Origin of the sequence: Burkholderia pyrrocinia (assembly GCF_018417535.1) — a bacterium.
Classification (GTDB): domain Bacteria; phylum Pseudomonadota; class Gammaproteobacteria; order Burkholderiales; family Burkholderiaceae; genus Burkholderia; species Burkholderia pyrrocinia_E.
Genome location: NZ_CP070977.1, coordinates 1,661,583 through 2,117,864 on the forward strand (window position 1 = coordinate 1,661,583; position 456,282 = coordinate 2,117,864).

Annotated in this window: 417 protein-coding genes, 14 tRNA genes, 1 other RNA gene, 1 pseudogene and 2 riboswitches (2 of these 435 running past the window's edge); of the genes and pseudogenes, 174 read left to right on the top strand and 259 right to left on the bottom strand. The window is 67.4% G+C overall.

All coding sequences use genetic code 11. The annotated features are described in order from the left end of the window. Both JYG32_RS07755 and sixA read right to left on the bottom strand, forming a co-directional pair. Window positions 1-17: the 5' portion of a GNAT family N-acetyltransferase gene (locus tag JYG32_RS07755; protein ID WP_047900365.1), read on the bottom strand. The gene continues 790 nt to the left of window position 1, outside the view; 17 of the gene's 807 nt are visible here — the first part of the coding sequence; the start codon lies at window positions 15-17; its stop codon lies beyond the left edge, outside the window. A gap of 170 nt (window positions 18-187) precedes the next feature. Further along, window positions 188-649: a phosphohistidine phosphatase SixA gene (gene sixA, locus JYG32_RS07760; RefSeq protein WP_174380018.1), complete on the bottom strand. Its 462-nt coding sequence runs from the start codon at window positions 647-649 to the stop codon at window positions 188-190. Window positions 650-810: 161 nt separating this feature from the next. Between sixA and JYG32_RS07765 the strand changes: the two genes are divergently transcribed. Next, window positions 811-887, top strand: a tRNA-Pro gene (locus JYG32_RS07765). Between the two features lie 308 nt (window positions 888-1,195). Beyond that, window positions 1,196-1,630 carry a hypothetical protein gene (locus JYG32_RS07770; RefSeq protein WP_213265205.1) on the top strand — a complete coding sequence of 145 codons (435 nt, stop codon included), beginning with the start codon at window positions 1,196-1,198 and terminating at the stop codon, window positions 1,628-1,630. Window positions 1,631-1,718: 88 nt separating this feature from the next. On the opposite strand, the gene ppx is transcribed toward JYG32_RS07770, so the two are convergent. Further along, window positions 1,719-3,233 carry an exopolyphosphatase gene (gene ppx / locus JYG32_RS07775; RefSeq protein ID WP_174380023.1) on the bottom strand — a complete coding sequence of 505 codons (1,515 nt, stop codon included), beginning with the start codon at window positions 3,231-3,233 and terminating at the stop codon, window positions 1,719-1,721. A 279-nt stretch (window positions 3,234-3,512) separates the two neighbouring features. Here ppx and ppk1 point away from each other — a divergent pair, with 279 nt between their 5' ends. After that, window positions 3,513-5,576 carry a polyphosphate kinase 1 gene (gene ppk1 / locus JYG32_RS07780; protein WP_174380024.1) on the top strand — a complete coding sequence of 688 codons (2,064 nt, stop codon included), beginning with the start codon at window positions 3,513-3,515 and terminating at the stop codon, window positions 5,574-5,576. A gap of 94 nt (window positions 5,577-5,670) precedes the next feature. Here ppk1 and phoR read toward each other — a convergent pair whose 3' ends face one another. The 11 genes from phoR to JYG32_RS07835 all read right to left on the bottom strand — a co-directional run bounded on the left by phoR (window position 5,671) and on the right by JYG32_RS07835 (window position 17,913). Next, complete coding sequence (gene phoR, locus JYG32_RS07785) at window positions 5,671-6,990, bottom strand: phosphate regulon sensor histidine kinase PhoR (RefSeq protein ID WP_174380025.1); 1,320 nt, start codon at window positions 6,988-6,990, stop codon at window positions 5,671-5,673. A 57-nt stretch (window positions 6,991-7,047) separates the two neighbouring features. Next, window positions 7,048-7,749, bottom strand: coding sequence for a phosphate regulon transcriptional regulator PhoB (gene phoB, locus JYG32_RS07790; RefSeq protein ID WP_027787869.1), 702 nt, complete (start codon window positions 7,747-7,749; stop codon window positions 7,048-7,050). Between the two features lie 32 nt (window positions 7,750-7,781). Then, window positions 7,782-8,486 carry a phosphate signaling complex protein PhoU gene (phoU, locus tag JYG32_RS07795; protein WP_174380026.1) on the bottom strand — a complete coding sequence of 235 codons (705 nt, stop codon included), beginning with the start codon at window positions 8,484-8,486 and terminating at the stop codon, window positions 7,782-7,784. Between the two features lie 17 nt (window positions 8,487-8,503). Next, window positions 8,504-9,352 carry a phosphate ABC transporter ATP-binding protein PstB gene (pstB, locus tag JYG32_RS07800; RefSeq protein ID WP_213265206.1) on the bottom strand — a complete coding sequence of 283 codons (849 nt, stop codon included), beginning with the start codon at window positions 9,350-9,352 and terminating at the stop codon, window positions 8,504-8,506. Window positions 9,353-9,367: 15 nt separating this feature from the next. Continuing rightward, window positions 9,368-10,261 carry a phosphate ABC transporter permease PstA gene (gene pstA, locus JYG32_RS07805; RefSeq protein ID WP_174380027.1) on the bottom strand — a complete coding sequence of 298 codons (894 nt, stop codon included), beginning with the start codon at window positions 10,259-10,261 and terminating at the stop codon, window positions 9,368-9,370. Beyond that, entirely contained in the window at window positions 10,258-11,244 is a 987-nt protein-coding gene (gene pstC, locus JYG32_RS07810; RefSeq protein WP_213265207.1) for a phosphate ABC transporter permease PstC, read from the bottom strand. Before pstC ends, pstA begins: the two co-directional genes overlap by 4 nt. Window positions 11,245-11,338: 94 nt before the next feature. Beyond that, a complete protein-coding gene (gene pstS / locus JYG32_RS07815) occupies window positions 11,339-12,373 on the bottom strand; it encodes a phosphate ABC transporter substrate-binding protein PstS (RefSeq protein ID WP_174380029.1) in 1,035 nt (344 codons plus the stop codon). Window positions 12,374-12,831: 458 nt separating this feature from the next. Further along, window positions 12,832-14,187 carry a phosphoglucosamine mutase gene (glmM, locus tag JYG32_RS07820; RefSeq protein ID WP_174380030.1) on the bottom strand — a complete coding sequence of 452 codons (1,356 nt, stop codon included), beginning with the start codon at window positions 14,185-14,187 and terminating at the stop codon, window positions 12,832-12,834. A gap of 28 nt (window positions 14,188-14,215) precedes the next feature. Then, complete coding sequence (gene folP, locus JYG32_RS07825; protein ID WP_213265208.1) at window positions 14,216-15,157, bottom strand: dihydropteroate synthase; 942 nt, start codon at window positions 15,155-15,157, stop codon at window positions 14,216-14,218. 28 nt (window positions 15,158-15,185) lie between these two features. Continuing rightward, a complete protein-coding gene (ftsH, locus tag JYG32_RS07830; RefSeq protein WP_174380032.1) occupies window positions 15,186-17,084 on the bottom strand; it encodes an ATP-dependent zinc metalloprotease FtsH in 1,899 nt (632 codons plus the stop codon). A 166-nt stretch (window positions 17,085-17,250) separates the two neighbouring features. Next, the gene (locus JYG32_RS07835) at window positions 17,251-17,913 is read right to left on the bottom strand and encodes an RlmE family RNA methyltransferase (protein WP_213265209.1); all 663 of its coding nucleotides are present in this window, start codon (window positions 17,911-17,913) and stop codon (window positions 17,251-17,253) included. Window positions 17,914-18,106: 193 nt separating this feature from the next. Here JYG32_RS07835 and JYG32_RS07840 point away from each other — a divergent pair, with 193 nt between their 5' ends. Next, window positions 18,107-18,634: a YhbY family RNA-binding protein gene (locus JYG32_RS07840; protein WP_069745677.1), complete on the top strand. Its 528-nt coding sequence runs from the start codon at window positions 18,107-18,109 to the stop codon at window positions 18,632-18,634. A 48-nt stretch (window positions 18,635-18,682) separates the two neighbouring features. On the opposite strand, the gene JYG32_RS07845 is transcribed toward JYG32_RS07840, so the two are convergent. The 8 genes from JYG32_RS07845 to gloB all read right to left on the bottom strand — a co-directional run bounded on the left by JYG32_RS07845 (window position 18,683) and on the right by gloB (window position 29,104). Then, on the bottom strand, window positions 18,683-19,141 hold the full coding sequence (locus JYG32_RS07845) for a DUF4149 domain-containing protein (RefSeq protein WP_213265404.1): 459 nt from the start codon (window positions 19,139-19,141) through the stop codon (window positions 18,683-18,685). Between the two features lie 14 nt (window positions 19,142-19,155). Then, on the bottom strand, window positions 19,156-19,632 hold the full coding sequence (gene greA / locus JYG32_RS07850; protein ID WP_021163362.1) for a transcription elongation factor GreA: 477 nt from the start codon (window positions 19,630-19,632) through the stop codon (window positions 19,156-19,158). A gap of 118 nt (window positions 19,633-19,750) precedes the next feature. Continuing rightward, complete coding sequence (gene carB, locus JYG32_RS07855; protein WP_213265210.1) at window positions 19,751-23,005, bottom strand: carbamoyl-phosphate synthase large subunit; 3,255 nt, start codon at window positions 23,003-23,005, stop codon at window positions 19,751-19,753. Window positions 23,006-23,054: 49 nt separating this feature from the next. Then, window positions 23,055-23,714 (bottom strand): leucine efflux protein LeuE, encoded by a 660-nt coding sequence (gene leuE, locus JYG32_RS07860; protein WP_048242433.1) that lies wholly within the window; start codon window positions 23,712-23,714, stop codon window positions 23,055-23,057. A 37-nt stretch (window positions 23,715-23,751) separates the two neighbouring features. Beyond that, window positions 23,752-24,897, bottom strand: a complete 1,146-nt coding sequence (gene carA / locus JYG32_RS07865) for a glutamine-hydrolyzing carbamoyl-phosphate synthase small subunit (protein WP_174380035.1) — start codon at window positions 24,895-24,897, stop codon at window positions 23,752-23,754. Window positions 24,898-25,273: 376 nt separating this feature from the next. Further along, a complete protein-coding gene (locus tag JYG32_RS07870; RefSeq protein WP_213265211.1) occupies window positions 25,274-26,413 on the bottom strand; it encodes an MFS transporter in 1,140 nt (379 codons plus the stop codon). A gap of 158 nt (window positions 26,414-26,571) precedes the next feature. Further along, a complete protein-coding gene (locus JYG32_RS07875) occupies window positions 26,572-28,146 on the bottom strand; it encodes a transglycosylase SLT domain-containing protein (protein ID WP_213265212.1) in 1,575 nt (524 codons plus the stop codon). 151 nt (window positions 28,147-28,297) lie between these two features. Then, the gene (gloB, locus tag JYG32_RS07880; protein WP_213265213.1) at window positions 28,298-29,104 is read right to left on the bottom strand and encodes a hydroxyacylglutathione hydrolase; all 807 of its coding nucleotides are present in this window, start codon (window positions 29,102-29,104) and stop codon (window positions 28,298-28,300) included. 18 nt (window positions 29,105-29,122) lie between these two features. Between gloB and JYG32_RS07885 the strand changes: the two genes are divergently transcribed. The 3 genes from JYG32_RS07885 to dnaQ are packed head-to-tail and all read left to right on the top strand — an operon-like array spanning window position 29,123 to window position 31,148. Next, the gene (locus tag JYG32_RS07885) at window positions 29,123-29,935 is read left to right on the top strand and encodes a class I SAM-dependent methyltransferase (RefSeq protein ID WP_213265214.1); all 813 of its coding nucleotides are present in this window, start codon (window positions 29,123-29,125) and stop codon (window positions 29,933-29,935) included. After that, the gene (rnhA, locus tag JYG32_RS07890; protein WP_174380040.1) at window positions 29,932-30,375 is read left to right on the top strand and encodes a ribonuclease HI; all 444 of its coding nucleotides are present in this window, start codon (window positions 29,932-29,934) and stop codon (window positions 30,373-30,375) included. The genes JYG32_RS07885 and rnhA overlap by 4 nt, the downstream gene beginning before the upstream one ends. Window positions 30,376-30,413: 38 nt before the next feature. Beyond that, window positions 30,414-31,148 carry a DNA polymerase III subunit epsilon gene (gene dnaQ / locus JYG32_RS07895; protein ID WP_174380041.1) on the top strand — a complete coding sequence of 245 codons (735 nt, stop codon included), beginning with the start codon at window positions 30,414-30,416 and terminating at the stop codon, window positions 31,146-31,148. 29 nt (window positions 31,149-31,177) lie between these two features. Here dnaQ and JYG32_RS07900 read toward each other — a convergent pair whose 3' ends face one another. Beyond that, on the bottom strand, window positions 31,178-31,510 hold the full coding sequence (locus tag JYG32_RS07900) for a YnfA family protein (protein WP_096472954.1): 333 nt from the start codon (window positions 31,508-31,510) through the stop codon (window positions 31,178-31,180). Window positions 31,511-32,048: 538 nt separating this feature from the next. Here JYG32_RS07900 and proP point away from each other — a divergent pair. Next, on the top strand, window positions 32,049-33,533 hold the full coding sequence (proP, locus tag JYG32_RS07905; RefSeq protein WP_174380043.1) for a glycine betaine/L-proline transporter ProP: 1,485 nt from the start codon (window positions 32,049-32,051) through the stop codon (window positions 33,531-33,533). A gap of 108 nt (window positions 33,534-33,641) precedes the next feature. On the opposite strand, the gene JYG32_RS07910 is transcribed toward proP, so the two are convergent. Both JYG32_RS07910 and JYG32_RS07915 read right to left on the bottom strand, forming a co-directional pair. Beyond that, window positions 33,642-33,848 carry a hypothetical protein gene (locus JYG32_RS07910; protein WP_082146089.1) on the bottom strand — a complete coding sequence of 69 codons (207 nt, stop codon included), beginning with the start codon at window positions 33,846-33,848 and terminating at the stop codon, window positions 33,642-33,644. A 173-nt stretch (window positions 33,849-34,021) separates the two neighbouring features. Further along, window positions 34,022-34,651 carry a glutathione S-transferase family protein gene (locus JYG32_RS07915; protein WP_213265215.1) on the bottom strand — a complete coding sequence of 210 codons (630 nt, stop codon included), beginning with the start codon at window positions 34,649-34,651 and terminating at the stop codon, window positions 34,022-34,024. A gap of 177 nt (window positions 34,652-34,828) precedes the next feature. Here JYG32_RS07915 and phaZ point away from each other — a divergent pair, with 177 nt between their 5' ends. Next, the gene (gene phaZ / locus JYG32_RS07920; RefSeq protein ID WP_213265216.1) at window positions 34,829-36,052 is read left to right on the top strand and encodes a polyhydroxyalkanoate depolymerase; all 1,224 of its coding nucleotides are present in this window, start codon (window positions 34,829-34,831) and stop codon (window positions 36,050-36,052) included. On the opposite strand, the gene JYG32_RS07925 is transcribed toward phaZ, so the two are convergent. The 11 genes from JYG32_RS07925 to madL form a co-directional block, all read right to left on the bottom strand. Then, on the bottom strand, window positions 36,039-36,704 hold the full coding sequence (locus tag JYG32_RS07925) for a phosphoribosyltransferase (RefSeq protein WP_213265217.1): 666 nt from the start codon (window positions 36,702-36,704) through the stop codon (window positions 36,039-36,041). The genes phaZ and JYG32_RS07925 overlap by 14 nt on opposite strands. A gap of 124 nt (window positions 36,705-36,828) precedes the next feature. Further along, window positions 36,829-37,350, bottom strand: coding sequence for a phospholipase D-like domain-containing protein (locus JYG32_RS07930; RefSeq protein ID WP_213265218.1), 522 nt, complete (start codon window positions 37,348-37,350; stop codon window positions 36,829-36,831). A 117-nt stretch (window positions 37,351-37,467) separates the two neighbouring features. Continuing rightward, on the bottom strand, window positions 37,468-38,400 hold the full coding sequence (locus JYG32_RS07935; protein WP_213265219.1) for an acyltransferase domain-containing protein: 933 nt from the start codon (window positions 38,398-38,400) through the stop codon (window positions 37,468-37,470). Further along, entirely contained in the window at window positions 38,397-39,263 is an 867-nt protein-coding gene (mdcB, locus tag JYG32_RS07940) for a triphosphoribosyl-dephospho-CoA synthase MdcB (protein ID WP_213265220.1), read from the bottom strand. Before mdcB ends, JYG32_RS07935 begins: the two co-directional genes overlap by 4 nt. Next, window positions 39,260-39,928, bottom strand: a complete 669-nt coding sequence (gene mdcG / locus JYG32_RS07945; RefSeq protein ID WP_213265221.1) for a malonate decarboxylase holo-[acyl-carrier-protein] synthase — start codon at window positions 39,926-39,928, stop codon at window positions 39,260-39,262. Before mdcG ends, mdcB begins: the two co-directional genes overlap by 4 nt. Continuing rightward, complete coding sequence (gene mdcE, locus JYG32_RS07950; protein ID WP_213265222.1) at window positions 39,915-40,622, bottom strand: biotin-independent malonate decarboxylase subunit gamma; 708 nt, start codon at window positions 40,620-40,622, stop codon at window positions 39,915-39,917. Before mdcE ends, mdcG begins: the two co-directional genes overlap by 14 nt. Before the next feature lie 91 nt (window positions 40,623-40,713). Beyond that, window positions 40,714-41,637 carry a biotin-independent malonate decarboxylase subunit beta gene (locus JYG32_RS07955; RefSeq protein WP_213265223.1) on the bottom strand — a complete coding sequence of 308 codons (924 nt, stop codon included), beginning with the start codon at window positions 41,635-41,637 and terminating at the stop codon, window positions 40,714-40,716. Beyond that, entirely contained in the window at window positions 41,634-41,948 is a 315-nt protein-coding gene (mdcC, locus tag JYG32_RS07960; protein ID WP_034183256.1) for a malonate decarboxylase acyl carrier protein, read from the bottom strand. Before mdcC ends, JYG32_RS07955 begins: the two co-directional genes overlap by 4 nt. Before the next feature lie 10 nt (window positions 41,949-41,958). After that, on the bottom strand, window positions 41,959-43,605 hold the full coding sequence (mdcA, locus tag JYG32_RS07965; protein ID WP_213265224.1) for a malonate decarboxylase subunit alpha: 1,647 nt from the start codon (window positions 43,603-43,605) through the stop codon (window positions 41,959-41,961). Between the two features lie 107 nt (window positions 43,606-43,712). Further along, window positions 43,713-44,480 carry a malonate transporter subunit MadM gene (madM, locus tag JYG32_RS07970; RefSeq protein ID WP_096472941.1) on the bottom strand — a complete coding sequence of 256 codons (768 nt, stop codon included), beginning with the start codon at window positions 44,478-44,480 and terminating at the stop codon, window positions 43,713-43,715. Between the two features lie 11 nt (window positions 44,481-44,491). Next, on the bottom strand, window positions 44,492-44,887 hold the full coding sequence (gene madL / locus JYG32_RS07975) for a malonate transporter subunit MadL (protein ID WP_034183253.1): 396 nt from the start codon (window positions 44,885-44,887) through the stop codon (window positions 44,492-44,494). A gap of 326 nt (window positions 44,888-45,213) precedes the next feature. Here madL and JYG32_RS07980 point away from each other — a divergent pair, with 326 nt between their 5' ends. Together JYG32_RS07980 and JYG32_RS07985 are read left to right on the top strand one after the other, a co-directional pair. Next, a complete protein-coding gene (locus JYG32_RS07980) occupies window positions 45,214-46,062 on the top strand; it encodes a LysR substrate-binding domain-containing protein (protein WP_174380537.1) in 849 nt (282 codons plus the stop codon). 175 nt (window positions 46,063-46,237) lie between these two features. Beyond that, a complete protein-coding gene (locus tag JYG32_RS07985) occupies window positions 46,238-46,516 on the top strand; it encodes a DUF4148 domain-containing protein (RefSeq protein ID WP_213265225.1) in 279 nt (92 codons plus the stop codon). 38 nt (window positions 46,517-46,554) lie between these two features. Here JYG32_RS07985 and JYG32_RS07990 read toward each other — a convergent pair whose 3' ends face one another. After that, complete coding sequence (locus tag JYG32_RS07990) at window positions 46,555-47,472, bottom strand: 3-hydroxyacyl-CoA dehydrogenase NAD-binding domain-containing protein (protein ID WP_213265226.1); 918 nt, start codon at window positions 47,470-47,472, stop codon at window positions 46,555-46,557. A 246-nt stretch (window positions 47,473-47,718) separates the two neighbouring features. On the opposite strand from JYG32_RS07990, the gene JYG32_RS07995 reads away from it, so the two are divergent. Then, the gene (locus JYG32_RS07995) at window positions 47,719-48,159 is read left to right on the top strand and encodes an Hsp20/alpha crystallin family protein (protein ID WP_213265227.1); all 441 of its coding nucleotides are present in this window, start codon (window positions 47,719-47,721) and stop codon (window positions 48,157-48,159) included. Window positions 48,160-48,175: 16 nt separating this feature from the next. Beyond that, a complete protein-coding gene (locus tag JYG32_RS08000) occupies window positions 48,176-48,586 on the top strand; it encodes an Hsp20/alpha crystallin family protein (protein WP_213265228.1) in 411 nt (136 codons plus the stop codon). 60 nt (window positions 48,587-48,646) lie between these two features. Here JYG32_RS08000 and JYG32_RS08005 read toward each other — a convergent pair whose 3' ends face one another. Further along, window positions 48,647-48,946: a zf-TFIIB domain-containing protein gene (locus tag JYG32_RS08005; protein WP_213265229.1), complete on the bottom strand. Its 300-nt coding sequence runs from the start codon at window positions 48,944-48,946 to the stop codon at window positions 48,647-48,649. 91 nt (window positions 48,947-49,037) lie between these two features. After that, the gene (locus JYG32_RS08010) at window positions 49,038-49,793 is read right to left on the bottom strand and encodes a TerC family protein (protein ID WP_213265230.1); all 756 of its coding nucleotides are present in this window, start codon (window positions 49,791-49,793) and stop codon (window positions 49,038-49,040) included. 108 nt (window positions 49,794-49,901) lie between these two features. Here JYG32_RS08010 and JYG32_RS08015 point away from each other — a divergent pair, with 108 nt between their 5' ends. Both JYG32_RS08015 and JYG32_RS08020 read left to right on the top strand, forming a co-directional pair. After that, on the top strand, window positions 49,902-50,795 hold the full coding sequence (locus JYG32_RS08015) for a LysR family transcriptional regulator (RefSeq protein ID WP_213265231.1): 894 nt from the start codon (window positions 49,902-49,904) through the stop codon (window positions 50,793-50,795). 227 nt (window positions 50,796-51,022) lie between these two features. Beyond that, the gene (locus JYG32_RS08020; RefSeq protein WP_213265232.1) at window positions 51,023-52,129 is read left to right on the top strand and encodes a DUF2242 domain-containing protein; all 1,107 of its coding nucleotides are present in this window, start codon (window positions 51,023-51,025) and stop codon (window positions 52,127-52,129) included. Window positions 52,130-52,397: 268 nt separating this feature from the next. Here the strand turns inward: JYG32_RS08020 and JYG32_RS08025 are convergent, their stop codons facing one another. Next, window positions 52,398-53,318: a pyridoxal-phosphate dependent enzyme gene (locus JYG32_RS08025; RefSeq protein ID WP_213265233.1), complete on the bottom strand. Its 921-nt coding sequence runs from the start codon at window positions 53,316-53,318 to the stop codon at window positions 52,398-52,400. A gap of 157 nt (window positions 53,319-53,475) precedes the next feature. On the opposite strand from JYG32_RS08025, the gene JYG32_RS08030 reads away from it, so the two are divergent. Both JYG32_RS08030 and JYG32_RS08035 read left to right on the top strand, forming a co-directional pair. Continuing rightward, complete coding sequence (locus JYG32_RS08030; RefSeq protein WP_213265234.1) at window positions 53,476-54,387, top strand: LysR family transcriptional regulator; 912 nt, start codon at window positions 53,476-53,478, stop codon at window positions 54,385-54,387. 743 nt (window positions 54,388-55,130) lie between these two features. Further along, window positions 55,131-56,336 (top strand): MFS transporter, encoded by a 1,206-nt coding sequence (locus JYG32_RS08035; protein ID WP_213265235.1) that lies wholly within the window; start codon window positions 55,131-55,133, stop codon window positions 56,334-56,336. A 69-nt stretch (window positions 56,337-56,405) separates the two neighbouring features. Here the strand turns inward: JYG32_RS08035 and JYG32_RS08040 are convergent, their stop codons facing one another. From JYG32_RS08040 to JYG32_RS08050, 3 genes are read right to left on the bottom strand one after another with little or no spacing between them, the layout of a single operon-like run. Next, the gene (locus JYG32_RS08040) at window positions 56,406-57,428 is read right to left on the bottom strand and encodes a histone deacetylase family protein (protein WP_213265236.1); all 1,023 of its coding nucleotides are present in this window, start codon (window positions 57,426-57,428) and stop codon (window positions 56,406-56,408) included. A gap of 25 nt (window positions 57,429-57,453) precedes the next feature. Next, on the bottom strand, window positions 57,454-58,725 hold the full coding sequence (locus JYG32_RS08045; protein ID WP_213265237.1) for a Zn-dependent hydrolase: 1,272 nt from the start codon (window positions 58,723-58,725) through the stop codon (window positions 57,454-57,456). Between the two features lie 31 nt (window positions 58,726-58,756). After that, window positions 58,757-60,067: an MFS transporter gene (locus tag JYG32_RS08050; protein WP_213265238.1), complete on the bottom strand. Its 1,311-nt coding sequence runs from the start codon at window positions 60,065-60,067 to the stop codon at window positions 58,757-58,759. A gap of 193 nt (window positions 60,068-60,260) precedes the next feature. On the opposite strand from JYG32_RS08050, the gene JYG32_RS08055 reads away from it, so the two are divergent. Then, window positions 60,261-61,217 carry a LysR family transcriptional regulator gene (locus JYG32_RS08055; RefSeq protein ID WP_174380522.1) on the top strand — a complete coding sequence of 319 codons (957 nt, stop codon included), beginning with the start codon at window positions 60,261-60,263 and terminating at the stop codon, window positions 61,215-61,217. Window positions 61,218-61,275: 58 nt separating this feature from the next. Here JYG32_RS08055 and JYG32_RS08060 read toward each other — a convergent pair whose 3' ends face one another. The 5 genes from JYG32_RS08060 to speB form a co-directional block, all read right to left on the bottom strand. Then, window positions 61,276-62,346 carry a porin gene (locus JYG32_RS08060; protein ID WP_213265239.1) on the bottom strand — a complete coding sequence of 357 codons (1,071 nt, stop codon included), beginning with the start codon at window positions 62,344-62,346 and terminating at the stop codon, window positions 61,276-61,278. A gap of 161 nt (window positions 62,347-62,507) precedes the next feature. Then, complete coding sequence (locus JYG32_RS08065) at window positions 62,508-63,938, bottom strand: purine-cytosine permease family protein (RefSeq protein ID WP_174380520.1); 1,431 nt, start codon at window positions 63,936-63,938, stop codon at window positions 62,508-62,510. A gap of 303 nt (window positions 63,939-64,241) precedes the next feature. Then, complete coding sequence (locus JYG32_RS08070) at window positions 64,242-64,919, bottom strand: SOS response-associated peptidase family protein (RefSeq protein WP_213265240.1); 678 nt, start codon at window positions 64,917-64,919, stop codon at window positions 64,242-64,244. A gap of 129 nt (window positions 64,920-65,048) precedes the next feature. Further along, window positions 65,049-65,513: a GNAT family N-acetyltransferase gene (locus JYG32_RS08075; protein WP_213265241.1), complete on the bottom strand. Its 465-nt coding sequence runs from the start codon at window positions 65,511-65,513 to the stop codon at window positions 65,049-65,051. Beyond that, window positions 65,506-66,474, bottom strand: a complete 969-nt coding sequence (speB, locus tag JYG32_RS08080) for an agmatinase (protein ID WP_213265242.1) — start codon at window positions 66,472-66,474, stop codon at window positions 65,506-65,508. Before speB ends, JYG32_RS08075 begins: the two co-directional genes overlap by 8 nt. 129 nt (window positions 66,475-66,603) lie before the next feature. Between speB and JYG32_RS08085 the strand changes: the two genes are divergently transcribed. Next, the gene (locus tag JYG32_RS08085; protein ID WP_213265243.1) at window positions 66,604-67,521 is read left to right on the top strand and encodes a LysR family transcriptional regulator; all 918 of its coding nucleotides are present in this window, start codon (window positions 66,604-66,606) and stop codon (window positions 67,519-67,521) included. A gap of 48 nt (window positions 67,522-67,569) precedes the next feature. On the opposite strand, the gene JYG32_RS08090 is transcribed toward JYG32_RS08085, so the two are convergent. The 10 genes from JYG32_RS08090 to JYG32_RS08135 form a co-directional block, all read right to left on the bottom strand. Beyond that, window positions 67,570-68,199, bottom strand: a complete 630-nt coding sequence (locus JYG32_RS08090) for an NAD-dependent epimerase/dehydratase family protein (protein WP_174380514.1) — start codon at window positions 68,197-68,199, stop codon at window positions 67,570-67,572. A gap of 232 nt (window positions 68,200-68,431) precedes the next feature. Further along, window positions 68,432-69,823: a dihydrolipoyl dehydrogenase gene (gene lpdA / locus JYG32_RS08095; protein WP_174380513.1), complete on the bottom strand. Its 1,392-nt coding sequence runs from the start codon at window positions 69,821-69,823 to the stop codon at window positions 68,432-68,434. A 5-nt stretch (window positions 69,824-69,828) separates the two neighbouring features. Next, window positions 69,829-71,163: a dihydrolipoamide acetyltransferase family protein gene (locus JYG32_RS08100; protein ID WP_213265244.1), complete on the bottom strand. Its 1,335-nt coding sequence runs from the start codon at window positions 71,161-71,163 to the stop codon at window positions 69,829-69,831. Between the two features lies 1 nt (window position 71,164). After that, window positions 71,165-72,205, bottom strand: coding sequence for an alpha-ketoacid dehydrogenase subunit beta (locus tag JYG32_RS08105; RefSeq protein ID WP_174380511.1), 1,041 nt, complete (start codon window positions 72,203-72,205; stop codon window positions 71,165-71,167). A 2-nt stretch (window positions 72,206-72,207) separates the two neighbouring features. Continuing rightward, window positions 72,208-73,440, bottom strand: a complete 1,233-nt coding sequence (locus JYG32_RS08110) for a 3-methyl-2-oxobutanoate dehydrogenase (2-methylpropanoyl-transferring) subunit alpha (RefSeq protein ID WP_174380510.1) — start codon at window positions 73,438-73,440, stop codon at window positions 72,208-72,210. An 847-nt stretch (window positions 73,441-74,287) separates the two neighbouring features. Then, window positions 74,288-75,472 carry a lipid-transfer protein gene (locus JYG32_RS08115; protein ID WP_213265245.1) on the bottom strand — a complete coding sequence of 395 codons (1,185 nt, stop codon included), beginning with the start codon at window positions 75,470-75,472 and terminating at the stop codon, window positions 74,288-74,290. Window positions 75,473-75,491: 19 nt separating this feature from the next. Further along, a complete protein-coding gene (locus JYG32_RS08120; RefSeq protein ID WP_213265246.1) occupies window positions 75,492-76,367 on the bottom strand; it encodes a transporter in 876 nt (291 codons plus the stop codon). 79 nt (window positions 76,368-76,446) lie between these two features. After that, window positions 76,447-77,988 (bottom strand): AMP-binding protein, encoded by a 1,542-nt coding sequence (locus JYG32_RS08125; protein WP_213265247.1) that lies wholly within the window; start codon window positions 77,986-77,988, stop codon window positions 76,447-76,449. A 27-nt stretch (window positions 77,989-78,015) separates the two neighbouring features. Continuing rightward, entirely contained in the window at window positions 78,016-79,137 is a 1,122-nt protein-coding gene (locus tag JYG32_RS08130; protein ID WP_213265248.1) for a DUF5938 domain-containing protein, read from the bottom strand. A 38-nt stretch (window positions 79,138-79,175) separates the two neighbouring features. After that, window positions 79,176-79,979: an SDR family NAD(P)-dependent oxidoreductase gene (locus JYG32_RS08135; RefSeq protein ID WP_213265249.1), complete on the bottom strand. Its 804-nt coding sequence runs from the start codon at window positions 79,977-79,979 to the stop codon at window positions 79,176-79,178. A gap of 259 nt (window positions 79,980-80,238) precedes the next feature. Here JYG32_RS08135 and JYG32_RS08140 point away from each other — a divergent pair, with 259 nt between their 5' ends. From JYG32_RS08140 to JYG32_RS08180, 9 genes are all read left to right on the top strand, one after another. Beyond that, complete coding sequence (locus JYG32_RS08140; RefSeq protein WP_174380497.1) at window positions 80,239-80,886, top strand: TetR/AcrR family transcriptional regulator; 648 nt, start codon at window positions 80,239-80,241, stop codon at window positions 80,884-80,886. Window positions 80,887-81,526: 640 nt separating this feature from the next. Next, window positions 81,527-82,642: a hypothetical protein gene (locus JYG32_RS08145; protein WP_213265250.1), complete on the top strand. Its 1,116-nt coding sequence runs from the start codon at window positions 81,527-81,529 to the stop codon at window positions 82,640-82,642. A gap of 329 nt (window positions 82,643-82,971) precedes the next feature. Next, window positions 82,972-83,997 (top strand): LacI family DNA-binding transcriptional regulator, encoded by a 1,026-nt coding sequence (locus JYG32_RS08150; RefSeq protein WP_213265251.1) that lies wholly within the window; start codon window positions 82,972-82,974, stop codon window positions 83,995-83,997. Window positions 83,998-84,071: 74 nt separating this feature from the next. Next, window positions 84,072-85,100, top strand: coding sequence for an ABC transporter substrate-binding protein (locus JYG32_RS08155; protein WP_174380494.1), 1,029 nt, complete (start codon window positions 84,072-84,074; stop codon window positions 85,098-85,100). 17 nt (window positions 85,101-85,117) lie between these two features. Beyond that, window positions 85,118-85,942 carry an ABC transporter permease gene (locus JYG32_RS08160; RefSeq protein WP_213265252.1) on the top strand — a complete coding sequence of 275 codons (825 nt, stop codon included), beginning with the start codon at window positions 85,118-85,120 and terminating at the stop codon, window positions 85,940-85,942. A gap of 10 nt (window positions 85,943-85,952) precedes the next feature. Beyond that, window positions 85,953-86,852: an ABC transporter permease gene (locus tag JYG32_RS08165; RefSeq protein ID WP_213265253.1), complete on the top strand. Its 900-nt coding sequence runs from the start codon at window positions 85,953-85,955 to the stop codon at window positions 86,850-86,852. 13 nt (window positions 86,853-86,865) lie between these two features. After that, window positions 86,866-87,897: an ABC transporter ATP-binding protein gene (locus JYG32_RS08170; protein WP_213265254.1), complete on the top strand. Its 1,032-nt coding sequence runs from the start codon at window positions 86,866-86,868 to the stop codon at window positions 87,895-87,897. 87 nt (window positions 87,898-87,984) lie between these two features. Next, the gene (locus JYG32_RS08175) at window positions 87,985-88,809 is read left to right on the top strand and encodes a phosphodiesterase (RefSeq protein WP_174380489.1); all 825 of its coding nucleotides are present in this window, start codon (window positions 87,985-87,987) and stop codon (window positions 88,807-88,809) included. A gap of 186 nt (window positions 88,810-88,995) precedes the next feature. Then, on the top strand, window positions 88,996-90,195 hold the full coding sequence (locus tag JYG32_RS08180; protein WP_213265255.1) for an MFS transporter: 1,200 nt from the start codon (window positions 88,996-88,998) through the stop codon (window positions 90,193-90,195). A gap of 21 nt (window positions 90,196-90,216) precedes the next feature. On the opposite strand, the gene JYG32_RS08185 is transcribed toward JYG32_RS08180, so the two are convergent. The 4 genes from JYG32_RS08185 to JYG32_RS08200 all read right to left on the bottom strand — a co-directional run bounded on the left by JYG32_RS08185 (window position 90,217) and on the right by JYG32_RS08200 (window position 93,618). Continuing rightward, window positions 90,217-91,389 (bottom strand): EamA family transporter, encoded by a 1,173-nt coding sequence (locus JYG32_RS08185; protein WP_213265256.1) that lies wholly within the window; start codon window positions 91,387-91,389, stop codon window positions 90,217-90,219. A 333-nt stretch (window positions 91,390-91,722) separates the two neighbouring features. Then, window positions 91,723-92,511 (bottom strand): molybdopterin-dependent oxidoreductase, encoded by a 789-nt coding sequence (locus JYG32_RS08190; RefSeq protein WP_174380485.1) that lies wholly within the window; start codon window positions 92,509-92,511, stop codon window positions 91,723-91,725. Window positions 92,512-92,540: 29 nt separating this feature from the next. Next, on the bottom strand, window positions 92,541-93,173 hold the full coding sequence (locus JYG32_RS08195; RefSeq protein ID WP_034183182.1) for a cytochrome b/b6 domain-containing protein: 633 nt from the start codon (window positions 93,171-93,173) through the stop codon (window positions 92,541-92,543). 172 nt (window positions 93,174-93,345) lie between these two features. Beyond that, on the bottom strand, window positions 93,346-93,618 hold the full coding sequence (locus JYG32_RS08200; protein ID WP_174380483.1) for a pentapeptide MXKDX repeat protein: 273 nt from the start codon (window positions 93,616-93,618) through the stop codon (window positions 93,346-93,348). A gap of 270 nt (window positions 93,619-93,888) precedes the next feature. Further along, window positions 93,889-94,006: riboswitch (TPP riboswitch) on the top strand. Window positions 94,007-94,130: 124 nt separating this feature from the next. Between JYG32_RS08200 and thiC the strand changes: the two genes are divergently transcribed. Next, entirely contained in the window at window positions 94,131-96,062 is a 1,932-nt protein-coding gene (gene thiC / locus JYG32_RS08205; protein WP_213265257.1) for a phosphomethylpyrimidine synthase ThiC, read from the top strand. Here the strand turns inward: thiC and JYG32_RS08210 are convergent. Further along, window positions 96,056-96,298, bottom strand: a complete 243-nt coding sequence (locus JYG32_RS08210; protein WP_213265258.1) for a hypothetical protein — start codon at window positions 96,296-96,298, stop codon at window positions 96,056-96,058. The genes thiC and JYG32_RS08210 overlap by 7 nt on opposite strands. Between JYG32_RS08210 and JYG32_RS08215 the strand changes: the two genes are divergently transcribed. From JYG32_RS08215 to JYG32_RS08230, 4 genes are all read left to right on the top strand, one after another. After that, window positions 96,297-96,512, top strand: coding sequence for a glycine zipper 2TM domain-containing protein (locus JYG32_RS08215; RefSeq protein ID WP_174380478.1), 216 nt, complete (start codon window positions 96,297-96,299; stop codon window positions 96,510-96,512). The two genes, JYG32_RS08210 and JYG32_RS08215, sit on opposite strands and share 2 nt — an antisense overlap. 208 nt (window positions 96,513-96,720) lie before the next feature. Next, window positions 96,721-96,978 carry a hypothetical protein gene (locus tag JYG32_RS08220; RefSeq protein WP_174380477.1) on the top strand — a complete coding sequence of 86 codons (258 nt, stop codon included), beginning with the start codon at window positions 96,721-96,723 and terminating at the stop codon, window positions 96,976-96,978. 145 nt (window positions 96,979-97,123) lie between these two features. Continuing rightward, window positions 97,124-98,050: a DMT family transporter gene (locus tag JYG32_RS08225; protein ID WP_213265259.1), complete on the top strand. Its 927-nt coding sequence runs from the start codon at window positions 97,124-97,126 to the stop codon at window positions 98,048-98,050. Window positions 98,051-98,530: 480 nt separating this feature from the next. Continuing rightward, window positions 98,531-99,811 (top strand): sensor domain-containing phosphodiesterase, encoded by a 1,281-nt coding sequence (locus JYG32_RS08230; protein WP_174380473.1) that lies wholly within the window; start codon window positions 98,531-98,533, stop codon window positions 99,809-99,811. 50 nt (window positions 99,812-99,861) lie between these two features. Here the strand turns inward: JYG32_RS08230 and arfB are convergent, their stop codons facing one another. From arfB to recC, 4 genes are read right to left on the bottom strand one after another with little or no spacing between them, the layout of a single operon-like run. Further along, window positions 99,862-100,266: an alternative ribosome rescue aminoacyl-tRNA hydrolase ArfB gene (gene arfB, locus JYG32_RS08235; RefSeq protein ID WP_174380472.1), complete on the bottom strand. Its 405-nt coding sequence runs from the start codon at window positions 100,264-100,266 to the stop codon at window positions 99,862-99,864. Further along, entirely contained in the window at window positions 100,263-102,569 is a 2,307-nt protein-coding gene (locus tag JYG32_RS08240; protein WP_213265260.1) for an AAA family ATPase, read from the bottom strand. The genes arfB and JYG32_RS08240 overlap by 4 nt, the downstream gene beginning before the upstream one ends. After that, window positions 102,566-106,285 (bottom strand): exodeoxyribonuclease V subunit beta, encoded by a 3,720-nt coding sequence (gene recB / locus JYG32_RS08245; RefSeq protein WP_213265261.1) that lies wholly within the window; start codon window positions 106,283-106,285, stop codon window positions 102,566-102,568. Before recB ends, JYG32_RS08240 begins: the two co-directional genes overlap by 4 nt. Continuing rightward, window positions 106,282-109,626 carry an exodeoxyribonuclease V subunit gamma gene (gene recC, locus JYG32_RS08250; protein ID WP_213265262.1) on the bottom strand — a complete coding sequence of 1,115 codons (3,345 nt, stop codon included), beginning with the start codon at window positions 109,624-109,626 and terminating at the stop codon, window positions 106,282-106,284. The genes recB and recC overlap by 4 nt, the downstream gene beginning before the upstream one ends. Window positions 109,627-109,808: 182 nt before the next feature. On the opposite strand from recC, the gene JYG32_RS08255 reads away from it, so the two are divergent. Continuing rightward, window positions 109,809-112,100 (top strand): FUSC family protein, encoded by a 2,292-nt coding sequence (locus tag JYG32_RS08255; protein ID WP_213265263.1) that lies wholly within the window; start codon window positions 109,809-109,811, stop codon window positions 112,098-112,100. Between the two features lie 295 nt (window positions 112,101-112,395). Further along, window positions 112,396-113,763 carry an amino acid permease gene (locus JYG32_RS08260; RefSeq protein ID WP_174383034.1) on the top strand — a complete coding sequence of 456 codons (1,368 nt, stop codon included), beginning with the start codon at window positions 112,396-112,398 and terminating at the stop codon, window positions 113,761-113,763. Between the two features lie 148 nt (window positions 113,764-113,911). Here the strand turns inward: JYG32_RS08260 and JYG32_RS08265 are convergent, their stop codons facing one another. Further along, window positions 113,912-114,073, bottom strand: a complete 162-nt coding sequence (locus JYG32_RS08265) for a hypothetical protein (RefSeq protein ID WP_113044988.1) — start codon at window positions 114,071-114,073, stop codon at window positions 113,912-113,914. A gap of 242 nt (window positions 114,074-114,315) precedes the next feature. Here JYG32_RS08265 and JYG32_RS08270 point away from each other — a divergent pair, with 242 nt between their 5' ends. Genes JYG32_RS08270 through JYG32_RS08280 form a run of 3 tightly spaced genes read left to right on the top strand, consistent with a single transcriptional unit; the run spans window position 114,316 to window position 117,815 of the window. Then, window positions 114,316-115,359, top strand: a complete 1,044-nt coding sequence (locus tag JYG32_RS08270; RefSeq protein WP_174383033.1) for a Fe(3+) ABC transporter substrate-binding protein — start codon at window positions 114,316-114,318, stop codon at window positions 115,357-115,359. Then, on the top strand, window positions 115,349-117,037 hold the full coding sequence (locus tag JYG32_RS08275) for an ABC transporter permease (protein ID WP_213265264.1): 1,689 nt from the start codon (window positions 115,349-115,351) through the stop codon (window positions 117,035-117,037). Before JYG32_RS08270 ends, JYG32_RS08275 begins: the two co-directional genes overlap by 11 nt. A gap of 4 nt (window positions 117,038-117,041) precedes the next feature. Continuing rightward, window positions 117,042-117,815 carry an ABC transporter ATP-binding protein gene (locus JYG32_RS08280; RefSeq protein WP_174383031.1) on the top strand — a complete coding sequence of 258 codons (774 nt, stop codon included), beginning with the start codon at window positions 117,042-117,044 and terminating at the stop codon, window positions 117,813-117,815. Between the two features lie 47 nt (window positions 117,816-117,862). On the opposite strand, the gene JYG32_RS08285 is transcribed toward JYG32_RS08280, so the two are convergent. The 4 genes from JYG32_RS08285 to JYG32_RS08300 form a co-directional block, all read right to left on the bottom strand. Next, window positions 117,863-118,333 carry an Lrp/AsnC family transcriptional regulator gene (locus tag JYG32_RS08285; protein ID WP_213265265.1) on the bottom strand — a complete coding sequence of 157 codons (471 nt, stop codon included), beginning with the start codon at window positions 118,331-118,333 and terminating at the stop codon, window positions 117,863-117,865. Between the two features lie 270 nt (window positions 118,334-118,603). Further along, window positions 118,604-119,245 carry an NAD(P)-dependent oxidoreductase gene (locus JYG32_RS08290; protein WP_174383030.1) on the bottom strand — a complete coding sequence of 214 codons (642 nt, stop codon included), beginning with the start codon at window positions 119,243-119,245 and terminating at the stop codon, window positions 118,604-118,606. A 133-nt stretch (window positions 119,246-119,378) separates the two neighbouring features. Then, window positions 119,379-119,834, bottom strand: coding sequence for an Rrf2 family transcriptional regulator (locus JYG32_RS08295; RefSeq protein WP_213265266.1), 456 nt, complete (start codon window positions 119,832-119,834; stop codon window positions 119,379-119,381). A 91-nt stretch (window positions 119,835-119,925) separates the two neighbouring features. Further along, window positions 119,926-120,354, bottom strand: a complete 429-nt coding sequence (locus tag JYG32_RS08300) for a hypothetical protein (RefSeq protein ID WP_174383028.1) — start codon at window positions 120,352-120,354, stop codon at window positions 119,926-119,928. Window positions 120,355-120,546: 192 nt separating this feature from the next. On the opposite strand from JYG32_RS08300, the gene JYG32_RS08305 reads away from it, so the two are divergent. The 3 genes from JYG32_RS08305 (at window position 120,547) to JYG32_RS08315 (ending at window position 124,470) form a co-directional block, all read left to right on the top strand. Further along, window positions 120,547-120,882 carry a hypothetical protein gene (locus JYG32_RS08305; RefSeq protein WP_213265267.1) on the top strand — a complete coding sequence of 112 codons (336 nt, stop codon included), beginning with the start codon at window positions 120,547-120,549 and terminating at the stop codon, window positions 120,880-120,882. Between the two features lie 264 nt (window positions 120,883-121,146). Continuing rightward, complete coding sequence (locus JYG32_RS08310; RefSeq protein WP_213265268.1) at window positions 121,147-122,340, top strand: ammonium transporter; 1,194 nt, start codon at window positions 121,147-121,149, stop codon at window positions 122,338-122,340. Window positions 122,341-122,505: 165 nt separating this feature from the next. Continuing rightward, complete coding sequence (locus JYG32_RS08315) at window positions 122,506-124,470, top strand: PhoX family protein (RefSeq protein WP_213265269.1); 1,965 nt, start codon at window positions 122,506-122,508, stop codon at window positions 124,468-124,470. 143 nt (window positions 124,471-124,613) lie between these two features. On the opposite strand, the gene JYG32_RS08320 is transcribed toward JYG32_RS08315, so the two are convergent. From JYG32_RS08320 to JYG32_RS38870, 13 genes are all read right to left on the bottom strand, one after another. Beyond that, complete coding sequence (locus JYG32_RS08320; protein WP_213265270.1) at window positions 124,614-125,255, bottom strand: type II secretion system protein; 642 nt, start codon at window positions 125,253-125,255, stop codon at window positions 124,614-124,616. Next, on the bottom strand, window positions 125,252-125,641 hold the full coding sequence (locus JYG32_RS08325; protein WP_213265271.1) for a type II secretion system protein: 390 nt from the start codon (window positions 125,639-125,641) through the stop codon (window positions 125,252-125,254). Before JYG32_RS08325 ends, JYG32_RS08320 begins: the two co-directional genes overlap by 4 nt. A gap of 9 nt (window positions 125,642-125,650) precedes the next feature. Continuing rightward, window positions 125,651-126,208 (bottom strand): type II secretion system protein, encoded by a 558-nt coding sequence (locus JYG32_RS08330; protein WP_213265272.1) that lies wholly within the window; start codon window positions 126,206-126,208, stop codon window positions 125,651-125,653. Between the two features lie 3 nt (window positions 126,209-126,211). Then, a complete protein-coding gene (locus tag JYG32_RS08335) occupies window positions 126,212-128,509 on the bottom strand; it encodes a type IV pilus secretin PilQ (protein ID WP_213265273.1) in 2,298 nt (765 codons plus the stop codon). Continuing rightward, the gene (locus JYG32_RS08340) at window positions 128,510-129,127 is read right to left on the bottom strand and encodes a hypothetical protein (protein WP_213265274.1); all 618 of its coding nucleotides are present in this window, start codon (window positions 129,125-129,127) and stop codon (window positions 128,510-128,512) included. Continuing rightward, window positions 129,124-129,690, bottom strand: coding sequence for a hypothetical protein (locus JYG32_RS08345; protein WP_213265275.1), 567 nt, complete (start codon window positions 129,688-129,690; stop codon window positions 129,124-129,126). The genes JYG32_RS08340 and JYG32_RS08345 overlap by 4 nt, the downstream gene beginning before the upstream one ends. After that, on the bottom strand, window positions 129,687-130,217 hold the full coding sequence (locus JYG32_RS08350) for a hypothetical protein (RefSeq protein WP_213265276.1): 531 nt from the start codon (window positions 130,215-130,217) through the stop codon (window positions 129,687-129,689). Before JYG32_RS08350 ends, JYG32_RS08345 begins: the two co-directional genes overlap by 4 nt. Then, window positions 130,214-131,116: a hypothetical protein gene (locus JYG32_RS08355; RefSeq protein WP_213265277.1), complete on the bottom strand. Its 903-nt coding sequence runs from the start codon at window positions 131,114-131,116 to the stop codon at window positions 130,214-130,216. Before JYG32_RS08355 ends, JYG32_RS08350 begins: the two co-directional genes overlap by 4 nt. Next, window positions 131,097-132,818, bottom strand: coding sequence for a GspE/PulE family protein (locus tag JYG32_RS08360; RefSeq protein ID WP_213265278.1), 1,722 nt, complete (start codon window positions 132,816-132,818; stop codon window positions 131,097-131,099). Before JYG32_RS08360 ends, JYG32_RS08355 begins: the two co-directional genes overlap by 20 nt. Before the next feature lie 18 nt (window positions 132,819-132,836). Further along, on the bottom strand, window positions 132,837-134,039 hold the full coding sequence (locus JYG32_RS08365; protein ID WP_174383204.1) for a type II secretion system F family protein: 1,203 nt from the start codon (window positions 134,037-134,039) through the stop codon (window positions 132,837-132,839). 55 nt (window positions 134,040-134,094) lie between these two features. Further along, window positions 134,095-134,544, bottom strand: a complete 450-nt coding sequence (gene gspG, locus JYG32_RS08370) for a type II secretion system major pseudopilin GspG (RefSeq protein WP_283842727.1) — start codon at window positions 134,542-134,544, stop codon at window positions 134,095-134,097. A gap of 182 nt (window positions 134,545-134,726) precedes the next feature. Beyond that, complete coding sequence (locus JYG32_RS08375) at window positions 134,727-135,401, bottom strand: response regulator (RefSeq protein WP_249744613.1); 675 nt, start codon at window positions 135,399-135,401, stop codon at window positions 134,727-134,729. Window positions 135,402-135,431: 30 nt separating this feature from the next. Next, a complete protein-coding gene (locus JYG32_RS38870) occupies window positions 135,432-136,004 on the bottom strand; it encodes an SCO family protein (RefSeq protein WP_433960850.1) in 573 nt (190 codons plus the stop codon). A gap of 706 nt (window positions 136,005-136,710) precedes the next feature. On the opposite strand from JYG32_RS38870, the gene JYG32_RS08385 reads away from it, so the two are divergent. Beyond that, on the top strand, window positions 136,711-137,838 hold the full coding sequence (locus JYG32_RS08385) for a histidine kinase (protein ID WP_213265406.1): 1,128 nt from the start codon (window positions 136,711-136,713) through the stop codon (window positions 137,836-137,838). Window positions 137,839-137,876: 38 nt separating this feature from the next. Here the strand turns inward: JYG32_RS08385 and JYG32_RS08390 are convergent, their stop codons facing one another. After that, window positions 137,877-138,662: a response regulator gene (locus JYG32_RS08390; RefSeq protein ID WP_249744614.1), complete on the bottom strand. Its 786-nt coding sequence runs from the start codon at window positions 138,660-138,662 to the stop codon at window positions 137,877-137,879. 540 nt (window positions 138,663-139,202) lie between these two features. Between JYG32_RS08390 and JYG32_RS08395 the strand changes: the two genes are divergently transcribed. Continuing rightward, entirely contained in the window at window positions 139,203-139,832 is a 630-nt protein-coding gene (locus tag JYG32_RS08395; RefSeq protein ID WP_213265407.1) for a lytic transglycosylase domain-containing protein, read from the top strand. 130 nt (window positions 139,833-139,962) lie between these two features. Here JYG32_RS08395 and JYG32_RS08400 read toward each other — a convergent pair whose 3' ends face one another. From JYG32_RS08400 to JYG32_RS08450, 11 genes are all read right to left on the bottom strand, one after another. Further along, window positions 139,963-140,472, bottom strand: coding sequence for a DUF1269 domain-containing protein (locus tag JYG32_RS08400; RefSeq protein WP_174383207.1), 510 nt, complete (start codon window positions 140,470-140,472; stop codon window positions 139,963-139,965). 161 nt (window positions 140,473-140,633) lie between these two features. Then, window positions 140,634-141,854, bottom strand: a complete 1,221-nt coding sequence (gene ccsB, locus JYG32_RS08405) for a c-type cytochrome biogenesis protein CcsB (protein ID WP_433960845.1) — start codon at window positions 141,852-141,854, stop codon at window positions 140,634-140,636. A 152-nt stretch (window positions 141,855-142,006) separates the two neighbouring features. Further along, the gene (locus JYG32_RS08410) at window positions 142,007-142,840 is read right to left on the bottom strand and encodes a c-type cytochrome (protein ID WP_213265280.1); all 834 of its coding nucleotides are present in this window, start codon (window positions 142,838-142,840) and stop codon (window positions 142,007-142,009) included. 156 nt (window positions 142,841-142,996) lie between these two features. Then, entirely contained in the window at window positions 142,997-144,382 is a 1,386-nt protein-coding gene (locus tag JYG32_RS08415; protein ID WP_213265281.1) for a cytochrome C, read from the bottom strand. Window positions 144,383-144,538: 156 nt separating this feature from the next. Then, the gene (locus JYG32_RS08420; RefSeq protein WP_213265282.1) at window positions 144,539-146,239 is read right to left on the bottom strand and encodes a c-type cytochrome; all 1,701 of its coding nucleotides are present in this window, start codon (window positions 146,237-146,239) and stop codon (window positions 144,539-144,541) included. Next, window positions 146,236-147,066: a hypothetical protein gene (locus tag JYG32_RS08425; protein ID WP_213265283.1), complete on the bottom strand. Its 831-nt coding sequence runs from the start codon at window positions 147,064-147,066 to the stop codon at window positions 146,236-146,238. Before JYG32_RS08425 ends, JYG32_RS08420 begins: the two co-directional genes overlap by 4 nt. 5 nt (window positions 147,067-147,071) lie before the next feature. Then, window positions 147,072-147,911, bottom strand: coding sequence for an outer membrane lipoprotein-sorting protein (locus JYG32_RS08430; RefSeq protein ID WP_213265284.1), 840 nt, complete (start codon window positions 147,909-147,911; stop codon window positions 147,072-147,074). Between the two features lie 63 nt (window positions 147,912-147,974). Then, the gene (locus JYG32_RS08435; RefSeq protein WP_213265285.1) at window positions 147,975-148,478 is read right to left on the bottom strand and encodes a hypothetical protein; all 504 of its coding nucleotides are present in this window, start codon (window positions 148,476-148,478) and stop codon (window positions 147,975-147,977) included. Next, window positions 148,475-157,117 (bottom strand): choice-of-anchor Q domain-containing protein, encoded by an 8,643-nt coding sequence (locus JYG32_RS08440; RefSeq protein WP_213265286.1) that lies wholly within the window; start codon window positions 157,115-157,117, stop codon window positions 148,475-148,477. Before JYG32_RS08440 ends, JYG32_RS08435 begins: the two co-directional genes overlap by 4 nt. A gap of 17 nt (window positions 157,118-157,134) precedes the next feature. Beyond that, complete coding sequence (locus JYG32_RS08445) at window positions 157,135-158,784, bottom strand: multicopper oxidase domain-containing protein (RefSeq protein ID WP_213265287.1); 1,650 nt, start codon at window positions 158,782-158,784, stop codon at window positions 157,135-157,137. Window positions 158,785-158,850: 66 nt separating this feature from the next. Beyond that, window positions 158,851-160,434, bottom strand: a complete 1,584-nt coding sequence (locus JYG32_RS08450) for a multicopper oxidase domain-containing protein (protein WP_174382860.1) — start codon at window positions 160,432-160,434, stop codon at window positions 158,851-158,853. Between the two features lie 960 nt (window positions 160,435-161,394). Here JYG32_RS08450 and JYG32_RS08455 point away from each other — a divergent pair. The 4 genes from JYG32_RS08455 (at window position 161,395) to JYG32_RS08470 (ending at window position 170,279) form a co-directional block, all read left to right on the top strand. Continuing rightward, window positions 161,395-162,219 (top strand): IclR family transcriptional regulator, encoded by an 825-nt coding sequence (locus JYG32_RS08455; RefSeq protein ID WP_213265288.1) that lies wholly within the window; start codon window positions 161,395-161,397, stop codon window positions 162,217-162,219. 254 nt (window positions 162,220-162,473) lie between these two features. Beyond that, window positions 162,474-163,838 (top strand): MdtA/MuxA family multidrug efflux RND transporter periplasmic adaptor subunit, encoded by a 1,365-nt coding sequence (locus tag JYG32_RS08460; RefSeq protein ID WP_213265289.1) that lies wholly within the window; start codon window positions 162,474-162,476, stop codon window positions 163,836-163,838. A 15-nt stretch (window positions 163,839-163,853) separates the two neighbouring features. Then, complete coding sequence (locus tag JYG32_RS08465) at window positions 163,854-166,967, top strand: MdtB/MuxB family multidrug efflux RND transporter permease subunit (protein WP_213265290.1); 3,114 nt, start codon at window positions 163,854-163,856, stop codon at window positions 166,965-166,967. Window positions 166,968-166,970: 3 nt separating this feature from the next. Continuing rightward, window positions 166,971-170,279 carry an efflux RND transporter permease subunit gene (locus JYG32_RS08470; RefSeq protein ID WP_213265291.1) on the top strand — a complete coding sequence of 1,103 codons (3,309 nt, stop codon included), beginning with the start codon at window positions 166,971-166,973 and terminating at the stop codon, window positions 170,277-170,279. 166 nt (window positions 170,280-170,445) lie between these two features. Here the strand turns inward: JYG32_RS08470 and JYG32_RS08475 are convergent, their stop codons facing one another. The 6 genes from JYG32_RS08475 to JYG32_RS08500 form a co-directional block, all read right to left on the bottom strand. Then, window positions 170,446-171,123 (bottom strand): helix-turn-helix domain-containing protein, encoded by a 678-nt coding sequence (locus JYG32_RS08475; RefSeq protein ID WP_213265292.1) that lies wholly within the window; start codon window positions 171,121-171,123, stop codon window positions 170,446-170,448. Next, entirely contained in the window at window positions 171,101-172,063 is a 963-nt protein-coding gene (locus tag JYG32_RS08480) for an AraC family transcriptional regulator (protein WP_174382226.1), read from the bottom strand. The genes JYG32_RS08475 and JYG32_RS08480 overlap by 23 nt, the downstream gene beginning before the upstream one ends. A 30-nt stretch (window positions 172,064-172,093) precedes the next feature. Further along, entirely contained in the window at window positions 172,094-173,185 is a 1,092-nt protein-coding gene (locus tag JYG32_RS08485) for a porin (protein WP_213265293.1), read from the bottom strand. 122 nt (window positions 173,186-173,307) lie between these two features. Then, window positions 173,308-173,658, bottom strand: coding sequence for a c-type cytochrome (locus tag JYG32_RS08490; RefSeq protein ID WP_213265294.1), 351 nt, complete (start codon window positions 173,656-173,658; stop codon window positions 173,308-173,310). Window positions 173,659-173,691: 33 nt separating this feature from the next. Beyond that, a complete protein-coding gene (locus JYG32_RS08495; protein WP_213265295.1) occupies window positions 173,692-175,896 on the bottom strand; it encodes a xanthine dehydrogenase family protein molybdopterin-binding subunit in 2,205 nt (734 codons plus the stop codon). Beyond that, window positions 175,880-176,320, bottom strand: coding sequence for a (2Fe-2S)-binding protein (locus tag JYG32_RS08500; RefSeq protein WP_129514121.1), 441 nt, complete (start codon window positions 176,318-176,320; stop codon window positions 175,880-175,882). Before JYG32_RS08500 ends, JYG32_RS08495 begins: the two co-directional genes overlap by 17 nt. 343 nt (window positions 176,321-176,663) lie before the next feature. On the opposite strand from JYG32_RS08500, the gene JYG32_RS08505 reads away from it, so the two are divergent. Further along, on the top strand, window positions 176,664-177,047 hold the full coding sequence (locus JYG32_RS08505) for a VOC family protein (RefSeq protein ID WP_213265296.1): 384 nt from the start codon (window positions 176,664-176,666) through the stop codon (window positions 177,045-177,047). Between the two features lie 89 nt (window positions 177,048-177,136). On the opposite strand, the gene JYG32_RS08510 is transcribed toward JYG32_RS08505, so the two are convergent. Beyond that, on the bottom strand, window positions 177,137-178,612 hold the full coding sequence (locus JYG32_RS08510) for an NYN domain-containing protein (RefSeq protein WP_213265297.1): 1,476 nt from the start codon (window positions 178,610-178,612) through the stop codon (window positions 177,137-177,139). A gap of 278 nt (window positions 178,613-178,890) precedes the next feature. Between JYG32_RS08510 and JYG32_RS08515 the strand changes: the two genes are divergently transcribed. Beyond that, entirely contained in the window at window positions 178,891-179,520 is a 630-nt protein-coding gene (locus JYG32_RS08515; RefSeq protein ID WP_213265298.1) for an SDR family oxidoreductase, read from the top strand. A 99-nt stretch (window positions 179,521-179,619) separates the two neighbouring features. Here JYG32_RS08515 and JYG32_RS08520 read toward each other — a convergent pair whose 3' ends face one another. Further along, window positions 179,620-180,168 carry a peroxiredoxin gene (locus JYG32_RS08520; RefSeq protein WP_174382233.1) on the bottom strand — a complete coding sequence of 183 codons (549 nt, stop codon included), beginning with the start codon at window positions 180,166-180,168 and terminating at the stop codon, window positions 179,620-179,622. A gap of 277 nt (window positions 180,169-180,445) precedes the next feature. Between JYG32_RS08520 and cdpA the strand changes: the two genes are divergently transcribed. Together cdpA and JYG32_RS08530 are read left to right on the top strand one after the other, a co-directional pair. After that, window positions 180,446-182,188 carry a putative bifunctional diguanylate cyclase/phosphodiesterase gene (cdpA, locus tag JYG32_RS08525; RefSeq protein WP_213265409.1) on the top strand — a complete coding sequence of 581 codons (1,743 nt, stop codon included), beginning with the start codon at window positions 180,446-180,448 and terminating at the stop codon, window positions 182,186-182,188. Between the two features lie 27 nt (window positions 182,189-182,215). Continuing rightward, window positions 182,216-183,721: an HDOD domain-containing protein gene (locus JYG32_RS08530; protein ID WP_213265299.1), complete on the top strand. Its 1,506-nt coding sequence runs from the start codon at window positions 182,216-182,218 to the stop codon at window positions 183,719-183,721. Window positions 183,722-183,823: 102 nt separating this feature from the next. On the opposite strand, the gene JYG32_RS08535 is transcribed toward JYG32_RS08530, so the two are convergent. From JYG32_RS08535 to hpnI, 16 genes are all read right to left on the bottom strand, one after another. Next, window positions 183,824-184,618, bottom strand: coding sequence for an ABC transporter substrate-binding protein (locus JYG32_RS08535; RefSeq protein WP_213265300.1), 795 nt, complete (start codon window positions 184,616-184,618; stop codon window positions 183,824-183,826). Window positions 184,619-184,980: 362 nt separating this feature from the next. Continuing rightward, the gene (gene astE, locus JYG32_RS08540) at window positions 184,981-186,021 is read right to left on the bottom strand and encodes a succinylglutamate desuccinylase (RefSeq protein WP_213265410.1); all 1,041 of its coding nucleotides are present in this window, start codon (window positions 186,019-186,021) and stop codon (window positions 184,981-184,983) included. A gap of 7 nt (window positions 186,022-186,028) precedes the next feature. Further along, a complete protein-coding gene (astB, locus tag JYG32_RS08545) occupies window positions 186,029-187,369 on the bottom strand; it encodes an N-succinylarginine dihydrolase (protein WP_213265301.1) in 1,341 nt (446 codons plus the stop codon). A 14-nt stretch (window positions 187,370-187,383) separates the two neighbouring features. Next, window positions 187,384-188,847, bottom strand: a complete 1,464-nt coding sequence (gene astD, locus JYG32_RS08550; protein ID WP_213265302.1) for a succinylglutamate-semialdehyde dehydrogenase — start codon at window positions 188,845-188,847, stop codon at window positions 187,384-187,386. A 7-nt stretch (window positions 188,848-188,854) separates the two neighbouring features. Further along, entirely contained in the window at window positions 188,855-189,886 is a 1,032-nt protein-coding gene (gene astA / locus JYG32_RS08555) for an arginine N-succinyltransferase (RefSeq protein WP_174382239.1), read from the bottom strand. Further along, a complete protein-coding gene (aruF, locus tag JYG32_RS08560; RefSeq protein ID WP_213265303.1) occupies window positions 189,883-190,935 on the bottom strand; it encodes an arginine/ornithine succinyltransferase subunit alpha in 1,053 nt (350 codons plus the stop codon). The genes astA and aruF overlap by 4 nt, the downstream gene beginning before the upstream one ends. Before the next feature lie 30 nt (window positions 190,936-190,965). Next, window positions 190,966-192,198, bottom strand: coding sequence for an aspartate aminotransferase family protein (locus tag JYG32_RS08565; protein WP_213265304.1), 1,233 nt, complete (start codon window positions 192,196-192,198; stop codon window positions 190,966-190,968). Window positions 192,199-193,215: 1,017 nt separating this feature from the next. Then, window positions 193,216-194,259 (bottom strand): GlxA family transcriptional regulator, encoded by a 1,044-nt coding sequence (locus JYG32_RS08570; protein ID WP_174382242.1) that lies wholly within the window; start codon window positions 194,257-194,259, stop codon window positions 193,216-193,218. Window positions 194,260-194,281: 22 nt separating this feature from the next. Continuing rightward, a complete protein-coding gene (locus JYG32_RS08575) occupies window positions 194,282-195,082 on the bottom strand; it encodes an ABC transporter ATP-binding protein (protein ID WP_213265305.1) in 801 nt (266 codons plus the stop codon). 21 nt (window positions 195,083-195,103) lie between these two features. Next, window positions 195,104-195,817 carry an ABC transporter permease gene (locus JYG32_RS08580; RefSeq protein WP_006401214.1) on the bottom strand — a complete coding sequence of 238 codons (714 nt, stop codon included), beginning with the start codon at window positions 195,815-195,817 and terminating at the stop codon, window positions 195,104-195,106. After that, complete coding sequence (locus JYG32_RS08585) at window positions 195,814-196,503, bottom strand: ABC transporter permease (RefSeq protein WP_213265306.1); 690 nt, start codon at window positions 196,501-196,503, stop codon at window positions 195,814-195,816. Before JYG32_RS08585 ends, JYG32_RS08580 begins: the two co-directional genes overlap by 4 nt. Window positions 196,504-196,773: 270 nt before the next feature. Next, entirely contained in the window at window positions 196,774-197,331 is a 558-nt protein-coding gene (locus JYG32_RS08590) for a hypothetical protein (protein WP_174382246.1), read from the bottom strand. A gap of 87 nt (window positions 197,332-197,418) precedes the next feature. After that, window positions 197,419-198,468 (bottom strand): HpnL family protein, encoded by a 1,050-nt coding sequence (locus tag JYG32_RS08595; RefSeq protein ID WP_213265307.1) that lies wholly within the window; start codon window positions 198,466-198,468, stop codon window positions 197,419-197,421. Continuing rightward, the gene (gene hpnK, locus JYG32_RS08600; protein WP_213265308.1) at window positions 198,465-199,349 is read right to left on the bottom strand and encodes a hopanoid biosynthesis-associated protein HpnK; all 885 of its coding nucleotides are present in this window, start codon (window positions 199,347-199,349) and stop codon (window positions 198,465-198,467) included. The genes JYG32_RS08595 and hpnK overlap by 4 nt, the downstream gene beginning before the upstream one ends. 3 nt (window positions 199,350-199,352) lie before the next feature. Next, window positions 199,353-200,795, bottom strand: coding sequence for a hopanoid biosynthesis associated radical SAM protein HpnJ (hpnJ, locus tag JYG32_RS08605; protein ID WP_306426965.1), 1,443 nt, complete (start codon window positions 200,793-200,795; stop codon window positions 199,353-199,355). A gap of 133 nt (window positions 200,796-200,928) precedes the next feature. Continuing rightward, entirely contained in the window at window positions 200,929-202,104 is a 1,176-nt protein-coding gene (gene hpnI / locus JYG32_RS08610; RefSeq protein WP_213265309.1) for a bacteriohopanetetrol glucosamine biosynthesis glycosyltransferase HpnI, read from the bottom strand. 638 nt (window positions 202,105-202,742) lie between these two features. On the opposite strand from hpnI, the gene JYG32_RS08615 reads away from it, so the two are divergent. After that, window positions 202,743-203,741 (top strand): LLM class flavin-dependent oxidoreductase, encoded by a 999-nt coding sequence (locus tag JYG32_RS08615; protein ID WP_213265310.1) that lies wholly within the window; start codon window positions 202,743-202,745, stop codon window positions 203,739-203,741. 36 nt (window positions 203,742-203,777) lie between these two features. On the opposite strand, the gene JYG32_RS08620 is transcribed toward JYG32_RS08615, so the two are convergent. Continuing rightward, complete coding sequence (locus JYG32_RS08620; RefSeq protein ID WP_213265311.1) at window positions 203,778-204,839, bottom strand: alpha/beta fold hydrolase; 1,062 nt, start codon at window positions 204,837-204,839, stop codon at window positions 203,778-203,780. Between the two features lie 172 nt (window positions 204,840-205,011). Here JYG32_RS08620 and pdxY point away from each other — a divergent pair, with 172 nt between their 5' ends. The 3 genes from pdxY (at window position 205,012) to JYG32_RS08635 (ending at window position 209,826) form a co-directional block, all read left to right on the top strand. Next, a complete protein-coding gene (pdxY, locus tag JYG32_RS08625) occupies window positions 205,012-205,872 on the top strand; it encodes a pyridoxal kinase PdxY (protein WP_174383885.1) in 861 nt (286 codons plus the stop codon). A 290-nt stretch (window positions 205,873-206,162) separates the two neighbouring features. After that, window positions 206,163-208,307, top strand: coding sequence for a phosphocholine-specific phospholipase C (locus JYG32_RS08630; protein ID WP_213265312.1), 2,145 nt, complete (start codon window positions 206,163-206,165; stop codon window positions 208,305-208,307). Between the two features lie 370 nt (window positions 208,308-208,677). Further along, entirely contained in the window at window positions 208,678-209,826 is a 1,149-nt protein-coding gene (locus JYG32_RS08635) for a branched-chain amino acid ABC transporter substrate-binding protein (protein WP_213265313.1), read from the top strand. A 137-nt stretch (window positions 209,827-209,963) separates the two neighbouring features. Here JYG32_RS08635 and JYG32_RS08640 read toward each other — a convergent pair whose 3' ends face one another. Further along, complete coding sequence (locus JYG32_RS08640; protein WP_047900213.1) at window positions 209,964-210,725, bottom strand: FadR/GntR family transcriptional regulator; 762 nt, start codon at window positions 210,723-210,725, stop codon at window positions 209,964-209,966. Between the two features lie 360 nt (window positions 210,726-211,085). Between JYG32_RS08640 and gudD the strand changes: the two genes are divergently transcribed. Further along, window positions 211,086-212,438, top strand: coding sequence for a glucarate dehydratase (gene gudD / locus JYG32_RS08645; RefSeq protein WP_174383888.1), 1,353 nt, complete (start codon window positions 211,086-211,088; stop codon window positions 212,436-212,438). 186 nt (window positions 212,439-212,624) lie between these two features. Here gudD and JYG32_RS08650 read toward each other — a convergent pair whose 3' ends face one another. The 3 genes from JYG32_RS08650 to JYG32_RS08660 form a co-directional block, all read right to left on the bottom strand. After that, complete coding sequence (locus JYG32_RS08650; protein WP_213265314.1) at window positions 212,625-213,089, bottom strand: DUF2214 family protein; 465 nt, start codon at window positions 213,087-213,089, stop codon at window positions 212,625-212,627. A 39-nt stretch (window positions 213,090-213,128) separates the two neighbouring features. Further along, window positions 213,129-213,956 (bottom strand): hypothetical protein, encoded by an 828-nt coding sequence (locus tag JYG32_RS08655; RefSeq protein ID WP_213265315.1) that lies wholly within the window; start codon window positions 213,954-213,956, stop codon window positions 213,129-213,131. Between the two features lie 236 nt (window positions 213,957-214,192). Then, complete coding sequence (locus JYG32_RS08660) at window positions 214,193-215,257, bottom strand: glycosyltransferase family 4 protein (protein WP_043182037.1); 1,065 nt, start codon at window positions 215,255-215,257, stop codon at window positions 214,193-214,195. A 564-nt stretch (window positions 215,258-215,821) separates the two neighbouring features. Here JYG32_RS08660 and JYG32_RS08665 point away from each other — a divergent pair. Beyond that, complete coding sequence (locus JYG32_RS08665; RefSeq protein ID WP_174381924.1) at window positions 215,822-217,654, top strand: ABC transporter ATP-binding protein; 1,833 nt, start codon at window positions 215,822-215,824, stop codon at window positions 217,652-217,654. Between the two features lie 122 nt (window positions 217,655-217,776). On the opposite strand, the gene otsA is transcribed toward JYG32_RS08665, so the two are convergent. Both otsA and otsB read right to left on the bottom strand, forming a co-directional pair. Beyond that, window positions 217,777-219,156, bottom strand: a complete 1,380-nt coding sequence (gene otsA / locus JYG32_RS08670) for an alpha,alpha-trehalose-phosphate synthase (UDP-forming) (protein WP_174381923.1) — start codon at window positions 219,154-219,156, stop codon at window positions 217,777-217,779. Next, complete coding sequence (gene otsB / locus JYG32_RS08675) at window positions 219,153-219,905, bottom strand: trehalose-phosphatase (RefSeq protein ID WP_174381922.1); 753 nt, start codon at window positions 219,903-219,905, stop codon at window positions 219,153-219,155. The genes otsA and otsB overlap by 4 nt, the downstream gene beginning before the upstream one ends. A 282-nt stretch (window positions 219,906-220,187) precedes the next feature. Between otsB and JYG32_RS08680 the strand changes: the two genes are divergently transcribed. The 3 genes from JYG32_RS08680 to JYG32_RS08690 are packed head-to-tail and all read left to right on the top strand — an operon-like array spanning window position 220,188 to window position 222,162. Next, the gene (locus JYG32_RS08680; protein ID WP_213265316.1) at window positions 220,188-220,823 is read left to right on the top strand and encodes an SCO family protein; all 636 of its coding nucleotides are present in this window, start codon (window positions 220,188-220,190) and stop codon (window positions 220,821-220,823) included. A gap of 12 nt (window positions 220,824-220,835) precedes the next feature. Continuing rightward, window positions 220,836-221,282: a copper chaperone PCu(A)C gene (locus JYG32_RS08685; RefSeq protein ID WP_213265317.1), complete on the top strand. Its 447-nt coding sequence runs from the start codon at window positions 220,836-220,838 to the stop codon at window positions 221,280-221,282. Between the two features lie 10 nt (window positions 221,283-221,292). After that, complete coding sequence (locus JYG32_RS08690) at window positions 221,293-222,162, top strand: cytochrome c oxidase assembly protein (protein ID WP_174381919.1); 870 nt, start codon at window positions 221,293-221,295, stop codon at window positions 222,160-222,162. 22 nt (window positions 222,163-222,184) lie between these two features. Here JYG32_RS08690 and JYG32_RS08695 read toward each other — a convergent pair whose 3' ends face one another. Both JYG32_RS08695 and JYG32_RS08700 read right to left on the bottom strand, forming a co-directional pair. After that, window positions 222,185-222,676 carry a GNAT family N-acetyltransferase gene (locus tag JYG32_RS08695; RefSeq protein ID WP_213265318.1) on the bottom strand — a complete coding sequence of 164 codons (492 nt, stop codon included), beginning with the start codon at window positions 222,674-222,676 and terminating at the stop codon, window positions 222,185-222,187. Between the two features lie 126 nt (window positions 222,677-222,802). After that, window positions 222,803-223,669, bottom strand: coding sequence for a pirin family protein (locus JYG32_RS08700; RefSeq protein ID WP_174381917.1), 867 nt, complete (start codon window positions 223,667-223,669; stop codon window positions 222,803-222,805). Between the two features lie 109 nt (window positions 223,670-223,778). Here JYG32_RS08700 and JYG32_RS08705 point away from each other — a divergent pair, with 109 nt between their 5' ends. Together JYG32_RS08705 and JYG32_RS08710 are read left to right on the top strand one after the other, a co-directional pair. After that, window positions 223,779-224,696 (top strand): LysR family transcriptional regulator, encoded by a 918-nt coding sequence (locus tag JYG32_RS08705; protein WP_213265319.1) that lies wholly within the window; start codon window positions 223,779-223,781, stop codon window positions 224,694-224,696. Window positions 224,697-224,800: 104 nt separating this feature from the next. Continuing rightward, entirely contained in the window at window positions 224,801-225,304 is a 504-nt protein-coding gene (locus JYG32_RS08710) for a GAF domain-containing protein (protein WP_174381915.1), read from the top strand. 147 nt (window positions 225,305-225,451) lie between these two features. On the opposite strand, the gene map is transcribed toward JYG32_RS08710, so the two are convergent. Both map and JYG32_RS08720 read right to left on the bottom strand, forming a co-directional pair. Continuing rightward, window positions 225,452-226,258, bottom strand: a complete 807-nt coding sequence (gene map / locus JYG32_RS08715) for a type I methionyl aminopeptidase (protein ID WP_213265320.1) — start codon at window positions 226,256-226,258, stop codon at window positions 225,452-225,454. After that, window positions 226,258-226,494 carry a ParD-like family protein gene (locus JYG32_RS08720; protein WP_174381913.1) on the bottom strand — a complete coding sequence of 79 codons (237 nt, stop codon included), beginning with the start codon at window positions 226,492-226,494 and terminating at the stop codon, window positions 226,258-226,260. Before JYG32_RS08720 ends, map begins: the two co-directional genes overlap by 1 nt. 148 nt (window positions 226,495-226,642) lie before the next feature. Here JYG32_RS08720 and JYG32_RS08725 point away from each other — a divergent pair, with 148 nt between their 5' ends. Then, window positions 226,643-227,263, top strand: coding sequence for a helix-turn-helix domain-containing protein (locus tag JYG32_RS08725; RefSeq protein WP_213265321.1), 621 nt, complete (start codon window positions 226,643-226,645; stop codon window positions 227,261-227,263). A gap of 70 nt (window positions 227,264-227,333) precedes the next feature. Further along, window positions 227,334-227,882, top strand: a complete 549-nt coding sequence (locus tag JYG32_RS08730) for a GNAT family N-acetyltransferase (RefSeq protein ID WP_213265322.1) — start codon at window positions 227,334-227,336, stop codon at window positions 227,880-227,882. Between the two features lie 90 nt (window positions 227,883-227,972). Here JYG32_RS08730 and JYG32_RS08735 read toward each other — a convergent pair. The 6 genes from JYG32_RS08735 to uvrC all read right to left on the bottom strand — a co-directional run bounded on the left by JYG32_RS08735 (window position 227,973) and on the right by uvrC (window position 231,341). Continuing rightward, a tRNA-Cys gene (locus JYG32_RS08735) sits at window positions 227,973-228,046 on the bottom strand. A gap of 101 nt (window positions 228,047-228,147) precedes the next feature. Continuing rightward, window positions 228,148-228,223, bottom strand: a tRNA-Gly gene (locus JYG32_RS08740). Window positions 228,224-228,274: 51 nt separating this feature from the next. Continuing rightward, window positions 228,275-228,350 (bottom strand) — tRNA-Gly (locus JYG32_RS08745). Between the two features lie 53 nt (window positions 228,351-228,403). Further along, a tRNA-Gly gene (locus JYG32_RS08750) sits at window positions 228,404-228,479 on the bottom strand. Between the two features lie 142 nt (window positions 228,480-228,621). Further along, window positions 228,622-229,209, bottom strand: a complete 588-nt coding sequence (gene pgsA / locus JYG32_RS08755) for a CDP-diacylglycerol--glycerol-3-phosphate 3-phosphatidyltransferase (RefSeq protein ID WP_011544951.1) — start codon at window positions 229,207-229,209, stop codon at window positions 228,622-228,624. 98 nt (window positions 229,210-229,307) lie between these two features. Then, a complete protein-coding gene (uvrC, locus tag JYG32_RS08760) occupies window positions 229,308-231,341 on the bottom strand; it encodes an excinuclease ABC subunit UvrC (protein ID WP_213265323.1) in 2,034 nt (677 codons plus the stop codon). A gap of 76 nt (window positions 231,342-231,417) precedes the next feature. Here uvrC and earP point away from each other — a divergent pair, with 76 nt between their 5' ends. The 3 genes from earP to JYG32_RS08775 all read left to right on the top strand — a co-directional run bounded on the left by earP (window position 231,418) and on the right by JYG32_RS08775 (window position 234,949). After that, complete coding sequence (gene earP / locus JYG32_RS08765) at window positions 231,418-232,611, top strand: elongation factor P maturation arginine rhamnosyltransferase EarP (RefSeq protein WP_213265324.1); 1,194 nt, start codon at window positions 231,418-231,420, stop codon at window positions 232,609-232,611. A 126-nt stretch (window positions 232,612-232,737) separates the two neighbouring features. Beyond that, on the top strand, window positions 232,738-233,295 hold the full coding sequence (gene efp / locus JYG32_RS08770; RefSeq protein WP_174381908.1) for an elongation factor P: 558 nt from the start codon (window positions 232,738-232,740) through the stop codon (window positions 233,293-233,295). A gap of 268 nt (window positions 233,296-233,563) precedes the next feature. After that, window positions 233,564-234,949, top strand: coding sequence for a sigma-54-dependent transcriptional regulator (locus JYG32_RS08775; protein ID WP_213265325.1), 1,386 nt, complete (start codon window positions 233,564-233,566; stop codon window positions 234,947-234,949). Between the two features lie 188 nt (window positions 234,950-235,137). On the opposite strand, the gene nagZ is transcribed toward JYG32_RS08775, so the two are convergent. The 22 genes from nagZ to JYG32_RS08885 form a co-directional block, all read right to left on the bottom strand. Next, a complete protein-coding gene (gene nagZ, locus JYG32_RS08780) occupies window positions 235,138-236,166 on the bottom strand; it encodes a beta-N-acetylhexosaminidase (protein WP_213265326.1) in 1,029 nt (342 codons plus the stop codon). A gap of 16 nt (window positions 236,167-236,182) precedes the next feature. After that, window positions 236,183-236,617, bottom strand: a complete 435-nt coding sequence (gene acpS, locus JYG32_RS08785) for a holo-ACP synthase (protein ID WP_174381905.1) — start codon at window positions 236,615-236,617, stop codon at window positions 236,183-236,185. 72 nt (window positions 236,618-236,689) lie between these two features. After that, on the bottom strand, window positions 236,690-237,466 hold the full coding sequence (gene pdxJ / locus JYG32_RS08790; protein WP_213265327.1) for a pyridoxine 5'-phosphate synthase: 777 nt from the start codon (window positions 237,464-237,466) through the stop codon (window positions 236,690-236,692). Further along, window positions 237,463-238,299: a DNA repair protein RecO gene (gene recO, locus JYG32_RS08795; protein WP_174381903.1), complete on the bottom strand. Its 837-nt coding sequence runs from the start codon at window positions 238,297-238,299 to the stop codon at window positions 237,463-237,465. Before recO ends, pdxJ begins: the two co-directional genes overlap by 4 nt. Next, window positions 238,286-239,185 (bottom strand): GTPase Era, encoded by a 900-nt coding sequence (gene era / locus JYG32_RS08800; protein ID WP_096472811.1) that lies wholly within the window; start codon window positions 239,183-239,185, stop codon window positions 238,286-238,288. Before era ends, recO begins: the two co-directional genes overlap by 14 nt. 60 nt (window positions 239,186-239,245) lie before the next feature. Further along, window positions 239,246-240,475, bottom strand: coding sequence for a ribonuclease III (rnc, locus tag JYG32_RS08805; protein WP_213265328.1), 1,230 nt, complete (start codon window positions 240,473-240,475; stop codon window positions 239,246-239,248). Window positions 240,476-240,628: 153 nt separating this feature from the next. After that, window positions 240,629-241,522 carry a signal peptidase I gene (gene lepB / locus JYG32_RS08810; RefSeq protein ID WP_174381900.1) on the bottom strand — a complete coding sequence of 298 codons (894 nt, stop codon included), beginning with the start codon at window positions 241,520-241,522 and terminating at the stop codon, window positions 240,629-240,631. A gap of 16 nt (window positions 241,523-241,538) precedes the next feature. Next, on the bottom strand, window positions 241,539-243,332 hold the full coding sequence (gene lepA, locus JYG32_RS08815; RefSeq protein WP_174381899.1) for a translation elongation factor 4: 1,794 nt from the start codon (window positions 243,330-243,332) through the stop codon (window positions 241,539-241,541). A gap of 197 nt (window positions 243,333-243,529) precedes the next feature. Continuing rightward, window positions 243,530-243,766 (bottom strand): glutaredoxin family protein, encoded by a 237-nt coding sequence (locus JYG32_RS08820; RefSeq protein ID WP_174381898.1) that lies wholly within the window; start codon window positions 243,764-243,766, stop codon window positions 243,530-243,532. 7 nt (window positions 243,767-243,773) lie between these two features. Beyond that, entirely contained in the window at window positions 243,774-245,276 is a 1,503-nt protein-coding gene (locus JYG32_RS08825; protein WP_213265329.1) for a DegQ family serine endoprotease, read from the bottom strand. A 16-nt stretch (window positions 245,277-245,292) separates the two neighbouring features. After that, window positions 245,293-246,345, bottom strand: coding sequence for a MucB/RseB C-terminal domain-containing protein (locus JYG32_RS08830; protein ID WP_174381896.1), 1,053 nt, complete (start codon window positions 246,343-246,345; stop codon window positions 245,293-245,295). Window positions 246,346-246,350: 5 nt separating this feature from the next. Beyond that, window positions 246,351-246,968 carry a sigma-E factor negative regulatory protein gene (locus tag JYG32_RS08835; protein ID WP_213265330.1) on the bottom strand — a complete coding sequence of 206 codons (618 nt, stop codon included), beginning with the start codon at window positions 246,966-246,968 and terminating at the stop codon, window positions 246,351-246,353. An 86-nt stretch (window positions 246,969-247,054) separates the two neighbouring features. Further along, complete coding sequence (rpoE, locus tag JYG32_RS08840) at window positions 247,055-247,654, bottom strand: RNA polymerase sigma factor RpoE (RefSeq protein WP_124599055.1); 600 nt, start codon at window positions 247,652-247,654, stop codon at window positions 247,055-247,057. 91 nt (window positions 247,655-247,745) lie between these two features. Then, window positions 247,746-248,210: a hypothetical protein gene (locus tag JYG32_RS08845; protein ID WP_213265331.1), complete on the bottom strand. Its 465-nt coding sequence runs from the start codon at window positions 248,208-248,210 to the stop codon at window positions 247,746-247,748. An 11-nt stretch (window positions 248,211-248,221) separates the two neighbouring features. Then, window positions 248,222-249,454, bottom strand: a complete 1,233-nt coding sequence (fabF, locus tag JYG32_RS08850; RefSeq protein WP_213265332.1) for a beta-ketoacyl-ACP synthase II — start codon at window positions 249,452-249,454, stop codon at window positions 248,222-248,224. Window positions 249,455-249,618: 164 nt separating this feature from the next. Next, window positions 249,619-249,858 carry an acyl carrier protein gene (gene acpP, locus JYG32_RS08855; protein WP_004197638.1) on the bottom strand — a complete coding sequence of 80 codons (240 nt, stop codon included), beginning with the start codon at window positions 249,856-249,858 and terminating at the stop codon, window positions 249,619-249,621. A 144-nt stretch (window positions 249,859-250,002) separates the two neighbouring features. After that, window positions 250,003-250,752, bottom strand: coding sequence for a 3-oxoacyl-ACP reductase FabG (gene fabG / locus JYG32_RS08860; protein WP_213265333.1), 750 nt, complete (start codon window positions 250,750-250,752; stop codon window positions 250,003-250,005). Window positions 250,753-250,788: 36 nt separating this feature from the next. Next, window positions 250,789-251,721 (bottom strand): ACP S-malonyltransferase, encoded by a 933-nt coding sequence (gene fabD / locus JYG32_RS08865; protein WP_213265334.1) that lies wholly within the window; start codon window positions 251,719-251,721, stop codon window positions 250,789-250,791. A gap of 83 nt (window positions 251,722-251,804) precedes the next feature. Next, complete coding sequence (locus JYG32_RS08870) at window positions 251,805-252,794, bottom strand: beta-ketoacyl-ACP synthase III (RefSeq protein WP_174381669.1); 990 nt, start codon at window positions 252,792-252,794, stop codon at window positions 251,805-251,807. Continuing rightward, window positions 252,795-253,901, bottom strand: a complete 1,107-nt coding sequence (gene plsX / locus JYG32_RS08875; protein WP_122166856.1) for a phosphate acyltransferase PlsX — start codon at window positions 253,899-253,901, stop codon at window positions 252,795-252,797. A 129-nt stretch (window positions 253,902-254,030) separates the two neighbouring features. Continuing rightward, entirely contained in the window at window positions 254,031-254,210 is a 180-nt protein-coding gene (gene rpmF, locus JYG32_RS08880; protein WP_006759765.1) for a 50S ribosomal protein L32, read from the bottom strand. A gap of 98 nt (window positions 254,211-254,308) precedes the next feature. Continuing rightward, on the bottom strand, window positions 254,309-254,944 hold the full coding sequence (locus JYG32_RS08885; RefSeq protein WP_213265335.1) for a DUF177 domain-containing protein: 636 nt from the start codon (window positions 254,942-254,944) through the stop codon (window positions 254,309-254,311). Window positions 254,945-255,174: 230 nt separating this feature from the next. On the opposite strand from JYG32_RS08885, the gene JYG32_RS08890 reads away from it, so the two are divergent. Both JYG32_RS08890 and JYG32_RS08895 read left to right on the top strand, forming a co-directional pair. Continuing rightward, complete coding sequence (locus JYG32_RS08890; RefSeq protein ID WP_213265336.1) at window positions 255,175-255,807, top strand: Maf-like protein; 633 nt, start codon at window positions 255,175-255,177, stop codon at window positions 255,805-255,807. Then, entirely contained in the window at window positions 255,804-256,526 is a 723-nt protein-coding gene (locus tag JYG32_RS08895) for an SAM-dependent methyltransferase (protein ID WP_174381666.1), read from the top strand. The genes JYG32_RS08890 and JYG32_RS08895 overlap by 4 nt, the downstream gene beginning before the upstream one ends. 51 nt (window positions 256,527-256,577) lie before the next feature. Here JYG32_RS08895 and JYG32_RS08900 read toward each other — a convergent pair whose 3' ends face one another. Genes JYG32_RS08900 through JYG32_RS08915 form a run of 4 tightly spaced genes read right to left on the bottom strand, consistent with a single transcriptional unit; the run spans window position 256,578 to window position 259,650 of the window. Further along, window positions 256,578-257,570, bottom strand: a complete 993-nt coding sequence (locus JYG32_RS08900; RefSeq protein WP_213265337.1) for a S49 family peptidase — start codon at window positions 257,568-257,570, stop codon at window positions 256,578-256,580. Between the two features lie 12 nt (window positions 257,571-257,582). Further along, entirely contained in the window at window positions 257,583-257,984 is a 402-nt protein-coding gene (locus JYG32_RS08905) for a Rieske (2Fe-2S) protein (RefSeq protein ID WP_174381664.1), read from the bottom strand. Beyond that, window positions 257,981-258,640, bottom strand: a complete 660-nt coding sequence (locus tag JYG32_RS08910; RefSeq protein WP_213265338.1) for an HAD-IA family hydrolase — start codon at window positions 258,638-258,640, stop codon at window positions 257,981-257,983. The genes JYG32_RS08905 and JYG32_RS08910 overlap by 4 nt, the downstream gene beginning before the upstream one ends. Before the next feature lie 5 nt (window positions 258,641-258,645). Further along, the gene (locus JYG32_RS08915) at window positions 258,646-259,650 is read right to left on the bottom strand and encodes an RluA family pseudouridine synthase (RefSeq protein WP_174381662.1); all 1,005 of its coding nucleotides are present in this window, start codon (window positions 259,648-259,650) and stop codon (window positions 258,646-258,648) included. A 722-nt stretch (window positions 259,651-260,372) separates the two neighbouring features. Between JYG32_RS08915 and JYG32_RS08920 the strand changes: the two genes are divergently transcribed. The 6 genes from JYG32_RS08920 (at window position 260,373) to JYG32_RS08945 (ending at window position 267,626) form a co-directional block, all read left to right on the top strand. Next, on the top strand, window positions 260,373-263,528 hold the full coding sequence (locus tag JYG32_RS08920) for an Rne/Rng family ribonuclease (protein ID WP_213265339.1): 3,156 nt from the start codon (window positions 260,373-260,375) through the stop codon (window positions 263,526-263,528). A gap of 131 nt (window positions 263,529-263,659) precedes the next feature. After that, entirely contained in the window at window positions 263,660-264,772 is a 1,113-nt protein-coding gene (moaA, locus tag JYG32_RS08925) for a GTP 3',8-cyclase MoaA (protein ID WP_174381660.1), read from the top strand. A gap of 28 nt (window positions 264,773-264,800) precedes the next feature. Further along, window positions 264,801-265,418, top strand: coding sequence for a molybdenum cofactor guanylyltransferase MobA (gene mobA, locus JYG32_RS08930; protein WP_213265340.1), 618 nt, complete (start codon window positions 264,801-264,803; stop codon window positions 265,416-265,418). Window positions 265,419-265,530: 112 nt separating this feature from the next. Then, window positions 265,531-266,829, top strand: a complete 1,299-nt coding sequence (gene moeA / locus JYG32_RS08935) for a molybdopterin molybdotransferase MoeA (protein ID WP_213265341.1) — start codon at window positions 265,531-265,533, stop codon at window positions 266,827-266,829. A 39-nt stretch (window positions 266,830-266,868) separates the two neighbouring features. Continuing rightward, window positions 266,869-267,144: a hypothetical protein gene (locus JYG32_RS08940; protein ID WP_006476519.1), complete on the top strand. Its 276-nt coding sequence runs from the start codon at window positions 266,869-266,871 to the stop codon at window positions 267,142-267,144. Continuing rightward, a complete protein-coding gene (locus JYG32_RS08945; RefSeq protein WP_174381657.1) occupies window positions 267,141-267,626 on the top strand; it encodes a GNAT family N-acetyltransferase in 486 nt (161 codons plus the stop codon). The genes JYG32_RS08940 and JYG32_RS08945 overlap by 4 nt, the downstream gene beginning before the upstream one ends. 88 nt (window positions 267,627-267,714) lie before the next feature. Here the strand turns inward: JYG32_RS08945 and rmuC are convergent, their stop codons facing one another. The 5 genes from rmuC to pncB form a co-directional block, all read right to left on the bottom strand. Continuing rightward, on the bottom strand, window positions 267,715-269,193 hold the full coding sequence (gene rmuC, locus JYG32_RS08950; RefSeq protein WP_213265342.1) for a DNA recombination protein RmuC: 1,479 nt from the start codon (window positions 269,191-269,193) through the stop codon (window positions 267,715-267,717). Next, window positions 269,190-270,179, bottom strand: coding sequence for a 2-hydroxyacid dehydrogenase (locus JYG32_RS08955; protein ID WP_174381655.1), 990 nt, complete (start codon window positions 270,177-270,179; stop codon window positions 269,190-269,192). The genes rmuC and JYG32_RS08955 overlap by 4 nt, the downstream gene beginning before the upstream one ends. Window positions 270,180-270,260: 81 nt before the next feature. Next, entirely contained in the window at window positions 270,261-271,691 is a 1,431-nt protein-coding gene (locus JYG32_RS08960) for a sodium:proton antiporter (RefSeq protein WP_174381654.1), read from the bottom strand. Between the two features lie 43 nt (window positions 271,692-271,734). Further along, window positions 271,735-272,397: a LutC/YkgG family protein gene (locus JYG32_RS08965; RefSeq protein WP_213265343.1), complete on the bottom strand. Its 663-nt coding sequence runs from the start codon at window positions 272,395-272,397 to the stop codon at window positions 271,735-271,737. Between the two features lie 88 nt (window positions 272,398-272,485). Continuing rightward, a complete protein-coding gene (pncB, locus tag JYG32_RS08970) occupies window positions 272,486-273,685 on the bottom strand; it encodes a nicotinate phosphoribosyltransferase (protein WP_174381652.1) in 1,200 nt (399 codons plus the stop codon). A gap of 305 nt (window positions 273,686-273,990) precedes the next feature. Here pncB and fdxA point away from each other — a divergent pair, with 305 nt between their 5' ends. From fdxA to JYG32_RS09010, 8 genes are all read left to right on the top strand, one after another. Then, the gene (fdxA, locus tag JYG32_RS08975; RefSeq protein WP_034183076.1) at window positions 273,991-274,314 is read left to right on the top strand and encodes a ferredoxin FdxA; all 324 of its coding nucleotides are present in this window, start codon (window positions 273,991-273,993) and stop codon (window positions 274,312-274,314) included. Between the two features lie 96 nt (window positions 274,315-274,410). Next, window positions 274,411-274,486: transfer RNA gene (locus JYG32_RS08980), tRNA-Asn, on the top strand. 73 nt (window positions 274,487-274,559) lie between these two features. Next, window positions 274,560-274,635 (top strand) — tRNA-Asn (locus JYG32_RS08985). A 120-nt stretch (window positions 274,636-274,755) separates the two neighbouring features. Then, a complete protein-coding gene (locus JYG32_RS08990) occupies window positions 274,756-275,241 on the top strand; it encodes a CreA family protein (protein ID WP_213265344.1) in 486 nt (161 codons plus the stop codon). Window positions 275,242-275,303: 62 nt separating this feature from the next. Next, on the top strand, window positions 275,304-276,203 hold the full coding sequence (locus JYG32_RS08995; RefSeq protein ID WP_213265345.1) for an AraC family transcriptional regulator: 900 nt from the start codon (window positions 275,304-275,306) through the stop codon (window positions 276,201-276,203). Window positions 276,204-276,336: 133 nt separating this feature from the next. Further along, complete coding sequence (locus tag JYG32_RS09000) at window positions 276,337-277,104, top strand: AzlC family ABC transporter permease (protein ID WP_213265346.1); 768 nt, start codon at window positions 276,337-276,339, stop codon at window positions 277,102-277,104. Further along, window positions 277,101-277,439 (top strand): AzlD domain-containing protein, encoded by a 339-nt coding sequence (locus JYG32_RS09005; protein WP_174381648.1) that lies wholly within the window; start codon window positions 277,101-277,103, stop codon window positions 277,437-277,439. The genes JYG32_RS09000 and JYG32_RS09005 overlap by 4 nt, the downstream gene beginning before the upstream one ends. Window positions 277,440-277,600: 161 nt before the next feature. Continuing rightward, window positions 277,601-278,383 (top strand): DUF4088 family protein, encoded by a 783-nt coding sequence (locus tag JYG32_RS09010; protein WP_174381647.1) that lies wholly within the window; start codon window positions 277,601-277,603, stop codon window positions 278,381-278,383. A gap of 130 nt (window positions 278,384-278,513) precedes the next feature. Here JYG32_RS09010 and JYG32_RS09015 read toward each other — a convergent pair whose 3' ends face one another. After that, window positions 278,514-278,915 carry a hypothetical protein gene (locus JYG32_RS09015; RefSeq protein ID WP_174381646.1) on the bottom strand — a complete coding sequence of 134 codons (402 nt, stop codon included), beginning with the start codon at window positions 278,913-278,915 and terminating at the stop codon, window positions 278,514-278,516. 270 nt (window positions 278,916-279,185) lie between these two features. Between JYG32_RS09015 and JYG32_RS09020 the strand changes: the two genes are divergently transcribed. The 3 genes from JYG32_RS09020 (at window position 279,186) to fumC (ending at window position 282,466) form a co-directional block, all read left to right on the top strand. Continuing rightward, complete coding sequence (locus JYG32_RS09020) at window positions 279,186-279,404, top strand: RNA-binding S4 domain-containing protein (RefSeq protein WP_006486208.1); 219 nt, start codon at window positions 279,186-279,188, stop codon at window positions 279,402-279,404. A 136-nt stretch (window positions 279,405-279,540) separates the two neighbouring features. After that, the gene (norM, locus tag JYG32_RS09025) at window positions 279,541-280,929 is read left to right on the top strand and encodes a multidrug efflux MATE transporter NorM (protein WP_174381645.1); all 1,389 of its coding nucleotides are present in this window, start codon (window positions 279,541-279,543) and stop codon (window positions 280,927-280,929) included. A 142-nt stretch (window positions 280,930-281,071) separates the two neighbouring features. Continuing rightward, a complete protein-coding gene (fumC, locus tag JYG32_RS09030; RefSeq protein WP_174381644.1) occupies window positions 281,072-282,466 on the top strand; it encodes a class II fumarate hydratase in 1,395 nt (464 codons plus the stop codon). Between the two features lie 47 nt (window positions 282,467-282,513). Here fumC and JYG32_RS09035 read toward each other — a convergent pair whose 3' ends face one another. Next, window positions 282,514-283,026, bottom strand: a complete 513-nt coding sequence (locus JYG32_RS09035; RefSeq protein WP_012328135.1) for an acyl-CoA thioesterase — start codon at window positions 283,024-283,026, stop codon at window positions 282,514-282,516. Between the two features lie 128 nt (window positions 283,027-283,154). Next, on the bottom strand, window positions 283,155-283,295 hold the full coding sequence (locus JYG32_RS09040; protein ID WP_174381643.1) for a hypothetical protein: 141 nt from the start codon (window positions 283,293-283,295) through the stop codon (window positions 283,155-283,157). A 201-nt stretch (window positions 283,296-283,496) separates the two neighbouring features. On the opposite strand from JYG32_RS09040, the gene JYG32_RS09045 reads away from it, so the two are divergent. Both JYG32_RS09045 and JYG32_RS09050 read left to right on the top strand, forming a co-directional pair. After that, window positions 283,497-284,204, top strand: a complete 708-nt coding sequence (locus tag JYG32_RS09045; protein ID WP_174381642.1) for an ArsR/SmtB family transcription factor — start codon at window positions 283,497-283,499, stop codon at window positions 284,202-284,204. 162 nt (window positions 284,205-284,366) lie between these two features. Further along, complete coding sequence (locus tag JYG32_RS09050) at window positions 284,367-286,940, top strand: DUF6600 domain-containing protein (RefSeq protein ID WP_213265347.1); 2,574 nt, start codon at window positions 284,367-284,369, stop codon at window positions 286,938-286,940. A 102-nt stretch (window positions 286,941-287,042) separates the two neighbouring features. Here JYG32_RS09050 and JYG32_RS09055 read toward each other — a convergent pair whose 3' ends face one another. Beyond that, the gene (locus JYG32_RS09055; protein WP_174383171.1) at window positions 287,043-288,014 is read right to left on the bottom strand and encodes a thymidylate synthase; all 972 of its coding nucleotides are present in this window, start codon (window positions 288,012-288,014) and stop codon (window positions 287,043-287,045) included. Between the two features lie 41 nt (window positions 288,015-288,055). Then, window positions 288,056-289,453, bottom strand: coding sequence for a sigma-54 dependent transcriptional regulator (locus JYG32_RS09060; RefSeq protein WP_174383170.1), 1,398 nt, complete (start codon window positions 289,451-289,453; stop codon window positions 288,056-288,058). Window positions 289,454-289,953: 500 nt separating this feature from the next. Here JYG32_RS09060 and JYG32_RS09065 point away from each other — a divergent pair, with 500 nt between their 5' ends. After that, complete coding sequence (locus tag JYG32_RS09065; RefSeq protein WP_213265348.1) at window positions 289,954-290,280, top strand: hypothetical protein; 327 nt, start codon at window positions 289,954-289,956, stop codon at window positions 290,278-290,280. Between the two features lie 273 nt (window positions 290,281-290,553). Next, window positions 290,554-291,054 carry a dihydrofolate reductase gene (locus JYG32_RS09070; RefSeq protein WP_174383168.1) on the top strand — a complete coding sequence of 167 codons (501 nt, stop codon included), beginning with the start codon at window positions 290,554-290,556 and terminating at the stop codon, window positions 291,052-291,054. 80 nt (window positions 291,055-291,134) lie between these two features. Here the strand turns inward: JYG32_RS09070 and pmbA are convergent, their stop codons facing one another. Further along, window positions 291,135-292,505, bottom strand: a complete 1,371-nt coding sequence (pmbA, locus tag JYG32_RS09075; RefSeq protein WP_174383167.1) for a metalloprotease PmbA — start codon at window positions 292,503-292,505, stop codon at window positions 291,135-291,137. A 127-nt stretch (window positions 292,506-292,632) separates the two neighbouring features. Here pmbA and yjgA point away from each other — a divergent pair, with 127 nt between their 5' ends. Both yjgA and mog read left to right on the top strand, forming a co-directional pair. Continuing rightward, window positions 292,633-293,238, top strand: a complete 606-nt coding sequence (yjgA, locus tag JYG32_RS09080) for a ribosome biogenesis factor YjgA (protein WP_283842725.1) — start codon at window positions 292,633-292,635, stop codon at window positions 293,236-293,238. Beyond that, complete coding sequence (gene mog / locus JYG32_RS09085; RefSeq protein ID WP_213265349.1) at window positions 293,219-293,830, top strand: molybdopterin adenylyltransferase; 612 nt, start codon at window positions 293,219-293,221, stop codon at window positions 293,828-293,830. The genes yjgA and mog overlap by 20 nt, the downstream gene beginning before the upstream one ends. A gap of 34 nt (window positions 293,831-293,864) precedes the next feature. On the opposite strand, the gene orn is transcribed toward mog, so the two are convergent. Then, window positions 293,865-294,485, bottom strand: a complete 621-nt coding sequence (gene orn, locus JYG32_RS09090; protein WP_213265350.1) for an oligoribonuclease — start codon at window positions 294,483-294,485, stop codon at window positions 293,865-293,867. A gap of 117 nt (window positions 294,486-294,602) precedes the next feature. Between orn and JYG32_RS09095 the strand changes: the two genes are divergently transcribed. From JYG32_RS09095 to JYG32_RS09105, 3 genes are all read left to right on the top strand, one after another. Further along, a complete protein-coding gene (locus JYG32_RS09095) occupies window positions 294,603-295,862 on the top strand; it encodes a M48 family metallopeptidase (RefSeq protein WP_213263370.1) in 1,260 nt (419 codons plus the stop codon). Then, the gene (gene rsgA, locus JYG32_RS09100; protein WP_213263371.1) at window positions 295,859-296,800 is read left to right on the top strand and encodes a ribosome small subunit-dependent GTPase A; all 942 of its coding nucleotides are present in this window, start codon (window positions 295,859-295,861) and stop codon (window positions 296,798-296,800) included. The genes JYG32_RS09095 and rsgA overlap by 4 nt, the downstream gene beginning before the upstream one ends. A 64-nt stretch (window positions 296,801-296,864) precedes the next feature. After that, window positions 296,865-297,182: a DUF2007 domain-containing protein gene (locus JYG32_RS09105; protein WP_213263372.1), complete on the top strand. Its 318-nt coding sequence runs from the start codon at window positions 296,865-296,867 to the stop codon at window positions 297,180-297,182. 63 nt (window positions 297,183-297,245) lie between these two features. Here the strand turns inward: JYG32_RS09105 and JYG32_RS09110 are convergent, their stop codons facing one another. The 6 genes from JYG32_RS09110 to rpsP all read right to left on the bottom strand — a co-directional run bounded on the left by JYG32_RS09110 (window position 297,246) and on the right by rpsP (window position 301,374). Then, on the bottom strand, window positions 297,246-298,184 hold the full coding sequence (locus tag JYG32_RS09110; RefSeq protein ID WP_213263373.1) for a CobD/CbiB family protein: 939 nt from the start codon (window positions 298,182-298,184) through the stop codon (window positions 297,246-297,248). Between the two features lie 120 nt (window positions 298,185-298,304). After that, the gene (locus tag JYG32_RS09115; protein WP_213263374.1) at window positions 298,305-298,991 is read right to left on the bottom strand and encodes a CoA pyrophosphatase; all 687 of its coding nucleotides are present in this window, start codon (window positions 298,989-298,991) and stop codon (window positions 298,305-298,307) included. 87 nt (window positions 298,992-299,078) lie between these two features. Next, window positions 299,079-299,471 carry a 50S ribosomal protein L19 gene (rplS, locus tag JYG32_RS09120; protein ID WP_011883860.1) on the bottom strand — a complete coding sequence of 131 codons (393 nt, stop codon included), beginning with the start codon at window positions 299,469-299,471 and terminating at the stop codon, window positions 299,079-299,081. Window positions 299,472-299,603: 132 nt separating this feature from the next. Next, window positions 299,604-300,398 (bottom strand): tRNA (guanosine(37)-N1)-methyltransferase TrmD, encoded by a 795-nt coding sequence (trmD, locus tag JYG32_RS09125; protein ID WP_096472767.1) that lies wholly within the window; start codon window positions 300,396-300,398, stop codon window positions 299,604-299,606. 1 nt (window position 300,399) lies between these two features. Next, complete coding sequence (rimM, locus tag JYG32_RS09130; protein ID WP_065500478.1) at window positions 300,400-301,077, bottom strand: ribosome maturation factor RimM; 678 nt, start codon at window positions 301,075-301,077, stop codon at window positions 300,400-300,402. A gap of 42 nt (window positions 301,078-301,119) precedes the next feature. Continuing rightward, a complete protein-coding gene (gene rpsP, locus JYG32_RS09135) occupies window positions 301,120-301,374 on the bottom strand; it encodes a 30S ribosomal protein S16 (protein WP_006050280.1) in 255 nt (84 codons plus the stop codon). A 152-nt stretch (window positions 301,375-301,526) separates the two neighbouring features. On the opposite strand from rpsP, the gene JYG32_RS09140 reads away from it, so the two are divergent. Together JYG32_RS09140 and JYG32_RS09145 are read left to right on the top strand one after the other, a co-directional pair. Further along, window positions 301,527-302,666: a PQQ-dependent sugar dehydrogenase gene (locus tag JYG32_RS09140; protein WP_213263375.1), complete on the top strand. Its 1,140-nt coding sequence runs from the start codon at window positions 301,527-301,529 to the stop codon at window positions 302,664-302,666. 108 nt (window positions 302,667-302,774) lie between these two features. Then, entirely contained in the window at window positions 302,775-303,242 is a 468-nt protein-coding gene (locus tag JYG32_RS09145; RefSeq protein WP_174383155.1) for an NINE protein, read from the top strand. A gap of 52 nt (window positions 303,243-303,294) precedes the next feature. On the opposite strand, the gene JYG32_RS09150 is transcribed toward JYG32_RS09145, so the two are convergent. Both JYG32_RS09150 and JYG32_RS09155 read right to left on the bottom strand, forming a co-directional pair. Then, the gene (locus tag JYG32_RS09150; RefSeq protein ID WP_433960821.1) at window positions 303,295-304,473 is read right to left on the bottom strand and encodes a PA0069 family radical SAM protein; all 1,179 of its coding nucleotides are present in this window, start codon (window positions 304,471-304,473) and stop codon (window positions 303,295-303,297) included. A gap of 90 nt (window positions 304,474-304,563) precedes the next feature. Then, window positions 304,564-305,052 (bottom strand): Lrp/AsnC ligand binding domain-containing protein, encoded by a 489-nt coding sequence (locus JYG32_RS09155; RefSeq protein ID WP_012492860.1) that lies wholly within the window; start codon window positions 305,050-305,052, stop codon window positions 304,564-304,566. A 145-nt stretch (window positions 305,053-305,197) separates the two neighbouring features. Between JYG32_RS09155 and JYG32_RS09160 the strand changes: the two genes are divergently transcribed. Continuing rightward, window positions 305,198-306,484 (top strand): D-amino acid dehydrogenase, encoded by a 1,287-nt coding sequence (locus JYG32_RS09160; RefSeq protein ID WP_174383153.1) that lies wholly within the window; start codon window positions 305,198-305,200, stop codon window positions 306,482-306,484. 93 nt (window positions 306,485-306,577) lie between these two features. On the opposite strand, the gene JYG32_RS09165 is transcribed toward JYG32_RS09160, so the two are convergent. The 6 genes from JYG32_RS09165 to JYG32_RS09190 all read right to left on the bottom strand — a co-directional run bounded on the left by JYG32_RS09165 (window position 306,578) and on the right by JYG32_RS09190 (window position 312,899). Then, a complete protein-coding gene (locus JYG32_RS09165; protein WP_213263377.1) occupies window positions 306,578-308,368 on the bottom strand; it encodes an acyl-CoA dehydrogenase in 1,791 nt (596 codons plus the stop codon). Window positions 308,369-308,465: 97 nt separating this feature from the next. Continuing rightward, window positions 308,466-309,401, bottom strand: a complete 936-nt coding sequence (locus JYG32_RS09170) for an electron transfer flavoprotein subunit alpha/FixB family protein (protein WP_174384378.1) — start codon at window positions 309,399-309,401, stop codon at window positions 308,466-308,468. Between the two features lie 16 nt (window positions 309,402-309,417). After that, on the bottom strand, window positions 309,418-310,167 hold the full coding sequence (locus JYG32_RS09175; protein ID WP_213263378.1) for an electron transfer flavoprotein subunit beta/FixA family protein: 750 nt from the start codon (window positions 310,165-310,167) through the stop codon (window positions 309,418-309,420). 228 nt (window positions 310,168-310,395) lie between these two features. Then, on the bottom strand, window positions 310,396-311,190 hold the full coding sequence (locus tag JYG32_RS09180; RefSeq protein ID WP_213263379.1) for a MetQ/NlpA family ABC transporter substrate-binding protein: 795 nt from the start codon (window positions 311,188-311,190) through the stop codon (window positions 310,396-310,398). Window positions 311,191-311,221: 31 nt separating this feature from the next. Beyond that, window positions 311,222-311,875 (bottom strand): methionine ABC transporter permease, encoded by a 654-nt coding sequence (locus JYG32_RS09185; RefSeq protein WP_006486982.1) that lies wholly within the window; start codon window positions 311,873-311,875, stop codon window positions 311,222-311,224. After that, the gene (locus JYG32_RS09190) at window positions 311,865-312,899 is read right to left on the bottom strand and encodes a methionine ABC transporter ATP-binding protein (protein ID WP_174384375.1); all 1,035 of its coding nucleotides are present in this window, start codon (window positions 312,897-312,899) and stop codon (window positions 311,865-311,867) included. The genes JYG32_RS09185 and JYG32_RS09190 overlap by 11 nt, the downstream gene beginning before the upstream one ends. 215 nt (window positions 312,900-313,114) lie before the next feature. Here JYG32_RS09190 and JYG32_RS09195 point away from each other — a divergent pair, with 215 nt between their 5' ends. Next, window positions 313,115-314,035 carry an alpha/beta hydrolase gene (locus JYG32_RS09195; RefSeq protein ID WP_213263380.1) on the top strand — a complete coding sequence of 307 codons (921 nt, stop codon included), beginning with the start codon at window positions 313,115-313,117 and terminating at the stop codon, window positions 314,033-314,035. A gap of 31 nt (window positions 314,036-314,066) precedes the next feature. On the opposite strand, the gene JYG32_RS09200 is transcribed toward JYG32_RS09195, so the two are convergent. Then, the gene (locus JYG32_RS09200; protein WP_174383604.1) at window positions 314,067-314,990 is read right to left on the bottom strand and encodes a histone deacetylase family protein; all 924 of its coding nucleotides are present in this window, start codon (window positions 314,988-314,990) and stop codon (window positions 314,067-314,069) included. 43 nt (window positions 314,991-315,033) lie between these two features. On the opposite strand from JYG32_RS09200, the gene mltB reads away from it, so the two are divergent. Beyond that, a complete protein-coding gene (mltB, locus tag JYG32_RS09205) occupies window positions 315,034-316,380 on the top strand; it encodes a lytic murein transglycosylase B (protein ID WP_213263381.1) in 1,347 nt (448 codons plus the stop codon). Between the two features lie 70 nt (window positions 316,381-316,450). Here the strand turns inward: mltB and cysM are convergent, their stop codons facing one another. The 16 genes from cysM to gyrA all read right to left on the bottom strand — a co-directional run bounded on the left by cysM (window position 316,451) and on the right by gyrA (window position 334,227). After that, on the bottom strand, window positions 316,451-317,353 hold the full coding sequence (gene cysM / locus JYG32_RS09210) for a cysteine synthase CysM (protein ID WP_213263382.1): 903 nt from the start codon (window positions 317,351-317,353) through the stop codon (window positions 316,451-316,453). Between the two features lie 214 nt (window positions 317,354-317,567). After that, window positions 317,568-317,930 (bottom strand): ComEA family DNA-binding protein, encoded by a 363-nt coding sequence (locus tag JYG32_RS09215; protein WP_174383607.1) that lies wholly within the window; start codon window positions 317,928-317,930, stop codon window positions 317,568-317,570. A 73-nt stretch (window positions 317,931-318,003) separates the two neighbouring features. Continuing rightward, window positions 318,004-318,996 carry an ADP-glyceromanno-heptose 6-epimerase gene (gene rfaD / locus JYG32_RS09220; protein WP_174383608.1) on the bottom strand — a complete coding sequence of 331 codons (993 nt, stop codon included), beginning with the start codon at window positions 318,994-318,996 and terminating at the stop codon, window positions 318,004-318,006. Window positions 318,997-319,059: 63 nt separating this feature from the next. Further along, window positions 319,060-320,010: a D-glycero-beta-D-manno-heptose-7-phosphate kinase gene (gene rfaE1, locus JYG32_RS09225; RefSeq protein WP_213263383.1), complete on the bottom strand. Its 951-nt coding sequence runs from the start codon at window positions 320,008-320,010 to the stop codon at window positions 319,060-319,062. Between the two features lie 7 nt (window positions 320,011-320,017). Next, entirely contained in the window at window positions 320,018-321,418 is a 1,401-nt protein-coding gene (locus JYG32_RS09230; protein WP_174383610.1) for a UDP-glucose dehydrogenase family protein, read from the bottom strand. A 90-nt stretch (window positions 321,419-321,508) separates the two neighbouring features. Continuing rightward, entirely contained in the window at window positions 321,509-322,681 is a 1,173-nt protein-coding gene (lapB, locus tag JYG32_RS09235) for a lipopolysaccharide assembly protein LapB (protein WP_213263384.1), read from the bottom strand. A 53-nt stretch (window positions 322,682-322,734) separates the two neighbouring features. Beyond that, window positions 322,735-323,028 (bottom strand): lipopolysaccharide assembly protein LapA domain-containing protein, encoded by a 294-nt coding sequence (locus JYG32_RS09240; protein WP_012328123.1) that lies wholly within the window; start codon window positions 323,026-323,028, stop codon window positions 322,735-322,737. Between the two features lie 209 nt (window positions 323,029-323,237). Continuing rightward, window positions 323,238-323,561 carry an integration host factor subunit beta gene (locus JYG32_RS09245; protein ID WP_006486894.1) on the bottom strand — a complete coding sequence of 108 codons (324 nt, stop codon included), beginning with the start codon at window positions 323,559-323,561 and terminating at the stop codon, window positions 323,238-323,240. A 22-nt stretch (window positions 323,562-323,583) separates the two neighbouring features. Further along, window positions 323,584-325,296, bottom strand: coding sequence for a 30S ribosomal protein S1 (rpsA, locus tag JYG32_RS09250; protein ID WP_174383612.1), 1,713 nt, complete (start codon window positions 325,294-325,296; stop codon window positions 323,584-323,586). Window positions 325,297-325,438: 142 nt separating this feature from the next. Further along, on the bottom strand, window positions 325,439-326,125 hold the full coding sequence (cmk, locus tag JYG32_RS09255) for a (d)CMP kinase (protein WP_213263385.1): 687 nt from the start codon (window positions 326,123-326,125) through the stop codon (window positions 325,439-325,441). Between the two features lie 13 nt (window positions 326,126-326,138). After that, window positions 326,139-327,443 carry a 3-phosphoshikimate 1-carboxyvinyltransferase gene (gene aroA, locus JYG32_RS09260; RefSeq protein ID WP_174383614.1) on the bottom strand — a complete coding sequence of 435 codons (1,305 nt, stop codon included), beginning with the start codon at window positions 327,441-327,443 and terminating at the stop codon, window positions 326,139-326,141. Window positions 327,444-327,456: 13 nt separating this feature from the next. Further along, window positions 327,457-328,383 (bottom strand): prephenate dehydrogenase, encoded by a 927-nt coding sequence (locus JYG32_RS09265; protein ID WP_213263386.1) that lies wholly within the window; start codon window positions 328,381-328,383, stop codon window positions 327,457-327,459. 186 nt (window positions 328,384-328,569) lie between these two features. Beyond that, a complete protein-coding gene (pheA, locus tag JYG32_RS09270; RefSeq protein ID WP_174381237.1) occupies window positions 328,570-329,652 on the bottom strand; it encodes a prephenate dehydratase in 1,083 nt (360 codons plus the stop codon). 33 nt (window positions 329,653-329,685) lie between these two features. Then, complete coding sequence (gene serC / locus JYG32_RS09275; RefSeq protein WP_174381236.1) at window positions 329,686-330,768, bottom strand: 3-phosphoserine/phosphohydroxythreonine transaminase; 1,083 nt, start codon at window positions 330,766-330,768, stop codon at window positions 329,686-329,688. A 172-nt stretch (window positions 330,769-330,940) separates the two neighbouring features. Continuing rightward, window positions 330,941-331,540 (bottom strand): DUF2059 domain-containing protein, encoded by a 600-nt coding sequence (locus tag JYG32_RS09280; protein ID WP_021157463.1) that lies wholly within the window; start codon window positions 331,538-331,540, stop codon window positions 330,941-330,943. Between the two features lie 83 nt (window positions 331,541-331,623). Further along, on the bottom strand, window positions 331,624-334,227 hold the full coding sequence (gene gyrA / locus JYG32_RS09285; RefSeq protein ID WP_174381235.1) for a DNA gyrase subunit A: 2,604 nt from the start codon (window positions 334,225-334,227) through the stop codon (window positions 331,624-331,626). Between the two features lie 528 nt (window positions 334,228-334,755). Here gyrA and ompA point away from each other — a divergent pair. From ompA to ssrA, 4 genes are all read left to right on the top strand, one after another. After that, window positions 334,756-335,427, top strand: a complete 672-nt coding sequence (gene ompA / locus JYG32_RS09290; RefSeq protein WP_174381234.1) for an outer membrane protein OmpA — start codon at window positions 334,756-334,758, stop codon at window positions 335,425-335,427. Between the two features lie 152 nt (window positions 335,428-335,579). Then, complete coding sequence (gene ubiG / locus JYG32_RS09295) at window positions 335,580-336,278, top strand: bifunctional 2-polyprenyl-6-hydroxyphenol methylase/3-demethylubiquinol 3-O-methyltransferase UbiG (RefSeq protein ID WP_174381233.1); 699 nt, start codon at window positions 335,580-335,582, stop codon at window positions 336,276-336,278. 13 nt (window positions 336,279-336,291) lie between these two features. After that, window positions 336,292-337,008, top strand: coding sequence for a phosphoglycolate phosphatase (gph, locus tag JYG32_RS09300; protein WP_174381232.1), 717 nt, complete (start codon window positions 336,292-336,294; stop codon window positions 337,006-337,008). Between the two features lie 17 nt (window positions 337,009-337,025). Further along, window positions 337,026-337,395: a transfer-messenger RNA gene (ssrA, locus tag JYG32_RS09305) on the top strand. 275 nt (window positions 337,396-337,670) lie between these two features. On the opposite strand, the gene JYG32_RS09310 is transcribed toward ssrA, so the two are convergent. From JYG32_RS09310 to JYG32_RS09320, 3 genes are all read right to left on the bottom strand, one after another. After that, a complete protein-coding gene (locus JYG32_RS09310; RefSeq protein WP_213263387.1) occupies window positions 337,671-338,024 on the bottom strand; it encodes a DUF4148 domain-containing protein in 354 nt (117 codons plus the stop codon). 375 nt (window positions 338,025-338,399) lie between these two features. Then, window positions 338,400-338,669, bottom strand: a complete 270-nt coding sequence (locus JYG32_RS09315; RefSeq protein WP_213265411.1) for a hypothetical protein — start codon at window positions 338,667-338,669, stop codon at window positions 338,400-338,402. Between the two features lie 101 nt (window positions 338,670-338,770). After that, a complete protein-coding gene (locus JYG32_RS09320; RefSeq protein WP_213263388.1) occupies window positions 338,771-339,877 on the bottom strand; it encodes a substrate-binding domain-containing protein in 1,107 nt (368 codons plus the stop codon). A gap of 131 nt (window positions 339,878-340,008) precedes the next feature. Between JYG32_RS09320 and JYG32_RS09325 the strand changes: the two genes are divergently transcribed. The 4 genes from JYG32_RS09325 to JYG32_RS09340 are packed head-to-tail and all read left to right on the top strand — an operon-like array spanning window position 340,009 to window position 345,311. Then, window positions 340,009-340,509: an NAD(P)H-dependent oxidoreductase subunit E gene (locus tag JYG32_RS09325; protein WP_213263389.1), complete on the top strand. Its 501-nt coding sequence runs from the start codon at window positions 340,009-340,011 to the stop codon at window positions 340,507-340,509. Then, the gene (locus JYG32_RS09330; RefSeq protein WP_213263390.1) at window positions 340,506-342,083 is read left to right on the top strand and encodes a formate dehydrogenase beta subunit; all 1,578 of its coding nucleotides are present in this window, start codon (window positions 340,506-340,508) and stop codon (window positions 342,081-342,083) included. The genes JYG32_RS09325 and JYG32_RS09330 overlap by 4 nt, the downstream gene beginning before the upstream one ends. Window positions 342,084-342,100: 17 nt before the next feature. Continuing rightward, window positions 342,101-345,052: a formate dehydrogenase subunit alpha gene (gene fdhF, locus JYG32_RS09335; protein ID WP_213263391.1), complete on the top strand. Its 2,952-nt coding sequence runs from the start codon at window positions 342,101-342,103 to the stop codon at window positions 345,050-345,052. A 7-nt stretch (window positions 345,053-345,059) separates the two neighbouring features. Next, complete coding sequence (locus tag JYG32_RS09340) at window positions 345,060-345,311, top strand: formate dehydrogenase subunit delta (RefSeq protein WP_174381210.1); 252 nt, start codon at window positions 345,060-345,062, stop codon at window positions 345,309-345,311. 9 nt (window positions 345,312-345,320) lie between these two features. Here JYG32_RS09340 and JYG32_RS09345 read toward each other — a convergent pair whose 3' ends face one another. Next, window positions 345,321-346,967: an FAD-dependent monooxygenase gene (locus tag JYG32_RS09345; RefSeq protein WP_213263392.1), complete on the bottom strand. Its 1,647-nt coding sequence runs from the start codon at window positions 346,965-346,967 to the stop codon at window positions 345,321-345,323. Between the two features lie 130 nt (window positions 346,968-347,097). Between JYG32_RS09345 and JYG32_RS09350 the strand changes: the two genes are divergently transcribed. Further along, window positions 347,098-348,936 (top strand): tetratricopeptide repeat protein, encoded by a 1,839-nt coding sequence (locus tag JYG32_RS09350; RefSeq protein ID WP_407062107.1) that lies wholly within the window; start codon window positions 347,098-347,100, stop codon window positions 348,934-348,936. A gap of 84 nt (window positions 348,937-349,020) precedes the next feature. Here JYG32_RS09350 and JYG32_RS09355 read toward each other — a convergent pair whose 3' ends face one another. Further along, window positions 349,021-350,316, bottom strand: coding sequence for an MFS transporter (locus JYG32_RS09355; RefSeq protein ID WP_213263393.1), 1,296 nt, complete (start codon window positions 350,314-350,316; stop codon window positions 349,021-349,023). A 619-nt stretch (window positions 350,317-350,935) separates the two neighbouring features. Here JYG32_RS09355 and JYG32_RS09360 point away from each other — a divergent pair. Continuing rightward, the gene (locus JYG32_RS09360; RefSeq protein ID WP_249744524.1) at window positions 350,936-351,682 is read left to right on the top strand and encodes a hypothetical protein; all 747 of its coding nucleotides are present in this window, start codon (window positions 350,936-350,938) and stop codon (window positions 351,680-351,682) included. Window positions 351,683-351,759: 77 nt separating this feature from the next. On the opposite strand, the gene JYG32_RS09365 is transcribed toward JYG32_RS09360, so the two are convergent. Beyond that, on the bottom strand, window positions 351,760-352,467 hold the full coding sequence (locus tag JYG32_RS09365; RefSeq protein ID WP_213263395.1) for a DUF2968 domain-containing protein: 708 nt from the start codon (window positions 352,465-352,467) through the stop codon (window positions 351,760-351,762). A gap of 115 nt (window positions 352,468-352,582) precedes the next feature. Next, entirely contained in the window at window positions 352,583-353,755 is a 1,173-nt protein-coding gene (locus JYG32_RS09370) for a gamma-glutamyl-gamma-aminobutyrate hydrolase family protein (protein WP_213263396.1), read from the bottom strand. A 303-nt stretch (window positions 353,756-354,058) separates the two neighbouring features. On the opposite strand from JYG32_RS09370, the gene JYG32_RS09375 reads away from it, so the two are divergent. The 8 genes from JYG32_RS09375 (at window position 354,059) to JYG32_RS09410 (ending at window position 362,143) form a co-directional block, all read left to right on the top strand. Beyond that, a complete protein-coding gene (locus tag JYG32_RS09375; RefSeq protein WP_213263397.1) occupies window positions 354,059-354,739 on the top strand; it encodes a GntR family transcriptional regulator in 681 nt (226 codons plus the stop codon). Between the two features lie 7 nt (window positions 354,740-354,746). Continuing rightward, on the top strand, window positions 354,747-356,123 hold the full coding sequence (locus tag JYG32_RS09380) for an amidase (protein WP_213263398.1): 1,377 nt from the start codon (window positions 354,747-354,749) through the stop codon (window positions 356,121-356,123). A 139-nt stretch (window positions 356,124-356,262) separates the two neighbouring features. Further along, window positions 356,263-356,775: a disulfide bond formation protein B gene (locus tag JYG32_RS09385; protein ID WP_213263399.1), complete on the top strand. Its 513-nt coding sequence runs from the start codon at window positions 356,263-356,265 to the stop codon at window positions 356,773-356,775. Window positions 356,776-357,402: 627 nt separating this feature from the next. Beyond that, window positions 357,403-358,407: a xanthine dehydrogenase accessory protein XdhC gene (xdhC, locus tag JYG32_RS09390; RefSeq protein ID WP_213263400.1), complete on the top strand. Its 1,005-nt coding sequence runs from the start codon at window positions 357,403-357,405 to the stop codon at window positions 358,405-358,407. Between the two features lie 18 nt (window positions 358,408-358,425). Then, a complete protein-coding gene (locus JYG32_RS09395; RefSeq protein ID WP_213263401.1) occupies window positions 358,426-359,451 on the top strand; it encodes an adenosine deaminase in 1,026 nt (341 codons plus the stop codon). A 27-nt stretch (window positions 359,452-359,478) separates the two neighbouring features. Next, on the top strand, window positions 359,479-359,889 hold the full coding sequence (locus JYG32_RS09400) for a hypothetical protein (protein WP_213263402.1): 411 nt from the start codon (window positions 359,479-359,481) through the stop codon (window positions 359,887-359,889). After that, window positions 359,886-361,205: a guanine deaminase gene (gene guaD, locus JYG32_RS09405; RefSeq protein ID WP_213263403.1), complete on the top strand. Its 1,320-nt coding sequence runs from the start codon at window positions 359,886-359,888 to the stop codon at window positions 361,203-361,205. Before JYG32_RS09400 ends, guaD begins: the two co-directional genes overlap by 4 nt. Before the next feature lie 149 nt (window positions 361,206-361,354). After that, window positions 361,355-361,492, top strand: a riboswitch (yybP-ykoY riboswitch). Between the two features lie 78 nt (window positions 361,493-361,570). Then, on the top strand, window positions 361,571-362,143 hold the full coding sequence (locus tag JYG32_RS09410) for a TMEM165/GDT1 family protein (RefSeq protein ID WP_131948107.1): 573 nt from the start codon (window positions 361,571-361,573) through the stop codon (window positions 362,141-362,143). Between the two features lie 52 nt (window positions 362,144-362,195). Here the strand turns inward: JYG32_RS09410 and JYG32_RS09415 are convergent, their stop codons facing one another. After that, window positions 362,196-362,897 (bottom strand): DUF4136 domain-containing protein, encoded by a 702-nt coding sequence (locus JYG32_RS09415; RefSeq protein WP_213263404.1) that lies wholly within the window; start codon window positions 362,895-362,897, stop codon window positions 362,196-362,198. 186 nt (window positions 362,898-363,083) lie between these two features. Between JYG32_RS09415 and pepN the strand changes: the two genes are divergently transcribed. The 7 genes from pepN (at window position 363,084) to JYG32_RS09450 (ending at window position 370,959) form a co-directional block, all read left to right on the top strand. Further along, window positions 363,084-365,777, top strand: a complete 2,694-nt coding sequence (pepN, locus tag JYG32_RS09420; protein WP_213263405.1) for an aminopeptidase N — start codon at window positions 363,084-363,086, stop codon at window positions 365,775-365,777. Between the two features lie 278 nt (window positions 365,778-366,055). Next, complete coding sequence (locus JYG32_RS09425) at window positions 366,056-367,069, top strand: class 1 fructose-bisphosphatase (protein WP_050011574.1); 1,014 nt, start codon at window positions 366,056-366,058, stop codon at window positions 367,067-367,069. 209 nt (window positions 367,070-367,278) lie between these two features. Continuing rightward, window positions 367,279-367,354, top strand: a tRNA-Thr gene (locus JYG32_RS09430). Window positions 367,355-367,522: 168 nt separating this feature from the next. Next, window positions 367,523-368,332, top strand: a complete 810-nt coding sequence (locus JYG32_RS09435) for a helix-turn-helix transcriptional regulator (protein ID WP_174383945.1) — start codon at window positions 367,523-367,525, stop codon at window positions 368,330-368,332. 166 nt (window positions 368,333-368,498) lie between these two features. Next, window positions 368,499-370,232: an FAD-dependent oxidoreductase gene (locus JYG32_RS09440; protein ID WP_213263406.1), complete on the top strand. Its 1,734-nt coding sequence runs from the start codon at window positions 368,499-368,501 to the stop codon at window positions 370,230-370,232. Next, complete coding sequence (locus tag JYG32_RS09445; RefSeq protein ID WP_213263407.1) at window positions 370,229-370,450, top strand: hypothetical protein; 222 nt, start codon at window positions 370,229-370,231, stop codon at window positions 370,448-370,450. The genes JYG32_RS09440 and JYG32_RS09445 overlap by 4 nt, the downstream gene beginning before the upstream one ends. Window positions 370,451-370,704: 254 nt before the next feature. Then, window positions 370,705-370,959, top strand: a complete 255-nt coding sequence (locus tag JYG32_RS09450) for a GlsB/YeaQ/YmgE family stress response membrane protein (protein ID WP_027788093.1) — start codon at window positions 370,705-370,707, stop codon at window positions 370,957-370,959. 79 nt (window positions 370,960-371,038) lie between these two features. Here the strand turns inward: JYG32_RS09450 and JYG32_RS09455 are convergent. The 3 genes and pseudogenes from JYG32_RS09455 to JYG32_RS09465 all read right to left on the bottom strand — a co-directional run. Beyond that, window positions 371,039-371,288, bottom strand: a pseudogene (locus JYG32_RS09455) (TlpA family protein disulfide reductase); the annotation flags it as partial. A gap of 53 nt (window positions 371,289-371,341) precedes the next feature. After that, window positions 371,342-373,705 carry a TonB-dependent receptor gene (locus JYG32_RS09460; protein WP_213263408.1) on the bottom strand — a complete coding sequence of 788 codons (2,364 nt, stop codon included), beginning with the start codon at window positions 373,703-373,705 and terminating at the stop codon, window positions 371,342-371,344. Between the two features lie 129 nt (window positions 373,706-373,834). Further along, a complete protein-coding gene (locus JYG32_RS09465; RefSeq protein WP_213263409.1) occupies window positions 373,835-374,224 on the bottom strand; it encodes a DUF2946 domain-containing protein in 390 nt (129 codons plus the stop codon). 240 nt (window positions 374,225-374,464) lie between these two features. On the opposite strand from JYG32_RS09465, the gene JYG32_RS09470 reads away from it, so the two are divergent. Both JYG32_RS09470 and JYG32_RS09475 read left to right on the top strand, forming a co-directional pair. After that, window positions 374,465-374,569, top strand: a complete 105-nt coding sequence (locus tag JYG32_RS09470) for a chorismate mutase (protein ID WP_162484450.1) — start codon at window positions 374,465-374,467, stop codon at window positions 374,567-374,569. Window positions 374,570-374,792: 223 nt separating this feature from the next. After that, window positions 374,793-375,392, top strand: coding sequence for a chorismate mutase (locus JYG32_RS09475; protein WP_213263410.1), 600 nt, complete (start codon window positions 374,793-374,795; stop codon window positions 375,390-375,392). 38 nt (window positions 375,393-375,430) lie between these two features. Here the strand turns inward: JYG32_RS09475 and JYG32_RS09480 are convergent, their stop codons facing one another. Beyond that, a complete protein-coding gene (locus JYG32_RS09480; protein WP_213263411.1) occupies window positions 375,431-376,558 on the bottom strand; it encodes an exonuclease domain-containing protein in 1,128 nt (375 codons plus the stop codon). Window positions 376,559-376,699: 141 nt separating this feature from the next. Next, window positions 376,700-376,903, bottom strand: coding sequence for a cold-shock protein (locus tag JYG32_RS09485; RefSeq protein WP_011351289.1), 204 nt, complete (start codon window positions 376,901-376,903; stop codon window positions 376,700-376,702). 393 nt (window positions 376,904-377,296) lie between these two features. Here JYG32_RS09485 and JYG32_RS09490 point away from each other — a divergent pair, with 393 nt between their 5' ends. Together JYG32_RS09490 and JYG32_RS09495 are read left to right on the top strand one after the other, a co-directional pair. Beyond that, on the top strand, window positions 377,297-377,563 hold the full coding sequence (locus tag JYG32_RS09490) for a hypothetical protein (RefSeq protein ID WP_213263412.1): 267 nt from the start codon (window positions 377,297-377,299) through the stop codon (window positions 377,561-377,563). A 497-nt stretch (window positions 377,564-378,060) separates the two neighbouring features. Then, on the top strand, window positions 378,061-379,206 hold the full coding sequence (locus JYG32_RS09495; protein WP_174379725.1) for a porin: 1,146 nt from the start codon (window positions 378,061-378,063) through the stop codon (window positions 379,204-379,206). Between the two features lie 83 nt (window positions 379,207-379,289). Here the strand turns inward: JYG32_RS09495 and greB are convergent, their stop codons facing one another. Next, window positions 379,290-379,850, bottom strand: coding sequence for a transcription elongation factor GreB (gene greB / locus JYG32_RS09500; protein ID WP_174379724.1), 561 nt, complete (start codon window positions 379,848-379,850; stop codon window positions 379,290-379,292). Window positions 379,851-379,981: 131 nt separating this feature from the next. Here greB and JYG32_RS09505 point away from each other — a divergent pair. The 3 genes from JYG32_RS09505 to JYG32_RS09515 all read left to right on the top strand — a co-directional run bounded on the left by JYG32_RS09505 (window position 379,982) and on the right by JYG32_RS09515 (window position 380,337). Continuing rightward, window positions 379,982-380,058 (top strand) — tRNA-Arg (locus JYG32_RS09505). Window positions 380,059-380,123: 65 nt separating this feature from the next. Continuing rightward, window positions 380,124-380,200: transfer RNA gene (locus tag JYG32_RS09510), tRNA-Arg, on the top strand. A gap of 60 nt (window positions 380,201-380,260) precedes the next feature. Next, a tRNA-Arg gene (locus JYG32_RS09515) sits at window positions 380,261-380,337 on the top strand. Window positions 380,338-380,527: 190 nt separating this feature from the next. Here JYG32_RS09515 and JYG32_RS09520 read toward each other — a convergent pair. The 4 genes from JYG32_RS09520 to JYG32_RS09535 form a co-directional block, all read right to left on the bottom strand. After that, window positions 380,528-382,894: a RelA/SpoT family protein gene (locus tag JYG32_RS09520; RefSeq protein ID WP_174379723.1), complete on the bottom strand. Its 2,367-nt coding sequence runs from the start codon at window positions 382,892-382,894 to the stop codon at window positions 380,528-380,530. A 63-nt stretch (window positions 382,895-382,957) separates the two neighbouring features. Then, complete coding sequence (gene rpoZ / locus JYG32_RS09525) at window positions 382,958-383,161, bottom strand: DNA-directed RNA polymerase subunit omega (RefSeq protein WP_174379722.1); 204 nt, start codon at window positions 383,159-383,161, stop codon at window positions 382,958-382,960. Between the two features lie 58 nt (window positions 383,162-383,219). Next, window positions 383,220-383,903 carry a guanylate kinase gene (gene gmk, locus JYG32_RS09530; protein WP_174379721.1) on the bottom strand — a complete coding sequence of 228 codons (684 nt, stop codon included), beginning with the start codon at window positions 383,901-383,903 and terminating at the stop codon, window positions 383,220-383,222. A 109-nt stretch (window positions 383,904-384,012) separates the two neighbouring features. Continuing rightward, window positions 384,013-384,936, bottom strand: coding sequence for a YicC/YloC family endoribonuclease (locus tag JYG32_RS09535; RefSeq protein WP_034182984.1), 924 nt, complete (start codon window positions 384,934-384,936; stop codon window positions 384,013-384,015). A 173-nt stretch (window positions 384,937-385,109) separates the two neighbouring features. Between JYG32_RS09535 and rph the strand changes: the two genes are divergently transcribed. From rph to JYG32_RS09580, 9 genes are all read left to right on the top strand, one after another. Beyond that, complete coding sequence (gene rph / locus JYG32_RS09540) at window positions 385,110-385,850, top strand: ribonuclease PH (RefSeq protein ID WP_213263413.1); 741 nt, start codon at window positions 385,110-385,112, stop codon at window positions 385,848-385,850. Then, window positions 385,843-386,469 (top strand): RdgB/HAM1 family non-canonical purine NTP pyrophosphatase, encoded by a 627-nt coding sequence (gene rdgB / locus JYG32_RS09545; RefSeq protein ID WP_213263414.1) that lies wholly within the window; start codon window positions 385,843-385,845, stop codon window positions 386,467-386,469. Before rph ends, rdgB begins: the two co-directional genes overlap by 8 nt. A 34-nt stretch (window positions 386,470-386,503) precedes the next feature. Next, window positions 386,504-387,718 (top strand): radical SAM family heme chaperone HemW, encoded by a 1,215-nt coding sequence (hemW, locus tag JYG32_RS09550; RefSeq protein WP_174379718.1) that lies wholly within the window; start codon window positions 386,504-386,506, stop codon window positions 387,716-387,718. 143 nt (window positions 387,719-387,861) lie between these two features. After that, window positions 387,862-387,949 (top strand) — tRNA-Ser (locus JYG32_RS09555). A 140-nt stretch (window positions 387,950-388,089) separates the two neighbouring features. Continuing rightward, the gene (locus tag JYG32_RS09560) at window positions 388,090-388,485 is read left to right on the top strand and encodes a hypothetical protein (protein ID WP_174379717.1); all 396 of its coding nucleotides are present in this window, start codon (window positions 388,090-388,092) and stop codon (window positions 388,483-388,485) included. A 212-nt stretch (window positions 388,486-388,697) separates the two neighbouring features. Beyond that, window positions 388,698-388,991 carry a hypothetical protein gene (locus JYG32_RS09565; RefSeq protein WP_213263415.1) on the top strand — a complete coding sequence of 98 codons (294 nt, stop codon included), beginning with the start codon at window positions 388,698-388,700 and terminating at the stop codon, window positions 388,989-388,991. A gap of 340 nt (window positions 388,992-389,331) precedes the next feature. Beyond that, the gene (locus tag JYG32_RS09570) at window positions 389,332-389,823 is read left to right on the top strand and encodes an energy transducer TonB family protein (RefSeq protein WP_174379715.1); all 492 of its coding nucleotides are present in this window, start codon (window positions 389,332-389,334) and stop codon (window positions 389,821-389,823) included. A gap of 293 nt (window positions 389,824-390,116) precedes the next feature. After that, window positions 390,117-391,427, top strand: coding sequence for an MFS transporter (locus JYG32_RS09575; RefSeq protein ID WP_213263416.1), 1,311 nt, complete (start codon window positions 390,117-390,119; stop codon window positions 391,425-391,427). A gap of 104 nt (window positions 391,428-391,531) precedes the next feature. Further along, window positions 391,532-391,711: a hypothetical protein gene (locus JYG32_RS09580; RefSeq protein WP_174379713.1), complete on the top strand. Its 180-nt coding sequence runs from the start codon at window positions 391,532-391,534 to the stop codon at window positions 391,709-391,711. Window positions 391,712-391,730: 19 nt separating this feature from the next. Here JYG32_RS09580 and waaC read toward each other — a convergent pair whose 3' ends face one another. Beyond that, window positions 391,731-392,729 (bottom strand): lipopolysaccharide heptosyltransferase I, encoded by a 999-nt coding sequence (gene waaC / locus JYG32_RS09585; protein WP_213263417.1) that lies wholly within the window; start codon window positions 392,727-392,729, stop codon window positions 391,731-391,733. 171 nt (window positions 392,730-392,900) lie between these two features. On the opposite strand from waaC, the gene JYG32_RS09590 reads away from it, so the two are divergent. After that, entirely contained in the window at window positions 392,901-394,442 is a 1,542-nt protein-coding gene (locus JYG32_RS09590; RefSeq protein ID WP_174379711.1) for a chloride channel protein, read from the top strand. 116 nt (window positions 394,443-394,558) lie between these two features. On the opposite strand, the gene JYG32_RS09595 is transcribed toward JYG32_RS09590, so the two are convergent. The 5 genes from JYG32_RS09595 to JYG32_RS09615 all read right to left on the bottom strand — a co-directional run bounded on the left by JYG32_RS09595 (window position 394,559) and on the right by JYG32_RS09615 (window position 397,866). Next, on the bottom strand, window positions 394,559-394,960 hold the full coding sequence (locus tag JYG32_RS09595) for a YXWGXW repeat-containing protein (protein WP_213263418.1): 402 nt from the start codon (window positions 394,958-394,960) through the stop codon (window positions 394,559-394,561). A 158-nt stretch (window positions 394,961-395,118) separates the two neighbouring features. Further along, window positions 395,119-395,373: a cell division topological specificity factor MinE gene (gene minE / locus JYG32_RS09600; RefSeq protein WP_006486661.1), complete on the bottom strand. Its 255-nt coding sequence runs from the start codon at window positions 395,371-395,373 to the stop codon at window positions 395,119-395,121. Between the two features lie 12 nt (window positions 395,374-395,385). Then, window positions 395,386-396,201, bottom strand: a complete 816-nt coding sequence (minD, locus tag JYG32_RS09605) for a septum site-determining protein MinD (protein WP_174379709.1) — start codon at window positions 396,199-396,201, stop codon at window positions 395,386-395,388. Window positions 396,202-396,260: 59 nt separating this feature from the next. Further along, window positions 396,261-397,034, bottom strand: a complete 774-nt coding sequence (gene minC, locus JYG32_RS09610; RefSeq protein WP_213263419.1) for a septum site-determining protein MinC — start codon at window positions 397,032-397,034, stop codon at window positions 396,261-396,263. A gap of 169 nt (window positions 397,035-397,203) precedes the next feature. Continuing rightward, entirely contained in the window at window positions 397,204-397,866 is a 663-nt protein-coding gene (locus JYG32_RS09615) for a GNAT family N-acetyltransferase (protein ID WP_249744525.1), read from the bottom strand. Between the two features lie 520 nt (window positions 397,867-398,386). Between JYG32_RS09615 and JYG32_RS09620 the strand changes: the two genes are divergently transcribed. Continuing rightward, complete coding sequence (locus JYG32_RS09620) at window positions 398,387-399,547, top strand: alkane 1-monooxygenase (protein ID WP_213263420.1); 1,161 nt, start codon at window positions 398,387-398,389, stop codon at window positions 399,545-399,547. 114 nt (window positions 399,548-399,661) lie between these two features. On the opposite strand, the gene JYG32_RS09625 is transcribed toward JYG32_RS09620, so the two are convergent. Continuing rightward, window positions 399,662-401,197 carry a methyl-accepting chemotaxis protein gene (locus JYG32_RS09625; RefSeq protein WP_213263421.1) on the bottom strand — a complete coding sequence of 512 codons (1,536 nt, stop codon included), beginning with the start codon at window positions 401,195-401,197 and terminating at the stop codon, window positions 399,662-399,664. A gap of 295 nt (window positions 401,198-401,492) precedes the next feature. Next, entirely contained in the window at window positions 401,493-401,648 is a 156-nt protein-coding gene (locus tag JYG32_RS39690; protein WP_407062092.1) for a hypothetical protein, read from the bottom strand. A gap of 235 nt (window positions 401,649-401,883) precedes the next feature. Here JYG32_RS39690 and JYG32_RS09635 point away from each other — a divergent pair, with 235 nt between their 5' ends. Both JYG32_RS09635 and JYG32_RS09640 read left to right on the top strand, forming a co-directional pair. Next, on the top strand, window positions 401,884-402,099 hold the full coding sequence (locus JYG32_RS09635; RefSeq protein ID WP_213265450.1) for a hypothetical protein: 216 nt from the start codon (window positions 401,884-401,886) through the stop codon (window positions 402,097-402,099). 193 nt (window positions 402,100-402,292) lie between these two features. Then, a complete protein-coding gene (locus JYG32_RS09640; protein ID WP_174379705.1) occupies window positions 402,293-403,345 on the top strand; it encodes a class I SAM-dependent methyltransferase in 1,053 nt (350 codons plus the stop codon). A 634-nt stretch (window positions 403,346-403,979) separates the two neighbouring features. On the opposite strand, the gene JYG32_RS09645 is transcribed toward JYG32_RS09640, so the two are convergent. Both JYG32_RS09645 and serS read right to left on the bottom strand, forming a co-directional pair. Next, a tRNA-Ser gene (locus JYG32_RS09645) sits at window positions 403,980-404,070 on the bottom strand. A 116-nt stretch (window positions 404,071-404,186) separates the two neighbouring features. Beyond that, window positions 404,187-405,488 (bottom strand): serine--tRNA ligase, encoded by a 1,302-nt coding sequence (serS, locus tag JYG32_RS09650; protein ID WP_213263422.1) that lies wholly within the window; start codon window positions 405,486-405,488, stop codon window positions 404,187-404,189. Window positions 405,489-405,734: 246 nt separating this feature from the next. Between serS and JYG32_RS09655 the strand changes: the two genes are divergently transcribed. Further along, a complete protein-coding gene (locus JYG32_RS09655; protein WP_072436110.1) occupies window positions 405,735-406,004 on the top strand; it encodes a DUF2164 domain-containing protein in 270 nt (89 codons plus the stop codon). Window positions 406,005-406,045: 41 nt separating this feature from the next. On the opposite strand, the gene JYG32_RS09660 is transcribed toward JYG32_RS09655, so the two are convergent. The 3 genes from JYG32_RS09660 to JYG32_RS09670 form a co-directional block, all read right to left on the bottom strand. Then, on the bottom strand, window positions 406,046-407,356 hold the full coding sequence (locus JYG32_RS09660; protein ID WP_174379703.1) for a replication-associated recombination protein A: 1,311 nt from the start codon (window positions 407,354-407,356) through the stop codon (window positions 406,046-406,048). 176 nt (window positions 407,357-407,532) lie between these two features. Continuing rightward, complete coding sequence (gene lolA / locus JYG32_RS09665; RefSeq protein ID WP_174379702.1) at window positions 407,533-408,222, bottom strand: outer membrane lipoprotein chaperone LolA; 690 nt, start codon at window positions 408,220-408,222, stop codon at window positions 407,533-407,535. Window positions 408,223-408,268: 46 nt separating this feature from the next. Then, a complete protein-coding gene (locus JYG32_RS09670; protein ID WP_174379701.1) occupies window positions 408,269-410,578 on the bottom strand; it encodes a DNA translocase FtsK in 2,310 nt (769 codons plus the stop codon). A gap of 396 nt (window positions 410,579-410,974) precedes the next feature. Between JYG32_RS09670 and trxB the strand changes: the two genes are divergently transcribed. From trxB to JYG32_RS09685, 3 genes are all read left to right on the top strand, one after another. Next, window positions 410,975-411,937, top strand: a complete 963-nt coding sequence (trxB, locus tag JYG32_RS09675) for a thioredoxin-disulfide reductase (protein ID WP_213263423.1) — start codon at window positions 410,975-410,977, stop codon at window positions 411,935-411,937. 135 nt (window positions 411,938-412,072) lie between these two features. After that, a complete protein-coding gene (locus tag JYG32_RS09680; protein WP_213263424.1) occupies window positions 412,073-412,852 on the top strand; it encodes a Smr/MutS family protein in 780 nt (259 codons plus the stop codon). Continuing rightward, window positions 412,839-413,462, top strand: a complete 624-nt coding sequence (locus tag JYG32_RS09685) for a trimeric intracellular cation channel family protein (RefSeq protein WP_039343458.1) — start codon at window positions 412,839-412,841, stop codon at window positions 413,460-413,462. Before JYG32_RS09680 ends, JYG32_RS09685 begins: the two co-directional genes overlap by 14 nt. A 93-nt stretch (window positions 413,463-413,555) precedes the next feature. Here the strand turns inward: JYG32_RS09685 and JYG32_RS09690 are convergent, their stop codons facing one another. From JYG32_RS09690 to JYG32_RS09705, 4 genes are all read right to left on the bottom strand, one after another. After that, complete coding sequence (locus tag JYG32_RS09690; RefSeq protein ID WP_105393440.1) at window positions 413,556-414,674, bottom strand: ABC transporter ATP-binding protein; 1,119 nt, start codon at window positions 414,672-414,674, stop codon at window positions 413,556-413,558. Between the two features lie 110 nt (window positions 414,675-414,784). Beyond that, window positions 414,785-415,642, bottom strand: coding sequence for a carbohydrate ABC transporter permease (locus JYG32_RS09695; protein WP_047900050.1), 858 nt, complete (start codon window positions 415,640-415,642; stop codon window positions 414,785-414,787). After that, window positions 415,632-416,570: a carbohydrate ABC transporter permease gene (locus tag JYG32_RS09700; protein WP_174379696.1), complete on the bottom strand. Its 939-nt coding sequence runs from the start codon at window positions 416,568-416,570 to the stop codon at window positions 415,632-415,634. Before JYG32_RS09700 ends, JYG32_RS09695 begins: the two co-directional genes overlap by 11 nt. A 138-nt stretch (window positions 416,571-416,708) precedes the next feature. Continuing rightward, on the bottom strand, window positions 416,709-417,956 hold the full coding sequence (locus tag JYG32_RS09705) for an ABC transporter substrate-binding protein (RefSeq protein ID WP_213263425.1): 1,248 nt from the start codon (window positions 417,954-417,956) through the stop codon (window positions 416,709-416,711). 431 nt (window positions 417,957-418,387) lie between these two features. On the opposite strand from JYG32_RS09705, the gene zwf reads away from it, so the two are divergent. The 3 genes from zwf (at window position 418,388) to JYG32_RS09720 (ending at window position 422,532) form a co-directional block, all read left to right on the top strand. Beyond that, window positions 418,388-419,857, top strand: coding sequence for a glucose-6-phosphate dehydrogenase (gene zwf, locus JYG32_RS09710; RefSeq protein ID WP_213263426.1), 1,470 nt, complete (start codon window positions 418,388-418,390; stop codon window positions 419,855-419,857). A gap of 88 nt (window positions 419,858-419,945) precedes the next feature. Further along, window positions 419,946-420,626, top strand: coding sequence for a 6-phosphogluconolactonase (pgl, locus tag JYG32_RS09715; RefSeq protein ID WP_174379693.1), 681 nt, complete (start codon window positions 419,946-419,948; stop codon window positions 420,624-420,626). Further along, on the top strand, window positions 420,604-422,532 hold the full coding sequence (locus tag JYG32_RS09720) for a bifunctional transcriptional regulator/glucokinase (protein WP_213263427.1): 1,929 nt from the start codon (window positions 420,604-420,606) through the stop codon (window positions 422,530-422,532). The genes pgl and JYG32_RS09720 overlap by 23 nt, the downstream gene beginning before the upstream one ends. Before the next feature lie 99 nt (window positions 422,533-422,631). On the opposite strand, the gene JYG32_RS09725 is transcribed toward JYG32_RS09720, so the two are convergent. Beyond that, a complete protein-coding gene (locus JYG32_RS09725; RefSeq protein WP_174379691.1) occupies window positions 422,632-423,849 on the bottom strand; it encodes a Bcr/CflA family multidrug efflux MFS transporter in 1,218 nt (405 codons plus the stop codon). A 253-nt stretch (window positions 423,850-424,102) separates the two neighbouring features. Here JYG32_RS09725 and JYG32_RS09730 point away from each other — a divergent pair, with 253 nt between their 5' ends. The 4 genes from JYG32_RS09730 to JYG32_RS09745 all read left to right on the top strand — a co-directional run bounded on the left by JYG32_RS09730 (window position 424,103) and on the right by JYG32_RS09745 (window position 427,807). Continuing rightward, window positions 424,103-424,555, top strand: coding sequence for a hypothetical protein (locus tag JYG32_RS09730; protein ID WP_213263428.1), 453 nt, complete (start codon window positions 424,103-424,105; stop codon window positions 424,553-424,555). Between the two features lie 187 nt (window positions 424,556-424,742). Next, window positions 424,743-426,026 carry a glutamate-1-semialdehyde 2,1-aminomutase gene (gene hemL, locus JYG32_RS09735; protein WP_174379689.1) on the top strand — a complete coding sequence of 428 codons (1,284 nt, stop codon included), beginning with the start codon at window positions 424,743-424,745 and terminating at the stop codon, window positions 426,024-426,026. Window positions 426,027-426,041: 15 nt separating this feature from the next. After that, window positions 426,042-427,163, top strand: a complete 1,122-nt coding sequence (gene ribD, locus JYG32_RS09740) for a bifunctional diaminohydroxyphosphoribosylaminopyrimidine deaminase/5-amino-6-(5-phosphoribosylamino)uracil reductase RibD (protein WP_213263429.1) — start codon at window positions 426,042-426,044, stop codon at window positions 427,161-427,163. A gap of 14 nt (window positions 427,164-427,177) precedes the next feature. Continuing rightward, window positions 427,178-427,807: a riboflavin synthase gene (locus JYG32_RS09745; RefSeq protein ID WP_213263430.1), complete on the top strand. Its 630-nt coding sequence runs from the start codon at window positions 427,178-427,180 to the stop codon at window positions 427,805-427,807. An 11-nt stretch (window positions 427,808-427,818) separates the two neighbouring features. Here JYG32_RS09745 and JYG32_RS38880 read toward each other — a convergent pair whose 3' ends face one another. Both JYG32_RS38880 and JYG32_RS09755 read right to left on the bottom strand, forming a co-directional pair. Beyond that, on the bottom strand, window positions 427,819-427,986 hold the full coding sequence (locus JYG32_RS38880) for a type II toxin-antitoxin system RelE/ParE family toxin (RefSeq protein ID WP_249744527.1): 168 nt from the start codon (window positions 427,984-427,986) through the stop codon (window positions 427,819-427,821). A gap of 118 nt (window positions 427,987-428,104) precedes the next feature. Beyond that, window positions 428,105-428,383: an antitoxin of toxin-antitoxin stability system gene (locus JYG32_RS09755; protein ID WP_174379686.1), complete on the bottom strand. Its 279-nt coding sequence runs from the start codon at window positions 428,381-428,383 to the stop codon at window positions 428,105-428,107. 661 nt (window positions 428,384-429,044) lie between these two features. Between JYG32_RS09755 and JYG32_RS09760 the strand changes: the two genes are divergently transcribed. From JYG32_RS09760 to JYG32_RS09780, 5 genes are all read left to right on the top strand, one after another. Further along, window positions 429,045-429,563, top strand: coding sequence for a DUF1993 domain-containing protein (locus JYG32_RS09760; protein ID WP_213263431.1), 519 nt, complete (start codon window positions 429,045-429,047; stop codon window positions 429,561-429,563). A 200-nt stretch (window positions 429,564-429,763) separates the two neighbouring features. After that, window positions 429,764-430,906, top strand: coding sequence for a bifunctional 3,4-dihydroxy-2-butanone-4-phosphate synthase/GTP cyclohydrolase II (gene ribBA, locus JYG32_RS09765; protein WP_174379684.1), 1,143 nt, complete (start codon window positions 429,764-429,766; stop codon window positions 430,904-430,906). Window positions 430,907-430,959: 53 nt separating this feature from the next. After that, window positions 430,960-431,484 carry a 6,7-dimethyl-8-ribityllumazine synthase gene (ribH, locus tag JYG32_RS09770; protein WP_213263432.1) on the top strand — a complete coding sequence of 175 codons (525 nt, stop codon included), beginning with the start codon at window positions 430,960-430,962 and terminating at the stop codon, window positions 431,482-431,484. Beyond that, window positions 431,481-431,918, top strand: coding sequence for a transcription antitermination factor NusB (gene nusB, locus JYG32_RS09775; RefSeq protein WP_050011615.1), 438 nt, complete (start codon window positions 431,481-431,483; stop codon window positions 431,916-431,918). The genes ribH and nusB overlap by 4 nt, the downstream gene beginning before the upstream one ends. A gap of 68 nt (window positions 431,919-431,986) precedes the next feature. After that, on the top strand, window positions 431,987-433,183 hold the full coding sequence (locus tag JYG32_RS09780; protein WP_213263433.1) for a pyridoxal phosphate-dependent aminotransferase: 1,197 nt from the start codon (window positions 431,987-431,989) through the stop codon (window positions 433,181-433,183). A gap of 114 nt (window positions 433,184-433,297) precedes the next feature. On the opposite strand, the gene JYG32_RS09785 is transcribed toward JYG32_RS09780, so the two are convergent. Beyond that, the gene (locus JYG32_RS09785; protein WP_174379682.1) at window positions 433,298-434,404 is read right to left on the bottom strand and encodes a lytic transglycosylase domain-containing protein; all 1,107 of its coding nucleotides are present in this window, start codon (window positions 434,402-434,404) and stop codon (window positions 433,298-433,300) included. Window positions 434,405-435,000: 596 nt separating this feature from the next. Between JYG32_RS09785 and JYG32_RS09790 the strand changes: the two genes are divergently transcribed. Both JYG32_RS09790 and JYG32_RS09795 read left to right on the top strand, forming a co-directional pair. Next, window positions 435,001-436,557, top strand: a complete 1,557-nt coding sequence (locus JYG32_RS09790; protein ID WP_174379681.1) for a UbiD family decarboxylase — start codon at window positions 435,001-435,003, stop codon at window positions 436,555-436,557. Window positions 436,558-436,615: 58 nt separating this feature from the next. Continuing rightward, window positions 436,616-437,284, top strand: coding sequence for a LysE family translocator (locus tag JYG32_RS09795; RefSeq protein ID WP_213263434.1), 669 nt, complete (start codon window positions 436,616-436,618; stop codon window positions 437,282-437,284). Between the two features lie 117 nt (window positions 437,285-437,401). Here the strand turns inward: JYG32_RS09795 and JYG32_RS09800 are convergent, their stop codons facing one another. Further along, window positions 437,402-437,716, bottom strand: a complete 315-nt coding sequence (locus JYG32_RS09800; RefSeq protein ID WP_174379679.1) for a hypothetical protein — start codon at window positions 437,714-437,716, stop codon at window positions 437,402-437,404. 515 nt (window positions 437,717-438,231) lie between these two features. Here JYG32_RS09800 and JYG32_RS09805 point away from each other — a divergent pair. Continuing rightward, window positions 438,232-439,161 (top strand): Rossmann-like and DUF2520 domain-containing protein, encoded by a 930-nt coding sequence (locus JYG32_RS09805; RefSeq protein ID WP_213263435.1) that lies wholly within the window; start codon window positions 438,232-438,234, stop codon window positions 439,159-439,161. A gap of 76 nt (window positions 439,162-439,237) precedes the next feature. Continuing rightward, window positions 439,238-439,801, top strand: a complete 564-nt coding sequence (locus JYG32_RS09810; RefSeq protein WP_174379677.1) for a YggT family protein — start codon at window positions 439,238-439,240, stop codon at window positions 439,799-439,801. 25 nt (window positions 439,802-439,826) lie between these two features. Here the strand turns inward: JYG32_RS09810 and JYG32_RS09815 are convergent, their stop codons facing one another. Next, complete coding sequence (locus JYG32_RS09815; protein ID WP_047900029.1) at window positions 439,827-440,177, bottom strand: DUF190 domain-containing protein; 351 nt, start codon at window positions 440,175-440,177, stop codon at window positions 439,827-439,829. Window positions 440,178-440,200: 23 nt separating this feature from the next. Next, window positions 440,201-440,587, bottom strand: a complete 387-nt coding sequence (gene crcB / locus JYG32_RS09820; RefSeq protein WP_174379676.1) for a fluoride efflux transporter CrcB — start codon at window positions 440,585-440,587, stop codon at window positions 440,201-440,203. 442 nt (window positions 440,588-441,029) lie between these two features. Between crcB and JYG32_RS09825 the strand changes: the two genes are divergently transcribed. Beyond that, complete coding sequence (locus tag JYG32_RS09825) at window positions 441,030-442,217, top strand: S53 family peptidase (protein ID WP_433960851.1); 1,188 nt, start codon at window positions 441,030-441,032, stop codon at window positions 442,215-442,217. A gap of 36 nt (window positions 442,218-442,253) precedes the next feature. Here the strand turns inward: JYG32_RS09825 and JYG32_RS09830 are convergent, their stop codons facing one another. From JYG32_RS09830 to JYG32_RS09840, 3 genes are all read right to left on the bottom strand, one after another. Continuing rightward, a complete protein-coding gene (locus JYG32_RS09830) occupies window positions 442,254-443,120 on the bottom strand; it encodes an SIR2 family NAD-dependent protein deacylase (protein ID WP_213263437.1) in 867 nt (288 codons plus the stop codon). Between the two features lie 196 nt (window positions 443,121-443,316). Further along, window positions 443,317-443,697 (bottom strand): DUF4406 domain-containing protein, encoded by a 381-nt coding sequence (locus JYG32_RS09835; protein WP_213263438.1) that lies wholly within the window; start codon window positions 443,695-443,697, stop codon window positions 443,317-443,319. Then, window positions 443,694-444,293, bottom strand: a complete 600-nt coding sequence (locus tag JYG32_RS09840) for an NUDIX domain-containing protein (protein ID WP_174379672.1) — start codon at window positions 444,291-444,293, stop codon at window positions 443,694-443,696. The genes JYG32_RS09835 and JYG32_RS09840 overlap by 4 nt, the downstream gene beginning before the upstream one ends. Before the next feature lie 81 nt (window positions 444,294-444,374). On the opposite strand from JYG32_RS09840, the gene JYG32_RS09845 reads away from it, so the two are divergent. The 3 genes from JYG32_RS09845 (at window position 444,375) to JYG32_RS09855 (ending at window position 446,436) form a co-directional block, all read left to right on the top strand. Further along, window positions 444,375-445,130, top strand: coding sequence for a DeoR/GlpR family DNA-binding transcription regulator (locus tag JYG32_RS09845; protein ID WP_213263439.1), 756 nt, complete (start codon window positions 444,375-444,377; stop codon window positions 445,128-445,130). A gap of 155 nt (window positions 445,131-445,285) precedes the next feature. Further along, window positions 445,286-445,897 carry a chromate transporter gene (locus tag JYG32_RS09850; protein WP_213263440.1) on the top strand — a complete coding sequence of 204 codons (612 nt, stop codon included), beginning with the start codon at window positions 445,286-445,288 and terminating at the stop codon, window positions 445,895-445,897. Beyond that, window positions 445,894-446,436: a chromate transporter gene (locus tag JYG32_RS09855; RefSeq protein ID WP_213263441.1), complete on the top strand. Its 543-nt coding sequence runs from the start codon at window positions 445,894-445,896 to the stop codon at window positions 446,434-446,436. The genes JYG32_RS09850 and JYG32_RS09855 overlap by 4 nt, the downstream gene beginning before the upstream one ends. A gap of 45 nt (window positions 446,437-446,481) precedes the next feature. On the opposite strand, the gene scpB is transcribed toward JYG32_RS09855, so the two are convergent. The 3 genes from scpB to JYG32_RS09870 all read right to left on the bottom strand — a co-directional run bounded on the left by scpB (window position 446,482) and on the right by JYG32_RS09870 (window position 449,895). Next, window positions 446,482-447,291, bottom strand: a complete 810-nt coding sequence (gene scpB / locus JYG32_RS09860; RefSeq protein ID WP_213263442.1) for a methylmalonyl-CoA decarboxylase — start codon at window positions 447,289-447,291, stop codon at window positions 446,482-446,484. Beyond that, a complete protein-coding gene (locus tag JYG32_RS09865) occupies window positions 447,288-448,511 on the bottom strand; it encodes a CaiB/BaiF CoA transferase family protein (RefSeq protein WP_213263443.1) in 1,224 nt (407 codons plus the stop codon). Before JYG32_RS09865 ends, scpB begins: the two co-directional genes overlap by 4 nt. A gap of 61 nt (window positions 448,512-448,572) precedes the next feature. Further along, window positions 448,573-449,895 carry an MFS transporter gene (locus JYG32_RS09870; protein ID WP_213263444.1) on the bottom strand — a complete coding sequence of 441 codons (1,323 nt, stop codon included), beginning with the start codon at window positions 449,893-449,895 and terminating at the stop codon, window positions 448,573-448,575. A gap of 171 nt (window positions 449,896-450,066) precedes the next feature. On the opposite strand from JYG32_RS09870, the gene JYG32_RS09875 reads away from it, so the two are divergent. Together JYG32_RS09875 and JYG32_RS09880 are read left to right on the top strand one after the other, a co-directional pair. Next, window positions 450,067-450,996, top strand: a complete 930-nt coding sequence (locus tag JYG32_RS09875) for a LysR substrate-binding domain-containing protein (RefSeq protein ID WP_213263445.1) — start codon at window positions 450,067-450,069, stop codon at window positions 450,994-450,996. 123 nt (window positions 450,997-451,119) lie between these two features. Further along, window positions 451,120-451,461, top strand: coding sequence for a DMT family transporter (locus tag JYG32_RS09880; RefSeq protein ID WP_174379664.1), 342 nt, complete (start codon window positions 451,120-451,122; stop codon window positions 451,459-451,461). A 433-nt stretch (window positions 451,462-451,894) separates the two neighbouring features. Here JYG32_RS09880 and JYG32_RS09890 read toward each other — a convergent pair whose 3' ends face one another. Beyond that, window positions 451,895-452,239 (bottom strand): cupin domain-containing protein, encoded by a 345-nt coding sequence (locus JYG32_RS09890; protein ID WP_152864713.1) that lies wholly within the window; start codon window positions 452,237-452,239, stop codon window positions 451,895-451,897. A gap of 337 nt (window positions 452,240-452,576) precedes the next feature. Between JYG32_RS09890 and JYG32_RS09895 the strand changes: the two genes are divergently transcribed. Together JYG32_RS09895 and trmB are read left to right on the top strand one after the other, a co-directional pair. Then, window positions 452,577-452,651 (top strand) — tRNA-Gly (locus tag JYG32_RS09895). Window positions 452,652-452,784: 133 nt separating this feature from the next. After that, window positions 452,785-453,552 carry a tRNA (guanosine(46)-N7)-methyltransferase TrmB gene (gene trmB, locus JYG32_RS09900; RefSeq protein WP_213263446.1) on the top strand — a complete coding sequence of 256 codons (768 nt, stop codon included), beginning with the start codon at window positions 452,785-452,787 and terminating at the stop codon, window positions 453,550-453,552. Window positions 453,553-453,659: 107 nt separating this feature from the next. On the opposite strand, the gene JYG32_RS09905 is transcribed toward trmB, so the two are convergent. From JYG32_RS09905 to JYG32_RS09915, 3 genes are all read right to left on the bottom strand, one after another. Further along, on the bottom strand, window positions 453,660-454,490 hold the full coding sequence (locus tag JYG32_RS09905) for an undecaprenyl-diphosphate phosphatase (protein ID WP_174379655.1): 831 nt from the start codon (window positions 454,488-454,490) through the stop codon (window positions 453,660-453,662). Between the two features lie 75 nt (window positions 454,491-454,565). Continuing rightward, a complete protein-coding gene (locus JYG32_RS09910; RefSeq protein WP_213263447.1) occupies window positions 454,566-455,147 on the bottom strand; it encodes a DUF1439 domain-containing protein in 582 nt (193 codons plus the stop codon). 147 nt (window positions 455,148-455,294) lie between these two features. Further along, window positions 455,295-455,612 (bottom strand): YkgJ family cysteine cluster protein, encoded by a 318-nt coding sequence (locus tag JYG32_RS09915; protein WP_174379653.1) that lies wholly within the window; start codon window positions 455,610-455,612, stop codon window positions 455,295-455,297. 172 nt (window positions 455,613-455,784) lie between these two features. Between JYG32_RS09915 and hemN the strand changes: the two genes are divergently transcribed. Next, window positions 455,785-456,282, top strand: the beginning of a protein-coding gene (hemN, locus tag JYG32_RS09920) for an oxygen-independent coproporphyrinogen III oxidase (protein WP_213263448.1). The gene runs 894 nt beyond the window's last position; only the first 498 of its 1,392 coding nucleotides appear in the window; the start codon lies at window positions 455,785-455,787; its stop codon lies off the right edge, out of view.

A 456,282-nucleotide genomic window follows, 5' to 3' on the forward strand; every position in this document is an offset into this window, starting at 1 on the left:
GTCGGCAGTTCTCGCATTAGGCTTTCCTGGTCGTAAGGAATAGGACGACATGCCCGCCAATGTAGTAATCGGCCGTGACCGTTATGTGGCACGACCGTGTCCTTTCAATGACGTGTCGCCGAATTGACTTTAGCAGAAAGCTTGCGAAACGGTATGACGAATCCCTTCAACCCCCTTCTGGCCGGCTTCACGCCAGGTCCGGCGTCAATACCGCTCGCAGCACGGCCTGCCGGCCGCCGTCACGCGTGCGGCTCGCGAGCCACACGATTCCGCCCTTCTTGATGCTCCAGCTATCGTCGCCGCCGGCGATCAGTTGCGCGGCGACGCTGCCAAGCGTCGGCTGGTGCCCGACGACTACGACCGTCGGCGCGATGCCTTCCGGCCAGCCGGCAGCCGCCAGCACGTCGTCGACGCTGCCGCCCGGTGCGAGCGCGTCGACGGTCCGGTACTGGTCGGTCAGCGCCTCGACGGTCTGCACGGTGCGGGCCGCCGGGCTCGCGAGGATCACGGCGTTCGTCTCGAGCCGGCCACGCAACCATTTGGCCATCGCCTGCGCGTCCTTGCGGCCACGAGCGGTCAGCTGGCGCGCGAGATCGCTCGTTGCATAGTCTTCGGCTTCGGCATGGCGCCACAGGATCAGGTTCATCATGATGTTCTCCTTGCTTCGGCGAGCGGCCCCGCGCACGTGCGTGAGGGCCGGCCGCTCATCGTGCGAATTGTCGCAAATCGTGGCCGGTTCACCGCCGCGGCATTTACCCGCATATCGCGATTGACCGAATCAGTAATTAGACGATACAATCTTTGGCTCGTCGGAGCGTAGCGCAGCCTGGTAGCGCATCTGATTTGGGATCAGAGGGTCGTAGGTTCGAATCCTATCGCTCCGACCAAAGGAATCAAGGGGTTACGGTTAAACACCGTAGCCCCTTTTCCATTTCTGGATCATCGAACCGGCCGCGCGGATTCCCGGCTCGCGGCAATCCTGTTCATTGTAGGGATCAATTGGGGCGTCGATGCGACAACGCGTCGACCTCTGCTGCATCCCGCCCCCACAAGCGCATCGCTTCAGCTGCGGACACGCCGGATCGACCGCAAGTCGGGTTGCCGACGACCCACGCGGCCGGCGATACCGCCCGCAGCCCGCGCGCGACACATCCGGGAACACGCGATAATGCGCGTGAACAACCCGCCTCAGCGCATGAAAAACAACATTCTCAAGACCGCCCTCTGCGCATCGCTGCTCGCGCTCGCGACCTCCGGCGCCGCATCGGCCAAGGCGCTCGACGACGCGCTCGACTGCCATTCGACCGGCCACAAGTTCGTCGCGCCGCTGCTTGCCGCCGGCGACATCCAGTCGGAGCCGATGCACGTCGAGTCGAATTCGGTCAACGCATTCCGCACGAACCGCTCGCTGACGGCGTACGGCTTCGGTGTCTATGTCGTGCTCGGCTACCAGGCGAACGACCCGATCTTCCGCACGGGCGACGGCACGCCGATCGGCGAATGGGCCTACGGCGTCGTCGTGCGCGGCACGAAGAGTGCGGTGGAGGAAGCCGCGCGCAAGGCCGGCAGCGACGCAACCGTCAAACAGGCGTTTCCGTTCCTGACCGCGATCGTCTGCTCGTCGGATTGAGCGGCCGTCAGGACGATCATGCGGCCCCCGTGAGGGGCACACGCCACAACCGTCCCACTCGCCCCTTCCGGGCCCCTCTATCGGTCTGTTACGCGCCGGTATACACCACGCGATACGGGATACCGACCTTCTCCCACTCGGCAGCCTCCTGGCTGAGGCTGTAGTCGGTCAACGGGTTCTGCTCGACCCATGCGCTCGGCAGGCGCACCTCGTACCCGCCCTTCTTCATCTGCGAAACGGAAATATCCGGCAGCCCCGCATCGGTCCGGCGCCGGCACAGCAGCGCCGCCAGCCGCAGGCAGAACAGCAGCGGCCACTCGACCTCGCGCGCCTGCGACAGCTTGCCGAGCTTGCCCGCGTGACCGAGCACGAGCGCGGCGAGCCGCGCCTGGTCGGTGCGCGAAAAACCCGGCATGTCCGCGTTGCTCGCGATATAGGCCGAATGCTTGTGATACGCGCTGTGCGAGATCGACAGGCCGATCTCGTGCAACGCGGCCGCCCAGCCGAGGAACATCCGCGCTTCCTCGCGCGCCTCGTCGTCGGCTTCCCCGAGTTCGTCGTAGAAACGCGCCGCGAGCGCGCCGATCCGCTCGGCCTGCGCGCGATCCACGCCGTAACGGCGCGTGAAACCCTCGACGGTCACCGCGCGCATGTCCTCGTGCTGCGTCCGGCCGAGCAGGTCGTACAGCACGCCGAGACGCAGCGCACCGTCGGTCGTATCGACGTAGTCGACGCCGAGTTCCTCGAACACCGCGAGCATGATCGCGAGGCCGCCCGCGAGCACCGGCACGCGGTCGGGCTTCAGCGCGATCAGCTTCAGCCGGTTGACGTTCTCCGACTTGATCAGCGCGCGCTTCAGGCGCTCGAGGCCGCCGCGCGAAATGCCGTGCGTGATGCCCGGATCGTTGAAGCCGTTGGCCTCGACGAGCTCCGCAAGCGCGCGCGCGGTGCCGGACGAACCGATCGCCTGGTCCCACCCGGCCTTCTTGTACTCGCTCGAAATGATCTGGATCTCGCGCTTGGCCGCGAGTTCGGCCTGCCGCATCGTGTATTCGTCGACGTTGCCGGCCGGAAAGAACGTGCGGCTGTGGCTCACGCAGCCGATATAGAGACTCTCCATCACGATCGGCGTGTAGTGCGAGCCGATGATGAATTCGGTCGAGCCGCCGCCGATGTCGACGACGAGTCGCTTGCCGGCGCTCGCCGGCACCGAGTGCGCGGCACCCGCATAGATCAGCCGCGCCTCTTCGCGGCCCGCGATCACTTCGATCGGGAAACCGAGCGCCGCTTCGGCCTCGCCGAGAAACTCGCCCGCGTTCTTCGCGACGCGCAGCGTATTGGTCGCCACCGCGCGCACATGATCGGGATGGAAATCGCGCAGGCGCTCGCCGAACCGCTTGAGCGCCTCCCAGCCACGCTCCTGCGACGCGCGATCGAGCATCTTGTCGCTCGACAGGCCGGCGGCGAGCCGGACGGGCTCGCGCAGCGCATCGACGGGATAGATCTGGCTGCCCGCCGACGTTTCCTCGACGCGGCCGACGATCAGCCGGAAGCTGTTCGAGCCGAGATCCACGGCAGCCAGCAAGTGGGGGGTTGTAACCATCAGAATGGGGCTCCGTGCGCGTTCTCCCGCAGCAGCCGGTCCGGCAACACGGGGCAATCAGTCAAAGGCGACATTTTAAGCGTGGAACGCTTGCCATTGCCACGCTTCACGGGCATGCACACTGCTCGATTGTATATAGCCGAAACATTTATGCGACGAAATGGTTCCGGCGTAGAATTTGCCGATATAAAACCATTATCGTCATCAGCACGTCATCGTACCGTGAGAGTTTCCGAGCGTCCTTTCGAATCATCGCCTGAATCATCCCCTACTCTGCCGATGTCCGTCCGTTACCCGCTTCTCAATCGTGAACTCGGCATCCTCGGTTTCAACGAGCGCGTGCTGGCCCAGGCGGCCGATCCGCAAGTTCCGTTGCTCGAACGCCTTCGCTTCATCTGCATCACCAGCAGCAACCTCGACGAATTCTTCGAAGTCCGGATGGCCGGCCTTCAGGAGCAAATCCGCGACAACCCCGGCGCGATGACGCCCGACGGCATGTCGTTACAGCATGCTTACGATCTCGTCGTCGAACGCGCGCAACGCCTCGTCCATCGACAGTACACGATGCTGCACGAAACCGTGCTGCCCGCGCTCGAACAGGAAGGCATCTACTTCCATGCGAGCGACACGTGGAACGACGAGCAGCTCGAATGGGCGCGGCGCTACTTCCTCGACGAACTGCTGCCCGTGCTGACGCCGATCGGCCTCGATCCGGCCCACCCGTTCCCGCGCGTGCTGAACAAGAGTCTGAACTTCGTCGTCGAGCTCGAAGGCCGCGATGCGTTCGGCCGCCAGGCCGTGATGGGCATCGTGCAGGCGCCGCGCGCGCTGCCGCGCGTCGTGCGCGTGCCGCACGCGCTGTCGGGCTTCGAGCACGGCTTCGTGCTGTTGAGCTCGTTCATGCAGCGCTTCGTCGGCGAACTCTTCCCGCAACTCGTCGTGAAGAGCTGCAACCAGTTCCGCATCACGCGCAACAGCGAGCTGTTCGTCGACGAGGACGAAATCACGAACCTGCGCGTCGCGCTGCAGGGCGAACTGCCCGCGCGCCACCTCGGCAACGCGGTGCGCCTCGAGGTATCGGCCGACACGCCATCGCACATCGTGCGGCGCCTGCTCGAGGAAAGCGAACTCGGCGACAAGGACTGCTATCGCGTGACCGGGTCGGTGAACCTCGTGCGCCTGATGCAGATTCCGGATCTCGTCGACCGCCCCGACCTGAAGTTCGCGCCGTTCGCCGCATCGACCCCGCCCGCGATCGCGAACGCGCCGACGATGTTCGACGCAATCGACGACGGCGACATCCTGCTGCACCACCCGTACGAGAGCTTCCAGCCCGTGCTCGAGCTGCTGCAGCAGGCCGCGAAAGACCCGAGCGTCGTCGCAATCAAGCAGACGATCTACCGCACCGGCACCGATTCGCCGCTGATGGACGCGCTGATGGAAGCCGCGCGCAACGGCAAGGAAGTGACCGTCGTCGTCGAGCTGCTCGCGCGCTTCGACGAGGAAACCAACATCAACTGGGCGTCGCAGCTCGAAGCCGTCGGTGCGCACGTCGTGTACGGCGTGGTCGGCCACAAGTGCCACGCGAAGATGATGCTGATCGTGCGGCGCGTCGTGCAGGCCGGCAAGGCGTCGTTGCGCCGCTATGTGCACCTCGGCACCGGCAACTACCACCCGCGCACCGCGCGCCTCTACACCGACTTCGGGCTGATGACGGCCGACCAGAAGATCTGCGAGGACGTCCATCACGTGTTCCAGCAACTGACCGGGATCGGCGGCGAACTCACGCTGCACGAGCTGTGGCAGTCGCCGTTCACGCTGCATCCGCGCATCATCGAATCGATCCGCGCGGAGATCGACAACGCGCGTGCCGGCAAGCGCGCGCGCGTCGTCGCGAAAATGAACGCGCTGCTGGAGCCGACGGTGATCGCCGCGCTGTACGAAGCGTCGCAGGCCGGCGTGAAGGTCGACCTGATCGTGCGCGGCGTCTGCGCGCTGAAGCCCGGCGTGCCGGGGCTGTCGGAAAACATCACGGTGCGCTCGATCGTCGGCCGCTTCCTCGAACATCACCGGATCTACTACTTCCACGCGGGCGGCGCGGAAGACGTCTATCTGTCGAGCGCCGACTGGATGGACCGCAACCTGTTCCGCCGCGTCGAAGTCGCGTTCCCGATCCGCGAGCGCAAGCTCAAGCGGCGCGTGATCGCCGAAGGCCTGTCGGTATGCCTCGGCGACAACCAGTCGGCGTGGCAGATGCACAGCGACGGCCACTACCGCCGGCGCCGCGCAGGCAAGACGATCCGCAACGCGCAACTTGGATTACTCGCGAAGTTCTGCTCGTGAGCCGGCGGTGCGGTGCCGATCGCGCGCCGCGCGGCCAATAAAAAAACGCAGCCGGGGCTGCGTTTTTTTTTCGGACCGACATGCCGTTACGCGATCATGCCTCGTAGGCGGCCGGCCGGATCGCGATGATGCGCGAGCCCGGGAACCGCGCGGTGAACGTGCTGCCGCGCCCTTCCTCGCTCTGCACGTACAGGTGCGCGTCGTGCCGCTGCAGCACGTGCTTGACGATCGCGAGCCCGAGCCCCGTGCCGCCCGTATCGCGCGAGCGGCTGCGATCGACGCGATAGAAGCGTTCGGTGAGCCGCGGCAGGTCGGCGGCCGGAATGCCGAAGCCGCTGTCCGTGACGGAAAACACGCCCTGCGCACCCTCGCGCCGCCACGACACGACGATCTTGCCGCCGTCCGGCGTATAGCGGATCGCGTTCGTGACGAGATTGGCAAACGCGCTGAACAACTCCGTCTGCGCGCCCGTGACGCCGAGCGTCTCGTCGATCGTGAACGCGATGTCGTGATGCCCGTTCGACAGCGTCTGCGCATCCTCCCTCAGATGGTCGAACACGGCGCGCATGTCGATCGCGCGATCGGCCGGAGGCTTGCTCTCGCCCTCCAGTTTCGCGAGCACCAGCAAGTCGGTGACGATGTGCCGCATCCGCGACGCCTGCTGCTCCATCATCTCGAGATAGCGGGCGCGGTCTTCCTCGTTCAGCGGCAGCTCGCGCATCGTCTCGAGAAAGCCCGACAGCACGGTGAGCGGCGTCTTCAATTCGTGCGACACGTTCGCGACGAAGTCGCGCCGCATCGCGTCGGTGCGCTCGAGCTCGGTGATGTCCTGCGTGAGCAGCAGCTTGCGGTTCTCGCCGTACGGAAACACCTGCACGGCCAGCACGTTCTGCCGCGAATCGCCCATGCCGCGCATCACGAGCGTCTCGTCGTAATGCTGCGCATTCAGGTAGCGGACGAACTCGGGATGACGCACCAGGTTCGTGATGTGCTGGCGCAGGTCGCGCTTCGCATCGAGGCCGAAATGGACCTCGGCAATCTCGTTGCACCACTCGATCTGGTCGTGGTCGTCGAGCATCGCGACGCCGTTCGGCGAGGCCTGGATCGCCTGGATGAAACGCGAATGCTGCTGTTCGACCTGCCGCACCTGCGCATGCCACTGTTTCGCGAGCTTGTGCAGCCGGTAGTAGATCTCGCCCCAGATGCCCGGCGCGCTCGGCACCTCGCCGTAGACCGGCGCATCGAGCAGCCGCCACAGACGCTGCGTATGGAAGGTGCTGAAAAAGCCCTGCGCGACCAGCATCACGGCCACGAACACGATGCCCGCGGTCGGGCCGGCGAAGACGCCGACCAATACGCCGATCAGCACGAGCAGCACGAGCGACACGAGAAAGCGCGCCCAGATGATGTTCATGATTCAGCGCCCGAAAGAATGAACGGCACGCCGTGGCACACGGCATGTCCGGATACGTTACGCGTGCTTCGCGAGCCGGTAGCCGCTGCCGCGCACGGTCTCGATCATCGCATCGCAGCCGGCCGGTTTCAAGGCCGCGCGCAATCGTTTGATGTGCACGTCGACGGTGCGCTCCTCGACGAACACGTGGTCGCCCCACACCTGGTCGAGCAGTTGCGTGCGGCTGTGCACGCGCTCCGGATGCGTCATGAAGAAATGCAGCAGGCGGAATTCGGTCGGGCCGAGATCGAGCTTGATCTCGCTGCCTTCCGCATGCGCGGCGACGCGATGCGTGGCCGGGTCGAGGCGCAGCCCGTTGATCGACACGACATCCTCGGTCAGCTGCGGTGCGCGACGGCGCAGCACGGCCTTGATGCGCGCCATCAGTTCCTTCGGCGAGAACGGCTTCGTCACGTAGTCGTCCGCGCCGATCTCGAGGCCGAGCACCTTGTCCTGCTCGTCGCCGCGCGCGGTGAGCATGATGATCGGGATGTGTTTGGTCCGTTCGTTGTTGCGCAGGTCGCGCGCGAACGCGATACCGGACTTGCCCGGCAGCATCCAGTCGAGCAGCACGAGATCGGGCAGCACGTCGCTGATCAGGTTCTGCGCCTGTTCGGCGTTGTACGCACGGATCGGGCAGTGACCGGCGTGCTGGAGATTCACCGAGATCAGTTCGGAAATCGCGGGCTCATCTTCAACGACGAGAATGTTGCTGGGCATCGGCACCTCTTTTCTTCCTGTACGTTGTCGTGTTAACTGTTGGCTTCACGGTCGAGCGTGTCGCGCGGCTGGTGCCGCACGTCCGTGCCCTTCACGATGTAGATGATGAATTCGGCAATGTTCTTCGCGTGGTCGCCGATCCGTTCGATCGCCTTCGCGATGAACAGGTAATCGAGGCCGACCGAGATCGTGCGCGGATCTTCCTGCATGTACGACACGAGCTTGCGCACGAACGCGCGGAATTCCATGTCGATTTCCTTGTCGTCCTTGACGATCTGCGCGGCGGCCACCGTATCGAGACGCGCAAACGCGTCGAGCGCGCGGCGCAGGATCGTCACGGCCATCTCGCCCGACACCTTGATCTCGGCGATGTTGACCGCACGCGCGGCCGGCTCGTCGACCAGGCGGCGCACGCGCTTCGCGATCTTCTCGGCCTCGTCGCCGGCGCGCTCGAGGTTCGTAATCGTTTTCGAAATCGACATCAAAAGACGCAGGTCGCGCGCGGCAGGCTGCCTCCGCGCGATGATGTTGCCGCATTCCTGGTCGATGTCGACTTCCATCGCGTTCAGCGTTTCCTCGGCCGCGATCACCTTCTCGGCCGTATCGCGATCGAATTCGTTCAGCGCGTGCATCGCGCCGACGATCTGCGACTCGACGAGCCCGCCCATTTCCAGCACTTTCGACGACACGGCATTCAGGTCCGCGTCGAACTGGCTCGACAGATGTTTATCCGACATGGCTGTGTTCTCCGTCATCAGCCGAAGCGGCCGGTGATGTAGTCTTCCGTTTCCTTGCGCACCGGCTTGATGAAGATCTTTTCGGTTTCGCCGAACTCGATCAGCTCGCCCAGGTACATGTAGGCCGTGTAATCCGAACAGCGTGCGGCCTGCTGCATGTTGTGCGTGACGATCACGACCGTGTAGTCGCTCTTCAGCTCCGCGATCAGCTCTTCGATGCGGCCCGTCGAGATCGGGTCGAGCGCCGAGCACGGCTCGTCGAGCAGCAGCACTTCCGGACGGATCGCGATGCCGCGCGCGATGCACAGACGCTGCTGCTGGCCGCCCGACAGGCCGTAGCCGCTCTGGCCCAGCTTGTCCTTCACTTCGTTCCACAACGCGGCCTTCGTGAGCGCCCACTCGACGCGGTCGTCCATTTCCGAGCGCGTGAGCTTTTCGAACATCTTCACGCCGAACGCGATGTTGTCGTAGATCGACATCGGGAACGGGGTCGGCTTCTGGAACACCATCCCGATGCGCGCGCGCAGCAGCGAGATGTCGCGCTTCGTCGTCAGCAGGTTCTCGCCGTCCATCAGGATTTCGCCTTCGGCGCGCTGCTCCGGATAGAGCGCGAACATCTTGTTGAACGTGCGCAGCAGCGTCGACTTGCCGCAGCCCGACGGGCCGATGAACGCCGTCACCTTCCCTTCGGGAATGCGCAGGTTGATGTTCTTCAGCGCATGGAACTTGCTGTAGAAGAAGTTGAGGTTGTTGACCTCGATCTTCGCGTTCAGCGGCGCGAGCGGGCGATCGTTCGTCGCATCGTGCGTGCCGGCGGGCGCAGCGGTGCGCTCGACGGGATTCAGGTGGCTCTCTGCCATATTCATCGGATTGCTCCGCCGTTACTTTTTCGAGAAGATCGAGCGCGCCAGGATGTTGAGTCCGAGCACCCCGAGCGTAATCAGGAACACGCCCGCCCACGCGAGCGACTGCCATTCCGCGAACGGGCTCATTGCGAACTTGAAGATCGTGACGGGCAGGTTCGCCACCGGCTGGCTCATGTCCCACGAGAAGAACTGGTTCGACAGCGCGGTAAACAGCAGCGGCGCCGTTTCGCCGGCAATCCGCGCGACCGCGAGCAGCACGCCCGTGATGATGCCGCCCACCGATGCGCGCAGCGTGATCTTCAGCACCATTTGCCACTTCGGCGTGCCGAGCGCGAAGGCTGCCTCGCGCAGCGCGTTCGGCACGAGCTTCAACATGTTCTCGGTCGTGCGGATCACGATCGGAATCTGCAGCAGCGCGAGTGCGATCACGCCGGCCCAGCCCGAGAAGCGTCCCGACTTCGCGACGACGAGCGCGTACACGAACAGGCCGACGACGATCGACGGCGCGGACAGCAGGATGTCGTTGATGAAGCGGATCGTGCCGGCGAGCAGGTTCTTCTGGCCGTATTCGGCGAGATAGACGCCCGCGAGGATGCCGATCGGCGTGCCGATCAGCGTGCCGAAACCGCACAGCAGCAGGCTGCCGACGATCGCGTTCGCGAGACCGCCGCCTTCGGTGTTCGGCGGCGGCGTCGATTCGGTGAACAGTTGCAGCGACAGGCCGCCAATACCGAGGTGCAGCGTCGTGTACAGGATCCACACGAGCCACAGCAGGCCGAATGCCATGGCGCCGAGCGATGCGGCGAGCGCGATCGCGTTGATGACCTTGCGCTTGCGCTGCAGGCGGTTGCGCATCGCGTCGAGCACGGCGCCGTCCGGCCCCGGGAAATTCATGATGGGCTCGCTCATTTCTTGCCCTCTCCCTTCTCGAGACGAAGCAGCAGCAGTTTGGAGATGGACAGCACGATGAACGTGATCACGAACAGGATCAGGCCCAGTTCCATCAGCGCGGACGTATGCAGGCCCGGCTGCGCTTCCGCGAATTCGTTCGCGAGCGCCGACGTGATGCTGTTGCCCGGCGCGAACAGCGACACGCTGTCGAGCAGGTTCGTGTTGCCGATCACGAACGTCACGGCCATCGTTTCTCCGAGCGCGCGGCCGAGGCCGAGCATCACGCCGCCGATCACGCCGGTCTTCGTATAGGGCAGCACGACCTTCCACATCACTTCCCAGGTCGTGCAGCCGATCCCGTAAGCCGATTCCTTCAGGAGCACGGGCGTGACCTCGAACACGTCACGCATCACCGATGCGATGTACGGGATGATCATGATCGCGAGAATCACGCCGGCCGCGAGAATGCCGATGCCGATCGGCGGGCCGGCCGTCAGCGGCCCGAGCACCCACACGTCCTTGAACAGGCGGCCGAGCGGTTTCTGGAAGTATTCGGCGAAGATCGGTGCGAACACGAGCAGCCCCCACATGCCGTACACGATCGACGGAATCGCGGCGAGCAGCTCGATCGCGATGCCGAGCGGACGGCGCAGCCACACGGGCGACAGCTCGGTGAGGAACAGTGCGATGCCGAAACTGACGGGCACCGCGATGACGAGCGCAATGACCGACGTCACGATCGTGCCGTAGATCGGCACGAGTGCGCCGTAGACGTCCGAGTTGGGATCCCACTCGGATTGCCACAGGAAGCCGAGGCCGAACTTCTCGATGGTCGGCATCGACGCAATGATCAGGGAAACGATGATCCCGCCCAGCAGCAGCAGGGTCACGATCGCGGCGAGCCGTGCGAGGCTGCCGAACAGAACGTCCCCGAGACGACCCGGCGCGCGTTGCTGCGCACCGTCGGACGATCGGGAGGACGTGTATGAAATATCAGACATGGGTGCCTGCTTTTGATTGCCGGGCGCCGTAACGCCCGGCTTTACCGCACACACTGCCCGACCGGCACGGCCGGGCAGCGAACCGCTGCATTGCTTACTCGGCGGCGACCGACTTGCCCGATGCGTCCGTCACCTTCGCCTTCCACTGCTTGCGGATTTCCGTCTCGACCGCCGACGGCAGCGAGATGTAGTCGAGGCTGTCGGCTGCCTTCTCGCCGTTCTTGAACGCCCAGCTGAAGAACTTCAGCGTTTCCGCGCCCTGCTCCGGCTTGTCCTGCTTCGCGTGCAGCAGCACGAACGTCGCGCCGACGACCGGCCATGCGTCCTTGCCCGGTTGGTTCGTCAGGATCTGGTAGAACGACTTCGACCAGTTCGCGCCTGCAGCAGCGGCCTTGAACGTTTCCGTCTTCGGCTCGACCACCGTGCCCGTCGAGTTCTTCAGCGCGGTGTAGGTCATGTTGTTCTTCTTCGCGTACGCCCACTCGACGTAGCCGATCGCGCCCGGCAGGCGCTGCACGAAGGCCGCGACGCCGTCGTTGCCCTTGCCGCCCGTGCCCGTCGGCCAGTTGACCGTCGTGCCTTCGCCGATCTTCGACTTCCACTCGTCGTTGACCTTCGACAGGTAGTTCGTCCAGATGAAGCTGGTGCCCGAGCCGTCAGCGCGGCGAACCACGGCGATGTCCGTATCCGGCAGCTTGACCTTCGGATTCAGCGCGGCGATCGCCGGGTCGTTCCACTTCTTGATCTTGCCGAGGTAGATGTCGCCGAGCACCGGGCCCGACAGCGTCAGTTCGCCCGGTTTCACGCCCGGCACGTTGACGACCGGCACCACGCCGCCCACCACCGTCGGGAACTGGAACAGGCCTTCCTTCGCGAGCTCGTCATCCTTCAGCGGAGCGTCCGAACCGGCAAAATCGACCGTCTTCGCGACGATCTGCTTCAGGCCGCCCGACGAACCGATACCCTGATAGTTGACCTTCGAGCCGCCGGACTGCTGGTAGTCAGCAGCCCATTTCGTATAGATCGGCATCGCGAACGTGCTGCCTGCGCCCGTGATGTCGGCAGCCTGCGCGGCAACGGCGAAAAGCGCGCCAGCCAGGCCGGCAATCGCGGTTTGCATCAATTTCATGAGACCTCCAGTGTGTGAGCGGATGACTACGGCACCGCGAAGGTTAGGGGCTCCTCATGACGGTAATGTGACAATCGATGAAACTGGCGTGACAGTAACATGACTGGTTGAAAGGGAGTAGCGGGGGTGGCGCGGGCGACGCCTGGGCGGCGTCAGAACGGCGATGGCGGCAAAAATTGCCTGCCTGCCGAAGATGGGGTGGACACCCCTTTTTCGGGGTACGCCGGCGGATCGTAGCGCAGCGTCGGCAGCACGGGAAGCCCCTGTCCGCAGCAGGCCAGATATCGGGGGTCGGAGGAAATCCTCGGTCAGACGATACGTTTGTCGACGCGACACTTTATAGGTATCGCAAACCTTTGCGTCTGACGAAATTGCGGCGCCCCGAAGGCGCCGCATGCCGGTTCACCGGAGCGCGGGCGCGCGGGCGGCAGGACGCCGCCCCGCGCCGATATCGTGCGTCAGGTCGTCGCCGCGCGCACCGCGTCGGCGATCGTCTCCGCATGGCGGACCGCATCGGCCGCCTGCTCCGCTTCGACCATCACGCGCAGCACGGGCTCGGTTCCCGATGCGCGGATCAGCACGCGGCCGCTGCCGGCGAGCGCGGCTTCGGCTGCGTCGATCGCCGCGCGAATCGACGCGCTGCCCTTCCAGTCCGCCCCCGGCTTCATCCGCACGTTGATCAACTTCTGCGGAAACAGCGTGACGCCATCGAGCATCTGTGCGAGCGTCCGGCCGCTGCGCTTCAGCGCGGCCAGCACGAGCAGCGCCGACACGATGCCGTCGCCGGTCGAATGCCGGTCGAGCGACAGGATGTGGCCCGAGCCTTCCGCGCCGAGCTGCCAGCCGTGCTCGCGCAACTGCTCGAGCACGTAGCGGTCGCCGACCGCCGCGCGGACGAACTTCACGCCGTCGCGCTGCAGCGCGACTTCGACGGCAAGGTTCGTCATCAGCGTGCCGACCGCGCCTTCGACCTTGCCATCGGTCGCGATCCGGTCCTTCACGAGCACGTAGAGGAGCTCGTCGCCGTTGTACAACCGCCCGGTCGCATCGACGACCTGCAGGCGGTCCGCATCGCCGTCGAGCGCAATGCCGAGATCGGCGTGGTTCGCGCGCACCGCGCGCACCAGCGCGTCGGGCGCGGTCGCGCCGACGCCGTCGTTGATGTTGAAGCCGTTCGGCGCGACGCCGATCGGAATCACGTCCGCGCCGAGTTCGTGGAACACGTGGGGCGCGATCTGGTATGCGGCACCGTGCGCGCAATCGATCACGAGCTTCAGCCCGCGCAGGTCGAACGCGGCCGGGAACGTGCTCTTGCAGAACTCGATGTAGCGGCCGGCCGCGTCATCGAGGCGGCGCGCCTTGCCGAGGCCGTCGGACGACGCGCATTCGAGCGGCTTGTCGAGCCACGCTTCGATCGCGGCTTCGGTGTCGTCGGGCAGCTTGTTGCCGTCGGCGGAGAAAAACTTGATCCCGTTGTCGTGATACGGGTTGTGCGACGCGCTGATCACGACGCCGGCCGACAGGCGCAGCGCACGCGTCAGGTACGCGACGCCCGGCGTCGGCATCGGGCCGGCCAGCATCACGTCGACGCCGGCCGCCGAGAAGCCTGCTTCGAGCGCGGCTTCCAGCATGTAGCCCGACACGCGCGTGTCCTTGCCGATCAGCACGGTCGGACGCGAGCCTGCCGCGACATCGGCCGAGCTGGCCAGCACCTTGCCGGCCGCGTAGCCGAGGCGCAATACGAAATCCGGCGTGATGGGCGCCTCGCCCACCGTGCCGCGAATGCCGTCCGTGCCGAAATATCGACGTCCCATAGCGAATCTTCCTCCTTCGTCTTCTGACTTATCGTTGCCGCGCGGCTTCGCGCACGGCATTCCAGACTTTCAGCGCATCGACCGTCGCCGCGACGTCGTGCACGCGCACGATCGCGGCACCGCGCCCGACCGCGCACAATGCTGCCGCCACACTCGCCGCGACGCGCTCCATCGGCGGCTTGCCGCCGATCACCACACCGAGCATCGACTTGCGCGACATGCCCGCGAGAATCGGATAAGCCCGCCCGTCGGGCCGCGCGGGTGCCGTGTCCGGCAACGCGGCCAGCAGTGCATAGTTGTCGTCGACGACTGCCTTGCCGAACCCGAAGCCGGGATCCACGCAGATCCGCTCCGGCGCAACGCCCGCGTCGCACAACGCCTGCGCGCGCGCGGCGAGAAACTCGCGCACGTCGGTCACGACGTCGCCGTAGTCGGGCTCGCCGACCTGCATCGTCTGCGGCTCGCCGAGCATGTGCATCGCGCACAGCCCGCTGTTGCCCTCGCGCACCGCTTCGATCGCGCCCGGCTGGCGGAACCCCCAGATGTCGTTGATCAGGTCCGCGCCGGCGGCCAGCGCCGCGCGCATCACGGCCGGCTTGTAGGTATCGACCGACAGCGGCACGTTCAGCGGCCGCAGCGCCTCGACGAGCGGGATCACGCGCGCGAGCTCCTCGTCAAGCGGCACGGGCGGCGCGCCGGGGCGCGTCGATTCGCCGCCGATATCGAGGAGGTCCGCACCTTCGGCAATCATCCGCTCGGCCTGGCGCAGCGCATCGTCGCGCGCGAGGAAGCGGCCGCCGTCGGAGAACGAATCGGGGGTGGCGTTGAGAATGCCCATCACGAGCGGGCGCTCGAACGTCAGTGCAAAGCGGCCGCACTGGAGCGGCGCGGGAATGGACGGGAAAACAGCGGAATCGGACACGAGCGACTGGCGTGGATGAATGCAAAACGGGCCGGTGTGAAGCCACACCAGCCCGTGAACGGTGCTACAGCGGAGATTATGCCGCAGGCGAAGCCGGCGCCGGCGCGTTGCCGGGCTTGACCTCGGCGCTGCTGCCACCGCCCGACGAATCGCCGCCAACCGCCGGCGAGCTCTTCGGCGAGCGCGGCGGACGACCTTCCATGATGTCGTTGATCTGATCGGCGTCGATCGTCTCCCACTCCATCAGCGCGGCCGTCATCGCTTCGACCTTGTCGCGGTTTTCGTCCAGCAGGCGCCGCGCGAGGTTGTACTGATCGTCCAGCACGCGGCGGATTTCCGAATCGACCTTCTGCTGCGTCGCTTCCGAGATCGTGCGCGTGAAGCCGCGGCCGAACGGCGACGCATCGTTCTCGTCGTCGACGTAGACCATCGGTCCGAGCGCATCGGTCATGCCGAAACGGGCCACCATCGCGCGCGCCGTCTGCGTTGCCTTGTTGAAATCGTCCGATGCGCCGGTGCTGACGAGATTCATGAACAGCTCTTCCGCCACCCGGCCACCGAACAGGATCGCGAGGCGGTCCAGCAGGTAGTCCTTCGAATACGTTTCGTTGTCATGCTCCGGCAACTGCCACGTGACACCCAGCGCACGGCCGCGCGGAATGATCGTGACCTTGTGCACCGGGTCGGCCTTCGGCAACAGCTTCGCGACCACCGCGTGGCCCGACTCGTGGTATGCGGTCGCGCGCTTCGCTTCCTCGCGGATCACGGCCGACTTGCGCTCCGGACCCATGAAGATCTTGTCCTTCGCGTCCTCGAAATCCTGCATCTCGACGATGCGCTTGCCGCGGCGTGCGGCGAACAGCGCCGCCTCGTTCACGAGGTTCGCGAGATCGGCGCCCGAGAAGCCCGGCGTGCCGCGCGCGATGACTGCCGCATCGACGTCGTTCGAGATCGGTACCTTGCGCAGGTGCACGCGCATGATCTGCTCGCGGCCGCGGATGTCCGGCAGACCGACGTAGACCTGGCGGTCGAAACGGCCCGGACGCAGCAGCGCCTTGTCGAGTACGTCGGAACGGTTGGTCGCGGCGATCACGATCACGCCCGAGTTCGCCTCGAAGCCGTCCATCTCGACGAGCATCTGGTTCAGCGTCTGTTCGCGTTCGTCGTTGCCGCCGCCCATGCCGGCGCCGCGATGACGGCCGACCGCGTCGATTTCGTCGATGAACACGATGCACGGTGCATGCTTCTTCGCCTGCTCGAACATGTCGCGCACACGGGCCGCGCCGACGCCGACGAACATTTCGACGAAGTCCGAACCCGAGATGCTGAAGAACGGCACCTTCGCTTCACCCGCGATCGCGCGAGCGAGCAGCGTCTTGCCGGTACCCGGCGGGCCGACGAGCAGCACGCCGCGCGGAATGCGACCGCCCAGCTTCTGGAATTTCTGCGGATCGCGCAGGAAGTCGACGAGCTCGGACACTTCTTCCTTCGCTTCGTCGCAGCCCGCGACGTCGGAGAAGTTCACCGCGTTGTTGTTCTCGTCGATCAGCCGCGCTCGCGACTTGCCGAACGAGAAGGCACCGCCTTTGCCGCCACCCTGCATCTGCCGCATCATGTAGAACCAGAACACGATGATCAGGATCGTCGGCCCGAGGTAGTACAGCGCGGACATCAGCGCGTTCGGCTCGTCGTCGGCCTTGCCGCTGACCTGCACGCCGTACTTCATCAGATCGCCGACCATCCAGATGTCGCCGGGCGACACGATCTGGTATTTCTGGCCATCAGCCGGAGTGACGGTGAGGTTGCGCCCCTGAACGATGACGTTCTTGACCTTGCCGCTCTTGGCATCGTCCATGAACTGCGAATAGGACACGCCTTCCTGAACGCGGGGCTTGTCGAACTGCTTGAACACCGTAAACAGCACCAGTGCGATCACCAGCCACACCGCTGCCTTCGAAAACATATTGTTGTTCAAAGCACCACTCCTTCACTCGTAGACGAGCGCCTACATTTTCCTTGCGGCGCCCCTCGGTCATTCTAATCCAGTCCGACCACCCCCGCCATAAGCATTGACAACCGCCGCGATAGCGCTTCGCTTGTCTGGCAAGGGCCGGAGCCCGTTTGCGGCACCCCGCTCCGCGTCACCGCGGATGCTTCAGATGCCGACCCAAAATGAACGTTTCGGACGATTTGTCGCGGGACGCCTTGGGCTTGCGCGGCGCGACAGTCTTAAACTGCTGTTTGAATTTCTCGACGATCTGGCTGTAGCCGCTGCCGTGAAAGCATTTCACGAGCAGCGCGCCATCCGGCTTCAGATGGTTCTGCGCGAATTCGAGCGCCAGATCGCAGAGATGCTCGATGCGCGCCGCGTCCGCCGAGGCCACACCGGAGAGGTTGGGGGCCATGTCAGAAATAACAAGGTCCACCGGACGACCTTCGAGCACTTCCTCGAGCTGGTGGAGGACTTCGTCCTCGCGGAAATCGCCCTGGATGAAGTGGACGTCGGCGATCGGCTCCATCGGCAGCAGGTCGAGCGCGATGATCGTGCCGTCGATGCCGCCTTCGCGCCCGGTGTCGCGCTTCTTGCCCTGCGCGAGCTTGTTGCGGGCATACTGGCTCCAGCTGCCCGGCGTCGCGCCGAGATCGACGATCACCTGGCCCGGACGGACCAGCTTGTCCTGCTCGTCGATTTCCTTCAGCTTGTACGCGGCGCGCGCGCGATAGCCCTCCCGCTGCGCCATTTTGACGTACGGGTCGTTGATGTGGTCGTGCAGCCAGTGCTGGTTAAAACGGTTTTTTGCCATTCGAGAGAGAGATTGCTGCCATTTGCTTCGTGAAGCCGCGCTTTTAGCGGATAATACGCGTCTTCTTCGCGCGGCTGCGGCCCCTTTTCAGGCCCAAGCCGCGATTTTACGTGGTTTCGGCGCACGGCTGACGCGGTAACTTCCCGCGATCGCTTTTCAGGCCGCGTGCCCTTATTTAGATTTCGACATTTCCATGCCCGCCCTTTCGCTTTCTCCCGCCGAGCGCTCCGCGCTGCGCTCCCAGGCCCATGCGCTCAAGCCCGTCGTGCTGATCGGGGCCGAAGGGCTGACCGACGCCGTGCTAAAGGAAATCAAGGTGCACCTCGCCGCGCACCAGTTGATCAAGATTCGCGTGTTCGGCGACGAACGCGACGAACGCGTCGCCATCTATGACGAGATCTGCGACCGCCTGAGCGCGGCGCCGATCCAGCACATCGGCAAGCTGCTGGTGATCTGGAAGCCCGAGGCCGCCGCAGCGGCCCCGGCACGCGGCCGTCGTGCCGGCACGCTGCCGAGCGCGGCCGAAGCCGCCGACGACAGGAAAGGCCGCGCACCGCGCACCGTCAAGGTCGTCAAGGTGTCGCCGAACGCGAGCCCCGTGCGTCGCCCGAAGCCGACGAAGGTCGTCGTGCGCGGCAACGAGCGCGTGACGGCAGGAGGCAACGTGAAGCGCGCGAAAAAGCGCCAGGCAAGCACGAAGCGGCCGTTCCAGGACAAGTAAATCGAGTCGCGGCACGGGTCACCCCGTGCCGCGCTGCCTGCGCGGCGCTCAGGCGTCGCGCGCCGGCAGACGCCAGATCAGCATCAGTCCCAGCACGCTCTCGACGAGATAGAACACGCTCGAGACGCCGTGCAGCATCCCGAAACGACTCGCATACGGCGAGTTCGCGATATCGGTGCCCGCGTCCATCGCGGCCATTCGCAGCGCGTTCATGAACGGCTGCAGCGCAAAATACCCGACCAGCACGCACATGACCATCGCGGCGACGATCCAGCGCACGCGGCGATATTCGCTGCTGCCGCGCCGCACCTGCTGGTTCGACAACGCGAGCAGCAGCACGCCGCACACGACACCGAGGATCGCCTCGATACGGAACAGCTGGGCGGCGACCGAACCGGCCGTCATCCGCTCCAGCGTCTTGAACAGCACGGGCGCGACCGCATACCCGATCGTCAGCAGGCTGCCGACCCACACGGCCGACAGCAGACGGAACACGCGATGCGGCATCACGTCGCCCCGCTTCAGATGTAGCTGACCGAGATGATTTCGTATTCGCGCACGCCGCTCGGCGCCTGCACGGCCGCGACGTCGCCTTCGGACTTGCCGATCAGGGCGCGCGCGATCGGCGAGCTGACCGAGATCAGACCGTGATCGATATCGGCTTCGTCGTCGCCGACGATCTGATACTTGACGGTGTCGCCCGACTCGAGATCCTCGAGTTCGACCGTCGACGCGAAGACTACGCGGCCTTCGGCATCGAGCACGGTGGGATCGATGACCTGCGCGGCCGACAGCTTCGATTCGATTTCCGCGATACGACCCTCGATGAAGCCCTGCTTTTCCTTCGCGGCATCGTATTCGGCGTTTTCGGACAGATCGCCCTGTGCGCGAGCCTCCGCGATCGCGTTGATCACGGCCGGCCGCTCGACGGACTTGAGGCGCTGCAATTCATCGCGCAGTTGCTCTGCGCCACGCTTTGTCAACGGAATGGTGCTCATAAACGGCTCAATCGCTAAAAACGGCTTTAAAAAAAATCACCGCGATTAAGCGCGTTTCCGGCGAACCGGAAACACCGCTTAACCGCGGCACGTATTGCTTCAACAGGAAACTGACTGCTTAGTTTAGGCGAGCGTGAAGACCTTGTAAATCATAGACTTCCAGATCCTTCAGGTAGCGCAAGCCTTCGACGGCCGCGCGCGCGCCCGACATCGTCGTGTAGTACGTGACCTTGTGCGCCTGCGCGCTCATGCGGATCGAACGCGAATCGGCGATCGCCTGGCGCGTCTCGTCGACCGTCGTGAACACGAGTGCGATCTCGCCGTTCTTGATCATGTCGACGATGTGCGGACGGCCGTCCTTCACCTTGTTCACGACCTTCACCGGCACGCCGGCCGCTTCGATCGCGGCAGCCGTACCCTTGGTCGCGACGATCGGGTAGCCGAGGTCGTGCAGCATGCGCGCGACTTCGACGGCCTTCGGCTTGTCCGCGTCCATCACGGTCAGCAGCACCGTGCCCGACTCCGGCAGGCGCGAACCGGCCGCAAGCTGCGACTTGAACAGCGCTTCGCCGAACGTCTGGCCGACGCCCATCACTTCGCCGGTCGAACGCATTTCAGGCCCGAGGACCGGATCGACGGTCGGGAACTTCACGAACGGGAACACCGCTTCCTTCACGCTGAAGTACGGCGGCTCGACTTCCTTCGTCACGCCCTGCTGCGCGAGCTTCTGGCCGACCATCGCGCGCGCCGCGATCTTCGCGAGCGGCAGGCTGGTGGCCTTCGACACGTACGGCACCGTGCGCGACGCGCGCGGGTTCACTTCGAGCACGTAGATGATGTCCTGCTTCGAACCGTCCGCCTGCGGCACTTGCTGGATCGCGAACTGCACGTTCATCAGGCCGACCACGTTCAGCGCCTTCGCCATCGCGCCCGTCTGGCGCTTCAGCTCGGCGACGGTTTCCTTCGACAGCGAGTACGGCGGCAGCGAGCATGCCGAGTCGCCCGAGTGGACGCCCGCCTGCTCGATGTGCTCCATCACGCCGCCGATGAACACGGCTTCGCCGTCGCAGATGCAGTCGACGTCGCACTCGATCGCGTCGTTCAGGAAGCGGTCGAGCAGCACCGGCGAATCGTTCGACACCTTCACGGCCTCGCGCATGTAGCGCTCGAGGTCGCGCGGCTCGTGGACGATCTCCATCGCACGGCCGCCCAGCACGTACGACGGGCGCACGACCAGCGGATAGCCGATTTCCTCGGCGAGCTTGAGCGCCTCGTCTTCCGCGCGCGCGGTGCGGTTCGGCGGCTGGCGCAGGCCGAGGTCCTGCAGCAGCTTCTGGAAGCGTTCGCGGTCTTCGGCCGCGTCGATCATGTCCGGCGACGTGCCGACGATCGGCACGCCATGCGCCTCGAGGTCGAGCGCGAGCTTCAGCGGCGTCTGGCCACCGTACTGGACGATCACGCCGACCGGCTTTTCCTTGTCGACGATCTCGAGCACGTCTTCGAGCGTCAGCGGCTCGAAGTACAGGCGGTCGGACGTGTCATAGTCGGTCGACACCGTTTCCGGGTTGCAGTTGACCATGATCGTTTCGTAGCCGTCCTCGCGCATCGCGAGCGCCGCGTGCACGCAGCAGTAGTCGAACTCGATGCCCTGGCCGATCCGGTTCGGGCCGCCGCCCAGCACCATGATCTTCTTGTTGGTGGTCGGCTGCGCCTCGCACTCTTCCTCGTAGGTCGAGTACATGTACGCGGTTTTCGTCGCGAATTCGGCCGCGCAGGTGTCGACGCGCTTGTAGACCGGGCGCACGTTCAGCTCGACGCGACGGCGGCGGACGTCTTCCGGCGTCGCGCCGAGCAGCTTCGCGAGGCGGCGGTCGGAGAAACCGCTCTGCTTCACATAGCGCAGCTCGTCGAACGTCAGCGACGCCAGCGTGCGGCTCGCGAGCGCCTTTTCCTTCAGGATGATCTGCTCGATCTGCTCGAGGAACCACGGGTCGATCGCGGTTTCCGCGAAGATTTCCTGGGCCGTCATGCCGATGCGGAACGCATCGCCGACATACCAGATGCGGTCCGGGCCCGGCTCGTGGATCTCGATCGCGATCTCGTCGCGATTGGTTGACTTTTCGTCGAGACCGTCGACGCCGACTTCGAGGCCGCGCAGCGCCTTCTGGAACGATTCCTGGAACGTGCGGCCGATCGCCATCACTTCGCCGACCGACTTCATCTGCGTCGTCAGGCGCGAATCGGCTTCACGGAACTTCTCGAACGCGAAGCGCGGGATCTTCGTGACGACGTAGTCGATCGTCGGCTCGAACGACGCCGGCGTCTGGCCGCCGGTGATTTCGTTCTTCAGCTCGTCGAGCGTGTAGCCGACCGCCAGCTTCGCGGCGACCTTCGCGATCGGGAAGCCGGTCGCCTTCGACGCGAGCGCCGACGAACGCGACACGCGCGGGTTCATCTCGATGACGACCATGCGGCCGTCCTTCGGGTTGATCGAGAACTGCACGTTCGAGCCGCCCGTGTCGACGCCGATCTCGCGCAGCACCGCGAGCGACGCGTTACGCAGGATCTGGTATTCCTTGTCGGTGAGCGTCTGCGCCGGCGCGACCGTGATCGAGTCGCCGGTGTGCACGCCCATCGGGTCGAGGTTCTCGATCGAGCAGACGATGATGCAGTTGTCGGCGCGGTCGCGCACGACTTCCATCTCGTATTCCTTCCAGCCGAGCAGCGATTCCTCGATCAGCAGTTCGCGCGTGGGCGACAGGTCGAGGCCGCGCTTGCAGATCTCCTCGAACTCTTCGCGGTTGTACGCGATGCCGCCGCCCGAGCCGCCGAGCGTGAACGACGGACGGATCACGACCGGATAGCCGCTGCCGCCCGTCTCCGCCATGATCTCGCCGTGCACCTTGGTCGCCTCTTCCATCGAATGCGCGATGCCCGACTTCGCGGAGCCGAGACCGATCTTGGTCATCGCTTCCTTGAACTTCTGGCGGTCTTCCGCCTTGTCGATCGCCTCCGGCGACGCGCCGATCAGTTCGACGCCGAACTTCTCGAGCACGCCGTGGTGGTGCAGGTCGAGCGCGCAGTTCAGCGCGGTCTGGCCGCCCATCGTCGGCAGGATCGCGTCCGGGCGCTCCTTCTCGATGATGCGCGCGACGACTTCCCACGTGATCGGCTCGATGTAGGTCACGTCGGCCGTGTTCGGGTCGGTCATGATCGTCGCCGGGTTGCTGTTGACGAGAACGACCTTGTAGCCCTCCTCACGCAACGCCTTGCAAGCCTGCGCGCCCGAATAGTCGAACTCGCACGCCTGGCCGATGATGATCGGGCCGGCGCCGATGATGAGGATGCTTTTGATGTCTGTGCGTTTTGGCATGGCTTGTGAATTCAATAAGTAATCGTTGTCGTGGGTCGGCCGGCAGCGCTCAGCTCATGGTCGCGAGCGCAAGCTTCACCGAGAAACCGATGAACAGGCCGCCCACGCTGCTCGCCGCGCCTGCCGCAAGCTTGCGGCGACGGCGGAAGTGCTCGGCGAGCCGCGCGCCCGCGAAGATCAGCGTGCTCAGGTACAGGAAGCTCGCGCACTGCGCGATCGCCCCGAGCACGACGAACGACAGCGCGGGATGCGGGAATGCCGGGTCGACGAACTGGATGAAGAACGAGATGAAGAACAGGATCGCCTTCGGGTTCAGCAGGCTCACGATCAGCGCCTTGCGAAACGGTCGCTCGCCGTCGACCGCCTGCGGCGCGTCAGCCGGCGCATTGGCCGGCGCGCGCAGCTTTTGCCACGCGCCGCGCAGCATGCCGGTGCCGATGTAGAGCAGATACGCGGCGCCGCCGTACTTGACGACGGAGAACAGCAGCGGATTGGCCTTCAGCAGCGACGCGACGCCCGCGGCGGACAGCACCATCAGCACCGTATCGCCGACGAACACGCCGCAGGCCGCGCGATAGCCGGCCTTCACGCCGCGCTGCGCCGCGAGCGACAGCACGTACATCGAGTTCGGCCCCGGCAGCAGGATGATGAAGATCACGCCGAACACGTAGGTCCAGATATCCGTGATGCCGAGTGCGTGGCCGAACATGATGCGAATCTCCCGTTCTTCGGTTGCGTCGGTGACGTTAAGCGTTGCGCGGCTTCGCCGCGTCCATCAGCGCGGTGAAACGGTCGAACAGATAACCGATGTCGTGCGGGCCCGGCGACGCTTCCGGGTGACCCTGGAAGCAGAACGCCGGCTTGTCGGTCAGCTCGAAGCCCTGCAGCGTGCCGTCGAACAGCGACACGTGCGTCACGCGCGCGTTGGCCGGCAGCGAATCCGCGTCGACCGCGAAGCCGTGGTTCTGCGACGTGATCACGACCCGGCCGTCGCCGAGATCCTTCACCGGGTGGTTCGCGCCGTGGTGGCCCGTCTTCATCTTCAGCGTCTTCGCGCCGACCGCGAGGCCCATGATCTGGTGGCCGAGGCAGATGCCGAAGGTCGGCACGCCGCGCTCGATGAATTCCTTCGTGGCCGCGATCGCGTAATCGCACGGCTCCGGATCGCCGGGGCCGTTCGACAGGAAGATGCCGTCCGGATTCAGCGCGAGCGCGTCGGCCGCGCTCGCCTGCGCGGGCAGCACCGTCACGTGGCAGCCGCGTTCCGCGAGCATGCGCAGGATGTTGTACTTGACGCCGAAATCGTACGCGACGACGCGGTACTTCGGCGCTTCCTGCATGCCGTAGCCGCCTTCGAGACGCCATTCGGTCTGCTTCCACTCGAACGGCTTGGTGGTCGACACGACCTTCGCGAGATCCATGCCCGCGAGGCCCGGGAACGAGCGCGCGAGCTCGATCGCCTTCGCCTCGTCGTCCGAACCGGCCAGGATGCAGCCGTTCTGCGCGCCCTTGTCGCGCAGGATGCGGGTCAGCTTGCGGGTGTCGATGCCGGCGATCGCGACGACGCCTTCGTCGCGCAGGTAATCGCCGAGCGTGCGGTCCATGCGGAAGTTCGACGCGAGCGTGGGCAGATCACGGATGATCAGGCCGGCGGCATGGACTTTCGTGGCTTCGACGTCTTCGGCGTTGACGCCGACGTTGCCGATATGCGGGTAGGTGAGCGTAACGATCTGGCGCGCGTAGCTCGGATCAGTCAGGATTTCCTGATAGCCGGTGATCGCGGTATTGAACACGACTTCGCCGATCGTGTGGCCTTCGGCCCCGATCGAATAACCACGAAAGACCGTGCCGTCGGCGAGTGCAAGCAAGGCGGGAGAAAAAGACGGCAACACGGGAGGCTCCTTGGGGAACACCCTGCTGCCGACCTGTTAACCCTGCCGCGCGAGCGCCGCGCTGCGTAGGCGCGCGTAGTCGCTTGCTGGACGCGGCCTGCGTTGTCGAGACGCGAACCCGGCGCGTGGCGCACGAGGCTTCGCGGCATCGCCCGGCAGGCGGCGTGCGGCGGATGAACGGGATGAATGAGGTAGGCGCTAGGGTGCGAGGTTGATCAGCACAAACTTTCAAATTATAGCCTGAAAATGGCCCTATCTTCAATCGATATGGCCGTCCGATCATGCGCGCGCCGCCACCAGCAGCGCGGTACAACGCACGCGCAACGTACTGCGGCCCCGTTTCCGCAGCCGCCCTACCCGCCAGCGTACCGCCGGATCAGTGCGCTTGGCCAGCGCCGCGCGCGGGCCATACGTACCAGACCGCGCTCGCGAGCTGCAACGCAAGCAGCACGCCCCACGCGGTGAAGTGCGCGGCGGCCGGATAACGGCCGTCGACCGCGGGCCAGCGCGACAGCACCGCACCGACGCCGATCTGGAACGCAAAGATCAGCAGGAAGATCACGAGCGTGAGCGTCGTGTTCGCGCGGCCGATCAGATGAGCGGGAAAGTGCCCGGCCATCACCGCGTAGGTCAGGATGCCGACGCCGCCGAACATCCCGTATGCGGCCCACAGCACGGCCGGCGGCAACGGCGTGCCCGCGACGATCGCGACCTGCGTCGCGACGAACAGCGCCATGCCGACGCCGCAGAACGCATAGACGGACACGCCGCGCCGCTCGAGCACGCGTGCCGCGGCGCCGAAGCCGACGCAGCCGGCCATCATCGCGAAGCCGAGCACCGACACGAGGCGCGCGGCATGCGGCGCATCGAACCCCGCGACATCGCGCAGGTACGGCCCGACCCACAGCGACTGCATCGCGTAGAACACGCCCTGCGTGACGACCGAGAACGACGAGATCTTCCAGAACGCACGGCTGCTCAGGATGTGCCACGTGCCCTTGAACTGGCTGACGAGCCCGCCCTGGTGACGCACCTGCTTCGCTTCGGGCGCGCCCGAGCCGATCGAGACCGCGACGACCACCGTCAGCACCGCGAGGCCGAAACAGATCGCGCGCCAGCTCGTCCAGCCGAGCAGCCCGGTCAACGGCGAACCGACCACGACGCCGCCGAGGCCGCCGACGGCCATCACGAGGCCGTTGACGAGCGGCAGCCGGCCGACCATCATCGTGCCGAGGCTGTGCGCGGCGCCGAACACGGCGGCACCGGCCGCCGCGAACAGCAGCATGCCGGCCGTCACGCGGCGCGGGCCGAAGTGGTCGAGCATCACGCCGGCCGGGATCTGCGCGCCCGCGAAGCCGAGGAAGTAGAGACTGGTGAGCAGGCCGAGATCGGCGGCCGACAACCCGAGCTCACGCGTGACGAACGGCGCGAAACCCAGATTGACGCCACGAAACACATACGACACGAAATACCCGATCGAAAACAGCGCGAGCACCCTCACCTGCACCGACGACATCGCTTCCCCTCGTTATATGAAGACGTTCGAAGCGGCGCCCCCGCGCCGCGCACAAACGAAAACGCCGTCACCTCGGTGACGGCGTTTCGTCGCAATTGGTCGGATGATAGCGCAAGCGCGCGACCCGGATCGGCCGCCCGCTGCGCCCGGCAGCCGCGTTACTTCTTCTTGCCCTTATGCGCGGCAGCCTTGGCCGGCGCGGCCTTCGCGGGTGCAGCCTTCGCCGATTTGGCCGCCGGCTTTGCCGCGCCGCGCTTCGCGCCGTGCGACTTGCCACCTACCGCCAGGCTTGCGCGTTCGATGTGCGCACCGCCGACCGACGTCGCGATCCGCTCCGGACCGGGTTCCGCCGGCACCGAACGGCCGACCGGCACGTGCAGCACGAGCGCCTGGCCCGGCATCACGAGATCGCGGTGCGTGCGGTTCCACGCCTTGAGCTGGCCGACCGACACGCCGTAGCGACCGGCGATCGCCGCCATCGACTGCTTGCGGCGCACGCGGATCAGCATCTTGCGCGTGTCGGGTACGTCCGGCTCCATCGCGAGCGCGCCGTTTTCGGCGACGTCGGCGCTGATGTCCTCGTCGTCGTCATCGCCGCGCGGCACGACGATCGTCGAGCCCGGCTTCAGGCGCATGCCGGCCGGAATCTTGTTGATCGACATCAGCGTATCGGCGTCGACGCCGATCTTCTCGGCGATCGCGGCCGGCCGCGCACGTTCGCTGACCGTGTAGGTGGTCCACGTCGAAAGCTGGCCGCTGTATGACTTCAGGTTCTTCTCGAACGCGGACGCGTTGTCGAACGGCAGCAGGATCTGCGGCTCGGTCGCGCCGAGGATCACCGGCTTCGAGAACGACGGGTTCAGCGAGCGGAATTCGTCGAGCGACAGGTTCGCGAGCTTCGCGGCGACCGCGACGTCGATGTCGCGCGACGTCGTGACCGTCACGAAATACGGGTGGTTCGGGATGTCCGGCAGCGTCAGGCCGTACTGCTGCGGGCTCGCGATGATGTTCTTCACCGCCTGCAGCTTCGGCACGTAGTTGCGCGTCTCGTTCGGCATCCGCAGGCTCTGGTAGTCGGTCGGCAGGCCGGCCGCCTGGTTGCGCGCGATCGCGCGCTGCACGTTGCCCTCGCCCCAGTTGTAGGCGGCCAACGCCAGATACCAATCGCCGAACATGTCATGCAGGCGCGACAGGTAGTCGAGCGCGGCGCTCGTCGACGCGAGCACGTCGCGACGCTCGTCCTGCCACATGTTGCGCTTCAGGTTGTACGTGCGGCCCGTGCCGGGCATGAACTGCCACATGCCGGCCGCCTTCGCGACCGACAGCGCCTGCGGGTTGAACGCGGACTCGATGAACGGCAGCAGCGCGAGCTCGGTCGGCATGTGACGCGCCTCGAGTTCCTCGACGATGTGATACAGGTACTTCTGCGAGCGCTCGGTCATGCGCTGCACGTAATCGGGACGCTGCGTGTACCAGGTCGTCTGCATGTCGACGAGGTCGCTCTGCAAGTCGGGCATCTGGAAGCCGCGACGGATGCGCCCCCAGAGATCGGAGTCCGCACTGGTCAGGTCGCCGACCGATTGCTTGTCGACGTCGACAGTTTCTTTGGCGGTGGCTGATTTACGGAGGTAGTTGGACGTCGCCTGCGAATCGGCGGCGTTGTTGGCGACAGGGGCCTGGCTCGCACAAGCGGCGAGCAGCAGGACCACCATCGCACTCAATATAAGTCGCATGAAAATCTCGGCTTCCGACGGCTGGAAATTGCTGGCGATACTACGGAAGTGCGTGCTTCACGTCAATAAAAACACCGAAAACTCAGCGAAATCCTACATTTGGAGCAATTTTTACAGATACCGCTTGAGCTTTGGAGTCCTCCGGAAATCATCATCGGAACCGGTTTTTCCACTCGCGCATCAGCGTGAACGCCGCCAGACGATCTGGCACCGTTTCGTGAAGCTCGGCTTCGAGCGTCGCATGGATGGCCGCGCTGTCCGCGCGCATGAAAGGGTTAACGGCACGCTCGTGCGCGATTGTAGTGGGCAGCGTCGGCACGCCGCGCGCGCGCAGCGCCTGCGCGTCGTCGCGCCACGCGGCGAGCGCCGCATTGCCGGGCTCGCACGCGAGCGCGAAGCGGATGTTCGACAGCGTGTATTCGTGCGCGCAATGCACGCGCGTGTCGCCCGGCAGCGCCGCGAGCGCGTCGAGCGACGCGAGCATCTGCGCGGGCGTGCCCTCGAACAGGCGGCCGCAGCCGCACGAGAACAGCGTGTCGCCGCAGAACACGTGCGGCACTGCGGCGCCCTGCCCGGCCGTCTGGAAATACGCGATGTGGCCGCGCGTATGACCGGGCACGTCGAGCACGTCGAACGCGACGGCCGGCGCGTCGAGCGTCACGCGGTCACCGCCCGAAAGCGGCCGCGTGACCACGCCGATCGCCTCGGCCGCGGGGCCGTAAACGGTGAGCGGCACATTGGCCGGTTGGCTAATTCGCAGCGCCTCGACACCGCCGACATGGTCGGCGTGATGGTGCGTGAGTAAAATAGCGGTCAACCGCCAGCCTCGTTCGGCAAGAACCCGGCGCACGGGCGCGGCTTCACCCGGATCGACGGCGATCGCATCGCGGCCGTCCGAGACGAGCCAGATATAGTTGTCTTCGAATGCCGGAACCGGCACGTATTCCAGCTCGTTCATGGGCGCGCAACCATCGTTATGTCCGACCGTCAAATTATAGACTGGCCCGCCTGGACCGACTCGCCTCCCGGCCGCTACGTGCTGGGCTGGGAGCAGGCGCAGCTCGACCGTTTCGTGTCCGACGTGTTCGGGTTCCACGCGCTGCAGCTCGGCCTGCCGCAGCTCGACGCGCTGCGCGAGAACCGCATGCCGTATCGCGGCCTCGTGCTCGATCCGGCAAGCGGCGCAAGCGCGCCGTACCAGTATCCGTGGGCGCGCGAAGCGCACGCGCCGGAGCACGCGCCCGCCGATCGCAGCGCGACCTGGTGCGACCTGCTCGACCTGCCGTTCGAGTCGCAGAGCGTCGACCTGATCGTGATGCCGCACACGCTCGAATTCACGTCCGATCCGCACCGGCTGCTGCGCGAGGCCGAGCGCGTGCTGATGCCGGAAGGCCGGCTCGTGATCACCGGCTTCAATTCGCTGAGCCTGTGGGGCATGCGGCAATCGTTCGGGCGCATGGCGAACCACCCGTTCGTGCCGGCCACGCGCGACCAGATCGCGTTCATCCGGCTCAAGGACTGGATCAAGCTGCTAGGCTTCGACCTCGAACGCGGCCGTTTCGGCTGCTACCGGCCGCCGCTCGTCACCGACAAGTGGCTGGCCCGCTACGGCTTCATGGAAGCCGCGGGCGACCGCTGGTGGCCGATCTTCGGCGCCGTCTACATGGTGACGGCCGTCAAGCGCGTGCGCGGCATGCGCCTCGTCGGCCAGATCAGGATGAAGAAGCCCGTGCTCGCGCCGGGCCTGACGCCGGCGGCCTCCCCGACTACCCATCAAGAACATTCATGACAACCGATACCATCGACATTTATACCGACGGCGCCTGCAAGGGCAACCCCGGCCCCGGCGGCTGGGGCGCACTGATGCGCTACGGCGACCGCGAAAAGGAGCTGTTCGGCGGCGAGCCCAACACGACCAACAACCGCATGGAGCTGATGGGCGTGATCGCCGCGCTCGAAGCGCTGAAGCGGCCGTGCCAGGTGATCGTGCATACCGACTCGCAATACGTGCAGAAAGGCATCAGCGAGTGGATCCACGGCTGGAAGAAGAAAGGCTGGGTCACCGCGGCGAAGACGCCCGTGAAGAACGCCGACCTGTGGAAGCGGCTCGACGCGCTCGTCGCGCAGCACGAGATCGAGTGGCGCTGGGTCAAGGGCCACGCGGGCCATCCCGAAAACGAGCGCGCGGACGCGCTCGCGAATCGCGGCGTCGAATCGCTCACGGCCTGAACACCGGCCGCTCCCCCGTTTCCTTTGCTTTTCCCGACATGCGCCAGATCATTCTCGATACCGAAACCACCGGCCTGAACGCCCGCACGGGCGACCGCCTGATCGAAATCGGCTGCGTCGAGCTGCTGAACCGGCGGCTCACCGGCAACAACCTGCACTTCTACGTGAACCCCGAGCGCGACAGCGATCCGGGCGCACTGGCGGTGCACGGCCTCACGACCGAATTCCTCAGCGACAAGCCGAAATTCGCGGAAGTCGCCAGCCAGATCCTCGACTTCGTGAAGGACGCCGAGCTGATCATCCACAACGCGCCGTTCGACCTTGGCTTCCTCGACGCCGAATTCGCGCGGCTCGGCCTGACGCCGTTCACCGAACATTGCGGCGGCGTGATCGACACGCTCGTACAGGCCAAGCAGATGTTCCCCGGCAAGCGCAACTCGCTCGACGCGCTGTGCGACCGCTTCGGGATCAGCAACGCGCACCGCACGCTGCACGGCGCACTGCTCGACTCCGAACTGCTCGCCGAGGTGTATCTCGCGATGACGCGCGGCCAGGACAGCCTCGTGATCGACATGCTCGACGATGCAGGCGCCGACGGCGGCGCGGCGAACGGCCAGCGCGTGTCGCTCGCCGCGCTCGACCTGGCCGTGGTGGCCGCGAGCGACGACGAACTCGCCGCGCACCAGACGCAACTCGACGAGCTCGACAAGTCGGTCAAGGGCACGTGCGTGTGGCGCAAGTCAGCCGACGCGGACGCCGCCAAAACGGCCTGACGTACGCACGGCACGCGCCGCGGCCGCGCTCACGCGCGCGGCTGCAGCGCGATGACCGCCATCCCGCCGAGCGCGAGCACCGCGCCGGCCACATCCCAGCGGGTCAGCACGACGCCGTCGACCACCCGCAGCCAGATCAGCGCAACCGCGATATACACGCCGCCGTACGCGGCATAGGTGCGCCCCGCGGCGCTCGGGTGCAGCGTCAGCAGCCACGCGAACAGCGCGAGCGACAGCGCGGCCGGCACCAGCAGCCAGACCGGCCGGCCGCCCTTCAGCACGAGCCACGGCAGGTAACAGCCGACGATTTCGGCCAGCGCGGTGGCGGCGAACAGCGCCGCGATCCTCATCAATTCGGTCATCCGGTTCCTCGTGAATTCGGCCCCCGTCACCGGGGCTGCGCGGCCCCGCCGCGCGCCGCCGATCATACTCGAGCAGGTTGCGCCGGACGCCCCGCCAGACGGGCGCTTCCCGGCAATTTGCACGATCATCCGTCATCGTGCTACCATGTCGCCTGTTTCAACATTCAATATCTGTCTATTCGATTTCGACAGAAGTCCGTCCGCGCGTTGCGGGCCGGCGCTTCGACCGAAATTGCACCCACAGGAAAGCCCGCCCGACAGGCCCGCTTTTCTCGTTTCGTTGCCCCTCCGGGGCGTTGCCGTTAGCCGGACCTCCGTCCGCACCGGCATCTGCCGCCAGCATCACGCGGCCCATTCTTCATGAGCGCACTGTCGCGACGGCCCATCGGGCCCGCGTCGAAGCAGCCCCTTACGGCCCTTTACCGCCCCTTGTGCAGTAAGTGCTTAATGGCCTGCCCCGACGCGCCGCACGCGACACCGCGCTTGCCGGCAAACCGTGTCGGACGGCCTACCCGTTCCGGCGCAGTCAAAGGAGTGCATGACCTTGACCGCAACACACGTCAGCCCGACCGCTGCCTCTTCCTCCACTTCATCCGGCGAGGCTCCGCTCGCCGCGGACGACATCACCGTCGTCGACCAGAGCCTGCTCAAACGCGCCGTCAGCGCAATGGCCATCGGCAATGCGATGGAATGGTTCGACTTCGGCGTGTACAGCTATATCGCCGTCACGCTCGGCAAGGTGTTCTTCCCGTCCAGCAGCCCGTCCGCGCAGTTGCTCGCGACCTTCGGCACGTTCGCGGCCGCGTTCCTCGTGCGTCCGCTCGGCGGCATGGTGTTCGGCCCGCTCGGCGACCGCATCGGCCGCCAGCGCGTGCTCGCCGCGACGATGATCATGATGGCCGTCGGCACCTTCGCGATCGGCCTGATTCCCAGCTACGCGTCGATCGGCATCATGGCGCCCGTACTGCTGCTCGTCGCGCGCCTCGTGCAGGGCTTCTCGACCGGCGGCGAATACGGCGGCGCCGCCACCTTCATCGCCGAATTCTCGACCGACAAGCGCCGCGGCTTCATGGGCAGCTTCCTCGAGTTCGGCACGCTGATCGGCTATGTGATGGGTGCGGGCGTCGTCGCGCTGCTGACCGCGTCGCTGTCGCAGGAAGCGCTGCTGTCGTGGGGCTGGCGTGTGCCGTTCCTGATCGCCGGCCCGCTCGGCCTGATCGGTCTCTACATCCGGATGAAGCTCGAGGAAACGCCCGCGTTCAAGCGCCAGGCCGAAGAGCGCGAAGCGCAGGACAAGGCCGTGCCGAAGGCGCGCTTCCGCGACACGCTGATGCGCAACTGGCGTGCGCTGCTGCTGTGCGTCGGCCTCGTGCTGATCTTCAACGTGACCGACTACATGGTGCTGTCGTACCTGCCGAGCTTCATGTCGTCGACGCTGCACTTCGACGAATCGCACAGCCTCGTGCTCGTGCTGATCGTGATGGTGCTGATGATGCCGATGACGCTCGCGGCCGGCCGCCTGTCCGACAGGATCGGCCGCAAGCCGGTGATGCTCGCCGGCTGCGTCGGGCTGCTCGTGCTGTCGATCCCGTCGATGATGCTGATCCATGCGGGCACCACGGCGTCGGTGTTCGGCGGCCTGCTGATCCTCGGCGTGCTGCTGTCGTGCTTCACCGGCGTGATGCCGTCGGCGCTGCCGGCGCTGTTCCCGACCGAGATCCGCTACGGCGCGCTCGCGATCGGCTTCAACGTGTCGGTATCGCTGTTCGGCGGCACGACGCCGCTGGTGACCGCGTGGCTCGTCGACGTGACGCACAACCTGATGATGCCCGCGTACTACATGATGGGCGCCGCCGTGATCGGCATCGTGTCGGTCGTCGCGCTCGCGGAAACCGCGCGCCAGCCGCTCAAGGGCTCGCCGCCGGCCGTCGCGACGCGCCGCGAAGCGCACCAGCTCGCGCGCCAGATGCGCGAGGACGACGACTCGGAGATCTACGGCGTCGTGTCGCCCGCACGCGCCTGAGCGTCGCCCATGAAAAAGCCCCGGCCGAAGCCGGGGCCAGATCGAACCCGATCCGCCCGACCGGCTTGCGCCGGCCGGGCTTTTTTTATCCTTCAGCCGCGACCACCCTCACGCTTGCGCTTCGCAGTGACGGCAGAACAACAGCGCACGCGACCGCGACACCGCCGCCTGCGCACCGCGTGCCGCGACGATCAGCCCGATCTGGCCGAGATTGAAATCGCGCTCGACCATCAACTGCGTCAGCGCGGCAAGCGGCAACACGACGGACGGGTGGTACAGGCTCGATTCGATCAGGGCTTTCATCATCGGCTCCATCTGGCAATGCGTGATTCGATGGAGTGGATTCTAGGGACCGGCCGCTTCCGGATAAACAGCGCGAATGCGAAGTCACTTGTCAGCCGCCGAGAACAATCGGCGGCGGTTTGCCGGGCGGGGCTGAGCAGGCGGCAGGCAACGGCGCGGGGCAGCCTCGTGCCCCGCCGCCTGCCCTAAACGAGCGGCGTTTCGACGAAAGCCGGCAGCGCTTCCGCGCGCGCCGAATGCGCGGCAAGCGCCGGATAGCGGGCCGGATCGATCCGCGCGAGCGCCGGGTAATCGGCCGCCATGAACTGCGTGAAGCGCCACGCCACCGCGACCGTCACGTCGGACTGCAGCAGGCGCGCGCCGCCGAACCAGCCGTTCGCGGCCGCGACAAGCGGCTCCAGTTCGCCGTACGCACCCTCGAGCTGGCACAGCACGCGCTCGAGCCACGGCGCGTGCTGCTTGTCGGACGGGCGCAGCGCCTGCTCGTAGATGACCTGCACGGTCTTCTCGGCGGCCGCCAGCGCGAAACCGACCGGCACGAGCACGCGCAGCCGCGCATCGGCGGCGTCGGGCAGCAGGCGCCGCTCCGGCGCGACCAGGTGATCGAGATAGTCGACGATCAGTGACGAATCGATCAGCGTCGCGCCGTCGTCGGTCGCGAGCGTCGGCGCCTTGACGACCGGGTTGACCGTCCTGAACTGCTCGAAATGACGGAACACCGAGATCGACTCGTGTTCGAACGGCAGGTCGAGCAGCTTCGCCGAAATGGCGACACGGCGCACGAACGGGGAATCCAGCATGCCGATCAGCTTCATCGCAAACGCTCCGCTTGAGGGGAATGGGACCGACGACTGTAGCAGCGTCGCGCGTCGTCGCCTAGCGTGCCCGCGCGCGTCCGCTTGAAACGCATCAGCCGGCAGCACGCCAGCCCCCCGCTGCCCGGCCATTTGACCATAATGCAGTTTCACGCCCCTTCCTCCCCAAGGTTCGCCATGTGGTATGCCCTCGTCGAGCAGCAGCGGCAATGGATGCGCGCCTGGCGCGAGGCGACGCGGCACGCGTTCGATGCGTGGCCTGCGGCGACGCTGCCGCACGCCGCGTCGTCGTGCTACGACGACCTGTTCGAGCCGCTGCTCGGGCGCCCGGCCGGGCCGCCGCGCTTCGACATCGGGCGGTCCGCCATCGGCGAGCGGGTCGTCGCGCACACGCCGTTCTGCGACCTGCGGCGCTTCACGCGCGCCGATGCGCAGCGTACGGTGCTGCTATGCGCGCCGCTCGCCGGGCACGCGGCCGTGATGATGCGGGAAACCGTCGAGACGCTGCTCGCCGACGGCGACGTGTGCGTGACCGACTGGCGCAATGCGCGCGACGTGCCGCTCGCGTCGGGCCGCTTCGGGCTCGACGAATATGTCGCGACGCTCGACGGCTTCGTCGACGGGCTCGCGCACGACGATCGGCCGCTGCACGTCGTTGCCGTGTGCCAGGCAACCGTGCCGGCACTCGGCGCGCTCGCGCTGCGCGCCGCGCGCGGCCTCGCGCCGCCCGCGAGCGTCACGCTGATCGGCGGCCCGCTCGACGCGCGCCTGAATCCGAGCGCGCTCGGCACCGCCGCAGCCACCCGCTCGCTCGGCTGGTGTCGCCGCCATCTGATCGACATCGTGCCGCCCGGCTTCGCGGGGTACGGCCGCCAGGTGTTCCCGACCTATCTCCAGCAGGGCGAGATCGCGCTAATGTACCCGCAGCGCTTCCTGTCGCTGATCGAGGCGTACGCGCTGGCCGCGTCGCGCTTCGACATGGCCGCGCTCGCCGGTGCGCGGCGCGCGCTGCTCGAATACACGGCGCTGCTCGACATGCCGGCCGAATATTTCCTCGACACGGTCGACATCGTGTTCCAGCGCATGTGCCTCGCGAACGGCACGTGGAGCGTAGGCGGCCGGCGCGTCGAGCCGGCCGCGCTGCGCGGCGTCACGCTGCTGACCGTCGAAGGCGGACGCGACGCGGTCACGGGCGCCGGCCAGACGCATGCGGCACTCGACATGTGCAGCGGCCTCATGGCCGACGAGCGCCATCGCGTCGATATCGACGATTGCGATCACTACGGGCTGTTTACGGGTGCACGCTGGCACGGCGATGTCCATCCGATGCTGCAGCGCGTATTCGCGCTGGCCGAGGCCGGCCGCCCGCGCACGCGCTCGCGCCGGATCAGGCGGACGTGATGCCGCGTTGCGTGCGGGCCGCGTCGAGCAGCTCGCGCACCTCGTCGTCGCTGGTCTGCTCGAAGCGCGCGTAGAACTGGCTGATCCCGAAGAACGATAGCGGCTGCGACACTGTGACGAACGCGTCGGCCAGGTCGTCGAACGCATCCCGCGCGCCCGCCGGCGCGACCGGCGCAGCCGCCACGATCCGCGCGGGATGGCGCTCGCGCAGCGCCTGCAGCGCGACGCGCATCGACGCGCCGGTCGCGATGCCGTCGTCGACGACGATCGCGATGCGCCCGTCGACCGGCAGCGGCGGCGCGGCGCCGCGATACAGCACATCGCGGCGATGCAACTCGGCCGTCTCGCGCACGATCACGTCGGCGAGCTGCGCGGCTGTCACGCCCATCGAGCGGATCACCGAACGCTGCAGATGCATTGCGCCGCCGGTCGCGATCGCGCCCATCGCGAGCTCGGGATCGTTCGGCACGCCGAGCTTGCGCACGACCAGCACGTCGAGCGGCGCGCGCAGCGCGCAGGCGACCGGATACGCGACGGGCACGCCGCCGCGCGGCAACGCGAGCACGACGACATCGCTACGCCCCGCGTAGTCGCTCAGCGCGCCGGCCAACTGGCGGCCCGCATCGGCGCGATCGGCAAAACACTCGGTCACGATCGGCTCCCTGCCGTTGCGCCGGATGCGCGAAACCCGCGCCGGCGCCTGTCAACGAGCATGGTTCATCGGCAGCGCCGATGCAAGCAGGGTCACACCGGCGCGCGCGGCGCGGAAGGAAGGGTCAGAGGCCGCTGGCCTGCCGGTACAGCCGCCAGAACGACTGCGCGTAGGATTGTGCGAGCTCGGGCGCGCGCTGGAACACGTTCACCGTCTCCGCATGCGCGGCCGCACCGTCGGACAGCGTCGTCAGCGCGACGCTGTCGTCGACGATCACGAAGCGCGGCGCGGGATCGCCGTGCCGCGCATCGATCGCCACATCGATGCCCGCGGATTTCAGATAGCCAGCGCCGCTGGTCTTGCCCGCACGCGGCGAGCGCACGAGCACGACGCGTACCTCGATCCCGCGCGCATGGGCCGCGCGCAGCGCGCTCGCGACCGCGGGCGGCACATGCGTATAGCCGGCCAGCAGCACGCGACGCTGCGCCTGTTCGATCAGGTCGACGGTCGCATCGGCCGCCGCGTTGTCATACGAAAAGTACGTGCCGACCGATGCGGCGTCGGACGGAATCTGGCTGGCGTGGGCGCTCGCCGCGCAGCAAAGCGCGGCGAGAAGGAAGGCGGCTGGTCTCATGGCGGGCGCCATTGTAGCGACGCCAATTCGCGTGGCAAGCGCCGGCTGCGACGCTGCTGCGCCGGCGCAACACACAGTGCGCAGCCGCTGCCCGGCGGGTATGTTTCAGGCCGGTTTTCGGGCCGCCGGTCAGCCGGCCGCGACGCGCGCGAGCCAACTCGTCACGCCGTCGACGGAACGGAAATCCGCGAGGCTGCGCGCCGGCAGCGCGGGATACGCGCCGCCTGCCATCTCGGCCAGCGCGCGCCCGGGGCCGAGCTCGAGAAACGCGGTCGCGCCGGCCTCCACGCACGCGGCAAGACAGGCCGCCCACTCGACCGGCTCCGCGATCTGCCGCGCGAGCTCGTCGAGGCCCGCGCCGAGGTCGAGCACCGATGCGCCGTCGATGCCCGAAAACAGCCGCGTGCCGGGCAGCGGCCGGCGCACGCGCACCGCGGCAAGCGACGCGCGAAACGCCGGCACGGCCGCTGCGAGCCGGTGCGTGTGAGATGCGATCCGCACGCACACGGGCGCGACGCGCACCGCACCGGCGCGCGCGGCGGCGTCGGCCACCGCATCGACATCGGCCTGCCGCCCCGCGACCACGAACGCGTCGCCGGGGTTCGCAATCGCGATCGCCGCGTCGCGGCCGTCGCACAACTGCGCAAGCTGTGCGCGCGTCAGGCCGCGCACGAACGCCATCCTTTCGTCGCCGCCGCTCGCCGCATCCATCGCGCGCGCGCGTGCGTCGGCCAGGTCGAGCGCGTCGTGCGGATCGATCATCCCCGCGACGCTCCACGACGCGACCTCGCCGACGCTGTAGCCCGCGACGCAACGCCGGAGCGGCCACACCGCGTCGAGCAGCGCGGCCGCCGCGAGCGCCTGGGCCGTGCAGAGGATCTGCGCGGCACGGTTCTCGCGCAGCGCGTCCGGTCCCGCCTGCCGGACCCATGCGCGCGGATCGTCGCCGAGGAGCCGACCTGCGTGCGCGAACAGCGCATCGGCCTGCGGCGCCGCGCCCGTCAGGTCGAACATGTCGGCGCGCTGCGCGCCTTGTCCCGAACAGAGGATCGCCAGCGTCATCGCGCGTCCCCGTCGGCTTCGAGCGCATCGACGAATACGCTCATCGCGAGCAGGTCAGCCGCGCCGCCCGGGCTCAGCCGGCGCGCAACGAACGCACGATGCGCGGCCACCGCACGCGGCCGCCAGTCGCGCGCGCGCACGCCGCCGCGTGCGACGAACGCGCGTGCGGTCGCCCGCGCGAAATCGAGGCCGGCCTGCCCGCCCCGGTGCAGCAGGTTCGTATCGTCGAGCGCGGCAATCAGCGCGAAGCACGCAGCGACGCGCGCGGCTTCCGGGTCGTCGGGCAGATCGCGCTTCGCGCGGCGCAGCGCGGGTAGCCCGATCGCGTACACGGTCGTGAAACCGTCGGCCGCCTCGCGACGCGCGCCGCCGACACCGTAGCGGCGGCTCGCGCGCTCGCCGTGGCTGTCCGGCAAGCGCGGGCCGCCGAGGATATCGGCGCCCCAGCGGCGGGAGACGAACGCGCCGAGCGTCATCCCGCCCGCCGCTCCATCGGGCATCGCGCGCCGGCCGGCGGCCGCGCACAGCAGCCCGAGCCCGAAGATCGCGCCGCGATGCGTATTGACGCCGCCGGTCGCGGCGAGCATCGCGTGCTCGGCACGCAGGCCGATCTTGCGCAGCACGGCCATGTCCGCGTCGCGCGCGCCCGCATCGGCGAGTTCGGCGAAGTACGGCCGCAACACGGCGGCGCTGCGCGCGAACGTCGCGGCATCCATGTCCGCATGACTGCCGGTGTCCACGTGGCTGACAAGCCCCGGCTTCGGATAGGTGTCGATCTCGAGCACGAGGCTGCGCTCGGCCAGCTCGGCGATACGCTCGGCAGCGGACGGCGCCGGTACGCGGCAGGCAGCCCATGCGCTCATCGCGCGTCTCCGGTGAATGCGCTGGCAGGCATCAGTTCGACGGCGATCGCGGTCTTGACCGCGACTTCGGGCAGCCGCGCCTGCAGTTCGCGCCAGTTGACGCCCGCGCCGTCGTCGCGCAGCAGTTCGCCGTCGATGCGCATCGGCGCGCGCGCGTCGATCGCCGCGAGGCCGTCGAGCAGCGATGCGAGCGACGCGGCGTCCGGCAGCGGAAACACGATGTCGAGATCGGACGACGGACCCAGGTATCGCTCGCCCGTCAGCGCCTGCCACGCGAGGCTGCCGAACACGCGGCCCTGCACACCGCAGCGCGCGCCGAGCGCATCGAGCTCGCGCAACGGCGCGTGCCATGCGTCGGGCGCGGCGGCGAGCACGTCGGCCAGCGCGGGCAGCGGGCCGACCGTCGCGAGCGCGTCGGCGGCAACGTTCAGCGCGATGCGCCGCTTGCCCGCGGCAGGCGGCAGCGGCAGGCCGAGCGGCACGCGGCCGGCAGCGGCCTCGTCGGGCGACGCGCGGCGCACGATCAGCGGCCAGCCGCGTTCGGCCCATGCGCGCACGAGCGGATCGGCCGCGAGCGCGGGATCGCGCGCGAATGCCGCGCCCCACCCGGCCGTCGTCAGCGTGACGAGCGTGTGGCGGCGCAGCGGCAGCTCAGCGTGCGGCACGCGCGAGTGCCTCGACGCGGCGCGCGACGTCGGTCGCGACCGGCCGGCCGCGCGCCGCGCGCCGGTCGATGCGGTCGGCCGGCTTGCCGAGCCATTCGCCGACCTGCGCGTCGAGCGCGCGGGCCGGATCGAGCACGGCGTCGACGGCGCCCATCTTCACGAGATTGTCGAGCCCGGGCGCGAACACAGGCGTCGAGCGCGCCATCTCCTTCAGCACGTCAATCGGCAGCTTGGTCACGCGCGACATCGACGGCAGGTCCATCACCTCCGGCTCGGCGCCCGGCACCGCGAGCAGCGTGCGCGTCGCGAGCGCAGTCGCGATGAATGCGCCCGCGGCCGTGTGACCGTACAGCACGCCGATCGTCCGGTGCCCGGCAAGATCCGCGTGCATCAGGCACTTCGCGAGATGCGACAGCCCTTCGTTCAGGCCGAGCAGTTCGTCGCGCTTGCTCATCCGCTGGCTGTCGCTGTCGACGAGCACGAGGATCGGCGTGTCGCCGCCGCGCGCGATCGTGTCGAGCACACGCGACGCGAGCGTCAGTGCCTCGTCGATGCCGAACGGCAAACGGTCGGCGACGCCGATCACGTCGACGCGCGTGCCGGCCAGTTCCGCGTGGCCCGTCAACAGGCCGCCGGTGCGCGCGATCGAATGGCCTTTCGGAAACAGCGAGTTCAGGACTTCATCGAGCGTCATGCTGCCTCCCGCCGGGCCGCCTCAAGGGCCGCCCCAAGGAAGGCAGCCGCCCCCTCGGCAGGCAGCGAACGAAGTGAGCGTGGGGTTCGTTTCATTTCGGCTCCTGTAACTGGTCGGCGAGCTTGGAGAACGCATCGTCGGGCATCCCGGGAATCGCTTCCGGCGTGCTCGCACCGAGCGTTCGCCACACGTCGAGCGCATCCTTGCATGCGCCGAACCGCTCGACACGCGCCTCGAGGCGCGCCTGTTCGGCACGCAGCATCGCCTCATCAAACTTCGGCGCGCAGCCGATCAAGTCGAGCGCCGCCGCGCGGAACGCGTCCGGCGTATCGGCAACATAGCGGTCCGCGCCGCCGATCAGCCGCCGATGCTTGCCGCCCATCGTGCGCCAGATCAGCGCGCGGTCCTTCGCGTCGAATTCCTCGACGCCGCGATTGGTCTCGATCACTTCGGGGCCCGACACGCTGATGCGCCCCTGCTCCGACACCGCGAGCGCCGAACAGCACGCGGCGAGCAACCCGCCGCCGCCGTAGCAGCCCGCGCGCCCGCCGATCAGCCCGATCACCGGCACGCCGGCCGCGCGCGCGTCGACGAGCGCGCGCATGATCTCGGCGATCGCCAGCTCGCCCGCGTTCGCTTCCTGCAGCCGCACGCCGCCCGTATCGAACAGGATCAGCACCGGCTTGCCCACTTCGCGCGCGGCGCGCAGCAACCCGGTGAGCTTCGCGCCGTGCACTTCGCCGAACGCGCCGCCCATGAAGCGGCCTTCCTGCGCGGCGACGAACACCGGCCGGCCATCGAGCCGGCCGTGGCCGACCACCATCCCGTCGTCGAACTGCTGCGGCAGGTCGAACAGCGGCAGGTGCGGGCTCGTCACGCGTTCGGCCGGCCCGAGGAATTCGCCGAAACTGCCCGCGTCGAGCAGCCCGTCGATGCGCTGCCGCGCCGACGCTTCGTACCAGCTCGCGCCGTTCGCGACGAACGCGGGCGCGTCGTGGATCACGTCGGTCATCATGCGTCTCCCTCGATCGCGCGCACGGCCTGCGCGAGCCGCAGCGACACCATGTCGGGCCGCGCACCGCCGTCGTTGATCGACAGTTTCAGGCCGCCCGGCGTGCGCCGCTCGACGAAATCCGAGACGACGGCCTGCCACACCGCGCCGAAACCGACCGCCGCGGTGCGGATGTCGATTTCGCATTCATTGCCCGGCAACACGCGCTCGACGAGCACTTCGAGATTGCCCGACGCGACCACGCCGACGAGCGCCGCGGCCAGCTCGCCCTTCGCGCGCTCGCGCGCGGTGAAGCGATAGTTCAACTGTTCCATGCCCTCATCCTCACCAGTTGCGGAACCGGGCCGGCGGCGCATAGAGCCCGCCCGACCAGTGCACGAGATCCTTGATCGAGCGTGCGGCGAGCCAGCGGCGGTCGGCGTCGAGCGGATCGATGCCGAGATCCTCCGGGCGGCGGATCACGCCGCGCGCGCGCAGCCGCTCGACCATCTTCCGGTCGCGGCCGCGGCCGACGTCCGTATAGCCGGCGACACCGCGGATCGCGTGCTCGCGCTCGTCCTTGTCGCGGCACATCAGCAGGTTCGCGATCCCTTCCTCGGTGACGATGTGCGTGACGTCGTCGCCGTAGACCATGATCGGCGCAAGGTCGAGCTGCAGCTTGTCGGCGAGCTTCAGCGCATCGAGCTTCTCGACGAACATCGGCGCGTTCTTGTCGCCGAACGTCTCGCCGATCTGCACGACCAGCTTGCGGCCGCGCCGCAGTGCCGCCGGCGTGTCGGGGTCGGCTTGCGCGCCGGCCTTCAGCCACGGCTCGCTCGGATGGCGCCGCCCGCGTGCATCGCTGCCCATGTTCGGCGCGCCGCCGAAGCCGGCGATCCGCTCGGCCGTGACCGTCGACGAATGGCCGGACAAATCGATCTGCAGTGTCGAACCGATGAACATGTCGCACGCATAGAGGCCGGCCGTCTGGCAGAACGCGCGGTTCGAGCGCAGCGACCCGTCGGGGCCCGTGAACCACACGTCGGAACGCGCGCGGATGTAGTCGTCCATCCCGACCTCGGAGCCGAAGCAATGGATCTGCTCGACCCAGCCCGACTCGATCGCCGGAATCAGCGTGGGGTGCGGATTGAGCGCCCAGTGCGTGCAGACCTTGCCCTTCAGCCCGAGCTTCTCGCCGTAGGTCGGCAGCAGCAGCTCGATCGCGGCCGTGTTGAAGCCGATCCCGTGGTTCAGGCGCTTGATGCCGTACGGTTCGTAGATGCCCTTGAGCGCGAGCATCGCGGTAAGGATCTGCGTTTCGGTGATCGCGGCCGGATCGCGCGTGAACAGCGGCTCGACGTAGAACGGCCGGCCGGCCTCGACGACGAAATGCACGCGGTCGCCGGGGATGTCGACCCGCGGCACCTTGTCGACGATGCGGTCGACCTGCGCGATCACGATGCCGTCCTTGAACGCGGTGGCCTCGACGACGGTCGGCGTGTCCTCGGTGTTCGGGCCCGTGTACAGGTTGCCGTCGCGGTCGGCACTGACCGCCGCGATCAGCGCGACGTGCGGCGTGAGGTCGATGAAGTAGCGCGCGAACAGTTCGAGATAGGTGTGCACCGCGCCGAGCGCGATCTTGCCGCCGAACAGCAGCTTCGCGATCCGCTGCGACTGAGGGCCCGAATACGCGAAGTCGAGACGCTTCGCGATGCCGCGCTCGAACACGTCCAGATGCTCGGGCAGCACGACGCCCGACTGCACCATGTGCAGGTCGTGCACCTTCGCGCTGTCGACGTCGGCGAGCGCCGTCGCGAGCAGGTCGGCCTGCTTCTGGTTGTCGCCTTCCAGGCAGACGCGGTCGCCGGGCCGCAGCACCGCTTCGAGCAACGCGACGGTATCGCGCGCGTCGACCCGCTTGCCCTGCGCGTAAGCCGCGCCGGCCGCGAGGCGTGCATCGCGCGCCTGCCGCGCGTGATTCCATCCCGTCATGAACAGTTCTCCCGCTTCGATGATTCAGCGGCATTCTAAGCCTGGCGCCGCCGCCGATTGATGATGTTGACGAATGCGACTCAGAGGACGCCGCGATGGATGCGACCCTAGCCGCCGACCAGCGCGCGCGTCGTGAAGAACAGCACCGACGGGCCCAGCAGGCAGCCGACGCCCGTATGAAACGTCGCGACCAGCGCACCGTACGGGACGAGCCGGCGGTCGGTCGCGGCAAGCCCCGCGCTCACGCCGCTGACGGTGCCCGCGAGGCCGCCGAAGATCATCGCGGAACGCGGCGTCTTCAGGCCCATGAAGTTGGCCGCGACCGGCGTGCCGACCATCACGATGATCGCCTTCACGAGCCCCGTCGCGATGCTGAGCGCGATCACGTCGGAGCTCGCGCCGATCGCCGCGCCCGTGACGGGCCCGACGATGTAGGTGACGGCGCCCGCGCCGATCGTCGTCATGCTGACCGCGTCGGTGTAGCCGAACGCGCGCGCGATGCACGCGCCGACGATGAACGGCAGCACGGTGCCGAGCAGCAGCGACACGACGCCGACGAGCCCGGCCTTGCGCGCCTCGGTCGGCTGCACTTCGAACGCGGTCGCGACGATCGCGAAATCGCGCAGCATCGCGCCGCCCATCAGGCCGACGCCCGCGAACAGCGGCACGTCGGCGATCCCCTTCTCGCCGCCGGTGAACGCACCGCCGACATACGCGAGCGCGAGACCGATCACGATCGCGATCGCGGAGCCGTGCACGCGGCCGAACGTGAGCTTGCGCGACGCGATCGACGACAGCCACATGATCAGGCCGACCAGCGCGAACGACGCGACGAGCCCGTTGTGGGCGACGACTTTTTCGAGCATCTGCAGCATGGCGGCCTCCTTCACTGTTCTTCGAATTGCGGCACGCCCGCGAAGGCCGTGTCGTCGCGCCCCATGCGCACGAGTACCGCGATGCAGCATGCGCAGATCGCGACCGCGCCGACGGCGGCCAGCAGCGCGACCGGGCCGCCCTTCAGCGCGGCGACGACGTTCTGGTTCGCGGCCATCGCGACGACGACCGGGATGTACATCGCGCCCCAGAAACCGACGCCGGCCTCGGTCTCCTTCGGCAACCAGCCGCGCCGGTGCAGCCACAGGCGCAGGCAGATCAGCAGCAGCATCGCGATGCCGACGCCGCCGACGTTGGTCTTCACGCCGATTGCCGTGCCCAGCAGGTCGCCGAGGAACAGTCCGGCCAGGTGGCAGAACGCCAGCAGCGCGGTTCCGTAGATGATCATGAGTCGTCTCCAGTCTCTTCGTGACGGGCGCCGGACGCATGCAGGAGCCGGGCCGGCACGCCGATCCCGTGCGCGGACTGTCTCCTGCGGCGGTGCGCCGCGGCCCGGCGGCCCGTCGTGCGGGCGCGTTCTCGGGCGGTCGATGGGATGATGCGGTTTCGGGCCGGACGCCGGATGCCGTAGACTGACCGATGCAGCCGCCGGCGCGACGCGGGCTACGCGTCCGGTGCGCCCCGTTGCGGGCCGCACCGGGGCGTGATCCGATACTAGCGCCGCAATATCCGGCCATTTATGAAGTTGTCGAAACCGATTCAGTGGATTTAGCAATGCGTCCGTTACCGCCCGAGTTGCTGCGCAGTTTCGTCGCCGTCGCCCAGTCCGGCAGCTTCACCGCCGCGTCCGAGCGCGTGAGCCTGTCGCAGTCGACCGTCAGCCAGCACATCCGCCGCCTCGAGGAGTTGCTCGACCGGCCGCTCTTCGAGCGCGACACGCGCAACGTGCACCTGTCGCAGCACGGCGACGCGCTGTTCCGCTACGCGGTGCGCATCCTCGAACTGATGGACGAAGCCGTCACGTCGGTGTGCGGGCCGCCGCTGTCGGGCAAGGTGCGGCTCGCGATGTCGGAGGATTTCGCGTCGACGCACCTGACGTCCGCGCTCGCGAGCTTCGTACAGCGCAATCCGGATGTCGAGCTCGCGATTTCGACCGGGCTGTCGGGCGACCTGTTCGACGCGCTCGACGAAGGCCGGCACGATCTCGTGTTCGCGAAGCGCATCGCGGGCAGCCGGCGCGGCCGCGTGATCCGCAGCGAGCCGCTGTACTGGTGCACCGGCCCCGATTCGCGGATCACCGGCCACGAGGCCGTGCTGCCGCTCGCACTGCATCCGGAGCCGAGCGTGTCACGGCGCCGCGTGCTCGAAACGCTCGACGCGATCGGCCGGCCTTACCGGATCGCGGTGGTGAGCAGCAGCATCGCGGTACTGCGCGCGGCCGCGAGCGCGGGGCTCGGCGTCAGCGCGTTCGCCGGCTACGTGATTCCGGCCGGGCTCGCGCGGCTCGACGCGGGGCTGCCCGAGCTCGGCGAACTCGAATACGTGATCGACCGGCCGGCGGCCGCGTCGCGCTCGACGCTCGCGCTCGAAGCCACGCTGATCACGGCGGCGGCGGAGTTGTAACAGCAACAGGCGCGACTGCGGGCGACACGCACGCGCCGCCGCGCCCGCAACTGACGGTTTTGCCCGGAACGCGTCATCGTCTGCGCAGCACCCGCTCGCGACAATGGGCCCCATCGGAACGCACGGCAAGTCGCCGCGCGCATCCGGTGTCCCGTCCCCTTGATCGGAGCGCACCATGAACGTCTTGCGATTCACCGTCGCGACCACAGCCGCCGCCCTGCTGTCCCCCGCCTTTGCCCAGACCGGTGCCGCGGCGCCCGAACAGGGCCTGACACGCGCGGAAGTCATCGCCCAGCTCAAGCAGGCTTATCTCGACGGCGAACTGCCGACGAACGACGGCAACTACCCGCCGAGCGCCGCGACGCGCGCGCGCAACCGCGAACTCGTGCAGGCCGCGAGCCCCTCGTGGCTTGCCCAGACGCCGCAGGCACCGCAGACGGCAACGCAGCAGTAACCGATCGCGGCCCGGCCGATCGCGGCGCTGCGACGCGGTCAGGGCAGAAAGCTGCGGCGCCGCGCGTCGATCAGCTCGACGAGCAGCCGGTCGCGCTCGGCCGCCAGTTCCTGCATCGAACGCTCGCCCTGGATCGCGCGCAGTTCGTCGTTCAGCTTGCGGTCGACGTCCGGATCGAACGAAGGCGTGCCAAGGTCGTCCCACCAGCTCGTGATCGGCCCCGACAGGTGTTCGAGGAAGTGCGCGATCCCGCCCGCGCCGCCGCCGAGGTGATAGGTCAGGCACTGCCCCATCAGCCCCCAGCGCAGGCCCGGGCCCCATGCGACGGCCTTGTCCGCGTCGGCCACGCTCACGACGCCTTCGCCGACGAGGTGATACACCTCGCGAAACAGCGCGGCCGCGAGCCGGTTCGCGACGTGGCCGGTCATCTCCTTGTTGAGGACGATCGTCTGCTTGCCGAGCGCGTCGTAGAAATCCTTCACGCGCGCGATCACGTCCCGGCCGGTGGCGTCGCCGCCGACCAGTTCGACGAGCGGAATCAGGTGCGGCGGATTGAACGGATGCGCGATCAGGCAGCGCTCCGGATGCTTCGCGCACGCGGTCTGGATGTCGGACATCTTCAGGCCCGATGAACTCGACGCGATCGGCACGTGCGCGGGCAGCACGTCGTCCATCTGCCGGTACAGCGCGCGCTTCAGGTCGAGCCGTTCCGGGCCGTTCTCCTGCACGAAATCGACGCCGTCGAGCGCGCGCACGAGATCGGCGTCGAACGACAGCCGCGCGGAAAGTTCGGCGGCCCGGTCGCCGAGAAACGCGGCCAGCGCGTCGCGCAGCCGCGCGTCGGCTTGCGGCGCCGGATCGGTCGCGACGACGTCGAAGCCCTGCGCCAGATAGAAAGCTGCCCAGCTCGCGCCGATCACGCCGGCGCCGACGATCGCGATGCGTCGAATGTTCATGGTTGTCCCGTGTCGTTGGTCTGCGGATGGATCGCGGCGATTGTCGCATCGAATCGCACGGGCACGCGTTGACGCAAGTTGCAGGTTCCCTCTTGAAATGCGCTGCGGCGGCCACTAATTACGCGTTGCCGGGCAGTGCTCCATGCAACGCACTGCCCCCGTTTCGACCCAGTGGAGCCACCCGTCGCGCCCGCCGCAGGCGTCGCGCCGTCACGTCTCCCGCGTTCCCTGTTCCGGAGGATCAACATGAGCGGTATCCATAACGGCCACGACCTGTTCGACGAATTCGCCCGCGTGCAGCGGCAGGTCGCGAACCTGTTCGGCGAACTCCCGTCCGGCATCCGCGCGGTACGGCCGGGCGCGTTTCCCGCGCTCAATGTCGGCGCCACGGACGATGCGATCGAGATCGTCGCATTCGCGCCCGGCATGGCCGCGGCCGACTTCGACGTATCGATCGACAAGGACCTGCTGACGATCAGCGGCGAGCGCAAACCGGCACCGCGCGGCGAAGGCGACGACGTACGCACGTATGCGCAGGAGCGCTTTCACGGCACGTTCCGACGCGTCGTCGAACTGCCGCAGAATGCGGACGCCGACAACGTCAGCGCGCGTTACGAAAACGGCTGCCTGCTGATTCGCGTCGGCCGGCGCGAAACGTCGAAGCCGCGTGCGATCACCGTTCAGTAATATTCAGGATACCGACATGAATACGAACCCGACCGTGGCCGAACGCCACACCGCCACTGCTCACCCGGCCGCAGCCGACGCCGCGCGCCGGCCCGCGATCACGCCGGCCGTCGACATCGTCGAGAACCATCTCGGCGTCACGCTGCGGGCCGACCTGCCCGGCGTGCCGCGCGAGAACCTCGACGTGAGGGTGCACGACAACACGCTGACGATCGAAGCCGATACGCAGATCGACATCCCGGCCGATCTGCGCGTGCGGCACGCCGAAGTCCGCGCGCCGCGCTATGCGCGCACGTTCGTGCTGAGCCCCGATCTCGACACGTCGAGGATCGACGCGAACCTGCGCGACGGCGTGCTGACGCTGACGATTCCGCGCCGCGAAGAAACGCGCCCGCGCCGCATCGACGTGACAGCCGGCAACGCGTAAGCGTTGGCGCGCCGAGGCGCGACATGTTGCGACGCGCATGCGTGGGCGCCGTATCCGGATTCAATCGAAATCGAACAGGTCGAACATCGATTTGCGGCGGCGCTGGCCGTCGTGCCGGTGACGGTCGTCGTGCGAGCGATTGTCGCGCCCCCAGTTGTCGCGATCGCGCGGCGCGTGGGCGTCGCGCGAAACAGGCGGCTCGTCGCGCCGCGCCGGCGCATCGCCGCTCTCGCGTGCGATCAGCTTGTCGAGTTCGCCGCGATCGAGCCACACGCCGCGGCACGTCGGACAGTAGTCGATCTCGATCGACTGGCGCTCGGCCATCAGCAGGTCGGGCGTCTTGCAGACAGGACATTTCATCGCGTTTCTCCTTTCCGTGCGAATTCCTGACGAATTCCGTATGAAGGCGCGCGAGCCGGCCGTCGCAGCGGCCGGCATCGCACGCGGTGGCTCAGTGGCCTTCCACCCGTGCCGCGCGCTTCGCCTTCGCGCGCCGCGCCAGCATGTTCATGCCCTCGACGAAAGCCGAGAACGCCATCGCCGCGTAGATGTAACCCTTCGGCACGTGCGAACCGAAGCCTTCGGCGATCAGCGTCATGCCGATCACGACCAGGAACGACAGCGCGAGCATCACGATGGTCGGGTTGCGGTCGATGAAGCGTGCGAGCGGCTGCGCAGCGAACAGCATCACGGTCACGGCGACGATCACCGCGACGAACATGATCGGGATGTGTTCGGTCATGCCGATCGCGGTCACGATGCTGTCGATCGAGAACACGATGTCGAGCATCACGATCTGGCCGATCGCGGCCCACACCGTCAGGCCGGCCGCGCCGCCGGAGCCGCCCGAGCCGTCACCGTCGTGCGACACGTGGTGATGGATCTCGGTGGTCGCCTTCCATACGAGGAACAGGCCGCCCGACAGCAGGATCATGTCGCGCCACGAGAACGCGTGGTCGAAGATCGTGAACACGGGTTCGGTGAGGCTCGCGATCCACGCGACGCTGCCGAGCAGCGCAAGGCGCATCACCAGTGCGAGCGCGATGCCGAGACGCTGCGTGCGCGCACGCTGCGCTTCGGGCAGCTTGTTGCTGAGGATCGAGATGAAGATCAGGTTGTCGATGCCGAGCACGACTTCCATCACGACGAGCGTCAGGAGCGCAGCCCAGACGGCGGGGTCGACGGCAAGCGTCAGCAGGTAGTCCATGAAATGGGCCGATACGAAAGTGGAAAGCCCGATGATATTCCGCCCCGGACTTCGGAAAAATCAGAGAGAATCTGACTTTAGGTTCGGTTTTCACGAAGTTTCGATCCGATGCTCAATTTTCGACATCTGTACTATTTCTGGGTCGTCGTGAAGGAAGGCGGCTTCGCGCGCGCGGCCGGGCGGCTCGACATGGCCGTGCAGACGATCAGCGCGCAGGTGCGCGAGCTCGAGAAATCGCTCGGGCACCAATTGTTGCGCCCGGTCGGGCGCGGCGTCGCGATGACCGACGCGGGCCAAGCCGCGTATGCGCGCGCCGAGGTCATCTTCGAGATGGGGCGGCTGATTCCCGACGAAGTGCGCGCGGCGGCCAGCCAGCCGACCGTGCGGCTCGCGGTCGGCCTCGCGGACGGCATCTCGAAGCTCGCCGCGCATGCGATCCTCGCGCCGGTCCTCGACACGCCCACGCTGCGGCTGCTGTGCCACGAGGGCGAGCACGATGCGCTGCTCGCGGAACTCGCGCTGCATCATCTCGATCTCGTGCTGGCTGGCCAGGGCGCGCCGTCGGGGTCGAACCTGCGCGTGACGAGCGAGCGGCTCGTCGCATCGCCGGTCGACTGGTACGGGCCCGCGGCACTCGTCACGCCGGCCGCGCGGCAACGCTTTCCGCAATGCTTGGCCGACCTGCCCGTGCTGCTGCCGACCGCGCATTCGGCGCTGCGCGCGCGCCTCGACCGGTGGCTGGAAGGCGAACGGATCGTGCCGCGGGTAGCCGGGGAATTCGAGGACAGCGCGCTGATGGCCGTGTTCGCGGCGCGCGGCCTCGGCGTGTTCCCGCTGAGCGAGCTCGGCGCGAACGACGCGTCGCTGCTGGGCGGCCTCAGGCGGCTCGGGCGCGCGGGCGACGTGACCGAGGAGATCCACGCGATCCGCTCGCGGCGCGGCGAACATCATCCGCTGACGTCGCAATTGCTGGCTTGCGCGCGGCCGTCGCCGGCCGGCTAGCGCCGGTTCGCGATCGTGCTCGCCGGCAACGGCTCGCCGAAACCGTCATGGGCGGAAACAGCCCCTGAAGCGAACGCGACATCAAACGAAACTATAATGACGCCCCGGCCATCCGAGATTGCCACGCGCCCGTTACCGGCCCCGCCCTTGCGCGACGGCCGCCATCCGGTTGCCGCGCGACGCGCGCAACCCGGCGCGGCATCTTGCCGAGCCTTCTGAAAGACGCCATGCACAACCGATTTCGCCTGTTTTCCGTTTCGTGCGCGCTCACGGCCGCGGCCGTGCTGGCGGCGTGCTCGTCGCCGCCCAAGCCGATCTACCAGCAGGAACAGTTCGACGCGACGAGCAGCCCGTATGCGCATACGTTCCACTCGAAATCCGACGCGGCCTGCGAGGCCGCGCGGCGCGCGCTGTTGAGCCAGGGTTATGTGGTGTCGTCGTCGCGCAACGACGCGGTCGACGGCAGCAAGAATTTCCAGCCGAACAACGACATGCACGTCGTGATCGAGTTTCACGTCGTGTGCGCGGATGCGAACGCGGACGGTTCGTCGAGCATCGCGTACGTGAACGCGGTGCAGGATCGCTACACGCTGAAGAAGTCGAATACGTCGGCCAGCGTCGGCCTCAGCGTGTTCGGTTCGCTGTCGCTGCCGATCGGGTCGAGCGACGATGCGCTCGTCAAGACCGCGAGCGAGACGATTCCCGCCGGCGTGTTCTACGAGCGCTTCTTCAATCTCGTCGACCATTTCCTGAAGATCGACCCGGCCCGCCGCGACCGCGCCACCGTCAAGGCCGCCGAGAAGGAAGCCGTCACGCCGCTGCCCGAACCCGCGCCGACGCCGCAGGGCGAACCGATGAAGATGACGACGCCGGTCGTGCCGACGCCGCCCGCGGCGCCGGTGCCGCTTTCGGTGCCGGGTGTCGCGCCCGGGTCGGGCGCGAACGCCGTGCCGGCCGCGGCGTCGGCCGTTGTCGCGCCGGCTGCGATGCGTGCTGCCGCGCCGGTGGCGGCGTCTGGTTCGGTGGCTGGTTCGGTGCATGCACCTGCGTCGGCTTCCGGTTTGGCGCCCGCACCGACTTCGGCTCCTGCACCAATGGCCCCGTCTACCCCCGCTTCCAGCCCGGCGGCATCGACGCCCGCCGTGTCGGCACCGGCCGCTGCAACGCCGGCATCGGCCGTGCCGGCGCCGGCGTCCGCAACATCCGCCCCCGCATCGGCATCCGCGCCGTCGAGCGGATCGCCTGCTTCGGCGGACAAAACGCCCGCCCCCGCCGCTGCGAACCCTGTCGCGTCATCCGCGCCGTCCGGCGCGAGCGCACCGGCCGCGAACTGACCGGCCGTCCAACTGGCCGTCCAACCGGCCGGCCGTATCGTCGCGCCCGGCCGCATCCGGCGCAGCGCGACGATACGCCCCCTTCCCCTTCATCCCCCGCGGAGATTTCCGCGCGTCCGGCTGCCTGCCGGCTGCCTTTCCGCCATTGAGATAACGGGAACGTGACGTCGACGCTTCACTGCAAGCCACGCGCAGCCGATGCCCGCGGTCGCCAAAATCGACGATCGTCCTTCCGTCAGCCGACCAACCCGCGTGCCGGCTCCCGCGCTTACCGCAACGTCGCGCGCAGCGTCTGCAGATACTCGACCGTCGCCGTCACGCCGCCGCAGACGATCACCGCGATGTCCGATGCCGCCGTCAGCACCGGCACCGGCCGCTCGAGCGCGGCCAGCGCAGCGCCGCATGCGGGCTCGACGACGATCCGATGCTCGTCGAGGAACCGCAGCGACGCGGCCACCGCGTCCGCATCGGACACGACGACGGGATGGATCTCGTGCCGCGTCGCCCATTCGACCGCCGCGTCGCACGGCCGCTTCGCGCCGAGCGTCGTCGCGATGCTCGTGATCGCCGGCAATTCGACCGGGCGCCCCTGCGCGACCGAGCGCGCATAGCAGTCGGCGCCTTCCGTTTCAGCCGCGACGACCGGCACGTCATGCCAGCCGTTGCGCGCCAGCCCTTCGAGCACGCCGCACAGCAGCCCGCCGCCGCCGACCGCGAGCACGACCGCGTCGGGCTTCGGGCCGACGGCCGCCATCTCGTCGATCATCGTCGCGTGGCCCTGCCACAGCACGCGGTCGTCGAACGGATGCACGAACGCGTCGTGCTCGCCGAGGGCCGACTGCGCGAACGCGTTCGCGTCGGCCCAGCTCGCGCCGTGCACGACCAGCTCCGCGCCCTCGACGCGGATCAGCTCGCGCGCGCGGGCCGACGCGCTTTCCGGCACGACGACGAGCACCGGCACGCCGAGTTCGCGGCCGCAGTACGCGACCGCGATGCCCGCGTTGCCACCGGACGACGACACGAACCGCCGCGCGCCGGCCGCGTGCCGCGCTTCGCAGACGGCGCCGATGCCGCGCAGCTTGAACGAGCCCGACGGCTGCAGCGCGTCGAGCTTCAGCCGGATGGTCCTGCCGAGCCGGCGGGACGCGATTTGCGAGCGGATATAAGGGGTCGGGATATGAAGCGGCATGGGGCGGGACACGATCAGAACGGAGGGAACGCACGCGACTCACGAACGAGTGCGGCAACGACGGTCATCGTACGGCACGCGCGTCATGCTTTCCAATACCAATCAATGACGTTTGCTATGCTTCACAGGCATATCCACCCACCGGAACGGGCTCCGCATGCGCCAGATCGAACTGCGTCACCTGCGTTACTTCGTAGCCGTCGCGCAAGCCGGCAGCGTGATGGCCGGCGCTCGCGCGGCCGGTATCGTCCAGCCCGCGCTGTCGCGGCAGATCCGCGAACTCGAGGACGCGATCGGCACGCCGCTGCTGATCCGCCGCGCCACGGGCGTCACGCTCACGGCGGCCGGCGCGAGCTTCCTGCAGGATGCGACCGGCCTGCTCGCGACGCTGCAGGACAGCCGCGAACGCGCGTTGCGCAGCGCGGCCGGCCAGCTCGGCGAACTGCGGCTCGGCGCACTGCCGAACTGCCTGCCGCTGCCGGTCGTCGCGAACGTCCTCAAGGCGTTTCGCGATGCGTGCCCGGACGTGAAGCTGTCGATCGCGCCGATGCTGTCGGCCGAACAGGCGAGCGCGCTGGTGCGCGGCCAGCTCGACGCCGGGATCATGGCGTGGCGTCGCGACGAGGCGCCGCACCTGTCGGGCGTGCGGCTGCTGAGCGACCGCTTCGTGCTCGCGATGCCCGCGCCGCCGGGCGGACGCTTCAGCGCGCCGCGCACGCTGGCCGACGTCGCGAACGAGCCGTTCGTCTGGTTCGACGCGCACCGCTCCGCCGCGCACCACCGGTTCCTGATGGCGCAGTGCCAGCAGGCCGGCTTCACGCCGCGCATCGCGCAGGTCGGCAGCGACATCCCGACGCTGATCGGCCTCGTCGCGGCCGGGATGGGCTGTGCGTTCGTGCCGGAAAGCGCGTCGCCGACCTGCCCGCGCACGGTCCGGCTCGTCGCGCTCGACGAGCTCGCGAGCCGCTTCGACATCGAGTTCGTGTTCGACGGCGCGGCAGCGGTGCCGTCGCCCGTCGTCGCGCGGTTTCTCGCGGCCGTGCGCGAGGCGGCCGGCGAACCGGATTGACCGGACGCCGTGCGCGGCAAGCGCTCGCGCGACGCAATGCGTGCCGCCGGCTCACGAACGGATTCCGGCCTCCGTCAAATCGACGTTTCCGCCGTTTCAGCCATTGCAACGCGCTAAACAGCGGCATCGCGTCCGCAAATAATCTTCAAGGCGGATGACAGCGGACGCCCGGCGCCTGCATTTTTAAATTGAAACCAAAAACGGCCGTTTAACGCCCGTTCGAATCGTCATGTGCCGAAATATACTTCGCGCGCATCCAACCCTCGTGCCAAAGAGAGGATGCGTTTCCGCCCCGGTCACGGTCCCCCTGTGACCGGGGCTTTTTTTGCCTGCGCGCCGCGCCGGCAACGGGTTTCAGGCCGCGACGCGATGCCCGCGCCGGGTTGCAGCCGGCGCATCAGCGACCCGGCCACGCGCCGCTGTGCAGTCGCCGGCCGACTCCCGGATCGCCGCGCGAGGCGACCGTCAATCCGCCGCGAACCATCGCTGGATCACGATCCCCCAACCGGAAGCCGCCCCCTGCTTGTTACGAAAACCTTTCGAATCGGGCGCGATCGTTCAGTCGCCCCGCCGGCGCGCCGCCCGCGGGCCTCGCAAGCACGCCGGACGCGCCCCGCATTGTTGACATGAAATCAAGATAATTTCGTCTGCATGCGGCTTTTTCCGCAAAAGTAATGCGGGCACACTTCGCCCTGTTCTCAACGGCCCCGTGCTGTTGTCCGTCGATTACAGGAGCCCATCGCGTGACCACTACGACTTCTTCCCCTTCCCGCCCGGGCGGCGGCGCCGCGCTGCCGCTGCTGGCGCTCGCCGCCGGTGCGTTCGGCATCGGCACGACCGAGTTCTCGCCGATGGGCCTGCTGCCCGTGATCGCCGACGGCGTGCACGTGTCGATCCCGCAGGCCGGCATGCTGATCAGCGCCTATGCGATCGGCGTGATGGTCGGCGCGCCGCTGATGACGCTGCTGCTCGCGCGCTGGTCGCGCCGCTCGGCGCTGATCGCGCTGATGTCGATCTTCACGATCGGCAACCTGCTGTCGGCGGTCGCGCCGGGCTACACGACGCTGCTGCTCGCCCGCCTCGTGACGAGCCTCAACCACGGCGCGTTCTTCGGGCTCGGCTCGGTGGTCGCGGCCAGCCTCGTGCCGCGCGACAAGCAGGCCAGCGCGGTCGCGACGATGTTCATGGGTCTCACGATCGCGAACGTCGGCGGCGTGCCGGCCGCGACCTGGCTCGGCCAGATCATCGGCTGGCGCATGTCGTTCGCGTCGACCGCGGGCCTCGGCCTGATCGCGATCGCCGGCCTGTTCGCCGCGCTGCCGAAGGGCGAAGCCGGCAAGATGCCCGACCTGCGCGCCGAACTCTCGGTGCTGACGCGCCCTGTCGTGCTCGGTGCGCTCGGGACGACGGTGCTCGGCGCCGGTGCGATGTTCACGCTCTACACGTATGTCGCGCCGACGCTCGAACACCTGACCGGCGCAACGCCCGGCTTCGTGACCGCGATGCTGGTGCTGATCGGCGTCGGCTTCTCGATCGGCAACATCGCGGGCGGCCGCCTGGCCGACCGCTCGCTCGACGGCACGCTGGTCGGCTTCCTGCTGCTGCTGATCGCGACGATGGCCGCGTTCCCGCTGCTCGCCGGCACGCATGCCGGCGCCGCCGTCACGTTGCTCGTGTGGGGTATCGCCACGTTCGCGGTCGTGCCGCCGCTGCAGATGCGCGTGATGCGCGCGGCGCACGAAGCACCGGGCCTCGCGTCGGCCGTCAACATCGGCGCGTTCAACCTCGGCAACGCGGTCGGCGCGGCCGCCGGCGGCGCGGCGATCTCGGCCGGCTTCGGCTACGCGGCGGTGCCGCTCGTCGGCGGGCTGATCGCCGCGGCCGGACTCGTGCTCGTCATGCTGCAGATGGCGCAGCGCCGCCGTGCACCGGCCGCCGCGAATTCGTAAGCGCCACCCATCCGGTGTCGGGACCCGGCGCAGGCGGGCGGCGCACGCGATCCGGCCCCGCTGTATCAGTCAGCGCGCGGCGGCGAACCCGCCGAAGAACGCACGCGCGTTCGCGTCGAGGCTTTCGAGGTGATAACCGCCCTCCTGCACGATCACCGTCGGCAACCCGAGCGCGCCGATCGCGCCGCCGAGCCGCCCGAAGCCGGCGGTCGTAACGGCGACCTGCGATTGCGGATCATCCTTGTAGATGTCGAAGCCGAGCGCGAGCACGAGCGCATCGGGCTGGAACCGCGCGAGCGCGCGCAGCGCGTCGTCCAGCCGTTCGAAGAACGCCGATTCCGGCGCGCCATGCGGCATCGGCAGGTTGAGGTTGAAGCCGTCGCCCGCCCCCGCGCCCGTCTCTTCCTCGTAGCCCGCGACGACCGGATAGAAGTTGGTCGGATCGCCGTGGATCGACACGTACATCACATCGTCGCGGCCGTAGAAGATCTCCTGCACGCCCTGCCCGTGATGCATGTCGGTATCGAGGATCGCGACCCGGCGATAGCGGCCGAGCAGCGACTGCGCGGCGATCGCCGCATTGTTCAGGTAGCAGAAGCCGCCGGCCGCGTCGCGGCGCGCGTGATGGCCCGGCGGCCGGCACAGCGCGTAGGCTTCGCGCGCGCCGCCGTTGACGTCGGCCGCGGCCGCGAGCGCGCCCTGCGCGGACCAGTACGCGGCGCGCCACGTGTTCGCGCCGACCGGGCAACTGCCGTCGGCGAGGTAGCGCGCGGCTTTCGCGAGCACGCCGCGCAGCGGGTTCGGCTCGCGCACGAACACGTTCGACATCACTTCGTCGCCCCAGTCGTCGGGCATCTGCTTCCAGTCGCGGTGCGCGTCCTCGAGAAAGCGCAGGTAGTTCATGTCATGCACGGCCGCGATCGGCGCGGTGCCGCGGTCGGCCGGCTCGCGCACGTCGAAATCGAGCGAGCGCACGGCCGCGACGAGCCGCGCCGCGCGCTCGGGCACTTCCTGCGGTTCACGCATCTGCCCGCGCGACAGGTAGCTGCGCGGATGGTGCAGCAATTGTTCGGGATGGAAATAGGTTTTCATCGTTCGTCCTCGTCGGTTCGCCGCGTCATGCGCCCTGCGCGGTGGTTGCCGCTTCGACGCGCGCCACGATGCCGGCGCGCGCCAGCACCGCATGGAGCAGCACGTTCGTGCCGCACGTCACGTCGTCGGGCAGCGCATCCTCGGCTTCGTTGTGCGACAGGCCGTCGACGCACGGGATGAACACCATCGCGGTCGGGATGCGGCGCGCGAGCAGGATCGCATCGTGGCCGGCGCCGCTGACGATCCGCTCGTTCGTGTAGCCGAACGCGGCCGCCGCCTGTGCGACCAGCTCGACGCAGTCGCGATCGAACGGCGTCGCCGGGCTGCGCCAGCACGTGTCGATCGCGACCTGCACGCCACGCGCGGCGGCGACGCGCGCGCACGCATCGCGCAGGTCGCGCTCCATCGCATCGACTTCGGCATCGTCGTGGTGGCGCAGGTCGACCGTGAACGTCACGTCGCCGGCGATGGTATTGCGCGACGCGTTGCGGATCCCGACCTGCCCGATCGTCGCGAGCCCGCGCGGCGCGTAGCCGGCGACGATCCGTTCGAGCTCGAGCGCGATCTGCGCGCTCGCGAAATACGCGTCCTTGCGATACGGCATCGGCGTCGTGCCCGCGTGCGCGGCGACGCCCGTCACCGTCACATCGAGCCAGCGGATCGCCTGCCCGCCCGTGACGATGCCGATCGTCGTGCCGTTCGCCTCGAGCACGGGCCCCTGCTCGATATGCGCTTCGAAATACGCATCGACCGCGCCGCCCGCCACGCGCGTACCGCGATAGCCGCATGCGTCGAGTGCCGCGCCGAGCGTGACGCCGTCGGCGTCCTGCCTGGCGAGCGCGTCGGCGAGCGGCAACGCGCCCGTGAACACGGCCGACCCGAGCATCGCCGGCGCGAAGCGCGCGCCTTCCTCATTGGTCCACGACACGATCTCCAGCGGCTTGTCGGTCGCGATGCCCGCGTCGTTCAGCGTGCGTACGAGTTCAAGCGCGGCGAGCACGCCGTACACGCCGTCGAAGCGGCCGCCTTCGGGCTGCGTATCGAGATGGCTGCCGATCAGCACCGGCGCGGCCCGCGCATCGGTGCCGTCGCGCCGTGCAAACAGGTTGCCGGCTTCATCGACACTCACCGTCATCCCCGCGTCGCGGCACCATTGTGCGAACAGGTCGCGCCCGCGCCGGTCGTCGTCGGTGAGCGCGAGGCGCCGCACGCCGCCGCGCGGCGTCGCGCCGACGCGCGCCATGTCGGCCAAGCTCTGCCACAGACGCGCGCCGTCGATTTCCAACAGGTCTTTCATGTGCACTCCAGATGAATTCGTTCGTCGAGGTTCAATGCGAGCCGAGCGCTTCTGCAGCGGCCGGCTGGGCCGCCCGGCGTGCGTCGAGCGCGACGATGCAGAGCAGCGAGATGCCCGCGAGACACGAGTAGAACACCGCGAGCGGCCACCATTGGCCCGTGAAGCGATGCGCGAGCCACGTGCCGACGAGCGGCGTCAAGCCGCCCGCGATCGCGCCGCAGATTTGATAAGCGAGCGAGATCGCCGAATAACGCACGTGCGCGGGAAACACGTCGCTCACGAAGCCCGCGATCACCGAATAGAAACCAGCCATGCACACGACCGCGAGCGCGATGCCCGCGACGAGCGACGCGGACGTGCCGCCCTGCACGAGCATGAACATCGGATACGGCGACAGCATCGCGAGCAGCGCCGCGAGCTTCAGGAAGCGCGCGCCGCCGATCCGCTCGGCGATCCATGCGGCGATCGGCTGCGCGACGAACTGGATGATCGCGACCGCGAACAGGCTGTCGAGGATCAGCGAACGCGATACGCCGACGTACTGCGTGGTGTACGCGATCATGAACGTGTTGGTGAAATAGACGCCCGCGATCCCGATCGTATTCGCGCCGATGCAGAGGGCCACGAGCCCCGACGCGGAACGGAACACTTCGGCGACCGGCAGCTTCACCGTGCGGTTCGCTTCCTTCACGCGCGCGAATTCCGGCGACTCGTTCACGCCGAGCCGGATCAGGATGCCGACCACGAGCAGCACCGCGCTCGCGAGAAACGGCAGGCGCCAGCCCCACGCGAGGAAGTCGGCCTTGTCCATCGACGTGACCGCGCGGAACGCGATCAGCGACAAGATCAGCCCGGCCGGGCTGCCGAGCTGCGCGAACGACGCGAAGAACGTGCGGCGCCCCTGCGGCGCGTGCTCGCCCGCCATCAGCACCGCGCCGCCCCATTCGCCGCCGACCGCGATCCCCTGCACGACGCGCAGCACGACGAGCAGCACCGGCGCGAGCATGCCGACCTTCGAGTAATCGGGCAGCAGGCCGACACAGACAGTCGCGACGCCCATCATCATCAGCGTCGTCATCAGCGCCTTCTTGCGGCCGATACGATCGCCGAGATGGCCGAAGATGACACCGCCGAGCGGCCGCGCGAAGAAGCCGACCGCGAACGTCGCGAACGACGCCATCGTGCTGACGAACGAGTCGTGCGACGGGAAATAGAGTTCGCCGAACACGAGCGCGGCGGCGGTCGCGTAGATGTAGAAGTCGTACCACTCGATCATCGTGCCGATGAACGCGGCCGTAGCGGCGCGTCCCGGCTGGCGGGCGGAAGGAAGGGACTGGGTCATGCGGGCTCCTGACGCGCGCCGCGTTGCAGGGCGACACGCAATATCGTGGTGACGGCCGTCTGTCGCGGCCTCGCGCCGCACGCTGCGGCACCGCTCCTTTATCGGCGACCGCAAATCATTAGTCAAATCTCAAGTTATTATTCGCCATATAAATTTAACTAATGCCCACCCCGACGCCTCGCCCGGAGACCCGATGCGCCCCGACCTCGCCCCGTTCCTGAACGACCGTCTCGACTGGAACCTGCTGCGTACCTACCTGGTGATCATCCAGGAGCGCAGCGTGAGCCGCGCGGCCGCGCGCCTGCACGTGACGCAGCCGGCCGTGAGCCAGGCATTGCGGCGGCTCGAGGACACCCTCGAACGCCGGCTGATCGAGCGGCGCGGCGCGCACTTCGCACCCACGCCGGCCGGCGAAGCCGTGTACCGGATCGCGAGCGACATCTACGGCGGCATCTCGCGCCTCGAAACGGAAATCGACGACAGCACGGCCGACCTCACCGGTTCGATCCGGTTGCTGACGGTGAGCCGCATCGAATCGCCTGTCTACGACGAATTCCTCGCGGAGTTTCATCGCGCGTATCCGCGCATCGACCTGCAGATCGAGGTGATGCGCTCGTCGGACATCCTGTCGTCGCTGCTGCAGAAGACGGCCACGGCCGGGCTCGGCCTGTGCCGCACGCCGCACGACAAGCTGGAGATGCGCTGCTTCCTGCGCCAGCGCTATGCGATCTACTGCGGCCGCCATCACCGGCTGTTCGGGCAGACGCAACTGCGGATGGACGATCTGCTCGCGGAGAATTTCGTGTCGTTCACGAGCGACCAGATCGGCGACAGCCTGTCGCCGCTCACCGTGTTCCGCGACCAGAAGGGCTTCACGGGGCGCATCGTCGCGTCGTCGCCGAGCCTCGAGGAAGTGCGGCGGCTGATCTTCGCGGGCTACGGGATCGGTTGCCTGCCCGAGCACATCGTGCGCGACGACATCGCGCAGCAGCGGCTGTGGCGGCTGCCGCCCGACGACGGGCTCGTCGACGTCGACGTGTTCCTGCTGTGGCATCGCGACCGCAAGATGAACGCGGCCGAGCACGCGTTTCTCGACGCGATGGAGCGCTGCATGCAGCGCTATTCGCTGGCGGAACGGCTGGGGAAGTAACGGCGCGAACGCGCCCGGAGAAAGCGCCGGGCGCATGCGGCCCGGCGCGTCGACAACGTCAGAAGCGATGCACGATGCCGAGCTGCACGCCGCGCGCATTCGCGCCCGGATACGCGAGCGGCAGGCCGGGATTCGCCGCGCCGGCGAGCGTGTAGCCGGCCTGGTTGCGGTTGCGCAGGTACGACAGCGCACCGTAGAAGCTCGTGCGCTTCGACAGGTCGTACTCGTACATCAGCCCGAGCTGGTCCGCGTTGTTGCCCTGCGACGACTGGTCGTGCAGATACGCGTAACCGAGCGCGACATAGTTCGCCGGGTTGAACTGGTATTTGACCGACAGCCCGTACACGCGCGAATCGATCCCGAAGTCGGCCCACTTCACCGCGGAGAAACCGCCGTACACGGTGGCCTTGCCGATCGCGTACGATGCACCGGCCATGATCGTGCGATCGGTCGTGGTCGCCGTCGCGTTCTTCAGCCACTGGCCCGCGACGAACGCCGCGAACGGCCCGTGTTCGTAGGTCAGGTCGAACTGCTGGCTGGAGCCTGCCGAGCGCACGCCGCCCGCATCGCCGAACCCGAAGTACAGCCCGCCCTGGAAACCGGCGATCTCCGGGCTCTGGTACGACAGCGTATTGCTCGTGCGGAACGCGAACACGGTCAGGTTGTCCATGCCGGACGCCTGCGTGACGCCGCCGAACGCATCCTGCCCGCCCTGGTCGTTGAACAGCGGCGAATTCTGCCGGCCCGCGCGCACCTTGCCCCACTGCCCCGCGATGCCGACCCATGCCTGCCGGTTGAACATGCTGCCCGAACTCGCCAGCGAGCCGTCGTTCGGGTTGAAACCGTTTTCCAGCGCGAACTCGATTTTCTGCCCGCCGCCGATATCCTCGCCGCCCTTCAGCCCGAACCGGCTGCCCCACTGCCCGCCCGAGCCGATCGCCGCCGTATAGCCGTTGCCCGTATTCACGTACTGCGCGAATTCGTCGATCACGCCGTACAGCGTGACGCCGTCCTGCGCGAGCGCAGCCCCCGACCCGGCGAGGCACGCGGCCGCCACCGTCATGCGAAGACCGGCGTGCACCGGCCGTACCCGGGAATCGCTGCCGCGGGCGTTCAGTTGTTTAGTCATACTATTCAATGGCAAGAGAATGAAACGACGCCGGGCGCAGCGGTCACGCCGCACCGGCATCGCGGGAAAGGGGATGTGCAGGAGCGCCCGGCGCAGGCAGCGCCCGGCTCGACGCAAAGCTCAGGCCGGCAACCGGCCGGCCCGATGCGCGAGACGCGCCGTCAGTGGTGAACTTCGCCGCGTTCGAGCGGCAGGATCAGGCGCTCGGGGATGCTGCGCCGCGACGCGCGCGCGCAGATGTAATACAGCACGGCCGGCACGATCAGGCCGAGGATCCACGAGATGTCGGTGCCGCCGAGCGCGTCGACGAGAGGACCGGTGTAGATGTGCGTCGACATGAACGGCAACTGCACCAGGATGCCGACCACGTAGATCGTGATCGCCATCACGTTCCAGCGACCGTAGCGGCCATCCGGATCGGACAGAGCCGGCACGTCGTAGCGCGAGCGCGTGAAGCAGTAGTAGTCGACCAGGTTGATCGCGCTCCACGGCGTGAAGAACGCGAGCAGGAACAGGATGAACGCGGTGAATTCCTTCAGGAACGAATGGCGGCCCGCGAGCGCGATCAGCGTCGACACGCAGATCATCCCGAAGATGTACACGAGGCGGCTCTTCGACGACACGGCACCCTTGCCGCGAAAACCGCTGACGATCGTCGCCATCGACATGAAGCTGCCGTACGCGTTGAGTGCCGTCACCGTCACCTTGCCGAACGCGATGCTGAAGTACAGCAACGCGGCCACGGCGCCCGTCGAACCGAGGCCGACGATATACGCCACTTCATGGTGCGCGAACTGGCTGCCGGCCAGCGCGGCCGCGAACACGCCGAACACCATCGCCGCCTGCGCGCCGATCACCGAGCCCAGGCCGACCGCGAGAAACGTCGCGACCGACGACGTCGAGCGCGGCAGGTAGCGCGAATAGTCGGCGACGTACGGGCCGAACGCGATCTGCCACGACGCGGACAGCGACATCGACAGCAGGAAGCTCGCGAGCGAGAAATGCTTGTTCGCGAGCAGCGCGCCGACGTCGTGGTTCGCGAACAGTTGCGAGAACATGTAGACGAACGCGACGATGCCGACCACGCTCGCGATCCGGCCGACGAAGTGGATCGCGCGATAGCCGAACACGGTCAGCACGACGATCACGGCGGCGAACAGCAGGATGCCGGCCGCGTCGTCGACGTGCAGCAGTTGCGCGACGGCCTGCCCGGCCAGCACCGAGCCGCTTGCGGAAAAGCCGATATACATCAGGCACACGAGCACGATCGGGATCATCGCGCCATACACGCCGAACTGCACGCGGCTCGAGATCATCTGCGGCAGCCCGAGCTGCGGCCCTTGCGCGCCGTGCAGCGCCATCACCGCGCCGCCGACGAGCTGGCCGAGCAGCAGCGCGACCAGCGACCAGAACACGTCGCCGCCGAGCACGACCGCGAGCGCGCCCGTGACGATGGCCGTGATCTGCATGTTCGCCGACAGCCACAGCGTGAACTGGCTCAGCAGGCCGCCGTGGCGCTCGGCGTCGGGAATGAAGTCGATCGAGCGTACCTCGATCAGGCCGCCGGCTTTTCCACTGGGATTCGTTGACACGGGGAAATCTCCAAAATACTCAGGACCGCAAATGGTTTGAACAAGACAGGAATCTGCGAGCCGCCCTTTCGGCTCTTCGGGTGCGGGGCGCCGTGGATCGCCGGCATGCGCCACGCACGCACGGTTTGCACGCTGGCGCGCAAGCGGCACGACGTGTGCCGACATTGCCAGCGGATGATCTTGTATATACAACTTGCGAGATATCGGTGATTACCCGGAATCGGCCAATTTTCGAAACTGTCCGAATAATCGGGACGCGTCCGACCGGTTTTGCCGCCGGTCAAGCGTTGGAAAAATGAAAGGTCAGGCGCTGGCGGGCGGTGCCTGATCGGGCGCGGCCGTCATGGCGCCGGCGGGGAGCAGGTTCAGCATGCGCCGCGCGGCTTCGATGTCGCGCGCGTGCAGCCATTCGTCGTAATCGTCGCGGCGCAGGATCACGACGCCCCGCTTCTCGTCGCCGGGCCGATGCATGCGCGCGAACACCGGATGATCGTCGGCGTTCACGGTGAGCATCGCCATGCCGATGCGTTCGCGGCCTTCGTCGCCTTCGTAGCGCCGCCAGATGCCGGCGACGCAATACGGTTGCCAGCCGTCGACGCCGATCCGGTGCCAGACGTTGCGGCCGGTCTCGTAACACGGCTCGAAGATCCAGCACGCCGGAATCAGGCAGCGCTGGCCGTTGCGCCAAGCATTACCGTAGAGCCGCGACGAGCCGACCGTTTCCGCGCGCGCGTTCACCGTATCGAGCTTCTTGCTTTTGCGGCCGTGCTCGTCGACCCGCTCGGGCTGCATGAATTTCGGCCAGAAGCCGAACACGGCCGCAACGACCGCAAGGCCGTCGCTGTCGGCGCGCGCGATCGGCGCCGCGTAGTCGGGATACACGTCGGGTGCCCACGGGGCACGGCGGTACAGATCGCCGATGCCGATCTTCAGCTCGCTGATGCCCGGGTCTTCACCGGGGGCGCGGTAGTGGGTGCACACGGTTCTGCGGACGATGGAAGCAATGTCTCCATCGTAGGTCAGCGCGCGTGTCGCGATCGCGCTATTACTTTGTATGACGAAACAGTTTTACGAATCGCCGATGCGCCGGGATCCGGCCGGTGCATCCCGTCATGCGCGCGGCCCGATCCGCAGCGTCAGGATTTCGTCGCCGGCGTCGTCGAGCTTTCCGGTCGGTATCCAGCCGAGATGGCGGTAGAAACCATACGAACGCGACGCGGGATCGGTCGAGCAGCCGAGAAAAAGCAACGTGAAGCCGTTCGCCGCGAAATCGTCGATCACATGCCGCAGCAGCCGCTTGCCGATCCCCGCCCCCTCGTGCTCGGGCAGGATCGCGAGCACGACGATCTCGCCCGAAGCGGTGTCGCCGAAGCAGTAGCCGACCATGCGGCCGTTCGCGCAGCAGACGTGACCGGAGAACAGGCCGTCGCGTATCCCGTCGCCCCAGCTTTCGGCGGTGATGCCCAATTCGCGCAGTTGCGCTTCGGTGAACACGTTCTCGCGGGTCTTGCCGCGCAGTGCGATGCATGCGGCCGCGTCGTCGGGAACGGCCTTGCGCCAGGTGATGTCAGCCATCGATCGAATCTTCCTTTTTTTGCCGCCGGCGCGATGCATACAGGCAGATCAGTTCCAGCGCGATCGTCGCGCCGGCCAGCGACGTGATTTCCGCATGATCGTACGGCGGCGACACTTCGACCACATCCATGCCGACCAGGTTGATGCCTTCCAGGTGACGCAGGATCTCGAACGCCTGATGGCTCGACAGCCCGCCCGAGACCGGCGTGCCGGTGCCCGGCGCGAACGCCGGATCGAGACAGTCGATGTCGAACGTCAGGTACACGGGATGATCGCCGACGCGTTCGCGAATGCGCGCGGCAACCGCGGCAGGCGTCGACGCATGCACGCGGCGCGCATCCTGGATGTCGAATCCCATCGGCGCGTCGTTGGTCGTCCGGATGCCGATCTGCGCCGACCGTTCGGGCACGACCCACCCTTCCCGCGCCGCGTGGTAGAACATCGTCCCGTGATCGATGCGCTTCGCGTCGCGGTCGGGCCACGTGTCGGTATGCGCGTCGAAATGCACGAGCGACAGCGGCCCGTGCACCTTCGCATGCGCCTTGAGCAGCGGATACGTGATGAAGTGATCGCCGCCGAGCGTCAGCATCGCGCAGCCGCGCGCGAGGATCGCATCGGCATGACGCTCGATCGCGCCCGGCACCGATTCCGGTTGCCCGAGATCGAACGCGCAATCGCCATAGTCGACCGCGGCCAGCACGTCGAACGGATCGAATGCCCACGGCCACGGGCGCTCCCACGCGATGCCCGTCGACGCGATCCGCAACCCGCGCGGGCCGAAGCGCGTGCCCGGCCGGTGCGATGCGGCGGCATCGAACGGCACACCGGTGATCGCGAGGTCGACGCCGTCGAGGTCGCGGCTGAAACGCCGGCGCATGAAGCTCGTCGCGCCCGCGAAGGTCGGTTCGGCCTGCGTGCCGTAGAGGCTGTCGCGCGTGAACGCGAGATCGTTGTGGCTCATCGTCGGATTCCTGTCTGAAGGGGGACACGGCCGCGCGGCTGGCGACCTCGGGCCCGATTCTGCCGTCACGGCATCCAACGAAAAATATGAACTAACATAAGCCGACTTCACGAAACGCGATGTATCGCCATGCTGACCCGACTGAGAGACATGGATTTGCAGTTGCTGCGTCTATTCCTGACGATCGTCGAAAGCGGCGGCTTCAGCGCCGCGCAGGGCACGCTCGGGATGGCGCCTTCGACGATCAGCACGCAGATGGCCAAGCTCGAGACGCGACTCGGGTTCCGGCTGTGCGACCGCGGCAAAAGCGGGTTCCGGCTGACGCCGAAGGGCGAACGCGTGCTGCAGTCGACGCGGCGGCTCCTGCAGGCGATGGACGTGTTCACGCGCGATACGCAGCACGTAGCGGGCACGTTGCTCGGCGAGCTGCGCATCGGCCTGTCCGAGCGGCTCGCGCCGGACATCGTCGAATCGATCGCGGCGGCCGTCGGCCGCTTTCGCGAACAGGCGCCGGACGTGCTGATCGAGATGGTCGCGATACCGCCCGACGAGCTGGAGCGCAGGTTGCTGAAAGGCGAACTGCAGCTCGCGATCGGCTACTTTTCCGGCCACCAGGCCGGCCTGCACTACGCGCCGCTATTCGTCGAACACCAGTCGCTGCATTGCGGCGCCCGCCATCCGCTGTTTGCGAAAAGGACCGTATCGGTCAACGACATCGCGCGCGCGAGCAACGTCGCGCGGCTCTACAAGACGAACACGTCGGGCGCGGCGCGGCGCAACGCGCAGCCGACCGCGTTCTCGGAAAACGTCGATGCCGACGTGATCTTCATCCTGTCCGGCGCGCATGTCGGCTTCCTGCCCGACCACGTCGCGGCGCCGTGGGTCGCTGCCGGGAAGATGCGCAGGCTGCTCGCGAGCAAGCTGAGCCACACGGTCGAATTCCAGCTCGCGACGCCGAGGAACTGCGACCGCAGCGAAGCGCTGGATGCATTCACGGCGGCGCTCGCCGAACAGTTCGGCGGGCTCGACGGTTTCGCGGGCCCATAGCCGATGCGTGCCGCGCGGCGGCACCGACGGTTCGCCGCGCGCGCCGCTTCAGACGAGCCGATCCGATGCGACGACCTGCACGCCCGGCCGCGCATCGATCGCGGCGTCGACCAGTGCGCGCGCAATCCGTGACGCAGGATTCACGCGCCACTTCGCCGGCAACACGGGTTGGGCGGCGTTCAACGCAAGCACCAGCAACCGCTCGCCGAGCCTGAATTCGTCGCGGCTGCCGCCGATCAGGCCCGGCCGCACATAAGTGAGCGACGCGAACCCGACGCCGGCGAGCGCCTGCTCGACCTCGCCCTTGACGCGGTTGTAGAAGATGCGCGACGCCGGATCCGCGCCGAGCGCCGAATTCAGGACGTAGGCCGGCGTGCCGTGCCGGTGCGCGAGCCGCGCGACCGCGAGCGGATAGTCATGATCGACGCGCCGGAATGCCGCCTGCGAGCCGGCGGTCCGCATCGTGGTGCCGAGCGTGCAGATCACCGCATCGGCCTGCCACCAGTCGGCCGTGCCGGGCAGATGATCGAAGTCGACCTCCAGTGCGCGCATCTTCGGATGCGGCGACAACGGCCGGCGCGCGAGGACGACCACGTGATCGACCCGCGCATCGGCAAGCGCGACTTCGAGGACGTGGCGTCCGACGAGTCCGGTCGCGCCGACGAGCAGCAGTTTCATGTCCGGTTCTTCCGTGTGGAGCCTGCGTTGGCGGGCCGGGAGCGGCCCGGTTTCCGGCTATCGACATGATGGTCGGCCAACGTGGCGCCGACAACCTTCCTGCATCTCGAAAAATTACAGACCGCACTCGTTAGCTGTCTCGAATCGGTCGCGTCATGCGGCGCCGATGCAGTAACCGGAACGCCGCCGATACGCGCGTTGCGCACCGGCGGCTCCGTTTGACGGTCACGCGTCAAACATGCAACGCGTGCCCCAACGCACGCAATGCCGCTTCCTGCAGCGCTTCACCCAGCGTCGGATGCGCGTGGATCGTGCCGCCGATGTCTTCCAGCCGCGCGCCCATCTCCAGCGACTGCGAGAACGCCGCGGCCAGCTCCGACACGCCGCGCCCAACCGCCTGCCAGCCGACGATCAGGTGGTTGTCGCGCCGCGCGACGACGCGCACGAAGCCGTCGGTTGCCTGCAGCGTCATCGCGCGCCCGTTCGCCGCGAACGGGAACGACGCGCTCAGACAATCGACGCCGGCCGCGCGTGCGTCGTCCGGCGACCAGCCGGCCGTCACGATCTCGGGATCGGTGAAACATACGGCCGGGATCGACGCGGGCATGAACTTGCGGCGCCGGCCGGCGATCAGCTCGGCCACCATTTCGCCCTGCGCCATCGCGCGATGCGCGAGCATCGGCTCGCCGGCGACGTCGCCGATCGCCCAGACGTTGCGCATCGACGTCCGGCATTCGTCGTCGATCCGCAGCGCACGGTCGTTGCGATCGAGCAGCAGCGTTTCGAGCCCGAAGCCGTCGACCCGCGGTCGGCGGCCGACCGCGACCAGCACGCAATCGGCCGGCAGCGTCCGTTCCGCGCCATCGGCCGCCTGCACGCGCACTGCGCCGTGCTCCGCGAGCCCGAGCACCTTGTGGCCGAGCCACAGCCCGACGCCGAGCCGCGCGAGCGAGTCGGCGACCGGCCTCGCGAGTTCGGCATCGTACGCGGGCAACACGCGCTCCGCCGCTTCGACGATGCTGACCTCGACGCCGAGCTTGCGATAGACGATCCCGAGCTCGAGCCCGATATACCCGGCCCCCACGACGACCAGCCGTTTCGGCAACGTCGTGGGCGACAGCGCCTCGGTGGACGACACGACATGCCCGCCGAACGGCATCGACGGCAGCTCGACCGGTTCGGAACCGGTCGCGAGCAACAGGTGTTCGCAACCGATATGCACCGCGTGGCCGCCGGCGACGACTTCGACGGTCTTGCCGTCGATCACGCGCGCGTCGCCGTGCAGCACGCGCACGCCGTTCTTCTTGAGCAGCGCGCCGACGCCGCGCGTCAGCCGGTCGACAATGCCGTCCTTCCACGCGACGCTTTGCGCGATGTCGATCTCGGGTGTGCGCACGCGAATCCCGAGCGCCGCTTCGCCGGCCTGGCCGCAGGCCTGTTCGAATGCGTCGGCCACGTGGATCAGCGCCTTCGACGGAATGCAGCCGATATTCAGGCAGGTGCCGCCGAGCCGGTCGCGCTCGACCAGCACGGTCGGAATGCCGAGCTGGCCGGCGCGGATCGCGGCGACGTAGCCGCCCGGGCCGCCGCCGATCACGAGCAGCGTGGTGTGTTCGTTTTTCATCGCGCTCACTCCACGAACAGCAATGCCGGGCGCTCGAGCACCCCGCGCACGGCCTGGATGAATTCGGCCGCGTCCGCGCCGTCGACGACGCGATGGTCGAACGACGACGACAGGTTCATCATCTTGCGCGCGACGACCGCGCCATCGCGGATCATCGGCCGCTCGACGATCCGGTTCACGCCGACGATGCCGACCTCGGGATGATTGATGACCGGCGTCGACACGATGCCGCCGAGCGCACCGAGGCTCGAGATCGTGATCGTCGAACCGCTCAACTCGTCGCGCTGCGCGCGGTTCGCGCGCACCGCATCGGCGAGCCGCGCGATTTCGGCGGAGATCGACCACACGTCGCGCGCCTCCGCATGACGCAGCACGGGCACCGTGAGGCCGCTGTCGGTCTGCGTCGCGACACCCATGTGCACCGCGCCGTAGCGCGTGACGACGCCCGCTTCGTCGTCGAAGCGCGCGTTGATCTGCGGGAAGTCGCGCAACGCGATCACCATCGCGCGGATCAGCAGCGGCAGCGGCGTGAGCCGGCCGCGCGCATCGCCGTAGCGGCGGTTCAGGTCCGCGCGCAACGATTCGAGTTCGGTGACGTCGATTTCCTCGACGTAGCTGAAGTGCGGAATGCGGCGCTTCGCTTCCTGCATCTTGCGCGCGATCGCGCGCCGCAGGCCGATCACCGGCACTTCGGTTTCGTCGTTGCGTTCGTCGTAGCCGTGCGCTTGCGACCCACGCGCCGCGCCGCTGCCCGTGCGCGCATACGCATCGAGATCCGCATGCATGATCCGCCCGGCTTCGCCCGTGCCGCGCACATAGCGCAGCTCGATGCCCATGTCCCACGCGCGCTGACGCACGGCCGGCGACGCGAGCGGCCGTTCGCCCGGCGCGAGCGCGGCGCGCGGCTGCGCCGCATGTTCCGCACGACGCGGCTCCGCGGGCGCGCGGCTCGCCGCATGACCCGGCGTCGTAGAAGCCGCAGGCGCTGCAGCCGGCACATCGGCCACCGGCGCTGGCTTTGCCGCCACCGCCGTCTGAACCGGCGCCGCTTCCGCCTTCGCGTCGCGCGCCGGCGCACCCGCCTTCAGGTTGCCGTCGCCTTCGACCTCGAGACGAATCAGCTCGCTGCCGACCGCCATCATCTCGCCGATCCGGCCGCCGAGTTCCAGCACCTTGCCCGACACCGGCGACGGAATCTCGACCGCCGCCTTGTCGGTCATCACGTCGGCGAGCGGCTGGTCTTCCTTGATCGTCTGTCCGACTTCCACATGCCAGGCCACCAGCTCGACCTCGGCGATCCCTTCGCCGATATCCGGCATCTTGATGACATGAATCCCCATCTCACGCCTCCATCACGCGTCGCAACGCTTCGCCGACCCGGGCCGGGCCCGGAAAGTACGCCCATTCCTGCGCATGCGGATACGGCGTATCCCAGCCCGTCGTGCGCTCGATCGGCGCCTCGAGGTGGTAGAAGCAATGTTCCTGAACCAGCGACACCAGTTCCGCGCCATAACCGCAGGTGCGCGTTGCCTCGTGCACGACGACGCAGCGGCCGGTCTTGCGCACCGACGCGACGATCGTGTCGAGGTCGAGCGGCCACAGCGTGCGCAGGTCGATCACTTCCGCGTCGATGCCCGTCTCCTCGGCCGCGGCGAGCGACACGTGCACCGTCGTGCCGTACGTCAGCACCGTCACGTCGCTGCCGGGCCGCACCACGGCGGCCGTATCGAGCGGCACCGTGTAGTAGCCCTCGGGCACGGCGCTCGCCGGATGCTTGAGCCACGACGTGACGGGCCGTTCGTGATGGCCGTCGAACGGCCCGTTGTACAGCCGTTTCGGTTCGAGGAAGATCACCGGGTCGTCGTTCTCGATCGACGCGATCAGCAGCCCTTTCGCGTCGTACGGATTCGACGGCATCACCGTGCGCAGCCCGCACACCTGCGTGAACATCGCCTCCGGGCTCTGGCTGTGCGTCTGGCCGCCGTAGATGCCGCCGCCGCACGGCATCCGGATCGTCAGCGGCGCGGTGAACTGGCCGGCCGAGCGATAGCGCAGCCGCGCGCCTTCCGACACGATCTGGTCGGAGGCCGGGTAGAAATAGTCGGCGAACTGGATCTCGCACACCGGGCGCAGCCCGTACGCGCCCATCCCCACCGCCGCGCCGACGATCCCGCCTTCCGAGATCGGCGCATCGAACACGCGCGACTTGCCGTATTTGTTCTGCAGTCCTTCGGTACAGCGGAACACGCCGCCGAAATAGCCGACGTCCTGCCCGAACACGACCACGTCGCTGTCGCGCCCGAGCATCACGTCCATCGCGGAGCGCAGCGCCTGGATCATCGTCATCGGCTGTGTCGCCGTGCCTGCATCGTCTTGTGCCATGATCACGCTCCCAGTTCCTGGCGCTGACGGCGCAGGTGCGCGGGCAGCTCCTTGTACACGTCGTCGAACATCGAGGCCGGCGACGGAATCCGGTCGTCGGCCAGCGTCCCGTATTTCTCCGCTTCCTTCTGCGCGGCGATTACCTCGGCTTCGAGCTCGGCCGTCAGCGCTTCTTGCGCGCTGTCCGACCAGATGCCTTTCGCGATCAGGTGCTGCTTGAAGCGGGCGATCGGATCGCCGAGCGGGAAATGGGACCAGTCGTCGCTTGGCCGATACTTGGTCGGATCGTCCGACGTCGAATGCGCACCCGCGCGATAGGTCACCCACTCGATCAGCGTCGGGCCGAGATTGCGGCGCGCGCGTTCGGCGGCCCAGCTCGACGCCGCGTAGATCGCGAGGAAGTCGTTGCCGTCGACGCGCAGCGACGCGATCCCGCAGCCGACGCCGCGCCCCGCGAACGTCGTGCCTTCGCCGCCCGCGATCGCCTGGAACGTCGAGATCGCCCACTGGTTGTTGACGACGTTCAGCACGACCGGCGCGCGGTACACGTGTGCAAACGTAAGCGCGGTGTGGAAGTCGGCTTCGGCCGTCGCGCCGTCGCCGATCCACGCGGACGCGATCTTCGTGTCGCCCTTGATCGCCGACGCCATCGCCCAGCCGACTGCCTGGATGAACTGCGTCGCGAGATTGCCGGAGATCGAGAAAAAGCCCGCGTCGCGGTCCGAGTACATCACCGGGAGCTGGCGTCCTTTCAGCGGGTCGCCTTCGTTCGACATGAGCTGGCAGATCATCCGCTCGAGCGGCACGTCGCGCGCGATCAGGATGCTCTGCTGCCGGTAGGTCGGGAAGCACATGTCGCCGTCGCGCAGCGCCATCGCGTGCGCGGTGCCGATCGCCTCTTCGCCGAGGCTCAGCATGTAGAACGAGATTTTCTTCTGGCGCTGCGCGATCATCATGCGCGCGTCGAAAATGCGGGTCTTGAGCATCGCGCGCAGCCCGGCGATCAGGCGCGCATCGTCGAGGTCCGGCGCCCACGGGCCGAGGGCTTCGCCGTGGTCGTCGAGCACGCGCACGAGGCTGCGGGCGAGATGGGCGGTGTCCGCCGCGGCAACGTCGATCGGCGGGCGGCGGACCGCGCCGGCCGGCGATAGATGCAGATAGGAAAAGTCCGTCTTGCAGCCCGGGCGCCCGGTGGGCTCCGGCACATGCAGACGCAATGGCTCTGACAGGCTCATCGTGTCGTCTCCACGCTCGATTGTGTCTCACGCTGATAGGAACGCGCGGCCGGTTGCCGGCCTGCGCGCGGGCTGGCGCGCGGATAAGCACGCCAACTTTGGGAATCTATGCAATGGTACGCCGGCCGTCGATGACCAACCCGCTCGATCGCGGTGAGCATATTTGCCATGGCATGTCATGCGCGGCCCGGCGGCCCGCATGCGCGCCGCGGCAAAACGTTGCCGGGTGTGCGGAGACGCGTTGCCGGGCCCGTCGGGATCGCCGGCCGGACGGGAGATGGGTGTGGGTAAATCCAGCCGGATTTCGTCTGAGGGTACAAAACAAAAAACCCCGCAAAATCTCGGATTTTTGCGGGGTCTCTGTGCCTCTGACCGCATCGGACAATCATGTGGTGCCGGGGACCGGACTTGAACCGGCAAGCCAATTAAGGCGGCGGATTTTCGTCACACTGCTTCTTTCGAAGCCGGCATCGCGTGGGCGATGCCGTTCGTGCGCTGGACTATGCCTTCACCGTCGCGCGCGGGCGTAACCGCTGCCCGTGCGCCTTAGGCGCCCCCCGTCTAGTCTCTACACCTTCCTCGCGGGTGCCGCGAGGCTTGGCTCGGCGTTGCCTCGATGCGCGCATCAGGGGTTTCGCCGAATTTGAAGGGTTCTGCACCGACCGTTTCCGGCCGGGCACTCAATCGTTTAAGTCCGCTATGTTTACCAATTTCATCACCCCGGCAAGAGGGCGGAGCGCATTCTACCATCGGTCCGGCCCTGCAACGCGGTTACCCGGCGATCGCGTCGACGGTCCATGACGCAAGCCGCACGCGCAACGCTATCCCGTCGTGCCGCACGACACGCTCAGTCGCCGCGACGATACAGCGTCACGACGCACGCGCCGCCCAGCCCGATGTTGTGCTGCAACGCCACGCGCGCGCCGTCGACCTGTCTTGCCCCCGCATCGCCGCGCAGTTGCCAGACCAGTTCCGCACATTGCGCGAGCCCGGTCGCGCCGAGCGGATGGCCTTTCGACAGCAGGCCGCCCGACGGATTGGTGACGACCTTGCCGCCATACGTATTGGCGCGGTCGCGGACAAACTTTTCCGCGCCGCCTTCCGGGCACAGCCCGAGCGCCTCATAGCTGATCAGTTCGTTGCTCGTGAAGCAGTCGTGCAGTTCGACGACGTCGAGCTCGTCCGGGCCGATGCCCGCCGACTCGTATACCTGCCGGGCCGCCGCCGCGGACATGTCGTAGCCGACCATCCGGATCATCGACGCGGGCGCGAAACTGCTCGGGTAATCGGTGGTCATCGCCTGCGCGGCGATATAGACGGACCGCGCATGACCGTGACGTTTCGCGAACTCGTCCGAACAGAGCACCGCGCAACCGGCACCACAGGTCGGCGGACAGCACTGGAACCGGGTGAGCGGATCGAATACCGCGTCCGAGTTCATCACTTGCGCCAGATCCACCGGCTCGCGAAACAGCGCGTACGGATTGCGGGCGGCGTGCTCCCGCGCCTTCACCGAAATCATCCCGAACGTTTCCCGCCGGGCACCGTAGCGTTCGATGTATTCCCGCCCCGCGCCGCCGAACATCCGCACCGCGAGCGGCGCGGATGTCTCGCCCTGCACCGCGTCGGCGACCTGCAGATGCCGTTCGAGCGGCGACGCGCGATCGTCGAACTTCGTCGTGAGCGCGCCCCGTTCCATCTGCTCGAAACCGAGCGCCAGCACGCACTCGGCCGCGCCGCTCTCGATCGCCTGCCGGGCGAGCCAAAGCGCTGTCGAGCCCGTGGAGCAGTTGTTGTTGACGTTGATGACAGGCACGCCCGTCATGCCGATCTCGTAGACGGCGCGCTGTCCGCACGTGGAATCGCCATAGACATAGCCCGCGTAGACCTGCTCGATCGCGTCGTACGCGATGCCGGCGTCGCCGAGCGCGATCCGCGCGGCTTCGGTTGCCATCCGGTGATACTGCGGGCTCGCGCCCGGCTTCGTGAACGGGATCATCCCGACACCGATCACGTTGACTCGACGGCTCATGCTGTGCTCCTTCGTGGATTCAGAAGATCTTCATCACGCGCAACTGGACGCTGTAGCTGTTCTTGAAGCCGCCGTCGCCCGACAGCGCCTTGCCGAGCATCCCCGACACCTGCCAGGTCGGCGTCAGCATGTGGCTGGCGAACAGCCGCAACTGGTTCGAACTCGTCTTCTGGCCAGTATAGGCGTCGTCGACGTACTGCTTGCCGCCGAAGGTTCCGGCATAGCCGAACGACACCGACGTGGCCGGCGCGAACTGGTAGCGCAGGTAGGTTTGCAGCTCGACGGACGGCCGCACCGAGATGCGGTGCCCCGCGTCGTCGTGCCCCGGCTGGGCTGCCACGTCCAGCGCGGCGTCGAGGAACAGGTTGCGCCCCAGCCCCTGGATCACGCCGAGTTGCGGCGTGAACACCACGGTGCCGGCACCGGCGCCGACCCGGCCGTAATCGTATTTCCCGGTCGGCACGGAGAAGTACGCGGTCAAACCGACGACCGTGCCGTACTGCGGATCGGGGCGGTTCACGAAGAACGCGGTCACGCCGAACGTGAGGTCGCCGAGCCCGTTGTTGGTCGGCAGCGGACTTCCGCCAACCTTGACGTCGGTCAGCTTCGCGAACGGCAGGAATGCCTGGAACGCCACCGGCATCCCGCCGATCTGCGTGTAGTGCAGCACCCGAGCAATGCCGACGGCCTGGTCAAGACTCGAATCCGGCACCTTGCCGCCCCCGTCGAGCCGGAAGTCGCTGCTCGGCGTATAGCCGAGATAGCCGAGCGCAAGCGTCGTGCCGGGAGGCACGATCGTGTAGTCCCCCGGGTAGATGTCGATCGCCGACGCCGAGGTCGAGATGGCCAGCAGGGCGCCCGCCATCGCGGCAGGCCGCATCAGTTTTTCCTTCATGTCTCCGTCCTTTTATTCAGTACACCTATTATTCATGCACGAGAAGAACGAATTCCCGTGATGGCCGGCCATGCTCGCCCTACCCGATCGACGCGTCGCCGCGCAACCTCGCCTTCACGTCCGGCTTCGACACCTTGCCGACCTTCGAGCGCGGCAGGTCGCTCCACACCTCGATCTGCTTCGGCGCCTTCACGCTGCCGATCCGCGCCTTCACGAACGCGGCCAGCGCCGCCGCATCGATCCGCCTGCCGTCCCGGGGCTGCACGACCGCGACCACGCGCTCGCCCCACTTGTCGTCGGGCAGGCCGATCACCGCGCAGTCGCGCACATCGGGATGCGCGAGCAGCGCCTGCTCGACTTCGATCGAGTAGACGTTGAATCCGCCGGTGATGATCATGTCCTTCGCGCGATCGACGATGAACAGGAAATTGTCCGCGTCGAGATACCCGATGTCGCCCGTGTGATGCCAGCCGAAGGCCGACGCCTCGGCCGTCGCGTCGGGATTCTCGTAGTAACCCTTCATGACCAGCGAGCCGCGCAGGACGATCTCGCCGCGCGCGCCCGTCGGCAGCAGGCGCCCCCGCTCGTCCATGATGCCGACCTCGACGAGCGGCGTCGGTCGGCCCGCGGACGACAGTCGCTCGACTGCAAGCGAACCGTCCGGACGGTAATGATCGGCGGGCGCAAGCGTCGACACCATCATCGGCGCCTCGGTCTGGCCGAATAGCTGGGCCATCGGGCCGATCCGCTCGAGCGCCTCGGCGAGGCGCTCGACCGAGATCGGCGCGGCGCCATACCAGAAGCACTGCAGCGAATCGACGCGCGTCGACGGCAACTGCGGGTGATCGAGCAGCATGTAGATCACCGTCGGCGGCAGGAACGTGTGCGTGACCCGTTCGCGCTCGATCGACGCGAGGAACGCGCCGATGTCGGGATGGCGCATCACGACGATCCTGCCGCCGAGCGTCATGATCGGCAGGCACAGCACGCCGGCCGCGTGCGTGAGCGGCGCGAACGCCAGGTAGACCGGCCTGCCGTCGAACGGATAGCTCATCAGCGTGAGCGCCGTCATCGTCTCCAGGTTGCGCTCCGACAGCATCACGCCCTTCGGCACGCCGGTCGTGCCGCCCGTGCCCGGCAGCATCGCGACATCGTTAACCGGCTCGCGTTCGAACGCCGTGTCCGGCAGGTCGCCCAGCCAGTCGTCGAGACGCTGCGCGAACGGCAGCGTCGCGTCCACGCAAACTACGACATGCAGCCCGGGAAGGTCGGGCAGCATCTTTTGCACCATGTCCGCGTACGCGCTGTGAAACAGCAGCGCGCGGCAGTCGAACGACGCGAGCACGAAGCGGTTCTCGGCAACCTCGTTGCGCGGATTGATCGGGCACCAGACATTGCCCGCCCGCGCAATGCCGAACACGCACGCGAACGCGACCGGATCGTTGCCCGACAGGATCGCCACCTTGTCGCCGGCGGCGATGCCCGCCCGCTCGAGGCCGCGCGCCACGCGATAGGTGAGGCGCTGCACCTGCGCGTAGGTGAGCGTCTCGTCGTCGGCGACGAGACACGGCCGGTCGGCGCCGAGCGACGCGCCCTTGTCGAGATAACGGGTCAAGCGCATGACGATTCTCCAGGTAAGCGCCGCGCGTCAGTCCTGCACGGTCAGGACGGGCTTCATCACGAGGCCGAAGCTGCGCAACTGGCCGAGCAGCGCGTGATGACCGAACGCCTGGCAGCCGGAGGCGAAACCGACCCGGCGCGGCGGCGCCTGCAGCAGCGAAAACGCCGCGTATGCCTGCAGCAGGCCGGTCTGCTTGTAGTTGCAGACGCCGTGGATCACGCAATGCGCTCGACCGAGCGGCCCCGACGCATGGACCGAATCGACCGTCGTGTTGACGCGCGGATTCTCGCGCGGCGGCATGCTCGCCTGCATGCCGCTGGCGATCTCGGCAAGCGCGGCTTCCTGCTGGTCCGGCGGCAGCGGACGGATCTGCTCGTCGAACATCTGCGTGGTCTTGCGCACGCCCTCCATCACCGCGCGCGCCATCACGCCGCCGACCGCGCGGCAGTTCGCCACGCGCGGATCGTCCTTGAACCACACCGGATGCGCGGTGCCGCCCCACGGCACCGCGATCGCCGTTTCGTGCTGCCCGGGCACCAGCACTTCCGCGTGCGCGGTGGGCTCCCACGCGACGTACCGGTTCTGTTCGAGGTAATACCAGGTCGCCTTCAGGATCGTGAAGATCGTCTGGGTCGACGCGTAGGTCGGAAAGCCTTTCCACAGCACCAGGATGTCGAGCGTGTCGAGGCCGGGCGTCTCGAGGCACAGGTTGGCCGCGATTTCCCCGGTCGTATACATCTGAGCGAGGTTCGGCGCGAGCAGCAGGTCCCGCTTCGCGAACGCGTTGCCCCAGCGTTCCTTCGCGAGCAGCACCCAGTCCTGTTCGCCCGTCGTGTCGGAGTAGTGGCAGCCCGCCGCGAGGCAGGCCTCGACGACCTCGGGCCCGTACTTGATGAACGGCCCGACCATGTTGCTGACGAATTTCGCGCCCTTGAACAGCTCGGTCAGCGCGCCGACCGAATGCTCGACCTCGGCGATCTCGTAGTCCGCGGTCTCGATGCCGGGAATCCGCTCGACGACCGCCTCGATCCGCTTCCGGTCGCGCCCCGCCGCGATGAACGGAATGTTGTACTCGCGCAGGTATTCGCATACGAGGCGGCCGGTATAACCCGACACGCCGTAGACGACCACGGGCTTCTTCTCGCTCATGTTTCCTCCCTCCAGAAAAATTCGGCCCGGACGCCGCGTTACATGCCCATGCCGCCGTCGACCGGCATGCCGGCGCCGGTGATGAAGCGGGCATCGTCGGAACACAGGAAGACGATCGCGTCGGCGATCTCGTCGACCGTCGCCAGGCGGCCGAGCGGGGTCTGCTCGACGACGGCAGCCACCGCGCCCTCGACGTCCGGCGCCAGCCGGTTCGTGACGATATCGGTCGCGAGCTTCATCCCCATCTCGGTCGGCGTGAGGCCGGGATAGACGCAGTTGACGCGGATGCCGTAGCCGAGCTTGCCTGCCTCCATCGCGGCCACGCGGGTCAGGCGGTCGACCGCCGACTTGGTGGCCGAGTAGCCGGCAATCGCGGGAAAGGCGATCGTCGCGGCCACCGACGAAACGTTGACGATCGCGCCGCCGCGCCCGGCCGCGCCGCCCGGCCGCATCGCCCGGAACGCATGCTTGAGCCCGAGGCCCACGCCGACGATGTTGATGTCGCACATCCGGCGGAGGTCCGCCGTCTGCAGGTCGGCGACCAGCGACGTGATCTCGACGCCCGCGTTGTTGATCAGGATGTCGAAGCCGCCCAGCTCGTCGACCACCGAGCCGACGGCGCGCGCCCACTGCGCGTCGTCGCTGACGTCGAGCGCCACCGTGCCTGCGCGGGCACCGGTCTGTGCGATGCCGCGCGCCGTCTGGGCGGCCAGATCGGCCAGCACGTCGCCGATCATCACCGCCGCGCCCGCCTGCGCGAGCGCCTGCGCCACCGCGGCGCCGATACCGCGCGCGCCGCCCGTTACCAGGGCTTTGCGCCCGTCCAGCCTGCCATTCGCCATGTCTCCCTCCACGCCTCAAAGTTGCGCCGGACGACGACCGGACGGTCACCGGAGCCGACAACATCTAACCAACTGGAAAGATAATTTTTAACGAATGGTTAGATTTATTTTTCCACATGTCAAGACTTATTTGAACGATCGCCCAGTTTTCTCTTGACAGTCGTTTCGCTGCTTTGCACAATGGATTCGCCTGCCGACAAGGGCCCGCGCTTGCGTGCGGCGCCGCACGGCATCAACGATCGACGGAGACAGCAGCAGGATGACGAAGCAGCCCGACACCGCGCCCGCCGGGACGAAGCAACGATCGCCGCGCCAGCGGCGCGACCCGGTGGACAAGTACGAAGCGCGCCGCGTCGAGCTCGCGGAAGCCGCGTTGAAGACGCTGGCGGAGCTGGGATACGCGAAGACCAGCCTGCGCGAGATCGCGCAGAAGTCCGAGTTCACGCACGCGGTGCTGCATTACTACTTCGAGGACAAGCTCGACCTGATCCGCTGCAGCATCCGGCATTTCAAGGCGCAGTGCGCGACGCGTTACGACGTCGTGACGGCCGCCGCGCAGTCGCGCGAAGATCTGACGAACGGCTTTCTCGACAAGCTCGCGGAAACGATCCGCGACGAGCCGCAAATGCACTGCCTCTGGTACGACCTGCGCGCCCAGGCCCTGTTCGAGGACGCGTTCCGCGACGTGGTGAACGAGATCGACAAGAGCCTCGAGGAAATGGTCTGGCGCGTCGTCACGCGCTATGCGGAACTGGGCGGCGGGCAGCCGTCGATCACGCCGGGCGCCGCCTATGCGCTGCTCGACGGCCTGTTCCAGAAACACCTGCTGCTGCACGTGTCGAACGATCCCGACGCGATTGCGCACCTGCTCGACGAAGTGCGCACGCTGCTGCCCCGGTTGGTCTGAAGCGCGCGGCGGCAACGTTTCACCAGGCGCTGCGTTGTCGTTCCGATGCCGGCGCCGCCAGCCCGCGCGGCCGGGTCGTCGCAAGCATTGCGGGGACCGGACTCGAACCGGCAAGCCGGTCGAGACGCCGAGTCTTCGTCACACTGCTTCTTTCGAAGCCGGTCTCGTCCGCGCGGGGCTTTCGACGCGGTCAAGCTTCGCCCGATCGCCGGGAAGCGATGCCGGCGCCGTCGCTCCGTCAACCTGCCCCTCCGGCCACCCCGCTCCCGCGACCGGATCGCAAACGCATGACGCCCCCCCTCCGCCGTCAGTGAATCGATCACGTTTTCAAGCGCACGTCCTTTCATTCGTAGAACGAAAATATTCGAATTCGCTTGATATCGACGCGCACTGACTGCTCGCCATGACGCGTGAATTTCATCGAATTTTTCCCGCGCCGATCGATTCGACGCGCTTCCTTAAGCCCGACTTAAGCTCCGCCGTGCTACCGCCGTCATCCGCTCCGGGCAATCGGCGCAGGCGTGCGACGTTTGTCACCGAAACGAAATATGCGCGGCATAGCCTGACCCGCGCCTCAGTAACCGACAGTAACAAACACGTTCCGCTCATCCTGCACGATTCATTCAATTAGGAAAACGTAATGTTTGGAAAGCCCCTGTTAACCGTCATGTCGGCATCGGTCTTTCTTGCCGCCTGCGGTGGCGACGACACAACTTCCACCCCCGGCATCGCACCGACCAATACCGCGGCCGTGCCGAACACTGCCACCGCGTCCGGCTATACGTTGTCCGTATTCGCGAAAGCGCCGACGTCCACGGACAAGCCCGATTCGATCGTCCAGTTCAACAACACGGTCTTCATCGGATACCAGAAGGCAGGTGACGTAAAGGACGGCTCCGTGCCCGGCCTGACCAACGACATCGTGCAATACGACCTGAGCGGCAACGTGCTCAAGACATATACGGTGCCGGGCCATGTCGACGGCCTGATGGCCCGCGCCGATACGAACACACTGTGGGCGATGGCCAACGAGGACGGCAATCCCGAACTGACGATCGTCGACCTCAAGGCCGGTACGCAGAAAACCTACGCGGCGACCGTCAATCCGACCGCACACGGCGGCGGCTTCGACGACATGCAACTGCTCAACGGGAACGTCTACGTGAGCGCGTCGAACCCGACGACGCCCGGCACCGCCGCACCGACTGTCGGACAGCTCACGCTGAACGCGAACGGCACGACGTTCGACGTCGCACCGGTGCTCGCCGGTAACGCGCAGGCCACCGACGTGACCCCGTCCGTCGGCGGATCGTCGAATCCGACCTTCAACCAGCAGGTGACGCTGAGCCTGACGGACCCCGATTCCGAAGCGATCGATTCCGCCGGCGATCTCGTGCTCGACAGCCAGGCCGACGGCAAGCTGGTGTTCATCCACAATCCGGGCGCGAGCCAGACCGTCAGCGTGCTGACGCTCACGCTCTTCAGCGACAAGGACGGCCCCGTCTATCCGGTCGACGACACCCGCTGGGTGCCGGCGCCGGGCCCGCAAGACAAGACCTTCATGCTGTTCACCGACGCAAGCAACACGACCTACCGCGTCGACGCGCCGTTCTCGCAAGGTGACGCCTACAGCGCCGGCCAAGGCCAGGTGATGAAACTGGACACGAAGTCCGGCCACCTGACGCCCGTCGCGACGAGCGTCGGCAACGCATCCGCCCTTCAGGACCCGCACGGCATGCTGTTCGTCGCGCTGTAACGCCACCCCGCCCTGCGGCGGCGCCGCGTGATCGCCGCACACCTGCGGCGAGACGCGGCGCGCGCATCCCGCCGTATGTGCGTGCACGCCGGGCCGCCTCGCGCCCGGCGACGGACATCGCGCACCGCGCCCGCTTTCGCCGATACAATCGACAGCGGCGGCGCGCGGCCGATCCTTCACATGAATCCGCCCTGCCCGACGTCCCAACCGTCTGACGTTTGTATCGTGCCTTTTGCGAAACAAGCGTCGCGCGCGTCATCGCGAAGTCACAAACGTTTTCGATAATTTCCCTGCCGAAAACGTTTACATCGCGCTACTCGCGCTACTTCATGACCTCGACCATCAAGGATGTCGCTGCCCTCGCGGGCTTCTCGATCGCCACCGTCTCGCGCGCGATCAACGCACCGCATACCGTCAGCCCCGCCACGCTGCAGACGATCCGCACCGCGATCGACACGCTGCAGTTCCGCCCGAGCCCGCTCGGCCGGCAACTGCGCGGCGAACGCACGCGGCTCATCGGCGTCGTCGTGCCGACGCTGTCGAATCCCGTGTTCGCCGACTGCCTGCAAGGCATCGACGAGCTCGCGACGGCGGCCGGCTTCAAGCTGATCCTGATGACGACCGAGTACGACGCGGCGCGCGAGCGTCACGCGATCGAGACGCTGCGCGAGCAGCGCGTCGAAGGGCTGATCCTCACCGTCGCCGACGCGGACACGCACCCGCTGCTCGACATGCTCGACCGCGACGGCCCGCATTACGTGCTGATGCACAACGATACGCAGCGCCGCCCGTCGGTGTCGGTCGACAACCGCAGCGCCGCCTATGACGGCGTGCGGCTGCTGACCGCGTGCGGTCACCGCCGCGTGCTGATGCTGGCCGGCTCGCTTGCCGCGTCGGATCGCGCGCGCCAGCGCCATCTCGGTTATGCGCAGGCACTCGAGGAAATCGGCGTCGCCACGCTGCCGCCGGTCGAAGTCGACTTCAACGCGCCCGAGCTGCCCGACGCGGTGCTCGCGCATCTGACCTCGCACGCGACGCGCCCGACCGCCCTCTTCTGCAGCAACGACCTGCTGGCGATGGTCGTGATGCGCGGCCTGCGCCGCGCGGGCTTCTCGATCCCGGACGACCTGTCGGTGCTCGGCTTCGACGGCATCGCGATCGGCGAATTGCTCGCGCCGCCGCTCGCGAGCGTCGCGACGCCGAACCGCGACATCGGCCGCCACGCGTGGCGGCGTCTCGTCGAATGCATCGGCGGCGCGACGATCGAACGCACGTCGCTGATCCTGCCGCACGCGGTGCGCGACGGCGCGACGGTTGCGCCGCCGGCCACCGACGTGCAATTGCGCAAGGCCTGAACGCACGGGCCGTGCCACCACGCACGCCGACCACCACCCCACCCCAGCGCTACACACTCGCCCGGAGACCTGCCGTGTCCTTTCGCCTGACCTCGCTGCTGCGCGCGCTCGCCGCGCCGCTCGCCTGCGCCGCGCTCATCGCCGGCGCGCCCGCCGCCCACGCCGACGAAACGGCGATCTGCTACAACTGCCCGCCCGAATGGGCCGACTGGGCCGCGCAGATCGCGGCGATCAAGCAGAAGACCGGCATCCGCGTGCCGTTCGACAACAAGAATTCGGGCCAGTCGATCGCGCAACTGATCGCCGAGCAGAAGAGCCCGGTCGCCGACGTCGTCTACCTCGGCGTGTCGTCGGCATTCCAGGCGAAGGACAAGGGCGTGATCGCGCCGTACAAGCCCGCGCACTGGAACGACATTCCCGCGAACCTGAAGGACCCGCAAGGCTACTGGTTCGCGATCCACTCGGGCACGCTCGGCTTCTTCGTGAACAAGGACGCGCTCGACGGCAAGCCGGTGCCGCGCTCGTGGGCCGACCTGCTGAAGCCCGAATACAAGGGCATGGTCGGCTATCTCGATCCGTCCAGCGCATTCGTCGGCTACGCGGGTGCGGTGGCCGTCAACCAGGCGCTCGGCGGCAGCCTCGACAACTTCAAGCCGGCGCTCGACTGGTTCCGCAAGCTGAAGGCGAACGCGCCGATCGTGCCGAAACAGACCGCGTATGCGCGCGTGCTGTCCGGCGAGATTCCGATCCTGCTCGACTACGACTTCGACGCATATCGCGCGAAGTACAAGGACAACGCGAACGTCGAATTCGTGATTCCGAAGGAAGGCACGATCGCGGTGCCGTACGTGATGAGCCTCGTGAAGGGCGCGCCGCACGACGCGAACGGCAAGAAGGTGCTCGACTTCGTGCTGTCCGACGAAGGCCAGAAGCTGTGGGCCAACGCGTACCTGCGCCCGGTGCGCGCGCAGGCGCTCGGCGCCGACGTCGCCGCGAAGTTCCTGCCGGCGAGCGAGTATGCGCGTGCGAAGCCGGTCGACTTCGGCAAGATGGCGGCCGGCCAGCAGGCGTTCGGCCAGCAGTACCTGCAGGTGATGCAGTAAGCGGCGGGACGCAACCGATGCTCGACCTGACTTTCCCGCTGCGCTGGCGCGTCGCGCTCGTCGCGCCGGCGCTCGCGGTATTCGCCGCGTTCTGGCTGCTGCCGATGGCGGCGCTCGTGCAGGTGTCCGCCGACGGCGCGTTCTTCTCGCAGTACGCCGCGCTGCTCGGCAATGCGCGCTACATGAAGAGCCTCGGCGAAACCGTCGCGCTGTCCGCAGGCGTCACGCTCGCGACGCTCGCGCTGTCGACGATCTCGGGCCTGCTGCTCGCACGCCGCGAATTCGCGGGCAAGCGCGTGCTGCTCGCGCTGCTCACGTTTCCGCTCGCGTTCCCGGGCGTCGTCGTCGGCTTCATGGTGATCATGCTCGCGGGGCGTCAGGGGCTGATCGGCATGCTGTCCGCGAAGCTCACGGGCGACAAGTGGGTGTTCGCGTATTCGGTCGCGGGCCTGTTCGTCGGCTACCTGTACTTCTCGATTCCGCGCGTGATCGTCACCGTGATCGCGGCCGCGTCGAAGCTCGACGCGTCGCTCGAGGAAGCCGCGCGCTCGCTCGGCGCGTCGCCGTGGCACATCTTTGTCGACATCGTGCTGCCCGCGCTCGCGCCGAGCCTGATCGCGGCCGGCGCGATCTGCTTCGCGACCGCGATGGGCGCATTCGGCACCGCGTTCACGCTCGCCACCGACCTGAACGTGCTGCCGATGACGATCTACACCGAGTTCACGCTGAACGCGAACATCGCGACGGCGGCCGGCCTGTCGATCGTGCTCGGCATCGTCACCTGGGCCGTGCTCGCGCTCGCGCGCCGCTTCACCGGCCACACCGCCGCCGCCGCGGCCTGAGGATTCCTGCATGCAATCGCTTTCCGGCTCTTCCGCGCCGTCGCCGGCGCCCGCTCCTGCGCAGGCGAACGGCGGCGTCGCACGGCGCGCGCCGCACGTCACGGGCGCGCGTGCGATCGCCGCGCTGCAATGGGGCGTCACGCTGCTGCTGTGCGCGTTCCTGATCGTACCCGTCGTGATGTCGGTGCTCGCGGGCCTGACCGTCAACTACTTCCGCGGACTGTCGAGCGGCCTCACGCTGCGCTGGCTCGAACAGGTATGGCAGCAGTATCACGGCTCGGTCGCGCTGTCGCTCTATGTCGCGTTCGCGACGCTCGCGATCGTGCTCGCGGTCGGCGTGCCGGCCGGCTATGCGCTCGCGCGCAGCAAGAGCCGCGTCGCGCGCGCGATCGAGGAAGCGCTCGTGCTGCCGGTCGCGCTGCCGGGCCTCGCGTCGGCGCTCGCGCTGCTGGTCGTGTACGGCGGCTTCACCGCGTTCCGGATGAGCCTGTGGTTCATCGTCGTCGGCCACGTCGTGTTCACGCTGCCGTTCATGGTGCGCGCTGTCGCGGCCGTCGCCGCCGGCGCCGACCTGCGCACGCTCGAGGAAGGCGCGGCCAGCCTCGGCGCGTCGTTCGTCACGCGCTTCGTCACGATCGTGCTGCCGAACCTGCGCCCCGGCATCGTCGCGGGCGCACTCGCGGTGCTCACGCTGTCGATCGGCGAATTCAACCTCACGTGGATGCTGCACACGCCCGACACGAAGACGCTGCCCGTCGGGCTCGCCGATACCTATGCGTCGCTGCGCCTCGAAGTCGGCAGCGCGTACACGATCCTGTTCCTGCTGATGACGCTGCCGCTCCTCGTCGCGATGCAGTGGCTCGGCGTCGATCCGTCCGGCACGCGTGCGCTCAAGCGGCGCCCGCGTTGAACCTTCCGTTCCCATGAAACTCGATTCCACTCCCATCACCCTGACCGGCTGCGCGAAGACGTTCCGCGGCACGCGCGTGCTCGAACCGATCGACCTGTCGATCGGCGCGGGCGAAACGCTCGTGCTGCTCGGGCCGTCGGGCTGCGGCAAGACGACGACGCTGCGCCTGATCGCGGGCCTCGACACGCCGGACGCCGGCGGCACGATCGCGTTCGGCAACGACGACGTGACCGCACTGCCGATCGAGCGCCGGCAGGTCGGCATGGTGTTCCAGAACTACGCGCTGTTTCCGAACCTGACGGTGCGCGGCAATGTCGGCTACGGGCTGAAGATCCGCAAGACCGAGCCGCGCGCACTGCGCGAACGTGTCGACGAACTGCTCGCGATGATGCGGCTCGACGCGCACGCGGACAAGCCGATCGATCAGCTCTCGGGCGGCCAGCGCCAGCGCGTCGCGCTGGCGCGCGCGCTCGCGGTGCGGCCGCGCGTGCTGCTGCTCGACGAACCGCTGACGGCACTCGACGCGAAACTGCGCGACGTGCTGCGTCGCGAAATGAATGCACTGCTGCGCGAGCTCGGCGTGACGACGGTCTACGTGACGCACGACCAGGCCGAAGCGATGGAGCTCGGCGACCGGATCGTCGTGATGGGCGCGGGCCACATCGAGCAGATCGGCACGCCGCGCGACATCTACTACCGGCCGGCCAACCGTACGGTCGCGCAGTTCATCGGCACGCTGAACCGGCTTGACGGACAATGGCGCAATGGCGCGCTCGTGACGACGGGCGGCGCGATCGTCACGCCGCATGCCGCCGACGAGTGGTTCTTCCGCCCCGAGGATGCGCAACTCGCCGATCCGGCGCATGCGCCGCTACGCGGCACGGTCGGCGCATGCGCGTTCCTCGGCGAGCGCACGCGGCTCACGATCGAGCACGCGGCGCCCGACGCGCTCGTGATCGACGTCCCGGGCCGCATCGCGCTCGCGCACGGCACGGCGGTCGGCATTACGATTGCACCGGAAGGCCTGATCGCGCTCGGCGCGTAATGCAGTTCGAATGCACCACGCATGCACCACCCCACTGCGGCGCATGACGCCGCACCCACAATAACCAGACGATTCCGAGAAACGACGATGCTGCTAGCTCAAATCAGCGATCTCCACATCAAGCGACCGGGTCAGCTCGCGTACCGGCGCGTCGACACGGCGGCCGCGCTCGCGCGCTGCATCGCGAAGCTGAACGCGCTCGTGCCGCGCCCCGACGCCGTGCTCGTCACCGGCGACCTGACCGACTTCGGCCACGACGACGAATACGGCAACCTGCGCGACCTGCTCGCGCCGCTCGAGATTCCGTATTACCTGATGGTCGGCAATCACGACGACCGCGCCGGGCTGCGCCGCGCGTTCGCCGATCGCGCCGAACTGCAGGACGGCGAATTCGTGCAGTACGCGTTCGACGTCGGCGCGGTGCGCGTGCTCGCGCTCGATTCGCAGGTGCCCGGCGCGAGCTACGGCGACCTGTGCGATGCACGGCTCGCGTGGCTCGCCGCGCAGCTCGACGCCGCGCGCGATCGCCCGGTGATCGTCGCACTGCATCACCCGCCGTTCGCATCGGGGATCGGCCACATGGACGCGCTGCGCCTCGCGCCCGCCGCCGCCGCGAAACTCGACGCGCTGCTGCGCGGTTACCCGAACGTCGAGCGCGTGCTGTGCGGCCACGTGCACCGTACGATGTTCACGCGTTTCGGCGGCACGCTCGCGTCGGCCGTGCCGGCGCCCGCGCATCAGGTCGCATTCGACCTGCGAACCGACGCGCCGTCCGCGTTCCGGCTCGAACCGCCGGCGTTCGCGGTGCACTGCTATGCGCCGGATACGGGGATGACATCGCACCACGTGTATGTGGACGAAGGCGCCGGGCCGTATCCGTTCTACGAGCCGACGGGGGAACTGGTCGACTGACCGCGTGAAGCACATGCAATGACGGGCGCCCGGTCATGCCGCTTGTACCGGTTGTGCCGGTTCGCCGCCCGCCCGGCAGGATTCACGTGGCTCCGGTATGATCGGCAGCCTCGGCCGGCGCCCGGCCCGCCTGCGCACCCGATGCGTGCGCCGCGCGCCGCGCCGCCCCACTTCGCCCGCGCAGCCATGTCCACCGCCTCCACCGACCGTCCGGCCAACGCCGCCTCGCCCCACTACTCGCGCAGCCTGCTGTTGCTGCTCGCGACGATCGCGGGCGTGTCCGTCGCGAACATCTACTACAACCAGCCGCTGCTCGAGAGCTTCCGCTCGGCCTTTCCCGACGGCGCGTCGTGGATCGGCGCGGTGCCGACCGCGACGCAGCTCGGTTATGCGGCCGGCATGTTCCTGCTCGCGCCGCTCGGCGACCGTTTCGACCGCCGCGGGCTGATCCTGATGCAGATCGCCGGCCTGTCGGTCGCGCTGATCGTGGCGGCCGCCGCGCCGTCGCTGGCCGTGCTTGCGGTCGCGAGCCTCGCGATCGGCGTGCTCGCGACCATCGCGCAACAGGCCGTGCCGTTCGCGGCCGAGATCGCGCCGCCCGCCGAACGCGGGCACGCGGTCGGCACCGTGATGAGCGGCCTGCTGCTCGGCATCCTGCTCGCGCGCACGGCCGCCGGCTTCGTCGCCGAGTATTTCGGCTGGCGCGCGGTGTTCGCCGCGTCGGTCGCGGCGCTCGTCGCGCTGGCGGCCGTGATCGTGTTGCGGCTGCCGCGCAGCTCGCCGACGTCGACGCTGCCGTACGGCAAACTGCTCGGCTCGATGTGGCATCTGGCGGTCGAACTGCGCGGGCTGCGCGAGGCGTCGCTGACGGGCGCCGCGCTGTTCGCGGCGTTCAGCGCGTTCTGGCCCGTGCTCACGCTGCTGCTCGCCGGCGCGCCGTTCCATCTCGGTCCGCAGGCTGCCGGCCTGTTCGGGATCGTCGGCGCGGCGGGTGCGCTCGCGGCACCCTACGCGGGCCGCTTCGCGGACAAGCGCGGCCCGCGCGCGATCATCTCGCTCGCGATCGCGCTGCTCGCGCTGTCGTTCGTGATCTTCGCGCTGTCGGGCTCGAGCCTCGTCGGGCTCGTGATCGGCGTGATCGTGCTGGATGTCGGCGTGCAGGCCGCGCAGATCTCGAACCAGTCGCGCATCTATGCGCTGAAGCCCGAGGCGCGCAGCCGCGTCAACACCGTGTACATGGTGTGCTATTTCATCGGCGGCGCGCTCGGCTCGTCGGCCGGCGTCGCCGCATGGCGCGCATTCGGCTGGACCGGCATGTGCGCGGCCGGGCTGCTGTTCACCGCGCTCGCGGGCTGGTTCCACCATCGCGGCGGCCGGCGCGGCTGAGCGCGCCCGGCAGCACTGGCGTCACGCGTCGGCGCGGGGCGCGGCCGGTTCGCCGGCGGGCGGCGGCGCGAATGCCGGTGGCGGGTCCATGACCACGGCCGGATCCATCACGGCAGCCGGTGTCGGTACCGCAAGCGGGACGGCGGAAGGCGCCAGGATGGGTGCCGCCTCGGGCATCTCGATCTGATCGGGTGCGGACGCAACGTCCGCCGCCGACGCGGCCGCCACGGCCGTCGAGCCGACAGCCGCCGCGCGTGCCGCGGGCCGGCGCGCCGGATCGAACACGAACGACAGCCCGACGCTGCCGAGGATCGCGACGGTCGCGACCACGGTCGCCATCGTCACGGGTTCGCCAAGCAGCAGCGCACCGAGCGCGACCGCGACGATCGGGTTCACGTACATGCAGCTGCTCGCGATGATCGGGCTCGTGTGGCGGATCAGGTAGCCGTACGCGACATACGCGGCCATCGTGCAGAACACCATCAGGTACAGAAACGCGAACACCGGCCCGGCCATCACGTGTTCGATGCGTTCGCCGATCAACCACGCGACGAGCGTCGAAATCAGGCCGCCGAGGCCGATCTGCAGCGACGTCGACAGAAACAGGTCGGACGGCAGCTTGAGCCGCGTCGCGAGGTGCGCGCCGCCCGCCCAGAACAGTGCGCCGGCCAGCACGCAGATCGTGCCGAGCGCCGAATTCTGCGCCGCCGCGCCGCCCGAATTCAGCACGACGATGCCGACCATCCCGAGCGCGACCGCCGCCCACTCGCCCTTCGTTACCGGCCGGCCGGCCACCGCCGCGATCACGGTCGCGAACAGCGGCACCGTCGCCACCATCACCGCGGCCGAGCCGCTGCTGACCGAGCTGATCCCGAGCGCGATCGTGCCGGACGACAGCGCGACGAGCATCGTGCCGACGATCCCCGCATTGCGGATCTCCAGCAGCGTCGGCCATTCGGGCTTGCGCCGCAGCGCGAAGATGAACAGGCCGATCCCGCCGAGCAGGTTGCGCAGCCCCGACAGCAGCAGCGGCGGGAACGACTGCAGCGCGAAATGCAGGCCGCTGTAGGTCGAACCCCAGACGAAATAGATGAATACGAGCGCGAGCGCGACGCGGCCGCCGCGGCTTTGCGGCAGGCGGATCCGGAACGAAAGGCGCGCGAGGAAATCGAGGAGACGGTCGAGCGGCGTCATCGTGCAACCCGCCCGCACGTCGCGCCGCGTGCTCCGCTGAAAGACGCCGGCAATGCCGGCAAACGGTCCTGGCGGGACCGGGGAGGCAGAGCGAACGTGCGGAACGACATGGCAGTGCGAACGGCGACGAAAGAGAACCGGCAAGCGGCGGCAGAGGGACAAAAAAACGCGCGCAACCGCTTCGGCTGCGCACGCTCGGCATTATGGCATCAAGGATTCGAAAGCATCGTCAGACCTGCCTGAAAGGATAAGGACTGACGTTTCGGCGCGACATTTTGCGGCCGGCGGGCGGGTGAAATCAGGGGCCGGATGCGATGCCGAGCCATGCGCCGGTCACGATCCGCCGAACCAGTTGTACCCCTGATCGACCCAGTAGCCGCCCGGAAACGTATCGGTCACGAAGATTTCCATGATGTGCTTCGGGTTCTTGTAGCCGAGCTTGGTCGGCATCCGCAGCTTCATCGGGAAGCCGAATTCCGGCGGCAGGCGGCGGCCGTCGTAGTCGAACGCGAGCAGCGTCTGCGGATGCAGCGCGGTCGGCATGTCGATGCTCTCGTAGTAGTCGTCCGCGCACTTGAAGCCGACGTATTTCGCATGCGTATCGGCGCCTGCGCGTGCGAGGAATGCGCCAAACGGCGTGCCGCCCCAACGGCCGATCGCGCTCCACCCTTCCACGCAGATATGCCGCGTGATCTGCTCCGCGTGCGGCAGCGCGCGAAGCTCGTCGAGCGTCCACACGCGCTTGCCCGTCACGCGGCCGGACAGCACGAGCCGATAGGTCGATTCATCGACGTGCGGCACGTCGTCGATCCCGTAGTACGCGTTGAACGGGAACGGCCGCGTGATGTCGGCTTCGGTGTAAGTCGGCGCGAGCCGGTCGGGGCTGAACAGCCACGCCTGCACGCGATCGTTCATGCGCGACACCTTCTCGAGGAACGTGTTGACCGACGCGTCGTCCTGCAGCGTGCAGCCGGTCAGCATCGTCAGGCCGCCGAGCGTCAGCACGCGCCGGTTGAACAGCCGCCGCGACGGCATCTCGAGCTCGCGGCGCACGTCGAGTTCGAGCGACTTCCGGTCGAGGGTCCACAGCGGGCGGTCGCGCTTGTGTTCGGATTCGGACATGATGATTTCCTTCGGCACCTTCGTGCCGTTCAACGGCCGCGCAGCATCGCGAGCAGCGAGCGCGGCACCAGCAGCGCCATCGCGACATGCACGACGAAGAACGCGACGAGCAGCGACATCGCCCAGAAATGCACGACGCGCGCGTTGTCGTAACCGCCGAACAGTTCGCGCAGCAGCGGGAACTGCACGGATTTCCAGATCGCGAGCCCCGACAGCACCAGCACGACGAGATCGACGATCGCGGTCAGGTACGCCGCGCGCTGCACCGCGTTGTAGACGCTCAGGTCGGCATGCGACAGCCGCCCGCCGAGCGCCGCGCGCACGTCGCGCCACACGGATGCCGGCGTGACCGGCAGCATCTTGCGCACAAGCCGCCCGGTCGCAAGCGACATCGCCAGGTAGAACAGCCCGTTGCCGACGAGCAGCCACATCGCCGCGAAATGCCATTGCAGCGCGCCGCCGAGCCAGCCGCCGATCGTGATGCCGTGAGGAAACGTGAACGGCGGATAGATCGGCGACGCGTCGTAGATGCGCCAGCCGGACAGCGCCATCAGCACGGCCGCGAGCGCGTTGAGCCAGTGGCTCGCGCGCACCCACAGCGGATGGATCGGGCGCGCGGGCGGCGTGGCGGCCGCGCGCCCGGTGGCGGGAACGGTTTGCATGATGAAAACTCCCGGAATGAGGCGACGGAGCGCGAGACGGGGCCGGAGACCGGCCAGGCGACGCATGCGCTGACGCGCAGCCGTGGCGCGTGCCTCGCGCGTCAGCCGGCACCGCGTGCCGTCCCGGCACGCAGCAGCGACACGCGCGTCGGCCGCGCTCCGTCCGTATCCGTCAGTTCGACGGGGCCATCTTGTCGTCCGACTTCGGCTTGCCCATCGAGTCGTGCGACATCGCGTCCTTCTTCATCGCGTGCTTCTTCATGGCGCCCTTCTTCATCGCGCCGTCCTTGGCCATCGCGTCGTGGCCCATCGCGTCCTTCGACATCGCCGAACCTTCCTTCGACATCGACGAACCCTCCTTCGACATCGCGTCGTTCTGCGCATATGCGCCCGTTGCGGCCATGGCGAAACCGGCGACACAGGCTGCGATCAGTACTTTTTTCATGACATCTCTCCGAAACATGGGTTTGAGGAGCCGAATAGACGGAGGACGTCGCGGGAAATGACAGTCGTTTCGAAAATATTTTTTTAGGGGCTGCCGAAAGTGCCGCAATGCTGCACCGCGCCGTCGTTGTCAGCCGGGCTGCAGGGCCGTGCGGCGGTGTCATGCATCGCGGCTGGCGCGGCAGGCGCGCCGCCCGCAATGCTGCAACTGCACCGCGGCAACCGATCTGCCACCGGTTGAAACCGCCGCAAAGCCAGTGTATCGTGTGCGCTGCTAACGCGGGGGTCCTGCAATGCGCCCGGTCAACAAAACCGGCATTGCGGGTGAGAAATACCCTTTGAACCTGATCTGGATAATGCCAGCGCAGGGAAGCGTACGGATTCCGCCGCCATCCTTCTGACGAAATCCGCCGCCTCACCAAGCCTCGTCTCCTGCTTAGCTCGAGCCCCACATTCGTCAAGGGCTCCGGGCAAGCGCCGAAGCGCCTGTCCGGCGCTCACACAGGAGATTGCATGAACGCCAATCCGAAGTTTCTGTCCGCCGACGCCCACGTCGATGCCGCTGCCGTCGCGCCGCTGCCGAATTCGCGGAAAGTCTATGTGACCGGCTCGCAGCCCGACATCCGCGTACCAATGCGCGAAATCACGCAGGCCGACACGCCGACCGGCTTCGGCGGCGAAAAGAATCCGCCGATCTACGTGTACGACACGTCGGGCCCCTACACCGATCCGGAAGCGAAGATCGACATCCGCGCGGGCCTGCCCGCGCTGCGCCAGCGCTGGATCGAAGCGCGCGGCGACACCGAAGGGCTCTCCGGCCTGTCGAGCCGGTACGGCCTCGAGCGCGCGGCCGATCCGGCCACCGCCGACCTGCGTTTCCCGGGCCTGCACCGCAACCCGCGCCGCGCGCAGGCCGGCAAGAACGTCACGCAGATGCACTATGCGCGTCAGGGCATCATCACGCCGGAAATGGAATACATCGCGATCCGCGAGAACCAGCGCCGCGCCGAGTACCTCGAGAGCCTGAAGGCGAGCGGCCCGAACGGCGCGAAGCTCGCCGCGATGATGGGCCGCCAGCACCCCGGCCAGGCGTTCGGTGCCGCTGCGTTCGGTGCGAACGCGCTGGCCGAAATCACGCCCGAGTTCGTGCGCGACGAAATCGCGCGCGGCCGCGCGATCATCCCCGCGAACATCAACCACCCGGAATCCGAGCCGATGATCATCGGCCGCAACTTCCTCGTGAAGATCAACGCGAACATCGGCAACTCGGCCGTCACGTCGTCGATCGGCGAGGAAGTCGACAAGATGACGTGGGCGATCCGCTGGGGCGGCGACACGGTGATGGACCTGTCGACCGGCAAGCACATCCATGAAACGCGCGAGTGGATCATCCGCAACAGCCCGGTGCCGATCGGCACGGTGCCGATCTACCAGGCGCTCGAAAAGGTCAACGGCAAGGCCGAGGACCTGACCTGGGAAATCTTCCGCGACACGCTGATCGAGCAGGCCGAGCAAGGCGTCGACTACTTCACGATCCACGCGGGCGTGCGCCTGCAGTACGTGCCGCTCACCGCGAACCGGATGACGGGCATCGTGTCGCGCGGCGGCTCGATCATGGCGAAGTGGTGTCTCGCGCATCACAAGGAAAGCTTCCTGTACGAACACTTCGAAGAGATCTGCGAGATCATGAAGGCGTACGACGTGAGCTTCTCGCTCGGCGACGGCCTGCGTCCCGGCTCGATCTACGACGCGAACGACGAAGCGCAGCTCGGCGAGCTGAAGACGCTTGGCGAACTCACGCAGATCGCGTGGAAGCACGACGTGCAGGTGATGATCGAAGGCCCCGGCCACGTGCCGATGCAGTTGATCAAGGAGAACATGGATCTCCAGCTCGACTGGTGCAAGGAAGCGCCGTTCTACACGCTCGGGCCGCTCACCACCGACATCGCGCCGGGCTACGACCACATCACGTCGGGCATCGGCGCCGCGATGATCGGCTGGTTCGGCACCGCGATGCTGTGCTACGTGACGCCGAAGGAACACCTCGGCCTGCCGAACAAGGACGACGTGAAGGAAGGCATCATCACGTACAAGCTCGCCGCGCACGCCGCCGACCTCGCGAAGGGTCACCCGGGCGCGCAGGTGCGCGACAACGCGCTGTCGAAGGCGCGCTTCGAGTTCCGCTGGGAAGACCAGTTCAACATCGGTCTCGATCCGGACAAGGCGCGCGAATTCCACGACGAGACGCTGCCGAAGGATTCCGCGAAGGTCGCGCACTTCTGCTCGATGTGCGGCCCGCACTTCTGCTCGATGAAGATCACGCAGGACGTGCGCGAGTTCGCGGCACAGCAGGGCGTGTCGGAAACCGAAGCGCTGAAGAAAGGGATGGAAGTGAAGGCGGTCGAGTTCGTCAAGACCGGCGCCGAGATCTATCACCGTCAGTAAGCAAACGCGGCGATCCGCACCGGAAACGCATCGCGATGCACGAAGCCCGCTTTCGAGCGGGCTTTTTTACGCATGTCGCATGCCTGCCTGCGCACGGGAAACAATTGATTACGAAACCGCGCAAGCCTTAACAAGTCCTTACAGCAGCATCGCGGGGCGGCGCGTAGATTGGGTTCATGCGCGGCCGCCGGCCGGTCGCGCGTGCTTCCGTTCACTACCGCAAGGACAACGATCATGAGCTATTCGATTCGGCGTATTGGGGTATGCGCGCTGCTCGTCGCGACGGTGGCCAGCCTGTCGGCCTGCGACTCGATGACGAGGCGCCAGCGCGACACGGCAATCGGCGCGGGTGTCGGCGGCGTCGCCGGCGCGGCGATCGGCGGCAACGCACTGTCGACGCTGGGCGGCGCAGCGGCCGGCGGCATCATCGGCAACCAGGTCGGCAAATAAGCCGACCGGCTATCCGGCCGCCGCGCGAAGCGCGGCGAGCTCCGGCCTGACGGCGTTTCCGCACTGCGGAAGCGCCGTTTTTCGTATGCGGCGCCGCAGCACGCCGCAGCGCTCCGGAAATGATCCGTTACCGTTTCGCACACCGTGTCATCGGCGCCCGGCCTAAGCTTAAGCATCTGCCGATTGCCGGCTCCGCCGGAGAGACATCATGAACAGGACCCTCGTCGCCGCGGCGCTCGCCTGCACGACGCTCGCCGGCTGCTACTACCCGTACGGCTATTATCCTGGCGGCTATTACACGGCGGCACCGGTGCAGCCGGCGCCCGTGTACGTCGATCCGGGCCCCGTCTACTACTATCCGGCGCCCGCGTATGCGCCGGCGTGGGGCGGTTATTGGGGACCGGCGCTGTCGCTCAATTTCGGCTTCGGCGGGCGCGGCGGACGCGGCGGCTGGCGCCATCACTGATCGGGCAGCACTGCCGGACAGCCGGCCATCCCGCGGCTGCAACCGGCGACATTCCCGTTTCTTGTCGTTTCATCGAATCGTGAAACGGCGGCGCGGCAGCGCGGTGTAAGATTCACCGCATCCCGTCCCCCCGCCCCCACGATCGATGTCACCCAAAAATGCCCTTCTGCTGACCGTGCTCGCTGCCCTGTGGGGCGCGTCGTTCCTGTTCATCCGGATCGGCGTGGTCGATTTCGGCGTCGCGCCGCTGATGGCGCTGCGCGTGGGCATCGGCGCGCTGTTTCTCACCGGCTTTGCGCTGACGCGCTTCAAACCCGCCGATCTCGGCGCGCGGCTGCGCCGTCATGCGTGGCCGTTGTTCGTCGTCGGCGCGCTGAACTCGGGCATACCGTTCTGCCTGTTCGCGTTCGCCGAACTGACGCTGTCGGCCGGCCTGACGTCGGTGATCAACGCGACGACGCCGCTGTGGGGCGCACTCGTGGCCTACCTGTGGCTGAAGGACACACTGTCGCTGCCGCGCGCGCTCGGCCTCGTGATCGGTTTTGCCGGCGTGATCACGCTCGTATGGAACCAGATCGCGAATGCGCACGGCGCCACGGGCGCCAGCGCGACCGCGCTCGCCGCTGCGGCGGCGCTCGGCGCGACGCTGCTGTACGGCATCGCGGCCAATTACACGAAGCGCAAGCTCAGCGGCGTCGATCCGCTCGTCAACGCGACCGGCAGCATGATCGGCTCGACCGTCCTGCTGCTGCCGTTCGCGATCGCCACCTGGCCGGCCGCACCGGTCAGCGCGCACGCATGGGGTTCCGTGCTCGGCCTCGGCATCGCCTGCACGGGCATCGCGTATTTCATCTTCTTCTACCTGATCGCGCATGTCGGCCCCGCCCGCGCGATTACCGTGACGTTCGTGATCCCGGTGTTCGGCCTTCTGTGGGGCGCGCTGTTCCTCGGCGAACACGTGTCCGCCGTGATGATCGAAGGCTGCGCGATCGTGCTCGTCGGTACTGCGCTCGCGACCGGCGTGATCAAGCGGATTCCCGGTCTCCGGCCGCGTGGCGGCGAAACGACCTGAGGATCCGGGCGCACGCGACCGCCGTGCGTCGTCCATCGTGAAGTGATCGCCGCCTGCTGCCCATCGCGCGGAGGATGGTGCTGCAGCGCATGTGCATTCGCATGTGCATTCATTCGACAGCGACGGTCGCACCCGGCGACACCCGCTGCCGGGATTTCCCGCGCCGCCCCATACGTGATACGGCCGCGACGCTCGGTCATGCCGCCGGATTGTCATGTGCTTGCGCGGTACCTTTCACCGCGTGACGGGCATGCACTGCGCGCACTCGAGCGGCGCGCCGGCCGTGGCGGGGCAGCCGTGTACCGTTTGTGTCTGGAGTTTCCCTGATACGCGCGCCGACGCATTCCCGTTACACTCGTAACATTCATCCGCAGAAGGCGGTCACGATGCCACACGTTTTTTCGCGTCCGCCTGCGCGTGCGACTGCTTTGGCGTGGCGGCGCGCTGCCGGCCCGCCGCTCGCCCCTGGGCACCGTTGACATGAAGCCCGCCCGCGACCTATCGCTCGACTCCCTGCTCGAACGCCTCACGCTGACGCCCGGCGGCTGGCACGCCACCTATCGCACCACGACGCTGCGCAGCGTGTTCCAGCCCGTGCTGTCGATCACGCACAAGCGTGTGGTCGGCTACGAGGCACTGCTGCGCGTCGTCGACGCGAACGGCGCGCTGGTCTCGCCCACGGCCCTCTTCGACAAGACGCGCGCCAACGCCGACGCGCTGCTGCTCGACCGGCTCGCGCGCTGCCTGCACACGGCCAATTTCGTCGCGCAGGGCATCGGCGACGGCTGGCTGTTCCTGAACGTGACGCCGCGCGTACTCGATTCGGGCCTCGTGCAGCGCGAGTTCGTCGAGGCGCTGTGTCGGCATTTCGCACTGCCGCCGAACCGCATCGTGCTGGAAGTCGTCGAACAGCCGGCGCGCGACGAAGCCGCGCTCGCCCGCACGATCGACATGATCCAGCATCGCGACTTCCTGATTGCGATCGACGATTTCGGCACGGGATTCTCGAACTTCGACCGGGTGTGGCGCGCGCGGCCCGACATCGTCAAGCTCGATCGCTCGCTCGTCGAGCGCACGACCGGGTCGGCCGACGATCGCCGCATCATGCATCATCTCGTGTCGATGCTGCACCAGGCCGGCGCGATGGTGCTTGCCGAAGGCGTCGAAAGTAACGACGCACTGCAGGCGCTGATGGAGGCCGACATCGATTTCGTGCAGGGCTTCCAGTTCGGCCAGCCCGACGCATCGATCGCGCACGCGAGCGCGGCCGCGCCCGCGCTGCTCGACGCCGCTTGGCAGCGCTTCATCGCGCGCCGGCACACACCGGTCGTCCCCGAGCAGCCGGGCTTCGACGCGATCGAGCGGCTCGTACTCACCGGCGCGGCCGCGTTTTCCGCGAGCGGCAACCTGCAGGACGCCGCGCAACGCGTATTCGCGGTGCCGGCCGCGCGCCGCGTGTTCGTCACCGACGAGATCGGCGAGCAGTTCCTGCCGTCGATCGGCGCGCGCGCCGAAGACGGCCAGGCGAGCGCCACCCGCCTCTCGCCGCTGTTCCCGGAAACCCACAGCAACTGGTCGCGACGCCCGTACTTCCAGCGCGCGATCGCCGCGCCCGGGCGCGTCGCGCTGATGGGCCCGCATTTCTCGCTGACGGAAGGCCGCGACTGCTATACGGCCGCCGTCGCGATCCGCGCGCAGAGCCGGCTCGTCGTGTTCTGCGTCGACTTCGTGCTCGACAGCGCGGGAACCGTGATGCGCTGACCGGCGCGGCGGCAGGCGTTCGCCTGCGATGGCCGCCGGCCGTTCATTCGTCAGTCGACCACCTTCCCTCTTCCCGACTTCACCGTGCTGCGGCGCGACTTGTGCTCGAGCCGCCGTTCCTTCGACGCGCGCGTCGGCCGCGTCGCGACCCGCGCACGCGGCGTGAACGCGACACCGGCGATCAGCGTATCGAGGCGCGCGAGCGCGGCTTCGCGGTTCTTCTCCTGCGTGCGGTATTCCTGCGACTTGATCACGACGATACCGTCGCGCGTGATGCGCTGGTCGGACAGCGCGAGGAGCCGCTCCTTGATGACGGGCGGCAGCGACGACGCACGGATGTCGAAACGCAGGTGGATCGCGCTCGACACCTTGTTCACGTTCTGCCCGCCCGCGCCCTGCGCGCGCACGGCCGTCCATTCGACTTCGGCCGGATCGAGCGTATAGCGGATCATCATCGCGAAACCTCCGTGCGGCGCTGCGCGAGCGCCTCGTCGACGCGGGCCGCGAGCCCCGAATCGCGTTGCGTGCGCGTCGCGACCGCCTGCGCCAGCACGCGCCGCGGCCCGATCACCTGCACGCGCATACGTGCCCGCGTGACCGCCGTATAGACGAGTTCGCGCGTGAGCACGCGGCCGAACGATGCCGGCAACACGAGCGCGGCTTCGTCGAATTCCGAACCCTGGGATTTGTGGACCGTCAGCGCGAACGCCGTTTCGTGCGGCGGCAGCGCGGCCGGCGACACCGCGCGCACGGTGCCGTCCGCGCGCCTGAACCACACGCGCAGCACGCCATGCGCGTCGGGCAACGCGATGCCGATGTCGCCGTTGAACAGCCCGAGCGCATAGTCGTTGCGCGTCACCATGATCGGCCGCCCGGTGAACCAGTGCGCGCCGACCGCGAGCGGCACGCGCGCCGCGTGCCGCACATGCGCGGCCACGAGCGCGTTGACGTGCTCCGCGCCGCGCAAGCCGCTGCGGGTCGCGCACAGGATCCGGAACCGGTTGAGCGCATCGAACAGCGGCAGCGGATCGGGCACCGGCGCGGCCAGTACGGCGCGCAATGCATCGAGGTATGCGCCGAACCGCCGCGCAAGCCGCTCGACCGTCGACGACGCAAGCGAGTCGCCCGCATCGTCGTGGAACGACGCGGCGGCCGCGTCGTCCGCGGGCAGCGCGTCGAGCGCGGCCTGCACGTCGCCGCGCCGGATCGCGAGCGACAACCGCCCGATCGGCGAATCGAGGCCGAAGCGGTAATTGCGTTCGAGCCACACGACGCAGTCGGCGAGCGGTGCCGGTGCCGGTGCGGGTGCGACGGGTGCGGCGGCGGCTTCGCCGGGCAATGTCGACGCGACCGACGCAAGCGCCGCGTCGCCTGCGTCGAACGGTGGCAACTCGACGGCGTCGAGCCACGCGAGTTCGTCGACCTCGATCCATGCGGGGGCGCCGCCTGCATCGCCGATCTCACCGGCATCGGTCAATGCCGGACCGGCGGACGGCGGTGGCGCGACGTCGGCCGCGGCAACCGCGTCGTCCTGCGGTTCGTCGTCGAACAGCGACGCCTGTCGCGCGTCGGCGCGCGGCCGTGACGCCCGTTTGCGCGAAGCGGCGGCAGATACCGAAGCGGAAGGTTGGGCCTGTGCCGCAGCGGAAACCGGATTCGCAACCGGAACCGTCGCCATCGCCGTTTCGTCCGGCACCGGCAACGCCGCGACGAACTTGGCCTCGTCGATGCCGAGCGCCTGCGCGATGCGCGTACGCGCCGCCGCGGTAAACGCCGGCCGCGCGCTCAGCTCCGCGAACACGGCGCCCGCCTCGACCGCGGCCAGTTGATCCTTGTCGCCGAGCAGCACGAGCCGTGCGCCCGGCGCGAGCGCGTCGAGCAGATGCGCGGCGAGCGCGACGTCGATCATCGATGCCTCGTCGACCACGATCAGGTCGTACGGCAGCGGATTGTCGCGATGATGCCGGAAGCCCGCCGCCCCGCCGCCACCCAGCAGACGATGCAACGTGTACGACGTGCCCGGCAAGCGCGCCGCGAGTTCGGGCGGCAAGTCGCCGGCCCGTGCGTGCAGCGCTTCCTGCATCCGCTGCGCGGCCTTGCCGGTCGGTGCGGCCAGCGCAATGCGCAACCCCGGATGTGCATCGAGCAAACAGGCGAGCACGCCGACAACGGTGGTCGTCTTGCCCGTGCCGGGGCCGCCGCTGACGATCGTCACGCGGCCCGTCAACGCGACGATCGCCGCGACGCGCTGCCAGTCGACTTCGCCGGTCGCGGGCCCGAAGTAACGCGCGAGGTTGTCGCGCAACCGGTCGGGCGACAGCCCGTCGTCCGGCACCGCGACGCCTGCCTGCGCAACGAGCGCATCGGCCAGCCGCCGCTCATAATCGAAATAGCGCGCCAGGTACAGGTGGTCGTGCCGGTCGACGATCAGCGGCCGCTCGTCGCCGCGCGCGAGCGTGCCGAACGCGACCACGCCGCTCGCGGCGAGCGCCGCGCGGATGTCGTCGAGCGGTTCTTCATAGCGCTGCGCGAGCGCGCCGAGCGCGACGCACACGTGGCCGCCCGCGGTCGCGCGGCTCGCCGCGAACGCGGCGCGCGCCGCCCAGCGCGCGGCCGCGGCCGATGCGCCGGCACGACGCGCGAGGTCGCCGATGCGGCGCGCGAAGCCTTCCGCGAGCGCGATGCCGAAATCGGCGGGCTCGGGCAGCCGCGCGACGAGGCCGCCGGTAAATTCGAGCATGTCGTCGGACGCATTCATGCGCGGCCCCCTTCCATCATCCGGTCGAGTGCGTCGACGAGCGCGCGTTCGGGCCGCCGCGCATGCACGCCGGCCGGCTCGCCGCCGCTGCGCCAGTCGGGCCGCACGCCGCGCACGAACAGGTACAGGTAGCCCGCGATATGCGTGTCGTAGTCGTAATCGGGCAGCCGCCCGCGCAGGTAGCGATGCAGCGCGACCGTGTACAGCAGCGCCTGCAGGTGATACGCGTGATCGGCCATCGCAACGTCGAGCGCGCGCGGGCCGTAGGCGTCCGGCGTCGTGCCGAGATGGTTCGACTTCCAGTCGACGATCCAGAAGCGGCCGTCGTGTTCGACGATCATGTCGATGAAACCCTTGATGAAACCGGCGAGCATGCCCGCCTCCAGCGCAACGTCCGGGTAGCCGTGCGCGACCAGCAGCCGGCGCAGCGCCATCAGGTCGAGCGACGGTGCCGGGAACAGGAACCCCATTTCGTCGAGCCGCTTCGCGGGGTCGAGATCGGCGAGCCGCATGCCCGGCACGAGCTCGGTGCGCACGACGTCGTCGACGAGCCGCGCCATCATCGCCGGCAGGCGCGTCGCGAGTTCGGGCGCGGCCTCGACCGGCCGGTCGTGCAGCGCGCCGAGCGCGGCCTTGTGCCACGACTCGGGCTCCGAGAACCGGCTGAGTTCGAACAGCCGGTGCAGGCACTCGCCCGCCGCCGCGCCGCGCGGGAACACGAGGATGTCGTCGCCGGGCGGTTCCGGCGCAACCGTATCGGCCAATATGAACTCGCCGTCCGGCGCCACCGCGGCAAGCGCATCGTGATCGGGCCGCAGTTCGTCGTCCGGCACGGCCGCGACGCCGGCCTCCTCGCGCGCCATCGTCGCGGTCAGCGAACTGAAGCTCGCCATCCGCCACGCATCGCGCAGCACCCGCGTCGCATGCCGCGCCACGAGCGTCTGCGATGCGTCGTGCCCGGCCGCGAGACGCTCGCGGCGCGCGGGCGCCGGCAGCGGCGCGACGCTCACGGGGCCACCCGCAAGCGCGCCCCAGGCGGCGTCGAGCGCGGCTTCGTCGGGCGGCTCGTCGAGCCACGCATCGAACGACTGGCCGGCACCGGCGACGAGCCAGTTGAGCACGCTGCGCCGCGCTTCGCGCGTCGAACGCGACGACAGGTACGGCCCGGCGACGACGTAGCAGCGATAGACGGCGCGCGTGAGCGCCACGTAGACGAGCCGCGCGCGTTCCGCGGCCTGCTCGCGCATCGCCTGCTGCGCCGCGTGCGCGGCCGCGTCGTCGTCGCACCCGTAATGCAGCACGGCATCGCCCGCGTCGTCGTGATATTCACGTGCATCGGGCAACGCGGACGCCGGCGGCTCGCGCAATCCGCCGTCGTTCAGGAACGGACAGAACACGATCGCGTATTCAAGGCCTTTCGACTTGTGCACGGTCACGATCTGCACCAGGTTGCGATCGGATTCGAGACGCAGTTGCGCTTCCTCGCCGCCGCCGTCGAGCCGTTGCGCGGCGAGCCAGCGCAGCGTCGGCGCGATGCCGGGCTGCGCGGATGCGCGTGCCTGCGTCAGCTCGGCCAGATGGTTGATGTCGGTCACGCGGCGCTCGCCGTCCGCGCCGGCCATCAACCGCTCGGCAATTCGCAGCTCGCGCGTGAACGTGCGCCACATCACCGCGAAACCGCGTTCGCGCCACTGCAGCCGATACCGCGAGAAACGCTCGACCCAGCTCATCGCGTCGACACTGTCGGCACGGTCGGCCGCGGACGCTTCGCGCGACGCATCGCCGTCGCCCTGTTCCATCCGCCACAGCGCGCCGGCATCGAGGCCGAACCAGTCCGCCGCGAGCGCCGCGCGCAGACGCCGCAGGTCGCCCGGCGCGTCGATCGCCGCCAGCACGCGCTCGAGCTGCTCGGCGTCGCCGGTCGAGAACACCGAGGCCTGCGCCAGTTCGACGCTGCCGATGCCCCACGTGGCAAGCACACGCTTCACGAGACTGCCCTGCCGGTGCGTCTGCACGAGCACCGCGATGTCGCCCGGGGATAGCGGCGTGTCGCCCAGCCGCGCGCGCCCTTCGCGCGCGCCGCGCATCAGCCGCGCGATCTCGGCCGCGCAGGCCTGGGCGGCCTGCGCCTGTGCGTCGCGCTTGAGCAGCGTGCCTTCGCCGCCCGGCAGCGCCCAGACCCGGAAATCGCCCGCCGGGCCCGGATCGGTTTCGTCGACGAACGGCGCACGCACGCGCGTGCCGGCACGCACCGCGTAATAGTCGAGCCCATCGAGCACGAACGCGCGCGGATTCGACATGAAGAAGCGATTGCACGCATCGACGATCGCGGGCGTCGAGCGCTGGTTGACCGCGAGCGTGTAGCACGCGCTCGCGCTCGCGCGTGCTGCAAGATAGGTATGCAGATCGGCCGCGCGGAAACTGTAGATCGCCTGCTTCGGATCGCCGACGAGGAAGAGCGGCCCGCCCGGCGCGAAGATGCGGTTGAAGATCGCGAACTGCAGCGGGTCGGTGTCCTGGAACTCGTCGATCAGCGCGGCCGGATAGCGCGCGCGCAGCGTCTCGGCGAGCCACGGATGCGCATGCAGCGCGTGATACAGGTTCGCGAGCAGATCGTCGAACGAGACGACGCGCCGCGTACGCTTGCGCTCGGCCAGCTCGCCCGGCGCCATGTCGAGCCATTCGGCGATCAGCGCGAGCCAGCGCGCGCGCTGCGCGGCCTCGGCCGCGGCCACGGCCGCTTCGAGCGCGTCGGCCACGTCGAAGAACGCGTGTTCGGGCGTCGCGCCGCCCTTTTTCGTCGCTTTTACAAGCGCGGTGCGCGTGAGCTTCAGTGCGGCCTTCGGCAGCGCGGCCGTCGCGTCGCCCTGCGCGAAATGCGCGGCCCATGCGGCAAGCGCATCGGCAACCGCGTCGGGCTTGTGCGAGCGCTGGTTGAGCGCGGGCTGCGCGGTGCGCAGCAACGCATCGATCGCGTCGCGCTCGGCCGCCCACATCCGCGCCGCCTCGGCGAAACATTCGGCCGCGGCGGCCTCGGCCGACTCGTCGGGCTCGGTCACGCCGTCCCAGCGCAGCGCGGCGAGCGGCTTCTTCAGCCGGCGCGCGAGCTGCGCATCGAGCGCGGCCGGGCCGGCGCCCGATTCGACGAGCCAGGTCGCAAAGCCCGGCCAGCGCGCGGCCGCCGGTTCGACGCGCGTGCGCCAGAAGTCCGCCGCGAGCTCGAAGCGCAGCGACGCGTCGTCGGCCTCCATGTCGAACGCGAACGGCATCGCGGCCGCGAACGGCGCTTCCTGCAGCGCGCGCTGGCAGAACGCGTGGATCGTATGGATCGCGGCCTGGTCGAACGCGCGCAGCGCGCGCCGGATCCGCTTCGCGGCCGTCTCGGGATCGAGCGCGCCGCCGTCGCCGAGCGTGGTCTCGAGCAGACGCGCAATGAACGGATCGCCGCCATCGTCGCCGGTGTCGAGCGCGTGCGCGAGCTGCGCGAGCCGACCGCGAATCCGCTCGTGCAGCTCGGCCGTCGCCGCCTTCGTGAAGGTCACGACGAGGATTTCGTCCGCGCCGAGATCCTTTTCGAGCAGCAGGCGCACATACAGCGCGCAGATGTTCCAGGTCTTGCCGGTGCCGGCCGATGCCTCGATCTGGTTGACGCCGTCGAGCGGGCACGCGAACACGTCGAGTTCGAGCGCCGGCTGCGGCTGCGACACGGCGCTCATGCAACCTCCTTCAGATGTTCGACGAGCGGCTCGAACACGAGCCGCGCGAGCGTGCCGAACGGCTCGTCGAGCGACGCGTGCGCGCCGCGCCATGCGATCGCGATGGCCGGATCGTCTGCTTCGCTCACGACACGCTCGTTGATCCAGACGCTCGCGGCCTTGGCTTCGCCGTCGGACACCGTCGCCCACGCGCTGCGCGGGAAGAACCGCAGCGGCATGCGCCGCCCTGCGCGAAACAGCGCGGCAAGCGGCGCGAGCCGCTCGAGCGGCGCCGCGACGGGCGTCAGCTCGAACGCGCCGCCGCTGCCGAACCACAGCGTGCGGCGCGGGCCGCCTGGCTCGACCGCGCAGTAGACGAGGTGCGCAAGCCACGCGGACAGATAATCGCGCGCGCTCGGCCGTGCATAGCGGTAGATGATCTGCCCGGCCGGCGTGAGCCGGTTCAGCGTGCCGTGCAGCTCGAGCGGCGCGCTCACCGCGTCGCCCGACAGCATCGCGTCGTCGGCGCCGAACAGCGCCTGTTCCGTCTCGGGCCATGCAGGCACGATGACGAGCGAAAACGGCCGCCGCTCGATGCCGTCGGCCAGCGCGCGGCGCACGTTCGACGCAAGCTGCGTCATCGAGCCGAGCGCCTGGTCGCGCCACACGGCGCCCGTCGCGCCGCCCGGCAGTTCGGGGCTCGCGTCCGCGATGCGCAGCGCATGATCGTGCGCGGCCCCATCATCCGATTCGATCAGGAGCGGCAGCACACGCTCGGCGAGCGCGTCGCTGCCGGCGAAATCGAGCGCGAACGGCTCCGTGTCGAGCAATTCGGCCTGCGCGTCGGCGAGCACGATGCCAAGCCGTGCGCGCAGCAGCGCCCGCGCGGGATGCCGCCAGAAGCGTTCGAATTCGCTGAACGCGACGGGCTCGACCGGTTCGGCCGGCAGCGGCTGCGCGAAGAACGGCAGTTCGCGCGGGCCGTCGCGCGACGCCTCGGCGGCCAGCAGCGACGCGAGCGTCGCGCGCTCGGCGTCATAGGAAACGAGCCCGCTGCCGGGCTGGAAATACGCGGCCGCGAACGGTTGCAGCGGATGCTCGACGACGAACGCGCGCCGCGCGGCATCGACCGCGTCCGGCGCCGCGTCGGGCCCGGCCGTGACGAGCGCGAGATGGTCGAGCAGTTCGTCGACGAGCGCCGCGGGCGGCAACGGCGCGTTGTCGCGGATGCTGCGGCCCGTGTACGCGATCAGCAAGCGGTCGCGTGCGGCGAGCAGCAGGTCGAGAAACAGGTTGCGCTCGTCGTCGCGGCGCTGCCGGTCGCCGAGCTTCGGCAACACGGCCATCAGGTCGAATTCGTCCGCGCGCGCGAGGCTCGGCAGCACGCCGTCGTCCATCCCGAGCAGGCAGACGACGCGGTACGGCAGGCCACGCAAGCTCGTCAGCGACGAGAACGTGACACCGCCCCACGGCACCCCGCCGCGCGCCGGATCGTCGAGCGCCGCGGTCAGCCCCGCGCGGACGACGGCCGCCGGCAACGCTTCGTCGGGCGCGCCCTCCGTCATCGCGGCCAGCATCGCGTCGAGCGCGTCGCGCACGCCGGCAAGTGCGTCCGCATAAGCGGCGCCCGAATCGAAGAAGCGCGCGAGCGTGTCGGCGAACAGTTCGCTCCAGCCGCGCGGCGTGTGCGATTCGGCGAGCCGCCGCGCGAAGCCGTCGAGATCGTCGGTAAAGCGCGCGAGCCGGCCGAGCAGCTCGGCCTCGCTGCCCGTGGCCGCCTCGATCGGCAGCCACGCGCCGACCGGCGCCGCGCCTTCCGGCATCGCATAACCGAGAAAGAGCCGCGCAAGCGCATCGGAGAACGTATGGCGCGGCGCAGGCACGGCCGCGTCGTCGCTCGCGAGCGGCGACAGCCCGCGCCGCGCGCCGGCGGCCGAAAGCCAGGTCTGCACCGTCTCGAGCGCGGCCGCATCGATGCCGTAGCGCGCAGCCACCGCGTCGACGCGCAGCCATTCGACCAGCTCCGGCGCGCCGACCTGCCGCTCCGGCAGCACGAGCCAGTCGAGCAGCACGCGCGCGACCGGGTTTGCCTGCGACGGCGGCAGGCCGGTGATCCGGTAAGGCACGCGCGCGCCGCCGGCGCCGGCGCCGGCCGTACCGAACACGGCATCGATCAGCGGCCCGGCCGCCGCGAGATCGGCCACCGCGACGAGCACGTCGGACGGCTGCAGGCTCGCGTCGGCGTCGAACCACGCGAGCAGCCGGTCGTGCAGCACCTCGAGCTGGCGCGCGAGGCTGTGGCACACGTGCACCTCGATCCCGCGTTCGGCCGGTGCGTCGCCGGCTTCGGCCTCCGGCTGCAGGTCGAGGATCGCGTTCTGCACGCGCGCGAGCCACGTCGGCGCGGGATTCTCGACGAAACGCGACGCATCGCCCGACGCGGCGCTTTCGGTCAGTTCGTGCAGCATGTGCAGTTGCGCCTGCGTCTGCCGCCCCCACTCGGCGAGCAGCGGATGGCCGACTTCCTGGTAGTCGAGCCGCCCGGCCGCATCGAGCGCCTCGGCATGCGCGGCGGTCACGATGTCGAACCAGAATTCGCGGCACGGGTTCAGCGCATAGACGCGCACGTCGATCCAGCGCGACAGCTCGCGCAGCAGCGCGACGTGCAGCGGCGGCATCGTCGGCAGTGCGAACACGCTGACCGATTCCGGCCAGTCGGCGCGCGCGACGGCATCGGCATCGAGATGGCGCGCTTCGACGAGGAAGCGGTGCGCGGGCGGCGTGCCGCTGTCGCTCAGTTCCGCGAGCAGCGCGCGCCACAGCGCGGCCTGCCAGCGCTCGTCGTCGCGCGCGGCGTCGCTGATCCCGCGCGGGGCGGCGTCGCCCGCGAGCACGGATTCGCCCGCCTGCCACGCGGCCAGCCATTCGGGACGATAGGTCAGGTAATGATCGAGCACGGCCGCGACGCGGTGCGCGAGTTCGTAGCGCATCGCATCGTCGGAGGCGGACAGATACGCGGCGAGCCGCGGCGACGCGAGCCACGGCGCGCCGTCGGCCGCCCGCGCGAACAGCCGGTAGCAGCGCCACACGAGGCGGTCGGGTGCGAACGGCGAACGCGCCGGCACCGTCAGCACCCGGCCGATCTGCGCCCACAGCCATTGCGCGAGATACGTGAACTCGACGTTCGCGCACACGCCGTTGCGCGCGGCGATGTCGAGCTCGAGACGGCGGCGCAGCGCCGCGCTCGGCACGATGACCTGCTGCGGCGCCCACGGGCCGTTACGGGCCGGGAACGCGGCCAGATCCTCGAGCAGCGCATCGGCCAGCGTTTCGTGACGGTTCGAATAGAAGAGATGGAGCATGAAGCGGGCGTTGGAACGTCGCGCCGGCCGGGCCGGGCGAACAGGGTCCCCAAGCATAGCAAATGGGCCGCCGCCGCGAACCTCGTCCGGAAAGCCAGGTTTTGCGGACCGCGAAATACGATAGACTCGTCGCCAGTCAATATGCCGCCCCCGGGCCTCTTCGTCTGCCATTCAGCCCATCGATGCGCTATTCGGTCGAAATCAGAAAGTTTTTCTACAGCCAGTACTTTTTCGGCGGCCTGCGGATCGCGGTCGGCGTCTCGCTGCCGGCCGTGCTGTGCCTGATCGTGTTTCACAACCGCGAGCTCGGCTTCACGATCTCGACGGGCGCGCTCGGCGCGTGCGTCGTCGACATGCCGGGCCCGCTGAAGTACAAGCACAACGAAATGCTCGCGTGCAGCGTGATCGGCTTTCTCGCCGCGCTCGCCACCGGCCTTGCCACACCCAACATCTTCGCGCTGTGGCTCACGATCGTGCCGCTCACGTTCGTGCTGTCGCTGATCGTCGTCTACGGCAACCGCTGGCCGCAGATCAGCTTCGCGACGCTGTTCATGATGGTGATGACGCTCGAGGAGAAATTCACGCCGCTGCAGGCGTTCATCAACGCCGGCTGGATTCTCGCGGGCGGCCTCTGGTATACGTACTGGGCCACGCTCGTGTCGCAATGGCAGGCGCGCCGGATCGAGCAGCAGGCGCTGGCCGAGAGCCTGTTCGCATGCGCCGACTACCTGCTCGCGCGCGCGCAGTTCTACGATCTCGATGCCGATCTCGACGAGTGCTACCGCAATCTCGTCGCCAGGCAGATCACCGCGGTCGAAACGCAGGAAACCGCGCGCGACATCGTGCTGCGCAACCTGCCGAAGCTGCGCCGCGGCAAGCTCGATCCCGGCCGCACGACGATGTACAACCTGTTCATCAACAGCGTCGACCTGCACGAGCTGTTCGTCGGCGCACACACCGACTACCCGCTCGTGCGCAACACGTTCGGCGGCTCGGATCTCATCATTTTCTACCGCGACCTGATCCGCAAGGCGGCCGCCGATCTCGAGGAGATCGGCCTCGCGGTGCTCGAGAACCGCGCGCCGCATTCGCACGTCAGCGTCAAGGCCGAACTGCGCGCGATCGAGTACGAGATCGAACTGATGCGCAAGAAGAACTTCGCGGCCACCAATGCGGAAGCGTATGCGGCCGTGCTCGCGACGTTCAGGCGCATCTGGAGCGCGACGCGCCTGATCGACCGGATGCGGCGCAACCTGTCCGGCCGTACCGATCCGCAGCAAACCGAACTGAAGATCGACAAGGCGCTCGCGCGCTTCCTGCAGCGCCGCCGGATGTCGCCGCTGCTGATCTTCTCGAACCTGAACATGCGCTCGCCGAGCTTCCGCCACGCGCTGCGCGTGACGATCGCGGTGGCCGTCGGCTTCTGGCTCGGCCGGCTGCTGCCGCTCACGAATGCGTACTGGATCGTGATGACGACCATCATCATCCTGAAGCCCGGTTATTCGCTCACCAAACAGCGCAACGCGCAGCGGATCATCGGCACGCTGATCGGCTGCGCGGCGAGCATCGCGCTGATCTACACGGTGAAGGAGCCGCACCTGCTGATCGCGATCATGTTCGGGTCGATGGTGATGAGCTACAGCCTGCTGCTGTTCAACTACGCGGCGAGCGTCGTATTCACGTCGTCGTACGTGCTGCTGATGTTCCACCTGCTCGCGCCGGGCAGCATGCGGATCATCGGCGAGCGCGCGATCGACACGGTGGTCGGCTGCATGATCGCGATCGCCGCGAGCCGGCTGTTCCCGTACTGGGAATACCGGCTGATGGGCAAGCAGGTCACCGACATGCTCACGGCGACCCGCAAGTATTTCGAGGCCGTGTGGCGCGCCGGCCGCGGTGCGTCGCCGCCGCCCGTGCCCACCGCCGACGGCGCAGCCGTCGTGCCGGGCGTCGCCACGGCGATCGAGACGCCGGCCACGAGCCTCGACGACGACTATCGCTACCGCCTCGCGCGCAAGGACGTGCACATCGCGTTCGCGAACCTCGGGCAGGCGTTCCAGCGGATGATGATCGAGCCGAAGGCGCACCAGCGCTTCGTGCCCGAGCTGAACGACCTGCTCGTCCAGACGCACGTGCTCGGCGCGCAGATCACGGCCGCCGCGCCGCTGATCCGCAACGCGTGCTCGGCCGACGACAGCCTCGTCCACGACGACGCGCTGCATCGCGGCCTCGCCGCCGTGCTCGACAACCTCGAGAAGGCCGAGGCCGGCGAGCCGCCGCCCGCCGACCAACTCGAAGCGGGCAAGCAGATCACGCGAGATCTCGACGCGATGGTCGTGTCCGCGGAAAAATCCGATGCGGTCGGCGCCGAACTCACGCACGACCTGAAGGTGCTCGCGCACCAATGCAAGCAGATGCTCGCGTCGTCGCTGCTGATCCGCAAGGACGCGAGCGTGATCCGCCTGCCCGCCTGACCCGGCCTGACCGTTCCCGCCGGTGGCCGGCCCGCGCACGACGCGCATCGGCCGCCGGCGCGCCCCGATTCAGCGATCCCCCCACGCATGACCCGCCCGCTCCCCGCGGCCCGCGCCGATGCCGCGCGACCGCCCCACGCCCTATTCCGCTCGTCGCGCCAGTCAGGGAATACCCGATTCCGGTCACCCGGCCCGGCTTGTTATCATTCGTTCACATTCAAGTTGTATAGACAACTTGAGCCAATCGGACCGGTCCCGCTCGCCCGGTCCGTCGCATAACGATATCGGAGACTCGATGAAAAACTTGCAGCGCCACCTGAGCGCGCGGCACATCCGCTTTCTCGCGCTGGGCTCGGCGATCGGCACGGGCCTGTTCTACGGCTCGGCGTCCGCGATCCAGCTCGCGGGCCCGGCGGTGATCCTGGCGTACCTCCTCGGCGGTGCGGCCGTCTACATGGTGATGCGTGCGCTCGGCGAGATGGCCGTGCGCGAACCCGTCGCCGGCTCGTTCGGCCACTACGCGACCGAGAACCTCGGCCCGTTCGCGGGATTCGTCACGGGCTGGACCTACACGCTCGAAATGGTGATCGTCGCGATCGCCGACATCACCGCATTCGGCATCTACATGGGCTTCTGGTTTCCGGATGTCCCGCAATGGATCTGGGTGCTCGGGGTCGTCGCGATCATCTGCGGGCTGAACCTGTGCCACGTGAAGGTGTTCGGCGAACTCGAGTTCTGGCTGTCGATCATCAAGGTCGGCGCGATCGTCGCGATGATCGGCGGCGGTGTCGCGATCCTGCTGTCCGGCATGCACTTCGGCCATTCGGCCGACGTGCCGACGTTCGCGAACCTGTGGAACCACGGCGGCTTTTTGCCGAACGGTTTCGGCGGGCTGATTGCGTCGCTGTCGGTCGTGATCTTCGCGTACGGCGGGATCGAGGTGATCGGGATGAGCGCCGGCGAAGCGAAGGACCCGGAACGCGTGATTCCGCGCGCGATCAACGCGGTGCCCGCGCGCATCCTGCTGTTCTACGTGCTGACGATGGTCGTGCTGATGTCGATCAGCCCGTGGACGGGTGTCGGCAGCGAAGGCAGCCCGTTCGTGCAGATCTTCTCGGCGCTCGGCGTGAAGTCGGCCGCGACGATCCTCAACCTCGTCGTGATCAGCGCGGCGATCTCGGCGATCAACAGCGACATCTTCGGCGCGGGCCGGATGATGTTCGGGATGGCGCGGCAGGGCCAGGCGCCGCGCGTGCTGATGACGACGTCGCGGCACGGCGTGCCGTGGGTCACGGTGCTCGTGATGGCCGGCGCGCTGCTCGTCGGCGTGCTGCTCAACTACCTGATGCCGAAGGACGTGTTCCTGGTGGTCGCGGCGATCGCGACGTTTGCAACGGTGTGGGTGTGGCTGATGATCCTGCTGTCGCAGGTCGCGATGCGTCGCCGCCTGTCGAACGCCGAAGTCGCGGCGCTGAAGTTCAAGGTGCCGTTGTGGCCGGTCGCACCGGCACTGACGATCGCGTTCATGGGTTTCGTGATCGTGATGCTCGGCTGGTTCGACGATACGCGCGTCGCGCTGTATGTCGGCGCGGCGTGGCTCGCGCTGCTCGCGGTCGTGTTCTACGCACGAATCCGCCCGAAGTTCGCACCTGCGTCACGTTGACGCACGGCTGACCTGCCTGCGCGGCGCGCCGGTTTCGGCGCCCGCCTCTTTCCCGGCTCCGCGCGGCGCCTGCCGCGCCGGCAGCCGCGGGCTTCCCCCTTGCGCATGCACTCCGGACGCGGCCCCGGCCGGGCCGCGCACCGGCACGTCAGTGCGACGCCGCGTTCGCGGCCTCGGCCGGATGGGCCTCGTCGTACGCGTGCTTCTGCGAAATCGCGTTGTACAGGATCGTCCCGATCACGAGCAGCACGGCCACGACGATCAGGATGCTCACGTTGCGGACAGGGTTCTTCTTGCGCTGATCGTTCATGGTCGGTGCGACTCCGTCAAATTCATCGAAGCGGGCATTCTACGCGCTTGCGCCACCGCCGCGACGTCCCGTTTCCGATCCCCGCCCCTGCCTTCCCCTCCGCCCGCCGCAAGCTTTCATTTGATAATCGTTCCCATTTCGATCTAGAATCCGGAGTCTTTCATTTCGTAATGTTCCGGATCGCTCGGGCGGCAGGCGCGCCCCGGAATGCCCCCTCGTCCACCTGCCCCATCGGAGTCTTCATGTCGAATCCGCGCACCCGCCTGCTGCCGCTCGCCGGCGCCCTCGCCCTTGCCGCGGCCGCATTCGCGCCGCCGGCCCATGCGGCCGAGGAAGTGAGCCTGTACACCACCCGCGAGCCGAAGCTGATCCAGCCGCTCATCGACGCGTTCGCGAAGCAGAGCGGCGTCAAGGTCAACACGGTGTTCGTGAAGGACGGCCTGCTCGAACGCGTGAAGGCCGAAGGCGCGCAATCGCCGGCCGACGTGCTGATGACGGTCGACGTCGGCAACCTGCTCGACCTCGTCGACGGCGGGCTCACGCAGCCGGTGCGCTCGAAGGCGCTCGACGACGCGATTCCCGCGAACCTGCGCGGCGCGAACGGCGACTGGTACGCGCTGTCGCTGCGCGACCGCGTGCTGTACGTCGAAAAGGACCTGAAGGTCGACGCGTTCCGCTACGAGGATCTCGCCGATCCGAAATGGAAGGGCAAGGTCTGCATCCGCTCGGGCCAGCATCCGTACAACACGGCGCTCGTCGCCGCGATGATCGCGCACGACGGCGAAGCCGCGACCGAGCAGTGGCTGCGCGGCGTGAAGGCGAACCTCGCGCGCAAGGCGACGGGCGGCGACCGCGACGTCGCGCGCGACATCCTCGGCGGCATCTGCGACGTCGGCCTCGCGAACGCGTACTACGTCGGCCACATGAAGAATGCGGAGCCGGGCACCGACGCGCGCAAGTGGGGCGACGCGATCAAGGTCGTACGACCGACGTTCGCGAACGCGAAGAGCGGCGGCACGCACGTGAACATCAGCGGCGCGACGGTCGCGAAACACGCGCCGCACAAGGCCAACGCGGTGAAGCTGCTCGAATACCTCGTGTCGCCGGAAGCGCAGGCGCTGTATGCGCAGGCGAACTACGAATACCCGGTGCGCGCAAACGTGAAGCTCGACCCGGTGATCGCGAGCTTCGGCGCGCTGAAGGTCGATCCGCTGCCGCTGGCGGACATCGCGAAGCATCGCAAGCAGGCGAGCCAGCTCGTCGACAAGGTCGGCTTTGACAACTGACGCACCGTCCGCCGGCGCGCGCCGCCAGCCGTACCGGCCGCGCCTGCGGCCGCGCGCGGGCAGCCTGTGGCTGCTCGCGGCGCTGACGATCGCCGCGGCGGTCGCGGCACCGCTCGCGGTGCTCGTGGCCGCCGCGTTCGACGCCGATCTCGCGCACTGGCGGCACCTCGCCGAATTCGTGCTGCCGCAGGCGCTCGTCAATACGCTGCTGCTGCTCGCGGGTGTCGGCGCGATCGTGTCGATCGTCGGCACGGGCTGCGCATGGCTCGTCACCGCCTACGACTTTCCCGGCCGCCGGATGCTGACGTGGGCGCTGCTGCTGCCGCTTGCGGTTCCCACCTACATCGTCGCGTTCGCATATCTCGACCTGCTGCACCCGATCGGCCCCGTCCAGGGCGCGATCCGCTGGCTGCTCGGCTTCGACAGCCCGCGCCAGTTCCGCCTGCCCGACCTGCGCTCGCTGCCCGGCGCGATCTTCGTGCTCGGCTTCGTGCTGTATCCGTATGTGTACCTGAGCACGCGCGCGATGTTCGTCACGCAGTCCGCGAGCCTGCTCGAAGCCGCGCGCACGCTCGGCGCGGGACGCGTCGCGACGTTCTGGCGCGTCGTCGTGCCGCTCGCGCGGCCCGCGATCGCGGTCGGCGTGAGCCTCGCGCTGCTCGAAACGCTGAACGACATCGGCGCATCGGAATTCCTCGGCGTGCAGACGCTGACCGTATCCGTCTATACGACGTGGATCACGCGCTCCGATCTCGCCGGCGCCGCGCAGATCGCACTCGCGATGCTCGCGATCGTCGTCGGCATGATCGTGCTCGAACGCTACGGACGCCGCCGCCAGCGCTACGCGCATGGCCGGCGCATGCGGCCGATCGCGCCGCGCCGCCTGACCGGCGCGGCCGCGTTGGGCGCCGCCGTGCTCGGCTGGCTGCCCGTGCTGCTCGGCTTCGGCGCGCCGGCCGCGTACCTCGCGGTCGAGACCGGCAAGCGGCTGCATCTCGTCGGTGGCGTATCCGCGCAGTTGATGACGAGACTCGCGAACACGCTGACGATCGCCACCGCCGCAACCGCCGCGACGCTCGCATGCGGGCTCGTCGTTGCATGGGCCGCGCGCGCGCAACGCGACAGCGCCCGCGCGGGCCCTGCCCGCGTGTGTGCACGAATCGCCAGCCTCGGCTACGCAGTGCCGGGCACCGTGCTCGCGATCGGCCTGCTGATCCCGTTCGCGGCGGTCGACCGGCTGTTCGGCGCGACGCTCGGCCGCGACGGACTGATGCTGATGGGCTCGGCGACGGCGCTCGTGATCGCGTACACAGTGCGCTTTCTCGCGATTCCGGCCGGCAGCATCGAGGCCGGCCTCGCACGCATTCCGCCGTCGCTCGAACAGGCATCGCGCTCGCTCGGCGAGACGGCCGGCGGCACGTTGCGCCGCGTGCACCTGCCGCTGCTGCGGCCCGCGCTCACGACGAGCGCGCTGCTGGTGTTCGTCGACGCGATGAAGGAACTGCCGGCGACGCTGCTGCTGCGTCCGCTGAATTTCGACACGCTCGCCACCTGGCTGTATGCGGAAGCCGCGCGCGGCACCTATGAGGAAGGCGCGGTCGCCGCGCTCGCGATCGTGCTGGCCGGGCTCGTGCCCGTGATCCTGCTCGCCCGCACCCGCCACAAGATCGGAGCCTGATACCGTGAACCTGCTCGAACTCGATGACCTCTGCGTCGCCTACGACACGCCGCACGGCCGCCGCACGGTGGTCGACGGGCTGAGCCTCGCGCTGCCGCGCGGCGACATCGGCTGCCTGCTCGGCGCGTCGGGCTGCGGCAAGACCACCGTGCTGCGCGCGATCGCCGGCTTCGAACCCGTGCGCATGGGGCGCATCGTGCTGGACGGCGCGCCCGTCGCCGCGCCGTCGCTCGACGTGCCGCCCGAGCGGCGGCGCATCGGCATGATGTTCCAGGACTACGCGCTGTTCCCGCACCTGAGCGCGGCCGACAACGTCGCGTTCGGCCTGCGGCGCATGCCGAAGGCCGAACGCCGTACGCGCGTCGCGGAGATGCTCGAACTCGTCGGCCTCGCCGAATCCGGCGACGCCTATCCGCACGAACTGTCGGGCGGCCAGCAGCAACGTGTCGCACTCGCGCGTGCGCTCGCACCGTCGCCGGAGCTGCTGCTGCTCGACGAGCCGTTCTCGAATCTCGACGTCGATACGCGCGAGCGGCTCGCGTTCGAGCTGCGCGACATCCTGAAGCGCACGGGCCACACCGCGATCCTCGTCACGCACAACCAGGCCGAAGCGTTCGCGATCGCCGACCGGATCGGCGTGATGAAGGACGGCCAGCTCGCGCAATGGGACACGCCGTATGCGCTGCACCACCATCCGGCCAGCCCGTTCGTCGCGGATTTCGTGCGCCGCGACGCGCTGGCCGACGAACGTGCGCGCGCACTGGCGCGCGGCCGCTGAACCCGCGCCGCCGGCGCGAGCCGCAACGGTGCCGCGCCTGTCGCGCGTCAGGCCGGCTCGGCAAGATCGCGCACGGGCAGCGCGGTCGAATACTTGATCTGCTCCATCGCGAACGACGAGCTGACGTCGAACAGCGGCACCGCGCGAATGAGCTGCTTGTAGACGCGGTCGTAATCGTCGATGCTGGCCACCACGACGCGCAGCAGGTAATCGGTCTCGCCGCTCATCCGGTAGACCTCGACGACTTCCGGCATGTCGCGCACGGCCTGCGTGAAACGCTGCGCCCATTCCTCGGTGTGCTGGTTCGTGCGGATCGCGACGAACACGGTCGTGCCGACCCCGAGCTTGCGCGGATCGCACAGTGCAACCTGCGCGCGAATCGCGCCGGTTTCCTTCAGCCGCTGCACGCGCTTCCAGCACGGCGTCTGCGACAGGTTCACGCGCTGTGCCAATTCCGCGATCGGCAGCGTGGCATCCGCCTGCAACAGCTCCAGCAGCTTGCGATCGATGGCGTCCATTTCTCCAGTCCCTCGTAAATAGAAATTTATTCTATGCATCCTGCACAACGGGGAACAATATGGAAACCGCCTGCGTGCGTCGACCGGTATAAATACCAATCCGGCACAAGTGAATCCGCAGCGCGCACGATCGCGCGCCGGCACGCCCCCTTCAAGCGAAAAAGGCGACTCCACCCGTCAAGGTGGAGTCGCCTCAAGTGCCGCCTGTTGCGGCGCGCACGCCGCGTCCGGGCCAGGCCGGCGCCCACTTGGCACCAGCCGCCAAACCGCTCAATACGCGACCGTCGCGATCTCCCGCACGAAGCTGCCTTGCTCGAGCGCATCGACGAACGCGACCGCGTAGTCTTCCGCCGAGATCTTGCTGTTGCCCTGCGCGTCCGCGATCAGCTTGCCGGCGCCCGTGCGGAACGTGCCCGTGCGCTCGCCCGGTGCGATCATCGCGGCCGGCGCGAAGAACGTCCAGTCGAGATCGCCGACCGTCTCCAGGTAGCCGAGCGCATCGCGGTGCGCGAGCGCGACCGGCTTGTACGCTTCCGGGAAGCCCTCGCTGTCGACGAGCTGCTTGCCGGGCGCGACTTCGAGCGAACCGGCACCGCCCACCACGACGAGCCGCTTCAGGCCGGCCTGACGCGTGCCGGCGACCAACGCCTTCGCGACCGCGCCAACCTTCGCCGCATCTTCCTGTTTCGGACCGTACGCGCTCGCGACGACGTCATGGCCCGGCAGCGCGGCCGCGATGCTGGCCGCGTCGAACAGGTCGGCCGCCTTCGCGGTGATGCCGTCGCCGGCCGCGCCGGGATGGCGCGACAGCGCGGTCACGCGATGGCCGCGCCGTACGGCTTCCGCCGCGATGCGCGAGCCGATCATGCCGGTGGCGCCGAACAGCGCGATATTCAAGGAACGTTGCGTCATATCGATTCTCCACAAAGAAAAATATGTAACATTATTGATTACATATAAGACCGAAAAAAAAACGGGGCAAATCCCCGTTGCGCCGATCGCCGCGCCTGTGCGCCGCCCGGCTTCCTGCCCTGCCTGCCGCCGGTCACCCGCCGGCGCGCCCTGCCCGTTGCGTGCGCTGCTCCAGATCCAGCACGTCGGCCGTTACGTCGGCAAGCGTGCGCGTGGCGAGCGATGCCTCCATTGCGCGCTGCGCGTCGCCGATATAGTCGATCAGCGCGCGCTGGATGTGCCGCCCGACAAGGCACGCCGGATTCGGTGCCTCGCGATGCAGCGCGAACAGTTGCGCATCGTCGACCGCGCGATACACGTCGAGCAGCGTGATCTCGCCGGGCTCGCGCGCCAGCAGCGCGCCACCGCCCGCGCCGAGCTGCGACGTGGTCAGCCCCGCGGCCGCCAGCATCGACAGCAACCGGCGGATCAGTGCCGGATTCGTGTTCACGCTGCCCGCGACGATGTCGGACGACAACGGTACGCCTTCCTGCATCGACAGCAAGGCGAGCACGTGAACGGCAAACGCGAACCGGCTGCTGGTATTCATTCCTGACTCACTCGGCGACGCCGGCCCGTACCGCGGCCGGCGACAATGTGTAACTACTATAATTACATTTTGCGGATCATGCAAGCCCGCATCATTCTCCGCTTGCGGGCTTCGCGCCCGCGGCGTTCTGCTGGCTCCACTGCTGGAGTTTCTTGCCGGCTTCCGAGATCTTCGCACCGGCTTCCGACGCCGCATGCGCGACGACCGCGGAAGCCGCCGCGTCGATCTGCGCCTGCGCGGCCGATGCGAGACCGCTCGCGGACAGCGGCGGCACGGCCGACGCCGCGGACGCGATGCCGGCCTTCGCCGCGTTGATCTGCTGGTTGACGGTGCTCGCGACCTGGTCGAGCGCCTTGGCCGCATTGTTCGCGGCATCGGCGGCCGCGCTCGCGGCCGTATCGGGTTGGGCGACCGGCGCGCCGGACTTCTCGCAGCCCGCGAGCAACAGCAGCGCACCGACGGCTACCGCCGCCAGCGCGGACCCGGGCACGCGACGCGCCCACGATGTCTTCATGTTCATCAGCAATCTCCGGCCGCGCGTCGCGCGGCCTCGTGGTTGGACCGACATCGATGATACCGCCTGCGGAACAGGCCCAATGACGACCCGTGATTAAAAATGCCTTTCAATTTCGGACTCGTCTGATTCAATCGCAGGCACGACGCCCCTAAAGTAGGCACGCTTCAATCCGCTTCTTACGTGCCCCCTTTTTCCATGGCTTTCCTCGTCAACTGGCTCATCGCCCTGGCCGCGCTGCTCGCCGCCACCCTGTTCCTGTGCCTGCGCCCGCCGTCGGCGCGCCGTCTGGCCGAAGCCGGACGCCCCCGCCGCGTCGCGTCCGCGCGGCTGCTCACGCTGGCCGTGATCGGCTTCTGGACGGCTGCGCTGATCGTCGCGCACGGCATCCTCGGCCCCGACGGCGACGGCCAGTCGCTCGCGGGCTTCGCGGCACTCGCGTTCGCCGCACTCGGGCTGACGACCGTCGCCGCGTACTGGTCGGCGTGCGCGTTGCGGCTGCGCCGGCCGCGCGAACTGTTCGCGCGCCACTGACGCGCCAGATCGGTGCGTAGCGGCACGCGCCGACGCACCACGCCGCATCCACCCGTACGACGCACGCACCAGATCCGCACACTCCGCACCACATACGTGCACCCGATGCGGCCCTGGCATGCACCGCACTTGCGCCGATACCGGGCACGATTCACCGGAATGCCGCACCAGGTGGTGTCAGAGCACCAATTTCACGCGAACGTTCACCAAGTTGGCTCGATACTTGCGTTCCTTGCCCGTTTTTTTGCGCAAGGAAGCCACGGCATGGATGGTCTGAAATCCGGCGTCGACACACTGTTCCTGTTGATCGGCGCCGTCATGGTGCTCGCGATGCACGCGGGCTTCGCATTCCTCGAACTCGGCACGGTCCGCAAGAAGAACCAGGTCAACGCGCTCGTGAAGATCCTGGTCGACTTCTCGGTGTCGACGCTCGCCTATTTCTTCATCGGCTACACGATTGCGTACGGGGTCGAGTTCTTCGACGACATCGGCACGCTGTCGCAGCATAGCGGCTACGCGCTCGTGCGCTTCTTCTTCCTGCTGACCTTCGCGGCGGCGATTCCCGCGATCGTGTCGGGCGGCATCGCCGAGCGCGCGAAATTCAATCCGCAGCTCGTCGCGACGCTGATCATCGTCGGCTTCATCTATCCGTTCTTCGAAGGAATCGCGTGGAACGAACGCTACGGCGTGCAGGCCTGGCTCACGCACGCGTTCGGTGCGCCGTTCCACGATTTCGCGGGCTCGGTCGTCGTGCATGCGTTCGGCGGCTGGGTCGCACTGCCGGCCGTGCTGCTGCTCGGCGCACGTCACGGTCGTTATGCGAAGGACGGCCGGATCGCCGCGCACCCGCCGTCGAACATCCCGTTCCTCGCGCTCGGCGCGTGGGTGCTCGCGGTCGGCTGGTTCGGCTTCAACGTGATGAGCGCGCAGACGCTCGACAAGATCAGCGGCCTCGTCGCCGTGAACTCGCTGATGGCGATGGTCGGCGGCACGCTCGCCGCGTGGATGGCCGGCCGCAACGACCCGGGCTTCACGTACAACGGGCCGCTCGCGGGCCTCGTCGCGGTGTGCGCGGGCTCCGACGTGATGCACCCGATCGGCGCGCTCGTCACGGGCGCGGCGGCCGGCGCGCTGTTCGTCGCGATGTTCACCTGCGTGCAGAACAAGTGGCGCATCGACGACGTGCTCGGCGTGTGGCCGCTGCACGGGATGTGCGGCGCGCTCGGCGGCCTCGCGGCCGGCGTGTTCGGCCTGCCCGCGCTCGGCGGTCTCGGCGGCGTGTCGTTCCTGTCGCAACTCGTCGGCACGCTCGGCGGCATCGCGATCGCAACCGCCGGCGGCACGCTCGTCTACGGCGCGCTGAAAGCGACCGTCGGGCTGCGCCTCGACCGCGAAGCCGAATTCGACGGCGCGGACCTGTCGGTCCACCGCATCTCGGCGACGCCCGAACGCGATTGAGCGCCTGACGAACGCCCGACACGACATTACGTTTCCAATTCAAAAAACTTTCATCGAGCGTCCTTACACTTCCGTTCAGTTTTCAATTTGCCTTCGCGGAGCTTGCCGATCGCCCGCTTCCGCTTCGCGAAGGCCATTCTTCCAACAACTGAAACTGGACTCCACATGCCCGCGTTGCCCAATGCTGCCCGTCGTCAGGCCCTGAAGATCCTCGCCGGCGCGCCGATGCTGCCCCTTTCCGGTCTCGCGCTGCCGGCCCTGCTGACGGGTTGCGGCGGCGACGACAATCCGGCGTCGACGCCGGCCCCGGTCGCCGCCGCGTATACGTCGGCGACGTTCTCGGCGATGGCCGCGCCCACGCTCGACAATGCGGCCGCGATGGCCACGACGACGGTCGGCTCGACGCTGTCGGTGTCGTTCTCGGACGGCTCGTCGCGCAACTTCAAGCTCGCGTACCGGCCGTTCTTCGTGACGGGCGACATGGTGCCGGACGGCAAGGGCGGCACGACGCTCGCGGGCGGCTACTACGACATCAACAACCAGCCGATCATCGACCGTTCGGTAGCCGGCAAGGAGCGCCAGTTCTATTCCGACTGCCCGGACGGCAGCTCGCTGCTCACGCTGAAGAACGCGAACGTGCCCGGCGTGAAGGGCAACACGGTGTTTGCGGTCGTGCAGTTCGAATACACGACGCGCGACCAGGCCAGCGCATCGCAGTACGGCCAGTTGCCGTCGCCGATCGCGGTGCTCACGCTCGACCAGGATCCGGCCAACGGCGCGCTGAAGGTCGTGAAGTACCACAACGTCGACACGTCGAAGGCGCACGGCCTGTGGATCACCTGCGGCGCGAGCCTGTCGCCGTGGGGCACGCACCTGTCGAGCGAGGAGTACGAGCCGGACGCGACGAAGGTCGCGACCGACGCGCAGTTCAAGGCGTTCAGCAAGAACACGTTCGGCGACGAGACGAAGGCAAACCCCTACCACTACGGCCACCTGCCCGAGATCACCGTGAATCCGGACGGCACGGGCACCGTGAAGAAGCACTACTGCCTCGGCCGCATCTCGCACGAGCTGATCCAGGTGATGCCGGACCAGCGCACCGTGATGATGGGCGACGACGCAACCAACGGCGGCCTGTTCATGTTCGTCGCCGACAAGGCGGCCGACCTGTCGGCCGGCACGCTGTATGTCGCGAAGTGGACGCAGACGTCGTCCGCCGGCGCGGGCACGGCGACGCTCACGTGGATCAAGGTCGGCCACGCGACGAGCAGCGAGATCGAAGCGCTCGCGAACACGCTGAAGGCGTCGGACATCATGGACCTGACGACCATCGACCCGAACGACGCGAGCTACACGAAGATCCACTTCGGCGGCAAGTTCAACTGGATGCGCGTGAAGCCGGGGATGGAAAAGGCGGCCGCGTTCCTCGAGACGCACCGCTACGCGGCGCTGCTCGGCGGCAGCATGGCGTTCACGAAGCTCGAAGGCACGACGGTCAACGCGAAGGACAAGATCGTCTATACGGCGATGTCGCGGATCGAGACGTCGATGGTCAAGGGCAACGCCGTGTCGCGCGACGTCGCGGTGGACAAGAAGATCGCCGCCGGCGCGACCTACGCGCTGAACCTGAAGGGCAGCCAGCGCGACACGACGGGCAGCGCGATCGACAGCGAATGGGTGCCGGTCGACATGGGTGCGCCGGCCGCGCTGGTCGGCGAGGATCTCGCCGCGGCCGACGGGCTCGGCAACCTCGCGAACCCGGACAAGATCGCGAACCCCGACAACCTGAAGTTCTCCGAAAAGCTGCGCACGCTCTTCATCGGCGAAGACTCGGGCATGCACGTGAACAACTTCCTGTGGGCCTACAACGTCGACACGAAATCGCTCGTGCGCGTGCTGTCATGCCCGGCCGGCGCCGAATCGACGGGCCTGCACGCAGTCGACGAGATCAACGGCTGGACCTACATCATGAGCAACTTCCAGCACGCGGGCGACTGGGAATCGCCGCTGCACGACAAGGTCAAGCCGACGCTCGACCCGCTCGTGCGCGCGAACTTCAAGGATCGCTTCGGCGCCAGCGTCGGCTACCTGACGGCCGAGCCGACCAGCATCAAGCTCGCGAAGGCCTGACCGCTTCGCTTCGAGGGGGCCCGCGCCCTTCTTCATCACCGTTCATTCGTCGGCGCTCCACGCCGGTTTATGCGCGATGCCCCGTGCGGGCGTCGCGCTTTTTTTTGCGCGCACGCCGGGGGCGCGCGGCGACCGGTCGTCCGTCAACGCAGGCCGGACGGCGCCTGCCCCGGCAGGTAGCCGCCCGCGAACCCGGACAGGCTCGGGAAGCTCGCCGCCTGGGCAGGCGCGTCCGCGGCCGCGGACGCCGGCGCCGCGTCGCTGGCCGGCAGGCCGAGGCCGGGCGCGAGGTACAGGAACTTCCACTTGCGGTAGGTCTCCGCGCCCTCGAAGTCCATGTATCGCAGCGGAAATCCCGCCCGCTTGATCGTCGCCTGATCCGAGTTGCTGTATACGCCATAGAAGCGATCGTCCCGCCACAGGAACGCCCAGTCGTTCTGTCCGGTAATCGGATCCCGGTACGCGCGGCGCAGATGATGCATCGGCTTGACGAAGCGGTTGTCGTCCAAGAGATCGTCGACGGTTTGCGGGTACGCGCGCGCCAGACGGTAGTAGCGGACGATCGCCTTCCGGTACTGATCGCCGGCGAACAGCAGTTGCCGCTCGTCCTCGCGGCGCCGTTGCAGCGACCAGACATCCAGTGCTCCTGCCAGTGCGATCGACATCAGCATCAGTGCGATCAGCAGCGCCAGCAGCACGAGCCCGCGCTGACGCACGGCACGCGGGCGGCCGCGCATCGCGCGCGCGTGCGCGATGTCGCGCGCCGTCCGGCCAGCCCGGCTCATTTCGCCGCTCCGGTCGCGCTCGGCGGCGCGCCCTGCGGGCTGCTCGCGGGCGCCACGTCGTAGACGCCCGGCTTCGACTCGTCCGGCGACGCGACCGCCGCCCATTTGTCGTCGCCATTCACCGGATCGAGCGGGACCGAACGCAGATAGTGCTTCGCGACCAGTTCGTCGAGCGTCTCCGGGTACTGGCCGTTGTCGCCGTAGTACTGGTCGATCGCATTGCGCATCACCGCGATGTTCTGCTGCCGGACCTGTTCCTTCCCGTGCTCGATGCTGTGCATGTAGCGCGGCATGGCCAGCGTCAGGAGCAGGCCGATGATGGCCATCACGACCACGATTTCGATCAGCGTGAATCCGCGGGACCTGCGCGTGCGAGCGTGTTTCATGTTGCACCGTCACCATTGTTTGTACGGGATGCCGTTGATGCCGACGACCGCGGATTTCGACGTCACGTCGAACACGTCCTTGCCGGCCTCGGCGCTCCCGGATGCGTCGCCGGCCGCCGGACCGCCGGCCGCCGGATCCAGCGGCGTGCCGTACGCGCGCACGTCCCAGGTCTCCTCGGCGGGCGTGTCGGGATCGCCGGCGAAGAACGGATCGCGCGGCACCCGACGCAGGAACATCAGCAGGCCGCCTTTCGGATCCCGGGCGTTCTTCACGCCGGTCACCAGCACGGTCAGCGACGGCGGATAACCGGACGCTTCTGCTTCCTTTTCGATCTGCCCCGCATCGCTTGCGTCCTTGTACGCGTCGAGCGCGGTGCGGATCTCGCGCAACGCGGCGCTCAGCTCGTGCTCCTTCTGGCGCTGCACGACCAGCTCGGAAAACGGCATGACCGCGAGCGCGAGTATCGCCACGAGCGCGAGCGTGATCACCATCTCGATCAGCGTGAAGCCACGCTGCCCGGGACGGCCGGTGCAGCCGCTGCGCGTCGTGCCGGTCCGGGTGGCCACGGTTCAATTCCCGTTCTGGATCGGGTGAAGCGGGTTATCGCTCGGGATATCGCCCGCCGGCATCTGCAGCGTCGGAGGCGGCGCCGCTGGCGCGGCCGGTGCAGCCGGTGCAGCCGGCGCGGCAGCCTGCACGGCCGGCGACGCCACCGGCGTCACGGTCGTGCCCGGGGCCGGCGCGACTTCGTTGCCCGCCGGCCCGGCCGCCTGCGCCGCGCCATCCGCGGGTGCCGCGCCCGCCGCGGGCGCGGGCAGCGCGGGCGGCGGCCTCGAGAAACGCCCGCCGTACGGTTCGGGCGGCGGCGTCGTGCGAGGCGCGGCAGGCATCTGCCCGAACGCGCCGCTCTCCGGCGACGGCTGCGCCCGGCTCGCCGCCGCCTCCAGCGGCGACGGCGCCCTGCCGCCCGTGGTGCCGCCGCCCACGCTGCCGGGCACCGGCTTCGTCTCGGGCGTCGCGGCCGTTGCCGCGGGACCTTCCGCGTTCAGCGCCACCGGATCGAGCCGCAACTGGTCCGCGTGAACGTTGACGTCGGTGCCCGACCACACTTCCTGCGTGTCCGCATCCGCCGCGACCTGCGGCCGGACGATGTGCGGCGTGATCTGCAGCACGATCTCGGTCTTCTTGTGATCGCCTTCATGATCCGAGAACAGGCGGCCGAGCAACGGCAACTGCCCGAGCCCCGGCACCTTGTTCGCGTTGCGGCGGTCCTCGTCCGAGATCAGCCCGCCCATGATCTGGGTTTCGCCGTCCCGAAGGCGCAGGCTCGTCGACGCGCTGCGCGTGCCGATCTGATACGCGAGCGAGCTCAGCCCTTGCGAATTGCCGCTCTGGATCGTATTGGTGATGTTGCTGACCTCGAGATTCAGCTTGATGCCGACGTCGCCGTCGCGATAGACCTGCGGCTCCACCTCGAGCTTGATGCCGACATCGAGGTACTGGATCATCTGCGTGAACGACGGGCCGCTCGTGCTCGGCGTGCTCGAGCTCGAAATCACCGGCACCTTGTCGCCGATCATGATGCGCGCCTTCTCCTTGTTGCGCGTGCGGATGCGCGGGCTCGCGAGCAGGTTCGCATCGGTGTCCGTGAGCTTGAAATCCGCGGTGGCGGACAGGCCGCTGACATTCAGCGCATTGACCGGCAGATGGTGCAGCGCGCCCCAGGTATTCGTCGTGCTCGGCGTCGACACCGTGAACGAGTTGGGCCAGTTGATGCCGAGCTGCGACATCCGCTCGTGCGACACCTCCAGCACCTCGACCTCGAGCATCACCTCCGGCTCCGGCAGGTCCTGGGCCGCGATCATCTCGTCGGCGACCTTGATCATGTCCGGCGTACCGCGGATCGTCACGGTGTTCGCGCGCTCGTCGATCACGGCCTCCTTCACCTTCAACAGGCTCTTCAGCAGCGACTGGACCTGCTTCGCGTCGACGTTCGACAGCTGGAACGTGCGCACCTTGAGCTCCTGGTATTCGAGCTCCTTCGCGGGCGTCGCCGGGTAGATGAACAGCGTGTTCGCGTTCATCTGCTTCTTGTCGAGCTGGTTCTGCAACAGGATCATGTCGACCGTGTCCTGCAGCGACGCGTTCTGCACGAAGATCGTCGTCTTCAGGTCGGCTCGCACGTCGCGGTCGAAAATGACGTTCAGCCCCGACGTCCGCGACAACGCCTCGAACACCATCCGCACGTTCGCGTCGCGGAACTGCAGCGACACCGGCGTGCGCATGATCGACGAAGCGGCGAGCTTGTCGTCCCGTTCCGCGTGCTGCTGCCGGCGCTTGTCGTCGAGCTCCGATTGCATCCGCTCCGCCATCGTATTGCTCGGATCCTCGACCAGCACGCGATGCACGCGTTCGGCCGCCTGCGCGTACGAGCCGCGCTTCATCATGCGGTCCGCTTCCTGCAGGATCGCCAGATGCTTGCGGTCCTGCTCGATCATCGTGCCGATCCTGCGGGCGCGCTCGCTCGACGGATCGAGCTGGGTCGCCATGTAGGCGGACCGGGCCGCATCGTCGAACTGGTTCTGCTTGCGGAACTGGTCGGCGTTATCGAGCAACTGGTTGACTTCGCCGTCGCGCGCGTGCAACGCGTCGATCTTCACCTGCGCATTGGTCGGATCGTCGTGCACGTTCGGCACATGCGCGCAGCCGCCGCACGCGAGCAGCGCCACGGCGATCGCCAGTGCGCGTTTCGTCGCGATCCGGCTGGCCGGCGCATGCCGGAAATCGAACGGCGTAAAGGGCGAAAGGCGTGTCGACGGGCCGCTGTCCCCAGCGCGGCGCGCACCCCGTGTGCATGAGGTTTTCATCTACTTTTCCCTCGGAATGGACACCACCTGCACCTGGTTCAGCGGCAGATAGGTGAGCACCACGTTCGACTCCGAAACCGACTCGACGCGATACTGGCCATCGATCACGTCACCTGGCGAAACGATCAGCAACTGATCGCCGTTGCTGAGAAATACATGCGGCTTCGCCGCCTTGGCGTCCTGCTCGCCGACATAGGTGAACGGCACCGGCGGCGCGGACGGCGGCGCCGGGCGCGTTTCGGGCAGCGTCGGCGCTGCGACGGGCGGCGGCGGCAGCCATGACGACGCGGTGAACGGATCGTGCGCCGCTTCGACGGACACCGGCGCGCGCAACGCGGCGAGCTTCTCCTGCGGCGTCGCCGCTACCGTGCCGGCCGACGCGGATCGTGGCGCGGCCGCAGACGCGGGCACCGCGGCGTGCGCGGCCGCCGCATGCGCGGCGGTCCGCGCCGGCGACGTGCGCCCGCCATCGCGATGCAGGCCGCCGAATGCCGGGACCGGCGCCGGCTCCTGCATCGCCGCGACCAGCACGCGATACCCGGCGCCGGCGACGAGGACGCAGCACAGCGCCAGCGCGATGCGCCGGTGCGACGCGGGCTTCATGGCGGCGGAAATCATGGCTGGGCGCTCCGGTAGATGAGCTCGAAGCGCACGCGCGCATCGAGGATGTTGCTGCCCACCGCGGGGCGCTCGACGTGGATTTCCTGCAGCGCCGCGTTCGGCACGTTGTTGAGCACCAACGCCAGAAAATGCCGGATCGCACCGTACTGATCCTTGACCGGCAGCAGCACCTGATAGCGCGCGAAGCGCGCGCCCGACTCGGTCGTCACCTGGTACTCGGCGGAGCCGAGCGTCAGATGGCTGTCGCGCGCCTGCGCGAAGATCGACGCGATGTCGTCCGCGCTTTGCGAGAACCGCGGGAACAGCTCGGGCAACGCGTCGAGCGCCACCGCGTCCGCCTCCGCGCCGCGCGCCGCGACCGGACGATGGCCGTGTGCCGCACGCACGGGCCCGGCCGGCGCCTGCATCGCGCGCGTATCGGCTTCCAGGCTGGCGATCGCCGCGACCGCGATGGCCGCCGCGCCGATCAGCAGCAGGCCGACGAGTCCCGGCAGACCGAATACGCGCCGCAACTCGAAACGCAGCGTGGCCAGGCGGTCCGTCAACCGATCGGTTTTCATGACTTCCTCCAGACGGCCGTGATCTGGAAACGCACCGGCTTGCCCGGTACGTTGTCCTCGACGAGATGACCGTTGAGCGTCGCTTCGCGCAGCACGACGCTCGTCTGCAGATACTTCAGGTACGCGATCATCGCGTCCGGATTCTTCGCTTCGGCCGTGATGCGGATCTGGCCCTGCGCCGGATTCTGGTCGATGCCGATCAGCGCGACGTCATGGTCGGGATAGTCCTCGACGAGCGAGAACAGCGTCTGCCACGGCACGGTCAGTTCGCGCAGCACCGCCTGGCTCTGCTTTTCCGCGAGCCTCGCGGCCGGCGTCGGCGGCGGCTTCGCGACGTGCCGCAGCGCGAGCGTCCGATGCTGGGCGGCCTCCACGTTCGCCCGCGCGCGGTCGTTCTCCGCATACGCATGCCACAGCCATGCGCCGCACGCGGCCCACAGCAGCACGGCGACGCCCAGCAGGATCACCCCGCTCGTCCCGGTGCGGGCACGGCGCCGGCAAAAGTCGATATCGAGCTTCGGCATCATGGCGCGTACTCCATCAGCCGGCGCGCGGGCGAGCCGTCGAGCGCCGGCCCAGGCAACCGTAGCGCGGCCGCGAAACGCGCGTCGAACGGCGCGAAGTCCGTGTCGATCCCGGACAGATAGACCGGGCAGTCCTCGCGCTTCAGGCCGGCCCGCGTTGCCGAACGTTCGAACGACTGCTCCGCGAGTTCGGCCAGCCGCGACGCGTCGCCGAACTCGCCGGGAAAGAGGCGTTGCGCATCGTAGGCGGCCCAGCCGCCTCGCTCGATCATGACCGCCTGCATCAACGCATCGGCGACGACAATCAGCAGCGCATCGTCGCCGGTTTTCACCGCGATGCGATTCAGCGTCTGCGGAAGACCCGATCTCAGGCTGCGGATGCGGACCGCGGCGGACGCCCCCGCATCATGGATGCCGTCGTGCAGCGTGCGCGACAGCGCGCCGGCGAAGAGCGCGCGGCCGCCCTGCTGCACGCAGAAGCGCACGACCAGCGATGCACCGTCGATCCCGTACGTGTCGGAGAAATGCGCGAGCACGATTTCTTCGAGTTCGCGCATGCGCATCGCGCGGAAGTCGCCGCGCAATATCGCGTGGTGGCACCAGAAATCGTCGAGCACGACGTGCGCGCCGCGCGTCGACGACAATGGGCCGCGCGCCTGCCCCTGCGTGGCGGCGGCATCGGCCGCGCCGCCGGGCATCGCGGCTGTCGCGGCGAGCGCGGCGCGCAGCGCGTCGAGCACGCCCGTCTCGCTGCCGAACTGCGCGTCGGGAATCGCGACGCTGACCGGATCGGCGGCGAACGCGCGCTTGCGCGGTCGCCACAGTGCGGGCGAACGGACGCCGACGACGATCTCGCGCGTCCCGACGCCGATTGCAAGCGGGTTAGTCAACCATCGTGACACGATTGATCTCCTCGAGCGTCGTTTCGCCGCGCCGCACCAGCTCGATTGCCGCCGATCGCAACGTCGTCATCCCGTGGCGCAGCGCCGCCGCCTTGATGTGCCCGAGCGGCGCGCGCTCCGACAGCAGTTGCCTCAGCTCGTCGTTCATGCGCAGCGCCTCCGCGATCGCACGCCGGCCGCGATAGCCGCTGCCGCGACACATCGCGCATCCCGCGCCGCGCCGAAACAGGTAGCTGCCGGCCGTATCCGGGTCGATGCCCGAGCGGGCGAGCGCATCCGCGTCCACCTCGTCCTCGGCCAGGCAATCCGGGCAGCACTGGCGCAGCAGCCGCTGCGCGATCACGCCGTTGAGCGCGGAGACGAAGCTGTACGGATCGACCTCCATGTTCGTGAAGCGGCCGATCACGTCGAACACGTTGTTCGCGTGCACCGTCGTGAACACCTGGTGGCCGGTCAGCGCGGCCTGCACGGCGATCTGCGCGGTGTCCGGATCGCGGATCTCGCCGACCATGATCTTGTCCGGGTCGTGCCGCAAGATCGACCGCAGCCCGCGCGCGAAGGTCAGGCCCTTCGCCTCGTTGACCGGAATCTGCAGGATTTCGCCGAGCTGGTATTCGACCGGATCCTCGATCGTCACGATCTTCTCGAGACCGTTGTTGATCTCGGTGAGGATCGCGTAAAGCGTCGTGGTCTTGCCGCTGCCGGTCGGCCCCGTGACGAGCAGCATCCCGTACGGCATCGACGCAACCGAGCGCATGAAGCGCGTGTCGCCCGGCTGGAAGCCCAATGCCTCGAGCGTCAGGCCGCCCGCGGCCTGGGAAAGCTGGTAGCGGTCGAGAATCCGCAACACCGCGTCCTCGCCGAACTGGTTCGGCATGATCGACACGCGGAAATCGATCTCGCGCCCGGCGTACATCGCCTTGAAGCGCCCGTCCTGCGGAACGCGGCGCTCCGCGATATCGAGCTCGGAGATCACCTTCACGCGGGACAGGACCTGGTCGGCGACATCCCGGCCCTCGACGCGGCCCACCACGGTGAGCACGCCGTCGACCCGGCACTTGATCATCAGGCCGTTCGCGCGGCATTCCAGGTGGATGTCACTCGCGAGCATCTTGAGCGCGTCGTAGATCGTCGAATTGAGCAGGCGCACCACCGGACTGTCGTCATTGCTGATGCCCTGCAGCGTCAGCGCGAGCGACGCCGGATCGGGCGCGTTCTGGATCGGATCGTCGAACGCGAGCGAGTCCATCGCGCGGATATCCTTCTCGCGCACGGTCAGGTATGCGTTGAGATCTCCGGCGCTCGCGAGCGCCCAGCCGTACGGCACCGCCGGCCGCGCACGCATCCGGTGTTCGACCCAGCCGCGCGTGCGTGCATCGAGCGGATCGGCGACAGCGAACAACAGCGCGTCGCCGCCCTCGGGATCGCGGAAGCACACGCACAGACGCGCCGTCGCATCGACGAACGGCACCGTGTCGAAATCCGGCTCGAGGCGGCCCAGCTCGCGCATCCCGATCGGCTTCATCCGGAATTGCGCGGCGAGCTGCGCGCGCAGCTCGTCCGCGCTGAGCGCCGTCTGCGCCATCAGCACTTCGAGCGCGCGAATGCCGGAGCCGTGCCGTTTGCCGAGCGCGCGCAGGACGTCGCGCAACGCGGCGCCCGCGTCGGGCAGGTGTTCCGGTGGGGGGGTGACGGTATCCACGCGTGTCTCCAGGGCAGCCTACTGAATGCTCGACGCGATCTCGAAGATCGGCAGGTACATCAGCACGACGATGCCGCCGATCACCACGCCGATCACGATCATCATCGCGGGCTCGATCAGTCGCGAGATCAGATCGATCGTGCGCGACACCTGCGCTTCCTGGAACGCGGCGATCCGGTCGAGCACGGGCCCGAGGCCGCCCGTTTTTTCGGCCACCGTCAGCAGGCGGTAGCCGATCGCGTTCGCGAGGCCGGCCTGCTGGAACGCATCGGAGATCCTCGCGCCATTGCGAACCTGCTGCAGCGCGCCCGCGAGCGCGGCCTGGTCCGCGCGGCCCACCAGGCCGCGCGCCAGATCGAACGCGCGAACGGCGGGAATGCCGCCGTCGACCAGCATCGCCGTCGTACGATAGAACTGGGACTGGCGAAACACGCGGAAATGCTGCCCGATGCCGGGCAGCGCCAGCAGGCGATCGGCGAGCCAGATCCGCAGCGCCTGCCGGCGCAGCGCAACGCCGGTGGCCACGGCCAGCACCGCGAGCGCGGCCGCCAGCCCGGCGCCGTGCGCGTGCACCATGCCGCCCCACGCCATCAGCAGCCGCGACATCAGCGGCAATTCGCGGCCGCTGTGTTCGAGGAGCGTCGCGAACCGCGGCACGACGAAACCAAGCAGAAACAGCACGACGGCCGCGCCGACGAACAGCAGCACCGTCGGATAGATCGCCGCCGACACGACGCGCGCGCGCAGCTCGTGGAGCGTCGCGCTATTGCGCGAGTAACGGGTCAGGCTCGCGGCGAGGCCGCCGGTCTGCTCGCTCGCCTTCACGCACGCGACCAGCACCGGCGGGAAGATCGGGCTCGCGTGCTCGAGCGCCGCCGACAGCGACTGCCCTTCCTCCAGTTGCCGCAGCAGGTCGCGATACACCTGCGCGGACGATTCGCGCCGCACGTTGCCGCCGAGCGTGCGCAATGCGTCGACCACGCCGACGCCCGCGTCGAGCAGCGCCGCGAGCTCGCGCGCGAACATCGCAACGTCGAACCGCGCGCCCGGCATCCCGAACCGGCGCGCGCCGCGCCGCTGCCGCCGCGCGTCCGCGCTCACCGACACGACCCGCAGGCCGCGCGAGCGCGCGAGCGCCGCCGCGGTTGCCGGCGAATCGCTGTCGAGGCGAAGCGTCTGGACCGAGCCATTCGTATCGAAGACACGCAGCACGAACTTCACGTCGACTCTCCTTGCTGACTGCTCACGACAGGCACGGCCGCCGGGCTGCGCCGCCCTACCACGACGAGATCGTCACGTTCTCGCCGGTGCCGCCGCCGCGCCCGTCCTTGCCGAGCGAATACAGGTCGTAGTCGCCGTGCTCGCCGGGCGAGCGATACTGGTACGGACGGTCCCACGGATCCGCCGGAACGGCCTTCTGCAGATACGGGCCGCTCCACCGCGGCGCGCTCTGCGGCTTGTTGACGAGCGCGTCCAGGCCTTCCTCGGTCGTCGGATAGACACCGACGTCGAGCCGGTACTGATCGAGGGCCTGGCCGAGCGACACGATCTGCGCGCGGGCGATCTTCACGTTCGACTTGCCGACCTGTTCGAAATACCGCGGCGCGACGAGCCCTGCCAGCAGCCCGATGATGACCATCACGACGAGCAGCTCGAGCAGCGTGAAGCCGCGGCTCGCGCGCATGCGGCGAGCGAGCCCGCCGCCCTGCCGCTGATGCGCCGGCATGCCGGGCCGGATCGAGGACAATTCGTCGCGCACGGCTTTCTCCCTGTATCGCCTGCCGCTTCAGCACCGCTGAAGCCTTTGATTGCATTCTTGTTCAGGGCGATACGCGTCAGAAGTAGGGAGGGCCGTCCATCGACATGGGTAGATCCCCCCCAGTTGCGCCATTCGGCAATGGAGGGTTTTCACACACGGTCGTCGTCGTTCAGCGCGAGCACGCCGATGTCGATCGCGAAGTGGACGAGGCCGGTCAGGTTCACGATGCCGAGCTTGTGCATCAGGTTCGCACGATGCTTTTCCACCGTTTTCGGGCTGAGCTTCAGGCACTCGCCGACCTGCCGGCTCGTGTGCCCCTCGACGACGAGACGCAGCACCGTGCGCTCGCGGTTCGTCAGCGAATTCCACAAGCGCGCCTTGTGCGCGCTCGCCTCGCGCAGCCCGTGCAGGCCGGCGCGGGCCCGATACGCGTCCAGGCTGATCACGCACTTGCCCTGCATCACGAAGCGCATCTCGCGGACCAGATCGGCGAACGACGAATCCTTGACCACGTAGCCGTCCGCACCGGACGCAAACGCCTCCCTGACGTTGTCTTCGCTGCGATGGACGGTGAGGACGATGATCCGCGTACGCGGCACATCGCGCTTGATCGCGGCGATCGCTTCGAAGCCGCTGCCGCCCGGCATCGACAGATCCATCAGGATCAGGTCGGGCAGCGTCTGCGCGGCGAGACGGCAGGCCTCGACCCCGCCGCTCGCCTCGCCGGCGATGCAGTAGTCGTCCAGCTCGGACACCATGTGGCTGAGACCGAGGCGCAGCAGATGCTGATCCTCGACGATCAGCACGCGATGCTTCTTTTCCAATTTCGACGCTCCCTGACGGACGCGTTGCACCTAGTTGGAAGCGACGACGTCGCGATAGGCCGCGAGCAGTTCGGTCGGCGTCGCGAAGCCGTCGATGCGCAGCCACGGCTGGCCCGGCGCGGCCCGCATGAACGTCACCGGCGTGTGAGCCATCTTGTCGCCGCGAAAGACGTTGAACGCGCGCTGCGCCGCGATGCTCGCCTCGACCGTGCCGGTGTAGTGCTGCCATTCGGGCCCGGCTTCGAAACGCGCGGCATAGGCCTTGAGCCGCTCCGGCGTGTCCTGCTCCGGATCGATCGAGATCGACACGATGTGCACCTTGTCGCGGTCGGGGCCCAGCTCGCCCTGCAGCCGCTCGAGCGTCTGGCTGATCATCGGACAGATGGTCGTGCAGGTGGTGTAGACGAACGTCAGGATCACCGGCCTGCCGTCGTCCACTTCCTTGACCAGCGACACGGTCTTGCCGTCGTCCCGCACGAGGTCGACCGACGGCAGCGTGTATTCGGCCGTCGTGTGCATCGTGCCCGGCATCACGACGTGATGCATGTGCATGCCGGCCGCTTCGGTCGCGGTCCCGGCGGTGTGTGGCGCGGCGTTTTCCATGGCGGTACCGGCGGCGTCCCCGGTGCTGCCTTCCCCGGTTTTTCCGGGTGCGCTTTCGGGTGCGCTTTCGGGCGTGCGTTCGGGTGCACTTTCAGTGGCTTTCTCGACCGCGCTCCCGGCAGCGCCCTGCGCGTCGTTCTCCATGACGTGCCCGACGGCGTTCGGCATCGCGTGGTCGCCTGCACTCGCGGCGGCGCCCGGCATCGCGTTCTCGCCTGCACTCATGGCGGCATCCGGCATCGCGTGGTCGTCGGCGCTCGCAGCGGCGCCCGGCATCGCACTTTCATTGACACTCGCGGCGGCAGGTTCGCCAACGTGCTCGCTGACGTTCTCGTCCGCGCCCTCGGCGACGCCATCGACGGGCGCGCACCACGCGGCGGTCGCGGCGATCGTGATACCCGCCACCACGAATGCCCCCATCGTCGATCTGGCAATCCCTTTCATACCGACCTCCCCTGACGATAAACAAGGCAATGGCGGTTTCCCTGCCTCGTCAGCGCAGTGTCTTGAATTCGGTCGCGAGCGTCATGGGATGACGCCCCCCAAAGGCCGGTAGGGTATGTCCGCTTGCTGGAATACCCGCTGGCCGGTGCCGGGATATCCCCATGCTCCAACCCCGCATTCCCCTTGTTGCGGCGTGCGTCGGTCGCGTCCTAGAATGGCAGCAAGCTTACGGTTTCCTGAAAACTGCGCATCGGGAGTTCCCATGATCGAACGCCAGCCCGCCAGGCCACAAATCAGGCTGCTCGATCTGATCGATGCGATGCGCAAGCTTCGCGGGGCGGTGCGCGCGGGCGATCGCGGCGCCAGCATCGTCACCGATGCACGCGGCGCCGCCCTTGCCATTCTCACGGCCGACGGAACCTTCGTATCGGCGAATCGCAGCGCCGCGGCGCTGTTCGGCTATTCGAGCGCCGAGCTCGTCGGCAAGCATCTGTTCGACATGGCGCTCGACGATGCCCACGCCGAATTGGCAGACGAATTGTCCAGAGGCGCCGCCCGTCCGTGTCATTCGTTCAACACGATGCTCAGCGGGCGAACCGGCCACTCCGCGCAGTTCATGGTGCACCAGCAGGCGCTTCCCGCCGCGGCAACCAGCGAGCGCCTGTCGCTGACGCTGTTCGAGGAACCGCCGGCCCTCGAGCCCGAGCCGCACGATGCGGCCGCGGCGCGCTACGCGGGCGTGCCTCACGCCTATCTGCTGATGGGCCAGCAGAAGGAGCGCTACCGGCTTGCCGCGGAATTGCACGACGGGCTCGGTCAGGCGTTGACGCTCATCAAGCTGATGAATGAGGACGCGCTGATGCGCATTCGTCGCGGCGAAATCGACGAGGCGGCGAATCTGCTCGATTCGACGGTGCTCCGGATCCGCGAGACGATCGGCGAAGTACGGCAGATATGCGGTGAATTGCGGCCGCCCATGCTCGACAAGCTCGGCCTGTCGGCGGCCCTGGCTTCGCTGTGCCGGCGCATCGAGCGCGACGTGAACACGCTGACTGTCGCGTTCAATTGCGATGTCGACGACGACGACATACCCGACCATCTGAAGGCGGACATGTTCAGGGTCGCGCAGGAGGCGCTCAACAACATCGTCAAGCATGCGGAGGCGACCGAGATCGTACTCGGCTTGCGCCACGACGCCGACGGCCTGCTGCTGACGATTCGCGACAACGGCATCGGTTACGAGCATCGCCCGCTGACGACGGAAGACGCGCACACGGCCGGGCTCGGCCTGATCGGCATGCAGCACCGCGTCGAGTCGCACGGCGGCATGTTCTCGATCCAGTCGTCGGCCACCACGGGCACGCTCATCTCGGCGAGCTGGGCCTGCTGACGCGCGCGATCGCGGTCGGTCCCGCAGTCGATCCGCAGTCAATCCTTCACACCGCCGAGCGGATAATCGTCCAGTCTCGCATGCGCGCCGGCGTCTTCCGACGGCCCGACGCCGTCGATCGAATGAGTCGGCACGTCGTCCATATTCGGCTCCGCGCACTTCGCCGCGAGCGTGGTCAGCAGGCCCATGCTCATCGCGACCAGCACCAGTTCCGTCAGGTTCGCGAGATGGAGCTTGTGCATCATGCTCGCACGATACTTCTCGATGGTCTTCGGGCTCAGATTCAGGTATTGACCGACCTGCCGGTTGGTGCGCCCTTCGGCAATCAGCTTCAGCACGCTACGCTCGCGCGCGGTGAGGATGTCCCAGGCCCTTCTCGGCGCAGGCATTTCGCGGCCGGTCACGAACGAGTCGACCATGTAGCCGTACACGTCCGCGCTCAGATGCTTCTTCCCCTGCATGACCATGCGCATCGCGAGCAGCAGTTCGTCGAACGAAACGTCCTTGAGCACGTAACCGTCGACCCCCGCCCGCAGCGCCTCCCGCACATACTCCTCGCTCTGGTGAACCGTGAGCGCGATGATCCGGACCGCCGGCGTTCGCCGCTTGATCGTTGCGCACGCATCGATGCCGTTCATCCCGCGCATCGACAGATCCATCAGGATCAGATCGGGAGCCAGCGCAAGCGCCTGGTGACACGCCTCCTTGCCGTCCCTTGCCTCGCCGACGACATCATAATCGCCTTGCGCGCATAGCATCGACCGGAGGCCATTTCTCAGCAGGTCATGGTCCTCTGCAATTACGACGCGACATTTGGTATTCACGACTATCCCCCCGTTCCTCCATTCCTGCGCGGCGTACCGTATCGGCACGTCCTGCGCAGTTCCGGAAACGCTCGCTGCGTGGTTTCCCCTGCCCGGATCAATTATTGAAATTCGCGGCAACCGACAGCCATGCGTGTCGCTACAGCAAGGATCGCGCCACCGCACGCCGAGCCTGCTGCTGCGGCGATCCGGATTCCGCCTGTCTGCGGCGCAACCACGCCGCCCCCTGAAATGTTTCAAAGCTGTATCGATTTCATGTTTTTCAGCGCGTCAGTGTGATTACCGATGGCGGGAATGCCACTCGCGTTTCAGCATGGATGAAAACATTCGCGCCGCGACGACGCCAAATCGAGAAGAAACCAACGATGCGTAGTAAGGATTGTTAATTTACGTTGATTGCGGCCAATTACCCATCGTTACGGCGGTAACAACTTTGCACCATCTTTTTTGGCCGCCGTTTCGGCCTCGAAGTGTAGGGAGGTGCCCCATTGCCGGTCCGATTTCCCATCGCCGACAATCCAGGTGCAGGAGACCTGGAAGATGCACCGCAGACCTTTATCCGGATTGGGAATCGCGATCGCTGCCGCATGCGTGGCACTCGGCTCGGCGTGGACGTGCGCCGCGAACGCGCAAATATTCGGCACGGTCACCAGCAATGGCACAATCCTCCTCACCAACGAACCCGGCACGACCGGCCTGAAGGTGATCGTCGCGAGCACCGCGCCCGCCCCACCCGACATGAAGCACGCCGCATCGAAGCTGGTCGGCGGCGCGCTGTCCTCGTTCGCCGACGTGATCGACGAAGCGAGCCGTGCGTTTCGCGTTCCACCCGAACTGCTGCGCGCGGTGATCGACGTCGAATCGGGATACAACCCGAAGGCGATCTCGGACAAGGGCGCACAAGGGCTCATGCAGTTGATGCCCGACACCGCGCGGCGTTTTTCGAGCGGAGACATGTTCAATCCGCGCGACAACGTGCTGGCCGGCGCGCACTATCTGCGCTTCCTGCTCGACCTGTTCAAGGACAACGTCGAACTCACGCTGGCCGCCTACAATGCCGGAGAAAACGCCGTGATTCGCGCCGGCTATCGCATTCCGTCGTCGCCGCAAACGCGCGTGTATGTCCCGCGCGTGCTCGCGCGCTACAAGCGGCTCCTCGCTTCGAGTTGATGGGTCCGGCTGATGTGTCCGGCGATACGCTCCGCGGCGCCGCAGTCCGTGCGGCGCATGCGAACGCGTTGTTGGACGTCACGCTGCCGCGACGCTCGACAACATGTGCCGCCCCACCCCGGCCGACGGTTCAGGGAAAGGCGGGAATGGTCGGATCTTCGCCTTCGAGATGCGCTTCGGCGTGGTGAAGCTCGATCAAGTGCTCGATCTCGTGGACCCGGTCCTTCGGAATGTCGAGGATCATCAGCAGCTCGCCGCGCTCGATGCCTTCTTCGAAACGCTTCAGGCGTGTACTCGGCACGTTGACGCCGATCATCGACGCCGCCCAGGCACCGAAGCCGGCGCCGGACAACGTGATCGTCACGAAACCGGCACCGGCGATCGGCAAGCCCGCGGGCGGGAACGCCAGCGCGATCAGCCCCAGCAGCACCCCGGTCGCGCAACCGACCACCGTGCCGCGTGCAAGCGACGGCAGCAAGTCGCTGCGCTGCGTCAGCGTGGCCTCCTGCAAACCATCGTGCACGACGCTGTGATTCGCAATGAAATGAATATGCCGCCACTCGACATGCAGCAACAGCAACTCGTCGACGATCGACTGCGCGCTTTGCGGCGTCGGCAACAGAAAATAGATGCGTCTCATGACTACTCCCCCAACCCCACCTCACGTCAGGCATGCACCGGCCCCTCTGACGACATTCTTGTCCGGCGCGCAACCCGCTTGAAGTGGGAATTCCCACCGAAACACATGGGTAAAAAACGGTAGGACATCATCCGTAAATGGTAGGACATCATGCGGGCGCGTCAAAGCCGTCCGTAGCTGTGCAGCCCGGACAGGAACATGTTGACGCCGAGGAATGCGAAGGTCGTCACGAGCAGCCCGGTGAGCGCCCACCACGCGGCAACCGCGCTGCGCAGGCCCTTCATCTGCCGCATGTGCAGCCACGCCGCGTAGTTCAGCCACACGATCAGCGCCCAGGTTTCCTTCGGATCCCAGCTCCAGTAGCCGCCCCATGCCTGGGCCGCCCACATCGCGCCGAGGATCGTCGCGATCGTGAAGAACGCGAAACCGACCGCGATCGACTTGTACATCACGTCGTCGAGCACCTCCAGCGTCGGCAGGCGATCGGCGAGCACGCCGCGCGCCTTCATCAGGTACGCGACCGACACCATCGCCGACAGCGCGAAGCTGCCGTAGCCGATGAAGTTCGCCGGCACGTGGATCTTCATCCACCAGCTCTGCAGCGCAGGCACCAGCGGCTGGATCTGCTGCGCATCGCGCGCGACCGAGTACCACATCAGGAAGCCGACCGCCGCGCTGATGACCAGCAGCACGAACGCGCCGAGCGAGCGCGTGCCGTAGTGGCCCTCGTAATACAGATAGAGCAGCGCGGTGATCAGGCTGAACAGGACGAACACCTCGTAGAGGTTCGATACGGGGATATGGCCGACGTCGGCGCCGATCAGGTAGGACTCGTACCAGCGCACCATCAGCCCCGTGAAGCCCATCAGCACGGCGACCCACGTGAGCTTCTGGCCGATCGCGGCGCCCGTTTCCGAGCGCGCGAGCAAGCCGATCCAGTAGAAGCTCGTCGCGAGCACGAACAGCGTGCTCATCCACAGGATCGCCGACTGGCTCGACAGGAAGTACTTAAGGAAGAACACCGAATCGGCACGCGCGAGATCGCCCTGGTAGATCTGGATCGACAGCAGCGACAGCACGGCGATCGATGCCATCATCAGCCGCGCGGGCTTCCAGCGCCAGCCGAGCGCGACGAGCGCCGGCACGGTGCCGATCATCACCGCCTTGTCGTAGTAATCCATGTGCGCGTTGTAGTGCACGAGCGCATAGCCCGCGCCCGCCACGAGCGCCAGTGCGAACAGCCAGTCGATCAGCGACAGGCGCGCGAGGAACGAACGGTCGCCCGGCTCGCACGCACGCACCGCGGCGGACGCGCGTTGTCGCCGATACGGCAGTCTGGCGACCGACGTCGCGCCGCCGCGAGAGGATTGCATCGCTTTCATGGTATTCACCGGAATGGGACCGCTCGGGGTTGGAAGAAAAAGAGGCGCCCCGCCCCGGGGGAGACGAGACACCTAAATGATCACTGTCGGCGCCGGCCACCTGCCCGCCACGCGACACGTGCCGCATGCGACGCCGATTCGGCGGCGCATGCTCATTGGTCGGACGGCGGGCTCGTCGATGTACCGGTTTCCGGCGAGTTCGTCGGTGCACCGGCCTCCGGCGGGTTCGTCGATACGCCGGTTTCCGGCGGGCCCACCGATACGCCGGTTTCCGGCGGGCCCACCGATACGCCGGTTTCCGGCGGGTTCGCCGGTACGCCGGCTTTCGGCGGGCTCGCCGGTACGCCGGCTTCCGCCGGAAATGCCTCGACATAGGCCGCGACGGCGCGCATGTCCTGCTCCGTCATGTTCGCGCATACCGACTTCATGATCGCGCCGCGCGGCCGTGTGTCGGTTTCCCGGAAAATCCTGAGCTGCTTCACCACGTAGTCCGCATGCTGACCGGCGAGACGCGGAAACCGGCTCATGCCCTCGCCATGCTGCCCATGACACCCGATACAGGCCATCACGCCCTTGTCCGGCAGGCCCCCCACGAAAATCGCCTTGCCCGCGTCGACCAGCGTGCGATCGGCGGCTTCGCCCGGCACCGCCTCCTGGCCTGAAAAATAGGCGGCGAGCTCGTCGATCTGCCTGTCGGTCAGATGCGTGAAGCCCCACATGTACCGCTTCGCGTTCGGATCGGCACGCGCGTGGCTTTTGAAGTCGGTCAACTGATCGACGAGGTACTCCTTGCGCTGCCCGGCCAGCTTCGGAAACATCGGCGACACCGACACGCCGGTCGCGCCATGGCAGTTCGAGCACACCTGCAGCGCGATGGTCTTGCCCGGCACCGCCGGGTTGTCGACCTGGCGCGACCGCTCCAGGTCGTGGCAACCCGCCCCGGCCAGCACCATCGCGAGCGAGACGATATGGGCCACCTTGTTCATGTCAGACACCTCCTTGCCGCAACTTCCTTCGCCTGCCGAACCGATTCCGTTCGACGACGAGACGTGCCCGCATCGCGATGCGATGCGAGATGCGCAACACCCGCCCGCCGCGCGTGCTTCTGTCGGTCCGGTGTGCGGGAAACGCCGGACGGGATGTCAAAACGATGCGACCCATAGATAGAGAAACAGCGTGTCGTTGTCCCTCGCATTGCGCCCGTTGCCGTCATAGTTGGTCGCCGCGCCGAGGAACCGGGTGAAGTGCGTGTATTGCAGGCCGACGCGCACGTACTGAACCGGCATCCAGAAGATTTCCGGGGTCCAGCCCTGCGTATTCGGATGGAAGTTCGCGCTGCCTGAATACATCGTGCTGTCCGGCGTGCCGGTCGTATTGAAGAACGACAGGCTCACGCCGTACTTGTTCTGGTAGATGTACGACGCCTTGAGCCGCAGCGAGTTGAGATTCGCCGACGGGCTGTCTCCCAGCACGAAGTTGTTCGGGTCGTGGATGTTCTCGCGCACGTAGCGCGCCTGCGCGGTAATCGTGTGCGGCTCCAGCAGGTACTGGTACTGCGCGTCGAAACCGTAGTCGCGATAACGCGTGACACCGGTGCCGAAGATCGGGAAATTGTTCGGATCGTTCGGATAAATGTCGACGCTCAGCCCGAACGCGCCAACCATCAGGCTATGCGGACCCCATTCGCGCGTCAGCGCGATGCGTGCATACGGGTTGTAGCCGCGCAGATAAACCTGCGGGTGGTCCGGATTCCCCGGCTTGTTCCCGTGACTCAGGAACGACCAGATGCCGTCGGCCGTGCTGTAGGCGGTCAGCTCGGCATACACCGTCTTGTTCCAGTACAGGTACCCGCCCACGCCGACGACCTGCATCGCGAGGCTTCCTTCGAGCACCGGCAGCGCCGGAATGCTGGCGGCCGGGCTGATCGTGGACGCAATGTACGGATAGCCCCAGGCCGGCGCGGTGTTGAAGACGTCCTGCACGGTCGGATTGTTGTGCACCGTCACGCCGAGGATCAGGTCGTTTGCGCTGGAGATGATCCGGTCGACGAAGCGGAAGTCGGTGTTGTCCGACGACCAGTGGCCTTTCCATTTGCCGCTACCGTCCTGATGATCGTAGTTCGTATAGGTGAACTGAGCAAATCCGCCGATCTTGTCGGTAATCTTCCCGGCGAGGAACACGCTCGCGAAATCGAAGATCGGCAGGGCGTTCTTCGGATTGATCTTGTTGCCGCTGGCGTCGGTGTTGCCGCGCGTCGTGCTCAGATCGCCGATGGCCATCGCGGCGATCGGAATCGTGCGCTCGCCCAACGTATAGCCGTTCAGCTTGAACATGCGTCCATACGGCGTGAGTTCCGGAAACTGTCCGCCGGCATGACACGCGACGCAGCTCTGCCCGGTCTGGCGCGCGAAGATCGGCAGCGCCCGCGCGGCCGACACCTGCAGCAACGCGAGCGTCGCGAGCACGGCCATCCAGCCGTAATGTCTCCAGCGAGGACGCGCGCGATGGCCGACTAGGAACGTTGTCATGGCTGTTTCCCCCCATGCCGTGTGTCGCCCCATTCCGACGCGATATGCGCACGTCGGACGATGCCTTCATTGTGCGAAGCCCCCGTGAAAGCCGACATGGGGCGACTCCCTCTTTACGCGGTCTGATCCCTACTCCATCTCGGCGCGCGCGGCCGCTCAGGGGACGATCCAGCTCCCGTCGGCGGAGAGCTTCAGGCGATCCGGCCCGGCGAAGCGGACGATATAGCCGCCCTTCGACGCGAAGCGCTGTCCGGGCGCGAGCGTCAGGCGCGGGTAGTAGCCCGTCAGGATGCGGCGCTCGAGCATGTCCTGGATGCGCTCGACGAGATACTCGCGCACGAACGCATCGACCATATGGCTGAGCGTCTCGGCGAGCAGGCCGCATGCGAGATACGTGTCAGCCTGCACCTGCGGCGCGACCATCGGAATCCGCCGGATCGAGAACCAGCCGAACGCATAGTCGACGCGCACGCGCCGCCCTTCGGGCAGATCGAACGGATAGGCGATGCGCGTCACGCCGCGCCAGCTCGTCGGCAGCGGCGTATTGTCGAGCCCGCCGAGCAGCCCCGACATGAATACCGTGTCCGACGCGGGCGGCATATGAGCGAGCGCCGCGAGGTCCGGCGGCCGCAGCCACAGCACGAGCACGTCGTCGTGCGGCATTCGGCGCAACGCGCGCGCGACGCTGTCGCCGGACGCGAGCGCGCGATTCGACACGACGATGCCGTGCGCCTGCAGCGCGGCAGCCAGCGCACGTGCGCCGCGCTCGCCGTTGTCGCCGCTGCGATAGACCTGCCGGACCGTCTTCACCGCTTGCCGCGCCGGCCGCGCACCGGCTTCGTCCAGGATGCGCTTCGCGATCAGGTCCGATTCGAGCAGCACGCCGCGCGAGAAGTACACGGAATAGAAATCGTGGTCGGTTTCGACCGGCACCTCGACGTTCGGAAACAGGCAGGGCACGGCCTCCGCCTCGCAGAAGTCGTGGACCGGCGCCCAGTTCCTGCCGCCGAGCCCCGACACCACGGCCAGCACCGGCTGCCGGGCGATAAACTGCGTCAATTGCGCACGCCACGTGTCCGGCGGCCCCTTCAGTTCCCACACATGCAGTTCCCAGCGGCGATTGACCATGAACATCATTTTTCGCGTGGAACGCAGCGGCGGCGTCGTGCCGAACGGAAACGCGTTCTTGTCCGCGAAGTAGTGCTGCAGAACGTCGAGCATGCCCGCCCGCTTCACCGGGTCCGCGTCCGGCGTGACGATCGTCGCGAAATGCAGCACCGTGTCCGTCACGCCCGACGGCTTGCGGCGATCGAGACGCTTCAGATAGCCGGTCAGCGCGGCCATGTCGGCGTCGCCGAGCGCGTATTGCGGCATCAGGCTGCCGAGCGGCCTGCCTTCCGGGTCGATCCCGTCGCGCACGGCGCGCGCGAGCCGTTCTTCCGTGTACGGCTCGCGGTCGGTGCGCATGCCGGGAACGTACGGAATGTCGAGATCCTCGGCGGTCTGCGCGCGTGGATGCACCAGGTAGCGCCACGTGATCGGCGGGATGGTGTTGTTGCCCTCCTTCGAGCCCAGCCCGCTGCGCCGATGGCAATTGATGCAGGCGGCGGCGGCGCCTCGCAGGCGCACGCCGTCCTGATGCACGGCTTCGAGCGGTGCGCCCGAACCGAGGATGCCGCGCTGGAAGATCGCTTCTCCCGCGTCCGCCGGCACGACGGGCGCCGCGGCCTCGCCGCCGATCGCGTGGCCCGCGCTTGCGCACAACGCGGCCAGCACCACCCGCCGCGCCAGCCGCCCGCGCAAGGCCGGCGGGCACGCCGCCGCGAGGGCGCGCAGTCGCCCCCGGATGCCGTTCATGGCCGTACCGTCGGCCGGCCGGCGCCCGGCGGCGCCGGCGACACGTGCGCATCGATCGACGCTGGACGGCGTCCGCCCGGCGATACGGGTCGGGCGAAGAGCGCATCGTCGAGCGGCGGATTCAGCGACACCTTGTCGATGATCAGCGTGTCCTTGGTCGGCGAGGCCGCCGTTCCGCTCTCGATCCTGAGCGGGATCTGCAGGCCGTCGATGAGCTTGAAGTTGCCGTAGTTCACCTCCACCGTGAGCGGGCCGCTCGGCCCGCGCACCTGGCGGTCGGCCTTCACGTCCAGGAACGTCCGCCCGTCGATCCACACATGCCGCACCGCACCGGAGGGCAACTTCACCGCGAGGCGGTACGCATCGTGCCCGCCGAGCGAGTCGACACCGTCCAGCGTCACGCCGATGCCCTTCGCATCGTGGTCGATCAGCGGGCCGTCGATCACCTGCTCGTCGCGCGCGGACATCAGCTCGCCCGGCGTGTACGGCCGCAGGCCGGCGCCACCGCTCGCGCCCTGCTTCCAGCCTTCGCGACCGTCGAACACGCGTACGGCCTTCTGGTTGAGCACGGTGATCTCGAAGCGCGTCTTGTTCGGCCGCTTCATCGCGAGGATGAACGGCATGTCGCGCACGGGTGCGTTCGGGCTATCCACATGGCCCGACCAGACCATCGTCTGGACCTTGCGCCACGCGTCGAGCCCGCCTCTCGCCGCGATATTCTTCTCGACGATCTGGTCCGCGCCGAGGCCCTGCCCCGGCAATTGCTCGCACCCGCACAAGGCCGCCATCGCGCAGCCGGCGAGCACCCACGATCCGATCCGTCCCATGGCCGTCACCTCGTCCGGATCTCGGCCGCGTGACTCGGCGCCTTCGCGAAGGTAAGCGGCGGCTTGCCGAACATCGCGTCGTCGACCGTCGCGTTGAGCGCGACATGCTCGATCGTGATCCGGTGCGTCTCCTTGACGCCGCTCACAACCGTCTCGAGCGTGTGCGGCATGACGAGACCGTTCTCCTTCCTGTAATCGCGATAGAGAACGGCGACGCTGTGCGTCTTGCCGTCCAGCACGCGCGGCTCGCCATCGATCTTCAGTTCGAGAAAGCTCGCCGCGTCGACCCACAGGCGGCGCGCCGCGCCATCCTTCGACGTCAGCTTCAGCACATACGCGCGATGCCCTTCCACCTGCTCGGTGCCAAGCGCCTGGATCGTGGTGCCCTTGTTCGCGTAGTCGATCAGCGGACCGTCGAGTTCGGCGGATGACGCCGCGGACTTGAGTTGCGCCGGCGTATACGGCTCGACATCGTTGCGGCCGAGGTACGGCCTGACCAGCCAGCCCTGCGAGCCGTCGTACACCTGCAGCGCGGTTTGCTGCTCGAACTGGATTTCGAGCCGGCTCTTGTGCGGACGCTTCAGCGTCAGCGTGAACGGCAGCCTGACGTTCTTCTTGCCGCCCGCATCGAGCTGCCCCGTCATCCTGATCGACGACACGGCCCGCCACGCCTGCAGCCCGCCACGGGCCGCGACATTGCGCTCGGCGATCTGCGCCGCGTCCATATGCGACGCCGACGCCGCTTGCGCATTCCCCGCTGCCGAGGCCGCGGATGCGACCTGGCCGCAAGTCAAAAAGCCGGCGGCGCACGCCGCCGAAATCGACTTGAAAAGAAACCGGTTCATGACTGCTCTCCCCGCATGCAGGCCGCCCGTTGTCGATGCGCGGCGGCATGCGCATGTATGTGATTACTCGACCACCAGCCCGTCGATATGCAGCGAATCGATCAGGATGCTGACGCGTTCGCCGCGCTTGATCGGCCCTCCCTTGTTGGAAAACACCATCCAGTATTCGTGTCCGGTCTCGAGTTGGCCGGTCTGCCGCAGCGCACCGATCTGGTCCATCACCGGAATCACGAGCAGCGCGTGGCTCGTTTCGCCGTAAAGATAGACGGTCGCTTTCGTGTCGCCGAGCAGCCGCGCCTTCTCCGGATCGGTCACGCGGTAGCTGAAGCGGATCAGGTTGCCCGACGCGGTGCTGCGCACGTGCAGGTCGTCGATGCCCTTCGCCGTCTGGTAATAGGCCTTCGCCTGCCGCGGCAGGCTCACCGGCAGGTAAGGCGAGTGCCGGCGGGCCACCGGCTCGGCCGGCGCATCCTGCCCGGCCGCGGCCGGCTGAGGCCGGACCGCGGCGAGGCAGGCGCCGCCCGCGAGCAGCAGCATCGACGCCGCACGGAAGGCCGCCGGCTTCATTGCAGCGCTCCCGCGAGCGGCGCGGGCGCCGCCGGTGCCGGGGTCGGCGCCGGCGGCCGCAGCGGCGTGCGCGGTTGCGCACGCGTCTGCGTCTGGGTTTGCGCGCGGTTGCGCAGCGGCGTCTGAGCCGGGTTCTGCAACAGCACGCCCGACGGCGGCCGCGCCAGCGCCGGGGACTGCGTCAACGCGCCAGCCGGCAGCGGCCGCGTCGCCGGAGCCAGCCGCAGCGCACCGGCCAGCGGCCGCCGCAGCGCCGGGGCGCGGAACTGGGCCGGCAGCCCGCCGCCATTGAGCAGGCCCGCGATCCCGCCGAGGCCCTGCGGGATAAGCGCGGCCAGGCCGGTCGGCTGGCTGCCCAGCGCCAGCGGATCGATCGGCGTGCCGCCGAGCAGGCCGGGCATCACGTACTCGACAGCACCGATGTCGTAGCCGTTGCCTTGCGGACGCGGCGTGCCGAAGATGTCGTGATTCGGCGCGCCGGCACCCGTGGCCGCCCCGATCGCCGGCGACGTGCCCGTGATCGAGTAGTTGCCCATCATCACGTTGTAACCCGTGCTGCCCGGTGTGAGCGCCTCGTTGAACAGCGACAACGGCCCGTACGACATGTTGATCCACTGGTTGCCTTCATCGGGCGTGGCCGTCGGCATCAGGCCGAACAGCGGGTTCGGCAACACCGCATCGGCAATCCCGGGCGGCACGGCGAAGCCGTTTCCGCCGGCTTCCGGCGGCACCCGCGAGCCGTTGCAGTACTGGCCCACCGTCTGCGGATTCGCCGCGATGTTGGTCGCGCCGTAGCCCGCCGTGCTGGTCATGATCGAATGCTGCGGGTTCATCGTCAGCCCGGATTGATGATTGGCCGGCCCGGTGTCGCCGTACGCGCCGATGTCCCAATAGAACGGCGGGGTCGTGCCGCCCGTCACGCAGTAGCCTGTCGACTGCCCCTTCTGGTTCAGGATCGGGTTCAGCGTGACCGCGTTCTGCACCCCGGGTATGTTCGGGTTCGGCTGCGAACTCACCGAGATGTAGAACGAGCGGTTTTGCCAGAACAGGTTGTTGGTCAGCACCGGGTTCGAGAACTTCGTGCAGTTCGGCTCATTCGGGGGACAACGGACGTTCCCCCTGAAATTCGCGGGCGGGACGAACGCTGCCAGCAGGTTCTGCGTATGACCCGCCGTCTCCAGCCCGGCCGGTTGCTGCGTCGATGCCTCGATGAAGCTCGTGCACGTCGAGTCCGCGCTGTTCGGGCTGCTCGTGCATCCCGGCGGCGGCACGTTCGACTGCGACGCAGCCGGCGTATTGAAAAGCACGCCCGCCGACGCCGTCGCATCGTTCGCGATCACCGTGTTGTTGATGAAGTTCACGCGCACCGCATCCTGCAGCGACACGCCGCCGCCCGACCAGCCGGCCACGTTGTCCGCGATGATGTTGTTGATCACGCGCACCTGGTACCACTTGTTCGGGTTGCCGAGGTTGCGTTGCACGTCCGTGCCGTTGACGTTCTGCAGCCGCAGGCCGCCGCCCTTCCCGCTTTCCGCCGTATTGCCCATGATCAGGTTGCCGTCGATCACGAGATCCGGGCCGATGCCGTCGGACAGCTGCGGCGCGCAATCGACGTCGACGAGCGAGTTCTCGCAGAACGTGCCGTCGGGCGGCACGCCCTGTGCGATGATCCCGCCGCCATACGTCGGCAGCGTCGGGTTGTTGCTCTGGTTGAACAACACCACGTTGTGCGACAGGTCGCCGTTGTAGCTGAACCCGAAGTGCGCGACGCCGCCGCCGTCACCACTGCTGATGTTGCCGCATACCCAGTTGTAGTTGAAGTGGTAGTAGTCGGCGCCCGTGCAGAGCGTCACGCCGCCGGCCGACGATGGCGTGGTCGAGTTGATCTCGTCGCCATACGACGCGTTTCCTGTGACGGCGTTGTGGTGGACGTTGACGAACGTGTTGTACATGAACGGCAACTGCGTCACGCCGTCCGGGGCGATGGTGCCGTCCGGCACTTCCACCTGGCCGACCGTGATGCCGCCCGACAGCGTGCCCGCATTGCCGGTCACGCGGTTGTTCGATACCTCCGTGTAGTGGTTCCAGCCGTGCAGGAAGATCCCGCCGCCGCCCTGCGAGCTGTTGGTGACCGTGATCCCGTCGATGCGCGACGGGTTGCACAGGAAGTTGCTGTAGTTCGGGTTGTTCGGGTCCGTCGTGCAGTCGTGCTTCGTGAGCAGCGTGCAGATGCCGTTCGCGGTGCAGTTCGTGCTCGGCTGAACGCCCTTGGCCAGCACCGTGATGCCTGCGCCTTCATACGCGCCCATCAGCGACGGCTCAATCAGCAACTCGCCGAGATTGCCGTTTTGCGTACTGTCCCAACCGATCGTCGGCTCGAACGGGATCGGATCCACGTGCCCCTGCATCTGCGTCGAGCATTGATAGGTGCCCGACGGATCGTACGGGTTGTTGGTCGGCGAGATCGGCTTCGTCGGATCGTACGCGGCCGAAATCAGCCCGCCATCGAGCGACGTGCCGAACAGGCACGCGATCAGCCTGCGCCACGGATCGAGCTTGCCGGACGGATGCGTGTTCGCATTGACCGTCACCGACCCGGCGCCGACGCCTTGCAGCCGCACCGGCTTCCACATCACCAGCATCTCGTTGTACGTGCCCGGACCGACGACGATCATGTCACCCGCGCTCGCATTGTTGATCGCGGTCTGGAGCGCATTGCTCGCGCCGTTCTCGCCGCTCACGTAGGTCGGCGCCTTGCCGCCGATCGTCACCGTGATCGCATCGATCGACCGCTTGCCGTTGCCGGCCGTGATCACGAGCTCGCCGCACTGCGTCGCGGGCGCGCCCATCTGCTGGATCGTGCAGGTCGACGGCACCGTCAGCGACGGGAGCGCCGGAATGCTCAGGTCGGGCGCGAGGACGACGATCTTCGAGTCGCTCCACGACACGACTTGCGCATTGACTCCCGCGATCGTGACCGTACCGGTGCCCTGCGTGCCGCCGAAGCCGTAGTGGCGCGTGATGAACTTCTGGTTGAACGGCGCCGTGCTCTGGTTCGGTCCCGTGTACGCATGGTTCGGCACCTGCTGGTCGCCCAGCGCGGTGATCGTCAGTTGCTTGCCGGGTGCGCTGACCCACGGGCCCGCACCGGCGCCGATCGTGTCGCCGGTCACGCTCGAGATCGCCGGCGTCGCATCCGGATACGCGCAATCGGGCTGGTTGTAGCCATCGGCAAAGGCCTGCACCGGCACCACCGGCGTATCCATGTACTGCGTCTGTCCGGGCATGAACGGAATCTCGTAACAGAACTGGCTGTATGCCGGGTTGTACAACGGATCGGTCATCATCTTGCCGGGGTGCTGCGGATCGGGGATCGGGCCCGGATCGTTCATGCACGTGACCATCATCGTCGGCGCATAACCGGTCGGGTTCGGGGGGTTCACTTCCCAGGTCGAGAACGTCAGTCCGTTGTAGATGCCCCATTGATCCGAGTAGGTGCGCGAGATTTCGTTGCCGGAGAAATCCTTGAACGAGACCGGCACGTTCGGCACCGCGAACTTTTCGCCGAACTGCGGCGAGTACGGATCGAACTCCGACGAGAAGTCGTCGAGCATGAAGCCCGTGTAGTGCGCGCTGACATGCGTCGAGCTGAAGATCCAGAACTTCGCGAGCACCGATTCCTCGTCGGTGAGCATCACCTCCTTGCGGTCGCACAGATGCCGGGACGCGCCCGCGAACGGCGCGACTTCCTTCGATCCCGGGAACAGGCTGATGTAGTCCGGCACGATGCGCAACTCACCGACGCACGGCCAGAACCGCTCGACGCTGCCGGTGTCGCCTTCGGCATGCGGCGTCGAACCGAGGTCCGTGGTCATGTTCTGCGCGTTGTTCTTGTTGTACGTCGAGTTCACCGCGGCCTGGTCGGGAAGGATGAAGATCGCGCCGATCCCGCCGAACTGCTGCGTCACCGGGGCGATGTAGTTGTCGCCGATCAGGATGTTCTTGTCTTCCTCCTTCACCAGTTCGTAGCCCGGCGGCACGATGATCTCGACCACGTACTTGCCGGCAGGCAGCATCGGCGTGCCGTCGACGGGGTTCTTCCCGACGCAGATCGTGCAGTTCGACGCGACCGGCTTGCCGCTCGAATCCGTCGCCGTCACGCTCGGGAACTTGTACATCCCGTCATACGGCGCCGGCTGGATCTGGTTGAACACGTGCATGCCGTCGTAGCACTTGTACTGCGCGCTCGCGGGCAGCTGGCGATGTTGCGGATCGAGCCAGTTGGTGCTGTTCTTCAGCGTGAAATAGAACGGGTCGTTCGGATCCTGGCCCGGGCAGTTCATGTTCGGCGTCACGCCGTCCGCGCGGAAGCCCTGCGCCCAGTCGTCCCAGCTCGCCGTCTTGGTCGTATCGACCAGCGTCAGGTTGGTGGTGCCGTCCGTCGCCGTGCCCTCCTGGTACAGGTTCACCGTGACGTTCGGCACGTTGGGGGTCCACTTCGTGTGGATCAGCAGCGTCGGATCGTCGAACGGCCGCGTCGACGCGTAGATCACCTCGCCGCGTATCCCGCCGTTCTCACCCTTCGCGAACGGCGTCTTGCCGTACTCGATGAACGAGTTCTGGCCGGAGAAGCCCTGCCATGCCTCCGTGCCCACCCAGGGCGGATCGACCCGCCCGGTCGAGCCGGTGCCGGTCGACGCGCAGTCCGCGTCCGCGCAATACCGGGCGCCCGGCACCTGCAGGTTCGACGGCAGCGACAGGGTTTCGACCGTGTTCGCGAAATTCGCGGCCAGCGTCGAATTCCCGCTGCCGGGCACGCCGGTGCCGTCCACCGGACCGCCCGCGTCATACACCACGTGCGTACCGGTCGACTTGAAGCGCGTCAGGTCGTCGTCGACCACATACCAGTTGAACAGCGGGAAGATCTCGTTGAACGGCGCATAGCCGTTGGCGTCGGTCGAATTGAAGTTCGAGAAGCTGCCGTCGCGGAACCGCATGTTGACCGAAGCCTGCGCAATGCCGGGGTCGTCCGGATGCGAGACGCCGTCGCCGTGCAGGTCGATGAAGGTCCGCGTATAGAGGTTCGTCTGCCACTGCAGCACCGACAGGTCGCCGACGTCGACCGTCGTGCTCCCGTTGGCCGCGGGCAACTGGACCGCCTTGGCCAGCCCGTCGACGATCTGGTCGTTCCATTGATCGAACACGGTGATGCGCGTCGTGCCGCTCGGCAGGCCGCTGATCGTGAACCGGCCCTGGCTGTCGCATTTCGTGAAGCCGTAATCCTCGCTGTCCGGATCGCCGACGCTCACATAGCATTGCGAGAACGCCAGAGAATCGTGCGACCCGCTGCTGTACAGGTTCTCGTTCGGCGGGCGACTGTAGTGCAGGTTCGTCACGCGGCCCGTGAGCGTGTTCGGGCACGCACCGGTGTCGCACAGCCCCGTCTTGGCCGCGTTGGTCCTGCGCGCGTTGATGGTCTTCGGATTCGCGAAGCCGATCGACACGTGATAGCCGGCCGGCCCGAACTCCTGGAAGTACGCGGGTCCGCCGACCTTGATGAACGCGTCGTGCGCCTTCTGTCCGTCGAGCGTGTTGGTCTGCAGCCATTCCTCGCCGCGGCCGATCCGGTCGGCCGCCGGCGTCGCGATCACGCCGTAGCGGCCCGGCATCAGGTTGGCGATGACGGCCTGGCCGACGAGCGGCGACAGCGTCTTGCCATCCGATTCGTATTTCGGGCAGGTCGGAATCATGCCGACCAGGCCGTCGGTCGCCGTCGTGATCGGGCACGCATTGAGCCCGGTAAGCGGGTCGATGGTGCCCTGCAGCGAATTCGACAGCGGCATGTTGAACATGTCGTAGGTCATCTGCCCGGTCGGGTCACCGGTGCCGCCGGCATCGTCCCAGAGCTTGACCTCGAATCCGCCGAGCCCCGGCTCGCGCGCGGTGCCGAATCCGTCGGACCCGCCGCTGACATCCACTTCGCCGTTCAGCGGCGCATCGTCCTCGAACACGAACACCGACAGCTTCGCGGTCTGGTACGGCGTTTCCGTCAGCAGCACGTTGAGCTGCCCGGCCTGTCCGGCGGCAGTCTGCCCTGCCGTCGCGGCCGCGATCTGCGCGGGCGAAATCGGCGCGCCGCCCATGCTGTGGCCGCACTTGCCGGTGCCCGGCGCGAAATCCGCGCCGCTCGGACCCGACGGGCAGTCGAGCGCGATGCTGAATTGCCGCGTGGTGTTGGGCGGCACGCCGCCGCCGTTCGTGAACGTGTTGCCGGCATCGCCGGGCAGGATCGAGATGTAGTAATGCTTGGTCGGATCGAGTGCCACGTACTTCGGATCGACCGGCGCCTGTTGCGAGACGTTCGTGCCGGTACGGCACACGCCGTTGCCGACGTCGCACACGGTCGCCAGGTGCGTGTTGGAGACCGGGTCGTACACGGTCTGCCCGGATTCGCATGCCACGGTGCCGACGCAGCCCGCCGCCACCACCGGCATGTAGCTCGTGTGGAAGTTCGTGCCGAGACTCGGGACCGGCAGCGGCGGGCAGTTCGCCGGCCGCGACGTCGCCGAATTCACCTGGCAGGCCGGATCGATCTGCATCGTGCGGTCTTCCTCGATGATCCAGCGATAGTCGGTGAGCTGGACCGCCTTGTTCGGCGCGGTCGCATCGGGCGCCATGCTCGGTGCATCCATCACGTTCACGACCAGCCCGCTGCCGGGATTGAAGGTCACGGTCACCGTCCCGGCATTCGCGCTCGTCTGTTTCTGCGTATTGGTGACCTTGTACTGGAACGTCATCGTCTGCGCGGCCGCGCCGTTGCCGGCCAGCGGCGGCGTCGTCGGCACCGCGGTAAACGATCCGTCCGGATTCAGCGTCACGGTGCCGTTCGTCGCGCTCGACGCGACGATCTGCGCGCTGAGCGGCAACCCGGCCGGATCGCTCGCGCTGGCGAGCACGCCGGGCGCACCGACCTGAATCTGCGACGCGATGTTGCTCGCGAAACTCGCATTGCCCGCCGTGGGGACCGACAGGCACTTGTTGCTCGTGGTGCAGGCGGTCAACGTCACCTTCGCCGTCACCGGCGGCGTGCCGTTGGTCGACTGATAGACGAAGCTGTCGTTCGTCGCGCTGCTCGACAGATACGTGAACGTACCGTCCGGGTTCAGCGTGAGCGTGCCGCTCGCGGGCGGCGTCTGGACCTTCACGCCGTACACGCCGGAGTCGCTCGCGATCACGCCCTTGGCCGGGTCCGACACGGTGAGCGTCGTGCCCGGTACGAAGTAGTAGTTCGCGCCCGCGGCGGTCGGCGTTTCGCCGATGCCGGCGGTCGCCGACGGCTGGGCGTTGTTGACCGCGATGTAGCCTTGCATCCCGCCGTCGCGCAGATTGTTGGTCGACAGGCTCAACTCGCGGTCGTACACCGGCATCGCACCCGCGGCCGGCGCGTTCACCATCACGTCGTAGGTCTTGCCGGCCGCCATGAATACGGCGTTCTGGATGCGCGCGGCGCCGGGTATCACGTTGCCGTCCTCGGCGATCAGCGTGAAGCCGGGAACGGACGGATTGCCCGTTTGCGCGCCGACCACGGCCGGAACGTGCATGCGCAGCCCGGCGTTCACCAGGCGCACGAGCACCTGCCCGGTCGACACCGGCACGGTCGCGCTCGGCGCAAAGGCCGACGCGTTCGGGTTGGTGCGATCGAAGGCCACGCCGTTGATCAGGTAATAGCGCGGATCGTAGTTCACCACCGGCGGATAGCAGGTGCCGAACGTGATCGACTTCGAGTCGCCGCATCCGCCGGGCTGACCCGACCACGCGGCGGTTTCGCTGAAGCCCTTGGTCGCGACGGCCGCGGCGACCGCGGCATTCTGCACCGGATCGATCTCGCCCATCACGAGCGGCACGTCGGCGTCATAGCAGGACGCCGTGTTCGGATAGGCCTGGTTCGTCGATGCGCACGTCGAACTGGGGACGCTCGGGCTCTTCACCACCAGCACCCCGTAGAGGCCCATCGGCCCCTGGATCGACGGGTGCGTGCCCGACTCGAGCAGGTAGGTGCCGGGCTTGAGATTGGCCCAGGTGAGCGTCGTGTGCGATTTCGGATCGGTCGACGGCGCCACCTCGGTCCCGAACGACTCGACGCGCGGCCCTTGCACGGGCGGCACGAACGATGCCAGCGGCGCGGTCGAGGTCGCCGTGACGATCGGCCAGGTCGTGGCGGTCTGCGTCGGATGGGGCGGGCTCGGCGTGGTCGTCGGCTTGTCGCCCAGACCGCCGCCCAGCTGGCCGACGATGACGAGCGAGGTCGGCACGGGCGCCGGCAGGTTGTTCGTCAGGTTGATCTGCAACTGCCCTGCCGGCACGGTGATCACCACCGGCGACCAGTTCGCGCCGGCGGCCGGATTCGCCGCCGCGCAGGTGGCATTCGCGGCCGGCACCGTCGCGACGGCGGCCGGCGTGCAGCTGTAGCCCCACATCGGCACGGACTGCCCGTCCGGCATCAACGCCGTGGACGCCTTCGCCGTCAGATTGACGACCGCTTGCGCGAAACATGCCTCGCCTGCCGTCAGCAACATCGATGCCGCGACCCCCGCCTTGACCAGATCAAGGAACGTCGCCGTGAGCTTGGTGGATCTCATCGCCTTTCTCCCCACCCCTAATTGGATTCGTCGATCGGAAATACCGGAGGATCAACGAGCATCATCATCATCATTCCGCCGGGGAAGATGTTGTTCGTCGTGATCTCGCGCTCGTTATGCGAGTGCCACATGAACGCGAAGCCTGCTTCCGTTGCTGCCGGGTTCAGCTGTACGCCGCTCGGCGGCGTCGTTCCCGTCGGGGCCGTTGCTCGCGTAGTGGCGTCCGGACCGAGATACGGACTGCCGCCATACCAGGCGCCGTTGGTCAGGATGTTCGAGTCCGGCAGCGTGACCGGCCCGCCGCTGGCGACCTTGCCGAACGGCGCCTTCTCGAGCGCCTTGCCGTGGTCCTGGCACCACTCGTAGTAGTTCGGCGCGCTGCGCGGGGCCGGCGGATTCGACGCCGTCGTGTAGTAGCCGTTCGCGTCCGGCACGCAGACGGAGCCGTCGCCCGCGTAGTGCGCGTAGACGTCCCAGTTCAGGCCCTTGCCGGTCCAGTAGAAAATCCCGTCCATCGTGACGCCCGGCGTCGTGGTGGTCGTGAACAGCAGCGGGCCGGCCGGTTGCCGCGGGTTCGCCGGGTGGCTCGGGTCGACCGGGCTGAGCAGCAGGTTGCCGTCGCGCGCCAGCACGCGCACGTGATTGCCGTGCTCGTGGAACGGATGCTGCCAGCGGCCGGTGCCGATGATCCGCAGCAGCACCAGTTCGCCCGGATGCATGTGCGGGTTGCCGTTGTACGGCTGGTGCGGGTACTGCGGCGCGTAGTTCGGATCCATGTCGTCCGGCATCGAGCGGCCGTTGACCATGAAATAGGCCGGGTGATAAGGCTCGGTCTCGACGGTCATGCAGCCGGTCGGCCTGGTGCACGACGTATTCGCCGCGACCTGCTGCTCCGCCTGCTGATGGATGCGCGGATCCATTTCGGAGAACTGAAAAAGATACTCACGGTCATAGCAGGCCGCGCTGTTGTCGAATGCCGCCGCTGCGTTGCGGAAATCGCGCTGGCCGAACGGTCTGCCCGAATCCGGCAGCGCCATGCAGCCCGCCGTGTTGACCGCCGTATTCGGCAGCACGATGATCGCGCCGTACAGCCCCATCTCGATCTGCAGATCGCCCTGCGTGCCGCTGTAGTACGTGTGCGTGCCCGGCGTCGCCGCGACGAACGTGTAGGTGACCGTCGCGCCGTGCTGCGCTTCCTGCGCCAGCAGCCCGGCAACGCCGGAGGTGCCGGTGCAGGTCTTGCCGTCCGGGCTCAGGGTGCCCGTGCACACGACGAAGCCGGGAAACAACATCGACGTGTTGCCGGCCGCCGCCGGCAGATTGTTGGTGAGTGTCACGGTGATGATGTCGCCCTGCCTGACGATCAGCGTCGGACCGGGAATCTGCATCGTCGGACAGGTCGCGCCCGTAATCGTCGACGGCGAGAACACAAGCGGCGTCGCGCTGGTCGCCGCGCAGCCGTAGCCCCACGAATAGACGCTCGTGCCATCGGGCTGCGTGATGCGCGCCTCCTGGGCAGTGAGGTTGAATACCTTGCCGGTGATGCCCGGCGCCGCAGCTTGCGCGTGCATCGACAGCAACGCGACGAGCGTCGCAGCGCCGACGCGGGCGAGCCGTCCAAGGCGGGCGAGCGTCGCGGTCCACGCATGGTGAGTGATGTGTCCCACGGCTTTTCTCCTCAGTGCAGGACTTCCCGGCCGGGCCCGCCCGACGACTCGGGCAGGCCCCGGTCATCAAAGAGTGCAATGCTTCGTAATCGGATCCACCGCACTGCAGATGTGAACCTCGGTCATCAGGCCGCCGAAATTCTCCTGGTCGTTCGACAGGTGGTCGAGGTTCGGCGTGTACAGGTAGAACACCTGGCCCGAGTGGTATTTCGACTTGTCGCTGGCGTCGAGAATCAGGTCGAGCGACTCGCCGCCACCGAGCGTGATCGAGTTCGTGTCGTAGGCCAGATTGTTGCCGGCCATGTCGCGCAGCACGCGGGCATTGATCGCGACCACGTGCATCGGGATGCCGAGCGATGCCAGCGTCTGGTATTCGGTTACATCGAGATCCGAGATCCGCAGCAGCGCCCGGCCGCCGGCCGGGATGTTGATCAGCGTCGCCAGCGGCTGCGACGGATGCATCGAACTGTCCGACGCGGGTGTCGACATCGCCCCTTCGGTCACCGTGTCCGGATAGCTGCGGCCATTCAGCAGGAAGAACTTGTCCTTCATGTCGGTGAACGGCTCCGGATTGAACGTCATGCCGACGAAGTGGAAATTCGGATCGAAGCCGTGGATCTGGATCGGGTACTCGACGTCGTACGCGGTCGAGCCGTCGCCGTCGTTGTACGCGTAGAGCGACAGCGTCTCCGGCACGGTCGGCGGGATGCTCGCGTTCGCCGCGCGCACCAGGCCGTTGTTCTGCTTCGGCAGCGGCGTCGAGCACAGAATGTCGTTGCCGCAGCGCGTGCGCAGGTCCGACTGCTGCGTCACCAGCGCCTCGTACAGCGAGACGCCTTTCGGCACGCGGTCCTGGCGCGGCCGCACGTAGATCTGGCCGACCATGCCCATCTGCAGGTGTTCCGGCGGCGTGATGTGGCAGTGCCAGAAATAGGTGCCCGCATCCGGCGCGAGATAGTAGTAGGTGAAGCTCGCGCCGATGTTGATCGCGACCGACGCATCCGGCACGCCGTCATAGAACGACGACGCATTCGGATAGCCGTGGAAGTGCACCGTGTGCCGTTCGAACAGGTCCGGGCGCATGATCATCCCGACGTTCGTGAGCGTGAGGAAGAACTCGTCGTCCTCGTCGATCGCCATCATCGGCGCCGGCTGGTTGCCGTTCATCACGCCGATGTCCATGATCGGGCGCGGGTCGACGTGGCCGGTCAGCGCGCCGCCGGCATCCGGATCGGGGGCGAGGCCGACCGCGCCGTTGTAGGTCGGGTCCGTTCTGGGGTCGCCGACGGTGTTGAACACCGACGCGAGCTCGGTGCCGGGCAGGCCGGCCTTGATGTCCGCGAGCCCGGACAGCGGGCCGAACGCGAACAGGTAGGTCTGCACGCCGTTGGCCATCGTGGCGTAACCGTCGCCGCCCGAGATCTGCTGGCACTTGATCGCGCCGTTCACGGCGCCGGTCGACGTGGAATTCTGGCCCGTGTAGGACGGCTGCGTGTAGGCGGGCTCGCCGACGCCGGGCGCCAGCGCGGTCGGATGGGACGGCGTGGTGGGCGGGCATTGAACGCGAAACGACTGGGCGAACGAAGGAACAGCGCACAGGAAGAGCAACAGTGCCGCCACACTGCTGCAATACGCGCGGGTACTGAACATATGACCTCCATCCTAGGGGTCAACCAGCGATACGCGCTGGACGTCATGCTCTGCTGCGGACGCGGGCTGGCGACGTCATCGCACCGACCCGTATCTGGATTCTGCAGATGCGCGCGTCGGCCCGGCATGGGTCACCCCCCTACTTTTGCGTAGGGGGGCCCCGGCGAGCGGAGGCATCATGCTCGGTACGGCGGCGGGTGCGAGGCCGGCTGGTCGCGCCCGGCCGGCGTCAGCCGGGCTTGCGGCGGACCGGAGCCGTGCGTCGGCGCAGCGGGCGGATCCGGACGAAGCGGGCTACCTGGCGGACCTGCGATCGGCGTGCGTGCCGCACGACGGATCATCGGGCGACACGCGCCCGGACCGCGTCACGGCCAGCATGCGACGGAACATGGCGTCATGACCGCCGTGGTCCAAGCAGCCCGCCGGCGTACTGGCACGCGCACGGCGCGGGGGGAAGGAAGATCGACGGCGTATTGTGGAAATCGTCCCGATAGCCGAAATTAATTAAAATCATGGGCCGGGCAATGCGGGACGCGTCGAAAGCCGCGGGCTTTGCTGCCGTGGAACGGTGTTCTTTCGATCCCGGCCGACTGGGCTGCCACCGGATAACGGGCAAAAAAAAGCGCCACGGAGACCGTGGCGCTAAAAAAGTTCTAGCCATTCCGAGGGCCGTGCTAGAACCTGAGAGACTGCGCGAAACATCGTTGCCGGTTAAACTCTTGAAACGATGTTTCGAAAACGTGAGACATTCTTTCCGTTTCCGCCCGACAAGTCAAGCGGTATTTGCACCGGTTCATGCACTTTCCGGCAACGCTCATTTGAGCATTTTCCTAATAAACCAAGGGTGAACCCGTAAAATCTCATCCAATGACCGGTTCGCCCACGGAACATGCATCTTTTGACAATCGTCCTACAATTCCAACAAAATTGAAATCGAGTTTCGGAAATAGAGAGAACCCCGTGTCGATCACTGTAACCCCTCCTGTATCGCGGGAACGCGAATCGTCGCCCGACGAGATCACCGCGCTCGCCCGCGGCCTTGCCGTGCTGCGCCGCATCGCGGCCGCCGACGCGCCCGTCAGCAACCGCGAGCTGACCGAACTGACCGGCATTCCGAAGCCGACCGTGTCGCGCATCACCGCGACGCTCGTCAGCGCCGGCTTCCTGTTCCAGTTGCCCGACAGCGAGCGCTTCGTGCTCACCGCGTCGGTACTCGAGCTGAGCCACGGCTTCCTGCGCAACTTCGACATCCGCGCGCGTTCGCGGCCGTTCATGATCGAGCTGGCCGAACGCACGTCGCTGTCCGTGCACCTCGCGGTGCGCGACCGGCTCGACATGGTCGCGATCGACGTGATCCGGCCGCGCTCCGCCGTGCTCGTCACGCGCCTCGAGATCGGCTCGCGGATGGACATCGCGCGCACGGCGGTAGGCCGCGCGTATCTCGCGGCACTCGAGGACGACGAGCGGCGCCTGCTGCTCGATTCGCTGCGCACCACGGCGGGCGACGACTGGCCGCATGTGTCCGCCAGGCTCAATCCCGCGCTCGACGAAGCGATGCGCGAAGGCCACGCGATCGCGATCGGCGAATGGCGCGAGGGCCTGAATGCGGTCGCGGCCGGGTTCGTCGGCCCGTCGGGCCAGCGCTATTCGGTGAATTGCGGCGGCGCGGCGCACCAGTGTCCGCCCGAATGGCTGCAGGAACATGTCGTGCCCGCACTGCACGAATGCATCGCGAAAATCACCCGCGAGATCGGCGGTGCGCCGGCCCGGCGCGTCAGCGTGTAATCGTTCCGTCATCGTCCTGTCGTGTTCTGTAACGATCGTAACCCGTTGAAAGATAGACCGCTGGACTGTAACGGGGACGGCACGTAGGATCATGCCCATCGTCGCGCCGCATTCGCGGTGCGCACAGCTCTTTTCCCGCGCGGGCCGGGAGGGCCCCGGACCGAGCCGGGCCCCCATCCCGGTACCGCTTGCCCACGCGCAGCCCTGAGCAGTCCGAATCCCGGCCCGCCGCGCCGTCTTCCTGACAGAACACGATGGATAACGAACAAAAGCCCACGCCCCCTTCGCAAGACCCCGTCTCCCCCGCTGCACGGCGTCCGCGCCGCACACTGATGATCGGGACGCTCGCGGTCGTCGTCGGCGGCCTGCTGTGGTGGCACCCGTGGAACCGCACGCCGGCGGCAGCCAGCGCTGCGACCGGCGCAAGCGCCGGCAGCGGTGCCAGCAGCGGCGCCGGCGGCCATCGCGGCCGCGGCGGCCCCGCCGCGATGGCGAACGTTCCGCAGCCCGTGTCGGTCGCGACCGCGACGCAGGGTGAAATGCCGATCGTGCTGTCCGCGCTCGGCACCGTGACGCCGCTCGCGAACGTGACGGTGAAGACGCAGTTGTCGGGCTACCTGCAGTCGGTGTCGTTCCAGGAAGGCCAGATCGTGAAGAAAGGCGACGTGCTCGCGCAGATCGACCCGCGTCCGTACCAGGTGTCGCTCGAGAACGCCGAAGGCACGCACGCGCGCGACTCGGCGTTGCTCGCGACGGCGCGCCTCGACCTGAAGCGCTACCAGACGCTGCTGTCGCAGGATTCGATCGCGTCGCAAACCGTCGATACGCAGGCTTCCCTCGTCAAGCAATACGAAGGGGCGGTGAAGACCGACCAGGCCGCGATCGATTCCGCGAAGCTGAACCTCACGTATGCGCGCATCACGGCGCCCGTGTCGGGCCGCGTCGGCCTGCGCCTGGTCGACCCCGGCAACTACGTGACGCCGGGCGACTCCAGCGGCATCGTCGTGATCACGCAACTGCAGCCGATGAGCGTGATCTTCACGACGTCGGAAGACAACCTGCCGCAGATCCTCAAGCAGGTGAACGCGGGCCAGAAGCTGTCGGTCACCGCGTACAACCGCAACAACACGGTGCCGCTCGAGACGGGCTCGCTCGCGACGCTCGACAACCAGATCGACACGAGCACCGGCACGGTCAAGCTGCGCGCGAACTTCGATAACAAGGAAGGCATGCTGTTCCCGAATCAGTTCGTGAACACGCGGCTGCTCGTCGACGTGATGCGCAACGCGACGATCGTGCCGACGTCCGCGGTGCTGACGGGCTCGATCGGCCAGTTCGTCTACGTCGTGAAACCCGACAACACGGTGACGGTGCGCAAGGTCACGATCGGCCCGGTCGACGGCGAACGCACGAGCATCGTCAGCGGCATCGCGCTCGGCGAGCGCGTGGTGACCGACGGCTCCGACCGCCTGCGCGAAGGCGCGAAGATCTCGATTCCGGCCGACAAGCCGAAAGGCGCGTCGGGCGCGCGCGGCGCCGGCGCGGCGTCGGGTGCATCGGGCGCCGGCGGCCATCGCGGCGGACAAAAGCACGGTGCGTCGCAAGCAGCGGCCCAATAACGCGCGGGCCGCTCGATGAATCCATCCCGCCTCTTCATTCTCCGGCCGGTCGGCACCGCCCTCCTGATGGCGGCGATCATGCTGGCCGGTCTCGTCGCGCTGCGCTTCCTGCCGCTCGCCGCACTGCCCGAAGTCGATTACCCGACGATCCAGGTCCAGACCTTCTACCCGGGCGCGAGCCCGGAGGTGATGACCTCGTCGGTCACCGCGCCGCTCGAACGGCAGTTCGGGCAGATGCCGTCGCTGAACCAGATGTCGTCGCAAAGCTCGGCCGGCTCGTCGGTGATCACGCTGCAGTTCTCGCTCGACCTGCCGCTCGATATCGCCGAACAGGAAGTGCAGGCCGCGATCAACGCGGCCGGCAACCTGCTGCCGTCCGACCTCCCTGCCCCGCCGATCTACGCGAAGGTCAACCCGGCCGACGCGCCCGTGATCACGCTCGCCGTCACGTCGAAGACGCTGCCGCTCACGCAGGTGCAGGACCTGGCCGACACGCGCCTCGCGATGAAGATCTCGCAGGTCGCGGGCGTCGGCCTCGTCAGCCTGTCGGGCGGCAACCGCCCGGCGGTGCGGATCCAGGCGAACCCGACCGCGCTCGCGCAGTACGGGATGAACCTCGACGACCTGCGCACGACGATCTCGAATCTGAACGTGAACACGCCGAAGGGCAACTTCGACGGCCCGACGCGCGCGTACACGATCAACGCCAACGACCAGCTCACGAGCGCCGACCAGTACAACAGCGCCGTCGTCGCGTACAAGAGCGGCCGCCCGGTGATGCTGACCGACGTCGCGACGGTCGTCGCCGGCTCGGAGAACACCAAGCTCGGCGCGTGGGTGAATGCGGAGCCCGCGATCATCCTGAACGTGCAGCGCCAGCCCGGCGCGAACGTGATCCAGACGGTGGACGCGATCAAGGCGCAGTTGCCGAAGCTGCAGGAAACGCTGCCGGCCGCGCTCGACGTGCAGATCGTCACCGACCGCACGACGATGATCCGCGCGGCCGTGCGCGACGTGCAGTTCGAACTGCTGCTCGCGGTCGGGCTGGTCGTGCTGGTGATGTACCTGTTCCTCGCGAACGTCTACGCGACCATCATCCCGAGCCTGTCGGTGCCGCTGTCGCTGATCGGCACGCTCGCGGTGATGTACATGGCCGGCTTCTCGCTGAACAACCTGTCGCTGATGGCGCTTACCATCGCCACCGGCTTCGTCGTCGACGACGCGATCGTGATGATCGAGAACATCGCGCGCTACGTCGAGGAAGGCGAATCGGGGCTCGAGGCCGCGCTGAAGGGCTCGAAGCAGATCGGCTTCACGATCATCTCGCTGACGGTGTCGCTGATCGCGGTGCTGATCCCGCTGCTGTTCATGGGCGACGTGGTCGGGCGCCTGTTCCACGAATTCGCGATCACGCTCGCGGTGACGATCGTGATCTCGGCGATCGTGTCGCTCACGCTCGTGCCGATGATGTGCGCGAAGCTGCTGCGCCATTCGCCGCCGCCGGAGAGCCACCGCTTCGAGGCGCGCGTGCACCAGGCGATCGACCGGGTGATCGCGCGCTACGCGGTCGCGCTCGAATGGGTGCTGGACCGCCAGCGCTCGACGCTCGTCGTCGCGCTGCTGACCCTCGCGCTGACCGGCCTGCTGTATGTGTACGTGCCGAAGGGCTTCTTCCCCGCGCAGGATACCGGCGTGATCCAGGCGATCACGCAGGCGCCGCAGTCGATCTCGTACGGTGCGATGGCCGAGCGCCAGCAGGCGCTCGCGGCCGAGATCCTGAAGGATCCGAACGTCGACAGCCTCACGTCGTTCATCGGCGTCGACGGCAGCAACATCACGCTGAACAGCGGCCGGATGCTGATCAACCTGAAGGCGCGCGACGCGCGCACCGAGACGGCGGCGCAGATCATCCGCGACCTGCAGCACCGCGTCGCGAACATCACCGGCATCTCGCTGTTCATGCAGTCGGTGCAGGACCTGACGATCGACTCCACCGTCAGCCCGACGCAGTACCAGTTCATGCTGACGAGCCCGAACTCGGACGAATTCGCGACCTGGGTGCCGAAGCTCGTCGCGCGGCTGCAGCAGGAGCCGTCGCTCGCCGACGTCGCGACCGACCTGCAGAGCAACGGCCAGTCCGTCTACATCGAGATCGACCGCGCGAGCGCCGCACGCTTCGGCATCACGCCGGCGACCGTCGACAACGCGCTGTACGACGCGTTCGGCCAGCGCATCGTGTCGACGATCTTCACGCAATCGAACCAGTACCGCGTGATTCTCGAGTCCGAACCGAAGGAGCAGCACTACGCGCAATCGCTGAACGACATCTACCTGCCGTCGGCCGGTGGCGGCCAGGTGCCGCTGTCGTCGATCGCGTCGTTCCACGAGCGGCCGTCGCCGCTGCTGGTCGCGCACCTGTCGCAGTTCCCGTCGACGACGATCTCGTTCAACCTCGCGGCCGGCGCGTCGCTCGGCGAAGCCGTCAAGGCGATCGAGGCCGCCGAGCAGGACATCGGCCTGCCCGCGTCGTTCCAGACGCGCTTCCAGGGTGCGGCGCTCGCGTTCCAGGCCTCGCTGTCGAACCAGCTGTTCCTGATCCTCGCGGCGATCATCACGATGTACATCGTGCTCGGCGTGCTGTACGAGAGCTACATCCACCCGATCACGATCCTGTCGACGCTGCCGTCGGCCGGCGTCGGCGCGCTGCTCGCGCTGATGATCACCGGGCACGATCTCGACATCATCGGGATCATCGGCATCGTGCTGCTGATCGGCATCGTGAAGAAGAACGCGATCATGATGATCGACTTCGCGCTAGAGGCCGAACGCGTGGAAGGCAAGCCGCCGCGCGAGGCGATCTTCCAGGCGTGCCTGCTGCGCTTCCGGCCGATCCTGATGACGACGCTCGCCGCGCTGCTCGGCGCGGTACCGCTGATCGTCGGCTCCGGCGCGGGCTCCGAGCTGCGCCAGCCGCTCGGGATCGCGATCGCGGGCGGCCTGATCGTGTCGCAGGTGCTGACGCTGTTCACGACGCCCGTGATCTACCTCGGCTTCGACTCGCTCGCGCGCCGCGTGCGCGGCTGGTTCGAACGCCACGGCCCCGATGCCGGCAAGCGCACGGACGCGTAATCCATGAACCTGTCGCGCCCCTTCATCACCCGCCCCGTCGCGACGACGCTGCTCGCGATCGGCGTCGCGCTCGCGGGCCTGTTCGCGTTCATCAAGCTGCCGGTGTCGCCGCTGCCCCAGGTCGACTTCCCGACCATCTCGGTGCAGGCGTCGCTGCCGGGCGCGAGCCCCGAGACCGTCGCGACCAGCGTGACGAGCCCGCTCGAGCGGCACCTCGGCTCGATCGCCGACGTATCCGAGATGACGTCGACGAGCACGGTCGGCAATGCGCGGATCATCCTGCAGTTCGGCCTGAACCGCGACATCGACGGCGCCGCGCGCGACGTGCAGGCCGCGATCAACGCGGCGCGCGCCGACCTGCCCGCCGCGCTGAAGAGCAACCCGACCTACCGCAAGGTCAACCCGGCCGACTCGCCGATCATGATCGTGTCGCTGACGTCGGAGACCTCGTCGCCCGCGAAGCTGTACGACGCCGCGTCGACGGTGCTGCAGCAGTCGCTGTCGCAGATCGACGGGATCGGCCAGGTCTCGGTGAGCGGTTCCGCCAACCCGGCCGTGCGGGTCGAGCTCGAGCCGCAAGCGCTGTTCCACTACGGGATCGGCCTCGAGGACGTGCGCGCGGCGCTCGCGTCCGCGAACGCCAACGCGCCGAAGGGCGCGATCGAATTCGGTCCGCAGCGCTACCAGCTCTATACGAACGACCAGGCCTCCGAGGCGTCGCAATACCGCGACCTCGTCGTCGCCTACCGCAACGGCGCGGCCGTGCGGCTGTCCGACCTGTCCGACGTGGTCGATTCGGTCGAGGACCTGCGCAACCTCGGCCTGTCGAACGGCAAGCGCGCGGTGCTCGTGATCCTCTACCGCTCGCCCGGCGCGAACATCATCGAGACGATCGACCGCGTGCGCGCGGCGCTGCCGCAGCTCACCGCGTCGCTGCCGGCCGACATCACGGTCACGCCCGTGCTCGACCGGTCGACGACGATCCGCGCATCGCTGAAGGACACCGAGCACACGCTGCTGATCGCGGTCAGCCTCGTCGTGATGGTCGTGTTCCTGTTCCTGCGCAACTGGCGCGCGACGCTGATCCCGAGCGTCGCGGTGCCGATCTCGATCGTCGGCACGTTCGGCGCGATGTACCTGCTCGGCTTCTCGATCGACAACCTGTCGCTGATGGCGCTGATCGTCGCGACCGGCTTCGTCGTCGACGATGCGATCGTCGTGCTCGAGAACATCTCGCGGCACATCGAGAACGGCAAGTCGCGGATGCAGGCCGCGTTCGACGGCGCGCGCGAGGTCGGCTTCACGGTGCTGTCGATGAGCATCTCGCTCGTCGCGGTGTTCCTGCCGATCCTGCTGATGGGCGGGATCGTCGGGCGCCTGTTCCGCGAGTTCGCGCTCACGCTGTCGCTCGCGATCGCCGTGTCACTCGCGGTGTCGCTCACCGTCACGCCGATGATGTGCGCGCGCCTGCTGCGCGAGTCGCACGACCCGCAAAGCGAAGGCCGCTTCGGGCGCTTCCTCGAGCGCTGCTTCACGCGCATGCAGCGCGGCTACGAGCGCTCGCTGTCGTGGGCGCTGCGCCGCCCGCTGCTGATCCTGCTGACCCTGTTCGCGACGATCGGGCTGAACGTCTACCTGTACATCATCGTGCCGAAGGGCTTTTTCCCGCAGCAGGACACCGGGCTGATGATCGGCGGCATCCAGGCCGACCAGTCGACGTCGTTCCAGGCGATGAAGCTGAAGTTCTCCGAGATGATGCGGATCGTGCAGGGCAACCCGAACGTGAAGAGCGTCGCGGGCTTCACCGGCGGCACGCAGACCAACTCGGGCTTCATGTTCGTCACGCTGAAGGACCGTACCGAGCGCAAGCTGTCGGCCGACCAGGTGATCCAGCAGTTGCGCCCGCCGCTGGCGGACGTCGCGGGCGCGCGCACGTTCCTGCAGGCCGCGCAGGACATCCGCGTCGGCGGCCGGCAGAGCAACGCGCAGTACCAGTTCACGCTGCTCGGCGATTCGAGCGCCGACCTGTACAAGTGGGGGCCGATCCTGACCGAGGCGCTGCAAAAGCGCCCCGAGCTGACCGACGTGAACTCCGACCAGCAGCAAGGCGGCCTCGAGGCGATGGTGACGATCGACCGCGCGACGGCCGCACGGTTCGGCATCAAGCCCGCGCAGATCGACAACACGCTGTACGACGCGTTCGGCCAGCGCCAGGTCTCGACGATCTACAACCCGCTGAACCAGTACCACGTCGTGATGGAAGTCGCGCCGAAATACTGGCAGAGCCCCGAGATGCTGAACCAGGTGTGGGTCAGCACGTCGGGCGGCAGCGCGAACGGCGCGCAGACCACCAACGCGGCCGCCGGCACCTACGTCGCGACGTCGGCCGGCACGTCGAGCGCCGGCACGGCCGCGCAGAGCGCCGCGGCGATCGCGTCCGATTCCGCGCGCAACCAGGCGCTCAACTCGATCGCCGCGAGCGGCAAGTCGAGCGCGTCGTCGGGCGCGTCGGTGTCCACGTCGAAGTCGACGATGATCCCGCTGTCGGCGATCGCGACGTTCGGGCCGAGCACGACGCCGCTGTCGGTCAACCACCAGGGGCTGTTCGTCGCGACGACGATCTCGTTCAACCTGCCGCCGGGCGTGTCGCTGTCGCAGGCGACACAGGTGATCTACCAGACGATGGCGCAGGTCGGCGTCCCGCCGACGATCGTCGGCAGCTTCCAGGGCACCGCGCAGGCGTTCCAGCAGTCGCTGGACAACCAGCCGATCCTGATCCTCGCCGCGCTGCTGGCCGTCTACATCGTGCTCGGCATCCTGTACGAGAGCTACATCCACCCGATCACGATCCTGTCGACGCTGCCGTCGGCCGGTGTCGGCGCGCTGCTCGCGCTGCTGCTGTTCAAGACCGAGTTCAGCATCATCGCGCTGATCGGCGTGATCCTGCTGATCGGCATCGTGAAGAAGAACGCGATCATGATGGTCGACTTCGCGATCGACCAGACGCGCAACAACCGGAAGTCGTCGTTCGACGCGATCCACGAGGCGTGCCTGCTGCGCTTCCGTCCGATCATGATGACGACGATGGCGGCGCTGCTCGGCTCGCTGCCGCTCGCGTTCGGCAACGGGGACGGCGCCGAGCTGCGCGCGCCGCTCGGGATCGCGATCGCCGGCGGCCTGATCGTGTCGCAGGTGCTGACGCTCTATACGACGCCGGTCGTCTACCTGTACATGGACCGGCTGCGCGTGTGGGCCGAGAAACGGCGCAATCGCCGCGGGAATTCGGGTGGGCCGGCCGTCGCCGGAGAATGATCACGCGGCATCGAACGCCGGGCCGGCGCAGCGCGAACGGGGCGGATTGCCCTGCCCCGCATGCCGGCCGGCACCGCCGCGAAATCGCGCACAAACGGCGGCCAGCCTGCGACGCGCCGCGCGCCGTGTCGCCGGCCCTGCGGCGCGCATCGGCGCGCACGCGCGATCAGCGTCGCTCGGCGAGCCCGGCCAGCGCGCACGACAACCGCCGCGCCGCGTCGTCGATCATCCCGAGCACCTGTCGCCGTCGCGCGCCGTCCGACTCGCCGAGCGCGACGCCGATCGCAAGCGGCCCTGCTGCATCGACCGGCATCGCGACGATGCCGGTCCCCTGCCGCGGCGCATCGTGCCCGCCGAGCCGCCAGACCTCGTGCGCACCGACACGCGCAACGTCTCCCGCGTCCGCGGGCCGCCCGACGAAACGCGCGCCGATGCGCGCAACGAGACACCCGGACGCATCAGGCACCGCCTGCGCGAGAACGACGGCCTCCGCGCCGTTGCGCCGAAGCAGTTGCGCGGCCAGCCCGCTACGCTCGCATAGCGCCCGCAACACGGGCCGCGCGTGCACGACTTCCGCCCGGGCGCCGACATAAGCCGCGGCGACGCGCGCGACCGCGGGCCCCGGCCGATAGCGGCCACGCACGTCGACCACGAGAAAATCCTGCCGAACGAGCGTTTTCAGCAATCGTGCAACCGAGTTGCGCGGTGCGCCGAGCCGCACCGCGAGTTCGGCGCCGGTCGCCGGCGGCTGCCCGGCCGCCAGCATATCGAGAATCGCCAACCCGCGTTCGAGCGCCGGCACCCGATAGCGCGGCGCGCCGTCATCCATGTCGTGCAAGGTCATACAGATCCTGCGCATTGCGCGCATACCGGCGCGGGGCCATGCCCGACCAGCGGTGAAACGCCCGCGCGAACGCCTTCTCGGACGTATAGCCGACCCGCTCGGCGATCTCGATCAGCCGGCGCTTGCCCTGCGCAAGATCGCCGCTCGCGAGATACATCCGGTACGCGGTCAGGTGGACGATCGGCGTTTCGCCGACCAGTTCGGCGAAACGCGCGCAAAAGCGCGAGCGCGACATGCCGGCCTCGGCCGCGAGGCTCGCCAGATGCCAGTCGCGGCGCGGGTCGCGATGCATCAGCGCCATCGCGCGGCCGATCTGCGGATCGGTCAGGCCGCGCAGCCAGCCCGTGTGATTGGCCGACGACTGCAGATGCGCACGCAGCAGTTGCACGAACAGCACGTCCGCGAGACGGGTCGCGGCAACCGCCCAGCCGGGCTGGCACGCCATCGACTCCGCGATGAAGCTCTGCAGCGTGCTCGCGAGCCACGGCGCGACGGCCGCGTCGTTCGCGCGCACGTGGATCAGCGGCGGCAGCACGGAGAACAGCGGGCTGCGCACGATGTCGCGATATATGACGATGCCGGTGTAGAGCTCGCTCGTCGCGCCGCCGCCGCCCGCGACGAATTCGAGCGGCGTATCGAAGCGCGGGCGAATCCCCTTGTCGGCCATCAGCGTATCGAACGGCACGGGCGGCTCGTCGAGCGACGATGCCATCACGTGCTCGTCGCCGTGCGGCAGCAGCACGAAGTCGCCCGGCTCGATATGCACGGGCTCCACGCCGGCGACCGACAGGAAAAACGGGCTGCCCGCGCAGGTGCGAAACGGCGCGCCCGCGACGGCCGGCTTGCGGATCGCCCACGGCGCGCTCAACGTGAAGCGTCCCGTCACGACCGCGTCGGCCCGCAGGTCCGTGAGTACGTCGCTGAGAAGATCGGTCGCCATCGTCGATGCCCCGTGGTTCGCGCCGCCGCGTCAGAAGCGCTGCTGGATGCCGGCCATCACGCCGGTCTGGTTCCGCCCCGCGCCAACGGTGCCGCCCGCCGCGACCGACGACGTGCCGAGCGCGCTGTTCGTCATGTAGCCGACCGACGTGTACAGCAACGTGCGCTTGGACAGCAGGTAGTTCGCGCGCGCCACGAACAGGTTCGAATCGTAGCGGCCGCGCAGCAGGTAGCGCAGCGCCTGTGCATCGAATGATAGCGCCGGCGTCGCGGCGTACGTGCCGCCGGCGAAAAAGATGTCGGACTGGGCGTGGCTCGCGGCCGCCGTGTTGCGGCGAATCCAGCCCGCGCCGAGCTTCGCGGCGCCGAACTTCACGTATGCGTCGACGATGGTGCGCGTATCCGTGTACCCGGGGCTCGACAGCGGCGCCGACGCGCCGGTGCCGCCGTGCATGACGTCGTAGGACGCGGCCGCGCCGAACTGCGGTGCGTCGTACGCAACCATCATCGTGTATTGCCGGCATGCGACGGGGTCGCCCGGCACGTTGCCCGCGCAGTTCGTCGCCGACGGGCCGGCCGGGCCCGCGCCGTCGCGGCCCGTGCTGTAGGTGCCGCCGACCGTCACCCCGCTGAAGCGGCCGAGATAACCGAGTGCGTTGTCGCTGCGCGCGTTCGGCAGGTAGCTGTCGAAGCTCGCCATCGAATGGATCGACGGGCCGATCACGTCCGCGTTGAGCAGCACGAGCATCGACATGTTCATCTGCCGCCCGAGCGTGACCGCCCCGTACGGCGAATCGATGCCGACGTTCGCCTGCCGGCCGAACATCCGGCCGCCGTAGTTCAGCGCGCCGGAATTCATCGCGAAACCGTTCTCGAGCACGAAGAACGCGCGGTAGCCGCCGCCGAGATCCTCGACGCCGCGCAGGCCGAAGCGCGACGGCACCTCGCCCGTCAGCGACGGCATGCCGACGACCGATCCGCCGCCTGCCGCGTGGTTGTAGTACTGCACGCCGGTGTCGACGATGCCGTATAGCGTTACGCTGCTTTGTGCCTGCGCGTGCGGCGACGCGACGGCGGCCGCCGCGAACGAAACGGCCGTCGCGGCCGTGCGGAATTGTTTCATGGGAGTCTCCAGACCTGTCGTGTAGTTGTGCTTGATATTGATCGGCAGCCCGTTTCCGACAAACCGGGACTGCCGTGCTGCCCGGTTTGCGCCGGCCCTGCGTGCGCCGGCGCAAACCGTCGTTACGGCGTATGCGCGCCGGCCAGGATCCAGTCGGCAAGCCGCCTCGCGTCGCCGGCGTCGATGCGGTTCGGCGGCATCGGCACCGCGCCCCATGCGCCGGTGCTGCCGTTGCGGATGTGCGATGCAAGCCTGTCGGCCGCGCCGGGGTCGTTCGCGTAGCGCGCCGCGACGTCGCGATAGGCGGGGCCGACCAGCTTGCGGTCGATCGCGTGGCAGCCCAGGCATGCATGGCGTTCGGCGAGTTGCCGGGCGAGCGTGCCGTCGGCCGGAGGCGCCGCGACGGCCGGTGTCGCGACGATCGCCGCGCATGACGCGATGACGGAGATGGCCCGTAATTGAATTCGGAACATGGTGATGACCGGATGAGTGGAGAAACGGGCCGCTCAGGACGCGAGCGGAACAGAAAACGGCATCGAACGCGGGCGCTCGCCCGTCGCGCGCCAGATCGCGTCGGCAACCGCCGGCGCGACGGGCGGCAGCGCAACCTCGCCGCAGCCCTGCGGTTCGCGGTCGCTGTCGACGATCACGACCTCGACCTTCGGCATGTCGGCCAGGCCCAGCAGCGGGTAGTCGGCGAAATTTCCCTGCACGACCGCGCCATGCTCGAACGTGATTTCGCTGCGGAACGTGTTGGTCAGCGCGAAGCCGATCCCGCCTTCGACCATCTCGCGGATCAGCAGCGGATTGATCGGGCGGCCGCAATCGATGCCGCACACGATCCGCTCGAGCCTCACCTTGCCGCCCGTCACGCGCACTTCGGCGATCGTCGCGACGTGCGTGCTGAACGCGCCGCCTCGCCCCGTGTACAGCGAATACGCGACGCCGCGCGACACGCCCGCCGGCGCGCGGCCGAACCAGTTCGCGCGCACGGCCGTCGCGTCGAGCACGCGCAGCGCGAGCGGGTCGTGCTTGAGCAGCGCGCGCCGGTATCGCACCGGGTCGGCCTGCGCGGTGTGTGCGAGCTCGTTCACGAAGCTTTCGAGGAAGAACACGCTCGACGTGCTGCCGACGCTGCGCATGAAGCTGACCGGGATCGGCTGCATCACCGTGACCGAATCGACGAGCAGGTTCGGCACGTCGTAGCAAAGGTCGTAGAGACCGTCGAGCATCGTCTCGTCCCAGCCGCCGGCCTTCTCGTACATGTCGCGCTTGATCGCCGCGTACAGCGAATGCCCGGCGACGCGTGCATGCAGCGCGACCGGCAGCCCGTCGCGGCCGAGCGCCGCGCGCAGGCGCGCGGACGCGCACGGCCGGTAGAAGCCGTGCCGGATGTCGTCCTCGCGCGAACGGATCACCTTCACCGGCCGGCCGACCGCCTTCGACGCGACGGCCGCGTGCACGACGAAGTCGGGCACGTACTTGCGGCCGAAGCTGCCGCCGAGAAACGTCGTATTGACGACGACCCGGTCCGCCGGCACGCCGAACAGCGACGACAGCGCCCAGCGCACCTTGTCCTGCCCCTGGACCGGCCCCCACACTTCGATGTCGTTCGCCCGCACGTGCACGGTCGCGTTCACCGGCTCCATCGTCGCGTGGACGATGTACGGCGTGTGGTAATCGGCTTCGACGACCGTGCCGGCCTCGGCGAGACGGCGTTCGGGCTCGCCGATCGTCGTCGCGACGACCGCGTGTGCGGCCTGCAGCGCACCCTTGCGCTGCGCAAGGATCGTCGCGCTGTCGAATGCCGCCGTCGGGCCCGCGTCCCACGCGACGTCGGCCGCGTCGCACGCCTTCTTCGCCTGCCAGTAGCTCTGCGCGACGACGATCACCGCATCCTTCGCGAGCACGACGTCGACCACACCCGGCATCGCGCGCACCGCGTCGCGGTTCTTCACCGCCACGGGCTTGCCGTTCAGCGTCGGCGCCATCGTCAGCGCACCGACCAGCATGTCGGGCACCTGCACGTCGATGCCGTAGATCGCGCTGCCGTCGACCTTGGCCGGCACGTCGAGCTTGTGCAGCGCTGCGCCGATCAGCGTATGCGCGGAGGCGGGCTTCAAGCGGGGATTCGATTCGGGCGGGAGCTTCGCCGCGTCGTCGACGAGCGCGCCGTACGACAGCGAACGGCCGCTCTGCAAGTGGATCACGCGGCCGTCGCGCGTCGCGCATTGCGTCGCACGCACGCCGAGCCGCGCGGCGCCCGCCTTCAGGAATGCCGCGCGCGCCTGTGCGCCCGCGATTCGCAGCCGCGTGTAGAACATCGTCACCGACATCGACGCGCCAACGAACTGTTGCGGCGGCTCGTTCGCCGCGTGGATCCGGTACGCGTCGCGCCCGGTGACGAACTCGACCGTCACGCTGCGCCAGTCCGCATCCATCTCGTCGGCCAGCACCTGCGGCAACCCGGTATACACGCCCTGCCCGACCTCCGCCTGCGACAGGCCGATGATCGTTCGGCCGTCGGCATCGACGCGCACCCAGTCGTTGATCTCGCGAAAGCGTGCGCCGTCGCCGGCCGCTTGCACGACGCCGCTGATCGACAGCGGCAGCAACAGGCTGCCCGCCAGCGCCGCGCCGCTCGTCAGGAACATCCGCCGCGACGCGTTCGGCGTGCGCTCCGCTTGCACCGCGTCAGCCCGCCGCGACATGGATCGCCTCGCGGATGCGTTGATAGGTCGCGCAGCGACACAGGTTCGTGACGGCCTGATCGATCTGCGCGTCGGTCGGCTTGCGGTGCTGCGCGAGCAGCGCGGCGGCGGCCATCACCATGCCCGACTGGCAGTAGCCGCACTGCGGCACGTCCTTTTCGATCCACGCGCGCTGCACCGGATGCGAGCGATCGTGCGACAACCCCTCGATCGTCGTGATCGACCGGCCCGCGACACTCGCGACCGGCAGCACGCACGAACGCGTTGCCTCGCCGTCCAGATGCACGGTGCAGGCACCGCACGCGCCGATCCCGCAGCCGAATTTGGTGCCGGTCAGTTTCGCCGCGTCGCGAATGACCCACAGCAGCGGTGTATCGGGATCGCCGTCGAAATCGAATGGCTGCCCGTTCAGCGTGAAGCGCATCGTCCACCTCCCTTGTTCCGCATCGCCCGTTCGCCACCCGGTGGGTGACGGCGATGGATTGAGGGAGATTCTTCGCGGCGCAAAAAGCCACGCCAATGACCTTTGTTCCCGAAAAAGGCACCGATCGTCCAGATCGTTTCCGCTGACGATTCGCGGCGGAAGCGGTGCCGGCAACCGCGTGCGCGCGGTGCGGGGGAATGGCCGGCACGGCGGGAACGATGCGGCCACGCTGCCGACGGCATCGGCCGCCGATCGGCGCTACGCGCGATCCCGCCTTGACCGCGCACGGCGATCGACTATCGTGAGTCCATGCCCACCGCGGTGCCCTTCACGGGAACACGCCATGAACGCCCAGCTCAACCATACGATCGTCTGGTGCCGCGACAAGCGCGCGTCGAGCCGCTTCCTCACCGAGCTTCTGGAATTGCCGCCGCCGACGCCGTTCGGCGCGATGCTGGTCGTCCCGCTCGACAACGGCGTGTCGCTCGATTTTTACGAAAAAACGGGGGAGATCGCGGCGCAGCATTACGCGTTCCTGATCGACGAAGCCGGCTTCGATCGCGTGTTCGCGCGCATTCGCGAGCGCGGGCTGCCGCACTGGGCCGATCCGGCAAAGCGGCAACCCGGCGACATCTACCGCCACAACGGCGGCCGCGGCGTGTATTTCGACGATCCGGACGGCCACTTCCTCGAAGTGATGACGCGGCCGTATGCGCTGAACGGCTAGCTCGGCAGGCAGGCCGGCCGGCGTTGCGCCGGCCGGTATTGCGCGGCGCGGGTGCCGACCTGTTTCGGGCGACATCCGGCCGGCTGCCGTTACTCGGTGGTCGCCGCTGTCTTGCGCGGACGACGCGCGCGCGGCGCCGCCTTGCGGGCCGGCTTCTTCGGCTTCGCGGCGGCCGGTGCTTCGGCAGCCGATTCAGCAACCGATTCGACCGGCGCCGCGCCATGCGACGGCTGGGCAGCGGCAACCTCGCCGCCAAAATCGCCTGCTGCCGGCTCGGCGTGCGTCACCGCGGCATGCCGATCATCGCCCGGCTCCGCGTCGCGATGTGCGTCGTCGGCATGCTTGCCGTGCGCGTGCTTGTCGCCACCGTGCTTCGCCGCGTCATGCGCGGTGTCGTCCGGCTTCCCGGCCTCGTGACGGCCGGCGCTCTTCGCGGCGGCGCCCTTCCTCGCACCGGTCTTCTTCGCCGCGCTCTTGCGCGCACGCTTGCGGCCATCCTTCGCGTCGCCGTGCGGTTCAGCCGCGTCGGCCGTGACGGCAGGCGCGAGCCCCGCTATGTCGGCGACTTCGGCAACGACCGCCTCTTGCGCTTCGACCTGCACGCTTTCGTGCACGACCGCTTCCGCCCGCTGCCCGCGACGTCGCGGCTCGCGCCCGGCCCGCGCCGGCTCCGCCGCACGCGTGCCGTGGTGCGCGGCGGCGGCGCCTTCACCGCCTGCCGCGGCCTGCTCCGTGGCCGCAGACTGGCGTGCCCGCGACACGAACGCGCCCGACTTGTCGTCGCGCCCCACTTCGAGCAGGCCGCGCGCCTGCGCCTCGTCGAGCAGGTTGCCGAACGCGCGGAACCCGTAGTACGACTCGTTGAAATCCGGCTTGCGGCGCTTGATCGCGCTCTTGAGCACCGACGCCCAGATCTTGCCCACATCGTCGCGCTCCGACGCGAGCGCGTCGAACGTCTCGACCGCCAGCGCGATCGCCTCGGCCTTGCGCGCGTCCATGTCGTGCTTGCGCGACGGCTCGTCGGGCCGCTTCGCGCCGCCGTTACCGGCGCGCTGCTGTTGTTCGCGCTTCGCGAGCGTGCGCTGCTGCTCGCGCACCAGATCGTCGTAGAAGATGAATTCGTCGCAGTTCGCGACCAGCAGGTCCGACGTCGATTTCTTCACGCCGACGCCGATCACCTTCTTCGCGTTCTCGCGCAGCTTCGACACGAGCGGCGAAAAATCCGAGTCGCCGCTGATGATCACGAACGTATCGACATGCGACTTCGTGTAGCAAAGGTCGAGCGCGTCCACGACGAGCCGGATGTCGGCCGAATTCTTGCCCGACTGGCGCACGTGCGGAATCTCGATCAACTCGAAGCTCGCCTCGTGCATCGACGCCTTGAAGCCCTTGTAGCGATCCCAGTCGCAATAGGCCTTCTTCACGACGATGCTGCCCTTCAGCAGCAAGCGCTCCAGCACGGGCTGGATGTCGAATTTCTCGTACTTCGCGTCGCGCACGCCGAGCGCGACGTTCTCGAAGTCGCAGAACACGGCCATGCTGACGTTGTCCAGAGGTAATGCCATGTGTACTCCAACCAGTGGGCCGACGCGTTATAGAGCGTAGCGGCGAAAAATGCATCGCGCACATGATAGCCGGTCGGCGCGTCATTCCCGAATCCGTGTGAATGAATGACCGCCCGAACGCCCGCCGTGTCGCCGGGAACCGCGGACCCGCGCCGGTATGTCCGCGCCGGTATGCCCCTTAATACCTGTCCGCCGTCGGGCCAAATCGACATTACACTTGAGTTATTGGTCGTCCGTCCCTATCTGGAAGGATGACGTATCGAGCAAGGAGCAGTTTCATGACGACGAAGGTACTGCTGATTGGCGCGACCGGCCGCACGGGTCAGGCCTGCGCGGATCTGCTGCTCAAGCAGCCGGAGTTCGAGGTCACGGCGCTCGTGCGCCGGCACGGCTATGCGCTGGCGGGCGCGCGGGTCGTCGAGGCCGATCTGACGAACGATTTCTCGCACGCGTTCCAGGGCATCGCGCACGTGATCTACGCGGCCGGCTCGGCCGAAACGGACGGCGCGGTCGAAGAGGAACAGGTCGACCGCGACGCGGTCGCCCGCGCGGCCGAATACGCGCTTGCCTACAACGCGCAGAAGCTCGTGGTGATCAGCTCGCTGTCCGCGTACCGGCCCGAGCACGGCCCCGACGCGCTGCGCCACTATTCGCAGATGAAGCGCGAAGGCGACGAGCGCGTGATCGCGTCGGGCGTCGACTACGTGATCCTGCGCCCCGGCCCGCTCGCGGACGAGCCGGGCGTCGGCAAGATCGCGCTGACCGACGCGTGGCTCGACCCCGCGCCGCCGGTGTCGCGCCAGGACGTAGCATGGGCCGCGATCGAGGCGATCAAGCTCGGCATCTCGCGCAAGATCGTCGGCTTCGTCGGCGGCGGCGTGCCGATCGAGCAGGCATTGCGCGCGTAGCGCAGCGCCCCGTGCGCCGCCGCCGCGGCGCCGCGCGTTTTCCCCTGCCCGCGGCCCGCACGACGGGCCGCTTCGACGCCCGGGGTCTGTTCCGGCCGCTTACTGCTTCGGATGCGCGTCGGCCCACGCCTTCACGGCGGCGAGCGTGTTCTCGACGTGCTTGTCGGGCGACAGGCTCGTGTATTCGTAGAGAATCTTCCCTTCCGGCGAAATCACGTAGGACACGCGGTTCGCGCGGTCGAGCGCCGGCAGCTTCGCGTCGTATTCGCGGATGATCTTCGCGTCCGGGTCGGCCGCGACCGGGAATTTGCTCCGGCACTCGCTCACCGAGAACTTCGTCAGCGTGTCGATATTGTCTGCCGAGACGCCGATCACCGTCGCGCCATAAGCCTTGTAACGGTCGACCGCATCCGCGAACGCATGCGCCTCGATCGTGCAGCCCTTCGTGAACGCGGCCGGGTAGAAATACAGCACGACCGGGCCCTGCTTCAGCGCGTCGGCGAGCGAGTACGTGTAAGTCTTGCCGCCCAGCGACGCCTGCGTCGTGAAGTCCGGCGCCGCGGCGCCCGGCTTCAGTTGCGCCTGAGCCAACAGCGCATGACCGGCCACCAGCGCCGCCACGGCGCCCAGCAACAGTTTTCGCTTCATCTGCGTCCTCATTTCTTATAAAGTCAGCCTCGATGTAGGCCAAGTCGGCGTTCGCCTGTCGAACGCGCATGCCTGATCCGGTCCTGCGGCAGCGCCATCCGCGCCCGGCCCGTTAAAGATTCCGCACAGTCTGCCGTTATTCCTTCCGGACAACCGGTTCCAGCCCTTCACGTCAGCGAGAAACATGGAAGCCAACAGGAAACAGACGTCACGCAAGGGCTCCTGGCGCAGTGCCTTGCATACGCTGCGCCGCTTCGCCTGGTCGGGCGGCGCGCTGATGCCCGCACGCGCCGGCGCGCCGCGCCGCGACGACTCCGTGCGCGACTGGCTGGAACAGACGGTCGGCACGGTGGATTTCCTCGCCCATGTCGACCGCGAGCTGCGCTTTCTGTACGTGTCCGATGCCAGCCTGCGCTTCATCGGCTACCACCGCGACTACCTGCACACGCTGACGCTGCGCGACCTGATCGCCGAACAGGATACCGCGGCGCTCGAAGGCCTGCTTGCGCGCGCCGCGCGTTCGGGCCAGGTCGAGAAGGCGACGATGTGCATCGTCAAGTCGCTCACCTACCCGCTGGACGTCGAGATCCGCGCGTTCAAGAGCCGCCATCACGGAGTCGACGGCTTCGCGATCGCGGCGTTCGACGTATCGTCGTGGCGCGCGCTCGAGGCGCGCCTGACGTACGAAATGCACCACGACCCGATGACGGGGCTCGACAACCTGTCCGCGCTCGTGCCCGCGCTGATGCGCGCGCAGCAGACCGCCGACGACGACGGCACCTGCGCGGCGCTGCTGCTGCTCGACCTCGACGACTACCAGCGGATCAACCGCGCGCTCGGCTACGACGCGGGCGACACGCTGCTGCGCGAGACCGCGCAGCGGCTGAAGGCGCTCGTCACGCCGAACGAACGGCTCGCGCGCGTCGCGAGCGACAAGTTCGCGGTCGTGCTGAGCGCGTCGAACCGCACGCAGGCGAGCAACGCCGCCGACGCGCTCGCGCGCCGGCTGCAGGCCGCGGTGCGCGAGCCCTACGCGTACCAGGGGCAGACCGTGCATTTGTCCGCGAGCATCGGCATCGCGCTCTATCCGGACGAACGTGCCGCGCCGCATCGCGCGCAGCACCACAGCCCGCTGCTGCGCCGCGCCGACCACGCGCTCGCGCAGGCGAAGGCATCGGGCGGCAACGCGCTCGCGTTCCATGCGCCTGTCGACGATCCGGCCGACGCCGAGCGGCTGAAGCTCGAAGCCGACCTGTACGACGGCGTGCGCAACGGCGAGTTTTCGCTCCATTTCCAGCCGATCACGCACAGCCAGTCGTGCGCGGTGGTCGGCGTCGAGGCGCTGATCCGCTGGCGCCATCCGGTGCACGGCCTCGTGCCGCCGGCGACCTTCATTCCGCTCGCCGAATCGATCGGCCTGATCAACTATCTCGGCAACTGGGTGCTCAAGGCCGCGTGCATGCAGCTCGTCGCGTGGGACCGCCAGGGGCTCGCGCTGCAGTACGTGGCAGTCAACGTGTCACCGCAGCAGTTCCGCGACCCGCGCTTCACGCAGAGCGTGCGCGAGGCGATCACGCTGACGGGCATCGACCCGCGCCGCATCGTGCTCGAGATCACCGAAAGCCTGCTGATGCACGATCCCGCGCATGCGAAGGGGCTGCTCGAGGAGCTGACCGATCTCGGCATCCGCTTCGCGATCGACGATTTCGGCACCGGCTATTCGAGCCTCGCGTACCTGCAGCGCTTCCCGCTCGCGAAGCTGAAGATCGACCGCAGCTTCGTCGAGAACCTGCTGACGTCGCGCAACGACCGCGCGATCGTGTCGGCGGTGGTCGGCCTCGCGCAGACGCTCGATCTCGAGCTCGTCGCCGAAGGCGTCGAGACCGAGGCGCAGCGCGAGCTGCTGACGGAGATGGGCTGCAATCACATCCAGGGCTGGCTCGTCTGCCAGGCGCTACCGTCCGAGGAACTCGCACGGCGCTTCGAGGCGCAGCAATTGCACCTGCACGCCGCCGCCTGACGCGCGCGGCGAACCGGATAGATCCGTATGTCAATCACCGAACACCTGCCCCGCACCGCGTTGCTCGACAAGCTGTGGGCCCGGATGAGCGAACGGGGCGACTTCCCGCTGCTGTCGGAATCGCTGCGCGCGACGATGGCCGCGATGAAGAACGACGACCTCGACTTCACCGCGCTCGTGCGCGTCGTGCTGTCGGACTTCGCGCTCACGCAGAAAGTGCTGCGGCTCGCGAACTCCGCGATGTACATGGCGTTCGGCGGCAACATCACGACCGTTACCCGCGCACTGATGGTGCTCGGCATGGACGCGGTCGGCCATCTGGTCGTCGGGCTGAAGCTCGTCGACCATTTCCACCACAGCACGCCGCGGCGCATCGACGCGAAGCTCGAACTGAACCGCGCGCTGCTGTCCGGCTGCGTCGCGCGCAAGCTCACCGAGCACGCCGAGCTGCGCGGCGGCGAGGAAGCCGTCGTCTGCACGCTGATGCGCCAGGTCGGCAAGCTGCTGGTGGTCTGCTATCTCGACAGCGAATGGGACCGGATCCGCCGGCGCGCGGCCGAGCTGAACGGCGACGAAGCGGCCGCCTGCGCGGACGTGCTCGGCGTCGGCTTCGACGAGATCGGGCTCGAAGCCGCCGCACGCTGGCGGCTGCCCGACGTGATCCGCGCGGGGATGGCCAACGACGACAGCCACGCGGCCCGCGCCGACGCGTTCGACGACGAATACGACGACGACCGCAATGCCGGTCATGCGGCCGACGACGGCCCGGCCGACCGAGTACGCTGGCTGCGCGCGGTGAGCCGCTGCTCGACCGATGTCGCGAGCGCGCTCACGATGCCCGCGAGCCCGCAGCGCGACGCGCGCATCGCGGCGCTCGCGCAGCACTACGGCACGGAACTCGACATGGAACCCGACACGCTCGTCGAGATCGCCGACCGGCTCGCGCGCGAGGAAGCGAGCGACACCGTGATGCGCGAGATCGTCGAGCTGCGCGCGAACGCCGATGCGATCGCCCGCGCACAGGCGGAGCCCGAGGCATGCCTCGAAGCCGGCCTCGCGGACCTGCGCGCGCTGCCGTCCGAGCATGTGCTGACGCCGGTGCTCGCGCTCGCGTCGGAAAGCCTGCTGGCCGGCCTCGCGTTCACGCGCACCGTGATGTTCGTGCGTCACGACGACGGCACGTTCGCCGCGCGCCTCGGCTTCGGCACCGGCGTCGATACGGCACTCGACCGGCTGCGCTTCGACGAGCGCTTCGAGCCGGACGTGTTTCATCTCGCGATCACGAATTCGGTCGGCATCTTCATCGAGCAGGCGCAGGAACCGAAGATGCTCAAGCGCCTGCCCGCGTGGTATCTCGACGCGTTCGACGACACGCGCGCGTTCGTGCTGCTGCCCGTGCGCGTCGGCGCGACGACCGTCGCACTGCTGTACGGCGACTGGGCCGGCGCGCAGCCCGCGCGCAAGATCACGCAGCAGGAGATGAGCGTGCTCAACGAACTCGCGCGCGAACTGGGCCGGTTCTTCCCGTCGTAACGCGGGGGCCTGCCGACCCGCCCCCGCCGTTTCCCGCCTCCCAAAAGCAAAACGGCCGCATAAGCGGCCGGTTTGCTTGCATCGCGCGGTCGAACGAAACGCTTACTTGAGCGTCACGGGCACGCTGAAGTACTTCTTCGCGAGGTTGTCGATCGTGCCGTCGGCCTTCAGGTCCTTCAGCGCCTGATCGAGTGCGGTCTTCAGCGCCGCGTCGTTCTTGCGCAGGCCGAAACCGACGCCCGAGCCGAGGATCTCGGTGTCGCTGACCGTGCCGCCCGCGAACCCGAAGCCCTGGCCTTGCGGCTTCGTCAGGAAGCCCTTCGAACCGGCTTCCGAATCCTGGAACGTCGCGTCGAGACGGCCCGACTTCAGGTCGGCGTAGGCCAGGTCCTGCGTCTGGTACGGCACGACTTCAACGCCCGCCGGCGCCCACTTCTTCTTCGCGTACGCTTCCTGGATCGTGCCCTGCAGCACGCCGACGCGCTTGCCCTTCAGCGATTGCGGGGTCGGCAGCAGGCCGCTGCCCTGCTTCGCGATGAGCTGGTTCGGAATCGTGTAGATCGGATCGGTGAACGCGATCGCGTGCTTGCGCTGGTCGGTGATCGTCATGTCCGAGTTGATCGCATCGAACTTGCGTGCCTGCAGCGCGGGGATCAGGCCGTCGAAGTCGTTCTCGACCCACACGCACTTCGTCTTCAGCTTCGCGCACACCGCGTTGCCGATATCGATGTCGAAGCCGGTCAGCTTGCCGTCGGGCGTCTTGAATTCGAACGGTGCGTACGAAGCCTCGACGCCGAACCGGATCTCCTTCAGATCCGCGGCAAACGCGCTGCCTGCCGCCACGGCCGATGCCGCCACCACCGCATGCGCGGCCACTTTACGCCAATCCAACTTCATCAGGTGCTCTCCTCGATACTCGAATGTTCCGGAACTACGGGCGTTTGCATCATTGCAGGGTCGGATGACCGCGACAATCGCGATGCCGCGCCGTGATGCGGCGCAACAGCCGCAAGGCCGCGATTGTACCAATCCGCGCGGCCCGGTATGGCAAAGCGGGCGACGACGCGCGATGCTGCGCTGCGTGTGCGGCGCCGGTCAGGCTATCCGCCGAACTTGCAAGACGGTGTCGCGAATACGCAAGCCGGGGGCCGCCCGCCGTCCGCCCCGACATGCAGGCGACGACGACGGGATACCGACAGGTTGCGGGTCACGCGCGGGCCGCGTGCTGTCGCAGCCGCGCATTCGGTCTGGGCACGCGCTCAGACCAGCGCCGCGAGCGTCTCCCGCGTCGTGTCGACGACGAGCAGGCCCGCGCGCAGGCCCGGCTTCACGGTCGGATTCGGAAACACGATCCGTTCCTCGTCGTGCGTCACCGTGTAGCGGTAGTCGCCGTCCTGCGCGAGCACCGTGCCGCGCGCAAACGCGGTGAAGTTCGCGACGTCGGCCGCGACGAACAGCTCCAGCGCATCGCTCTGCTTCGTGATCTGGTCGATCACCGTGAATACGCGCGGCAACGCGGCCGCTGCATCGCGCGGCGAATGGCCCCACGCACCCGACACGAGCTTGCGCACTGCGCGGTCGGCCGGCGCGAAGCGCGCCAGGTCGTTCTGGCCGAACGGCCGCACCTTGCCGAGTTCCAGCGTGCACGCCAGCGCACCGCAGTGCTCGGCCGTGAAATGCGAGTACGTGTTGCCCTTCGCCGTATGCAGCAGCACGGCCGCGATGCACGCCTCGCCGAGCCATTCGATCATCATGCGCGTCGGCGGCGTGCCCGTATGCGGCAGCAGCGCAAACTGCTCGAACACCGATGCGCGGATCGCCGTATGCATGTCGACATGCCAGCGTGCGCCGCCCGCCGGTGCTGCCGCGAAGAACGCGGCAGCGGCCGCTTCAAGCTGCGCGGCACGCGGCGCTTCGCGGCTTGCGGGCACTTGCTTGTGGCGGCCGCCGAACAGGCGGTTCAGGTCGTCGTCGAGATAACGCTCGCCCGAACGCATCGCCGGCACGTTGCCGAGCACGACGAGCAGCCGGCACGCAAGCGGCAGCGCGCCCGATGCGAGATCGCGCACGAGCATCGACAGCAGCTCGATCGGCGCCGTCTCGTCGCCGTGCACGCCGGCCGACACGAGCACGCTCGCGCGCGCCGCGACGTCAGCCGCGGCCGGTTCGAGCGCGAGCAGCCCGTCGCCAAGCCATTGCCAGCGCACTGCCCCACCCGCGCAGGCGCCGTCGGTCACGGCCGGCGCGGCGCCGGCCAGCGTGAACGCGAGAAAGTCGTCGAGCGGCGCGGCGGCGGACATCGATGCCTCAGCGCTGGAAGTCATACAGCGAACCGACGCGCAGGATCTGCGTGAGCGCGTCGAGCGCCGTGCGCGATTCGTCGAGCAGCGCCGGATCGGCGAGGTCTTCCGGTGCGAGGCGATCGCGATAGTGCTTGTCGATCCACGCGTCGAGCGATGCGAACAGCGTGTCGTTGATCCACACGTTCGACGTGACGGCCGCGCGCTCCGCGTCGCTCAGCACGACGCGCAGGCGCAGGCACGCGGGGCCGCCGCCGTTCTTCATGCTTTCGCGCAGGTCGAACACGAGCACGTCGTGAATCGGGCCGTTGCCGGCCGCGAGCTGGTCGAGATAGGCCGCGACGTTCGCGTTCTCGCGGCATTCCTGCGGCACGACGAGCACTTGCGAGCCGTCCGCGCGCGACAGCAGCTGGCTGTTGAACAGATACGACGTCACCGCGTCGTTCACGCTCACGGCCGCGTCGGGCACCTCGATCACGTTCAGGCGCGCACCGCGTGCGTCGAGCGCCGCGGTCAGCGTGTCGTAGATCGCCTGCTTGTTGACGAACGCGCGTTCGTGCGTGAACAGCGTGTCGCGGTTGCCGACCGAGATCACGTCGTTGTGGAACACGCCCGCGTCGATCACGTCCGGATCCTGCTGCGCATAGACCGTCGCTTCTTCGGCGAGCCCGTGGCGATGCGCGACCGCGCGGCTCGCCTCGAAGGTCTGGCGTGCCGGGAAGCGCTTCGGCTCGGGGCCGCGGCGGTACTCCGCGCGGCCGTACACGAAGAACTCGATGCCCGGCTTGCCGTATTCGGCGCAGAAGCGCGTGTGGTTCGCCGCGCCTTCGTCGCCGAGCGCCGGCGTGCCCGTCAGCGCTTCGTGCACCGCGAAGTGCGCGGGATCGGCGAACAGCGTCGACAGCGTGCGGCGCGTCGCTTCGTGCTCGATCGCGCGATGCAGCTTGCTGCACAGGTTCGCGGGCGTGAAGTGCACGCGGCCGTCGCTCGTATCGGCCGACGGGCTGACGGTGGCCGCGTTCGCGGTCCACATCGCCGAGGCCGAGCTCGCCGCGGCGAGCAATTCGGGCGCCTGCTTCGCGGCCTTGGCGATCACGTCCGCGTCCTTGCCCGAGAAGCCGAGTTCGCGCAGCAGGCGCAGCGACGGCCGCTCCTGCGGCGGCAGCACGCCCTGCGCGAAGCCGAGATCCGCGAGCTGCTTCATCTTGCGCAGCCCCTGCTTCGCGGCGGCCTTCGGATTCGCGGCCGACTTCTCGTTGTTGAGCGACGCCACGTTGCCGAACGACAGCCCGGCGTAGTTGTGGGTCGGGCCGACGAGCCCGTCGAAATTGGCTTCTTGTGCGTTCATCGTCGCTCCCTCGATCAGAAATGCAGGCCCGGCGACAGGCTCGCGGGCAAGGTCAGTTGCGTGCTTTCCACCGACGCCATCGGATACGCGCAGTAGTCGGCCGCGTAGTACGCGCTCGGGCGATGGTTGCCCGAGCGGCCCGTGCCGCCGAACGGCGCGGCGGACGATGCGCCGTTGGTCGGCCGGTTCCAGTTGACGATCCCGGCGCGGATCGTGCGGCGGAAGTGCTCCCAGACACGCGCGTCGTCGGCCAGCAGGCCGGCGGACAGGCCGAACGCCGTGTCGTTCGCGCGCTCGATCGCTTCGTCGAACGTCGCGTAGCGGACGATCTGCGCGAGCGGGCCGAAATGTTCTTCATCGGGCAGGTTCGCCACGCCCGTCACGTCGACGATCGCCGCGTTCACGAAACCGAGGCGCGGATCGCGCTGCGTCATCGCGACGATCGGCTTCGCGCCCTGCTCGACCAGGCGCGACTGCGCGTCGACGAGCTTCGCCGCCGCGCGCGCCGAGATCACCGCGCCCATGAACGGCTGCGGATCGGCGTCGAACACGTCGGCCGTGATCTTCGACGTGACGTCGGCGAAACGCGCGAGGAAGCGGTCGCCGAACGCGCCCTGCGGCACGAAGATGCGGCGTGCGCACGTGCAGCGCTGGCCGGCCGACAGGAATGCCGACTGGATCGTGTGATGCACGGCCGCGTCGATGTCCTCGACTTCGCCGATCACGAGCGGGTTGTTGCCGCCCATCTCGAGCGCGAGCACGATCTCCGGACGGCCGCCGAACTGCTTGTGCAGCAGCGTGCCGGTATCCGAGCTGCCCGTGAAGAACAGCCCGTCGATCTGCCGATGGTTCGCGAGCGCGATGCCCGTGTCCCTCTCACCCTGCACGAGGTTCAGCACGCCGGCCGGCAGCCCGGCTTCCTTCCACACTTCGACCGTCGCGCGCGCGACGCCCGGCGCAAGCTCCGACGGCTTGAACACGACCGTGTTGCCGGCGATCAGCGCGGGCACGATATGGCCGTTCGGCAAGTGGCCGGGGAAGTTGTAAGGGCCGAACACCGCGACGACGCCGTGCGGGCGGTGGCGCAGCACCGCGACGCCGTCGGCCATGTCCTGGCGCTTCTCGCCCGTGCGTTCCTGGTAGGCCTGGATCGAGATGCCGACCTTCGCGGCCATCGACGCGACTTCGGTGCGCGCTTCCCACAGCGGCTTGCCCGTCTCGCGGCCGATGGCGGTCGCGATCGCTTCCTTGCGTTCGTTGAGCAATGCCGCGAAGCGCTTGACGATCGCGCAGCGCGATTCGAAATCGAGCGCCGACCAGCCGGCGAACGCGCGGCGCGCGCTCGCGACCGCACGGTCGACGTCGGCCGCCGACGCGCTGTCGCCTTGCCATGCGATCTCGTCGGTGCCCGGGTTGCGCGAAGCGAAGACGGGGCCCGAGCCTGCGACCCAGGCGCCGTCGATGAAGAGTTCCGTCATGATTCGTTTATCCCTGTTTGACTTTGAGCGGCAGCACGCGGACCGGATCGCCGGCCTTCACGTCGAGCGCGACGGCATCGTCGGCCGACAGCACGAACGAGCCGTTCGCGACCACGCCCGGCGCGACGCCGACGCGGAAATCGGTGAGCGACGTGTTCGACACGAGCGACCTCGGGCCGTCATCGCCCGCGTCGGGCACGCCGATCGCGACCGGTACGACGACACTCTCGCGCACCGTGCGCAGGTCGTTGACGTGGCATTCGAGCACGGGGCCCGCGTCGAAGATGTCGACGTGATTCTGGTAGCGCAGCCCTTCCGCCTCGAGCATCTTGCGGGCCGGCAGCGTGTCGCGGTGCGTGAGGCCGACCGCGTCCTGTGCGTCCTGCGGCAGTAGGTCGACGTACACCGGGTAGCGCGGCATCAGTTCCGCGAGGAACGACTTGCGGCCGTGCGAGCTCAGGTAGTCGGCCGCGTTGAAATCGATCTGGTAGAAGTGCGAACCGACTGCGCGCCAGAACGGCGACGTGCCGTCTTCGTCGAAGTGGCCGCGCAGTTCCGCGCAGATGCGCTCGGGGAAGCGCTCGCGGAACTGCGCGATGAACATGAAGCGCGAGCGCGACAGCAGGCCGCCGACGCCGCCCGTGCGATAGCGCGGGCTCAGGAACAGCGAGCATACTTCCGCATAGCCCGTCAGGTCGTGCGAGATGTTCAGCGCGGACATCCGCGTCCACACGCCGAGCTCCTGGCTCGCGTGCACGACCGTGCTCACGCGATAGTTGTAGAACGGCTGTTCGAGGCCGACTTGCGTCTCGATCCCGCACACGCCCGCGATGTCGCCCGTCTTCGATTCTTCCATCACGAAGAAGTAGCCGGCTTCGCCCGGCGCCGCCTGGCCTTCCAGCGTGCGGCGCGAGCGTTCGATGCGCGCGGCGAGCGCGTCGCGGTCGGGCTTGAACGTGGTCAGGCCCGGCCCGGTTTCCTTCGCGAGCGACACGAGCGCGTCGACGTCACCCGTTTGTACGACCCGAACGACGATCATGCTGCGTCTCCCTTCAAATCTTCATCGTCGCGGCGGTGCAGCGGCACGCAGCGCACGACATCGCCATCCTTCACATCGAGCGCCGCGCGCACGTCGCCGGCCAGCGGTGCATCGACCGTGTCGCCCGGCAGGTCGGCCAGCACGCAGCGGAACGATTCGCCGCTGCCCGTCGACACCATGTACGCGACGTCGCCCTGCTGGTGCGCGGCCTCGCGCACGACGCGCTCCGTGCCGTGCTTCACGCACGCGGTGCGGTCGACCTGCGCGGTCAGCACCGGGCCCGCGTCGAAGATGTCGACGAAGCGGTCGGGTTCGAAGCCTTCTTCGAGATGGATGTCGTATGCGAGCAGTGCCGTCTCGTTCGGCTCGCCGAGCACGCGCTGCGCGGCTTCCGGCAGCAGCGGCACGTAGAGCGGATAGGCCGGCATCACTTCCGCGATGAACGTGCGGCTGCGGCCGCCCGACGCGATGTCGACGTCGGTGAAGTCGCGCCCGAAGAACTTGCGGCCCACCGCTTCCCAGAACGGCGATGCGCCGTTGCCGTCGCTCACGCCGAGCAGCAGCGTGAACACCTCGGGCGTGAAGCGCCGGCGGTTCGCGGCGATGTACATCATCCGGGCGCGCGAGATCAGGTGCGCGGCCGCGTCGCCGCGCAGCGACGGATCGACGTAGAAGCCGGCGAGCCGGCTCTTGCCGGTCAGCTCGTGCGACATCGTGAGCGCGTGGATCTTGCGGTTCACGTGCAGCTCGCGCGACGCGTGGATCAGTGCGTCGTTGCGGAACGCGTAGAACGGTTCCGAGTAGCCGGCCGCGGCCACGATGCTCGCCGTGCCGAGCAGCTTGCCCGTCGACGAATCTTCGAGCACGAAGAGGTAGAACTCCTCGCCGGCGAAGTCGACGTCCGCGCGAAACGAATCCTCGGAGAGCGCCACGCGCGCTTCGAGCGCCGCGCGGTCTTGCGGCAGCGAATGCAGGACCGGCTGCGCCGTGCGCGCCATGTGCGCGAGCGCATCGAGATCCGTGAGTTTGCCGGGGCGAACAAATAGCATCGTCGTTCCTGTCTGCGATGGGTGCGCCGATCAGCGCGCGGTGGCTTCCTGTGCGGCGAGCACTTGTTCGACTGCCTTCTCGAAGCGCTTGACGCCTTCGTCGAGCAGGTCGAACGGGATCACCAGCGACGGGACGAAGCGCAGCACGTTCGGGCCGGCGATCAGCATGATCAGGCCGTTCTCGGCTGCGGCAGTGACGAAGTCCTTCGCGCGGCCGTCGAACGCGGCGGTGAGTTCCGCGCCGACGAGCAGGCCCTTGCCGCGGATGTCCTTGAAGATGCCGAAGCGCGCGTTGATGCGTTCGAGCGCGCCCTTCAGGCGCACGCTGCGTTCGCGCACGCCTTCGAGCAGTGCCGGGTCGCCGATCAGTTCGACGACCTTGTCGGCGATCGCCGACGCGAGCGGGTTGCCGCCGTACGTCGTACCGTGCACGCCGACCTTGAAGTGCGCGGCCAGTTCGTTCGTCGTCAGCATCGCGCCGATCGGGAAGCCGTTGCCGAGCGCCTTCGCGGTCGTGAGGATGTCCGGCGTGACGCCCGTGTCCATGTACGCGTAGAACTGGCCCGTGCGGCCGACGCCCGTTTGCACTTCGTCGAAAATCAGCAGTGCGTTGTTGGCGTCACAGGCTTCGCGCAGCGCCTTCAGGAATGCCGGATCGGCCGGGATCACGCCGCCTTCGCCTTGCACGGGCTCGACGATCACTGCGCAGGTTTGCGGGCCGATCGCTGCCTTTGCGGCTTCGATGTCGTTGTACGGCAGGTGCGTGATGCCGGCCGGCACGGGGCCGAAGCCTTCCGAGTACTTCGGCTGGCCGCCGACGCTGACCGTGAAGAACGTGCGGCCGTGGAACGACTGCACGAACGAGATGATTTCGGCTTTATCGGCGCCGTGGCGATCGAACGCGACGCGGCGTGCGAGCTTCAGTGCGGCTTCGTTCGCTTCCGCGCCCGAGTTCGCGAAGAATGCGCGGTCGGCGAAGGTCAGCGATTCGAGGCGCTTCGCGAGGCGCAGCACCGGCTCGTTCGTGTAGCCGTTGCCGATGTGCCAGAGCTTGCGGCCTTGTTCGTCCAGCACCTTCAGCAGTTCCGGGTGGCCGTGGCCGAGCGACGTCACCGCGATCCCGCATGCGAAATCCACGTACTCGCGGCCGGCCGTGTCCCACACACGGGAGCCCTCTGCGCGATCCGGCACGAACGGCGCGGGGGAAAATACCGGCACCATCACTTCGTCGAATGTCTGGCGGTTCACGGTCGAGGTCGTCATGGTCGTTCCTTTCGGTTTCGTAAGAGGGTTCAACAGGATCAAGTTTAGGTAAGGGTGACGCAAGCGTCTTGCGGAATTGCGACGGGTTCTATCGGAAGCGGATAGTTCGCTTTATTTTGCCCTCCCGGCGGGGGCTTCGTGTTTGGGTGTTCGTGTTTTTTGGGGGTTTTGGGCGGTGGGTCTGCGGTTGGCGTCGTGAAGCACCTGCATTGTTATCGGTCTATTAGCGTCGCCCCTGCGCGGGGCGGCGGTTACTTTTCTTTGTCTTGCCAAAGAAAAGTAACCAAAAGAAAGGCGCTGTGAAAACGCATGACTTCCCGGTGCCGTGGTCATCAGTGTGGCCCTCGCCTAAGTGTCCGCGCCAGGACAGAACCCGGAGTGGTTCGAGCAATGGTTCTGACACCACTCACCACCCGACAAAGCGGTATACCGCCCGCCAGCTCCGCCCTCGCTACGCTCGGCCGACAGGTACGCATCCCTCAAGTAGCACAATCGAAATAACCCACGCCCCAAACCCGATGCGCGCGTGATCCGCACCTCTCGCTGCAGAAAAAAGGGGGGCACTCGACGAACACGGAAACACGCGCCCGCATAGCGCTGCTGAGCCAGCACTGATAGCGGGCAACCGGCCCGGCCGCACGAATGGTGAGAATGCCGGCCCCGGCAATGCTTCGCGGGTGGAAGCACATGAGCGCAAGCTGCGCGACTTGAAGCACCTTGCAGCCGAGCGTAGCGAGGATGGAGCTAGCGGGCGGTATACCGCTTTGTTGGGTGGTGTGGCGGGTCAGAACCATTGCTCGAACCACTCCGGGTTCTGTCCTGGCGCGGACACTTAGGCGAGGGCCACTCTGATGACCGCGGCACCGGGAAGTCATGCGTTTTCACAGCGCCTTTCTTTTGGTTACTTTTCTTTGGCAAGACAAAGAAAAGTAACCGCCGCCCCGCGCAGGGGCGACGCTAATAGACCGACAACATCACAGGTGCTTCACGAACAACGCGAGCGAACCCCCAAAAAACTCACTCCTTCCCACCGCGCTCGACAAGCGCGCCACCCCGAGGCTCCGCACCGCCGCCGGTCTGCTTTTCGAGCCACGCTCGCCGGTCTTCCCGAGGCGTAACACCGAACCGCTCCCGATAAGCATTGGAGAAATGCGCAGCAGAAGAAAACCCACAGGCGAGGCTGACTTGAACAACCGACTTGCTGGTCCGCTGCAACTGGGTCCGAGCCTTGAGCAGCCGCAAATTGAGGTAATACTTCGAGGGCATCGCCCCGAGATACTGTCGAAAGAGCCGCTCGAGCTGCCGCCGCGACACGCCGACGAGCTCGGCGATCTCGTCGGTCGTCAAAGGATCCTCGACATTGGCCTCCATCAACAGCAACGCATCGTTCAACTGAGGATGCCGCTCGCCGGGCGCAGTCACAAAAGGAATCCGCTGGCGTTCCTCGCCACTCCGCAAGGTCCCCGCACCGAGCGCATCGGCGATCCTCTCGGCGAGATCGACACCATGTTCCCGGCCAATCATGGCCAGCATGAAATCAACGGTAGTCTGCCCACCGGCACAGGTCGCGCGATCGCGATCGATCTCGAAGATCTGCTGCGTGACGATCGACCGCTCGAACTGCTCGGCGAACTGCTGATACGTCTCCCAGTTCACGCTCACGCGATAACCGGAAAGCTGCCCGGCCATCGCAAGCCACCACACGCCGTGGTGAATGCCGGTCACGACCGGCGTGCGCTGCCCGACCCGCGCGAGACTCGCGAGAAACAACCGGTAATCGGCAAACTGCTGGAACCGCTCTGACACGACGATCAGCCAGTCGCACGCGATCGCATCGTTGAACGCCGCATCGGCATGCCACTGCGCACCGCCCGCGAGCGGCACGGGCCGCCCGTCCCACGAACACACCTGCCAGCGATACAGCAGCCGCCCGTCGATCTCGTTCGCAAGATTCAGCGCGTCGACGATCGGACCCACGCCCGACATCGACACGGGCGGCAGTGCAACGATCGCCACCTGCGTCGTGCGGGTGGCGCCTGCGGGACGAGACACCGGTACCACGTATGAAACCCGCCCTGTCGCGTTACTTGAGGCTGCCCGACAGGAACTGCTTCAGCCGCTCGCTCTGCGGGCGCACCAGCACCTCCTTCGGATCGCCCTCTTCCTCGGTCCGCCCCTGATGCAGGAACATCACGTGGTTCGACACGTTGCGCGCGAAACCCATCTCGTGCGTGACGACGATCATCGTGCGACCTTCCTCGGCAAGCTTCTGCATCACCTTCAGCACTTCGCCCACGAGTTCCGGGTCGAGCGCCGACGTCGGCTCGTCGAACAGCATCACGTCCGGATGCATCGCGAGCGCACGCGCGATCGCGACACGCTGCTGCTGGCCGCCCGACAGGTGCGACGGATACTGCTTCTCGACGCGCGGCGCGAGGCCGACCTTCTCCAGGTATTCGCGCGCACGCTCCTCGGCTTCCTTCTTCGAAATGCCGAGCACGTGCACCGGCGCTTCCATCACGTTCTCGAGCACGTTCATGTGCGCCCACAGATTGAAGTGCTGGAACACCATCGCGAGCTTCGTGCGGATACGCTGCAACTGCTTGTGATCGGCGACTTCGAGCGCACCGGCGCGGTCGGTCTTCGTGCGCACGGTCTCGCCGTCGACGACGATCTGCCCCGCATTCGGCCGCTCGAGAAAATTGATGCAGCGCAGGAACGTGCTCTTGCCCGAGCCGCTCGCGCCGATGATGCTGATGACGTCACCGGCCTTTGCGCTCAGCGACACGCCCTTGAGCACCTCGTTGTCGCCATAGCGCTTGTGGATGTCGACCGCCGCAAGCTTGGTGGAAGCGGAAGCGCTCGTTTGAGTGATCTCGGCCATCTGGCTCTCCTCGAAGTGAAATCAATGACGGCCGGCCGCGAGATACGCGAGCCAGTGGCGCTCCGCACGGCGAAACGCCGCGACGAGTGCGAACGATACCGCAAGATAGATCAGCGCGGCGATTCCGAACGACTGGAACGCCATGTAGGTCGCGGAATTCGCGTCGCGCGCGACCTTCAGGATGTCGGGCACGGTCGCCGTGAACGCGACGGTCGTCGCGTGCAGCATCAGGATCACCTCGTTGCTGTACAGCGGCAGCGCGCGGCGCAGCGCCGACGGCAGGATCACGCGGCGGTACATCGTGAACGGCGTCATCCCGTAGGCACGCGCGGCCTCGACCTCGCCGTGCGGAATCGCACGGATCGCGCCCGCGAAGATCTCGGTCGTGTACGCGCAGGTATTCAGCGCGAACGCGAGAATCGCGCAGTTGAAACCGCTGCGGAAGAACGCGTCGAGCAGCGAGTGCGAACGCACGAACTCGAGGCTGTACATGCCCGTATACATCAGCAGCAACTGCACGTAGAGCGGCGTGCCGCGGAACACATACGTGTAGAACCGCACGGGCATCGACACCCACTTCTTCTTCGACACGCGCGCGACCGCGAGCGGCACCGCGCACACGAAGCCGAGCGAAATCGACGCGACGAGCAGCCACAGCGTCACCGCAAGGCCGGAGAGGCGCTGGCCGTCCCAGTAAAGGAACGCCTTGCCGAATTCCTGGAGGATCTCGATCATAGTTCTGCGTGCCGCACGCCCATGGAATAACGCTTCTCGAGCTGGATCAGCACGAGGTTGGAAACGGTCGTGATCGCGAGATAGATCAGCGCCGCGACGAGGATGAAGAAGAACATGTTGAACGTGCTCTTGCCGGCGTCCTGCGCGGCCTTCACGACGTCCGCGAGGCCGATGATCGACACCAGCGCGGTCGCCTTCACGAGCACCTGCCAGTTGTTCCCGATCCCCGGCAGCGCAAAGCGCATCATCTGCGGAAACATGATCCGCGCGAACACGCGCGCGCCGCTCATCCCGTACGCGGCACCCGCCTCGAGCTGGCCGCGCGGCACCGACAGGAACGCGCCGCGAAAGGTCTCGGTGAAGTACGCGCCGTAGATGAAGCCGAGCGTCAGCACGCCGGCCACGAACGGGTCGATGTCGATCTGGTCCCAGCCGACGAGGTCGGTGAACTGGTTCAGCCAGATCTGGATGCTGTAGAACAGCAGCAGCATCAGCACAAGATCGGGCACCGAGCGGATCAGCGTCGTATAACCGGTCGCGATCGCTCGCAGCACCCGGTTGGGCGACAGCTTCGCCACCGCGCCGATCAGCCCCAGCGCCACCGCAGTGGCGAGCGACAGCACCGACAGCTCGATGGTCTGCACGGTGCCCGCCCAGAGGACAGGACCAAAGCCGTAAAGGAACACGCGCGTCTCCAGAGTTGGAATGGATGCCGACGCGAATGCCTGTCCCGCGCCGGGCTGACGCGGATAGTCGCAAGCGAAATTGATTGCCTCAAATCACCTTGCGTGCGATTGCTGCGTCGCAGCAACCCGCCCCACCATTTGCAACCACGGCCTACGCCGCTGTTTCAAAAGGAAAAAAGCCGCTTCCTGACAGTCGGATAACACGCAGGGAAGCGGACTTTTTGCAATTTTCCGGTCGCTTTTTCGATATAGCACCGAACGCGGGCCGGCTCAGCGTCCCTTCAGGATGTCGGAGCGCGAAGTCGTATAGACCAGCCCGTCCGGGCCGAAATGGACGTTGAAGAACGCGTCGGTGTTGACGCCGTCCTCGAGCCAGCGCCAGCTCCACACCGTCTCGGGCTTCAGCGGATACTGCGCGATGTCGCCGGGCTTGCCGAGCAAGCGCCGCACCTCGTCCTCGTTCATCCCGGGCTGCACCTTCGCGAAATTCTCGGCGGTCAGCACCTGCGTCGCGCCCGTGTAGCGGCCGTTCGCATCGAGATCGACGAACCATGTCTGGTTGCCCATCGGGCCGCGCGGGTATTCGAGACGCTTCGAGCCGTCGGTGAACTCGCGCTCGGTCTCGGGCTTGCCCATCGTGCCGCGCACGTCGGCCTCGGTCGATTCGCCGACCTTCAGCCCCTTCAGCAGCAGCGGCGCGGGCTTGATCGCGTTGAAGAAGTCCCTGATACGTTGCACGTTGAGCTCGCCTTGCTTGTCGTCGCAGCCAGTCAGCGCCAGCGCGGCAGCCAGCATCGTCACGGGAAGCAGCCGGAAACGGAAAATCATCGGAAGAAATGCGCGTCGAGAAAACACGCGGCAAGCATACCCGCGCAACGCCAAAAGCGCGAGATGGGCGCGCGGCCCGTCTCGTGTTCAATGCGTCGTTTCGGTTTCAGTTTCGGCTTCGGGCACGCGGCTCGCCGGATGCGGCGCGCGCGGCACGGCCGGCGGCACGCCGATGCGGCGGCGCGTGCGCACGAGTTCGGCGAGCTGCCACGAACCGAGCGCCAGGCAGCCGAACAGCACCTCGCGGCCGCGCTTGACCAGCGCGAGCGACAGCGCCGTCTCGCGGTCGACGCCGAACATCTGCGCGAGCAGCACGACGGTCGCCTCCTGCACGCCGAGGCCGCCCGGCACCATGAACGCGGCATGCCGCACGGCCTGCGTCATCGCCTCGATCGCGATCGCGCCGCCGATCGACACCGGATGGCCGAGCAACGCGAGCGCCCAGTAGATCTCGAGCGCGCCGAGCACGTAGCCGGCCAGTTGCCAGAAGAATGCGCTGAACAACAGGCCGGTGCGCGACATCAGCCCGTCGATGTCGGCGTCGAGCCGACGGCCGTCGACGCCCTGCAGCAGCCGGTGCGAATCGCCGAGCAGGCGGCCCGCGAAACGCTCGATCGCATGGAAGATGCCGCCGCGCCGCATCAGCACGACGCCAAGCACGGGCAATGGCAGCGTCAGCAACAGCGCGAGGCCGATCGTGCCGCCGCCCATGTTGTCCGTCGTCGAAAGCAGCAGCACCAGACCGAGCGCCGCGAACGCATACTGGACGACGATCGTCACGAGCACCTCGACGATCACCGACGCCGTCACGCGGCTCGCGTCGGGCACCTGCCAGCGCGCGAGCCGGATGCCGACCAGCTCGCCGCCGATCCCGACCACGGGCAGCAGCCGGTTCACGGCTTCGCGCACGGTCGCGATCCACCACAGGAACGGCAGCGAGCTGCGCCGGTCGAGCAGCAGGTGCCACGCATACGCATCGAGCAGCAGCGGCAGCGCGTGGAACGGCACGAGCCACAGCAGCGCGTAACCGGCGCGCGCGAGCATCTGCGACACGTCGCCGACGCCTTCATGCAGCCCCAGCGCGAGCAGGATGCCGATGCCGATCGGCCAGCCGAGCCACTTGATCCACTTGGTCATGACGGCTGCGCTCCCGGTGCGCGCGGCGTGTGTGCGCCGCGCCGGGCCGCGCGCTGGCCGAACACGTCGGCAAAACCGCCGGTCGCGACGCCCGCCGCCTTCAGCGCGGCGGCAACGCGCGGCGACAGCAGCGCATCCAGTTCGTCCACCGGACGGTAGCCGGCCATCGTCGGCGTGATCGGACCGTCGCCGGCCTCGGCCGGATGGCAGTAGATCTCGCCGACACCCGGCGGCAGCATAGCGAGCGCGTCGAGCAGCACGGCCTCGTCCATCGCGCCCGTGTGTTCGATCCCGACCACGTAGTCGTTGTGCGCGAGCCCCGCGCGGTCGAGCCGCGCGCGCACGAGTGCGATCCACGGCTTGAGCAGCGCGGGCGCGCTCGTCTCGTACGGCAGCCGCACCGCGCGCAGCCCGTAGTCGCGGCCGATCTCGATGATCATCGACAGCACGGTCGGATGCAGATGGAAATGCTTGTGCGCGTTCACGTGGTCGAGCGGCAGGCCGCTCGCCGCGAACGCGTCGAACTGCGCGCGGATCTCGCGGCGCAGTTGCGCACGCACGGGCGGCAGGAAGAAGAAACGACAGCCGTCCTTCGCCATCGCGTCGCCGAACCGCCCGTCGGGGCCGACGAGCGCGGGAATGTCATGCGCAGGCAGCGTGGCCGGCCCGTCCGCGAGGACGAGATGCAGGCCGACCGCGAGCGACGGCAGCCGCCGCGCGCGTTCGATCGCATCCTGCGCGGCGGGCGCGCCGACCATCAGGCTCGCGGCGTTCAGCACGCCGTCGCGGTGCGCACGCTCGACCGCCGCGTTGACGCGCGGGTGCAGCCCGAAGTCGTCCGCGGTGAAGATCAGCGCCCGCGCCGCCGGCTGCGTCGTCACGAATCAGGCCTCGTGCGCGCGCAGGAAGCGGAAGAACTCGACACCTTCGCGCAGGCGGCGCTTCATCATGTCCCAGCTCGTCAGCATCTCGCGGACGATCTCCCAGATCTTCGACGGACGGAAGTAGAACTGGCGATAGAACTGCTCGAGGTGGTGATAGATCTCGTCGCGCGACAGGTGCGCGTAGCCAATCGCCGCGAGCTGCACGCCTTCCTTGCTCACCAGGTTGATGGTCTTGTTCTCTTCCATCCAGCCGTTTTCCACGGCCTGCTTGTAGAGCGTCGTGCCCGGGTACGGCGCGGCGAGCGAGACCTGGATCGTGTGCGGATTGATTTCCTTCGCGTACTCGATCGTCTTCTTGATGGTTTCCTGCGTCTCGCCCGGCAGGCCGAGAATGAAGGTGCCGTGGATCTTGATGCCGAGCTTCTTGCAGTCCGCGCTGAAGCGGCGCGCGAAATCGGTGCGCACGCCCTTCTTGATGTTCACGAGGATCTGGTCGTCGCCGGATTCGAAGCCGACCAGCAGCAGGCGCAGGCCGTTTTCCTTCATGACCTTGAGCGTCTTGTACGGCACGTTGGCCTTCGCGTTGCACGACCACGTCATGCCGAGCTTGCCCAGACCGATGGCGATGGCTTCGGCACGCGGCAGGTCGTCGGTGAAGGTGTCGTCGTCGAACATCAGCTCCTTCACTTCCGGCATGTTGTCGCGGATCCACTTCGCTTCCGCGAGCACGTTCTCGACCGAGCGCGTGCGGTAGCGATGGCCGCTGACCGTCTGCGGCCACAGGCAGAACGTGCAGCGCGACTTGCAGCCGCGGCCCGTGTAGATCGACACGTACGGGTAGTTCAGGTAGCCGATGAAGTAGTTGTCGATCTTCAGGTCGCGCTTGTAGACCGGCGCGACGAACGGCAGTTCGTCCATGTTCTCGAGGATCGGACGCGCTTCGTTGTGCTCGATCGAGCCGTCCTTCGCGCGCCAGCTCAAGCCCTTGATCTCGGGGAACGGCTTGCCTTCGGCGATTTCCTTGCAGGTGTAGTCGAATTCCTCGCGGCACACGAAGTCGATTGCCTCGCTCGCCGTGAGCGAGTTGTGCGGATCGACCATCACCTTCGCGCCCACCATGCCGACCAGCATCGACGGCTTCATCTTCTTCAGATCCTGCGCGAACATCGCGTCGGTCGGGAACGACGGCGTGCTCGTGTGGATGATCACGAGGTCGTAGTCGTTCGCGATCTTCAGCGTTTCCTCGACCGACAGGCCGTCGGCCGGCGCATCGACGACGCGGCTGCCCGGCACGAGCGCGGCCGGCTGCGCGAGCCACGTCGGATACCAGAAGGAACGGATTTCGCGCTTCGCCTGATAGCGCGAGCCGGCTCCGCCGTCGAAGCCGTCATACGAAGGGGCCTGCAAGAACAGCGTTTTCATGAATGCTCCGGTAGCCTGCATAGTTCGTTTCGATTCAACGATTCAGTCAAAAAACCGCGGGCCGCCCTGCCGGCGCCCGCCTCTCTGTCATGTCGCGTCGCGCGGCTTCGCCGCGCAGCGCGTGGCCCTCGGGCCGGGTTGTCCGGGCGCGGCCCTAGCGGCCGTCTGCCCCTTCCACGGCCGCCGTCGCGCGTTCGCCGCCGACGACCGTCATTCTTGCGCCGCGCCACACGACGTGCGTGCCGAACGCGGCCGCGAGCCACTCGAGCGCGAGCAGCGTGTCGCGCACCGCGACGAGCGGCAGGTCGCGCCAGAACGCGCGCCAGCCGTCCTCGCCGCGCGCGTGCAGCACGAGCCGCCCGAATGCGCCGACGGCGGCCGCGGAACCGGCCAGCGTACCCGCAAACGTCCCGTCGAGACGCAGCGCGAGCGTCGCACCGATCGCGAGCCACGGCGCGGTAAACGTGATGAACAGGAACGCGAAGCCGGCCGGGTTCAGCGACCGGATCGTACGCAGCCAGCGTGTCTCGCGGTGCCACAGCGGCCCGAACGACGGCTCGATCACGTCGGTCGCAACCTCGACCTCCGACAGCACGGTGCGCCGCCCGAGGCGGCGCGGCAACTCGGCAAGCCAGAAATCGTCGGCCAGCTCGTCCTTCAGCGCGAACAAGCCGCCGATCCGGTCGAGCGTGTCGCGCGTCAGCGCGAGCGTCGCGCCGAAGCCGAAACGGCTCGAGCGGCCGAGGTGCGTGATCCGCACCGACGGCGCGAACCATGCATCGACGAACTGCGCGCCGATCCGCGTCCAGAACCCGCCGACGCTGCGCGCATGATACAGGCACGTGACGACACCGACCGACGCATCGGCGAGCGGCGCCGTCACGCGCTCCAGATAGTCAGGCTTCACCGCGATATCGCTGTCCGCGATCACGATGCGATCGTATCTCGCGCGCTCGGCGAGATTGATCAGGTTGCTGACCTTCAGGTTCTTGCCGTGCACGCGCGCGTCGATCACGAGCGTGATGTCGCACTCCGGATAGGCAGCGCGCAGCCGCGCGACGACGGCCACCGCCGGGTCGGCCGCCGACGCGACGCCGAACAGCACTTCATGGCGCGGATGGCGCTGCTCGCAGAAGGTCGCGAGGTTTTCGTACAGGTGCGGCTCCGCGCCGCACAGCGGCTTGAGCACGCTGACCGGCTCGAAGCCGTCGCGCGCGGCCGTGCGCGGCGTGCGCGGCCGCGGCGCAAAGGCGGCGACGAGCGCATAGCCGGCCGCGGCCAGCGTGAACACGATCAGGAGCCAGTCGAGCAGCGTGGCGGTTGGCGTCATGCGCAACGCCTCCCGGCGACCTGAACGCCGCGGCGAACGCTTGCGCGTGATTGAGCGTGATGCGGTATTCGGACAGCGACGAACGCGGGCACGACCCGACTCCTTGTTCCAGCAGCGTCTGTGTATAGGGGAAGCACGACCCGTTTTCGGGTCTTGCCATGCCCGGCTTCGCGTGGCGCATCTCCGCGCGACGCCCGGACGGGATGCGGGAAGACTCGAATAGCGACCATCGGCACAACATGGGCAGGCGCCGGATTTTAGCAGCCCGCGGCACCCCGCGCTCGGCGCTACGAGAAACGGACTGGTGCAATTCCGGCAAAGCTGCGCAGCCGGAGAACCATTTGGGCGCAATCGCGTTCACGTTAGCGTAAGCGGTTTGCAGGCGTATTGCAGTCTTGAAAATCAAACGTTTCGTGCAAATTTGTAGGTCGATGCGGATTCACATCCAATCGCGGTAAAGATTGGTAATTAATCAGCGATTAGATTGATTTTCGCAACAATCACCGAATTCGACCCTGCATCCCTGTCACGCGCATGGGTATCGGTGCGCCCCCAGCACGTTCCGGAACCCTTTGGCAAAATCCTTGGCATTTGTTGCGTAAGCGCATCACCGCGCGCCCCCTTTCGAAGGCCACCCGATGACTCCGTTTTCCGTACTCGATCTCGCCCCCATTCCGGCCGGCGCCGACGCCTCGCAGGCTTTCCGCAACACCGTCGATCTCGCGCAGCACGCGGAACGCTGGGGCTACCAACGCTACTGGCTCGCCGAGCATCACAACATGCCCGGCATCGCGAGCGCGGCGACCGCCGTCGTGATCGGCCATGTCGCGGGCGCCACGCAGACGATCCGCGTCGGCTCGGGCGGCATCATGCTGCCGAACCATGCGCCGCTCGTGATCGCCGAGCAGTTCGGCACACTCGCGTCGCTGTATCCGGGGCGCATCGACCTCGGCCTCGGCCGCGCGCCAGGCACCGACCAGACGACGTCGCGCGCGCTGCGCCGCGACCTGATCGGCAGCGCCGACTCGTTTCCGGACGACGTCGCCGAGCTGATGCGCTACTTCGCGGAGCCGGTGCCCGGCCAGCGCGTGCGCGCGGTGCCCGGCGCGGGGCTCGACGTGCCCGTGTGGCTGCTCGGTTCGAGTTTGTTCAGCGCGCAGCTCGCCGCGATGCTCGGGCTGCCGTTCGCGTTCGCGTCGCACTTCGCGCCGGACTACCTGATGCGCGCGCTCGAGATCTACCGCGCGCAGTACCGGCCGTCAGCTGCATGGCCGAAGCCGCACGCGATGGTCGGCGTCAACGTGTTCGCGGCCGACACCGACGACGAAGCGCGGCGCCTGTTCACGTCGCTGCAGCAGCAGTTCATCAACCTGCGGCGCGGCACGCCGGGCAAGCTGCCGCCGCCCGTCGACGCGCTCGAGGCGAACGAGCTCGAACTCGCGAACGTCGCGCATTCGCTGTCGTTCGCGGCGGTCGGCTCGCGCGACACGGTGCGCGACAAGCTGCGCGACCGCATCGCGCAGACGGGGGCGGACGAATTGATCATCACCGCGCAAATCTACGATCATGCCGCGCGGCTGCACTCGTTCGAACTGACCGCGCAGATCCGCGACGAACTCGCGAACGAAGCGCGCTGACGGCACGAGCGCGCATCGTCGGCGGCCCGCCCACCATCACTGCGGGTGCGCGGCCGCCAGCCCGTCGAGCAGCGCCTTGTGGAACGCGTCCGGATCCTGGATCTGCGGCGCGTGCCCGAGCGCCGGGAATTCGACGAGCTGCGCGCCGGGAATCGCCGCCTGCGTGCGCTTCGCGAGTTCCGGATAGTGGCCGAGCTTCGCGTGCACGTCGGGCGGCGCGACGTCCTTGCCGATCGCGGTCGTGTCCTTGTCGCCGATCATGAGCAGCGTCGGCACGCGGATCGCGCCGAGTTCGTAGACCACCGGCTGCGTGAGGATCATGTCGTAGATCAGCGCGGAGTTCCACGCGACCGCGTCGCGACCGGCGCCGCGGTACATCCCGGCGAGCATCTGCACCCAGCGCTCGTACGACGACGACCACTTGCCCGCGTAGTACGTGCTCTGCTCGTAGCGGCGGATGCCTTCGGCCGTCGTCTTCAGCTCGCGCGCATACCAGTAGTCGACCGACAGCGGCGGCACGCCGAGCGCCTTCCAGTCTTCGAGGCCGATCGGGTTCACGAGCACGAGCTGGTCGGTCGCCTTCGGGTACATCAGCGCGTAGCGCATCGCGAGCATCCCGCCCGTCGAGTGGCCGACGATCGTCGCCGATTTCACGCCGATCGATTCGAGCAGCGCGTGCGTGTTGCGCGCGAGCTGCTGGAAGCTGTACTGGTAGCGATCGGGTTTCGACGACTTGCAGAAGCCGATCTGGTCCGGCGCGATCACGCGATAGCCAGCGCGGCTCAGCACGCCGATCGTGTCTTCCCAGGTCCCCGCGCAGAAGTTCTTCCCGTGCAGCAGCACGACGGTGCGGCCGTTCGGGTGCACCGGCTGCACGTCCATGTACACCATCTCGAGGGTTTCGCGCTGCGACACGAACGCGTAGCGGTGCTCGGGTTCCGGGTACGCAAAGCCCTCCAGGCGCGGGCCGTACACCGGCCCGTCGTTGCCGGCGGGCACCGGGGCGGCTTCGGCGGCGGAAGTCGCGCACGCGAAGGCAACGCCCGCGCCGAACAGGGCGGCGCGCGCGACGGACAACATCTTGCAAATCGGCAGCATGGCGATCACGGTGATTGGAAACGCATGCGGGCAGCCGGACGGCGCCGCGCCCCGCGATTCTACGCGGTCGGCTGACGACGGCGCACAACACTCCGGGGCCACGCGACTTCCGCGCCCGCGACGAACTCGGGTATCGTGTGACGTGACCCTGAAACGCGTGCAGGCGATTCCCATGAAAAACGTCCTCAGCATTCAGTCGCACGTCATCTACGGCCATGCCGGCAACAGTGCGGCCGTATTCCCGATGCAGCGCCTCGGCGTCAACGTCTGGCCGCTCAATACCGTCCAGCTGTCGAATCACATGCAGTACGGCCACTGGGCCGGTAGCGCGATCGATGCCGCGAAGATGGAGCAGCTCGTCGACGGGATCGCCGCGATCGGCGCGCTCAAGCGCTGCGACGCCGTGCTGTCCGGCTTCCTCGGGTCGCCGCCGCAGGCGCGCGCGGCAGTCGAGATCGTGCGCACGGTGAAGGCGATGAATCCCGGCGCGTGGTACTTCTGCGATCCGGCGATGGGCCAGACGGGCGGTATCCGGCCGGAGCCCGGCGTCGAGGAATTCATCGTCCAGGAGATGCCCGCGCTCGCGGACGGCATGTCGCCGAACCACACCGAACTGCAGAAACTCGTCGGGCGGCGCATCGAAACCGTCGCCGAAGCCGTCGACGCGTGCCGCGCGCTGATCCGCCGCGGCCCGCAGATCATCCTCGTCAAGCACCTGCACGACCGCAACAGCCCGGCCGACCGCTTCAACATGCTCGCCGTCACCGAAACCGAAGCGTGGATCGGCCAGCGCCCGCTGTATGCGTTTCCGCGCCATCCGGTCGGCGTCGGCGACCTGACCAGCGCGGTCTTCGTCGCGCGCCGGCTGCGCGGCGACTCCGTGCGCGCCGCGTTCGAGCACACGCTCGCGGCCGTGCACGCGGTCGTGAAGGCCACCTACGATGCGCGCCGCTACGAGCTCGAACTCGTCGCCGCGCAGGACGAGATCGCACGCCCGAGCGAATGGTTCGGCGCGTGGGTGACGGACGCCTGACGCGCCCGCACCGCCCCCCGCTTCACCGGCGCGCATGCGCGCCGCCCTGCTTTCCTGCTTTCCTGCTTTCCTGCTTTCCTGCTTTCCATGCTGCGTCATGACCACCGGCGATACGCGTTCCGATGCCGGTCCGATTCACGTGCAAACGTTTCCGGACTTCACATGAATGACACCGATTCCTCGCTATGCTCGCGACGGCACGAACTGGCGCAGCCGCATCCTGCGACCCGGGCGCGCCCTTCCCGTAGGTCCTGCCAATCGGCTCCCCCCTTTATCACACGATAACGACCATGACCCGATCGAACCGTCGTGACTTCCTGCGCGTCGCCGCCGGCACCGCCGGCGCCGCCGCGCTGAACCTCTTTCCGCCCGTGATCCGCGATGCGCTTGCGATTCCCGCGAACCGCCGCACCGGCACGATCCGCGACATCGAACACATCGTGATCCTGATGCAGGAGAACCGCTCGTTCGACCATTACTTCGGCACGATGCGCGGTGTCCGCGGCTTCGGCGACCCGCGCGCGCTGCGTCTCGCGAACGGCAAGTCGGTGTTCCACCAGCCGGTCGGCCCGGCCGAGCTGCTGCCGTTCCACCCGGGTGCGGACAAGCTCGGCCTGCAGTTCCTGCAGGACCTGCCGCACGGCTGGCAGGACATGCACGCCGCGTGGAACAAGGGCCGCTACGACCAGTGGGTGCCGAACAAGGGCACCACGACGATGGCGTACCTGAAGCGCGACGACATCCCGTTCCACTACCAGCTCGCCGACGCGTTCACGATCTGCGACGCGTACCACTGCGCGATCCCGAGCTCGACCGACCCGAACCGCTATTACATGTGGACGGGCTACGTCGGCAACGACGGCACGGGCGGCGGCCCGGTGCTCGGCAACGAGGAAAAGGGCTACGGCTGGACCACCTATCCGGAAGTGCTCGAACAGGCCGGCGTGTCGTGGAAGATCTACCAGGATGTCGGCACGGGGCTCGACGCAAACGGCTCGTGGGGCTGGACGCAAAACCCGTACATCGGCAACTACGGCGACAACGCGCTGCTCTACTTCAACCAGTACCGCACCGCGCTGCCCGGCACGCCGCTGTACGACAAGGCGCGCACCGGCACCAACATCAGCGCGGGCGGCACGCTGTTCGACGTGCTGCAGCAGGACGTGAAGAACGGCACGCTGCCGCAGGTGTCGTGGATCTGCGCGCCGGAAGCGTATTCCGAGCACCCGAACTGGCCCGCGAACTACGGCGCGTGGTACATCGAGCAGGTGCTGCAGGCACTCGTGTCGAATCCCGACGTGTGGAGCAAGACCGCGCTGTTCATCACGTACGACGAGAACGACGGCTTCTTCGACCACGTGCCGCCGCCGTTCGCGCCTCAGTCGCGCGACAACGGGCTGTCGACGGTCGCGACGACCAACGAGGTGTTCGCCGGCGACGCGTCGCACATGGCCGGCCCGTACGGGCTCGGGCCGCGCGTGCCGATGCTCGTGGTGTCGCCGTGGACGAAGGGCGGCTGGGTCTGCTCGCAGACCTTCGATCACACGTCGCTGCTGCAATTCATCGAGGCGCGGTTCGGCGCGCAGTATCCGGTCACGGCGGCGAACGTGTCGCCGTGGCGCCGCACGGTGTGCGGCAACCTGACGTCCGCGTTCGACTTCTCGACACCCGACGCAAGCTGGCCGCAGCTCCCGGACACGACCGGCTACGCGCCGCCCGACCGCAATCGTCACCCCGACTACATCCCGGTGCCGCCGGTCGTCCAGCATCTGCCGAAGCAGGAGCACGGCCTGCGTCCGGCGCGCGCGCTGCCGTACGAACTGTTCGTGCACGGGCGGATCGACAACGCGAGCGGCCAGTTCCGGCTGACCTTCGCGAACACCGGCACCGCGGGCGCGGCGTTCCAGGTCCAGGCGCGCAACCGCGTCGACGGCCCGTGGACCTACACGGTCGACGCCGGCAAGCGGCTCACCGACACGTGGAGCCCCGCGCCGTCGCTCGGCCTGTACGACCTCGACGTGTACGGCCCGAACGGCTTCTACTGCCACTTCCGCAGCCCTGCCGCGTCGGCGGTCGGCCCCGCGAGCGTCAACCCCGAGGTGATCTACGGCTACGACGTCGCGAACGGCAACATCACGCTGCGCCTGATGAACCGCGGCCACCGCACGGTACGGCTCACGGTGACGAACGCGTACGGCCACGGCCACGCGCGCGAGTTCGATCTCAAGCCCGGTACGCACGTCGACGACTACTGGGACCTGCGCGGCAGCCACGGCTGGTACGACCTGACCGTCAGCGACGGCAAGCCGCTCGGCTTCCAGCGTCGCTTTGCCGGCCACGTCGAGACGGGCCGCCCGAGCGCCAGCGATCCGCTGATCCGCACGACCGCGTCGCACGACGACGCGCAAGCCACATCGGACGCCCTGTCCGACTGACGGCGCCCCACGCGCGGCGCGGCCCCGGCGGGCCGCGCCGCCGCTTCGCCCCGCACCGCTCTCCCTCCTCCGTGCCCGTTCCGCTCGCGACGGGAAACTCCCGATACCGGCTGCCACCGCACACGCGGAAGCTATGCGCAAATCCTCACCGAATGCGCGGCAAATTGCCAAGACCCGTGCATATCGGCGACCTATATATCGAGGCGATCGGGGCTCTTCGCGGAGCCTGACGGGAGATTCTTCCGAGGATCACGATGCCGACCTCCCCGCCCGATTCCGAGAAGCGGTCGAACCGCCCGCCCGTCGCACGCGCCCGGCCCGCCCGAACGTGTGCGGTACCCACTCGCAGGTGTCGAACAAGAGGAACAACATGAAATTCCGTCATTCCCTGCTGTCAGTGTCGATTGCATCCGCGCTTGCCCTCCTCTCGCAACAGGCCGCCCGGGCTGCCGACGCAACCGACGTGAAGGTCGGCTTCGCCGCGCCGCTCACGGGCGTGAATGCCGGCTACGGCAAGGATCTGCAGAACGGCGTGCAGCTCGCGCTCGACGACGCCGTCGCACAGAAGGTGCAGATCGCCGGCAAGCCTGCGCATTTCGATCTCGTCGTGCAGGACGACCAGGCCGACCCGCGCATCGGCGTGCAGGCCGCGCAGGCGCTCGTCGACCAGAACGTGTCGGTCGTGGTCGGCCACTTCAACTCGGGGACGACGATTCCGGCATCGGTCGTCTACGACAAGTCCGGCATCCCGGTGATCGATCCGGCCGCGACCAACCCGACGCTCACGTCGCGCGGGCTCGCGAACATGTTCATGGTGATCGCGACCGACGGCCAGAACGCCGGCAACGCGGGCAAGTACGCGGTCGACGTGACGAAGGCGAAGCGCATCGCGATCATCGACGACCGCACTGCGTTCGGCCAGGGCGAGGCCGACGAGTTCGAGAAGGCCGTGAAGGCCGCCGGCGGCACGATCATCGGCCGCGAGTTCACCAGCAACCAGGCGGTCGACTTTCGCGCGCAGATCACGAGCCTGAAGGGCAAGAACCCCGACCTGATCTTCTTCGGCGGCCTCGATTCGCTCGCCGCGAACTTCATCAAGCAGATGCGCCAGCTCGGGCTGAACGCGCAGTTCGTCGGCGGCGGCGGCGTGAAGGACAACGAGTTCATCAAGATCGCGGGCCCGGCCGCCGAAGGCGCGATGGCGTGGGAATACGGCCGGCCGCTCGACGAGTTGCCGCAAGGGAAGGATTTCGAACAGCGCTTCAAGAAGCGCTACGGTGTCGACGTGCTGTCGTACGCGCAGTTCGGCTACGACGCGGCCTGGGCGGCGATCAAGGCGATGCAGGCGGCCGGCTCGACCGACCCGAAGGTCTATCGCCCGGCGCTCAAGAAGATCGACTTCGAAGGCGTCACCGGCCGCATCTCGTTCGCGAACGACGGCTCGCTGAAGAGCGGGATGTCGACGCTGTACCAGGTGAAGAGCGGCGCGTGGAAGACGATCGTGACGAAGGGAGGCTGATCGGCGGTGTCGGCGGCCGGCGGCGGAAACGCCGCCCGGCCCCGGGGATCGACGCAGTCACCTCGATCTCGTATGACGACTGATGTTGACGCGCTTCGATCGGGCCGGCGGCAACGCGGGCCGCGCTGCCCGGTTCATCAACTGGCCTGCGTGTCGCGCTCGGCCTCGGCCGCCTCGTGCGCGCGGCGCAGCCGTTCGCGGCTGTTGGTGAGGTGCGTGCGCATCGCGGCGCGGGCGGCCTCCGGGTCGTGGCGCGCGATCGCCTCGTAGATATCCTCGTGCTCGTGGTTCAGCCGGCCGACGTAGCGCTCGAGGTCGTCGCCGGCAAAGCGCGCCGAATTCACGCGCGTGCGCGGGATGATCGACGTGCCGAGTTGCGTCATGATGTCGACGAAATAGCGGTTGCCGGTGGACTGCGCGATCTGCAGGTGGAACTGGTAGTCGAGCTGCGCCGTGTCGCGCCCGCCGCCCGCCCCCGTCGCGATCGCGTCGAGCGCGCGCCGCAGCGCGGCGAGGTCGGTATCGTTCGCGCGCTGCGCGGCGAGGCTCGCGCACTCGCTCTCGAGGCTGATGCGCAGTTCGAGCACCGCGAGCACGTCGCGCAGCGTCGTGATCGTCGCGGGATCGATGCCGAGCGTCTGGCGGCGCGACGGCTCCAGCACGAAGCTGCCGATGCCGTGGCGCGTCTCGACGAGGCCGCTCGCCTGCATCCGCGAGATCGCCTCGCGCACGACCGTGCGGCTCACGCCTTGCGCCGCCATGACTTCGGTTTCGGTCGGCAGCTTGTCGCCGGGACGCAGCGTGCCGTTTTCGATCTGCGCGGTCAGCGCGTCGACGACATCTTGTGCGAGGCTGCGTGCGCGACGGCGCGGCGCTGCGGGAAACGTAGGCACGGACATGAGGCCGGTTCCTTTTTGAATGATCGTAATGTGAGCCGAGGGTTTACGCGGGGTTTGAGCGAAAGCCGATGATTCATTATACTGCGTCACAAGTCATCCGACGACTGATGATAAATGCACGGATCTCCTGTCGACGCAAGCCGGCGTTCCGGCGCCTGCCTGGTCCCATGCGTTACGATCAGCCAGCGTTCGCGTTCTGCGCTCCGCTGGTCCGGTTGCCGCTCCCACCCCGTTCCGGGTTGCTGTCGACATGCAGGCCTTGCGCGCCGCGCACGTCGGTTGTCGAATGATCGCACCTCCCGCCGCGCGCGGCAAAGCTTTTGCCGCACGGCATTGCCCACTCTTTTGCCATCGCCGCCCATGAACGCCGTCACAGCCTCGCCTTCCCACGACACGCCGCGCATCGTCGACCTGCAAGCGATTCCGGTCGCCGGCCACGACAGCATGCTGCTCAACCTGAGCGGCGCTCACGGCCCGTTCTTCACCCGCAACCTCGTGATCCTGAAGGACAGCGCGGGCCGGACCGGCGTCGGCGAAGTGCCGGGCGGCGAAAGCATCCGCCGCACGCTCGACGATGCGCGCGCGCTCGTCGTCGGCCAGCCGGTCGGCAATTACCACGCGGTGCTCAACGAAGTGCGGCGCACCTTCGCCGATCGCGACGCAAGCGGCCGCGGGCTGCAGACCTTCGACCTGCGCACGACGATCCACGCGGTTACCGCGCTCGAAGCCGCGCTGCTCGACCTGCTCGGGCAGCATCTCGGCGTGCCGGTCGCCGCGCTGCTCGGCGAGGGCCAGCAGCGCGAGCGCGTCGAAATGCTCGGCTACCTGTTCTACGTCGGCGATCGCACGAAGACCGCGCTGCCCTATCGCGACGGCAGCGGCGCGACCGACGACTGGACGCGCGTGCGTGACGAAGCCGCGCTGACGCCCGAGGCCGTCGTGCGACTCGCCGAGGCCGCGCATGCGCGCTACGGCTTCAACGACTTCAAGCTGAAAGGCGGCGTGTTCGAAGGCGCCAGCGAGATCGAGGCCGTGACGGCGCTCGCCGAGCGCTTCCCCGACGCGCGCGTGACACTCGACCCGAACGGCGCGTGGTCGCTCGCCGAGGCCGTGCGGCTGTGCCGCGACCAGCATCACGTGCTCGCTTATGCGGAAGATCCGTGCGGCGCGGAGAACGGTTACTCGGGCCGCGAGGTGATGGCCGAATTCCGCCGCGCGACGGGGCTGCCGACGGCGACCAACATGATTGCGACCGACTGGCGGCAGATGGGCCACGCGGTGCAGCTTCAGTCCGTCGACATCCCGCTCGCCGATCCGCACTTCTGGACGATGCAGGGTTCGGTGCGCGTCGCGCAGATGTGCCGCGACTGGGGCCTCACGTGGGGCTCGCATTCGAACAACCACTTCGACGTGTCGCTCGCGATGTTCACGCATGTCGCGGCCGCCGCGCCGGGCCAGGTCACCGCGATCGACACGCACTGGATCTGGCAGGACGGCGAGCGGCTGACGCGCGAGCCGCTGAAGATCGAGAACGGGCTGGTGGAAGTGCCGAAGCGGCCGGGGCTCGGCATCGACATCGACATGGATGCGGTCGCGCTCGCGCACGAGCTGTACAAGCAGCACGGGCTCGGCGCGCGCGACGACGCGGCGGCCATGCAGTATCTGATCCCGGGGTGGACGTTCGACAACAAGCGCCCCTGCCTCGTGCGCTGAGCACGGGAAGGACCGGGCGGCGGGATCGCCCGGTCGGGACGGACGCGGAAGGAATGACGCAGCGCGCGGCCGGCTCGGCTGGTGCCGGGCTGGAGATGTTGCGTCGGTGGAGCGGGATCCGGATGGTTGCGGCGATAGCGCACCTGCGCGGCCAGGGCCTGGCCGGCCGCACCTATCCGGCCAGACCTAGCCGGCCGCCCCAATCCCCCGCGCCATCCCCGATGCGGCGAACACGATGACGACCAGCAGCACGGCCTGCCAATGGCCGATCCGCACATAGGTGCGCGCCCGGCCGATATCGGGCATCTGCTGCTGCCGCGCGGCGACACGCCAGCGGATCAGCCCGAGCATCGGCACGACCTCGAGCAGCAGGATCAGTACGAGCGCGGTCATCTTCAGATGAAAGAGCGGTTCGTGCAGGTAGTACGCGGAACCTTTCTCGAACCCGCCGAATGCGCGCATCAGCCCTGTTACGATCAGCACGAGCGCCGACAGCCCCCAGGCCGCATCGGCCTTGAATACGCCGGGCAAGTCGGCAGCCTGCGTCGACGCGACGAGCCGGCGCAACGCGCGGTTGCGTCCCGCGATCGCGGCAAACGCGACAGCGAACGCACTCAGGTGAACGGCAGCCAGCAACCAACGGACGATCATCGCGCCTCCTTGTCGCCCGCGCCCCGTGCGCAGGCCCTGTCAGACGATCTGCTTGAGCGCCGCGTCGAGCGCGAGCACCGCGACGCGGTCGCCGTCGGTCGCGAGCGGCGCGCGCATCACGGTCTGCCGGTTATGGCCGACGGCCGCCGGCGAATCCCACAGCAGCTCCACCTTCGGCCGCTGGAACAGGCCGCCGCGACGCGGCGGCACGGCAGCAGGCTGCACGTCCGGCGCGCCCTGCTCGCCCTGCTCGCCCTGCTCGCCCGCGGCGGGCGCCGCCCGGCCGGGCCAGCGCACCGACAGCTCGCGCGCGTCGTACTGGCCGACCTTGCGGCTTTCCATCCAGACGATCACGGTGCGCGTCAGCACGTCGAGCGAAATCGCATAACGGCCGACCGCGAAGCGGCGTGCCGCCACGTTGGTGCGCCACAGCGGCCGCGGGCGGCAGATCCAGACGATCGCCGCATAGAGCGCCGGCGCAGCGACGAGCCAGCCATTGGTCGCCGTCACCGCATGCAGCGCACCGCGCCAGCCGGCCGCCCATGCGAACGCGCCGATCGACCAGACGGCAAACAGGAAACCGATCAGCGCGAAGACGCGCAGCGCCTGACGCAGCCACTGCGGCAGCGGATGGAACGGCCGCTCGGCGCGCGCGACTGCGCCCGGCAGCGCGAGCAGCAGGAAGATCAGCACGAGGTAGATGAATGCCCACGGCGACGACACCATCGCCGACAGCGATGAGCGATAGCCCATCTGGGACATCGAGAACAGCCAGCGCGCGAGCAGCACGAGACCGATCGCGCGCAACGCGAAGATCACACCGGCGCCGGGGGCCGGCGCTGCGCGCGTGGTTTTCGTTCTCGCCAAGACTGCTCTCCTCTGGATGATCGTGGGGGCCGGATTTCGCGGCACGGCCATTATAGGGACATTACCGTCTGGACAGACGGCAGGATGGCGTGCCGGATCGCTTCAGCGGTCGTTCGCGGCGTCGGGCGCGGCGAGAATACAACAGATCCGCGCCGCAGATGTGACAACGCCCCGCCGGGAACCCGGACGGGGCGTCGATGACGGCCGCCCGCCGCAGCGCGGCGGCGGCCGGCGAATCAGCCGGCGTTGACTTCGCGGAGCACCGTGCGGCGCTTCTGGCGCAGCAGTTCCTCATAGCCCTTCACGTAGTTCTGCGCCATCACCTTCGACGAGAAACGTGCTTCGAACGCGGCGCGGACCTTCTCGCGCGGCAGCGTATCGAGGCGCTTGAGCGCCGCGACGGCCGACAGTTCGTCTTCGACGACGAAGCCCGACACGCCGTTGTCGATCACTTCCGGCACCGAGCCGCGCTTGAACGCGATCACCGGCGTGCCGCAGGCCATCGCCTCGATCATCACCAGGCCGAAGGGCTCCGGCCAGTCGATCGGGAACAGCAGCGCGTGCGCGTTGCCGAGGAATTCGGTCTTTTCGGACTCGCTGATTTCGCCGATGTACTCGACGTGCGGCAGCGCGAACAGCGGCTTGATCTTTTCTTCGTAGTACGCGCGGTCGGCCTTGTCGAGCTTCGCGGCGATCTTGATCGGCAGGCCGGCCTGCTCGGCGATGCGGATCGCCGTGTCGACGCGCTTCTCCGGCGAGATGCGGCCGAGGAACGCGAGATAGCTCGGCTTCACGTTCGGGATCGGCGTCAGCAGGTTTTCCGGCAGGCCGTGGTAGACGGTCGACAACCAGTTCGCCTGCTGCAGCGGGATGCGCTGGTTGTCGGAGATCGACACGACCGGCACGTCGCTGAACGCGTTGAAGATCGGCTGCAGTTCCGGCAGGTCGAGACGGCCGTGCATCGTCGTCAGGTGCGGGACCGGCTGGCGCGAGAACAGCGAGAACGGGTAATAGTCGATGTGGCAGTGCAGGACATCGAACTCTTCCGCGCGGCGGCGCACCTGCTCGAGCAGCAGCATGTGCGGTGCCATCACGTCGCGGATCGTCGGGTCGAGGCGCAGCGCCTGCGGCCAGCAGGCTTCGAGCTTCGCGGAGGTTTGCGAATCGCCGCTCGCGAAGAGCGTGACGTCATGCCCCATCTCGACAAGTGCTTCGGTGAGGTAGGACACCACTCGCTCGGTACCACCGTACAGCTTCGGGGGGACCGCTTCGTGCAACGGAGCGATTTGGGCGATTCGCATGCGTAACTCCTAAAAAATCGGCTAAAAACCAGGTATGGGTCGGCAACCTGCGGGCGGTCCGGGCTGGATGCATGTCGTCCGAACATCGGACGAATCAGCCTGCCGGGGGCGTCGAACCCGCGCTGCTCAAGGAGCGTCGGCGACGCGACAGGCATAGAACGTTTGAAACGAAGACCCGTTGACAGGGGTTCGTAAAAAACCTGGAATCGAACCCGGAGCCGATTATCTAGGGTTAATCCCGATACGGCGCACAACATTTCAAACACTTTACTTTGTTACAAAGGCGCAACACTTTGCAACCCGCGGACTCGGGTGTCCGTTCTAGAGTGGAAGGCCCTTTTGGCGATCCTTGTCACCCGTGACTGCCGGCAGCGTGATTCCGGCACATGAAGCGGGACGGGATGCCGGATTTTATCTCAAAATCGATCGCGAGCCCCTGCACAAGGCAAGATTCGCGCAGCGCGACGCACGGCCTTGTTTACAATGCCGGATTATTCAGTCCGGGCGAACGTCGGCATGCGAACCCGCCGCAACGCTCAATCACCGAATCACCGCACGCATATTTTGGAATCTCTCACCCCTGCCCAGCGCAACGCCCACAACGCGAAGCTGTCGAGCTACGCGCACCGGCCGATCGCGTTCCTGTTCCGCTACATCCGCCTGCACCCCGTCGCCCACCTCATCGTGCTGTGCAGCGTGCTGGCCGCCGTCGGCTGCGCACTCGGCTCGCAATACGCGATCAAGCACCTGATCGACGTGCTGGCAACCGGGCGCCATCATCCGGGCCCGCTGTGGAGCGCGTTCGCGCTGCTCGTCGGGCTGATCGCGGCCGACAACCTGCTGTGGCGCGTCGGCGGCTGGGTCGCCGCGCACACGTTCGTCGCGGTCACCGGCGACCTGCGGCGCGACCTGTTCCAGTACCTGATCGGCCATTCGCCGACCTACTACTCGGAAAAGCAGCCCGGCACGCTCGCGAGCCGCATCACCGCCACGTCGAACGCGGTCTACACGTCCGAGAACACGATGGCGTGGAACGTGCTTCCACCGTGCATCGCGGTGATGGGCGCGATCCTGATGATCATCGTCGTCAATCCGTTGATGGCCGCCGGCCTGCTCGGCTGCTCGGCCGTGCTGTCCGTCATCCTGTTCAAGCTCGCCGGGCGCGGCTCGGCCCGCCACCATGCGTTCGCCGCAAAGGCCGCGGCGGTCGACGGCGAACTCGTCGACGTGATCGGCAACATGGGCCTCGTGCGTGCGTTCGGGATGACGCTGCGCGAACAGAAGCGCTTCGGCGCGACGGTCAAGGCCGAGATGGACGCGCGCCAGCAGAGCCTGCTCTATCTCGAGAAGCTGCGCCTGCTGCACGCGGTGATCACCGCGATGCTGTCCGCCGGCTTGCTCGGCTGGGCACTGTGGCTGTGGGACCAGGGCCGCGCGACGTCGGGCGACATCGTGCTCGTCAGCTCGCTCGGCTTCACGATCCTGCACGGCACGCGCGATCTCGCGGTCGCGCTCGTCGATGTCACGCAGCACATCGCGCGCCTGTCCGAAGCCGTGAAGACGCTGCTCGAGCCGCACGGGATGCAGGACCACTCCGACGCGCAACCGCTGTCGGCCAAGGGCGGCCGCGTCGACTTCGAGCGCGTGACCTTCGCGTATCCGCACCGCCGCGCGATCCTCGACCACTTCGACCTCCATATCGAACCGGGTCAGCGCGTCGGCCTGATCGGCAAGTCGGGCGCCGGCAAGTCGACCGTGCTCGCACTGCTGCAGCGCTTCTACGATACGCAGGACGGCATCGTGAAGGTCGACGGCCAGGACGTGAAGACGATCACGCAGGACAGCCTGCGCCACGCGATCGCGCTAGTGCCGCAGGACATCTCGCTGCTGCACCGGACGATCTACGACAACATCGCGTACGGCCGCCCCGATGCGACCCGCGACCAGGTGCTCGCCGCCGCGCGCGACGCGCGCTGCGCGGAGTTCATCGAGGCAATGCCGGAAGGCTATGACACGATCGTCGGCGACCGCGGCGTCAAGCTGTCCGGCGGCCAGCGCCAGCGCATCGCGATCGCACGCGCGATCCTGAAGGATGCGCCGATCCTGTTGCTCGACGAAGCGACGTCGGCGCTCGACAGCGCGTCCGAGGAAGCGATCCAGAGCGCGCTCGACCGCCTGATGGTCGGCCGCACGGTGATCGCGATCGCCCACCGCCTGTCGACGCTGCGCAACTTCGACCGGATCATCGTGATGAGCAACGGCAAGGTGATCGACGACGGCAGCCCCGACGTACTGCGCAACCGCCCTGGCCTGTATCGCGACCTGCTCGCGAAGCAGCACGGCCGCCATCACGCGGCACCCGACGGCAACACGCCGACCGGCGAACGCGTGGCCTGACGCGTCCGCGCGCAGCCGATAAAAAGCCGCCGTGCTTCACGCACCGCGGCTTTTTTCATTGCATCGGGAACGGCCTGTCGGCATGGTGCGAAACGCGCCACGCGATGCGCCGGACCTGCCGGCTAGCCGTGCTGCAGATCGCGCAGGAAGTTGTCGCGCCACACGGATACATTGTTCTCGCGAAGCTGCGCGATCATGTCCGTATAACGCGCGCGCCGTTCGGCGAGCGGCATCGTCAGCGCTTGCGACAGCGCATCGGCCATCCCGTCGATATCGATCGGATTGACGATCAGCGCGCCTGTCAGCTCGCGCGCGGCGCCCGCGAAGCGCGACAGCACGAGCACGCCCGGATCGTCCGGATTCTGCGCGGACACGTACTCCTTCGCGACGAGGTTCATCCCGTCGCGCAGCGGCGTCACGAAGCCCACGCGTGCGAGCCGGTACAGCGCGGCCAGCACCTGGCGGTCGTACTGGCGATGAATGTAGAGGATCGGCGCCCAGTCGAGCTCCGCGTAGCGCCCGTTGATGCGCCCCGACTCCGCTTCGAGCTGCAGGCGGATGTCCTGGTACGCGCGCAGGTCCGCGCGCGTCGACGGCGCGATCTGCAGGAACGACACACGATTGCGGATCGACGCCTGGTGCTCGAGCAGTTTCTCGAACGCGCGGAACCGCTCGACGAGCCCCTTCGAATAATCGAGCCGGTCGACGCTCATGATCAGTTGCCGCCCGCGCAGCGACGTCGCGAGCGTGCGTACGGCCTTGCCGTGCTCGCCCGCCTGCGCGAGCGATGCGATCTCGTCCGGATACACGCCGATCGGATAGGCGGCCGCGCGCAGCGTCTGGCCGAACGCGCGCACGCGGACCGTGTAGCCGTCGCGCTCGATCTCGCCGCCCGCCTCGAATTCGACGTAGTCGCAGAACGCGCGCAGGTCAGGCTCGGTCTGGAAACCGAGCAGGTCGAACGCACACAGCGACTCGACGAGTTCGCGGTGCGGCGGCACGTTGACGAGCACCTGCGCGGCCGGAAACGGAATGTGCAGGAAGAAGCCGATGCGGTTCTTCACGCCAGCCTCGCGCAGCGCACGCGCGAACGGGATCAGGTGATAGTCGTGCACCCAGATCACGTCGTCGTCCTGCAGCAGCGGCACGAGCTGCTGCGCAAGCCAGACGTTGACGCGGCGGTAGCCGTCGAATTCGTGGCGGTCGTACTGGATCAGGTCCGCGCGGTAATGGAACGCGGGCCACAGCGTCGCGTTCGAGAAACCGCGGTAGTACTGGTCGTAATCGCGGCGCGACAGGCCGACGGTCGCGAACGTCACCGGCCCGCGCTCCTCGACGCGGATCTGCGGCGCGCCGGATGCGACGACCTCGCCGCTCCAGCCGAACCACATCCCGCCCGTCTCCTTCAGCGCATCGTAGACGCCGATCGCGAGGCCGCCCGCCGCCGGTTCGCCTTCCGAAATCGGTGCGACGCGGTTTGAAACGATGATGAGACGGCTCATGCGTGCGGCTGCCCCGCGCCAAGCCAGCGCGCGATCTGCTCGTGCAGCGCGTCGACCGAGTCGAGCCGCATGCGGGCAGACGTCTCGCCCGCACCGACCTTGATCGACAGGCCGCCACGCGCATTGACCACCGCGAAGCCCTTCTCGTCCGTCAGGTCGTCGCCCGCGAACAGCGGCACGCGGCCCGCGAACGGCGGCTCGTTGAGGAACGCGGCCAGCGCGCGCCCCTTGTCGACACTCTTCGGCTTGATCTCGAACACCATCTTGCCGGGCTGCAGCACATACGCATCGGCATAGTCGGCGACGAGCCGCTCGGTCGCTTCGCGCGCCGCCACTTCGCGCTCGGGCGCATTGCGAAAATGCAGCGCGACGGCCGCGCCCTTGATTTCGAGCAGCATGCCCGGATGGCGATCGACGACGGCCGCGAGCTCGCGCTCGATGCGCAGCAGACGTTCGTCGTTGAAGCCGATACGCTGCGTGTCGCCGTTCGCATCGCGGCGCTCCGCGCCGTGCAGGCCGGCAATCGGCAGGCCGGGCATCTTCAGGAACGTGTCGAGGTTGTCGATTCCGCGCCCGGACACGATCGCGACCGCGCCGTGCGAGCGGCGGCGCAGCTCGTCGAGCAGCGTCAACAGCGACGGCGGAACGTGAATGCTGTCGGGCGTCGGCGCCAGTTCGACGAGCGTGCCGTCGAAGTCGAAGAAGAACGCGGTATCGGTCAGGGACAGGGAAGCCGGAACGGATTGCATCGATTCGATAGTCTGAGGGGCGGCCGGCAATGGCCGGGCCGCCGCTGCGCGCATGGAATTGTGCGCATCTTACCGCGCCTGCGCATCGAGTTGGGCGAAACCGGCGCATCGCAAGCAGCGCGCCGCCGGCCGCGTCAACTGCGACATATTGCCCCGCTCGCCCGTGCCGTACGGGTTTCGAAAGGACGCGGGCGCGCGAATTGCGCTACAGTCGCAACCGCCTGCCGCGCGACGCATGGCGCCGCGCCGGCCGGTCCCCCTTCCGTCCGATCGAGCCCCAGGATGTCGTTTGCCCGTCCCGCGCCGCACCGGCGCTTCTCACGCTTCATCCGCACGGCCGCGGCACTCGCCGCCGCCGTGGCGCTCGCCGCGTGCACGCACGACGAGCCGCGCTGGAACCTGACCAACGTCACCGGCCACCTGCCCGACCTGTCGTTCACGCTGACGGGCGGTGACGGCCATCCCGTCGACGCCGATGCGTTTCACGGCCAGGTCGCGCTCGTCTACTTCGGCTATACGCACTGCCCCGATGTCTGCCCCGAAACGATGGCGCGGCTGATGGAAGTGCTCGCGAAACTCGGCCCGCAGGCGAACGACGTGCGCATCCTGTTCGTCTCGGTCGATCCCGCGCGCGACACGCCGCAGGCAATGCAGTCGTATGTCGCCGCGTTCGACGCCGCGCATGCGCGCGGCCTGACCGGCACCGATCGCCAGATCGAATCGCTCGCGAAACGCTATCGCGTCGCGTACCAGATGGAAAAACGCGATCCGTCCGGCGGCTACGAAGTCACGCACAGCTCGGCCGTCTACATCTTCGACGCGACCGGCCGTGCGCGCCTGCTCGCGACCGACCGCGACTCGCCCGACGCCATCGCCGCCGACGTGCGCCGGATCATCGACACCGCCTCCACTACCTGAATGCATTCCAACATGAAGACGAAGACGACACTCAAGGCGTTCGCCCTCCTCGCCGCGCTGTGCGCCGGCGCCCAAGCCTATGCCGCCGGCGCGATCACCGCGCAGAACGCGTGGGTGCGCTGGCTGCCGAACAAGCTGCCCGCCGGCGGCTACGTGACGCTCGTGAACACGGGCGACAAGCCGGTCGATCTCGTCGACGTCGACAGCCCCGACTACGGGATGACGATGCTGCACCAGACCGTCTCGAACGGCTCGACGCAGAAGATGGAAATGGTCGACAAGCTGACGATCCCCGCGCGCGGCAAGGTCGACATCGCGCCGGGCGGCTACCACTTCATGCTCGAGGAGCCGAAGCACGCGATCAAGCCCGGTGACACCGTGCACCTGCGCCTGAAATTCTCCGACGGCGAAACGGTCGACGCGCCGTTCGCGGTGAAGTCGCCGGCCCAGGCAAAGTAATGCGCGCGCGATGAACCTCCTGTACTGGCTCGATCCGTGGGAACCGTCGCCAACCGTCGTCATCGCGGTGCTGACGGCCGCCGTGCTGTTCGCGCGCGGCGTGAAGAAGGCGAAGGTGTCGCCGCTGCGGCAGTTCTCGTTCTGGTTCGGGCTGACGGCGCTCTACATCGCGCTGCATACGCGGCTCGATTATTTCTTCGAGCACGAATTCTTCCTGCACCGCGCGCAGCATCTCGTGCTGCACCATCTCGGGCCGTTCTTCATCGCACTGTCCTATCCGGGCGCGGCGATTCGGGCAGGTATTCCGTTCAGTTGGCGGCAGCGCTTCGTGCGTCCCGCGCTCGCGTGGGCGCCCGTGCGCGCGACGCTCGACGTGGTGTTCCATCCCGTCGTCGCGGTCGTGCTGTTCGTCGGGCTGATCTATTTCTGGCTGCTGTCGCCGATCCACTTCATCGCGATGCTCGACTGGCGTCTCTATCGCGTGATGAACTGGAGCATGGTGATCGACGGGCTGCTGTTCTGGTGGCTCGTCGTCGATCCGCGTCCCGCGCCGCCCGCGCGGCTGTCGCCGGGCCGCCGGATCCTGATCGTCGTCGCGGCGATCCCGCCGCAGATCGCGCTCGGTGCACTGATCTTCTTCACGCCGCACGAGCTGTATCCGATCTACTCGATCTGCGGCCGCGCGTTCACGTGGCTGAGCCCGCTGCGCGACCAGCAGATCGGTGGCCTGCTGCTGTGGATTCCCGGCTCGATGATGAGCGTGATCGGCGCGCTGATCGCGCTGCGGCACTGGCTGCGACTGTCCGCGCGCGGGCGCCTGATCGGCGAACGGGCCGCCCCGCGCACGGACCAGCCGTCGGTGGCGCGCGCCTCGCACTGACCGCCGCGCGGCGCGTGGCGCATCACGCGCGCGCGCTGCTCATCCACACGTGCGGGATGCCGTCCTCGTCGTGCACGTCCGAACTCGGCGTAAAGCCGAATGCCCCGTAAAAACGCTGCAAGTGGGCCTGCGCATGCAGGCTCACGGGCACATCCGGCCACTGCGCGCGGATATGCTCGAGCGCGCGCGACAGCAGCCCGTTGCCGAGGCCCGCGCCGCGAAACGCGGCGGTCGTCAGCACGCGGCCGATCCGCACGTCGGTATTCTGCGCATCGGGCAACAGCACGCGCAGATAGCCGGCCAGGCGGCCGGCCGGATCGTACGCGGCCAGATGCCATGCGGCCTGGTCCGCGTCGTCGATGTCGCGATACACACAGTTTTGCTCGACCACGAACACCGCGCTGCGCGCTTCGAGGATCGAATAGATTTCGCGCGCCGTCAGCGCGTCGAAGGATTTCCAGCGCCAGTCGAGATCGGCGGCGCTCGGGGAAGCAGCGGGTGCGGATGCGTTCATCTGGGGTCCTGATTCGAGCGCGCCGGCCGGCGCGCGGCAACCGTCGATTATGCCTCGAAGCGCATACGGCGCGCGACCATTCGCCCGCGCGCGAAAAAAGGCCCCGCATGGCGCGGGGCCTGTCCGTCATGCCGGCATCTGGCCGAACCGGCCGCTGTTGAAGTCGTCGATAGCTGTACGGATCTCCGCTTGCGAGTTCATCACGAACGGCCCGTAACCGACGACGGGCTCGTCGATCGGCTCGCCGCTCAGGATCAGCAGCTTCGCATCGCCGTTCGCTTCGATCTCGACGTCGCGGCCGTCACGCCCCAGTTGCACGAACTGCGCTTCGCGGGCGACCGTCTCGCCGTTCACCTGCACCGTGCCGCTCAGCACGACCACCGCGAGCGTGCGCCCTTCGGCGACCGGAAACCGCGCATGGCCACCTGCCACGAGCCGCACGTCCCACACGTCGATCGGCGTGTGCGTGCGGGCCGGGCCGCGCCGCCCGTCGAGTTCGCCCGCGATGATCCGCGCACGCCCCGCGCCGTCCGGCAGCTCGACCACGGGGATGTCCGCGTTCAGCAGCGTCTGGTAGCCGGGCGCCCCCATCTTGTCCGCGGCGGGCAGGTTCACCCACAACTGCACCATCTCGAGCGGACCGCCACGCTTCGTGAATGCCTCCGAGTGGAATTCCTCGTGCAGGATCCCGCTCGCGGCCGTCATCCACTGCACGTCGCCCGGGCCGATCACGCCGCCCGCGCCGGTCGAGTCGCGGTGAGCGACCTCGCCGTCATAGACGATCGTCACCGTTTCGAACCCGCGGTGCGGATGCTGGCCGACGCCGCGCGGCGCCGTAGCCGGCTCGAACGTCGCGGGGCCCGCGTAATCGAGCAGCAGGAACGGGCTCAGGTGCGTGCCGTGAGACTGGTAGCTGAACATCGAACGCACCGGGAAACCGTCGCCGACCCAATGGCCGCGCGGCGCACTGTACACACCCTGGATCTTCTTCATTGCCCTCTCCAAATTGCGGCGAAACACGTGTTTCGCATCCTGAGTACGAATATAGAGGTGGAACGATCGATCCGGTAGACTGCCAAAATCGCACTCAGCGTTCCATTTCATGAACGATAAAGAGCGGGATCTGAACGATCTCTACTACTTCGTGCAGGTCGTCGAGCATGGCGGCTTCGCGCCTGCCGGGCGCGCGCTGGACCTGCCGAAATCGAAGCTGAGCCGCCGCATCGCGCTGCTCGAGGAACGGCTCGGGATGCGGCTGATCCAGCGCTCGACACGCCGCTTCACCGTCACCGACGTCGGCCAGACCTATTACGCGCATTGCCGTGCGATGCTCGTCGAGGCCGATGCCGCCGACGAGGCGATCGCGCTGCTGCACGAGGAGCCGCGCGGCATCGTGCGCGTCAGTTGCCCGGTCGTGCTGCTCGATTCGCTGGTCGGCGCGATGATCGCCGCGTTCATGGCCGCGTGCCCGCGCGTCGAGATCCACCTGGAAGCGACCAACCGGCGCGTCGACGTGGTCGGCGAAGGCATCGACGTCGCGATCCGCGTACGTCCGCCGCCGCTCGAGGACAGCGATCTCGCGCTGCGCGTGCTGGCCGAGCGCGGCCAGTGCCTCGTCGCGAGCCCCGCGCTGCTGCGCGAGCGCGGCGTGCCGGCCGTTCCCGCCGATCTCGCGCGCCTGCCGAGCCTCGATCACGGCGTGCCGCAGTCCGCGCACGTGTGGCGGCTGCGCGGGCCCGACGGCGCTCAGGCCGAAATCCATCACCAGCCGCGCTTCGTGACGGGCGGCATGCTCGCACTGCGCGCGGCGGCGGTCGCGGGCGTCGGTGTCGTGCAGTTGCCGACGATGATGGTGCGCGACGAGGTCGCGCGCGGCGAACTGACAACGGTACTGCCGGACTGGGCGCCGCGCCGCGAGATCGTGCACGCGGTGTTCGCGTCGCGCCGAGGGCTGCTGCCCGCGGTGCGGGCGCTGCTCGATTTTCTGGCGGAGCGGTTCGCGGAACTCGAGCCCGATTGAGCGCGCGCGCATCGTACGCGACCGCGCGCTGTAGACCGCACGCGCGTGCCGTAGACTGCGGTACGCGCATCGCGCATTTTCACAACCCCTATCGTTTTCCTGCCATGTTCACGCTGTCCAACGACCCCACCGCCTCCAAGGCCGATCAATACGCGACGCTCGTCGAGCAGGCCCGCGCGCTCGTCGAGTCCGAACGCGACCTGACCGCGAACGCGGCGAATTTCTCCGCGCTCGTCTACCACTCGCTCGACCGCCTCAACTGGGCCGGCTTCTACTTCTTCGACGGGACCGAACTCGTGGTCGGGCCGTTCCAGGGCAAACCCGCGTGCGTGCGGATCGCGCTCGGCAAGGGCGTGTGCGGCACGGCCGCGCAGACGCGCGCGACGCAGGTCGTGCGCGACGTGCATGACTTCCCCGGCCATATCGCGTGCGATGCGGCATCGGAATCGGAAATCGTCGTGCCGCTGGTGGCCGGCGACGGCACGTTGATCGGCGTGTGGGACGTCGACAGCCCGGTCGCCGCGCGCTTCGACGACGAAGACCGCAAAGGAATGGAAGCGTTGTGCCGCGTGTTCGTCGAACACGCGTGGCAGAAGGCGCGCGGTTAAGTCGCGATTACGCCGCGGTTAAGCATCCCGCGGCCGGTCGCCGCGATCGCGCGCGAATCGCGCCGCGCGACCTCGAACGAAACGGGCCCCGCGACGGGGCCCGATCAATTGGGCTGCTGCGCCGCAATGTACGGCGCACTGCAGGCGTCAGGCAGCGTGCGAGCCGGAAAGCGCCGCGAACGCCTGCGGCTTCGCATCGTCGGTCAGCACCTCGAAGCCCGTTTCCGTCACCACGACCATGTGCTCCCATTGCGCGGACAGCGAATGGTCTTTCGTGACGACCGTCCAGCCGTCCGGCAGCACGCGCGTGTCGCGCTTGCCCGCGTTGAGCATCGGCTCGATCGTGAAGATCATCCCCGGCCGCAGCGGCACGCCGGTGCCCGGACGGCCGTAGTGAAGCACCTGCGGCTCGTCGTGATAGACGTCGCCGATGCCGTGCCCGCAGTACTCGCGGACCACACTGAACCCTTCGCGATGCGCGACCTGCTGGATCGCATAACCGACATCGCCCAGCGTCGCGCCCGGACGCACCGCGCGGATGCCCGCGTGCATCGCCTCGTAGGTCGCCGCGACGAGGCGCCGCGCGAGTTCGCCCGGTTCGCCGACGAAATACATGCGGCTCGTATCGCCGTACCAGCCGTCCTTGATCACCGCGATATCGAGGTTCACGATGTCGCCGTCGCGCATCGGCCGTGGCGACGGAATGCCGTGACAGACCACGTGGTTGACCGACGCGCACAGGGTCTTCGGATAACCGTGGTAGCCGATGTTCGCCGGTATCGCGCCGAGCACGTCGACGATGTATTCGCGGCAGCGCGCGTCCAGTTCGTCAGTGGAGACACCCGGCTTCACATGCTCGGTGATCATCGTCAGCACCTGTGACGCGAGCTTCGCGGCCTCGCGCGACTTGGCGATTTCTGCGTTGCCGCGGATCGGGATTTCGCGCTTCGCCATTACGCCACCTGCTCGATGCCGTGCGCGACCGGCTCCGCCGGCCCGGTGTCGCCGCCCCGAGCTTCGGCCTCGATCAGCATCCGGCAGATGTCGCCGTACGACAGCGCCGGATTGAGTTCCGCCAGCATCCCGACACGCAGCCAGTGTTCGGCCTGCGCGTTGATCGAACGGCTCAGCGCCGTGCTGGTCGAGCGCAGCCGCTCGTGCATGTGCTCGGAAATCTTGATGATGCCCATATATCCCCAATTAAACGAAACGTAGTCGATTCGTATATTACGCTGCGCGCGACTGCCGGGCAAGCCGTACGGAGGCCGTCGCGCCATCGGTTGGCCGCTATAAATGCCGTTGACACCGATTTCCAGTTTGCTGGAGAATAAATCCATCATGCAAGAATCAGTGACACCCGCAGCCGACGATACCGGCATCAACGAGCGCATTGCCCGACGCGTGCGCGACCTGCGCACTGTTCGAGGCTACACGCTCGATGCGCTGGCCGCGCGCTCCGGCGTCAGCCGTTCGATGATCTCGCTCATCGAACGCGCGTCGGCCAGCCCGACGGCCGTCGTGCTCGACAAGCTCGCGGCAGGTCTCGGCGTATCGCTGGCCGGGCTGTTCGGCGGCGACCAGGACGACACGCCCGCGCAGCCGCTGGCTCGGCGCGCGCAGCAGGCAGAATGGCGCGATCCGGCGTCCGGCTATGTGCGGCGCAATCTGTCCCCGCCCGGCTGGCCGTCGCCGCTCCAGCTCGTCGAGGTCGATTTCCCGCCCGGCGCGCGCGTCGCGTACGACAGCGGCGGACGCGAAAGCGCGCTGCATCAGCAGGTGTGGATCGTCCGCGGCCGCGTCGACGTCACGTTCGGCGGCGAGCTTCACGAACTTCACGAAGGCGACTGTCTGGCCCTGCGGCTCGATCAGCCGCTGATCTTCAGCAACCCGTCGCCGCATGCCGCGCGCTATGTCGTCGTGATCTGCGATGCGTCCGCCGCCGGCGCGCGGAGCGCGTGATGCGCGCCCCGCCCCGTCGTCCGATGCGCGCGCCGTGTGCGCGACCCGTTCAAAACCAACAGGAGTCGACATGAATTCCCCGCAACAGCGCGACGACGTGCGCCTGATCGATTGCAGCGAGACCGAGCACGCAGCGGCCATCCTCGAGATCCTGAACGACGCGATCGCGAACTCGACCGCGCTGTACGACTACCGGCCGCGCCCGCCCGAAGCGATGGTCACGTGGTTCGCGACAAAGCGCGCGGGCGGTTTTCCGGTCGTCGGCGCGGTGGACGCGTCGGGCACGCTGCTCGGGTTCGCGAGCTGGGGCACGTTCCGTGCGTTCCCCGCTTACAAGTACACGGTGGAACACAGCGTCTACGTGCACCATGACCAGCGCGGCCGCGGCCTTGGCGAGCTGCTGCTGCGCGAAGTGATCCGGCGCGCGCGCGAAGCGCAGGTGCATGTGCTGGTCGGCTGTATCGATGCGACCAATGCCGGAAGCATCGCTCTGCATACGAAACTGGGATTCGTCCACTCGGGCACGATCACGGAAGCGGGATTCAAGTTCGGCCGCTGGCTCGATGCGGCGTTTTATCAGTTGAAGCTCGAGACGCCGACGCAGCCGGTGGATGGCTGATCGTCTGTACGCCGTTGCATCCGCAACGGCCGCGAAGCCACGCAGAAAAAAGAAAAGCCCCGCCGAAGCGGGGCTTTTTCTCTTGCTACCTGGAGGCGCGAGCCGGAGTCGAACCGGCCTAAACGGCTTTGCAGGCCGCTGCATAACCGCTTTGCTATCGCGCCAAAAGCGGGCTGTCCGGATGCCGTGAAGGCAAGCGACAGATTTTTTATTCGAGGACCGGAGGTCCATCAAATAAAAAGGGAAGCTTGGCTTCCCCATTACTTGGAGCGGGAGACGAGTCTCGAACTCGCGACCTCAACCTTGGCAAGGTTGCGCTCTACCAACTGAGCTACTCCCGCATTGTCCTGCATGTGCAACGCTTTGCCGACCAACACGCTGCCGAAAAATCCTGGAGCGGGAGACGAGTCTCGAACTCGCGACCTCAACCTTGGCAAGGTTGCGCTCTACCAACTGAGCTACTCCCGCATTTGTCCTGCATGTGCAGCGCTTTGCCGACCAACACGCTGCCAGAAAAATCCTGGAGCGGGAGACGAGTCTCGAACTCGCGACCTCAACCTTGGCAAGGTTGCGCTCTACCAACTGAGCTACTCCCGCGTATTGCTGCGCTACTGCTTCCCCGTCGCACCTACTTCGCCGTGCAGCGGAGAAGCGAGATTATGTCGAAGGCACATTCGTATGTCAAGGGCTTTTCCAGCCCTTTTTCCAAAGACCTGCGCCGCCGAACGCGTGGCGCGGGTCATGCGCCGCCGCGCTCGCGAATCTGCGGCCACGCGAGCTTCATGTAGTACAGCATCGACCAGATCGTCAGCACCGCTGCGAGATACATCAGCCACTCGCCCCACACGCGCGTGTCGATCGTCACGACCCCGAGCGGCAACGGCCCGTAGAACAGCAGCATCGGGATCGCGACCATCTGGCACGCGGTCTTGAACTTGCCGAGCTGGTTCACCGCGACGCTCTTCGACGCGCCGATCTGCGCCATCCACTCGCGCAGCGCCGAGATCGCGATCTCGCGGCCGACGATCACGAGCGCGATTGCCGCGTCGACGCGCGAAATCTGCACGAGGATCAGCAGCGCGGCCGTCACCATCAGCTTGTCAGCCACCGGATCGAGAAATGCACCGAACGACGATGTCTGGTTCCACTTGCGTGCGAGAAAACCGTCGAACCAGTCGGTCAGCGCGGCGAGGATGAAGATCGCCGCCGCCGCGAGATTGCGGTGCGCGCCGCCCATCACCGTGTCCGGCAAATAGAACACGCCGACGACGAGCGGAATCAGCACGATCCGCACCCACGTCAGGAAAATCGGGAAATTGAACGGCATGGCATCCGGGACAGTAAAGGATTCGCAATTGTGCCGTGTCGACCGGCCTGCCACAAGAACGCTAAAACGCGGGCAAGGCAGCCGGCCGCACGGGCGCGTCAATGAAGCTGCTTGTAGATCTGCTCGGCAAGCGCGTGCGAGATGCCCTCGACGCTCGCGAGCTCCTCGACGCTCGCGGCAACGACGCCGCGCAACCCGCCGAACCGCGCGAGCAGCCGCTGCCGGCGCTTCGCGCCGATGCCTTCGAGCTCCTCGAGCCGCGACGTCTGGCGCGTCTTCGCCCGCTTCGCGCGCATGCCGGTGATCGCGAAACGGTGCGCCTCGTCGCGGATCTGCGCGACGAGCATCAGCGCGGCGCTCTCCTTGCCGAGTTCGAGCGGCGTGCGGTCGTCCGCGAATACGAGCGTCTCGAGGCCGACCTTGCGCCCCTCGCCTTTCGCGACGCCGACCAGCATCGACGTGTCGAGGCCGAGCTCGGTGAACACCTGGCGCGCGATTTCGACCTGACCCTTGCCGCCGTCGATCAGCACGAGGTTCGGCAGCAGGCTCGACGCCTCGGCCTTGCGCGTCGACTCGCCGTCGATGCCCGCCGCATCGTCGGCGGCGGCGGCCTGCGCGGCCTGCTCGACCATCTTCTCGTAGCGGCGCGTGAGCACCTGTCGCATCGCCGCGTAATCGTCGCCAGGCGTGATGCCGGTGATGTTGTAGCGGCGGTACTCGCCCGACTGCATCTTGTGATGGTGATAGACGACGCACGACGCCTGCGTCGCCTCGCCCATCGTATGGCTGATGTCGAAGCATTCGATCCGCAGCGTCGCGAGATCGTCGCATTCGTAGCTGAGCGTCTCCGCGAGCGCGCGCGTACGCGCCTGCTGCGAGCCCTGCTCGGACAGCAGCCGCGCCAGCGCGATCTGCGCATTCTGCTCGGCCATCGACAGCCACGCGCGCCGCTGCCCCTGCGGCTGCCGCACCAGCGACACCTTGTGGCCGGCCTGCTCGGACAGCAGCTCGAGCAGGTCGCGGCTCGCGGGCGCATGGCTCACGACGAGCACCGGCGGCACCCGATTGCCGAGATAGTGCTGCGCGATAAATGCGTCGAGAACTTCGGCCTCGACCGAAGCCGCCGCGTCGCCGCGCGCGCTGCCGCCCTCTTCCGCGGTCTGGTCGGGCATCACGCCGTCGGTCGCGTCGGCAATTTCCGCCACCTCGCCCTCGTCGCCGAGACCGCCTTCGGCGAGCGTCAGCGCGCTTTCGACGTGCGTCGGGAAATACGCCTTGTCGCCGAGATGACGGCCACCGCGCACCATCGCGAGGTTCACGCACACGCGGCCGCCCTGCGCGACCACCGCCAGGATGTCGACGTCGCTGTCGCTGCCGACCTCGATCGCCTGCTGGTGCAGCACCGTCGCGAGCGAGCTCATCTGGTTGCGCACGGCCGCCGCCTGCTCGAATTTCAGTTCGGCCGCGAACGCGTGCATCTTCTGCTCGAGCTCCTTCATCACTTCGGACTGCCGGCCGAGCAGGAAGCGCGCGGCGTTCGACACGTCGACCGCGTAATCCTCGTCGGAGATCGCGCCGACACACGGCGCCGTGCAACGCCCGATCTGGTGCAGCAGGCACGGCCGCGTGCGGTTGTTGAAGACCGAATCCTCGCAGGTCCGCAACTGGAACACGCGCTGCAGGATCTGGATGCTCTCGCGCACGGCCCACGCGCTCGGGAACGGCCCGAAATACTGGTTCTGCTTGTCGACCGAGCCGCGGTAGTAGGCCATCCGCGGAAAACGGTGCGCGGTGAGCTTCAGGTACGGATACGACTTGTCGTCGCGAAACAGGATGTTGTAGCGCGGCGCGAGCGCCTTGATCAGGTTGTTCTCGAGCAGCAGCGCCTCGGCTTCCGAGCGCGTGACGGTCGTCTCGATGCGCGCGATGCGCGTGACCATCATCGCAATGCGCGGCGACAGTTGCGTCTTCGTGAAATAGCTCGACACGCGCTTCTTCAGATCGCGCGCCTTGCCGACGTAGAGGACGGCGCCCGCCGTGTCGTAATAGCGATAGACACCCGGCATGTGCGGCAACTGCGCAAGGATCTTCTTCGGTTCGAACGGAGTATCGGAGGCTTCTGGGGATGTCATGCGTGATCCGGGCGCCTTGTAACGCGGGACGGGTCTATTAGAATCGCCAGTTTAGAGCATTCACCGCCCCGCTTCGATGCCACGCACCGCCCCTGCCCCCCAATCCGCCGCGCCGCTCGCACCGGGCGAACCGATCGCCTGCGACCTGTTCTGCACGGTGATCGACAATTTCGGCGACATCGGCGTGTGCTGGCGCGTCGCGCGCCAGCTCGTGCACGAGCACGGCTGGCAGGTTCGCCTGTTCGTCGACGACCTGCGCACGTTCGCGCGCCTGCTGCCGGGGGTCGATCCCGACGCCGGACGGCAGACGGTCGACGGCATCGTGATCGAGCACTGGCATGCGGAAGTCGGCGACGCGCTGGGGATCGCCGATGTCGTGATCGAGGCGTTCGCATGCGAGCTGCCCGGCGCGTATCTCGCCGCGATGGCGCGCCGCGCGCGCCGCCCGGTGTGGATCAACCTCGAATACCTGAGCGCCGAGGACTGGGTCGCCGATTTCCATTTGCGGCCGTCGCCGCATCCGCGCTACCCGCTGCTGAAGACGTTCTTCTTCCCGGGCCTGTCGGCCGGCACGGGCGGCGTCCTGAAGGAACACGACCTCGATGCGCGCCGCACTGCATTCGAAACCGACGCGGCCGCGCGCGCCGCGTGGTGGCAGCGCGCAACCGGCGGCGCGCCGCCGGCACCCGGCACGACGGTCGTCAGCCTGTTCGCCTACGAGAATCCGGCCGTCGACGCGCTGCTCGCGCAGTGGCGCGACGGCCCGTCGCCGGTCGTTGCGCTCGTGCCGGCCGGCCGCGTGTCGCCTGCCGTGGCGCGATTTTTCGGGGTCGAGTCGTTCGGCGCGGGTGCGCATGCGAGCAGCGGCAACCTGGTCGCACACGGGCTCGCGTTCGTCCCCCAGGACGACTACGATTCACTGCTGTGGGTTGCGGACATCAATTTCGTGCGCGGCGAGGATTCTTTCGTCCGTGCGCAGTGGGCGCGCAAGCCGTTCGTGTGGCACATCTACCCGCAGGCCGACGACGTGCACCTGCCGAAGCTCGACGCCGCGCTCGCGCACCTGTCGGCCGGCCTCGCCGACGCGCCGCGCGCGGCGCTCGAGCGGTTCTGGCATGCGTGGAACGGCGTCGGCACGCCCGACTGGGCCGATTTCCGCCAACACCGTGCCGCACTGGACGCCAACGCGGCCCGCTGGGCCGACGCGCTCGCGGCCGTCGGCGATCTCGCCGGAAAGCTGGCCGAATATGCAAAATCTCAGTTAAAATAAGCGGTTATCCGACGGCTCACCACGCAAGCGCTCGCTTTTGGCGTCCACCGGAACGCACCGCTTGCGCCGTCAGCCCTCGCGCAACGCTCAGGCACCTATTTATTTGATTTGATCAGGACAGTTTTTATGAAGACCGCACAAGAACTCCGCGTAGGCAACGTCGTGCAGATCGGCAGCGACGCTTGGGTCATCTCGAAGACGGAATACAACAAGTCGGGCCGTAACGCCGCCGTCGTCAAGATGAAGATGAAGAACCTGCTGACCAACGCAGGCCAGGAATCGGTCTACAAGGCCGACGACAAGTTCGACGTCGTCGTGCTCGACCGCAAGGAAGTGACGTACTCGTACTTCGCCGATCCGATGTACGTGTTCATGGACGCCGACTACAACCAGTTCGAAGTCGAAGCCGAAATGATGGGCGAAGCGCTGAACTACCTCGAAGACGGCATGGCGTGCGAAGTCGTGTTCTACAACGAGAAGGCGATCTCGGTCGAACTGCCGACGATCCTCGTTCGCGAGATCACCTACACGGAGCCGGCCGTCAAGGGCGACACGTCGTCGGGCAAGGTGCTGAAGAACGCCAAGCTCGCAACGGGCTTCGAACTGCAGGTGCCGCTGTTCTGCAGCACCGGCGACAAGATCGAAATCGATACGCGTACGAACGAATACCGCAGCCGCGCGTAATCGCCAGCGATACCCGCATCGAACAAAGCGCCCTTCGGGGCGCTTTTTGTTTGCCTGTCGCCAACAGCGACCGCAAACCAGTGCCATATCAAGCACAAAATCCACCGGTAAAGATATTCAATTTGTATCATCGGTAACTGTTTTATAGCGCCGGAGAAATAATGCGCGTTACGCGTTCGGCGGGGCATAAAATCGGTTTTTAATCTGACATGCGACTGCGGCTCCGATGGCCGACAGCCCGCCTCTCTTGACTCGACTCGCGTCCACCATGCCACACGCCCTGATTGTCGAAGACGATCCGAACAGTCTCTCCGGCCTCACCGCGCTGCTCGCCGCAGACGGCTTCTCGGTCGACACGGCCACGTCGCTCGCCGAAGCGCGCACGGCGCTCGGCCGCTCGATTCCCGATGTCGTCCTCGTCGACCTGAACCTGCCGGACGGCAGCGGGTTCGACCTGCTCCAGCACCTGCCGCAGCAACAGCCGAACGGCTCGCTGCCCGTCATCGTGCTGACGGGCAATGCGACGGTCGAGAGCGCAATCGAGGGCCTGCGCCACGGTATCTGGGACTACCTGCTGAAGCCGATCAACATTCCGCGCCTGCGCAGCCTGCTCGCGCGGATCCCCCGCCCGTACGAACTGATCGACGAAGTGCAGTCGCTGCGTGCATCGCTGCGCCATCTCGGCCGCTTCGGCGCGCTGGTCGGTCGCAGCGACGCGATGCAGCACGTGTACGACATGATCGAGCACAACGCGCGCACCGAAACGGCCGTGCTGTTCGCGGGCGAGGCCGGTACCGGCAAGAAGCTGGCCGCGCGCACGCTGCACGAACTGAGCCGCCGCCGCAAAGGGCCGTTCGTGTCGTTCGACTGCCGCACGATCGCGCAGGCCGGCCGGCACGGCGCATCGCTCGACAGCGTGCTGTTCGGCCATGAGCGCGGCGCGTTCGACGGCGCCGAGCGCCGCGAATCGGGCCTGTTCGAACAGGCCGGCGGCGGCACGCTGTTCCTCGACGAGATCACCGCGCTGCCGCTCGTGCTGCAGGAAGCGCTGCTGCATGCGCTCGATTCGCAGAACTTCATGCGGATCGGCGGTACGAGCGCGATCACGAGCGACTTCCGGCTGATCGCGACCACGCGCCGCCCGGCGCGCGAAGCGGTCGCGAACGGCACGCTGCGCGAGGATCTGTGGCTGCGCCTCGATGCGGCATCGATCACGATGCCGCCGCTGCGCGAGCGCGACGGCGACGCACTCGCGATCGCGGACGCGCTGATCGACGAACTGAACCGCGAAGCACGCGCAACCGGCCGCAGCACCACCGACAAGCGTGCCGCGCCGGGCTTCGTGCGCGAATGCGTGTCCTACGAATGGCCCGGCAACGTGCGCGAGCTGCAGGAGCGCGTGCGCTTCGCGTACGACGCATCGGGCGACTTCATCGAGACGCTGCGCGCGGGCGAGGCCAGCTTCGCCGCCGGCGCCGCGCTGAACGGCAGCAGCGTGCAGATCAAGGTCGGCACGCCGCTGGCCGACGTCGAGGATCTGCTGATCCGCGCGACGCTCGACGCGGTCGGCGGCACGCGCCATCGCGCAGCAACGCTGCTCGGCATCAGCCCGAAGACGCTGTACAACAAGCTGCAGCGGATGAAGGTGAACTGAGCGGGCGGCGATGCATGCGGGCGCTGGCAGGATTTGACCGTTAGTTGCATCACAAGGTCGCCGCGCCGGCATGCCTGATTTCCGCCGCAGTCCAGTTCACGCCTGCCGCACCGGATGTAAAAAGCCGCGCTATTGCGCGGCTTTTTGTTTCAGCAACCGGAATGGCGCGATACCGCGCCCTTCCCCGCTTACGCCAGTGCGCTGCTCAACAGCGCCTGCGCCTGCAGATACTCGGGCTGCACGATCAGCTTGTCCCACTTGAGCGCCTTGCCGCGCGCGCGCATCCGCTTGATGCGCCGCACCGACTCGGCCGATGCCTGCGCCTTCAGCCCGTTCAGCACGACCTCGGCCGCGTCCGGCTGGTTGCAGACCAGCACCATGTCGCACCCGGCGGCGAGCGCGGCTTCGGCCGCCTGCGTGAGCGTGCCGCCTTCGCGAGCGGCCTCCATCGACAGGTCGTCGCTGAAGATCGCGCCCGTGAAGCCGAGCCGACCGCGCAGGACGTCCTGCAGCCACACGCGCGAGAAACCGGCCGGCCGCTTGTCGACCTGCGTGTAGATCACGTGCGCGGGAATCACCGCTGACAGCGACAAGCCGAGCCAGTCATACGGCGCGACGTCCTGCTTGAGGATCGCGTCGAGCGTGCGATCGTCGGTCGGCAGCGCGACGTGCGAATCGGCCTCCGCGAAGCCGTGCCCCGGAAAATGCTTGCCGCAGTTCGCCATGCCGGCAAGCGACAGCCCGTGGTTCAGGCTCTTCGCGAGCAGCGTGACGACGCGCGGGTCGCGATGGAATGCGCGATCGCCGATCACTTTCGAGTGCCCGTAGTCGAGGTCGAGCACGGGCGTGAAGCTCATGTCGATCCCGCACGCGCGCAACTCGGCGGCCAGGATGTAGCCGACGGCGGTTGCGACCTTCGTCGCGAGCAGCACGTCGCGATCCCACAGCTCGCCGAGGCGGCGCATCGCGGGCAGCACCGTGAAGCCGTCGGTGCGGAAACGCTGCACGCGCCCGCCTTCGTGATCGACGGCGATCAGGATGTCTTCGCGCACGGCGCGGATCGAGTCGGTCAGCGCGGTCAGTTGCGCGCGATTCTGGAAGTGCCGCGCGAACAGGATCACGCCGCCGGTGTTCGGATGCGCGAGGCGTCGCGCATCGTCGCGCGACAGGGCCGTGCCGACGACGTCGAGCATGACCGGGCCGGGAGTCGTTTTCATCGAATCGGGAATTCCGTCAGGAGGGGGTTCGGGAAACAGGTGCAGGGGCCGGCGCGGCGTCCGTCTCGGCAATCACGAACGACACCGCATAGTCGCGTTCGTCGCTGACCGTCACGCGTGCCGTGATGCCGCGCGCGGCAAGCCAGTCGGCCAGCTCGCCCGACGCCACCACGTACGGCTCGCCGCTCGGGTGGTTGAGGGTCTGCAATGCACGCCACGTCATCGGCCAGTGCATGCCGAGCCCGATCGCCTTCGAGAACGCTTCCTTCGCGGAAAAGCGCGTCGCGAGAAACGCGATGCCGCGCGCCTCGGAGCGTGCGCGGCGCGCATGGAACACGCGCAGCTCGTCGGGGCCCAGCACCTTCTCGGCAAACCGGCCGCCCGTGCGCTCGAGCACGGCCGCGACGCGGCTCACCTGGGCAATGTCGGTACCGATGCCGTAGATTGCCATGTCAGTACGCGCCGGGGCGCCCCGGCGGGGCCGGGTGGCGAACGACGCGCGCGGCGCGATGCAATTTCATCTTCAGCGCGCGCCGCCATGCAGCGCGGCGACGCGCGCGGCGACCATGATCGCCTTCATCTCGCGCACCGCGTTGTCCCAGCCCGCGAAGATCGCGTGCGCGACGATCGCGTGGCCGATGTTCAGCTCGACGATGCCGTCGATCGCGGCGATCTGCTGCACGTTCGTGTAATGCAGACCGTGCCCCGCGTTGACCTTCAGGCCGAGCTGCGCGCCAGCCCGCACACCCGCGACGATGCGCTCGTATTCGCGCTGCTGCGCGGCTTCGTCGTGCGCCTCGGCGTAGCGACCCGTATGCAGCTCGATCACCGGCGCGCCCGCTTCGTGCGCGGCGCGGATCTGCGTTTCGTCCGGATCGATGAACAGCGACACGCGCACGCCCGCGTCGGCAAGCTGCTTGCACGCTGCGCGCACGGCCTCGAAGTGGCCGGCGACATCGAGGCCGCCTTCGGTCGTCAATTCCTCGCGCTTCTCGGGCACGAGGCACGCGTCGTGCGGCCGCACTTCGCACGCGATGTCGAGCATCTCGGCCGTCACCGCGCATTCGAGGTTCATGCGCGTCTTCAGCAGCGGGCGCAGCTTGCGCACGTCCGCGTCGACGATGTGGCGGCGATCCTCGCGCAGGTGCAGCGTGATCGCGTCCGCACCGGCCTCTTCGGCGGCGAGCGCCGCGCGGATCGGATCGGGATAGGTCGTGCCGCGTACATTGCGCAGCGTCGCGACGTGGTCGATGTTCACGCCGAGGTCGATGGCGGTGGGCGTTGTCAGGAAGAAGCTCATAGGTTTTGCAGGTCGATCAGGATCTGGCGCGTGGCAAGCGGCGTACCGCCGAGATAGGTGTTCAGCAGGAAGCGCATCAGCGTCTTGCTTTGCGCAACCGTCTGGGCTCGATGGTAATCGTCCTGCTCCATGTCGAGCAACGTCTGCCCGGCGATGACCGGCCAGTGCGACGGCACATCGTCGTCCGCATCGCGCACGCCGCGCTCGGGATCGAACACGTACCGGCGGTCGGGCTCGACCGCACGACGCGCGACCGTGCGGTTCAGCGCCATCGCGTAGCCGGTCTCGCGCAGCAGCACGCGCTCGAACGAGCGCAGCACCTGCACCGCGGGTTCGCCGTGCGCGAGGCGCGTGAGGGTCAGCACATAGTGATTGAAAAGCGGCGGCTGGGGATCTTCGCGCGCGCAGAATTTCACGAGCAGCTCGTTCGCGTAGAAGCCGCACAGCAGCCCGTCGCCGCCGAGCGGCAGCATCCCGCCGACCCACTCGGCGCCCGTCAGCGTGCGCACCTCGGATTTGCCCGACCAGGACAGCAGCAGCGGCTGGAATGTCTGCAGCACGCCGCGCAGTGCGGAGTGCGGGCGCTTCGCACCCTTCGCGACGAGCGCGAGCCGGCCATGATCGCGCGTCAGCACGTCGACGATCAGGCTCGTTTCGCGATACGGATAGCTGTGCAGCACGAACGCCGGCTGCTCGGCGACGCGGAAATCGGACGTGCGAGACGTCGCGCGCCGCGCCTTGCGCGGCGGTTCGGGCGGTGCCGGCAGCGGCGCGTCGTTCGCGCCGGCCGTCACCGCGTCTTCAGTCGACGTCAGCGCGTCATTCGTACCCATAGGCGCGCAGCCCCGCCTCGTTGTCGGCCCAGCCGCTCTTCACCTTCACGAAGGTCTCGAGGTACACGGGGCCGTCGAACAGCTTCTCCATGTCCATCCGCGCCTCGGTGCTGATCTGCTTGAGCTTCTCGCCCTTCTTGCCGATCACCATCGCCTTGTGCGTATCGCGTTCGACGAGGATCGTCGCGAAGATGCGCTTCAGGCGCCCCTCCTCCTCGAACTTGTCGATGATGACGGTGCTCGTGTATGGCAGTTCGTCGCCGGTCCAGCGGAACACCTTTTCGCGCAGGATCTCGGCCGCGAGGAAGCGCGAGCTGCGATCGGTGAGTTCATCCTCGCCGTAGATCGGCTCGCCTTCCGGCAGGTACGGCTTGATCGTCTCCAGCAGGCGCTTGATGTCTTCCGGCCGCTGCGCCGACAGCGGCACGAGTTCGGCGAATTCGCGCAGCGTGCTCATCTGCTGCATGAACGGGAACAGCGTCGCCTTGTCGGTCACGCGATCGACCTTGTTCGTGATCAGCAGCGTCGGCATGCCGGGCGGGATCAGGTCGAGCACCTTCTGGTCGTCGGGCCCGAAGCGGCCCGCTTCGATCACGAACAGGATCACGTCGACCGACGTCAGCGTCGACGTGACCGCGCGGTTCAGCGAACGGTTCAGCGCGGTGCTGTGACGGGTCTGGAAGCCCGGCGTGTCGACGAACACGAATTGCGCGTCGTCGAACGTGTTGATGCCGGTGATGCGATGGCGGGTCGTCTGCGCCTTGCGCGACGTGATGCTGATCTTCTGGCCGACGAGTGCGTTCATCAACGTCGACTTGCCGACGTTCGGGCGGCCCACGATCGCGATCATGCCGCAACGGAAACCGGTAGGAGCGGGAGTGTTCATATCGTTTGGGAGACAGGTTCGGAAACGGCCGCGCGGCGCGCGGCACGATCGATGGGCAATTCAGTGGTCGGCATCGGCCACGCGCGCCTGCGTGACAGCGAGGCTCGCGCCGCCCGGCGGCGTATCGGAATCGGGCGCCGCGGCATCGCGTGCGCGCACGGTCGCGCGCGCCGCGGGGTCGGAACCGGCGGAAGGCTTGTCGGTCGACGGCGCCGGATCGTCTGCGTGACCGGCCGGCTTGTCGGCTGCGCGCGGCGCGGCTTCCACGAGCTTATCCGCAACTTTGTCGGTGCGCTCGCCCGGCTTCTCGGCAACCTTGTCGGTCGCCGGCTTCGCCGCCCGCTCGCTCTTGTCAGCAGCCGTCTCGACGTGCGCCGCACGAATCGCGGCCATCGGTGCCGCAGCCGGCTCCGCGCCGGCGCCAGCGCCGGTCGCAGCGGTTACCGCAGGCACCACACCGGCCGCCTTCGCCTCGCGCGCCGCCGCACGTTCCTTGCGCTCCGGCGAGCGCAGGTCGAGCGCTTCCTGCACGCCCTTCACGCCCGGCACGATTTCGGGTTCGACATGCTTCGACCCGCGCGCGTTTTTCGAGCGCTTCGGCTTCGCGGCGAGCATCGGCGCGGCCGCGATCACCTCGTCGAGCGCCTTCTTCGCCGCTGCCTGCTCGGCCGCGCGCCGGCTCGCACCGGAGCCCGATACCTTCACGTCCAGCTTCGGCACCGTGCATTCGACTTCGAATTGCTGATTGTGCGCCGCACCATGCGTCGCGACGACCGTGTAGGTCGGCAGCGCGATCTTGTGCCCCTGCAGGTATTCCTGCAGCAGCGTCTTCGCGTCCTTGCCGAGCGTACGCGGATCGATGTGGTCGAGAATCGGAATGTAGAGGCGCTTGATGACCCCTTGGGCGGCTTCGAAGCCGCCATCGAGGAACACGGCCCCGATGATGGCTTCGAACGCGTCCGCGAGGATCGACGGGCGGCGGAAACCACCGCTGCGCAGTTCGCCCTCGCCCAGCCGCAGCCCGTCCGAGATATTCAGGGCCTGAGCAATTTCGTACAGCGACTGCTGTTTGACGAGATTGGCGCGTACGCGCGACAGATCGCCTTCGTCCAGCTTGCTGAAACGCTGGAACAAAAGGGCGGCCACCGCGCAATTCAGAACGGAGTCGCCGAGAAACTCGAGCCGTTCGTTGTGCGTGGCACTGTGACTGCGATGGGTCAAAGCCTGGCGCAACAATTCCGCATTGCGAAATTCGTAGCGCAGCCGGCTTTCCAACTGGGATAGGGGCATGTGCAGGAGTATAACGCGGGCGCCGGTCGGGCCGAAACGGCACGGCCGGACACGAAAAGGCGTGACGAGGCGGTGTTACCGCCGGTTCTTAAAGTAGTTCGGCAATACGCGACGCGGCCCGTGCATCGCGTATTGCGTGTGAGTCGAATGCGATCAGTTGAAGGAACCGATGCGCTTCAGGTCGCTGAAGTTCATCCAGATGAAGAACGCGCGGCCGACGATGTTCTGGTCCGGCACGAACCCCCAGTAGCGGCTGTCCGCGCTGTTGTCGCGGTTGTCGCCCATCATGAAGTAGTGACCGGGCGGCACCTTGCAGATCACGCCGCGGCTGTTGTACGTGCAGTTGTCGCGATACGGATAGTCGTATGCGCCCATCACGAACGGCGGCACCGCGGGGTTGTTGAGGATCGCGTTCTTCCTGTTGCCGATCGTCTCCTCGAACTGCTTCGCGTAATTCTGGCGCTCGTCGTCGAAGAAATCGGGCAGCGGCGCTTCGGGCACCGGCTGGCCGTTGATCGTGAGCTGCTTGTCCTGGTACGCGACCGTGTCGCCCGGCAGGCCGATCACGCGCTTGATGTAGTCGACCGACTCGTCCTTCGGATAACGGAACACGACGACATCGCCGCGCGACAGCGGGCTGCCCTGCGTGATCTTCGTGTTCGTGATCGGCAGGCGCAGCCCGTACTCGAACTTGTTGACGAGGATGAAATCGCCGACGAGCAGCGTCGGCACCATCGAGCCCGACGGAATCTTGAACGGCTCGACGATGAACGAACGCACGACGAACACCGCCAGGATCACCGGGAAGAAGCTCGCCGTGTACTCGAGCCACCACGGCTGGCGCAGCTTCTCGTCGCGCAGCTTCGAACGCGTCTGCACGGCGTTTTCGTCCGCGAAACGCTTGTCGATGCGCGACTGCTGACGATCGAACTCATCGATCGCCGAGTCGGCCGCCATGCGTCGCCGCGGCAGGAACACCAGTTTGTCCAGCACCCACGCTACGCCCGTCACGACGACGAGCACAAAAAGAATCAGCGCAAAATTCATAAAAGGAACAGTCCTGTTATTTGTCTTCGACGCGCAAGATCGCAAGGAACGCTTCCTGCGGGATCTCGACCGAACCCACTTGCTTCATGCGTTTCTTGCCTGCTTTCTGCTTTTCGAGCAGCTTCTTCTTGCGCGTGATGTCGCCGCCATAACACTTCGCCAGCACGTTCTTGCGCAGTGCCTTGATGTTCTCGCGAGCGATGATGTGCGCGCCGATCGTAGCCTGGATCGCCACGTCGTACATCTGGCGCGGAATGATCTCGCGCATCTTCGACGCCACTTCGCGGCCGCGATACTGCGATTGCGACCGGTGGACGATCACCGACAGCGCATCGACCTTGTCGCCGTTGATCAGCATGTCGACCTTCACGACGTCCGCCGACCGGTATTCCTTGAACTCGTAGTCCATCGACGCGTAACCGCGCGACACCGACTTCAGGCGGTCGAAGAAATCGAGCACGATCTCGGCCATCGGGATTTCATAGGTCAGCTGCACCTGGCGACCGTGATACTGCATGTTGATCTGCGAGCCGCGCTTCTGCGTACACAGCGTGATCACCGAGCCGACGTAGTCCTGCGGCATGTAGAGATTCACCGTGACGATCGGCTCGCGGATCTCCTCGATCTTCGGCGGTTCCGGCATCTTCGCGGGATTCTCGACCATCACGATCGAGCCGTCGCTCATCAGGACCTCGTAGACCACGGTCGGTGCCGTGGTAATGAGGTCCATGTCGAATTCACGTTCGAGACGCTCCTGCACGATCTCCATGTGCAGGAGACCCAGGAAGCCGCACCGGAACCCGAAGCCGAGCGCCTGCGACACTTCCGGCTCGTACTGCAGCGACGCATCGTTGAGCTTCAGCTTCTCGAGCGATTCGCGCAGCGCGTCGTACTGGTTCGCTTCCACCGGATAGAGCCCGGCGAACACCTGCGGCTTCACTTCCTTGAAGCCCGGCAACGCTTCCGCCGCCGGCTTGGCCGTATGCGTGACGGTATCGCCGACCTTCGCGGCCGTCAGTTCCTTGATGCCGGCGATGATGAAGCCCACCTGCCCCGCCGACAGCGAGTCGAGATTGCGCGACTTCGGCGTGAACACACCGACGTGCTCGACCGGATACTGCGCGCCGGTCGCCATCATCTTGATCTTGTCCTTCGGGCGCAGCGTGCCGTTGACGATGCGCACGAGCATCACGACGCCGACGTAGTTGTCGAACCACGAATCGATGATGAGCGCCTGCAGCGGCGCGTCGGGATCGCCCTTCGGCGGCGGCACCTTCGCGATCAGCGCCTCGAGCACGTCTTCGACGCCGAGGCCCGTCTTCGCGCTGCAGCGCGTCGCGTCGGTCGCGTCGATGCCGATCACGTCCTCGATCTCCTCGATCGCGTTCTCGGGGTTCGCGGCCGGCAGGTCGATCTTGTTCAGCACCGGCACGACCTCGACGCCGAGCTCGATCGCCGTGTAGCAGTTCGCGACCGTCTGCGCCTCGACGCCCTGGCTCGCGTCGACGACCAGCAGCGCGCCTTCGCACGCGGACAGCGAACGGCTGACCTCGTACGAGAAGTCGACGTGCCCCGGCGTGTCGATCAGGTTCAGGTTGTAGACCTCGCCGTCGCGCGCGCGATAGGACAGCGCGGCTGTCTGCGCCTTGATCGTGATGCCGCGCTCGCGCTCGATATCCATCGAGTCGAGCACCTGCGCTTCCATTTCACGGTCGGCGAGACCGCCGCAGACCTGGATGATGCGATCCGCGAGCGTCGACTTGCCATGGTCGATGTGAGCGATGATCGAGAAATTGCGAATATGATCCATTCAGTGCCGATCAAGCGAAAAAGGCGCGCTCGACGACTGCGGAGCACGCCTTGTAAGTCGGTGAAAAAACAGCCTATTTTAGCCGAAAAGGCCTTCGCCGGGCGGTATTTCGGACGCCGGGCCGCGCGACGCCCGGCCGGGGGCGCCCGCCGGGCGAAGCCCCGCACGAAGCGACGCTCGCCTGCGACAGGCCGGGCTCAGTGCCGGGCCGCGAGCGCGTCGCGCACCCTCGCGTCGTCGAACCGGTGGCGGCATACTTCCGCGCCGTCCAGCAGCAGCACCGGCACGTCCTCGTCGTAGCGGGCAACGAGCGCCGCATCGGTGTCGATGTCGACATAGTCGACCGCGACGCCGAACTCGGCCGCCACCGGCGCCAGTGCGTCACGCATGTCGTCGCACAGGTGGCACCAGCCGCGGCCGTAGAGCGTGAACATCGGCGCGTTACTTCTGGCGCGGCCGCACGGGCACGAACTGCGTGTTGTCGCCGCGCCGCACGAGCACCGCGACCGCCTTCTGCGGATCGAGCTGCGCGGTCACTTCGGCGAACTGCTTCGCGTTCGTGATATCGGTGTCGCCGACGCGCAGCACGATGTCGCCACGCTGCAGGCCCGCACGGGCGGCCGGACCGTCGACGCCGTCGATCTGCACGCCGCCCTTCAGCTTCAGCGTCTTCATCTGATCCGCCGTCAGGTCGCTGACCGTCAGACCGAGCGAATTGGTCTGGCGCGGCTTCTGCGGCGCGTTCTTGCGCTGCTCTGCCTTGACCGTCGACTCGACCGGCGTCTCCGCGATCGTGATCGGCAGATCGCGCGCCTGACCCTTGCGCCACACGCTGACGGTCGCCTTCGTGCCGGGCTTCGTATCGCCGACCATGCGCGGCAGGTCCGTCGCCGTATCGACCGGACGGCCGTTGAACTTCAGGATAATGTCGCCCGGCTGGATGCCCGCCTTGTCGGCCGGGCCGCCCGGCTCGACGCTGCTGACGAGCGCGCCCTCGGCCTTCGGCAGCCCGATCGAGTCGGCCACGTCCTTCGTCACCTCGCCGATCGCCACCGCGATCCGGCCGCGCGTGACCTTGCCCGTCGCCTTCAACTGGTCGGCCACGCGCATCGCCTCGTCGATCGGAATCGCGAACGAAATGCCCATGAAGCCGCCGGTACGGCTGTAGATCTGCGAGTTGATGCCGATCACCTCGCCCTGCATGTTGATCAGCGGGCCGCCCGAGTTGCCGGGGTTCACGGCGACGTCGGTCTGGATGAACGGCAGATAATCGCCCGTGTTGCGGCTCTTCGAGCTGACGATGCCGGCCGTCACCGTGTTGTCGAGACCGAACGGCGAACCGATCGCGACGACCCACTCGCCGACGCGTACCTTGTTCGAGTCGCCGATCGCGACGACAGGCAGGTTCGACGCCTGGATCTTGACGACCGCGACGTCCGTGCGATCGTCGACGCCGATCAGCTTCGCCTTGAATTCGCGCTTGTCGGTCAGCGTCACGTAGATGGTGTCCGCATCGTCGACGACGTGCGCATTGGTCATCACGTAACCGTCGGCCGACACGATGAAGCCCGAGCCGACACCGCGGTTCTGCTCGGTATCGGGCGGATTGTCCGGCGCCGGCGCATTCTTCGGGTTGCCGTTGCCATTGCCGCCACCGTTGCCGGGCGCCTGCGGCAGCGGAATGCCGAAGAAGCGCCGGAAGAATTCCGACATGTCGCCGTTGTCGAAGCCCGGCGGGAGCATCCCGCGCGGGCCGCTGCTCGTCGGCACGTTGGCGGTGGTCCGGATGTTCACGACGGCCGGCCCGACCTTTTCGACCAGATCGGCAAAGTCGGGCAGACTGGCAGCGGGTGCCGTCACCGCGACCGCGGTATGCGGCATGAGCGGCAGGCAGGCAGACAGCGCCGCCGCCGCGAGCCATTTGCGCAGCGTGAGTTTCATCATGTCGGAAGCCGTAGCGTTACTTGGAAGCCTTGTATTCTATGGCAGACGCGAACTGCTGCAACGTTGCCGGCGGCACTTCGCCGAGCACGGTAATCCAGTAGTCGCCGCGACGCTTCACGAGAACGTGCGTCGCACCGGTGCTGCCCGCGCCTTCCTTGCGCGTATTCTTCTCGGCCGGCTCGATGAAAACGGAGATCGTCGCGAGACCGTCGGTGAAGACGGCCTGATCGACCGGGATCGGCGGATCGCCTGCGTCGCGCGCAGCCATCGGCCGGCGCACTTCGCGGATCTTCTGGAAGCCGGCGACGCTTGGCGCGAGCTGCCAGCCCTGCGCTTCCATGTCGACCGTCGCGACCGGCGGGCGCACGACGGTCCAGCCGCTCAGGTTACGCATGCCGGCCGCGATCGCGGCCTTGTCGCCGCTTGCACCGCCCGTCTGCAATTGCGAGAACGCAATTTGTTCGAGCACGTGATCGTTCGCATCGAGCGTCTGCGAACGCAGCAGCAGCCCGGTGCGCGCGTCGGCCCAAAGCTTGTACGTGAACCGGTAGGCATCCTTCGGCACGAGCTCGACGACCTGCGCGTCGATCCCGGCCACGCGGTCCTTGCCGAGCGACTTCGCGTCGTAGACGGACATCACGTGGTCGCCGCTCGCGCCGAGCAGCGCGGGGAACGAGTCGCGCGTCTGGCGGCGCTCGACCACGCACAGCTTGCGCTCGGGCACGAACGTGTACAGCTCGTCGTTATGCCGCAGCAGCTTGCGCGGCTTGCCGTCGAGCGTCTCGATCCGCTCGAACTCGCCGTCGCGGGACGCGACGTGCGCGATGCGCGACGACTGGACATACCCGCCGCGCTGGTAGACGAACGTACCCTCGTAGCTCTGCTGCTGCGCCGCCTGCTGGACGCGGTCGAGCCAGTCCGCGGCGCCCTTGCGGGTCGCGACGGGATCGTCCGGTTGCTGGGCGCTGGCAGGAAGGGATTGAACGGACAACAGGGCGGCTGCGCAAAGCAGGAGGGCCGGCAGCCGCTTCCATCCGGAGATGGCGTGATTCAACTGCAATGTCCGCATCGGGTTTATTGGCCTGGCGTGGTGGTCACGGCAGCGCGGATCAGCGGCATCGAGCCCGTGACGACGGGCTGCTGCGCGAATTGCTGGTGCGCTTCAAGGTATTGGTCGAGGCTGGCGTCGCGAATGATGTTGACGTCCTGCAGCCCCGGCTGGGCCGACGCCTGCGCGACCGTCACGCGCTGCAGGTTGCCGCTTTGCGGCGCACCGGCCGACGCGACCTGGACGGCGCCCGGCGTGCCGGCCGTCTGCAGTTGCGGGACGACGATCCACGTCAGCGTGGCCGCCGCGGCCGCCACCGCGAACGCGGGCACGACGCGCCGGCGCAGCGACAGCAGCTTGCGCGCGACCGGCGCGGTTGCCGGCGCGAGCAGGTGCGGCTCGCTTTCGAGCGCGGCCGACATGCGCGCGGTGAACGCGACGCTCAGCGCGGGCGACAACGCGAGCTCGTCCGAGCGCAGCGCATCGCCGATCAGGTGGTATTGGGCCCACGCAGCGCGATCCGCGCGGTTGAGCTCAGCCAGAAACTGCCCGTGATCCGGGCCATCGAACATTTCTCCGTCGACCAGCGCGGAAAGGCGCTCGCCGCGCGAGCACGCCTGCGACTGCGTATTGACCGACCCCATGATGCTCCCCATCTTGCACACCCCGTCGTGACTTCACGACTCTATCCGTAACTAGACCCCGACCCGCGTCGTTTCGCCTGTCGCGCTTACCAGCGCTTGCCTTCGGGCGTATCGAGCAGCGGACGCAATTTAGCAGCGATTGCCTCACGTGCACGGAAGATCCGCGACCGGACCGTCCCGATCGGACAGCCCATCATTTCCGCGATCTCTTCGTAGCTCAGGCCCTCGATCTCGCGCAGCGTAATCGCCTGGCGCAGTTCTTCGGGCAGGAGAGCCATTGCAGCGTTGACCGTCTCGGCAATCTGCTTGCTCATCAACATCGACTCAGGCGTGTTGATATCCCTTAGTTGGTCTGCGTCGGAGAAAGTTTCCGCTTCCTCAGCATCGGCCTCGGTCGAGGTCGGCGCCCGGCGGCCTTGCGTCGCAAGGTAGTTCTTCGCCGTGTTGACGGCAATCCGGTACAACCACGTATAGAACGCCGATTCGCCGCGGAATTGCGGCAGCGCACGATACGCCTTGATGAACGCGTCCTGGGCCACATCCTCGACCTCGGCGGGATCCCGCACGAGGCGCGAGATCAGCCGTATGATCTTGCGGTGGTATTTGGAGACCAGGAGTTCGAACGCTGCCTTGTCGCCCTTCTGTACGCGCTCGACCAGAACCTGATCAATTTCTTTTTCACTCACCTGACAAATCCATTAACTAGGGATGCAACGCGGAGCGTTATTGTAGCGTTCCCGCGCCGGCCGCTGGTTACGGTCGGTAACCGCGCCGCCGTCATGCCCGCCCCGCCGCGCCCGCGGTTCTCGCCAGCACGGACAGCGCGCTGAACGACGCGGCGTCGAGCGCATCGACCGGAATCAGCAGCGGCCGTGCCCGCCGGGCGCCCTGCCCGACCGACAGCACGAGCAGCAGGCTGCTCCAGTGCGCATGGCCCGTCACGCGGCCGCGGGCCAGCAGCCGCCCGGTGCGACCAAACGCCGCAATTTCCCCGAATGCGTCGATCTGCAACTCGGCCGGCAGCCGGCGGGCACAGGCCCGCGCGGCGCATACGGCCAGCAGCGCGGCCGTCGCGGCCGACACGCATGCGCCGGCGGCAGCGCCCGCGCGCGGCGCCCAGAACAGGTACGCCGACGCGGCAGCCGACGCGACGAACGCGGCCAGCACGACATACGACACGGCCGAGGCCCGCAACGCAAAGCGCTGCGGACGCCCGGCCGGAGCATCGAATGGACTCGTCAAGCGATTCAGCGTCAAACGCGCTTGAACACCAGCGTGCCGTTGGTACCGCCGAAGCCGAAGTTGTTCTTCACGGCCACGTCGATCTTCATGTCACGCGCGGTGTTCGCGCAGTAATCGAGATCGCACTCGGGGTCCTGGTTGAAGATGTTGATGGTCGGCGGCGACACATTGTTGTGCAGCGCCAGCACTGTGAACACCGACTCGAGGCCGCCCGCGCCACCCAGCAGGTGGCCCGTCATCGACTTCGTCGAGTTCACGACGAGCTTGTACGCGTGCTCGCCGAAGGCCGCCTTCACCGCGTCGGACTCGTTCTTGTCGCCCAGCGGCGTCGACGTGCCGTGCGCGTTCAGGTACTGGACCTCGTCCACGTTCACGCCGGCGTCGCGCAGTGCCGCAACCATGCAGCGGCGCGGGCCGTCCATGTTCGGTGCGGTCATGTGGTACGCATCGCCGGTCATGCCGAAGCCCGAGACTTCCGCGTAGATCTTCGCACCGCGTGCCTTCGCCGCCTCGTACTCCTCGAGCACCATCACGCCGGCGCCCTCGCCCAGCACGAAGCCGTCGCGGTCCTTGTCCCACGGACGGGACGCGGTGGCCGGATCGTCGTTGCGGGTCGACAGCGCACGCGCTGCCGCGAAACCGCCGATGCCGAGCGGTGACACCGTCGATTCGGCGCCGCCCGCGACCATTACGTCGGCGTCGCCGGCCTGGATCAGGCGTGCCGCGAGACCGATGCTGTGCAGGCCGGTCGTGCAGGCCGTCACGGCCGCGAGGTTCGGGCCCTTCAGGCCGAACATGATGCTCAGGTGACCCGAGATCATGTTGATGATCGAACCCGGCACGAAGAACGGCGAAATCCGGCGCGCGCCGCGATCGACGTAGGTCTGGTGCGTATCTTCGATCATCGGCAGGCCGCCGATGCCGGAACCGACCAGCACGCCGATGCGTTCCGCATTGGCTTCGTTCACTTCCAGCCCGCTGTCCTTGACGGCCTGGATGCCGGCGGCGATGCCGTAATGGATGAACGTATCCATGTTGCGGGCTTCCTTCGCCGGGATGTACTCCTCGGCGCTGAAACCCTTCACCTCGCCCGCGAAATGCACGGCGAGGTTCGACGGATCGAACTTCGTGACGGTGGCGATGCCGGACTTGCCGGCGACGAGATTGGCCCAGCCGTCGGCAACACTATTGCCAACAGGCGAAATCAGCCCCAGGCCTGTAACGACAACACGACGGCGGCTCACGGTAACCTCTTTTCCATTATTGGATGACAAAAACAAAAGCCACAATGGCCACAGGAACCAGACCTGCGAGCCCTGTGGCTGTTAGTCCGTCCGGCGCGAAGCCGGCAGGATGGCGCGTCAATCGCGAAGATCGCGGCGACGTGGCGGATAAGCGCGAAAGGCGCTTACGCCTTGACGTTTGCGCGAGCGTAGTCGATCGCTTGCTGAACGGTCGTGATCTTCTCTGCTTCTTCGTCCGGAATTTCCATGCCGAACTCGTCTTCGAGAGCCATCACCAGTTCGACCGTGTCGAGCGAGTCGGCGCCCAGGTCGTTCACGAACGAAGCTTCGTTCTTGATCTCGGCTTCCGCGACGCCCAGTTGTTCAGCGACGATCTTCTTGACACGTTGTTCGATGTTGTCCATTACCCCTCCGAGGGAAAGTTCAGATTTACAAGTGCGCGCATTTTATCAGGTTTGCTGACGCCAAAACGCGCGTTGGCTTGATGGTCGATCAAGCGCCGGTCCGCCTGAAAAACGGGATACGGCGCGGATGGTAAACGAAAACCGTTAAGACATGTACATGCCGCCGTTCACGTGCAGCGTCGTGCCGGTGATGTAACCGGCCTGCGGCGATGCGAGGAACGCGACGGCATGGGCGATGTCTTCCGGGCTGCCGAGGCGGCCGAGCGGAATCTGGGTCTTGAGCGCGGCCTGCTGCTCTTCCGGCAGCGTCTTCGTCATGTCGGTGTCGATGAAGCCCGGCGCAACGCAGTTCACGGTGATGCCGCGGCTGCCGATTTCGCGCGCGAGCGCACGCGTCATGCCCGCAACGCCGGCCTTCGCGGCCGCGTAGTTGACCTGACCCGGGTTGCCGGCCGAGCCGACCACCGACGTGATGTTGATGATACGGCCGCCACGCGCCTTCATCATCGGGCGCAGCACCGCGCGCGACAGGCGGAACACCGACTTCAGGTTGGTGTCGATCACCGCGTCCCAGTCCTCGTCCTTCATCCGCATCGCGAGCTGGTCCTGCGTGATGCCCGCGTTGTTGACGAGCACGTTCAGCGCGCCGAATTCCTTCACGGTCGCATCGATCAGCGCCTCGGCGGCCGCCGCGTCGTTGACGTTCAGCACCGCACCGCGGCCCGTGGCGCCCGCTTCCGCGAACGCCGCGGTGATCGCGGAAGCGCCCGATTCGCTCGTCGCCGTGCCGATCACCGTCGCGCCCAGGCGCGCGAGTTCGAGCGCGATCGACCGGCCGATGCCGCGCGACGCGCCGGTCACGATCGCGACCTGTTTATCGAGAGTCTTTTCCATGAATCGAATATCCGTCTCTTGAGAAAAGGCGCCGCGTCAGGCGGTCACCAGCTTGAGCGCTTCGTCGAGCGACGCCGGATCGAACACCGACGCACCCGTCAGGTTGCCGTCGATGCGCTTCGTCAGGCCGGCGAGCACCTTGCCCGGACCGCATTCGATCACGTGCGTGGCGCCCGTGCCGGCGATGTGCTGCACGCACTCGACCCAGCGCACCGGGCCTGCGGCCTGGCGCACCAGCGCGTCCTTGATCGCGGCCGGATCGCTGACCACGGCGACGTCGATGTTGTTGACGACCGAAATCTGCGGCGCCTTCACGTCGACGTTCGCGAGATAGTCGCGCAGCTGGTCCGATGCCGGCTTGAGCAGCGACGAATGGAACGGTGCCGAAACGGGCAGCGGCAGCGCGCGCTTCGCGCCCTTCGCCTTCGCGATTTCACAGGCCTTCTCGACGGCCGCCTTCGCGCCCGCGATCACGACCTGCGCCGGCGCGTTGAAGTTCACCGCCTCCACGACGCCCTCGCTCGATGCTTCCGCGCACACCGCGCGCACCGTATCGTCGTCGAGGCCCAGGATCGCGGCCATGCCGCCCTGGCCGACCGGCACGGCCGTCTGCATCGCCTGCGCGCGGAAGCGCACGAGCGGCACCGCGTCCTTGAACGCGAGCGCGCCCGCCGCGACGAGCGCCGTGTATTCGCCGAGGCTGTGGCCCGCGACGATCGACGGCGCCGGGCCGCCTGCCTGCTGCCACGCGCGGTAGCACGCGTATGCGGCCGTCAGCATCACGGGCTGCGTGTTGGTGGTCAGATTCAGCTCTTCGGCCGGACCTTCGGCGATCAGCTTGCCGAGGTCCTGATTGAGTGCATCGGACGCTTCCTGGAGCGTCTCGCGCACGACGGCCAGGTCGGCGAATGCATTGAGCATGCCGACTGCCTGCGAGCCCTGCCCCGGAAAAACGAATGCAAATTTCATATCGTCCCCAATTGAATCGATTCGGACGGCGCGCACGAACGGCGCGCCGGTGAGATCCGCGCGCAGCAGTCGCGCGCCGCGGATCAGAAGCGGAAGACCGACGCGCCCCAGGTGAAGCCGCCGCCGACACCTTCGATCAGCACGTGCTGGCCGCGCTGGATGCGACCGTCGCGCACCGCGGTGTCGAGCGCCAGCGGGATCGACGCGGCCGACGTGTTGCCGTGCTGGTCGACCGTCACGACCATGCGTTCCTGCGGCAGGCCGAGCTTGCGGCAGGTGCTGGTCATGATGCGGATGTTGGCCTGGTGCGGAATCAGCCAGTCGATTTGTTCGGGCGCGAGATTCGCCTTCGCGAGCGCCTCGATCGCTACCTTCTCGAGCACGTTGACCGCGAGCTTGAACACTGCCTGCCCGTCCATGTAGAGGAACGCGCTGCCCTCGATCACGCCGCGATTCACGTTGCCCGGCGTGCAGAGGATGTGCGAATAGCTGCCGTCCGCGTGCAGCGCGCTGCCGAGCACGCCCGGCTCTTCCGACGCGGACAGGATCACCGCGCCCGCGCCGTCGCCGAACAGCACGCAGGTCGTACGGTCCTTGAAGTCGAGGATGCGCGAGAACGTCTCCGCGCCGACGACCAGCGCCGTGCGATGCTGGCCGCTGCGGATGAAGCTGTCGGCCGTCGCCATCGCATACGCAAAACCCGAACACACGGCCTGCACGTCGAATGCCGCGCCGCCGTTCTTGATGCCGAGCTTGTTCTGGAGCAGGCACGCGGTGCTCGGGAACACGAAATCGGGGGTCGAAGTCGCGACGATGATCAGGTCGATCGACTGCGGATCGATACCGGCCGCTTCGATCGCACGACGCGACGCCTCGAGCGCGAGATCGCTCGTGGTGACGTCCGGTGCGGCGAAATGGCGCGCATGGATACCCGTACGCGCAACGATCCATTCATCGCTCGTCTCGATGCCTTCCTTCGCGAGACGATCGGTCAACTGCTGGTTCGTGACGCGGTCGGGCGGCAGATAGCTGCCCGTGCCGAGCACGCGGGAATAGAGAGTCGATTGGGCCATTTATGCTTTAGAGGATTGCGCAGCGGAAGGTTCAGCGTGATGGCCTGCGGCCGGGCTTGCATGGCCCGCGCCGCCCGCGTCGTGTTCGCCGTCGCCGAGCGACACCGAATTGTCCGCCATCGCGCGCGCGAGGCGCTCCAGCACGCCGTTTTTGACGGCATCATACCCCCGTTTGATCGCCCACTCAAACGCATAGGCATCGGCCGAACCGTGGCTCTTGATCACGAGGCTCTTCAGCCCCAGCAGCGCCGCGCCATTGTACTGGCGGTGGTCGACGCGCTTCTTGAAACGCATCAGGACAGGCAGCGCGAGCAGCGCCATCAGCTTCGACATCAGCGAACGGCCGAACTCCTCGCGGATGATGTCGGACAGCATCTGCGCGAGCCCCTCGGACGTCTTCAGCGCGACGTTGCCGACGAAGCCGTCGCACACGATCACGTCGACGGTGCCCTTGTAGATGTCGTTGCCTTCCACGTTGCCGCGGAAATTCAGCGTGCTGGCGCGCAGCAGCTCGCCTGCGCGCTTGATCGTCTCGTTGCCCTTGATGACCTCTTCGCCGATGTTCAGCAGGCCGATCGTCGGCCGCTCCTTGCCTTCGAGCGCGGCCACGAGCGCGTGCCCCATCTCCGCGAACTGCAGCAGGTGCTGCGGTTCGCAGTCGACGTTCGCGCCGAGGTCCAGCATCATCGTGTAGCCGGTCGGGTTCGGCAGCGCGAACGCGATCGCGGGCCGCTCGATGCCGGGCAGCGTCTTGAGTACGTAACGGGAAACGGCCATCAGCGCGCCGGTATTGCCGGCGGAGATGCAGGCCTGCGCCGCGCCTTCCTTGACGTGGTTGAGCGCGACGCGCATCGAAGAATCCTTCTTCTTGCGCAGCGCCACTTCGACAGGGTCGTCCATCGCCACGACTTCGGTGGCGGGCACGATGGTCAGCGCGGGATCGTCGAGGGCTTTCAGCTTCTTGAGCTGAGCGCGGATCGCGCTTTCGATGCCGACGAGCATCAGGTGCGCATCGGGATGCGCGCGAACGAACTTGACTGCCGCGGGAACGGTCACGGACGGGCCGTGGTCGCCTCCCATGCAATCGATTGTGAGCTTTACGGTCATGGAATGCGACGAATTTCAGGCACAAAAAAGCGGCAGTTGAATGCCGCCTTTTTGTTGCGCCAGGAAAGTGTCAAGCGAACCAGTTGTCACGCGAACGGCGAACGTAGCGCGCAACGCGTGACTTGACGCTTAGTCGTTCTTCGTCTTGACGACTTTCTTGCCGCGATAATAGCCGTTCGGGCTGACGTGGTGACGCAGGTGCACTTCACCCGTGCTCGGCTCGACTGCCAGCGGCGTTGCCGTCAGGAAATCGTGCGAACGATGCATGCCGCGCTTCGACGGCGACTTCTTGTTTTGCTGGACTGCCATGACTAACTCCTAAATAATTTTCCGGATTCTAACACAGCCCGATCCGGCGCTTAACTACCCTGGCCCAAAGCCCTTACGCCTTCCCGCGCCACAACTGCTTAGTGTTTCTTGGTGCCGTCACCGTCCTTCTTCAGCGCTTGCAGCGCCGCGAACGGATTCGGCCGTTTGCCTTCGTCCTCGGCTTCGCCGGACTCTTCGCCCGCCTCTTCCTCAGGACCGCTCGCACCCGACACGAGGCTTTCGTGAACTGCCGGGCAAACCTCGTGCTTGGGCACGAGCGGCAACGAAAGCAGCAATTCCTCTTCGATCAAGTCGACGAGATCGAACTGGCGTGAGCCCACGATCACATCGGCTTCATCGTCGTCGAGCGGAAATTCTTCAGCTTCTTCTTCGGTCGCGACGACCCGGTACACCATGTCGACGTCGAACGTCTGGTCGTACGGGGTCACGCATCGCTGGCATGTGAGCCATGCATGACCATGTGCCGCGAGGCGTAGATACGGCTGCCGCCCATCGGCGCCGTCGTCCTGCAATTCCTTCTGCGTGAACCCTTCCGCCTGCCACGTGAAGACCGTGTCGCGATCTGGCGCGTCCGCCGGCACTTCGTTTAACATGCGCGGCAGTTGCGAGAGGCGCACCGCCCCTGCTGCCTGTCGCCCGCTGCGGGCGAACTCGAACAGGTCGACCGCGTGCGGATCAAGCGGCGCCGCAGGTTTGCCAGAAGAAGTGTTCATGTGCGCTCCTGCCTACAGGCTGACTTGCGGATCCGGCTTGGCACCGCTCACGTACGGCTCATCTGCGGATGACGTACTTTACTTCCGAAGACCCGGCAGGCGCCACCACTACAGAAGCCTGCCGACGAAAAGCGGGAAAGCATACCTGTTTTACCTTTTTCAGTCAATCACTTAAGCTTGCGTCCTCGCAACGCTGCGCAACCCCCGACGACTCACCGATCCAACCGACCATGCCGGATACCGTTTGCCGCCCGCCGCGGCTGATTCTTGCCTCCAGTTCCCGCTATCGCCGCACGCTCCTCGAGCGCCTCGGCGTGCCGTTCGACGTCGTGTCGCCGGACCTCGACGAAACCCCGCTCGACGGCGAAACCCCGGCCGCGACCGCCCTGCGCCTCGCCGGCGCGAAAGCGCGCGCCGGCGCCGCAACGATCGACGCGCCGGATGGCGTGCTCGTGATCGGGTCGGACCAGGTCGCGACCTTCGACGGGCTCCAGATCGGCAAGCCCGGCACGCATGAGCGCGCGCTCGCGCAGCTCGTGTCGATGCAGGGCCGCGAAGTCGAATTCCACAGCGCGCTCTGCCTGTACGACAGCCGCACGGGCGAAGCGCACGTCGAGGACATCGTCACGCGCGTGCGCTTCCGCTCGCTGCCCGAGGCCGAACTCGACGCGTACCTGCGCGCGGAAACGCCGTACGACGTCGCCGGCAGCGCGAAGTCCGAAGGGCTCGGCATCGCGCTGCTCGACGCGATCGACTCGGACGACCCGACCGCGCTCGTCGGCCTGCCGCTGATCGCGCTCACGCGGATGCTGCGCGCCGCCGAATATCCGCTGTTTGCAACCACCCGTGGAGACCGCGCATGACGGCCGGCACGCTTTATCTCGTCCCGAACACGCTTGGCGAAGGCGACGAATCGATGCTAGCCGCGGTGCTGCCCGCGGCCGTCCAGGCACGCGCCGGCACGCTCGGCTATTACATCGGCGAAAACGCGAAAACGACGCGCGCCTTTCTGAAGAAGATCGGCACGACGCGCCCGATCCAGGAAATCGAGATCCGCGAGCTGAACGTCAATACGCCGGCCGGCGAAATCGACCGGTTGCTCGCGCCCGTGCGGGCCGGCGCGGACGCCGGTCTTGTGTCCGAGGCCGGCTGCCCGGCCGTCGCCGATCCCGGCGCATTGCTGGTGCGCCGCGCTCACGAGCGCGGCGTAAGGGTCGTGCCGCTAGTCGGACCGAGTTCGATCCTGCTCGCGCTGATGGCGTCGGGCCTGAACGGCCAGAGCTTCGCATTCAACGGCTACCTGCCGGTCGATGCGGCCGCGCGCGCGAAGCGCCTGCGCGAACTCGAGCAGTTGTCGCGCAAGGCGCGCCAGACGCAGATCTTCATCGAGACGCCGTACCGGAATCAAGCGATGCTCGACACGCTCGTCGCGACCTGTGCGCCGTCGACGCAGATCTGCGTCGCGGCCGACCTGACCCTCGCGACCGAGACGATCGCGAGCCGCACCGTGGCGGACTGGAAAAAGGCGCCCGCGCCGAATCTGCACAAGCGCCCGGCGATCTTCCTGCTGCTCGCGAACTGAAGCCGCGGCCGGCGGCCGGCCAGCGGGCCATCGCGGCCCGCCGGACGCCCGTCAGCGCAGGCCGAACGACGCGCCGCCGGCCGTCAGCGCCTTCATCGCGGCGCCGCCGACGGCCGCGCCGAACTTGCGCGCAACGCGGTTCGTCAGGCTTTCCTTCACCGTATAGTCGACGAGATCGGGCGCCTTCAGCACGTCGCGCGCGACCGTGTCGGTCGTGCCGTAACCGTCGGCGAGCCCGAGCTCGACGCTCTTCTCGCCGGTCCAGAACAGGCCGGAGAACATGTCGGGCGTCTCATGCAGCCGCTTGCCGCGGCCATCCCTCACGGCCTTGATGAACTGCGCGTGCACCTGGTCGAGCAGCGCCTGCGCATGCGCGTCCATCTTCGGCGTCTCCGGCGAGAACGGATCGTAGAAGCCCTTGTTTTCGCCCGACGTATGCAGGCGCCGCTCGACACCGAGCTTGCCCATCAGCCCGGTGAAGCCGAAACCGTCCATCAGCACGCCGATCGACCCGATGATGCTCGCCTTGTCGACGAAGATCTTGTCGGCCGCAGCGGCGATGTAATAACCGCCCGATGCGCACATGTCGGTCACGACGACGTACAGCGGCTTGTCCGGGTGCTTCGCGCGCAGGCGCCGGATCTCGTCGTAGACCATGCCGGCCTGCACGGGGCTGCCGCCCGGGCTGTTGATCCGCAGCACGACGCCGACCGTGCCGTCGTCGTCGAACGCTGCGTCGAGCGCGGTGTTGATGTCGTCGCCGTTCGCGTTGACGCCGGCCGCGATCTCGCCGTCGATCGTCACGAGCGCCGTATGCCGTCCGCTCGACGAGAATTTCGAGTCGCTCGAAAAATCGATCAGCGCGAACGCGAACAGCACGAATACGCCGAGGAACGCGAAGCGGAAGAAGATCTTCCAGCGCCGCGCCGCACGCTGTTCCTTCACGGCCGCGAGCGCGATCCGCTCGAGCGCCGCGCGCTCCCAGTTCGGTTCACGGCTGTCGGGACGGGGGGAGGAATCCGGGGAATTCGGTTGGTCGGCCATGCAGTGTTGTCGTCAGTCGGTCGTGGCGGGAGTGGCAGGACGCAGGTCGGCGTCGGGCACCCAGAATACCGCACGCCCGTCGGGCGTGTCGCGTTCGTCGACCTCGACCGGCCGCAGGCGCCCACCGCGACACGGGCCGCCGACGCACTTGCCGGTATCCGGCGCATAGATCGCGCCGTGTGTCGCGCACATCAGGTAGAGGCCCGACGATTCGAAGAACTGCCCTTCGGCCCAGTCGAGCTCCATCGGCACGTGCGCGCAGCGGTTCAGGTAGCCGTATGGGCGACCGTCGTAGCGCACGAAGAACACGATGGCCTGCTCGCCGCGCAGCGTCGCGTCGACGCGCACGCCGGCGCCGCCGTCGGCCAGCGTATCCGACGCGCACACGCGCACGGCGTCCGGCGCCGCGCTCATGCGTGCTCCCGCAGCCACGCAGCCAGCGCATCGACGTCCGGCGCGACGAAGCGCGGCGCGAGCGCAGCCAGCGCGTCGGCCGTGTGCGCGCCGTACGCGACGCCGACGCCGGCTGCTCCGGCGCTCGCGGCCATCTGCAGATCGTGCGTCGTGTCGCCGATCATCACGGTGCGTGCGAGGTCCTGCCCCAATTCCCGGGACAGCTCGTGCAGCATCGCCGGATGCGGTTTCGAGAACGTTTCGTCCGCGCAGCGCGTCGCATCGAACCAACTCGTCAGCTTCGACTGGTCAAGCACGCGATTCAGTCCGACCCGCCCCTTGCCGGTCGCAACGGCGAGCAGGTAGCCCGTATCGCGCAACTCGGCGAGCAGTTCGCGTACGCCGGCGAACAGCTCGATGCGCTGGTCGTCAAGCAGATAGTGATGACGGTAGCGCTCGGCCAGCCGCGGATAGTCGGACGGATCGAGGGTCGGAGCCGTAATCTGCAGCGCGTCGCGCAGACCGAGGCCGATCACGTAGCGCGACGCCTCGTCGGACGGCGTGGGCAGGCCGAGATCGCGGCATGCGGCCTGGATGCTGTGCGCGATGTGCGCAGTCGAATCCATCAGCGTGCCGTCCCAGTCGAAGACGATCAGGTCAAATTGCTGTCGAGCCATGCGGTTCAGGCGGTATCGCGCAGTGCGCTGAGTTGGTCGAGGAAGCGCTGGCATTCGTCCGGTAGCGGCGCATCGAACTGCAGCGCCTCGCCGGTCAGCGGATGGGCAAGCCGCAGCCGGTGCGCGTGCAGGAACATCCGTTTCAACGACGGCTGCGCGTTCGCGCGCGCCAGCGCCTTGTTCAGTGCGAAATCGCCATACTTGGCGTCGCCGGCGATCGGCAGGCCGAGATGCGCGAGGTGCACGCGGATCTGATGGGTCCGACCCGTTTTGAGTTCCGCTTCGACCAGCGCGTAGTCGGGCCAGCGGTCGACGAGGTTGAACACCGTATGCGACGGCAGCCCGTCGTCCTGCACGCGCACGCGGCGCTCCCCTTCCGGGGTCGAATACTTGAACAGCGGCACCTTCACCGCGCGGCGGCGGCCCCAGTCGGGCTGCCATTCGCCGTGGGCGCACGCGAAGTAGCGCTTGTCCATCCGGTTCTCGCGGATCTGTTCGTGCAGGCCCACGAGCGCCGTGCGCTTTTTCGCGAGCATCAGGATCCCGGACGTCTCACGGTCGAGCCGGTGGACGAGTTCGAGGAATTTCGCGCGCGGGTGCGCCTGGCGCATCTGCTCGATCACGCCGAACGCGACGCCGCTGCCGCCGTGCACCGCAACGCCGGCCGGCTTGTTGATGACGAGCATCGCATCGTCCTCGTACAGCACGTCGAAATTCGCCGGCGGCACGATGGGCGTGTCGGCGCGCGCGAGGTCCGCCGCCGCCACGCGCACGGGCGGCACGCGGACGATGTCGCCAAGGACGAGGCGGTACTGCGCGTCGATCCGGCCCTTGTTCACGCGCACTTCGCCGCTGCGGAGGATCCGGTAAATATGGCTTTTCGGCACGCCTTTACAGACGCGCAACAGGAAGTTGTCGATCCGCTGACCGGCCGAGTTTTCGTCGATCTCGATCATCGATACCTGGCCGCTTGCGACCGAATTCTGGGATATTTTGCCTAACTCATTCATACTGAATATAATTTTGCCCAGCCTGACGTTGAGGGTGGCCTGACCGGCCGGCCCCGACCGAGTCGGGCAAGGCGCAAGCGGAAACCGTTATTTTACTTGCGCCGGGGGTCCGCTGCTCGCCCCTAATCAAAGAGATGCAGCAAGTTGCACGCACGGCGCCGCCCGTCGGCAAGGATCGCGCCCACAGGCGGATTCGGTCGGCAAGGCGCCGCGGTAACGGAAAGTTGGTTGAAAAGAATTTGATCGGCAGCCCGACGGCGCGAAGTGCGTCCGCAGGCTGCCGGTTGCGAATATTACGGCGTTGCGCCCGATTTGGTCCCGCGAAGCGTGCGGGGCTTGGCGACGTCAAACCAGGGAAGTACACCCCAAGCGGGAAAGTCGGGCTGGATTCGATACTCCCCGCTGCGGCCCAAGCCGCAGCATCTGCCGCCCGTCGGCGCGCGCGACGCATTGCGCGCGCCCGTGGCAATGCCCGGACTCAGGCTTAGCGCGCTTTTGCAGCGTGCGGTGTGTGAACGCCGTGCTTTGAAACCGTATTCGCAGGTGCCCTACGGCCGCCGGCCCCGTCTATCGGGCCCAAGCGCCTCTTCAGGCAATTCTCCCCGCCATCGTTCCCGCTCCAGCGTGCTTGTGACAACACAACAAGGTGCGGCCTGCCGTCGTTCCCGCCCTCGCGACTGACAACCGCGAGGCGCCGGCAGCGGAGCCGCCTGGAGTCGTTCATGAAACGCATGCTGTTCAATGCGACGCAGCAGGAGGAGCTGCGCGTCGCCATCGTCGATGGGCAAAAGCTCATCGACATCGACATCGAAACCGCCGGGCGCGAACAGCGCAAAGGCAATATCTACAAAGGTGTCGTCACCCGCATCGAGCCGTCGCTCGAAGCGTGCTTCGTCAACTACGGCGAAGACCGCCACGGCTTCCTGCCGTTCAAGGAAGTCGCCCGCCAGTACTTCAAGGAAGGCATCGACATGCGCTCCGCGCGCATCCAGGATGCTCTGCGCGAAGGCCAGGAGCTGATCGTCCAAGTCGAGAAGGAAGAGCGTGGCAACAAGGGCGCCGCCCTCACGACCTTCATCTCGCTCGCCGGCCGCTATCTCGTGCTGATGCCGAACAATCCGCGCGGCGGCGGTGTGTCGCGCCGGATCGAGGGCGACGAGCGCCAGGAACTGCGCGAAACGATGTCGCAACTGCAGATTCCCGACGGCATGAGCATGATCGCCCGCACCGCGGGCATCGGCCGCAGCGCCGAGGAACTGCAGTGGGACCTGAACTACCTGCTGCAACTGTGGCGCGCGATCGAAGCGGCGTCGCAAAGCGGCAACGCCGGCCAGCCGATGCTGATCTACCTGGAATCGAGCCTCGTGATCCGCGCGATCCGGGACTATTTCCAGCCCGATATCGGCGAAATCCTGATCGACACGACCGAGATCTATGATCAGGCCCGTGCGTTCATGGACATCGTGATGCCGGACAACGTGTCGAAGGTGAAGCGTTACCACGACGACGTGCCGCTGTTCTCCCGCTTCCAGATCGAGCACCAGATCGAAACGGCCTACTCGCGCACGGTGCCGCTGCCGTCCGGCGGCGCGATCGTGATCGACCACACCGAAGCGCTCGTCGCGATCGACGTGAACTCGGCGCGCGCGACCAAGGGCGCGGATATCGAGGAAACGGCGACCCGCACGAACCTCGAAGCGGCCGACGAGGTCGCCCGCCAGCTCCGCCTGCGCGACCTCGGCGGCCTGATCGTGATCGATTTCATCGACATGGAATCGGCGAAGAGCCAGCGTGAAGTCGAGCAGCGCCTGAAAGACGCGCTCAAGCATGACCGTGCGCGCGTGCAGATGGGCAAGATCTCCCGCTTCGGCCTGATGGAGCTGTCGCGCCAGCGCCTGCGTCCGGCGCTGTCGGAAGGCAGCCACGTGACTTGCCCGCGCTGTAACGGCACCGGCCACATCCGCGATACCGAATCGTCCGCGCTGCAGGTCCTGCGGATCATTCAGGAAGAAGCGATGAAGGAAAATACCGCGGCGATCCACTGCCAGGTGCCGGTCGAGGTGACCGCCTTCCTGCTCAACGAAAAGCGCCAGGAAATCAACAAGATCGAGTCGCGCTTCAAGGTCGGCATCGTGCTGATCCCGAACAAGCACCTCGATACGCCGCACTACAAGCTCGAGCGCCTGCGCCACGACGACGCGCGCCTCGACGATCCGCGCGCGTCCTGGAAGATGGCCGAGGAAGCTGCCCGCGAACTCGAGTCGGAAACCGGCTACAGCAAGCGCACGGCAGAAGTGAAGCCGAAGCAGGAAGCCGCGGTCAAGGGCATCACGCCCGAGCGTCCGGCTCCGAGCGCGGCCCCGCAGCGCCCGGTCGAGCCCGTTCCGGCCCCCGCACCTGTGGCCGCGGCAAGCGGCGGCTTCATCGGCTGGCTGAAGGGCCTGTTCGGCGTGTCGCCGGCTCCGGCGCCCGCGCCGGTTGCTCCGGCGCCGGCGAAGGAACAGGCAGCCCGCCCGGCTCGCGAGCGCACCGAGAAGACCGAGCAGCGCGGCGGCGATCGCAACCGCAACCGTCGTGGCGGCGCCCAGCAGGCGCAAGGCGGCCGCGACCAGGCAGCAGCAGGCCGTGGCCAGCCGCAACGCCAGGAACGCGAAGGCAAGGAAGCGCGCGAACCGCGTGAAGGCCGTGAGCCGCGCGAGGGTCGCGAACCGCGTGAAGGTCGTGAAAACCGCGAAGGTCGTGAGGGCCGCGAAGGTCGCGAGGGCCGTGGCCAGCGCGAAGGTCGCGAACCGCGCGAGCCGCGTGAAAGCCGTGAGCCGCGTGAACCGCGCGAGAATCGCGAACCGCGCGAGCGTGCCGAGCAGCCGGAAGGCGTCGACGCAGCCGGCCGTGGCGAGCGCCAGGAACGCGGCGAGCGTCGCGAGCGCGGCGAACGCCGCAAGCCGACCCAGCATGCGGCCACGCTCGAGACCGTCACCCGTGGTGAAAACCATCCGGAATCGGAAGCCGACAAGGTCGTCGCAGACGCCCTGCCCGGCGCCGACCTGGCAGCCGATGCGGAAGCCGTCGCGCGTGACGGCGAGGAACGTCGTCGCCGCCGTCGCGGCCGCCGTGGCGGTCGTCGCGAGCGCGACGAAGACGGCGCACTCGTCGACCAGGCCGAGCAAGGCGCGGATGGCGAAGCCGCAGCGCAAACCGTGACGCCGGAAGCACCGGCCGCTGCCGAACCGGCCCATACGGCCGCACCGGCAGTCGTCGCGGCCGTGGCCGCGGCAGGCGCCGTCGTCGCCGAAGCAGCGGTCGAGCAGCATGCTGCACCGGCCGCTGTGGAAGCTCCGCCGGCACCGGCACACGCCGAAGTGGCTCCGGCCGCTCCGGTCGAGCCCGCGGTCGCCGCCCCGGCAGCAAAACCGGCACCGGTCGCACCGGCCGTCGACACGGAAGCCGGTCCGGCTCCGGTCGCGGTTTCGCCGACCGACGCGTTCGAAGTGCCGGCAGCAGCACCGGCCGCGGTCGAGGCGCCGCAGGCCGCGCCCGTCGAGCAAGCCGCACCGGCCGTGACGACCGAAGCCGCTCCGGTGGCTGTCGAGCCGGCGCATGTCGAAGCGGCGCCGGTCGAGGCCGTCGCAGCACCGGCACCGGCTCCGGCCTCCGCTCCGGCCCCCGCACAACCTGCAGCCGCGCCCGCTTCGGCGAGCCTGGACGTCGTGCTGGAGCAGGCCGGTCTCGTCTGGGTGAACACGGACGCCGACAAGTTCGCCGCTGCGCAGGAAGCCGCGTCGCAACTCCCGCGTCCGGCCCGCGTGCCGCGCGAACGCAAGGTGCTGCCGCCGGCCGATACGGCCCCGATGCAGCAGGTCGAAACGACGCACCACTGACCGGCGCATCGCCCGACCAGGAAAAGCCCGCCTCCGGCGGGCTTTTTCATGTCCGCGCTGCGGGTTTCCGCCCACCGGACCGGTCGGCCGCTTGCGGCTAAAATACAGGTCTGGCTCGCACTTCTTTCAACATGTCCCGACGCATCATTCCTCTCGCCGACGTCAGCGGGATGCCAGACGTCTCCGGCGTCGCGCATGCCCCTGACGGCACGCTGGCCGACACGTTCGCCAGGCCGCTGCGCGACCTGCGCATCTCGGTGACGGATCGCTGCAACTTTCGCTGCGTGTACTGCATGCCGCGCGCGGTCTTCGACAAGGATTACCCGTTCCTGCCGCACAGCGCGCTGCTCACGCACGAGGAAATCGAACGTGTGGCGCGACTCTTTGTCGCACACGGCGTCGAGAAGATCCGCATCACGGGCGGCGAGCCGCTGCTGCGCAAGAACCTCGAATTCCTGATCGAGCGCCTCGCGCGCCTGACCACCCATGACGGCCGCCCGCTCGACCTGACGCTGACGACCAACGGCTCGCTGCTCGCGCGCAAGGCGCGCGCGCTGAAGGACGCCGGGCTCACGCGCGTGACGGTCAGCCTCGACGCGCTCGACGAGACGCTGTTCAAGCGCATGAACGACGCCGAATTCGCGAGCGCCGACGTGCTCGACGGCATCTTCGCCGCCCAGGCCGCGGGCCTCGCGCCGGTCAAGGTCAACATGGTCGTGAAGCGCGGCACCAACGACAGCGAGATCCTGCCGATGGCCGAGCGTTTCCGCGGCACCGGCGTGATCCTGCGCTTCATCGAATACATGGACGTCGGCACGTCGAACGGCTGGAACATGACCGAGGTGCTGCCGTCGGCCGACGTTGTCGCGCGGATCGCCGAACATTACCCGCTCGTGCCGCTCGAAGCGCACACGGCGGCCGAGACCGCCCAGCGCTGGGGCTATGCGGACGGCAGCGGCGAGATCGGCGTGATCTCGAGCGTCACGCAGGCCTTCTGCGGCGACTGCACGCGCGCGCGGCTGTCGACCGAAGGCAAGCTGTATCTGTGCCTGTTCGCGTCGACGGGCCACGACCTGCGCGCACTCGTGCGCGGCGGCGCGAGCGACGCCGAGATCGCGACCGCGATCGCCCGCATCTGGCAGGCCCGCACCGACCGCTATTCGCAACTGCGCGGCAGCGCGTTGGCCGAAACCTCGCCCGACGGCGCCGGCAAGCGCGTCGAAATGTCCTATATCGGCGGCTGACGCACGCCGCCCATTCCGCCTGCGCACAATGCCCGTTTCCGCCCCTCCTTCGATCGCCGGCCTGCTGCTCGCGGGCGGACGCGCCACGCGCATGGACGGCGTCGACAAGGGCCTGCAACTGCTCGACGGTACGCCGCTCGCGCTGCACGTGCTGCGCCGGCTCTCGCCGCAGGTCGACGAAACGCTGATCAGCGCGAATCGCCACGCCGACCGCTATGCCGAGCTCGGCGCGCCGTTCGACGCGCGCATCGTGGCGGACGACACGCCCGATTTCCCAGGCCCGCTCGCGGGCCTGCTCGCCGGCATGCGGGCCGCGCGCGCGCCGCTCGTCGCGTGCTCGCCATGCGATACGCCGTTTCTGCCCGCCGACCTCGTCGCGCGGCTGCTTGCGGCGCTCGATGCGCAACAGGCCGACATCGCGATGGCGGTGACCGTCGATGCGCAGCAGGCGCGCTCGCCGCAGCCGACGTTCGCGCTGCTGCACACGGCGCTGGCCGACGATCTCGCCGCGCGGCTCGCGGCCGGCGACCGCAAGGTGCGTGCGTGGTACGCACGCCACAAGACGGTCGAAGTCGAGTTTCGCGACGAGCGTGCGTTTTACAATGCCAACTCCTGGCAGGAACTCGCCGCGCTGGCCCGTCGCTGACGGCATCCGCACCGTTCCCGCCCGGCGCCCGCCGCATGCGAAACCCGCACCCACGCACCCTCCTCGCGCCACCGGCCACGAACCCGATACGCCTCGCGGCGCAGTCCGACTGATGATCACGCAATCCTCGCCCGCCTCCCGAACCGCACCCGATGCCGATGCCCCGCTGTCGCTCGCCGACGCGCAGGCGCTCGCGTGCCGCTTCGCGGTGCCCGTCGACGCGTGCGACTCGGTGCCGCTGCGCGACGCGCTCGACCGCGTGCTCGCGGCCGACGTGAGCGCGCCGTTCGACATTCCCGCGTACGACAACTCGGCGATGGACGGCTATGCGTTCGCCGGTGGCACCAGCGCGTACGCGTCGCCGCAGGGGGACGTCGCGCTGACGGTCGCCGGCACCGCGTTCGCGGGCCATCCGTTCGACGGCGCCGTGGCCGCCGGGGCATGCGTGCGCATCATGACGGGCGCGCCGATGCCGGCCGGATGCGACACGGTGATTCCGCAGGAACGCGTGCGCGTCGACGGCGACACGATCCGCTTCGCCGCACACGACATCGCACGCGGCGCGAACTGCCGCAAGGCCGGCGAGGATCTCGCGCGCGGCGCCTGTGCGCTCGCCACGGGCCGCATCCTGCGGCCGTCCGACCTAGGCCTGCTCGCATCGTTCGGCATCACCGACGTCACGGTGCGCCGGCGCGTGCGCGTTGCCGTGTTCTCGACCGGCGACGAACTGCGCGAGCCCGGCGAGCCGCTCGGCCGCGGCGCGCTGTACGACAGCAATCGCGGGATGCTGATCGCGATGCTCGAAAGGCTGCACGTCGACGCGATCGATCTCGGAATCGTCCGCGACGATCCGGCCGCGCTCGAAGCCGCGTTGCGCGACGCCGTCGCCGCGCAGGCCGACGTGGTCATCACGTCGGGCGGCGTATCGGTCGGCGAAGCCGACTTCACACGCGACGTGATGGCGCGGCTCGGCGACGTCACATTCGCGAGCCTCGCGCTGCGGCCCGGCCGGCCGCTCGCGTTCGGTACGCTCGCGCGCTCGGCCGACGGCGCCGGTCACGCACTGTTCTTCGGGCTGCCAGGCAATCCGGTCGCGTCCGCCGTGACGTTCTACGCGATCGTGCGCCCCGCGCTGCTGACGCTGGCCGGCGCGCAAACGCCGCCGCCGGCGATGTACACGGCGCTCAGCACGCAGGCGCTGAAGACGCGTCCCGGCCGCACCGAGTACCTGCGCGGCATCGCGACGCGCGCCGCCGACGGCCGCTGGCACGTCGCGCCGGCCGGTTCGCAGAGTTCCGCGTCGCTGAGCGGCCTCGCGGCCGCCAACTGTTTCATCGTCCTGGGCCACGATACCGCGGCAGTCGACGCGGGCACCCCGGTCGACATCCTGCCGCTCGACGGCCTGATCTGAATTCCACTATCGGTATATCTCTACGGGGGCAATCCGCACATGAAGAAACAAATTTCATCGATCGCCGCGGGGCAGACCGCAAAGGCGCTGATCCTCGTCTACCTGACGTTCAGCGTGCCGATCGTGCTGCTCGGCATTCTCGTCGCGTACATCCGCTACGGAATGGTCGAACTGAGCACGATCCTGAGCGCACTGCTGCTGAACGCCATCCTCGGCTTCGTGCTGCTGTGGATCGCATGCCACGCATACAACTGGGTCGCGTCGCGCTTCGGCGGCATCGAGATCGTGCTGTCCGATCCGCCGGAGGAAGCGTGAGCGACACGCCGCTGATCCGCGCAGCCGAAGCGCGCGACGTCGGCGCAATCCTCGCGCTGATGCGCGAGCTGGCCGAGTTCGAGAAGCTCACGCACCTGTTCGTCGCGACCGAAACGAATCTCGCCGACGCGCTGTTCGGCGAGCGGCCTGCCGCCGAAGCGCTCGTCGCCGAACGCAACGGCGCGATCGTCGCGTATGCGCTGTTCTTCCACAACTATTCGACGTTCGTCGGCCGTCGCGGCCTCTATCTCGAGGATCTGTACGTACAGCCGTCGCAGCGCGGCACCGGCCTCGGCACCGCGATGCTGCGTCACCTCGCAGCACTGGCCGTCGAGCGCCGTTGCGGGCGTTTCGAATGGTCGGTCCTCGACTGGAACCAGCCCGCGATCGATTTCTACGAGAAAATGGGCGCAACCGTGCTGCCCGAATGGCGCATCGTCCGCGTGACCGACGACGCGCTGGACACGCTCGCCGGACATTGAGCGCGGGCCAGCCGAGCCGGTGATCGCATCATGAAAAAACGGGCGCCGCGGCGCCCGTTTTCGTTCCGGCCGGTATCGGCAACGCGCGTCACGCGTCGTCCGCATCGGCGCCGTCGGTGCCTTCCGCACCGAGCAGCCCGGCCGCCGTGTCGCCCGGCAGCGCCTCGACCTGCTTCAGCTTGCGGCTCATCACGCGCGTACGCTGCTCGGCGGACTCGATCGAGCGCGTGACCGTTTCGAGCTGCGCCTTCGTGCGCGCGAGCACGTCGCCGAACTTGCCGAACTCCGTCTTCACTGCGCCGAGCACCTGCCACACCTCGCTCGACCGCTGCTCGATCGCGAGCGTGCGGAACCCCATCTGCAGGCTGTTCAGCAGCGCCGTGAGCGTCGTCGGCCCCGCGATCGTCACGCGAAAGTCGCGCTGCAGCAGGTCGGTCAGCCCCGGGCGGCGCAGGATCTCCGCATAAAGCCCCTCGGTCGGCAGGAACAGCAGCGCGAAGTCGGTCGTGTGCGGCGGTGCGACGTACTTCTCGGCAATCGTGCGCGCCTCCAGCCGCACGCGCGCTTCGAGCGCGCGGGCCGCTTCCTCGACCGCCGGCGCATCGGCGCGCTCCTGTGCGTCAATCAGCCGCTCGTAGTCTTCGCGCGGGAATTTCGCGTCGATCGGCAACCACACCGGCGGTGCGTCGCGCGTGCCCGCATCGCGGCCCGGCAGCCGGATCGCAAACTCGACGCGCTCGGTGCTCTTCGGCACCGTCGCGACGTTCTTCGCGTACTGCTCGGGCGTCAGCATCTGTTCGAGCAGCGCCTCGAGCTGCACTTCGCCCCAGGTGCCGCGCGTCTTCACGTTGGTCAGCACCTTTTTCAGATCGCCGACGCCCGCCGCGAGCGTCTGCATCTCGCCGAGCCCGCGATGGACCTGCTCGAGCCGGTCAGACACGAGCTTGAACGATTCGCCGAGCCGCTGCTCGAGCGTCGCATGCAGTTTCTCGTCGACGGTGCGGCGCATCTCCTCGAGCTTCGCCGCATTGTTGGTCTCGATTTCCTTCAGCCGCTGTTCGAGCGTCGCGCGCACCTCGCCGATCCGGCGATCGTTCGCCTCGGTCAGTTGCGTGAGCTGCCGGTTCAACGTGTCGCCGAACAGCCTGAGCGCGGCCGTCTGCTCCTCGCGCGCCTGCTGCGCCTGGCGCTGCACGCTCTCGCGCATCGCGTCGAACTGCTGCGCATTGCCGGCGACGAGCTTGCCGAGCTGCTGGGCGAAACCCTCGATCTGGTTGTTCTGCACGGTCGCGACGCTCGTCAGTTGCGCGGCGAGCGTCTGCTGAAGCTGCGAGAAGCTGCCGGCCAGCTCGGTGCGCGAACCGCGCGCGTTCTCGACGATCTCGCCGCGCAATTCGCGTTCGAGCCGCTCGACCGCGCGCGCCTGCGCATGCGCGGCATCCTCGATCTGGTCGCCGAGCACCGCCGTATCGTCGTGGCGGCCGCCGCCGCGCACGATCGCGACGATCGCCACCGCGAGCGCGACGGCCAGCACGACGACCGCCGCAAGCAACAACGTCATCGTCATGCGCGCGGCTTCCCGATCACGTCAGGGTTGATCGGATTCGGCGGCTGCCCGGCGCGCGGCCCCTCGCCCAGTGCGGCGATCAGGTTGTCGGCGGCGAGGTTCGCCATCGCGCGGCGCGTCTTTTCGGTCGCGCTCGCGATATGCGGCGTCAGCACGACGTTCGGCACCTCGAGCAGCGCCGGATGCACGGTCGGCTCGCCTTCGTACACGTCGAGGCCGGCCGCGGCGATCGTCCCGTCGCGCAGCGCGTCGGCCAGCGCTGCGTCGTCGACGATCCCGCCGCGCGCGATGTTGGTCAGCGTCGCGGTGGGCTTCATCTTCGCGAACTCGGCCGCGCCGATCGTGTGATGGTTCTCCTTCGTGTACGGCAACACGAGCACGACGTGATCGGCGCGCGCGAGCAGCGCATCCTTCGACACGTATTCGGCGTTCAGCTCGGCCTCGATCTCGGGCGCGACCCGCGACCGGTTGTGATAAATCACCTGCATCCCGAAGCCGCGTGCGCGGCGCGCGAGCGCCTGCCCGATGCGGCCCATCCCGATGACGCCGAGCGTCGAGCCGTAAATGTCGGTGCCGAGGAAACCGTCGTACGCCCACTTCTGCCAGTGACCGGCGCGCAGCCAGTGCTCGGATTCGGCGATCCGGCGCGCGGCGGCCATCATCAGCGCCCAGCCGAAATCGGCGGTCGACTCGTTCAGCACGTCGGGCGTGTTGGTGCCGAGCACGTTCGCCGCGTTGAACGCGGCCATGTCGAAGTTGTTGTAGCCGACCGCCATGTTCGACACGACACGCAGGCGCGGCGCCGCCGCGAGCGCCGCCGCGCCGACCGGGTCGCCGGCCGTCAGCGCGCCGTCCTTGTCGGCCAGACGCGCGGCGAGCGCATCGGGAGCGAGCGCGTCACCGTCGTTCCAGTCGACTTCGAAATACTGCTTGAGGCGTTCGATCACGTCCGGAAAGATCGGACGCGCGACCAGGATCTTCTGCATCGCCATCTCCGTATGCCGCGGGCCGATCGCGGCGCACATCGCGCCGCCGGGATCGCCCGCGCCGAGTTGAAAGTTGTCAGGTTACGCCGGGAAGAAAATCAGCGACGTCAGCAGGAACACCGGCACCAGGATCACGAGCGCCCAGCCGAGGTACGCGAAGAAGCTCGGCATCTTCACGCCGCGTGACTCCGCGATCGCCTTCACCATGAAGTTCGGCGCGTTGCCGATATAGCTGTTCGCGCCCATGAACACCGCGCCCGCGGAAATCGCGGCGAGCGTCGACGCGCCCGTCGTCATCAGCGCCTGCGCATCGCCGCCCGCGAGGTTGAAGAACACCAGATACGTCGGCGCATTGTCGAGGAACGACGACAGCAGGCCCGTCGCCCAGAAGTACATCGCGTCGATCGGCTTGCCGTCCGGCCCCGTGACGAGATGGACGATCTGCGCGAACGCGCCGTCCGCGCCCGCGCGCAGGATCACGATCACCGGCGCGATCGTCACGAAGATCCCCGCGAACAGCTTCGCGACCTCCTCGATCGGCGCCCAGTTGAACGCGTTGCCTTCACGCGCGGAACGCGGCGTCAGCGCAAGCGATGCGAGCGTCACGACCACGAGCGCGACGTCGCGCGCGAGGTTCTGCAGCGCGACGTGCGTGCCCCACACGTCGAACGTGATGCCCGGCTTCCAGATGCCGCTCATCAGCACGAGCGCGACGATGGCCGCGAGCAGCACGAAGTTGATCTTGCCGTCGATCGACAGCGCCGCGCCGTCGGGCGTCGGATCGAGCGCGGCCGGCCGCTCCTCGCCGCCCTTCCGGTAGAAATACGTGTCGAGCACGAAGAACAGCGCCAGCAGCACCACGCAGATGAACAGCATCGGCAGCGCGAGATGGGTCGTCGTCCAGAAGAAGCTCACGCCGTTCAGGAAACCGAGGAACAGCGGCGGATCGCCGAGCGGCGACAGCGAGCCGCCCGCGTTCGCGACGAGGAAGATGAAGAAGATCACGACGTGCACGACATGCTTGCGGTTGTCGTTCGCGCGCAGCAGCGGCCGGATCAGCAGCATCGCGGCGCCCGTCGTGCCCATCACGCTCGCGAGCAGCGTGCCGAGCGCGAGGATCGCCGTGTTCAGCTTCGGCGATCCATGCAGGTTGCCGTTCACGCAGATGCCGCCTGCCACCGTATAGAGCGCGGTGAGCAGCACGATGAACGGGATGTATTCCTCGAGCAGCGCATGCACGAGCGTGCCGAACGCGGTGCCCGCGCCGAATGCGAACGCGAACGGAATCAGGAACACGACCGCCCACCCGGCTGCAATCTTGCCGAAGTGGTGATGCCAGAACACGGGGGCGACAAGCGGAAACAGTGCGATGGACAGCAGGATCCCGGCAAACGGGATGCCCCAGAGTGCGGACAGCGTGGCACCGTCGAGCGTTGCGGCCGATGCAAGCGCGGGAACGGCGCCAAGCGCGACTCCCGACGCCATGCCCGCCCAGGCGGCATGTCGTTTCATGCAGAACTTCCTTGTTCGAGTGGTAGTGGATGCGGCAGGCGCGTCATGCGCCCCGGACGACGATCACGTGCACGCGGTACGGGCCGTGCGCGCCCAGTACGATGGTCTGCTCGATGTCGCCGGTGCGCGACGGGCCCGACACGAAGTTGACCGCGCGCGGCAATTCGCCGCGCTCCGAACGGATCAGCGCGAACGCGTCTTCATGACCGGCGACGATCCGCGACGCGGGCACGATTGCGATGTGCGTCTCCGGCAACAGGCCGGCCGACGCGTAGGTATCGGGGCCGGACAGCAGCACCAGCGAACCCGTTTCGGCGGTCGCGCAAAAGCAGCCCGTGAGGCCGACGAGATCGCCGTCGCGCGGCTTGCGGCACTCGACCGACAGGCCTGCGCCGGCCCAGTCGAGATCGGCCAGCGTGCGCCATGCGACGGCCTGCGTCGGCAGGCCGTGAGCGGAAAGATAGCGGGCAGCGGCGTCCGGTGCATCGGCGAGCGCCGCGACTTCGTCGACCGTGGTCGACAGGCGTGCCGCTTCGTCGGCGAATGCGGCAACGAGATCGGCCGGCACCGGCGGGCGCGGGCCCTGCGGATGACGCGCAAGATAGTCGGCGACGCCGTCTCGCTCCGCCGCATCGGGCTCGGCCGCGCGCCCCTGCGCCGCGCGAATGCGCGCGAGGATCTGGCGACGGGCAGCAGAAGTGTCCATGAACGGTCCTCGTGACGTTGGCGTGCAATACCGTCGGATTATACCGGCCGCCCCTGCCGCCACGCACCTTCGACCGAACGGCCGACGCTCACTTCGACGCGTCTTCCTCGACCGGCTGCGCGATGCCGAACACCTGGCGCAGGTACGCGAGATACGCCTTGTCGTCGCACATGCTCTTGCCCGGCGAATCCGACAGCTTCGCGACCGGCTGGCCGTTGCAGCGAACCATCTTGATCACGATCTGCAGCGGCACGTAGCCGAGGTCGTTGGTGAGGTTCGTGCCGACGCCGAACGCGAGCTTGCAGCGGCCGCGGAACCGTTCGTACAACTGCATGACCTTCGGGATGTCGAGCGCGTCCGAGAACACGAGCACCTTCGTGCGCGGGTCGCACCGGTTCGCCTCGTAATGGCGCAGCATCCGCTCGCCCCAGTCGAACGGATCGCCCGAATCGTGGCGCGCGCCGTCGAACAGCTTGCAGAAGTACATGTCGAAGTCGTTCAGGAACGCGTCCATCCCGTAGACGTCCGACAGCGCGATCCCGAGGTCGCCGCGGTATTCCTTCGCCCACATCTCGAAGCCGTAGATCTGCGAGTCGCGCAGCCGCGGGCCGAGCGCCTGGCACGCCTGCAGGTACTCGTGGGCCATCGTGCCGAGCGGCGTGATGTCGTGCTTCATCGCGTACAGCACGTTGCTCGTGCCCGCGAACTGCGGGCCGAGGCCGTCGCGCAGCGTGAGCGCGACCTCCTCGTGCCAGACCTTCGAGAAGCGCCGGCGCGTGCCGTAGTCGGCGATCTTGCAGTCGGCGAAATCGGGTTTCGCGCCGAGCAGCTTGATCTTCTCGCGCAGCCGCTCGCGGCCTTCGCGATAGTCGGGCTCGCGCTGCGTGTTGCGGAAATAGACTTCGTTGACGATCGCGAGCACCGGGATCTCGAACAGGATCGTGTGCAGCCACGGCCCCTCGATCACGATGTCGATCTCGCCGTTGCCCTTCGGCGAAGGCGTGATCGAGATGTACTTCTCGTTCAGGTGGAACAGCGCGAGGAAGTCGACGAAATCGCTCTTGATGAAGCGCATCCGCCGCAGGTAGTCGAGTTCGACGTCGGAAAAACGCAGCGAACACAGGCCGCGCACCTCGTCGCGGATCTCGTCGATGTACGGCACGAGATCGACGCCTTGCGTGCGGCACTTGAAACGGTATTCGACGTTTGCGGCCGGGAAGTGATGCAGGACGACCTGCATCATCGTGAACTTGTAGAGATCCGTGTCGAGCAGCGAAGTGATGATCATGATTGCGGCACCGCCAATATCGTGACAGGGTCCCGGCGCACCGCGCGCCGCCCGGTCTGTTGGCCATGTTACTCGAATGCGGGCCCGACCATCGCGAAACCGCCTGCCGCGCTGCCCCGTCGCGCCGAATACGGGTTCCCCATTGCGCGTCCCGCGGCGGCCCACTGAGCGCGCCCCCCATAAACTAATCACGAAACGATATAAGCTAGAAAGGCGACCACGCCATACGGGTTTTGCGCTTCAGTTACAATGCCGCTTTTGGCGCAAACGCCACCCCATATATACCGCCAAGCAGGAGCGTTTTAATGACTCACGTTGTGACCGAAGGCTGCATCAAGTGCAAATACACGGATTGCGTGGATGTGTGCCCGGTGGATTGCTTCCGTGAAGGTCCCAACTTTCTCGCCATCGATCCGGACGAGTGCATCGACTGCGCCGTGTGCGTCGCCGAGTGCCCGACCAATGCGATCTATGCCGAAGAAGACGTTCCGGGCGACCAGCAGCAGTTCACCGAGCTGAACGCCGAGCTGGCAAAGGGCTGGCCGTCGATCACGAAGACCAAGCCGGCACCGGCCGACGCGGACGAATGGAAGGACGTGCAGGACAAGCTGCACCTGCTCGAGCGATGATCGCGCGGCGGCCGCAGAAATTTTTTGTGCGGCGCGCGCCAAAGGGGTTGACGGGTTAGCCGACACTCCATATAATCTCGTTTCTCTGCTGTTTGTTCCCCGATAGCTCAGTCGGTAGAGCGCCGGACTGTTAATCCGTAGGTCCCTGGTTCGAGCCCAGGTCGGGGAGCCAAAAACGCAAAGGCCCGTTGAAAGTGGACGGGCTTTTTGCTGGTAACCGCGAACACGCAGATGTACCGATTTATTCCCCGATAGCTCAGTCGGTAGAGCGCCGGACTGTTAATCCGTAGGTCCCTGGTTCGAGCCCAGGTCGGGGAGCCAGACAGCAAAAGGCCCGTCATTCGACGGGCCTTTTGTTTTTCCGGCCGCCCTTTCGCGTTTTCGTGGCCCGGTCCCGCGCATGCTAGAGTCTCTGTCCCGCATTCGTATCCGGTTCCGTCGATGAAGCACCGCCTCCTGCGCGCCGCACCCCTCGCCCTCCTGCTCCCCGCATTCGCCGCCGCGCCGCTCGCGCACGCGGAGGAAGTCGGCAGCGTCAACACCCATTTCCGCGTAACGGGCTCCGACCGCGTCGTCGTCGAGGCGTACGACGATCCGGTCGTAAACGGCGTGACCTGCTACGTGTCCCGCGCACGCACGGGCGGCATCAAGGGCACGCTCGGCGTCGCCGAGGATCCGAGCGAAGCGTCGATCGCGTGCCGGCAGGTCGGCACGATCAGCTTCAAGGAACCGCTCAAGCAGCAGACCGACGTGTTCAGCGAGCGCATGTCGTTCATCTTCAAGACGCTGCACGTCGTGCGCGTGGTCGACAAGAAGCGCAACACGCTCGTCTACCTGACCTACAGCGACCGCATCGTCAGCGGCAGCCCGAAGAACGCCGTCACCGCGGTGCCGATGCCGGCCGGCACGACGATTCCGGTCAAGTAAAGCCCCCACCCGCCGGGCGCGCGAGCGATACACTGTCGGTTCGACCGCTTCCGCGCCCGATCATGTCCGCCACCCGCCTCCCAGACTCTGCACGCTACTGGCGCACGCCGTTGCTGCCGGACGCGGATCTCGTCACGGCCACCTATCGCGACCACACGTTCGCGCCCCACTGGCACGACGCGTACACGATTCCCGTGATTCTCGAAGGCGCGGAACGTTTCACCTATCGCGGCAGCGGCTACGTCGCCGAAACGGGCACCGTTCCCGTGATCAATCCCGGCGAAGTGCATACGGGCTCGCGCGCGGCCGACGAAGGTTGGTGCTATCGCGTCAGCTACATGCCGGTCGAATTCATCCGCGAACTCGCAAGCGCGATCGCCGGCCGCCCGCAGGACGCCCCGTGGTTTGCCCCCGACGTGATTCGCGACGCCGACCTCGCGGCCCGGCTCACGCTGGCGCACCGGATGATGGAGGCAGGCAGCGCGCGCGCGCCGGTCGCGCATGCTCACGGGCAGCCGGCCGGCGATCCGGCCTCCGGCGCGCCGCGCATCTATGATCCGCTCGCGGCCGAAACGGCGATGCTCGACGCGCTGTCGACGCTGATCGTGCGCCATGCCGACGCGCTGCCGCGCCCGGCGCCGCTCGCGGCGGACGAACCGCGCGTCGATGCGATGCGCGAGCGGCTCGCCGCCGATCTCACGTGCACGGTGACGCTCGACGAAGTCGCGCAGGCGGCCGGCCTGTCGCCGTTCCACGCGGCGCGCCTGTTCACCCGTACGACCGGCATGCCGCCGCATGCATGGCGCAACCAGTTGCGATTGCAGCGCGCGCTGGCGCCGCTGCGCGCAGGCGTGCCCGTAGCCGACGTCGCGGCGGCCAGCGGCTTCGTCGACCAGAGCCATTTCACGCGGCATTTCAAACGGATGTTCGGCGTGCCGCCCGGACGCTGGCAGGCAAGCTGACGCGCGGTTTCCCGCTTCCGGCACCCGGCCGTCGCTTGCCGCCGCGCCGGCAAACGCCCGGGCATCCGCCTCGAACCCCGCGAGCGCAAGAACATACAAGCCCGCAAACCACCGGCCCGCTATCCTCCCACTCATGGAGGAGCGCTCTTTGAACCCGACACCCGCATCACCCCCTCGCCGCCCGCTCAACGAATGGCTCGACGGCGCGCGCGACACGATCCCGATGATGATCGGCGCGGCGCCATTCGGCGTGATCTTCGGCACGCTCGTCGGCGGCGGCCCGCTCGCCGCGTGGCACGGCGCGCTGATGTCGCTCGCCGTGTTCGCGGGCTCGGCACAGTTCATCGCGCTCGGCCTGATCGCGGGCAGCGCGAGCTTCGTCGTCGTGCTGGCGACGACGCTGATCGTGAACCTGCGCCACCTGCTGTACAGCGCGACGCTCGCGCCCTATGTCGCGCACCTGCCGCTGCGCTGGCGCGCCACGCTCGGCGCGCTGATGACCGACGAGGTGTTCGCGGTCGCCTATGCGCACTACCGGCACTTCCCTCCCGGTGCGATCGGCCCGCACTACTTCTTCGGCTCCGGGCTCGCGATGTACCTGAACTGGCAGGTCTGGACCCTCGCGGGCATCGGCTTCGGCGCGGCGTTCCCCGGCCTGCAGTCGCTCGGCCTCGATTTCGCGATGGCGGCGACCTTCATCGCGATCGTCGTCCCGCAGCTCGGCACGCTGCGCTATTTCGCGGCGGCCGCGACGGCCGGCACGCTCGCGTACTTCTGGCAGGGCTGGCCGTACAAGCTCGGACTGCTCGGCGCGGTCGCCGCCGGCGTCGCGATCGGCGTCGCGCTCACGCTGCTGCACGAACGCGCGCGCGCCGGCTCGCGCACGGAGGCCGCATCGTGAGCTACGCGCTGCTGATCCTCGGGATGGCCGTCATCACGTACGCAATCCGCACGACGCTGTTCCTGTTCGGTGAGCGGCTGACCTTCCCGCCGCTCGTGCGGACCGCGCTCGGCTTCGTGCCCGTCACCGTGCTGACCGCGATCATCGTGCCGATGACCGTGTCGCCGCATGGCGGCACGGCCGAGCTGACCTGGCGCAATCCGCAGCTCGTCGGCGCGCTCGCCGCCGTGCTCGTGTCGGCGGCGACCCGCCGCCCGCTCGTGACGATCGCGGCGGGGCTCGCGGTATTCTTTTTCTGGCAAGGGATCGTGCTGCCGCACTGGCTGCCCGTCTGAGCGAACGCTCAGCCACGCGCACTCAAGTTTCCGCCCGGCGTGCCGATATAGGGAATGAAAACCCGCCACCGGCCTCGGCGCGCACCGGTCAGTCGACGCTGCGCCCGTACCGGTGCGCCGTGCCGGCCGCCGGCTTGCGCGGGCCGCCATCGAGACGATTCATGGGCCAGATCACCCTTTCCCTCAAGGACGACACGCTCGAGTCCCTGCGCAAGGACTACGACGCGTTCGTCCGCGTGTCGCTGAAACTCGACCCGCAGTTCGCGACGCCGTCGTTCGAGGATTTCCTGCGCGCGAAGCTGCTCGACAACATGGTGCCGCTGACCGAGCACGCGGTGCAGCGGATGCTGCAGGGCGGCCAGTACGCGTGGGCAAAGCGCACGCTCGACAAGGAGTTTCCGGACGTCGTCGCGATCCTGATGCGGCAGGCCGCCGAATTCGGTTTCGGCTTCGCATCGCGCTCCGAATGGACGCCCGACGAACTCGCAAAGGCGTGCCGCGACTGGGCGAAGGCGATCGTCGCCGAAGCGCAGGGCGACCCGTCGCTGATCGACCCGCTCGCGTCGCAGATCAAGAGTGCGGCCCAGGACATCCAGACGCTCGAGGAACTGATGCAGACGCCCGCGTGGCGGCTCGCGGAATCGCTGCGGCAACGGATTTACGAGGCCAAGCTCGCGTGCGAGATGAGCGTCGGCAGCACCGCGCGCGACAAGCTCGGTGAACTGCGCGGGCTGCTGCGGCTCGGGCTCGCGCATGGCTCGTTCCAGAAGCAGGAAGCGCAGCAGATCATGGAATATCTGCGGCTGCTGAAGCCGGAGATATTCGTCGAAGAGCCGTACGACGTCTTCGCGCGGCTCGCCGCGTGGCTGCGCAGCGTATTCACGCCGGCCGCCGCGCGACCCGCGCAGGGCCCGGGACAAGGGCAAGGACAGCGCCGGCCGTGACCGCGCGCCCGTTCTGCTGAAAGCATGACCCGATGAAAACGGCCCGGTTCGCACGAAGCGAACCGGGCCGCCGGACAGCCACCGTCACGACGCGCCCTCCGGGGCGAGCGTCGTGCGGCACCAGCGCCGCTTACTGCGTGGCGCCCTGGGCCGATGCACCGCCTTCCGCGCCGACCGATGCGCCGCCTTCGGTCGCTTCGTCGGCCTTCGCCTTGGCCGAGCCAACATGGCTCTTGGTCGACTTCGCGGCATGCTTCACGTGCTTCTTGGCCGAATGGACGGCCGACGACGCCGTATCCTTCGCGCCGTCGGCTGCCGCACCGACCGCCTCGGTTGCGCCGCCGACCGGATTGCCCGACGCGTTCGCGCCGGCGCTGCCCTGCACGCCCGCGCCGACACCCGCCGCCGGGGTCTGAGCCTGCACGCCGGCACCTGCCGCACCCTGCGCCGCCGTACCCGTCTGGGCAAACGCGGCCGAAGTGGCGAACGCCGTCAGCGCGGCACCGATCAGCATCGTACGAATCTTGGACATGACGATCCTCCTCAAGAAATTGTGGGCGCGGACCGCAGCGATGCGGCCCGTCGCGTCCCCCGCCGCAACACGCAGCAGGTACGACAAAAGACCCGCGGCCCGCACGGCCGGTTCTCGAATCTCTCAGACTGTTACCCACCGTTTCATTTGCTGACGAATCGCTCACAGTCCTTAACAACTGCGTGCCGCGGCCGGCCGCGCTCGCGCGCCGGCCCGCGGTGCCGTATGATGCGGGGCGATTCCTCCTGCGCATTGCGCACCCTCTTCGTCATGCCCAATCTGGATTTCACGCTGACCGGCGAATACGTCGAGCTGCACAACCTTCTCAAGATCACCGGCCTCGCGGACAGCGGCGGCACCGCGAAGCTGATCGTCGCGTCCGGCGCGGTGAAAGTCGACGGCGCGGTCGAGCTTCGCAAGACCTGCAAGATCCGCGCGGGCCAGGTCGTGCTGCTCGGCGACACGCGCATCGCGGTGCGCGAGGCCTAGGCTAGGGTCGTTCCCCCTGCCCCCGACATGGCCATCGGCGCGCGCGTTCGACACAGTACGAATAAAGCCGTAAGCTAGCCGTCTCTCAAAATAAATACAGACAGCGCGGGCCCGTACCCGCGCGAGCGCCCATTCCATGTCGCATTCCGGTCTCACGCGGACGGCCGCTGCGCCGCCGTCCCTGTCCAGTCACGCCGCCGATACCGCGCGCCTCGCCGCACCGCTCGCGATCGCGCAACTTTCACAGATGGCGATGAGCGTCACCGACACGGTGCTGCTCGGTTCGCTCGGCCCCGATTCGCTCGCGGCCGGCGGTCTCGGCGCGAACTTCTTCTTCGTCATCGTGACCATTCTGCAAGGCGTGCTGTCGTCGGTCAGCGTGAGCGTCGCGCATGCGCGCGGCGCCCAGGCCGAGGACCGCGTGCCGCACATCTACTGGACGGGCTTCGCGCTGTCCGTGCTGCTCGCGATTCCGGCAATCATCGCGCTGTCGCTGGCCGAACCGATCCTGCTGATGTTCCACGAGCCGCCGCTGCTCGCGCGCCACGTCGGCGAATACACAGGCATCCTGCGCTTCGCGGCGCTCGGCAGCCTGATCGGCGTCGGGCTGATGCGCGCGTTCCTGCCGGCGATCGGTGCCGCGCGACGGCTGCTGTGGGTGTCGATCGGCGGCGTCGGCGTCAACGGCGTGCTGAACTACGGGTTGATCCACGGCGCATTCGGGCTGCCGCGCCTCGGCTTTCTCGGTTCGGCGGTCGCGACGACGATCACGATCTGGCTCACCGCGCTCGCGCTGATCTGGCTGCTGCACGGCCGGCAGCGCTTCCGCCATTTCGTGACCGCGGCGCGCCCGAAGCTGCCCGTGATGGGCGAGCTGATCGGCATCGGCTGGCCTGTCGCGATCACGTACGGAGTCGAATCGACGCTGTTCCTCGGCACCGGCCTCACGGTCGGCGTGCTCGGCGCGACGTCGCTCGCCGCGCACCAGATCGCGCTGAACGTCGCGTCGGTGTCGTTCATGGTGCCGCTCGCGATCGGCCAGGCCGCCAATGTCCGCGTCGGCTACTGGGTCGGCGCGGGCTCGCCCGTCGCCGCGCGGCATGCGGGCTTCGTCGCGCTCGCGCTCGGCGTCGCGTTCATGTCGCTGTCTGGCGTCGTGATGATCGTCGCGCCGCACACGATCGTCGGCCTGTACCTTCACCTCGATGACCCGGCCAACGCGGCCACGGTGTCGCTCGCCGCGTCGCTGCTCGGCATCGCCGCGGTGTTCCAGATCGTCGACGGGATGCAGACCGTCGCGTCGGGCGCGCTGCGCGGCCTGAAGGACACGCGCGTCCCGATGCTCGCCGCGACCTTCGGCTACTGGGGCATCGGCTTCCCGACCGGCTACTGGTTCGCGTTCCATGCGGGCCTCGGCGCGCGTGGCCTGTGGTGGGGACTCGCGGCCGGCCTCGCGAGCGTCGCGGCGCTGATGGCCTGGCGCTTTCATCTGAAGACCGCGTCGCTCATCGCGGCGCGGCACTGAGCGCGACACGACACGAAATCGCGGCCGGCGCTATGCTTGTCGGCTGAAGACCTCAAGACGCCGTGCAAGCGGCGCGACTGCCTCACGATACGTCTGACGCCGCGCGACGCGCGGCCTTTCCCCTTTCCAGGAGGAGTGCATCATGAACGAAGCAGTTCGGATGGAACGCGACACGTTCGGCGAGATCGCCGTGCCGGCCGACCGGCTCTGGGGCGCGCAGACCGAGCGCTCGCTGCAGAATTTCCGGATTTCGACGGAGAAGCAGTCGCCCGAGCTGATCCACGCACTGGCGATCGTCAAGCGCGCCGCGGCCGCCGTGAACCAGTCGCTCGGCGTGCTGGCCGACGACAAGGCGCGCGCGATCATCGACGCGGCCGACGAGATCATCGCCGGCAAGCATCCGCGCGAATTCCCGCTCGCGGTCTGGCAGACGGGCTCCGGCACGCAGACCAACATGAACCTCAACGAGGTGATCGCGAACCGCGCGAGCGAACTGATGGGCGGCGAGCGCGGCGAAGCGCGCAAGGTTCATCCGAACGACGACGTGAACCGCGGCCAGTCGTCGAACGACGTGTTCCCGACCGCGATGCATGTCGCGGCCGCATACGCGATCGTCAACCACCTGCTGCCGGCGCTGCGCACGCTGCGCGCGACGCTCGACGCAAAATCGAAGGCGTTCGCCGACATCGTGAAGATCGGCCGCACTCACCTGCAGGATGCGACACCGCTCACGCTCGGCCAGGAGTTTTCCGGCTACGTCGCGCAGCTCGACCAGGCTGTCCGTCACGTCGAATCGGCACTGCCGCACCTGTACGAACTCGCGCTCGGCGGCACCGCGGTCGGCACGGGGCTGAATGCGCATCCCGAGTTCGCGGTGCGCGTTGCCGACGAAATCGGCCGCCTGGCGAAGCTGCCGTTCGTGACGGCGCCGAGCAAGTTCGAGGTGATGGCGGCCGCCGACGCGCTGGTGTTCGCGCACGGCGCGCTAAAGACCGTCGCGGCCGGCCTGATGAAGATCGCGAACGATGTCCGCTGGCTCGCGAGCGGGCCGCGCTGCGGGCTCGGGGAACTGTCGATTCCGGAGAACGAGCCGGGCAGTTCGATCATGCCGGGCAAGGTGAACCCGACGCAGTCGGAGGCCGTGACGATGCTGTGCTGCCAGGTGTTCGGCAACGACGTCGCGGTCAACGTCGGCGGCGCGAGCGGCAATTTCGAGTTGAACGTGTTCCGGCCGATGATCGCGCACAACGTGCTGCAATCGGTGCGACTGCTCGCCGACGGCGCGCAGAGCTTCAACGACCACTGCGCGGTGGGCATCGAGCCGAATCGCGCGCGCATCGACCTGCTGCTGAACGAATCGCTGATGCTCGTGACGGCCCTCAATCCGCATATCGGCTACGACAAGTCCGCGCAGATCGCAAAGAAGGCGCACAAGGAAGGCACGACGCTGAAGGCCGCCGCGCTCGCGCTCGGCTACCTGACCGAGGCGGAATTCGATGCGTGGGTGCGTCCCGAGCAGATGATCGGATCGCGGTGAAGGCAGGACGACGGGCGCGGCGCGAAGCGCGCAGCGCCCGCGGACGGTCAGACCGCGCCCTTCGCGACCTCTTCCGGCTTCATCTCGACGATCTTGTCGAGCGCGGCCCGCACGTCGGCCGCATATTTCGCGAGCACCTTCTGTTCGTCGGTCTCGGGCACGAACGGCGGCACCGGCACCGGGTTGCCGTTCTCGTCGACCGCGACGAACACGACAAGGCAGTCGGTCGTCTGGCGCAGCACGCCGCCCTTCGGGTCGCCGGCGTGCACGGACACATGGATGTGCATGCTGGTGCGGCCCGTCGCGACGACGCGCGCCTTCAGCTCGACGAGATTGCCGACCAGGATCGGACGCTGGAAACGGATGTTGCCGACGCTGACCGTCACGCAATAGCGGCTCGACCAGACGGCCGCGCACGCATAGGCGACCTCGTCGATCCACTTCATCAGCGCGCCGCCATGCACCTTGCCGCCGAAGTTCACGGACGACGGCTCGGCGAGGAAGCGGAATACGGTTTCGGTGCGGTCGAGGGCGGCCGGTACGGGGGACGGTTGGGACATCTTGTTGGCTCCAGGCGGCAGGGGCGCTGTAATCGGGCCATTATACGTTGCACTGCGGCAACGCGTCGCGGCGCGCCCCGTGTGGCGCGGCGGCGTTGGCCGCCCCCACGCGCATGAATCGGCGCCCGTCAGCGGCGTATCGTGATGCCCTGATCGATCGTTCCGTACATCTCGAGGCTGCCGCCCCGCTCGCCGGCGGTGCCCGCGCCGCCCTGCGCACAGGCCGCGCAGACGAGCGCGGCCGCCAACAGGCAAAAAATCGTCTTCATCGTTGCATCGTGTCACGTGCGGCGGCCCGCTGCCGCCCCGTTCGGCCATTCTACGCGTGCCCTGCTCGGGGCCGCAGTCCGGTCCGCCGCAGGGCCGGTACCCGCGCCGCCATCGCTGCATCCGACATTTCAGCCGGATCCGAAACATCGAATGCCGGCACCCACTACACTGCAAGTCATCCCGCCTGACGAGACACGACGATGACCGATCACGACGACCACCACTTTCCGGGCCTGAGCCGCATCGGCGCGCTGATCGCCGACCCGGGGCGCGCCGCGATGCTGTGGGTGCTGATGGACGGCAGCGCACGACCGGCCGGCGAACTGACGATGATCGCGGGGCTGTCGCCGTCTGCGGCGAGCGCGCACCTTGCGCGGCTGACCGACGGCGGCCTGCTCGCGCTCGACGTGCGCGGCCGGCACCGCTATTACCGGATCGCATCGGCCGACATCGCGGCGTCGCTCGAGGCGCTCGCGAACGTCGCCCGCGCGGCCGCGCCGCACCGCCCGGTTCCGCCGCCGTCGCGCACGGTGCCGGCCGAACTGCGCTACGCGCGCACCTGCTACGACCACATGGCCGGCGAGCTCGCGGTGCGCATCTTCGACGGGCTCACCGCGCGCGGCTGGCTGCTCGCCAGCGGCGATGCGATCGAGACCACCGAACTCGGCACCCAGGCACTCGCGCAATGGGGCATCGACGTCGCCCAGCAGCGCGCGCGCCGGCGCCGTTTCGCGTGCGGCTGTCTCGACTGGAGCGAGCGGCGCTCGCATCTCGGCGGCGCGCTCGGCGCCGCGCTGCTCGACAGCTTCTGCGCGCACGGCTGGATCGAGCGCTCCGCTCGGCCGCGCGTGCTGCGCGTCACCGTGCCCGGGCAGCAGGTTTTCGACGGGTGGCTTACGTCCGCTTGACGCCTGTATTGCGGCTGCACGACAACGGCGCGCGATGGACAGGTTTTGTTACATCGCGTGCCATCCGGCTTACAAAACACCGAGCATTGAAACAGGCCGAGCGGATATTGTGAACTCAACGGCACGAATCGACGCGCCGCGATAACGACGAAGACGTTCACCATGGCCACCCTGTTCACGCTCAAGCGAACCGCCCGCTACACGCTGCTCGCGTTCGCCGCGCTTGCGGCACTGCCCCCCGCATTCGCGCAATCGGCCGATGCCCGGCCGTATGCGGCCGCGGCACGGCAACCGGGTGGCGATCCGCCGAGCCGCGTCGCGCGGCTCAATTACCTGTCCGGCGCCGTGACGACCGAACCGGCCGGCACTGATACCTGGTCGTATGCCGCCGTAAACCGGCCGCTGACGACCGGCGACCAGCTCTGGAACGATGCCGGCGCGCGCTCGGAACTGCACATCGGCTCGACCGCGGTGCGGCTCGGCAATTCGACGAGCCTGTCGGTGCTGAACCTCGACGACACGACGACGCAACTGAAGGTCGGCCTCGGCACCGTATCGACGCACGTGCGCGAGCTGCCGGCCGGCGGGGCGTACGAAATCGACACGCCGAACCTCGCGCTCGGCATCACGAGCCCCGGCGACTATCGCGTCGATGTCGCGCCGAACGGCGCGAGCACGACGGTAACGGTGCGCAGCGGCAGCGCGACCGTCTACGGCAGCAACGGGCAGTATCCGCTGTCGCCCGGACAGCAGGTCGTGTTCACGGGCACCGACCTGCAGGTTGCGCAGCAATCGCCGGCGCCTGGGCCCGATGCGCTCGACCAGTGGGCTGCCAGCCGCGACGCGGCCGAGGAGCGCTCGGTATCGGCCCGCTACGTGTCTCGCGACGTTCCCGGCTACCAGGATCTCGACGCGAACGGCACGTGGCGCGAAACCCCGAATTACGGCGCGGTATGGGTGCCGAACGACACGCCGGCCGACTGGGCGCCGTATCACGACGGCCACTGGATCTGGCAGGCGCCGTGGGGCTGGACATGGGTCGACGATGCACCGTGGGGCTTCGCGCCGTATCACTACGGTCGCTGGGCGTACGTGGACGATAGCTGGGCATGGGTGCCCGGCCCGATGGTCGTCAGCGAGCCGCCCGTCTATGCGCCGGCGCTCGTCGCGTTCGTCGGTGGCGGCGGCGGTCCCGACTGGAGCGTCGCGCTTACCGTCGGCGGCGTCGCCGCGGCCGGCTGCGCATGGTTCGCGCTCGGCCCGGGCGAATCGTGGCACCCGGGCTGGGGCGGCTGGAGCCCGCACTACTACGACCGCGTGAACCGCAACATCGTGGTGAACAACGTCAACGTGAACGTGAACAAGACCGTGAACGTGACGAACATCACCAATATCACCAACATCAACAAGACGTACGTGAACTTCCACGCGCCGCACGCGATCACGGCCGTGCCGGCCTCCGCGTTCGTGCACGGCCAGCCTGTTGCGCACTTCTCGCAGCACGTCGATCCGCAGCAGTGGCGCAACGCGCACGTGACACCGGGTACGCCCGGCATTGCGCCGGTGCGCCAGAGCTTTACCGGCGGGTTGCGCAATGCCGACTACCGTCCGCCGGCGGCCATCGCGCAGCACCCGTACGTCGCGACGCGCAATCCTGCGGTGCCGGCCGCGTATCGCGACCAGGCCGCCGCCCACCTCGCGCAGCAAGGCGGGCGCGTACCGGGCGCCGGCGCCCCCGTCGTGAAGACGAACGTGCCGGCCGACTACACGGCTCGCCCGGTTCGCGTTCCAGGCAACCCGAACGGCGGCGCATGGGCCATGCACAACGTACAGCTCGTGAATCCGCACGGCCCCGTCGTGCAGCCGACACGCGCGCCGCGCGAAGGCCAGCCGCCCGCCGTGCAGGCCGGACGGACGGGTGCACCGGTGCCAGTGCCGGTGCCGGGCGCGCCCAATATCGCGCGGCCGGCGAACGGCGAGAACCCCAATGCGCCGCGCTTCGCCAACGGCGGCATGCCGCAGGCACCGGGTAACCCGGCACCGCATCAGGCATTCGGGCCCGGAAACGGCGTCCCGCATCCGCCGGTGGCCGGCAATTTCCCGTCGGCCATCGGCAACACGCACGCAGCCGAGGCGCCGTCGCCTGCATGGATGCAGCCGCACACGCCGATGGAGCGCCAGCGCCCCACCCCGCCGACCGCGCTCCACGCGGCAGGACAGAATGCGCTGCCGCCCGTGCGCAGCGCGGTGCCGGTGCCGCATCCTGACGGCGCGCCGGCGCCGCAGGGCGCGCATCCCGACGGCCGGAACGAAGCGCCGCGTGCGCTGCCGCAACCGCGGATCGACACGACAGCGCAGATCCCGCAGCCACGTCCGCGCCCGGAATTGCCGACGCCGGCCCAGCATGCGCAGCCGCAGCCGCAACCGGAACGGGCCGCCCCCGCGCCGCAACCGCGCCCCGAATTCGCGCAACCGGCACCGCACCGCGAAGTCGCGCCGCCGCGCGTGAACGAGTACCACCCGCCGGCCCCCGCCGTGCACGAAATGCCGCGCCCGCAACCGCAGGCGCCGCGCGTGGAACCACGGCCGTCGATGCCCGCGCCGCACATGGAGCCGCGACCGTCGATGCCCGCACCCCGGATGGAACCGCGGCCGCAACCGGCGCCGCACGTCGAAGCACCGCGCCCGAGCAACCCGCCGCCGCAAGGCGGTCACGATGAGCGGCACCGCCAGTAAGTGCCGCAAACGTGGAACAAAAAGGCCCGACCGGCATCAGCCGGTCGGGCCATCTTTCTGCGGGGGCCGGGCCGGTGAAACCGCGCGGTCCGGGCCGGGCAATCAGACCGCCATCGGCGCGGTCAGCGGCTCGTGGTGGCGGTAGCCGACGAGCGAAAAATCGGACGGCTCGATCTGCTCCAGCCACTCGGGCGCATAGACGCCCGTCTTCGCGTATTCGGGCACGCGCTCGGCAATCTCGAGCCGCGGGCTTTCGTACGGCTCGCGCGCAAGCTGTTGCTGCAGCATGTCGAGCTGGTTCTCGTAGATGTGCGCATCGCCGATGAAATACGTAAACCAGCGCGGCGTGTAGCCCGTCAGGCGGCCGACGAGCGACAGCAGCGCGGCCCCTTCCGTCAGGTTGAACGGCGTGCCGAGCCCGACGTCGTTGCTGCGGATGTACAGGCACAGCGAGATCTCGCGCTTCGTCGCGTTCGGCAGGAACTGGTACAGCAGATGGCATGCAGGCAGCGCGATCTGGTCGAGCACGGCCGGATTCCACGCGTGAAACAGGATGCGACGGTCGGCCGGGTTCTCCATGATCGTGTCGAGGCACTGGCGCAACTGGTCGATCGCCTTGTACAGCAGCACCTTCGGCGCGCCGTCTTCGTCAAAACGCGTGACGATCCGGAAACCGCGACGCGTCGCGTCGGCGATCTGCGCGTCGGCGCCCGCGTCGAGCACCTTGTATCCCGGCCACTGACGCCATTGGACCCCGTACACGTCGCCGAGATCGTCGACGCCCTGGCGATACGGGTTCGCAAGCCATTGCGCGTTCTCGTTCGCGTTCGCGTCCCACACCTTGCAGCCAAGCGCGCGGAAATCGGCCGCGCTACGCGACGCGCGCAGGAAACCGACCAGTTCGCCGATCGCGGACTTGAACGCGAGCTTCTTGGTCGTGACGGCCGGGAAGCCTTGCTGCAGGTCGAAGCGCAGCATCGCGCCCGGCATGCTGACGGTGCGGATCCCCGTGCGGTTCTCCTGCCAGCTGCCGGTATCGAGAATGGTACGAACGAGGTCGAGATACTGTTTCATGCGGGTTCCTTCGGCCGCGAGGGCGGCCGTACCCGCCAATTTTAGCAAGCGTGCTGCGGAAGCTCCGGCAACGGCGCCGAAAACCCTGCCAGCGTATCGCCGCGGTCGCGCATTCCGTGCGCACACATCAGCCGGTAAAGCGTGACGCGCGACACGCCGAGTTCGCGTGCGGCGTCCGCAAAACGGCCGCGATGGCGCAGCAGCGCCTGCTCGATCGCCTGCCGTTCGGCCGCTTCCCGCGCCTCCAGCAGCGACACGGGCGCGAGGGTCGCGAAGGCGTGCAGCTCGAGATCGGCCGCGGTGATCATCCTGCCTTCCGACATCACGATCGCACGGCGCACGCGATTGATCAGCTCACGCACGTTGCCCGGCCACGAATAGCCGTACAGCGAGGCCACCGCATCAGGGGAAAAGCCGCGCAGGCGGCGATGCGCATCGCCCTTGAAACGCTCGAGCATGTGGCGCGCGAGCACCTCGATGTCCTTGCCGCGCGCACGCAGCGGCGGCTCTTCGATCTTCAGCACGCACAGGCGATGGAACAGGTCTTCGCGGAACCGTCCTTCGCGCAACGCCGTTTCCATGTCCACATGCGTCGCGCAGATCACGCGCACATCGACCGGCACCGACACGTGCGCACCGAGCCGTTCGATCTTGCCTTCCTGCAGGAAGCGCAACAGGCTCGCCTGGCTTTCGAGCGGCAGGTCGCCGATCTCGTCGAGAAACAGCGTGCCGCTGTTGGCGGCCTCGACGCGGCCGATCTTGCGCTGGTTCGCGCCAGTGAATGCGCCGCGCTCGTAGCCGAACAACTCGGCCTGCAGCAACGTCGACGGGATCGCCCCGCAATTGATCGCGATGAACGGCGCCTGCGCGCGCGACGAGCGCTCGTGAATCGCGACCGCCGTCAGTTCCTTGCCCGTACCCGATTCGCCGGAGATGAACACCGGTGCATCGGTCGCCGCGACGCGACGGATTGTCCTGAAGAGTCCGAGCATCGCATCGCAGGTACCGACCATCTCGCCTTCGCTGCGCCCCGCACCGGCGGGCGGCACAACAGGTTCGGTCAGCGCGACCATGCCATGCGCATGACCGACGGTCTCGACGATCCGCGACGTCTCGTACGGCATCGTCACGTAGTCGAAGCAATAATCGCGAATGAGATGGCGCAACGTGGCGTCCTGCAACTGGCCGCGCCGCGTCGCGGCGATCCAGCCGATGTGCTGGATGCTCAGGCAGGATTCGAGTTCGCGCAGGTCCGAGGGCTTGAAGCCCGGCGAGAAATCGAGCAGACCGGCCGTTGCAACGCCGTGCTGCACGACGCGCCGTACGTCGCGTACGGTCTCCGCGAGATCGACACGCCAACCGCATTCGTCGAAATGGCCGCGCAACGCGTCGTTCGGTTCGCGCGAATAATAGATCACGTGCCGCTGATCGGCTCCCATATGCCCACCCCGTTCATCAACCATCTAACGATTGCCGCGCACGTCAAGTCACGTGCGAAAGGATCGAATCGGGTCAGCCAATGGTGGCTCGATTCGCCATGCCGATGCGCGGCAACGACAAAGCCTCGCATGATGGCGCTTATCTCGCGTCCGTTTTTTTGATCAAGACAGCTTAGTTATAGGCACTGAATACGACAAATCGATTTCAGCGCCAGTGGCGATGCGGCCGAATCGCTCAGGAAGTCGACGCACGTCAATCATCTGCACATAGCACTTGCGCAGCGAAGTGTTCTTTCATCGGCACACGCGCAGATTTTCATCCTTGAAGCGTATCGATTGAATCCGCAGTATTCCCGAGCCCCCTTGTTTCAGGCCTGAAACATTTTCAGGCGTTTCCCACCACAATTCTCAACGCTTGCGCGTGAATCGCAGTCGTGACAACGGTCCCGGCGCGATGGCATGCATTTCGCTGAATACGGAAAACATCGGAGACAGCGACCATGCGAAAAAATCTTTTACTTGCTTTCGCGCCGGTAGCGATTGCGCTCGCGGCCGCCGGCCCGCCCGTGCCGGCGCACGCGGGTAAAACCGTGAAGCTGGATCGCGCGATGCTGCTTGCCGAAAATGCGCCAAGCATACAGCCCGGCAACGGGTTCAGCATCGTGACCGTGTCGGCACCGCAACCGCTGCCCGCAGGCAAGACTTCGGTGACGCTGTGGGACGAGATCCCGCCACCGCCCCAACTGCCGACGCCGCTCCCGGTACCACTGCCAGGCGACGTGCAGCACGCGATGGAGAGAAACGCGCAAGGCACCACGCGCCAGTGAGCATGCGTCGATCCATTCGATTAGTATTCCGTATTGATTGAATTGGCCGGACAGCATCGATCGGGACCACCATCACCGCCCCCCGCAACACGAGACGGTTTTGTGCCCCGTCCCCCGGCGGGCACTCTTTTTATTCAATCCGTCACCGCGACGCATGGCATCACGCGTCGTGGCGCGCGGTACTGGAAAGCGGATGCGCGTGTCCGGAATCCTGCACGCACCGCCGTTCCGGTAGAATCGGCGCCATTCCGGTTTTCCTCTTTCCCGACCTTCATGACGACGTTGACCCTGATCGTCGCGCGCGCCCGCAACGGCATCATCGGCCGCGACAACCAGTTGCCCTGGAAACTTCCCGAGGACCTCGCGTTCTTCAAGCGCACGACGATGGGCGCGCCGATCGTGATGGGCCGCAAGACCCATGAGTCGATCGGCCGGCCGCTGCCGGGCCGCCGCAATATCGTCGTCACGCGCGACGCAGCGCGCCGCTTCGATGGCTGCGACACGGTCACGTCGCTCGCCGACGCGCTGGCCCTCGCGGCGCGCGACGGGGTGCCCGAGGCATTCCTGATCGGCGGTGCGCAACTCTACGCGGAAGGCCTCCTGCTCGCGGACAAACTGGTCGTCACCGAGATCGATGCCGACTTCGACGGCGACGCATCGTTTCCGGCACCCGACGCCGCGCACTGGCAGGAAGTCTCGCGCGATGCGCACCAGGCGGCCGCACCGAACACATTCGGCTATGCGTTCGTCGTCTACGAACGCAAGCGCGGCTGACGCGTCGCGCTCAATGAGAAAAGCCCGACCAGTTCACGGTCAGGCTTTTTCAATTCGTGGCGGCCTGCGCCGCGCGCGGCTTACTGCCCCGCGATCGTCATCTGCTCGATCAGCACCGAGCCCGTTTCCTTCGTGCCGCGCACGATCGAATCCGCGCCGATCGCGACGATATGCCGGAACATCTCCTGCAGCGTGCTCGCGACGGTGATTTCCTCAACCGGATACTGGATCACGCCGTTCTCAACCCAGAAACCTGCCGCGCCGCGCGAATAGTCGCCCGTCACATAGTTCACGCCCTGCCCCATCAGCTCGGTCAGAAGCAGACCCGTACCGAGCTTCTTCAGCATCGCGTCGAAATCGTCGCCCGGCTGCGTGGTCGAGCTGCGCAGCGCGAGGTTGTGCGAGCCACCCGCGTTGCCGGTGGTCTGCGTGCCGAGCTTGCGTGCCGAATAGGTCGACAGGAAGTAGCCTTCGACGACGCCGTCCTTGACGACGCTGCGCGCACGCGTACGCACACCTTCCTCGTCGAACGGCGCGCTGCCCATCGCGCGCGGCACGTGCGGATCCTCGACGACCTGGATGTGCGGCGCAAACACCGGCTTGCCGAGGCTGTCGACGAGGAACGACGTCTTGCGGTACAGCGCGCCGCCGCTCACGGCCTGCACGAAGGCGCCGAGCAGGCCGGCCGCGAGCGGCGCCTCGAACAGCACGGGGACCTTGCGGGTGTCGAGACGGCGCGCGCCCATCCGCGCGAGCGCACGCTCGGCCGCGTAACGGCCCACCGCTTCCGGTGCCGCGAGATCGATCGCGCTGCGCTTCGACGAATACCAGTCGTCGCGCTGCATGTGTCGGCCGCTGCCCGCGATCGGCGCGCATGCGATGTAGTGGCGCGAGTACGGATAGCCGGACAGGAAGCCGCGCGACGTCGCGAGCACGAACTGCGAATGCTGCGCCGACACGCTCGCACCTTCCGAATTGCGGATCTGCGGGCTGACCGCGAATGCGGCATCTTCCGCGCGGCGGGCGAGCTCGACGGCCTCGTCGGCCGTCAGCGCCCACGGGTGATAGAGATCGAGGTCGCGCGGGTCGGTTTCGAGCAACTCGGCCTCGGCGAGGCCGGCCGCTTCGTCCTCGGCCGTGAAGCGCGCGATGTTGTAGGCGGCGGCGACGGTATCCTTGATCGCGGCCGGCGAGAAGTCCGACGTGCTCGCGTTGCCGCGCTTCTTGCCGATGAACACGGTCACGCCGACCATCTTGTCGCGGTTGTGCTCGATCGTTTCGACTTCGCCGCGACGCACCGACACCGACAGGCCGTCGCCCTCGGAGATTTCGGTCGCGGCGTCCGACGCGCCGAGTGCCTTCGCATGGCGAAGGATGTCCGACGCGATTTCTTTGAGCTGGTCCTGCGTGTGCGGGAAATAGCGCGCTTGTACGTCGAGATTGGCTGCCATCGTCTTGGTATCCGGTGGCGGGCGGGCGCCCGCATGTTCAAAATGTTGCGTATCCCGCGATCATAGCAAGGTCCGGGGCCGGGCACAGACAAGCTTGGGGTGCGCGCGCCGCGATACAATGCCGCCCATGACACGCAAAACCCGAATCCAGCCGATCGAGCATGCCGTCGAAGACGACGACAACGGCTACGATCGCCCCAGCAAATCCCAACTCAAGCGCGAGATGCACGAGCTGCAGGTGCTCGGCCAGGCGCTCGTCGATCTGCCGAAAGACGCGCTGAAGCGCATGCCGATGCCCGAAAGTCTGTCGGACGCCGTTCGCGAGGCGCGCCGGATCACCGATCACGAAGGCAAGCGCCGCCAGCTCCAGTACGTCGGCCGCGTGATGCGCTCGCTGACCGACGACGAGACGGCCGCGCTGCGCACCGCGCTCGACGCGCAGCGCGGCGTCAACAAGGCCGCGACGGCCCGCCTGCACTGGATCGAGCGCACGCGCGACCAGTTGCTCGCCAACGACGACGCGCTGACCGAATTCCTGCGCCAGCACCCCGAGGCCGACATCCAGGAAGGCCGCACGCTGATCCGCAACGCGCGCAAGGAAGCGCAGCAAGGCAAGCCGCCGCGCTACTTCCGCGAGCTGTTCCAGTGGATCAAGACCTCGAGCGGCACGCCCGGCGGGGACGACGAAGCGGCCGACGACGCCGGAGACGACCATGACGACGACGAAGCCTGACCACCCGGACGAGCTCGTCGTCGGCCTCGTGTCGATCAGCGACCGCGCCAGCACGGGCGTCTACGAAGACAAGGGCATTCCGGCGCTGCAGGAGTGGCTCGCCGGCGCGCTGGTCTCGCCGTGGCGCGCCGAAACGCGTCTGATCCAGGACGACGCGCCGACGATCTCCGCAACCCTCGCCGAACTCGTCGACGTCGCCGGCTGCGACCTCGTGCTGACGACGGGCGGCACGGGCCCCGCGCGCCGTGACGTGACACCCGAGGCCACGCTGGCCGTGGCGACGAAGGAAATGCCGGGATTTGGCGAACAGATGCGGCAGATCAGCCTGAATTTCGTGCCGACCGCGATCCTGTCGCGGCAGGTTGCGGTGATCCGCGAGACGGCCGACCATGCGGCGCTGATCATCAACCTGCCCGGCCAGCCGAAGTCGATCCGGGAAACGCTCGAAGGGCTGCGCGATGCCGACGGCAAGTCGACCGTGTCCGGCATCTTTGCCGCGGTGCCCTACTGCATCGACCTGATCGGCGGCCCGTACATCGAGACCGACGCCGCGGTGGTCGCGGCGTTCCGGCCGAAAAGCGCGCAGCGCTGAACGTTTGTCGAGCGCTGAGCGCGTGCCGGCCCGCTCAGGCGGCCGGCGCCGACTCGCCTGCCGACGCCGGCGCGGCCGGAATCAGGAAATGCTCGCGGTAGTACTTCAGCTCGTCGATCGACTCGTGGATGTCCGCGAGCGCCGTGTGCATCGCGCGCTTCTGGAAGCCCTTGTAGATCGCGGGCTGCCAGCGGCGGCACAGCTCCTTCAGCGTGCTCACGTCGAGATTGCGGTAGTGGAAGAATTTCTCGAATTCCTGCATCCAACGCGCCATGAAACGGCGGTCCTGGCAGATCGAATTGCCGCACATCGGCGACTTGCCGGGCGATACGTACTGCGCGAGGAACGCCTGCAGCTGCGCGGCGGCTTCCGCCTCGGTTACGGTCGACGCGCGCACGCGGTCGATCAGGCCCGAGCGGCCGTGCGTCGACTTGTTCCAGTCGTCCATCTTCGCGAGCGTTTCGTCGCTCTGGTGGATCGCGAACACGGGGCCTTCGACGGCCATGTCGAGCGTGGAATTGGTCACGACGACCGCGATCTCGATGATGCGGTCGTTATCCGGGTCGAGGCCCGTCATCTCCATGTCGAGCCAGACGAGGTTCAACTCGTTGCGCACGAGCGCGGGCTGGCTGGCGGAAGCGGCGGTATCGGTCATGAGTCATCCTGGAAAATGGCGGACGGCGCGCGGCGCCGCCCGGGCGGGCGGCATCGCATCAGCGGGACCGGTCCGCAAGAACATATAATTCTCGCATAGAACCCTTTGGCGCCTTCGATGTCACCCTTTTCGTTCACCCTGCTGTTCGCGCTCGCCGTGCTCGCGATGGTCGTCACCAAGCTGTGGCTCGCGTCGCGGCAAATCCGCTTCGTTGCCGCGCACCGCAACGGCGTGCCCGCGCAGTTCAGCGCAACCATCCCGCTGACCGCCCACCAGCGCGCGGCCGACTATACGGTCGAGCGTACCCGGCTGACGATGCTTGAGATCGTCGTCAGCGCGGCCGTGCTGGTCGGCCTCACGCTGCTCGGCGGCATCGGCGCGCTCGACACGCTGCTGACCGGCTGGCTCGGCCGCGGCTACGGGCAGCAGGTCGCGCTCGTCGCCGCCGTGCTCGTGATCACGAGCGTGATCGACGTCCCGTTCGAGTATTACCGCCAGTTCGGAATCGAGCAGCGTTTCGGCTTCAACCGGATGACGAAGCGGCTGTTCTTCACCGACATGCTGAAAAACTCGCTGCTCGGCGCCGTGCTTGGCCTGCCGCTGCTGTTCGTCGTGCTGTGGCTGATGAACCAGGCCGGCAGCCTTTGGTGGCTGTGGACCTGGATCGTCTGGGTCGCGTTCCAGATGCTCGTGCTGCTGATCTACCCGACCTTCATCGCACCGATCTTCAACAAGTTCGAGCCGCTGAAGGACGACGCGCTGCGCTCGCGCATCGAGTCGCTGATGAAGCGCTGCGGCTTCGCGGCGAAGGGGCTGTTCGTGATGGACGGCAGCCGCCGCTCCGCGCACGGCAACGCGTACTTCACGGGCTTTGGCGCGTCGAAGCGGATCGTGTTCTTCGACACGCTGCTCGCGCGCCTGTCCGGCCAGGAAATCGAAGCCGTGCTCGCGCACGAACTCGGCCATTTCAAGCGCCGCCACGTGATGAAGCGGATGCTCGTGTCGTTCGTGCTGAGCCTCGTGCTGCTTGCGCTGCTCGGCTGGCTGGCGCAACGCACGTGGTTCTATACGGGGCTCGGTGTCACGCCGTCGCTCGACACGAGCAATGCGGGCGCCGCGCTCGTGCTGTTTTTCCTCGCGATTCCGGTGTTCCTGTTCTTCGCCACGCCGTTCAGCAGCCTCGCGTCGCGCAAGCACGAATTCGAGGCCGACGCGTTCGCGGCCAGCCAGACCGACGCGCAGGATCTCGTCAGCGCGCTCGTGAAGCTCTATGAAGACAACGCGTCGACGCTGACGCCCGACCCCGTCTACACGGCCTTCTACTACTCGCATCCGCCCGCATCGCAGCGGATCGACCGCCTGCTGCAGCACGCATGAGCCGGCCGACCTCCCGCAAGCCGGCCCCGCGCGCGTCGGGCGCGCAACGTGTCGAAGGCCGCGTGATCGCGGCGCATGGGCGCCACTACATCGTCGCGCCCGACGACGGCGGCCCGATGCTGCAGTGCTTCCCGCGCGGCAAGAAGAGCGACATCGCGGTCGGCGACCGCGTCGTGTACGAACACGCGTCGGCCGACCAGGGCGTGATCGTCGAGATCGGCGAACGGCGCAACCTGCTGTACCGTTCCGACCAGTTCAAGTCGAAGCTGTTCGCAGCCAACCTCGACCAGTTGCTGATCGTGCTCGCGACCGAGCCCTATTTCAGCGAGGACCTGCTCGGCCGCGCGCTGATCGCCGCCGAGGCGAACGAGCTGAAGCCGCTCGTCGTGCTGAACAAGATCGACGTCGAAGCCGCGCTGCCGGTTGCGCGCGAGCGCCTCGCACCGTACCGCGCGCTCGGCTACGACGTGCTCGAGCTGTCGGTGAAGGGCTCGCCCGACGACGCGCGCGCGCAACTGATGCCGCACCTCGCCGGGCATTCGACGATCCTGCTCGGCCAGTCCGGGATGGGCAAGTCGACGCTCGTGAACCTGCTCGTTCCCGATGCCGAAGCTGCGACGCGCGAGATCTCGGCCGCGCTCAACAGCGGTCGCCACACGACGACGTTCACGCGCCTCTACCCGCTGCAGGGCGGCGGCGCACTGATCGATTCGCCGGGCTTCCAGGAGTTCGGCCTCTACCATCTGACGGAAGGCCGTCTCGAGCGCGCGTTTCCGGAATTCCGGCCGCTGCTCGCGGACTGCCGTTTCTATAATTGCCATCATCTGCAAGAGCCCGGCTGCGCGATTCTCGAAGCGGTCGACGACGGCCGCATCGCACCGTCACGGCATGCGCTGTATGCGCAGCTCGTGCATGAAGCGAGCCAGATCGTCCGCTGATCGCGCGACAGGCGCGCGGCGGCCGGCCGTACTGTTCGGCCGGCCTTCACCGACAGGAGCCGCCATGCGTTTCAAGGCACCCGATCTTGCGACGGCGCAGCATTGGGCCAACGTGCTTCAGGTGGCCGGCATCGGCTGCGAGCTGCATAACTGCTACGCGACCGGTGCCCTCGGCGGCCTGCCCGCCGACGCGTGCACGCCCGAGCTGTGGCTCGACGACGAACGCGACGACGCGCTCGCGCGCCGGCTCCTCGATACCGCATCGAACGGCGCGTCGGCCGGTGCCACGCCATGGCGCTGCCGACAGTGCGGCGAGACGCTCGAGGCCCAGTTCACGGCGTGCTGGCAATGCGGCGCCGTGCGCGATCCGCGCGACGACTGACCCACAGCAAAAAGGCCGGCATCATGCCGGCCTTTGCCTTTCATCGGGCGCTGCGCCGCCCCGTCACGACACCCAGACGGCAAGCGTCAGCATCAGCAGCAGGATCATCCACAGGATCACCGCGCGCCAGACGAGGCCAACCGCCGACTGCAGCGTCCGCGGCGTGCAATCGTCACCGACCGTCAGCGGGCCGCTGTCGCCGACCGCCAGCGCGTCGAGGCTCGACGGTTCCGCAAGCGGCCCCGCGAGACGTGCGCCGAGCGCCCCGCTGCCGGCTGCCAGCAGCACGCCGTCGTTCGGGTCGGGCCACTGGCGCGTGTGGTTGCGCCACGCGTAGATCGCATCCTCGAAATTGCCGACGATCGCGAAGCCGAGTGCGGTGAGTCGCGCGGGAATCCAGTCGATCACGAAGAATGCGCGTTGCGCGAACGTCGAGAAGGCGGCCGTGCGGTCGTCGCCCGGCGTCGACCAGCTACGTGCGAGGTATTCGGAAATCCGGTATAGCACGGCGCCGGCCGGGCCGATCGGCAACACATACCAGAAGAACACGCCGAACACGTGGCGATGCGACGCGACCACTGCGTGGATCAGCGTGTGTCGAACGATTTCGCCGACCGGCATGTCGACCGTGTCGATGCCCGTCCACTCGTGCAGGATTTCGCGCGCGCGCGGCACGTCGTCGTTGTTGAGCGCGAGGTGGATGTCGGTGAAGTAGTGGCTGAACTGGCGGAAGCCGAGCGTGAAATACACGACGACCACGTTCCACAGGAACGCGAGCACGAAGCTCACCTTGTACAGCAGGAAATAGATCAGCGCGACGATCAGCACCCACGGCAACACGACCGCGAGCCACGCGAGGATGCCGTGCTTCTGCTTGCCGGCGTCGAGACCATGCGCGACGGTTTCCGCATGAAACTGGAACAGCGCGAACACTGGATTGTTCGGCGACAACGCGCGGACCTGTTCGATGATGAGGGCGAGGAGAACCGAAAAGAAAGTCATGCGTGGCGCCGTCTTCGGAGTTATGTCATTTTTTGCATAACGATAGCACAGCGTAAGCCCCGCATGGCTGCCGGCGCGGTCGCCCGGTGGCCGACCGCGCGCGCCGGCCGGCGTGTACGCCTATGCGGCGACCAAGAAGCGGTACAGATTGCGAAACATGCCGGCAGTTGCGCCCCAGATGAAGTAATGCCCGCCTGGTTCGCCGTTCGGATAAGGCATCGCAAAAAAACGACGTTCGCCGCCTTCCCAGCGAAACACGCGGACCTGATGGTTCGCGGGATTCATCAGGAACGCGAGCGGCACCTCGAAGATCTCGGCCACTTCGAACGTGTCGGCCTGCACGGTAAACGGCGGATGCACGAGCCCGACCACCGGCGCCACGCGGAAGCCGGTGCCGGTCAGGTAGTCGGGCAGCGCACCGAGGATTTCGACACGTTCGGCGGCCAGCCCGATCTCTTCCTTCGCCTCGCGCAGCGCGGTGGCAGTCGCATCGCGATCGAACGGTTCGCGACGGCCGCCGGGAAAGCTGATCTGCCCGGCATGGTCGTTCAGGTGGTCGGCGCGCTGGGTCAGCAGCACGGTGAGGCCCGACTCGCGGACCACGAGCGGCACGAGCACGGCCGCGCTACGCGGATCGACACCTTCCTGCAGCCTCGCCTCCCCGGGCTCGACACTCCAGTCGAGCGTGCGCGCGAAACGCTCGCGCAAGCCGGACGGTGTCATCAGGCGGGGATCGATGGCGGGCAGGCCGGCGCCGGTGCCTTCGACCGGCAAGACTTCGGGATCGATGATGGGGCGGCGATTCAATGGGGCTCTCGGGTTCGTGTCGTATCGAGCATATTGTCGCGCCAGAATGAAAAAAGCACCCGGGTGGGTGCTTTTTCCTTACAGATCTTACTCTTGGGAAGCTGCTGCGGTGCGATCCTTCGACACCAGCTTTTCCTTGATTCGAGCCGACTTGCCCGAACGCTCGCGCAGGTAGTACAGCTTCGCGCGACGCACATCACCGCGGCGCTTCACGACGATGCTCGCCAGCAGCGGCGAGTACGTCTGGAACGTACGCTCGACGCCTTCGCCCGACGAGATCTTGCGGACGATGAAGTTCGAGTTCAGGCCACGGTTGCGAATCGCGATCACGACGCCTTCGTAAGCCTGAACGCGCTTGCGGTTACCTTCAACCACGTTCACGTTCACGATCACCGTGTCGCCCGGGGCGAATTCGGGGATCGTCTTGCCGGCGAGCGCGCGCTCGATTTCTTCCTGCTCAAGTTTTGCGATGAGGTTCATCACTGACTCCTAATGCCATCATGGCGGCGTTTGCGCCTGCCTGCTTCCAGGCCGGCCCCGACAGAGGATGGGTTCACATCAGGCGCCGCACACGCATGTACGGCACCGCCAATTCCCGCCCGCGACGCCGCCTCAGGAGGCGTCCTTCGCTTCGCGTGCGAGGTTCGCAAGCCATGCCTCGTCGGCACGGCTCAACAACTTTTCGCGACGCGCCCGGACGATCAGGTCCGGCCGCTTCCGCAACGTATTCCTCAATGCTTCCTGGCGCCGCCACCGCTCGATCTCGGCATGATGCCCGCCGAGCAGCACGTCCGGTACGCGCACGCCATCGTATTCCTCGGGACGCGTGTAGTGCGGACAATCGAGCAGGCCGTCGACGAAACTGTCCTGCACGGCCGACTGCGAATCGTTCAGCACGCCGGGCAGCAACCGCACGACCGCATCCATCATCGCCATCGCCGGCAGTTCCCCGCCCGACAGCACGAAATCGCCGAGGCTGATTTCCTCGTCGACGCAACGGTCGAGCAGGCGCTGGTCGATCGCTTCGTAGCGGCCGCACAGCACGACGACACCCGGCTCCTGCGCCATCCGCACCGCACGCTCGTGCGTGAGCGGCGCGCCCTGCGGCGACATCATCACGACACGCGTGCTCGCGATGCCCTGCTCCGCCTGCGCCGCCTTCGCCGCGCCGATCGCAGCTTCGAGCGGCCTGGCCAGCATCACCATACCTGGACCGCCGCCGTACGGACGATCGTCGACCGTGCGGTAGTTGTCCGTCGTGAAATCACGCGGGTTCCAGGTGCGCAGCCCGAAGCGCCCTTGCTTGACGGCCCGGCTGGTGATTCCCCAGTCGGTCAGTGCGCGGAACATCTCGGGAAAGAGCGTGACGACGTCGAACTGCACCGCGCTCTCGTTAACCTGGTTCATTTCAGTAATCGGCTTCCCAGTCGACGACGATACGACGCGCCGCCTGATCCACCGTTTTGACGTATACGCCGACAAACGGGATCAGCCGTTCGTCGGTAGTCGGCTGACCGTCTTTGCCGGTCGCCGGGTACTCGACACGCATGATCGAATGCACGCCGTTGTCGATCATCCCGCTCACCTTCCCGAGCGCCACCGATTGCTCGTTGACGACATCGAGACCGATCAGGTCGACCCAATAGAATTCGTCCGCGGCCAATGCCGGGAAATCTTCCCGGCGCACGAACACGCGAAAGCCGCGCATGGCCAGCGCGGCATCGCGGTCGCTGACGCCCGCGGGTTGCGCAACGACCGTGTCGCTGTGCGTCTTCGACTGCATGATGCGGACGGAAAGCCGCTCCGCACCTCGTTCCAGCCACCAGCGGCGCGCGTTCAGCAGCGCGTCGCCGCCGCGACCGGCGTCGGCATGCGTCGCCACCTTGATCCAGCCCTTCAGGCCGTAGGCGTCGACCACCGCCCCGACCTCGACGGCATCGTCGGGCCAGGCTTGCGTCGCCTCAAGACTGCCCGGTTCGGCAGCCTGTCCGGCGTTCGCGACAACGTCGCGCTCGACCGGCTTGCGGACGAATGCGCCGAATGACGCACGCCCGCGCCTTGCATTACCGGAATCGTGACCCGCCATCAATGCACCTCACAGCCGGCACGACCGGCACACCGTGCCATGTTAGGCAGCCGGTTGCGCCTTTTGCGCTTCCTTCACGAGACGCTCGACGGTCGGCGACAGTTGCGCGCCAACACCTTGCCAGTACGTCAGGCGGTCCTGAGCGATACGCAGCGATTCGCCCTTCGTGGCGACCGGGTTGTAGAAACCGACGCGCTCGATGAAGCGGCCGTCACGACGGTTACGCGAATCGGTAGCAACGATGTTGTAGAACGGGCGCTTCTTCGAGCCGCCACGAGCCAGACGGATGATAACCATATGATGTCCTTCGGAAAACCGGGTTCGAAACTACTGAAACACGCGATTATAGCCGGAAACCAGAGGTACAACAAACACTTACGCGGAAAAAATCCGCGGACGGCCTGTCTGCCGGGCATACAATCGTCGTGTCCAGGACGTTCCCGACCGTCATGCCGCTCCTTCGCGCCGCCCCGACGCGCCGCGCGCAGCACCGTTTCATCGCGCTGCTTGCCGGCCTAGCCTGCCTCGCGTCCGCAACGGCGTTTACCGCGCCGTTGCCGGTCGATGAACTCGTCGTGCCGCCCGGCTTCCACGTGGAAGTGCTGACCGACGCGGTACCGACCGCACGCGAAATGGCGTGGTCGCCACGCGGCATCCTGTATGTCGGCACGCGGGAAGGCCGCGTACATGCGTTCGAGATGCACGAGGGCCGGATCAGCGCGCGCCACGTGATCGCGTCCGGGCTCGACATGCCCGTCGGCGTCGCCTACCGCGACGGGGCGCTCTATATATCCGCCGTGTCTCGCATCCTGCGCCTCGATCGCATCGATGACCGCCTCTCCAAGCCACCGCCCCCTGTCGTCGTGACCGACGCGCTGCCGACCGAACACCATCATGGCTGGAAATTCATTGCGTTCGGCCCCGACGGCAAGCTTTACGTGCCGACCGGCGCACCGTGCAATGTCTGTCTCGCCGATCGCAGCCGCTACGCGATCATCGCACGCATGAAGGCCGACGGCAGCGGAAGCGAGGTCGTCGCCCGCGGCGTGCGCAATACGGTCGGCTTCGCATGGCACCCCGATTCGGGCGAGCTCTGGTTTACCGACAACGGGCGCGACATGATGGGCGACGACGTGCCCGACGACAAGCTGAACCGCGCACCGCGTGCCGGCCTCGACTTCGGCTTTCCTTACTGCCATGGCGGCGATACGCCCGACCCCGAATTCGGCAGCGCCGACGTATGCCGCCGCTATGTACCGCCTGTATTGAAACTTGGTGCACACGTCGCGGCACTCGGCATGCGCTTCTATACCGGGCCGATGTTTCCGGCGTCGTATCGCAATAACGTGTTCATCGCCGAACACGGTTCGTGGAACCGCAGCACGAAGGTCGGCTACCGCGTGATGCGCGTCGTCGTATCGGCGGACGGCAGCCACGCGCGCCAGACCCCGTTCGTCACGGGCTGGCTGCGGCCCGACGGCACGGTATGGGGACGCCCGGCCGACGTGCTGCCGCTGCCGGACGGTTCGCTGCTCGTCAGCGACGACTACGCAGGCGCAATCTACCGCGTGACCTATGCGGCACCTTGACGCAGGCCGGGGGTGACCGGGCCCGACCGGGCATCGTAGAATGCGTGCCGGGCCGCGCGCCCGGGCCGGCCCGCCGGCGCCCATGCCAACGACAATACGCCGCCATCCATGTCCAGCAGCACCGCACCGTCCCGCCGCTTCCGCTCCAAGACGCTCACCGCCGCCCTCGCGTTCCTGTTCGGATCGCTCGGCGCGCATCGCTTCTATCTGTACGGCTTGCGCGATGTGTACGGCTGGGCACACCTGCTCGCGACGATCGTCGGCATCCCGGGCTTCCTGCTGCTCGCCGCGACCCAGCGCAGCGCCGGCCTCGGCTGGTGGCTCGCGCTACCCGGCGCGATCTCGCTCCTGGCGGCGTTCATCGCCGCACTCGTCTACGGGCTGCGCCCCGACGAAAAGTGGGACGCGCAATTCAACGCGGAAACGGGCAAACACAGCCGGTCGGGCTGGACCGTGATCTTCGTCGTGATCTTCTCGCTGCTGATCGGCGCGTTCCTGCTGATGACCGCGCTCGCGCTGTCGTTCCAGACGTATTTCGAATCGCAGGTCGAAGCAGCGAAGCAGATTTCGCAGTAAGCGCAGCGAACGCGACGCACCGGCGCCAACAGGCGCCGGTATTGCGCGCCGGTCAGAACAGGTTCAACTGCATGTCGTCGCGAGACTTCGCGCCGGCTGCACGTACTGCAACACGCGGCGCCGACACCGCGGCGGCCGGCGCGCCGCGAAATTGCGACAGATCGAGGATGCCGTTCGCGCGCTCGTTCAGCCCGAGCCGCTTGACGGCCTGGCGGAAACGCTGCCGCAACAGGTCGGCCCAGATCCCCTCGCCCTTCATCCGTTTCGAGAAATCCGAGTCGTAGTCTTTCCCGCCGCGCATGTCGCGCACGCGGTTCATCACGCGCTCCGCGCGATCGGGAAAATGCGCGGTGAGCCAGTTCTTGAACAGCGGCGCGACCTCCCACGGCAACCGCAGGATGATGTAGCTCGCATGCGTCGCGCCCGCTTCCGCGCACGCTTCAAGCACGCGCTCCATGTCGGGCTCGGTGACGAACGGAATCACCGGCGCAATGCTCACGCCGACCGGCACGCCCGCATCGCGCAGTGCGCGGATCGTGCGCAACCGGCGCGCCGGTGTCGCCGCACGCGGCTCGAGCGTGCGTGCAAGATCGGCGTCGAGCGTCGTGATCGTGACCGCCGCCATCACCTGCCCGCGCTCGGCCATCGGTGCAAGCAGGTCGAGATCGCGCTCGATCAGCGACGATTTCGTGATCGCGGCGAACGGCAATCCGCGATCATGCATGACCTGGATCACGCTGCGCGTGATGCGCAGGTCGCGCTCGACCGGCTGGTAGGCGTCGGTGTTGACGCCAAGCGCGATCGGCTCCGGCATGTAGCGCTTCCTCGAAATCTCGCGCTCGAGCAGTTCGGCCGCATTGACCTTCGCGTAGATGCGGCTTTCGAAATCGAGCCCCGGCGACAGGCCGAGATAGCTGTGCGTCGGCCGCGCGAAGCAGTAGATGCAGCCGTGCTCGCAACCGCGATACGGATTGAGCGATACGCTGAACGGAATATCGGGCGACTGGTTGTGCGTCAGGATGCTTTTCGCACGCTCCTCGAACACCTGCGTGCGAAGCGGCGCGGGGAAGTCGGCATCGTCCGACTCGTGCGTCCAGCCGTCGTCGACCGCTTCGCGCTGCGCGATCTCGTACCGCCCCTGCAGGTTGTCGACCGCGCCGCGCCCCTTGCGGGGCGCGGGCGGCGCTACCGGAAATTCGTTGTCGGACCGATTGCCCATGTGCCCACCCATTCGCCTGCACCCAATACTGTATATTTATACAGTATTGGGTGCAGCATGCCAAGGGCAGGATAAGGGGCCCGACAACAGGCCGCCGGCACGTCACTCGCCGACCGCGATCGTCAGCGTCTCCTTGATTTCCTCCATCACGACATAGCTCTTCGACTGCACGGCGCCGGGCAACTGCAGCAGGATGTCGCCGAGCAGCTTCCGGTAGTCGGCCATCTCGCCGATCCGCGCCTTGATCAGGTAGTCAAAATCACCGGACACGAGGTGGCATTCGAGCACCTCGTCGATCTTCATCACTTCCCGACGGAATTGCTCGAACATGTTGCCGCCCTTGTGGCCGAGCGTGATCTCGACGAACACCAGCAGCGCGGCACCCAGCTGGCCCGGGTCGACCCGCGCGTGATAGCCGGTGATCACGCCGTCCCGCTCCATGCGCCGCACACGCTCGATGCACGGCGTGACGGTCAATCCGACCTGTTCCGCGAGGTCTTTCATCGCCATCCGGCCGTCGTCCTGGAGCAGCTTGAGGATGCGCCGGTCGAGCTTGTCGAGCGAGCGTACGGGCTGACGTTGTGTTCTCATTTGTTTATGCTGAAAACCTGAAAAATACGATAACAAAACCTGGACATTCGACAATACCATAGCGCAAAAAACTAGATCAGCTAGAGGTTACACGGAGCCGCGGGTGCGCCCGGCCTCGATCTGGTCCCTTCCATCTGGAGCAGCTATGCGAGTCGTCATTCTGGGCAGCGGTGTAGTGGGCGTGGCAAGCGCGTATTACCTCGCGCGCGCCGGTCATGAAGTCACGGTGATCGACCGGGAAGCCGGCCCGGCACTCGAGACGAGCTTCGCGAACGCAGGCCAGATCTCCCCCGGCTATGCCGCGCCGTGGGCCGCGCCCGGCGTGCCGCTGAAGGCCGTCAAGTGGATGTTCGAAAAGCACGCACCGCTTGCGATCCGTCTCGACGGCACGCGCTTCCAGCTCCAGTGGATGTGGCAAATGCTGCGCAACTGCACGGCCGAGCGCTATTCGGTCAACAAGGGCCGCATGGTCCGTCTCGCCGAATACAGCCGCGACTGCCTGCAGGCGCTGCGCGCCGACACCGGCATCCAGTACGAAGGCCGCACGGGCGGCACGCTGCAACTGTTCCGCACGCAGCAGCAACTCGACGGCGCGGCGAAGGACATCGCCGTGCTGCAGGAAGCGAACGTGCCGTTCGAACTGCTGTCGCCGGCCGACCTGAAGAACGCCGAACCGGCGCTCGCCGCCGTTGCGCACAAGCTGACGGGCGGCCTGCGCCTGCCGGGCGACGAAACGGGCGATTGCCAGTTGTTCACGACGCGCCTCGCGGCGCTTGCCGAATCGCTCGGCGTCAAGTTCCGCTACAACACGCCGATCGATGCGCTCGCGATTGCGGGCGGCAAGATCGCCGGCGTGCAATGCGGCAGCGAGACGGTGCGCGCGGACGCATACGTCGTCGCGCTCGGCTCGTACTCGACCAGCTTCATCTCGAACCTGATGAAGATCCCGGTCTATCCGCTGAAGGGCTATTCGATCACCGCGCCGATCGTCAACGAAGCGGCCGCGCCCGTGTCGACCGTGCTCGACGAGACCTACAAGATCGCGATCACGCGCTTCGACCAGCGCATCCGCGTCGGCGGCATGGCGGAAATCGTCGGCTTCGACAAGAACCTGCGCGCCGCGCGCCGCGAAACGCTCGAGATGTGCGTGAACGACCTGTTCCCGGGCGGCGGCGACACGTCGAAGGCGACGTTCTGGACGGGCCTGCGCCCGATGACGCCGGACGGCACGCCGATCGTCGGCCGTACGCCGGTGTCGAACCTGTTCCTGAACACCGGCCACGGTACGCTCGGCTGGACGATGTCGTGCGGTTCGGGCCAGTTGCTCGCAGACCTGATCTCGGGCAAGAAGCCGGCGATCCAGGCCGACGACCTGTCGGTGCATCGTTACCTGAAGGAAGTGGCCGGCCAGACGCGCCCGGCATACGCATAAGCCACGGCTGCCCGCAGCAATGCGGGTCGGTCGGCATCAAGAAGAAAGGCGCCCAGAGGGCGCCTTTTTCATTTCATCGGATGCGTTGCGGGATCAGAACTGGTCTTCCGTCAACGCGAGCACACTCTCGTTGCCCTTCGCGCCGACGATCGACGCTTCGAGCGCGCCGGCCTGCACGAGAACGTGCTCCGCATAGCATTGCGCGATCGCGATCTTCGCGTCGAAGAACGCCGGGTCGCTCGCGCGGTTCGCCTGCGCCGCCACCAGCGCGCGCGCCATCTGCCACCCGCACAGCACCACGCCCGCCAGCTTCAGGTACGGCACGCTGCCCGCGAACACCGCGTTCGGGTCCCGCTTCACGTTCGCCACCACGTAGTCCACCACCGACGACAGCGCACCCGCACCCTTTTCCAGCTGCGCCTTCATCGACGCGGCCGCCGCACCGTCCAGCCTGCCCAGCGCCGCCACCGTCTCGCCGATCTCCGCGATCAGCGCCTGCGCCACCGCGCCGCCGTCGCGCATCGTCTTGCGACCCACCAGGTCGTTCGCCTGGATCGCCGTCGTCCCTTCGTAGATCGCCAGGATCCGCGCATCGCGATAGTACTGCGCCGCGCCCGTCTCCTCGATGAAGCCCATCCCGCCGTGCACCTGCACGCCCAGGCTCGCCACGTCGTTCACCATCTCCGTGCTCCAGCCCTTCACCACCGGCACCAGATACTCGTAGATTGCCTGATGACGCGCACGCGTCGCCTCGTCCGGATGGCGGTGGGCAAGGTCGCTGTGCGCGGCCGCCACGTACGCCAGCGCCCGCGCGCCTTCGGTCAGCGCTCGCATCGTGCCGAGCATCCGGCGCACGTCCGGGTGATGGATGATCGTCACCGACTGCTTGGCCGAGCCGTCCACCGGGCGGCTCTGCACGCGTTCCTTCGCGAATTCCGCCGCCTTCTGGTACGCGCGGTCGGCCACGCCGATCCCCTGCATCCCGACCCCGAAGCGCGCCGCGTTCATCATGATGAACATGTATTCGAGGCCGCGGTTCTCTTCGCCGATCAGGTAGCCGATCGCGCCGCCGTGGTCGCCGTACTGCAGCGCCGCCGTCGGGCTCGCCTTGATCCCGAGCTTGTGCTCGATCGACACGCAGTGCACGTCGTTGCGCGCGCCCGGCGAGCCGTCCTCGTTGACCATGAACTTCGGCACGATGAACAGCGAGATGCCCTTCACGCCTTCCGGCGCGTTCGGCGTGCGCGCCAGCACCAGGTGGACGATGTTGTCCGCCATGTCGTGCTCGCCCCACGTGATGAAGATCTTCGTGCCGAACACCTTGTACGTGCCGTCGCCCTGCGGCTCGGCGCGCGAGCGCACCAGCGCCAGATCGGAGCCCGCCTGCGGCTCGGTCAGGTTCATCGTGCCGGTCCATTCGCCCGAGATCAGCTTCGGCACGTAGCGCTGCTTCTGCGCGTCGGTGCCGGCCGTCAGCAGCGCCTCGATCGCGCCGTCGGTCAGCAGCGGGCACAGCGCGAACGACAGGTTCGACGCGTTCAGCATCTCGATGCACGGCGTCGCGATCAGCTTCGGCAGCCCCTGGCCGTCGTACTCGGCCGGATGCTGCAGCCCCTGCCAGCCGCCTTCGACGAACTGGCGAAACGCTTGCGCGAAGCCCGGCGTCGCGGTCACGACGCCGTCCTTCCAGCTGCTCGGGTTGCGGTCGCCTTCGACGTTCAGCGGCGCCAGCACCTCGCCGCAGAATTTCGCGGACTCGTCGAGCACGGCCTGCGCCGTGTCGTAACCGGCATCCTCGAAACCCGGCAACTGCGCAACGGCGTCGATGCCCGCGAGTTCCTTCAGCACGAACAGCATGTCCTTGACGGGTGCGACATAACTCATGGTGTGTCTCCCCTGCTCTCTTCTGTCGATGGCGAAAAAAAGGGGCGCTCGTCGCGCCCCTTTTCCCGTGTGCTTACCGCTGAAGCGTCACGCCGTGTCAGCCGAGCTCGGCCACGAGCTCCGGCACGAGCGCGAACAGATCGCCGACGAGGCCGTAGTCGGCCACGCTGAAGATCGGCGCTTCCGGATCCTTGTTGATCGCGACGATCACCTTCGAATCCTTCATGCCGGCCAAGTGCTGAATCGCACCCGAGATGCCGACCGCGATGTACAACTGCGGCGCGACGATCTTGCCGGTCTGGCCGACCTGGTAGTCGTTCGGCACGTAGCCCGCGTCGACTGCCGCGCGCGATGCGCCCAGTGCCGCGCTCAGCTTGTCGGCCAGCGGCTCCAGCACCTTCGTATAGTTCTCTCCGCTGCCCAGACCGCGGCCGCCCGACACGATGATCTTCGCGCTGGTGAGTTCCGGACGGTCCAGCTTCGTCACTTCACGGCTCACGAACTGCGACTTGCCGGCATCGGCCGCTGCTTCGATCTTCTCGATCGCTGCGCTGCCGCCTTCGGCCGCAACCGGATCGAAACCCGTCGCACGCACCGTGACGACCTTGATCGGATCGCTCGACTGCACCGTCGCGATTGCGTTGCCTGCGTAGATCGGGCGCTCGAACGTATCAGCACTGTCAACAGCGGTGATGTCCGAGATCTGCGCGACGTCCAGCTTCGCTGCGATGCGCGGCGCGATGTTCTTGCCGTAGGCCGTCGCCGGCGCGAGGATGTGCGAGTAGTCCTTCGCGATGTTCAGCGCGGTCGCTTCGACGTTTTCCGCCAGGCCTGCTTCGAGCTGCGGCGCGTCGGCCAGCAGCACCTTCGAAACACCCGCGATCTTTGCCGCTGCGTCTGCAGCCGCTTGCGCATTGTGGCCCGCGACCAGCACGTGAATATCACCGCCGATCTTCACCGCCGCCGCCACCGTGTTCAGCGTCGCGGCCTTGATCGACGCGTTGTCGTGTTCTGCAATCACCAGAATCGTCATTTCTATCCGCTCCCTCTTACAGCACCTTGGCTTCGGTCTTCAGCTTCTCGACCAGCGTCTTCACGTCCGGCACCTTCACGCCGGCTGCGCGCTTCGGCGGCTCGACCACCTTCAGCGTCTTCAGACGCGGCGTCACATCCACGCCCAGGTCTTCCGGCTTCACGATTTCCAGCGGCTTCTTCTTCGCCTTCATGATGTTCGGCAACGTCACGTAGCGCGGCTCGTTCAGGCGCAAGTCGGTCGTCACGACCGCCGGCAGCGTCAGCGACAGCGTTTCCGCGCCGCCGTCGACTTCACGCGCGACCGTGGCCTTGCCGTCGGCAACCGTCACCTTCGACGCGAACGTCGCTTGCGGCAGGCCTGCCAGCGCAGCCAGCATCTGGCCCGTCTGGTTCGAATCGTCGTCGATGGCCTGCTTGCCGAGGATCACCAGTTGCGGCTGTTCCTTGTCGACCAGCGCCTTCAGGATCTTCGCGACGGCCAGCGGCTCGACGCTGTCGTTCGACTCGACGAGGACCGCGCGATCCGCACCGATCGCCAGCGCCGTGCGCAGCGTTTCCTGCGCCTGCGTGACGCCCACCGACACGGCGATCACTTCGGTCGCGACGCCCGCTTCCTTCAGGCGCACGGCTTCTTCGACGGCGATTTCATCGAACGGGTTCATCGACATCTTCACGTTCGCGATGTCGACACCCGTGTTGTCCGACTTCACGCGGACCTTCACGTTGTAATCGACCACTCTTTTCACTGGCACCAGGATTTTCATGCACACGCTCCAAAGTTACGAATACGACCAGAGGCCATTCTATAGCGAGGCCTCATGACTGCGCGGCCAAGCGGACCCATCCATCGTGGCTGTCGAGGATACCGCTTCTTGGCGACGCGCCAATGATAGCGAACGGTCGTTCTATTTTAAAAGAGAAAAAACCCGGACGCAAAGCCCGGGTTTTCGATCATCAACTCTAATCGCGCCGGGCGCCCCGTGCTCCGGCCCTTACCAGGCGGCAATGACCGCGCCGTCGAACTTGCCTTCGATGAACTGCTTCACGTCGGCCGAGTGATAGGCGGCGACCAGTTTCGCGACCCACGGCTTGTTCCGGTCCGCCTCGCGAATCGCGAGGATGTTCGCGTACGGACCGTTCGGGCCCTCGATCGCGATCGCGTCCTGTTTCGGCTTCAACCCCGCTTCCATCGCGTAGTTGGTATTGATCGCGGCCGCGTCGACGTCGCCGAGCGAACGCGGAATCTGCGCCGCATCGAGCTCGACGATCTTCAGCTTGCGCGGATTGTCGACGATATCGAGCGGCGTCGCCTTCAGCCCCGCATCCGCGCGCAGCTTCAGGAGGCCCTGCTTTTGCAGCAACAGCAGCGCACGGCCGCCGTTGGTCGGATCGTTCGGGACCGCAACGCGCGCGCCAGGCTTCAGCTCGGCCAGCGACTTCACGCGCTTCGAATAGATGCCCATCGGGAACGTGACGGTATCCGCGACCTTGATCAGCTTGTAGCCGCGATCCTTCACCTGCGCCTGCAGATACGGATCGTGCTGGTAGCTGTTCGCATCGAGGTCGCCCGACGCGAGCGCCGCGTTCGGCTGCACATAATCGGAGAATTCGACGATGCGGATCTCGAGGCCGCTTTTCGCCGCGACCTTCTTCACCGCTTCCATGATCTGCGCGTGCGGCCCGCCCGTCACGCCCACCTTGATGGTTTCGGCCTGTGCGTGCGCGCCCGCGAACAGCGCGGCTGCGCCGAGTGCCGCCGCGAACTTCAGCATGAAGCGTCGTTGCATCGTCTCTCTCCCCTAACGGATCAGTTTCGTCTTATTTGTGGCTCAGCCGGCGGACGAGCCAGTCGCCGAACGACTGCACGATCTGCACGAACACGATCAGGATCGCGACGACCGTCCACATCACTTCCGGCAGATAACGCTGGTAGCCGTAGCGGATCCCGAGATCGCCGAGCCCGCCACCGCCGATCGCACCTGCCATCGCCGAATAGCCGACCAGCGACACGAACGTGATCGTCAGGCCCGCAACGACGCCCGGCAGCGATTCGGGCAGCAGCACCTTGAATACGATCTGCGACGTGGTCGCGCCCATCGATTGCGCAGCCTCGATCAGCCCGCGGTCGACTTCGCGCAGCGCCGTCTCGACGAGACGCGCGATGAACGGTGCGGCCGCCAGCGTCAGCGGCACGACCGCCGCGGCCGTGCCGATCGACGAACCCGTCACGAGCCGCGTAAACGGAATCACCGCGACCAGCAGGATGATGAACGGCGTCGAGCGAACGGCGTTCACGATGCCGCCGAGCACACGATTCACGGCGAGGTTCTGCAGCACGCCCTGGCGGTCGGTCAGATAGAGCAGCACGCCGAGCGGCAGGCCGACGAGTGCGCCGACCGCCCCGGAGATGCCGACCATGATCAGCGTCTCCCAGAACGACTGCACGAACATATCGAACATCTCACTCAACATACGAAAGCTCCTCTACCACCACACCTTGCTCGCGCAGGAACGCGAGCGCCTGCCCGACCTTGCCCGGCTCGCCGCCCGCGAGCACCGCGAGCGAACCGAATGCCTGCCCCTGGATCTCGTCGATCTGGCCGTGCAGGATGTTGAAATCGAGTTCGTACCGGCGGATCGTCTCCGACAGGATCGGCTGGTCGACACCCGAGCCCGTGAACGCGAGCCGCAGCAGATGCCCGCTGCCCGTCTTCAACCGCTCGGCCACGCGCGCCTTCAGCGCGGGCGGCAGTTCCTGCGCGATCACGTCGCCGATCAGCGCGCGCGTCACTTCGTGATGCGGCTGCAGGAACACGTCGATCACGCGGCCTTCCTCGACCACGCGCCCCGCATCGAGCACAGCGACGCGATCGCACACCTGCTTGATCACTTCCATCTGGTGCGTGATCAGCACGATCGTCAGGCCGAGCTCGCGATTGATGCGCTTCAGCAGGTCGAGGATCGAACGTGTGGTCTCGGGATCGAGCGCGGACGTCGCTTCGTCCGACAACAGCACCTTCGGCTGGCTCGCGAGCGCGCGTGCGATGCCGACGCGCTGCTTCTGTCCGCCGCTGATCTGCGACGGGTAACGATCCTTCTGCGCGGACAGCCCGACGAGGTCGAGCAGCGGCAGCACCGCTGCCTCGATCTCGGAACGGCTAGCGCCGGCCAGCTCCAGCGGCAGCGCAACATTGTCGAACACCGTGCGCGACGACAGCAGGTTGAAGTGCTGGAAGATCATGCCGATCTCGCGGCGCGCCTCGCGCAGCTGGCCTGCCGGCAGCAGCGTGAGATCGCGCCCGCCGACGACGACATTGCCTTCGGTCGGCCGCGTGAGCAGGTTGATGGTGCGCACGAGCGTGCTCTTGCCGGCGCCGCTTCGGCCGATGATGCCGAACACCTCGCCCTGCGGGATCGTCAGGTTGACGTTGTGCAGCGCCTCGACCCAGCCGCTCGGCCCGGGGAAACGCTGCGAAAGATTACGTAATTCGATCATGTAAACAAAACGGCGACCGGCTGGCGAGCAGGCCCGCCAGTCGGCCGCCGATGCATCTGGAATAGCCGGCGATTTTACCGCAAACCCCTCATTCCACTTAATAATCGATTTCGATCTTTTCATAACTTCACGAAATTAGAGGGGCGCTGCTGGCCCGCCGCAACAATGCCGCGACTATGATCCGGAACACCGACCAACGAACAGGGACACGCCAGATGACCGCCATCACCACGCCGGCCGCCGCACCTGCCACCGCCGGATCGGCGCCTGCGTCGCCGCCCGCGCCGAAAATGGGTCGGCTGCGCACCGCGGACGGGCTCGAACTGGCGTCGTACCGCTGGCCGGCCGGCGACGGCACCGCGCCGCCGCGCGCGACGATCGCGCTCGTGCACGGCCTCGCCGAACACGCGGGCCGCTATGCCGCGCTCGCCGGCCGGCTGAACGCGGCCGGCATCGACGTGCTCGCGATCGATCTGCGCGGGCACGGCCAGTCGCCCGGCAAGCGGGCCTGGGTCGAGCGTTTCGACGGTTACCTGAACGATGCGGATGCGCTGGTTGCCGAAGCCGCGCGCGGCAATACGCCGCTGTTCCTGATGGGACACAGCATGGGCGGCGCGGTCGCCGCGCTGTACGCGATCGAACGCGCGCCGGCCCGCGGCCACGCGCTGACGGGCCTCGTGCTGTCGAGCCCGGCGCTCGCACCGGGGCGCGACGTGCCGCGCTGGATGCTCGCGGTGAGCCGCGTCATCAGCCGCGCGTGGCCGACCTTCCCCGCGATCCGGATCGATGCGGCGCTGCTGTCGCGCGATCCGGCCATCGTCGCGGCCAATCGCGCCGATCCGCTCGTGCATCACGGTGCGGTGCCCGCACGCACCGGTGCGGAGATTCTCGACGCGATGGCGCGCATCGAACGCGGCCGCGGCGCGCTGCGCGTCCCGGTGCTCGTTTATCACGGCACCGAGGACAAGCTGACCGAACCCGACGGCAGCCGAGCGTTCGGCGCGCGCGTCGGCTCGCCCGATCGCACGCTGACGCTATACGAAGGCGGCTTCCACGAAACGATGAACGATCTCGAACGCGATCGCGTGATCGACGCGCTGATCGCGTGGATTCACGCGCGCGTGCCGGCTCGCTGATCAAGCGCACACGCCGGCGGCGGCCGGCCGGTCAGATGCCGGCCAGCACGCGCAGATGCGCGACGACGCTGCGCCCGAGCGCGGACAGGTTGTAGCCGCCTTCGAGGCAGCTCACGATGCGGCCCTGCGCATGACGACGCGCCACGTCGACGATCTGCGCGGTCAGCCATTCGAAGTCGGCTTCGACGAGGCCGAGATTGCCGATGTCGTCCTCGCGATGCGCATCGAAGCCGGCCGACACGAACAGCATCTGCGGCTTGAACGCGTCGAGACGCGGCAGCCAGAACATGTCGACGGCTTCGCGGATCGCCATCCCGTTGCTGCGCGCGGGCATCGGCAGGTTGACCATGTTCGGCGCCTGGTGATCGGCGCCCGAGAACGGGTACAACGGATGCTGGAAGAAACTGCACATCAGCACGCGCTCGTCGTTCGCGAATGCCGCCTCGGTGCCGTTGCCGTGGTGCACGTCGAAATCGATGATCGCGACACGCTCGATGCCGTGTACGTCGAGCGCATGCCGTGCGGCGATCGCGACGTTGTTGAAGAAGCAGAAACCCATCGCGCGCGCGGGCTCCGCATGGTGGCCGGGCGGCCGGACACTGCAAAACGCATTCGCATAGCGGCCTTCGATCACTGCGTCGGTCGCCGCGATCGCGGCACCGGCCGCGCGCAGTGCCGCGCGCCACGTGTCGCGGTTCATCAGCGTATCGGGATCGATCTCGACGTAGCCGTCGACCGGCGTCATGCCTCGGATGTAGTCGATGTGTGCCTGCGTATGCACGCGGCCCAGCGCCACCTCGCTCGCGAACGGCGCGGTTTCGTGCACGATCAGATCGTCGATGCGGCTCGCGATCAGTTGATCCTGGATCGCCGACAATCGGGCCGGGCATTCCGGATGCCATTCCCCCATCTCGTGCAGCATGCAGTCGGGGTGCGTATAGAAAGCGGTTGCCATAAGCTGTCATCCGCAGCGCGCAGTGCGCCGCAGGTCTCCATCAATGATGTCCATCGTCTGCCGCGAATTCGCCGCTAACTTACCACAATGGGGGCCTGCATCGCCCCGGCGCGTGGGATGCGTCGGGTATACTGCGCCGAACCCAATCGCCCTGTCCGCCCGCTTCGACATGAATTCCAGCAAGCCTGCCGCCCTTCTCTCCGCGCTGTTCCGTGTTCGCGCTCCGCTCGTCGCTGCCGCAGCCGTCGCCGCAGCCCTCGGCGCCGCGCCTGCCGGCGCGCAGACGCAGCCTGCGAAGCCTGCCGGCAAGCTCGTCGCACAGGCCCAGCCCCAGCAGCCGGCGCCGCAAGGCCAGACCTTCGAAGAGGAAATCGTTCCGCAGCGTTACGCGAACAACGCCAAGGTCGACGCATTCATCGACGAGATGGTGAGCCGCAACGGCTTCGACTCCGCAAGCCTGCATGCGCTGTTCTCGCGCATCAGCTATTCGGCAACGGCGGTCAAGCTCGTGAAACCGGCCGCGTCGCCGACGGTCAAGAACTGGCGCGTCTATCGCTCGCGTTTCATCGAGCCGATCCGCATCAATGCGGGCGTGAAGTTCTGGAAGGCTAACCAGGCGACGCTGCAGCGTGCATCCGAGGAATTCGGCGTGCCGCCCGAGGTGATCGTCGGCATCATCGGCGTCGAGACGATCTATGGCCGCTACATGGGCAATTTCCGCGTGCTCGATGCGCTGACGACGCTCACGTTCGACTATCCGGACACCCCGAATCGCGACAGCCGCCAGGCAACGTTCCGCAAGAACCTCGAGGATTTCCTGGTCTGGACCCGCGACAACCAGCTCGACCCGACCACCGTGCTCGGCTCGTATACGGGCGCGATCGGGATTCCGCAATTCCTGCCGAGCAGCATCCGCGAATATGCCGTCGACTTCGACGGCACGGGCCACGTCGATCTGCGCAGCAGTCCCGTCGACGCGATCGGCAGCGTCGCGAACTACCTGAAGCAGCACGGCTGGGAAACCGACCGCCCGGTGGTCTGGCAGATCACGCCCGATACGGGCAGCCTGGGCATCGCACAGGCCGCCGCCGACGGCCAGCCCGAACCGCACTGGGCGCTGTCGCAACTGATGCGCGCGGGCATGACGCTGAACGAACCGGCGGTCAACATCACCACCGAAGCCGCCACGCCGGTGACCGTGGTCGACCTGCCGTCGCCGGGGCGCGCGACCGAATACATGCTCGGACTCAAGAATTTCTACGTGCTGACGCGCTACAACCGCAGCTTCTTCTACGCACTCACCGTGTATCAGCTCGGCGAGGCCGTGAAGGCGCAGATGGAAGCGAGCGGCGCGCTGAAGCCGGCCGCCGACGACGCGCAAGCGCAGTAAGCAACGCACCCGCCCAAAGAAAAAACGCCGCAACTGCGGCGTTTTTTCTTTGGGCGGGTGCGGGCCGGGCTCAGGCCGGGAACACGCCCGTGGACAGATAGCGGTCGCCGCGATCGCAGATGATGAACACGATCGTCGCGTTCTCCACCTGACGCGCGATGCGCATCGCGACTTCGCACGCGCCGCCAGACGAAATGCCAGCGAAGATGCCTTCGACAGCCGCCAGCCGGCGCGCCATCGTTTCGGAGGCGGCCTGGCTCACGTTCTCGACGCGGTCGACGCGGCTGCGATCGAAGATCGTCGGCAGATAGGCTTCCGGCCACTTGCGGATGCCCGGAATGCGCGAACCTTCTTCCGGCTGCGCACCGACGATCTCGATCGCGGGATTCTGTTCCTTCAGATACCGCGACACGCCCATGATCGTGCCGGTCGTGCCCATCGCCGACACGAAGTGCGTGACGCGCCCGTCGGTATCGCGCCAGATCTCCGGGCCCGTCGCTTCGTAGTGCGCAACGGGATTGTCGGGATTCGCGAACTGGTCGAGGATCACGCCCTTGCCTTCGCGCTGCATCTGGTCCGCGAGGTCGCGCGCCAGTTCCATCCCGCCCTTCACGGGCGTCAGGACGATTTCGGCGCCGTAAGCGGCCATGCTCTGGCGGCGCTCGACCGACAGGTCCTCCGGCATGATCAGCACCATCTTGTAGCCGCGGATCGCCGCTGCCATTGCGAGCGCGATGCCGGTGTTGCCGCTCGTCGCCTCGATCAGCGTATCGCCCGGCTTGATGTGCCCGCGTGCCTCGGCCTTGCTGATCATCGACAGCGCCGGGCGATCCTTCACGGAACCGGCCGGGTTGTTGCCTTCGAGCTTCGCGAGCACCACGTTGTTGCGCGCGCGAATCTCGTCGTCCGGCAAGCGGACCAGTTGCACGAGCGGCGTATTGCCGATCGTGTCTTCGATAGTTTTGTAAGCCATGGGAATACCGTGAGTACGAGGCCGATCAATCGATCGATTGTAAACCAGCACCGCCGCTCGCGCCGGCAACCCCTTTGCGACGATGGAATACGCATGCGGCGCGACGCGCGATCGCCGCGCACGCAGTGTGCACGCAAAAAACCCGCGGCGTGCCGCGGGAAGCCGTCGCAAAGACGGCGACTGAAGGAGCCCTTTGCCTGTCGCGCGCGACGCGTTACTTCTGCGCGGTGCGGGCAGGTGCAGCGGCAGGCTTTGCGGCCGCCGGCTTGCCCGCGACCGGTGCGGCCGCGGTGCCTGCGCCGGCCGCGCCTGAGCCGGCCGCGCCTATCGTCAGCCCTTCCTGCTGAAGTCGCTCGACGGTATGGCCGCCCATGCCTTTCACGCGTGACGCGAGATCTTGCGCATTCCTGAACGGACCGCGCGCGCCGCGTTCGTCGAGAATCGCCTTCGCCCGCGCCGGGCCGATGCCCTTGATGCCGACGAGCGCATCCTCGTTCGCGGTGTTGACGTCGACGGCCGCCCAGGCCGACGCGACTGCGCCGAGCATGACCGCTGCGGCAAACCATTTCCTGATCATGTGCTGGATCTCCGATGAAAACGGCCGGCGGCTGCCGACCGTGAGACCCAGTCTATCGATGCAACGCTTCCGCTTAAACCTGGCCGGATAGCCAACGCACGTAGCGGTCGACACCTTCCTGCACGGTCAGGAACGGTGCGTCGTAGCCGGCCACGCGGAGTTTCGTCTGGTCGGCCTGCGTGAAGCACTGGTACTTGCCGCGCAACGCATCGGGGAATGCCACGTATTCGATCAGCCCCTGCTCGACCTGCTGCGCGAGCGTCAGCGGCGGCAGGTTGTCGAGCGCACGCAGCGTGTTCACGACCGTCGACGCGATGTCGTTGAACGGCTGCGCACGCCCGGTGCCGAGGTTGAAGATGCCCGACTTCTCCGGATGATCGAAGAAGAACAGGTTCACTTTTGCGACGTCCTCGACCGACACGAAGTCACGCGTCTGCTCGCCCGGTGCATAGCCGTTGTACTCGCCGAACAGCTTCACCTTGCCTTCCGCGCGGAACTGGTTGAAGTTGTGGAACGCAACCGACGCCATGCGCCCCTTGTGCGTCTCGCGCGGGCCGTACACGTTGAAATAGCGGAAGCCGGCGATCTGGCTCTTCGCGGTCGGCAGCACGCGACGGATCACCTGGTCGAACAGGAACTTCGAATAGCCGTACACGTTCAGCGGCGCCTCGACGTCGCGCTCCTCGACGAAACGCGTCGAGCCGCCGTAGATCGCGGCCGACGACGCGTACAGGAACTGCGCGCCCTGTGCGAGGCAGGCGTCGAGCACCGCGCGGCTATAGCGGAAGTTGTTGTCCATCATGTAGCGGCCGTCGGTTTCCATCGTGTCCGAACAGGCGCCTTCGTGGAACACCGCGCGCACCTTGCCGAAATCGCCGCGCGCGAAGCGTTCGACGAATTCCGTCTTGTCCAGATAGTCGTCGATCTCGCAATCGACGAGATTCCGGAACTTGTCCGCGCGCGTCAGGTTGTCGACCGCGATGATGCGCGTCTCGCCGCGCTCGTTGAGCGCCTTGACGATGTTCGCGCCGATAAAGCCGGCTGCGCCGGTGACGATGAGGGTCATGATCATCCTGCCTGAAAAATGCGAGCTGTTCATGCGACGCGCTCGTCGCGCCGCCGAACGCACTCAGTGAAACAGTTCGTCGTAGTCCACCGTGGCCGTGCCGAGCTTGCCGACCACGATGCCTGCCGCGCGATTCGCTAGCACGACCGCATCGACGAGCGGCACACCCGCGCCGAGCATCGTCGCGATCGTCGCGATCACGGTATCGCCCGCGCCCGACACATCAAACACCTCACGCGCGAGCGCCGGTGCGTGCAGTTCGCCGGTGGAGGAAAAAAGCGTCATCCCCTCTTCCGAGCGTGTGAGCAGCAGCGCGTCGATGTCAAGCTCGGCGCGCAGATGCGCGACGCGCGCGCGCAAATCGTCTTCCGATTTCCACTGCCCGACCACTTCGCGCAATTCCGCGCGGTTCGGCGTGATCAGCGATGCGCCACGGTAGCGCGCCCAGTCGTCGCCCTTCGGGTCGACAAGGACGGACTTGCCGGCCGCACGGGCCTTCTCGATCATCGTCGTGACGTGTGTCAGGCCGCCTTTCGCGTAATCCGACATCAGCACGACGTCGTGCTGCGGCAGCAGCGCGTCGAAACGCGCGAGCCCCGCGAGCAGCACCTCGTGCGTCGGCATTGCCTCGAAGTCGACGCGCAGCAGTTGCTGCTGGCGCGCGAGCACGCGCAGCTTGATCGTGGTCGGCAGCGTCGGGTCGCGCTCGAGATGCGGCGTCACACCGCTGCTGCCCAGCAGCTCGACGATCCGCTCGCCGGGTTCGTCGCAACCGACGACACACAGCAACCCGGCCTGGCCGCCGAGCGTCACGGCATTGCGCGCGACGTTGGCCGCGCCGCCGAGCCGCTCTTCCTGACGCTGCACGTGCACGACCGGCACCGGCGCTTCCGGCGAAATGCGCTCGACGTTGCCGAACCAGTAACGGTCGAGCATCACGTCGCCGACGACAAGCACGCGCGAACGCGCGATCTGCTCGCGCGGCACCTGAACGACTTCGCGGGGAGTATTCATCGTGCGGTCAGCCACGGGAGGACGACTGGGGATCGACATACGGCCGGCCGATCGCGTAATAGTCGATGCCCAGTTCAGCCATCGCGTCCGGCTCGTACAGGTTGCGCCCGTCGAAGATCACCGGCGCCTTCAGTTCGGCCTTCAGGCGCATGAAATCGGGGCTCCGGAATTCCTTCCATTCGGTCACGATCACGAGCGCGTCCGCGCCCGTCACGGCGACGTCCTGCGTGTCGACGAGATGCAGCCGCGCGAGCGCCGCCGCATCGTCGCCGAAATCCAGCGCGAACACGCGCCGCGCCTCGTCGACCGCGACCGGATCGTATGCGCGCACGGTCGCGCCGCGCTCGAGCAGCGCGGCGATCAGGCGGCGGCTCGGCGCCTCGCGCATGTCGTCGGTGTTCGGCTTGAACGCAAGGCCCCAGACCGCGAACTCGCGGCCGGTCAGGTCGGCGCCGAAACGCTGCTCGATCTTGCCGATCAGCACGTCCTTCTGTGCATGGTTGGCCGCCTCGACGGCTTCCAGGATGCGCAGCGGCTGGCCGTTCTCGCCCGCGGTGCGAATCAGCGCCTGGACGTCCTTCGGGAAGCACGAGCCGCCGTAGCCGACGCCCGCGTACAGGAAGTGGTAGCCGATGCGCGGATCGGAGCCGATCCCGCGGCGCACGGCCTCGATGTCGGCACCGACCTTGTCGGCGAGATTCGACATCTCGTTCATGAACGAGATGCGCGTCGCGAGCATCGCATTCGCCGCATATTTCGCAAATTCGGCCGAACGCACGTCCATGTAGATCGTCCGTTCGTGGTTGCGATTGAACGGCGCGTAAAGCTTCTTCATCTTCTCGCGCGCGATCGTGCCCGTCTCGTCGTCGTCGACGCCGATGATGATCCGGTCCGGACGCATGAAATCCTCGACCGCGGCGCCTTCCTTCAGGAACTCCGGGTTCGACACGACCGAGAAGCGATGCGCGACGCTGCCCGCGAGCCCGCGTGCGGCAAGCGCCTCGTCGACCACGCCGCGCACGCGCTGCGCGGTGCCGACCGGCACCGTCGACTTGTCGACGATCACCTTGAAGCCCGTCATGTGGCGGCCGATGTTGCGCGCGGCCTCGAGCACGTATTGCAGGTCGGCCGAGCCGTCCTCGTCGGGCGGCGTACCGACCGCAATGAACTGAATCTCGCCGTGCGCGACGCTCGCCTCGATGTCGGTCGAGAAGCGCAGGCGTCCCGCCGCACGGTTGCGCGCGATGATGTCCAGCAGCCCCGGTTCGTGAATCGGCATGCCGCCGTTATTCAGGATGTCGATCTTGCGCGGATCGACGTCGAGACAGAAGACGTCGTGACCGATCTCCGCGAGGCATGCGCCCGTGACGAGGCCGACATAGCCGGTGCCGATGATGGTGATTTTCATAGATGTTCCGGTACTTCCCGGTAATTGACTAACTTGGCCGCCGGGACAAGCCCGGCGACAACCGCAGCGCGTTGGCTCCGCGTGCCGGGATCAGCTCGACATCGCAGGTTCGACGCGGCGCGGCGCATAGGTTTCCCAGCCGCTGCATCCGGGGCACTGCCAGTAGAAAAGCCGCGCCCGGAAACCGCAATTCTGGCACGTATACCGTGGCAGATTTTTCGTGCGCTGCTTGATCAGCGCACGCATCATTTCAAGTTCCTTACGACGCGGTTCGTCGGCCGCCGTAATCTGCGCATCGAGCAGGTGCAGCATCCCCGACAGGTTCGGCGCCTTCTCCATCTGCGTGCGCGCGAGCATGTGCGCCGCATCCTGGCCGCGCAACCCCGCGATGTGCTGATACGCGATGTCGAGCAGGTCGTTCGACGGATAGCGATCGACATACCCCATCAGCAACTCGGCGCCGTCGACATTCCTGCCGAGCGCGACATAGGCCTTCATCAGCTTGTCGGCGACGAGCGGCAGATATGCCGGGTTCTGCGCTTCGACGCGCTTCCAGTGCTCGATCGCGGCCGTGTGGTTGCCCTCCGCCTCCGCGGCATCGCCGGACAGGATCGTCGCGCGAACGTTCTGCGGGTTCACGGTCAGCGCGAGCCGCAATTGTTCTTCGGCCGCGGCGGCGTTCTTGCGCTGCAGCGCGTCCTGCGCGAGTTCGCAGTGAAACTGCGCGATTTCGGTGCCGAGCGGTTTGTCGCTCATCGACTCGATGCGCTTCGCAGTGTCGATCGACTTGTTCCAGTCCTTCTCGATCTCGTAGATCGTCAGCAGCGCCCGCTGCGCACCGAGCGCGTAGTCGCCGTCGGCGAGCTTGTGGAACGCCTCCTCGGCGCGATCGAGCAGGCCGGCTTTCAGGAAGTCCTGGCCGAGCTCGTACAGCGCGTGGTCGCGCTCGTTGACCGGCAGGTCCGTGCGGCTCAGCAGGTTCTGGTGCACGCGGATCGCACGGTCGGTTTCGCCGCGACGGCGGAACAGGTTGCCGAGCGCGAAGTGCAGCTCGACCGTCTCGGGGTCGAGCTTGGCGACCTCGATGAACGCGTCGATCGCCTTGTCGGGTTGTTCGTTCAACAGAAAATTCAGGCCGCGAAAATACGATCGCGGCAGGTTGGCACTCTCCGACAGGAGATTCTTCAGGTCATAGCGTGACGCCACCCAACCGAGCGCGAACGCGACCGGAATCGCGAGCAACCACCAGAAATCCAGATCCATGCGAAATATCGAAGCAGAGACGAAAACCGCGCGATTGTCGCGCGGCGTCCGTGTTAAATGACGGGCGGCATCGGCGGCTGGTCGATGACGGCAGGCGTTTCGCGCGCCGCGCGCAGATCGCGCTTCAGGCGCCCGTTCTCGAGGCGCAGACGGAAGATCGAAGGCAGCGCGGACAGCAGGCCGGCCAGCAGCCCCACGGCAAAGAACGCCAGGCCGATCAGGATCAGCGGCGCTTGCCACGCATAGCCGGCAACAAAATTCAGCGTCGCGGTTTGCGTATTGGCCAGCGCGAGCACCAGCAGCAGTACGAACACCAATACCCGGATCAGCCAGACGATAAACTTCATGAAGCCCTCTCTTTGTTGCGGTTTGCCGCGGCGCGCGACTCCCCTTCGTCGCACCGAATCGACCCGTATTGTAAAGGAAGCGTTTCCGCGGCTGCGCAGATCCTGCGCGCCCCATTGCGCCGCGATCGCCGGAAATGAAAAAAGCGCCCGCTAGGGGCGCTTTTCTTTTCAGCCTTTGCCGGACAGGTTCCGGGCAAACCGAACGACGCTCAACGCTCGTCGTCCGGATCGTCAGCCTTCAGCGGCTCACCGGCGCGGCCGTCGACGCGTTCGCGCAATTCCTTGCCAGGCTTGAAGTGCGGCACGAATTTCTCGGGCACCTGCACTTTCTCCCCTGACTTCGGGTTGCGTCCGACGCGCGCCGGGCGACGGTTGAGGCCGAAGCTGCCGAAACCCCGAATTTCGATACGGTGCCCTTTTGCCAAGGCATCGGACATCGCATCGAGCATCGTTTTCACCGCGAAATCCGCATCCTTGAGGACAAGTTGCGGAAATCGCGATGCCAGCTGCGCGACCAACTCGGATTTGGTCATACTTCAGCAGACCTCGTGAGGCTTACTGGTTCTGGCCGTCGAGCTTCGCCTTCAGCAGCGCGCCGAGGTTGGTCGTACCGGTCGCAGCCGAGCTGGTGTCAGCTTGCAGGCCACGGATCGCTTCCTGTTGTTCAGCCGAATCCTTCGCCTTGATCGACAGGTTGATGCCGCGCGACTTGCGATCGATGTTGATCACCATCGCGTTGACCTTGTCGCCTTCCTTCAGCACGTTGCGTGCGTCTTCGACGCGATCCTGCGAGATTTCCGACGCGCGCAGGTAGCCTTCGACGTCGCCCGTCAGCGTGATGACCGCACCCTTCGCATCGACCGTCTTCACGACGCCGTCGACGATCGAGCCCTTGTCGTTCATTGCAACGTAGTTGCTGAACGGGTCGCCTTCGAGCTGCTTGATGCCGAGCGAAATACGCTCCTTCTCGACGTCGATACCGAGCACGATTGCTTCGACTTCGTCGCCCTTCTTGTACTTGCGAACGGCTTCTTCGCCGGTTTCGCTCCACGACAGGTCCGACAGGTGGACCAGGCCGTCGATGCCGCCCGGCAGACCGATGAACACGCCGAAGTCGGTGATCGACTTGATTGCGCCCGTGATCTTGTCGCCCTTCTTGAAGTTGCGGCTGAAGTCATCCCACGGATTCGGCTTGCACTGCTTCATGCCGAGGCTGATACGACGACGGTCTTCGTCGATCTCGAGGACCATGACTTCGACTTCGTCGCCCAGCTGGACAACCTTCGACGGAGCAACGTTCTTGTTGGTCCAGTCCATTTCCGACACGTGGACGAGGCCTTCGATGCCCGATTCCACTTCGACGAATGCGCCGTAGTCGGTGATGTTCGTGACCTTGCCGAACAGGCGCGTGCCCGACGGGTAACGGCGCGAGATGCCTTCCCACGGATCGTCGCCCAGTTGCTTGATGCCCAGCGAGACGCGGTTCTTCTCTTGGTCGAACTTGAGGATCTTCGCGGTGACTTCCTGGCCAACCGACAGGACTTCGCTCGGGTGACGCACCCGACGCCATGCGATGTCGGTGATGTGCAGCAGGCCGTCGATGCCGCCGAGGTCGACGAACGCGCCGTAGTCGGTGATGTTCTTGACCACGCCATTGACGATCGCGCCTTCCTTCAGCGTCTCGAGCAGCTTCGCGCGCTCTTCGCCCTGGGTTGCTTCGATCACGGCACGACGCGACAGCACGACGTTGTTACGCTTGCGATCGAGCTTGATCACGCGGAACTCGAGCGTCTTGCCTTCGTACGGGGTCGTGTCCTTGACGGGACGCGTGTCGACCAGCGAACCCGGCAGGAACGCGCGGATGCCGTTGACCATCACGGTCATGCCGCCCTTCACCTTGCCGGTGATCGTGCCGGTGACGAGTTCGTTGTTGTCGAGAGCCTTTTCCAGCGACAGCCACGATGCAAGGCGCTTCGCCTTGTCGCGCGACAGGATCGTGTCGCCGTAGCCGTTTTCGAGTGCGTCGATCGCGACGGACACGAAATCGCCCGACTGCACCTCAACCTCGCCCTGATCGTTCAGGAATTCCTCGATCGGAATGTAAGCCTCGGACTTCAGGCCTGCATTGACGACCACGAAGTTGTGGTCGACGCGCACGACTTCGGCGGAAATCACTTCGCCGGCGCGCATGTCTTGGCGGGTCAGCGACTCTTCGAACAGAGCCGCAAAGGATTCGGTATTCGGGGTGGAGGTTTGCAGGTCGGACATAAAAATCTGATTGTGCATGGCTCGCTGTGCCACGCCGGCCGGAATGGCAGGCTGAAAGGGCCAGATCGAAGACCACACGGGGTTAAGGGTTCGAAACACGCTCCGCGCTTGCGACGCGGAGCACCTACCGCTGCCCGCCTTCTCAGGCGGGCTGGCCGAGCGCCCGGTACCACTGCAGCACCTGGTCGACTGCTTCATCAACCGAAAGTGCCGACGTATCGAGCAGCCTGGCATCTGCCGCGGGCTTCAGCGGCGCGGCCGCGCGATTGCTGTCGCGCGCGTCACGTTCACGAAGATCCCGGAGCAAGTCATCTATATTAGCAGAAAAACCTTTTTGCATCAATTGCTTATGCCGTCTGGCCGCGCGCGCCTCGGCGCTGGCCGTCAGGAACACCTTCAGCACGGCGTCCGGGAAGATCACCGTACCCATGTCGCGGCCGTCGGCAACGAGGCCCGGCGTCTTGCGGAACGCGCGCTGGCGCGCAACGAGCGCGGTGCGCACGGGCCCGTGCACCGCGATGGCCGACGCGCGGTTGCCGACCGCTTCGGCGCGGATGTCGTTCGACACGTCGACGCCATCGAGCTGCGCGCAGCCTTCGCGGAACGTGATGTGCAGATCGTCGATCAGATTCACCAGCGCTTCGATGTCCTCCGCCTCGATGCCGTAGCGCACGCTTGCGAGCGCCGCGAGACGGTACAGCGCGCCGCTGTCGAGCAGGTGGAAGCCAAGGTGCGCGGCGACGAGCGCCGCGACGGTGCCCTTGCCGGAAGCGGTCGGGCCGTCGATCGTGATGACGGGAGTCGGGTGAAAGGGTCGGGTCGATTTCATCGGAACAGTCAGGTCAGGCTTTGGCGAGCGCGGCGAAGCGGTCGAAATAGTCGGGGAACGTCTTGCCGACGCACTTCGGATCGTTGATCCGCACGGGCACGCCGCCCAGGCTGACGAGCGAGAAGCACATCGCCATCCGGTGATCGTCGTACGTATCGATCGCCGCGTTCGGCGTGAGCTTTTCCGGCGGCGTGACGACGAGATAGTCGGGACCTTCCTCGACGATCGCGCCAACCTTGCGCAGTTCGGTCGCCATCGCGGCGATGCGGTCGGTCTCCTTCACACGCCAGCTCGCGATGTTGCGCAGCGTGCTCGTGCCGTTCGCGAACAGCGCCGCGACCGCGATGGTCATCGCGGCATCGGGGATCAGGTTGAAGTCCATGTCGATCGGCTCGAGCTTGCCGTGGTCGTGGCCGATGCCCCGCACGTCGATCCAGTCGTCGCCCATCGTCACGTTCGCGCCCATCTGCATCAGCGCGTTCGCGAAACCGACGTCGCCCTGGATGCTCGCGCGCCCCACGCCCTCGACGCGCAGCGGGCCGCCGCCAAGCGCGCCGGCCGCGAGGAAGTACGACGCGGACGACGCGTCGCCCTCGACCATGATCCGCCCCGGAGAGCGGTAGCGGACCCCGGCCGGCACGACGAAACGCTGCCAGCCGTCACGCTCGACGACCACGCCGAAGCGCTCCATCAGCCGGATCGTGATGTCGATGTACGGCTTCGAGATCAGTTCGCCGTCGACCTCGACGACGGTCCTGCCGTCCTTCGCCTTCACGAGCGGCAGCGTCATCAGCAGCGCCGTGAGGAACTGGCTCGACACGTCGCCGCGCACGCGGATCGGCGCATCGACCGAGATCGTCGCGGGCTTGATCCGCAGCGGCGGGTAGCCTTCGTTCAGCTCGTAGTCGATCTGCGCGCCGATCTGCCGCAGGCCGTCGACGAGATCGCCGATCGGCCGCTCGTGCATGCGCGGCACGCCGTGCACGCGATAGTCGCCGCCGTTCACCGCGAGCGCGGCGGTCAGCGGCCGCACGGCCGTGCCCGCGTTGCCGAGGAACAGGTCGGCCGTCTTCGCGGTGAACGCGCCGCGCGTGCCCGTGACGACGCAGGTGTCGCCGTCGCGCACGAGCCTCACGCCAAGCTTGCCGAGCGCATCGAGCATCACGCGCGTGTCGTCGGAGTCGAGCAGATTGGTGATCGTCGTTTCGCCTTCGGCAAGCGCCGCGAGCAGCAGCACGCGGTTCGAGATGCTCTTCGAGCCGGGCAGGCGCACGGTGCCCGATGCGCTGGAGTACGGGCCGAGATCGAGATAGTCCATGGGAATCGTCCTGTTATTTCTTGACCGGTTCGGTAGCGGGCGTGCCGCCGCGCTCCTGCCATGCTTTGCGTGCGGCGCGCGAGCGCGTGAACACGGCTTCGAGCGCCGCGCCGTCGCCGGCGTCGATCGCCGCGCGCAGCCGCGTGAGCACGCGCGTGTAGCCGTCGAGTTCGTCGAGCAGCGCCGCGCGGTTCGCGACGCACACGTCGCGCCACATCTCCGGGCTGGACGCCGCGATGCGCGTGAAATCGCGGAAACCGCCCGCCGCGTACGAGAATTTCAGCTCCGCGTCCGCCTCGCCGAGGATCTGCTCGACGAGCGCAAACGACAGCACGTGCGGCAGATGGCTGATCGACGCAAACACGCGATCGTGCTGCCCGGTGCTCATCGTGCGCACGTCGGCCCCGGTCGCGCGCCACATCGCATCGATCCGCGCGACCGATTCGGGTGCGTTCTCCGGCAGCGGACACAGCACGACGTTGCGGCCGACGTACAGGTCCGGCAACGCGGCCTCGACGCCGCTCGACTCGCGGCCGGCGATCGGATGCCCCGGCACGAACTGCGCGATTCGCGCGCCGAGCGCTTCGCGCGCGGCCGCGACGACATCGGACTTGGTGCTGCCCGCATCGGTGACGATCGTCGCATCGGCGAGCCACGGCGCGATGCGCGCGAGCAACGGGCCCGTCTGCGCGACGGGTGCGGCCAGCAGCACGAGATCGGCGCCCGCAAGCGCGTCGCGCAACTGCGCGTCGTCGTCGAGCGCCGCCGCGCGATCGATCACGCCGAGCGACAGCGCACGCTCGACCGATGCGCGCGAACGGCCCACGCCGACGATCTCGCCCGCGCCGCCCGGCGCGCGCTCGCGCAGCGCGCGGGCCAGCGATCCGCCGATCAGGCCGACACCGAAGATGACCAGTTTGTTGAATGCAAAGCCTGACACGACAAGAGCCAAGTTACGCGTGCGGAACAACGCCCCGCACACGGAATTCCAGATTCCGGGCAACGGGCCCGCACCCGGCGCAACCTGCACCGGATGCCGCCCGAACCCGCCTTCGGCAGCGCCGACCGGCCTGCCCTGCCCGCCCGGCCACGACGCCTGCGCACGCAGGCGACTGGCCGTCACGCGTCAGCGTGCGCTCGGATACGAGCCGAGTATCTTCAGGAACGCAGCCTTCTGGCCGAGTTCCGCGAGCGCGGCCGCGACCGCCGCATCATCGCGGTGCCCTTCGATGTCGATGTAGAAGTAGTACTCCCACGTGCCGACGCGTGCCGGACGCGACTCGAAGCGCGTCATCGACACGCCGTGCCGCGCGAGCGGTTCGAGCAGCTTGAACACGGCGCCCGGCTCGTTCTTCACCGACACGATCAGCGACGTCTGGTCGTGACCGCTTTGCCCGGCCGGCTGCTTGCCGATGATCACGAAACGCGTGCGGTTGTGCGGATCGTCCTGGATCAGCGAGAACGCGATCTGCAAACCGTAATGTGCGGCCGCGCGATCGCCCGCGATCGCCGCGACGGTCGGATCGGCCGCCGCGAGACGCGCGGCCTCCGCGTTGCTCGCCACGGCCTGCCGCTCGAGCTGCGGCGCATTCGCCGCGAGCCACTGCTGGCATTGTGCGAGCGCCTGCGCATGCGCGCAGACGCGCGTCACGCCGTCGAGCGTGCCGCTCTGCGTCAGCAGGTTGTGGTGGATGGGCAGCGCGAGTTCGCCGCTGATCAGCAGTTGCGTCTGCAGCAGCAGGTCGAGCGTGCGCGACACGGCCCCTTCGGTCGAATTCTCGACCGGCGCGATGCCGAATGCGGACGCACCGGCCTCGACCGAGCGGAACACCTCGTCGATCGACGGGCACGGCAGCCCCTCGATCGACTGGCCGAAATACTCGAGCATCGCCTGTTCGCTGTACGTGCCGACCGGCCCGAGGAACGCGACGTGGATCGTCTGCTCGAGCGCACGGCTCGCCGCCATGATCTCGCGCCAGATTGCGCTGATGTGCTCGCTCGCGAGCGGCCCCGCGCTCATGTCCTGCAGGCGCGCGATCACCTGCAGCTCGCGCTCCGGCCGGAACACCGGCGCGTTGAAATGCTTCTTGACCTCGCCCACCTCCAGCGCCACCGCGGCGCGCTGGTTCAGGAGCGCAATCAGCTGCGCGTCGATCGCGTCGATGCGATCGCGCAGCGGTTTCAGGCGGGAATTCAGTTCGTCGTCCATGCGTTTTGCCGTGCTGTTTGAACAGCGCCGCCGTCAGGCGCCGCGCTGCTCGAAGTCCTTCATGTACTCGACGAGCGCCTTCACGCCCTCGAGCGGCACCGCGTTGTAGATCGACGCCCGCATGCCACCGACGGACTTGTGGCCCTTCAGCTGCAGCAGCCCGCGCGCCTTTGCGCCGGCAAGGAAGTCTTCGTTGCGCGTTTCGTCGGCCAGGAAAAACGGCACGTTCATCCGCGAACGCGCTGCCGGCTCGACCTTGTTCAGATAGAAGCTGCTCGCATCGATCGTGTCGTAGAGCAGTTTCGATTTTTCGATATTGCGGGCCTCGATCGCTTCGAGGCCACCCTGCCGCTTCAGCCACTGGAACACGAGGCCCGCGATGTAGATCGCGTAAGTGGGCGGCGTGTTGTACAGCGAATTGTTCGCGGCGACGGTCTTCCATTCGAATGCGGACGGGCAGATCGACAGCGCGCGATCGAGCAGATCCTCGCGCACGATCACGACCGTCACGCCGGCCATCCCGATATTCTTCTGCGCGCCGCCGAACAGCACGCCGTATTTCGCGACGTCCATCGGGCGCGACAGGATGTGCGACGAGACATCCGCGACCAGCGGCACGTCGCCGAGATCGGGGATCTCGAACGTCTCGACGCCATCGATCGTCTCGTTGGTGCACAGATGCACGTAGGCCGGATCGTCCGACAGTTGCCATTCGGCGCGCGCGGGCGCACGCGTGTAGCCGTTTTCCGTCTTGCCGGATGCGGCGAGATGCGGCGTGCAGAACTTGTTCGCCTCACCGAACGATTTCTGCGACCACGACCCCGTCACGACGAAGTCCGCGGTCTTGCGCGAGCCGAGCAGGTTCATCGGCACGATCGCGTTTTCCGCGATGCCGCCGCCCTGCAGGAACAGGATCCGGTGGCTTGCCGGCACGCCGAGCAGGTCGCGCAGGTCGGTCAGCGCGGCCTCGTGAATCGACATGAACTCCTTGCCGCGATGGCTCATCTCCATCACGCTCATGCCGCTGCCGTGCCAGTCGAGCATTTCGTCGGCGGCCTGCCGCAGCACTTCCTCGGGCATCGCCGCAGGACCGGCGGAGAAATTAAAGACGCGCATCGTGAAAACCTCGGGAGGGACGCGACCAGCGGCTTGCCGCCGCATGTCAGTTGCAAATGAGCCGCGCCAGAAAAGGAATGGCCGCTTGCGCTCGCGCGCAAACGGCCATTATCGCACTGTCGTCAGGCTCCCGCCAAACCCGGCCGAACGGCCGGGGGCGTGCCCGGACGGCTTACTTGCCCGGCTTGACTGCTGCGACTTCCTTGTCAGCCTGCGTGCGCGTCGCCTGGATCGCTTGCGGCATGTACTTCTGCATCAGGCCGTTGACCACGTCGCGACCGACCTGATCCTGAACCTGGATGAACTTGCGGCCCGTCGGGCTCTTGTAGAACGTCGTCAGATCCTTGATCTCCGACGTGCTGTAGTACTTCGCGTATGCGTCGTACTGAGCCGACATCGCGTCGTTCTGGAACTGCTGCGTGCCGAACACCTTGCCCGCGCCGTCGACCAGCTTCGGCACCGCGTTCTTCTGCAGCGTCGGAACGGCAGCCTGCTTCTGCTTGTCGTTCAGCGTCTTGTTTTCCGACAGCGCGTCCGACAGGATCGCCGGCACGAGTTGCTTGGCCTGCATTTCGGCGCTGTTGCCGATTGCCGACACGAGCTTCGGCGCGTCGATCGCGTCGAGCAGATCCTTGATCGCAGCCTTCTTGTCGGCGTCGATCGGCGCAGCTGCCGCGGCGGGCGCCGGTGCGGAATTCGACAGCGCTTGCGCCATCGCGAACGTCGGCACCAGTGCAGCCAGCAGAACCAGTTGCTTGAATTGCTTTTGCATCATCACTCCCTTTTGGAAATATGAATGGTTGCTCGCCGGCCGCGGCGCTTCGCGCCCGCGGCGGCCAGAGTCTCATCCGTTCTTCAGGCTTCGCCGTCCGACGCCTCGTCGGCCTCGCCATCGCCCTCTTCGGCCTCCGCGACCTGCTGCAGGCCAGAGAGCTTGGTACCCTCATCGAGACTGATGAGTGTAACACCTTGCGTGGCACGCCCCATCTCGCGAACCTCGGAAACGCGGGTGCGAATCAACACGCCGGCCGTCGTGATCAGCATGATCTGATCCTCGGCGTCGACGAGTGTTGCAGCCACGACCTTGCCGTTGCGCTCGGACGTCTGGATCGCGATCATACCCTTCGTGCCGCGGCCGTGACGCGTGTATTCGGTGATCGGCGTGCGCTTGCCGAAGCCGTTCTCGGTCGCGGTGAGCACGGTCTGCTCCTCGCTGCCGGCAACCAGCATCGCGATGACCTGCTGCCCGTCCTCCAGCTGCATGCCGCGCACGCCGCGCGCCTCGCGCCCCATCGGACGCACGTCGTTCTCGTCGAAGCGCACGGCCTTGCCGGCGTCGGAGAACAGCATCACGTCGTGTGCGCCGTCGGTGATCGACGCGCCGATCAGGAAGTCGCCGTCGTCGAGGCCGACCGCAATGATGCCCTTCTTCATCGGGCGGCTGAACGCTTCGAGCGGCGTCTTCTTCACGGTGCCGAGCGACGTCGCCATGAAGATGAACTTGTCGGCCGAGAATTCCTTGACCGGCAGCACGACGTTGATCTTCTCGCCATCCAGCAGCGGGAACATGTTCACGATCGGGCGGCCGCGCGAGTTGCGCGAGCCCTGCGGCACTTCATAGACCTTGACCCAGTACACGCGGCCGCGGTTCGAGAAGCACAGGATGTAGTCGTGCGTGTTCGCGATGAACAGCGTCTCGATCCAGTCGTCTTCCTTCATCTGCGTCGCCTGCTTGCCGCGACCGCCGCGCTTCTGCGCGCGGTACTCGGACAGCGGCTGCGACTTCACGTAGCCCGCGTGCGACATCGTGACGACCATGTCCTGCGGCGTGATCAGATCCTCGGTGTTCAGCTCGGTCGCGTTCAGCTCGATCTTCGAGCGGCGCGCGTCGCCGAATTCCGCCTTCACCGAGGTCAGTTCCTCGCCGATCATCGTCGTGATCCGCTCGGGACGCGCGAGGATGTCCAGCAGGTCGGCGATCTGCGCCATCACTTCGCGGTACTCGCCGATAATCTTGTCCTGCTCGAGGCCGGTCAGGCGCTGCAGACGCATCTGCAGGATTTCCTGGGCCTGCGTGTCGGACAGACGGTACAGCCCGTCGACCTGCATGCCGAACGCCGGGTTCAGGCCTTCCGGGCGGTACGCGGAGCGGCCGCCGGCCGCCGCGTTCTCGCTCTCGGCGCGCGTCAGCATCTCGCGCACGAGCGACGAATCCCACGGCTTCGCCATCAGTTCCTGCTTCGCGATCGGCGGCGTCGGCGCGGCCTTGATGATCGCGATGAACTCGTCGATGTTCGCGAGCGCGACCGCGAGACCTTCGAGCACGTGGCCGCGCTCGCGGGCCTTGCGCAGTTCGTAGATCGTGCGGCGCGTCAGCACTTCGCGTCGATGCGACAGGAAGCACTGCAGGATTTCCTTCAGGTTCAGCAGCTTCGGCTGGCCGTCGACGAGCGCGACCATGTTCATGCCGAACGTGTCCTGGAGCTGCGTCGCCTTGTACAGGTTGTTCAGCACCACTTCCGGCACTTCACCGCGCTTGAGTTCGATCACGACACGCATGCCGCTCTTGTCGGACTCGTCGCGGATGTCGGAGATGCCATCGAGCTTCTTCTCGTTGACGAGCTCGGCGATCCGCTCGAGCAGCGAGCGCTTGTTCACCTGGTACGGCAGCTCGTCGACGATGATCGCCATCCGCTGGCCGCGGTCGATCTCCTCGAAGTGCGTGGCCGCGCGCATCACGACGCGGCCGCGCCCGGTGCGGTAGCCGTCGCGCACGCCGGCGACGCCGTAGATGATGCCGGCCGTCGGGAAGTCCGGCGCCGGGATGATCTCGATCAGTTCGTCGATCGTCGCTGCCGGGTTGTTCAGCAGGTGCTGGCACGCGTCGACGACTTCGTTCAGGTTGTGCGGCGGGATGTTGGTCGCCATGCCGACCGCGATGCCCGACGAGCCGTTGATCAGCAGGTTCGGGATGCGCGACGGCAGGACCGACGGCTGCATCTCGTTGCCGTCGTAGTTCGGCTCGAAATCGACCGTTTCCTTGTCGATGTCGGCGAGCAACTCGTGACCGATCTTCGCCATGCGAATTTCGGTGTAACGCATCGCCGCGGCGTTGTCGCCGTCGATCGAGCCGAAGTTGCCTTGCCCGTCGATCAGCATGTAGCGCAGCGAGAAGTCCTGCGCCATCCGCACGATCGTGTCGTAGACCGCGGTGTCGCCGTGAGGGTGGTACTTACCGATCACGTCACCGACGATACGCGCCGACTTCTTGTACGCACGGTTCCAGTCGTTGTTCAGTTCGTGCATCGCGAACAACACGCGCCGGTGCACGGGCTTCAGGCCATCGCGGACATCCGGGAGGGCACGTCCGACGATCACGCTCATCGCGTAATCGAGATACGAACGGCGCATTTCCTCCTCTAGGGAGGTGGGCAGGGTCTCTTTGGCGAATTGATCCATGTATCCGTATCGTTTCGGAGCGAAGACGGCGAACGCCTTTCGCGTGGGCGCTGCATGCGCAACGCAACGCGAGATTCTAACATGCGCCCATCAGCCGCCAATTCGCCTCCCCCTCTATATATGTATAGCGAAAATTGCAGCGGCGGCGAACCGGCCGGAATCGCAGACGACCCGACGTCACCGGTGATCGCGCCCGGTTTGTTTCACGCGCACGCGTAAACAGTTGAACGCAGCCGCGCAATTTCGCCGACACACTCTTGACAATCTCTAAAAGTTGCGGCAGGCCGGTGTTGCGCATGCACCACAAACGTTGAGGCGATCTTAGGGTGGGGAGGATTTTTTTTCGTAGGAAGGGAACGATATGGCAAAATGCCAACGCACTGAAAGTTAGACGCTGCTCGAAGTCTACACAGAGCGGTGCCGCGTTTTTTGTGCCGCACCAATGTTATACTTCGAGCAATGTATGACTTGTCACCGTCAACAGGCTCGCAGTAAACCTGCGGTAATCTCAATTTCGAGAGGAGAAATATGAATAAACTTTCAAAGCTCGCGTTCATTGCAGCTACCGCAGTTATGGCTGCATCCGCTTCGGCACAGTCGGTGCCGGCGTCGCGTCAAGCCGTCAACGACAACTGGGTGAACGGCACGGGCGAATGGGTGTGGATGAACGGCACGAACGAGCTCTGCTGGCGCGATGCATTCTGGACGCCGGCCACCGCCAACGCGAAGTGCGATGGCGCACTGGTCGCCCAGGCACCGCAGCCGCCGGTCGCTCCGGTCGTTGCTCCGGCCATCACGAGCCAGAAGATCACGTATCAAGCTGACGCACTGTTCGACTTCGACAAGGCAACGCTCAAGCCGCTGGGCAAGCAAAAGCTGGACGAACTGGCTTCGAAGATCCAGGGCATGAACACGGAAGTGGTCGTCGCAACGGGCTATACGGACCGTATCGGTTCGGACAAGTACAACGACCGTCTGTCGCTGCGCCGTGCGCAAGCCGTGAAGTCGTACCTGGTCAGCAAGGGTGTGCCGGCCAACAAGATCTACACGGAAGGCAAGGGCAAGCGCAACCCGGTTACGACTGGCTGCAACCAGAAGAACCGCAAGCAGCTCATCGCCTGCCTCGCACCGGACCGCCGCGTGGAAGTCGAAGTGGTTGGTACGCAAGAAGTCCAGAAGACGACCGTTCCGGCACAGTAAGCCGCGGTTTTCGACTGCTTCAAAGCCCCGCTCCGGCGGGGCTTTTTCATTGATGCCCGTCCGGGCGCTCGCTGGCCTCGTCGTCCGCCCGCTTATATACTCGGGGCTGACGAACCGCAGCACCGCCCTCCTTCCGTAGCCCGTTTGCCGACATGACCAACGCCGATCCGCACGAACTCCAGAAATTCAGCGACCTCGCCCATCGGTGGTGGGATCCGAATGCCGAATTCAAGCCGCTGCACGACCTCAACCCGGTCCGGCTCGGCTGGATCGACGCGCATGCGCATCTGGCCGGCAAGCGCGTACTCGACATCGGCTGCGGCGGCGGCATCCTGTCCGAATCGATGGCCGGACTCGGCGCCCAGGTGAAAGGGATCGACCTGTCGACCGAAGCGCTCGGCGTTGCCGATCTGCACAGCCTCGAAAGCGGCATCGCGGTCGACTACGAGGCGATCGCCGCCGAAGCGATCGCCGCGCGTGAGCCGGGCACTTACGATGTCGTCACGTGCATGGAGATGCTCGAGCACGTGCCGTCGCCCGGCGACATCGTTGCCGCGTGCGCGACGCTCGTGAAGCCCGGTGGCTGGGTGTTCTTCTCGACGTTGAACCGGAACCTGAAGTCCTACCTGTTCGCGGTGATCGGCGCCGAGTACATCGCGCAAATGCTGCCGAAGGGCACGCACGACTACGCGCGCTTCATCCGCCCTTCGGAACTGGCCGGCTTCGTGCGTGCGACGGATCTGCACATCGTGGAGATCAAGGGCATCACGTACCACCCGATCGGCAAGCGCTTCGCGCTGTCGAACGACACCGACATCAACTACCTCGTCGCGTGCCGCCGCGGCGCGTGACCCTCCGACCGGCATGACGACTCCCCTTTCGACCGCGCGGCCCGCACTCGACGAACCGCGCCTGCTGCACTGCGATGCGGTGCTGTTCGACCTGGACGGCACGCTTGCCGACACGGCGCCCGATCTGGCCGCTGCCGTCAACAAGATGCAGCGCGTGCGCGGCCTGCCAGAAACACCGCTCGACGCACTGCGGCCGCTGGCCTCGGCCGGCGCGCGCGGCCTGCTCGGCGGCGCGTTCGGCATCGATCCGCACACGCCCGGCTACGAAGCGATGCGCGACGAGTTCCTGAGCAACTACGCGACGGATATCTGCGTGCATACGACGCTGTTCCCCGGCATCGGCGACGTGCTCGACGAACTCGATGCGCGCGGCGTGCGCTGGGGCATCGTCACGAACAAGGCGATGCGGCTCACGACGCCGCTCGTCGATCTGCTCGGTCTTGCGCCGCGCGCCGCCTGCGTCGTCGGGGGCGACACAACGCCGCACCCGAAACCGCACCCGGCCCCGCTGCTGCACGCGGCCGACCAGTTGACGCTCGCGCCGGCGCGCATTGTCTACGTCGGCGACGACCTGCGCGACATTCAGGCGGGCAGTGCTGCCGGCATGGCGACGGTCGCGGCCGCGTACGGTTACTGCGGCGACGGCGCCGCGCCGGCCGACTGGCGGGCCCAGCATCTCGTGGATACGACGCAGGAACTGCGCGAACTGCTGCGCGATGTTGGGCTATAATGATTGATCTTATCCGCGGGGGCGACCTGGTTTCGACAGGGGTTGTGAAGCGGCTAGGGCATGTCGAGGACCCGTCACCTCGTTAATCAATGGGAAAATCGTAACTGCAAACGACGATACGTTCGCACTGGCAGCCTAACGGCCGCCGTCCTCTGCCTAGTTCACTGACGGGCTAGTGTCGCAAGACCGGTAGCAATACCGCCAGAGGTCATTTACGTCAGTTAAGCCCTGTCGGCGTCGCGACGCCAGGGTCGAAAACCTAGCGAATCGCCGTAGTGCAGCGTGTTCGTCCGCGTCGCTGCGGTTAAATCAAATGACTGAACTAAACATGTAGAACTAGTCGTGGAGCGCTTCTGGACGCGGGTTCGATTCCCGCCGCCTCCACCAAATTCCGCGTTCGTCGCACGAACCCCGCATGACGCAAGTCTTGCGGGGTTTTTTGTTGCCGGCGAAACGCCCACGCCCCTCTCCTTCCGAAAAAGCGCCCAGCCGCGGACGGGCCGGGCGGAATGCCGCCGGTATTCCCGCGGCAGGAGGTGACGGATGTTCTGCCGCGCCCGCACAATCATCGGTCGTGCCGGGCAGCGGCCAGCCCGGTTGCCACTGCTTCGGGCACGACGTGTCGTCGCACCCTGCGCTCAAGCACACCGGGCAATGCGCACTTAGCTGCCGCGATACAGCGACTTCATTTCTTCAGCGCTGGCCGGACGCACGCCCATTGCTCGCGAACCCGATGCCGATGCGCCCTGTGCCTGCGCGCCGTACCCGCTGGAATCGGCACCTTGCGCTTGCGCCAGCGCACTGCGCTGTTGCTCCGCAACACGCGCCGTTGCGGCCTGGATCGCTTCCGGATAGTGCGGATCTTCGCCGCGGGCGGAGTTATAACCGGCTTGCTGGAGCTGGACCAGCTCGGCACGGACCTGTGCGCGGGTGATCGTCGAGCCAGACTGGGCAAACGACACGACCGGAGCAACGAGAGCGGCGGCAACGACAACAGCTTGAACGAGCGACTTCATGATGACCTACCTCCAGATTTGTCTGTTTTCGCGGTGAACACCCTGTTCAGCGCTGACAAACCGAAGTTTATGTAGGCGGATGCTTAAGAATAAGGCGGGTTTCTGGAAGGCATTCTTCTTGATTTACGGGTTAACCCTAGGTCACCTGCCGAACCCGCGATGCATGAACGTCGGCTTCGTCCGGCATCGCGTCGCACGATGGCTCGCCGGAAAGCACAAGCCCCGCGAAGCGACAACGCTTCGCGGGGCTCGGACGGAATCGCACGGAATTCACATAGTCGCGCCGGTCGGACGGTCAAGCCGATGTGCGTGTGGGCATCGCCGCCTGTCGAATCGACACCGCACGACCCACGCGCAAACGCGCCTGTCCACACGTTACTGGCTATCCATCGGGCACTTCAGGTTGCAGCCGTTCGGGTCGCCCAGGTCGCCCTTGCGACGCAACGCCGACTTCTTGCTGCCCTGATATTTCTGCGACGGCGCCGACGCCGCGAACGGCATCTGCGGATGCTCGTTCAGGCGAAACTGTTCGCTCAGGATGCCGCCGGGCACGCCCGGGGAATTCTGAGCGAACGCAAACGGCGAAGCAGCGACCAGAAGCCCCGAGGTCAACGCTGCCGCGGCGAGGGAAACGGAAAATTTCATGGCGGGATGACGCCTGAACGGCGTGCTTGTTGGAACGTTGATCAAGCGGCAAGCGTAGCGCAAATCCCCCGCTGCTGCAGCGCGCTTCGATCGCGTCCCCGTTACCGGGAATTGCCGTCCGGCGCGCTCGTGCCGTCGCCGCCGGCCAGCCCCGTTGCGATGCTCGTCAGCGTCCCGCATGCGGCCGGATCGTAGCCGTCGAGATGTGCGACGCGCTCGACGAAGCGCGCGTCCCGCAGCAGCGCCAGCACGCCGGCGAGCGGCCGCGCGTCGAGCCGCGCGCGTTCGCACGCGAAGTAATAGTCCTCGTCGACGACCGGGATGAAATCGAGCCCGAAATGATGGGCGGCCGGCTCGACGCCGAAGCCGAGATCGGCCATCCCGCTCGCAACGAACGCCGCGATCGCCGAATGCGTGAGTTCGGCCGACGCATAACCGTCGATGCGCTCGGGATCGATGCCGATCGCGCGCAGCGCGAGATCCAGCAGCATCCGCGTGCCCGACCCCGGCTGCCGGTTGACGAAGCGGATGTCGTTGCGTGCGAGATCCGCGAGCCCGCGGACCTGCTTCGGGTTGCCGCGCGGCACGAACAGACCCTGCTGGCGACGCGTCAGGTGAATCAGCACGTGGCGCGTGTCGTCGAGCCACGGCCGGTAGATCTGCGCGCACTGCGCGCGAAACGCGCCGCGCGGCAGATGGAAGCCGGCCAGGTCGCATTCGCCGCGTGCGAGCGCCTGCACGGCCTCGACGCTCTCGCGATACTTGATGTCGACGGCCGCCTGCGCATCGACGAGCGCGGACACGAGCGTCGCGACCGCGTAGCCATGCGACGCATGGATCCGCACGGCGCCGTCGCGCTGCGCGAGCCGCCGGTTCAGGTCGCTGGCCACTTCGGCCGCGAGCGTGCGCAGGTTCCCGTCGAGGCGGCTACGCGCGAGGCGCTGCGCGTCGACGACCGCCTGCCCGAGCGCCGACAGCGTCGATCCCTTGCCGCGCGCGGTTTCGATCAACTCCCCGCCGATACACGCCTCCAGCGCGCGCAACATGCCCCACGCGTGCCGGTACGACAGCCCTTTTGCCTGGGCAGCCTGCGCAATGCTACCCGTGTCGGCCACGAGTTCCAGCAATGGCGCGACGTCCGACAGGCTGGCCGTACGGCCTGCCGTGTCGCGTACGGTCAGATACGCGTCGCATTCGATTCGAATCAATTATGCACTCCGATTTCCTATTGCGACCGCGAAATCTTCCGCTTATCGTTGGTCAAAATCAATCAGAACGAAGTCGCAGTGCGCACTATATGAATTTCAAGCGCATATGAGACTTTGGAGGAGCATAACTGATGTCCCCGAATTCCCATGCGCACGACGCGCTCGTCGAGCGCCATGCGCGCGCCGGCCGGTCGCTCGTCGCGATCCTGCACGCGATCCAGGACGACGCGGGCTACGTGCCGTCGGGCTGCGTCGCGCCGCTCGCCAGGGCGCTGAACCTGTCGCGCGCGGAAGTGCACGGCGTACTGACCTACTACCACCACTTCCGCACCGCGCCGCCCGCGCGCGTGACGATCCAGGTGTGCCGCGCCGAAGCGTGCCGCAGCATGGGCTGCGAAACGCTCGCCGCGCACGCTGAAGCCCGCACGGGCTGCCGGTTCGACGCAGCGCACGGCGATGCCGCGAATGCGCACGCGCCGGACGCCGTCGCGCTCGAATCGGTCTACTGCCTCGGACTCTGTGCGCAGTCGCCGTCGCTGACGATCAACGGCGTGCTTCATGCGAAGGTCACGCCGGAGAAGTTCGACGCACTGCTGGCCGATGCGGTCGCCCACACGCAGGAGGCCGCATGACGACCCGCATCTACGTTCCGCGCGATTCGTCCGCGCTGGCCCTCGGCGCCGACGCGCTCGCCGCCGCGATCGTCGCGGAAGCCGAACGGCGCGGCGTCGCGATCGAGCTGGTCCGCAACGGCTCGCGCGGCCTGCTGTGGCTCGAGCCGCTGGTCGAGGTCGGCACGGCCGCCGGCCGCGTCGGCTATGCGAACCTGTCGGCCGCCGACGTGCCGGCCCTGTTCGATGCAAACTGGCTCGAAGGCGGCGCGCATCCGAGCGGCGTCGGCGTCGTCGACGCGCTGCCCTATCTCGCGCGCCAGCAGCGCCTCACGTTCGCGCGGATCGGCCTGACCGATCCGCTGTCGATCGACGACTACCTGCAGCACGAGGGCCTGGCCGGCCTGAAGAACGCGCTCGCGCTCGACGGCGATGCCGCGTGCGAGACGCTGATCGAATCGGGACTGCGCGGCCGCGGCGGCGCGGCGTTCCCGGCCGGCATCAAGTGGCGCACGGTCCGGCACGCGAGCGCCGCGCAGAAGTACATCGTCTGCAACGCGGACGAAGGCGATTCGGGCACGTTCTCCGACCGCCTGATCATGGAATGCGATCCGTACTGCCTGATCGAAGGGATGATCATCGCCGGCATCGTGACGGGCGCGACGGTCGGCTACATCTACGTGCGCAGCGAATACCCGCACGCGATCGCCACGCTCGAAGCCGCGATCGTCCGCGCACGCGAAGCCGGCTGGCTCGGCGAACGCGTGCTCGGCTCGGCTCACGCGTTCGAGCTGCATGTCGCGAAAGGCGCGGGCTCGTACGTGTGCGGCGAGGAAACAGCGCTGCTCGAATCGCTCGAGGGCAAGCGCGGCGTCGTGCGCGCGAAGCCGCCGCTGCCCGCGCTCGCAGGCCTGTTCGGCCAGCCGACCGTGATCAACAACGTGATCACGCTCGCGACGGCGCCGGTGATTTTCACGCGCGGCGCCGCGTTCTATCGCGACTACGGGATGGGCCGCTCGCGCGGCACGCTGCCGTTTCAACTGGCCGGCAACATCCGTCACGGCGGCCTCGTCGAACTCGCGTTCGGCGTCACGCTGCGCGAGCTGCTGTTCGACTTCGGCGGCGGCACCGCAAGCGGCCGGCCCGCACGTGCCGCGCAGGTCGGCGGCCCGCTCGGCACCTACCTGCCCGACCATCAGTGGGACGTACCGCTCGACTACGAGGCATACACGGCGATCGGCGCGGTGGTCGGCCACGGCGGCATCGTGCTGCACGACGACACGTCGAACCTCGCCGAGCTTGCCGAATATGCGATGAAGTTCTGCGCGATCGAATCGTGCGGCAAGTGCACGCCGTGCCGGATCGGGTCGACGCGCGGCGTCGAGACGATCGCGCGCATCCGCCACGGCGATACGTCGGAGCGGCAGGTCACGCTGCTGCGCGACCTGTGCGACACGATGCTGGCCGGTTCGCTGTGCGCGATGGGCGGGATGACGCCCTACCCGGTGCTGTCCGCGCTCGACCATTTCCCCGAAGATTTCGGGCTCGCTGCCGGCAAGGATGCCGCGTCGGGCCCGGTCAAGGCTGCGGCCTGACCCAGAAGGAGCCCTGCATGTCCCTCGACACGAACAACGTCCGCCAAGGCGGCTGCGGCTCGGGCCAATGCGCGTGCAAGAGCGCCGCACAGGCGCGCACCCGCGACCCGTTCGACGATACCGACTACGGCACGCCGCAACGGCATGCCGATACCGACGTCACGCTCGAAATCGACGGCCAGCCGGTGACGGTACCGGCCGGCACGTCGGTGATGCGTGCGGCGATCGAAGCCGGCGTCAATGTCCCGAAGCTCTGCGCGACCGATTCGCTCGAGCCGTTCGGCTCGTGCCGGCTGTGCCTCGTCGAGATCGAAGGCCGGCGCGGTTATCCGGCGTCGTGCACGACGCCTGCCGAAGCGGGCATGAAGGTGCGCACGCAGTCGGACCGGCTGCAGTCGCTGCGCCGCAACGTGATGGAGCTGTACATCTCCGATCACCCGCTCGATTGCCTCACCTGCCCCGCCAACGGCGACTGCGAACTTCAGGACATGGCGGGCGTCGTCGGGCTGCGCGAAGTGCGCTACGGATTCGACGGCGCCAATCACTTGCACGACCGCAAGGACGAATCGAACCCGTACTTCACGTACGATCCGTCGAAATGCATCGTCTGCAACCGCTGCGTGCGTGCGTGCGAGGAAACGCAAGGCACGTTCGCGCTGACGATCGCCGCGCGCGGCTTCGAATCGCGCGTCGCCGCGGGCGAAAGCGAATCGTTCATGGCGTCGGAATGCGTATCGTGCGGCGCCTGCGTCGCCGCGTGCCCGACGGCCACGCTGCAGGAAAAATCCGTCGTGCAGCTCGGGCAGGCCGAACACTCGGTCGTCACGACCTGCGCGTACTGCGGCGTCGGCTGCTCGTTCAAGGCCGAGATGAAGGGCACGCAGGTCGTGCGCATGACGCCGCACAAGAACGGCCTCGCGAACGAGGGCCACGCATGCGTGAAGGGACGCTTCGCATGGGGCTACGCAACGCACAAGGACCGCATCACGAAGCCGATGATCCGCGAGAAGATCACCGACCCGTGGCGCGAAGTGAGCTGGGACGAAGCGCTCACCTACGCGGCGACGCAATTCCGCAAGCTGCAGCAGAAGTACGGCCGCGATTCGATCGGCGGTATCACGTCGTCGCGTTGCACGAACGAGGAAACCTATCTCGTGCAGAAACTCGTGCGCGCCGCGTTCGGCAACAACAACGTCGATACCTGCGCGCGCGTGTGCCATTCGCCGACCGGCTATGGCCTCAAGACGACGCTCGGCGAATCGGCCGGCACGCAGACGTTCGCGTCGGTCGACCAGGCCGACGTGATCGTCGTGATGGGTGCGAACCCGACCGACGGCCACCCGGTGTTCGGCTCGCGGCTGAAGCGGCGCGTTCGCGAAGGCGCGAAGCTGATCGTGATCGACCCGCGCCGCATCGATGTCGTCGACGGCCCGCACGTGAAGGCCGCGCACCACCTGCAACTGCGCCCCGGCACCAACGTCGCGATCGTCAACGCGCTCGCGCACGTAATCGTCACCGAAGGGCTTGTTGCCGACGCGTTCGTCGCCGAGCGCTGCGAGACACGCGCATTCGAGCAATGGCGCGATTTCGTGTCGCGCGCCGACAATTCGCCGGAGGCAACCGCCGACGTGACGGGCGTGCCGGCCGAGCGGGTACGCGAGGCCGCGCGCCTCTATGCGACGGGCGGCAATGCCGCGATCTATTACGGGCTGGGCGTCACCGAACACGCGCAGGGCTCGACGACGGTGATGGGCATCGCGAACCTCGCGATGGCGACCGGCAACATCGGCCGCGAAGGCGTCGGCGTCAATCCGCTGCGCGGCCAGAACAACGTGCAGGGTTCGTGCGACATGGGCTCGTTCCCGCACGAACTGCCCGGCTACCGGCACATCAGTGACGAGATCGTGCGCACGCAGTTCGAGCAGGCGTGGTCGGCCAAGCTGCAGCCGGAACCGGGGCTGCGCATCCCGAACATGTTCGACGCGGCGCTCGACGGCAGTTTCAAGGGACTCTATTGCCAGGGCGAGGACATCGTCCAGTCGGACCCGAACACGCAGCACGTGTCGGCCGCGCTGTCGGCGATGGAGTGCATCGTCGTACAGGACATCTTCCTGAACGAGACCGCGAAATATGCGCACGTGCTGCTGCCGGGCTCGACGTTCCTCGAGAAGGACGGCACGTTCACGAACGCGGAGCGCCGCATCTCGCGCGTGCGCAAGGTGATGCCGCCGCTCGCGGGCTACGCGGACTGGGAAGTGACGCTGCTGCTGTCGCAGGCACTCGGCTACGACATGCACTACACGCACCCGTCGGAAATCATGGACGAGATCGCGCGGCTCACGCCGACCTTCTCGGGCGTGTCGTACGCGAAACTCGACGCGCTCGGCAGCATCCAGTGGCCGTGCAACGAGCACGCGCCGGAAGGCACGCCGACGATGCACATAGACGAGTTCGTGCGCGGCAAGGGCCGATTCGTGATCACCAAGTTCATTCCGACGCCGGAAAAGGTCACGCAGCGCTATCCGCTGATCCTGACGACGGGCCGCATCCTGTCGCAATACAACGTCGGCGCGCAGACGCGCCGGACCGAAAACGTGCGGTGGCATGAAGAGGATCGCCTCGAGATCCATCCGCACGACGCGCAGGATCGCGGCATCCGGACCGGCGACTGGGTCGGCATCGAATCGCGTGCCGGGCAGACGGTGCTGCGCGCGCTCGTGACGGAACGCATGCAGCCGGGCGTCGTGTACACGACGTTCCACTTCCCCGAATCGGGCGCGAACGTGATCACGACGGAAAGCTCCGACTGGGCGACGAACTGCCCTGAATACAAGGTGACGGCCGTGCAGGTGCTGCCGGTTGCGCAGCCGTCCGACTGGCAGCGAGCGTACGCGCGCTTCAACGCGGAGCAGATCGACCTGCTCAAGCGCCGCGCGAGCACGCCAGACACCGTGACGACAGGCAAGTGAGGCGGAGATGGACAACGACCACCTGATCGACATGGCCAACCAGATCGGCGCATTCTTCGATTCGATGCCCGATCGCGACGAAGCGCTGACCGGCATCGCCGAGCATATCCGGCGCTTCTGGGAGCCGCGGATGCGCCGCGCATTGCTCGCCTCGCTCGACGATCCGTCGAGCGAAGGTGCGCTACGGGCGGCGCCGATCGTGCGCGACGCGATCGCCACTCACCGCGCATCGCTCGTTCCTGCCGCGGCAACCGCCTGACCGGCGCTGCTACGCGGACACTGACATGCCCGCGAACCAGCTTTCGCAGTGGCGCAGCAACGCGCTCGCGTCGGTCGCCGTGCGCCCGCGCGCGGCGACATAGCCGTCGGGCCGCAACAGGTAGAACGACGGCCGCGAGCGGCCGTACTCCTGGGCCAGCCCGGCGGCACCGTCGTCTTCGGCATCGGTGATCCGCCACACGCGCACGGCGCCCGGCATGATTCGTTCGAGCCCCTGCACGAGCGCCTGCGCATCGGCCGCCAGCGGCGGCGCAGCGCCGGCGCCGGCATTCGCCGGCTCTTCGAGCAGCAGCAGCGTGAAGCTCGCCGGATCGTGCAGGTCGTATAGCTGCGCCGTTCCCGGCGCCTGACCGAGCGGGCCGTCGAGCACGTGCGCGAGCGCGTCGGGCGCCCGCTCGCCTGCGCGCGGGCCGCCGTCGAGCACGCGCTCCAGCGTGAGCGGACTCTTGCGGTACTGCACGCCAAGCTCGCTGACCGTGCGCCGCACCGCGTCGCGCATCGGCCCGAACGACACCAGCAGCGGCACGACATGATCGCGCAGCAGCTTCATCGCGCCGCGCTCCGCCTCGACGACCTGCGTGATGAAACTGGTCTGCCGCAACACGTCGCGCTCGATCGGGTAGCGCTCGGCGTGATAGGTGTCGAGCAGCCGTTCGGGCGTGCCCGCGCCGAGCACGCGCGCGAGCTTCCAGCCGAGATTGAACGCCTCCTGGATGCCGGTGTTCATGCCCTGCGCGCCGGCCGGGCTGTGGACGTGCGCGGCATCGCCCGCGAAGAACACGCGGCCGTGACGCAGCCGGTCGACCATCCGGCTGTGCAGGTGGAAATAGGACGACCACGCGAGATCGCTCGGCGCAATCGACGCGCCGACGCGCGCACGCACGATCGCGTCGCATTCCGCGAGCGACGGGGTCGGCGCATCGGGTGACGCATCGCTGCCGGGCGGCCGGTCGGCAACGAGCCGGTAACGACCGCCGCCCATCGGAAACAGGCCCGCCATGCCTTCGGGCGTCGTGAACAGGTGGATCTCTTCGTCCGGCCAGCCGGGTATCGCCGCGAAATCGGCGAGCAGGAAAGTCTGTTCGAACGCCTGCCCGGTGAAGCCCAGGCCGAGCAAATGCCTGACGGTGCTGTGCGCGCCGTCGGCAGCGATCAGGTACGACGGCGCGAATGATTCGTCGCGGCCGTCGGCGCAGCGGATCGTCACGTCGAGCGACGTGCCGCCTGCCTCGCACGCGGTCAGCGTCGCGCCGCGCTCGACTGTCACGCCGAACCCGGCCAGGTGCTCGGCGAGCAGCCGCTCGGTAATGCTCTGGTCGAGAAACAGCAGATACGGGTAGCGCGTTTGCAGCGGATCGAAGTCGAGCCGCGCGATCACGCGGCCGTCGGCATGCAGCGCGGCCGCATGCGCGCGATGGCCGAGCGCGAGAAACGGCTCGACCGCGCGATGCTGCTCCAGCAGTTCGAGCGTGCGTGCCTGGATGCCGATCGCGCGCGAATACGGCGCGGGCGTGGCGAGGCGGTCGATGATGCGCACCGGCACGCGGGCCCGTGCGAGGCTCATCGCCGCGGCAAGGCCGGTCGGCCCCGCGCCGACGATCAGCACGGGCGGGATATCGGGCAGTGTGTCAGCCATGAGAACCTCGATGACACGCGACCCTGCAAGTCTACGCCGCTCCGCGTCACGGGGCCATATGCAGACCGGCCGAAGCGCGGCACCCATGCGCGGTGTGGGAAAATACGCGCTTTCCGTCAGTTTTCGCGTCATGGATTCCGCATTCGACCGAGCGTATGCAGCACACCGCGCGGGCCGCCTCGCCGAGGCCGAGCACGGCTATCGCGCCGCACTCGCCACCAATCCCGCCGACGCCGACGCGCTGCATTTGTTCGGCGTGCTGCGGCACCAGCAGGGCCAGCACGCCGAGGCAGCCGATCTCGTCGGCCGCGCCGTCGCGCTGCGTCCGGACGATGCCGCGCTGCAGCTCAATCTCGGCAACGCGCTGAAGGCGCTCGGCCGGCTCGACGAAGCGATCGACCGCTTTCGCAACGCGCTGACGCTCGCGCCCGAATTTCCGCTCGCGCACTACAACCTGGGCAACGCGTATGCGGCGCTGCAGCGCCACGAGGATGCGATCGACGCATTCGGCCGCGCGCTCCGGCTCACACCCGACGACGCATCGATCCACAACAATCTCGGCAACGCGCTGAACGCGCTCGGCCGCCATGACGACGCGCTCGCCGCGTTCCGTCGCGCGCTCGAACTGCGGCCCGGGCATGCGGGCGCGCACAACAACCTCGCGATGGCGCTGAACGCGATGGGCCGCGCCGACGACGCGATCGCACACTTCCAGGCCGCGATTGCCGCGCAGCCGCGCTTCGTCGCCGCGCATTTCAATCTCGGCAACACGTTCGATGCGGTCGGCCGCCATGCCGAAGCGGCCGCCGCGTTCGAAGCCGCGCTCGCGCTCCATCCGCCGTTTCCGCTCGCGCTGTTCGGGCTCGCGAACGCGCTGTGCGCGCAGGCGCGCCACCGCGACGCGCTGCCCTACTACGAGCGCGCCGTCGGTCTCGATCCGTCGTTCAGCCTGGCGTGGCTGAACCTCGGCAACGCGCATCACGCGCTCTGCGCGCACGAGATGGCGCTGCGCGCATTCGACCAGGCGTTGCGCGTCGAACCCGATCTCACGCTCGCGCGGCTGCACCGCGCGGTCACGCTGCTGACGCTCGGCGACTTCACGCGCGGCCTGCCCGCGTACGAAGCGCGCCACGAAACACCGGGCGCGATACCGCTCGGCACGCTGCCGCGCTGGCAGGGCGAGCCGATTGCGTCGCGCACGCTGCTGATCCGCGCGGAACAGGGGTTCGGCGACACGCTGCAGTTCGTCCGCTTCGTGCCACTCGCCCGCGCACGCTGTGCGCGCGTCGTACTCGAAGTCCAGCCTGAACTCGTCCCGCTGCTGGCGCCCGCCGCATCGCGCTGGCACGTGACGCTCGTCGCGCAAGGCGCCGCAAAACCACCTGCGGCGGACGTCGCCTGCACGCTGATGAGCCTGCCGTTCCTGCTCGGGCTTCAGCCGGCGGACATCGTCGGCGGCTCGCGCTACCTCGACGCGCCCGACGGCGCCCGCCGGCACTTTCGCGGCTCGCTCGGCGGGCAGTCGAAGCGCAAGTTCGGCCTCGCGTGGTCGGGGCGCCGGCAGGCGCAGGAAAACCGCTCGATGCCGTTCGACGCGCTCGCACCGCTGCTCGCGCTGCCGGACGTCGACTGGATCGTGCTGCAGCCAGCACTCGACGACGACGAGCGTGCGCGCGTCGACGCGCATCCGCGCGTGCATCGCCTCGACGGCCGGCTGAACGACTTCGCCGATACGGCCGCGCTAATCGAGCGGCTCGATGGCGTCGTCACGATCGATACGGCAGTCGCGCACCTCGCGGGCGCGCTCGGCAAGCCGCTGTGGGTCATGCTGCCGTTCGCGCCCGACTGGCGCTGGTTCACCGGCGACGACTGCCCGTGGTATCCACAGGCCAGGATCGCCCGCCAGCCTGCGCCGGGAGCATGGCTCGACGTGGCGGCCGCGGTCGCCGGCACACTGCGCGAAGCCTGAACGCACACGAAAAAAGGGAGCGCGCTGCGCTCCCTTTTTCAATGCAATGCCTGCGGCCGGTGCCGCGCGATGTGCGGGTGCGTGTCAGGCCGCCTTGTACTGGTTGCGCGCCTCGGGCGTGCGATACAGCACGAGCGTCGCAATCAGCCCGCAAATCGCGGCCACGCTCAGCCACAGCCCCGGCGCCGCCTTGTTCCCGGTCTGGTGGATCAGCAGCGTCGAGATGGCCGGCGTGAAACCGCCGATCGTCGTCGCCAGGCTGTACGCGAGCGAGAAGCCTGCCGTGCGCACGTCGGCCGGCATCACTTCGGTCAGCGCGACGACCATCGCACCGTTGTACGACCCGTACAGGAACGACAGCCACAGCTCGACCGCGAGCAGCCGCACGAACGACGGATCGCCGACGAGCCACAGTACGGCCGGGTAAGCCGACAGCAGCGTCAGCACCGTGAACGCGATCAGCACCGGGCGGCGGCCGATGCGATCGGACAGCGCGCCGGACAGCGGCAGCCACACGAGGTTGGAGATGCCGACGCAGACGGTCACGACAAGCGCGTCGATCGACGACAGGTGCAGCACTTCCTTGCCGAACGTCGGCGTATAGGCGGTGATCATGTAGAACGACACCGTCGTCATGATCACCATCCCCATGCCGGCAACCACGACGCCCCAGTTGTCGAGCATCGAGCGCATGATCTCGCCCATCGTCGGACGGTGGCGCTTCGCGAGGAACTCGTCGGTCTCCTTCAGCGAACGTCGGATCAGGAACAGGAACGGCACGATCAGGCAGCCGATCAGGAACGGAATACGCCAGCCCCACGCGGTCATCTCCTCGGCCGGCAGCGCGCGGTTCAGCAGCACGCCGACAAGCGCGGCGAACACGACGGCCACCTGCTGGCTACCCGACTGCCACGACGTATAGAACCCCTTGTGGCCCTTCGTCGCGATCTCCGACAGGTAGACCGACACGCCGCCGAGTTCGACACCCGCCGAGAAACCCTGCAGCAGCCGGCCGAGCAGCACGAGTACCGGCGCGAGCACGCCGATCGTCGCGTAGCCGGGTATCGCGGCCACCGTGAGCGTACCGAGCGCCATCAGCCCGAGCGTCAGGATCAGCCCCTTGCGGCGGCCGTGATGATCGATGTACGCGCCGAGCACGATCGCGCCGACCGGCCGCATCAGGAAGCCCGCGCCGAACACCGACAGCGACAGCATCAGCGACGCGAATGCGTTGCCGCTCGGGAAGTACGTTTTTGCGATGGCCGACGCGTAATACCCGTAGACCATGAAGTCGTACATTTCCAGGAAGTTGCCGCTGACGACCCGGAATACGGTGCGGAATTTCGATTCCTGCGCGATAGCGTGTGACGCTGTGGACATGTTTTTCTCGCTCAGATCGGATGGTGCGAATCCGCGCCGCATGGATCCGACGACGCTCGTGACGCCGGGTCGGCGCGCGCGGGCATCGCTGCCCGCGGGCGGCGCGCCGCACAACGACGCACGCATCGGCATGGTTCGCGAATGGTGCCACGCCAAGCCGACATTTGCCTTGTGTCGCCGCTGCCGTCGCCGTCGCCGTCGCGACATTCGACTCGTACGAGTCATCCCGCATTCGACTCGTACGAGTCGTCCCAATACGGAAGCAAAAATCAGATTGATCTGATCGACCGCCCTTCGCTGACTAACCACAATGTCACGATTTGCGACGACATTTCCGCGCCGCGGCCGGCACGGTTGTCTGTGTCGCACGGCGTACCGCCCTATGACCCCATCGCCCCTCGTCCCCGTCGAAGGCGCGCTCGCGCGCCCTCGCGCCGCCCCGCTCGATCACGTACCGCCGTTCGGACGCGAATGGACCTTTCGCGGTGCACCCGGCGCGCGGCCCGGCAAGCACTGCCTCGCGACACTGACGACATCCTGCATCGACGTCGACAGTCCGCACCGCGCGTGCCGCTGGCAGCCGCTGCCCGTAGCGACATCAGCGCCGAATTCGGCAGGGGTGCCGGTCGTGCAGGCTGCCGTTACCGGCACGCGCTTCCGACGTACCGTCCAGGGCCCTCGCGACCGACGTGCAATGTATGCAATCTGCTGGAGCTTCGGCGCGCTCGGCATCATCGGCTGGCTGATTGCCGCGCATGAACCGTACACGGGCTTCGAGCCTGCGCACACGATCCGGATGGCCGGCGGTGCGCCTGAATCCGCCACGTCATCAACCGGCACCGTACGGGGCGCCGCGGTTCAGCCGGGTACGTCGACGAACACTTCACCGCAGCGAACAGCGGCGACACCTGTCACGAGAACCGAAGAATCACTATCGGCCACGCATCACGCCGTGCCTCGTCAAGCGTCGCTTCGCCCGAAAGCAACGTCCGACGTGCGGCGCGCCGCCGCTGCATCGCCGACATCGCCGCATCGAACCAATGGCCAGCGCACGACAGCGACCCCGGCGCGAATACCGACCGTGCCGCGACTGGCTGCACGTCCGCCAATCCCGAGCGATACCGCCAACGCCCGCACACGCGATCGGCTCGTCCCGCCGCCACACGCAACGAACGCACGCGATACACACGATGCGCGCGAAACGCTCGACACGCTCGACGATCCGCACACGCTGATCGCAATGGCAAACGCGCTGCGCGCTGCGCAGCCAGCCCGTTCAGCGCACGCGCCCGCCGCCGGTTTCGACTGGACATCGCAACTGTCCCATCGCCGCGTGACCGACACACCGGACGCATTCGCGCGCTGACGGTCGCCCAATAAAAAACCCGGCGAAGATCGCTTCGCCGGGTTTCGCTCGTCTCTCTCCGTCGGTCTGACGAATCGTTACTTGTGCGAGGGCAGCCCCGTCTCGGTCTGCTTCTCGAGTTGCCGCACCTGCTCCTGCAGATCGCGCAACTGCATCTGCGCGGCCCGCTTCTCGACCTGCAGCGCCTGCGTCTGCTCCTGGGCCGACTTCTGCCGCTGCGTGACCTCGGCCTGCTGGCTGCGCGCGACGCTCAGGTCGGCCTGCAACTGCTGCGCACGATTCGCCTGCAGCGCGATCACGCGTTCGAGAAACGCCTTCTGCGCCTGCAGCTCGGTACGGCGGATCTCGAGATCCGCAAGTTGCACGGTCTGCTCGACGAAGTTCGCGTACACCATCTCCGCGCGGCTCTTCTCCTGTGACCGGATCACGCGCCACAGATGCTTGTCCTGGAACAGCGCGACGTAGTACGTCATCTCGCGCGGATCGAACATCAGGCTCGCACCGTAGCTACCGTTGTACGTCGTGCGCATCTCGACGATCCGGCCGTCGTGCAGCATCTGCGTCAGTTCGGCGACGTTGCCTTGCGCGCTGGCGTCCGAGGCGTTCGGGATGGCTGCGGCGGATGCCGCCGGCACCGCATCGCCTCTCAGGCTCGTGACCGCCGGACGCGTACCGGCGACCGGCGCGGTCGCGTCGGCGGACCACGCCGCGCCCGCTTGCGCGCAGGCGGCCAGCGCAACGATCCACGTTGCGCATCGTGCAGGGGAAAAGTTTCGGAAAGCCAACGTCAGACTCCGGCGAACGAATCGGAACTCGCGATTATCGTTCAAAACAAAACGACCGCATCTCGAATTAATCGGGATGCGGCCGGCCTTCGTGCGATACGAAGAATGTGGCTTGCTACAGACGGGTTTCGCGTGCCGCGCGCAGGAACGCATCGAGCAGCGGCGTACAGTCGAGCAACTCCGCGCCGCCCGCACGATGGAACTCGGGGTGCCATTGCACGCCGACAACGAACGGCGAACGCCGATGGCGGATGCCCTCGATGATCCCGTCGCCGGCCGACACGGCCTCGATGTTCAGATCGCGGCCGAGATCGCGGATCGCCTGATGGTGGATCGAGTTGACGATCGCTTCGCTGCGCCCGGGGAACATGCTCGCGAGCGTCGACGAGTCGGGGAAGCGGATGGCATGGCGATGCTGGTCGTAATGCTCGCTCACATGCGCATTCGCGGTCGGCACGTCGGTGGCGATGTCCTGATACAGCGACCCGCCGAACGCAACGTTGATCAACTGGCAGCCGCGACAGACGCCGAGGACGGGTTTGCCGGACTCGACGAACTCGTGCAGCAGCTCGAGCTCGTACATGTCGCGCACGCGATCGCCCGGCCATTCGGGGCGAACATCCGACGCCGCGTAGGTTTGCGGCGACACGTCGGCGCCGCCTTGCAGCAGCAGGCCGTCGAGATGCTTCGCGTAGTCGCGCAGGCGGATATTGCTCGGGTGAATCATGCCCTGGTGGCCGACGGTCGGAATCATGAACACGAGCACGTCGCGCGACATCACCCAGTGTGCGATCGATTCCTCGAGATACTGCAGCGTCTTGCCCCGCAGCCCCTTCGCGCCCGGCTCCGGATGGAAGATCCGCGCCGACACGCCGATGCGCAGCGTGCGCTGCGTGATGCGCTGGCCGGCGCGATCAAACAGCCGGCGCGCGCGGGCCGCGATGATTCGGCCGAACACCGACCACGGCGTGTCGCTCTGCTTCAGGTACGCCGGCGGCGCATGCTGCGCGCTCGCGGGCGGCGGCCGCGGCGTATCGAAATCGGGATGCGCGCCGAACCCGGGCGGCGGCGCGCCAGGCTTCGGCGGCGCGGCGACGCCATCGCTGGCGGCACCCGTCGAACCCGGTGCACCCGGCTCGGTGGCAGCCGTCACCGGCGACGCGCCGTCCACGGCAACGTTCTGCGCTGCCGGCGCATCGGGCGTTTTCGCCGGATCGGGACGGGGAGAATCGGAAGAAACGGAAGGGGTGCCGGGCAGACCGGCCGGGGAAGGCGTGTTTTCGCTCATGACGATGGTCTGGTACGTCGCTCACGCGTATGGATAGACGAGGATTCATTATGCTTCAGTGCACGATCGCGCGGCAAACCTGCAACATCCTGTCGATATTGTTGCAAGTCCGGTTGCAAGTCGGCGGCAAGCCGCGCCGGGCAGCATCCCGGATCACGGGCCGGGGACGCCACCACGTCGCCACGTCGTCGCCGCGTGTACTGGACATCAGTGATATATCACAATAATATCCACGCATCGTCCACGCTTCCCGATCGCACGCGCCATGATCGCGCCCCGTCCGGCCGCCGCGCCGCAACCCGCATGAACGCCCTGACCGACGTCACCCGCGACCGGCCCGCCGCGTCGGCGGTCAGTCTCGCCGACCGCGCCTACGCACTGATCCAGCGCGACATCATCACGATGCGCCTGAAGCCGGGCGCCGCCATCAACGAAGCCGACCTCGTCGCACGCACGGGGATCGGCCGCACGCCGGTGCACCAGGCCGTGCATCGGCTCGTGCTCGAAGGGCTGCTGTCCGTGATGCCGCGCAAGGGGTTGATGGTGCAGCCGCTGTCGCTCGACGATATCGTCGCGGTGATCGACGTGCGGCGCATCAACGAAGCGCACTGCGCCGAGCTCGCCGCACGCCATGCGACGCCCGACGATCTCGCACGCATGGCCGCGCTGCTCGACGACGGGCAGGCCTGTGTCGACACGCACGACGTCGAAGGCATGATGGAACTCGACCGCGCGTTTCATCAGGCGATCGCCGCGGCCGCACGCAATGCGGTCCTCGCCGAGATCCTGCGCGCGCTGCACGAGCGCTCGCTGCGCTTCTGGTTCGTCACGCTGTCCGAACCCCACCATCTCGCCGACGTCCAGCACGAGCATCGCGAACTGTTCGAACGGCTGTCCGCGCGCGACGCCACCGGCGCGCGCGCGGCCGTCGAAGGCCATATCGACTCGTTCCGCGCCACGCTTCTTCAACATCTTCGCCCCTGAGCCGACCATGACCACTTTCACGCCCTTCCCCCCGCTCGCCCAGCTCGCCGCCGACCTCGCCGCCGGCCGGACCACGAGCCGCGCGCTCGTCGACGCCGCGCTCGACCGGATCGCCGATCCGTCGGGCCAGGGCGCCGTCGTCTTCACCGAAGTCGATGCCGACAACGCGCGCGCGGCCGCCGACGCGCACGACCGGCTGCGTGCCGCGGGCACCGTGCTGTCGCCGCTCGCGGGCATTCCCGTGTCGGTGAAGGACCTGTTCGACGTCGCCGGCCAGGTGACGCGCGCGGGTTCGCGCGTGCTCGACGACGCGCCGGCCGCGCGCACCGATGCGGTCGCCGTCGCACGGCTCAAGCGCGCGGGCGCCGTGCTGGTCGGCCGCACGAACATGAGCGAGTTCGCGTTCTCGGGGCTCGGGCTGAATCCGCACTTCGGCAATCCGCGCTCGCCGTACCATCGCGACGTACCGGGCGATGCCCGGATTTCCGGCGGCTCGTCGTCGGGCGCGGCCGCGTCCGTCGCCGACGGGATGGCCGCCGTCGCGCTCGGCACCGACACGGGCGGCTCGATCCGCATTCCGGCCGCGCTGTGCGGGCTGACAGGTTTCAAACCGACCGCGAGCCGGATCCCGACGCAAGGCGGCGTGCCGCTGTCGACGACGCTCGATTCGTTCGGCCCGATCGGCCTGACGGTCGCCTGCTGCGCACTCGTCGACCGGATGCTCGCGGGCCTCGAGCCGCACGTGCCGGCCGCACGACCGCTCGAAGGCGTACGGCTCGGCGTGCTGACGAACTACGTGACCGACGGTGTCGACTCCGACGTCGCGGCCGCGCTCGACGCCGCGCTCAAGCATCTCGAAGCCGCCGGCGCGATCGTCATGGAAGTGCGCTTCCCGGCGCTCGACCGGCTGCCCGACATCAACCGCTTCGGCTTCTCGCCGATCGAGGCGTACGCATGGCATCGCCCGCTGCTCGCGCAGCATCGCGACCAGTACGACCCGCGCGTGCTCACTCGGATCCTGAAGGGCGAACCCGCGAGCGCGGCCGACTATCTCGACCTGCTCGCCGCGCGCGCCGCGATGCTCGACGAAGCCGCGCACACGGTCTGGTCGCGCTTCGATGCGCTCGTCGCACCGACGGTGCCGATCGTGCCGCCGCGCATCGCGGAACTCGAGGCAGACGACGCCGCGTTCACGCGCACCAATGCGCTGATCCTGCGCAACCCGAGCGCGTTCAACTTCCTCGACGCGTGCGCGCTGTCGCTGCCGTGCCATCCGCGCGACGCGGCGCCGGTCGGCCTGATGCTCGCGGCGGCACCGCATCGCGACGACGCGCTGCTCGCGATCGGCCAGGCGGTCGAGGCCGTGCTGAACACGATCCGCTGACCGCGCCAACCGATCGACGGCGGGCAGCGCGCGCAGTGCGGCAGGGTGCCGCACGCGCGCTGTCAGTTTCGTGCCAGACGGTTCGCGCTAAAATCGCGCGGATTGTTTTCCGGACCGACCCACGAGGAACCCCGCCGACATGAACGACTACACGCTTGCGCTACGCCGCGAACGCCGCCTGCTGATGCTGCTTGGATCGGTGTGTATCGCCCTGCTGGCCGGTGCGCTGTACCTGCAGTACGTGAAGAACGAAGATCCGTGCCCGCTGTGCATCATCCAGCGCTACTTCTTCGCCGCGATCGGGATCTTCGCGTTCCTGGCCGCCGGGATACGCAACTGGCGCGGCATCTGGGTGCTCGAGCTGCTGATCGCGATCGCCGCGGCCGGCGGCGTCGGCACGGCCGCGCGGCACCTGTCGATCCAGATGAATCCGGGCTTCAGTTGCGGCTTCGACACGCTGCAGCCGATCATCGACAGCCTGCCGCCCGCGCAGTGGTTCCCCGGCATGTTCAAGGTCGCCGGGCTGTGCGAGACCGTCTACCCACCGATCTTCGGCATCCTGCTGCCCGGCTGGGCGCTGATCGGCTTCGCCGCGATCCTGATTGCGGTCGTCGCGAGCCTCTGGCGCCATCGCCGCAAACTCGCGGCCTGACCGGCCGGCCGCTTTAACGGCTCGCTGCGCGCGCGGCCCGATCAGTCGGGCCGCGAACCGCCAGTCCGTCGGCGCCCGGCAGGGCCGGGCGCTTGCACCGGCCGCACCTGGCCGGCCTCGTGTAAACCCCTACCCCGCCGCCGCCCGGATTTCCGGGCGAACGCGCGTCGCGCGACTGCCGCGCCCACGCCCCGTCACGCCTGCGTTTCGACCCGGTGCGCACGCATCGGCGCCCCGATACCGCGCGACGGGCCTATGATCGACATGATCGCCTCCTGATAGCGCGGATCACCGCCCGGCGATGTTCGCGCCGCAATGCGGTGCTATCTTCGTCACTGGATGGCGATCTACGTGCGCGAGGCCAGGCGGTCTCACCACTCCCTGCGTAACGCGCGCCCGATCCGCAATGTCGACTGGATTCATCATGACAACGCAAACCATCCGCATCCGTCACCCTCATGGCGTCCGCGTGTCCGGCGGCGCCGTTCGCGCGCGTCGTCAGCGCGCCGCCGCCGCACTGCATCGGCCGTGCGGCCGGCCTGCCCCGCTCCCGTCCATCCGCGTTGCCGCCGCGCCCGCCAGCCCGCGCCGCGTGTCGTGCTGCGTCGTCCCGAACGGAGCGTGCTGATGGAGGCCTGGCTCGGCGATCTGCAGCAACTGCTCGCGCACGGCGAAGCGGCCGTGCTCGTGACGGTCGCGCACACCGACGGCTCCGCGCCGCGCGAAGCCGGCACCAAGATGCTCGTCACGCGCGACATGGCCCGCCATACGATCGGCGGCGGTCATCTGGAATGGAAGGCGATCGAGATCGCACGGCATCTGCTGAAGGATGGCGCGCACGTGCCCCACGCGCGCAGGCTCGAGCGGCTCGCGCTCGGCCCGAGCCTCGGCCAGTGCTGCGGCGGCGCGGTCGTGCTCGCGTTCGAGCGGCTCGACGTCGGCGATCTCGGCTGGATCATGTCGCTATCGAAGCGCGTCGCGGCCGGCGCCGCGACCGTGCGTAGCGTATCATTCGGCCCCTCGCCGGGCGCGCCGCTGTTGAGCGAGCCCGAATCGGAAGCCGCACGGGCCGACTGCCTGCTGTGGGAAACCGGCGGTGTGTCGCTGATGACCGAAACGATCGCGCCGTATGCGTTCCCCGTCGTGCTGTTCGGCGCCGGGCACATCGGCACCGCGCTCGTGAAGGTGCTGGCGACGCTGCCGTGCCAGGTGCGCTGGATCGACGGGCCCGATGCGGTGTTCCCGCCGCCCGACGTGCTCGCCGGCATCGGCAATCTCGCGATCGAAGCGGCCGCTGCCCCGGCGGACGCCGTCGACGCGGCGCCGCCGCAGTCCTACTTCGTCGTGATGACGCACGACCACGCACTCGATTTCGTGCTGGCCGAGCGCATCCTGCGACGCGGCGACTATGCGTACTTCGGGATGACCGGCTCGCACGCCAAACGCGTGCAGTTCGATCATCGCCTCGCGGCCATCGGCATCGACCCGGCCCAGGTCGCGCGAATGCGCTGCCCGATCGGTGTCGAAGGCATCATCGACAAGGCGCCGGAAGTGATCGCGATCTCGGTGGCCGCGCAACTGCTGCAGGCCGTCGAGGCGAACGCCAACGCGCAGGCTTCCCCTACATACTGACCGACCAAGAACGACGCCATGACCCCGACATTCAAGGACAAGATTGCCCGCGCGCCGAAAGCGGAGCTGCATATCCATATCGAAGGCTCGCTCGAGCCCGAACTGATTTTCGCGCTCGCGCAGCGCAACGGCGTGAAGCTCGCGTACGACTCGATCGACGCGCTGCGCGCCGCGTACGCGTTCACCGACCTGCAGTCGTTCCTCGACATCTATTACGCAGGCGCGAGCGTGTTGCTGACCGAGCAGGATTTCTACGACATGACGGCCGCGTACTGCGAACGCGCGCTCGCCGACAACGTCGTTCACACCGAACTGTTCTTCGACCCGCAGACGCACACCGAACGCGGCGTGCCGATCGAGACGGTCGTCGCGGGCATCGAACGCGCACTCGCCGATGCCGAGCAGCGCGGGCTGTCGAGCAAGCTGATTCTGTGCTTCCTGCGCCACCTGTCCGAAGAGGACGCGCTCGCGACGTTCGAATCCGCGTTGCCGCTGTTCGAGCGCTATCGCCATCGCCTGATCGGCGTGGGCCTCGACTCGTCCGAGCTCGGCCATCCGCCGACGAAGTTCGCACGCGTGTTCGAAAAAGCGCGCGCGCTCGGGCTGAAGCTCGTCGCGCACGCGGGCGAGGAAGGCCCGCCGGCGTACATCTACGAAGCGCTCGACGTGCTGAACGTCGACCGGATCGACCACGGCGTGCGCAGCATCGAGGACGCCGCGCTCGTCGAACGCCTCGCGCGCACGCGCACGGCGCTCACCGTCTGCCCGCTGTCGAACCTGAAGCTGTGCGTGTTCGACGACATGGCGAAGCACACGCTGAAGGCACTGCTCGACCGCGGCGTCGCGGTGACGATCAACTCCGACGATCCGGCCTATTTCGGCGGCTACGTCAATGAAAACTACTTCGCGACGGTCGCGGGGCTGCAGCTCACGGATGCCGAAGTCAAGGCGGTGATCCGCAACGGCTTCGAGGCGTCGTTCGTCGACCCGGCGCAGCGCGACGCACTGATCGCGCGCCTCGACGCGTACTGGCAGGCCGCGTGACGGCCGGCATCGAGGTGCGCTAGACAGATGAAACACGGCAACGGCATCCGCTTCGCGATTCCCGGCCCGGCCTTGCGCCGCGCCGAACGCACGCGTGCGCCCGGTGCGAGCGCGTGCAGCGCGATCGTCGCCCGCGTGGCGATAGCGCGGTCCGTCGCCGCCCGCCGGCGCGTGCGGTCGCGGCTTGCCGTCCCGTTCGCCGCCGCAGCGGTCGGGATCGCCAACGCTGCGAGGTTCGCCGGCAACCACGCGATGGCGGCCCCGGCCGCCACGAGCGCCTGGGCAATCGCATCCGGCCGCGCCGCACGCAGTGTGTCGCGGCGACTCGCGAAGCGCCGTCCCGCCCTCGCGCGGGCGGTGCCATCCATGCCGTCGCCCGCGCGGTGTCGATCGCTTTCTTCTGTTCGCCTTACCTTGATGCAGGACCATTCGTCATGACGCAAACCGCTTTTCGTTCCCAACTGCTGACCTTCAACGGCGACCCGGCGCAATCGAGCCAGGCCGCGAACTACGAGACCGACGGCCTTCTGATCGTCGACGACGGCAAGGTCGTCGCGGCCGGCCCGCATGCGCAGCTCGCCGCGACGCTCGCGCGCGACGCGATCGTCCACGACCTGCGCGACAAGCTGATCGTGCCCGGCTTCATCGACACGCACATCCACTATCCGCAGACGGACATGATCGCGTCGCCGGCGCCGGGCCTGCTGCCGTGGCTCGACAAGTACACGTTCCCGACCGAGCGCCAGTTCGGCGATCCCGAGCATGCGCGCGAAGTCGCCGACTTCTTCGTCGACGAACTGCTCGCCTGCGGCACGACGAGCGCGCTCGTCTACTGCACGGTGCACAAGCAGTCGGCCGACGCGCTGTTCGCGGCGAGCGACGCGCGCGACCTGCGGATGATCGCGGGCAAGGTGCTGATGGACCGCAACTGCCCCGAATTCCTGCGCGACACCGCGCAATCGGGTTATGACGACAGCGCCGAGCTGATCGACCGCTGGCACGGCAAGGGCCGCCAGATGTACGCGCTCACGCCGCGCTTCGCGCCGACGTCGACCGAGGCGCAGCTCGAAGCGTGCGGCGAACTCGCGCGGCGCCATCCGGACGTGTTCGTGCAGAGCCACGTCGCGGAAAACGTCGACGAAGTGAAATGGGTGGCCGAGCTGTTCCCCGGCCATCGCAGCTATCTCGACATCTACGACCGCTACGGGCTGCTGCGGCCGCGCGCGGTGTACGGCCACTGCATTCACCTCGACGACGAGGACCGCCGCCGGATGGCAGAGACGCGCACCGTCGTCGCGCACTGCCCGACGTCGAACTTCTTCCTCGGCAGCGGGCTGTTCGATTTCGACAAGGCCGGCGCATACGACGTGCCCGTCACGCTCGCCACCGACGTCGGCGGCGGCACGTCGTTCTCGATGCTGCAGACGATGAACGAAGCGCACAAGGTCGCGCGGCTGTCGGGTCACCACCTGAGCGCGACGCGGATGTTCTGGCTCGCGACGGCCGGCGCCGCGCAGGCGCTCGACCTCGCCGACACGGTCGGCACGCTCGCGCCGCGCACCGAGGCCGACTTCGTCGTGCTCGATCCGCAGGCCACGCCGCTGCTCGCGCGCCGCACGAAGCGTGCTGATTCGCTCGAGGAGTTGCTGTTCGCGCTCGCGCTGCTCGGCGACGACCGCGCGGTGTACCGCACCTATGCGGCCGGCAGGCTCGTCCACGAGCGCGGCGCGGCCCGCCGCGCGGCTGCAGCGTAACGGCCCACCCGGCTCTCGTCCCGGCATGCGCGGCGCATCCGCTGCCGCGCATGCCGGACAGTCGAAGGTTGCCACGCGCCGATCGCGCCCCAACGCTCCTCGCTGCCCTACCCGGCCGCTTTCCCGCGCGCGACACGTCATGCTAGAATTCGCCGCTCATTGGGGAGTAGCCGCTCCGCTCGATGTCCCGCGCCCCCGGCGCGCATCGTGATGGGGGCGTCCGTCAACAGACTTGGCCGTTCGGCCATGGCGGACGCAGCCACCGAGGCCTGGCGAGACCGATGGTTCATAGTGCGCCGCATCAGGGCCCGGCGCGCCGTGGATCGTCGCTCGCACGCACAACACCGGCCCGCGGAACCCCATACGTGTCCCAAGCCTTCCTGATCTCCACCGGCGCCGTCGCCCTCGCTGAAATCGGCGACAAGACCCAACTGCTTTCCCTCGTGCTGGCCGCGCGCTATCGCAAGCCGGTGCCGATCATTCTCGGCGTGCTCGTCGCGACGCTCGTCAACCACGGTTTCGCAGGCGCGCTCGGCGAATGGCTCGGCGCGCTCGTCACGCCGTCGATCATGCGCTGGGCGCTCGCGTTCTCGTTCATCGCGATGGGGTTGTGGATCCTCGTGCCGGACAAGCTCGATGCCGACGAAGCCAATGCCAACCGCTCGCGGCTCGGCGTGTTCGGCGCGACCCTCGTCGCGTTCTTCCTCGCGGAAATGGGCGACAAGACGCAGATCGCGACCGTCGCGCTTGCCGCGCGCTTCCAGGACTACATCGGTGTCGTGGCCGGCACGACGTTCGGGATGATGCTCGCGAACGTGCCCGCGATCCTGCTCGGCGACCGCTTCGCGCACCGCCTGCCGACGAAGCTCGTGCACGGGATCGCAGCCGTGCTGTTCGTCGTGCTCGGCGCACTGGCGCTGCTGGGCATCGGGGCCTGACGGACAGAGGTGGCCGGCGCGGCCGGGCGGCCGCGCCGATGCTGGCGCCGCGTTACTTCGCGACCGCCGCGCCCGAAGCCGGCGCCGCCGGCACCGCGCGCTCGTTGGCGGCCGGCGCTGCCGGCCCGCCACGCTTGTCGACCGGCAGCCGGACCGAGCGGACCGCGCCATTCGACAGCGGGAAATCGGCGAGCGCGCTGCGCGCAAGGAACGGCATCGCGTACAGCAGCGTGCCGTTGTCGCCGGTCGTGCGCGCGGACACGTTGTAGACCTCCTTGCCCGTCGCGCGCTCGGTGATGCGGATGCCGAGCGTGTAGTCGAACACCTGGTACGTCTGCGCGACGTAGCCGGCCGGCATCGGCCCCCAGGGGCCCCACGGGCCCCACGGCCCGCGCCGCCAGTACGGCCCCGGCCCGACGAACCAGGGATCGTAGTAGACCGGTTGCGGCACCGTCACGAGATCGCTGCCGACCGCATAGGTCAGCCCGACCAGATACCGCGCCTGCGCCTGCGGCACCTGCCGGAACGCATACGCGGACAACTCGCTCGCGACGATCGGCTCGTAGGTCGACTGCTCGATGCTGTTCTTCTGCGCATCGGTGCGCGTGAACGCATAGGTGCGTGTCGCGTCGCTGCCGCTCCAGTCGGAGAAGGCCGTGACCTGGGTCGTCACATAGCTGGTGCAGCCCGTCAGCAGCGCCACGCACAGCGCCGCCGCCCAGCCCGCACCGCGAAAAATCCATTCGCGTTTCATGTTGATCCTCGTCGATCCGTCACCCGTTCGTCGCACCGCGCGAACCGGACGGGATGCCGATAATACGCGGACTGCCGAAAGCGGTAAAAAGTTCGCCCGGCACGCAGCCGCAAGCCTTTGTACAATGGCCCGGTTCGCCCGGCCCGTGCCGCGGGCCCGTCCCCCACTCCACCGATCTCGACGACCATGTCCGACAACGCCTCCTCCACCGTGATCCGCCGCGCCGACTACACGCCGCCGGCCTTCCTCATCGATTCCGTCGCGCTCGAATTCGATCTCGCGCCGGCCCGCACGATCGTCAGGAATACGATGCGCGTGCGCCGCAATCCGGACGCCGCGCCCGCGCCGCACCTGGAGCTGATGGGCGAAGCGCTCGAATTCCTCGGCGCACGGCTGGACGGCGCGCCGCACGGCGCCGTCCGCGCGCACGAACACGGGCTGACGGTCGAGAACGTCCCCGACGCATTCGAGCTGACGCTCGAAAGCGCGTGCGCGCCCGACCAGAATACGACGCTGTCGGGCCTGTACGTGTCGAGCGGCAACTTCTTCACGCAGTGCGAAGCCGAGGGCTTTCGCCGCATCACCTACTTCCTCGACCGCCCCGACGTGATGGCGTCGTACACGGTCACGCTGCGCGCCGACAAGGCCGCATACCCGGTGCTGCTGTCGAACGGCAACCTCGTCGATTCGGGCGACCTGCCTGACGGCCGCCACTTCGCGAAATGGGAAGACCCGTTCCGCAAGCCAAGTTACCTGTTCGCACTCGTCGCGGGCAAGCTCGTCGCGATCGAGGAAAAGATCACGACCGGCTCGGGCAAGGAAAAGCTGCTGCAGGTGTGGGTCGAGCCGGCCGATCTCGACAAGACGCGTCACGCGATGGATTCGCTGATCCACTCGATCCGCTGGGACGAAAAGCGCTTCGGCCTCGAGCTCGATCTCGACCGCTTCATGATCGTCGCGGTCGGCGACTTCAACATGGGCGCGATGGAAAACAAGGGGCTCAACATCTTCAACACGAAGTACGTGCTGGCGAACCCCGAGACCGCGACCGACACCGACTTCGCGAACATCGAATCGGTGGTCGGCCACGAATACTTCCACAACTGGACGGGCAACCGAGTGACCTGCCGCGACTGGTTCCAGTTGAGCCTGAAGGAAGGCCTGACGGTGTTTCGCGACCAGGAATTCTCGGCCGACATGGCCGCGGGCGACGACGTCGAATCGACGGCCCGCGCGGTCAAGCGCATCGAGGACGTGCGCGTGCTGCGCCAGTTGCAGTTCGCCGAGGATGCAGGCCCGATGGCGCACCCGGTGCGCCCGGAGAGCTACGTCGAGATCAACAACTTCTATACGATGACCGTCTATGAAAAAGGCTCGGAAGTCGTGCGAATGTACCAGACGCTGTTCGGCCGCGACGGCTTCCGCAAGGGGATGGACCTGTACTTCAAGCGCCACGACGGCCATGCGGTGACCTGCGACGACTTCCGTCACGCGATGGCCGACGCGAACGGGCGCGACCTCGCGCAATTCGAGCGCTGGTACAGCCAGGCCGGCACGCCGCGCGTGTCGGTGCGCACCGCGTACGACGCGGCCGCGCGCCGCTATACGGTCACGCTCGCGCAAGGCTACGGCGACGCATCGCCGGCCGCGCGCGAAACGCAACAGGGTCCGCTCTTGATTCCGTTCGCGATCGGCCTGATCGGCCGCGACGGCCGCGACCTGCCGCTGCGTCTCGACGGCGAAGCCGCCGCATCGGGCACGACGCGCGTGCTCGACATCACCGACACCGAGCAGACCTTCACGTTCGTCGACGTGCCGGAACAACCGCTGCCGTCGCTGCTGCGCAACTTCTCGTCGCCGGTGATCGTCGAGTACGACTACAGCGACGACGATCTCGCGTTCCTGCTCGCGCACGACAGCGATCCGTTCAACCGCTGGGAGGCCGGCCAGCGCCTCGCGACGCGCGCGCTGCTGACGCTCGCCGCACGGGCCGCCGCGAACGAGCCGCTCACGCTCGGCGAAAACTTCGTCGCCGCGTTCCGCCGCGTGCTGACCGACGCGAACCTGTCGCCGGCGTTCCGCGAACTCGCGCTGACGCTGCCGTCGGAAACCTATCTCGCCGACCAGATGGCCGAAGCCGATCCGGCCGCCGTGCATCGTGCGCGCCTGTTCGTGCGCCGCCAGCTCGCGACCGCGCTGCGCACCGACTGGCTCGCCGCGTACGAACAGCACCAGACGCCCGGCGCATACGAGCCGACGCCGGAGGCCTCCGGCCGCCGCGCGCTGAAGAACCTCGCGATCGCGTATCTGGCCGAACTCGACGACACGGCCGACGCCGTGCGCCTTGCGACCGCGCAGTACGACGCGGCAAACAACATGACCGATCGCGCGGCTGCGCTCGGCGCGCTGCTGTCCGCCGCGGCCGCCGGCGCGAACGAGCCGGCCGAGCATGCGCTCGACGACTTCTACCGTCGCTTCGAGAAGGAGGCTCTCGTGATCGACAAGTGGTTCGCGATGCAGGCGGCGCAACGCGGCACGCCCGCGCAACCGACGCTCGCGAAGGTTCGCAAGCTGCTCGCGCACCCCGCGTTCAACCTGAAGAACCCGAACCGCGCGCGCTCGCTGATCTTCAGCTTCTGCGCGGCCAACCCCGCGCAATTCCACGCGGCGGACGGTTCGGGCTACGCGTTCTGGGCCGAACAGGTGCTTGCGCTCGACGCGATCAACCCGCAGGTCGCGGCGCGCCTCGCGCGCTCGCTCGAACTGTGGCGCCGCTTCACGCCCGCGCTGCGCGACCGGATGCGCGACGCCCTCGAGCAGGTCGCCGCGGGCGCGAAATCGCGCGATGTGCGCGAGATCGTCGAAAAAGCGCTCGCCTGACGCAATCGCCCGCCATCGCCCGCGCGACAAAGCCGGTGCCGCTTGACGCGGCGCCGGCTTTTTTATTGCGCGAGTGCGGTTGGAACCGGGCGGATTCGCGGGGTCTGACCGCGCAGTTTGCCGCCGCAGCGATGCGCGCCCCGCCCGTTGCCGACGCCGGAAACCGGGCCGGCCCGGCCGCCCGGCCTTGTAACCGGACGAAAAAAGCCGGCGGCACGCGAGGCGCGGCGGGTAAAATTGCGGCCATTCAAGGATTCTTTGGCCTTTCGGAGTCTGTCATGTCCATTGCCCGCCGCACCACGCTGTCGAAGTTCCTGATCGAACAGCAACGTGAGACCAACAACCTCCCCGCCGACCTGCGCCTGCTGATCGAAGTCGTCGCCCGCGCGTGCAAGGCGATCAGCTACAACGTGTCGAAGGGCGCGCTCGGCGAAGCGCTTGGTACCGCCGGCAGCGAGAACGTCCAGGGCGAAGTGCAGAAGAAGCTCGACATCCTGTCGAACGAGATCCTGCTCGACGCGAACGAATGGGGCGGCAACCTCGCCGCGATGGCGTCGGAAGAAATGGAAACGTTCTTCCCGATCCCCGCGAACTACCCGCGCGGCGAATACCTGCTCGTGTTCGACCCGCTCGACGGCTCGTCGAACATCGACGTGAACGTGTCGATCGGCACGATCTTCTCGGTGCTGCGCTGCCCGGACGGCAAGCAGGCCACCGAGGAATCGTTCCTGCAGCCCGGCACCGAGCAGGTCGCCGCCGGCTATGCGGTGTACGGCCCGCAGACGGTGTTCGTGCTGACGACCGGCAACGGCGTGAACTGCTTCACGCTCGACCGCGAAGTCGGCTCGTGGGTGCTCACGCAGAGCAACATGCAGATCCCGGCCGACACGCGCGAATACGCGATCAACGCATCGAACGCGCGCCACTGGTACGACCCGGTCAAGCGCTATGTCGACGAGTTGAATGCCGGCAAGGACGGCCCGCGCGGCGACAACTTCAACATGCGCTGGATCGCATCGATGGTCGCCGACGTGCACCGGATCCTGAACCGCGGCGGCATCTTCATGTACCCGGCCGACAAGCGCACGCCCGATCGCCCGGGCAAGCTGCGCCTGATGTACGAAGCGAACCCGATGTCGTTCATCGTCGAACAGGCGGGCGGCGCCGCGACGACCGGCACGCAGCGCATCATGGAAGTGCAGCCGACGGGCCTGCACCAGCGCGTGCCCGTGTTCCTCGGTTCGAAGAACGAAGTCGAGCGCGTCACCGGCTATCACGACGAAGCCAAATAATTTGCACTGCAGCACTGGACGGAGGTGCGCGACGCAAGTACAATCGCGCCTCGCGATGTGGCCCTGACCGGCTGCATCGCAGTGAAGTGAAAGCGGGAAGTCCGCCGGATCGATGGTTTCGCGAAGCAGCAGCAGTAGCAAGCTGAAAAAAATTCGCAAAACCTATTGCCAAGATCTCGGAATTGACCATATAATTTCATTTCTCTGCTGCCGGTGTAGCTCAGTTGGTAGAGCAGCGCATTCGTAATGCGAAGGTCGTAGGTTCGACTCCTATCTCCGGCACCAAGACATAAAGGTCTGACAAGCATCGCTTGTCAGACCTTTTCTCTTTTCCGGCGCCGAATCGTGCGCCCGTCCTCTCCCCGCGGCACGTCCGCTTGCGGGCATCCCCCGACTCACACGCCGCGCGCCGCCGATTACAATCGCCGGACCACTCCGCCCTCTCCCCGCATCATGCGCACCTGGCGTCTCGAGCGACCGAATCTCACCGGGCAACTGGACGTGTCCCGCGCGACGCGCCTCGTCGCCGCGATCGGCGGCAACGAGCCGAACGCATTCGCGGCCGAAGTCCTGAAGCTGTTCGACGACGCGCTGTCCATCACGCAGTGCACGATCTTCGCGTACGAATTCGGCAACCGCCCGCGCACGATGTCGGTCGCCGATCATCGCGGCGGCCGCTACCTGCGCGACCTTGCCGACACCTACGCACGACATTTCTATGCACTCGACGGCAACCAGCAGATCGTGTCGACCGCCCATCGCGGCGCACGCCGCCACGACCTGCTGCTGCACCAGCAGGCCGGCGACGAGATCGGCCACGAAGCGTATCGCGCGGCCTGCTACCGCGGCCCCGACGTGTCCGACCGGCTGGCGCTGCTGATGCAGCCGAACGATGCGAGCTGGCTGTCGATCAACCTGTACCGCGCGCATCGCAGCGGCGCATTCCAGCCGCGCGAGATCGCGGCGATCGAAGCGCTCGCGCCGCTCATCGCGCAGGCCGCGAAGCATCACTACGCGCTCGCCGGCGCAATGCAGGTGGGCATCCCGCACATGATGCTCGCACGGCTGCGCAGTGCGTGCCCGGCGTTGTCCAAACGCGAACTCGATGTGCTGCGCGGCGTGCTCGAAGGCCGGACCGCGCACGAGATCGGCGAGACGATCGGCGTGAAGGCATCGAGCGTCGTCACCTACCAGAAGCGCGCGTACCGGCGCCTCGGCATTTCGGGCCAGCGCGAGCTGTTTGCACTGTGCCTGCAACCTTGAACCGTCCCGGCACGCGCTGAGCGTATCGCGGCCACGCCTGCATCGAGTCGCTGTACCCGGAATGGGGACAACGGCGGCACGACCGGCTTCCATACTGCAGCGACCTGTTGCCCGCATCGCGTCAGCGATGCGCAAGCGTCGAACCAGACCACCCAGGAAGCCAACGATGGACATCGAATTCAAGCCCTACCCGTTCGTCGCCGAGCGCCGTCCCGCGCGTCTGCCGGACTGCGTCGACGGCATCGATACGCGCAGGCATCGCGTTGCGATCGTCGGCGGCGGCCCCGTGGGCCTCGCCGTCGCGCTCGGCCTCGCGAACCATGGCATCCGCAGCGTGCTGATCGAGGCCGACGACTCGGTCTGCCACGGCAGCCGCGCAATCTGCATCTCGCGGCGCAGCCTCGAGATCATCGAACGGCTCGGCGCACTCGACAGCTTTCTGCGCACGGGGCTGCCGTGGACCGGCGGACGCAGCTTCTACCGTCGCGACGAAGTGCTGCATTTCACGATGCCGCAGGACGAAAACCAGAAGCTGCCGCCGATGGTGAATCTCGCGCAGTACCACATCGAGCAGTTCCTGCTCGACGCCGCGCTGCGTCGCCCCGAGTTCATCGAAATCCGCTGGCAGACGAAGGTCATCGGTGTGACGCGGCAGCCGGACGGCGTGCGCCTGGACGTCGACACGCCGCTCGGCGGCTACGCGCTCGACGCCGACTGGGTCGTCGCGTGCGACGGCGGACGCAGCACGATGCGCGACGCGCTCGCCCTGTCGCTCCAGGGCACGAGCTACGAGGGCCGCTATGTGATCGTCGACATCGCGCTCGACAGCGACCGGCCGACCGAACGGCTCGCGTACTTCGCCCCGTCGTCGAACCCGGGTTCGACCGTGCTCGTCCACAAGCAACCCGACAACGTGTGGCGGATCGACTACCAGTTGCGCGACGACGAGGACGCCGAAGCGGCCGTGAAGCCCGAGAACGTGATCCCGCGCGTACAGAACCTGCTCGACATGATGGGCGAACGCGGCGCGTGGTCGCCGATCTGGATCACGATCTACAAGGCGAACGCGCTGACGCTCGAACGCTACCGGCACGGCCGCGTGCTGTTCTGCGGCGACGCCGCGCATCTCGTGCCGATCTTCGGCGTGCGCGGCGCGAATTCGGGCATCGACGATGCCGACAATATCGCGTGGAAACTCGCGTACGTGATCCGCGGCCTCGCGTCGGACTCGCTGCTCGACAGCTACTCGGACGAGCGCGTGTTCGCGACGCACGAGAACCTGCGCTACGGCACGAAGAGCACCGAGTTCATGGCGCCGCCGTCGTTTGCTTTCGAGCTGATGCGCAAGGCCGTGCTGACGCTCGCGGTCCGGCATCCGGCGCTGCGTTCGCTGATCAACCCGCGTCAGACATCGGCAATCGCGTATGCGGCGTCGCCGCTCAACGCGGCCGAACGCGACGCATTTGCGGCCGGCCCGGCGCCCGGCACGGTACTCGCGGAATGCCCGCTGACGCTGTACGCGGCGCACGCCAGCGACACTCGGCACGGCCACCTGACCGATCTCGTCGCACCGCGCTTCACTGCGTTCTGCTTCACGATCGACGGCACGCCCGATCCGTCGCTGGCCGATCTCGCACGACGCCTGCAGGATGCGCGGATACCGTTCGCGCTCGTCACGCTCGCACGGCATGCGGCGCCGCGGCAACCGGCCTGCGGCGGCCATGACGACGACGGCCGGCTGTTCGACCTGTACGGCGCGCGCGACGGCACCGTTTATCTCGTGCGTCCGGACGGGCATGTACTCGGCCGCTGGCACGACGCTCGCGCCGACGACGTGGCCGCCGCGCTCGAAAGCGCACTCCATCCGCGCGCATCCACCGACCTTCAGGAAACCGCATGATGACCGACGCCGAACGCGACACGCTCTACACCGACCTGTGCCGCACGATGACCCGTATCGGCGAAGCCGACGCATCACTCTTTCTGGCCCGTTTCGCACTGCTGTCGATCGAGGCGATCGGCGATACCGCGACCGTCGCACGGCTGATCGCCGACGCAGGCGACGGACTGCCCGACGCCGGCATGCAAGCATCGACGCACGGCGGCCAAGGTTCCTGATCGACGGACTTCATCGTCAGGCATTTATTACAAACTCATTTCGCCACGCATCGTCCGCGCACGAGCGTCGCCGTAGGCAGACAAATTCACTGGAAAATCCGCTTGAGGGTGCATAACATTACTTAACGATTCTGACCCGCCTATCGCGTTACATTGCGTGGGCGGCGCGGCGGGTCGCAATGCCGCCTTCACCCAGCTTGCGGCGCGACAGCCGAAGTCCGGTCATTTCGACTCAACACAAGGAGAGGATCACCATGACTCATGGCTTGATTATGTGGCTCATCATCGGCGCGATCGCCGGCTGGCTTGCCGGCCTGCTCGTCAAGGGCGGCGGCTTCGGGCTGATCGTCGACATCATCGTCGGGATCGTCGGCGCGGTGATCGGCGGCTGGCTCGCCGGGCTGCTCGGCATCAGCATCGGCAGCGGCTTCATCGGCTCGGTGATCGTCGCGGTCGTCGGCGCCGTGATCCTGCTGTTCGTGATCCGGCTATTCAAGCGAGCGGCCTGACGCTTCTCTCCACGCGCCTTCGGGCGCGTTTTCGCATCAGGCCGGCGCGCGGCCCATTCGCCGCGCGCCACCGGCTCGTTCAACGCTTCACGCGCTGCAACCCGCCGTCGAGCACGTAAGCCGTCAGCAATTCGCTGCGCGCCTCGCGTGCACCATCGCGCTCGATCCACACGGTGCGCGGCATTTCCCCCCCTTCATCCCGCATCGAGCGCCGCGCGCCGACGCTCGGGCATCGGCTCCGCGTTCGCATGCTGCGCGACCTGCGGCGGCAGGTTCATCCGCGCGGCGTGCGGATCGACGGTCTTCGACACGTCATGCGCATCGTGCGCGCCGGCGGACAACAGTGCCGCGAACCACAGCGCGCAGCCGGCCGCGAACGATTTCACAGCGACCATTTCAGTTCTCCGTAGAACGTGCGGCCCGGATACGGGTGGAACACGTAATAGCGGCGGTCCGTCAGGTTGTCGATACCGACCGATGCGGTCCAGCGACGATCGAAGCGGTAGCGCGCCTTCAGGTCGACGACCGTGAACGAGCTCGTGCCGCCGTAGACATCCGGATTCACGTCGCTGTTGTCGAGCGTGTTGAACTGGCGGCCGGAATAGCGCACGCCGACGCTCGCGAGCCAGTGCTCGTCGAAGCGATACGACGCGAGCAGGTTCGCGCGCATGCGTGGAATGCGCGGGAAGCGCGAGCCGACGTAGGCAGGATTTGCGGCATCGGCGAGGATCTGCGCGTTGCTCGCCGACACGTTCGCGTCGATCGCGAGCCCCTTCAGCCCGACGTTCTCGCCGCTGAACGCGAGTTCGACGCCGCGCACGCGCACGCGGTCGACGTTCGAGATGTTGGTGACGGTCGTCGCGCCCGCCACCGTCGTCTGGCTGTAGATCGAATCGCGCAGGTCGCTCTGGAACACGCTGGCGCGCACGACGCCGACACCCACGTCGCGCTCGGCCGTGAAGTCCCAGTCGATCGCCTTTTCCGGCCGCAGGTTCGGGTTGTTGTTGACGATCGCGTTGTTCGAGATCGTGCCCTGGAACAGCTCGCCGACCGTCGGGAAACGCGTGCCGGTCGCGAACGACAGCCGGAAGCGCCAGACGTCCGTCGCATCCCACTGCAGCGCGACTTTCGGCGACAGCGCGTTCGCGCCGCGGTCCGCATAGCCGAGCGTGCCGCTTGCGTTGCCGAGCGCGCCGCCGTATGCATCCCAGCGCTCGTAGCGCAGCCCCAGCGTCGCGAGCCAGCCCGGCGCGAAGCGCCACGCGTCCTGCCCGAACAGCGCCTGCGTGCGCGTGTCGCCGCGATAGACGCTCGCGAGCGACGTGGTCGGCCCGGCCAGCCAGTCGGCCGTGTTGTACGTGACGTTGCGCAGGAAGTAATTGTCGTAGTGATAGCCGAACGTGAACGTGTGGCCCTTCACTTCCGGTGCCTCGACCTTCAGGTCGAGCGTGCGCCAGCCCGTGCCGTCGCCCTGGAACAGCGTGCCCGCGCCGCCCTGCACGGTCGACGCCGCACGCAGCACGTCGCGCGACACGTCGTACACCGACACGACGCCCGACAGCCGCCACCCGGAATCGAGCCGGCCGTTCAGGCCGAGCGCGTACAGCCAGTTCTCCTGGTCGCCGCGCTGCGGCGCAAACGCATTCGGTGCGACGGTCATGTTCCGGCCGCCGATCGACACGTTGCCGCCGTAGACCGGATTGCCGGCCGCATCGCGCAGGAAGGTTTCGCCGTGCTGCCGGTAATGGTTCTCCCAATGCCCGAGCGTGAGCGTCGCGTCGACATGGTCGGTGAACGCGTAGCCCATCCGGACCGTCTCGTTGAGCTGCTCGGTCCGCTCGATCGTCTGCGCGCCGACGATCGTCCGCGGCTTGCCGCTGGGCCCGATGTCGGTCGCGGCGCCCGTCACCGGCACGGCAGCGCCGAGCTTCGGGTTGTAGGCCGAATTGGGGCTCGCGTACTGCATCGGCTGACCGTTGTTCTCCAGCCGGTCGAGCGACAGTGCGAACCAGAGCCGGCCGACGCGGTTCGCGATCCGCGCGGTCTGGTGATTGCCGCCGAAGCTGTCCGCAAACCCGTAGCCGTCGTGGTAGCGCTGCGTAAAGAACTGCGTCGACAGCGACGCCTCGAGTTTTTCCGGGCGGCGCGTCGTGAGCAGCACGGTCGAGCCGACCGAATTGCCGGGATACAGCGCGGAAAAGGGGCCATAAAGCACGTCGACGCGCGCAATGTCGTCGGGCGGAATCAGCGACCAGCGCGGCGGGTATGCATAGCTCGAGCCGAGCAGGTTCGACAGCAGCACGCCGTCGGCGTAGACGAGCCCGCGCGCGCTCTGCAGTTCGTTGAAGTCGCGGCCCGCAAACACGCTGTTGCGGTCGCCGATATAGCGCTTGCGAACCATCAGGTTCGGCGCGTACTTCAGCGCGTCCTCGGTGGTGACGTTGGTGTGCGTATCGATCCGCTCGCGCGTGATCGACTCGACGACGGCCGGCGTATCCGGATCGACGGGTTGCCGCTGTGCGGTCACGCTGACGGCGGTCAGCGTATCGCCGACCGGGGCGGCCGACGTGGCGGCCACAGCGGAGGCCGGCGCGGCGGCACCGGTGGAACGATCGACACCACCGGGGGCCGGACCGACGCGTGCATCATCCGGCGAGGCCGCGTGGGCGGCTGGCCACGTGAAAGCGGCCGCGCACGCGAGCGCGAGCCGGCCACGCGACGACCGCGCGGCGAAGGTAGACGACATGAGTGAATTCCTGAAAACGTGATCGGACGCCGCCCCGGACACGAGCGGACGCGCCGCGCACGAACGGCGCGGCGCGCGGGCCCGGCCGCGGGCGGCACGCGCGCCAACGGGGCGCGCGGACGACATCAATCAGATCGGGGCGTTTTCAGGCGGGGCGCGCGGCTGCGCGAGACGGATGCCCTTGCGGGGGAAATCGGGAACGGCCGGGGCGGCCGCGCGGTAGACAAACGACCGCACGAAGCCCGGCATCGCGGGCAGGTTCGTGCCGAGCGCGACGTTCGCCGCGAAGCCCGGGCAGTACACGCAGTGCGGCACGCCGGCATGGTCGAACGACGCCGTGTCGCGCTCGTCGCCCGACTGCGCGAGCACGATCTGGCGCGCGCCCGCTGCACTGCACAATTCGAGCGTGAGCTCGCCGGAGCCGCTCGACGCAAGACGCGCATAGCCGATGACAGGCGACAGTACGTTCAGTACCAGCGCCAGCCATACGAGGCCGATCCATCGCGTCGTTCGTTTCATCGCGGTCCGGGAAAAAGTGCGCGCAAGTATAACAAGCGGCCCGATTGTTGCCGATTGCGCAGAATGCAATAGACGGCATCGCACTTCGCATCGCAACGCATGTGCCGTTAATACAACAGAGACAAAATCTAACGATTCGGCTCTGGCATAAATCCAAGCACGAGGTTGATAATCATCGAACCTGCTGGAGAAACGATCATGGACGAAAGACCAACTCGCATGCCACCGCCGGAGCAAGTGATGAGCCCGGATCCGGAACCCGTCGGCGTGGAATTCCTCGCCGAATTGCCCGAGCACGTCAGGGCATTCTTCGACGAGCAGCACAAGCTGTACTCGCCGAAGTGAACGCCTGTTCGGTTCTGTAACCGCCACGTGTCGATCATCGCTATCGTGCGGTTCATCGCTGCGCATCGCGCGCAATTCGCCTCGCACCCGGGCCGCAACAGCCTGACGGTGCTGGATCAGTTCGCCTGCTGATTCTCCTGTCGCGTCGCTACGCCGCGCGGCTGTCTTCGTCTATTCTTCTGGTTTTCCACGTCCGGCCCGCCCGGCTCTCCCGATCATTCCGATGAAGCAAGCCATTCGTGCCAGCGTCGCTGTCGCCGCGCTCGGCGTCGCCCTCTTTTCGTCGCCACGCATCGCCAGCGCAGACGGCGACGACACCGCGCTCACCAACGTCGTCGCGCTCGCGTCGCAGCGCCTCGCGCTCGCCGAACCGGTCGCGCGGTGGAAATGGGCGAATCACAAGGCGATCGAGGACCAGCCGCGCGAAGCGGCACTGCTTACCTCGGTCGAAAAGCGCGCGGCACAGGCCGGCGTCGATCCTGCGTTCGCACGGACGTTCTTCGAGGATCAGATCGCCGCGAGCAAGAACGTGCAGAACGCGCTGTTCGCGACCTGGCGCGCGACGCGGCCGCCCGAGGGCACGCCGCCCGATCTTGCGACCAGCACGCGCCCGGCGCTCGACCGGCTGACGCAGAAAATGCTCGCGGGTCTCGCGCAGGTCGCGCCGCTGCGCGACGCGCCCGATTGCCAGGCGCGGCTTGCACGCAGCATCGCGAACTGGAAGACGCTCACGCGCTATGACTCGACGCAGGCGCAGGCGCAGGCACTCGACACTGCGCTGTCGCACGTCTGTTCGGCCGGCGGCGCAAGCGCGATCGGCTGACGCGGCCTGCGCAGCGGGCGCGGATCGCGCCGCTGCGCTCAACCCGCGGGCGTGAGCGCAGCGAGCGGAATCAATTGAAGCCCGCGCGCGAGATGCGTCTGCAGCAGGCGATGGGTGAAGGGTTCGAACGTGCCGTCCGCCGTGTCGGCCACGAGCCGCGCGGCCGCGTCGAGCGATTCCGCCGAGCCGAGGTAGCGCCAGCCGTCGATCACATGAAACAGGCGGTGCTCGCCGTTCGCCTCGAACGCAACGGCGCCCTCGAATGGCCAGGGCGCCGCGCCTGCACGGGCCGCATCGGCCGCGGGACGCCGGTTGTACGACGGACGCAGTTGGGCGATCCATTGCGCTTCGGCGAGCATCGCGCCCAGTTCATTACCGGTCTCGCGCCATTCGACGCGCCGCACCTGCTGCGCAAGCCGCATTTCCTTCGACGAGCGCCGCTCGCCCGTCAGCAGCGAGCGCAATCGCTGCCGCACGCGCACGCTGCGGCCGACATACAACGCTTCGCCACCCTCCCCGAACAGCGCGTACGCGCCGCATCCGGCCGGTGCGGTATCGAGCCAGGCTTCGGTCAGATCGCCGGCCAGACGGAAGTGGCGCGTCGTGCGCGCGATCTGGTCGCGCAACCGCTCGAGCGGCACGATGTCGTGCAACTGGCGCCAGAACTGCCAGAGCAGGTCGGCATCCGCCAGCGCCCGGTGGCGCGCAGCCGGAACGAGGCCATGCCGCTCGATCAGTGCGTCGAGCCCGTGCCGCGACTCGCGCGGGAACAGCGCGCGTGACAGCCGCACCGTACACAGCACATCGGGATTGAACGCGAAGCCGGCGCGCTCGAATTCGGCGCGCAGGAAACCGCGATCGAAGCTCGCGTTGTGCGCGACGAACAGCTTGCCGTCGAGCCGCTCGAACAGCGCCGGCGCGAGCGACGCAAACGACGGCGCGCTGCACACCATCGCGTCCGAAATGCCCGTCAGTTGCTGGATGAACGGCGGAATCGACTGGCCCGGATTGACGAGCGTCGTCCACGTCGACACGCCAAGCGGGCCGATTTCGACCACGCCGATTTCGGTGATGCGATGCTCGGCGGACGAACCGCCGGTGGTTTCAAGGTCGACGAAGACGAGCGGTTGCTCGCTGGCGGGATCGGACGGACGGAAATCGGACATGAAAAGACACGGAAACGATGCTTCCATGAGTATGCACCGGCATGCGTGTTCGCGGCCAGCGCGGACGGCAACGATCCGCCCCCGGAAAACGAAAAGCCCCCGCGATGCGGGGGCCGGACGTGATCGGCAATGCGAGGCGCGTCAGACCGCCTGGATATTCGCCGCCTGCTTGCCTTTCGGCCCGACTTTCACGTCGAACGAAACACGCTGGTTTTCCTTCAGCGTCTTGAAACCGTCCATCTTGATTTCGGAAAAGTGCGCAAACAAATCTTCACCGCCATTGTCCGACGTAATAAAGCCGAAACCTTTAGCATCGTTAAACCATTTCACGATACCGGTATCCATGTCTTCGTTCCCCACTCGTTTAGATCAAAAAAGCTATTTTTATAGCCGTTTCCCGAAATCCCGAAACATTGCGCCAGCACCCTTACCAGCACGCCGCCCGAGGACGGAGTGCTGACTTTATAAATGGGACAATCCGGGTGCGTCAAGAAAATTTTTGACGACCTCTTTATCAAAAAAGCGCTAATGCCATTGGAATCGGTACACCATCGGCTTTCATTAATTGATTCGCACCAAAAACCTGTCAACATTACCGGGTTCGGATCACCAATAATCACCACCTCGGAATTTCTACCGGGGACAAATCGACTCGGTAAATTCCTCGGGTTTTTTCCGGGTTGCGGAAATCCGGGGACATTGCGATGCTGATGTAACGCCGAAAGGAAGGAGAGGGTCATGTGGCTGGACGGAATCAAGCGCTTCGCGAGCCGGCTCGGGCGCGTACGACGCAAGTCCCGCGCGCTGGCCGAGTCCGCTCGCGAAGCGCCGTGCGACACCGAGTTCGATACGACCTGGCACGGCGATCACTGGCAGAACCTGCTGGCATCGCCACTGGATGCCCGTCACTACGTGATGGAAGACTGGACCTACACGCCGCCGCCAACCGAAACCGAGGAAGCTGCACCGGCAGGCAAGCGCAAGCGGCGCTCGTACGCGCAATAGCGCACGGTAAGCGGGGCAAAAAAAAGCGCGACTGGGAAGTCGCGCCGACAAAGGTTTGGAGATCTTTTCCGTCAACGAAAAAGTCTGCTTCGGAAAGCAGAGATCGCAGTATAACGAGAGAACCACCTTTCATTATTCATGCTCCACACAAACCTCTATTGCCGAAGCGTCAATAATCGCGCTACCGCCACCACCGCCTGCTGATCATCTGTCGCGATCACGCAACGCCCGTTACGCACTCCTGATCGCCATTTTCCTTCGCTGCACCGCCGCAAACCCTTGATGGACAATCGTTTGCGCGCATTCGCCGATCTTTGCGGATTCCAAAATACATTATTGCTTAAAGCGCGCCTCTCGCCCGCTCCGCCCGCTCCGTACACTGCAAATGGCTTTCCGAGAAACGCACCGCCGCCCTGCCGGGCCGGCCACGGCGTCAAGCACAACATGCCCGTCCGGCAGCAGGTTCGATCGATATCATCCTGTTTGGAGACAGATCCATGAAAAAAACCCTGATCGTCACCGCGTTGTCGGGTGTATTCGTTACAGCAGCTCACGCGCAAAGCAGCGTGACGCTATACGGCCTGATCGACGCAGGCATCACCTACACGAACAATCAGCACGGTCACAGCGCCTGGCAGGAAACGAGCGGTTCGGTCAACGGCAGCCGTTGGGGCTTGCGCGGCACTGAAGATCTCGGCGGCGGCCTGAAAGCGATCTTCACGCTGGAAAATGGTTTCGGCATCAATAACGGCGCGCTGAAGCAGAACGGCCGCGAATTCGGCCGGCAAGCGTTTGTCGGCCTCGCGCACGACACCTACGGCTCGCTGACGCTGGGCCGTCAGTACGACAGCGTCGTCGACTATCTCGGGCCGCTGTCGCTGACCGGTACGCAATACGGCGGCACGCAGTTTGCACACCCGTTCGACAACGACAACCTGAACAACTCGTTCCGGATCAACAACTCGGTCAAGTACCAGAGCGCGAACTACGGCGGCCTGAAGTTCGGTGCGTTGTACGGGTTCTCGAACTCGACGGCGTTCGCGAACAACCGCGCGTATAGCGGCGGCGTGTCGTACAGCTACCTGGGCTTCAACTTCGCCGCGGCCTACTTGCAGTTGAACAGCGACGTGAACGCGCTCGCGCAGGCAGCGACCGATCCGGGCGCGGTGACCGGCGACTGGACCTTCGCGTCGCGCGTGCAGCGCACCTGGGGCGCGGGCCTGAATTACGGGTTCGGCCCCGCCACGGTCGGCTTCGTGTTCACGCAGACGCGCCTGACCGGCATCCGCGCCATCAGCGCAGGCCAGTCCGGCGTATCCGGCGGCATCACGGGCCTCGGCGGAACCGCCCGCTTCAGCAACTACGAAGTCAACGGCCGCTACGCGCTGACGCCGGCACTGTCGCTCGCCGGTTCCTACACGTACACGCAGGGCCGTCTCGCCGGCGACAAGCCGACCTGGCACCAGTTCAACCTGCAAGCCGACTATGCGCTGTCGAAGCGCACCGACGTCTACCTGCAGGGTGAATTCCAGAAGGTCAACAATGACGGCCTCGACCTCGGCGCGAACATCAACGGGCTGGGCGCCGCGTCCTCGACCAACAAGCAGATCGCGGTCACGGCCGGCCTGCGCCATCGCTTCTGAGCGACCGGCGCAGCCGCTTCACGCCGGATGACGAAGCGCCCCGCCGGGGCGCTTTTTCTTTGCCGGAATGCGCAGGCCGCCGCTCAGGCACCCGGTGCCGGATATCGAACGTCGAGTATGTCGATCGGCTGCGGGCCGACCGGCGTCATCAGCGTGACGGTATCGCCGATCTTCGCCTTGATCAGCGCACGCGCGACCGGCGAAATCCAGCTCACGCAGCCGCGGTCGAGATCGACCTCGTCGATCCCGACGATCGTGACCGTGTGGTCCTCGCCGTCCGGCGTCTCGTAATCGACCGTTGCGCCGAAGAACACCTGGTCGACATTCTCCTGCCGGCTCGCGTCGACGACTTCGGCGAGATCGAGCCGCTTCGTCAGGAAGCGGATGCGGCGATCGATCTCGCGAAGCCGCCGCTTGCCGTAGATGTAATCGCCGTTCTCCGACCGGTCGCCGTTCGACGCGGCCCACGACACGAGCCGCACGACTTCGGGGCGCTCGACATCGATCAGGTTCAGCAACTCGTCCCTCAGCCGCTTGTGGCCGGCCGGCGTGATGTAGTTCTTCGCACCCGCCGGAATCGCGGGTTGAGCCTGGTCGAGATCGTCGTCGTCACCGTCCGACTCTTTGACAAACGCCTTGTTCATGATGCAGATTCAATACGTGGATGACTGATGCTCCAAGGGTACACGAAGGGCGCCCCGCGAAGGTCGCGCCGCTTGATTCGCGAATAAGGCTTCCCTTTTTATACAACCCTGCTATAATTTCGCTTCTGCGTGCGGCTGTAGCTCAGTTGGATAGAGTACTTGGCTACGAACCAAGGGGTCGTGGGTTCGAATCCTGCCAGCCGCGCCACCTTTTCGAGGGCCTTCCCAACCGAAGGCCCTTTCAGTTCGAAGTAGTAGCTTTTTGTTTTGCGTGCGGCTGTAGCTCAGTTGGATAGAGTACTTGGCTACGAACCAAGGGGTCGTGGGTTCGAATCCTGCCAGCCGCGCCACTTTTTTGGGGGCCTTCCCATCGCAGAAGGTTCCGACAGTTAAGCAGTACCGCTTTGCGTGCGGCTGTAGCTCAGTTGGATAGAGTACTTGGCTACGAACCAAGGGGTCGTGGGTTCGAATCCTGCCAGCCGCGCCACCTTAAAAAGGGCTTTCCTCCGGGAAAGCCCTTTTTCTTTTCTGCCCCCCCCCCTCACTCGCATCACGACATGCTTGCGCCCGACCGCCTTCGGAGGGACGCCGGCAAAGCCGCTCACTCTCGTTGCGCAGCACACGTGAAAACGGCGGCCATCAGCCGCCGTTGAACGATCGCCCACAAAAGGTACGCGTCAATAATCCTGCCGCTCGCGCTCGATGCGCATGCCGCCGTCGTGGCGCGCGTGCGCGCCGTCGTCGGTCGAACGCTCGCGCATGATCCGCATCACGTCCGGATTGGTTCGCACGCGCCGCATCACGTTCGCGAGATGCACGCGGTCGCTGACCTGGATCACGAAGCGCAGCACCGTCGATTCGTGCGTCAGATCCTCGTCCATCGCAATATGAACGATGTTCGCGTCGGCCGACGTGATGTCCGCCGCGACGCGCGCAAAGATGCCCTTCGTGTTCTTCACGAGCGCCTTCACCGCGACATCGAACAGGCGGCCTGGCTGCGGCGCCCATTCGACGTCGATCCAGCGGCCCGGATCGCGGCGATGGATGCGCTGCGCGACGCGGCAATCGGTCGTATGAATCGCCATCCCCAGGCCGATGCCGATGTAGCCCATGATCGCGTCGCCCGGAATCGGCCGGCAGCATGCCGACAACTGCACGGACATCCCTTCGGTGCCGGTAATCACGACCGGCGGCGCATGATGCGCCGGATGCCGCTCGGACTTCGGCAGGTCGTCGTCCGCGTCGCGGCCGCTCATCAGCACCTCGATGCGCTTGGCCATCACCGCGGCGACGCGGCGGCCGAGGCCGATGTCCGCGAAGATTTCCTGACGGCTCTTGTTGCCGGTCCACTGCACGAGCTTTTCCCACACTTCCGGCGCAACGTCGGCCAGCGCGAGACCATAGCCCTTCAGGCTCTGGTCGACGAGCCGCTCGCCGAGCTGCACGGATTCGTTCAGGCGCATCGTCTTCAGGTAGTGACGAATCGCCGAGCGCGCCTTGCCGGTACGCACGAAGCCGAGCCATGCAGGGTTCGGCTTCGAGTACGGCGCGGTGATCACCTCGACGATGTCGCCGCTCTTCAGCTCGGTGCGCAGCGGCAGCAGCTCGTTGTTGATCTTCACGGCCACGCACTGGTTGCCGAGATCGCTGTGGATCGAATACGCGAAATCGAGCGCCGTCGCGCCGCGCGGCAGCGCCATGATCTTCGACTTCGGCGTGAACACGTAGACCGCGTCGGGGAACAGGTCGATCTTCACGTGCTCGAGGAATTCGCTCGAATCGCCTGCTTCGCTCTGGATGTCGAGCAACGATTTCAGCCACTGGTGCGCGCGCTTCTGCACGTCGCTGAGATCCGCACTGCCGTTCTTGTACAGCCAGTGCGCGGCCACGCCGGCCTCGGCAATCTCGTGCATCTTGCGCGTACGCACCTGAAACTCGATCGGCGCACCGAACGGGCCGACGAGCGTCGTGTGCAGCGACTGATAGCCGTTGATCTTCGGGATCGCGATGTAGTCCTTGAACTTGCCGGGCACCGGCTTGTACAGCGCGTGCAGCGCGCCGATGCATGTGTAGCAGTCGAGCGCGCTCTCGACGACGACGCGAAAGCCGTACACGTCGAGCACCTGCGAGAACGACAACTGCTTGTCGCGCATCTTGCGGTAGACGCTGTAGATGGTCTTTTCGCGGCCGGTGATCTCGGCGTCGATCTTCGCGTCGGCCATCGCGCGCTGCGCGGCCTCGAGGATCTTGCTGATCACTTCGCGGCGGTTGCCGCGCGCGGCCTTCACGGCCTTCTCGAGCGTCGCGTAGCGATGCGGGTTGAAGTTCGCGAAGCTCATGTCCTGCAGCTCGCGATACGTGTTGTTCAACCCGAGCCGGTGCGCGATCGGCGCGTAGATGTCGAGCGTTTCCCGCGCCACGCGGCGGCGCTTTTCCATCGGCACCGCACCGAGCGTGCGCATGTTGTGCAGGCGGTCGGCGAGCTTGACGAGAATGACCCGCACGTCGCGCGCCATCGCGAGCAGCATCTTGCGGAAGTTTTCCGCCTGCGCTTCCTCGCGGCTGCGGAATTCCATCTTGTCGAGCTTCGACAGGCCGTCGACCAGTTCGGCGACCTTCGGGCCGAACCGTTCGGCCAGCTCGCTCTTGGTCACGCCCTGGTCTTCCATCACGTCGTGCAGCAACGCGGCCATCACGGCCTGCGCGTCGAGCTTCCAGCCGGCGCAGATTTCCGCGACGGCGACGGGATGGGTGATGTAGGGTTCGCCGCTCTGGCGATATTGACCGAGGTGGGCTTCGTCGCTGAAGTGGAACGCCGCCTTGACCTCTTTGATTTCGTCCGGAGGAAGATACTCGGCAAGCGCGGCGGTCAGTTTCGCGATCGAAACGACGCCGTGCTTGCGCGGCTGCTCCGGAGTGGCGGTCGGCCCGAACAGATGCCGGAAGGACTGTTCGAGGACCGCGTCGATGTACTGGCGCGCAGGCGACTGGGCCGTGACTTCGGTGGTCGAATCCGCGGAGGCGGACGATGGGGTGGTGCTCATATTCGCCTCCAGGTCGAGTCGTTGCGCGCGTGGATTACATGGCTGGAACGGGCCGGATGCGCGTTACACCGGCACCTTCTTGAGCATCTCGACGCCGACGTGGCCGGCGGCGATCTCGCGCAGCGCGACAACGGTCGGCTTGTCGCGGCTTTCGATCTTCGGCGTATGGCCTTGCGCGAGCTGCCGCGCGCGATAGGTGGCGGCGAGCGCCAGTTCGAAGCGGTTCGGGATCTGCTTCAGGCAGTCTTCGACGGTAATGCGAGCCATGTTGGTAATTCCTTCTGAATATAGTGCTTATTCTACCTTATGTCCCTCGTCCCCCGCGTCATTCCGCGTGGGGCAGATGGATGCCGAGCTCGATGAACAGCTCCGTGTGTCGCGCGTACTGCGAAGCGAAGCGCAGGCGCGTCGCCGCGACGATGCATTCGAGCTCCGCGAGCGCACGCTCGAAATTCTCGTTGATCACCACGTATTCCGCTTCCGACGCGTGCGCGATCTCGCTGCCGGCAGCCAGCAAGCGCCGCGTGATCACGTTCGGTTCGTCCTGGCCGCGCTTCTTCAAACGCTCCTCGAGCGCGTCGAGCGACGGCGGCAGGATGAAGATGCCGACCGCGTTGCGGAACTGCTTCTTCACCTGCAGCGCGCCCTGCCAGTCGATCTCGAGCAGCACGTCGTGGCCGTTCTTCATCTGCTCTTCGATCCAGACGCGCGACGTGCCGTAGTAGTTGCCGTGCACTTCCGCACTCTCGAGGAATTCGTGCGCCGCGTGACGCGCGCGGAAATCCTCGACGGTCGTGAAGTGGTAATGCTGGCCGTCCTGTTCGCCCGGGCGCGGCTTGCGCGTCGTGTACGAGATCGACAGGCAGATGTCGCTGTCCTTCGACAGCAGCGCATTCACGAGCGTCGACTTGCCGGCGCCCGACGGCGCGACGACCATGAACAGGTTGCCGGGATAAACGCCGCCGTGCAGCGAATGCGCGGCGTGGCCGTCGTGGGTGGGTTGGGTCATGTCTGCCTCCGCCGGGCCACCCGGCACTTCGATGGAAGCGCCCGGTGGAGACGGGGGGGCTGCGCCCCCCCGAGCGAACGCAGTGAGCGTGGGGGTTGTTTCATCTCGGTTACTCCAGGTTTTGCACTTGCTCGCGCATCTGCTCGATCAGCAGCTTCAGCGCCATCGACGCGTCGGCCAGTTCCTTCGCCGCCGCCTTCGAGCCGAGCGTGTTCGCTTCGCGATTCAGTTCCTGCATCATGAAATCGAGACGCTTGCCGACGCGGCCGCCCTTCTCGATCACATGGCGCGTTTCGTTCAGGTGCGCGGTGAGCCGCGACAGCTCTTCCGCGATGTCGATCCGGATCCCGTACATCGTCACTTCCTGACGAATGCGCTCCGCGGCTTCCTCGCGCGTCACGATCGGCGCGCTGCCTTCCGGCGCCGCGATGCCGAGCGCTTCCTGCAGCCGCTCGACGATCTTCTGCTGATGCTTCGCGATCAGCTCCGGCACGAGCGGCGTGATGCGCGCGACGATCGCTTCCATCTCGGCGACGTTCGACAGCAGCATCGTCGCCAGTTGCGCGCCTTCGCGCGAACGCACGACGACGAGCTCGCCGATCGCTTCCTTGCCGCACGCGAGCACCGCGTCGCGGATCGCGTCGGCCGACACGCCGCTTTCCGCGATCACGCCGGGCCAACGCAGGATCTCGCCCGCGCGCAGGCGGCCGACGCCCGGGAACGAGTCGAGCACCGCGCGCTCGAGATCGGCAAGCTGGCCGAGCGCCGACTGGTTCAGCGCGCCCGCGCCGATGCTCTGTTCGCCGCGCTGCAGGTTGATGCGCACGTCGACCTTGCCGCGCGACAGCTTGTTCATCAGCATTTCGCGCAGCGCGGGTTCGCACGCGCGCACGTCGTCCGGCATCCGGAAATTCAGGTCGAGGAAGCGCGAGTTCACGGTGCGCAGTTCGACCGACACGCTGGTGCCGCCGTTGCCGGTGGCCGTCGCGAGTTCGCGCGTTGCGCTCGCGTAGCCCGTCATGCTGTAGATCATGGTTCGTCTCGCCGTCTGAGTGCCCTCGCGGGCGGGGATATGTCGAGGCGCCCGGCGCATCGGAAAGCGCGGGGCGGGAAGCGCGCATTATCCCATTTTTGCGGACCACCCCGCCGGGCAAGCCTGCCGTTCGGCGCTAGAATCGCGGTTTCCTCTCCTTCCGCGATTCCCACATGACGTCCTCCCTTTCCCGCCCGAGCGGCCGCCGCGCCGACGAACTGCGCAAGGTCGCCCTCACGCGCCACTACACGAAACACGCCGAAGGCTCCGTACTGGTCGAATTCGGCGACACCAAGGTGCTCTGCACCGCGAGCGTCGCGGAACGCGTGCCCGAATTCCTGCGCGACCGCGGGCAAGGCTGGCTGACCGCCGAGTACGGCATGCTGCCGCGCGCGACGCACACGCGCAGCGACCGCGAAGCCGCGCGCGGCAAGCAGACGGGCCGCACGCAGGAAATTCAGCGCCTGATCGGCCGCGCGCTGCGCGCGGTGTTCGATCTCGAGGCACTCGGCCCGCGCACGATCCACATCGACTGCGACGTGATCCAGGCCGACGGCGGCACGCGCACGGCCAGCATCACCGGCGCATTCGTCGCCGCGCACGACGCCGTGTCGAAGCTGATCGCGGCCGGCAAGCTCACGCGCTCGCCGATCACCGACCACGTCGCCGCGATCTCGGTCGGCGTGTACGAAGGCGCGCCGGTGCTCGACCTCGACTACGCGGAAGATTCGCAGTGCGACACCGACATGAACGTCGTGATGACGGGCGCCGGCGGCTTCGTCGAAGTCCAGGGCACGGCCGAAGGCGTGCCGTTCTCGCGCGCCGAGATGGACGCGCTGCTCGACCTCGCGCAGGGCGGGATCGCCGAGCTCGTGCAGTTGCAGAAGGACGTCCTGGGCGCCGGCGATGCCTGACGATCGCACCATCGCGCCGCTGTCGCGCATCGTTCTCGCGTCGAACAACCCCGGCAAGCTGCGCGAATTCACCGCGCTGTTCGCGACGGTCGGCATCGAGATCGTCCCGCAGGGCGACCTTGCCGTGCCCGAGGCGGAAGAGCCGTTCGGCACGTTCATCGAGAACGCGCTGACGAAGGCGCGGCATGCATCGCGGCTCACCGGGCTGCCGGCCATCGCCGACGATTCCGGCCTGTGCGTGCCCGTGCTGCGCGGCGCGCCGGGCGTCTATTCGGCGCGCTATGCGCAGCGCGCGGGTCGCGACAAGGGCGACGCGGCGAACAACGCGTATCTCGTCGAGCAGTTGCGCGGCGTCGACGACCGGCGCGCATACTATTGCTGCGTGCTCGCGCTCGTGCGCCATGCGGACGATCCCGAGCCGCTGTTCGCCGAAGGGCGCTGGGCGGGCGAAATTGTCGACACGCCGCGCGGCGAGCACGGATTCGGCTACGACCCGTATTTCTACCTGCCGTCGCTCGGCGCGACGGCAGCCGAACTCGAGCCGGCCGTGAAAAACACGCACAGCCATCGCGCGCTTGCGCTGAAGGCGCTGCTTGCGCGGCTCGCGGAGGAAGCATGACCGTGCCCGATACCCATTCGCTGCGGGAGGCCCCATGAGCCAGGCCGCGGAAACCGGCGCGCGCGTCGTCGCGACGTTCACGTCGCCCGGACAGGTGCGGCTCACGTCGCTGCCGCCGCTCGCGCTGTACGTGCATTTTCCGTGGTGCGTGCGCAAGTGCCCGTACTGCGATTTCAACTCGCACGAGTGGAAAGGCGAACGGTTCCCGGAAACCGAGTACCTCGACGCGCTGCGTGCCGATCTCGAGCAGGCACTGCCGCTCGTGTGGGGACGGCAGGTGCATACCGTGTTCATCGGCGGCGGCACGCCGAGCCTGCTGTCGGCGGCCGGCCTCGACCGGATGCTGTCCGACGTGCGCGCGCTGCTGCCGCTCGACGCCGATGCCGAGATCACGCTCGAGGCGAATCCGGGCACGTTCGAGGCCGCGAAGTTCGCGCAGTTCCGCGCGAGCGGCGTGAACCGGCTGTCGGTCGGCATCCAGAGCTTCAACGAGGCGCACCTGAAGGCGCTCGGCCGGATTCACGACACCGCGCAGGCGCGCGCGGCCGTCGAGATCGCCGCGAAGAACTTCGACAACTTCAACCTCGACCTGATGTTCGCGCTGCCGAACCAGACGCTCGACGAATGCCGTACCGACATCGAGACCGCGCTGTCGTTCGCGCCGCCGCATCTGTCGCTGTATCACCTGACGCTCGAACCGAACACGCTGTTCGCGAAGTTCCCGCCCGTCGTCCCCGACGACGACGCGTCGGCCGACATGCAGGAATGGATCCACGCGCGCACCGCCGAGGCCGGCTACGGGCGCTACGAGGTGTCCGCTTACGCGAAGCCGAATCATCAGTGCAAGCACAACCTGAACTACTGGCGCTTCGGCGACTATCTCGGGATCGGGGCGGGCGCGCACACGAAGCTGTCGTTCCCGAACCGGATCCTGCGGCAGGCACGCTACAAGCATCCGGCGACCTTCATCGAGCAGGCGATGGCCGGCACGGCCGTGCAGGAAGAGCGTGAAGTCGGCGCGCGCGACCTGCCGTTCGAGTTCATGCTGAATACGCTGCGGCTCGTCGAGGGCTTCCCCGTGCACAGCTTCGCCGAACGCACGGGCCTGCCGATGAGCACGATCGAGCCGGCGCTGAAGGAAGCGGAACGGCGCGGGCTGATCGCGCGCGATTTCGCGCAGATCGCGCCGACGCCGCTTGGCCAGCGTTTCCTCAACGACCTGCAGGAATTGTTCCTGCGCGACGATTGAAGCGATGCATGCGAAGGCATGGGACCGGGGCAAGCACTGAAGTGCCATCTCCGGTCGACCGCGAAGCATGGGACCGGAGTAAGCACTGAAGTGCCAACTCCGGTCGACAGACGCGGCATTTCGGTTACAATGCCGCCTCGCGTGGAAGCGTGGCCGAGCGGTTTAAGGCACTGGTCTTGAAAACCAGCGACGGGAAACTGTCCGTGAGTTCGAATCTCACCGCTTCCGCCAGGAAGTTCGCCAAACCCCGTCCATTCGCCGAATGACGGGGTTTTTGTTTGTCCGCACGCCGCTCCCCCACGTTCCGACGCGTCGCGCCGGATGCCGTTACAATCCCGCGCTCCGAATCCCGAAACGGGAAACCCCACGTCATGAAACCCTTCCTCGCCTCGTCGCTCGTCGCCATGCTGGCTGCCGTCAGCACGCATGCCGCGGCCGACACCGCCTCCGGCAGCGACGCGCAGGCGTCGTGCGCGATCGCGTACGTGACCGGCGTCGGCGGCTCGCCGCGCGGCCTGAGCGAATACCTCGCGAGCCCGTCACCCTACAACTACCTGAAGGACAACGATCTCCAGTGCAAGGTGTCGGACGACGGACGCACGTCGAACTGCACCGGCGTGACCTACCTCCGGAACGAACAGGTCAGCGTATACGACGATTCCGATCCGGCGACGCTGACCGTCGTGGCGCGCGTGGAGCTCGACCACGGCCAGAAGTACCCGGTGATCGTCGTCGTGCAGCGAAAGGACGCGCGCTGCAAACAATGACGCCGCCGTGCCCGCAAGCCCGTCAGTCGGGACGGAACGTGCGTTCGCGGCAGCGCACCACCGAATTCGCATAACGGCCGCCGTCGCGCCGCGCCGGATGCCTCCCGGCCCGCTTCGCTATCACCTAGAATTCGTTCAACACGGCGACACGACCGCCGCCGCGTACTCGATGCCGCACGCGCCACCCCTGCGCGCGGCACACGGAGATCGCCATGACCGAACTGTCGACACCGACGGGACACGTCGATTACGAAGGCTTCGAGATCCATGTCGTGACGGCCACCGCGCCCGGCAACGACACGCGCTACACCTACACCGGCTACGTGTGCCATCCGGGCGCGAATCCCGCACTGCCCGGCCACGCGGTACCGTTCCACGCGGACGGCGAGGAAAGCTTCGCGAGCATCGATGAAGCGGTCCACGAAGCCGTGCACATCGGCAAGAGCATCATCGACGGCACGCACCCCGACCTGTCGGTGCTGTCGCTCGTCACGCACGGCTTCTGAAACGGACAAGCGGGATCGCATGCGATTGCGCGCGCATCGGCCGCGGTGCTGCATGCGGCGACCGCTGCGCGCGGTCGGACGAGCGTCGCGAGCCTGCATGTGCGTCGAGCGCGTGCCTTTCAATCTTGCAACATCTACGCCGGCATGCGCATGCGCTGCCGCAACGCGAACCGGTCGAGCGCGCTGTCACATGTCACGTCACATCGCGACGCACGGGGCGGCGCCCGGCCGTCATCATCAGCGATCGCAACGCCCGGCATCGCGCGTTATGCGTTTCTCCCGATATCGGCTTGCGTGCGTACGCCTATCATTTTTCTATAGTCACTTCTGGCTATCTCCCATGCGCCCCGTTCTCCGTCCGCGCGTCGACCGGCTGCGTATTGCTGCGCTGGCCGTCGTCGCCATGCTTGCCGCGTGCACGATCACGCCGCCGCCGTCGCTGCACTCGATCCTGACGATTCCGTCGATCACGCGCAGCGCGAGCCGCGACCAGTATCGTGTCGAGGTTGCGCAACGTGTCGCCGAACGCAATCCGTCCGGCATGCTGCGCGGCACACCGCAGGCGATGCTCCGTTCGCTCGTCGTCGTCGCATTCACCGTCGATCGCAACGGCCGCCTCGTCAACGCCTCCGTCTATCGCAGCAACGGCGACAGCGAAGCGGAAGCGCTCGCGCTCGCGTCGCTGCGCCGCTCGGCGCCGCTGCCGGCGCCGCCGGCGCGACTGCTCGACGGCAACGGCCAGATCGAAATGATGGAAGGCTGGCTCTTCAACGACGACGGCCACTTCCAGTTGCAAAGCACCGCGTCCGCGCAGGCACAATCGCTCGACTGACCGCCCGCCGCGCCGCGATTGCCGGCGTACGGCAGCGCTGGCTATAATTTTCCGCAATCGCGCGGCCATCACGCCGCGCGCGCGTTCGCGCGCCCCACCCGGCATGCGAGCCGACCACGCCGGCACCAGGCGGCGGCGACGTACCCGTCTCCATCGTCGACCGGCGGGTGACGTCCGCGCCACGACGCGCGTCCACACCGCCACCGCATCATCCGCTCGGCTGCCCCCGGCAGGCGTCCGCCTGCCCGACCGCACGCACAGCCGACCGCCCCAACGACAAAACGGAGACATCCATGTCCGCATCCCCCCCGACCGTTGCACACGCAACCGGTTCGGCCGGCGCCGTCAGCCACCGGCGCATCGTGTTCGCGAGCTTCATCGGCACCGCGATCGAGTTCTACGATTTCTACGTGTACGCGACGGCCGCCGCGCTCGTCATCGGCCCCGTCTTCTTCCCGCACGGCTCGGCGACCGCGCAGGCGCTGTCCGCATTCGTCACGTTCGGCATCGCGTTCATCGCGCGCCCGATCGGCTCGTTCCTGTTCGGGCACTTCGGCGACCGCATCGGCCGCAAATCGACGCTCGTCGCGTCGCTGCTCGTGATGGGCGTGTCCACCACCGCGATCGGCTTCGTGCCCGGCTACGACGCGATCGGCACGCTCGCACCGGTGCTGCTGTGCGTGCTGCGCTTCGGCCAGGGGATCGGCCTCGGCGGCGAATGGGGCGGCGCGGCGCTGCTCGCGACCGAGCACGCGCCGCAGGGCAAGCGCGGCTGGTTCGGGATGTTCCCGCAGCTCGGGCCCTCGGTCGGCTTCCTGATGTCGAACGGCCTGTTCTTCGCGCTCGCGCTGTCGCTGTCCGACGAGCAGTTCCGCAGCTGGGGCTGGCGCATCCCGTTCCTGGTCAGCGCGGTGCTCGTCGCGCTCGGCCTGTACGTGCGACTCAAGATCACCGAAACGCCCGCGTTCCAGGCGGCCCTCGACCGCAACGAGCGCGTGCGCGTGCCGGTCGCGACGCTCGTCTCGCAACACTGGCAGCCGACGCTGCTCGGTGCGCTCGCGATGGTCGTCTGCTACACGCTGTTCTACATCTCGACGGTGTTCTCGCTGTCGTACGGCGTGTCGGCGCTGCATATTCCGCGCCAGAGCTTCCTCGGCCTGCTGTGTTTCGCGGTCGTGTTCATGGGGCTCGCGACGCCGCTTTCCGCGTGGGCGTCGGATCGCTTCGGCCGCAAGCCGGTGCTCGTCGTCGGCGCGATCGCCGCGCTGCTGTCGGGTTTCGCGATGGAACCGCTGCTCGGCGGCGGCTCGATGCCGCTCGTCGCGCTGTTCCTGACGATCGAGCTGTTCCTGATGGGCGTGACGTTCGCGCCAATGGGCGCGTTGCTGCCGGAACTGTTCCCGACCAACGTCCGCTATACGGGCGCGGGCGTCGCGTACAACCTCGGCGGGATCCTCGGCGCGTCGATCGCGCCGTATATCGCGCAACTGCTGGCTGCGCGCGGCGGGCTGTCGTGGGTCGGCGGCTATGTATCGGTCGCGGCGGCAATCAGCCTGGTCGGCGTGCTGCTGATGCGCGAAACGCGCGACGCGTCGCTCGTCTGAGTCTCCGGGGCGACCCGGGTTGTGCGGCGGCCGGCGCTACCTATACTCGATCCTGGGTGCGCCGCTGCGCGCCCCCGGAATCCCGCCCCGAAGGAGCCGCCGCCATGAACGTCCGCCTCGGCAATGCCGATCTCGTCCTGATCCTCGCGCTGGCGCTGGGTGGCGCGCTGCTGCTCGCGCTGCGCTTCCGGCCGAAGACGTGGCGCGGCCTCGTGTTCGAGGCACTGCTGGCGAATCTGGCGGCCATCGCCGCCGTCATCACGGTCGAGGCGTTGCTCGCCTGAACCGGCCCGCCCCGCTGCGTCAGGCGGTCAGCCGCGCGCGCAGCGCGCCGTAGGCGGGGCCGACCGCATCGATCGCGTCCAGCGCCTGCTCGACGGACGGCATCGTGCCCGGCTCGCCGATCGACAGCGCATTCGGTGCGCCGCCGATGCCGCAATGGTGGCGCGACGTCGCGACGAAAATCATCACGGTCGGCCGCTGCAGCGCGTGCGCCATGTGCACGAACCCCGTATCGACCCCCACCACGAGCGCGGCCCGGCCGAGCGCCGCGCCGAGCTCGCGCACCGTCATCGCGGGCAGCACGACCGCGCCCGGCGCCCGCGCGGCGATGTCCTGCGCATCGTCATGCTCGGCCGCCGATCCCCACGGCAACAGCACGCGCACGCCGCGCGCCATCATCTGCGTGGCAAGCGCGGCCCAGTGGTCGGCCGGCCATTTCTTGTCGGGATTGGACGTCGCATGGAACAGCAGCATGAACGGCGCGCCGTCGGTCACGGCTGCCGGCAGGCTCGCGTCCTGCGGTGGGACGACGCCGTACGTGGCGACGCCTTCGGGCACGTAGCCGAGCGCCTCGCCGGCGCTCACGCGCATCCCGTGCCATGCGTCGCAGTCCGGCCGCGGGCCGAAACGATGCGAATACGCGAAGCGTGCGCCCGTTTCGCCGAGATCCTGCGTCTGGTAACCGACGCGGCGCGCGGCGCGCGCCAGCGCCGAAATGATCGCGCTCTTGTAGACGCCGTGCAGGTCGATGACCGCATCGTAGCGATGCGCACGCAATGCACCGATCGACGCCGAAATCGCCTTCAGGTCGCCGGCATTCCGGAGCTTCTTGAAGCGGCGCAGCGGCGCGCACAGGACGGCGCTCACGCCCGGATGCCAGCGCACGACCTCGGCGCACGATTCGTCCACGGCCCAGTCGACTGTCACGCCGGGAAAGGCGCGATGCAGGTCCGCGACGACGGGCAACGTCTGGACGACGTCGCCGAGCGACGTCACTTTTACGATGAGGATGCGTTTCACGTTTGCGGGGAAGAGCCAGCCATTTGGGGATGCTAACGACGGATGTCCGCCGCGCACATTACTCCTGAATTACATTTGAAACAAAATGCTACAAGCTTGCGAAACGCTGTCGCCCACTGCTTGGCCCCGGTTCCTTTTTATAATCGGTCCTTTGTCCGATGGCCCGCGCCGATGCCACGCCCCGCCCTTCCCGCCCTGTTTCCGGTCCTCACCCGCCGCTCGCTGCGAATCTGGCGCCAGTACGGTGTCTTCTGGCTCGGCGCGATCGTCGTCGGCCTCGCGGCCGTGCTCTACGCGCGGCTGATCGACTGGGGCTACGAGACCTTCCGGACGATGCGCGATCATGCCGTGTGGCTGCCGCTGCTGCTGACGCCGGCGATCGCCGCCGTGTCGGCATGGCTCACGCGCCGGTTCTTCCGCGGCGCCGAGGGCAGCGGCATCCCGCAGGTGATCGCGACGCTGCATGCGCGCCCGAGTGCGTTCGGCGCCCGGCTGCTGACGCTGCGTATCCTGTTCGGCAAGGTGCTGGTCTCGTTCCTGGGCATCCTGGGCGGCTTCACGATCGGTCGCGAGGGGCCGACCGTGCAGGTCGGCGCGGCGCTGATGTTCAACCTGCGGCGCTTCTACCCGCGCTCGAACGCGCAGATCGAACGCCAACTGGTGCTTGCCGGCGCGGCAGCCGGGCTGTCGGCCGCGTTCAATACGCCGCTCGCCGGGATCGTGTTCGCGATCGAGGAGCTGACCCGCAGCTTCTCCGCGCGCGCGAGCGGCGTGCTGATCACGGCGATCATCCTTGCCGGTGTCGTCGCGCTCGGCCTGAACGGCAACTATACCTATTTCGGCACGATCGATGCCGGTCCCCATTTTCCGAAGCTGCTGGCGCTCGCGGTGCTGGTCACCGCGATCGTGACGGGCATCGCGGGCGGCCTGTTCTGCTGGCTGCTGCTCAACACCGGGCGCTGGCTGCCCGCGCAACTGCTCGGCCTGTATCGCGAGCGGCCGATCGCGTTCGCCGCGCTGTGCGGCTTCGTGATCGCCGTCGTCGGCCTCGTGTCCGGCGGCACGACGTTCGGCAGCGGCTATGCCGAAGCGCGCGGCCTGCTCGACGGCCGCGAGCAGTTGTCGGTGTTCTACCCGTTCCTGAAAATGGTGTCGATGGTCGCATCGTACCTGCCGGGCATCCCGGGCGGGATCTTCGCGCCGTCGCTGTCGATCGGCGCCGGGTTCGGCAACCTGCTGCACATCGTGTTCGGCAACATGAGCCTGCCGATGCTGATCGCGCTCGCGATGGTCGGTTACCTCGCGGCCGTCACGCAGTCGCCGATCACGTCGTTCGTGATCGTGATGGAGATGATCAACGGCCACGCGCTCGTGATTTCGCTGATGGCCACCGCACTGGTGTCGAGCCGCGTGTCGCGCTTTTTCGCGCCGCCGCTCTACGAAACGCTCGCCCAGCGCTATCTCGCGCCGCCCGTTGCGGCCACGGAACCGGCTGCGGCAACCGCGGCGGCGACGACCGGCGTCACCGAGCCGCAGGATGCTACCGCCGCGCCCGCCGATCCGCTCGACACGCTGCGCGACGAAAACAGCGACGAGCCGGCCACCACAGCGCCGGACGAGCACGCGGCACACGCGCCGGCGCCGCACGACGACGGGCCGGCGGCGGCCGGCGCCTACGGCCCGGCGCTGCCCGGCCCGCGCGACGCTCAGTAGATCACGACGGGTGCCGGCCGATAGTAGACGGGCCGCGCCGGCACGACGATACAGCCGGCCAGCGTGATCGCGACGAGCGCGATGGCGATTGCGGTTCTTTTCATCACGCGCCTCCATCACGCCCAGTGGCCGCGGGTCCAGAACCAGTTCGGACCGCGCTGGTCCCAGTGGCCCGGCACCCATTGCATGCCGACGCGCTCGGCTTCCCAGCGACCGTCGATCCACACGTAGCGGCCATGGTCCCAGTGCCAGTGCCCGCGCTCCCACACGTAGCCCACCCGCGCGGTCGGCACGACCTCGTAGCGCACGGGCGGCGGCGCATTCGGCGCGACGACGACGATTTCCTCGGTGCGCACGGCGACCGGCTCGGCGATGACCACGCGGCCCTGCGGCGCGATCACGGGCGCGCCGACGAGAATCTCGTCCGCATGCGCGGCAAACGGTGCGACGACGGCTGACAGGCCCGCGGCAAACAGCGCGAGCGAAACGATACGGCGTTGAACGGTAGAGACAGCCATCACAACCTCCTGGTTGAACAAGTAACGCGAGCGTATTCGTTCAATGCGGGAGGCCCGATAACGGCCGACAGACGCCGTGTTACGGCGTGCCCGAAAGTGCAACAGGGCGTAAGACGCGCACGGCGACAGGCGCCGCCGTGCGGAGGGACACCGCAAGGTCAGGCTTGCGGAATCTCGATCTTCACTTCGAGGACTTCGAGATCGTCCTGGCGCTCGAGGCTCACGCGAATGTCATCGTTCGAAATATGGACGTACTTCGAGATGACCGCGACCAACTCCTTCTGCAGCGCGGGCAGGTAATCGGCCGGCGGCCGGCCGCCGACCCGCTCGTGCGCGATGATGAGCTGCAGGCGCTCCTTCGCGACCGATGCGGACTTCTTCTTCTCGCCGAGGAGAAACGAAAGGATGGACATGGGCGGCCTCCGTTACTTGCTGCCGAAGAGGCGCTGCAGCAGGCCCGGCTTCTGGTAATCGGTGAAGCGCAGCGGCTTGTCTTCGCCGAGGAAGCGCGCGACGACATCCTTGTACGCTTCGGCGACGTCGGTGCCGTCGATGTGCACGGCAGGCAGACCCTGGTTCGAAGCGTGCAGCACGGCTTCCGACTCGGGCACCACGCCGATCAGCTTGATGCGCAGGATCTCGCTGATGTCCTCGAGCGACAGCATCTCGCCTTCGCTCACGCGCTTCGGGCTGTAGCGCGTGATCAGCAGGTGTTCCTTGATCGGATCCTTGCCTTCGGTCGCGCGCTTCGTCTTCGACGACAGGATGCCGAGAATGCGATCCGAGTCGCGCACCGACGACACTTCCGGGTTCGTGACGATCAGCGCTTCGTCGGCGAAGTACATCGCGTGCAGCGCGCCGGCTTCGATACCGGCCGGCGAATCGCAGATGATGTATTCGAAGTCCATCGCGACCAGGTCGTTCAGCACCTTCTCGACACCGTCACGCGTCAGCGCATCCTTGTCGCGGGTCTGCGACGCCGGCAGGATGAACAGGTTCTCGCACTTCTTGTCCTTGATCAGCGCCTGGTTCAGGTTCGCTTCGCCCTGGATCACGTTCACGAGGTCGTACACGACGCGACGCTCGCAGCCCATGATGAGATCGAGGTTGCGCAGGCCAACGTCGAAGTCGATCACGGCCGTCTTGTGGCCACGCAGCGCGATACCGGACGCAAAGCTCGCGCTCGTCGTCGTCTTGCCCACGCCGCCCTTGCCCGAGGTCACCACGATGATTTTTGCCATTTACCCAATACCCTGTGTTCGTCAATGAGAGCCGATCGATCCGGAGCGCACCGCGTGAATTACGTCAGGCGCAGCGGTTCGATCATCAGTTTTTCCTCTTCGAGCCGGATCTGTACCGATTTGCCCAGTACTTCGGCAGGCAACGGGTTCTCGGTTGTTCGATAGATACCCGCGATCGAAATCAGTTCCGGTTCAAGACACGTGCAGAAAATGCGCGCGTCGTGATTGCCGTGCACGCCCGCAAGTGCGCGGCCGCGCAACGGCGCGTAGATGTGGATGTTGCCTTCCGCGATGATCTCCGCGCCGTGACTGACCGGCGCGAGCACCACGAGGTCCCCTTTCGCGTAAACCTGCTGCCCCGAACGCAACGGCCGGTCGATCACGAGCGTCTGGCCGCCCGCCTGGCTCGACGCCGGCGCGGACGCCTGCTCGGGCGCCACTGCGGCGGCTGCAGCGACGACGGCCTCGGCGATCGGCGACGGTTCCGCGCCCTCGGCCGGCTTCACGGCCGGCGCACGGCGATCGCGCGCCTCCAGCAACGGCAGGCCGGCTTCCCCCGCCCAGCCCTGCGTTGCCAATGCGACCACGCCCACCGGACGCATCCGCACGTCGTTCAGCATCTGGCGGATATCGGCCAGCGCGACGCGCTCGCCCTCCGCCAGGCGGCGGACGTCGATCGCGACGACATCGTCGGCGAAAAACTCGGGAGTCGCTTCGAAGCGCTTGACCAGTTCGCTACGCAACGCGTCGAGATCGGTCGTCTTCACGGTGAACAGCAACGTATCGACCGATCCGCTGCGCAGCTCGAAGAATGGCGATTTTTTAAGCGACATGGACACTCTGCAAAAATTTTTTGCGTATTTTACAGGCGTCCACGCGCGCGGCCATTATTTTTGGGACACCGGGTTGCGACGGCCCGGGCGGGCGCGCAACCGGCAGGCGGGCAGGCAAGCGGGCGACCAGGTTTTCATTGCGCCGCGCGGCCCGTGCTTTGACGTCACTTCAGTGCTTCACCTGTGACACGAACAGCGATTTCATCGCGCCGGGCATCCGCGCGATCGGCGCGTGTTCGCCGGTATTGCCGAAACCCGCGCGCTCGTAGAAACGGATCGCGTTGCGGTTCGCATCGGCGATCCATGCATAGACGTCGTTGGCGCCGCGCTCGGCGAGCCATGCGGTGGCCGTCTCCAGCAACAGCACGCCGCCGCGCAGATGACGCACCGCGTGCGCGACCCACAGCTCGCTGACGAACGCTCGCCGATCGGGAGTGTTGTCGAAGTACGCGCCGATCATGCCGGCCGGATGGCCTTCGGTGTACAGCAGGAAAGTCGTCGACTCGTCGGACACGGCGCGCTGCGCGGCGATCGCCGACGCTGCGTCCGTTTCGACGTTCAGCAATTCGGCCTCCGGCGCTTCGCCGGGCGCGTAGGGCTCACGCAGCGATGCGGCGCGGAGTTCGCGATACACGCCGCCCTGGTCGGCAGCGATACGACGAACGGTCAAGGTCGAACTCATGCAGGCACAGCCCCCTTCGGACAGCAAGTTACTAGCTTCAACCGAAAGCGGGGCATGAGTCAAATCGTTATTTTCAAATGGCGGCGCGAATCGAAAGGCGGCAGGTGTCGCCAGCGGCGGTGTGCGCCAACCGGTGTGCAGGTGCAGCATCGCCGTATCGATGCGTGCCGCCGGACGACGGCGGCGACCTCTTCGTTCGACGCCTCGCTCCGTTCGCCTTGCGATGCGCTGCAAGCGCGTTTCGGGTCGCTTCGCATCTCGTCCGGGATGTCGTAATGATCCGTAATATATGTAGCCGAAAAAGGCGCCCCGTCGATACCCGCCCCATTTCGCTTATTGCGACGCAACATCCGTTGCGAGCCCGCGGGGCCGATGCCCGCGCGCGTCACGCCGCGCCATTCATCTGACGAACACGCGGGTCGCGCGGGCCGATCCGGCCTCCCCTGCATGTTTCAATCAGCGCGTGCCGGCCCTTCCCGGCATGCGCCGCACGCGGCCCTCCGTTTGGAGCATCGCGCCTAGCGCCGGAGTTTGGAAAGCGTGCGCACGAGTCGTATAACAGGCAGAACCGGACGACGATCCGGTGCCACCGCGCGCGCGTCGCGGACCAACGAGGATTCGAACAACCGTGCATGCGGCCGCCCTCGGGCCGGCCGACTGGAGGGAGACAATGGCAATGACCGACGGATCGGCTTCGGGCTGGTCGGATGGCAAGCGTTACCTGTGGCTGCTCGGCGCGCTGACGATCACACTGCCGATCCTCTCCGCCCAGCTCGCACTGTCGACGGGCCTACACGTGTTCTGGTGGTTCGGCCCGCTGTTCGCGTTCGGCGTGATCCCGATCCTCGACACGCTGATCGGCGACGATCGCGACAATCCGCCCGAGGCCGTCGTACCGCACCTCGAACGGAAGCGTTATTACCGGTTCATCGTCTATCTCGCGACGTTCGTCGAATACGTCGCGTTCTTCATGTGCGTGTGGATCGTCGGCACGCACGCGCTCGCGTGGTACGACTACGTCGGCTTCGCGCTGTCGCTCGGCGCCGCGACGGGCATCTCGATCAATACCGCACACGAGCTCGGGCACAAGACGAATCGCTTCGAGCGCTGGCTCGCGAAGATCACGCTCGCGCCGGTCGCGTACGGCCACTTCTACGTCGAGCACAACCGCGGCCACCATGTGCGCGTCGCAACGGCCGAGGATCCGGCGAGCGCGCGCTACGGCGAGTCGTTCTGGGCGTTCCTGCCGCGCACCGTGACCGGCAGCATCCGCTCGGCATGGCGGCTCGAAAAAGCTCGCCTCGAGCGGCTTGGGCATGCACCGTGGACCTGGCGCAACGAGGTGCTGCACGCATGGGCGATGACCGTCGTCGTGTGGGGCATCGCGATCGCGATGGCCGGCAAGGTCGCGATCCCGTTCCTCGTGATCCAGGCTGTCTACGGTGCGTCGCTGCTCGAAGTCGTGAACTACGTCGAGCACTACGGGCTCGCCCGCCGCAAGCTGCCGAGCGGCCGCTACGAGCGCTGCACGCCGCAGCATTCGTGGAACAGCAATCACGTCGTCACCAACCTGTTCCTGTACCAGTTGCAGCGGCACGCCGACCATCATGCGAATCCTACGCGCTCGTACCAGGCGCTGCGCCACTTCGACGATTCGCCGCAACTGCCGGCCGGGTACGCGACGATGATCCTGTTCGCGTACGTGCCGCCGCTCTGGTATCGCGTGATGAATCCGCGTGTCGTCGCGCACTATGGCGGCGACATGGCGCAATCGAACATCAAGCCGTCGATCCGCGACAAGGTGCTCGCGCAATATCCGGCCGCGGCGTGATTGCGGATGACGGGCCGGCGGGAGGCGGCGCACGCTCGACACGACGCGCACCGCTGAACACCGCCGCCGCGCCGGCATCCGGTTCCTTCGGCGCCACGCGCGACGGCGACGCCGTCACGCCCTTTCCGGCAGCCTGAACACGGCCACCGCGTGCCGCAGCGCGCTCGCCTGCTCGGCCAGCGCCTGCGTCGCGGCCGTGGCCTGCTCGACGAGCGCCGCGTTGCGCTGCGTCGCTTCGTCCATCTGCGTGACCGCGACGTTCACCTGCTGGATGCCGCCGCTCTGCTCCTGCGACGCCGACGAGATCTCGCCGACGATCGTCGTGACGCGCTGCACCGCGCCCACGATCTCGTGAATCGATTCGCCCGCGCGGCCGATCAGCACGGCCCCCTCGTCGACCCGGTGCGTCGATTGCTCGATGAGCTCCTTGATCTCCTTCGCGGCCGATGCGCTGCGCTGCGCGAGCGTGCGCACCTCCGCCGCGACGACCGCGAAGCCGCGCCCCTGCTCGCCCGCGCGGGCCGCCTCGACGGCTGCATTCAGCGCGAGGATGTTGGTCTGGAACGCGATGCCGTCGATCACCGCGATGATTTCGCCGACCTTTGCCGCGCTGTCGGCGATGCCGTTCATCGTGTGGACGGCATCCGTCATCACGCCGCCGCCCGCGGACGCGATATTCGACGCGTCGCGCGCAAGCTGCGCCGCGTGCTGCGCATGCTCGGCCGACTGGCGCACGATGCCCGTCAGTTCGGTCATGCTGGCCGCCGTCTCCTCGAGCGACGCGGCCTGCGACTCGGTGCGCGACGACAGATCGTGATTGCCCGACGCGATCTGCGCGCTCGCCGTCGCGACGGCTTCGGCATGCGTCCGCACTTCGAGCACGACGCCCGACAGGCTCGTCTGCATCGTCTGCAACGCACGCAGCAGGTCGGCGATCTCGTCGCGGCCGGTTGCGTCGACGTCGCGCGTCAGGTCGCCTTCGGCGACGGCCTGCGCGCACGCAACCGCACGGTCGAGCGGGCGCAGGATCGCGCGGCTGAACAGGAACGCGCCGACCATCGCGACGCCGAGCACGACCAGCATCAGCGCGAGGCTCGCGGTGGTCGCGCGCTGCGCGTCGCGGCTCGCCTGCGCCGACACGGCGGCGCTCTCGTCGGCGATCGACTTCGCCGCCCGCTCCAGCAGTGCCGCGGGTTCGCGGTCGACGCCCGCGACGGCGGCATCGCCGGCCGATGGCTCGAAGCCGGCCGCCTTGAACGCGTCGAAGCCGCGCCGGTAGCCGTCGCCCATCGCCGCGTGCGCACGCATGAACTGCTCGACGAGCGAGCGGCTCTCGCCGGGCGGCAACTGACGGACGAGCTGCGCGGCGAGCGAGTCGACCGTACGCTCGCGCGCCTGGAACGCCTGCCAGTACCGGTCGAGCTTGTCGGGCTGCTTGCCGCGCAGCAGCGTGTCCTTCCATTCCTGCACCTGCAGCTTGAACTGCACGAGCGTGGCCGCCACGAGCCGTTCGTCGCCGACGTTCGTCTGCACGTCTTCGGCGAACGTATCGATCGACCGGTTGAGGATGTGGATGCCGTACAGCGCGCCACCGAACATCAGCAACAGCGCGACGGCGAATGCGAGGGGAATCTTGTAGCTCAGCTTCATGGGACCTTGAGTCGACGGGGGACGGATGCGGCTCGGCACGGGCGCCGGCCACCGCACCGTGTTAACGGCGCGGGACGCGAAGGCTTAAAACTGAGGAAAGCGGCGGAGAGCGGCGGCGCGGCGGCGGCCGGTCAGGTCGGATGTGTCGCACGTGGCCCGGTCGTCGCGGTAGTGCGCGAGCCTGCCATCCACCGACGCACGACGATAATCGACAGCACGCCGATTACGATCCCGGCGATTACGTCGGCCAGATGGCGGCCGCCCTGTGTCGCCGTCGCCATGATCACCACTGCGTTCAACACGACCGCGACGGGAAACACGTCACGCACATGCGCACCGCATACGCGAGCAGCAGCATCACGTGGAACGACGGCAACGAAGCAAGTCCTTGCGATTCGGACAGGTTGAATTGCCGAAGCTGCCCGCTGCGCAGCAGGTCGTAGTGGGACACGGTCAACGCCGTGTGCGGATCGGCGATGCCGAAATGAACGAATGCCCTTTGCGCGGGGAACGGTGTCGAGATGAGGACAACGACAAGCAGCGCGAATACGAACAGCGGATGTCCACGGCTGTGAGGTTCCGCAGCACATGGCAGAGCGCTGCTACTCTCATGAGCCAACCGTCGCCCTGGGGTCCGCGGGGAAGCGTCGAGGTTCTGACGCATCAACCGGCATCTCCACCGAGTCATGAATGACCTCGCTCCGACGCAACGGTATGGCGGCCAGGGCCATACACAAGACATCGCCTTGACGCTCGCACCAGGCTACAGTTACGGCGGCTGGCGCTTCTCGGTCGAGGGTGGACCGTGGATTTTCTGGCAAACCCGGCATGAGGACACGCGGGAGACGACCCGGATGGTCGACGCATCGTTCAAGACAGTCGCGCAGCTCGGCCACCTGTAGGAGCGAGCATCGAACGCGAACCTTTCAGCCTGTCCTTCCGGCACTATCGGATGCCGCAGAAGTGGAATCCCTATCCATCCATATCGGCAGGCGCAAACCTGCTGATGGCTACGTACCGGTTTTGATGTCACTCGCCGATCGGACACCTGATAGACTCGCGACACGAGATCACACCTCGCAGGAGTAAAACGGCATGTTCTTGATGAAAAGTCTTGGCCGTTCGATCGGCCCGATCCGCAAGTTGCATGACAACCGTAACGCACTAGCCGTGGCACTTCAAGCGGCAGAAGTGCGAGCTCGCGACGCCGAAGATCAAGTTCGCAATCTGGAAAATCTGGTGGAGGCCACGCGTCGCACACCTTTCTTCGCCTATTACGCCAACTTTGACGCGCTCGAATGCATGCGCCGCCACGAAGTGCATGACCGAAAGCCCACACCGGGATTCCAGACGAACTGGCTTGGCGTGCTGGTGGACCCCAAGATTCTCCCCTTCCTGGCAGGTCAAGGCGGCAAACTGGACCATTTCCCCCTGCCGGCCAACTGGCACGCCGACATCGCGGAATGGGCCTCCGCGTTGCATGCCGTGGAATTGGCGCGCCCAGACACCTTCAATATGATCGAACTTGGCTGCGGATGGGGTTGCTGGATGAATAACACCGGCGTGGCAGCCAAGCGTACCGGCCGCAAGGTACATGCTGTCGGCATCGAGGGCGACGAGGGCCATCTCGAGTTCGCCCGCGAGGCACTGGCGCGCAACGGGTTCTCACAGGACGAATACACGCTGCACCGCGGCGTCGCTGCAGCCGCCGATGGGGCCGCCCTCTTCCCGCGTCAGGAACACGCTGGCCACGAATGGGGACTGGAGCCGGTCTTCGGTGCTACGAAAGAGCAGCAAGACCAGGCCGTGGCCACTGGCAGCCACGACTTGTTGCCGATGGTTTCCCTGGAGGCAGCAATTGGCGACCGAGATCGCATCGATCTCTTGCACATCGATATCCAGGGCGGCGAGGCCGACCTGATCGAATCGTGCCTGCCGATCCTGAACGAGAAGGTAGCCTACGTTCTGATCGGGACTCACTCGAAGCACATCGAAGGACGGCTGTACGACATGCTGACGCCCAACGGCTGGTTGATTGAAATGGAGCGCCCCGCCTTCTACCAAGTCAAGAACTGGAGACCCGAACTGATCGTGGATGGCGTTCAAGCTTGGCGCAATCCACGTTTCATTCCGCCGGGACACGTCTAAGAATCGTGGCGCTCAGTGAACCGAACTGACGAGTTTTCCGGTGCTGGCCCAAGTCGCGTTCAGCGCTTCGTTCAAACTCCCTGAACCGGCACGCTGGCCATTTGTGTTCCGGGAAGCTACACCGGTGTGACTGGTGCACTGAAGGTCGTGCCATCGTATGGATAGCCTATTCCAACATTTGCCCCGACCGGTATCGCAATGGCTTGGCTGCTTGCTGGCGGTTGCCATGGCGAAGTATCTCCGTCCCAGACAATGATGTTGTTGACTATGCCGCTTTTTACTATTGCGTAATCTGCCATCGCAATCTGAAAGTTTCGGTACCCTTCGGTGACGGTCCGATATCAGGCCGGTATCGCGTCGGTAACGTTTCAGTAACGGCCAAGTAACGGCGCACAGCGCTGATGCCAGTCTCAACTTGGGGACACCTGTCCCAATTCGGGACGCCCTTTCGCCCAGCGTTACACCGGGCTTCAAACCCGGTTGAGCTACGAGGCAACGCGCATGCTTGGAGGAATGCTTGTGGGATGCTACAAGCAACGTTGGTGGCGGCGGAAGCGACGCGCCAAAACAACACGTTCGCGTTTGGCGGGTAGAAATGAAAAACGGGCCGAAAGGCCCGTTTTTACTATTGTACTGGCGGAGAGGGTGGGATTCGAACCCACGGTACGGGGAAACCGTACGCCTGATTTCGAGTCAGGTACATTCGACCACTCTGCCACCTCTCCGTTTTACTGCACTTCCCGGCTGGTCATGTCCGGGCAAGAAAAGATTATAAAACGATCTTTTCTGAGCTGACAAGCCCTTTCCGCAAATTTTTTTGCGAGGGCTTCGGCAGCCGATTTCACGACGCCTGTGCCGGCGCGTCGATCCGCTCCATGCCACCCATGTACGGACGCAGCGCTTCCGGCACCGTGACCGAGCCGTCCGCGTTCTGGTAGTTCTCCAGCACCGCAACGAGCGTACGGCCGACCGCGAGACCCGAACCGTTCAGCGTATGCACGAGCTCGGGCTTGCCCTGCGCGTTGCGGAAACGCGCCTGCATCCGGCGCGCCTGGAACGCCTCGGTGTTCGAGCAGCTCGAGATCTCGCGATAGGTGTTCTGCGCGGGCAGCCACACCTCGAGGTCGAACGTCTTCGCGGCCGAGAAGCCCATGTCGCCCGTGCACAGCGTGATCACGCGGTACGGCAGGCCGAGCTTCTGCAGGATCGCCTCCGCATGGCCGACCATCTCGTCGAGCGCCGCGTACGACGCTTCCGGCGCGACGACCTGCACCATCTCGACCTTGTCGAACTGGTGCTGGCGGATCATCCCGCGCGTGTCGCGGCCGTACGAACCGGCTTCCGAGCGGAAGCACGGGGAATGCGCGGTCAGCTTGATCGGCAGCGCGGACGCGTCGACGATCGACTCGCGCACGGTGTTCGTCAGCGAGATCTCGGACGTGGAGATCAGGTATTGCGTGACCGTGTTCTCCGCGCCGCCCTTCTCGACCCGGAACATGTCGTCCGCGAACTTCGGCAACTGGCCCGTGCCGTAGAGGATCTCCGGGTTCACGATGTACGGCGTGTACGTCTCGGTGTAGCCGTGCTGCTGCGTGTGCGTGTCGATCATGAACTGCGCGAGTGCGCGGTGCAGGCGCGCGATCGGGCCGCGCAGCATCGTGAAGCGCGCGCCGGCGAGCTTCGCGCCCGTCTCGAAATCGAGGCCGAGCGGCGTGCCGACATCGACGTGATCCTTCACCACGAAGTCGAACTGGCGCGGCGTGCCCCAGCGGCGCGCCTCGACGTTGTCGGCTTCGTCGTTGCCGACCGGCACGCTTTCGTGCGCGACGTTCGGCATGCCCAGCATCAGGTCGGACAGGCGTGCCTGGATGTCGCCGAGCTTGGCTTCTCCCGCCTTCATCTCGTCGCCGATCCCGCCGACCTCGGCCATCACGGCCGACGTGTCCTCGCCCTTCCCCTTCATCGCGCCGATCTGCTTCGACAGGCTGTTGCGGCGCGCCTGGAGCTCTTCGGTACGGGTCTGGATCGCGCGGCGTTCCGCTTCGAGTGCGGAGAACGCGGCGATGTCGAGGGTGTAGCCGCGATCGGCGAGGCGCTTGGCGACGCCGTCGAGGTCTTTGCGCAGCAACTGGATGTCGAGCATGGGAGGACTTGGAAAATCGTTGTATGAGACGGGAATTCTAACGCACCGCGCGGCCGCCACGGCACCGGCCTGATGGACGATGCCCGAAAACGGCCGGTCGTGGCAGTATCGCCATGCCGGCTCGCCTAAGCGGCCGGAGCATCACATTGTGCCAAACCATTGCGGACGGCGAAACGCCTGCACCGGCCGCACGTAACGCGTCGAACGACACCCACGCATCCGCCTCGCCGCCCTTCAAGGAACCCGATGGCCATCGAACTGGACAAGGAAGTACGCGACCGCGCAATCGCGTCGCTGCAACGTTATTTCACAGAAAACATGGACGAGCCGATCGGCAACATCCAGGCCGGCGCGCTGCTGCACTTCTTCGTCGAGGAGATCGCGCCCGCGATCTACAACCTCGCGATCGCCGACGCACAGGAACGCCTGCAAGCACGGGTCGCCGAGCTCGACATCGACTGCCACGAAGAGCCGTTCGAATACTGGAAGAAACAGCAGCCGGGCCGCAAGCGCTAACGCATTCGGAACGGGGCGCCGGCCAATCCGCGCGTTGCCTGTCAGTCCTTCTTGCCGGCCTCGCGATCGAGCTCGCGCAGCCACGCGAGCTTGTCGGCGATCTTCGATTCGAGCCCGCGCGGCACCGGCTTGTACCAGTGCGGCTCGCGCACCCCGTCCGGCAGGTACGTCTCGCCGGCCGCATACGCGTTCGGTTCGTCGTGCGCGTAACGGTACGCGTGGCCGTAGCCGAGTTCCTTCATCAGCTTGGTCGGCGCGTTGCGCAGATGCACGGGCACCTCGCGCGACTTGTCCTGCTTCACGAACGCCATCGCCTGGTTGAACGCGTTGTAGCCCGCGTTGCTCTTCGCCGCGCATGCGAGATAGATCACCGCCTGCCCGAGCGCGAGTTCGCCTTCCGGCGAGCCGAGCCGCTCGTAGGTTTCAGCCGCATCGTTCGCCATCTGCAGCGCGCGCGGATCGGCAAGACCGATGTCTTCCCACGCCATCCGCACGATGCGCCGCGCGAGATACTTCGGATCCGCGCCGCCGTCGATCATCCGGCAGAACCAGTACAGTGCGCCGTCAGGGCTCGAACCGCGCACCGACTTGTGCAGCGCCGAGATCTGGTCGTAGAAGTTGTCGCCGCCCTTGTCGAAGCGCCGCGCGTTCAGCGTCATCGCGCTGCTGACGAAATCGGCATCGATCGTCGCGACGCCGGCTGACGATGCCGCCGTCTGCGCCTGCTCGAGCAGGTTCAGAAAGCGCCGCGCGTCGCCGTCCGCATAGCCGACCAGCGTATCGATCGCCTTGTCGTCGAACGCGAGGCCGTCGAGCGCGATTTCCTGCGCGCGCTTCAGCAACTGGCGCATCTCGTCGTCGTCCAGCGACTTCAGCACGTACACCTGCGCACGCGACAGCAAGGCCGAGTTGACCTCGAAGCTCGGGTTCTCGGTCGTCGCGCCGATGAAGGTCACGAGCCCCGACTCGACGAACGGCAGCAATGCATCCTGCTGCCCCTTGTTGAACCGATGGATCTCGTCGACGAACAGGATCGTGTGGCGGCCGGTGCGGTTCAGCGTGTCCTTCGCCTGCTCCATCGACTCGCGGATGTCCTTCACGCCGCCGAGCACCGCGGACAGCGCAATGAACTCGCAGTCGAACGCGAGCGCGGTGAGCCGCGCGAGCGTCGTCTTGCCGACGCCGGGCGGCCCCCACAGGATCATCGAATGCGGCTTGCCCGATTCGAACGCGAGCCGCAGCGGCTTGCCTTCGCCCAGCAAATGCGTCTGGCCGATCACCTCGGCGAGCGTCTTCGGCCGCAGCGCCTCGGCAAGCGGCCGGCGCGGCTCGACTTGAAACAGGTCGGACATGAACCCTCGCTCCACATCAAACAATGGCGACCGAACCAGCCGCCGGGCCCGACATTATGACAGCCGCGCGACGGCGCCGCCGTGCCTGGCGCCCAGTGCCCGTGCCCGGAAACGACACGGGCCTGCCGTCGCCGGCAGGCCCGTGTCGTTTCCGGAAGAGCGGCGCGCGGCGCCGGTCAGCCGGTGATCACGTCCGCGCCCTTCGGCACGACGAACTTGAAGGTATCGCCCTTCAGCGGCGGATTCGTCTGGATGTTCGTAAACGTCAGCAGCGTGACATTGCCGAACACGTCATGCAGCTCCATCGCGGCGAGCGTGCCGTTCCGGAAGCCGATGCCGATCCGCTGGAACTGCGTGTCCTGCGCCTTCGGCAACATCTCGAGCCACTCGATGCCACCCTTCTCGCCGGCATCGCGCAGCGTGTAGTTCTTGTCGAGATCGTTGCTGCCGAACAGGATCGCGGCCGGGCTCGCGCCCAACGCACCGTTCAGCTTGCGCTCGGTGACCTGGTTCAGGTCGCGGTCGTACACGTAGAGCTTGTCGCCGTCGGCCTGCAGCACCTGCTGGTACGGCTTCTGGTACGTCCAGATGAACTTGCCCGGCCGCGCGAACACGAACGTGCCGCTCGAATTGTCGGTGGGCTTCGGCACAGCCTGCGCAGCGCTCGCGCCCTTGGCCGGCGCCTTGACGATCTGCTGCGTGAAGTCGCCCTTCGCCGAACGCACCTGCGACACGAAGGCCTTCAGTTGTTCGGTGCCGCCCGCGAACGCATGCGTCGCCGCGAGCATCAGCGATGCGCCGGCGAACGCCGCGCCGAGCCAGCGCCGCGTCGAACGAAGGGAAGGGACGAACGAAAGTTGCTGCATGATGCGGTTTTCTCCCTGGGTGGCCGGCGCTGCGGGCGCCGCGGACTCATTCCGCGTCGCGCGCCGGCACAAGAATTTCGCGGTTGCCGCTCGACGACATCGCCGACACGAGCCCCGACTGTTCCATCTGCTCGAGCAGCCGTGCCGCGCGGTTATAGCCGATCCGCAAATGACGCTGCACGAGCGAGATCGACGCGCGGCGGTTCTTGATGACGATCTCGACCGCCTGGTCGTACAGCGGATCAGACTCGCCGCCGCCTTCGCCGGTTCCCGCGCCGGCCGAGCCCTCGTCGCCGTCGGCGGTGCCGCCTTCGAGCAGGCCCTCGACGTAGTTCGGCTCGCCCTGCTCCTTGAGCTTGTCGACGACGCGATGCACTTCGTCGTCGCCGACGAATGCGCCGTGCACGCGCACGGGCAGCCCGGAGCCGGGCGGCAGGTACAGCATGTCGCCCATCCCGAGCAGCGATTCGGCGCCCATCTGGTCGAGAATCGTGCGCGAGTCGATCTTCGACGACACTTGGAACGCGATCCGCGTCGGCACGTTCGCCTTGATCAGGCCCGTGATCACGTCGACGGACGGACGCTGCGTTGCGAGGATCAGGTGGATGCCGGCCGCGCGCGCCTTCTGCGCGATCCGCGCGATCAGTTCCTCGACCTTCTTGCCGACGACCATCATCAGGTCGGCCAGCTCGTCGATCACGACGACGATGTTCGGCAGGCGGCCCAGCGGCTCGGGATCTTCCGGCGTCAGGCTGAACGGGTTCGGAATCTTCTCCTCGCGCTTCGCCGCGTCGTCGATCTTGTTGTTGTAGCCCGCGAGGTTGCGCACGCCGAGCTTGCTCATCAGCTTGTAGCGGCGCTCCATCTCCGCGACCGTCCAGTTCAGCGCATGGCCGGCCTGGCGCATGTCGGTGACGACCGGGCACAGCAGGTGCGGAATGCCTTCGTAGACGCTCATTTCGAGCATCTTCGGATCGATCAGGATCAGGCGCACCTGATCGGCGGTCGCCTTGTACAGCAGCGACAGGATCATCGCGTTGATCCCGACCGACTTGCCCGAACCGGTCGTGCCGGCAACGAGCAGGTGCGGCATCTTCGCGAGATCCGCGCACACGGGCTTGCCGCCGATGTCCTTGCCGAGGCTCAGCGTCAGCGCCGACGATGCGGCCGCATACACCTCGGAGCCGATGATCTCGGACAGGTGCACCGTCTGGCGGCGCTGGTTCGGCAGTTCGAGCGCCATGTAGTTCTTGCCGGGGATCGTCTCGACGACGCGGATCGACACGAGCGACAGCGAGCGCGCGAGATCCTTCGCGAGGTTGACGATCTGGCTGCCCTTCACGCCGGTGGCCGGCTCGATCTCGTAGCGCGTGACGACCGGGCCCGGATACGCGGCGACAACGCTCGCCTCGACACCGAAATCCTTCAGCTTCTTCTCGATCAGGCGCGACGTGAATTCGAGCGTATCGGCCGAAATCGCTTCCTGCGTCTTCGGCGCGGGGTCGAGCAGCGACACCGGCGGCAGCGTCGAATCGCCCGGCAGGTCGGTGAAGAGCGGCACCTGGCGCTCGCGCTCGACACGCTCGGACTTCGCCGGCGTGACGACCGGCGGCACGATCGTCACGGGCTCGTGATCCTCGATGCGCACGCGCTCCTCCTCGACCTTGCCTTCGCGGCGCACGGCCGCGGCTTCGCCGAGCTTGCGGTCGCGCTCGGCCTCGCGGCGCAGCTTCGCGACGTTGACGGCCGACAGGATCGCGCCGCCGACGCGCTCGGAAACCGACAGCCACGAGAAGCGGAAATACAGCGACAGGCCGATCGAGAGCGCGATCAACAGCAGCAGCGTGCCGCCCGTGAAGCCGAACGCGTGCGACATCGCGCCCGCGACGGCCTCGCCGACGACGCCGCCCGGCGCACGCGGCAACTGCACCTTCAGCGACCACATGCGCAGCGCCTCGATGCCGTCGCACGCCAGCACGACGAGCACGAATGAGAAGATTTCGGTGAGCCAGCCGATCGGCCGCTCGGGTTCGTCTGCGACCGCCTCGTGGCGCGTGATACGGCGGTAGTTGACGGCGATGCGCCGCCCGAGCGGCACGATCAGCCAGTAGGCCGACAGGCCGAACAGCAGCAGGATGATGTCGGCTGTCCACGCGCCGACGCGGCCGGCCCAGTTCGAGATGTGGTCCACCTGCGCGGCGTGCGTCCAGCTCGGATCGCGCCGGCTGTAGCTCAGCAGGGCCATCACCAGAAATGCGCAGAGCGCGACCTGGAGAATCCAGCGGATCTCCGTGAGGAGCTTCGACATCCGGTGCGGCAACGCCTGTGCCTGGGCGGAATAAGGAGCTTTTGCCATGAATCCGTATAAAGAGGACGGGCCGTGCGCCCGCCTGTCGTTCGATCGCGCTTATTGTAAACGCTGCACCGGGCCGCCAAGTGTAAATGACGGTTACATAACGGGGACGGGGGCCGAACCGGGCGCCGCCAGCGACCGCAAGCCGGCCGGCCGCACCCTTGGCCGGGCCTGCGACAACGCGCCGCCGCATGCCGGCCGGCCGCCCGGCTCGCCACGCCGGCGCGGGAGGCGCGCCGCGAAACGCTATCGGCACGATTGAAACTCTCGTTCGGCAGCGCAGCAACGGGGCCTTTATAATGCGCGTCTGATACCCATCTATGACGGCATCCCGGTCAACCCGGATCGTTCGGCGAGCCCTTACCCCGCCCGCCACGGCCGCCTTTTACGGATTCGCACATGTCCACGCCCAAACACGCCAAAGTCCTGATTCTCGGTTCCGGCCCCGCCGGCTACACGGCCGCCGTCTACGCGGCACGCGCCAACCTGTCCCCGGTGCTGATCACCGGCATCGCGCAGGGCGGCCAGCTGATGACCACGACCGATGTCGAAAACTGGCCGGCTGACGGGAAAGGCGTGCAGGGTCCGGAACTGATGGCGCGCTTCCTCGATCACGCCGAGCGCTTCAACACCGAAATCGTCTTCGACCACATCCACACCGCGAAACTGCACGAGCAGCCGATCCGCCTGATCGGCGACTCGGGCGAATACACGTGCGATTCGCTGATCATCGCGACCGGCGCGTCCGCGCAGTACCTCGGCCTGCCGTCCGAGGAAGCGTTCATGGGCAAGGGCGTGTCGGCCTGCGCAACCTGCGACGGCTTCTTCTATCGCGGCCAGGAAGTCGCGGTGGTCGGCGGCGGCAACACGGCCGTCGAGGAAGCGCTCTACCTGACGGGCATCGCGAAGAAGGTCACGGTGATCCACCGCCGCGACAAGTTTCGCGCGGAGCCGATCCTGATCGACCGCCTGCTGGAGAAGGAAAAGGAAGGCGTCGTCGACATCAAGTGGGATCACGTGCTCGACGAGGTGACGGGCGCGGATTCGGGCGTCACGGGCCTGCGCATCAAGAACGTGAAGACCGGCACGACGGAAGACCTCAATGTGCAAGGCGTGTTCGTCGCGATCGGCCACAAGCCGAACACCGACCTGTTCCAGGGCCAGCTCGAGATGAAGGACGGCTACATCCTGACGAAGAGCGGCCTGCACGGCAACGCGACGTCGACGAGCGTCGCGGGCGTGTTCGCCGCGGGCGACGTGCAGGACAACGTGTACCGCCAGGCGATCACGAGCGCCGGCACGGGCTGCATGGCCGCGCTCGACGCGCAGCGCTACCTCGAAAGCCTGCACGACAAGAAGTAAGCCGCGAGCCTTGCCGCGCCGGGCGCTACAATGGCGTCCGCTGCCGCGAAGCGGGCTCGACCGGAAAGCCGCTGCCGCCGCGCAGCGGCTTTTTTTTGCCCGCGCGCCCGAACGCGCCTGCCCTGCTACCGAATCATGGCGAAGAACCAGCCCCATCCGAGCGATCCCGCGAAGCGGAAGATCGCCGCCCGTCCCGCGAACCCCGCGCCGGCCGCCCCGCCGCCCGCACCCGATCCGGCCGCGTTGCGCGGCCAGGGCCTCGCCGGCCTCGGCGCGTTGCGCAAGTCGCTGCAAGGCGAAGCCGATCGGCGCGAGCGTGAGCGCGTCGAAACCGCGAAGGCCGAGCGCAAGACGGAAGCCGACGCGAACCTGTTCCGCAACGAAATCGGCACGGTCCAGCCGCTGAACGCGCCGCCGCGCGCGGCGGCCGGCCGCATGCCGCCCGACCCGGTGCCGAAGCAGACGCAGCGCGATGAAGAAGACGTGCTGAACGCGACGCTGTCGGACGAATTCGATCCCGAGACGGTGCTCGACAGCGACGACTCGCTGTATTACCACCGCCCCGGCATCAGCCGCGACGTCGTGCGCAAGCTGCGCAGCGGCGCGTGGATCGTGCAGGCGCAGCTCGACCTGCACGGGATGCGTCGCGACGAGGCGCGCGACGCACTCGCCGAATTCATCCGCGAAGCCAGCAAGAAAGGGCTGCGCTGCCTGCGCGTGATCCACGGCAAGGGGCTCGGCTCGATCGGCAAGGAACCCGTGCTGAAGGGCAAGGTGCGCGCGTGGCTCGTGCAGAAGGAAGAAGTGATCGCGTTCTGCGAGGCGCGCGGCCACGACGGTGGTGCGGGCGCGGTGCTCGTGCTGCTGCAACCGCTCGCGGCGCCCGCCGACCGGGGGCCGCGTGCCGCATCCTAGGCTGACGCTCGCGATCGCCGTACTGGAGGCGATCGCGACGCTGGCGTTCGCGATTTCGGGTTTCATCGAGGCGCGCAAGAACCGCCTCGACTCGGTCGGCACGTTCGTCGTCGCGCTCGCCACCGCGTTCGGCGGCGGCACGCTGCGCGACATCCTGCTCGAGCGCAGGCCGTTCTACTGGGTCGTGCACGACGACTACGTGATCGCGATCTTCGTGCTCGCGCTGTTCGCGCCGTTCGTGCTGCGGATGCTGTCGCGACTGTCGGCCGAGCGGTTGCTGCTCGTCGCCGACGCGATCGGGCTCGGCATCTTCAGCATCTCGGGCACGGCGATCGCGCTCGATGCCGAGATGCCGCGTTTCATCGCGGTGATGATGGGCGTGATCACCGGCGTGGTCGGCGGGATCGTCCGCGACGTGCTGTGCAACGACATCCCGCTGATCCTGCGCGATTCGCGGCCGTATGCGACCTGTGCGTTCGTCGGCTGCTGGTTCTACCTGCTGCTCGTGTGGCTGCAGTTCGACTCGGTGTACAGCGTGCTGCTCGCCACCGGCTTCATCCTCGTCGCGCGGCTGGCGACGTTCAAGTTCGACGTGCGGCTGCCGCACTGACTGCCGCCGCAGCGCCAGCCGCATCGCCGGAAACAAAAGGGGCCGCTCATTCGAGACGGCCCCTTATCCTTGATTCAGCGCGCGAGCGCCGCCTCACGCGATCCGCTCTTCCGATGCCGGATCGAACAGCACGGCCTTCGACACGTCGAACAACAGCGACTGCGTCTGACCCGGCTGCGGGTTCGCGGCCGGATGCACGCGGCTCACGATGCGCTTGCCGTTCACCTGCGCGAACACGTGCGTGTCCGGCCCGGTCGGCTCGGTCACGTCGACGCGCACGTCGATCGGCTGCAGGCTCGACGCCTCGCCGTTGTGCGCGTTGCGCGCGTCGGTGATGCGCTCCGGACGCAGGCCGAGGATCACCTCGCGGCCGACGTGGCCGTTCATCCGCTTCGCGTCGAACGGCAGCTTCAGCGCGCTGCGCGCGAGGCCCGTATCGATCTCGAGCGCGATTCCGCTGCCCTGCTCGACCAGCTTGCCGTTGATGAAGTTCATCGGCGGCGCGCCGATGAAGCCCGCGACGAACAGGTTCGACGGCGAATCGTAGATCTCCTGCGGCGCGCCGAACTGCTGGACCACGCCGTCCTTCATCACCGCGATCCGGTCGCCGAGCGTCATCGCCTCGATCTGGTCGTGCGTCACGTAGACGATCGTCGTGCCGAGGCGCTGGTGCAACAGCTTGATTTCGGCGCGCATCTCGATGCGCAGCTTCGCGTCGAGGTTCGACAGCGGCTCGTCGAACAGGAACAGCGACGGATCGCGCGCGAGCGCGCGGCCCATCGCGACGCGCTGGCGCTGGCCGCCCGACAACTGGCCCGGCTTGCGGTCGAGCAGGTGCTGGATCTGCAGCATCTGCGACACGCGGTCGACGATCTGCTGCTGCTCGTTCTTCGGCACCTTGCGGATGTTCAGGCCGAACGAGATGTTCTCTCGCACCGTCATCGACGGATACAGCGCGTACGACTGGAACACCATCGCGATGTCGCGATCCTTCGGCGACAGGTCGTTGACGACCTTGCCGTCGATGCAGATCTCGCCGCTCGTGACGGTCTCGAGCCCGGCGATCATGTTGAGCAGCGTCGATTTCCCGCAGCCCGATCCGCCGACCAGGATCAGGAACTGTCCGTCCTCGATCTCGATGTCGACACCCTTCAGGACCGGCACCCCGTTCGGGTAGGTCTTGTACACGTCACGGATGGAAAGGCTTGCCATGCTGTGAATCCTCTGTCTCGTCTCGCGCGGCGCTGCGGCGCCGCGTCGGGTTCGTTTCGATGCGCCGCGCGACGTGCGCGGCCGGTTCGTCATATCGGATAAAGCCGCGCCTACCCCTTCACCGCGCCCGCCGTCAGCCCGCGCACGAAGTAGCGGCCGGCGACGATGTAGACGAGCAGCGTCGGCAGCGCGGCGATGATCGCGCCGGCCATGTCGACGTTGTACTCCTTCACGCCCGTCGACGTGTTGACGAGGTTGTTCAGCGCCACCGTGATCGGCATCGAATCGACGCCGGAGAACACGATCCCGAACAGGAAGTCGTTCCAGATCTGCGTGAATTGCCAGATCAGGCACACCATGAAGATCGGCAGCGACACGGGCAGCAGGATCTTCGTGAAGATCGTGAAGAAGCCCGCGCCGTCGATGCGCGCGGCCTTCACGAGCTCGGACGGCACGCTCACGTAGAAGTTGCGGAAGAACATCGTCGTGAACGCGATCCCGTACACGACGTGCACGAACACGAGGCCGGGAATCGTGTTGGCGAGGCCGAGCATCCCCTGCAGGCGCGCCATCGGCAGCAGGATCACCTGGAACGGGATGAAGCAGCCGACCAGCATCATCGTGAACAGCGCGTCCGCGCCGCGAAAGCGCCAGTGCGTGAGCACGTAGCCGTTGAACGCGCCGATCAGCGACGAGATCAGCACGGCCGGAATCACCATCTGCAGCGAGTTCAGGAAGAACGGCTTCATCCCGTCGCAACGCACGCCGGTACAGGCACCGCTCCACGCCTTCACCCACGGATCGACGGTCCAGCTGGTGGGCGGCGTCAGCAGGTTGCCGGTGCGCAACTGGTCGAGGTCCTTGAACGACGTCGACAGCATCACGTAGATCGGGAACAGGAAATACAGCGCGAACAGGATCAGCGCCGCGTAGATCACTGCCCGGCTGATCGTCATCTTAGGCTGCATTGCGGGTGCTCCTCGATTCCATATACATCAGCGGCACCAGCACCGCGACCACGGTCGCGAGCATCATCACCGACGACGCCGCGCCGAGCCCGAGCTGGCCGCGGTTGAACGAAAACGTATACATGAACATCGCCGGCAGCGACGACGACGTGCCCGGGCCGCCCGCCGTCAACGCGACAACGAGGTCGAAGGTCTTGATCGTGATGTGGCAGAGGATCAGCAGCACCGAGAAGAACACCGGGCGCATGCTCGGGATCACGATCTTGCGGTAGATGGTCGGCAGCGTCGCGCCGTCGACCTGCGCGGCCTTGAAAATCTCGGCGTCGACGCCGCGCAGCCCCGCGAGGAACAGCGCCATCACGAAGCCGGTCGACTGCCAGACGGCCGCGATCACCACGCAGAAGATCGCCTTGTCCGGATCGTCGAGCCAGCCGAACGAGAAGCTCGTCCAGCCCCAGTCGTGCATCACCTTCTCGAGGCCGAGGCCCGGGTTCAGGATCCACTGCCACGCGGTGCCGGTGACGATGAACGACAGCGCCATCGGGTACAGGAAGATCGCGCGCAGCGCGCCTTCGTTGCGGATCCGCTGGTCGAGCAGGATCGCGAGGAACAGCCCGAGCGCGACGCAGACCGCGATGAACGGAATCCCGAACCAGCCGAGGTTCGCGGCGGAGGTCCACCACACGTCGTTCTGGAACAGGTCCGAGTAACGGCCGAAGCCGTCGAATTCGTAGTTCGGCAACAGCCGCGAGTTGGTCAGCGACAGATAGCCGGTAATCAGGATGAAGCCGTAGATGAATACCACGGCGATCGCGACGCTCGGCGCAAGCACGAGCTTCGGGATCCAGCGATCGGCGAAGGCCGACATCGGCGACGTACGCCGTGCGGCGGCAGCGCCGGATCCGTTTCCGCTAAAAGGGGCAGCCACTTGATTCGACTCCTGGAACGAGGGCGACGCAGGCCGGGCCGGCGCCGGGTACGGCACGGGCCCGCGGGCGAGCCCGTTTGCTGCACTTGCAAAAACGCCCGGCCGATGAAGCGTGCCCGGCCGGGCGCCTGTCGCGCGTTACTTGACCTTCGCGGCCTTCGCGAGCGCGGCGACCGCGCTCTTCGAATCCTGCTGCGAGTTCATGAACTTCGTCACGACGTCCGTGATCGCGCCGGCGGTCGCATCGCTCTGCGCCATCCCGTGCGCGAGCGACGGCACGAAGCCGCCCGACTTGATCGCGGTCTGCTCGTCGGCATATGACTTCTTCGCGCAGTCGTCGAACTTGTCCATCTTCACGCCGAGGCGCACCGGCACCGAGCCCTTCAGCAGGCTGAACTGCTCCTGGAAGTCCGGCGTCATGATCGTCTTCGCGAGCGAGATCTGGCCCGCCGTCGGGGCCTTCTCGCCCTTCTGCTGGAAGAACACGAACGAATCGACGTTGAACGTGTACGAATTCGCCGTACCCGGCACCGCCGCGCAGATGTAGTCCTTGCCCGCCTTCTTGCCCGCGTTCTCGAACTCGCCCTTCGCCCAGTCGCCCATGAACTGCATGCCGGCCTTGCCGTTGATGACCATCGCGGTCGCGAGGTTCCAGTCGCGGCCGTTACGGCCCGTATCGAAGTAGCCCTGGATCTTGCGCACCGTGTCGAACACGGACAGCATCTGCGGCGACGTCAGCGTCGCCTGGTCGAGATCGACCAGCGCCTTCTTGTAGAACGCCGGGCCCTGCGACAACACCACGTCTTCCCACAGCGTCAGGTCCTGCCACGGCTGGCCGCCCATCGCGACCGGCTGGATGCCCGCGGCCTTCAGCTTGTCGGCCACCGCGAAGAATTCGGGCCAGGTAGTCGGCACCTTCGCACCGATCTTGTCGAGCGCGGCCTTGTTGATGTACAGCCAGTTCACGCGGTGCACCGAGAACGGCGCGGCAACGGTGTGGCCCTTGTACTTGATGATCTTGTCGATTTCCGGCGGCAGGTTCTGCTTCCAGTCGCCGGCGGCGGAATCGACGTTGACGAGCACGCCCTGGTCGGCCCAGTCCTGAATCAGCGGACCCTTGATCTGCGCGGCCGACGGTGCGTCGCCGCTGATCACCTTGGTCTTCAGCGCGGTCATCGCCGCGGCGCCGGCGCCGCCCGCGACCGCAAAGTCCTTCCACACATAGCCCTGCTTCTGCAGGTCGTCCTTCAGCACGCCGACGGCCTTCGACTCGCCGCCCGAGGTCCACCAGTGCAGCACCGTTACGTTCTCGGCTGCCTGCGCCGCCACGGCGCCAGCCATCAGACCTGCGGCGCAGAGCGCACCCATGATCGAGCGAACTTTCATTACTTATCTCCTCCAGACTGAATCAACTCGTGAGGTCCCCTGACCGGGAACCGGCTTCTTGATAACGACGGGGAAATCGAGCCGCGGGACGCATGCAGCGTACGGGGCCGATGACCGGCCGGGCTCTTACAGAAAGCGTGAATCGAGATTCAACGGCGTGTCTCCTCTTTGTGTTTCTGGCCCGCCGCGATCATGCGGCGCGAGCCCGGGGCCGACGGTGCGCGAACGATGCGCACCATCAATGTCCGATAACATTCGGCACAAGGCGCTCCCGAAGGCGAAGCTCGCGCAGTTCATCGACCGCACTTCTTTTTTTCTTCGCCCAGGTGCTACCCCTTGCGGCGGATTGTAGTTAAACTACAATTCAGTGTCAAAAATATTTTTATCGCACTACGGATCGCTTCCCAGCACCCCCAACCCGGCGGAGACACATGCATACCGATTCCACCTTTACCTTCGTACTTTTCGGCGGCACCGGCGATCTGTCGATGCGCAAGATCCTGCCCGCGCTGTTCGAAGCGCACCGCGCGAACATGCTGGCGGAGAGCGGCCGGATCATCGCGGTGGCACGGCACGAATCGGATCGGGCGGGGTATCTCGAGTGGGTCGACACGCACGTGAAGCCGCATGCGGTCAAGGCGGCCGGCAAGGCGTTCGACGAAGCCGCGTGGAAATCCTTCCTCGAACGCATCGAGTACGTGAAGCTCGACCTCGGCCGCGCGGAAGACTACGTCGTGCTGCGCGACGCGATCGCGTCGCTGCCCGGCATCCGCGTGTTCTATCTCGCGACGGGCCCGTCGCTGTTCGTGCCGATCTGCAACGCGCTCGCGTCGGTCGGGCTGAGCGAAGGTTCGCGCATCGTGCTCGAGAAGCCGCTCGGCTACGACCTGCGTTCGTCGAATGCGATCAACGACGCGGTCGGCGAGATCTTCGCGGAAGGCCAGATCTACCGGATCGACCACTACCTCGGCAAGGAGCCGGTGCAGAACCTGCTCGCGCTGCGCTTCGGCAATGCGCTGTTCGAGCCGCTGTGGCGCCGCGAATGGGTCGAGAGCATCCAGATCACGATCGCCGAGGAACTCGGCGTCGAAGCACGCGGCGATTTCTACGACAATACGGGCGCGCTGCGCGACATGGTGCAGAACCACCTGCTGCAACTGCTGTCGATCGTCGCGATGGAGCCGCCGCATTCGATGGATTCCGACTCGGTGCGCGACGAGAAGCTGCGCGTGCTGCGGGCGCTGAAGCCGGTCGATCCGCGCGACATCGGCAAGGTTGCCGTGCGCGGCCAGTATCATGCGGGCGTGATCAAGGGCGCGCAGGTGCCGGCCTACGCAACCGAGCCGGGCGTGAAGCCCGACAGCCAGACCGAAACCTTCGTCGCGCTGAAGGTCGAGATCGAGAACTGGCGCTGGGCCGGCGTGCCGTTCTTCCTGCGCACCGGCAAGCGTCTTGCCGACCGCGTCGCGGAGATCGTCGTCAACTTCCGCCCGGTGCCGCACTCGGCGCTCGGACCGACCGCGCTGCGGCCCGGCGCGAACCGCCTCGTGATCCGGCTGCAGCCGAACGAGACGATCCGGCTGTACTGCCTCGCGAAGCAGCCCGGCGAAGGGATGAACCTCGCGAGCGTGCACCTCGATCTCGCGTTCGACCAGTTCTTCAAGGAAGGGCAGATGGAGGCGTACCAGCGCCTGCTGCTCGACGTGATCAACGGCCGGCTCGCGCTGTTCGTGCGTCGCGACGAGCAGGAAGCCGCATGGCGCTGGGTCGAGCCGATCCTGAACGAATGGGCGCGCACGCTGAAGCCGCCGAAGCCGTACGCGGCGGGCACGTGGGGGCCGGCCGCGGCGAGCGCGATGCTCGCGCAGCACGACACCTGCTGGCTCGAAGAAGAAAACTGATGCAAGCCGTTGCCGTGCGCGCCACCGCGCTCGGCAACGTGCCCCACGATTCGTACGATTTGAACAGACAAAGCAGTCCGGAGGAGATGTGATCGAGATCCACGCTTTCGACACCCAGGAAGCGCAAAGCGAAGCGCTTGCGCGCGCCGTCGGCGATGCGCTGCGCGCCGCGCTTGCCGGCCCCGTGCGCCCGACGCTCGCGGTGTCCGGCGGCACGAGCCCGCGCCCGTTCCTGCAAACGCTGTCGCATGCGGCGCTCGACTGGGCCGGCGTCGACGTGACGCTGGTCGACGACCGCTGGGTGCCGGAGGACGACGCGGCCAGCAACGCGCACCTCGTGCGCGACACGCTGCTGCAGCACGCGGCGGCCCCTGCCCGCTTCCTGCCGCTCGTCGACACGCGCAGCGCGCTCGACGCGCACGTCGCCGCGCTGAACGCGAACGCCGATTACCGCGTGCCCACCGTCGCGGTGCTCGGCATGGGCGAGGACGGCCACACCGCGTCGATCTTCGCCGACGCGCCCGAATGGGACCACGCGATCTCGACGTCCGAGCGCTTTGTCGCCGTGCATCCGGGCGCCGCGCCGCATGCGCGCGTGAGCTTCTCGCTCGATGCGCTGAAGCGCGTCGACCGGCTGTTCCTGCTGATCGCGGGCCCCGCCAAGCGTGAGGTGCTCGACGCCGCGGCCGCGTCGCTGCAGAAGAACGCGATTTCCCAACTGGCCAACGACAAGGGGACCCAGCTCGATGTCTACTGGTGCGCAAAGTAAGGCGGCCGTCGCGGGCCAGCATGCCGACGGCCCGCGCCTGCTCGCGGACGTCGGCGGCACCAACGCGCGCTTCGCGCTGGAAACCGGTCCGGGCGAGATCACACAGATCCGCGTGTATCCCGGTGCCGATTATCCGACGATCACCGACGCGATCCGCAAGTACCTGAAGGACGTGAAGATCAGCCGCGTGAACCACGCGGCGATCGCGATCGCCAATCCGGTCGACGGTGACCAGGTCACGATGACCAACCACGACTGGAGCTTCTCGATCGAGGCGACGCGCCGTGCGCTCGGCTTCGACACGCTGCTCGTCGTCAACGACTTCACCGCGCTCGCGATGGCGCTGCCGGGCCTGACCGACGCGCAGCGCGTGCAGGTCGGCGGCGGCACGCGCCGCCAGAACAGCGTGATCGGGCTGCTCGGGCCCGGTACCGGGCTCGGCGTGTCGGGGCTGATTCCGGCCGACGACCGCTGGATCGCGCTCGGCAGCGAGGGCGGCCACGCGTCGTTCGCGCCGCAGGACGAGCGCGAGGATCTGGTGCTGCAGTACGCGCGCAAGAAGTTTCCGCACGTGTCGTTCGAGCGCGTGTGCGCGGGCCCCGGCATGGAGATCATCTATCGCGCGCTCGCCGCGCGCGACAAGAAGCGCGTGGCCGCGACCGTCGACACGGTGGAGATCGTCGAGCGCGCGCATGCGGGCGACGCACTCGCGCTCGAGACGGTCGAATGCTTCTGCGGAATTCTCGGCGCATTCGCGGGCAGCGTCGCGCTGACGCTCGGCGCGCTCGGCGGCGTGTACATCGGCGGCGGCGTCGCGCTGAAGCTCGGCGAACTGTTCACGCGCTCGTCGTTCCGCGCGCGCTTCGAGGCGAAGGGCCGCTTCACGCACTATCTCGAGAACATCCCGACCTACCTGATCACCGCAGAATACCCGGCGTTCCTCGGCGTGTCGGCGATTCTCGCGGAGCAACTGTCGAACCGCTCGGGCGGTGCGTCGTCGGCCGTGTTCGAACGGATCCGCCAGATGCGCGACGCGCTGACGCCGGCCGAGCGCCGCGTCGCCGATCTCGCGCTGAACCATCCGCGTTCGATCATCAACGATCCGATCGTCGACATCGCGCGCAAGGCCGACGTGAGCCAGCCTACCGTGATCCGCTTCTGCCGCTCGCTCGGCTGCCAGGGGCTGTCGGACTTCAAGCTGAAGCTCGCCACCGGCCTCACCGGCACGATCCCGATGAGCCACAGCCAGGTGCATCTCGGCGACACGGCCACCGACTTCGGCGCGAAGGTGCTCGACAACACGGTGTCGGCGATCCTGCAGTTGCGCGAGCACCTGAACTTCGAGCACGTCGAGAACGCGATCGAGATCCTGAACGGCGCGCGGCGCATCGAGTTCTACGGGCTCGGCAACTCGAACATCGTCGCGCAGGACGCGCACTACAAGTTCTTCCGCTTCGGGATTCCGACGATCGCATACGGCGACCTGTACATGCAGGCCGCGTCGGCCGCGCTGCTCGGCAAGGGCGACGTGATCGTCGCGGTGTCGAAGTCGGGGCGTGCGCCCGAGCTGCTGCGCGTGCTCGACGTCGCGATGCAGGCCGGCGCGAAGGTGATCGCGATCACGTCGAGCAACACGCCGCTCGCGAAGCGCGCGACCGTCGCGCTCGAGACCGACCACATCGAGATGCGCGAGTCGCAACTGTCGATGATCTCGCGGATCCTGCATCTGCTGATGATCGACATCCTCGCGGTCGGCGTCGCGATCCGCCGCGCGTCGACGAACGGCGAACTGCCCGAGGCCGTCGCGCAGGCAAAGGCGCGCGCAAGCGACGACGAAACGGCCGATGTGCTCGACTGGCTGAGCCACGGCGCGTCGCCGGCGGCGAAGGACGTCGCGCGGGACTGATGCACGGCGCGGCGTCGGCCGCTTCCTGCACGCCAAAGAACAACGCCACCGGCGCATCGCGCGCGGTGGCGTTGTTCATGGTGCCGCCCGGCTGCCGGTTCAGGCGCCTGCTTTCACCGGCCGCCCGTGCCAGCGCAGCACGAGGTAGCGGCCGGCGAAACACAGCACGCCCGTGACGCCGATCGTCACGCCCATCGCGAACGGCGTGCCGTCCGCGAGTGCGCCGATCGCGACGCTCGCCAGCGCGCCGAGCGCGAGCTGCATCGCGCCGAACACGGCGGCCGACGCGCCCGCGTTGTGCGGATAGCGATGCATGAGGTCGGTCGTGCAGTTCGCGGACAGGATCCCGACCACGCCGACGACGAAGAACAGGCACACGACGATCGACCACAGCCCGCCCCACCCGGTCAGCGCGACGAGCGCGACCGCGAGCGACGCGATGCAGCTCACGAGCGACGCGGCCGCGATGATGCGCAGCGAGCCGATGCGGCCGACGAGCCGCGTGTTCGCGAAGTTGCCGATCATGATCCCGACGACGTTCAGGCCGAACAGCAGCCCGTAGTGCTGCGGCGACACGTGGAAATACTCGATGTACACGAACGGCGTCGCGGTGATGTACGAGAACATCGACGCGAACGCCATCCCGCCGCACAGCATGTGCCCCCACGCAACGGGATCGGACAGGATGCGCCCGTACGACGCGAACGACGCGAGCACGGCCGTGCTCTTGCGCCGCTCCTTCGGCCAGGTTTCGGGCACGCGCAGGTACGCGGTCGCCGCGCACACCGCACCGAACACGGCCAGCACGACGAACACACCGCGCCAGCCCGAGAAGCGCAGGATCTGGCCGCCGATCAACGGCGCGAGCAGCGGCCCGACCGCGGTGACGATCGCGACCATCGACAGCACCTTCGCCGCGTCGCTCGGCTCGTGCGCGTCGCGCGCGATCGCACGGGCCAGCACCGACGCGGCGCCGGCGCCGAGCGCCTGCAGGAAGCGCACGACGATCAGCATGTCGATCGAGCCCGCGACGAAGCAGCCGATACTCGCGAGCGTGAACAGCGCGATGCCGCCGAGCAGCACGGGGCGGCGGCCCCACGTGTCGGACAGCGGGCCGTACAGCAGCATGCCGATCGAGAAGCCGGCCATGAAGCTCGTCAGCGTGCGCTGCGCGGCGCCGGGGCTGACGGAGAAGCCGTCGGCGATCGACGGCAGGCTCGGCAGGTACATGTCGGTGGCGATCGGCCCGCAGGCGGCGAGCGCGCCGAGCAACAGGATCAGCCGGGCATCGGGCCGGCGCCGGACGACGTGAGACATGGGTATCCGGATTGAAGCCCGCGCGCATCGGGGCGCGCGTGGCGGTGAAGACGGGGGCCGCGCCGCAGACGGCGCGCTCGGGCCCATGATTGTACGCGCAACTTTTTTGCGTGCTGCGGGCCGTGTGCGGGAGCGGGCCAGGAAACACCGGCGCGGCGCCCGTCGCGCGGGATCGCGGGATCGCGCGCGGATTCGATTAAGCTTGCTGCTGCTTGCTTCTCTTGTCTGACCAATTCGACGCACGACCGAACCGATGACCGCTTTCCTGCTGATCTGGAGCCCCAAGAAATGGCCATGGCCAGAACTGCCCGACGTCGCCGCGCGCGTGAAGGCCGGCGAAGCCGTGCATGACGTGTGGGGCTGCGGCTTCGCGCGCAGCATCCTGCCGGGCGACCGCGTGTTCCTGCACCGCGTCGCGAAAGAGCCCAAAGGTGTATTCGGCTCCGGCTACGTGACGCGCGCGCCGTACGAGGTGCCCGATCCGTCGACGAAGCGCGGTTACCGGCTGTGCATCGACTTCGTGTACGACTGGCTGGTCGACGCGCACCAGGACGTCGTGATCGCGCGCGACGCGCTGCGCGTCCACCCGTACTCGGTACAGACCTGGGATGCGCAGACGTCCGGCACGTCGATCAAGCCGATGGTCGAAGGCCCGCTCGAGAAACGCTGGGCCGAGCTGACCGGCAAGCGCAAGCCGCCGCTCTAACCGGATCGGTCGCCGGATCGAATGGAGCCCTCGTTTCCGGCCCCCGCCTGCGTCCCTGCGCGCCGAAAGGCCGCAGACCGGCCAGCGGGCCCGCCGCGCGCGTCTCCGGTACAATCAGACGATCGTTCCGCCCAGGCGCCGCGGCCCGTGCACAGGCCCCCGCGCCCTTCTCTCGCAGGTTTCGCTCATGTCCAATAATCAGATCCTCTTCGAACGCGCCCAGAAGACCATTCCCGGCGGCGTCAACTCGCCGGTGCGCGCATTCCGTTCGGTCGGCGGCACGCCGCGTTTCGTCGCGCGCGCGCAAGGCCCGTATTTCTGGGATGCCGACGGCAAGCAGTACATCGACTACATCGGCTCGTGGGGCCCGATGATCGTCGGCCACGTCCATCCGGAAGTGCTGACGGCCGTGCAAAACGTGCTGGCCGACGGCTTCTCGTTCGGCGCGCCGACCGAGGCCGAGATCGAGATCGCCGAGGAAATCTGCAAGCTCGTGCCGTCGATCGAGCAGGTGCGAATGGTGTCGAGCGGCACCGAGGCCACGATGAGCGCGCTGCGTCTTGCACGCGGCTTCACGGGCCGCAGCCGCATCGTCAAGTTCGAGGGCTGCTACCACGGCCACGCGGACAGCCTGCTCGTCAAGGCCGGCTCGGGCCTGCTGACGTTCGGCAACCCGACGTCGGCCGGCGTGCCCGCCGACATCGCGAAGCACACGACCGTCCTCGAATACAACAACGTCGCCGCGCTCGAGGAAGCATTCGGCGCGTTCGGCGACGAGATCGCCGCGGTGATCGTCGAGCCCGTCGCGGGCAACATGAACCTCGTGCGCGGCACGCCCGAATTCCTGAACGCGCTGCGCGCGCTGTGCACGAAGCACGGCGCCGTGCTGATCTTCGACGAGGTGATGTGCGGTTTCCGCGTCGCGCTCGGCGGCGCGCAAGCGTACTACGGGATCACGGCCGACCTCACCTGCCTCGGCAAGGTGATCGGCGGCGGGATGCCGGCCGCCGCGTTCGGCGGCCGCCGCGACATCATGGCCCATCTCGCACCGCTCGGCGGCGTCTACCAGGCCGGCACGCTGTCGGGCAACCCGATCGCGGTCGCCGCGGGCCTGAAGACGCTGCAATTGATCCAGGCGCCGGGCTTCTACGACGCGCTCACCGCGCAGACGAAGCGTCTCGCAGAAGGCCTCGCGGCCGAAGCGCGTGCAGTCGGCGTGCCGTTCGCGGCCGACTCGATCGGCGCGATGTTCGGCCTCTACTTCGCCGAGCGCGTGCCGACCAGCTTCGCGGAAGTCACGAAGAGCGACACCGAGCGCTTCAACCGCTTCTTCCACCTGATGCTCGACGAGGGCGTGTACTTCGCGCCGTCCGCGTACGAGGCCGGCTTCGTGTCGAGCACGCACGACGACGCGGTGATCGACGCGACGCTCGCGGCCGCGCGCCGCGCGTTCGCGGCACTCGCCGCCTGACCCGGGGCCGCGCGCATGTTCTCGGATATCGATTTCGCCCGCATGGAGCGCGCGCTCGCGCTCGCCGCGCGCGGGATGTATACGACGGCGCCGAACCCGCGCGTCGGCTGCGTGATCGTCAAGGACGGTGACGTGATCGGCGAAGGCTTCACGCAACCGGCCGGCCAGGACCACGCGGAAGTGCAGGCGCTGAAGGACGCGCGCTCGCGCGGCCACGACGTCGCGGGCTCGACCGTCTACGTGACGCTCGAGCCGTGCAGCCATTTCGGCCGCACGCCGCCGTGCGCGAACGCGCTGATCGAAGCGCGCGTCGCGAAGGTCGTCGCGGCGATGGAAGACCCGAACCCGCAGGTATCGGGGCGCGGCCTCGGCATGCTGCGCGACGCGGGCATCGACGTGCGCTGCGGGTTGCTCGCGCACGAAGCCGGCGAACTGAACATCGGCTTCGTGTCGCGGATGACGCGCGGCCGCCCGTGGGTGCGGATGAAGACCGCCGCGTCACTCGACGGCCGCACCGCGCTGCCGTCCGGCGAAAGCCAGTGGATCACCGGCGATGCCGCACGCCTCGACGGACACGCTTGGCGCGCGCGCGCCTGCGCGATCCTCACCGGCATCGGCACCGTGCGCGAGGACAACCCGCTGCTGACCGTGCGCGGCATCGACACGCCGCGCCAGCCGCAGCGCATCCTGGTCGACAGCCGCCTCGACCTGCCGCTCGACGCGCGGCTGCTCGAAGGCGCACCGCTGCTGATCTTCTGCGGCCGGCTCGACGCCGCCGGCGAATTGCGCGCGAACGTGCTGAAGGCGCGCGGCGCGGAAATCGTGCCGCTCGCGAATGCGCACGGCAAGGTCGACCTGCCCGCGATGCTGGCGGCGCTCGGTGCGCGCGGCGTCAACGAGCTGCACGTCGAGGCCGGCCACAAGCTGAACGGCTCGCTGCTGCGCGAACAGTGCGTCGACGAATTGCTCGTCTATCTCGCGCCGAGCCTGCTGGGCGCCGACGCGGCCGGCATGTTCGACCTCGCCGCGCCGGCGAATCTCGACGCACGCACGCGACTGTCGTTTCACGGTATCGAGCGGATCGGCGACGATCTGCGGATCCTGGCGCGATTCGCACCGTCCGACGCCACGCACTGAACGGGATCGTCACGATGTTTACCGGAATTGTCGCCGCCGTCGGCCGCATCGAATCGATCAGTCCGCTCGGCTCGTCGGCCGATGCGGGCGTCCGCCTGACCGTGCTGGCCGGCGGGCTCGACCTCGCCGACGTCGCGCTGGGCGACAGCATCGCGATCCAGGGCGCGTGCATGACGGTGATCGAAAAGACCGACACCGCGTTCGACGTCGACGTGTCGCGCGAAAGCCTGAACCGCACGGTCGGCCTCGGCCAACCCGGCGAAGTCAACATCGAGAAGGCGCTGCGCGCGCACGACCGCCTTGGCGGGCACATCGTGTCGGGCCACGTCGACGGCCTCGGCACCGTGTCGCGCTTCGCGCCGGTCGGCGAGTCGCACGAGCTGCGGATCGTCGCGCCGCGCGAGCTCGGCCGCTATCTCGCGTACAAGGGGTCGATCACGGTCAACGGCGTGAGCCTGACCGTCAACACGGTCGACGATCGCGCGGACGGCTGCGAATTCTCGATCAACCTGATTCCGCATACGGTCGAGGTCACGACGCTGCGCCACCTGAAGGCCGGCGACAAGGTCAATCTGGAAGTCGACATGATCGCGCGGTATGTCGAGCGGATGCTGTCGACGTCGTCTCCTTTGGGGCGCTCGTAGCAGCAGGTCATTCAAGCGTTATCACGTACCGGTGGCCACATCCTGGGCGTATGAACCAGTGCCAGTATCCATACGATGCTGCCCGAAATCTCGTACACGAGCCGGTAGTTTTCGTGCGGAATCAGTTCACGCGTCCCCGCGATGCGGCCTAAACGACCTGATTCGGGAAAGTCCGCCAACCGTTGCGCGGGGCGTCGAACAGTTCGTCCATGCGCGCCGCGGCGGCAAGACTATCGCTCGCGATGTATTCCCATATCAGTTCGCGATCCGCTTCAGCCTCCGGGGCCCAGACTACCCTCATGCCTTGCCCGCGGCGCCAGCTCGCCGTTTCGCAAATCGGGCCGCAACTTGATCGTTCGAGCTACCTTGCCCAGCCCGCACCGAGGCGCGGGCCGCCTCGACCTTCCTGCCAAGGAATTCGTCGTACTCGCGCGCTTCGCGCTGACGCTGGATAAATGCGCGCATCAGTTCGCGCATGAGTTGCGATGCCGGTCGATGTGCCGCCTCGGCCTCGGCCATGAACGCGTCACGCAATTCCGGCTCGAGCTTCATCGTGAAAACCGCCTCTTTCGCCATACATCCCTCCAACCAATCCCAATATACTAACGAAGTATATACACTTTCAGTATGTGCCAGCGCCGTTCATGTATGGTCCGTCCGCGGCTCCTGTCGCCTGGAAACCTGCGACGATATGACACCTACTACCACTGGTTGTGACCGTCCTCTTAGCCTAGCGTTTACCGGAGCGGTCCTTGGTCGCTTTACGCCCAATGAATGGGGGCGAATCATAACTTTCCGAAGGGGAACCGCGAGCAAGGTAAAGTCATGCCCCATCACTCACTGCGTTAGCTTATTGAAAGTCCGGGAGGGAGAAAAAATGGATCGATCCATTGATTTGCTCATTCACGAGCTTCATTGCTGCTGGCTTACTTGGTGAGTCGCCCGATCGGGCGATCCGCGTTCCAGCGCTTCGCTGTCTCGTCAATACGAGGCAACGCCCTGGCCCCATTTCCAATCATAGCCTGTCCCGTCAGCCGGTCGATTCCGATTGACCTGCCCCCATCGAAACGATTCCCGTCGCATCCGCTCGTCGACCCGCGGGCCCGATCCTCGACCGAATGGCCAACGACGCGCACGGGTCATGCCGTCGCGCTAAGATGCGTCGACAGCGGTTTCAACGCCGCAACGCACGACGCGCCGCGTACCGGCCGCCGTTCTTCCCACAGGAGTCGTTCCCATGTCCATCTCGATGTACCAGGCTTCGCTGCCCGTCCTGATCCGCGGCCTGACCAACCTGCAGCACATCCTCGGCAAGGTGCAGGCGCACGCGGCCGAGAAGCAGATCGACCCGTCGGTGTTCATTGGCGCGCGCCTCTACCCGGACATGCTGCCGCTCGTCCGCCAGGTCTACATCGCGACCGACACGGCCAAGGGCTGTGCGGCGCGGCTCGCCGGCACCGAGATCCCGAGCTACCCGGACGTCGAGCAGACGTTCGACGAACTGCACGCGCGCATCCAGAAGACGATCGACTACCTGACAAGCTTCGACGCCGCGCAGATCGACGGCAGCGAGGCGCGCCAGATCGTGCTGAAAATGCGCGTCGGCCCGATCGAGTTCACCGGCCAGTCATACCTGCTGAACTTCGTGCTGCCCAATTTCTTCTTCCACGTAACAACCGCGTACGACATCCTGCGCCACAGCGGCGTCGAGCTCGGCAAGCTCGACTACCTCGGCGGGCGCAACGAGCATGCATGACGCATGACGCACGGCCGGGCACGGCCCGGCCCGCAACCGCCCGCACCCGCGTGCAGGCAACGTTCGGCGGCCCGGGCCGGCCGGCCGCGCAGGCCGGCCGCACCGCCTTCCGGAGCGCTTGCCGGCCGCGCACAACCCGCGCCAGCCGAAACGCCGTCCGGCTGGCGTAAAATACGCACTTTCCTCTTTCTCGCCCCCTTATGACGCTCGCCTCCACGCTCGACATCATCGCCGAGCTGAAAGCCGGCCGGATGGTGATCCTGGTCGACGAAGAAGACCGCGAAAACGAAGGCGATCTCGTGATCGCCGCCGAATTCGTCACGCCGGAAGCGATCAACTTCATGGCCAAGTACGGCCGCGGCCTGGTTTGTCTGACGTTGACGCAGGAGCGCTGCAAGCAGTTGCACCTGCCGCTGATGACCTACCGCAACGGCACGCAGTACGGCACGGCGTTCACGGTCAGCATCGAAGCGGCCGAAGGCGTGACGACCGGCATCTCGGCCGCCGACCGTGCGCACACGATCGCCACGGCGGTCGCGCACGACGTGCGTCCCGAGCACATCGTGCAGCCGGGTCACGTGTTCCCGATCATGGCGCAGCCGGGCGGCGTGCTCGTGCGCGCGGGCCACACCGAGGCCGGCTGCGATTTCACCGCGCTCGCGGGCCTCACGCCGGCCGCGGTGATCTGCGAGATCATCAAGGACGACGGCACGATGGCGCGCCTGCCCGACCTGATCGAATTCGCAAAGGAACACGGTCTGAAGATCGGCACGATCGCCGACCTGATCCAGTACCGCAGCCGCACCGAATCGATCATCGAGCGGATCGCCGAGCGCACGATGCAGACCGCGCACGGCACGTTCCGCGCGGTGCTGTACCGCGACCAGCCGAGCGGTTCGCCGCACATCGCGCTGGTGCGCGGCACGCCGTCGCCCGACGTCGATACGCCGGTGCGCGTGCACGAACCGCTGTCGGTCCTCGATCTGCTCGAAACGGGCGTGTCGACGCACTCGTGGACGCTCGACGCCGCGATGCGCGACATCGCGGAACGCGACCTCGGCGTGATCGTGCTGCTCAACTGCGGCGACACGAAGGAACACCTGATCGACGTCTTCAAGGCGTTCGACGAGGAAGAAAAGGCCGCTGCGCTCAAGCGCCGGCCGGTCGATTTCAAGACGTTCGGCATCGGCGCGCAGATCCTGCGCGATGTCGGCGTCGGCAAGATGCAGGTGCTGTCGAATCCGCGCAAGCTGGGCAGCATGTCCGGCTACGGCCTCGAAGTCACGGGCTTCATTCCGATGCCCGGCGGCGAAGCCAAGTCCTGCCCGGCGTCCAACGCGTAACCCGCCACGACGCTTTCGCCCTATAACCGCTCATCCACACCACGGACAAGATCATGGAAATCGGACAATACCAACCGAATCTCGAAGGCGACGGCCTGCGTATCGGCATCGTGCAATCGCGCTTCAACGAACCCGTGTGCAACGGTCTCGCCGACGCGTGCGTCGAAGAACTGGAGCGCCTCGGCGTCACCGGTGAAGACGTGCTGCTCGTGTCGGTGCCCGGCGCGCTGGAAATCCCGCTCGCGCTGCAGAAGCTCGCGGAAAGCGGCCAGTTCGACGCGCTGATCGCGCTCGGCGCGGTGATCCGCGGCGAGACCTACCACTTCGAACTCGTGTCGAACGAGAGCGGCGCGGGCATCACCCGCATCGGCCTCGACTTCAACCTGCCGATCGCGAACGCGGTCCTGACGACCGAAAACGACGAGCAGGCCGTCGCGCGCATGACCGAAAAGGGTCGTGACGCCGCGCGCGTCGCCGTCGAGATGGCCAACCTGACGATGGCGCTCGACCAGCTCGGCGACGACGACGACGACGAGGACGAAGAAGAAGACGAAGACGACGAAGAGGAGCGCGCATGAAGAAGAGCGCCCGCCGACAATCGCGCGAGCTGGCGACGCAGGGCCTGTACCAGTGGCTGCTGTCGAACGCGCCCTCCGGCGAGATCGACGCGCAACTGCGCGGCGCGCTCGGTTACGACAAGGCTGACAAGGAGCTGCTCGAAGCCATCCTGCACGGCGTGATCCGCGAGCACGCGACGCTCGTCGAAGCGCTGACGCCGTCGCTGGACCGTCCGATCGACCAGTTGTCGCCGGTCGAACGCGCGGTGCTGCTGATCGCGACGTTCGAGCTCACGCACCACGTCGAAACGCCGTACCGCGTGATCATCAACGAAGCTGTCGAACTCGCGAAGACGTTCGGCGGCTCCGACGGCTACAAGTACGTGAACGGCGTGCTCGACAAGCTCGCCGCGAAGCTGCGCCCCGCTGAAACGCAGGCGCGCCGCAACGGCTGATACCGTTTGTCCACGGGCGCGCAAGCGCCCGTTTTTTATTCCCCCGCCCTCCTCGCCCCGCCCGACCGATGAATACCACCGCCGATTCGCTCGTCACGCTCGCCGCACGCGTCGACGCGATCCAGCCCTTCTACGTGATGGAACTGATGAAGGAGGCACAGCGGCTCGAGTCCTCCGGGCGCGATGTTATCCACATGGGCATCGGCGAACCGGATTTCACCGCGCCGGAGCCTGTCGTCGACGCGGCCGCGGCCGCGCTGCGCCGCGGCGTCACGCAGTACACGAGCGCGCTCGGCATTGCGCCGCTGCGCGAAGCAATCGCCGCGCACTACGCGCGCGCGTACGGCCTCACGATCAGCCCCGAACGGATCGTCGTGACGGCCGGCGCATCGGCCGCGCTGCTGCTCGCGTGCCTCGCGCTCGTCGGCCGCGACGACGAGGTGCTGATGCCCGACCCGTCGTATCCGTGCAACCGGCATTTCGTCGCGGCGGCCGAAGGCCGCGCGGTGCTCGTGCCGAGCGGCCCGGATGCGCGCTTCCAGCTCACCGAGGACGACGTCCGCTCGCGCTGGAGCGACCGCACGCGCGGCGTGCTGCTCGCATCGCCGTCGAACCCGACCGGCACGTCGCTCGAGCCGGACGAGCTGAAGCGGATCGTCGCAGCCGTACGCGCACGCGGCGGCTTCACGATCGTCGACGAGATCTACCAGGGGCTCAGCTACGACGCGGCGCCCGTGTCGGCGCTGTCGTTCGGCGACGATGTCGTCACCGTGAACAGCTTCTCGAAGTATTTCAGCATGACGGGCTGGCGGCTCGGCTGGCTCGTCGTGCCGCCCGCGCTGGTCGGAACGTTCGAGAAGCTTTCGCAGAACCTGTTCATCTGCCCGTCCGCACTCGCGCAGCACGCGGCGCTCGCGTGCTTCGAACCGGCCACGCTCGACATCTACGAAGCGCGCCGGCTCGAATTCAAACGCCGCCGCGATTTCATCGCACCGGCGCTCGAACGGCTCGGCTTCACGGTGCCGGTGATGCCGGACGGCGCGTTCTATGTCTATGCGCATTGCGGCGGCGTCGCCCACCCGGCGGCCGGCGACAGCGCCGCGCTCACGCAGGCGATGCTGCACGACGCTGGCGTCGTGCTGGTGCCCGGCATGGACTTCGGCGTCCATGCGCCGCGCGACTATATCCGTCTGTCCTATGCGACGGCCTACTCGCGGCTCGAAGAAGCGGTCGAACGGCTCGCGACACTGTTCGGGCAGCACTGACACCGCGGCCGGCACCCCGGCCGTTCCACACACCGCCAAAAAGAAAAGGCACCCGATCGGGTGCCTTTTGCATTTCCTGCCGGCCGGAACCGTGCGGTACGTTACTGCCGTACGTTACGCGCCGAGCTCTGAATGGCCGCCGTGCGACTGCTTCGCGGTATCGACGCTCGCGTCGTCCTGCGGCGAGGTTTCCTTCGGCGCGGCCGTCTTCGCCGACGTCGCGGTTTCGAGCGTCGCATGCACGCGCTTCGCGCCGCCTGCCGTCACGGCGGCGGCCGTGACAATCGGCTTCGCCGGCGCCTGCGGTGCATTGACCGACACGCTGCGGCCGTGCGACACGTCGCGCAGGCGGCCGCGCTCGGCCATCACCTTCGCACCGTATGCGGTGTCGTCGGGGTTCGTCGAGCCGTTGTACAGGCGCAGGCCGTTCGCGAGCGAGCCGCCGCGGGCAATGCAGTCCTTCAGCACGAGTGCACCGACCTGGAGGTTCGCAAGCGGCTGCAGTGCAGTATCGGTACCGCCGAAATACTCGAACTTGTCGGAATGGACCTTCGACATGACCTGCATCAGGCCCTTCGCGCCGACGCCGCTTTCGGCGTACGGGTTGAAGCCCGATTCGATCGCCATCACGGACAGCAGCAGCAGCGGATCGAGGCCGACGTCACGGCCGGTCTGGAACGCGGCTTTCACGAGCTGGCCGAGCGGCTCCTGCGCGATGCGGTAACGGCGCGACAGATAGGTCGCGACGAGCGCCTGTTCGCGGTTCGACGCGAGCGCACGATCGTCGCGCGCATCGGCCGCCACCCGCTGGGTCGGGATCAGTTTGGCAAGCGCGACGGGCGACGGGCCGTTGCGGGCCGGATCGGACGCGTCGCCCTGCGCGGCGGCTTCCGGTGCGACGTCGAGGCCGACCGCAAGCGCGTCCGTTTCGGGGCTTTCTTCCTGCTGCGGCTGCGCGCCGGCAGGCGCGAAGTTCGGCAGCGGATGGCCGGTCAGCAAACGGGCCGGACCGGCCTGCACGGCCGCGGACACGACCGGCATCAGCTTCGCGGCAAGCGTGCCGCGTACGGTTGGCAGCAGCCACAGTGCAAGTGCAACCGCGACAGCGAGACAGCCGACAACGCTGAATAGATGGTGACTGACACGCGTCCCGCGACGCAGCATGTTGCGCACGATTTGCGCATGCTGCTCAGTGGGACGCCACGATAACCAAGCGTTCATTCAGATCATCTCCCATGAACATGACTCGTGCGGCTCGCTCGGCTCGATGGCGAGACAGAATACGTGCCGCGGAATCACGACGCCGCACGCCTTGGTTGGGACGTGCAAGCATCGGGGAAACGGTATAAGTACCGTTCGGGGCCACGGTGCAAGAGGGCCGGCGCCTTCGCACAGTGGGCGAGACGGGCATACGCGGTGGCACCCACGCAAAAAACCAGCGTCTGGTAGCGCTGGCTGGGACTACGACTAAAGCCGTCGAATACGCCGTGCAGGATTCGGCGGACGGTGACGCGCTGCGTCAAAGATCGGTGATTGGCGGCTCGAAGCCTTTTACCCTGCAGCCAATGTGAGCGGATTCTAGCAGGGTTTTATAGATCGTCAACACTATAAAACATTGAAATCATAACAAAAAGTAATTTAAAACCGACCTTCAGATCGGAGGCCCCGTGCCGTAGGGCGTTTGCGCGCGGTCGACTTTTTTCTCGGCCGGGCGTCCATGCGGCGAGCCGGGTAAAATCGTCGGTCGATTCGGGGCCGCAGCCGGCCGCTGCGCCCGCCCACCGTCGCCCGCCCTGCGGGCGGCCCGGACCTTCTTCATGAAATACAAAGACTTACGCGATTTCATCCAGCGCCTCGAAGCGCTCGGCGAACTGCGGCGCGTCACGCAACCCGTGTCGCCCGTGCTCGAAATGACCGAGCTGTGCGACCGCGTGCTGCGTGCCGGCGGCCCTGCGCTGCTGTTCGACGCGCCGCCCGGCAATGCGTTTCCCGTGCTCGGCAACCTGTTCGGCACGCCGCGCCGCGTCGCGCTCGGGATGGGCGTCGATGCGGGCGACGACGCCGCGCTCGGTTCGCTGCGCGATCTCGGGCGCCTGCTGTCCGCGCTGAAGGAACCCGACCCGCCGAAGAGCCTGAAGGACGCCGGCAAGCTGCTGTCGCTCGCGAAGGCCGTGTGGGACATGGCGCCGAAGTCGGTCTCGTCGCCGCCGTGCCAGGAGATCGTCTGGGAAGGCGCCGATGTCGATCTGCACAAGCTGCCGATCCAGACCTGCTGGCCCGGCGATGCGGGGCCGCTCGTCACGTGGGGCCTGACGGTCACGCGCGGGCCGAACAAGTCGCGCCAGAACCTCGGCATCTACCGCCAGCAACTGATCGGCCGCAACAAGCTGATCATGCGCTGGCTCGCGCATCGCGGCGGCGCGCTCGACTTCCGCGAATTCGCGCTGCAGAACCCCGGCAAGCCGTATCCGGTCGCGGTCGTGCTCGGTGCCGATCCGGCCACGACGCTCGGCGCGGTGACGCCCGTGCCCGATTCGCTGTCCGAATACCAGTTCGCCGGCCTGCTGCGCGGCAGCCGCACGGAGCTCGCGAAGTGCCTGACGCCCGGCGTCGACACGCTGCAGGTGCCCGCGCGCGCGGAGATCGTGCTCGAAGGCTTCATCCATCCGCAGGACGGCACCCCTGCCCCCGCTCCGGCCGGCGCGCCGCCGCGTCCGGCCGGCAACGCGTCCGCCGCGTACGAGCACGCGCTCGAAGGGCCGTACGGCGACCACACCGGCTATTACAACGAGCAGGAGTGGTTCCCGGTGTTCACCGTCGAGCGCATCACGATGCGCCGCGACGCGATCTACCACTCGACCTATACGGGCAAACCGCCCGACGAGCCCGCGGTGCTCGGCGTCGCGCTCAACGAGGTGTTCGTGCCGCTGCTGCAGAAGCAGTTCACGGAGATCACCGACTTCTACCTGCCGCCCGAAGGCTGCAGCTACCGGATGGCTATCGTCCAGATGAAGAAGAGCTACGCGGGCCACGCGAAGCGCGTGATGTTCGGCGTGTGGAGCTTCCTGCGGCAGTTCATGTATACGAAGTTCATCGTGGTCGTCGACGAGGACGTGAACATCCGCGACTGGAAGGAAGTGATCTGGGCGATCACGACGCGTGTCGACCCCGTGCGCGACACGGTGATGGTCGACAGCACGCCGATCGACTATCTCGACTTCGCGTCGCCGGTCGCCGGCCTCGGCTCGAAGATGGGGCTCGACGCGACCAACAAGTGGCCGGGCGAGACGAACCGCGAATGGGGCCGCCCGATCGAGATGGATGCGGCCGTGAAGGCCCGCGTCGACCGGCTCTGGCAGGAGATCGGACTCTGAGGCCGTACGGCCGGCGCCCGCCGGCCCGTGCATCCCACCCACCACCAGAACGACGAAGATGAGCTTCCCCCCCGCCTCGATGCTGTCCGACGGTTTCTTTCTGTCGCTGTCGCTGTGTCTCGACATCGGCCTCGTGAACGTCGCAATGCTGTCGCTGACGCTGTCGCACGGCTTCCGGCCGGGCTTCTGGCTCGGCGTCGGCTCGTGCGTCGGCGATCTCGTCTACGCGGCGCTCGCGCTCGCGGGGATGGCCGTGATGCTGCAGTTCGAACCCGTGCGCTGGATCGTGTGGATCGGCGGCGGCGCCGTACTGCTGTTCCTCACGTGGAAGATGGCGCGCGAAGCGCTGGCGCCGGCCAACGCGGCCGACGACGACGCGGACGATGCCCCGCCGCCGCGCGCGAGCGCGCGGCGCAGTTTCATGCGCGGGATGCTGCTCGCAATGTCGTCGCCGAGCGCGATCCTGTGGTTCGCGGCGGTCGGCGGCGCGCTGATCGCGAAAGCCGGCGCGACCACGCCGGCCACCGCGTCGGTGTTCCTGTCGGGCTTCTTCCTCGGCGGCCTCGCGTGGACGCTCTTCATGTGCACGCTCGCGAGCCAGGGCCGCAAGCGCGCCGGCGCCGGGCTGATGCGTGCGTGCCACATCGCGTCGGCGCTGCTGTTCGCGTATTTCTCGTACAGCGTGATCGTCGGCGGCTACCGCGACCTGATCGTGCACGCGGCGTAAGCCAAGCCGACCTGCACGGGCCGCGCGTCGAGCGGCGGCCCCAACGAAAAACGGCGCAGCGCCCCTCGCGGGACGTTGCGCCGTTTTGCCACGCGCGGTCAGGCCGCGCGGGACGCGTCAGCGACGCCAGTAGCCGTGATGGCCCCAGCCGCCGTAACCATGACGCCAGTACGGACGACCGTAGTAACCACCGTAGCCGCCGTAGCCGCCGACGACCACGGCAGGCGGCGGCGCATAGTAGGCCGGTGCCGGTGCGTAGTAGACGGGCGGAGGCGGCGGCGCGTAGTACACGGGCGGCGGCGGTGCGTAGACGGGGTACGCGGGCGCAACCGGGATACCGATGCCGACCCCGATCGACACGTGAGCCTGCGCGGCGCTTGCGACACCCAGGCCCAGCGCGGCGGCGGCGATGAACGGAATGAGCTTTTTCACTTCGATTCTCCTGCTGGAGCGGTATTTTTTGCGCTCCTGTCGGCAACGGCGGGCATGCACGTCGCATGGAAGCAATGTAGCGAAAACCCGCCCCTCGCGTGTCGCGCATTTGTTGCAAATTGCAATCGCACGCGGCCGGAGCCGCCGTGCAGCGCGGCTTCCGCAGCCTGCGGCGACCCTTGCGGATCGCGCGATTCCGTCCGACGAGTCGGGTCGCAACGCGACGGCCGGTCAGTCTTACCGGATACGGCGCGCGCGGCGGGCACGCGTACGTAATCAACGATTACAAATTTGAGACAAGACGCCGACAATTCAAGACGAACGCCCGCGCGATGCATTTCGGGGTCGGATTTTAAAATCGCGATTCGACCGTGATGCAGGACGCAAATACGCGTGTGGATCGCACCGCATACCGGTAATGAATACATGGGTCCGCGCGGCAATCGACCTTCCGCGGCCGCGCCGTCATTCCTGCGATACTGGCGGCTGCTTCGTTTTCGCTTAAGTCCGCTGCCATGCCTCTCCCCGACACACCCCGCCTCGGCTTCATCGGCGCCGGCCGCCTCGCGCGCTGTGTCGCGCAGCGCTTCGCGCAGGCCGGCTTTCCCGTCGTCGCGATCGCGAGCCGCACGCCCGAATCGGCTGCGGCGCTCGCCGCGCGCATCGACGGCTGCCGGGCCGTCGACACGCCGCAGCAGGTCGCCGACGCCGCCGACCTGATCTTCCTGACGGTCCCCGACGACCATCTCGCGTCGACCGCCGCGGCGCTCCGCTTCGACGCATCGCACGCCGCCAGTCAGGCGGTCGTCCACTGCAGCGGCGCGTCGGCGGTCGCGCTGCTCGATCCGGCAAAACGGCAAGGCGCGGCCACCGGCGGCTTCCATCCGCTCTACCTGTTCGGCGGCACCGACGCCGACCTCGCGCGCATCGACGGCTGCTCGGTCACGATCGAAGCCGACGGCGCGCTGCACGCGACGCTGATGCGACTTGCTGCCGCACTCGGCTGCCATCCGCTGTCGATTCCGGCCGGCGGCCGGATGCTCTATCATGCGGCCGCGCACTACGCGGCAAGCTTCGCGCTGTGCGGACTGTCGGAAGCGGTCGAGCTGTGGCGCGGCCTCGGTTTCGACGAGGACGCCGCGCTGCGCGCGCTGCTGCCGATGCTAGCCGGCACGATCGAGACCGCGCGCGACAAGGGGCTCGCGAACGCGCTCGCCGGCCCCGTGTCGCGCGGCGATACGGGCATCGTCGAACGCCAGCTCGCGCTGCTCGAAGCGCGCGGCGGCGATCACGCGATGCTGTACGCGCTGATGACGCGCCGCGCGGTCGCGCTCGCGGCGAAGCGCGCCGTGCCGCCGGCGTCGCTGCCGGCGCTCGCCGAAGCCGTCGAAACGTCGCTCGCGCGCGCGGCCGCGCACCCCTCCCCGCCGCGAGACGAGGCGTGATAAGGTGTCGGCCGATGCGCCGCCATCCGGCGTTGGCGGCCGCACGCTACTCGACTGTAAAAAAAGGATGCCAACGATGTTCGGCGAGATCGCCCGTTTTCTGCTCAATACCGTCTTCACGCTGTTCGGCGCCGCGCTGATCCTGCGCGTCTGGATGCAGGCCGTCCGCGTGCCGCCGTACAACCCCGTCACGCAGGCCGTGCTGCAGGCGACCAACTGGCTCGTGCTGCCGCTGCGCCGCGTGATCGCGGGCGTGCGCGGCATCGACTGGGCCAGCGTCGTCGCCGCGCTGCTGACCGCGCTCGTCTACGTCGTGCTGATGGTCGTGATGGCCGGCTTCGATCCGGCCGCGGTGATCCCGACGCTCGTCGTGGTCGCGCTGCTCACCGTCGTGAAGTGGGCGCTTAACCTCGTGATCTGGATGACGATCCTGATGGCGCTGCTGTCGTGGCTCAATCCACGCTCGCCGGCGATGCCGATCCTCTTCCAGCTCACCGCGCCGTTCCTGAACCCGCTGCGCCGCATCATCCCGAACCTCGGCGGCATCGACCTGTCGCCGATCCTGCTGTTCGTGATCGTGCAAGTGCTGCTGATGATCGTCACGCGCGCCGCCGTGTCGCTGACGATGTTCGGCATCTGACGCCCCTGGGTGCGATGCTTCACACCTAGGCCGCCGGCCCCTGCGCCGGCGGTGCGCCGAGCGTGTCGATCACGCCGAAGCGCGCCGGAATCATCGCGTAGCACACGCGCACCTTCTCGTGCGACAGCCGTTCGAGCAAACGCTGCGCTTCGTCCTCGGTGACGATGAATTCGACCTCGATCGCGAGCGAACCCTGCAGTTCGAAGAAGCGGTCCTCGTGCAGCACGCGATGCTGGCCGAAGCCGGCCATCGCGCGAAACGCCGAACCGCCCGCGACGCCCATCCGGTTCGCCTCCTCCAGCAGCCATTCCCACAGCGGCTTCCAGTGCAGCCGGTGCTGCTCGTGCAGGTAGAAGCGCAAGAAGATCCTGTCCATCGCTCCCTCCGATGGCGGCACGCTCAGGCCGCCGCGAGCCACGCGCGCGCGGTCCACATGCCGAGCGCCGTCAGCGCGAACGATCCAGTCAAGTGTAGGGCAGCCACCGCAAACGCCCATCCGAATTCGCCCTCGAGCGCGTGCGTCATCACTTCGACCGAATAGGTCGAGAACGTCGTGAGGCCGCCGAGGAAGCCCGTGATCACGAACAGCCGCCACTCGGGCGGCAGCCCGACGCGAGCCGTGAACACGACGGCGGCAATGCCGATCACGTAGCCGCCGATCAGGTTCGCCGCGAGCGTGCCGAGCGGCACGGCGGGAAAGAATTCGTTGAGCGCGAGGCTCAGGAACCAGCGCAGCAACGCGCCGAGCCCGGCGCCGACGAAGATCGCGACGATCGAATAGAACAAGGGCACTCCTCGCTGACGACGCCGCGCGGCGGATGCGGCCGACGCTGAACTGTATGCGGAATCGCGCCGCGGCGGCAATGCCGGCGGAGCGGGCCGTCGTGCGCCGGATCGTGCCGCCCCCGCATGATGCATTTCATTATTCCCGCGAGTCCGACACATTCGATATTTTCCGACGCATTACGCAGGACATTACGAATCAATTCAAAATTGATCGATTATTTACAAGCCTTTTTAAAAAATCGATAACGCAGCCTTATCCGTCGCACGTCACTCCTGAAAACCCCAAAATTTCACGGGGATTCCGCGTAGTTTCCCTTATCAGACATTCCCGTATCCGGCCGATATTCCATCCAATTGACTTCGCCGATTTTGTAAACTTGTTTCGCCAACCTACTCCATCGACATGGAGACTCGAAAAATGAACAATATCCGCCTGTCATCCATGTTGATTCCTGTGCTGTGCGCGTCGCTGCTCGCATCGAGTGTCGCGCTCGCCGACGGCAACGGACCGCCGTCCTACGTCGAAGGCAACCGCGCGCCGAAAGGATACGCGCGCCCGCCGTTCCACACGAAGCCGCGCGCGAGCACGGCCACGGTATCCGGCCTCACGCCCGCGCTCACCCGACACGCATACGGGTTCGACACGATCGCCAACCAGGGCGACGGGATGGTCGTCGCGATCGTCGATGCATACGACGACCCGAAGATCGAGGCCGATCTCGGCGTGTTCAGCAACGCGTTCTCGCTACCGGCCTGCACGTCGTCGAACGGCTGCTTCACCAAGGTGTACGCACACGGTACACGGCCCAAGACCGATTCGGGCTGGGCGCTCGAGATGTCGCTCGACGTCGAATGGGTGCACGCGATCGCGCCGAAGGCCAAGATCATGCTCGTCGAGGCCGCGTCGGCCAGCTTCAGCGACCTGCTGGCCGCGGTCGACGTCGCGGTCAAGCGCGGTGCGTCGGTCGTGTCGATGAGTTTCGGCGGCAGCGAGTTCAGCAGCGAAACCGGCTTCGACAGCCACTTCAACGTCGCGGGCGTCACGTTCGTCGCATCGTCCGGCGACAGCGGCGCCGGGACCGATTACCCGGCGGCGTCGCCGTACGTGGTGGCGGTGGGCGGCACGACGTTGTCCATCGATACGTACGGCAACTACGTCGGCGAGGCGGCGTGGAGCGGCAGCGGCGGCGGCGTGAGCACCCTCGAGGCCGAGCCGGCCGGCCAGACCGCGTGGCCGGTTCCGGTCGCCGGCAAGCGCGGCGTGCCCGACGTCAGCTACGACGCGAATCCGTCCAGCGGCTTCGCGGTGTACGACTCGGTCACCTATCAGGGGCAGGCGGGCTGGTTCCAGGTCGGCGGCACGAGCGCGGGCGCGCCGCAATGGTCGGCGCTCGTCGCGATCGCGAATTCGCTGCGCGCGGCGGCCGGCAAGAGCCGGTTGAGCGGCACCTACGACTCGCTCTATACGGTCGGGAAAACCGCGTACGGCAGCGACTATCACGACGTGACGACCGGGTCCAACGGCAGTTGCGGCAGCGTCTGCAACGCAGCGGGCGGCTACGACTACGTGACGGGTCTCGGTTCGCCGCAAGCGCCTGCGCTCGTGCAGGCGCTCGTCGCCCGGCCGTAACCGCGCGGCCGTCGCCGGCCGGCCCGTGGCGTGGCGTCAGCCGCCGCGCCATGCGCGGTCGAGCGCAGTCAGCGTCGCCAGCGCACCGCCCTTCAATCCGATCACGTCGGCACGGCGCGCATGGGCTTCGCGCGCGTTGATGCGGATCACGTCGGCGCCGAGCCGTTCGCTCAGCAAGCGGACGGTCGGAATCGCGGTGCCCGCGCCGATCTCGACCACGGCGACGCGCCCGGCTTGCGCGATCCAGTCTTCCAGCGCACGTTCCTGCGCGTCGTAGCACGCCCCGAGCCAGCCGGTGTCGCCGAACATCAGGATGTTCGGCCGCGCGAGGCCGCCGCAGCGCGGGCAGCGCGGCGCTTCGCCGACCAGCCGGCACGTGGCTTCGTCGACGTCCGGCACGAACGGCGCCGCATCCCACGTGTCGTCCGAGCACGGCCGCAGGCACTGCATCGCGTGAATCGAGCCGTGGATCTCGACGATCCGCGCCGGATCGAAACCGGCTTTCTGGAACTGGCCGTCGACGTTGCTCGTCAGCACGAAGCCGCCGTTCGGCATCGCATCGACCCAGCGACGCAGGATCGCGAAACCCGCGTGCGGCACCGTCGCACGGTAGAGCGCGAGACGGTGTCCGTAGAACCCCCACGCGAGCTGTGCACGTGCACGGAACGCGTACGGCGACGCAATCTCGTGGAATTCGAAACGCTCGTGGCGCAGCGCCGGATACGCGCGCCAGAAGCCGTCGGTACCGCGGAAATCCGGCAGCCCGGAATCGACGCCGATGCCCGCGCCGGCCGTCACGAGCAACGCGTCGGCGCACTCGAGCGCGTCAACGGCGGCAGCGACGAGCTCGGCGGGAAGCTGCGTGGCGGCAGCGGTGGAGGCGGCGGAATCGGGGAACGGCATGACGGGGCGGCGGTAACGTCGAACGGTGCGCGAGTGGCGTCGCGATCATACGCCGGTTCGGGCACCGCGCCGCATGTGCGATGCAACTGTATGACGCTATCGCAATGTCGCGATTACGCGTGGCGCCGGGCCTTTCCCGCTGCAGCCGACGCAGGGAGGCACCGGCGATGCCGCATCCCGACACCTCCCCGCCTGCTCAGCTATCCGAATCGTCTTGCACGACCGGAATCTCGTCGACCGCGAAATAGACCGGCTTGCCGAGCTGCCGCGCGAGGCTGACATCCGCGTCCGCGCCGCGCGACGCGCCGTCGATCCGCCATACGGCATCGCAGCGCCGCAGCAGCCGGTGTGCGGCCGGATACAGGAACGCCTCGCTGATTTCGTCGCCGACCTGTCGCGACCCGGCCGCGACTGCAAGCGGCAGCGACACCCACTCGCCGATCATCGGCACATGCCCGCGGCGATACACGGCGAGCGCCGCCGCTTCCAGCCGGTGCAGGTTCGCGGCGATGCGCGCGGGATCGCCGTCCGTGCCGCTGCGATAAGGGCCGGCGATCAGCACGAGCAGCGGCGTCACGCCGCGCGCGCGCCGGCGGTTTCCCGCAGCGCGACGTACTGCAGCAGCATGATCGTCTTCGCATCGACGATCTCGCCGCGCTCGATTGCATCCAGCGCCGCCTGCAGCGGCATCTCGACGACCTCGAGATCCTCGCCCTCTTCCGCGACGCCGCCGCCGTCGCCGGTGCGCAGCGACGCATCGTATTCGCCGACGAAGAAGTGCAGCTTCTCGGTCACGGAGCCCGGGCTCATGAACGCCTCGAACACCTTGCGCACGCCGCGCACGCGATAGCCGGTCTCCTCCTCGGCCTCCGCGCGGATGCGTGCTTCGGGCGTCGCGTCGTCGAGCAGGCCGGCAGCCGCTTCGAGCAGCATCCCGTCGTGCCCGCTGACGAACGCCGGCATCCGGAACTGCCGCGTCAGCAGCACGTCGCCCGTGCCGGCATTGCGCAGCAGGATGGTCGCGCCGTTGCCGCGGTCGTAGGTCTCGCGGCTCAGGCGCTGCCACGTTCCGTCGCGGCGCAGGAAATCGAACGTCACCTTCTTCAGCACATACCAGTCATCGGACAGCACCGTCGTATCGACGATGCGCACGCGCTCCCGCGTTGCAGCCATCGCAGCCTCCCATTCGACAAAAGACGGCGCCCATGGTAACGTGCATATTCGTGCAACTTCAAGAAATTTCGTGCAAACACGATGCTGACGACGCAACGCAAGAAAGCGATCCTCGACGCGCTCGCACGCGACGGCCAGGTGCTGGCGGTCGAACTGAGCATGCAATTCGGCGTGTCCGAAGACACGATCCGCCGCGACCTGCGCGAGCTGGCGGCCGAAGGCCTGCTGCAGCGCGTGCATGGCGGCGCGCTGCCGGCGTCGTCGGCCGTCGCGCCGTTCGCGCAGCGCGAGGTGCTCGAAACGGCGGCAAAGCGGCGCATCGCGCGACGGGCCGCGCAGATGATCGCGCCCGGGCAAGTGGCGATCGTCGACGGCGGCACGACGTCGGCACTGCTCGTCAGCCAGTTGCCGGCCGACCTGCGCGCGACGATCGTCACGCACAGCCCGAGCGTCGCGGTCGCGCTGGCCGCGCATCCGTCGATCGACGTGATCCTGATCGGCGGGCGGCTCTACAAGCATTCGATCGTCGCGGTCGGCGCCGCGGCGATGGAAGGCATCGCGCGCATCCATGCGGACCTGTACTTCATGGGCGTCACGGGCGTGCATCCGGTCGCGGGGCTGAGCACCGGCGACTTCGAAGAAGCCGCGATCAAGCGCGCGCTGGCCGAACGCGCGGCCGAGACGGTCGTGCTCGCGTCGCAGTCGAAACTGCGCGCGGCGTCGCAGTTCGTGATCGGCGACATCACGCTGGCGCAGACCATCGTGGTCGAGAAGGAAACCGAAGCCGCGCTGACGAAGCCGATCGAGGCGGCGGGCGTGACGGTCGTGCGCGCCTAGCGGCGCCGGTTCGCATCCGTGCGGGTGCGCGCCGGATCGTGCCGGTCGATCGGCTGCGGGCTTTCATCGCACCAACGCCGAGCCAATGTCAGCGTGCTGACAGGCACCGCTTGCTAACATGGGCGCCCGCCCAATCGCCACGCGCCGCCCGCCCGATGCCCTCGCCCTCCACCACGACCCCGCCGGCGCCGCCTGCAGGCGATGCGCCGGCGCCCGGCACCCTCGCGCTGTTCGTCGCGTTCGCGCAGATCGGCCTGACCAGTTTCGGCGGCGGGCTCAGCGGGCGGATGATGCGCGACTTCGTGCACGAGCGGCGCTGGCTCGACGAAGAGGCGTTCCTCAACGGCCTCGCGTTGTCGCAGGCGTTGCCGGGCGTCAACGTGAAGAACCTCGCGATCTGGATCGGCTACCGGCTCGCCGGATGGCGCGGCGCGGTGGCCGGCTTCACCGGCATCATCGCGCCGCCGGCCGTGCTGATCGTGCTGTTCGGCGTCGCGTTCTCGACCCTCACGCGCTTCCCGCTCACGCATGTCGCACTCGCCGGCGCGGCGGCCGCGGCGATCGGACTGTCGATCTCGATGGCGATCACGGCCGTGCGCCGGCTGCCGCGCCGCGCGCTGCCGTTCACGGTGATGACGCTCACGTTCGTGTCGGTTGCGGTGCTGCACTGGCCGCTCGTGTGGACCGTGCTGGTCGGCGGCACGCTGAGCGTCGCGCTCGAATACCGCCGCGCGGCCGCGGCACCGGCCGGGAGCGACACGCCATGACCGCGTCGCAACGCTACGCCGCGCTGTTCGGCGTGTTCGCGCCGCTGTCGATCGCGACGATCGGCGGCGGGCAGGCAATCATCGCCGACGTCCAGCGGCAGGTCGTCGACGTCCATCACTGGATAACCGCCACGCAATTCGTGAACGACTTCGCGATCGCGCGGATGGCGCCGGGCCCCGGCTCGCTCCTTGCCACGCTGATCGGCTGGCAGGTGGCCGGCTTCTGGGGCGCGGTGATCGCGACACTCGCGCTGTTCGGCCCGACCGCATTCCTGATCTACGGCGTCGCGCACCTGTGGCAGCGGCACCAGGGCGCGCGCTGGCAGATCGCGCTCGAGGCCGGCCTGCGCCCGGTCGCGGCCGGCATGATCCTCGCGTCGGTGTGGGTGCTGCTGCAGGCGCTCGACGGCGGCTGGCCCGCACGCACGATCGCGGTCGCGTCGACGCTGTGCGTGATGGTCTCGCGCATTCACGCGCTGCTGCTGATCGCGGTGGGCGCGCTGCTGCTCGTCGGCGTGCATGCGATCGGCGGCGTGTAACTCACGCCGCCGTCGCGCCGCGGCACCGCCCTGACACCTCGACACCTAGACGCCGCGAAACACCGGCGCGCGCCGCTCCGCAAACGCACGCAGCCCTTCGTCGAAATCCGCGCCTTCGCACGCTTGACGGCGCAACTCGGCGATCCGCTCGAACGCGTCGGCCGGCAACGGCCGCGCGTCCTGCAGCACGCGCAACTGCTCCTTCACGGCGTGCACCGCGAGCGGCGCCTTCGCGGCAATCGTGCGCGCGACGTCGAGCGCCGCCTCGTCGACGCCGCCCGCGTCGGCCAGCCGGTTCACGAGCCCGTGATGCGCGGCGCGCTCCGCATCGAGCGGCTGCGCGCAGAAGAACATTTCCTTCAGCACGTGGATCGGCAGGTTGTCGTAGAAGCGCAGCAGGCCGCTCGTCGAATACGGCAGGCCGATGTTCGCCGGCGTCATCGCGAAGCGCGCGTCGCGCGCCGCGACGACGAGGTCGCAGCTCATCACGAGATCGACCGCGCCGCCCCACGCCGACCCCGCCACCGCCGCGATCACCGCGCCCGGATAGGTTCGTACGCGCCGCAGCGCCCGCTCGAGCGGCTTGCCGTACGCGAGCGGATCGCGGTCGTCGGCCAGTTCGCGCAGGTCGTGCCCCGCGCTCCACACGTCGCCGCTGCCGTCGTTCGACAGGATCACGACGGGTGGCGGACCCAGCTCGACAAGCGCATCGAGACGGACGACGAGCGCATCGAGCAACGGTGCGTCGAGCGCATGCCGCCGCGCCGGATTCGCGAACCGCACGCGCGCGATCCGCTCGCCGATCATGTCGACCGTCACGGTCGACGGCATGTCGTGTTTCGTCGTATCGGTCATTGCACGGCCTCCGCCACGGCTTCCGCCTGGAAGATCGCGCGCTCGGCCAGCAGCGCGTCGATCGCGTCGTCGCCGTAGCCCGCTTCGCGCAGCACGTCGACCGTATGCTCGCCGAGCAGCGGCGGCGCATGGCGCGTGCGCGGCACGGGCATGGCATCGCCCATCCCGCCGAGCGGCGTGACGATCTGGCGCAGCGTCCCGAGCGTCGGATGCGCGACCGGTTCGACCAGCCCGCAATGCGCGAGCTGCGGATCGTCGAACACTTCGTCGAGCGTATTGATCGGCCCGGCCGGCAGCCCGGCCTCGACGAAGCGCTGCGTCCATTCGCGCTTGCCGCGCGTGCGCAGCCGGCTTTCGAGCAGCGCCTTCAGCGCGTCGCGGTGCTCGACGCGCGCCTCGTTGGTCGCGAAGCGCGGATCGTTCGGCAGCTCCGGCAGATCCAGCAACCGGCACAGCCGCAGCCACATGTCGGTCGTGATCGGCGCGAGGTTGAGCGGCCCGTCGGCCGTCTCGAACACGCCGTACGGCGCGATCACCGCATGCGCATTGCCGGTGCGGCGCGGCACGTCGCCGAGGCTCAGGTAGCGTTGCCCGTGCACGCTCAGCAGCGCGACGAGGCTTTCGAGCAGCGACGTGCCGACATGCTGGCCGCGCCCCGTGCGCTCGCGTTCGAACAGCGCGGCCATCACGCCGGTCGCGACCCACATCCCCGAGCTGAGATCGCCGATCGCGGTGCCCGTGCGGGTCGGCTCGCCGTCCGGAAAGCCGGTGAGGCTCATCAGCCCCGCATAGCCCTGCGCGATCTGGTCGAAGCCCGGCCAGTCGCGCAACGGGCCGCGCGGGCCGAACGCGGTGACGCTGCCCATCACGAGCCGCGGATCGCGCACGCTCAGCGCGGCGTAGCCGAGCCCCATCGCGTCCATCGTGCCTGCCTTGAAATTCTCGATCACGACGTCGGCCTGCGCGATCAGCCGCCGCACGACGTCGAGGCCGGCCGGCTGCCGGAAATCCACGCAGATGCCGCGCTTGTTGCGGTTGCAGGACAGGTAGTACGTGCTCACGCCGCGATCGAACGGCCCCCACGCGCGGCTCATGTCGCCGTTCGGCCCCGACTCGACCTTGATCACGTCGGCGCCGAGATCGGCGAGCACCATCGAGCAGAACGGCCCCGACAGCGCGCGACTCAGATCGACGACCCTGATTCCTTGTAATGCCTGCATTCGGGACTCCTGATATTGATGACTGGGTGTTGCGTGTTTGCGAACGATGGCGGCGTGCCGCTCATTCCGGCAGCGTCTGGTGGCGCGTTTCGACCGCGAACGGCAGGATCAGGATGCCGAGCACGAACACGGCCGCGGTCCACGCGACCGGCACGCCGAGCGAACCGTAGCCGTGAATCGCCGCGCCGAGCAGAAAGTTCACGCCTGCGCCGATGAACCGGCCGACCGACGCGTTGAACGCGAACGCGGTCGCCCGCACGCGCGTCGGGTACTGCTCGGGCAGCCACAGCGAGAAGATCGCGAAATTGCCGCCGAAGAAACCGAGGAACGCGAGCGACACCATGAACGCCGTGAGCCCGTTCGGCTGGTAGAACGCCCAGCCGAACGCGAACACGATCGCACCGGCCATGCCCGCGAAATACACGCCGAGCGCCGTTCGCCGGCCGAGCCGTTCCGACAGCCACGGCGCGACCAGGCAGCCGGCGATCGTCGCGCACGACAGGATCGCCGCGCCGACCGATGCGAGCCGCAGCGCGCCGATGTGATCGATGCCCGCGCGCGCCGCCAGCGTGCTGACCGCGCTCGCCTCGTAGACCGAGCCGGCCCACAACCCGACGATCGCGACGCCGACGAGGCTCGCGCTCGTCAGCGTGCGGCGCAGGAAGGCCGGCGCAAAGATCTCGCGCAGCGGATGCGCGCGCCGCGCGTCGGCTACGTCGCCGTCGCGTGCGTCGTGCCGGCGCCACTGCCCCGGCTCCTTCACGCGCATCACGGTGAACACCGCGAGGAGCGCGGGGGCCAGCCCGCACAGGAACATCGCGCGCCAGCCGTAGGTCGCGCCGATCGTGTAGTTCAGGCAGGCCGCGATGAAGAAGCCGAAGTAATAGCCCGTCTGCAGGTAGCCGGCGCCCATCTTGCGGCGGTCCTCCGGCCAGCTCTCGGCGACGTAGGTGCCCGCGAGCGCCCATTCGCCGCCGACGCCGATCCCGGCGATCAGCCGGCACGCGGCCAGCGCCCATACGTCGTGCACGAACGCGGCCGCGCCGGTGAACACCGAATAGATCAGGATGCTCGCGGCAAGCGTGCGCACGCGGCCGAAGCGATCGGCAAGCGGCCCCCAGATGAACGACAGCCCCCAGCCGATCAGGAACAGCGCGAACAGGATCGAGCCGTACATCCCGAGATTCGCGGGCGTCGCCGCGATGCCGGACGCCGGCAGCAGTTCGGTCAGCGCGGGAATCAGCACGAGCGCGTAGATCACCGAATCCACGCCGTCGAGCACCCAGCCCGCGTACACGGCCCAGAAGCCCTTGACCTGCTCGCGCGTGAGCGGCGTGCGCCGCGGCTTCGCGCCGGCCGCCGGCGCGTCGATCGCCTTGAACATCTTCGTCTCCTTGCCGGCGGGCGCCGGCACTTTTGCCGCGTCCGGTCCGGGATGGCCGGCAGGCTGGCTCTTTTGTGTGACGAGTATAGAAACCCCATTGATCGCCGAAAAATATGATATTCATCTCGATCGATCGGATTGCCTTATGGCTTGAATCGGGAGACGGCGGCGATGGACTTGAGACAGTTGCGCTATTTCGTGAAGGTCGTCGAATGCGGCAACGTCACGCATGCGAGCGAGGCGCTGCATGTCGCGCAGCCCGCGGTGAGCCAGCAGATGCGCAATCTCGAACAGGATCTCGGGATGCAGTTGCTCGAACGGAGCGTGCGCGGCGTCGCGCCGACCGCCGCCGGCCGCACGCTGTACCAGCATGCGCTCGAACTGCTGCGCCAGGCCGACGGCACGCGCGAGCTGCTGCGTCGCGACGCCGATACGCCGCAGGGCCGCGTGACGGTCGGCATGCCGTCGAGCACCGCGCGCGTGCTGGCGATTCCGCTCGCACGCGCGGTGCGCGACCGCTATCCGGGCATCATGCTGGAGCTGATCGACGCGCCGAGCGCCGATCTCGACACGCTGCTCGAACGCGCGCGGCTCGATCTCGCGATCGTCGTCGATGCGGTCGACACGCGCGGCATCGCGATCCACCGGCTGCTGACGGAATCGCTGTACCTGATCACGTGGCCCGGGTTTCCGGTGCCGGACGATCCCGTGCCGCTCGACGCGATCGCGCGGATGCCGCTCGTGCTGCCGAGCGCGCCGAACACGATCCGCAATCGCGTCGACTGGGCGATGCGCGAGGCCGGGCTGTCGTACGAGATCAGCTTCGAGGCGAGCTCGACCGGGCTGCTGTTCGCGGCCGTGATGGCGCAGCTCGGCGTGACGATCCTGCCGTGGACGGCCGCGCACGTCGAGATCGAGGAACGCAAGCTCAAGCTGTCGACGGTCGCGCACCGGCTGTTCGCGCGCGACCTGTCGCTGTGCTGGCACGATACGGCGCTCGTCAGCAACGCGGTGCAGAAGGTGAAGGCCGAGATCGTGCGGCTGTTCGACACGCTCGGGCGGCGACCGGAGTGGGCGGCCGGCGGTGCCGGCCGCGCGTGACCGGCGCGGCGCGGGCCTTGTGTTGCCCCGCCGCGCGTACTAAGCTGCTTTCGTTCTGGGTACCGCTGACACCTCCACTTCTCCTCGCCGCTCGGTATAAGCGTCGGGGGAAGGAGGCCGTCCGTGTCCCCGTTCCAGTCTGCCTGGCTTCTGCTGGGCGTCAGTGTCCTCGCCGAAGTGCTCGGCTCCGTCGGCCTTAAGTTTTCGGCCGGCTTGTCCCGCCCGCTACCGTCCGCCGTTACGATCGTCTGCTATGCCTGTGCCGTGTGGCTGATGGCGCTCGCGACGAAGCGCCTCGAAATGGGGCTCGCGTATGCGAGCTGGGCCGCCGCCAGCACGGCGGCCACGGCCGTGATCGGCATCGTCTGCTTCGACGAATCGGTGTCGACGCTGAAGCTCGCCGGCATCGCGCTGACCGTCTGCGCGCTCGTCGCGCTCAACCTCGGCGACGCGGCGGCGCGTTGATCGGTTCGTGCCGACCATCGGCGCACGGGCGCCCGGCGGGGCATTGACAACGCCCCCCGCCCGGCGCCCCTTAACGTTGCGTTCATCGTAACCATCACCGGTTCAGCTTAAGAGGTTGTCGGCCCGCTCGTGCTCGACACCTCCGCCTTCCTCGAAGGCCTGCTGCTTGGCGCCGGCCTGTTCACGTCGGTCGGTCCCAAGGATGCGTTCGTCATCAAGTGACCTGCGGCGGAATTTTGTGACCAATAAGGCAGTGAGTCTTGCGTCGATGTGATCCGAATCCAGCCAGGCTTGGCATACGCGTTCTGCGGGCGTCGTCTTGTTTTAAATGTGTATGGGCCCTTGCAACATGCAAGGGCCGCGATGACAGAGGCCGCGAACCGGGAAGGTGTCCGGACGACGACGATATGCGTGGTCGAATCTACAGGCCCGCTCAGGCGAAGACGAAGTACTTGCGCACAGTCTCCACTACTTCCCAGGTCCCTTTCATGCCGGGTTCAATCACGAACACATCGCCGGCTTTCAAGTGCACCGACTCCTCGCCCTCCGGAGTGATGATGCAGTAGCCGTCGAGGAAGTGGCAGTACTCCCATTTCTCGTAGTTCACCTCGAACTTGCCCGGGGTGCAGATCCAGGTGCCCATGATCTTGCTGCCGTCCTTGGAGACGTAAGCGTTGAGGTTCACGGTGTGCGGATCGCCGCCGATGCGCTTCCACTTGGTCGCGTCAAGGACCGGAGTCGGGCAGGTTTCGCGCAAAACGGTTATGAAATCGGACATGTGAGCTCCAAACGATCGGGTAAGTGATCCGTCACGTTAGTTCGGAAGCGTTACCGGGGCTTGTATGCTTCCGACACCGACTCGTCTATTTTCGACACCGACTCGCCTGCAAGCGCGCTGCCAGCTCGTTGCCCCCTGGCTCGGGCGGAATGGCCCCAGCTATTTGCGGATTCAACCAATCGAGCAAATTGCGTTGACGGACCGATTCTGGCCGATCTTTGACGACCATTCTCGGCGACGCCACCGCCCCACGATCCAGCCATGCCAGTTTCGCTGCCACCGCCCCAAACCGCCCGCTTGCCATCCCCACCCAACCCCCTGTACAATCCGCCGTTCTGCGGGCGTCGTATAATGGCCATTACCTCAGCTTCCCAAGCTGATGACGTGGGTTCGATTCCCATCGCCCGCTCCACTTTCCGGCTGCACGGCAGCCTGCGCATAAGCCGCCTCGTCGAAGGCGGCTTTTTTGTACCATGTGCCGGTTCACCCGGCGCACTGCTGCGCGCAACGGGCCCTCGCCCGCAACCGAGCCTTTCTCTGTACCGATGATGCACGACGATCCGAACGAAGCCGGCCTGCCGCCGCACGACGACGCCATTCCCGACGAAGCCGCCGACGGCGCCGACGAAGTCAATCCGCTGCACCACCGCCGCATCCGCAGCTTCGTCACGCGCGCCGGCCGCGTGTCGACCGGCCAGCGCCGCGCGCTCGACGAACTCGGCCCGCGCTTCGTCGTCCCGTATGCGCCGGAGCTGCCCGACTGGAATGCGGTGTTCGGCCGCAGCGCGCCGCGCATCCTCGAGATCGGCTTCGGGATGGGCGCATCGACCGCGGAAATCGCCGCGAACCGGCCCGGCGACGACTTCCTCGGCGTCGAGGTGCACGAGCCGGGCGTCGGCGCGCTGCTGAAGCTGATCGGCGAGCAGGACCTGCCGAACATCCGCATCGTCCAGCACGACGCGGTCGAAGTGCTCGAACACATGCTCGCGCCGGAAAGCCTCGACGGCGTGCACATCTTCTTCCCCGATCCGTGGCACAAGGCGCGCCACCACAAGCGCCGGCTGATCCAGCCGCCGCTCGTCGCGCATCTCGCGTCGCGCCTGAAGCCCGGTGCGTACATTCACTGCGCGACCGACTGGCAGAACTACGCCGAACAGATGCTGGAAGTGCTCGGCGCGGAGCCGTCGCTCGAAAATACGGCTGCCGACTATGCGCCGCGCCCCGACTATCGCCCGGTGACGAAGTTCGAACGGCGCGGGCTGCGGCTCGGCCACGGCGTGTGGGACCTGGTGTTCCGCAAACGCGCCGGCTAAGCCAATCCGCTGCAGCGTCGCGCTGCCCCGGATGACAAAACGGCCCGACCGGCATCTGCCGATCGGGCCGTTTGCTCATGGAAGCACGCCGGACACCGGCTCCCGCATCACGCCCAGTTCAGCCAGCCGCTGTACCCGACCAGCAGCACGAACAGCCCGAACGCGATCCGGTACCACGCGAACACCGTGAAATCGTGCGTCGCGACGTAGCGCAGCAGCCAGCGCACGCAGACGAACGCGCTGACGAATGCCGCGACGAGCCCAAGTGCGAACAGGCCGAGCGAATCGACGGTGAACGCCTGCCAGTCCTTGACGGTTTCGTAGAGCGTCGCGCCGAAGATGATCGGGATCGCGAGGAAGAACGAGAATTCGGTCGCAACGCGCCGGTCGAGGCCGAACAGCATCCCGCCGATGATCGTCGAGCCCGACCGCGACATGCCCGGCACCAGCGCGAAGCACTGCGCGATGCCGACCTTCAGCGCATCGAGCGGCGTCAGCGCATCGACCGACGTCACGCGCGGCGGTTCGCTGCGCTCGCGCTGCCGCGCCTCGGCCCACAGGATGATCGCGCCGCCCACGACAAGCGCGAACGCGACGGGTACCGGCGAGAACAGCACGGCCTTGATCTTTTTCTCGAACAGGAGGCCGAGCGCGATCGCGGGAATCGTCGCGATCACGACGTTCAGCGTGAAGCGCCGCGCGTCGGGCCGGCTCGGCAGCCCTGACACGATCGACGCGATCCGTTTCCGGTACTCCCAGCACACCGCGAGGATCGCGCCGAACTGGATCACGACGTCGAAGGTTTTCGCGTGCGAATCGTTGAAGTTCAGGAAGCTGCCCGCGACGATCAGGTGACCGGTGCTCGACACCGGCAGGAACTCCGTCAGCCCCTCGACGACGCCGAGGATCAATGCCTTGCAGATCAGGATCCAGTCCATCCGTGGCCCAACTCCGAAATGGTCGAAAGGAAGGGCCAGGTTGCCGCGCGGCCCGCTCGGCCGCGCGGTTCGTCGTCATTTTTCGACGATCGCCACGCGTATGCCGTTTGTAAGAATCGTAATTGTACCGGGTTCGTAGTTCACCCCGGCAAATTGCAGTTGTTCGGGCTTGAACGTATAGATCGGATAGTTGGTCAGCAACTGCGTCGCGAGCAGGCCGGCGGCCGCACCGACCTGCTGCCCGTACATCTGCGCGTCGCCGTCGAGCACGAGGCTGTCGACGGCAGGCGCCTTCAGCACGACCGAGCGGCTCGGCACGTCGTACGCGAGCTGGCCCGACACGGTGAACTTGCCGCTGACGGGCGCGCGCAGGAACGGGCTCGCGAAATGCGCGTCGAGCTGCACGGCGACGCGGTTCTGGTCGGGCAGCAGGTTGACGGCCGGGTTCGCGAGCGACACGTCGACGACCTGCGCGACCGTCTTCTGGTACGGAAACTTGCGCGCGACGGCTTTCTGCACGTCGCCGCGCGAGAACGTGTAGTGATCGGGGATGAACGGGAACGTCGACGCGCAGGCGGCGAGCGATACGCACACGCCGACGGCGCCAATGGTTGCAGCGAGAAAACGGCGCCGGCCGGGCGCGCAAGGTACGGTCATGCTGAACTCTCTCCTTCCTGTATCGGGCGCAGCGGCGATCGGGTGATCGGGGCAGGCCCATGCCGGGCAGCCGACCGGCGTTAGTGCGTCGGCGCGCGCCGCAGGTTCCGTCTGCCGTATCCGGCCCCGAACCTGGCGAGCAACCCGCTATCGACCCAAACCGCCAGGCGGCGACGGCTGCGTCGCGGCCTCGAGGCGCGTGAGCCACGCGAGCGCGTCGTCGCGCGACGCGCCGCACATGTCGGCGGACGGCTGCAGCCCCGAACAGCATGCGGGCCGCTCGGGCCGGCCGAAGATCCGGCAGCGCAGGTCGTCGCCGAGCTGCACGCAGCGCACGCCGGCCGGCTTGCCGTCGGGCATGCCCGGAATCGGGCTGGAAATCGACGGCGCGATGCAGCACGCGCCGCAGCCTTCGCGGCACGCGTGCGGCGGCTGGACATCGGCGGGCGCCGGGCGGACTGGCATTTCGACGGACACTCGGCTCTCTCGAACGAACAACACAAAACGGTGCGGCAACCGGACGCGGCGGCCGGCACCCCACCCCGCATTGTGCCATCGCCGGCTGCGACGTTATTACACAATGCAGCCGAATCGCGCGTTTATATACTCGAAAGCATCTAAAAAGCGCGAGACCGTCATGAGTTCTGGTTCTGCCGACACAATGTTCCGTCCCGATTTGCTCGCAAAATACGGCGCGAACGGGCCGCGCTATACGTCGTACCCGACCGCGCTGCAATTCCGCGACGATTTCGACACGGCCGACTACGTGCGCGCGGCCAGCGATCCCGGCGCGTCGTCGAGCGAGCTGTCGCTGTACTTCCACATCCCGTTCTGCAACACCGCGTGCTTCTACTGCGGCTGCAACAAGATCGCGACCAACAACCGCCGCCGCGCGCGCCCGTATCTCGACCAGCTCAAGCGCGAGATGGCGCAGCAGGCCGCGCTGTTCGATCCGTCACGCCCGGTCACGCAACTGCACTGGGGCGGCGGCACGCCGACCTTCCTGTCCGACGACGAAACGGCCGAGCTGATGGCGGCCACCCGCGAGCACTTCGCGCTCGCGCCGGACGCCGACGCCGAGTTCTCGATCGAGATCGACCCGCGCACGGTCACGCCGGCGACGCTCGTCCACCTG

Coding starts and splice junctions, on each gene's coding strand:
- JYG32_RS09095 (WP_213263370.1), top strand. CDS start 294,603: ATGTCACCCTTTTCGTTCACCCTGCTGTTCGCGCTCGCCGTGCTCGCG.
- JYG32_RS09395 (WP_213263401.1), top strand. CDS start 358,426: ATGACCCCGACATTCAAGGACAAGATTGCCCGCGCGCCGAAAGCGGAG.
- JYG32_RS09705 (WP_213263425.1), bottom strand. CDS start 417,956: ATGAAAGTTCGCTCGATCATGGGTGCGCTCTGCGCCGCAGGTCTGATG.
- minE (WP_006486661.1), bottom strand. CDS start 395,373: ATGTCCATCCTTTCGTTTCTCCTCGGCGAGAAGAAGAAGTCCGCATCG.
- JYG32_RS08690 (WP_174381919.1), top strand. CDS start 221,293: ATGAACCTCCTGTACTGGCTCGATCCGTGGGAACCGTCGCCAACCGTC.
- zwf (WP_213263426.1), top strand. CDS start 418,388: ATGCATACCGATTCCACCTTTACCTTCGTACTTTTCGGCGGCACCGGC.
- norM (WP_174381645.1), top strand. CDS start 279,541: ATGTCGCATTCCGGTCTCACGCGGACGGCCGCTGCGCCGCCGTCCCTG.
- JYG32_RS08575 (WP_213265305.1), bottom strand. CDS start 195,082: ATGGCCGAGATCACTCAAACGAGCGCTTCCGCTTCCACCAAGCTTGCG.
- JYG32_RS08120 (WP_213265246.1), bottom strand. CDS start 76,367: ATGAAGGAAAAACTGATGCGGCCTGCCGCGATGGCGGGCGCCCTGCTG.
- JYG32_RS09760 (WP_213263431.1), top strand. CDS start 429,045: ATGTCCATCTCGATGTACCAGGCTTCGCTGCCCGTCCTGATCCGCGGC.
- JYG32_RS08495 (WP_213265295.1), bottom strand. CDS start 175,896: ATGTCGCGGCGGGCTGACGCGGTGCAAGCGGAGCGCACGCCGAACGCG.
- uvrC (WP_213265323.1), bottom strand. CDS start 231,341: ATGACATCCCCAGAAGCCTCCGATACTCCGTTCGAACCGAAGAAGATC.
- plsX (WP_122166856.1), bottom strand. CDS start 253,901: ATGACCGTAAAGCTCACAATCGATTGCATGGGAGGCGACCACGGCCCG.
- nusB (WP_050011615.1), top strand. CDS start 431,481: ATGAAGAAGAGCGCCCGCCGACAATCGCGCGAGCTGGCGACGCAGGGC.
- otsA (WP_174381923.1), bottom strand. CDS start 219,156: ATGAGCCGTCTCATCATCGTTTCAAACCGCGTCGCACCGATTTCGGAA.
- JYG32_RS07990 (WP_213265226.1), bottom strand. CDS start 47,472: ATGAACATTCGACGCATCGCGATCGTCGGCGCCGGCGTGATCGGCGCG.
- JYG32_RS08825 (WP_213265329.1), bottom strand. CDS start 245,276: ATGATGAAACTCACGCTGCGCAAATGGCTCGCGGCGGCGGCGCTGTCT.
- JYG32_RS08965 (WP_213265343.1), bottom strand. CDS start 272,397: ATGGACACTTCTGCTGCCCGTCGCCAGATCCTCGCGCGCATTCGCGCG.
- acpP (WP_004197638.1), bottom strand. CDS start 249,858: ATGGACAACATCGAACAACGTGTCAAGAAGATCGTCGCTGAACAACTG.
- JYG32_RS08505 (WP_213265296.1), top strand. CDS start 176,664: ATGAACGCCCAGCTCAACCATACGATCGTCTGGTGCCGCGACAAGCGC.
- JYG32_RS09425 (WP_050011574.1), top strand. CDS start 366,056: ATGTCCATTGCCCGCCGCACCACGCTGTCGAAGTTCCTGATCGAACAG.
- JYG32_RS08320 (WP_213265270.1), bottom strand. CDS start 125,255: ATGAGCCGGGCTGGCCGGACGGCGCGCGACATCGCGCACGCGCGCGCG.
- JYG32_RS09790 (WP_174379681.1), top strand. CDS start 435,001: ATGAAATACAAAGACTTACGCGATTTCATCCAGCGCCTCGAAGCGCTC.
- JYG32_RS08210 (WP_213265258.1), bottom strand. CDS start 96,298: ATGATCGTTGTCCTTGCGGTAGTGAACGGAAGCACGCGCGACCGGCCG.
- JYG32_RS08410 (WP_213265280.1), bottom strand. CDS start 142,840: ATGAACAAGGTGGCCCATATCGTCTCGCTCGCGATGGTGCTGGCCGGG.
- recB (WP_213265261.1), bottom strand. CDS start 106,285: ATGAGCGCCGTGTCGCAGCCGCAGCCGGCGCTCGAACTCGACGTGTTC.
- JYG32_RS08305 (WP_213265267.1), top strand. CDS start 120,547: ATGGCTTTCCTCGTCAACTGGCTCATCGCCCTGGCCGCGCTGCTCGCC.
- map (WP_213265320.1), bottom strand. CDS start 226,258: ATGGCGAAGCGCGAAATCCCGATCCGCGGCAACGCAGAAATCGCCAAG.
- JYG32_RS08615 (WP_213265310.1), top strand. CDS start 202,743: ATGACTCCGTTTTCCGTACTCGATCTCGCCCCCATTCCGGCCGGCGCC.
- JYG32_RS08490 (WP_213265294.1), bottom strand. CDS start 173,658: ATGTTCCGAATTCAATTACGGGCCATCTCCGTCATCGCGTCATGCGCG.
- rfaE1 (WP_213263383.1), bottom strand. CDS start 320,010: ATGAATACTCCCCGCGAAGTCGTTCAGGTGCCGCGCGAGCAGATCGCG.
- trxB (WP_213263423.1), top strand. CDS start 410,975: ATGTCCACGCCCAAACACGCCAAAGTCCTGATTCTCGGTTCCGGCCCC.
- JYG32_RS08160 (WP_213265252.1), top strand. CDS start 85,118: ATGCTCGACCTGACTTTCCCGCTGCGCTGGCGCGTCGCGCTCGTCGCG.
- rplS (WP_011883860.1), bottom strand. CDS start 299,471: ATGAACCTCATCGCAAAACTTGAGCAGGAAGAAATCGAGCGCGCGCTC.
- efp (WP_174381908.1), top strand. CDS start 232,738: ATGAAGACCGCACAAGAACTCCGCGTAGGCAACGTCGTGCAGATCGGC.
- JYG32_RS08030 (WP_213265234.1), top strand. CDS start 53,476: ATGCGCCAGATCGAACTGCGTCACCTGCGTTACTTCGTAGCCGTCGCG.
- earP (WP_213265324.1), top strand. CDS start 231,418: ATGCCACGCACCGCCCCTGCCCCCCAATCCGCCGCGCCGCTCGCACCG.
- JYG32_RS08015 (WP_213265231.1), top strand. CDS start 49,902: ATGCTCAATTTTCGACATCTGTACTATTTCTGGGTCGTCGTGAAGGAA.
- JYG32_RS08295 (WP_213265266.1), bottom strand. CDS start 119,834: ATGAATACCAGCAGCCGGTTCGCGTTTGCCGTTCACGTGCTCGCCTTG.
- JYG32_RS09490 (WP_213263412.1), top strand. CDS start 377,297: ATGTGGCTGGACGGAATCAAGCGCTTCGCGAGCCGGCTCGGGCGCGTA.
- JYG32_RS08055 (WP_174380522.1), top strand. CDS start 60,261: ATGCGCCCCGACCTCGCCCCGTTCCTGAACGACCGTCTCGACTGGAAC.
- lolA (WP_174379702.1), bottom strand. CDS start 408,222: ATGCAGCAACTTTCGTTCGTCCCTTCCCTTCGTTCGACGCGGCGCTGG.
- JYG32_RS08820 (WP_174381898.1), bottom strand. CDS start 243,766: ATGTTCACGCTCTACGGCCGCGGCTGGTGCCACCTGTGCGACGACATG.
- JYG32_RS08415 (WP_213265281.1), bottom strand. CDS start 144,382: ATGACAACGTTCCTAGTCGGCCATCGCGCGCGTCCTCGCTGGAGACAT.
- acpS (WP_174381905.1), bottom strand. CDS start 236,617: ATGGCAATCTACGGCATCGGTACCGACATTGCCCAGGTGAGCCGCGTC.
- JYG32_RS08385 (WP_213265406.1), top strand. CDS start 136,711: ATGATCGAACGCCAGCCCGCCAGGCCACAAATCAGGCTGCTCGATCTG.
- JYG32_RS07770 (WP_213265205.1), top strand. CDS start 1,196: ATGAAAAACAACATTCTCAAGACCGCCCTCTGCGCATCGCTGCTCGCG.
- JYG32_RS09795 (WP_213263434.1), top strand. CDS start 436,616: ATGAGCTTCCCCCCCGCCTCGATGCTGTCCGACGGTTTCTTTCTGTCG.
- JYG32_RS09625 (WP_213263421.1), bottom strand. CDS start 401,197: ATGAAGCTGAGCTACAAGATTCCCCTCGCATTCGCCGTCGCGCTGTTG.
- JYG32_RS07840 (WP_069745677.1), top strand. CDS start 18,107: ATGCCCGCCCTTTCGCTTTCTCCCGCCGAGCGCTCCGCGCTGCGCTCC.
- orn (WP_213265350.1), bottom strand. CDS start 294,485: ATGACCGATACCGCCGCTTCCGCCAGCCAGCCCGCGCTCGTGCGCAAC.
- JYG32_RS09870 (WP_213263444.1), bottom strand. CDS start 449,895: ATGTTCAAGGCGATCGACGCGCCGGCGGCCGGCGCGAAGCCGCGGCGC.
- JYG32_RS09040 (WP_174381643.1), bottom strand. CDS start 283,295: ATGAAGACGATTTTTTGCCTGTTGGCGGCCGCGCTCGTCTGCGCGGCC.
- fdxA (WP_034183076.1), top strand. CDS start 273,991: ATGACTCACGTTGTGACCGAAGGCTGCATCAAGTGCAAATACACGGAT.
- pstA (WP_174380027.1), bottom strand. CDS start 10,261: ATGAGCGAGCCCATCATGAATTTCCCGGGGCCGGACGGCGCCGTGCTC.
- JYG32_RS09380 (WP_213263398.1), top strand. CDS start 354,747: ATGACCACTTTCACGCCCTTCCCCCCGCTCGCCCAGCTCGCCGCCGAC.
- JYG32_RS08695 (WP_213265318.1), bottom strand. CDS start 222,676: ATGAACGCATCCGCACCCGCTGCTTCCCCGAGCGCCGCCGATCTCGAC.
- ubiG (WP_174381233.1), top strand. CDS start 335,580: ATGACCAACGCCGATCCGCACGAACTCCAGAAATTCAGCGACCTCGCC.
- JYG32_RS09340 (WP_174381210.1), top strand. CDS start 345,060: ATGGACAACGACCACCTGATCGACATGGCCAACCAGATCGGCGCATTC.
- JYG32_RS38870 (WP_433960850.1), bottom strand. CDS start 136,004: ATGGAAAACGCCGCGCCACACACCGCCGGGACCGCGACCGAAGCGGCC.
- cdpA (WP_213265409.1), top strand. CDS start 180,446: ATGCCCGCACGCGCCGGCGCGCCGCGCCGCGACGACTCCGTGCGCGAC.
- sixA (WP_174380018.1), bottom strand. CDS start 649: ATGATGAACCTGATCCTGTGGCGCCATGCCGAAGCCGAAGACTATGCA.
- JYG32_RS08635 (WP_213265313.1), top strand. CDS start 208,678: ATGAAATTCCGTCATTCCCTGCTGTCAGTGTCGATTGCATCCGCGCTT.
- JYG32_RS09485 (WP_011351289.1), bottom strand. CDS start 376,903: ATGGATACCGGTATCGTGAAATGGTTTAACGATGCTAAAGGTTTCGGC.
- JYG32_RS08890 (WP_213265336.1), top strand. CDS start 255,175: ATGCCGGATACCGTTTGCCGCCCGCCGCGGCTGATTCTTGCCTCCAGT.
- JYG32_RS08595 (WP_213265307.1), bottom strand. CDS start 198,468: ATGACCAAGTGGATCAAGTGGCTCGGCTGGCCGATCGGCATCGGCATC.
- JYG32_RS08240 (WP_213265260.1), bottom strand. CDS start 102,569: ATGAATGCGTCCGACGACATGCTCGAATTTACCGGCGGCCTCGTCGCG.
- lepB (WP_174381900.1), bottom strand. CDS start 241,522: ATGAATTTTGCGCTGATTCTTTTTGTGCTCGTCGTCGTGACGGGCGTA.
- JYG32_RS08470 (WP_213265291.1), top strand. CDS start 166,971: ATGAACCTGTCGCGCCCCTTCATCACCCGCCCCGTCGCGACGACGCTG.
- JYG32_RS08620 (WP_213265311.1), bottom strand. CDS start 204,839: ATGCTGCCGATTTGCAAGATGTTGTCCGTCGCGCGCGCCGCCCTGTTC.
- JYG32_RS09195 (WP_213263380.1), top strand. CDS start 313,115: ATGACCGCCATCACCACGCCGGCCGCCGCACCTGCCACCGCCGGATCG.
- JYG32_RS09730 (WP_213263428.1), top strand. CDS start 424,103: ATGACCGCTTTCCTGCTGATCTGGAGCCCCAAGAAATGGCCATGGCCA.
- JYG32_RS09415 (WP_213263404.1), bottom strand. CDS start 362,897: ATGAAACGCGAATGGATTTTTCGCGGTGCGGGCTGGGCGGCGGCGCTG.
- JYG32_RS08105 (WP_174380511.1), bottom strand. CDS start 72,205: ATGGCACAAGACGATGCAGGCACGGCGACACAGCCGATGACGATGATC.
- JYG32_RS09450 (WP_027788093.1), top strand. CDS start 370,705: ATGACTCATGGCTTGATTATGTGGCTCATCATCGGCGCGATCGCCGGC.
- JYG32_RS09725 (WP_174379691.1), bottom strand. CDS start 423,849: ATGTCTCACGTCGTCCGGCGCCGGCCCGATGCCCGGCTGATCCTGTTG.
- JYG32_RS09175 (WP_213263378.1), bottom strand. CDS start 310,167: ATGAAAATCCTGGTGCCAGTGAAAAGAGTGGTCGATTACAACGTGAAG.
- mdcA (WP_213265224.1), bottom strand. CDS start 43,605: ATGACGGGATGGAATCACGCGCGGCAGGCGCGCGATGCACGCCTCGCG.
- JYG32_RS08485 (WP_213265293.1), bottom strand. CDS start 173,185: ATGAAACAATTCCGCACGGCCGCGACGGCCGTTTCGTTCGCGGCGGCC.
- JYG32_RS09445 (WP_213263407.1), top strand. CDS start 370,229: ATGATGACCGACGCCGAACGCGACACGCTCTACACCGACCTGTGCCGC.
- speB (WP_213265242.1), bottom strand. CDS start 66,474: ATGAGCCACAACGATCTCGCGTTCACGCGCGACAGCCTCTACGGCACG.
- JYG32_RS08425 (WP_213265283.1), bottom strand. CDS start 147,066: ATGGGACGGATCGGATCGTGGGTGCTCGCCGGCTGCGCGATGGCGGCC.
- JYG32_RS08135 (WP_213265249.1), bottom strand. CDS start 79,979: ATGGCGAATGGCAGGCTGGACGGGCGCAAAGCCCTGGTAACGGGCGGC.
- phaZ (WP_213265216.1), top strand. CDS start 34,829: ATGTGGTATGCCCTCGTCGAGCAGCAGCGGCAATGGATGCGCGCCTGG.
- ccsB (WP_433960845.1), bottom strand. CDS start 141,854: ATGAAAGCGATGCAATCCTCTCGCGGCGGCGCGACGTCGGTCGCCAGA.
- nagZ (WP_213265326.1), bottom strand. CDS start 236,166: ATGAAAACGACTCCCGGCCCGGTCATGCTCGACGTCGTCGGCACGGCC.
- JYG32_RS09850 (WP_213263440.1), top strand. CDS start 445,286: ATGCCCTCGCCCTCCACCACGACCCCGCCGGCGCCGCCTGCAGGCGAT.
- pgsA (WP_011544951.1), bottom strand. CDS start 229,209: ATGCCGTTCAATTTCCCGATTTTCCTGACGTGGGTGCGGATCGTGCTG.
- JYG32_RS09680 (WP_213263424.1), top strand. CDS start 412,073: ATGGCGAAGAACCAGCCCCATCCGAGCGATCCCGCGAAGCGGAAGATC.
- JYG32_RS09635 (WP_213265450.1), top strand. CDS start 401,884: ATGAATGACCTCGCTCCGACGCAACGGTATGGCGGCCAGGGCCATACA.
- JYG32_RS09050 (WP_213265347.1), top strand. CDS start 284,367: ATGGCCACCCTGTTCACGCTCAAGCGAACCGCCCGCTACACGCTGCTC.
- JYG32_RS09520 (WP_174379723.1), bottom strand. CDS start 382,894: ATGAGCACCACCCCATCGTCCGCCTCCGCGGATTCGACCACCGAAGTC.
- JYG32_RS08660 (WP_043182037.1), bottom strand. CDS start 215,257: ATGCGAATCGCCCAAATCGCTCCGTTGCACGAAGCGGTCCCCCCGAAG.
- madM (WP_096472941.1), bottom strand. CDS start 44,480: ATGCTGCAGATGCTCGAAAAAGTCGTCGCCCACAACGGGCTCGTCGCG.
- JYG32_RS09140 (WP_213263375.1), top strand. CDS start 301,527: ATGCCGCTCCTTCGCGCCGCCCCGACGCGCCGCGCGCAGCACCGTTTC.
- JYG32_RS09535 (WP_034182984.1), bottom strand. CDS start 384,936: ATGATCTACAGCATGACGGGCTACGCGAGCGCAACGCGCGAACTCGCG.
- JYG32_RS09230 (WP_174383610.1), bottom strand. CDS start 321,418: ATGAAAATCACCATCATCGGCACCGGCTATGTCGGCCTCGTCACGGGC.
- JYG32_RS08535 (WP_213265300.1), bottom strand. CDS start 184,618: ATGAAGTTGGATTGGCGTAAAGTGGCCGCGCATGCGGTGGTGGCGGCA.
- JYG32_RS07835 (WP_213265209.1), bottom strand. CDS start 17,913: ATGGCAAAAAACCGTTTTAACCAGCACTGGCTGCACGACCACATCAAC.
- JYG32_RS09620 (WP_213263420.1), top strand. CDS start 398,387: ATGGCAATGACCGACGGATCGGCTTCGGGCTGGTCGGATGGCAAGCGT.
- JYG32_RS09810 (WP_174379677.1), top strand. CDS start 439,238: ATGTTCGGCGAGATCGCCCGTTTTCTGCTCAATACCGTCTTCACGCTG.
- minC (WP_213263419.1), bottom strand. CDS start 397,034: ATGTCGCTTAAAAAATCGCCATTCTTCGAGCTGCGCAGCGGATCGGTC.
- astA (WP_174382239.1), bottom strand. CDS start 189,886: ATGATCGTCGTTCGGGTCGTACAAACGGGTGACGTCGACGCGCTCGTG.
- JYG32_RS09345 (WP_213263392.1), bottom strand. CDS start 346,967: ATGGCTGACACACTGCCCGATATCCCGCCCGTGCTGATCGTCGGCGCG.
- JYG32_RS08175 (WP_174380489.1), top strand. CDS start 87,985: ATGCTGCTAGCTCAAATCAGCGATCTCCACATCAAGCGACCGGGTCAG.
- fabG (WP_213265333.1), bottom strand. CDS start 250,752: ATGGAAAAGACTCTCGATAAACAGGTCGCGATCGTGACCGGCGCGTCG.
- JYG32_RS09910 (WP_213263447.1), bottom strand. CDS start 455,147: ATGACCGTACCTTGCGCGCCCGGCCGGCGCCGTTTTCTCGCTGCAACC.
- pdxY (WP_174383885.1), top strand. CDS start 205,012: ATGAAAAACGTCCTCAGCATTCAGTCGCACGTCATCTACGGCCATGCC.
- JYG32_RS08775 (WP_213265325.1), top strand. CDS start 233,564: ATGCCACACGCCCTGATTGTCGAAGACGATCCGAACAGTCTCTCCGGC.
- JYG32_RS09355 (WP_213263393.1), bottom strand. CDS start 350,316: ATGTCCACAGCGTCACACGCTATCGCGCAGGAATCGAAATTCCGCACC.
- JYG32_RS09280 (WP_021157463.1), bottom strand. CDS start 331,540: ATGCAAAAGCAATTCAAGCAACTGGTTCTGCTGGCTGCACTGGTGCCG.
- JYG32_RS08580 (WP_006401214.1), bottom strand. CDS start 195,817: ATGATCGAGATCCTCCAGGAATTCGGCAAGGCGTTCCTTTACTGGGAC.
- astE (WP_213265410.1), bottom strand. CDS start 186,021: ATGTCCGCCGCCGCGCCGCTCGACGACTTTCTCGCGTTCACGCTGGCC.
- JYG32_RS09785 (WP_174379682.1), bottom strand. CDS start 434,404: ATGAACGCTTGGTTATCGTGGCGTCCCACTGAGCAGCATGCGCAAATC.
- pncB (WP_174381652.1), bottom strand. CDS start 273,685: ATGATCATCACTTCGCTGCTCGACACGGATCTCTACAAGTTCACGATG.
- JYG32_RS09915 (WP_174379653.1), bottom strand. CDS start 455,612: ATGCCAGTCCGCCCGGCGCCCGCCGATGTCCAGCCGCCGCACGCGTGC.
- gmk (WP_174379721.1), bottom strand. CDS start 383,903: ATGACCCAACCCACCCACGACGGCCACGCCGCGCATTCGCTGCACGGC.
- JYG32_RS08430 (WP_213265284.1), bottom strand. CDS start 147,911: ATGAACCGGTTTCTTTTCAAGTCGATTTCGGCGGCGTGCGCCGCCGGC.
- JYG32_RS08045 (WP_213265237.1), bottom strand. CDS start 58,725: ATGAAAGACCTGTTGGAAATCGACGGCGCGCGTCTGTGGCAGAGCTTG.
- JYG32_RS09180 (WP_213263379.1), bottom strand. CDS start 311,190: ATGCAACGACGCTTCATGCTGAAGTTCGCGGCGGCACTCGGCGCAGCC.
- JYG32_RS08220 (WP_174380477.1), top strand. CDS start 96,721: ATGAACAGGACCCTCGTCGCCGCGGCGCTCGCCTGCACGACGCTCGCC.
- JYG32_RS08640 (WP_047900213.1), bottom strand. CDS start 210,725: ATGTCCGTGCCTACGTTTCCCGCAGCGCCGCGCCGTCGCGCACGCAGC.
- ribH (WP_213263432.1), top strand. CDS start 430,960: ATGGAAATCGGACAATACCAACCGAATCTCGAAGGCGACGGCCTGCGT.
- fdhF (WP_213263391.1), top strand. CDS start 342,101: ATGTCCCTCGACACGAACAACGTCCGCCAAGGCGGCTGCGGCTCGGGC.
- JYG32_RS09350 (WP_407062107.1), top strand. CDS start 347,098: ATGGATTCCGCATTCGACCGAGCGTATGCAGCACACCGCGCGGGCCGC.
- JYG32_RS09185 (WP_006486982.1), bottom strand. CDS start 311,875: ATGTTGAGTGAGATGTTCGATATGTTCGTGCAGTCGTTCTGGGAGACG.
- JYG32_RS08650 (WP_213265314.1), bottom strand. CDS start 213,089: ATGATCGTCCGTTGGTTGCTGGCTGCCGTTCACCTGAGTGCGTTCGCT.
- glmM (WP_174380030.1), bottom strand. CDS start 14,187: ATGGGACGTCGATATTTCGGCACGGACGGCATTCGCGGCACGGTGGGC.
- gudD (WP_174383888.1), top strand. CDS start 211,086: ATGAACGCCGTCACAGCCTCGCCTTCCCACGACACGCCGCGCATCGTC.
- JYG32_RS08285 (WP_213265265.1), bottom strand. CDS start 118,333: ATGGACGCCATCGATCGCAAGCTGCTGGAGCTGTTGCAGGCGGATGCC.
- JYG32_RS08090 (WP_174380514.1), bottom strand. CDS start 68,199: ATGAAACTGCTGCTCGTCGGCGCGACCGGACTCGTCGGACGCCACGTC.
- JYG32_RS09310 (WP_213263387.1), bottom strand. CDS start 338,024: ATGAAGTCGCTCGTTCAAGCTGTTGTCGTTGCCGCCGCTCTCGTTGCT.
- JYG32_RS07985 (WP_213265225.1), top strand. CDS start 46,238: ATGAACGTCTTGCGATTCACCGTCGCGACCACAGCCGCCGCCCTGCTG.
- JYG32_RS09200 (WP_174383604.1), bottom strand. CDS start 314,990: ATGGCAACCGCTTTCTATACGCACCCCGACTGCATGCTGCACGAGATG.
- JYG32_RS09670 (WP_174379701.1), bottom strand. CDS start 410,578: ATGGCAAAAGCTCCTTATTCCGCCCAGGCACAGGCGTTGCCGCACCGG.
- JYG32_RS08185 (WP_213265256.1), bottom strand. CDS start 91,389: ATGACGCCGCTCGACCGTCTCCTCGATTTCCTCGCGCGCCTTTCGTTC.
- JYG32_RS09695 (WP_047900050.1), bottom strand. CDS start 415,642: ATGCAGCCTAAGATGACGATCAGCCGGGCAGTGATCTACGCGGCGCTG.
- JYG32_RS09055 (WP_174383171.1), bottom strand. CDS start 288,014: ATGAAACAGTATCTCGACCTCGTTCGTACCATTCTCGATACCGGCAGC.
- JYG32_RS08420 (WP_213265282.1), bottom strand. CDS start 146,239: ATGAACGGCATCCGGGGGCGACTGCGCGCCCTCGCGGCGGCGTGCCCG.
- JYG32_RS08910 (WP_213265338.1), bottom strand. CDS start 258,640: ATGGCTCGACAGCAATTTGACCTGATCGTCTTCGACTGGGACGGCACG.
- phoB (WP_027787869.1), bottom strand. CDS start 7,749: ATGCCCAGCAACATTCTCGTCGTTGAAGATGAGCCCGCGATTTCCGAA.
- JYG32_RS08180 (WP_213265255.1), top strand. CDS start 88,996: ATGTCCACCGCCTCCACCGACCGTCCGGCCAACGCCGCCTCGCCCCAC.
- astB (WP_213265301.1), bottom strand. CDS start 187,369: ATGAACGCACAAGAAGCCAATTTCGACGGGCTCGTCGGCCCGACCCAC.
- JYG32_RS08010 (WP_213265230.1), bottom strand. CDS start 49,793: ATGGACTACCTGCTGACGCTTGCCGTCGACCCCGCCGTCTGGGCTGCG.
- fabD (WP_213265334.1), bottom strand. CDS start 251,721: ATGAAATTTGCATTCGTTTTTCCGGGGCAGGGCTCGCAGGCAGTCGGC.
- rimM (WP_065500478.1), bottom strand. CDS start 301,077: ATGGCGGGTCACGATTCCGGTAATGCAAGGCGCGGGCGTGCGTCATTC.
- JYG32_RS09565 (WP_213263415.1), top strand. CDS start 388,698: ATGACCGAACTGTCGACACCGACGGGACACGTCGATTACGAAGGCTTC.
- JYG32_RS09905 (WP_174379655.1), bottom strand. CDS start 454,490: ATGGACTGGATCCTGATCTGCAAGGCATTGATCCTCGGCGTCGTCGAG.
- JYG32_RS09020 (WP_006486208.1), top strand. CDS start 279,186: ATGCCCAATCTGGATTTCACGCTGACCGGCGAATACGTCGAGCTGCAC.
- JYG32_RS09065 (WP_213265348.1), top strand. CDS start 289,954: ATGCGAAAAAATCTTTTACTTGCTTTCGCGCCGGTAGCGATTGCGCTC.
- recC (WP_213265262.1), bottom strand. CDS start 109,626: ATGCTCCATCTCTTCTATTCGAACCGTCACGAAACGCTGGCCGATGCG.
- JYG32_RS09590 (WP_174379711.1), top strand. CDS start 392,901: ATGCCACGCCCCGCCCTTCCCGCCCTGTTTCCGGTCCTCACCCGCCGC.
- ribBA (WP_174379684.1), top strand. CDS start 429,764: ATGACGCTCGCCTCCACGCTCGACATCATCGCCGAGCTGAAAGCCGGC.
- JYG32_RS08730 (WP_213265322.1), top strand. CDS start 227,334: ATGAATTCCCCGCAACAGCGCGACGACGTGCGCCTGATCGATTGCAGC.
- JYG32_RS09865 (WP_213263443.1), bottom strand. CDS start 448,511: ATGCAGGCATTACAAGGAATCAGGGTCGTCGATCTGAGTCGCGCGCTG.
- lapB (WP_213263384.1), bottom strand. CDS start 322,681: ATGGATCTGGATTTCTGGTGGTTGCTCGCGATTCCGGTCGCGTTCGCG.
- JYG32_RS09330 (WP_213263390.1), top strand. CDS start 340,506: ATGACGACCCGCATCTACGTTCCGCGCGATTCGTCCGCGCTGGCCCTC.
- JYG32_RS09015 (WP_174381646.1), bottom strand. CDS start 278,915: ATGTCCAAGATTCGTACGATGCTGATCGGTGCCGCGCTGACGGCGTTC.
- JYG32_RS09755 (WP_174379686.1), bottom strand. CDS start 428,383: ATGGCGAAAGAGGCGGTTTTCACGATGAAGCTCGAGCCGGAATTGCGT.
- JYG32_RS09560 (WP_174379717.1), top strand. CDS start 388,090: ATGAAACCCTTCCTCGCCTCGTCGCTCGTCGCCATGCTGGCTGCCGTC.
- JYG32_RS09385 (WP_213263399.1), top strand. CDS start 356,263: ATGAACGACTACACGCTTGCGCTACGCCGCGAACGCCGCCTGCTGATG.
- yjgA (WP_283842725.1), top strand. CDS start 292,633: ATGACACGCAAAACCCGAATCCAGCCGATCGAGCATGCCGTCGAAGAC.
- lpdA (WP_174380513.1), bottom strand. CDS start 69,823: ATGAAAAACGAACACACCACGCTGCTCGTGATCGGCGGCGGCCCGGGC.
- serS (WP_213263422.1), bottom strand. CDS start 405,488: ATGCTCGACATCCAGTTGCTGCGCAAAGACCTCGACGGCGTCGCCAAG.
- JYG32_RS09845 (WP_213263439.1), top strand. CDS start 444,375: ATGCTGACGACGCAACGCAAGAAAGCGATCCTCGACGCGCTCGCACGC.
- JYG32_RS09160 (WP_174383153.1), top strand. CDS start 305,198: ATGCGAGTCGTCATTCTGGGCAGCGGTGTAGTGGGCGTGGCAAGCGCG.
- JYG32_RS09155 (WP_012492860.1), bottom strand. CDS start 305,052: ATGAGAACACAACGTCAGCCCGTACGCTCGCTCGACAAGCTCGACCGG.
- JYG32_RS07995 (WP_213265227.1), top strand. CDS start 47,719: ATGAGCGGTATCCATAACGGCCACGACCTGTTCGACGAATTCGCCCGC.
- JYG32_RS09595 (WP_213263418.1), bottom strand. CDS start 394,960: ATGGCTGTCTCTACCGTTCAACGCCGTATCGTTTCGCTCGCGCTGTTT.
- JYG32_RS08340 (WP_213265274.1), bottom strand. CDS start 129,127: ATGATTTCCGCCGCCATGAAGCCCGCGTCGCACCGGCGCATCGCGCTG.
- JYG32_RS09570 (WP_174379715.1), top strand. CDS start 389,332: ATGCGCCCCGTTCTCCGTCCGCGCGTCGACCGGCTGCGTATTGCTGCG.
- JYG32_RS08515 (WP_213265298.1), top strand. CDS start 178,891: ATGACGACGAAGGTACTGCTGATTGGCGCGACCGGCCGCACGGGTCAG.
- JYG32_RS09150 (WP_433960821.1), bottom strand. CDS start 304,473: ATGGGTGGGCACATGGGCAATCGGTCCGACAACGAATTTCCGGTAGCG.
- JYG32_RS09720 (WP_213263427.1), top strand. CDS start 420,604: ATGTCTACTGGTGCGCAAAGTAAGGCGGCCGTCGCGGGCCAGCATGCC.
- JYG32_RS09000 (WP_213265346.1), top strand. CDS start 276,337: ATGGAGGAGCGCTCTTTGAACCCGACACCCGCATCACCCCCTCGCCGC.
- JYG32_RS09435 (WP_174383945.1), top strand. CDS start 367,523: ATGCGCACCTGGCGTCTCGAGCGACCGAATCTCACCGGGCAACTGGAC.
- JYG32_RS08335 (WP_213265273.1), bottom strand. CDS start 128,509: ATGAAAACCTCATGCACACGGGGTGCGCGCCGCGCTGGGGACAGCGGC.
- JYG32_RS09780 (WP_213263433.1), top strand. CDS start 431,987: ATGAATACCACCGCCGATTCGCTCGTCACGCTCGCCGCACGCGTCGAC.
- JYG32_RS08940 (WP_006476519.1), top strand. CDS start 266,869: ATGAAGAAACAAATTTCATCGATCGCCGCGGGGCAGACCGCAAAGGCG.
- JYG32_RS08870 (WP_174381669.1), bottom strand. CDS start 252,794: ATGGCCCAATCGACTCTCTATTCCCGCGTGCTCGGCACGGGCAGCTAT.
- JYG32_RS08000 (WP_213265228.1), top strand. CDS start 48,176: ATGAATACGAACCCGACCGTGGCCGAACGCCACACCGCCACTGCTCAC.
- JYG32_RS07915 (WP_213265215.1), bottom strand. CDS start 34,651: ATGAAGCTGATCGGCATGCTGGATTCCCCGTTCGTGCGCCGTGTCGCC.
- JYG32_RS08435 (WP_213265285.1), bottom strand. CDS start 148,478: ATGAAGCCGGCGGCCTTCCGTGCGGCGTCGATGCTGCTGCTCGCGGGC.
- JYG32_RS09640 (WP_174379705.1), top strand. CDS start 402,293: ATGTTCTTGATGAAAAGTCTTGGCCGTTCGATCGGCCCGATCCGCAAG.
- gph (WP_174381232.1), top strand. CDS start 336,292: ATGACGACTCCCCTTTCGACCGCGCGGCCCGCACTCGACGAACCGCGC.
- JYG32_RS07845 (WP_213265404.1), bottom strand. CDS start 19,141: ATGCCGCATCGCGTGTTCCGTCTGCTGTCGGCCGTGTGGGTCGGCAGC.
- leuE (WP_048242433.1), bottom strand. CDS start 23,714: ATGTTCGGCCACGCACTCGGCATCACGGATATCTGGACCTACGTGTTC.
- JYG32_RS09890 (WP_152864713.1), bottom strand. CDS start 452,239: ATGTCCGATTTCATAACCGTTTTGCGCGAAACCTGCCCGACTCCGGTC.
- trmD (WP_096472767.1), bottom strand. CDS start 300,398: ATGAACCAGGTTAACGAGAGCGCGGTGCAGTTCGACGTCGTCACGCTC.
- JYG32_RS09245 (WP_006486894.1), bottom strand. CDS start 323,561: ATGACCAAATCCGAGTTGGTCGCGCAGCTGGCATCGCGATTTCCGCAA.
- madL (WP_034183253.1), bottom strand. CDS start 44,887: ATGATCATCTACGGAACCGCGCTGCTGGCGTTCTGCCACCTGGCCGGA.
- JYG32_RS09215 (WP_174383607.1), bottom strand. CDS start 317,930: ATGATCAGGAAATGGTTTGCCGCAGCGGTCATGCTCGGCGCAGTCGCG.
- JYG32_RS09840 (WP_174379672.1), bottom strand. CDS start 444,293: ATGGCTGCAACGCGGGAGCGCGTGCGCATCGTCGATACGACGGTGCTG.
- JYG32_RS07935 (WP_213265219.1), bottom strand. CDS start 38,400: ATGACGCTGGCGATCCTCTGTTCGGGACAAGGCGCGCAGCGCGCCGAC.
- JYG32_RS08395 (WP_213265407.1), top strand. CDS start 139,203: ATGCACCGCAGACCTTTATCCGGATTGGGAATCGCGATCGCTGCCGCA.
- JYG32_RS08590 (WP_174382246.1), bottom strand. CDS start 197,331: ATGATTTTCCGTTTCCGGCTGCTTCCCGTGACGATGCTGGCTGCCGCG.
- minD (WP_174379709.1), bottom strand. CDS start 396,201: ATGGCAAAAATCATCGTGGTGACCTCGGGCAAGGGCGGCGTGGGCAAG.
- pheA (WP_174381237.1), bottom strand. CDS start 329,652: ATGGACGACGAACTGAATTCCCGCCTGAAACCGCTGCGCGATCGCATC.
- JYG32_RS08125 (WP_213265247.1), bottom strand. CDS start 77,988: ATGCGCTTGACCCGTTATCTCGACAAGGGCGCGTCGCTCGGCGCCGAC.
- JYG32_RS09315 (WP_213265411.1), bottom strand. CDS start 338,669: ATGAAATTTTCCGTTTCCCTCGCCGCGGCAGCGTTGACCTCGGGGCTT.
- JYG32_RS08150 (WP_213265251.1), top strand. CDS start 82,972: ATGACCTCGACCATCAAGGATGTCGCTGCCCTCGCGGGCTTCTCGATC.
- mobA (WP_213265340.1), top strand. CDS start 264,801: ATGCCCGTTTCCGCCCCTCCTTCGATCGCCGGCCTGCTGCTCGCGGGC.
- rpsA (WP_174383612.1), bottom strand. CDS start 325,296: ATGTCCGACCTGCAAACCTCCACCCCGAATACCGAATCCTTTGCGGCT.
- JYG32_RS07870 (WP_213265211.1), bottom strand. CDS start 26,413: ATGTCGTCGGTGCAGGTGAGGGTGCTCGCGCTGTTTTCGATCGGGTAT.
- JYG32_RS08440 (WP_213265286.1), bottom strand. CDS start 157,117: ATGAGATCCACCAAGCTCACGGCGACGTTCCTTGATCTGGTCAAGGCG.
- mdcE (WP_213265222.1), bottom strand. CDS start 40,622: ATGACGCTCGATGAAGTCCTGAACTCGCTGTTTCCGAAAGGCCATTCG.
- gyrA (WP_174381235.1), bottom strand. CDS start 334,227: ATGGATCAATTCGCCAAAGAGACCCTGCCCACCTCCCTAGAGGAGGAA.
- JYG32_RS08700 (WP_174381917.1), bottom strand. CDS start 223,669: ATGAAGAAGATCCAGGGTGTGTACAGTGCGCCGCGCGGCCATTGGGTC.
- JYG32_RS08885 (WP_213265335.1), bottom strand. CDS start 254,944: ATGAACACTTCTTCTGGCAAACCTGCGGCGCCGCTTGATCCGCACGCG.
- JYG32_RS08195 (WP_034183182.1), bottom strand. CDS start 93,173: ATGCAAACCGTTCCCGCCACCGGGCGCGCGGCCGCCACGCCGCCCGCG.
- recO (WP_174381903.1), bottom strand. CDS start 238,299: ATGGGTACGAATGACGCGCTGACGTCGACTGAAGACGCGGTGACGGCC.
- JYG32_RS09170 (WP_174384378.1), bottom strand. CDS start 309,401: ATGACGATTCTGGTGATTGCAGAACACGACAACGCGTCGATCAAGGCC.
- hemW (WP_174379718.1), top strand. CDS start 386,504: ATGAGCCAGGCCGCGGAAACCGGCGCGCGCGTCGTCGCGACGTTCACG.
- aruF (WP_213265303.1), bottom strand. CDS start 190,935: ATGCTATTTGTTCGCCCCGGCAAACTCACGGATCTCGATGCGCTCGCG.
- serC (WP_174381236.1), bottom strand. CDS start 330,768: ATGCGCGTCTTTAATTTCTCCGCCGGTCCTGCGGCGATGCCCGAGGAA.
- mog (WP_213265349.1), top strand. CDS start 293,219: ATGACGACGACGAAGCCTGACCACCCGGACGAGCTCGTCGTCGGCCTC.
- proP (WP_174380043.1), top strand. CDS start 32,049: ATGACCTTGACCGCAACACACGTCAGCCCGACCGCTGCCTCTTCCTCC.
- JYG32_RS08510 (WP_213265297.1), bottom strand. CDS start 178,612: ATGGCATTACCTCTGGACAACGTCAGCATGGCCGTGTTCTGCGACTTC.
- JYG32_RS08465 (WP_213265290.1), top strand. CDS start 163,854: ATGAATCCATCCCGCCTCTTCATTCTCCGGCCGGTCGGCACCGCCCTC.
- JYG32_RS09830 (WP_213263437.1), bottom strand. CDS start 443,120: ATGCCGTTCCCCGATTCCGCCGCCTCCACCGCTGCCGCCACGCAGCTT.
- JYG32_RS07900 (WP_096472954.1), bottom strand. CDS start 31,510: ATGACCGAATTGATGAGGATCGCGGCGCTGTTCGCCGCCACCGCGCTG.
- JYG32_RS08170 (WP_213265254.1), top strand. CDS start 86,866: ATGAAACTCGATTCCACTCCCATCACCCTGACCGGCTGCGCGAAGACG.
- hemL (WP_174379689.1), top strand. CDS start 424,743: ATGTCCAATAATCAGATCCTCTTCGAACGCGCCCAGAAGACCATTCCC.
- JYG32_RS09580 (WP_174379713.1), top strand. CDS start 391,532: ATGAACGTCCGCCTCGGCAATGCCGATCTCGTCCTGATCCTCGCGCTG.
- JYG32_RS08200 (WP_174380483.1), bottom strand. CDS start 93,618: ATGAAAAAAGTACTGATCGCAGCCTGTGTCGCCGGTTTCGCCATGGCC.
- JYG32_RS08145 (WP_213265250.1), top strand. CDS start 81,527: ATGTTTGGAAAGCCCCTGTTAACCGTCATGTCGGCATCGGTCTTTCTT.
- hpnI (WP_213265309.1), bottom strand. CDS start 202,104: ATGACGCCAACCGCCACGCTGCTCGACTGGCTCCTGATCGTGTTCACG.
- JYG32_RS07885 (WP_213265214.1), top strand. CDS start 29,123: ATGTCCGACCGTCAAATTATAGACTGGCCCGCCTGGACCGACTCGCCT.
- hpnJ (WP_306426965.1), bottom strand. CDS start 200,795: ATGCAGGCTACCGGAGCATTCATGAAAACGCTGTTCTTGCAGGCCCCT.
- JYG32_RS09655 (WP_072436110.1), top strand. CDS start 405,735: ATGGCCATCGAACTGGACAAGGAAGTACGCGACCGCGCAATCGCGTCG.
- phoU (WP_174380026.1), bottom strand. CDS start 8,486: ATGTCGGATAAACATCTGTCGAGCCAGTTCGACGCGGACCTGAATGCC.
- JYG32_RS08955 (WP_174381655.1), bottom strand. CDS start 270,179: ATGCAGAAGATCCTGGTCGCGCGTCCGATCTTTCCGGACGTGATCGAA.
- JYG32_RS09325 (WP_213263389.1), top strand. CDS start 340,009: ATGTCCCCGAATTCCCATGCGCACGACGCGCTCGTCGAGCGCCATGCG.
- rnc (WP_213265328.1), bottom strand. CDS start 240,475: ATGCCCCTATCCCAGTTGGAAAGCCGGCTGCGCTACGAATTTCGCAAT.
- JYG32_RS08480 (WP_174382226.1), bottom strand. CDS start 172,063: ATGGCGACCGATCTTCTCAGCGACGTACTCACGGACCTGCGGGCCGAC.
- xdhC (WP_213263400.1), top strand. CDS start 357,403: ATGGAGGCCTGGCTCGGCGATCTGCAGCAACTGCTCGCGCACGGCGAA.
- JYG32_RS08290 (WP_174383030.1), bottom strand. CDS start 119,245: ATGACGCAACGTTCCTTGAATATCGCGCTGTTCGGCGCCACCGGCATG.
- JYG32_RS09470 (WP_162484450.1), top strand. CDS start 374,465: ATGAGCCCGGATCCGGAACCCGTCGGCGTGGAATTCCTCGCCGAATTG.
- JYG32_RS07930 (WP_213265218.1), bottom strand. CDS start 37,350: ATGGCGCCCGCCATGAGACCAGCCGCCTTCCTTCTCGCCGCGCTTTGC.
- JYG32_RS08100 (WP_213265244.1), bottom strand. CDS start 71,163: ATGGGGATTCATGTCATCAAGATGCCGGATATCGGCGAAGGGATCGCC.
- JYG32_RS09855 (WP_213263441.1), top strand. CDS start 445,894: ATGACCGCGTCGCAACGCTACGCCGCGCTGTTCGGCGTGTTCGCGCCG.
- JYG32_RS09690 (WP_105393440.1), bottom strand. CDS start 414,674: ATGGCAAGCCTTTCCATCCGTGACGTGTACAAGACCTACCCGAACGGG.
- JYG32_RS08500 (WP_129514121.1), bottom strand. CDS start 176,320: ATGCGCTTCACGCTGAACGGGCAGCCATTCGATTTCGACGGCGATCCC.
- cmk (WP_213263385.1), bottom strand. CDS start 326,125: ATGAAATCGACCCGACCCTTTCACCCGACTCCCGTCATCACGATCGAC.
- JYG32_RS08110 (WP_174380510.1), bottom strand. CDS start 73,440: ATGAGCCTGTCAGAGCCATTGCGTCTGCATGTGCCGGAGCCCACCGGG.
- JYG32_RS08060 (WP_213265239.1), bottom strand. CDS start 62,346: ATGACTAAACAACTGAACGCCCGCGGCAGCGATTCCCGGGTACGGCCG.
- JYG32_RS09495 (WP_174379725.1), top strand. CDS start 378,061: ATGAAAAAAACCCTGATCGTCACCGCGTTGTCGGGTGTATTCGTTACA.
- moeA (WP_213265341.1), top strand. CDS start 265,531: ATGATCACGCAATCCTCGCCCGCCTCCCGAACCGCACCCGATGCCGAT.
- JYG32_RS08990 (WP_213265344.1), top strand. CDS start 274,756: ATGAAGCACCGCCTCCTGCGCGCCGCACCCCTCGCCCTCCTGCTCCCC.
- JYG32_RS08960 (WP_174381654.1), bottom strand. CDS start 271,691: ATGAAACGACATGCCGCCTGGGCGGGCATGGCGTCGGGAGTCGCGCTT.
- JYG32_RS08300 (WP_174383028.1), bottom strand. CDS start 120,354: ATGAACATGAAGACATCGTGGGCGCGTCGCGTGCCCGGGTCCGCGCTG.
- JYG32_RS08050 (WP_213265238.1), bottom strand. CDS start 60,067: ATGACCCAGTCCCTTCCTTCCGCCCGCCAGCCGGGACGCGCCGCTACG.
- JYG32_RS09480 (WP_213263411.1), bottom strand. CDS start 376,558: ATGTCCGATTTCCGTCCGTCCGATCCCGCCAGCGAGCAACCGCTCGTC.
- guaD (WP_213263403.1), top strand. CDS start 359,886: ATGACGCAAACCGCTTTTCGTTCCCAACTGCTGACCTTCAACGGCGAC.
- JYG32_RS08310 (WP_213265268.1), top strand. CDS start 121,147: ATGGATGGTCTGAAATCCGGCGTCGACACACTGTTCCTGTTGATCGGC.
- JYG32_RS08995 (WP_213265345.1), top strand. CDS start 275,304: ATGTCCGCCACCCGCCTCCCAGACTCTGCACGCTACTGGCGCACGCCG.
- pepN (WP_213263405.1), top strand. CDS start 363,084: ATGTCCGACAACGCCTCCTCCACCGTGATCCGCCGCGCCGACTACACG.
- JYG32_RS08685 (WP_213265317.1), top strand. CDS start 220,836: ATGAAGACGAAGACGACACTCAAGGCGTTCGCCCTCCTCGCCGCGCTG.
- JYG32_RS08835 (WP_213265330.1), bottom strand. CDS start 246,968: ATGGGGTCGGTCAATACGCAGTCGCAGGCGTGCTCGCGCGGCGAGCGC.
- rpmF (WP_006759765.1), bottom strand. CDS start 254,210: ATGGCAGTCCAGCAAAACAAGAAGTCGCCGTCGAAGCGCGGCATGCAT.
- rdgB (WP_213263414.1), top strand. CDS start 385,843: ATGCCTGACGATCGCACCATCGCGCCGCTGTCGCGCATCGTTCTCGCG.
- JYG32_RS09010 (WP_174381647.1), top strand. CDS start 277,601: ATGGGCCAGATCACCCTTTCCCTCAAGGACGACACGCTCGAGTCCCTG.
- JYG32_RS08475 (WP_213265292.1), bottom strand. CDS start 171,123: ATGACCTTGCACGACATGGATGACGGCGCGCCGCGCTATCGGGTGCCG.
- JYG32_RS07980 (WP_174380537.1), top strand. CDS start 45,214: ATGCGTCCGTTACCGCCCGAGTTGCTGCGCAGTTTCGTCGCCGTCGCC.
- JYG32_RS09875 (WP_213263445.1), top strand. CDS start 450,067: ATGGACTTGAGACAGTTGCGCTATTTCGTGAAGGTCGTCGAATGCGGC.
- gloB (WP_213265213.1), bottom strand. CDS start 29,104: ATGAACGAGCTGGAATACGTGCCGGTTCCGGCATTCGAAGACAACTAT.
- JYG32_RS07910 (WP_082146089.1), bottom strand. CDS start 33,848: ATGGAGCCGATGATGAAAGCCCTGATCGAATCGAGCCTGTACCACCCG.
- rnhA (WP_174380040.1), top strand. CDS start 29,932: ATGACAACCGATACCATCGACATTTATACCGACGGCGCCTGCAAGGGC.
- JYG32_RS09110 (WP_213263373.1), bottom strand. CDS start 298,184: ATGACTTTCTTTTCGGTTCTCCTCGCCCTCATCATCGAACAGGTCCGC.
- JYG32_RS09745 (WP_213263430.1), top strand. CDS start 427,178: ATGTTTACCGGAATTGTCGCCGCCGTCGGCCGCATCGAATCGATCAGT.
- JYG32_RS08020 (WP_213265232.1), top strand. CDS start 51,023: ATGCACAACCGATTTCGCCTGTTTTCCGTTTCGTGCGCGCTCACGGCC.
- JYG32_RS07955 (WP_213265223.1), bottom strand. CDS start 41,637: ATGATGACCGACGTGATCCACGACGCGCCCGCGTTCGTCGCGAACGGC.
- JYG32_RS08140 (WP_174380497.1), top strand. CDS start 80,239: ATGACGAAGCAGCCCGACACCGCGCCCGCCGGGACGAAGCAACGATCG.
- ppk1 (WP_174380024.1), top strand. CDS start 3,513: ATGTCCGTCCGTTACCCGCTTCTCAATCGTGAACTCGGCATCCTCGGT.
- JYG32_RS09060 (WP_174383170.1), bottom strand. CDS start 289,453: ATGGGAGCCGATCAGCGGCACGTGATCTATTATTCGCGCGAACCGAAC.
- JYG32_RS08040 (WP_213265236.1), bottom strand. CDS start 57,428: ATGAAAACCTATTTCCATCCCGAACAATTGCTGCACCATCCGCGCAGC.
- JYG32_RS09660 (WP_174379703.1), bottom strand. CDS start 407,356: ATGTCCGACCTGTTTCAAGTCGAGCCGCGCCGGCCGCTTGCCGAGGCG.
- JYG32_RS09375 (WP_213263397.1), top strand. CDS start 354,059: ATGAACGCCCTGACCGACGTCACCCGCGACCGGCCCGCCGCGTCGGCG.
- era (WP_096472811.1), bottom strand. CDS start 239,185: ATGAACACTCCCGCTCCTACCGGTTTCCGTTGCGGCATGATCGCGATC.
- JYG32_RS09460 (WP_213263408.1), bottom strand. CDS start 373,705: ATGTCGTCTACCTTCGCCGCGCGGTCGTCGCGTGGCCGGCTCGCGCTC.
- JYG32_RS08025 (WP_213265233.1), bottom strand. CDS start 53,318: ATGCCGCTTCATATCCCGACCCCTTATATCCGCTCGCAAATCGCGTCC.
- JYG32_RS09465 (WP_213263409.1), bottom strand. CDS start 374,224: ATGAAACGAACGACGCGATGGATCGGCCTCGTATGGCTGGCGCTGGTA.
- gspG (WP_283842727.1), bottom strand. CDS start 134,544: ATGCCGGCGCATCAGCGGCAGGGCGGCGGGCTCGCTCGCCGCATGCGC.
- ompA (WP_174381234.1), top strand. CDS start 334,756: ATGAATAAACTTTCAAAGCTCGCGTTCATTGCAGCTACCGCAGTTATG.
- JYG32_RS09165 (WP_213263377.1), bottom strand. CDS start 308,368: ATGAGTTATGTCGCACCCGTCAAGGACATGCTGTTCGTGCTGAAGGAA.
- greA (WP_021163362.1), bottom strand. CDS start 19,632: ATGAGCACCATTCCGTTGACAAAGCGTGGCGCAGAGCAACTGCGCGAT.
- pstC (WP_213265207.1), bottom strand. CDS start 11,244: ATGTCTGATATTTCATACACGTCCTCCCGATCGTCCGACGGTGCGCAG.
- rfaD (WP_174383608.1), bottom strand. CDS start 318,996: ATGACCCTCATCGTCACCGGCGCAGCCGGCTTTATCGGCGCGAACATC.
- JYG32_RS08530 (WP_213265299.1), top strand. CDS start 182,216: ATGTCAATCACCGAACACCTGCCCCGCACCGCGTTGCTCGACAAGCTG.
- JYG32_RS09400 (WP_213263402.1), top strand. CDS start 359,479: ATGAAACACGGCAACGGCATCCGCTTCGCGATTCCCGGCCCGGCCTTG.
- JYG32_RS09240 (WP_012328123.1), bottom strand. CDS start 323,028: ATGAAGTTTATCGTCTGGCTGATCCGGGTATTGGTGTTCGTACTGCTG.
- JYG32_RS08005 (WP_213265229.1), bottom strand. CDS start 48,946: ATGAAATGTCCTGTCTGCAAGACGCCCGACCTGCTGATGGCCGAGCGC.
- carB (WP_213265210.1), bottom strand. CDS start 23,005: ATGCCAAAACGCACAGACATCAAAAGCATCCTCATCATCGGCGCCGGC.
- rpoZ (WP_174379722.1), bottom strand. CDS start 383,161: ATGGCTCGCATTACCGTCGAAGACTGCCTGAAGCAGATCCCGAACCGC.
- mdcB (WP_213265220.1), bottom strand. CDS start 39,263: ATGAGCGCATGGGCTGCCTGCCGCGTACCGGCGCCGTCCGCTGCCGAG.
- JYG32_RS08710 (WP_174381915.1), top strand. CDS start 224,801: ATGTTCACGCTGTCCAACGACCCCACCGCCTCCAAGGCCGATCAATAC.
- JYG32_RS08255 (WP_213265263.1), top strand. CDS start 109,809: ATGCGCTATTCGGTCGAAATCAGAAAGTTTTTCTACAGCCAGTACTTT.
- pstS (WP_174380029.1), bottom strand. CDS start 12,373: ATGAAATTGATGCAAACCGCGATTGCCGGCCTGGCTGGCGCGCTTTTC.
- rsgA (WP_213263371.1), top strand. CDS start 295,859: ATGAGCCGGCCGACCTCCCGCAAGCCGGCCCCGCGCGCGTCGGGCGCG.
- JYG32_RS08680 (WP_213265316.1), top strand. CDS start 220,188: ATGTCGTTTGCCCGTCCCGCGCCGCACCGGCGCTTCTCACGCTTCATC.
- dnaQ (WP_174380041.1), top strand. CDS start 30,414: ATGCGCCAGATCATTCTCGATACCGAAACCACCGGCCTGAACGCCCGC.
- JYG32_RS08895 (WP_174381666.1), top strand. CDS start 255,804: ATGACGGCCGGCACGCTTTATCTCGTCCCGAACACGCTTGGCGAAGGC.
- JYG32_RS09045 (WP_174381642.1), top strand. CDS start 283,497: ATGACCGATCACGACGACCACCACTTTCCGGGCCTGAGCCGCATCGGC.
- JYG32_RS09145 (WP_174383155.1), top strand. CDS start 302,775: ATGTCCAGCAGCACCGCACCGTCCCGCCGCTTCCGCTCCAAGACGCTC.
- scpB (WP_213263442.1), bottom strand. CDS start 447,291: ATGACCGATACGACGAAACACGACATGCCGTCGACCGTGACGGTCGAC.
- JYG32_RS08905 (WP_174381664.1), bottom strand. CDS start 257,984: ATGAGCGCGGCGCCGGACGCCGTGCGCGTGTGCGCGTCGGATACGCTG.
- JYG32_RS08270 (WP_174383033.1), top strand. CDS start 114,316: ATGTCGAATCCGCGCACCCGCCTGCTGCCGCTCGCCGGCGCCCTCGCC.
- JYG32_RS08350 (WP_213265276.1), bottom strand. CDS start 130,217: ATGATGCCGAAGCTCGATATCGACTTTTGCCGGCGCCGTGCCCGCACC.
- rmuC (WP_213265342.1), bottom strand. CDS start 269,193: ATGACGATGACGTTGTTGCTTGCGGCGGTCGTCGTGCTGGCCGTCGCG.
- JYG32_RS08075 (WP_213265241.1), bottom strand. CDS start 65,513: ATGGCTGACATCACCTGGCGCAAGGCCGTTCCCGACGACGCGGCCGCA.
- rph (WP_213263413.1), top strand. CDS start 385,110: ATGACGTCCTCCCTTTCCCGCCCGAGCGGCCGCCGCGCCGACGAACTG.
- ppx (WP_174380023.1), bottom strand. CDS start 3,233: ATGGTTACAACCCCCCACTTGCTGGCTGCCGTGGATCTCGGCTCGAAC.
- JYG32_RS09035 (WP_012328135.1), bottom strand. CDS start 283,026: ATGTCCCAACCGTCCCCCGTACCGGCCGCCCTCGACCGCACCGAAACC.
- JYG32_RS08720 (WP_174381913.1), bottom strand. CDS start 226,494: ATGGGCATCATCAAGATTTCCGAGCACATGCACGAGCGGCTGCGCTCG.
- JYG32_RS09070 (WP_174383168.1), top strand. CDS start 290,554: ATGACGACGTTGACCCTGATCGTCGCGCGCGCCCGCAACGGCATCATC.
- JYG32_RS08315 (WP_213265269.1), top strand. CDS start 122,506: ATGCCCGCGTTGCCCAATGCTGCCCGTCGTCAGGCCCTGAAGATCCTC.
- JYG32_RS08325 (WP_213265271.1), bottom strand. CDS start 125,641: ATGAAACACGCTCGCACGCGCAGGTCCCGCGGATTCACGCTGATCGAA.
- JYG32_RS09815 (WP_047900029.1), bottom strand. CDS start 440,177: ATGGACAGGATCTTCTTGCGCTTCTACCTGCACGAGCAGCACCGGCTG.
- mltB (WP_213263381.1), top strand. CDS start 315,034: ATGATGTCCATCGTCTGCCGCGAATTCGCCGCTAACTTACCACAATGG.
- pdxJ (WP_213265327.1), bottom strand. CDS start 237,466: ATGAGCTTCTTCCTGACAACGCCCACCGCCATCGACCTCGGCGTGAAC.
- cysM (WP_213263382.1), bottom strand. CDS start 317,353: ATGGCTTACAAAACTATCGAAGACACGATCGGCAATACGCCGCTCGTG.
- JYG32_RS08915 (WP_174381662.1), bottom strand. CDS start 259,650: ATGAATGAGTTAGGCAAAATATCCCAGAATTCGGTCGCAAGCGGCCAG.
- JYG32_RS08900 (WP_213265337.1), bottom strand. CDS start 257,570: ATGGCCGACCAACCGAATTCCCCGGATTCCTCCCCCCGTCCCGACAGC.
- JYG32_RS08115 (WP_213265245.1), bottom strand. CDS start 75,472: ATGAGCCGTCGAGTCAACGTGATCGGTGTCGGGATGATCCCGTTCACG.
- JYG32_RS08705 (WP_213265319.1), top strand. CDS start 223,779: ATGAACGATAAAGAGCGGGATCTGAACGATCTCTACTACTTCGTGCAG.
- JYG32_RS09825 (WP_433960851.1), top strand. CDS start 441,030: ATGTTGATTCCTGTGCTGTGCGCGTCGCTGCTCGCATCGAGTGTCGCG.
- JYG32_RS08225 (WP_213265259.1), top strand. CDS start 97,124: ATGTCACCCAAAAATGCCCTTCTGCTGACCGTGCTCGCTGCCCTGTGG.
- JYG32_RS09105 (WP_213263372.1), top strand. CDS start 296,865: ATGCGTTTCAAGGCACCCGATCTTGCGACGGCGCAGCATTGGGCCAAC.
- JYG32_RS08630 (WP_213265312.1), top strand. CDS start 206,163: ATGACCCGATCGAACCGTCGTGACTTCCTGCGCGTCGCCGCCGGCACC.
- rpsP (WP_006050280.1), bottom strand. CDS start 301,374: ATGGTTATCATCCGTCTGGCTCGTGGCGGCTCGAAGAAGCGCCCGTTC.
- JYG32_RS08130 (WP_213265248.1), bottom strand. CDS start 79,137: ATGAGCGAGAAGAAGCCCGTGGTCGTCTACGGCGTGTCGGGTTATACC.
- JYG32_RS09575 (WP_213263416.1), top strand. CDS start 390,117: ATGTCCGCATCCCCCCCGACCGTTGCACACGCAACCGGTTCGGCCGGC.
- JYG32_RS08565 (WP_213265304.1), bottom strand. CDS start 192,198: ATGACGACCTCGACCGTGAACCGCCAGACATTCGACGAAGTGATGGTG.
- JYG32_RS08085 (WP_213265243.1), top strand. CDS start 66,604: ATGCTGACCCGACTGAGAGACATGGATTTGCAGTTGCTGCGTCTATTC.
- JYG32_RS08165 (WP_213265253.1), top strand. CDS start 85,953: ATGCAATCGCTTTCCGGCTCTTCCGCGCCGTCGCCGGCGCCCGCTCCT.
- JYG32_RS08830 (WP_174381896.1), bottom strand. CDS start 246,345: ATGCGGACATTGCAGTTGAATCACGCCATCTCCGGATGGAAGCGGCTG.
- JYG32_RS08345 (WP_213265275.1), bottom strand. CDS start 129,690: ATGAAAACCGATCGGTTGACGGACCGCCTGGCCACGCTGCGTTTCGAG.
- astD (WP_213265302.1), bottom strand. CDS start 188,847: ATGACGGAACTCTTCATCGACGGCGCCTGGGTCGCAGGCTCGGGCCCC.
- greB (WP_174379724.1), bottom strand. CDS start 379,850: ATGAACAAGGCGTTTGTCAAAGAGTCGGACGGTGACGACGACGATCTC.
- JYG32_RS09370 (WP_213263396.1), bottom strand. CDS start 353,755: ATGAGCGAAAACACGCCTTCCCCGGCCGGTCTGCCCGGCACCCCTTCC.
- otsB (WP_174381922.1), bottom strand. CDS start 219,905: ATGCAATCCGTTCCGGCTTCCCTGTCCCTGACCGATACCGCGTTCTTC.
- JYG32_RS08725 (WP_213265321.1), top strand. CDS start 226,643: ATGCAAGAATCAGTGACACCCGCAGCCGACGATACCGGCATCAACGAG.
- pstB (WP_213265206.1), bottom strand. CDS start 9,352: ATGAATATGGCAGAGAGCCACCTGAATCCCGTCGAGCGCACCGCTGCG.
- JYG32_RS08520 (WP_174382233.1), bottom strand. CDS start 180,168: ATGAAGCGAAAACTGTTGCTGGGCGCCGTGGCGGCGCTGGTGGCCGGT.
- fumC (WP_174381644.1), top strand. CDS start 281,072: ATGAACGAAGCAGTTCGGATGGAACGCGACACGTTCGGCGAGATCGCC.
- trmB (WP_213263446.1), top strand. CDS start 452,785: ATGATGCACGACGATCCGAACGAAGCCGGCCTGCCGCCGCACGACGAC.
- JYG32_RS07875 (WP_213265212.1), bottom strand. CDS start 28,146: ATGCGACTTATATTGAGTGCGATGGTGGTCCTGCTGCTCGCCGCTTGT.
- moaA (WP_174381660.1), top strand. CDS start 263,660: ATGTCCCGACGCATCATTCCTCTCGCCGACGTCAGCGGGATGCCAGAC.
- ribD (WP_213263429.1), top strand. CDS start 426,042: ATGTTCTCGGATATCGATTTCGCCCGCATGGAGCGCGCGCTCGCGCTC.
- JYG32_RS08265 (WP_113044988.1), bottom strand. CDS start 114,073: ATGAACGATCAGCGCAAGAAGAACCCTGTCCGCAACGTGAGCATCCTG.
- JYG32_RS09615 (WP_249744525.1), bottom strand. CDS start 397,866: ATGCTGCACCTGCACACCGGTTGGCGCACACCGCCGCTGGCGACACCT.
- JYG32_RS08190 (WP_174380485.1), bottom strand. CDS start 92,511: ATGTCCGAATCCGAACACAAGCGCGACCGCCCGCTGTGGACCCTCGAC.
- pmbA (WP_174383167.1), bottom strand. CDS start 292,505: ATGGCAGCCAATCTCGACGTACAAGCGCGCTATTTCCCGCACACGCAG.
- mdcC (WP_034183256.1), bottom strand. CDS start 41,948: ATGGAACAGTTGAACTATCGCTTCACCGCGCGCGAGCGCGCGAAGGGC.
- arfB (WP_174380472.1), bottom strand. CDS start 100,266: ATGATGATCCGCTATACGCTCGATCCGGCCGAAGTCGAATGGACGGCC.
- JYG32_RS08460 (WP_213265289.1), top strand. CDS start 162,474: ATGGATAACGAACAAAAGCCCACGCCCCCTTCGCAAGACCCCGTCTCC.
- JYG32_RS08450 (WP_174382860.1), bottom strand. CDS start 160,434: ATGTTCAGTACCCGCGCGTATTGCAGCAGTGTGGCGGCACTGTTGCTC.
- JYG32_RS08260 (WP_174383034.1), top strand. CDS start 112,396: ATGAAAAACTTGCAGCGCCACCTGAGCGCGCGGCACATCCGCTTTCTC.
- JYG32_RS08215 (WP_174380478.1), top strand. CDS start 96,297: ATGAGCTATTCGATTCGGCGTATTGGGGTATGCGCGCTGCTCGTCGCG.
- JYG32_RS08400 (WP_174383207.1), bottom strand. CDS start 140,472: ATGAGACGCATCTATTTTCTGTTGCCGACGCCGCAAAGCGCGCAGTCG.
- lepA (WP_174381899.1), bottom strand. CDS start 243,332: ATGGATCATATTCGCAATTTCTCGATCATCGCTCACATCGACCATGGC.
- JYG32_RS09475 (WP_213263410.1), top strand. CDS start 374,793: ATGAAGCAAGCCATTCGTGCCAGCGTCGCTGTCGCCGCGCTCGGCGTC.
- JYG32_RS09440 (WP_213263406.1), top strand. CDS start 368,499: ATGGACATCGAATTCAAGCCCTACCCGTTCGTCGCCGAGCGCCGTCCC.
- thiC (WP_213265257.1), top strand. CDS start 94,131: ATGAACGCCAATCCGAAGTTTCTGTCCGCCGACGCCCACGTCGATGCC.
- JYG32_RS09805 (WP_213263435.1), top strand. CDS start 438,232: ATGCCTCTCCCCGACACACCCCGCCTCGGCTTCATCGGCGCCGGCCGC.
- phoR (WP_174380025.1), bottom strand. CDS start 6,990: ATGAACATCATCTGGGCGCGCTTTCTCGTGTCGCTCGTGCTGCTCGTG.
- JYG32_RS08230 (WP_174380473.1), top strand. CDS start 98,531: ATGAAGCCCGCCCGCGACCTATCGCTCGACTCCCTGCTCGAACGCCTC.
- JYG32_RS08920 (WP_213265339.1), top strand. CDS start 260,373: ATGAAACGCATGCTGTTCAATGCGACGCAGCAGGAGGAGCTGCGCGTC.
- JYG32_RS09190 (WP_174384375.1), bottom strand. CDS start 312,899: ATGATCGAATTACGTAATCTTTCGCAGCGTTTCCCCGGGCCGAGCGGC.
- aroA (WP_174383614.1), bottom strand. CDS start 327,443: ATGGACTATCTCGATCTCGGCCCGTACTCCAGCGCATCGGGCACCGTG.